The sequence below is a fragment of the Ensifer sp. ENS10 genome (genome assembly GCF_014852025.1).
GTDB lineage: Bacteria > Pseudomonadota > Alphaproteobacteria > Rhizobiales > Rhizobiaceae > Ensifer.
Window position 1 is genome coordinate 1 of the sequence record NZ_JACVAS010000007.1, and the last position, 412,472, is coordinate 412,472.

Annotated in this window: 376 protein-coding genes, 4 tRNA genes, 1 other RNA gene and 1 pseudogene; 186 read left to right on the plus strand and 196 right to left on the minus strand. The window is 62.8% G+C overall.

The features are described from left to right. Positions 1-459 precede the first annotated feature (459 nt). Positions 460-2,421, plus strand: coding sequence for a M23 family metallopeptidase (locus tag IB265_RS22460; RefSeq protein WP_057254810.1), 1,962 nt, complete (start codon positions 460-462; stop codon positions 2,419-2,421). Between the two features lie 77 nt (positions 2,422-2,498). Here the strand turns inward: IB265_RS22460 and clpB are convergent, their stop codons facing one another. Continuing rightward, complete coding sequence (gene clpB / locus IB265_RS22465) at positions 2,499-5,105, minus strand: ATP-dependent chaperone ClpB (RefSeq protein WP_057254809.1); 2,607 nt, start codon at positions 5,103-5,105, stop codon at positions 2,499-2,501. 270 nt (positions 5,106-5,375) lie between these two features. Beyond that, positions 5,376-6,398, minus strand: a complete 1,023-nt coding sequence (locus tag IB265_RS22470) for an NAD(P)-dependent oxidoreductase (protein WP_192495174.1) — start codon at positions 6,396-6,398, stop codon at positions 5,376-5,378. A gap of 129 nt (positions 6,399-6,527) precedes the next feature. Here IB265_RS22470 and IB265_RS22475 point away from each other — a divergent pair, with 129 nt between their 5' ends. Beyond that, positions 6,528-7,112 (plus strand): TetR/AcrR family transcriptional regulator, encoded by a 585-nt coding sequence (locus IB265_RS22475; protein ID WP_057254807.1) that lies wholly within the window; start codon positions 6,528-6,530, stop codon positions 7,110-7,112. An 89-nt stretch (positions 7,113-7,201) separates the two neighbouring features. Here IB265_RS22475 and IB265_RS22480 read toward each other — a convergent pair whose 3' ends face one another. The 5 genes from IB265_RS22480 to IB265_RS22500 all read right to left on the minus strand — a co-directional run bounded on the left by IB265_RS22480 (position 7,202) and on the right by IB265_RS22500 (position 13,854). Next, a complete protein-coding gene (locus IB265_RS22480; protein WP_057254806.1) occupies positions 7,202-7,864 on the minus strand; it encodes a DUF4167 domain-containing protein in 663 nt (220 codons plus the stop codon). A gap of 333 nt (positions 7,865-8,197) precedes the next feature. Continuing rightward, positions 8,198-9,067, minus strand: a complete 870-nt coding sequence (gene prmC / locus IB265_RS22485) for a peptide chain release factor N(5)-glutamine methyltransferase (protein WP_192495175.1) — start codon at positions 9,065-9,067, stop codon at positions 8,198-8,200. Positions 9,068-9,070: 3 nt separating this feature from the next. Then, positions 9,071-10,153, minus strand: coding sequence for a peptide chain release factor 1 (prfA, locus tag IB265_RS22490; RefSeq protein WP_057254804.1), 1,083 nt, complete (start codon positions 10,151-10,153; stop codon positions 9,071-9,073). A gap of 71 nt (positions 10,154-10,224) precedes the next feature. Beyond that, positions 10,225-12,492: a phosphoenolpyruvate--protein phosphotransferase gene (ptsP, locus tag IB265_RS22495; protein WP_057254803.1), complete on the minus strand. Its 2,268-nt coding sequence runs from the start codon at positions 12,490-12,492 to the stop codon at positions 10,225-10,227. 87 nt (positions 12,493-12,579) lie between these two features. Continuing rightward, a complete protein-coding gene (locus IB265_RS22500; RefSeq protein WP_057254802.1) occupies positions 12,580-13,854 on the minus strand; it encodes an aspartate kinase in 1,275 nt (424 codons plus the stop codon). A gap of 642 nt (positions 13,855-14,496) precedes the next feature. Between IB265_RS22500 and IB265_RS22505 the strand changes: the two genes are divergently transcribed. Then, complete coding sequence (locus tag IB265_RS22505; RefSeq protein ID WP_057254801.1) at positions 14,497-16,029, plus strand: ABC-F family ATP-binding cassette domain-containing protein; 1,533 nt, start codon at positions 14,497-14,499, stop codon at positions 16,027-16,029. A 125-nt stretch (positions 16,030-16,154) separates the two neighbouring features. Here the strand turns inward: IB265_RS22505 and IB265_RS22510 are convergent, their stop codons facing one another. Continuing rightward, positions 16,155-16,730 carry a cyclopropane-fatty-acyl-phospholipid synthase family protein gene (locus IB265_RS22510; RefSeq protein WP_192495176.1) on the minus strand — a complete coding sequence of 192 codons (576 nt, stop codon included), beginning with the start codon at positions 16,728-16,730 and terminating at the stop codon, positions 16,155-16,157. Between the two features lie 141 nt (positions 16,731-16,871). On the opposite strand from IB265_RS22510, the gene IB265_RS22515 reads away from it, so the two are divergent. Together IB265_RS22515 and ubiG are read left to right on the plus strand one after the other, a co-directional pair. Beyond that, positions 16,872-17,423, plus strand: a complete 552-nt coding sequence (locus IB265_RS22515) for a dihydrofolate reductase family protein (protein ID WP_057254799.1) — start codon at positions 16,872-16,874, stop codon at positions 17,421-17,423. Between the two features lie 113 nt (positions 17,424-17,536). Continuing rightward, the gene (ubiG, locus tag IB265_RS22520; protein WP_057254798.1) at positions 17,537-18,283 is read left to right on the plus strand and encodes a bifunctional 2-polyprenyl-6-hydroxyphenol methylase/3-demethylubiquinol 3-O-methyltransferase UbiG; all 747 of its coding nucleotides are present in this window, start codon (positions 17,537-17,539) and stop codon (positions 18,281-18,283) included. Positions 18,284-18,309: 26 nt separating this feature from the next. Here ubiG and IB265_RS22525 read toward each other — a convergent pair whose 3' ends face one another. The 5 genes from IB265_RS22525 to IB265_RS22545 form a co-directional block, all read right to left on the minus strand. Further along, entirely contained in the window at positions 18,310-18,876 is a 567-nt protein-coding gene (locus tag IB265_RS22525) for a GNAT family N-acetyltransferase (protein ID WP_057254797.1), read from the minus strand. A 105-nt stretch (positions 18,877-18,981) separates the two neighbouring features. After that, complete coding sequence (locus IB265_RS22530; RefSeq protein WP_058323921.1) at positions 18,982-19,410, minus strand: DUF1178 family protein; 429 nt, start codon at positions 19,408-19,410, stop codon at positions 18,982-18,984. Beyond that, positions 19,407-20,264 carry a carbon-nitrogen hydrolase family protein gene (locus IB265_RS22535; protein ID WP_057254795.1) on the minus strand — a complete coding sequence of 286 codons (858 nt, stop codon included), beginning with the start codon at positions 20,262-20,264 and terminating at the stop codon, positions 19,407-19,409. Before IB265_RS22535 ends, IB265_RS22530 begins: the two co-directional genes overlap by 4 nt. 71 nt (positions 20,265-20,335) lie before the next feature. After that, positions 20,336-20,593 (minus strand): glutaredoxin 3, encoded by a 258-nt coding sequence (grxC, locus tag IB265_RS22540; protein WP_057254794.1) that lies wholly within the window; start codon positions 20,591-20,593, stop codon positions 20,336-20,338. A 47-nt stretch (positions 20,594-20,640) separates the two neighbouring features. Next, on the minus strand, positions 20,641-21,417 hold the full coding sequence (locus IB265_RS22545) for a ComF family protein (protein WP_057254793.1): 777 nt from the start codon (positions 21,415-21,417) through the stop codon (positions 20,641-20,643). Between the two features lie 58 nt (positions 21,418-21,475). Between IB265_RS22545 and IB265_RS22550 the strand changes: the two genes are divergently transcribed. Next, positions 21,476-22,354 (plus strand): methyltransferase domain-containing protein, encoded by an 879-nt coding sequence (locus IB265_RS22550; RefSeq protein WP_057254792.1) that lies wholly within the window; start codon positions 21,476-21,478, stop codon positions 22,352-22,354. 26 nt (positions 22,355-22,380) lie between these two features. On the opposite strand, the gene IB265_RS22555 is transcribed toward IB265_RS22550, so the two are convergent. The 6 genes from IB265_RS22555 to IB265_RS22580 all read right to left on the minus strand — a co-directional run bounded on the left by IB265_RS22555 (position 22,381) and on the right by IB265_RS22580 (position 26,726). Then, positions 22,381-22,548 carry a Flp family type IVb pilin gene (locus tag IB265_RS22555; RefSeq protein WP_082616149.1) on the minus strand — a complete coding sequence of 56 codons (168 nt, stop codon included), beginning with the start codon at positions 22,546-22,548 and terminating at the stop codon, positions 22,381-22,383. A gap of 67 nt (positions 22,549-22,615) precedes the next feature. After that, on the minus strand, positions 22,616-22,936 hold the full coding sequence (locus tag IB265_RS22560) for a hypothetical protein (protein WP_057254791.1): 321 nt from the start codon (positions 22,934-22,936) through the stop codon (positions 22,616-22,618). Positions 22,937-23,115: 179 nt separating this feature from the next. Beyond that, positions 23,116-23,529, minus strand: coding sequence for an 8-oxo-dGTP diphosphatase MutT (gene mutT / locus IB265_RS22565; protein WP_057254790.1), 414 nt, complete (start codon positions 23,527-23,529; stop codon positions 23,116-23,118). A gap of 4 nt (positions 23,530-23,533) precedes the next feature. Then, positions 23,534-24,349, minus strand: coding sequence for an N-acetyltransferase (locus IB265_RS22570; RefSeq protein ID WP_057254789.1), 816 nt, complete (start codon positions 24,347-24,349; stop codon positions 23,534-23,536). 58 nt (positions 24,350-24,407) lie between these two features. Continuing rightward, complete coding sequence (gene argJ / locus IB265_RS22575) at positions 24,408-25,649, minus strand: bifunctional glutamate N-acetyltransferase/amino-acid acetyltransferase ArgJ (protein WP_113737115.1); 1,242 nt, start codon at positions 25,647-25,649, stop codon at positions 24,408-24,410. Positions 25,650-25,868: 219 nt separating this feature from the next. Continuing rightward, positions 25,869-26,726, minus strand: coding sequence for a peptidylprolyl isomerase (locus IB265_RS22580; RefSeq protein WP_057254787.1), 858 nt, complete (start codon positions 26,724-26,726; stop codon positions 25,869-25,871). A gap of 243 nt (positions 26,727-26,969) precedes the next feature. On the opposite strand from IB265_RS22580, the gene secA reads away from it, so the two are divergent. Then, positions 26,970-29,684, plus strand: a complete 2,715-nt coding sequence (gene secA / locus IB265_RS22585; RefSeq protein WP_057254786.1) for a preprotein translocase subunit SecA — start codon at positions 26,970-26,972, stop codon at positions 29,682-29,684. A 114-nt stretch (positions 29,685-29,798) separates the two neighbouring features. Here secA and IB265_RS22590 read toward each other — a convergent pair whose 3' ends face one another. Beyond that, a complete protein-coding gene (locus IB265_RS22590; RefSeq protein WP_057254785.1) occupies positions 29,799-30,032 on the minus strand; it encodes a hypothetical protein in 234 nt (77 codons plus the stop codon). A 127-nt stretch (positions 30,033-30,159) separates the two neighbouring features. Here IB265_RS22590 and IB265_RS22595 point away from each other — a divergent pair, with 127 nt between their 5' ends. Then, positions 30,160-31,551, plus strand: coding sequence for an oligosaccharide flippase family protein (locus tag IB265_RS22595; RefSeq protein WP_057254784.1), 1,392 nt, complete (start codon positions 30,160-30,162; stop codon positions 31,549-31,551). Beyond that, positions 31,548-32,822, plus strand: a complete 1,275-nt coding sequence (locus tag IB265_RS22600; protein ID WP_057254783.1) for a GNAT family N-acetyltransferase — start codon at positions 31,548-31,550, stop codon at positions 32,820-32,822. Before IB265_RS22595 ends, IB265_RS22600 begins: the two co-directional genes overlap by 4 nt. A gap of 36 nt (positions 32,823-32,858) precedes the next feature. On the opposite strand, the gene IB265_RS22605 is transcribed toward IB265_RS22600, so the two are convergent. Beyond that, on the minus strand, positions 32,859-34,499 hold the full coding sequence (locus tag IB265_RS22605; RefSeq protein ID WP_057254782.1) for an AMP-binding protein: 1,641 nt from the start codon (positions 34,497-34,499) through the stop codon (positions 32,859-32,861). Positions 34,500-34,645: 146 nt separating this feature from the next. Then, a tRNA-Leu gene (locus tag IB265_RS22610) sits at positions 34,646-34,730 on the minus strand. Between the two features lie 212 nt (positions 34,731-34,942). Between IB265_RS22610 and IB265_RS22615 the strand changes: the two genes are divergently transcribed. Next, a complete protein-coding gene (locus IB265_RS22615) occupies positions 34,943-35,455 on the plus strand; it encodes a disulfide bond formation protein B (protein WP_057254781.1) in 513 nt (170 codons plus the stop codon). A 126-nt stretch (positions 35,456-35,581) separates the two neighbouring features. On the opposite strand, the gene IB265_RS22620 is transcribed toward IB265_RS22615, so the two are convergent. After that, positions 35,582-36,139, minus strand: a complete 558-nt coding sequence (locus tag IB265_RS22620; RefSeq protein ID WP_034797858.1) for an HNH endonuclease — start codon at positions 36,137-36,139, stop codon at positions 35,582-35,584. Positions 36,140-36,246: 107 nt separating this feature from the next. Continuing rightward, positions 36,247-36,894 carry a DNA-3-methyladenine glycosylase gene (locus IB265_RS22625; RefSeq protein ID WP_057254780.1) on the minus strand — a complete coding sequence of 216 codons (648 nt, stop codon included), beginning with the start codon at positions 36,892-36,894 and terminating at the stop codon, positions 36,247-36,249. 54 nt (positions 36,895-36,948) lie between these two features. Here IB265_RS22625 and gluQRS point away from each other — a divergent pair, with 54 nt between their 5' ends. Further along, a complete protein-coding gene (gene gluQRS, locus IB265_RS22630) occupies positions 36,949-37,830 on the plus strand; it encodes a tRNA glutamyl-Q(34) synthetase GluQRS (RefSeq protein WP_057254779.1) in 882 nt (293 codons plus the stop codon). Here gluQRS and IB265_RS22635 read toward each other — a convergent pair. Then, entirely contained in the window at positions 37,819-38,727 is a 909-nt protein-coding gene (locus tag IB265_RS22635) for a YihY/virulence factor BrkB family protein (RefSeq protein WP_057254778.1), read from the minus strand. The genes gluQRS and IB265_RS22635 overlap by 12 nt on opposite strands. 182 nt (positions 38,728-38,909) lie before the next feature. Between IB265_RS22635 and IB265_RS22640 the strand changes: the two genes are divergently transcribed. The 7 genes from IB265_RS22640 to IB265_RS22670 all read left to right on the plus strand — a co-directional run bounded on the left by IB265_RS22640 (position 38,910) and on the right by IB265_RS22670 (position 44,563). After that, entirely contained in the window at positions 38,910-39,743 is an 834-nt protein-coding gene (locus IB265_RS22640) for an SDR family oxidoreductase (protein WP_057254777.1), read from the plus strand. Between the two features lie 23 nt (positions 39,744-39,766). Further along, positions 39,767-39,970 (plus strand): twin transmembrane helix small protein, encoded by a 204-nt coding sequence (locus tag IB265_RS22645; RefSeq protein ID WP_057254776.1) that lies wholly within the window; start codon positions 39,767-39,769, stop codon positions 39,968-39,970. Between the two features lie 128 nt (positions 39,971-40,098). Continuing rightward, positions 40,099-40,677: a cob(I)yrinic acid a,c-diamide adenosyltransferase gene (locus IB265_RS22650; protein ID WP_057254775.1), complete on the plus strand. Its 579-nt coding sequence runs from the start codon at positions 40,099-40,101 to the stop codon at positions 40,675-40,677. A 76-nt stretch (positions 40,678-40,753) separates the two neighbouring features. Then, the gene (locus IB265_RS22655; RefSeq protein WP_057254774.1) at positions 40,754-41,545 is read left to right on the plus strand and encodes a rhomboid family intramembrane serine protease; all 792 of its coding nucleotides are present in this window, start codon (positions 40,754-40,756) and stop codon (positions 41,543-41,545) included. Positions 41,546-41,836: 291 nt separating this feature from the next. Continuing rightward, positions 41,837-42,586, plus strand: coding sequence for an electron transfer flavoprotein subunit beta/FixA family protein (locus IB265_RS22660; RefSeq protein WP_057254773.1), 750 nt, complete (start codon positions 41,837-41,839; stop codon positions 42,584-42,586). Between the two features lie 22 nt (positions 42,587-42,608). Further along, complete coding sequence (locus IB265_RS22665; RefSeq protein WP_057254772.1) at positions 42,609-43,538, plus strand: electron transfer flavoprotein subunit alpha/FixB family protein; 930 nt, start codon at positions 42,609-42,611, stop codon at positions 43,536-43,538. 152 nt (positions 43,539-43,690) lie between these two features. Beyond that, complete coding sequence (locus tag IB265_RS22670) at positions 43,691-44,563, plus strand: 3-hydroxybutyryl-CoA dehydrogenase (RefSeq protein WP_057254841.1); 873 nt, start codon at positions 43,691-43,693, stop codon at positions 44,561-44,563. A 71-nt stretch (positions 44,564-44,634) separates the two neighbouring features. Here the strand turns inward: IB265_RS22670 and IB265_RS22675 are convergent, their stop codons facing one another. Beyond that, the gene (locus IB265_RS22675; protein WP_057254771.1) at positions 44,635-45,306 is read right to left on the minus strand and encodes a TlpA disulfide reductase family protein; all 672 of its coding nucleotides are present in this window, start codon (positions 45,304-45,306) and stop codon (positions 44,635-44,637) included. A 26-nt stretch (positions 45,307-45,332) separates the two neighbouring features. Between IB265_RS22675 and argH the strand changes: the two genes are divergently transcribed. The 4 genes from argH to IB265_RS22695 all read left to right on the plus strand — a co-directional run bounded on the left by argH (position 45,333) and on the right by IB265_RS22695 (position 51,285). Beyond that, positions 45,333-46,736 (plus strand): argininosuccinate lyase, encoded by a 1,404-nt coding sequence (argH, locus tag IB265_RS22680; RefSeq protein ID WP_057254770.1) that lies wholly within the window; start codon positions 45,333-45,335, stop codon positions 46,734-46,736. A gap of 109 nt (positions 46,737-46,845) precedes the next feature. Beyond that, a complete protein-coding gene (locus IB265_RS22685) occupies positions 46,846-47,040 on the plus strand; it encodes a lipoprotein (RefSeq protein WP_057254769.1) in 195 nt (64 codons plus the stop codon). A gap of 118 nt (positions 47,041-47,158) precedes the next feature. Next, the gene (gene lysA / locus IB265_RS22690; RefSeq protein ID WP_057254768.1) at positions 47,159-48,427 is read left to right on the plus strand and encodes a diaminopimelate decarboxylase; all 1,269 of its coding nucleotides are present in this window, start codon (positions 47,159-47,161) and stop codon (positions 48,425-48,427) included. 203 nt (positions 48,428-48,630) lie between these two features. Next, positions 48,631-51,285, plus strand: coding sequence for a TIGR02302 family protein (locus IB265_RS22695; RefSeq protein ID WP_192495177.1), 2,655 nt, complete (start codon positions 48,631-48,633; stop codon positions 51,283-51,285). A gap of 118 nt (positions 51,286-51,403) precedes the next feature. Here IB265_RS22695 and IB265_RS22700 read toward each other — a convergent pair whose 3' ends face one another. From IB265_RS22700 to IB265_RS22710, 3 genes are all read right to left on the minus strand, one after another. Next, positions 51,404-51,763 (minus strand): response regulator, encoded by a 360-nt coding sequence (locus tag IB265_RS22700; RefSeq protein WP_057254840.1) that lies wholly within the window; start codon positions 51,761-51,763, stop codon positions 51,404-51,406. 224 nt (positions 51,764-51,987) lie between these two features. Then, positions 51,988-52,533, minus strand: a complete 546-nt coding sequence (gene hpt / locus IB265_RS22705; RefSeq protein ID WP_057254766.1) for a hypoxanthine phosphoribosyltransferase — start codon at positions 52,531-52,533, stop codon at positions 51,988-51,990. A gap of 63 nt (positions 52,534-52,596) precedes the next feature. Further along, the gene (locus IB265_RS22710; protein WP_057254765.1) at positions 52,597-53,259 is read right to left on the minus strand and encodes a hypothetical protein; all 663 of its coding nucleotides are present in this window, start codon (positions 53,257-53,259) and stop codon (positions 52,597-52,599) included. Between the two features lie 313 nt (positions 53,260-53,572). Here IB265_RS22710 and ftsE point away from each other — a divergent pair, with 313 nt between their 5' ends. From ftsE to IB265_RS22730, 4 genes are all read left to right on the plus strand, one after another. Beyond that, the gene (gene ftsE / locus IB265_RS22715) at positions 53,573-54,232 is read left to right on the plus strand and encodes a cell division ATP-binding protein FtsE (protein ID WP_057254764.1); all 660 of its coding nucleotides are present in this window, start codon (positions 53,573-53,575) and stop codon (positions 54,230-54,232) included. Next, positions 54,225-55,247 (plus strand): ABC transporter permease, encoded by a 1,023-nt coding sequence (locus tag IB265_RS22720; protein ID WP_058321087.1) that lies wholly within the window; start codon positions 54,225-54,227, stop codon positions 55,245-55,247. The genes ftsE and IB265_RS22720 overlap by 8 nt, the downstream gene beginning before the upstream one ends. Before the next feature lie 97 nt (positions 55,248-55,344). Further along, on the plus strand, positions 55,345-56,043 hold the full coding sequence (locus IB265_RS22725) for a YdcF family protein (protein ID WP_058321086.1): 699 nt from the start codon (positions 55,345-55,347) through the stop codon (positions 56,041-56,043). Between the two features lie 128 nt (positions 56,044-56,171). Next, positions 56,172-56,963, plus strand: a complete 792-nt coding sequence (locus tag IB265_RS22730) for a 1-acyl-sn-glycerol-3-phosphate acyltransferase (protein WP_192495178.1) — start codon at positions 56,172-56,174, stop codon at positions 56,961-56,963. A 4-nt stretch (positions 56,964-56,967) separates the two neighbouring features. On the opposite strand, the gene IB265_RS22735 is transcribed toward IB265_RS22730, so the two are convergent. Further along, entirely contained in the window at positions 56,968-57,519 is a 552-nt protein-coding gene (locus tag IB265_RS22735) for a gamma-glutamylcyclotransferase (protein WP_192495179.1), read from the minus strand. A 202-nt stretch (positions 57,520-57,721) separates the two neighbouring features. Here IB265_RS22735 and IB265_RS22740 point away from each other — a divergent pair, with 202 nt between their 5' ends. Next, positions 57,722-58,732 (plus strand): DUF2125 domain-containing protein, encoded by a 1,011-nt coding sequence (locus IB265_RS22740; RefSeq protein WP_192495180.1) that lies wholly within the window; start codon positions 57,722-57,724, stop codon positions 58,730-58,732. Positions 58,733-58,793: 61 nt separating this feature from the next. On the opposite strand, the gene IB265_RS22745 is transcribed toward IB265_RS22740, so the two are convergent. From IB265_RS22745 to IB265_RS22755, 3 genes are all read right to left on the minus strand, one after another. Next, entirely contained in the window at positions 58,794-59,717 is a 924-nt protein-coding gene (locus IB265_RS22745) for a prephenate/arogenate dehydrogenase family protein (protein ID WP_057254758.1), read from the minus strand. Continuing rightward, positions 59,717-60,823, minus strand: a complete 1,107-nt coding sequence (hisC, locus tag IB265_RS22750) for a histidinol-phosphate transaminase (protein ID WP_192495181.1) — start codon at positions 60,821-60,823, stop codon at positions 59,717-59,719. The genes IB265_RS22745 and hisC overlap by 1 nt, the downstream gene beginning before the upstream one ends. A gap of 145 nt (positions 60,824-60,968) precedes the next feature. After that, on the minus strand, positions 60,969-61,733 hold the full coding sequence (locus IB265_RS22755; RefSeq protein WP_093233941.1) for a class I SAM-dependent methyltransferase: 765 nt from the start codon (positions 61,731-61,733) through the stop codon (positions 60,969-60,971). Between the two features lie 81 nt (positions 61,734-61,814). On the opposite strand from IB265_RS22755, the gene gloB reads away from it, so the two are divergent. Both gloB and IB265_RS22765 read left to right on the plus strand, forming a co-directional pair. After that, positions 61,815-62,585, plus strand: coding sequence for a hydroxyacylglutathione hydrolase (gene gloB, locus IB265_RS22760; RefSeq protein ID WP_057254755.1), 771 nt, complete (start codon positions 61,815-61,817; stop codon positions 62,583-62,585). After that, positions 62,585-63,022, plus strand: coding sequence for a cupin domain-containing protein (locus IB265_RS22765; protein WP_058321081.1), 438 nt, complete (start codon positions 62,585-62,587; stop codon positions 63,020-63,022). The genes gloB and IB265_RS22765 overlap by 1 nt, the downstream gene beginning before the upstream one ends. A 9-nt stretch (positions 63,023-63,031) precedes the next feature. Here IB265_RS22765 and IB265_RS22770 read toward each other — a convergent pair whose 3' ends face one another. After that, a complete protein-coding gene (locus tag IB265_RS22770; protein ID WP_057254754.1) occupies positions 63,032-63,922 on the minus strand; it encodes a DMT family transporter in 891 nt (296 codons plus the stop codon). A 96-nt stretch (positions 63,923-64,018) separates the two neighbouring features. Further along, positions 64,019-64,795, minus strand: a complete 777-nt coding sequence (locus tag IB265_RS22775) for a DUF3108 domain-containing protein (protein WP_057254753.1) — start codon at positions 64,793-64,795, stop codon at positions 64,019-64,021. A gap of 379 nt (positions 64,796-65,174) precedes the next feature. On the opposite strand from IB265_RS22775, the gene rpmB reads away from it, so the two are divergent. Continuing rightward, on the plus strand, positions 65,175-65,465 hold the full coding sequence (gene rpmB / locus IB265_RS22780) for a 50S ribosomal protein L28 (protein WP_034806568.1): 291 nt from the start codon (positions 65,175-65,177) through the stop codon (positions 65,463-65,465). Positions 65,466-65,618: 153 nt separating this feature from the next. After that, on the plus strand, positions 65,619-66,263 hold the full coding sequence (locus IB265_RS22785) for a queuosine precursor transporter (protein WP_057254752.1): 645 nt from the start codon (positions 65,619-65,621) through the stop codon (positions 66,261-66,263). Between the two features lie 113 nt (positions 66,264-66,376). On the opposite strand, the gene IB265_RS22790 is transcribed toward IB265_RS22785, so the two are convergent. From IB265_RS22790 to IB265_RS22810, 5 genes are all read right to left on the minus strand, one after another. After that, the gene (locus IB265_RS22790; protein ID WP_192495182.1) at positions 66,377-67,381 is read right to left on the minus strand and encodes an esterase-like activity of phytase family protein; all 1,005 of its coding nucleotides are present in this window, start codon (positions 67,379-67,381) and stop codon (positions 66,377-66,379) included. A gap of 203 nt (positions 67,382-67,584) precedes the next feature. After that, the gene (gene cobT / locus IB265_RS22795; protein WP_113513193.1) at positions 67,585-69,480 is read right to left on the minus strand and encodes a cobaltochelatase subunit CobT; all 1,896 of its coding nucleotides are present in this window, start codon (positions 69,478-69,480) and stop codon (positions 67,585-67,587) included. Next, entirely contained in the window at positions 69,477-69,917 is a 441-nt protein-coding gene (locus IB265_RS22800) for a GNAT family N-acetyltransferase (RefSeq protein ID WP_192495183.1), read from the minus strand. The genes cobT and IB265_RS22800 overlap by 4 nt, the downstream gene beginning before the upstream one ends. 3 nt (positions 69,918-69,920) lie before the next feature. Then, a complete protein-coding gene (cobS, locus tag IB265_RS22805; protein ID WP_058321093.1) occupies positions 69,921-70,916 on the minus strand; it encodes a cobaltochelatase subunit CobS in 996 nt (331 codons plus the stop codon). A 74-nt stretch (positions 70,917-70,990) separates the two neighbouring features. Continuing rightward, positions 70,991-71,620: a J domain-containing protein gene (locus IB265_RS22810; RefSeq protein ID WP_057254748.1), complete on the minus strand. Its 630-nt coding sequence runs from the start codon at positions 71,618-71,620 to the stop codon at positions 70,991-70,993. A gap of 148 nt (positions 71,621-71,768) precedes the next feature. On the opposite strand from IB265_RS22810, the gene IB265_RS22815 reads away from it, so the two are divergent. Continuing rightward, positions 71,769-72,050: a BolA family transcriptional regulator gene (locus IB265_RS22815; RefSeq protein WP_057254747.1), complete on the plus strand. Its 282-nt coding sequence runs from the start codon at positions 71,769-71,771 to the stop codon at positions 72,048-72,050. 3 nt (positions 72,051-72,053) lie between these two features. Here the strand turns inward: IB265_RS22815 and IB265_RS22820 are convergent, their stop codons facing one another. From IB265_RS22820 to IB265_RS22830, 3 genes are read right to left on the minus strand one after another with little or no spacing between them, the layout of a single operon-like run. Next, complete coding sequence (locus IB265_RS22820; protein WP_192495184.1) at positions 72,054-73,364, minus strand: HlyC/CorC family transporter; 1,311 nt, start codon at positions 73,362-73,364, stop codon at positions 72,054-72,056. Then, positions 73,361-74,494, minus strand: a complete 1,134-nt coding sequence (gene aroB, locus IB265_RS22825) for a 3-dehydroquinate synthase (protein ID WP_192495185.1) — start codon at positions 74,492-74,494, stop codon at positions 73,361-73,363. The genes IB265_RS22820 and aroB overlap by 4 nt, the downstream gene beginning before the upstream one ends. Beyond that, positions 74,487-75,077, minus strand: a complete 591-nt coding sequence (locus IB265_RS22830) for a shikimate kinase (RefSeq protein ID WP_192495186.1) — start codon at positions 75,075-75,077, stop codon at positions 74,487-74,489. Before IB265_RS22830 ends, aroB begins: the two co-directional genes overlap by 8 nt. Before the next feature lie 235 nt (positions 75,078-75,312). On the opposite strand from IB265_RS22830, the gene IB265_RS22835 reads away from it, so the two are divergent. From IB265_RS22835 to IB265_RS22855, 5 genes are all read left to right on the plus strand, one after another. Further along, positions 75,313-75,462, plus strand: a complete 150-nt coding sequence (locus IB265_RS22835) for a hypothetical protein (protein ID WP_093233937.1) — start codon at positions 75,313-75,315, stop codon at positions 75,460-75,462. After that, positions 75,459-76,415, plus strand: a complete 957-nt coding sequence (gene xerD / locus IB265_RS22840) for a site-specific tyrosine recombinase XerD (protein ID WP_057254743.1) — start codon at positions 75,459-75,461, stop codon at positions 76,413-76,415. Before IB265_RS22835 ends, xerD begins: the two co-directional genes overlap by 4 nt. Before the next feature lie 64 nt (positions 76,416-76,479). Then, positions 76,480-77,433 (plus strand): acetyl-CoA carboxylase carboxyltransferase subunit alpha, encoded by a 954-nt coding sequence (locus IB265_RS22845; RefSeq protein ID WP_057254742.1) that lies wholly within the window; start codon positions 76,480-76,482, stop codon positions 77,431-77,433. Positions 77,434-77,796: 363 nt separating this feature from the next. Beyond that, positions 77,797-79,236: a murein L,D-transpeptidase family protein gene (locus IB265_RS22850; RefSeq protein ID WP_192495187.1), complete on the plus strand. Its 1,440-nt coding sequence runs from the start codon at positions 77,797-77,799 to the stop codon at positions 79,234-79,236. Then, positions 79,236-79,472: a sulfurtransferase TusA family protein gene (locus IB265_RS22855; protein WP_058325865.1), complete on the plus strand. Its 237-nt coding sequence runs from the start codon at positions 79,236-79,238 to the stop codon at positions 79,470-79,472. The genes IB265_RS22850 and IB265_RS22855 overlap by 1 nt, the downstream gene beginning before the upstream one ends. Before the next feature lie 45 nt (positions 79,473-79,517). On the opposite strand, the gene IB265_RS22860 is transcribed toward IB265_RS22855, so the two are convergent. Together IB265_RS22860 and IB265_RS22865 are read right to left on the minus strand one after the other, a co-directional pair. Continuing rightward, positions 79,518-80,669, minus strand: a complete 1,152-nt coding sequence (locus IB265_RS22860) for a GTP-binding protein (protein ID WP_192495188.1) — start codon at positions 80,667-80,669, stop codon at positions 79,518-79,520. A 12-nt stretch (positions 80,670-80,681) separates the two neighbouring features. Then, positions 80,682-81,779 (minus strand): D-alanyl-D-alanine carboxypeptidase family protein, encoded by a 1,098-nt coding sequence (locus IB265_RS22865; RefSeq protein ID WP_113399022.1) that lies wholly within the window; start codon positions 81,777-81,779, stop codon positions 80,682-80,684. A gap of 165 nt (positions 81,780-81,944) precedes the next feature. Here IB265_RS22865 and IB265_RS22870 point away from each other — a divergent pair, with 165 nt between their 5' ends. Then, on the plus strand, positions 81,945-83,108 hold the full coding sequence (locus IB265_RS22870; protein ID WP_192495189.1) for a M20 aminoacylase family protein: 1,164 nt from the start codon (positions 81,945-81,947) through the stop codon (positions 83,106-83,108). Positions 83,109-83,127: 19 nt separating this feature from the next. After that, positions 83,128-83,592 carry an Lrp/AsnC ligand binding domain-containing protein gene (locus IB265_RS22875; RefSeq protein ID WP_192495190.1) on the plus strand — a complete coding sequence of 155 codons (465 nt, stop codon included), beginning with the start codon at positions 83,128-83,130 and terminating at the stop codon, positions 83,590-83,592. Between the two features lie 65 nt (positions 83,593-83,657). Here the strand turns inward: IB265_RS22875 and IB265_RS22880 are convergent, their stop codons facing one another. Next, entirely contained in the window at positions 83,658-84,710 is a 1,053-nt protein-coding gene (locus tag IB265_RS22880; RefSeq protein ID WP_058325868.1) for an NAD(P)-dependent alcohol dehydrogenase, read from the minus strand. 218 nt (positions 84,711-84,928) lie between these two features. On the opposite strand from IB265_RS22880, the gene IB265_RS22885 reads away from it, so the two are divergent. Continuing rightward, a complete protein-coding gene (locus tag IB265_RS22885) occupies positions 84,929-85,867 on the plus strand; it encodes an AraC family transcriptional regulator (RefSeq protein WP_057254734.1) in 939 nt (312 codons plus the stop codon). Between the two features lie 10 nt (positions 85,868-85,877). Here the strand turns inward: IB265_RS22885 and IB265_RS22890 are convergent, their stop codons facing one another. Then, the gene (locus tag IB265_RS22890; RefSeq protein ID WP_057254733.1) at positions 85,878-86,360 is read right to left on the minus strand and encodes an Lrp/AsnC family transcriptional regulator; all 483 of its coding nucleotides are present in this window, start codon (positions 86,358-86,360) and stop codon (positions 85,878-85,880) included. A 78-nt stretch (positions 86,361-86,438) separates the two neighbouring features. On the opposite strand from IB265_RS22890, the gene IB265_RS22895 reads away from it, so the two are divergent. Both IB265_RS22895 and IB265_RS22900 read left to right on the plus strand, forming a co-directional pair. Next, positions 86,439-89,495: an aminotransferase class III-fold pyridoxal phosphate-dependent enzyme gene (locus IB265_RS22895; protein ID WP_057254732.1), complete on the plus strand. Its 3,057-nt coding sequence runs from the start codon at positions 86,439-86,441 to the stop codon at positions 89,493-89,495. Positions 89,496-89,603: 108 nt separating this feature from the next. Further along, positions 89,604-90,614 (plus strand): amino acid ABC transporter substrate-binding protein, encoded by a 1,011-nt coding sequence (locus IB265_RS22900; RefSeq protein WP_057254731.1) that lies wholly within the window; start codon positions 89,604-89,606, stop codon positions 90,612-90,614. A 118-nt stretch (positions 90,615-90,732) separates the two neighbouring features. Here the strand turns inward: IB265_RS22900 and IB265_RS22905 are convergent, their stop codons facing one another. Then, entirely contained in the window at positions 90,733-93,657 is a 2,925-nt protein-coding gene (locus tag IB265_RS22905; protein ID WP_057254730.1) for an aminotransferase, read from the minus strand. 115 nt (positions 93,658-93,772) lie between these two features. After that, positions 93,773-94,516 carry a histidine utilization repressor gene (gene hutC, locus IB265_RS22910; RefSeq protein WP_057254729.1) on the minus strand — a complete coding sequence of 248 codons (744 nt, stop codon included), beginning with the start codon at positions 94,514-94,516 and terminating at the stop codon, positions 93,773-93,775. 138 nt (positions 94,517-94,654) lie between these two features. On the opposite strand from hutC, the gene hutF reads away from it, so the two are divergent. The 6 genes from hutF (at position 94,655) to IB265_RS22940 (ending at position 100,972) form a co-directional block, all read left to right on the plus strand. Next, positions 94,655-96,031, plus strand: a complete 1,377-nt coding sequence (hutF, locus tag IB265_RS22915; RefSeq protein WP_192495191.1) for a formimidoylglutamate deiminase — start codon at positions 94,655-94,657, stop codon at positions 96,029-96,031. Positions 96,032-96,066: 35 nt separating this feature from the next. Further along, positions 96,067-97,101 carry an ABC transporter substrate-binding protein gene (locus IB265_RS22920; protein WP_192495192.1) on the plus strand — a complete coding sequence of 345 codons (1,035 nt, stop codon included), beginning with the start codon at positions 96,067-96,069 and terminating at the stop codon, positions 97,099-97,101. Positions 97,102-97,242: 141 nt separating this feature from the next. After that, positions 97,243-98,100 (plus strand): proline/glycine betaine ABC transporter permease, encoded by an 858-nt coding sequence (locus IB265_RS22925; RefSeq protein WP_192495193.1) that lies wholly within the window; start codon positions 97,243-97,245, stop codon positions 98,098-98,100. Beyond that, positions 98,093-98,920 (plus strand): glycine betaine/L-proline ABC transporter ATP-binding protein, encoded by an 828-nt coding sequence (locus tag IB265_RS22930; RefSeq protein WP_065375301.1) that lies wholly within the window; start codon positions 98,093-98,095, stop codon positions 98,918-98,920. Before IB265_RS22925 ends, IB265_RS22930 begins: the two co-directional genes overlap by 8 nt. Next, positions 98,913-100,394 (plus strand): histidine ammonia-lyase, encoded by a 1,482-nt coding sequence (gene hutH / locus IB265_RS22935; RefSeq protein WP_192495194.1) that lies wholly within the window; start codon positions 98,913-98,915, stop codon positions 100,392-100,394. The genes IB265_RS22930 and hutH overlap by 8 nt, the downstream gene beginning before the upstream one ends. Continuing rightward, entirely contained in the window at positions 100,391-100,972 is a 582-nt protein-coding gene (locus tag IB265_RS22940; RefSeq protein WP_192495195.1) for a HutD family protein, read from the plus strand. Before hutH ends, IB265_RS22940 begins: the two co-directional genes overlap by 4 nt. Before the next feature lie 21 nt (positions 100,973-100,993). Here IB265_RS22940 and IB265_RS22945 read toward each other — a convergent pair whose 3' ends face one another. Beyond that, entirely contained in the window at positions 100,994-101,434 is a 441-nt protein-coding gene (locus tag IB265_RS22945) for an acetyltransferase (protein ID WP_057254722.1), read from the minus strand. 315 nt (positions 101,435-101,749) lie between these two features. Here IB265_RS22945 and IB265_RS22950 point away from each other — a divergent pair, with 315 nt between their 5' ends. Continuing rightward, positions 101,750-101,908, plus strand: coding sequence for a hypothetical protein (locus IB265_RS22950; protein WP_156414732.1), 159 nt, complete (start codon positions 101,750-101,752; stop codon positions 101,906-101,908). A gap of 233 nt (positions 101,909-102,141) precedes the next feature. Next, on the plus strand, positions 102,142-102,507 hold the full coding sequence (locus IB265_RS22955; RefSeq protein ID WP_057254721.1) for a hypothetical protein: 366 nt from the start codon (positions 102,142-102,144) through the stop codon (positions 102,505-102,507). A gap of 210 nt (positions 102,508-102,717) precedes the next feature. Here IB265_RS22955 and IB265_RS22960 read toward each other — a convergent pair. The 3 genes from IB265_RS22960 to IB265_RS22970 all read right to left on the minus strand — a co-directional run bounded on the left by IB265_RS22960 (position 102,718) and on the right by IB265_RS22970 (position 105,228). Next, positions 102,718-102,794: transfer RNA gene (locus tag IB265_RS22960), tRNA-Met, on the minus strand. A 135-nt stretch (positions 102,795-102,929) separates the two neighbouring features. Continuing rightward, positions 102,930-104,159, minus strand: a complete 1,230-nt coding sequence (mnmA, locus tag IB265_RS22965; RefSeq protein WP_058321056.1) for a tRNA 2-thiouridine(34) synthase MnmA — start codon at positions 104,157-104,159, stop codon at positions 102,930-102,932. Positions 104,160-104,478: 319 nt separating this feature from the next. Beyond that, the gene (locus IB265_RS22970) at positions 104,479-105,228 is read right to left on the minus strand and encodes a LuxR family transcriptional regulator (RefSeq protein ID WP_057254719.1); all 750 of its coding nucleotides are present in this window, start codon (positions 105,226-105,228) and stop codon (positions 104,479-104,481) included. A 480-nt stretch (positions 105,229-105,708) separates the two neighbouring features. Between IB265_RS22970 and IB265_RS22975 the strand changes: the two genes are divergently transcribed. Next, entirely contained in the window at positions 105,709-105,984 is a 276-nt protein-coding gene (locus IB265_RS22975) for a DUF1153 domain-containing protein (protein WP_003527546.1), read from the plus strand. A gap of 205 nt (positions 105,985-106,189) precedes the next feature. Next, positions 106,190-106,471, plus strand: coding sequence for a GNAT family N-acetyltransferase (locus tag IB265_RS22980; protein ID WP_057254718.1), 282 nt, complete (start codon positions 106,190-106,192; stop codon positions 106,469-106,471). 301 nt (positions 106,472-106,772) lie between these two features. On the opposite strand, the gene IB265_RS22985 is transcribed toward IB265_RS22980, so the two are convergent. After that, entirely contained in the window at positions 106,773-107,123 is a 351-nt protein-coding gene (locus tag IB265_RS22985; RefSeq protein ID WP_057254717.1) for a flagellar export protein FliJ, read from the minus strand. Positions 107,124-107,564: 441 nt separating this feature from the next. On the opposite strand from IB265_RS22985, the gene ctrA reads away from it, so the two are divergent. Next, positions 107,565-108,266: a response regulator transcription factor CtrA gene (gene ctrA, locus IB265_RS22990; protein ID WP_025424706.1), complete on the plus strand. Its 702-nt coding sequence runs from the start codon at positions 107,565-107,567 to the stop codon at positions 108,264-108,266. Positions 108,267-108,541: 275 nt separating this feature from the next. Here the strand turns inward: ctrA and IB265_RS22995 are convergent, their stop codons facing one another. Beyond that, positions 108,542-108,904, minus strand: coding sequence for a PleD family two-component system response regulator (locus tag IB265_RS22995; RefSeq protein WP_057254716.1), 363 nt, complete (start codon positions 108,902-108,904; stop codon positions 108,542-108,544). A gap of 259 nt (positions 108,905-109,163) precedes the next feature. Next, complete coding sequence (gene chpT, locus IB265_RS23000; RefSeq protein WP_057254715.1) at positions 109,164-109,808, minus strand: histidine phosphotransferase ChpT; 645 nt, start codon at positions 109,806-109,808, stop codon at positions 109,164-109,166. Between the two features lie 276 nt (positions 109,809-110,084). Between chpT and IB265_RS23005 the strand changes: the two genes are divergently transcribed. Further along, positions 110,085-110,675 (plus strand): DUF1134 domain-containing protein, encoded by a 591-nt coding sequence (locus tag IB265_RS23005; protein ID WP_057254714.1) that lies wholly within the window; start codon positions 110,085-110,087, stop codon positions 110,673-110,675. 264 nt (positions 110,676-110,939) lie between these two features. Beyond that, positions 110,940-112,109, plus strand: coding sequence for a hypothetical protein (locus IB265_RS23010; RefSeq protein ID WP_057254713.1), 1,170 nt, complete (start codon positions 110,940-110,942; stop codon positions 112,107-112,109). Positions 112,110-112,217: 108 nt separating this feature from the next. Here IB265_RS23010 and IB265_RS23015 read toward each other — a convergent pair whose 3' ends face one another. Beyond that, on the minus strand, positions 112,218-113,054 hold the full coding sequence (locus IB265_RS23015) for an RNA methyltransferase (protein ID WP_057254712.1): 837 nt from the start codon (positions 113,052-113,054) through the stop codon (positions 112,218-112,220). Between the two features lie 4 nt (positions 113,055-113,058). Then, on the minus strand, positions 113,059-113,442 hold the full coding sequence (locus IB265_RS23020; protein ID WP_057254711.1) for a hypothetical protein: 384 nt from the start codon (positions 113,440-113,442) through the stop codon (positions 113,059-113,061). Positions 113,443-113,470: 28 nt separating this feature from the next. Between IB265_RS23020 and IB265_RS23025 the strand changes: the two genes are divergently transcribed. Together IB265_RS23025 and rpoH are read left to right on the plus strand one after the other, a co-directional pair. Then, positions 113,471-114,499: an RluA family pseudouridine synthase gene (locus IB265_RS23025; protein WP_058325932.1), complete on the plus strand. Its 1,029-nt coding sequence runs from the start codon at positions 113,471-113,473 to the stop codon at positions 114,497-114,499. 212 nt (positions 114,500-114,711) lie between these two features. After that, entirely contained in the window at positions 114,712-115,617 is a 906-nt protein-coding gene (gene rpoH / locus IB265_RS23030) for an RNA polymerase sigma factor RpoH (RefSeq protein WP_057254710.1), read from the plus strand. 116 nt (positions 115,618-115,733) lie between these two features. Here the strand turns inward: rpoH and IB265_RS23035 are convergent, their stop codons facing one another. Both IB265_RS23035 and IB265_RS23040 read right to left on the minus strand, forming a co-directional pair. Further along, on the minus strand, positions 115,734-118,049 hold the full coding sequence (locus IB265_RS23035; protein ID WP_057254709.1) for a hypothetical protein: 2,316 nt from the start codon (positions 118,047-118,049) through the stop codon (positions 115,734-115,736). 63 nt (positions 118,050-118,112) lie between these two features. Continuing rightward, the gene (locus IB265_RS23040) at positions 118,113-119,411 is read right to left on the minus strand and encodes an adenylosuccinate synthase (protein ID WP_057254708.1); all 1,299 of its coding nucleotides are present in this window, start codon (positions 119,409-119,411) and stop codon (positions 118,113-118,115) included. A 205-nt stretch (positions 119,412-119,616) separates the two neighbouring features. On the opposite strand from IB265_RS23040, the gene IB265_RS23045 reads away from it, so the two are divergent. Then, positions 119,617-120,498 (plus strand): DMT family transporter, encoded by an 882-nt coding sequence (locus tag IB265_RS23045; protein WP_057254707.1) that lies wholly within the window; start codon positions 119,617-119,619, stop codon positions 120,496-120,498. Positions 120,499-120,800: 302 nt separating this feature from the next. Here IB265_RS23045 and IB265_RS23050 read toward each other — a convergent pair whose 3' ends face one another. The 15 genes from IB265_RS23050 to tolQ all read right to left on the minus strand — a co-directional run bounded on the left by IB265_RS23050 (position 120,801) and on the right by tolQ (position 137,594). Next, complete coding sequence (locus tag IB265_RS23050) at positions 120,801-121,307, minus strand: GNAT family N-acetyltransferase (RefSeq protein WP_057254706.1); 507 nt, start codon at positions 121,305-121,307, stop codon at positions 120,801-120,803. A 118-nt stretch (positions 121,308-121,425) separates the two neighbouring features. Next, positions 121,426-123,021 (minus strand): phosphoglycerate dehydrogenase, encoded by a 1,596-nt coding sequence (gene serA / locus IB265_RS23055; RefSeq protein ID WP_057254705.1) that lies wholly within the window; start codon positions 123,019-123,021, stop codon positions 121,426-121,428. Positions 123,022-123,153: 132 nt separating this feature from the next. Further along, positions 123,154-124,332 carry a phosphoserine transaminase gene (locus IB265_RS23060; RefSeq protein WP_057254704.1) on the minus strand — a complete coding sequence of 393 codons (1,179 nt, stop codon included), beginning with the start codon at positions 124,330-124,332 and terminating at the stop codon, positions 123,154-123,156. A gap of 255 nt (positions 124,333-124,587) precedes the next feature. Continuing rightward, positions 124,588-125,202, minus strand: coding sequence for an outer membrane protein (locus IB265_RS23065; RefSeq protein WP_375293083.1), 615 nt, complete (start codon positions 125,200-125,202; stop codon positions 124,588-124,590). Then, positions 125,199-125,330, minus strand: coding sequence for a DUF3693 domain-containing protein (locus IB265_RS37805; RefSeq protein ID WP_375293084.1), 132 nt, complete (start codon positions 125,328-125,330; stop codon positions 125,199-125,201). Before IB265_RS37805 ends, IB265_RS23065 begins: the two co-directional genes overlap by 4 nt. A gap of 278 nt (positions 125,331-125,608) precedes the next feature. Further along, positions 125,609-126,436 (minus strand): outer membrane protein, encoded by an 828-nt coding sequence (locus tag IB265_RS23070; protein ID WP_057254702.1) that lies wholly within the window; start codon positions 126,434-126,436, stop codon positions 125,609-125,611. Positions 126,437-126,800: 364 nt separating this feature from the next. Next, complete coding sequence (gene glmM / locus IB265_RS23075; protein ID WP_057254701.1) at positions 126,801-128,153, minus strand: phosphoglucosamine mutase; 1,353 nt, start codon at positions 128,151-128,153, stop codon at positions 126,801-126,803. Between the two features lie 315 nt (positions 128,154-128,468). Then, on the minus strand, positions 128,469-130,409 hold the full coding sequence (gene ftsH / locus IB265_RS23080) for an ATP-dependent zinc metalloprotease FtsH (protein WP_057254700.1): 1,941 nt from the start codon (positions 130,407-130,409) through the stop codon (positions 128,469-128,471). A gap of 101 nt (positions 130,410-130,510) precedes the next feature. Beyond that, positions 130,511-131,827 carry a tRNA lysidine(34) synthetase TilS gene (tilS, locus tag IB265_RS23085; RefSeq protein WP_192495196.1) on the minus strand — a complete coding sequence of 439 codons (1,317 nt, stop codon included), beginning with the start codon at positions 131,825-131,827 and terminating at the stop codon, positions 130,511-130,513. Between the two features lie 13 nt (positions 131,828-131,840). Next, complete coding sequence (gene ybgF / locus IB265_RS23090) at positions 131,841-132,878, minus strand: tol-pal system protein YbgF (protein WP_057254698.1); 1,038 nt, start codon at positions 132,876-132,878, stop codon at positions 131,841-131,843. A gap of 255 nt (positions 132,879-133,133) precedes the next feature. Next, entirely contained in the window at positions 133,134-133,667 is a 534-nt protein-coding gene (pal, locus tag IB265_RS23095; protein ID WP_057254697.1) for a peptidoglycan-associated lipoprotein Pal, read from the minus strand. Positions 133,668-133,912: 245 nt separating this feature from the next. Beyond that, positions 133,913-135,223, minus strand: coding sequence for a Tol-Pal system beta propeller repeat protein TolB (gene tolB, locus IB265_RS23100; RefSeq protein WP_057254696.1), 1,311 nt, complete (start codon positions 135,221-135,223; stop codon positions 133,913-133,915). A gap of 79 nt (positions 135,224-135,302) precedes the next feature. Further along, positions 135,303-136,382, minus strand: coding sequence for a hypothetical protein (locus tag IB265_RS23105; RefSeq protein ID WP_057254695.1), 1,080 nt, complete (start codon positions 136,380-136,382; stop codon positions 135,303-135,305). A 9-nt stretch (positions 136,383-136,391) separates the two neighbouring features. After that, complete coding sequence (gene tolR / locus IB265_RS23110; protein WP_025424730.1) at positions 136,392-136,844, minus strand: protein TolR; 453 nt, start codon at positions 136,842-136,844, stop codon at positions 136,392-136,394. A gap of 27 nt (positions 136,845-136,871) precedes the next feature. After that, complete coding sequence (gene tolQ, locus IB265_RS23115; protein ID WP_057254694.1) at positions 136,872-137,594, minus strand: protein TolQ; 723 nt, start codon at positions 137,592-137,594, stop codon at positions 136,872-136,874. A gap of 295 nt (positions 137,595-137,889) precedes the next feature. Here tolQ and IB265_RS23120 point away from each other — a divergent pair, with 295 nt between their 5' ends. Continuing rightward, the gene (locus IB265_RS23120; RefSeq protein ID WP_057254693.1) at positions 137,890-138,198 is read left to right on the plus strand and encodes a hypothetical protein; all 309 of its coding nucleotides are present in this window, start codon (positions 137,890-137,892) and stop codon (positions 138,196-138,198) included. Further along, complete coding sequence (gene ligD, locus IB265_RS23125) at positions 138,198-139,943, plus strand: non-homologous end-joining DNA ligase (protein ID WP_057254692.1); 1,746 nt, start codon at positions 138,198-138,200, stop codon at positions 139,941-139,943. The genes IB265_RS23120 and ligD overlap by 1 nt, the downstream gene beginning before the upstream one ends. 26 nt (positions 139,944-139,969) lie before the next feature. On the opposite strand, the gene ybgC is transcribed toward ligD, so the two are convergent. Then, positions 139,970-140,425 (minus strand): tol-pal system-associated acyl-CoA thioesterase, encoded by a 456-nt coding sequence (gene ybgC / locus IB265_RS23130; RefSeq protein ID WP_057254691.1) that lies wholly within the window; start codon positions 140,423-140,425, stop codon positions 139,970-139,972. 126 nt (positions 140,426-140,551) lie between these two features. Here ybgC and IB265_RS23135 point away from each other — a divergent pair, with 126 nt between their 5' ends. The 3 genes from IB265_RS23135 to IB265_RS23145 are packed head-to-tail and all read left to right on the plus strand — an operon-like array spanning position 140,552 to position 143,528. Then, the gene (locus tag IB265_RS23135; protein WP_057254690.1) at positions 140,552-141,772 is read left to right on the plus strand and encodes an NAD-dependent epimerase/dehydratase family protein; all 1,221 of its coding nucleotides are present in this window, start codon (positions 140,552-140,554) and stop codon (positions 141,770-141,772) included. Continuing rightward, positions 141,769-142,629 carry a glycosyltransferase gene (locus IB265_RS23140; RefSeq protein ID WP_057254689.1) on the plus strand — a complete coding sequence of 287 codons (861 nt, stop codon included), beginning with the start codon at positions 141,769-141,771 and terminating at the stop codon, positions 142,627-142,629. The genes IB265_RS23135 and IB265_RS23140 overlap by 4 nt, the downstream gene beginning before the upstream one ends. Continuing rightward, a complete protein-coding gene (locus IB265_RS23145) occupies positions 142,626-143,528 on the plus strand; it encodes an NAD(P)-dependent oxidoreductase (RefSeq protein ID WP_057254688.1) in 903 nt (300 codons plus the stop codon). Before IB265_RS23140 ends, IB265_RS23145 begins: the two co-directional genes overlap by 4 nt. A gap of 21 nt (positions 143,529-143,549) precedes the next feature. Here IB265_RS23145 and IB265_RS23150 read toward each other — a convergent pair whose 3' ends face one another. From IB265_RS23150 to ruvC, 4 genes are all read right to left on the minus strand, one after another. Then, positions 143,550-144,452, minus strand: a complete 903-nt coding sequence (locus IB265_RS23150; protein WP_057254687.1) for a metallophosphoesterase — start codon at positions 144,450-144,452, stop codon at positions 143,550-143,552. Next, a complete protein-coding gene (gene ruvB / locus IB265_RS23155; protein ID WP_057254686.1) occupies positions 144,453-145,493 on the minus strand; it encodes a Holliday junction branch migration DNA helicase RuvB in 1,041 nt (346 codons plus the stop codon). It lies immediately after the preceding gene. A 95-nt stretch (positions 145,494-145,588) separates the two neighbouring features. After that, complete coding sequence (ruvA, locus tag IB265_RS23160; protein WP_057254685.1) at positions 145,589-146,206, minus strand: Holliday junction branch migration protein RuvA; 618 nt, start codon at positions 146,204-146,206, stop codon at positions 145,589-145,591. Between the two features lie 119 nt (positions 146,207-146,325). Next, positions 146,326-146,838, minus strand: coding sequence for a crossover junction endodeoxyribonuclease RuvC (gene ruvC, locus IB265_RS23165; RefSeq protein WP_057254837.1), 513 nt, complete (start codon positions 146,836-146,838; stop codon positions 146,326-146,328). 171 nt (positions 146,839-147,009) lie between these two features. Between ruvC and IB265_RS23170 the strand changes: the two genes are divergently transcribed. Continuing rightward, a complete protein-coding gene (locus IB265_RS23170; RefSeq protein ID WP_057254684.1) occupies positions 147,010-148,011 on the plus strand; it encodes an LLM class flavin-dependent oxidoreductase in 1,002 nt (333 codons plus the stop codon). An 8-nt stretch (positions 148,012-148,019) separates the two neighbouring features. Here the strand turns inward: IB265_RS23170 and IB265_RS23175 are convergent, their stop codons facing one another. From IB265_RS23175 to IB265_RS23210, 8 genes are all read right to left on the minus strand, one after another. Next, positions 148,020-148,649 carry an HAD hydrolase-like protein gene (locus IB265_RS23175; protein ID WP_057254683.1) on the minus strand — a complete coding sequence of 210 codons (630 nt, stop codon included), beginning with the start codon at positions 148,647-148,649 and terminating at the stop codon, positions 148,020-148,022. 71 nt (positions 148,650-148,720) lie between these two features. Beyond that, positions 148,721-149,467 (minus strand): YebC/PmpR family DNA-binding transcriptional regulator, encoded by a 747-nt coding sequence (locus IB265_RS23180; protein ID WP_057254682.1) that lies wholly within the window; start codon positions 149,465-149,467, stop codon positions 148,721-148,723. A gap of 85 nt (positions 149,468-149,552) precedes the next feature. Beyond that, positions 149,553-150,035 (minus strand): hypothetical protein, encoded by a 483-nt coding sequence (locus tag IB265_RS23185; RefSeq protein ID WP_192495197.1) that lies wholly within the window; start codon positions 150,033-150,035, stop codon positions 149,553-149,555. Between the two features lie 17 nt (positions 150,036-150,052). Then, complete coding sequence (locus IB265_RS23190; RefSeq protein ID WP_082616147.1) at positions 150,053-150,886, minus strand: MBL fold metallo-hydrolase; 834 nt, start codon at positions 150,884-150,886, stop codon at positions 150,053-150,055. 279 nt (positions 150,887-151,165) lie between these two features. After that, positions 151,166-154,345 carry an efflux RND transporter permease subunit gene (locus tag IB265_RS23195; RefSeq protein ID WP_057254680.1) on the minus strand — a complete coding sequence of 1,060 codons (3,180 nt, stop codon included), beginning with the start codon at positions 154,343-154,345 and terminating at the stop codon, positions 151,166-151,168. Beyond that, complete coding sequence (locus IB265_RS23200; RefSeq protein ID WP_057254679.1) at positions 154,342-155,496, minus strand: efflux RND transporter periplasmic adaptor subunit; 1,155 nt, start codon at positions 155,494-155,496, stop codon at positions 154,342-154,344. Before IB265_RS23200 ends, IB265_RS23195 begins: the two co-directional genes overlap by 4 nt. 484 nt (positions 155,497-155,980) lie before the next feature. Further along, positions 155,981-156,805, minus strand: coding sequence for a YmdB family metallophosphoesterase (locus IB265_RS23205; RefSeq protein WP_057254678.1), 825 nt, complete (start codon positions 156,803-156,805; stop codon positions 155,981-155,983). Positions 156,806-157,020: 215 nt separating this feature from the next. Continuing rightward, positions 157,021-157,593: a 5-formyltetrahydrofolate cyclo-ligase gene (locus IB265_RS23210; protein ID WP_057254677.1), complete on the minus strand. Its 573-nt coding sequence runs from the start codon at positions 157,591-157,593 to the stop codon at positions 157,021-157,023. 361 nt (positions 157,594-157,954) lie between these two features. Here IB265_RS23210 and IB265_RS23215 point away from each other — a divergent pair, with 361 nt between their 5' ends. Next, a complete protein-coding gene (locus tag IB265_RS23215) occupies positions 157,955-158,164 on the plus strand; it encodes a hypothetical protein (protein WP_057254835.1) in 210 nt (69 codons plus the stop codon). Positions 158,165-158,289: 125 nt separating this feature from the next. Here IB265_RS23215 and IB265_RS23220 read toward each other — a convergent pair whose 3' ends face one another. Beyond that, complete coding sequence (locus IB265_RS23220; RefSeq protein ID WP_057254676.1) at positions 158,290-158,508, minus strand: hypothetical protein; 219 nt, start codon at positions 158,506-158,508, stop codon at positions 158,290-158,292. A 112-nt stretch (positions 158,509-158,620) separates the two neighbouring features. Between IB265_RS23220 and IB265_RS23225 the strand changes: the two genes are divergently transcribed. Next, positions 158,621-159,490, plus strand: coding sequence for a LysR family transcriptional regulator (locus tag IB265_RS23225; protein ID WP_057254834.1), 870 nt, complete (start codon positions 158,621-158,623; stop codon positions 159,488-159,490). 25 nt (positions 159,491-159,515) lie between these two features. On the opposite strand, the gene ssrS is transcribed toward IB265_RS23225, so the two are convergent. The 3 genes from ssrS to IB265_RS23240 form a co-directional block, all read right to left on the minus strand. Further along, a non-coding RNA gene (ssrS, locus tag IB265_RS23230) (6S RNA) lies at positions 159,516-159,673 on the minus strand. Between the two features lie 54 nt (positions 159,674-159,727). Next, positions 159,728-160,105, minus strand: coding sequence for a cell division protein ZapA (locus tag IB265_RS23235; protein ID WP_057254675.1), 378 nt, complete (start codon positions 160,103-160,105; stop codon positions 159,728-159,730). 11 nt (positions 160,106-160,116) lie between these two features. Further along, positions 160,117-160,386, minus strand: a complete 270-nt coding sequence (locus IB265_RS23240; RefSeq protein WP_057254674.1) for a DUF4164 domain-containing protein — start codon at positions 160,384-160,386, stop codon at positions 160,117-160,119. A 339-nt stretch (positions 160,387-160,725) separates the two neighbouring features. Between IB265_RS23240 and tkt the strand changes: the two genes are divergently transcribed. From tkt to IB265_RS23270, 6 genes are all read left to right on the plus strand, one after another. After that, positions 160,726-162,708: a transketolase gene (gene tkt, locus IB265_RS23245; protein WP_057254673.1), complete on the plus strand. Its 1,983-nt coding sequence runs from the start codon at positions 160,726-160,728 to the stop codon at positions 162,706-162,708. 75 nt (positions 162,709-162,783) lie between these two features. Next, entirely contained in the window at positions 162,784-163,794 is a 1,011-nt protein-coding gene (gene gap, locus IB265_RS23250) for a type I glyceraldehyde-3-phosphate dehydrogenase (RefSeq protein ID WP_057254672.1), read from the plus strand. A 5-nt stretch (positions 163,795-163,799) separates the two neighbouring features. Beyond that, complete coding sequence (locus IB265_RS23255) at positions 163,800-164,390, plus strand: putative glycolipid-binding domain-containing protein (protein WP_057254671.1); 591 nt, start codon at positions 163,800-163,802, stop codon at positions 164,388-164,390. Further along, complete coding sequence (locus tag IB265_RS23260; protein WP_057254670.1) at positions 164,390-165,586, plus strand: phosphoglycerate kinase; 1,197 nt, start codon at positions 164,390-164,392, stop codon at positions 165,584-165,586. The genes IB265_RS23255 and IB265_RS23260 overlap by 1 nt, the downstream gene beginning before the upstream one ends. A gap of 247 nt (positions 165,587-165,833) precedes the next feature. After that, positions 165,834-166,859, plus strand: coding sequence for a class I fructose-bisphosphate aldolase (locus tag IB265_RS23265; protein WP_057254669.1), 1,026 nt, complete (start codon positions 165,834-165,836; stop codon positions 166,857-166,859). Positions 166,860-167,094: 235 nt separating this feature from the next. Next, positions 167,095-168,030 (plus strand): PhzF family phenazine biosynthesis protein, encoded by a 936-nt coding sequence (locus IB265_RS23270; protein ID WP_057254668.1) that lies wholly within the window; start codon positions 167,095-167,097, stop codon positions 168,028-168,030. A 121-nt stretch (positions 168,031-168,151) separates the two neighbouring features. Here the strand turns inward: IB265_RS23270 and IB265_RS23275 are convergent, their stop codons facing one another. Beyond that, positions 168,152-168,706, minus strand: a complete 555-nt coding sequence (locus tag IB265_RS23275) for a TetR/AcrR family transcriptional regulator (protein ID WP_057254667.1) — start codon at positions 168,704-168,706, stop codon at positions 168,152-168,154. A 104-nt stretch (positions 168,707-168,810) separates the two neighbouring features. Here IB265_RS23275 and IB265_RS23280 point away from each other — a divergent pair, with 104 nt between their 5' ends. Beyond that, positions 168,811-170,325, plus strand: a complete 1,515-nt coding sequence (locus IB265_RS23280) for an MFS transporter (RefSeq protein ID WP_057254666.1) — start codon at positions 168,811-168,813, stop codon at positions 170,323-170,325. 26 nt (positions 170,326-170,351) lie between these two features. On the opposite strand, the gene IB265_RS23285 is transcribed toward IB265_RS23280, so the two are convergent. Further along, on the minus strand, positions 170,352-172,289 hold the full coding sequence (locus IB265_RS23285) for a tetratricopeptide repeat protein (protein WP_156414731.1): 1,938 nt from the start codon (positions 172,287-172,289) through the stop codon (positions 170,352-170,354). A 111-nt stretch (positions 172,290-172,400) separates the two neighbouring features. Beyond that, on the minus strand, positions 172,401-172,556 hold the full coding sequence (locus IB265_RS23290; RefSeq protein ID WP_110879124.1) for a hypothetical protein: 156 nt from the start codon (positions 172,554-172,556) through the stop codon (positions 172,401-172,403). A gap of 304 nt (positions 172,557-172,860) precedes the next feature. On the opposite strand from IB265_RS23290, the gene IB265_RS23295 reads away from it, so the two are divergent. From IB265_RS23295 to IB265_RS23305, 3 genes are all read left to right on the plus strand, one after another. Continuing rightward, entirely contained in the window at positions 172,861-174,162 is a 1,302-nt protein-coding gene (locus IB265_RS23295; protein WP_057254833.1) for an MFS transporter, read from the plus strand. Continuing rightward, positions 174,149-174,337 (plus strand): DUF1192 domain-containing protein, encoded by a 189-nt coding sequence (locus tag IB265_RS23300; protein WP_057254664.1) that lies wholly within the window; start codon positions 174,149-174,151, stop codon positions 174,335-174,337. The genes IB265_RS23295 and IB265_RS23300 overlap by 14 nt, the downstream gene beginning before the upstream one ends. 355 nt (positions 174,338-174,692) lie before the next feature. Further along, positions 174,693-175,211: a DUF1465 family protein gene (locus IB265_RS23305; protein ID WP_043610604.1), complete on the plus strand. Its 519-nt coding sequence runs from the start codon at positions 174,693-174,695 to the stop codon at positions 175,209-175,211. Positions 175,212-175,287: 76 nt separating this feature from the next. On the opposite strand, the gene IB265_RS23310 is transcribed toward IB265_RS23305, so the two are convergent. Together IB265_RS23310 and IB265_RS23315 are read right to left on the minus strand one after the other, a co-directional pair. After that, complete coding sequence (locus IB265_RS23310; protein ID WP_057254663.1) at positions 175,288-176,442, minus strand: MFS transporter; 1,155 nt, start codon at positions 176,440-176,442, stop codon at positions 175,288-175,290. Positions 176,443-176,509: 67 nt separating this feature from the next. After that, positions 176,510-176,749 (minus strand): DUF1127 domain-containing protein, encoded by a 240-nt coding sequence (locus IB265_RS23315; RefSeq protein WP_373419822.1) that lies wholly within the window; start codon positions 176,747-176,749, stop codon positions 176,510-176,512. Between the two features lie 115 nt (positions 176,750-176,864). Between IB265_RS23315 and IB265_RS23320 the strand changes: the two genes are divergently transcribed. Beyond that, entirely contained in the window at positions 176,865-178,370 is a 1,506-nt protein-coding gene (locus tag IB265_RS23320; RefSeq protein ID WP_192495198.1) for a winged helix-turn-helix domain-containing tetratricopeptide repeat protein, read from the plus strand. An 82-nt stretch (positions 178,371-178,452) separates the two neighbouring features. Here IB265_RS23320 and rpmE read toward each other — a convergent pair whose 3' ends face one another. Next, positions 178,453-178,674 (minus strand): 50S ribosomal protein L31, encoded by a 222-nt coding sequence (gene rpmE, locus IB265_RS23325; RefSeq protein WP_034806140.1) that lies wholly within the window; start codon positions 178,672-178,674, stop codon positions 178,453-178,455. Between the two features lie 207 nt (positions 178,675-178,881). On the opposite strand from rpmE, the gene IB265_RS23330 reads away from it, so the two are divergent. Together IB265_RS23330 and IB265_RS23335 are read left to right on the plus strand one after the other, a co-directional pair. Then, positions 178,882-180,684 carry an ABC transporter transmembrane domain-containing protein gene (locus IB265_RS23330; protein WP_057254661.1) on the plus strand — a complete coding sequence of 601 codons (1,803 nt, stop codon included), beginning with the start codon at positions 178,882-178,884 and terminating at the stop codon, positions 180,682-180,684. Between the two features lie 132 nt (positions 180,685-180,816). After that, positions 180,817-181,809 carry a tripartite tricarboxylate transporter substrate binding protein gene (locus tag IB265_RS23335; protein ID WP_192495199.1) on the plus strand — a complete coding sequence of 331 codons (993 nt, stop codon included), beginning with the start codon at positions 180,817-180,819 and terminating at the stop codon, positions 181,807-181,809. Between the two features lie 130 nt (positions 181,810-181,939). On the opposite strand, the gene IB265_RS23340 is transcribed toward IB265_RS23335, so the two are convergent. The 6 genes from IB265_RS23340 to IB265_RS23365 form a co-directional block, all read right to left on the minus strand. After that, complete coding sequence (locus tag IB265_RS23340) at positions 181,940-183,586, minus strand: FAD-binding dehydrogenase (RefSeq protein WP_093233896.1); 1,647 nt, start codon at positions 183,584-183,586, stop codon at positions 181,940-181,942. Positions 183,587-183,708: 122 nt separating this feature from the next. Next, positions 183,709-184,740 carry a peptidoglycan -binding protein gene (locus IB265_RS23345; protein WP_057254658.1) on the minus strand — a complete coding sequence of 344 codons (1,032 nt, stop codon included), beginning with the start codon at positions 184,738-184,740 and terminating at the stop codon, positions 183,709-183,711. 3 nt (positions 184,741-184,743) lie between these two features. Beyond that, on the minus strand, positions 184,744-185,844 hold the full coding sequence (locus IB265_RS23350; protein WP_192495200.1) for a flagellar motor protein MotA: 1,101 nt from the start codon (positions 185,842-185,844) through the stop codon (positions 184,744-184,746). 253 nt (positions 185,845-186,097) lie between these two features. After that, positions 186,098-186,898 carry an inositol monophosphatase family protein gene (locus IB265_RS23355; protein WP_057254656.1) on the minus strand — a complete coding sequence of 267 codons (801 nt, stop codon included), beginning with the start codon at positions 186,896-186,898 and terminating at the stop codon, positions 186,098-186,100. Between the two features lie 317 nt (positions 186,899-187,215). Next, the gene (locus IB265_RS23360; protein WP_244495719.1) at positions 187,216-188,295 is read right to left on the minus strand and encodes a tetratricopeptide repeat protein; all 1,080 of its coding nucleotides are present in this window, start codon (positions 188,293-188,295) and stop codon (positions 187,216-187,218) included. A 78-nt stretch (positions 188,296-188,373) separates the two neighbouring features. Further along, positions 188,374-189,021, minus strand: a complete 648-nt coding sequence (locus IB265_RS23365; protein ID WP_057254654.1) for a thiamine phosphate synthase — start codon at positions 189,019-189,021, stop codon at positions 188,374-188,376. A 107-nt stretch (positions 189,022-189,128) separates the two neighbouring features. Here IB265_RS23365 and IB265_RS23370 point away from each other — a divergent pair, with 107 nt between their 5' ends. Both IB265_RS23370 and IB265_RS23375 read left to right on the plus strand, forming a co-directional pair. Further along, the gene (locus IB265_RS23370; RefSeq protein ID WP_057254653.1) at positions 189,129-189,908 is read left to right on the plus strand and encodes a sulfite exporter TauE/SafE family protein; all 780 of its coding nucleotides are present in this window, start codon (positions 189,129-189,131) and stop codon (positions 189,906-189,908) included. Between the two features lie 101 nt (positions 189,909-190,009). Beyond that, positions 190,010-190,270, plus strand: a complete 261-nt coding sequence (locus tag IB265_RS23375; RefSeq protein ID WP_057254652.1) for a helix-turn-helix transcriptional regulator — start codon at positions 190,010-190,012, stop codon at positions 190,268-190,270. Between the two features lie 162 nt (positions 190,271-190,432). Here the strand turns inward: IB265_RS23375 and IB265_RS23380 are convergent, their stop codons facing one another. Further along, positions 190,433-190,606 carry a YdcH family protein gene (locus IB265_RS23380; RefSeq protein WP_082616141.1) on the minus strand — a complete coding sequence of 58 codons (174 nt, stop codon included), beginning with the start codon at positions 190,604-190,606 and terminating at the stop codon, positions 190,433-190,435. 214 nt (positions 190,607-190,820) lie between these two features. Here IB265_RS23380 and IB265_RS23385 point away from each other — a divergent pair, with 214 nt between their 5' ends. The 7 genes from IB265_RS23385 to IB265_RS23415 all read left to right on the plus strand — a co-directional run bounded on the left by IB265_RS23385 (position 190,821) and on the right by IB265_RS23415 (position 195,171). After that, on the plus strand, positions 190,821-191,024 hold the full coding sequence (locus IB265_RS23385; RefSeq protein WP_057254651.1) for a YdcH family protein: 204 nt from the start codon (positions 190,821-190,823) through the stop codon (positions 191,022-191,024). Between the two features lie 54 nt (positions 191,025-191,078). Further along, positions 191,079-191,543 carry a 5-(carboxyamino)imidazole ribonucleotide mutase gene (gene purE, locus IB265_RS23390; protein ID WP_057254831.1) on the plus strand — a complete coding sequence of 155 codons (465 nt, stop codon included), beginning with the start codon at positions 191,079-191,081 and terminating at the stop codon, positions 191,541-191,543. Further along, positions 191,540-192,595 carry a 5-(carboxyamino)imidazole ribonucleotide synthase gene (locus IB265_RS23395; RefSeq protein ID WP_192495201.1) on the plus strand — a complete coding sequence of 352 codons (1,056 nt, stop codon included), beginning with the start codon at positions 191,540-191,542 and terminating at the stop codon, positions 192,593-192,595. The genes purE and IB265_RS23395 overlap by 4 nt, the downstream gene beginning before the upstream one ends. 172 nt (positions 192,596-192,767) lie before the next feature. Then, positions 192,768-192,893: a type B 50S ribosomal protein L36 gene (gene ykgO, locus IB265_RS23400; protein ID WP_034806120.1), complete on the plus strand. Its 126-nt coding sequence runs from the start codon at positions 192,768-192,770 to the stop codon at positions 192,891-192,893. Between the two features lie 74 nt (positions 192,894-192,967). Then, the gene (locus IB265_RS23405) at positions 192,968-193,582 is read left to right on the plus strand and encodes a hypothetical protein (RefSeq protein ID WP_057254649.1); all 615 of its coding nucleotides are present in this window, start codon (positions 192,968-192,970) and stop codon (positions 193,580-193,582) included. A gap of 373 nt (positions 193,583-193,955) precedes the next feature. Further along, the gene (locus IB265_RS23410) at positions 193,956-194,120 is read left to right on the plus strand and encodes a hypothetical protein (protein WP_156414730.1); all 165 of its coding nucleotides are present in this window, start codon (positions 193,956-193,958) and stop codon (positions 194,118-194,120) included. 34 nt (positions 194,121-194,154) lie between these two features. After that, positions 194,155-195,171, plus strand: a complete 1,017-nt coding sequence (locus tag IB265_RS23415; RefSeq protein ID WP_082616139.1) for an alpha/beta fold hydrolase — start codon at positions 194,155-194,157, stop codon at positions 195,169-195,171. A 27-nt stretch (positions 195,172-195,198) separates the two neighbouring features. Here the strand turns inward: IB265_RS23415 and pyk are convergent, their stop codons facing one another. Further along, positions 195,199-196,638, minus strand: coding sequence for a pyruvate kinase (gene pyk, locus IB265_RS23420; protein WP_057254648.1), 1,440 nt, complete (start codon positions 196,636-196,638; stop codon positions 195,199-195,201). Further along, entirely contained in the window at positions 196,638-197,114 is a 477-nt protein-coding gene (locus IB265_RS23425) for a DUF1036 domain-containing protein (RefSeq protein ID WP_057254647.1), read from the minus strand. The genes pyk and IB265_RS23425 overlap by 1 nt, the downstream gene beginning before the upstream one ends. A 193-nt stretch (positions 197,115-197,307) precedes the next feature. Between IB265_RS23425 and IB265_RS23430 the strand changes: the two genes are divergently transcribed. The 3 genes from IB265_RS23430 to IB265_RS23440 all read left to right on the plus strand — a co-directional run bounded on the left by IB265_RS23430 (position 197,308) and on the right by IB265_RS23440 (position 198,837). After that, positions 197,308-198,096 carry an N-formylglutamate amidohydrolase gene (locus tag IB265_RS23430; protein WP_057254646.1) on the plus strand — a complete coding sequence of 263 codons (789 nt, stop codon included), beginning with the start codon at positions 197,308-197,310 and terminating at the stop codon, positions 198,094-198,096. 45 nt (positions 198,097-198,141) lie between these two features. Next, positions 198,142-198,447 (plus strand): DUF1244 domain-containing protein, encoded by a 306-nt coding sequence (locus IB265_RS23435; RefSeq protein ID WP_057254645.1) that lies wholly within the window; start codon positions 198,142-198,144, stop codon positions 198,445-198,447. Positions 198,448-198,573: 126 nt separating this feature from the next. Continuing rightward, positions 198,574-198,837, plus strand: coding sequence for a DUF2312 domain-containing protein (locus IB265_RS23440; protein WP_057254644.1), 264 nt, complete (start codon positions 198,574-198,576; stop codon positions 198,835-198,837). A 160-nt stretch (positions 198,838-198,997) separates the two neighbouring features. Here IB265_RS23440 and IB265_RS23445 read toward each other — a convergent pair whose 3' ends face one another. Both IB265_RS23445 and IB265_RS23450 read right to left on the minus strand, forming a co-directional pair. After that, positions 198,998-200,857 carry a DUF882 domain-containing protein gene (locus IB265_RS23445; protein WP_057254643.1) on the minus strand — a complete coding sequence of 620 codons (1,860 nt, stop codon included), beginning with the start codon at positions 200,855-200,857 and terminating at the stop codon, positions 198,998-199,000. Between the two features lie 180 nt (positions 200,858-201,037). Next, positions 201,038-202,582, minus strand: coding sequence for a sigma-54 dependent transcriptional regulator (locus tag IB265_RS23450; protein WP_057254642.1), 1,545 nt, complete (start codon positions 202,580-202,582; stop codon positions 201,038-201,040). A gap of 189 nt (positions 202,583-202,771) precedes the next feature. Between IB265_RS23450 and IB265_RS23455 the strand changes: the two genes are divergently transcribed. The 3 genes from IB265_RS23455 to IB265_RS23465 are packed head-to-tail and all read left to right on the plus strand — an operon-like array spanning position 202,772 to position 206,505. Continuing rightward, the gene (locus IB265_RS23455) at positions 202,772-204,631 is read left to right on the plus strand and encodes a M3 family oligoendopeptidase (protein ID WP_057254641.1); all 1,860 of its coding nucleotides are present in this window, start codon (positions 202,772-202,774) and stop codon (positions 204,629-204,631) included. 45 nt (positions 204,632-204,676) lie between these two features. Continuing rightward, positions 204,677-205,876 (plus strand): aminodeoxychorismate synthase component I, encoded by a 1,200-nt coding sequence (locus IB265_RS23460; protein WP_057254640.1) that lies wholly within the window; start codon positions 204,677-204,679, stop codon positions 205,874-205,876. Further along, the gene (locus tag IB265_RS23465) at positions 205,873-206,505 is read left to right on the plus strand and encodes an aminotransferase class IV family protein (protein ID WP_057254639.1); all 633 of its coding nucleotides are present in this window, start codon (positions 205,873-205,875) and stop codon (positions 206,503-206,505) included. The genes IB265_RS23460 and IB265_RS23465 overlap by 4 nt, the downstream gene beginning before the upstream one ends. On the opposite strand, the gene IB265_RS23470 is transcribed toward IB265_RS23465, so the two are convergent. After that, complete coding sequence (locus IB265_RS23470; protein WP_057254638.1) at positions 206,470-207,420, minus strand: GGDEF domain-containing protein; 951 nt, start codon at positions 207,418-207,420, stop codon at positions 206,470-206,472. The genes IB265_RS23465 and IB265_RS23470 overlap by 36 nt on opposite strands. Before the next feature lie 152 nt (positions 207,421-207,572). Between IB265_RS23470 and IB265_RS23475 the strand changes: the two genes are divergently transcribed. The 8 genes from IB265_RS23475 to IB265_RS23510 all read left to right on the plus strand — a co-directional run bounded on the left by IB265_RS23475 (position 207,573) and on the right by IB265_RS23510 (position 216,421). Continuing rightward, positions 207,573-207,713: a hypothetical protein gene (locus IB265_RS23475; RefSeq protein ID WP_373419820.1), complete on the plus strand. Its 141-nt coding sequence runs from the start codon at positions 207,573-207,575 to the stop codon at positions 207,711-207,713. 227 nt (positions 207,714-207,940) lie between these two features. Beyond that, positions 207,941-209,392 (plus strand): homospermidine synthase, encoded by a 1,452-nt coding sequence (locus tag IB265_RS23480; RefSeq protein ID WP_057254637.1) that lies wholly within the window; start codon positions 207,941-207,943, stop codon positions 209,390-209,392. Between the two features lie 173 nt (positions 209,393-209,565). Next, the gene (gene omp10 / locus IB265_RS23485) at positions 209,566-209,934 is read left to right on the plus strand and encodes an outer membrane lipoprotein Omp10 (RefSeq protein WP_057254636.1); all 369 of its coding nucleotides are present in this window, start codon (positions 209,566-209,568) and stop codon (positions 209,932-209,934) included. Positions 209,935-210,162: 228 nt separating this feature from the next. Further along, a complete protein-coding gene (locus IB265_RS23490) occupies positions 210,163-212,049 on the plus strand; it encodes a 5'-nucleotidase C-terminal domain-containing protein (RefSeq protein ID WP_057254635.1) in 1,887 nt (628 codons plus the stop codon). A 116-nt stretch (positions 212,050-212,165) separates the two neighbouring features. Further along, positions 212,166-213,203: a ferrochelatase gene (hemH, locus tag IB265_RS23495; RefSeq protein WP_057254634.1), complete on the plus strand. Its 1,038-nt coding sequence runs from the start codon at positions 212,166-212,168 to the stop codon at positions 213,201-213,203. Between the two features lie 201 nt (positions 213,204-213,404). Next, positions 213,405-214,403 carry an SPFH domain-containing protein gene (locus tag IB265_RS23500; RefSeq protein ID WP_156414729.1) on the plus strand — a complete coding sequence of 333 codons (999 nt, stop codon included), beginning with the start codon at positions 213,405-213,407 and terminating at the stop codon, positions 214,401-214,403. Between the two features lie 3 nt (positions 214,404-214,406). Continuing rightward, the gene (locus tag IB265_RS23505) at positions 214,407-214,865 is read left to right on the plus strand and encodes an NfeD family protein (RefSeq protein WP_057254633.1); all 459 of its coding nucleotides are present in this window, start codon (positions 214,407-214,409) and stop codon (positions 214,863-214,865) included. Between the two features lie 110 nt (positions 214,866-214,975). Beyond that, positions 214,976-216,421, plus strand: coding sequence for an outer membrane beta-barrel protein (locus IB265_RS23510; RefSeq protein ID WP_192495202.1), 1,446 nt, complete (start codon positions 214,976-214,978; stop codon positions 216,419-216,421). 115 nt (positions 216,422-216,536) lie between these two features. Here the strand turns inward: IB265_RS23510 and galU are convergent, their stop codons facing one another. Beyond that, positions 216,537-217,424 carry a UTP--glucose-1-phosphate uridylyltransferase GalU gene (gene galU / locus IB265_RS23515; RefSeq protein WP_057254631.1) on the minus strand — a complete coding sequence of 296 codons (888 nt, stop codon included), beginning with the start codon at positions 217,422-217,424 and terminating at the stop codon, positions 216,537-216,539. Positions 217,425-217,823: 399 nt separating this feature from the next. On the opposite strand from galU, the gene IB265_RS23520 reads away from it, so the two are divergent. Next, positions 217,824-219,044, plus strand: a complete 1,221-nt coding sequence (locus IB265_RS23520) for a lytic murein transglycosylase (RefSeq protein WP_057254829.1) — start codon at positions 217,824-217,826, stop codon at positions 219,042-219,044. 134 nt (positions 219,045-219,178) lie between these two features. Next, positions 219,179-220,432 carry a DUF459 domain-containing protein gene (locus IB265_RS23525; protein ID WP_057254828.1) on the plus strand — a complete coding sequence of 418 codons (1,254 nt, stop codon included), beginning with the start codon at positions 219,179-219,181 and terminating at the stop codon, positions 220,430-220,432. A gap of 296 nt (positions 220,433-220,728) precedes the next feature. Here IB265_RS23525 and IB265_RS23530 read toward each other — a convergent pair whose 3' ends face one another. Then, positions 220,729-222,186 carry a glutamate synthase subunit beta gene (locus tag IB265_RS23530; RefSeq protein ID WP_057254630.1) on the minus strand — a complete coding sequence of 486 codons (1,458 nt, stop codon included), beginning with the start codon at positions 222,184-222,186 and terminating at the stop codon, positions 220,729-220,731. Positions 222,187-222,294: 108 nt separating this feature from the next. Next, positions 222,295-227,019: a glutamate synthase large subunit gene (gene gltB / locus IB265_RS23535; RefSeq protein ID WP_058325916.1), complete on the minus strand. Its 4,725-nt coding sequence runs from the start codon at positions 227,017-227,019 to the stop codon at positions 222,295-222,297. Positions 227,020-227,572: 553 nt separating this feature from the next. Here gltB and IB265_RS23540 point away from each other — a divergent pair. Continuing rightward, a complete protein-coding gene (locus tag IB265_RS23540; protein WP_057254628.1) occupies positions 227,573-228,619 on the plus strand; it encodes a low specificity L-threonine aldolase in 1,047 nt (348 codons plus the stop codon). Between the two features lie 74 nt (positions 228,620-228,693). Here the strand turns inward: IB265_RS23540 and IB265_RS23545 are convergent, their stop codons facing one another. Further along, positions 228,694-229,551 carry a LysR substrate-binding domain-containing protein gene (locus IB265_RS23545; RefSeq protein WP_057254627.1) on the minus strand — a complete coding sequence of 286 codons (858 nt, stop codon included), beginning with the start codon at positions 229,549-229,551 and terminating at the stop codon, positions 228,694-228,696. A gap of 95 nt (positions 229,552-229,646) precedes the next feature. On the opposite strand from IB265_RS23545, the gene IB265_RS23550 reads away from it, so the two are divergent. Continuing rightward, positions 229,647-230,636: a bile acid:sodium symporter family protein gene (locus IB265_RS23550; RefSeq protein WP_057254626.1), complete on the plus strand. Its 990-nt coding sequence runs from the start codon at positions 229,647-229,649 to the stop codon at positions 230,634-230,636. Positions 230,637-230,853: 217 nt separating this feature from the next. Here IB265_RS23550 and IB265_RS23555 read toward each other — a convergent pair whose 3' ends face one another. Next, on the minus strand, positions 230,854-231,315 hold the full coding sequence (locus IB265_RS23555; RefSeq protein WP_057254625.1) for an Hsp20 family protein: 462 nt from the start codon (positions 231,313-231,315) through the stop codon (positions 230,854-230,856). Between the two features lie 389 nt (positions 231,316-231,704). Here IB265_RS23555 and IB265_RS23560 point away from each other — a divergent pair, with 389 nt between their 5' ends. Further along, positions 231,705-232,670, plus strand: coding sequence for an alpha/beta fold hydrolase (locus tag IB265_RS23560; protein ID WP_057254624.1), 966 nt, complete (start codon positions 231,705-231,707; stop codon positions 232,668-232,670). Between the two features lie 72 nt (positions 232,671-232,742). Here IB265_RS23560 and hisN read toward each other — a convergent pair whose 3' ends face one another. Both hisN and IB265_RS23570 read right to left on the minus strand, forming a co-directional pair. After that, a complete protein-coding gene (gene hisN / locus IB265_RS23565) occupies positions 232,743-233,516 on the minus strand; it encodes a histidinol-phosphatase (protein ID WP_057254623.1) in 774 nt (257 codons plus the stop codon). Between the two features lie 339 nt (positions 233,517-233,855). Next, positions 233,856-234,737, minus strand: coding sequence for an N-formylglutamate amidohydrolase (locus tag IB265_RS23570; protein WP_057254622.1), 882 nt, complete (start codon positions 234,735-234,737; stop codon positions 233,856-233,858). 199 nt (positions 234,738-234,936) lie between these two features. On the opposite strand from IB265_RS23570, the gene cpdR1 reads away from it, so the two are divergent. The 3 genes from cpdR1 (at position 234,937) to IB265_RS23585 (ending at position 236,624) form a co-directional block, all read left to right on the plus strand. Next, positions 234,937-235,302: a response regulator CpdR1 gene (gene cpdR1, locus IB265_RS23575; RefSeq protein ID WP_034786813.1), complete on the plus strand. Its 366-nt coding sequence runs from the start codon at positions 234,937-234,939 to the stop codon at positions 235,300-235,302. 271 nt (positions 235,303-235,573) lie between these two features. Then, positions 235,574-235,648: transfer RNA gene (locus tag IB265_RS23580), tRNA-Val, on the plus strand. 283 nt (positions 235,649-235,931) lie between these two features. After that, positions 235,932-236,624, plus strand: a complete 693-nt coding sequence (locus IB265_RS23585) for an alpha/beta fold hydrolase (RefSeq protein ID WP_057254621.1) — start codon at positions 235,932-235,934, stop codon at positions 236,622-236,624. Positions 236,625-236,761: 137 nt separating this feature from the next. Here the strand turns inward: IB265_RS23585 and IB265_RS23590 are convergent, their stop codons facing one another. The 6 genes from IB265_RS23590 to IB265_RS23615 form a co-directional block, all read right to left on the minus strand. Beyond that, entirely contained in the window at positions 236,762-237,442 is a 681-nt protein-coding gene (locus IB265_RS23590; RefSeq protein ID WP_057254620.1) for a peroxiredoxin-like family protein, read from the minus strand. A 128-nt stretch (positions 237,443-237,570) separates the two neighbouring features. Further along, a complete protein-coding gene (locus tag IB265_RS23595) occupies positions 237,571-240,831 on the minus strand; it encodes an adenylate/guanylate cyclase domain-containing protein (protein WP_113132266.1) in 3,261 nt (1,086 codons plus the stop codon). Positions 240,832-241,049: 218 nt separating this feature from the next. Then, entirely contained in the window at positions 241,050-241,310 is a 261-nt protein-coding gene (locus IB265_RS23600) for a hypothetical protein (protein WP_057254619.1), read from the minus strand. 32 nt (positions 241,311-241,342) lie between these two features. After that, complete coding sequence (locus IB265_RS23605) at positions 241,343-241,528, minus strand: hypothetical protein (RefSeq protein ID WP_057254618.1); 186 nt, start codon at positions 241,526-241,528, stop codon at positions 241,343-241,345. Between the two features lie 86 nt (positions 241,529-241,614). Continuing rightward, on the minus strand, positions 241,615-242,553 hold the full coding sequence (dapA, locus tag IB265_RS23610; RefSeq protein WP_057254617.1) for a 4-hydroxy-tetrahydrodipicolinate synthase: 939 nt from the start codon (positions 242,551-242,553) through the stop codon (positions 241,615-241,617). A gap of 11 nt (positions 242,554-242,564) precedes the next feature. Further along, positions 242,565-243,059 carry a hypothetical protein gene (locus IB265_RS23615; RefSeq protein WP_156414728.1) on the minus strand — a complete coding sequence of 165 codons (495 nt, stop codon included), beginning with the start codon at positions 243,057-243,059 and terminating at the stop codon, positions 242,565-242,567. Positions 243,060-243,360: 301 nt separating this feature from the next. Here IB265_RS23615 and ilvD point away from each other — a divergent pair, with 301 nt between their 5' ends. Further along, complete coding sequence (gene ilvD / locus IB265_RS23620; RefSeq protein WP_057254615.1) at positions 243,361-245,199, plus strand: dihydroxy-acid dehydratase; 1,839 nt, start codon at positions 243,361-243,363, stop codon at positions 245,197-245,199. A 160-nt stretch (positions 245,200-245,359) separates the two neighbouring features. Further along, positions 245,360-245,788: a lipocalin-like domain-containing protein gene (locus tag IB265_RS23625; RefSeq protein WP_057254614.1), complete on the plus strand. Its 429-nt coding sequence runs from the start codon at positions 245,360-245,362 to the stop codon at positions 245,786-245,788. Between the two features lie 20 nt (positions 245,789-245,808). Here the strand turns inward: IB265_RS23625 and IB265_RS23630 are convergent, their stop codons facing one another. Together IB265_RS23630 and IB265_RS23635 are read right to left on the minus strand one after the other, a co-directional pair. Then, entirely contained in the window at positions 245,809-246,213 is a 405-nt protein-coding gene (locus tag IB265_RS23630; protein WP_057254613.1) for a GFA family protein, read from the minus strand. Between the two features lie 129 nt (positions 246,214-246,342). After that, positions 246,343-246,582, minus strand: a complete 240-nt coding sequence (locus IB265_RS23635) for a hypothetical protein (RefSeq protein WP_373419941.1) — start codon at positions 246,580-246,582, stop codon at positions 246,343-246,345. 98 nt (positions 246,583-246,680) lie between these two features. Here IB265_RS23635 and IB265_RS23640 point away from each other — a divergent pair, with 98 nt between their 5' ends. After that, complete coding sequence (locus tag IB265_RS23640; RefSeq protein ID WP_057254611.1) at positions 246,681-247,154, plus strand: MarR family winged helix-turn-helix transcriptional regulator; 474 nt, start codon at positions 246,681-246,683, stop codon at positions 247,152-247,154. Positions 247,155-247,267: 113 nt separating this feature from the next. Here IB265_RS23640 and IB265_RS23645 read toward each other — a convergent pair whose 3' ends face one another. Beyond that, the gene (locus IB265_RS23645; protein ID WP_057254610.1) at positions 247,268-247,714 is read right to left on the minus strand and encodes a MarR family winged helix-turn-helix transcriptional regulator; all 447 of its coding nucleotides are present in this window, start codon (positions 247,712-247,714) and stop codon (positions 247,268-247,270) included. Positions 247,715-247,775: 61 nt separating this feature from the next. On the opposite strand from IB265_RS23645, the gene IB265_RS23650 reads away from it, so the two are divergent. The 4 genes from IB265_RS23650 (at position 247,776) to IB265_RS23665 (ending at position 252,098) form a co-directional block, all read left to right on the plus strand. Next, positions 247,776-248,504 (plus strand): thioredoxin family protein, encoded by a 729-nt coding sequence (locus IB265_RS23650; RefSeq protein WP_057254609.1) that lies wholly within the window; start codon positions 247,776-247,778, stop codon positions 248,502-248,504. A gap of 103 nt (positions 248,505-248,607) precedes the next feature. Next, complete coding sequence (locus IB265_RS23655) at positions 248,608-249,084, plus strand: DUF1579 domain-containing protein (RefSeq protein ID WP_057254608.1); 477 nt, start codon at positions 248,608-248,610, stop codon at positions 249,082-249,084. Positions 249,085-249,211: 127 nt separating this feature from the next. Beyond that, positions 249,212-249,979 (plus strand): VOC family protein, encoded by a 768-nt coding sequence (locus IB265_RS23660; protein ID WP_057254607.1) that lies wholly within the window; start codon positions 249,212-249,214, stop codon positions 249,977-249,979. A 301-nt stretch (positions 249,980-250,280) separates the two neighbouring features. After that, positions 250,281-252,098 (plus strand): GGDEF domain-containing protein, encoded by a 1,818-nt coding sequence (locus IB265_RS23665; RefSeq protein WP_057254606.1) that lies wholly within the window; start codon positions 250,281-250,283, stop codon positions 252,096-252,098. Here the strand turns inward: IB265_RS23665 and IB265_RS23670 are convergent. Beyond that, positions 252,070-252,981, minus strand: coding sequence for a LysR family transcriptional regulator (locus tag IB265_RS23670; protein ID WP_058326672.1), 912 nt, complete (start codon positions 252,979-252,981; stop codon positions 252,070-252,072). The two genes, IB265_RS23665 and IB265_RS23670, sit on opposite strands and share 29 nt — an antisense overlap. 132 nt (positions 252,982-253,113) lie before the next feature. Here IB265_RS23670 and IB265_RS23675 point away from each other — a divergent pair, with 132 nt between their 5' ends. The 12 genes from IB265_RS23675 (at position 253,114) to IB265_RS23730 (ending at position 274,357) form a co-directional block, all read left to right on the plus strand. After that, positions 253,114-254,148, plus strand: a complete 1,035-nt coding sequence (locus IB265_RS23675; protein ID WP_057254604.1) for an aldo/keto reductase — start codon at positions 253,114-253,116, stop codon at positions 254,146-254,148. A 162-nt stretch (positions 254,149-254,310) separates the two neighbouring features. Next, complete coding sequence (locus IB265_RS23680; protein WP_057254603.1) at positions 254,311-257,637, plus strand: DUF2126 domain-containing protein; 3,327 nt, start codon at positions 254,311-254,313, stop codon at positions 257,635-257,637. Next, entirely contained in the window at positions 257,638-260,046 is a 2,409-nt protein-coding gene (locus IB265_RS23685) for a circularly permuted type 2 ATP-grasp protein (RefSeq protein WP_057254602.1), read from the plus strand. It begins immediately after the preceding gene. A 17-nt stretch (positions 260,047-260,063) separates the two neighbouring features. Beyond that, complete coding sequence (locus IB265_RS23690; protein ID WP_057254601.1) at positions 260,064-260,942, plus strand: transglutaminase family protein; 879 nt, start codon at positions 260,064-260,066, stop codon at positions 260,940-260,942. A gap of 178 nt (positions 260,943-261,120) precedes the next feature. Then, positions 261,121-262,362, plus strand: a complete 1,242-nt coding sequence (locus IB265_RS23695; RefSeq protein ID WP_057254600.1) for a vWA domain-containing protein — start codon at positions 261,121-261,123, stop codon at positions 262,360-262,362. Positions 262,363-262,581: 219 nt separating this feature from the next. Further along, on the plus strand, positions 262,582-265,047 hold the full coding sequence (locus tag IB265_RS23700) for a glycogen/starch/alpha-glucan phosphorylase (protein WP_113513263.1): 2,466 nt from the start codon (positions 262,582-262,584) through the stop codon (positions 265,045-265,047). Continuing rightward, positions 265,044-267,254 carry a 1,4-alpha-glucan branching protein GlgB gene (gene glgB / locus IB265_RS23705; protein ID WP_058326678.1) on the plus strand — a complete coding sequence of 737 codons (2,211 nt, stop codon included), beginning with the start codon at positions 265,044-265,046 and terminating at the stop codon, positions 267,252-267,254. The genes IB265_RS23700 and glgB overlap by 4 nt, the downstream gene beginning before the upstream one ends. A gap of 120 nt (positions 267,255-267,374) precedes the next feature. After that, complete coding sequence (glgC, locus tag IB265_RS23710) at positions 267,375-268,637, plus strand: glucose-1-phosphate adenylyltransferase (RefSeq protein ID WP_057254598.1); 1,263 nt, start codon at positions 267,375-267,377, stop codon at positions 268,635-268,637. A 7-nt stretch (positions 268,638-268,644) separates the two neighbouring features. Next, on the plus strand, positions 268,645-270,087 hold the full coding sequence (gene glgA, locus IB265_RS23715) for a glycogen synthase GlgA (protein ID WP_057254597.1): 1,443 nt from the start codon (positions 268,645-268,647) through the stop codon (positions 270,085-270,087). Positions 270,088-270,093: 6 nt separating this feature from the next. Beyond that, positions 270,094-271,722, plus strand: coding sequence for an alpha-D-glucose phosphate-specific phosphoglucomutase (locus IB265_RS23720; protein WP_057254596.1), 1,629 nt, complete (start codon positions 270,094-270,096; stop codon positions 271,720-271,722). 107 nt (positions 271,723-271,829) lie between these two features. Next, the gene (gene glgX, locus IB265_RS23725) at positions 271,830-273,794 is read left to right on the plus strand and encodes a glycogen debranching protein GlgX (RefSeq protein WP_057254825.1); all 1,965 of its coding nucleotides are present in this window, start codon (positions 271,830-271,832) and stop codon (positions 273,792-273,794) included. Positions 273,795-273,868: 74 nt separating this feature from the next. Then, positions 273,869-274,357 (plus strand): MaoC family dehydratase, encoded by a 489-nt coding sequence (locus tag IB265_RS23730; RefSeq protein ID WP_057254595.1) that lies wholly within the window; start codon positions 273,869-273,871, stop codon positions 274,355-274,357. A gap of 102 nt (positions 274,358-274,459) precedes the next feature. Here IB265_RS23730 and soxG read toward each other — a convergent pair whose 3' ends face one another. The 4 genes from soxG to IB265_RS23750 are packed head-to-tail and all read right to left on the minus strand — an operon-like array spanning position 274,460 to position 279,578. Beyond that, positions 274,460-275,011 carry a sarcosine oxidase subunit gamma family protein gene (gene soxG / locus IB265_RS23735; RefSeq protein WP_057254594.1) on the minus strand — a complete coding sequence of 184 codons (552 nt, stop codon included), beginning with the start codon at positions 275,009-275,011 and terminating at the stop codon, positions 274,460-274,462. Next, positions 275,004-277,997, minus strand: a complete 2,994-nt coding sequence (locus tag IB265_RS23740; protein WP_057254593.1) for a sarcosine oxidase subunit alpha — start codon at positions 277,995-277,997, stop codon at positions 275,004-275,006. Before IB265_RS23740 ends, soxG begins: the two co-directional genes overlap by 8 nt. Beyond that, positions 277,994-278,314 (minus strand): sarcosine oxidase subunit delta, encoded by a 321-nt coding sequence (locus tag IB265_RS23745; protein ID WP_057254592.1) that lies wholly within the window; start codon positions 278,312-278,314, stop codon positions 277,994-277,996. The genes IB265_RS23740 and IB265_RS23745 overlap by 4 nt, the downstream gene beginning before the upstream one ends. Before the next feature lie 10 nt (positions 278,315-278,324). After that, positions 278,325-279,578, minus strand: a complete 1,254-nt coding sequence (locus IB265_RS23750; protein ID WP_057254591.1) for a sarcosine oxidase subunit beta family protein — start codon at positions 279,576-279,578, stop codon at positions 278,325-278,327. 324 nt (positions 279,579-279,902) lie between these two features. Here IB265_RS23750 and rpsU point away from each other — a divergent pair, with 324 nt between their 5' ends. From rpsU to IB265_RS23765, 3 genes are all read left to right on the plus strand, one after another. Next, on the plus strand, positions 279,903-280,115 hold the full coding sequence (gene rpsU / locus IB265_RS36880) for a 30S ribosomal protein S21 (protein WP_012709405.1): 213 nt from the start codon (positions 279,903-279,905) through the stop codon (positions 280,113-280,115). Between the two features lie 364 nt (positions 280,116-280,479). Next, the gene (locus IB265_RS23760; protein WP_057254590.1) at positions 280,480-281,367 is read left to right on the plus strand and encodes a tetratricopeptide repeat protein; all 888 of its coding nucleotides are present in this window, start codon (positions 280,480-280,482) and stop codon (positions 281,365-281,367) included. Between the two features lie 246 nt (positions 281,368-281,613). Beyond that, positions 281,614-282,090 (plus strand): DUF992 domain-containing protein, encoded by a 477-nt coding sequence (locus IB265_RS23765; protein ID WP_057254589.1) that lies wholly within the window; start codon positions 281,614-281,616, stop codon positions 282,088-282,090. A gap of 119 nt (positions 282,091-282,209) precedes the next feature. Here IB265_RS23765 and IB265_RS23770 read toward each other — a convergent pair whose 3' ends face one another. The 6 genes from IB265_RS23770 to IB265_RS23795 form a co-directional block, all read right to left on the minus strand. Continuing rightward, entirely contained in the window at positions 282,210-283,610 is a 1,401-nt protein-coding gene (locus IB265_RS23770; RefSeq protein ID WP_057254588.1) for an NAD(P)(+) transhydrogenase (Re/Si-specific) subunit beta, read from the minus strand. A 10-nt stretch (positions 283,611-283,620) separates the two neighbouring features. After that, the gene (locus IB265_RS23775; protein ID WP_057254587.1) at positions 283,621-284,031 is read right to left on the minus strand and encodes an NAD(P) transhydrogenase subunit alpha; all 411 of its coding nucleotides are present in this window, start codon (positions 284,029-284,031) and stop codon (positions 283,621-283,623) included. Continuing rightward, complete coding sequence (locus IB265_RS23780; RefSeq protein WP_057254586.1) at positions 284,031-285,176, minus strand: Re/Si-specific NAD(P)(+) transhydrogenase subunit alpha; 1,146 nt, start codon at positions 285,174-285,176, stop codon at positions 284,031-284,033. The genes IB265_RS23775 and IB265_RS23780 overlap by 1 nt, the downstream gene beginning before the upstream one ends. Before the next feature lie 451 nt (positions 285,177-285,627). Further along, the gene (locus IB265_RS23785) at positions 285,628-285,852 is read right to left on the minus strand and encodes an aa3-type cytochrome c oxidase subunit IV (RefSeq protein ID WP_057254585.1); all 225 of its coding nucleotides are present in this window, start codon (positions 285,850-285,852) and stop codon (positions 285,628-285,630) included. A 236-nt stretch (positions 285,853-286,088) separates the two neighbouring features. Next, entirely contained in the window at positions 286,089-286,862 is a 774-nt protein-coding gene (locus tag IB265_RS23790) for a hypothetical protein (RefSeq protein WP_057254584.1), read from the minus strand. Between the two features lie 229 nt (positions 286,863-287,091). Next, the gene (locus tag IB265_RS23795) at positions 287,092-289,401 is read right to left on the minus strand and encodes a bifunctional diguanylate cyclase/phosphodiesterase (RefSeq protein WP_057254583.1); all 2,310 of its coding nucleotides are present in this window, start codon (positions 289,399-289,401) and stop codon (positions 287,092-287,094) included. A gap of 429 nt (positions 289,402-289,830) precedes the next feature. On the opposite strand from IB265_RS23795, the gene IB265_RS23800 reads away from it, so the two are divergent. Continuing rightward, on the plus strand, positions 289,831-290,589 hold the full coding sequence (locus IB265_RS23800; protein ID WP_057254824.1) for a gamma-glutamyl-gamma-aminobutyrate hydrolase family protein: 759 nt from the start codon (positions 289,831-289,833) through the stop codon (positions 290,587-290,589). 44 nt (positions 290,590-290,633) lie between these two features. Here the strand turns inward: IB265_RS23800 and IB265_RS23805 are convergent, their stop codons facing one another. The 3 genes from IB265_RS23805 to IB265_RS23815 all read right to left on the minus strand — a co-directional run bounded on the left by IB265_RS23805 (position 290,634) and on the right by IB265_RS23815 (position 293,326). After that, positions 290,634-291,596 (minus strand): 2-hydroxyacid dehydrogenase, encoded by a 963-nt coding sequence (locus IB265_RS23805; protein WP_057254823.1) that lies wholly within the window; start codon positions 291,594-291,596, stop codon positions 290,634-290,636. A gap of 32 nt (positions 291,597-291,628) precedes the next feature. After that, positions 291,629-292,651: a LacI family DNA-binding transcriptional regulator gene (locus tag IB265_RS23810; protein WP_057254582.1), complete on the minus strand. Its 1,023-nt coding sequence runs from the start codon at positions 292,649-292,651 to the stop codon at positions 291,629-291,631. Positions 292,652-292,828: 177 nt separating this feature from the next. Then, complete coding sequence (locus tag IB265_RS23815) at positions 292,829-293,326, minus strand: MarR family winged helix-turn-helix transcriptional regulator (protein ID WP_057254581.1); 498 nt, start codon at positions 293,324-293,326, stop codon at positions 292,829-292,831. A gap of 114 nt (positions 293,327-293,440) precedes the next feature. On the opposite strand from IB265_RS23815, the gene IB265_RS23820 reads away from it, so the two are divergent. The 3 genes from IB265_RS23820 (at position 293,441) to IB265_RS23830 (ending at position 296,654) form a co-directional block, all read left to right on the plus strand. Continuing rightward, on the plus strand, positions 293,441-294,232 hold the full coding sequence (locus IB265_RS23820; RefSeq protein WP_057254580.1) for a creatininase family protein: 792 nt from the start codon (positions 293,441-293,443) through the stop codon (positions 294,230-294,232). A gap of 78 nt (positions 294,233-294,310) precedes the next feature. Next, positions 294,311-295,714, plus strand: a complete 1,404-nt coding sequence (locus IB265_RS23825; RefSeq protein WP_057254579.1) for a hypothetical protein — start codon at positions 294,311-294,313, stop codon at positions 295,712-295,714. A 61-nt stretch (positions 295,715-295,775) separates the two neighbouring features. After that, positions 295,776-296,654: a glycosyltransferase family 2 protein gene (locus tag IB265_RS23830; protein WP_057254578.1), complete on the plus strand. Its 879-nt coding sequence runs from the start codon at positions 295,776-295,778 to the stop codon at positions 296,652-296,654. Positions 296,655-296,678: 24 nt separating this feature from the next. On the opposite strand, the gene IB265_RS23835 is transcribed toward IB265_RS23830, so the two are convergent. Further along, positions 296,679-297,770, minus strand: a complete 1,092-nt coding sequence (locus IB265_RS23835) for a glycosyltransferase family 1 protein (RefSeq protein WP_057254577.1) — start codon at positions 297,768-297,770, stop codon at positions 296,679-296,681. A gap of 189 nt (positions 297,771-297,959) precedes the next feature. Between IB265_RS23835 and IB265_RS23840 the strand changes: the two genes are divergently transcribed. Genes IB265_RS23840 through cysE form a run of 3 tightly spaced genes read left to right on the plus strand, consistent with a single transcriptional unit; the run spans position 297,960 to position 300,890 of the window. After that, positions 297,960-299,063, plus strand: a complete 1,104-nt coding sequence (locus tag IB265_RS23840) for a GTP-binding protein (RefSeq protein ID WP_057254576.1) — start codon at positions 297,960-297,962, stop codon at positions 299,061-299,063. Beyond that, entirely contained in the window at positions 299,063-300,052 is a 990-nt protein-coding gene (locus IB265_RS23845; protein ID WP_057254575.1) for a WD40 repeat domain-containing protein, read from the plus strand. Before IB265_RS23840 ends, IB265_RS23845 begins: the two co-directional genes overlap by 1 nt. Before the next feature lie 10 nt (positions 300,053-300,062). Beyond that, entirely contained in the window at positions 300,063-300,890 is an 828-nt protein-coding gene (gene cysE / locus IB265_RS23850) for a serine O-acetyltransferase (protein ID WP_057254574.1), read from the plus strand. 33 nt (positions 300,891-300,923) lie between these two features. On the opposite strand, the gene IB265_RS23855 is transcribed toward cysE, so the two are convergent. The 3 genes from IB265_RS23855 to IB265_RS23865 form a co-directional block, all read right to left on the minus strand. After that, positions 300,924-302,111 (minus strand): metal transporter, encoded by a 1,188-nt coding sequence (locus IB265_RS23855; RefSeq protein ID WP_057254573.1) that lies wholly within the window; start codon positions 302,109-302,111, stop codon positions 300,924-300,926. After that, positions 302,108-303,235 carry a multicopper oxidase domain-containing protein gene (locus IB265_RS23860; protein ID WP_192495203.1) on the minus strand — a complete coding sequence of 376 codons (1,128 nt, stop codon included), beginning with the start codon at positions 303,233-303,235 and terminating at the stop codon, positions 302,108-302,110. Before IB265_RS23860 ends, IB265_RS23855 begins: the two co-directional genes overlap by 4 nt. A gap of 308 nt (positions 303,236-303,543) precedes the next feature. Continuing rightward, positions 303,544-303,990 (minus strand): glyoxalase superfamily protein, encoded by a 447-nt coding sequence (locus IB265_RS23865; RefSeq protein WP_057254571.1) that lies wholly within the window; start codon positions 303,988-303,990, stop codon positions 303,544-303,546. Positions 303,991-304,271: 281 nt separating this feature from the next. Here IB265_RS23865 and IB265_RS23870 point away from each other — a divergent pair, with 281 nt between their 5' ends. The 3 genes from IB265_RS23870 to IB265_RS23880 all read left to right on the plus strand — a co-directional run bounded on the left by IB265_RS23870 (position 304,272) and on the right by IB265_RS23880 (position 306,084). Continuing rightward, positions 304,272-304,907, plus strand: a complete 636-nt coding sequence (locus IB265_RS23870; RefSeq protein WP_057254570.1) for a LysE family translocator — start codon at positions 304,272-304,274, stop codon at positions 304,905-304,907. A gap of 1 nt (position 304,908) precedes the next feature. Then, positions 304,909-305,532: a hypothetical protein gene (locus tag IB265_RS23875; protein WP_057254569.1), complete on the plus strand. Its 624-nt coding sequence runs from the start codon at positions 304,909-304,911 to the stop codon at positions 305,530-305,532. Between the two features lie 144 nt (positions 305,533-305,676). Then, on the plus strand, positions 305,677-306,084 hold the full coding sequence (locus IB265_RS23880) for a VOC family protein (protein WP_057254568.1): 408 nt from the start codon (positions 305,677-305,679) through the stop codon (positions 306,082-306,084). 20 nt (positions 306,085-306,104) lie between these two features. On the opposite strand, the gene IB265_RS23885 is transcribed toward IB265_RS23880, so the two are convergent. The 3 genes from IB265_RS23885 to odc2 form a co-directional block, all read right to left on the minus strand. After that, complete coding sequence (locus IB265_RS23885) at positions 306,105-306,731, minus strand: LysE family translocator (protein ID WP_057254567.1); 627 nt, start codon at positions 306,729-306,731, stop codon at positions 306,105-306,107. A gap of 198 nt (positions 306,732-306,929) precedes the next feature. Next, positions 306,930-307,520, minus strand: a complete 591-nt coding sequence (locus tag IB265_RS23890) for a GNAT family N-acetyltransferase (protein WP_057254566.1) — start codon at positions 307,518-307,520, stop codon at positions 306,930-306,932. An 88-nt stretch (positions 307,521-307,608) separates the two neighbouring features. Beyond that, entirely contained in the window at positions 307,609-308,748 is a 1,140-nt protein-coding gene (odc2, locus tag IB265_RS23895; protein WP_218373492.1) for an ornithine/lysine decarboxylase, read from the minus strand. Between the two features lie 694 nt (positions 308,749-309,442). On the opposite strand from odc2, the gene IB265_RS23900 reads away from it, so the two are divergent. From IB265_RS23900 to IB265_RS23910, 3 genes are all read left to right on the plus strand, one after another. After that, complete coding sequence (locus tag IB265_RS23900) at positions 309,443-310,336, plus strand: LysR family transcriptional regulator (RefSeq protein WP_057254565.1); 894 nt, start codon at positions 309,443-309,445, stop codon at positions 310,334-310,336. A gap of 126 nt (positions 310,337-310,462) precedes the next feature. Next, positions 310,463-311,107: a DUF1007 family protein gene (locus tag IB265_RS23905; RefSeq protein ID WP_057254564.1), complete on the plus strand. Its 645-nt coding sequence runs from the start codon at positions 310,463-310,465 to the stop codon at positions 311,105-311,107. Next, complete coding sequence (locus tag IB265_RS23910; RefSeq protein ID WP_057254563.1) at positions 311,101-312,153, plus strand: nickel/cobalt transporter; 1,053 nt, start codon at positions 311,101-311,103, stop codon at positions 312,151-312,153. Before IB265_RS23905 ends, IB265_RS23910 begins: the two co-directional genes overlap by 7 nt. Before the next feature lie 28 nt (positions 312,154-312,181). Here IB265_RS23910 and IB265_RS23915 read toward each other — a convergent pair whose 3' ends face one another. From IB265_RS23915 to IB265_RS23930, 4 genes are all read right to left on the minus strand, one after another. Next, positions 312,182-312,388 carry a hypothetical protein gene (locus tag IB265_RS23915; RefSeq protein ID WP_192495204.1) on the minus strand — a complete coding sequence of 69 codons (207 nt, stop codon included), beginning with the start codon at positions 312,386-312,388 and terminating at the stop codon, positions 312,182-312,184. A gap of 41 nt (positions 312,389-312,429) precedes the next feature. Continuing rightward, positions 312,430-313,125, minus strand: coding sequence for a GNAT family N-acetyltransferase (locus tag IB265_RS23920; protein ID WP_057254562.1), 696 nt, complete (start codon positions 313,123-313,125; stop codon positions 312,430-312,432). A 144-nt stretch (positions 313,126-313,269) separates the two neighbouring features. Beyond that, entirely contained in the window at positions 313,270-313,983 is a 714-nt protein-coding gene (locus IB265_RS23925) for a tellurite resistance TerB family protein (RefSeq protein ID WP_093233561.1), read from the minus strand. 208 nt (positions 313,984-314,191) lie between these two features. Next, positions 314,192-314,830, minus strand: a complete 639-nt coding sequence (locus IB265_RS23930) for a 2-dehydro-3-deoxy-phosphogluconate aldolase (protein ID WP_057254560.1) — start codon at positions 314,828-314,830, stop codon at positions 314,192-314,194. Positions 314,831-315,032: 202 nt separating this feature from the next. On the opposite strand from IB265_RS23930, the gene IB265_RS23935 reads away from it, so the two are divergent. Beyond that, the gene (locus IB265_RS23935) at positions 315,033-315,506 is read left to right on the plus strand and encodes a CYTH domain-containing protein (protein ID WP_057254559.1); all 474 of its coding nucleotides are present in this window, start codon (positions 315,033-315,035) and stop codon (positions 315,504-315,506) included. Further along, positions 315,503-316,411, plus strand: a complete 909-nt coding sequence (locus IB265_RS23940; RefSeq protein ID WP_057254558.1) for a CHAD domain-containing protein — start codon at positions 315,503-315,505, stop codon at positions 316,409-316,411. The genes IB265_RS23935 and IB265_RS23940 overlap by 4 nt, the downstream gene beginning before the upstream one ends. 40 nt (positions 316,412-316,451) lie before the next feature. Here the strand turns inward: IB265_RS23940 and IB265_RS37810 are convergent. Beyond that, positions 316,452-316,859, minus strand: a pseudogene (locus IB265_RS37810) (DUF3592 domain-containing protein); the annotation flags it as partial. 388 nt (positions 316,860-317,247) lie between these two features. Here IB265_RS37810 and IB265_RS23945 point away from each other — a divergent pair. Further along, positions 317,248-318,204 (plus strand): rhodanese-related sulfurtransferase, encoded by a 957-nt coding sequence (locus IB265_RS23945; RefSeq protein ID WP_057254557.1) that lies wholly within the window; start codon positions 317,248-317,250, stop codon positions 318,202-318,204. A 252-nt stretch (positions 318,205-318,456) separates the two neighbouring features. On the opposite strand, the gene IB265_RS23950 is transcribed toward IB265_RS23945, so the two are convergent. From IB265_RS23950 to IB265_RS23965, 4 genes are all read right to left on the minus strand, one after another. Continuing rightward, entirely contained in the window at positions 318,457-318,864 is a 408-nt protein-coding gene (locus tag IB265_RS23950) for a GFA family protein (RefSeq protein ID WP_244495715.1), read from the minus strand. 111 nt (positions 318,865-318,975) lie between these two features. Beyond that, entirely contained in the window at positions 318,976-319,752 is a 777-nt protein-coding gene (locus IB265_RS23955; RefSeq protein WP_057254556.1) for a MetQ/NlpA family ABC transporter substrate-binding protein, read from the minus strand. 38 nt (positions 319,753-319,790) lie between these two features. Then, positions 319,791-320,456, minus strand: coding sequence for a methionine ABC transporter permease (locus IB265_RS23960; protein WP_057254555.1), 666 nt, complete (start codon positions 320,454-320,456; stop codon positions 319,791-319,793). Further along, positions 320,446-321,528: a methionine ABC transporter ATP-binding protein gene (locus IB265_RS23965; protein WP_057254554.1), complete on the minus strand. Its 1,083-nt coding sequence runs from the start codon at positions 321,526-321,528 to the stop codon at positions 320,446-320,448. The genes IB265_RS23960 and IB265_RS23965 overlap by 11 nt, the downstream gene beginning before the upstream one ends. Positions 321,529-321,941: 413 nt before the next feature. On the opposite strand from IB265_RS23965, the gene IB265_RS23970 reads away from it, so the two are divergent. Then, on the plus strand, positions 321,942-322,811 hold the full coding sequence (locus tag IB265_RS23970; protein ID WP_057254553.1) for an NAD(P)-dependent oxidoreductase: 870 nt from the start codon (positions 321,942-321,944) through the stop codon (positions 322,809-322,811). A gap of 90 nt (positions 322,812-322,901) precedes the next feature. On the opposite strand, the gene IB265_RS23975 is transcribed toward IB265_RS23970, so the two are convergent. The 4 genes from IB265_RS23975 to xylA form a co-directional block, all read right to left on the minus strand. Further along, positions 322,902-324,269: a GH1 family beta-glucosidase gene (locus IB265_RS23975; RefSeq protein WP_057254552.1), complete on the minus strand. Its 1,368-nt coding sequence runs from the start codon at positions 324,267-324,269 to the stop codon at positions 322,902-322,904. 148 nt (positions 324,270-324,417) lie between these two features. After that, positions 324,418-325,599: a Gfo/Idh/MocA family protein gene (locus IB265_RS23980; RefSeq protein WP_057254551.1), complete on the minus strand. Its 1,182-nt coding sequence runs from the start codon at positions 325,597-325,599 to the stop codon at positions 324,418-324,420. A gap of 254 nt (positions 325,600-325,853) precedes the next feature. Then, positions 325,854-326,906, minus strand: a complete 1,053-nt coding sequence (locus IB265_RS23985) for a sugar phosphate isomerase/epimerase (protein WP_058325281.1) — start codon at positions 326,904-326,906, stop codon at positions 325,854-325,856. A gap of 291 nt (positions 326,907-327,197) precedes the next feature. Then, positions 327,198-328,508: a xylose isomerase gene (xylA, locus tag IB265_RS23990; RefSeq protein ID WP_057254549.1), complete on the minus strand. Its 1,311-nt coding sequence runs from the start codon at positions 328,506-328,508 to the stop codon at positions 327,198-327,200. A 29-nt stretch (positions 328,509-328,537) separates the two neighbouring features. On the opposite strand from xylA, the gene IB265_RS23995 reads away from it, so the two are divergent. Next, entirely contained in the window at positions 328,538-329,026 is a 489-nt protein-coding gene (locus tag IB265_RS23995; protein WP_375293082.1) for a nuclear transport factor 2 family protein, read from the plus strand. A 38-nt stretch (positions 329,027-329,064) separates the two neighbouring features. On the opposite strand, the gene xylB is transcribed toward IB265_RS23995, so the two are convergent. The 5 genes from xylB to IB265_RS24020 form a co-directional block, all read right to left on the minus strand. Beyond that, positions 329,065-330,519 (minus strand): xylulokinase, encoded by a 1,455-nt coding sequence (xylB, locus tag IB265_RS24000; RefSeq protein ID WP_057254548.1) that lies wholly within the window; start codon positions 330,517-330,519, stop codon positions 329,065-329,067. 62 nt (positions 330,520-330,581) lie between these two features. Continuing rightward, the gene (locus tag IB265_RS24005) at positions 330,582-331,619 is read right to left on the minus strand and encodes a LacI family DNA-binding transcriptional regulator (protein ID WP_057254547.1); all 1,038 of its coding nucleotides are present in this window, start codon (positions 331,617-331,619) and stop codon (positions 330,582-330,584) included. A gap of 164 nt (positions 331,620-331,783) precedes the next feature. Continuing rightward, on the minus strand, positions 331,784-332,857 hold the full coding sequence (locus IB265_RS24010) for a metallophosphoesterase (protein ID WP_057254819.1): 1,074 nt from the start codon (positions 332,855-332,857) through the stop codon (positions 331,784-331,786). A 208-nt stretch (positions 332,858-333,065) separates the two neighbouring features. Next, positions 333,066-334,655 carry a DHA2 family efflux MFS transporter permease subunit gene (locus IB265_RS24015; protein ID WP_057254546.1) on the minus strand — a complete coding sequence of 530 codons (1,590 nt, stop codon included), beginning with the start codon at positions 334,653-334,655 and terminating at the stop codon, positions 333,066-333,068. Between the two features lie 55 nt (positions 334,656-334,710). After that, on the minus strand, positions 334,711-335,919 hold the full coding sequence (locus IB265_RS24020; RefSeq protein WP_192495205.1) for an HlyD family secretion protein: 1,209 nt from the start codon (positions 335,917-335,919) through the stop codon (positions 334,711-334,713). Between the two features lie 187 nt (positions 335,920-336,106). Between IB265_RS24020 and IB265_RS24025 the strand changes: the two genes are divergently transcribed. The 3 genes from IB265_RS24025 (at position 336,107) to IB265_RS24035 (ending at position 338,588) form a co-directional block, all read left to right on the plus strand. Then, positions 336,107-336,775 carry a TetR/AcrR family transcriptional regulator gene (locus IB265_RS24025; RefSeq protein WP_373419944.1) on the plus strand — a complete coding sequence of 223 codons (669 nt, stop codon included), beginning with the start codon at positions 336,107-336,109 and terminating at the stop codon, positions 336,773-336,775. A 111-nt stretch (positions 336,776-336,886) separates the two neighbouring features. Continuing rightward, complete coding sequence (locus IB265_RS24030; protein ID WP_057254818.1) at positions 336,887-337,726, plus strand: AraC family transcriptional regulator; 840 nt, start codon at positions 336,887-336,889, stop codon at positions 337,724-337,726. 112 nt (positions 337,727-337,838) lie between these two features. Continuing rightward, on the plus strand, positions 337,839-338,588 hold the full coding sequence (locus IB265_RS24035) for a TerC family protein (RefSeq protein ID WP_110880638.1): 750 nt from the start codon (positions 337,839-337,841) through the stop codon (positions 338,586-338,588). A 236-nt stretch (positions 338,589-338,824) separates the two neighbouring features. Here IB265_RS24035 and IB265_RS24040 read toward each other — a convergent pair whose 3' ends face one another. Together IB265_RS24040 and IB265_RS24045 are read right to left on the minus strand one after the other, a co-directional pair. After that, positions 338,825-339,205: a VOC family protein gene (locus IB265_RS24040; protein WP_057254542.1), complete on the minus strand. Its 381-nt coding sequence runs from the start codon at positions 339,203-339,205 to the stop codon at positions 338,825-338,827. 224 nt (positions 339,206-339,429) lie between these two features. Continuing rightward, entirely contained in the window at positions 339,430-339,777 is a 348-nt protein-coding gene (locus tag IB265_RS24045; protein ID WP_057254541.1) for a helix-turn-helix transcriptional regulator, read from the minus strand. A 259-nt stretch (positions 339,778-340,036) separates the two neighbouring features. On the opposite strand from IB265_RS24045, the gene gltX reads away from it, so the two are divergent. Together gltX and lysS are read left to right on the plus strand one after the other, a co-directional pair. Continuing rightward, complete coding sequence (gltX, locus tag IB265_RS24050) at positions 340,037-341,494, plus strand: glutamate--tRNA ligase (RefSeq protein ID WP_057254540.1); 1,458 nt, start codon at positions 340,037-340,039, stop codon at positions 341,492-341,494. A gap of 10 nt (positions 341,495-341,504) precedes the next feature. Beyond that, positions 341,505-343,001 carry a lysine--tRNA ligase gene (gene lysS, locus IB265_RS24055; protein WP_057254539.1) on the plus strand — a complete coding sequence of 499 codons (1,497 nt, stop codon included), beginning with the start codon at positions 341,505-341,507 and terminating at the stop codon, positions 342,999-343,001. Between the two features lie 96 nt (positions 343,002-343,097). On the opposite strand, the gene IB265_RS24060 is transcribed toward lysS, so the two are convergent. Next, on the minus strand, positions 343,098-343,757 hold the full coding sequence (locus IB265_RS24060; RefSeq protein ID WP_057254817.1) for a hypothetical protein: 660 nt from the start codon (positions 343,755-343,757) through the stop codon (positions 343,098-343,100). Between the two features lie 261 nt (positions 343,758-344,018). On the opposite strand from IB265_RS24060, the gene IB265_RS24065 reads away from it, so the two are divergent. The 11 genes from IB265_RS24065 (at position 344,019) to mnhG (ending at position 357,066) form a co-directional block, all read left to right on the plus strand. After that, positions 344,019-344,972: a nucleoside hydrolase gene (locus IB265_RS24065; protein WP_057254538.1), complete on the plus strand. Its 954-nt coding sequence runs from the start codon at positions 344,019-344,021 to the stop codon at positions 344,970-344,972. 88 nt (positions 344,973-345,060) lie between these two features. Then, positions 345,061-346,071 (plus strand): ligase-associated DNA damage response exonuclease, encoded by a 1,011-nt coding sequence (locus IB265_RS24070; protein ID WP_057254816.1) that lies wholly within the window; start codon positions 345,061-345,063, stop codon positions 346,069-346,071. Positions 346,072-346,075: 4 nt separating this feature from the next. After that, positions 346,076-347,695 carry a cisplatin damage response ATP-dependent DNA ligase gene (locus tag IB265_RS24075; RefSeq protein WP_057254537.1) on the plus strand — a complete coding sequence of 540 codons (1,620 nt, stop codon included), beginning with the start codon at positions 346,076-346,078 and terminating at the stop codon, positions 347,693-347,695. An 83-nt stretch (positions 347,696-347,778) separates the two neighbouring features. Then, positions 347,779-347,964 carry a DUF3008 family protein gene (locus IB265_RS24080; protein ID WP_057254536.1) on the plus strand — a complete coding sequence of 62 codons (186 nt, stop codon included), beginning with the start codon at positions 347,779-347,781 and terminating at the stop codon, positions 347,962-347,964. A 135-nt stretch (positions 347,965-348,099) separates the two neighbouring features. Continuing rightward, entirely contained in the window at positions 348,100-350,739 is a 2,640-nt protein-coding gene (locus IB265_RS24085) for an EAL domain-containing protein (RefSeq protein WP_192495206.1), read from the plus strand. Between the two features lie 329 nt (positions 350,740-351,068). Beyond that, positions 351,069-353,975 carry a monovalent cation/H+ antiporter subunit A gene (locus IB265_RS24090; protein WP_057254534.1) on the plus strand — a complete coding sequence of 969 codons (2,907 nt, stop codon included), beginning with the start codon at positions 351,069-351,071 and terminating at the stop codon, positions 353,973-353,975. Then, positions 353,975-354,322 (plus strand): Na+/H+ antiporter subunit C, encoded by a 348-nt coding sequence (locus IB265_RS24095; RefSeq protein WP_057254533.1) that lies wholly within the window; start codon positions 353,975-353,977, stop codon positions 354,320-354,322. The genes IB265_RS24090 and IB265_RS24095 overlap by 1 nt, the downstream gene beginning before the upstream one ends. Continuing rightward, positions 354,315-355,931: a monovalent cation/H+ antiporter subunit D gene (locus IB265_RS24100; protein ID WP_192495207.1), complete on the plus strand. Its 1,617-nt coding sequence runs from the start codon at positions 354,315-354,317 to the stop codon at positions 355,929-355,931. Before IB265_RS24095 ends, IB265_RS24100 begins: the two co-directional genes overlap by 8 nt. 3 nt (positions 355,932-355,934) lie before the next feature. Then, positions 355,935-356,420, plus strand: coding sequence for a Na+/H+ antiporter subunit E (locus IB265_RS24105; RefSeq protein ID WP_057254531.1), 486 nt, complete (start codon positions 355,935-355,937; stop codon positions 356,418-356,420). Further along, positions 356,417-356,698 (plus strand): K+/H+ antiporter subunit F, encoded by a 282-nt coding sequence (locus IB265_RS24110; RefSeq protein WP_057254530.1) that lies wholly within the window; start codon positions 356,417-356,419, stop codon positions 356,696-356,698. Before IB265_RS24105 ends, IB265_RS24110 begins: the two co-directional genes overlap by 4 nt. Continuing rightward, entirely contained in the window at positions 356,695-357,066 is a 372-nt protein-coding gene (gene mnhG, locus IB265_RS24115) for a monovalent cation/H(+) antiporter subunit G (RefSeq protein ID WP_057254529.1), read from the plus strand. Before IB265_RS24110 ends, mnhG begins: the two co-directional genes overlap by 4 nt. Positions 357,067-357,123: 57 nt before the next feature. Here the strand turns inward: mnhG and cobM are convergent, their stop codons facing one another. Further along, positions 357,124-357,885, minus strand: a complete 762-nt coding sequence (cobM, locus tag IB265_RS24120; protein ID WP_057254528.1) for a precorrin-4 C(11)-methyltransferase — start codon at positions 357,883-357,885, stop codon at positions 357,124-357,126. A 126-nt stretch (positions 357,886-358,011) separates the two neighbouring features. Further along, positions 358,012-359,253: a bifunctional cobalt-precorrin-7 (C(5))-methyltransferase/cobalt-precorrin-6B (C(15))-methyltransferase gene (locus IB265_RS24125; protein ID WP_057254527.1), complete on the minus strand. Its 1,242-nt coding sequence runs from the start codon at positions 359,251-359,253 to the stop codon at positions 358,012-358,014. Between IB265_RS24125 and IB265_RS24130 the strand changes: the two genes are divergently transcribed. Then, a complete protein-coding gene (locus IB265_RS24130; protein WP_057254815.1) occupies positions 359,222-360,007 on the plus strand; it encodes a cobalt-precorrin-6A reductase in 786 nt (261 codons plus the stop codon). The two genes, IB265_RS24125 and IB265_RS24130, sit on opposite strands and share 32 nt — an antisense overlap. On the opposite strand, the gene IB265_RS24135 is transcribed toward IB265_RS24130, so the two are convergent. From IB265_RS24135 to ung, 6 genes are all read right to left on the minus strand, one after another. Next, on the minus strand, positions 359,986-360,750 hold the full coding sequence (locus tag IB265_RS24135; protein WP_057254526.1) for a precorrin-3B C(17)-methyltransferase: 765 nt from the start codon (positions 360,748-360,750) through the stop codon (positions 359,986-359,988). The genes IB265_RS24130 and IB265_RS24135 overlap by 22 nt on opposite strands. Then, on the minus strand, positions 360,747-361,484 hold the full coding sequence (locus tag IB265_RS24140; protein ID WP_057254525.1) for a precorrin-2 C(20)-methyltransferase: 738 nt from the start codon (positions 361,482-361,484) through the stop codon (positions 360,747-360,749). Before IB265_RS24140 ends, IB265_RS24135 begins: the two co-directional genes overlap by 4 nt. Next, entirely contained in the window at positions 361,481-362,113 is a 633-nt protein-coding gene (locus tag IB265_RS24145) for a precorrin-8X methylmutase (RefSeq protein ID WP_057254524.1), read from the minus strand. Before IB265_RS24145 ends, IB265_RS24140 begins: the two co-directional genes overlap by 4 nt. A 2-nt stretch (positions 362,114-362,115) precedes the next feature. Continuing rightward, complete coding sequence (gene cobG, locus IB265_RS24150; RefSeq protein WP_057254814.1) at positions 362,116-363,483, minus strand: precorrin-3B synthase; 1,368 nt, start codon at positions 363,481-363,483, stop codon at positions 362,116-362,118. 110 nt (positions 363,484-363,593) lie between these two features. Next, on the minus strand, positions 363,594-364,364 hold the full coding sequence (gene cobF / locus IB265_RS24155) for a precorrin-6A synthase (deacetylating) (protein WP_057254523.1): 771 nt from the start codon (positions 364,362-364,364) through the stop codon (positions 363,594-363,596). 95 nt (positions 364,365-364,459) lie between these two features. Next, positions 364,460-365,167: a uracil-DNA glycosylase gene (ung, locus tag IB265_RS24160; RefSeq protein WP_057254522.1), complete on the minus strand. Its 708-nt coding sequence runs from the start codon at positions 365,165-365,167 to the stop codon at positions 364,460-364,462. Between the two features lie 225 nt (positions 365,168-365,392). Between ung and modA the strand changes: the two genes are divergently transcribed. The 3 genes from modA (at position 365,393) to modC (ending at position 368,123) form a co-directional block, all read left to right on the plus strand. Further along, positions 365,393-366,184, plus strand: a complete 792-nt coding sequence (gene modA, locus IB265_RS24165; RefSeq protein WP_058326885.1) for a molybdate ABC transporter substrate-binding protein — start codon at positions 365,393-365,395, stop codon at positions 366,182-366,184. Between the two features lie 167 nt (positions 366,185-366,351). Then, complete coding sequence (gene modB / locus IB265_RS24170) at positions 366,352-367,053, plus strand: molybdate ABC transporter permease subunit (RefSeq protein WP_057254520.1); 702 nt, start codon at positions 366,352-366,354, stop codon at positions 367,051-367,053. Next, positions 367,050-368,123, plus strand: coding sequence for a molybdenum ABC transporter ATP-binding protein (gene modC, locus IB265_RS24175; RefSeq protein WP_192495208.1), 1,074 nt, complete (start codon positions 367,050-367,052; stop codon positions 368,121-368,123). Before modB ends, modC begins: the two co-directional genes overlap by 4 nt. Here the strand turns inward: modC and IB265_RS24180 are convergent. Continuing rightward, the gene (locus IB265_RS24180; protein WP_192495211.1) at positions 368,117-368,518 is read right to left on the minus strand and encodes a winged helix-turn-helix domain-containing protein; all 402 of its coding nucleotides are present in this window, start codon (positions 368,516-368,518) and stop codon (positions 368,117-368,119) included. The genes modC and IB265_RS24180 overlap by 7 nt on opposite strands. A 186-nt stretch (positions 368,519-368,704) precedes the next feature. Between IB265_RS24180 and IB265_RS24185 the strand changes: the two genes are divergently transcribed. The 6 genes from IB265_RS24185 (at position 368,705) to IB265_RS24210 (ending at position 376,617) form a co-directional block, all read left to right on the plus strand. Next, entirely contained in the window at positions 368,705-370,036 is a 1,332-nt protein-coding gene (locus tag IB265_RS24185) for an FAD-binding oxidoreductase (RefSeq protein ID WP_057254518.1), read from the plus strand. Between the two features lie 419 nt (positions 370,037-370,455). Then, complete coding sequence (locus IB265_RS24190; protein ID WP_057254517.1) at positions 370,456-371,688, plus strand: 3-methyl-2-oxobutanoate dehydrogenase (2-methylpropanoyl-transferring) subunit alpha; 1,233 nt, start codon at positions 370,456-370,458, stop codon at positions 371,686-371,688. 1 nt (position 371,689) lies between these two features. Next, complete coding sequence (locus IB265_RS24195; RefSeq protein ID WP_057254516.1) at positions 371,690-372,703, plus strand: alpha-ketoacid dehydrogenase subunit beta; 1,014 nt, start codon at positions 371,690-371,692, stop codon at positions 372,701-372,703. A 1-nt stretch (position 372,704) separates the two neighbouring features. Then, positions 372,705-373,988, plus strand: a complete 1,284-nt coding sequence (locus tag IB265_RS24200) for a dihydrolipoamide acetyltransferase family protein (protein ID WP_057254515.1) — start codon at positions 372,705-372,707, stop codon at positions 373,986-373,988. Between the two features lie 7 nt (positions 373,989-373,995). Next, positions 373,996-375,390 carry a dihydrolipoyl dehydrogenase gene (lpdA, locus tag IB265_RS24205; protein ID WP_057254514.1) on the plus strand — a complete coding sequence of 465 codons (1,395 nt, stop codon included), beginning with the start codon at positions 373,996-373,998 and terminating at the stop codon, positions 375,388-375,390. Between the two features lie 45 nt (positions 375,391-375,435). Beyond that, positions 375,436-376,617 (plus strand): acetyl-CoA C-acyltransferase, encoded by a 1,182-nt coding sequence (locus IB265_RS24210; RefSeq protein ID WP_057254513.1) that lies wholly within the window; start codon positions 375,436-375,438, stop codon positions 376,615-376,617. 109 nt (positions 376,618-376,726) lie between these two features. Here IB265_RS24210 and purU read toward each other — a convergent pair whose 3' ends face one another. The 5 genes from purU to hmgA form a co-directional block, all read right to left on the minus strand. Continuing rightward, complete coding sequence (gene purU / locus IB265_RS24215; protein ID WP_057254512.1) at positions 376,727-377,611, minus strand: formyltetrahydrofolate deformylase; 885 nt, start codon at positions 377,609-377,611, stop codon at positions 376,727-376,729. A gap of 194 nt (positions 377,612-377,805) precedes the next feature. Next, positions 377,806-378,444 carry a maleylacetoacetate isomerase gene (maiA, locus tag IB265_RS24220; RefSeq protein WP_192495209.1) on the minus strand — a complete coding sequence of 213 codons (639 nt, stop codon included), beginning with the start codon at positions 378,442-378,444 and terminating at the stop codon, positions 377,806-377,808. A 29-nt stretch (positions 378,445-378,473) separates the two neighbouring features. Further along, positions 378,474-379,490, minus strand: coding sequence for a fumarylacetoacetate hydrolase family protein (locus IB265_RS24225; protein ID WP_057254510.1), 1,017 nt, complete (start codon positions 379,488-379,490; stop codon positions 378,474-378,476). A gap of 69 nt (positions 379,491-379,559) precedes the next feature. Further along, positions 379,560-380,429: an MBL fold metallo-hydrolase gene (locus tag IB265_RS24230; protein ID WP_057254509.1), complete on the minus strand. Its 870-nt coding sequence runs from the start codon at positions 380,427-380,429 to the stop codon at positions 379,560-379,562. Beyond that, complete coding sequence (gene hmgA, locus IB265_RS24235; protein WP_057254508.1) at positions 380,426-381,793, minus strand: homogentisate 1,2-dioxygenase; 1,368 nt, start codon at positions 381,791-381,793, stop codon at positions 380,426-380,428. The genes IB265_RS24230 and hmgA overlap by 4 nt, the downstream gene beginning before the upstream one ends. Before the next feature lie 166 nt (positions 381,794-381,959). Between hmgA and IB265_RS24240 the strand changes: the two genes are divergently transcribed. Further along, the gene (locus IB265_RS24240) at positions 381,960-382,427 is read left to right on the plus strand and encodes a MarR family winged helix-turn-helix transcriptional regulator (RefSeq protein ID WP_057254507.1); all 468 of its coding nucleotides are present in this window, start codon (positions 381,960-381,962) and stop codon (positions 382,425-382,427) included. A 4-nt stretch (positions 382,428-382,431) separates the two neighbouring features. Here IB265_RS24240 and IB265_RS24245 read toward each other — a convergent pair whose 3' ends face one another. Continuing rightward, positions 382,432-382,911 carry an Lrp/AsnC family transcriptional regulator gene (locus IB265_RS24245; protein WP_057254506.1) on the minus strand — a complete coding sequence of 160 codons (480 nt, stop codon included), beginning with the start codon at positions 382,909-382,911 and terminating at the stop codon, positions 382,432-382,434. Between the two features lie 131 nt (positions 382,912-383,042). Between IB265_RS24245 and hppD the strand changes: the two genes are divergently transcribed. Then, positions 383,043-384,155: a 4-hydroxyphenylpyruvate dioxygenase gene (hppD, locus tag IB265_RS24250; protein ID WP_057254505.1), complete on the plus strand. Its 1,113-nt coding sequence runs from the start codon at positions 383,043-383,045 to the stop codon at positions 384,153-384,155. A 141-nt stretch (positions 384,156-384,296) separates the two neighbouring features. On the opposite strand, the gene IB265_RS24255 is transcribed toward hppD, so the two are convergent. The 7 genes from IB265_RS24255 to IB265_RS24285 all read right to left on the minus strand — a co-directional run bounded on the left by IB265_RS24255 (position 384,297) and on the right by IB265_RS24285 (position 393,329). Then, positions 384,297-385,256: a glycoside hydrolase family 26 protein gene (locus tag IB265_RS24255; protein ID WP_057254504.1), complete on the minus strand. Its 960-nt coding sequence runs from the start codon at positions 385,254-385,256 to the stop codon at positions 384,297-384,299. A gap of 18 nt (positions 385,257-385,274) precedes the next feature. Further along, entirely contained in the window at positions 385,275-385,790 is a 516-nt protein-coding gene (locus IB265_RS24260) for a DUF995 domain-containing protein (protein WP_057254503.1), read from the minus strand. Positions 385,791-385,838: 48 nt separating this feature from the next. Further along, complete coding sequence (locus IB265_RS24265; RefSeq protein ID WP_063893335.1) at positions 385,839-387,833, minus strand: glycosyltransferase; 1,995 nt, start codon at positions 387,831-387,833, stop codon at positions 385,839-385,841. Beyond that, the gene (galE, locus tag IB265_RS24270; RefSeq protein WP_057254502.1) at positions 387,830-388,813 is read right to left on the minus strand and encodes a UDP-glucose 4-epimerase GalE; all 984 of its coding nucleotides are present in this window, start codon (positions 388,811-388,813) and stop codon (positions 387,830-387,832) included. The genes IB265_RS24265 and galE overlap by 4 nt, the downstream gene beginning before the upstream one ends. 1 nt (position 388,814) lies before the next feature. Next, positions 388,815-389,855, minus strand: coding sequence for a UDP-glucuronic acid decarboxylase family protein (locus IB265_RS24275; protein ID WP_082641249.1), 1,041 nt, complete (start codon positions 389,853-389,855; stop codon positions 388,815-388,817). A 561-nt stretch (positions 389,856-390,416) separates the two neighbouring features. Continuing rightward, positions 390,417-391,217, minus strand: a complete 801-nt coding sequence (locus tag IB265_RS24280; protein WP_057254501.1) for a response regulator transcription factor — start codon at positions 391,215-391,217, stop codon at positions 390,417-390,419. 1,182 nt (positions 391,218-392,399) lie between these two features. After that, a complete protein-coding gene (locus tag IB265_RS24285) occupies positions 392,400-393,329 on the minus strand; it encodes a siderophore ABC transporter substrate-binding protein (protein ID WP_057254500.1) in 930 nt (309 codons plus the stop codon). A 251-nt stretch (positions 393,330-393,580) separates the two neighbouring features. Here IB265_RS24285 and IB265_RS24290 point away from each other — a divergent pair, with 251 nt between their 5' ends. From IB265_RS24290 to IB265_RS24300, 3 genes are read left to right on the plus strand one after another with little or no spacing between them, the layout of a single operon-like run. Further along, a complete protein-coding gene (locus IB265_RS24290; protein WP_057254811.1) occupies positions 393,581-394,525 on the plus strand; it encodes an ABC transporter permease in 945 nt (314 codons plus the stop codon). Next, positions 394,515-395,483 carry an iron chelate uptake ABC transporter family permease subunit gene (locus tag IB265_RS24295; protein WP_057254499.1) on the plus strand — a complete coding sequence of 323 codons (969 nt, stop codon included), beginning with the start codon at positions 394,515-394,517 and terminating at the stop codon, positions 395,481-395,483. The genes IB265_RS24290 and IB265_RS24295 overlap by 11 nt, the downstream gene beginning before the upstream one ends. Further along, positions 395,480-396,238 (plus strand): ABC transporter ATP-binding protein, encoded by a 759-nt coding sequence (locus IB265_RS24300; protein WP_057254498.1) that lies wholly within the window; start codon positions 395,480-395,482, stop codon positions 396,236-396,238. The genes IB265_RS24295 and IB265_RS24300 overlap by 4 nt, the downstream gene beginning before the upstream one ends. An 80-nt stretch (positions 396,239-396,318) precedes the next feature. On the opposite strand, the gene IB265_RS24305 is transcribed toward IB265_RS24300, so the two are convergent. Continuing rightward, complete coding sequence (locus IB265_RS24305) at positions 396,319-399,417, minus strand: efflux RND transporter permease subunit (RefSeq protein WP_057254497.1); 3,099 nt, start codon at positions 399,415-399,417, stop codon at positions 396,319-396,321. Further along, complete coding sequence (locus IB265_RS24310; protein WP_162261329.1) at positions 399,414-400,577, minus strand: efflux RND transporter periplasmic adaptor subunit; 1,164 nt, start codon at positions 400,575-400,577, stop codon at positions 399,414-399,416. Before IB265_RS24310 ends, IB265_RS24305 begins: the two co-directional genes overlap by 4 nt. Before the next feature lie 277 nt (positions 400,578-400,854). Here IB265_RS24310 and IB265_RS24315 point away from each other — a divergent pair, with 277 nt between their 5' ends. Continuing rightward, a complete protein-coding gene (locus IB265_RS24315) occupies positions 400,855-401,454 on the plus strand; it encodes a TetR/AcrR family transcriptional regulator (RefSeq protein WP_057254495.1) in 600 nt (199 codons plus the stop codon). Positions 401,455-401,555: 101 nt separating this feature from the next. On the opposite strand, the gene IB265_RS24320 is transcribed toward IB265_RS24315, so the two are convergent. After that, complete coding sequence (locus IB265_RS24320) at positions 401,556-402,599, minus strand: class I SAM-dependent methyltransferase (protein ID WP_057254494.1); 1,044 nt, start codon at positions 402,597-402,599, stop codon at positions 401,556-401,558. Between the two features lie 312 nt (positions 402,600-402,911). Between IB265_RS24320 and IB265_RS24325 the strand changes: the two genes are divergently transcribed. Together IB265_RS24325 and IB265_RS24330 are read left to right on the plus strand one after the other, a co-directional pair. Further along, positions 402,912-404,909: a bifunctional diguanylate cyclase/phosphodiesterase gene (locus IB265_RS24325; protein WP_057254493.1), complete on the plus strand. Its 1,998-nt coding sequence runs from the start codon at positions 402,912-402,914 to the stop codon at positions 404,907-404,909. 177 nt (positions 404,910-405,086) lie between these two features. Then, entirely contained in the window at positions 405,087-406,853 is a 1,767-nt protein-coding gene (locus IB265_RS24330) for a hypothetical protein (RefSeq protein WP_192495210.1), read from the plus strand. Between the two features lie 12 nt (positions 406,854-406,865). On the opposite strand, the gene IB265_RS24335 is transcribed toward IB265_RS24330, so the two are convergent. Beyond that, complete coding sequence (locus IB265_RS24335) at positions 406,866-408,002, minus strand: AI-2E family transporter (protein WP_057254489.1); 1,137 nt, start codon at positions 408,000-408,002, stop codon at positions 406,866-406,868. Between the two features lie 358 nt (positions 408,003-408,360). Between IB265_RS24335 and IB265_RS24340 the strand changes: the two genes are divergently transcribed. Both IB265_RS24340 and IB265_RS24345 read left to right on the plus strand, forming a co-directional pair. Continuing rightward, positions 408,361-409,737 carry a DUF3300 domain-containing protein gene (locus tag IB265_RS24340; protein WP_057254487.1) on the plus strand — a complete coding sequence of 459 codons (1,377 nt, stop codon included), beginning with the start codon at positions 408,361-408,363 and terminating at the stop codon, positions 409,735-409,737. Positions 409,738-409,758: 21 nt separating this feature from the next. Beyond that, complete coding sequence (locus IB265_RS24345; protein ID WP_057254484.1) at positions 409,759-410,739, plus strand: DUF2950 domain-containing protein; 981 nt, start codon at positions 409,759-409,761, stop codon at positions 410,737-410,739. Between the two features lie 110 nt (positions 410,740-410,849). Here the strand turns inward: IB265_RS24345 and IB265_RS24350 are convergent, their stop codons facing one another. Next, positions 410,850-411,944: a sensor histidine kinase gene (locus IB265_RS24350; RefSeq protein ID WP_057254482.1), complete on the minus strand. Its 1,095-nt coding sequence runs from the start codon at positions 411,942-411,944 to the stop codon at positions 410,850-410,852. Positions 411,945-412,346: 402 nt separating this feature from the next. After that, positions 412,347-412,423, minus strand: a tRNA-Met gene (locus IB265_RS24355). Positions 412,424-412,472: the final 49 nt, after the last annotated feature.

The following is a 412,472-nucleotide window of genomic DNA, read 5'->3' on the forward strand; positions in this document are numbered from 1 at the left end:
TCAAAGCCCGAAACTCGCGTCCCAGACCCCAAAATCAGCCTCAGCCAACCAGGGAAACTCTAGAGCGAAGGTCGTCGTCGCCAGCAGCGCCGCCGCCCTCGTCAGTGATCGGGCTTATAGACCCCCAGCCTCCAACACGTCAACAGGCTTTTTGGAAAAAAATGACAGATTTCTGACAAAGGCCGGAAACGCAGGGCTTTGAGCCCCCAAAAAAGTTTTACCCTCTCTCCCGGGCCTGTGGAGACACATTTTGGCCCTCACTTTTTCACAATCCGCCGATCTAAGCGAGAACGACGATGCTTCGCGGATGCTTTCGCGCGGGTAGGCGTGGGATCTCTTGGATATCCGCCCTCTCCCCTCCCCCGCGATTTGACTCCGTTACGCGAAAGATGCACATCTTCGCGCAACGTATCGCAGGCAAGAATACGGTTTAGAGAAATCGGGGACACTCAGTTCGGCATGAACACCGACAAGAACATGGTCAGGTCGCTCGGCGATCAGCCGCCGATCCTTGCGCATGGCCGCCGCGCGCCCGACAGGCGTGAGATCTCCCTCCGCTGGCTTTCCGGCACCTTTCTGACCGGCATCACCTCAAGCCTTCTTATGGGCGTTGCTCTTTTTGCAGCACTCGACGGGCGCCAACAGTTGGCCATCCCCGCCGAAGCCTATGCGGCGCTCGACAGCGCGCCGAACGGAGACGAGCAGGCACGCGCGGTGCGCGGCGGTCGCATCCTTTCGCCCAAACTCGTCGCCAAGCCGGCCGACAAGACCGTCATGGAAGTTTCCACCATGACCCATGACGGCGAGAAGGAAGTGGTGCGCAAGCAGCCTTTCGTTCACGTCAAGATGGCGCTTGCCGCCAACCATCAGCCCTCGGAAAACTATCCGGACTTCGATCCGCTGGCGATCTTTTCCACGGACAAGGCGGACGAGGAATCCCCGGTCGCCCGCACCGGTACGCTCTATGGCTCGAACGTCGATTCCGAAGTGGCGCTGAAGACCGTCGATTTCCCGCTGAAAGGTGGCGTTGCCTTCGACAGCTCGATGTCGCTCGAAGAGGTCGAGGAAAATGTCCGCACCAACGGTTCGGTCCTGACCGAGGGCAGCACCCAGGTCGCGTCACTCTATTACGTCGATCCGCAGCGCTTCGCGTCGGAGAGCGACGGGCTTGACCTGCTTCAGGGCCTGACCGCCCGTATCGTCGAGCAGAACAAGAGCGATGCCGCCTACGAGACCATCGACGAAGAAAGCACCGAATACGCCGACGACATCATTCCGGTGCGGCGTCAGACCGACATCGCGACCGTCATGGTCAATGCCGGTTATGCCAAGGCGCAGGCCGACGACGCCGCCGGCTATATCGGCGACGCGCTCGGTGCGAACGAACTGAGCGAGGGCGATGTTCTGCGCATCGGCATCATTCAGAACGGCGAAGCGCAGAAGGGCGACGAGGCCCGCATCGTGCGCGCCACCATCTATTCGCGCAACCGCCATGTGCTGACGATGGCGGTCGACGACAAGGGCCGCTTCGTTCCGGGTGCGGAACCGCCGAAGCTCGACGCGGTCGCCACCGCCTTCGATGACAACGGCGCGCCGGTCATGACCAGCAGCCACGATCTGCCGCGCGTCTATGATGGCATCTACCGCGCCGCTCTTTCCTATGGCATGAGCGCCGACATGGTCAGCCTCGTCGTCAAGCTGCTCGCCAGCAACGTCGATTTCCAGGCGCAGCTGAAGCCGACGGACTCGCTTGAAGCCTTCTTCTCCGTGACCGACGAACGCGGCATGGCGACGGAAGAATCCGAGCTTCTCTATGTCCGCGCCAAATTCGGCGATGCGGTCACCGCCTTCTACCGGTTCCAGGATCCGGAAGACAATTCGATCGACTACTTCGATACCGAAGGCAAAAGCATCCGCCAGTTCCTGCTGCGCAACCCCGTGCCGAACGGCCATTTCCGCTCCGGCTTCGGCATGCGCCGCCACCCGATCCTCGGCTTCTCGCGCATGCATACCGGCGTCGACTGGGCCGCGCCGCGCGGAACACCGATCATTGCTGCCGGCAGCGGCGTCGTGGAAAAGGCCGGCTGGGATTCCGGCGGCTATGGCAACCAGACTCTGATCCGCCACGCCAACGGCTACGTGTCGTCGTACAACCACCAGAGCGCCATCGCCAAGAACGTCAAAGTCGGCAACAAGGTCGTCCAGGGCCAGGTGATCGGCTGGGTTGGCACAACGGGCCTTTCGACCGGTCCGCACCTGCATTACGAGTTGATCGTCAACGGCAACAAGGTCGATCCACTGCGCATCCGCCTTCCCGGCGGCAAGTCGCTTTCCGGCGACGCGCTGGCGAAGTTCGAGAAGGAGCGCGATCGCATCGACGAGTTGCTGAACAAGGATGGCGCCGAAGTCGCAAGCAACTAGGCACCCCTCCCCTCTTCCAAAGTCTGCACAAGCAAAAAAGGCCGCCCCGAAGGGCGGCCTCTGTGTTTGATGCCTTGTCAGGCGGCTTCCTTGTCCGCCGTCGCTCCGCGCTTGAAGTTGAGGCGGTCGGAGCCGGCAAGCACCTTGACGGACGAACCATCCGGGAACTCGCCCTGCAGGATCTTCTCGGCGAGCGGATCCTGCAGGTATTTCTGGATCGCCCGCTTCAGCGGACGTGCACCATAGGCCGGGTCGTATCCCTTGTCGGCAAGGAAGGCTCGAGCGTCATCCTCAAGCTCCAGCGTGATCTTGCGCTCGGTAAGCAGCTTGCGCAGCCTTTCGAGCTGGATATCGACGATCGCACCCATCTCCGAGCGACGCAGCCTGTGGAACAGGATGATCTCGTCGACGCGGTTGAGGAACTCCGGCCGGAAGGCCGACTTGACGACATCCATCACCTGGTCGCGAACGACATCGCTGTCTTCGTTTTCGCCAAGTCCGACCAGATACTCAGCCCCGAGGTTCGAGGTCATGATGATCATCGTGTTGCGGAAGTCGACGGTGCGGCCCTGACCATCGGTCAGGCGACCGTCATCGAGCACCTGCAGGAGCACGTTGAAGACATCCGGATGCGCCTTCTCGATCTCATCGAACAGTACGACCTGGTAGGGCCGGCGACGGACGGACTCGGTCAGGGCTCCGCCTTCCTCGTAGCCGACATAGCCGGGAGGTGCACCGATCAGCCGGGCCACGGAGTGCTTCTCCATGTATTCCGACATGTCGATACGCATCAGCGCGGTCTCGTCGTCGAAGAGGAAACGGGCAAGCGCCTTGGTGAGCTCCGTCTTGCCGACGCCAGTGGGCCCAAGGAAGATGAACGAGCCGATCGGCCGGTTCGGATCCTGAAGCCCGGCACGCGAGCGCCTGACCGCACGGGAGACCGCCTGCACGGCGTCGCCCTGGCCAACGACCCACTTCGCCAGTTCGTCCTCCATCCTGAGCAACTTGTCGCGTTCGCCTTCCAGCATCTTGTCAACAGGGATGCCGGTCCAGCGCGAGACGACATGCGCGATGTTGTCGGGGGTCACGACCTCCTGCACCATCGGGTTGGCATTGGCGTTTTCCTGGCTTTCGGCATCGGAAAGCTCCTTCTCGAGCTTCGGAATGACACCGTAGGTCAATTCGCCGGCGCGCTGGAACTCGCCCTTGCGCTGGACGATCGCCAGTTCGTTGCGGGCTTCGTCAAGCTGCTTCTTGAGATCGGCAGCCCGGCCGAGCTTCTGCTTCTCGGCCTGCCAGCGGGCCGTCAGGGCCGATGCCTGCTCTTCGAGCGAAGCGAGGTCAAACTCGAGCTTCTCCAGCCGATCCTTCGACGATGCATCGGTTTCCTTCTTCAGGGCCTCGCGCTCGATCTTCAGCTGGATGATGCGTCGGTCGAGCTCATCGAGCTCTTCAGGCTTGGAGTCCACCTGCATCCGCAGACGCGACGCCGCTTCGTCCATGAGGTCGATCGCCTTGTCCGGTAGGAACCGGTCCGTAATGTAGCGGTTGGAGAGCGTCGCGGCGGCAACCAGCGCCGAATCCGAGATCCGGACCTTGTGGTGCTGCTCGTACTTCTCCTTCAGGCCGCGCAGGATCGAGATCGTGTCCTCGACCGTCGGCTCCTCGACCATGACAGGCTGGAACCGGCGGGCGAGCGCCGCGTCCTTCTCCACGTGCTTGCGATATTCATCAAGCGTAGTGGCGCCAACGCAATGCAGCTCGCCGCGCGCAAGCGCCGGCTTCAAGAGGTTGGAGGCATCCATTGCTCCTTCCGCCTTGCCGGCACCGACCAGCGTGTGCATCTCGTCGATGAACAGGATGATCTCGCCGTTTTCGGCCTGCACCTCGTTGAGAACGGCCTTCAGCCGCTCCTCGAACTCGCCGCGATACTTCGCACCGGCAATCAGCGCGCCCATGTCGAGCGCCATCAGCCGCTTGTCCTTGAGGCTTTCCGGCACGTCGCCATTGACGATGCGCAGGGCAAGGCCCTCGGCGATCGCGGTCTTGCCGACGCCGGGCTCACCGATCAGCACCGGGTTGTTCTTGGTGCGGCGCGACAGCACCTGGATGGTGCGGCGAATCTCGTCGTCACGGCCGATCACCGGGTCAAGTTTGCCTTCACGGGCATCGGCCGTCAGGTCGCGCGCATATTTCTTGAGGCTGTCGAACCCTTGCTCTGCATTTGCGCTATCGGCGGTGCGGCCCTTGCGGATGTCGTTGATCACCTGGTTGAGCTTGGTCGGGGTCACGCCGGCCTTGGCGAGAATGCCTGATGTCGCGGCCGAGCTCTCGATCGCAAGCGCCAGCAGCAGCCGTTCGACGGTGACAAAGCTGTCGCCAGCTTTCTTCGCGGCCTCTTCGGCACTCGAAAAGACCCGGGCGAGCGGCTGCGACAGGTAAACGGAGCCATTGCCACCGGAAACTTTGGGAAGCTTGGCAAGTGCTGCATCATTGCCAGCGCGCGCCTCGCGGGCGTCGCCCCCGGCGCGCTCGATCAGCGAAGCGGCCATGCCTTGATCGTCGTCGAGCAGCACTTTCAGCACATGCTCGGGCGTGAACTGCTGATGTCCTTGCGCCAGCGCATAGGTCTGCGCCGACTGCAGAAAACCGCGCACGCGCTCGGAATATTTTTCAATGTTCATACTCTACCTCCATAACCCGGCAGGCCCATCGCGTGGCACCCGTCGGTGGTTCAGGATCAGGCTCCCGCATTCGGCAAGCCTGTCAGTGTGGAGCGATCACCGCCTTGCGCCGGATCAACGCATCCGAAGCGAATATGGGGCACCGATTTTGGAAATTAAAGAGCCGTCGCTGGTCTCCGGCCGGAAATCTGCAACCGAAAAATGCGACCGCCCGACGGATTGCAGCGCGGCCGCATTTATACTCAAGGAGGCGAGAAGCCGGTTGGTTCGCTAAGCCGCCATCAGCGACCGTTCGGCGAATGAAGCACCGAACTCTTTCATGCGCCGAACGTAGTAGGCGGGGTCGATCAAAACCTCCGGGAGGTAGAGGCCAGGGGCTGACGCTTCGCCACCTTCAAGGCCGAGCATACGTTCCACCGCCAGCGCGACACCAAGGGCGGTTAGCGGCGCCTGGCCTTCGGGGTGCACGATCTCATGGCGATGGTCGAGAGGCTGGCCATCCTTCCCCCGCCCCGCGATCTCGATGACGATCTCAGTCGAAAACAGCTCGCCGCGGCGCCGGCTCTCGGATTCGCTAAAGGCAAGGTCCAGCCGGATGTTGGCTGCATTGGTCCGAGCCGCAAGCGCCATGACATCGAAGGGCGAATAGGCGACCGCATCGAGTTCGACACCGTCGACGCTGACGTAGCGCGCCTTCGAATCCTCGCCGCCGGCCCAGTGGAGCCTGCCGGCCTTGACGGTCAAGGCCGCCGGCGCGAGGCCGGTGATGCGATTGTAATCGGCAAGTGCTGCCGGCCCGCCCATGTCCTGTTCGTCAAGCAGGACCCCGATGCGGATCATGTCGATTGCCTCATATGCCTTGGCGAATTCGAGGATCGGGAAGATGGCGGCCCCGGCAAGCCAGTGGCTGGCGAGCAGGATCGGCGCCTTCTCCGGCGCGTGGATATATTGCGCCATTTCCGGCCCCACTTCGAAGGTGCCGCTGGAAAGGCTGATATAGGGGACGCCATGGCGCTGGGCAAAGCGCATCGAGCTCAGCTTCTCGTCCTTCAGGAAAATGACGACGGCGCTGAAACGCGGCTCATCGCCGACACCAAGATCGGCCCGCTCCAAGTCGATACTGACACCGATTGCCCCGCCCACTTCGCGCGCAACCGCTTCGGCCTTGCCGAGATCACGGCCACCGATGGCGATCGGCAGTGTAGGGTGGAGCCGGCGGATGATTTTCGCCGCCTGCGATCCGACAACCCCGGAACCGCCGATGATCAAAACAGGCTGAAACTTGCTCGACATCTTCCTATCTCCTAAACGAAAGGTGTCCGGCTGATTGCCGAACCTACCATTAGTAACTTACTATTGGTAGATAGGTTGCCGAACGCCGATTTCAAGAGCCACGAGCCGACGCGAAAAGGATTGCGATCGATGGCCCCGACCAAAAGCCGAAAGCTCGCCAAGCCCGAACGGCGTGCCCAGTTGATCGAGACCGCCAAGGAGATCCTGCGCGAGTGCGGCGCCGACGCCCTGACGCTCGGCCACCTCGCCGAACGCGCCGGCGTCAGCAAGCCGATCGCCTACGAGCATTTCGGCACGCGCGAGGGGCTTTTGATCGCGCTTTCCCAGGAAATCGAAGACCGCCACGCAACCAAACTGCAGGCCGCGCTTACGGGGGCACCGAAAGAGCTCGATGCGGTCGCCGACATCATCAGCTCGGTTTACATCGACTGTGCCGTCGACAGTGGTGAGGAATGGCAGGCCATCTCAGGAGCGCTACGCGGCAACGCGGACATGATCGCGACGCAGCAGCAACAGGTCGACGACTATGTCGCCGCGATCCAGGCGGCACTCGGACCCTTCGCGAAAATTCCCTCCGACGATTTGCGCCTGCGCTGCACCGGTATCGCAGGAGCAGCCGAGGCGATCGGCCGCGAGCTGATCCGCGGCCGGACGAACGAGACGGCCGCCAGCGCCAATCTTGCCGCACTGATCGTCGACAGCGTCGACGTTTGATCACCGATGACCAGACAAAGAAAAACCCGGCCGTGACAGGCCGGGTTTTTGTCGTGCCCTGAGAATGGGCAACGCTGATAGACCGCCGCTTATTCGGAAGCGGCGAGCGCCGGTGCTTCCGGAGCGGCATCGCCCGAAGCCTGGGCTTCGTCAGCGGCACCTTCCTGTGCGCTGCGGCGCGGACGGCGTGGACGCGGCGCGTTGCGGCGGCGGGATGCGGCGCGGCCGGAGGCAGCCGGGGCTTCCTCTTCCATCGCGACTTCCGCCGGTGTGCCTTCGATCACCGGCTGCGGGCCCGTGCCGTCGATGACGACAGGCTGCGGCTCGGGAGCAGGTGCCTGAGCTGCGGCAACCGGGGTCGGCATGTCGTCGCTGTAGCCCTGATCCAGATCGTCCTGGTCCTGATCGGACCCGTCGTGGCCGCGGAAATCCTGACGGTCATCACGCTGGAACCGGTCCTGCATCTGCGCCTGTGCGGCAGCAATGATGCGGTTGTAGTGTTCGGCGTGCTGAAGGTAGTTTTCTGCGATGACGCGGTCGCCGGAGCTCTGTGCATCGCGCGCAAGCGCTGAGTACTTCTCGGCGATGTGCTGAGCAGTACCGCGAATCTTCACATCCGGGCCGGAGCTGTCATAGGTCCGCGTCAGCGGGTTCGAGCCCTTGCGGTTGTGGTTGTTGTTATTTCCATTGTTATTGTTGTTGCTATTGTTATTCCGCCCGCGGCCGCGCTTGTTTTGCTGTCCTGGCCTCATAGTGCATTCACCCGAATTCTCTTGATAATGATGATCATGTGGTTTCGTCTTCCGGCCGGATCCGTTCACGCCCGACAGAACACGCGCCGTTGCGCTCGCACAATGGCGGCTTCGGCGCCGACTGGCGTCAAATTAACAGGTACCCGCACAAGGCACTTGTTGAACCCTAGCAACTCTTTCTTGAGAGCAATCCCCGTGGCCAGGTCATACCGGAACGAATCTTAGGTCCATGACCTTCTGCCCAGTGCGCGGGCAAACTAGCCCGCTTCCTCTGGGATTCCAAGCCCTTTCTTTGCCTGTGCAAGAAAGAAGATGCGTCAGTGCAGCATTTTTTCAACGGTTTGTGTCGCGTTCGAAGATCAGGACGCGGTCATTACCGCCGAGATCCTTCGCCTCTTCACGCAGACGGAAATTTTCGGCGCTAAACAACGCCGTCACCGCCTCTTTCTGGTCGAAACCGATTTCCAAGCCTATCACGCCGTTTGTCTCAAGATGATGACCAGCCTGAGAAGCGATGGCGCGATAGGCATCAAGCCCGTCTTCTCCGCCATCAAGCGCTGCGGCCGGGTCGTGAAGTCTCACCTCCGGCTCAAGCTCATGGACGACACTGGACCGGATATACGGCGGATTTGAGACGATCACATCGTAGCGACCATCCACCTTTTCGTACCAGTTGCTGAGAAGCGGCCGGAACCGATCCGCAAGACCGAGCGCAGCTGCATTCGCCGTCGCCGTTGCCAGTGCGTCCTTGGATATATCGGTAGCCGTGCCCCTTGCTTCAAGAACTTGCGACAGCAGCGCGATACAAATCGCCCCAGTACCGGTGCCGAGATCGATAAGCGCGCAACCGCCCTTTCGCGCTACCACCGCACGCAGATAAGGGATCATCCGATCGACGAGCGTCTCGGTGTCCGGGCGAGGCTCCAGCGTTTCCTTCGAAAGTTTCAGCGGCAGGCCGAAAAATTCGCGTTCACCAAGAATACGGTAGACCGGTTCGCGTGCCAGTCGCCGCGCCACCGCCACCCGGATCCGGGTAGCGTCCTCATCCGAAATCGGGTCCCTGCCCCGAGACACGACCGCGCTCAGCGACATGTAGAGCAGGCCGGAGATCAGATGCCGCACATCGAGCGCCGCATTCTCTATGCCGCCCGCTTGCAGGCGGTCGCGGCTTTCGGCAACGAGGCTCGCGAGCGTTTCCGCCATGGCTCAGCCCCGCTGTTCGCCAAGCAGCGCCAGCTGGCTCGCCTGGTAGTCGGCAAGCAGCGCATCGACGACCTCGTCGATCTCGCCCATCATCATCCGATCGAGCTTGTAGAGCGTCAGGTTGATGCGGTGATCGGTGAGGCGGCCCTGCGGGAAATTATAGGTGCGAATGCGCTCGGAGCGGTCGCCCGAGCCCACTTGGCTCTTGCGGTCGGCCGAGCGTTCGCTGTCGGCGCGCTGGCGCTCCATATCGTAGAGGCGCGAGCGCAGGACCTGCATCGCCTTTGCCCGGTTCTGGTGCTGCGACTTTTCCGAACTGGTGACGACGAGACCGGTCGGAAGGTGGGTGATGCGCACGGCCGAGTCCGTCGTGTTGACGTGCTGACCGCCGGCACCCGACGAACGCATGGTGTCGATGCGGATATCCTCGGGCCGGATCTCGATGTCGATGTCTTCGGCCTCAGGCAGCACGGCGACGGTTGCCGCCGATGTATGAATACGGCCGCTCGCCTCGGTTTCCGGTACACGCTGCACCCGGTGCACGCCGGATTCGAATTTCAGCCGCGAGAACACCCCGCGCCCGGAAACTGTTGCGATGATTTCCTTGAACCCGCCGGCCTCGCCGTCGCTCGCCGAAAGCACCTCGACGCGCCAGCCCTTGCCGGCCGCGTAGCGCTCGTACATGCGGAAGAGATCGCCGGCAAAAAGCGCCGCTTCCGATCCGCCGGTACCGGCGCGAATTTCGAGGATCGCACTCTTCTCGTCGGCCGCATCCTTCGGCAGAAGCAGGATCTGGATTTCCTGCTCCAGTGCCTCGATCGTCGCTTCGACCTCGGGCTTTTCCATTTCGGCGAGATCGCGCATCTCCCGATCGGTCGATTTGTCCGCGAGCATGGCAGTGATGTCGGCAAGCTCGGTCATCGCCTTCTCGTAGGCGCGGATCTTCGTCACGACCGGCTGCAGTTCGGAATATTCCGAGGCGAGCTTGACATAAACGTCCGCGGCCGGGCCGGCCGACATGCGGGCCTCGATCTCACCGAACCGCCGTTCCAGTTCGCGCATCTTTTCAACGGGAAGCTTTGCCAAGTCTCACTCCAAATGCATCTCCCCTCGCCCGGATCATGGTCCGGACGAGGGTCGCGACGCGTCAATTCAATCTAAACCGGAATGCCGTTTTCCGCGGCGAAATCCACCAGCATCTGGCGAACGGACGTCTGGTCGCGTGTGTCGTCCAGCGCCGCATTGAGCGCGGCACCAAGCTTGCCCGCGTCGAGCGCCAGCAGCATCGCCTTGATCGGCCCTACGGCCGTCGGCGACATCGAAACCGAACGGAAACCTAAGCCCAGCAACGCCATGGCCGAGAGCGGCTTGCTCGCCATCTCGCCGCAGAGCGTCACCGGGGTTTCGTGCCGGTCGCCGGCGCGCACGATGTCGCGCAGGATCCTGAGGAACGGCCGCCCGAGCACGTCGAAGCGATCGGATACGCGGGCATTGCCCCGATCGACCGCCATCGCGAACTGGAAGAGATCATTCGAGCCGACCGAGACGAAGTCCACTTCCATCATCAGTTCGTCGAGCTGCCACAAGAGCGCCGGCACCTCCAGCATGGCGCCGAACTGCAGCTTGCGCGGCAACTGTTCGCCAAGTTTCGACTGCCGCTCGATTTCCTTCTGCAGCAGGTCGCGTGCAATCCTGAGTTCGGAAACTTCGGTGACCATCGGCAGCATCAGCTTGAGCTCGGCACCGGCCGCCGCGCGCAGCATCGCGCGAAGCTGGGTCCGCAGCAGACCTGGGCGATCAAGCGAAAGCCGGATCGCGCGCCAGCCGAGCGCCGGATTTTCCTCTTCCGCGGCGCGGAAATAGGGGACGACCTTGTCGCCGCCGATGTCGAGGGTGCGGAAGGTCACGGGCTTTCCGCCCGTCTGCTTCAGCACACTGCGGTAAAACGCTTCCTGTTCTTCCGCCTTCGGCATGGTCGAGGCGATCATGAACTGAAGTTCGGTGCGGAACAGGCCGATGCCTTCTGCCCCCGCCTCGTTCAGATGCGGCAGGTCCACGAGCAGGCCTGCATTCATTTGCAGCGTGATGCGCTTGCCGTCTCTGGTCAGCGGCTCGACGTCCTTCAGCGCCCGGAACTGCGCCTGGCGCCGTGCCCGGAAGCGAACCTTTTCCTCGTAGGCGCGCTGCAGGTCGGCGAGCGGCCGCAAGTGCACCTTGGCATCGTCGCCGTCGATGATGATCGCATCGCGGTTTTCCGCAAGCGCCACCGCGCCCGTCGCCTGGCCAATGACCGGAATGCCCATGGCACGGGCGACGATCACCACGTGGCTGGTGACGGCGCCCTCTTCGAGCACCAGACCGCGCACGTTTTCGCGCGGATAGTCGAGCAGTTCGGCAGCGCCCATGGCACGCGCGACGATCACCGCATCGGTCGGGAAGTCGCTGGCCGAAAGCTTGGCGCCATAGCCGGAAAGCTGGCGCAGCAGGCGGTTGGCCAGATCGTCGAAATCATGCATGCGCTCGCGCAAGTACGGGTCCGTCAGCCGGATCATCCGCGCCTTGGTTTCGCTCTGGACGCGCTCGACTGCCGCCTCCGCCGTCAGGCCGTTGCGGATCGCCTCTTCGAGCTTGCGCACCCAGCCGCGATCATGGGCGAACATCCGGTAGGTTTCGAGCACTGCCCGATGCTCGCCCTCCATCGACACCTCGCGGCGCGACAGCATGTCGTCGATCGAGATGCGCAGCGACCCCAGCGCTTCGGCAAGTCGCTGCAATTCCTGGTCGGTGTCCTCGTTGAGGAGGTTGGTGACGACGATCCTCGGTTCGTGCAGGACGACATAGCCAAGGCCAATGCCTTCGCCATAGCTGTTGCCCTCGATCGAGACGGGACGCGAGAGGTCGAGCTCGAGGCCCGGCTTGGTGATCTTCTTGAGTTCACCGGTCGCCACCATCTCGGCGAGAACCATGGCGGTCGTCTCGAGCGCCTCGACCTCGTCCTCGCGATAGTTGCGCATCGCCTTGTTCTGGACGACGAGAACGCCAAGCGCGCGGCCCGTGCGCAGGATCGGCACGCCGAGGAAGGAATGGTAGATCTCTTCACCGGTTTCCGGCAGGTAGGTAAAGGCCGGGTGCGACTGGGCGTCGGAAAGATTGAGAGGCCGCGCCGAGGCGGCGATGGTGCCGACGAGGCCCTGCCCCATCTTCAATTGCGCCAGGTGGACGGCCGCCTTGTTCAGACCTTCCGTCGCGTAGAGTTCGAGCACGCCGTCGGAACGTAGCACATAGACCGAACACACTTCCGCAACCATGTTCTGCGCGATCTGGCGCACGATACGGTCAAGGCGCTCCTGCGGCTCCAGCGGTTCCGCCATCAACTCGCGCAACCGCTTGAGGAGAACGCGCGGACCTGCGGAAAGGTCTCTCATCGCGTGGGGTCTCCCGAAATAGAGGTGACGGCGGCAAGGGGATACGCGGGCAAAACCGCCGCGAATCCCAAATCGGTCGTCTGTCGATTAACTCTTATCGAGACCGTAAGCGGAATGCAAAGTGCGAACCGCCAATTCCGCATAGGGACCGTCGATCAGGATCGAAATCTTGATCTCGGAAGTGGTGATCGCCTTGATGTTGATGCCCTTGTCGGCAAGCGCGCGGAATGCGGACGCGGCGACGCCGGCATGGCTGCGCATGCCGATGCCGATGACCGATACCTTGACGAGGCCGGCCTCGGACTGGACGACGTCGTAGCCGATCTTTTCCTTGTTGTCGCCGAGCACCTTCAGTGCCTTGTCGACATCGCCCGACGGAACCGTGAAGGTCATGTCGGTCTTCGAACCGTCCTCGGAGATGTTCTGAACGATCATGTCGACGTTGATATGGGCTTCAGCAAGCGGGCCGAAGATCGCAGCGGAGACGCCCGGCCGGTCGGCGAGACGGCGCAGCGAAATCTGGGCTTCATCCTTGGCATAGGCAATGCCGGTTACGACTTCCTGTTCCACGATCTCATCCTCATCACAAATCAGCGTACCGGGCGGATTGAGAAGGTCACCCATGCCCGGCGCATCGGGATCTTCGAAAGACGACCGCACGAAGGTGCGGACCTTGTGCACCATGGCAAGCTCGACCGAGCGCACCTGCAGCACCTTGGCGCCGAGCGATGCCATTTCCAGCATTTCCTCGAACGCGATTTTCTTCAGCCGCCGCGCCTTCGGCTCGATGCGCGGGTCGGTCGTATAGACGCCATCGACGTCGGTATAGATGTCGCAACGGTCGGCCTTGACGGCAGCGGCGATAGCAACGGCCGAGGTGTCGGAACCGCCGCGGCCGAGTGTGGCGAGGCGATTATCGGGACCGAGACCCTGGAAGCCGGCAACGACAGCTACCTGGCCCTCGCCCATGCGGCGAATGATCTCGGCGCCGTCGATATCGAGGATGCGGGCAGCGCCATGGGCGTTGTCGGTGCGGATCGGGATCTGCCAACCCTGCCAGGAGCGGGCGTTGATGCCCATCGACTGCAGCGCGATCGAAAGCAGACCGGACGTCACCTGTTCGCCGGAAGCAACGATCGCATCGTATTCGCGCGCGTCGTAGAACGGCGAGTTGGCGCCGGTTGCCTTCGGCATGTTCTGCACCCAGCCGACCAGCTCATTGGTCTTGCCGGACATGGCGGAAACGACGACGGCGACTTCGTGGCCGGCATCGACCTCGCGTTTCACATGGCGGGCGACATTGTGGATGCGGTCCAAATCAGCGACGGAGGTTCCGCCGAATTTCATCACGATGCGTGCCATGTGCCTCTACCGGTACCCAATTTAGCGCGCGTAGGCGCGCGTGACAGGAAAGCCCCCGCCGGCGCCCGACGGTCAAAAAGCTTGGGAGACTTCTCGGACATCGGCAGTCACCGCTTCGGGGAGCGGAAAGTCGCGGCGTCTCTTAGCGGATCAGGGGGCGGCACGCAATGGCACGCGGACACAGATTCGGGGCTCGCCGCGCACCACGACCCCGCATTTCGCAACAATATTGCCCAGGACAGGAATTCACGGAAATATCCGTACCGATAGACCCCGCAATGCCACGTTGAAAATTACCGGCTTCGATGCTAAAGGTGGCTCGCAACTTGAATTCGAGAAAGGGGGGCTGCACGTGATGACATTTTTCCGGCACCACCGCCAGCGTGGCCCCGTCCAAGCCCTGCAGATGCGTTTGCAGGGCTGACCAGACATCCTTTCGCGAAAATCGCGATCCTATCCCTGGTCTGCCCAGAGTGATGCAGTGCGGAACCGTTTCGGTTTAAGCGCCTGCATCGTCTTCCAATACCGAGCTGACTGCCCGTTGACAGCATGCGTGCTGTTCCGGGTCCAATCATCAGAAAACCCGGCCTGAAGTGCCGCCACGGATGTCTCATCGTCGCTCGCGCAGTCCAGAGATCGACCATGGCCTTGATCAATATCCGCAACCTCGGCGTCAGCCTGAGCGCACCGCTTTTTTCCAACCTCAACCTCTCCGTCGCCGCCGGTGACCGTATCGGCATCGTCGCCGCGAATGGCCGCGGAAAGACGACCCTGCTGAAATCGATCGCAGGCAGCTTCGATCCGACGGCCGGGGAAATCACGCGCTCACGCAGCCTGACCATCGGCCATGTCGAGCAGAACGTTGCGGCCGCCTTGCTGCCCCTCTCCTTCCACGACGCCGTTCTTTCGGCCCTTCCGGCCGACCAGGCGGAAAATGAGAGCTGGCGCGTCGACATCGTGCTCGATTCGCTCGACGTGCCGGAAGTGCTGCGCCAGCGTGCGGTCTCGGAACTGAGCGGCGGCTGGCAGCGGCTCATGCTTCTCGCCCGCGTCTGGGTCAGCGATCCGGACGCCCTGCTCCTGGACGAGCCGACCAACCACCTCGATCTCGCCAAGATCGCCCGGCTCGAAGCCTGGCTGAACGCCCTGCCGCGCGACGTGCCGGTGCTCGTCGCCAGCCACGACCGCGCCTTCCTGGACGCCACCACCAACCGGACGCTGTTCCTCAGACCCGAGCAATCGCCAATCTTCGCGCTCCCCTATTCGCGGGCGCGCGCTACCCTCGATGAAGTGGACGCCTCCGAGGAGCGGCGCTATCAGCGTGACATGAAGGTGGCGCAACAGCTTCGCCGCCAGGCCGCCAAGCTCAACAACATCGGCATCAATTCCGGCAGCGATTTGCTGACCGTGAAGACGAAACAGTTGAAGCAGCGAGCCGAACGGCTGGAGGACGCGGCGAAACCTGCGCATCAGGAGCGCTCCGCCGGCGCGATCCGGCTCGCCAACCGCGGCACCCACGCCAAGATCCTGGTGACACTGGACGACGTCCCGGTCGAAACGCCGGACGGCACGGCGCTCTTCCGCACCGGCAAGCGCTGGATCTGCCAGGGCGACCGCATCGTGCTCTTGGGCGAAAACGGCGCCGGCAAGACGCGGCTCGTCAACCTGATCCGTGCCGCGATCGAGGAGCCCGGCCGCGCGCCGGAAGCGCTGAAGGCGACGCCTTCGCTGGTGCTCGGCTACAGCGACCAGGCGCTTGCCGGGCTTTCGGACGACGAGACGCCGCTTGCCGCCCTTTCCCGTCGCTTCTCGCTGGGCGATCAACGGGCTCGCACACTGCTCGTTGGCGCCGGTGTCGGCATCGACATGCAGGAAAAAGCAATCGCCAGGCTCTCCGGCGGTCAGAAGGCCCGCCTCGCCATGCTGGTGCTGCGCCTGAAGGAGCCGAATTTCTACCTGCTCGACGAGCCGACCAACCATCTGGACATCGAGGGCCAGGAGGCGCTCGAGGCGGAGTTGCTGAAACACGAGACGAGCTGCCTTCTGGTCTCCCACGACCGCAGCTTCGTGCGCAATGTCGGCAACCGCTTCTGGCTAATCGAAAAGCGCCGGCTGGTCGAAGTCGAAGACCCGGAAGACTTCTTCGCCGCAGCTGCGGCGAGCGAACTTGGCTAGCGATCGCGCAAGCGAACCCGATGGCACCCGTGACGCCCGCGATGAGCGGGCGTCACCTTCTGCATCGTAGCTACTGCATGTTTCCTTTAATCGTACCCGATTAAAGGACAAAAACATGCAGCAATTCAAAGTGCTACAGCGACCTTTGCGCGTCTGATAAGACGCGCGGCGCTGTAGGAAGGTGGCCGGGCGATCACGCAGGCGACCTCGCCGCCGTCGAAGACGTGCGTCGACCGAGCCTCGACGTTCCACCGATGGCGAAGAACTGCCGCTTCGATCCGCGCGCCAACCTCATCCGCACCCGTGGACGGCTCGTCGTGAAAGAGAAAGAGGCGCCCTTCCGGCTTCAACAGCCGTACCAGCGCAGCAAACTCACGCGTGGGATCGCCCCGCCTAAAGACGCCGACGCGGATCGCAAACACCTTGTCGAAGCGGCGATGATCCAGATCGAGTGAGCGAAGGTCCGCGACCTGCACGATGGCCCGCCCGGCAGCAAGGTGTACAGCATTTCGGCGCATTGCCGCCGCGACCATGGTGGCCGATCGATCGATGGCTACAATCCCCCCGTCGACAAGCCGCTCGCAAACGTTGGTCACTGCAACGCCGTGACCGCAGCCGATTTCGAGCAGCTGATCAGAAGGCTTCGGCGCAACGACAGCGACTGCCCAATCGATCCTGCCAAGCGCCATGAATTCCCCCATCCGCCGCAGATCCTCAGAATGCTAGCACGGCGAAGAGCCATGCCGCGAATCAATCTGGTTCGAAAGATAAACCACTTGCAAAACTATATCAGTTTTGCAAATCTTCCCCATGCCAGGACATGCAGCAACGGGAGAGAGACAATGCGCAGGGTCATCATGTGGGACATGGTCAGCGTCGACGGCTTCTTCGAAGCACCGGGGCATGACATCGGTTGGTTCGTCTTCGAGGACGAACTCGCCGCCTATATCGGCGAAACGCAACTCGAAGCGGACACTTTGCTCTTCGGCCGCGTGACCTATGAAATGATGGCGGCCTACTGGCCGTCCGCCGAAGGTAACATCGCCACCTTCATGAACGGCGTCGAGAAGTTCGTCTTCTCGCGCACGCTGACATCCGCCGATTGGCACAGGACGACACTCGTGACCGGCGACGCCGCCAAGGAAGTCGAACGGCTGAAGCAACGCGATGGCGGCACGATCTTCGTTTTCGGCAGTGCGGACTTCGCAGCAGGGCTGATCGCGAAGGGCCTCGTCGATGAGTATCGTCTCGGCATCAATCCGGTGCTTCTGGGCAACGGCGTGCCCCTGTTCAAGCCAGGGTTGAAGCGAACGGAACTCAAATTGACCCACGCTCGCCCACTGAAATCGGGCGTGGTCATCCTGCACTACCAGCCGCAGGCGGATGCGCAATAGAGCAGGTAGAACAACGCGCCCGCCTGGCCTGCGCCCATCTGGCCCATCACCGGCTCTTGACTTCCCTGCCTGATCGTCCGACTTCACGAGAGACGATGCAAGGAGACGGCGACATGAGCGAGACCGCACGCACGACGATCGACCAGAGCGAGGTAGACCGGTTCTCCGCCATGGCTGCGGAGTGGTGGGACCCGACCGGCAAGTTCCGGCCGCTGCACAAGTTCAATCCCGTTCGCCTTGCCTACATTCGCGACAAGGTGGCCGAACATTTCGGTCGCGATCCCAAGGGCCTGCAACCGCTGAAAGGTCTGCGGCTGCTCGATATCGGCTGCGGCGGCGGCCTCCTGTCCGAGCCGATGGCGCGCATGGGTGCAGACGTCCTCGGCGCCGATGCTTCGGAGAAAAACATCGGCATCGCCAAGACGCATGCGGCCGGAAGCGGCGTGGCGGTCGACTATCGCGCCGTGACCGCTGAGGCGCTGGCCGAAGCCGGCGAGAGTTTTGACATCGTGCTCAACATGGAAGTGGTCGAGCACGTCGCCGACGTCGATTTCTTCATGACCACCTGTGCCCATATGGTTCGACCTGGCGGTCTGATGTTCGTCGCCACGATCAACCGCACCATGAAGGCAGCAGCCCTTGCCATCTTCGCCGCCGAAAACGTGCTGCGTTGGCTGCCGCGCGGCACCCACCAGTATGAAAAGCTGGTGCGCCCGGAAGAACTGGAAAAGCCGCTCTCAGCGAGCGGTCTCGAAGTCACTGAACGCACCGGCGTCTTCTTCAATCCGCTCGCCAATCAGTGGAACCTGTCCAAGGATATGGACGTCAACTACATGCTCGTCGCCAAGCGTCCGCTGTAACGCCGCTGGCCGGCTCGTCTGCGGACTCAGCCGATCTCAGACTTGGCCTGCCATTCTCGTTTCAGCAGCGCATAGACGAGTTCGTCGCCCCAGGCGCCGTTGAACCGGTCATTCTCGATCAGATGCGCTTCGCGGCGCATGCCGAGACGTTCGACGACACCGACCGATCCCTTGTTCAGCGCATCGAGCCGGGCAAAAATCCGGTGGAAGTGCAGCGTCGAAAAGCCGAGATCGAGAATGGCGCGCATCGCCTCGGTGGCATAGCCCTTGCCGGCGAATGCCGGATTGAAGATGTAGCCGGTCTCCGCCTGCTCGGCCGCCCGGCTTGCGAGCTTCAGCAGCACCTCGCCAATCAGAGCGCCATCCTCCTGGCGTTCGACCGCGAACACCGCGACATCCCCGTCGTCAGCAAGTTGCGGCGCTGAAGCCTTGGCGAACTTCACCCGCGCAGCCGTCTCGTCCAGCGGTTCTTGATAGAGATAGCGATAGACGTCCGGCAGCCGGTGATAGGCGAAGAAGGCGGCAAAATCGTCGGGCACGAATGGCCGGATGACGAGGCGATCGGTGGAAATGCGAAGCTCGGACAATGTCATGGCTGAAAAATCTCCCATTGCGAAGCCGCGAAGTGGGAAGCAAGACGTTGTTTTTAAGGGGCCGGCAACAAATAACGCGAACCCGAGGCGCCAATAGACCGCGCGTCAGTTGACCTCGTCAGGCAAGATCGGCAGCGGCGCGACCGCAATTCCTTCCTCAAGCAGCGCCACGGCCTCTTCCGCCGTCGCCTTGCCGATCAGGCCACGTTCCTCCGCTTCGCCGTAGTGGATCTTGCGCGCCTCTTCTGGGAAACGCTCGCCGACATCTTCGGCGTTCTCGCGCACGGTCTTCACCAGTTCGCGGATCTTGGCGACCGTTTCCTTCTGCGCCTGATCCATAATCACCGCCCGTGTTGCTTCCTTCTTGCGCGCGGTCGCGACCGAAGGCGCCATCAGTTGCTTGGCAACGGATGTTGAATTGCAGGTGGGACAGGAAACCAGCTTGCGGTCGACCTGGCGGTCGAAATCGTCACTCGACGAAAACCAGCCTTCGAAGGCGTGGCCGTTGTCGCAGGAAATTGTATAGCGGATCAAGCGGCAACGCCTCCCTTCCCGGTTGGCACCACTTCATCGAGCACGAAACTGCGGGCGTTCTTCAGGTTCGGTATCTTGGCGCGTGCCGCATGCACGGCGGCGACATCAATTTCGGCAAGCACGATCGCCTCGCCGCTCAGTCCGGCCGAAGCAAGCACCCTGCCCCAGGGATCGACGATCATCGAATGGCCGAAGGTCTCGCGCCCGTCCTCATGCGTGCCACCTTGCGCCGCGGCGATGACGAAGAGACCGTTCTCGATCGCACGGGCGCGAAGGAGGATTTCCCAATGCGCCTCGCCGGTCTGGCGCGTGAAGGCGGCGGGAACCGACATGATCTCGGCGCCGGCGACCGCCTGTTGCCGGAAGAGCTCCGGGAAGCGCACGTCGTAGCAGATGGTGAAACCAAGCTTGCCAAACTCGAGATCGGCAATGCGTGCCGTGCTGCCGGGCTGATAGGCAGCACTTTCCCGCCAGCTTTCGCCATTGTCGAGGTCAACATCGAACATGTGGATCTTGTCATAGTCGCAGATCTTGTGACCGTCGGGTCCGAACAAGAGGCCGCGATTGGCGATCCTGCCGTCGGCAAGCGCGATCGGCGTCGAGCCGACATGGAGATAGATCCCGAGTTCACCGGCGAGCTTTGCCGCTGCACCGACAATGATGTCGTTCGCCTCATCTTTCAGGATCGCGCGCAGAGCCGCCCGGTCCCGCTGGAGCGCGCCGGTCATTTCCGGCGTCTGGACATAAATCGCCCCTTGAGCCGCCGCCTCGCGCACCAGCCGAACCATCGTCTCCGCGTTGTCTAGCGGATCGACGCCGGAGCACATCTGAATGGCTGCAGCCTTGAAGGTCATCGTCGTTCTACTCCTGGTGCACGCGACCAACACAGCCTCGCGTTGGCGATGTGCGAAACGTCAGATCCGCCTCAGGCAGCCAGCAAAGCATCGAGTTTGCCGGCGCGTTCCAGCGCGTGCAGATCGTCACAGCCGCCGACATGAATGTCGTTGATGAAGATCTGCGGGAAGGTCGAGCCGCCATGCGCCTTTTCGATCATCACCTGCCGCACCTTCGGATCATAGGTTGCGTCATGTTCGAGAAAGGGCACGCCCTTGGTTTCCAATAGTTTCTTGGCCGCCGAACAATAACCGCAGAACTGACGCGTATAAATGACCACTGAAGCCATGATCCTCAATCGCTCCTTCACCGGCCACCGTGCCGGATAACTGATTGTCATATAAGACCGGATATGGCTCTTGCAAAGGTCAAAACCGTGACCGGCCCGGCTCCCGCCCGCTTCAGCGCACGGGTCGCTGCGGAGACGGTTGCACCGGTCGTATATACATCGTCGACGAGAACCACGCTGTTCCCACGGAGACCCGCCTTGCCGCCTTCCGAGACCGCGAAGGCACCGCGCACATTGTCCTCACGTGCTTGCCTAGCAAGGCCCACCTGTCGGCTTGTGCGTCGGATACGCTTGAGCACATCGGGTTGATAAGGCCTGCCGGAGAGCTGCGCGATGGCCCGTGCCAGTTCCGCCGATTGGTTGAACCGACGCCTCCAGAGCCGAAAGGCATGCAATGGCACCGGGATGATCGCATCGGCCGAGGCGACCGCACCGTCACTCGCCCGGATCATCCATTCCGCCATCATCGGCGCAAGATCGGTGCGATCGCGATATTTGAGCCCGTGCACCAGATCGCGGGCAATGCCCTCATGGATTGCCACCGACCGCAGACGGTCGAAGGCCGGCGGATTGGCAATGGCTTCGGGCGAAACCGAGCCCGGCCCATGGTCGACCGAGAACGGCGTCCCGAGAATATCGCAAAAAGGGCGCTCGATCAGCGGCAGCGTCGACCAGCAAGGCGCGCAAACCGCGCGATGACTGCCCACCATCCGGCCGCAACCGCAGCAGACCGGCGGATAGACGAGATCGACCGCCCCGGAGACGAGCCCCCGCAGCACCCGCCCCCACCCTTCCTCCGGAAACAGCGGTCTCTCCCATGCCATGCTGTTGACTTTGAACCTCCGAAGGTCTTTTTGCTGGCCAGCTTGCGGAGACAGTATCGTGGAAAAAATCTTTGACCAGAGCCTCGTCGAGGCACATCGGGCAAGGGCGCTCAGAAACGCCGATCCGAAGGCCGGTTTCCTTCTCGATATCGTCGCCCAGGAACTCGCCGAACGCGTCAGCGTGGTCGAACGTCACTTCGATCGCGCGCTGGAGTTGCACGGCTACACCGGGCAAACGGCCCACCATCTCATGGCAACGGGCAAGGTCGGTGCCGTCGAGCGCGTGGAAACGGATGCGCGATTTGGTTCTGCGCAAGCACCGGTAACGATCGCCTCGCTTGAAGAGGTTCCGGGCGAACCGGAAAGCTTTAACCTGGTGGTTTCGCCACTCTCCCTACACCTGACCAACGACACGCCGGGCGCCTTCATCCAGGTTCGTCGGGCGCTGAAGCCCGACGGGCTTTTTCTCGCCGCCATCCCGGGCAGCGGTACGCTGCAGGAACTGCGCGAAGCGCTCCTAGCCGCCGAGGCGGAATTGACGGGCGGAGCCAGTCCGCGGGTCATCCCCTTCGCCGATGTCCGCGATGTGGGCGCGCTGCTGCAACGCGCCGGCTTCGCGCTGCCGGTCACGGACACCGAAACCTATACGGTGCGTTACGATTCACTGTTTGCGCTGATGCGCGACTTGCGCGCCATGGGCATGGCCAGCCCGCTCACTGCCCGAAGCCGCCTGCCCGTTTCGCGTCGCTTCTTCCTGCGGGCCGCGGAAATCTATGCCGAACGCTTCTCCGATCCGGACGGCCGCGTCCGCGCGACATTCTCGGTGATCTATCTGTCCGGATGGGCGCCGCATGAAAGCCAGCAGAAGCCGTTGAAACCGGGCTCCGCGAAGCAGCGGCTGTCGACAGCGCTCGGCACCAAGGAACAACCGCTTTAACAAGGGCGGTCGTGCTTGCCCCGAACTCAGGCCCCCTGAAAAGCCGTCGCGACGGAGTTGTAGACGGCTGAGAGGACGTTGCCGATCTGTTCGGCCCCGAGGATCACGCTCAGGGAGACGATGGCGGCGATGAGCGCGTACTCGATTGCGATACCAGCGCTTCTATCGCGAAACAGGCGTTTCAGCTTTTCCATGCTCCCCAGTCCGGTTCGTGTTCAGTCCGAAACGTGCGGCAGCAGCCGAAAACCGGAGGCGTTCGGGTCAGCACCCGCTCTTGCGACCGTCCGCATCGATGATGCAGACCGCACCGGGCATCTCCTGCAGCACGCTACGCCGTACCGTATAGCGCTTGGTGGTCCCGCTCGAGGGGATGGAGCCGGTGGAAATATTGTCGTAGTCGACGGGCGTATTGGCCATGATGCGCCTGTCGTTCTTCGAAGACAGCATCGGCGTCAGGATCAGCGTCAGCGCGATCACTGCCGTTCCAAACAGCAGGGACAGATTGAGCACACCCGTCCGGCGGGACTGATTAGTCACCAGATCCTTTTCCTGAACCGTGCTCCAGAAATCGTCGTCCACCATCCCAGCCTCACAAACGCACAAAGCACGGCGAACGCAAGCGCCCTTCCCAAGCTTGGTTCCACCGCACTGCCTGAAATCAGTACGCCGTTCACCAACAATGCGTACCGAAAATGAATTGAGCTATCTTTGCGCGAGGGAGATAAACGATCGATTAATAATCAATCAGATTTCGGGTAGGTTCAGAGCAAATCCATAAGAAATGGTATCAACGGCTCGTCAGCCGGCGGCATCGGGTAGTCGCGCAGGGCCTTTGGCCTGACCCATTTGATCGCTTGGCCCTCGCGTCCGGTCGCCACCCCTTCGTAGCGCCGGCAGACATAGAGCGGCATCAGCAGATGGAAGTCCTCATAGGTGTGGCTGGCGAAGGTCAGTGGCGCGAGGCACGCGACCTTGGTGCGGATGCCGAGTTCCTCGTCCAACTCACGGATCAGGGTTTCCTCGGGCGTCTCGCCGGCTTCAACCTTGCCGCCCGGAAACTCCCAAAGACCCGCAAGCGACTTTCCTTCCGGCCGTTGCGCCAGCAGAATGCGGCCGTCGCTGTCGACCAGGGCGCAGGCGGCGACGAGGACGATCTTCTTTCCGCTGACGTTCATGGCCTCAAGCCCCCGGCGTTCTGTAGATGTAGCTGTAGACCTCGGAGAAACCGGCACCGCGATAAAGCGCCAGCGCCGCGCTGTTTTCCGCCTCGACCTGCAGCCAGGCCTTTTTTGCTCCCCGCAGCCGCGCCCAGCGCAGGCAGACATCGAGCATCGCCTTGCCGACACCCTTCCCGCGAACCCGCTCGTCCACGGCAAACTGCATGATGCCGGCGAGGTCGTTGTCCTGCACGACGAGTGCCACGGCGGTCGGCCCGGTCTCGGCATCTTCAAACAGGAAGAGGCCGCTTTCCGGCTTGATCGCATTGATGATCTCGGTAAGCGCCGCCTTCCTCTTCGGATCGCCCTTGGCGATGCCGATACAGGCATCGACGAAGCGACCGACGTCCTTGATCGGCAGGTGATCGATGCCGTCGCCGAATTCACGCTCGGCAAGATCGGCCGTCATCACCAGGCTGCGGCTGAATGCCGTCCAGCCTTCGGCATCCATATGGGCAACGAGTTGCGGCGGCGTCAGCGGCGTCTGGCGCACGGTCAGGGGCCGGCCATAGTCCGCAAAGCGCCTGGCCGCCTTTTCAAGGCGCACTGGAATATCGCGATAGTCGGATGGATCGAGCGGGTTGACGGAGTTGAGACGCTTGGAATCATGGCCCGCGTTGAGCCGGATCAGCCAGCTGCCGTCATAGTGCACCGATGCTGCCGGCCAGGCCCGGAAGCCCACGGCCTCGAGACGGCGCACGCTCGGAAGATCCACCATTACCACTTCCCCACCTTCGGCCGCGACGTTGCCCGCCGGCCGAGCATCACTCGATGTCATTTTGCTACCTCTCGCCAGTCCGGGATACCAGACTGCTTACGATCGCTCGACCGGAGCCTCAGCTGCGGTAATCGCCGTTGATCTCGACATATTCCTTCGTAAGGTCGCAGGTATAGACCGTGGCGCGACCGGAGCCGAGGCCGATATCGACGCGGATCGTGATGTCCTCGGCCTTCATGACGGCAGTGGCAGCCGCTTCCGAATAGGTCGGATCGCGCTCGCCTTCGACGGCCACCCGCACATCGCCGAACCAGATCGCCAACCGATCGCGTTCCGCCATCTCGCCTGATTTGCCGACGGCCATGACCACGCGGCCCCAATTGGCGTCTTCGCCAGCAACCGCCGTCTTCACCAGCGGCGAATTGGCGATCGAGAGCGCGATGCGCTTGGCGGCTGCGTCGTTTTCAGCACCTTCGACGGTGACTTCGACCATCTTGCGCGCGCCTTCACCATCGCGCACCACCTGGAGCGCCAGATCGCGCAGCAGGTCGTTGAGCGCGACGCGGAAGGCGTCGAGGCGCGCATCGGCCGCGTCGGAGATTGCCGGCTGCCCGTCGGCTGCCGCCGCACCCGTTGCAAAAAGCATCAGCGTGTCGGAGGTCGACGTGTCGCTGTCGACCGTGACCGAATTGAAGGTCGGGCCGACGCCCGCGGAAAGCAGAGCCTGCAGTGCGGCCGGCGCGATGTCTGCATCGGTGACCACGAAGGAGAGCATCGTTGCCATGTCGGGCGCGATCATGCCGGCGCCCTTGGCAATACCGTTGATCGTGACCTTGACGCCACCGATTTCGGCCATGCGGGTCGCAACCTTCGGATAGGTATCCGTCGTCATGATCGCCTTGGCGGCTTCGAACCAGAAATCTTCCGTGCCGGCAACGGCCAGATCGTCGAGTACGCCCGCAAACTTGGTCGCATCCAGCGGTTCGCCGATGACGCCGGTCGAAGCGAGGAACACTTCGCTTTCCGCACAGCCGACTGCCTTAGCCGCCGACTTCGCGGTCAATTCCGTGGCTTCGCGTCCCTTCTTGCCGGTGAAGGCATTGGCGTTGCCGGAGTTGACGACGACAGCGCGCGCGATGCCGCCGGCAAGGTTCTGGCGGCAGAAATCAACAGGAGCAGACGGGCACTTGGAGCGGGTGAAAACGCCGGCTGCAGCGGCCGGCTTGTCGAACACCATCATCAGCACGTCGGTACGGTTCTTGTACTTGATGCCGGCGGCAGCGGTCGCCATGCGGACACCGCGGACGGAAGGCATTTCGGCGAAGGTTTTCGGAGCAAGCGGAGAAACGGAGCCGGACATGGGAAACCTGCTGTGACGTGTTGGGGCCAAAGCATTTCCAGGAAAAGTGCGTAGCGGTTTTCCGTCAGGAAATGCGTAAGAACAAAGACCTGGAGCGGTTTACAACCGAAGCTGCTCCAGATCTATCTTGCGACAAATGCCCGAACGGTTTTCACCGCCGGGCATCGACAAAAAGCGGTGATGGCAGGTCCCGCCAGCGGTAGGGCCTGCCAATCGAAATTACTTGGCTTCCTGCGCCTTGTTGGCCTCGTCATAGGCCTTCTTCAAAGCGGGATCGGAAATCTCGACGCCTGCGTCCTTTTTGGCGGCAGCAAGCAGCTCAACGTATTTGTCACGCATGACAAGCTGACGAACCTGCGGCTCGACCTGCTCCAGCGGCGGCGGGGCCTGCGGGCGCTTGTCTTCAACGAGGATCACGTGGAAGCCGAACTGGGTCTTGACCGGAGCCTTGGTGTAGGCACCCTTGTCGAGCGCGAAGACCGCCGTATCGAATTCCGGCACCATGCGGCCCTTGGTGAAGTAGCCGAGGTCGCCGCCGTCGTCCTTGTTCGGATCGGTCGACTTCGCCTTGGCGAGATCGACGAAGCTCTTGCCGGCGTCGAGTTCCTTGATGATTTCCTTGGCCTCATCCTCGGTCTTGACCAGGATGTGGCGTGCCTTCACCTCTTCCTGCACCGGGATCGCGGCGATCTCCTTGTCGTAGCGCGCCTTCACCTCTTCCTTGGTGATGGCGTCGACGACATGCTTCTTGAAATAGGCATTGTGCAGTTCGCGCTCGGTCAGGTAGGCGACGCGCTGCTTGAAGGCCGCATCATCCTGCAGGCCTTCCTTTTCGGCAGTCTTCGAAAGGAGCTTGACGTCGATGATCGCCGAGAGGGCGGCGGCACGCTTCTGCTCGTCCGGCATCTGCTGAAGCTGCGGGTCGAGACCACCCAGCGCCAGCGTGAGCTCGGACTGGCGCACTTCCTCGCCGCCAACCTTGGCGATCACCGGATCGGCGTCTTCCGCGCGCGCGCCACCATGAACGGCCATCGCCGCAACCAGTGCCGCGGCGGCCAGGGTTTTCAACTTGGACATGCTCACTAACCTTTCACATTAGCCTTCGGCGCAATTACCTGCGACTTGTAGCGGCTGCACACCACCAGAATGTGGCGGTTCTGTAGCCGTCCGGCAGTGCAAGTGCGTTGACATAATTCGACCCCCCTCTTATCTGTCACGCAACCTCGCGTCCAGAACAGTTTCCGGGCGTTTCACGGCATTGCGCGGTTTTCGCGGCGCGGCCATGAGACCTAAGGCAACAAAAAAGAAAGGACCATTCGTATGGTCAGTCTCGGCGGCCTAGCCCGCAAGTTGTTTGGTTCCGCCAATGAACGTCGCGTGCGCGGCTACAAGGCTCGGGTGGATGCCATCAACGCACTTGAAGCCGAAACGAAGGCTTTGTCGGATGAGGCACTCGCCGCCAAGACCGTGGAATTCCGCCAGCAATTCGCCGACGGCAAGACGCTCGATGACCTGCTGGTACCGGCTTTTGCTGTTGTTCGCGAAGCCGCCCGCCGCGTGCTCGGCCTGCGTCCCTTCGACGTTCAGCTCATCGGCGGCATGATCCTGCACGAGCGCGCGATCGCCGAAATGAAAACCGGTGAAGGCAAAACCCTCGTCGCGACGCTTCCGGTCTATCTGAATGCACTCGCCAGCAAAGGCGTACATGTCGTTACCGTCAACGACTACCTCGCCCAGCGCGACGCCGGCACCATGGGCCGCGTCTACAGCTTCCTCGGCATGACGACGGGCGTCATCGTCCACGGTCTCACCGACGAGCAGCGCCGCGACGCCTACGCCTGCGACATCACCTACGCGACCAACAACGAACTCGGCTTCGACTATCTGCGCGACAACATGAAGTACGAGCGCGGCCAGATGGTCCAGCGCGGCCACTTCTTCGCGATCGTCGACGAAGTGGACTCGATCCTCGTCGACGAAGCGCGCACGCCGCTGATCATCTCCGGCCCGCTCGACGACCGCTCGGATCTCTACAACACGATCAACGAGTTCATTCCGCTGCTTTCGGCCGAGGATTACGAAATCGACGAGAAGCAGCGCTCGGCCAACTTTTCGGAAGACGGCACGGAGAAGCTCGAGAACCTGTTGCGCGAGGCGGGTCTTCTCAAGGGTGAATCGCTCTACGACATCGAAAACGTCGCGATCGTCCACCACGTCAACAACGCGCTCAAGGCCCACAAGCTGTTCCAGCGCGACAAGGACTATATCGTCCGCAACGGCGAGATCGTCATCATCGACGAATTCACCGGCCGCATGATGCCGGGACGGCGCTATTCCGAAGGCCAGCACCAGGCGCTCGAAGCCAAGGAAAAGGTGCAGATCCAGCCTGAGAACCAGACGCTCGCCTCGATCACCTTCCAGAACTACTTCCGCATGTATTCCAAGCTTGGCGGTATGACCGGTACGGCCTCCACCGAAGCGGAAGAGTTCGGCAACATCTACGGCCTCGAAGTGATCGAAGTGCCGACCAACCTGCCGATCAAACGTATCGACGAGGACGACGAGGTCTATCGTACGCAGGGCGAAAAGCTGAAGGCGATCATCGACGAGATCAAGTCGGCGCACGAGCGTGGCCAGCCGATGCTGGTCGGAACGACCTCGATCGAAAAGTCCGAACAGCTTGCCGACCTCCTGAAGAAGTCCGGCTTTGCGAACTTCCAGGTGCTGAACGCCCGTTATCACGAGCAGGAAGCCTTCATCGTCGCCCAGGCCGGCGTGCCGGGCGCGGTCACGATCGCCACCAACATGGCCGGCCGCGGTACAGACATCCAGCTCGGCGGCAACATCGACATGCGCATCCAGCAGGAGCTCTCGGAAGTCGAACCGGGTCCGGAACGCGACCAGCGCATCGAGGCGATCCGCGCCGAAGTGCAGAAGCTGAAAGAGCAGGCGCTCGCTGCCGGCGGCCTCTACGTTCTCGCGACCGAACGTCACGAAAGCCGCCGCATCGACAACCAGCTGCGCGGCCGTTCCGGCCGTCAGGGCGACCCGGGCCGCTCCAAGTTCTACCTGTCGCTTCAGGACGACCTGATGCGCATCTTCGGCTCCGACCGCATGGACAGCATGCTGCAGAAGCTGGGCCTCAAGGACGGCGAAGCGATCGTCCATCCCTGGATCAACAAGGCGCTCGAGCGCGCCCAGAAGAAGGTCGAAGCGCGCAACTTCGATATCCGTAAGAACCTCCTCAAGTACGACGACGTGCTCAACGACCAGCGCAAGGTGATCTTCGAGCAGCGCATCGAGCTGATGGATGCCGAGAGCGTCACGGAAACCGTGACCGACATGCGCACCGAGGTCATCGAGGACATGGTCGGCAAGCGCATTCCAGCGAAGGCCTATGCCGAGCAGTGGGACGTCGAGGGCCTCAGGGCCGACGTGCAGCAATACCTCAATCTCGATCTGCCGGTCGTCGAATGGGCGGCCGAAGAAGGCATCGACGAGGCCGATATCCTCGAACGCGTCACCACCGCCGCCGAGAAGGAAGCCGCAGATCGCGCCGAACGTTTCGGTCCGGAGATCATGCAATATGTCGAGCGCTCCGTCGTGCTGCAGACGCTCGACCATCTCTGGCGCGAGCATATCGTCAACCTCGATCACCTGCGCTCGGTCATCGGCTTCCGCGGCTACGCACAGCGTGACCCGCTGCAGGAATACAAGTCCGAGGCTTTCGAACTGTTCCAGGCCCTGCTCGGCAACCTGCGCCAGGCGGTAACCGCACAACTCATGCGCGTCGAACTGGTGCGCGAAGCAGCCGAAGCGCCGCAGCCGGCACCGCCGGTCATGCACGGCCACCATATCGACCCGTTGACGGGCGAAGACGACTTTGGTGGCGACGGTGGAACGCTTCTGGCCACGGCCCCCGTGCAGCGCGATGCGAGCGATCCGTCGAGCTGGGGCAAGGTCTCGCGCAACGAACTCTGCCCCTGCGGCTCCGGCAAGAAGTACAAGCACTGCCACGGCATCTACGAGGCATAAGAGACGCAGGATAAAAGTGCGGGTTTCTCCGCTCCCGGGTTCCTTACAGGAAATGCCGCCTTCGGGCGGCATTTTCGTTTCCGGTAGCGCGCTTCCTGGAGCGCGCGGGATGCTCTAGCGATCGAACGACTTGGCGTAGGTGATCAGGTTTTCGAGCGCGCGAATGCCCGTGTTGTTGATGTGGCGGCGGCCGAGCGTGGTGTCGATGCGGAAGGCGATGTCTTCCGCATTCGCCGCCTTCAGATCAGCGAGCCGTTCAATGCCGGTCTCCTCGAGACAGCCGACCATGCGCCAGCCGATGGATTTCGCCCGCATCATCCGTTCTCGCTCACTGTCGCTTTTCGGCATTGCCTCGTCCCGCCAATACAACCGCGCTGAACCGTTTGTTAACGCTGTTCTGGCAGTACTGAAGCCCTGTATTGCGTAATCTCAGGGTGTTCTCGTGTTCATGGCGGTATGTCAAACGGCCGGACGAATGCTGCCGTCGGCGCTGAGACACCGCCTGTCCGCGCTGATCGGCGCAGTTGCCGCTATTCTGACCGGCACCGACATGAAGAACACGGCCCGCCGGATGGCGCTCGTCGCCTTCGCGGTTCGCATTTTCAGCGCCGCCATCGCCTTTCTGTCGCAGATCATCCTCGCCCGGATGATGGGCGAGTTCGAATACGGCATCTTCGTCTTCGTCTGGGTGCTGGTGATCCTCTTCGGCAGCCTCTCCTGCGTCGGTTTCCATTCCGTCGTGATCCGTTTCCTGCCGGAGTATCAGGCGACTGCGGCGCTCGACGAGATTCGTGGCGTAACGACGACAGTGCGCGTTTTCGCCCTCACCTCCGCCACCACGGTCGCCGTCGTCGGTCTGCTCGGCCTCTGGCTCTTTTCGGCGCACATCGACGCCTATTACCTCGTGCCGCTCTATCTCGGCCTCTTCACCCTGCCGATGATCGCCCTTGGCGACGTGATGGACGGAACCTCGCGGGCCCATGGCTGGGCGCTCTCCGCCCTGAGCCCCACTTTCATCATCCGCCCCCTGCTGGTGCTGGCATTCATGGTGCTGGCAGTCACGGCAGGCGCGCCCCACACGGCGCAAACGGCCATGGTCGCGGCCATGGCGGCCGCCTATGTCACAACCGTCTCGCAGTTCCTCGTGCTGACCTATCGTCTCCGCTCGCGCTATGTGGAAGGGCCGCGGCGGATCGAGCTTGGCCGCTGGCTCCGGGTTTCGATCCCCATCTTCCTGGTCGATGGCTTCGGCTTCCTGCTGACCAATTCCGACGTCGTGATCGTCGGCCTCTATCTCGATCCCGAGGACGTCGCGATCTACTTCGCAGCCGCCAAGACCATGGCGCTGGTGCACTTCGTCATGTTCGCCGTCAAGGCGGCAACGGGCCCACGCGTTTCGAACGCCATGGCCCGTGACCGCAGGCAGCTCGCGGGCATCGCGATCGAAAGCGCGCGTTGGGCCTTCTGGCCGTCGCTCCTGGTCGGCGCGCTGGTGCTGCTGGCGGGCCCCTTCCTGCTTTCGCTTTTCGGGCCGGCCTTCGTCACCGGCATGCCCTTGATGATGATCCTCTTTGGCGGCATTCTCGCCAAGGCCTTCGTCGGCCCGGCGGAAACGCTTCTGACGATGGCGGGCCAGCAGACGCTCTGCGTGATCCTCTACGCCGGCGCGCTGGTGGCCAACATCGCACTCAACCTGAGCCTCATCCCTCTCCTCGGACTGACCGGCGCTGCTCTTGCAACCGCAGGTGCAATGTTCGTCGAGGCGATGTTGCTGCATATCGCCGTCCGGCGTACCTTCGGCTTCGCGCTCTTCGCCTTCGCGAGCGTGCGGGCCGGCAATGATAACAACGGGGCTGTCCATCCATGATCGGCAATACCAATCTTCCGAGCGATGCAAACAGTCGGGCCGCCCGGGTCCTTGGCGGGCTGGCACAGCCTGGCGATGCAGGCCCGACTGCGGAGCATTTGATCGAGGTCGGCCGCCCTGGACGCCATCTCGCCATCTATCCGGCGAAGGCCGGCTACGAGTTGCAGCGTGAGCTCGACTTCCTGTCGAACCGGGCACTGGAGCCGAACGTCTTCTTCACCGGCCGCTTCCTTGCACCGGCGATGCCCCGCCTCGAAGAACGGGTGATCCGGCTCGCCATCATGCGCGACAACGACGAGCGTCGCAGCCGCTTGCGGTTCCTGATGCCGTTCTCGATCGAAAAGCCCGGCTTCTCAATCGGTGCGCCGATCATCCGCGCCTGGTCGAACCCCTTCGGTCCGCTCGGCGTCCCGCTGCTTGACGCTGAAGACGCGGCAGAAACCATCGACAACCTGTTCGAAGCCTTTACCGCGCCCTCGACCGGCCTGCCCTCAGTGCTCGTCCTTCCCGACATGCGCCTCAACGGCAAGGTGGCCCGCCTCACCCGCGCCGTCGCCATCGGCCGCAACCTGCCACTGACGGTGACCGACACCTTCAGCCGCCCCATGCTCGAAAGCCTGCTCGACGGTCCGACCTATCTGCGCAACGCCATCAGCCCAGCGCATTTCCGCGAGCTGCGGCGGCAGTGGAACAACCTCGCAAAAGAAGGCGCGCTCACCTATTCGGTCGCCCGCCAACCCGCCGAAGTCCGCTTGCGCATGGAGGAATTCCTGGCGCTCGAAGCATCGGGATGGAAGGGAAAGGGCCGCAGCGCCATGGTGCTCGATCGCTTCCGTGCGGCCTTTGCCCGCGAGGCGATCACCAATCTTGCCGACGGCGACAGTGTGCGCATCCACACGCTCGACCTCGACGGAAGGGCGATCGCATCCATGGTGGTGTTCCTGATGTCGGGCGAGGCCTACACCTGGAAGACCGCGTACGACGAGCGCTATGCCAAGTTCTCCCCGGGCAAGCTGCTGCTGGCGGAACTGACGGAATGGCACCTCGACGATGCCAACATCGCCCGCTCCGATTCCTGCGCCGTGCCGGATCACCCGGTCATGAGCCGGTTCTGGCAGGAGCGCGAGGAAATGGGCACGCTGGTGATCGGCCTGCAGCAAACCCGCGACCGCGAAGTGCGCCAGGTCGCAGCCCAGCTCCACCTCTACCGCAACACCCGCAACATGGCGCGGATCCTGCGTGACAAGATCAAGGCGCTGGCCGGGCGCTAGAGAGGTCCGCTTGGGCACCGCGGGACGTTCGCGACATCACTTGCCGCGCGCCTCCGCTATTGCCTGTTCGCGCAGGAACCGTCTGATAACCTTGCCCGAAGTCGTCAGCGGCAGGCTATCGACGAAGGCGATCTCGCGCGGATATTCGTGCATCGACAGCCGCGTCTTCACCCACTCGCGAACGGACGTGGCGACACGCTCGTCACCAACCACGCCGGGCCGCAGGACGACATAGGCCTTGACGATCTCGGTGCGGACGGGATCCGGCTTGCCGACGGCAGCGGCGAGTTGCACATCCGGATGACCGGCAAGGCAATCCTCGATCTCGCCGGGGCCGATGCGGTAACCCGACGAGGTGATGACGTCATCGTCCCGGCCGAAGAAGGTGAAATAGCCCTCCTCGTCCATCACGCCCTGGTCGCCCGTCGTCATCCAGTCACCGATGAACTTCTTCTCCGTCGCCGCCTCGTTGCCCCAATAGCCGAGGAACATCACCGGATCCGGGCGCTTGACCGCCACCTGGCCGACGCTTCCGGCCGGCAGTTCATGACCTTCGGCGTCGATGATCGCCACCCGGTGGCCCGGTGCCGCCTTGCCCATCGATCCAGGCTTGACGACGCCGAGATCGGCGGCCGAGGAGATGACGATGTTGCACTCGGTCTGGCCGTAGAACTCACTCACTTCGAGGCCGAGCGCCGCCTTTGCCCATTCATAGGTCTCGCGACCGAGAGATTCCCCGGCAGAACCGATGGTCCGGAGGTTGAGGCGATAGCGCTCGCGCGGCTTCTCAACCGCCTTCATCAGCCGGAGCGCCGTTGGCGGAATGAAGGCGTTGCGAACGTCCATCTCCTCCAGGATGCGAAAGGCGGTATGCGGATCGAACTTCTGCGCCGGCGATGACACGACAGGCACACCGTTAAGCAGCGACGGCAAGAGCGCGTTGAGCAGCCCTCCCGCCCAGGCCCAGTCCGCCGGCGTCCACATGCGGTCGCCGGGTTGCGGCAGGAAATGATGATGAAACTCGAAGCCCGGCAGATGGCCGAGCAGCACCCGGTGCCCGTGCAGCGCCCCCTTCGGCGGCCCCGTGGTGCCCGAGGTGTAGATCATCAGCGCCGGATCGTCCGGGCCCGTATCCACCGGCACAAAGCCTTCGGGGTCGCCGGATGCGAGTGATGAAAAGGCGATCGTCCCCGGCTGCGGCTGATCTTCCGCCAGCACGACGAGGCGCAGTTCCGGCAGCCGGTCCCGAATCGCGGCGATGCGCTCGAAGCCGAAACCGTTGGTAACAACCGCCGCGACGCCGGCGTCACGCAGCCGGTACTCGAGCGCTTCGACGCCGAAGAGCAATGCAAGCGGCAAGGCGATCGCGCCGTGCTTGTAGATCGCCGCATGGGCAATCGCCGTTTCGAAGCCCTGCGGCAGGAGAATTGCGACACGTTCGCCCGGCGCAATGCCCTCGCCCACGAGCCCTTGCGCGAAGGCAGAGGATTGTCGGGCAAATTCGCCATAGGTCAGCGCCCGATGCGCGCCATCGGAATCGAAGTGCTGGAGACAGACGCGCTCCGGCTCACGCGCCGCCCAGGCGTCGCTGACGGCAACGCCAATATTGAACCTCTCCGGGATCTGCCATTGGAAGGCGCGGTAGAGTTCGTCGTAAGTCTCGATTCTCGGTAACATGACACTGCCATGACAGATTTCTGCTGCAGCGCACCTAACACCTTCGCAAGCGACAGTTCAATGACCGGCGCGGCAAGCACTGGCCAAGGCGCGTCCAAGCCGGAAACATCGGTCGGGGATGATGTCTGTGAATTCGGGTGGTGTGGTGGTGCCCCATGCCGGGGTCGAACCAGCACTCCTTTCGGAACTCGATTTTGAGTCGAGCGCGTCTACCAATTCCGCCAATGGGGCTCAGGGAAGTGCGATATCAGCGGCTCGGATTTACACGAAGGTTTTCACTGCGGTCAACCATCATTTTCAGCATGCCCCGATGACAATCACGAAAGCGTGCGGACCTGTCGCGGCTACCGCGATTTACAGGGCGCGCGATCCTGCCTAAGAAGGCGCCATCCAGTTTGCACTGCGGCATGTGTCGGTTCCGAGCTGCCGCCCGCGAGGTATAGATGATCGACGCCGCCACCCAATCCCGCCAGCACCTGCTGATCGCCATTGTCGTGACACTTGGCATGGCGGCAACTGTCGGCGGGGCGCTCGGCTTCGAGCATATCGGTGGCTACATCCCCTGCGCGCTCTGCCTTTTGCAGCGCGATCCCTACTACTGGGGCATTCCGGTCGGCATTCTCGCCATCATCACCAGTGCGCTGAAGCTGCCGGTGTGGCTGACCCGCACGCTGCTCGCCATCGTCGGAATTCTGATGCTCGTCGGCGCCGGCATGGGCGTCTATCACTCGGGCGCCGAATGGCACTTCTGGGAAGGCCCCTCCACCTGCGCGACGACGGCACAGGGCGTGTCGTCGAATGTCGGCGATCTGCTCGGCGATCTCGATTCGAAGCACGCTCCGTCCTGCACGGAGGCCGCATTGCGGGTGCTCGGCCTTTCCTTCGCCGGGTGGAACGTGATCGCCAGCCTCATCCTCGCAGCGATCGCCCTGCGCGGCGCTACAAAGGCGCGCTGATCTCCCTGGGCGGACTCAGGAATGCGGACACTTTCGCGCCGTAACCACCCGACACGGGTTGGCGAAGGCACGCACCTGTCCTGATCCCGCTCTGGGGCTTGATCCGGCAAGAAGGCACGAACAGCGTCAGGGCTGCAGTTCGACGTCCCAGTAGAGATAGTCCATCCAGCTTTCATGCAGATGGTTCGGCGGAAAGAGCCGGCCGTTGTTGTGCAGGTCCTGTACCGTCGGCTGGAAGGGCCTCTGGTGCGGGAACATGCCGGCCTGCTTCGGCAGCTTGCTGCCCTTGCGCAGATTGCAGGGGGAGCAGGCTGCGACGACGTTGTCCCAGGTCGTCTGGCCGCCGTGAGCGCGGGGCACCACGTGATCGAAGGTGAGATCGTCGGGCGAACCGCAATACTGGCATTCGAATTTATCGCGCAGGAACACGTTGAACCGGGTGAAGGCCGGGTGGCGCGAGGGCTGCACGTAGCTCTTGAGGCAAACGACGCTCGGCAGTCGCATCGAGAAACTCGGAGACGACACCGAATGTTCGTACTCGGCAAGGATGTTTACACGGTCAAGGAAGACGGCCTTGATCGCGTCCTGCCAGGACCAAAGCGACAAGGGGTAGTAACTAAGCGGCCGATAGTCAGCGTTCAAGACGAGCGCTGGTAAGGCCTGAGGTGAGACTGCAATCGTCAAGCGTATTCTCCTGATCGATTCGGCATCTGCACCTTCTATATTAGGCCCGTTGCAACAGGATTGTGAAGCCGGAAACAAAAATGCATGCGCTGGATTCGCTTTTTCCTTCAAGGTGTCACAGGAACAGCATCTCGGCGCATTTCCTGTGCATAATAGGCCCAGAAGAGCCGCGCAGCGACACTGCGCCAGGGCGACCAGGAGGCGGCAAGCGAATCAATTTCGCGTGCGGTCGGGCGCAATTCGAGGCCCAGCCCGTGGCCGATCGCGTTCTGCAAGGCGACGTCGCCAGAGGGGAAGACATCCGGGTGGCCGGCGCAAAACAGCAGATAGACCTCCGCCGTCCAGCGTCCCACGCCCTTGACCGCCGTCAGGTCCCGGATCGCCTCGGTCGCTTCGGCGTCGCAGATCGCATCGAGATCGATCTCGCCGCCCACCACCACATCGGCGACGCGACGCAACGCATCCGCCTTGGCGCGGGAGAGGCCGATGACGCGGCAGTCCTCATCGCTGAGCGAAATCACCCCTGATGCCGTCACCTCGCCGAGCCTCTCTTCCATCCGCCGCCAGATCGCCGCAGCGCTTGCCTTCGAGACCATCTGCGAGACGATGATGCTGGCGAGGCCTCGGTAACCGGGATTGGTTCGGCGGAGCGGCACGGGCCCGGCCCTGGCGACCACGTACTCCAGACGCGCATCGAGCATCACCAGACCGGAAAGCCCGGCTTCGATATCCTCATGTGTCCGGATGATCCGCATGACGCCTCCACAAAGCGGATGATTTTTATACGCCTTCCATGGCAAAGGGAAAGGATGCCAGACACGCCACCCGTTTTCCGCTTTGCCCCCAGCCCGAACGGCCTGCTTCACCTCGGCCATGCGCTTTCCGCGGTGCTGAACCACGACATGGCGAAGGCCGCGAACGGCCGTTTCCTGCTGCGCATCGAGGATATCGACCAGACCCGTTGCCGCCCGGAATTCGAGGCAGCGATCTCCAGGGATCTCGCCTGGCTCGGCTTGGACTGGGAGCGCCCCGTGCGCCGCCAGTCGGACCATTTCGGCGCCTATGCGTCGGCGCTTGAACGGTTGAATGAACTCGGCGTGGTCTACCCCTCGATCATGACCCGCGGCGAGATCAAGGCCGCCGTCGCAGAAGCCGAAGCCGGCGGCCGGACCTGGCCGCGCGATCCGGATGGCAGTCCGCTCTATCCCGGACGCGAGCGCACCTATTCGACCGGTGAGCGAACGGCCATGCTTGAGAGTGGCAGAGCCTATGCCTTGCGGCTCGACATGCAGAAAGCGATCAGCCTCTTCGGCAACGCCCGCCTCACCTGGAGCGAGAGCGGTGCCGGGCCGGCGGGCGAAGCCGGCATCATTGCTGCCAACCCCGCCGCCTGGGGCGACGTCATCCTGTCGCGTTCCGATGCACCGTCAAGCTACCATCTGTCCGTCGTGACAGATGATGCGCTGCAGGGCATTACCCACGTGGTGCGCGGCCGCGATCTCTATCACGCAACCTCCGTGCACCGGCTGCTGCAGCGGCTTCTCGACCTGCCGGAGCCGCTCTATCATCACCACCGGCTAATCCTTGGGCCGGATGGCCGCAAGCTCTCCAAGAGCAACCAGGATACCGGCATTGCGGCATTCCGTGCCGCCGGCCGCACCCCGGAAGAGGTCCGGGCCCTAGTCGTTTAGGTCCTCGTCTTCGCGGCCCGCATCGGTGCCGCTGCGGAACTGGAAGCTGCGCCGCACCATGCGTTTGACCCGGTATTTCAGGATTGCCGCGTTGATCTCGGCGCCGATGATGAAGATCGCCGCGATCATGTAGAGGAACACGAGCACGATCATGATCGACGCCAGGCCCGCATAGGTCGAGACATAGGTGGCGAAGGTCGCGAGATAGGAGGCGAAGGCATAGGCGCCGATCGTCCAGCAGACGAGCGTCAGCACGATGCCGGGGAGCACGTCGACCACCTTGCGGTGACCGTCCGGCAGCCAGAGATGCGACACGAGCAGCCCACCGGTCAACATGATCAGGGCGAGCGGCAGGCTCCAGTTGTCGACTGTCGCCAGCACACCGCCGAGCCACGGCCACCATTCCCCGGTGTAACGCACCGCCAGCGGCACCGCGACCAGCAGGATGCTGAGCGCCGCAAGGATCAGCACGCCGGCGAGCACGAAGCCGAGGCTCGCTAACCGGGTCATGTACCAGTAACGGCTCTCGCTGACGCGATAGGCGCGGTTCAGCGAGACGCGCAGCGCTTCCACGCCGTTGGAGGCAAAATAGGCCGCGGCAAGAACGGAAATGGTCAAAAGCCCGCCGCGCGGGATCGTCAGCACCCGCACGATCTCGTCGGCGACAGGCTTGGCGATCGATTCGGGCCAGGCGTCGAAGATCAGGTGTACGGCCGTTTCGGCAAATTGATCAGCGCCGAGAAAGCTGCCGAGTGCTGTGCCGAAGATTAGAAAGGGAAAGACGGCAAGCAGCGACGACAGAGCCACATGGCTCGCCATCGCCCAACCGTCATCGAGGCTGAAATGCCAGAGCGCATCGAATACGACTTTCCAGGTGATGCGTATGAATGCTGGCATTCCATTCCAATCCTACAGGGCTCCACGACCGCGTACTCCCGCGCTGTCGTCCCGGTGCCGTTTCCTTGGCTTCACACGATCCCAACGGCGACAACGCTGGCGGGTTCGGGCTTGCGCAATTCAATTGTATCCCGCCGATGAATATGGGAAACGGAGGCAGGATTTCTACAGGAATCGATCGGATGACTGATCGCCCCACAATCATTGTCACCGGATGTTCGTCCGGGATCGGCGCCTACTGTGCGCGCGCGCTCCATGCCGACGGCTGGCGTGTCTTTGCCACCGTGCGCCGGGAAGAAGACCGCCAGTCCCTTGAAGCTGAGGGCATCGAGACCTTCCTGATGGACTATACCAAGCCGGAAACCATCGCCGCCCTGGCAGACACGGTGCTGGCGCTTTCCAGCGGACGCATCGACGCGCTGTTCAACAACGGCGCCTATGGCCAGGCCGGTGCCGTCGAGGACCTGCCGACCGAAGCGCTTAGGCTTCAGCTCGAGACCAACGTCATCGGCTGGCATGACCTGACGCGGCGGGTGATTCCGTCGATGCGGGCGCGTGGCAGCGGCCGCATCGTGCAGTGCTCCTCCATCCTCGGCATCGTTCCCTATCGCTGGCGCGGCGCCTACAACGCATCCAAGTTTGCGATCGAGGGCCTGTCGCTCACGCTCAAGATGGAGCTTGCCGGCAGCGGCATCGAGGTGAGCCTCATTGAGCCCGGACCGATCGCGTCCAAGTTCACGACCAATGCCGTTGCCTATATCGAGCGTTTCATCGACCTCAAGAATTCGGTGCACCGTGTCGAATACGAACGACAGATGCGGCGCCTGAAGGGCGAAGGCAAACCCGCGCCCGGCAAGCTCGGCCCGGATGCGGTTTATGCGGTTTTGAAGCACGCGCTGACAGCAAAGAAACCAAAACCGCACTATATTGTAACAAGGCCCGCCAGGCAGGGCGCGCTTCTGAAAAAGCTCCTGCCGGCTGCATTGTTTTATCGCATCATCGGCCGACTTGGCTGAGTAGAAATGCAAGGAAGAATACGATGTCTAGTTTCTTCACCGGCCTGACCCTGTTCGTCATGGGCTTGGTCGCCATTGTTTTGCTCCGCGGCCTCTTGAACATGATGAGGGGCGGCAGCGCCAGCAAATCCAACAAGCTGATGCAGGCCCGCGTGCTGCTGCAAGCGATCGCGATCGTCCTGATCATGGTAACGCTGTGGGTCACCGGCGGCGGCCGCCCGACCTAGATGACGCAATTCCGGACGCAAAGCCGTTCCACACCTTTCCTGGAATTGCCCGACCTAGATGACGCAATTCCGGACGGAAAGCCGTTTCACACCTTTCCTGGAATTGCTCTAGAGGACCGTGACGACAGATGGTGAAGCTCAACAAGATCTACACCCGGACGGGTGACAACGGCACCACCGGGCTTGTTGCAGGTCCGCGCCGCCTCAAGAGCGACCTTCGGGTCGATGCCTATGGCGCGGTGGATGAATCCAACGCCTTCGTCGGCTTGGCGCGGCAGCACACGGCCGACATCCCGGCGCTCGACGACGCGCTGATGCGGATCCAGAACGATCTCTTCGATCTTGGCGCCGATCTCGCGACGCCCGACACCGGCGAACCGCCGCAATACGAACCGCTCCGGATCGTCACAGCGCAGGTAACCTGGCTGGAGATCGAAATCGACCGGCTGAATGCCGAGCTCGAACCCTTGCGCTCCTTCGTGCTTCCAGCCGGCAGTCCTGCCTCAGCGATGTTGCATGTCGCCCGCACCGTCGCGCGGCGGGCCGAGCGGCAGATGGTAGCGCTCGCCAATGTCGAAGGAGAGATCGTCAGCAAAGAGGCGATCGCCTATATCAACCGGCTCTCCGATTTCCTGTTTGTCGCGGCGCGTTCGGCAAATGACAAAGGTCAAGCCGACGTCCTTTGGATTCCCGGAAAAAACAGATAACGTCCGCTTCCGCATCGTTCCCAAGCCGGATTCGGATTGAGGAACCGTGGCATGGAACGACGCTTCGGGAGAGAGCATGTTCATACCGCTTCACGATACGAACACCCTGAAGCACATCAAGGTCCAGTACGTCACGATCAGCCTGATCGTCGTCAACATCGTCGTCTGGCTGATCACCGGGCCGATCGCCTCGGAAGAGTTCGCCAATGCCGCAATCCTCGGCTTCGGCTATATCCCGGCGCTCATCTTCGACTATGCCCAACTCGATCCGTCACTGATCATCGTTCCCGACGGCTTCACCTTCATCACCTATTCCTTCCTGCATGGCGACTTCATGCATCTGGCGATGAACATGCTGTTCCTCTGGGTGTTCGGCGACAATGTCGAAGACGCGCTCGGGCACTTCCGCTACCTCGCCTTCTATCTGCTCTGCGCCGCCGCGGGGGCGCTTGCACATGGGCTTCTCGATCCGGCCTCAGAGGCACCGCTGATCGGCGCATCCGGCGCGATCTCCGGCGTCGTTGCCGCCTACTTCCTGCTGCATCCGAAGGTGCGCGTCTGGGTTCTGGTGTTCTTCCGCATCCCGCTGCCGCTTCCCGCGGCCATTCCGCTGGCCCTCTGGATTGGCCAGCAATTCTTCATGCTGGTCGTCGATCCTGGCAGCGGCGTTTCCTGGAGCGCCCATGTCGGCGGCATCGTCGCCGGCCTCATCCTGGTGGTCATTTTGCGACGCCGCGACGTACCGCTTTTCGACCGCACCATCGTTACGCCGCGCGCCGTCCGCCACAAGGCGGAACCGGTCACGGCCGGGCAGCAGCCGGCTCCGGATGCGACAAAACCGCCGATGCCCTGGGGACGCCAGACCTGAGCGGAGCCCGGCCTTTTCCGCCCAATGAACGCGGATCGGGCGGTTTTTCAAGGACTTGCCTGCCCCCGGCCCCGCATTGACGACCTGTAAAAGACTGGCCTCGGAACCCGCTTGCCATCCGCTTATCTTACGTGTACGTAAACGTCATTCCAATTCTCGGGATTATATCGATTTAGCGCCATGCACAGCGATTGTAATTGGAGAAAAAACGCGTATCGATGTCGCCAACCGACAATCAGGCGGCTCCGTTAAGGCGCATTTTCCTGCGAAAGCTCTTGGAGGGAAGAATCCATGAAAATACTTGTGACGGTGAAGCGGGTGGTTGACTACAACGTCAAAATTCGCGTGAAGGCAGACGGTTCGGGCGTCGAGCTCGCGAACGTGAAGATGTCGATGAACCCCTTCGACGAAATCTCGGTCGAAGAAGCGCTGCGGCTGAAGGAAGCCGGCAAGGCGGAGGAAGTCGTCGTCGTTTCCGTTGGTCCGGCCAAGGCCGAAGAGACGCTACGCACGGCCCTTGCCATGGGCGCCGACCGCGCCATCCTGGTTGAGACCGAAGACCAGGTCGAGCCGCTCACTGTGGCCAAGATCGTCAAGGGCGTCGCCGAAGCCGAACAGCCGGGCCTGATCATCGTCGGCAAGCAGGCGATCGACGACGATTCGAACCAGACCGGCCAGATGCTGTCGGCTCTGCTCGGCTGGGCCCAGGGCACCTTTGCCTCCAAGGTCGAGATCGGCGATGGCAAGGCAACCGTGACCCGCGAAGTCGACGGCGGTCTGCAGACCATCGACATCAAGCTGCCGGCAGTTGTCACCACCGACCTGCGCCTCAACGAACCGCGCTACGCCTCGCTGCCCAACATCATGAAGGCGAAGAAGAAGCCGCTCGACAAGAAGACCCCTGCGGACTTCGGCGTCGACACCGCTGCCCGCCTCAAGGTGCTGAAGACCGAGGAGCCGTCGGGCCGCAAGGCCGGCATCAAGGTCAAGTCGGTCGCCGAGCTCGTCGAAAAGCTCAAGACCGAAGCCGGCGTGCTCTGATTTAAGGAAGGGAGATATCATCATGGCCATTCTTCTTCTGGCTGACCACGACAGCAACCACCTTTCCGACCAGACCGCCAAGGCGCTGACCGCCGCCTCCAAGATCGGCGGCGATGTGCATGTGCTGGTCGCCGGTAGCGGCGCCAAGGCAGCGGCCGAACAGGCATCGAAGCTTGCCGGGGTATCCAAGGTGCTCGTCGCCGACGATGCCTCGCTTGCCAACAACCTCGCAGAGCCGCTGGCAGCCCTGATCGTTTCGCTCGCCGGCAACTACGACACGATCGTCGCAGCGGCGACCTCGGTCGGCAAGAACGTCATGCCGCGCGTCGCAGCGCTGCTCGACGTCGCCCAGGTCTCGGAAATCATCGAGGTCGTCTCTTCCGACACCTTCAAGCGCCCGATCTATGCCGGCAACGCCATCCAGACGGTGCAGACGACGGAAGCCAAGCGCGTCATCACCGTGCGCACCGCCTCCTTCGCCTCTGCCGCAGAAGGCGGTTCGGCTGCGATCGAAAGTGTCGCGGCTGCCGCCAACCCGGGTGTCTCCAGCTTCGTCGCCGACGCCCTGTCGTCGTCCGACCGTCCGGAGCTGACCTCGGCCAAGATCATCATCTCCGGTGGTCGTGCGCTCGGTTCCTCGGAGAAGTTCCAGGAAGTCATCCTGCCGGTTGCCGACAAGCTCGGTGCTGCCGTCGGCGCCTCGCGCGCCGCTGTCGATGCCGGCTACGCGCCGAACGACTGGCAGGTCGGTCAGACCGGCAAGGTGGTCGCACCTGATCTCTATATCGCCTGCGGCATCTCCGGTGCCATCCAGCACCTCGCCGGCATGAAGGACTCGAAGGTCATCGTCGCGATCAACAAGGACGAAGAGGCACCGATTTTCCAGGTCGCCGACTACGGCCTGGTTGCCGATCTCTTCGAAGCGCTGCCTGAGTTGCAGAAGGCCCTGTAACCGCGGCAAGAGCCGCCCGCCGCCACCCATGAAAAGGGCTGGCAAAAGCGTGGACTTGGCATTAACAATCTACCGGGCCGGCCAAACCGGCCCGGTTTGCGTGTCTGATGGCGGCCTCACCGCCAAACCTTTGAAGATGGATGTTCGCCGCGATGATCAAGACTGTCGGAATTATTGGTGCCGGGCAAATGGGCTGTGGCATCGCGCATGTTTCGGCAATCGCCGGATACAAGGTGCAGATCTACGATCTTGCCGCTGAACGGATCGAAGCGGGCCTTGCCACCATCAACGGCAACCTCGCCCGCCAGGTATCGTCCGGCAAGATGACCGACGAGGCCCGCAAAGCCGCCTTGGCCCTGATCAAGGGCTCATCCGACATCAACGACCTGTCGCAGGCCGACCTCGTCATCGAAGCCGTCACCGAAGACGAGACGATCAAGCGCAAGATTTACGGCCAGGTTTGTCCGATCCTGAAGCCGGAAGCGATCCTGGCGACCAACACCTCTTCTCTGTCGATCACGCGCCTGGCCTCGGCCACCGATCGTCCCGAGCATTTCATGGGCATCCACTTCATGAACCCGGTTCCGGTCATGAAGCTGGTCGAGCTCGTGCGTGGCATCGCCACTGACGAGCTGACCTTCAAGACCGCCAAGGAGTTCGTTGCGACGCTCGACAAGACCGTAACGGTCGCCGAAGATTTCCCGGCCTTCATCGTCAACCGCATCCTGCTGCCGATGATCAACGAGGCAATCTACACGCTTTACGAAGGCGTCGGCAGCGTCGAGGCCATCGACACGGCCATGAAGCTTGGCGCCAACCATCCGATGGGTCCGCTGCAGCTTGCCGACTTCATCGGCCTCGACACCTGCCTGTCGATCATGCAGGTGCTCTATGACGGCCTGGCGGACTCGAAGTATCGCCCCTGCCCGCTGCTGGTGAAATACGTCGAGGCAGGCTGGCTCGGCCGCAAATCCGGCCGCGGCTTCTACGACTACCGCGGCGAGATTCCGGTTCCGACCCGCTAACTTGTCGTCAAAGGCAAAGAAAAACCCGGCAATCCGCCGGGTTTTTGTTTTGTGCACCTACCGATCCCGCCTCAGCTACCGACTGCCGGGGCGACAGCGGCGCTGATCAACGCCTTGGCATCGTCGCTGTCCCAGGCGGCCGGGCCGTTCATCGAGCCGATGAGGCAGCCCTTGTCGTCGAGCAGCAAGGTCGCCGGCAGTCCGAAGGCAAGGCCTTCCTTCTTCATGTTGTTGAAGACGCCCATGGAGGCGTCGCGGTAGTAGCCAAGCTCATGCACGGCGGTCTCGTCGAGGAAAGCCTTCGGCTTTTCGTCGTCGCCGACGTCGATATTAATCGCCACCACCTCGAACTTGTCGCTGCCGAGCGACTTCTGCAGCGCGTTGAGCGCCGGCATTTCCTCGCGGCAGGGCACGCACCAGGTTGCCCAGAGGTTGACCAGCAGGGTCTTGCCGGCAAAGGCCGAAACATTGGTCGGCTTGCCGTCCGGACCGTTGAAGTCGAGCGCGATCGGCCGCGGCGACGAAGCCGGCGACATGGCGGCGACATGACCCTTCATGAACGGCGTCAGCGACGCGACCTTGGCTGATGTCAGCGGGCAGCTGGTGCTGGCCGTTTCAGTCGCCTCGCCATTGCCAGACCCCGTCTCCTTCACGTATACCGCTGCCGCACCGACGATCACGCCAAACAGGGCGGCGAGCGCGAACAGTTTCACGGCCGGGGGGGATTTCTTCTGGTCGGGCATTTCATTCTCCAAGGCGGGCATTCTTCATGGCTGACGGCAATTCCGAGACGAAATCCTCCAACCAAATGTGGGGCGGTCGCTTTGCCTCGGGTCCGGACGCGATCATGGAGGAGATAAATGCCTCGATCGGCTTCGACAAGAAGCTCTATGCCCAGGACATCCGCGGCTCAATAGCGCATGCGACGATGCTGGCGCATCAAGGCATCATTTCGACTGAAGACAAAGACAAAATCGTTCACGGCCTCAACACGATCCTGTCAGAGATCGAAAGCGGCCAGTTCGAGTTCTCGCGCCGCCTCGAAGACATCCACATGAACATCGAAGCGCGGCTTGCGACGCTGATCGGCCCCTCGGCCGGACGCCTGCACACCGCCCGCTCGCGCAACGACCAGGTGGCGCTCGACTTCCGCCTCTGGGTCAAGGAAGAGCTGCAGCGCACCGAGAAGGCGCTGACGGCGCTGATCGCCGCCTTCCTCGACCGTGCCGAGGAACATGCCGATACCGTCATGCCGGGCTTCACACACCTGCAGACCGCGCAGCCGGTCACCTTCGGCCACCATTGCATGGCCTACGTGGAAATGTTCGGCCGCGACCGTTCGCGCGTGCGCCATGCCATCGAGCATATGGACGAAAGCCCGATTGGTGCTGCCGCACTCGCCGGCACCGGTTTCCCGATCGACCGGCACATGACCGCCAAGGCGCTCGGCTTCGCCGGCCCGACCCGCAACTCGATCGACACCGTGTCCGACCGCGACTTCGCGCTCGAATTCCTGTCGATGGCATCGATCACGGCCACGCACCTGTCGCGCCTCGCCGAAGAGATCGTCATCTGGTCGACGCCGCAATTCGGCTTCATCCGCCTGTCGGATGCGTTTTCGACCGGCTCCTCGATCATGCCGCAGAAGAAGAACCCGGATGCTGCCGAACTGGTGCGCGCCAAGACCGGCCGCATCAACGGTTCGCTGGTCGCACTTCTGACGGTCATGAAGGGCCTGCCGCTCGCCTATTCCAAGGACATGCAGGAAGACAAGGAACAGGTCTTCGACGCCGCCGAGAGCCTCGAGCTGGCGATTGCCGCCATGACCGGCATGGTGCGCGACATGACTGTTCGCACCGACCGCATGAAGGCGGCCGCCGGCTCCGGCTATTCGACCGCGACCGATCTTGCCGATTGGCTGGTGCGCGAGGCGGGCCTGCCCTTCCGCGACGCCCACCACGTCACCGGCCGCGCCGTAGCACTTGCCGAACAGAAGGCCTGCGATCTGGCGGATCTCTCGCTTGCCGACCTGCAATCGATCCATGCCGACATCACCGAGAAGGTCTTCGACGTTCTGACGGTCGAGGCTTCGGTTGCCAGCCGCACCTCCTTCGGTGGCACTGCGCCCAACGAGGTTCGCAAACAGATCGCCTGGTGGCGCGCCCGAAACTAAGGGATGAGCGAAGGTGTGGGCGGCCTCCGCCCGCAAATTCAGGGTGCACAAGCGCCGGAAAAATCGATAAGACATCGCACCAGCATCAGTCCCGCGAAGGAAAATAACGATGACATTCACGAAGGCGGCCCGGCTTGCGCTCCTGCTGGCGATCCCCGGGCTGGTTCTTGTCGGTTGCGGACGCAAGGGCGATCTCGACCGCCCCGGTTCGACGGCGCCGATCAACACCAAGGCGCCCGCCGGAACCGTCGAGCAGAAGGAAAAACCGGACGACCGTCCTTTCCTGCTCGATCCCCTCCTCTAGATCCGCTCATCGTTTCCAACGAAGCATTGAATTGATCTAACTCTTTGAAATTACGCAATTCCGGACGAAAAACCGCTTCATACTCTCCTGGAATTGCGCAAAAGCCGAGCTGCAGCCCGTGAACCACTTCCAGTACCGCGACGGAATCCTCTACGCTGAAGACGTGCCGGTCACCGACATCGCGCGCGCCGTCGGCACGCCTTTCTATTGCTATTCGACCGCCACGCTCGAGCGCCACTACACGGTCTTTTCCAAGGCCTTCGCCGATGTGGACGCGATGGTCTGCTATGCGATGAAGGCCAACTCGAACCAGGCGGTGCTGAAGACGCTCGGTCGCCTGGGCGCCGGCGTCGACGTCGTCTCGGGCGGCGAACTGCGCCGCGCCCTTGCAGCCGGCATTCCCGCAAGCCGGATCATGTTCTCCGGCGTCGGCAAGACGCCGCAGGAAATGGACCTGGCGCTGGACGCCGGCATCTATTGCTTCAACGTCGAGTCCGAGCCGGAACTCGAAGTCTTGAATCAGCGCGCCGTGCGCGCCGGCAAGCGCGCCCATGTCTCCTTCCGCATCAACCCTGACGTCGACGCGAAGACCCACGCCAAGATTTCCACGGGCAAGAAGGAAAACAAGTTCGGCATTTCCTGGGAGCGCGCCCGCGCCGTCTATGCACATGCGGCCACGCTGCCCGGCATCCAGGTCACGGGCATCGATATGCATATCGGCAGCCAGATCACCGAACTGCAGCCCTTCGACGACGCCTTCAAGCTGCTGCGCGAGCTGGTCGACACGCTGCGCTCCGACGGCCACTCGATCGACCACGTCGATATCGGCGGCGGCTTGGGCATTCCCTACAAGGACGACAACAACCCGCCGCCGCTGCCGGATGCCTATGCGGAAATCGTCAAGAGCCAGCTGCAGTCGCTCGGCTGCAAGATCGTCACCGAACCGGGCCGGCTGATCGTCGGCAATGCCGGCATCCTCGTGACCGAAGTGATCTACGTGAAGGATGGTGGCGACAAGACCTTCGTCATCGTCGACGGCGCGATGAACGACCTCATCCGCCCGACGCTTTATGAGGCCTATCACGAGATCCGCCCTGTTCGCATCTCCGCCGCCAACGCGCCGCGCATCCGTGCCGACGTCGTCGGGCCCGTCTGCGAAACCGGCGACTACCTGGCGCTCGATCGCGAGATGGCGATGCCGAAGCCCGGCGATCTCTTCGCCATAAGCTCGGCAGGTGCCTATGGCGCCGTCCAGGCCAGCACCTACAATTCCCGTCTGCTGATCCCTGAAGTTCTGGTCAAGGGCGACCGCTTCCACGTCGTTCGTCCGCGTCAGGACTATGATGCCCTGATCGGCCTCGATTCGGTTCCGGACTGGCTCGCCTGAGGCGATCCGCACCAACGACGACAATATGTGGATCGGCCACCCGGGCGATCACGATTCTGTTTGCGCCCTCGTCTTCGCCACAAACGATGGTATCCTGAAGGCCAGCGGAATAAGCTAAGCTGCGCCGTCTCCGGCCGCATCTCGCTTTACGATATAGGGTCAGCCACGAGCGTAGACGGGCGACCGAAAGGAAACTTGGGCGGATGACGCAATTCCGGCAGGATGAAACGCCACAACCGAAGCCGTTTTCGAGAACCCTGGCACTGAAGAGATGGCTGGCGCGCTGGGTGCTGGTCGCCGAACAGCTTCTGCCGCGCACCCTCCTGCCCGGTTCTATCGTTCTTCTATTTCTCGCCTTCGCTTGGCTCGGCTTCTTCCGCGTGGCACCGTTCTGGCTGCATGCCGCAGCCCTCTTTGCCTTCGCCATCGGTTTTCTCGCATCGCTGTTTCCGCTGACGCGGATCCGTTTGCCCGGAAATGTCGACGCGGACCGCATGCTGGAAGAGCGCAACGCCCTGCCCCACCAGGCGATCCGCGTCCAGGACGATCGGCCGGCAACCGACAATCCACTGGGCGAAGCGCTGTGGCGCGAGCACCAGGCCCGCATGGCACGGATGATCGGCGCGCTCGAGACGGGGCTTCCGCGTCCTGATATCGCCCGACACGATCCTTTTGCCCTGCGTGCCGTACCGGTGCTTCTCGCCTGTGTCGCCTTCGCCTATTCCTACTCCAACCGCGCCGGCCTGCTCAGCGACGCGCTGCGCCTGCCGCAGGCTGCGGTCGAAACGGCCGATATCCGCATCGATGCCTGGGTGACGCCACCCGCCTATACCGGCCGTGCCCCGATTTTCCTCACCGGAAAGCCGGAGGCCGTATCGGCTGCGGAGGACACCGGGGCCATTACCATCCCGCAATTCAGCGACCTGACGGTCCGTGTCACCGGGGCCGGACCGGACCAGATCGTCCGCTATGCGGAAAGCGGCGCGGTCAAGGCAATCGCCATTCCGGCGGCCGGCGAGAAAGCCGGGGAAACGAAGCCCAAGCCGAAGGTGGGCGAAGCCGGGCCCAAGGTCGCCGAAATGGCTGCTTCAGAGCCTGCCCGCAACCCGAATGCCGTGCGCAACCATGTCTACAAGGTCGTCAAGGACGGCGAGCTCGTCGTCGGGGATCGGCGCTGGGCTTTCAAGATCATTCCGGATGGTGTGCCGCAGATCTCCTTCGACGGCATTCCTCGCCCAACCGTCAATGCGGCGCTGGAAATCACCTTCGCTGCAACGGATGATTACGGCATCGCCCAGGCTTGGGCCGAGATCCAGCCACTCGACGAAGCCGCAGAGGGGGCTCGCCCGCTCTATCCGCTGCCGGAATACCGGCTCGATCTGCCGCGCCGCAACGCGCGCGAAGCCAAGGGCACGACCAGCCGAAACCTCAGCGAACACCCGCTCGCCGGCAAGCGCGTGAAGGTCACCCTCGTCGCCCGCGACGCCGCAGGCCAGGAGGGCCGCAGCCCGCCGCATGAAATGATCCTGCCCGCCCGCCAGTTCATCCAGCCGCTCGCCGGCGCGGTCGCCGAGCAACGCCAGGTCTTCGCCCTCAATGCCAACGACCTGCCGCGCGCGCTCGACCTCAACGATGCCGTTGCTTCGCTTGCCGAGGACTGGATCCCCAACCTCACGCATTTCCTGCTGCTGAAATCGGCTCGCACGCGCATGGCCCTTGCCTACAACGAAGACATGCTGCGTGACGCCGCCGGATACCTATGGGAGATCGCGCTCGGCATCGAAGATGGCGACCTGTCACTCGCCGAGCGGCGCCTGCGCGACGCACAGCAGGCGCTCTCGGACGCGCTGGAGCGCAATGCGTCCGACCAGGAAATCGCCAAGCTGATGCAGGAGCTGCGCCAGGCCATGCAGGAGTACATGCAGGCCCTCGCCCAGCAGGCGGCGAAAGACCCGCGCATGGCCGGCAAGATGAACCCGAACAACATCCTGCGCCAGCAGGACCTCGAAAGGATGATGAACCAGATCGAGAACCTGGCGCGCTCCGGCGCGCGCGATCAGGCACGCCAGCTGCTGTCGGAACTGCAGCGGATGATGAACAATCTGCAGGCCGGCCGCGGCCAGCAGCAGATGGGCCAGCAGAACGATGCCATGAGTCAGCAGATCGAGAAGCTCGGCAAATTGCTGCAGGATCAACAAAAGCTCATGGACGAGACCTTCAAGCTCGACCAGGCGCAGCGCGACCGGATGCAGCGCGGCGACCCGTTGCAGGGCGAGGATAACGAGCTCTTCGGTCAGGAGATGCCGCAGGATCCGGAACAGCGCGGCGATCCGAATGGCCAGCCCAACCCGCTCGACGAGATGACCGCCGAACAGCTGAAGGATGCGCTCAAGCAGTTGAAGCAGCAGCAAGACGCGCTTGGCAAGCAGCTCGGAGAACTCAACAAGAGCCTCGAAAACATGGGCATCAAGCCGGGCAAGGGTTTCGGCGAAGCCCAGCGGGAAATGGACGGAGCCTCCGGCGCGCTTGGCAAGGGCCAGGGCGAACAGGCGGTGGGCAATCAAGGCCGTGCGCTACAGGCGCTGCGCCAAGGCGCCCAGGACATGATGAACCAGATGCAGAGCCAGGGTCAGGGCCCCGGCATGGGCGTCCCGCAATTCGGCCAGAACGGCCGCGACCCGCTTGGCAGGCCCCAGAACAACCGCGGTCCGGAATTTGGCGACCACGTGAAGGTGCCCGAGGAATTTGACACGCAACGCGCCCGTCAGATCCTCGAAGAGATCCGCCGCCGGCTCGGGGATAACCTGTCGCCGGAGGCCGAGCGGCAATATCTCGAGCGCCTGCTCGACATGCAATGAGCCCGTAGCTGGTTCGGGCCAGCCGATCCGATATTCCGGTGCTCCCGAGGCGCGGCGTTGCGGCGCGTAGCCTCAAGCCCACGACCTCGGCAGCAATCAGTTGTCGGATTGGGATTCGTCAGGCAGCCAGCGCGAGCGCAACGGCCTTGCGGATATCGGGAAGGGAAAACGGCTTGGAGATGACGTCGACGATCTTGTCGGCCAGATCGTCGGCCCGCTCGCGCTGTTCGGCATAGCCGGTCATCAGCAGGATCTTCATTGCCGGAAAGGCAGCCGACGCCTGATGCGTCAGCTCGATGCCGTCCATGACGGGCATGCGAATGTCGGAAAGCAGGAGATCGAAAGCCTCGCTCTGGAGGCAGGCAAGGCCGTCGGCACCGTCGCCCGCCTCGACCGTCTCATGGCCGTCGAGCTTCAGTGCCCGCGCGACGAAGGAACGCAACGCATCCTCGTCCTCGGTAATCAGGATTTTCGCCATCATGGCCTCCGCGTTTCCGAGGCGCGGCTTTCACGCCGACGCCCGCACCTGATCCAAAAGGTTACAGCGGGCGTCGGTCATCGACCGGACACGACGGCGCTGCAGCACCGCCAATCCGATAGGGAATCACCACGCGGTACATCCCCAACCAACCAGTTTTTCGTTTGTGTTCGGTAAACGCGCGGCGACCGGATTTCAGGGTCGGCGTGCCGTTTTGACACGCCTTACTCGGCATCGCCGGTGACGACACCTACAAAAGGCAGCTCGCGGAAGGCATAGGCGACATCCATGCCATAGCCGACAACGAAGTGATCGGGGCATTCGAAACCGACATAATCGGCTTCGAGCTCGACCTTCCGCTTGACGCGCTTGTCGAGCAGCACGGCGATCGTCACGTTGCGCGCGCCGCGCTCGTACATCAGCTCCTTGGCGAAACGCAGTGTCCGGCCGGATTCGAGAATGTCGTCGATCAAAAGCACGTCACGCCCATGCACGTCGCTGTCGATATCCTTGATGATCTTCACGCCCTGAGAGACCGTACCGAGCCCGTAGCTCGACAGCGTGATGAACTCGACTTCCGGTGCAAGGCCGGTGTTGTGCATGGCGCGGATCAGGTCTGCAGCAAAGATGAACGATCCCTTGAGCACCGCGATCACCAGCAGATCCTTGTGCGGACCGTTGACGATCATCCCGGCCAACTCGCTGTTGCGCGCGGCAATCGTTTCGGCCGTGTAGAGAGGTTCGATATTCTTACCGCGAACAACGGGCATCAAGGCTTCTCCAGCGTTTCATCCGGAAGACCAAAGCCTTCCCATCCGCGCCGCTTAGCACAATCAGCGGGCTGAAACACCGTTTTCAGCGAAGGAAACCGTCACATCGGGCATTTTTCCACCTGCATAGGGCAGCCGCGTCCTGAAATGGCGGCTCTCGCCCGGCGCGATTGCCGCGCCTTCGGGCATCACGCGCGTGGTCGTAACCTGGCGCCCGTTGGCTGCCACCCCCACCACGACGAGCGGCAGGCGCTGTTCGACATCGGAGCGGTTGTCGATCGAGCCGTAGACGGAAAGCACCCGCATGCCGCCGGAATAGTCGAGCGAGCTCGTGACCCCTGATATCGCAAGCGGCTGGATATCGGCCTGCCCGTCGCCCGCGAAACCGACGATCACCAGAAAGGATGCGAGTGCGAAACCCGCGACCAGGCCGGCGAAGCGGCGCGCCGGCATGTCGCGCAGCCGCGCTTCGGCGAGGCTCAACAGTCGGCCGGCAAGCGATGTTTCGTCGGCCACGACCGTCAAGGTCGGCCGTTTCTGATTTCCCATCTTGGCGTTGTCGTTGAACACCGGATAGGGCGTTCGGCGCGACGAGGGAGCAATCACCTCGAACTCGGCATCGACATAGTCGACGCGTCGCGGCATCGCGGCTGCCTCACGACCGCCCCGTTCGGGCGGCAGGAAGTCCGCCGAAGCGCCGGCGGTTTTGGTCCGGAATGCATGCATGACCAGTTCCTCCTGTCCCACAGGGGCCCGGTGCGGCCACTCGACCTACCGCCTCGACTGCGAAACCATCGGGCAATGCGCGAACCCTTGGCATGCAAGAATCTAGGCATTGCATCAAATCTTTCCGACACGTAAACCGGAATGGTTAATGTTTCGGAAAGACGTCGCGAAAGCGGCACCTTTTCATGAAAAATTAACCGCTGCTTAACCATGATTCCGCTGGCGGTTTTGCCTTTCGAGGCTGGTCGTCCTATGCGCGGAGGACCGGAACCGGCCGTCGGTTGCAGGGCCGTGAGAGAGACTGGGCTGCCGCTTGATTCACTTTGAGAACGTCGGACTGCGCTATGGCATGGGACCGGAAATCCTCCGGGACCTGACCTTCGATATTCCGCGCCGTTCGTTCCAGTTCCTGACCGGTCCGTCGGGCGCCGGCAAGACCACCCTTTTGAGACTGCTGTTCCTCTCGCTGCAGCCGACGCGCGGCCTGATCCGGATGTTCGACCGCAACATCTCGTCGATCCCGCGCGAGGAGTTCCCGATGCTGCGCCGGCGCGTCGGCATCGTCTTCCAGGATTTTCGCCTGCTCGACCATCTCACCACCTATGAGAACGTCGCTCTGCCGCTGCGCGTCCGCGGCAAGGAGGAATCGAGCTATCGCGCCGACGTGCTGGAACTGTTGAAATGGGTCGGCCTCGGCGAGCGCATCAATGTCCTGCCGCCGGTTCTTTCAGGCGGTGAGAAGCAACGCGCGGCGATCGCGCGGGCGCTGATCGACAGGCCGGAGATCCTGCTTGCCGACGAACCGACCGGCAACGTCGATCCGCCGATGGCCAGGCGCCTCCTCAATCTCTTCCTCGAGCTGAACCGGCTCGGCACCGCGGTGGTGATCGCCACCCACGATCTGTCGCTGATGGATCAGGTGGAGGCGCGACGCATGATCCTTTCGCAGGGGCGGCTCGACATCTATGAGTGACAGCCGCACGAAACGCCAGAAGGATGCGCCCGAGCAGGCGTCGGAGCCGCAACAACGCCGGACGGAAATGCGCGTGCGGCCGACCGGCCCGATCGTGCCTTCGACCAATGTCTCCGGGCATGCGCTGATGTGCGTGATCGCCATCATGTCGTTCCTTGCCTGCCTGACACTCGGCGGCGTCAGCATGGTCAGGGCAACGGCCCAGAGCTGGCAGTCGCAGATCTCCCGCGAGATCACCGTCCAGATCAAGCCGGACGATAGCCTCGACATGGAGAAGGCGCTCGCCGATGCCCGCGATCTGGCACTGACCTTCAGCGGCACGACCGATGGCAAGATCGTCGATCGCGCCGCCACCGCGCGCCTCCTGGAACCCTGGCTCGGCGAAGGCCTCGATCTCGACGAGTTACCGGTGCCGCGGCTGATCATCATCACCATCGACGAAAACAACCCGCCCGATTTCGCCGCTATGCGCAAGGCGCTGACCGAGACGATCCCGCAGGCCTTCCTCGACGATCACCGCACCTGGGTCGACCGGCTCGTCGCGATGGCCAATACCACGGCGATGATCGGCACCGGCGTGCTGGCCCTCGTGTTCTCCGCCATGGTGCTGACGGTGATCTTCGCCACCCGCGGCGCCCTTTCCGGCAACCGCCACATCGTCGAGGTGCTGCATTTCGTCGGTGCCGAGGCCGGTTTCGTCGCCTCCGAATTCCAGAAGCATTTTCTGAGAATCAGCCTCAAGGGTGCCGGCACCGGCGGCCTGCTTGCCGCGCTGTCCTTTGCGCTTGCCGGCTTCTGGCAGTCGCAGACATTGGCAACACCGCAGACCGATCAGGCGACCGCCCTCTTCGGAACCTTTACCATTGGCTATGGTGGCTATCTCGGTATCGCCGCCATCATCGTCGTCATCGCCATCCTGACGACCGTGACCGCGCGCCTCACGGTCATGCGCACCATCTACGAGATCGACCTCATCCGTTCGGACCCCGGCCGCACGGATCTCTACCAGAGCTGAACCGCCCGATGTTTCGCCGTGCCTCGATCTATTCCTTGCCGTAATCTGTGGCTATGTGAAGAGAATCATGATGGCGCGAGAATTACGCGGGAACGGGATGGCCGGAGGAGGCAAATGGCAGGGGAAAGCCGACGATGGCCGGCGGCCCCGCAGCCTCTTGCGCAAAATTCTCCGGCGAACCTTCTTCGTCCTCCTGTTACCGCTCGCGCTCCTGATCGGCGCCTTCCTCAATTTCGCCGACACCGTCGCATCGCTGCAGCCGCCCGTGCATCCCAAGGCGGATGCGATCGTCGTCCTGACCGGTGGTTTCCAGCGCATCGATCAGGCGGTCGATCTCTTGAAGGGCGGCGCCGGCAAGCGCCTGCTGATCTCCGGCGTCCACCCGACGACCACCGGCAGCCAGATCCGCCGCAACACCCAGAGCTCCGCCGATCTCTTCAAATGCTGCGTCGATATCGGTCATGAGGCGGTCGATACGATCGGCAACGCCACGGAGACCGCACAATGGATCCGTGATCGCGGCTATACGAGCGTGCTCGTCGTCACCAACAATTACCATATGCCGCGCAGTCTGCTGGAGCTTCGGCGCACCCGCCCGGAGACGGAGTTCATCCCCTACCCGGTGGTCAATTCCGATTTGAAGACGACGAACTGGCTGCGTAACCCGATGGTACTGAAATCGATCCTCCTGGAGTTCGGGAAGTATACGATCGCATCGGTTCGCGAATTCGCCGGCGCTCGGCCGACGAGCGGCCTGCGCACCGATTCCTCACGTGCCACGCCGGCGGAAGAATAGAGGCCTTCGAGAACGGCGCCGGCCTAAAGTGAGAGAGGGCAGTTTTCCTTCGGCACGGTTTCGTGTAGGCAGCGATCAATCGGCCTGACGCCGAGCCCCTTAAGAACTCGCCTACGAGAGCGTGCCTGATGATCGTCTTGCGTTCGATCCTTTTCAACATGGTGTTCTACGCCAATCTGATCGTGCAGATGATCGTGCTGACGCCGATCTATTTCCTGCTGCCGCGCAAGAAGGCCTGGTTCGTTCCCAAGAACTGGGTGCGCAGCAATCACTGGCTGCTCGACAAGGTGGTCGGGACGACCTTTGAGATCGAAGGCTTGGAGAACCTCCCGAAGGTCCCCTACATCTTCGCTCCCAAGCACCAGTCCTTCTGGGATGCCTATGCGCTGCTCCCCTGGCTCGACGATCCCTTCTACATTCTGAAGCGTGAGCTCACCTGGATCCCGCTGTTCGGTTGGTACATCCTCAAGCAGCGCATGGTTCCGGTAAACCGGGCCGCCCGCGGCAAGGCGATGACCAGCGTCATGGACCGTACCAAGCAGGAAATGGCAACGGGCCGCGAACTCATCATCTACCCGGAAGGCACGCGCCGCCCGCCGGGCGCTCCGCCGGAATACAAATACGGGATCGCCCGCCTCTACCGCGACCTCAACGTGCCGGTCGTGCCGGTCGCCATGCATCCCGGCCTCTTCTGGCCGCGCCGCAAGTTCTTGCGCTTTCCCGGCCACTTCAAGGTCCGCATCCTGCCGCCGGTCGAGGCGGGCATGGATCCGGATGCATTCCTTGCCAAGCTCATGGAAGTCACGGAGAAGGCCAGTGACGAACTGCTTGTCGAAACGGTGAAGAACAATCCGCACCTGCCGCTGCCGCCAACCGCCGAGCAAAGGCTGAAGGAACTGAAGGCCGCCGGCCGGGCCTGAGCGATCAGGCCCGCGCACGCTGGCGTGTCTGCTCGAGCAGGCCCACCACCTCTTCCAGCCAGTGATCGCGGATGCCCATTTCCTTGAGATGGGCAAGCGTGTTGAACACATACTCGCTGTTCGGCCCGGATTTTCCGGTCGAAACGGCGACAATATCGGCCGCCTCACCGGTGCTGAGCGTTCCGGCATACTGGACGTGGTCGCGGTCGATGACATAGGCAACCGCCGGCACGCGCCGTCCATCGGCAAGCAGCACCGGCATCGTGCGCTCCTTGTAGACATGCGTCACCAGCTCACGCTCGCGCAGATAATCGGTAACACTCTCCCGCTGCCCACGCTCGACGCGAAAAGCCGTGCCGATGCAGGAGCCGCCTCGGTCGAGCCCAAGCACCAGTCCCGGCCGCTGTTCGGTGCCGCGGTGAACCCAGGAATGCACGCAGAGCGACCGGCGATAGCCGAATGCGCGTGCCGTCAGCTTCTCCTCGAAGGCAAAGCCGGGGTTCCACATCAGTGACCCGTAGCCAAAGACCCAAAATTCGTCCATATCCACTGTCATTCAACCCGCGCTGTCTGCTCTCGCCACCGAATCACCATCGGCTTGTAGGAATGGTCAGCCATGTCGGTTTCTACGGCACAGCATCTCGGCACGAAAGAGACAAGCTCGCCCTCGTGCACCCGAAGACAAGAATAGTTTTGCGGATCGACGGCGCCACCCGAAAGGCAGCCGCAGTCCAGTTTAGAGTGAGGTATCCGCGCCCATGTCGGCAACCGCAGTTTCCAATCCCTCGCCGGTCAGCCGGAAGTTCCGCTGGCTGACGGCAGGCATCGTGCTTGTCGCCGGCATCTATTCGGCCGGCTGGTTCCTCGCCGCCGATCAGATCGAGAAGCGTCTCACGACCCGTCTTGCCGATGGACAGGCCGCCGGCCTCGGCGGCGAATGCACGAACATGGACGTGCGTGGCTTTCCGTTCCGCATCGGCCTCTTCTGCGACAAGGTCCACCTCGACGACACCCGCCATGGCACATCCGCCTCCTTCGGGGCGCTGCGCACAGCCGCCCAGGTCTACCAGCCCGGCCACGCCGTAATCGAGCTCGACGGCCCGGCCGAAATCCGGGCGTCGCCCGGCCTCAACGTCTTCGCCGACTGGACGCTGCTGCATGCGAGCGTGCGTGCGACCTTGTCCGGTGTCGACCGCACCTCGCTCACCTATGACAACCTCACCGGTCGAGTGCGCCTGCCGCTTGCGGGCGACGGTCTTGGCTTCGGCGCCAGCCACGGCGAACTGCACCTGCGCCAGAACGGCGCGGATCTTGATGCCGCTTTGAGCGTCGACAAGCTCGACCTTCGTCCGGAGGAAGGCCCGAGCTACGCGCCGCCGGCCACGGTGGCTGCGGACCTGACCTTCACCGACAAGGCCGGGTGGATGGCAACCACACCGACACCGGAGATGTTTCGCGGCAGCAAGGGCGAACTCCGACAGCTCACCCTAGATCTCGGCTCCGGCATGAACGCCAAGCTTTCCGGCCCCTTCTCGGTCAACGATCAGGGACTGATTTCCGGCGAGTTCTCGCTGACGATGACGAATATCGAGGCCTGGCGGGCCAATCTGGTCAAGCTGATTCCCGACGACGCCAACCTCGTCGACAACACCGCGAACATGCTGAAGGCGCTCGCCAACGGCAAGGACGAGGCGACCGTGAAGCTCAACGTGCGCGACGGCACGGCGTTTCTCGCCTTCATCCCGATCGGCGTCCTGCCGACGCTCTAGATCGTCGAACACCCGCTTCCGGACGGAAGACCGTTCCTCGGTCTTCCTCGACTTGCTCAGCTTATTTCTGATCCATGGCATGCCGGCCGAAGTCCGGCATCGCCGTATCCTGGCCCGCCTGGATGATCGAGCGGCGGATGGCGCGGGTGCGGGTGAAGAGGTCGAAGAGCTTCTCGCCGTCGCCCCAGCGGATCGCCCGCTGCAGATAGGCGAGATCCTCCGAAAACCGTGCCAGCATCTCCAGGATCGCGTCCTTGTTGTGCAGGCAGACGTCACGCCACATGGTGGGATCGGATGCCGCGAGACGGGTGAAGTCGCGGAAACCCGAGGCCGAATACTTGATGACTTCGGACTCGGTGACGGTCTCGAGATCATCGGCCGTTCCGACGATGTTGTAGGCGATGATATGCGGCAGATGCGAAACGATCGCCAGCACCTTGTCGTGGTGCTCGGCGTCCATTTCCTCGACCATCGAGCCGAGCGTTTCCCAGAAACGCCGGAGCCGCGCGACCGCTTCCCCATCAGCGCCCTCCGGCGGCGTCAGGATGCACCAGCGGCCGCGGAAGAGGCCGACGAAGCCGGCATCCGGGCCCGAGTGCTCGGTACCGGCGATCGGATGCCCCGGCACGAAATGAACGGTCTCGGGCAGATGCGGCGCCATCTGCGCGATCACCGAGCCTTTGGTCGAGCCGACATCGGTGACGATCGCACCGGGCTTCAGATGCGCGGCAATCTCGGCCGCGACGGCACCGGACGCGCCGACCGGGACCGAGACGATCACGAGGTCGGCGTCGCGAACGGCGTCGGCCGCAGACAGTGTATAGCGATCGCCGAGCCCGAGCTCCTGCGTACGCTTCAGCGTCGCCTCGCTGCGCGTGGAGACGACGAGCGTACCGGCAAGCTGCTTCTCGCGGATATCGCGCGCGATCGACGAGCCGATGAGACCAATGCCGATGAGGGCGATCGTTTCAAACTGCTGAGCCATTATTTCCGTCCCATGAATTCGATCAGCGCCGCGATGACGCCTTCGTTGGCTTCTTCCGAGCCGATGGTCATGCGCAGCGCATTGGGGAAGCCGTAGCTGCGGACCGCCCGCAGGATATAGCCGCGGCTGGTCAGGAAATCATCGGCTTCCTCGGCCCGCTTGCCGTTTTCTTCCGGAAAGTGGATCAGCACGAAATTCGTGACCGAGGGCGTGATGCGCAGCCCGATCGCTTCGAGCGCTTCGCTGACACGCGCAAGCCAGGTGAGATTGTGATCGACTGCCGTTGCCACGAAAGCCTGATCACGGATCGCCGCAGCACCCGCCGCGATAGAGGGCGCACTGAGGTTGAAGGGCCCGCGGACACGGTCGACCGCGTCGATCACCTCCGGCGGTGCATACATCCAGCCGATGCGCAAACCCGCAAGACCGTAGATCTTCGAGAAGGTGCGGGTCATCACCACATTGCGGCTGGCCGAGACGAGCTCCAGACCGGCGGCATAGTCGTTGCGGCGCACATATTCGGCATAGGCCGCATCGAGCACCAGCAGCACACCCTCGGGCAGCCCCGCATGCAGCCGGCGGACTTCATCGACGGGGATGTAGGTGCCGGTCGGATTGGCCGGGTTCGCCAGGAAGACGACCTTGGTGCGCTCGGTGACCGCCGCGAGAATGGCATCGACATCGACGCGCGCATCCTTCTCCTTGACGGTAATGGGCGTCGCGCCCGCCGCCAGGATCTGGATCTTGTAGACGAGGAAGCCATGCTCGGTGATGATGCCTTCGTCGCCGGGCCCGAGATAGGTGTGGCAGAGAAGCCCGAGCAGCTCGTCCGACCCATTGCCGCACATGATGTTTGCCGGGTTGAGGCCGTGCACAGCACCGATCGCCTCTCGCAGCGCCCGCGCCTGGCCATCCGGATAACGTTCGAGGTTGAAGGCAGCCGACTGGAAGGCCTCGACAGCCTTCGGGCTTGCGCCAAGCGGTGTCTCGTTGGACGAGAGCTTATGCACCTTGGCGACACCCGGCGCGTGCTCCTTGCCCGGCACATAAGCGGCAATATCCAGGATGCCGGAACGCGGCTCAGGGCTCTTCGAAGCAAGGCTCATCGGGTCAGCTTTCTTTGGCCATCAAAGTGCTGCAGCGACCGATACGTGCCTTGGGAGGCGCGCGGCGCTGCAGGCAGGAAAAGAGGTCAAGCCATTAGCGGCGCAAGCGGCTTTTGTCGAGGGTCCGCCGCGGTTCCCAGGCAGGTTAGCGGGTGGGACGCGGCCTCTCGCGCGTGCTCGGCACGCCCTGCGGCGCCAGCACCGGCACGAAGACGCGGCGCGATGCGCGTGCGGCGACCGGCAGCCCCTGGTAAAGCCGCTTCTGCGCCTCGACGACGATGACGCCGGAGAAGACCGGCCAGAGCGAACGGCCGAGCCGCTCGAAGCCCCGACGCAGCCGCAGGATCGCCCTGAGTTTCGACGGCGGGAAGAAGAGCGCATCCGCCGTGGCACCTGGCGTGAAGTTGGTCTCGCGCAGCAGCGCCGTCAGCTGCCCACGCGAATAGGGTCGCCCGGAACCGAAGGGCGTGTGTTCCATGCGCGCCCAGACGCCGCGCCGGTTGGGCACGACGATGATAAGGCGACCGCCTGGCGCCAGCACCCGCCAGATCTCCTTCATGGTCTCCCGCGGGCTTTCGGCGAATTCCAGCGAATGCACCATCAGCACCCGGTCGATCGAGGCGTCGGGCAGCGGCAACTCCTCATCGAACACCAGCGCCGTCGAGGAGAGCTCGGCAACCGGCCAGTTCACCGCCCCCTGCCCCGCCGGCATGAAGGCGAAGGTGCGCTCCGTGTCCTTGCGGAACCGTTCGAGATAGGGAACGGCATAGCCGAGGCCGACCAGCCGCTCGTCCGGGAGCCGCGCCCAGACGGACGAAAGCGCCATGGTGACGGATTGCTCCGCCATCCGGCCGAGCTCGGAGTGATAGAATTCTCGCAGGTCGACGATATCGGTGTGCATTCGCAACATGTTAGCTTCGAAGCGGTAGACTTCAAGGTAAGGCTCGCTACATTCGGCAGCATTCCTTCTCTTCTGACCGGAGGACGTGCCATGGCCGCGCTCGAACTCGACCTCTTCCTCTGCCGCACCGATAATTTCGGCGTGCTGATCCACGATCCCGAAAGCGGCCTGACCGCCTCTATCGACGCGCCGGAAGAGGCGCCCATCCTGGAAGCGCTGGAGCGGCGCGGCTGGAGGCTTACCCACATCCTGACGACCCATCATCACGGCGATCACGTGGCGGCAAATGACGCCCTGAAGGAACGCTTCGGCGTCACGATCATCGGGCCTTTCGGGGAAGCCTCGAAAATTCCGGGGCTCGACAAGGCCGTGCGCCATGGTGAGCGCTTCGATTTTGCCGGTCGTTCCGTCGAGGTGATCGAGACCCCGGGCCACACGGCCGGTCACATCTGCTTCCACTTCCCGCAGGACAGGCTGCTGTTTGCCGCCGACACCCTGTTTGCGCTGGGCTGCGGTCGTCTGTTCGAGGGGACGGCAGCGACCATGTGGCAGTCTCTCAGCCGGCTGATGGCGTTGCCGGATGACACGACGGTCTATTTCGGCCACGAATACACGCTGTCCAACGCCCGCTTCGCGGTCACGGTCGACCCCGAGAATGCCGAGCTCAAGGCGCGCGCCGCCGAGATCGAGGAGACGCGCTGCGACGGCGGCTTCACCGCACCGACGACGATCGGCCTGGAGAAGCGCACGAACCCGTTCCTGCGCGCCACCGACCCGGGCATCCGCGCCCATCTTGGAATGCAGAACGCCGACGATGCCACGGTCTTTGCCGAAATCCGCAAGCGGAAAGATAATTTCTAGTGGCTGAGACGCAATCGGCGGCGGAGATCATCAAGGCACTCGGTTTGGCGCGCCATCCGGAGGGCGGCTGGTACTTCGAGACCTTCCGCGATACGGCTGGTGGCCCACGCGGGCATTCGACGGCAATCTATTATCTGTTGGAGCGCGGCGAGCGCTCGCACTGGCACCGTGTCCGCGACGCGGTCGAGATTTGGCACTATCACGCCGGTGCGCCGCTCGAACTCAGCATCGCCGAAGATGGAAAATCCGCCGAGACGCTGCGGCTCGGGTCCGACATTCTGAGCGGAGAACGACCGCAGGGCGTGGTCCCGGCCGATTGGTGGCAGTCCGCCGCCTCGCTTGGCGAATGGACGCTGGTCGGCTGCACCGTCGCGCCAGCATTTGATTTCGCCGCCTTCGAAATGGCGGCCCCCGACTGGCAGCCGCCCAAGCGATAACAAGCCCGGTTATTCCGCCGGCTGGGCCACCGTCGCACGATTGCGGAAGATCATGTCCTTTGCAGCAAGCACTGCGCCGCCGGTCACGAACAGGCAGGCGAGCGCGATGCGCCAGGACGGCTCGGCAAAACCGAACAGGATCAGGATCAGCGTCGAAAGCACCGGCGCCGCATAACTCGCGACGCCGAGAAGCTGGATATTGCCGTTCTTCACCCCAAAGTCCCAGGCATAGAACGCCGCTCCGACCGGCAGCAGCCCGAGGCCGACGACCGCCAGCCACTCGAAGGTCGTCGCCGGCCAGACGGTCGTTTCGAGCGCCAGATGGCAGACGAAAGACAGGATCGAGGTCGCAAGACAAAATCCTGTCACGACATCCGTCGAGACCGCTTCGAAGCGGCGGGTGATGAGCGAATAGCCCGACCAGGTGAAGGCGCAGAGAAAGGCGGCGCCGTAGCCAAGCAGATAGGCATCGTCGAAGGCAACGCCATTGCGCGCCACGATCAGGATCGTGCCGACGAGGCCGGCGAGTGCGCCGGCGAGATGATACCAGCGCAAGCGCTCGCCCGGCAGCAGCGCCGAGCCGACGACGATCAGCAGCGGCCAGAGATAGGCGATCAACCCGGCTTCCACTGCCGGGGCGTTGCGCAGGGCGGTGAAGTAGAGAAAGTGGTAGCCGAAGAGGCCGGCGATACCCGTGATCCAGACCTTGGCGGGTTGCTTGAGCAGCGCTATGCGCTCAGGCCTCATCCCCAGCACCACCAGGCCGGGCAGGCTGCCGATCAGGAAGCAGATCGCCGAAAGCTGGAACGGAGGCATCTTGCCGGATGCTGCCGTGAACAGCGCGAGCAGCGACCACATCAGAATGGCGGAAAAACCGATCAGCGTTGCCTTGAATGTCATAGTCGTCCCCTCGCGCGATTTCTCTCACGGAAACCTGCGCCGATAAAATCTTCGTGCTTCGTGGTATTTAACCTTTTAGTTGCACACGACCGCGCGTCAACCACCAAATCGCGTCGCCGAGACCGTGACCGGTCCGAGCTTGGTGGGGATGCGGACATAGACGGGGGCGTAGACGTTCACGTTGGGCGCCTTGGCAAACCAGATTTCCATCGTCTGCAGACGACGCAGATACTCGACATCCTCGCGGCCCTTCTTGTAGCCGGCCTTCGGCACGAAACGGATACCGCAGACGATCACCTCCCCTTCGAAGCCCTTGGTCTTGAAAGGCTTGGTCCCCTTCGGTGAGAGCTTGATGTCGAGCCGCGACTCGCCATCAAAGATCGGCAGCGTGTTGGGGCACACGCGCGCCTCGGCGGGAATGATGAGGCCCGAGAGCGGGTCGAGCACGTTGCGCATGTCGCGCGAGGTGACGGGCACCCAGTTCTTCGGCAACGGCGTGCGCTTGGGCGTCATGCTGGCTTGCACCACATTGCCGTTGCGATAGGTGACGTTGATCGCCCTGCTCTTCGATCCACTGCGATAGGACATCGAATAGTGCGAGGCGCGCAGGTAATCCCTGCCGATCACACCCGAAACCTGCGTCTGGCCCGAGGTGTGGCTGAGGATGTCGAGCAGCCCGGCGGATTTCAGCGTTCCGGATATCGTGTAGCGATTCTTCTGAAGCTCGGTATGGAAGGAGGCGCGCGCAACCGGCAGACCGGCGAGCGAGATGCTGTAATCCGTCAGATGTTCGACATCGGCGGCCGACGATGCTGTGGAAAACGAGACCGCGGACAGCAGCGCCGCCACGCGAAAGCCATTTCGCAACTTCATGCCCTGAAAAATCCATCGCTTGAATATCGCCGTAATACCCTGAAATGCAGGCTCTTTGCGGCTTTTCTACGCCCAGTACGCTGCAGCCGGCCGTCGGGCCGGCCCCGTGGCCGCCACCCGTCCTCATGCAAGAAATAACGCATAGCAAAACCGCTTGGAATGGGTCTCGCAAGGCATTATTCTTGCGAGAACTACGCCTCACATCTGAAGAACGGACGGGAAAAACCGCGGGTTTTCCGAGAATGCAAGAGGTTTGGCTTGACGGGCGGGCCGTCTCTGACTATAGAACCGCGACTTTCCAATAATGGCCTAGGAACGCGGCCTGGGCTCTGGGCCCGCTACCGCATTGTCCGGCGGCGATAAAGAGAATAGGTGTACCATGTCCCGTAGTTGCGAATTGACCGGCAAGGGCGTCCAGTCGGGCAACAATGTAAGCCACGCCAACAACAAGACCAAGCGCCGGTTCCTGCCGAACCTGTGCAACGTCACGCTGATTTCCGATGCTCTCGGCCAGCGCTACCGTCTGCGCGTTTCCGCTGCAGCTCTCCGCTCGGTTGAACACCGCGGCGGCCTCGACGCCTTCCTGCTGAAGTCGGACGAGAACGAGCTGAGCATGCGCGCTCGCCTGCTGCGCCGCCAGATCGTCAAGAAGGTTGCTGAAGCCGCCTAATCGGCGCCAGCGTCCTGTCTTTGACACGCGTTTAAAAGGCTTGCGGGTTCATCCAGCAAGCCTTTTTCTCGTGCGCACGTTTTTGCACTCGTCGGCCGGATGCTCGATCCGGCTCTCATCCCTCTAGCTGGTGGCATCTCCCAGGATAAAAAAATGCTGATCAACCGCACTTTCTTCGTCTATATCGCGCTGATGACCCTTGTGGTCGTGGCCTCGAACATCCTCGTACAGTACCCGCTGCCGGGCTCGATTGCCGGCATGCAGCTTGGCGATCTTCTCACCTGGGGCGCCTTCAGCTATCCCTTCGCTTTCCTGGTGACGGATCTCACCAACCGACAGTTCGGGCCGCGCATCGCGCGCCGCGTGGTGGTCGCAGGCTTCATCGTCGCCATCCTGCTCTCCTTCGTCGCCGCCACGCCGCGGATCGCGATCGCCTCAGGTTCGGCCTTCCTGTTCGGCCAGCTTCTCGACATCTCCGTGTTCAACCGCCTGCGCCGTCAGAGCTGGTGGCATGCGCCGCTCGCAGGTTCGCTGATCGGCTCGGCACTCGACACCGCGATGTTCTTCTCGTTCGCCTTTGCCCCGTTCTTCGTGTTCTTCGGACCGAACGACAGCTTCGCGCTGGAAACCGCGCCCCTTCTCGGCGTGCTCACGGCCGAAGCACCGCGCTGGATCTCCTGGGCGATCGGCGACTTGAGTGTCAAGATCCTCTGCGGCCTCGTCATGCTGCTGCCCTATGGCGCGCTGATGAGCGTCGTCAAGCCGATGCCGGCAGCGGAAGCCAAGGCATCCGCCTAAGCAAGGTCTACCGAAAAGGATCGAGCCGATGATTGCGGTCAAAACGACCGCAATCATCGGCTCTGTCGTTTCAGAGCTTGGATCACTCGCCCCTTGGGCGAAACAAGCATTGCCTACTGCGTCAGCGCGGTCGTGAGGCGGAACTCGAGCATCAGATTGCGCTCGAGGATGGAGTGGTTGTCGTCCGAAACGACGATGACACGAACTTCGCCGTCCGGCCGTACGACGACGTCGAGCCCTTCCATATTGTCGATCTGGTGGCGCATGTCGGCTTCGAAGATGACTTCGCCATCGACCACGGCGCCGGGCTTGATCGTGTCGCCGGCAATACGCCGGATCTGCATGCCGAGGCCCGAACCGAACGAGAAGCGCCGCTCCAGCAGCAGCAGGTCGCCGTTCGGCAGGAACGCGCCGTCGGTTACCGCATAGGGATCCTTGCGCACGATGGCAAACGCGCCGCGCTGCGGCCCGTCGAGAATGCCCGCGAGCAGATTATCCGCCTTATCGACGCTGCGCTCCGCAACGGCGATCGTCGCGCCAGCCAGGGGGCCGTCCTTTGGCGCCACTGCGATGGTCTCGATGCCGCCATTGTTGCGCAATTCCTTGATCGGGAACGGCAACGCCAGGCTTCCGATCGGCGTCGATGCAGCAAAGCCCGGGTTCGGGTAGATGTCGATGCGGTGTGCCTGCTCGTAGCTGACGACCACCTGCCCCGACCGCAGCGCCAATCCTTCCGAATCCACCTTCCACTTCGCCAGCCCGACGTCGCCGTTGCGGTCGGCCATCGGCGTGGCGGTAAGGTCCGTAAGACCGGAAAGCCGGCCGGCCGCATCACGGGTCACGGCGCCTTCGAGCCAGTGTCCGGTGTCCATGATCGCGATGAATGAAGTGCCATCCGGCCGAAAACGGATTGCCGACACGGCGCCGAACAGGGAATTCGCAGAGGTCATTTCCAGTCCGCCAACGAACTCCAGCGCGCCGAACCGGGTGGCGCTCGATCCAACCGCGAAACTGCTGATCTGACGACTGCGGATCGGCAGAGTTTCGCCGTTCGAGGCGGCCCATGCCGAGCCGGTCGACGCCAAAAGCAGGAGGGCTAGAAGTCCGCGACCGAGCATGGGGGAAATACCTTCAGGGGAAGAGCATCAGGAATGAAACGGAGTACGACGACGAGAGACACCTGCCACGGCGCACTGAGATCATCGCTGCAGCTTGGTAGACAGTAAAATTTTGTCCGTAAATTGACTTCGGCTCAAGGTCGGAACGGGCTGTCGCCGATTGGCGTTCGGAAGCGGCAAACACCACCTCCGAACGAAACAAATTATCCGGCGCGACGAAGACGCGAGGAACCGCGGCGCTGGCTTTCATCCTCGAAGAGCGCGGCCAACTGCTCGGTCATCGCACCGGCAAGCTCGTCGGCGTCGACAATGGTCACGGCACGACGGTAGTAGCGCGTCACGTCGTGACCGATACCGATCGCCAGAAGCTCGACAGGCGAGCGCGTTTCGATCTGCTCGATGACCGCGCGCAGATGCCGTTCCAGATAGTTTCCGGGATTGACCGACAGCGTCGAGTCGTCGACCGGCGCACCGTCGGAGATCATCATCAGGATGCGGCGCTGCTCGCGCCGTGCCATCAGTCGCTCGTGCGCCCACATCAGCGCCTCGCCGTCGATGTTTTCCTTGAGCAGGCCTTCGCGCATCATCAGGCCGAGATTGCGGCGCGCCCGGCGCCAGGGCGCATCGGCGGACTTGTAGATGATGTGGCGCAGATCGTTGAGCCGGCCCGGCGCCTGCGGCTTGCCGCCGGCGAGCCACTTTTCGCGCGACTGTCCGCCCTTCCACGCCTTGGTGGTGAAGCCGAGGATCTCGACCTTGACGCCGCAGCGTTCCAGCGTGCGCGCCAGGATGTCGGCGCAAGTGGCGGCAACGGTGATCGGGCGGCCACGCATCGAGCCGGAGTTGTCGATCAGCAGCGTCACTACCGTGTCGCGGAAGTTGGTGTCCTTCTCTCGCTTGAAGGAAAGCGGCTGCATCGGGTCGATGATGATGCGCTGCAGGCGCGCCGTGTCGAGGTAGCCCTCTTCGAGATCGAATTCCCAGGAGCGGTTCTGCTGCGCCATCAGGCGGCGCTGCAGGCGGTTGGCAAGGCGACCCACAGCACCCTGGAGATGGGAAAGCTGCTTGTCGAGGAAGGCGCGCAACCGGTCGAGCTCGGCCTCGTCGCACAGCTCTTCCGAAGCGATCGTCTCGTCGAATTCGCGAGTGAAGACGGCGTAGTCGACTTTCTCGTTGAAGTCGGCGAAGGGCTGGTTCGGTCGCTTGACCTCGCCGGGTGTCTCGCTGTCCTCGTCACCCTCGTCCTGGAGATCGTCGTCGGAGATCTCCGCGCCGTCCATCTCGCCTTCTTCCATCTGCTCTTCGGCAGCTTGGTTTTCATCGGCGGGTGCGGCATCGTCGCCGGCTTCCTCGTCGCTGGCGTTTTCGTCCTGCTCCTGGCTGCGCGGCTGATCTTCGTCGGTCTCGCTTTCCTGCTCGTCCGGCTCGACGTCGTCGTCGCCATACTTCTCGGCGACCTCCATCGAGGTCAGCATGTCGCGCACGACCCGGGCAAAGGCCTGCTGGTCGTTGATCGTCGACGACAGGTTCTGGATATCGCCGGCAGCCTTGCCCTCGATGAACTCGCGCCAGAGGTCGAGCACCTTGCCGGCGGAGGCCGGTGGCTTCTCGCCGGTCAACTTCTCGCGCACCAGCAGCGCCACGGCTTCGCCGAGCGGCGCGTCGGCCTGCCGCTCGATCGTGGCAAAATTCGCCTTGGCGTATTTCTCCTCGAGCATGACGTTCAGGTTCTTGGCGACACCCGCCATGCTGAGCGCGCCGATCGCCTCGACGCGCGCCTGCTCGACCGCATCGAAGATCACGCGGGCGTCGGCCCCTTGCGGCGACATCGTCGCGTGGATGCGCGCGTCGTGACAGGCCTTGCGCAGCGCCATGCTGTCACCCAGCCCGCGGGTGACGCTGAGTTCCTGCAGCGTCGGGCGCTTGGAAAGCTCCGGCAGACGAATGCGCTCGCCGGTCATGCCCGGCCGCTCGTTGGCGAAGGCGACTTCCACCTCGGCATCGCCCGCGATCGATCGGATGCAGCCGGAAAGCGCCCGCTTGAACGGTTCGGCAGCATTCTCGCGCGTGGTTGGCTTTGCCTTCGAGTTCGAGCTCACGAGAGTTCCTTCTTCAGCCAGATGCGGTGAAATCCCGGCGGGAAATCATCGAGTTTGCCATAAATGTCATAACCCAGCTTCTGATAGAAGCCGTCGGCCTGGAAACTGAATGTGTCGACATAGATGTAACGGGCACCGCGGCTTGCGGCGACCGCTTCGACACGCGCAACGAGCTCACGCCCGCTGCCCGACCCTCTCAGCGCCTCGTCTACCCAGAGCAGTTCGATGAAGCACCAGTTCCACGCCGTGTAGGCGACGATGCCGCCTACGATCTCGTCGCCGTCGTTACGCACCGAAATGGCGAAGCGCTTGTATTTGGCGCTTCCCGCCTTTTCGAGGTTGAAGGCCTTGAGGCCCTTGAAGACCGCGTTGGCGGTCTTCGTGACGCTCTTCTCCTCAACGAAGCGAAGCGCCTGTGCGCCCTCCGCCTCCGCCATGGCTCAGGCGGTGGCTTCCAACACGATGTTGGCAGCGCTTTCCTTGAGCTCGATCCCGAAGGCGCGCTGGTAGTGCTCGGCGACCAGCGCCCGCTCCAGTTCGTCGCACTTGTTGAGGAAGGTCACACGGAAGGCAAAGGCGATATCGCCGAAGATGTGGGCGTTCTCGGCCCAGGTGATGACCGTACGCGGGCTCATGACGGTCGAAAGATCGCCGTTGATGAAGGCGGCGCGCGTGAGGTCGGCAACACGCACCATCTTGGAGACGGTCTCGCGGCCCTTGTCGGCGGTGAAGCCCTTCACCTTGGCGGCGACGATGTCGACTTCCTTGTCATGCGCCAGGTAGTTCAGCGTCGTGACGATCGACCAACGGTCCATCTGCGCCTGGTTGATCTGCTGCGTGCCGTGGTAGAGGCCGGTGGTGTCGCCGAGGCCGATGGTGTTGGCGGTCGCAAACAGGCGGAAGGCCGGGTGCGGACGGATGACGCGGCTCTGGTCGAGCAGCGTCAGGCGGCCGGAGGATTCGAGAACCCGCTGGATCACGAACATGACGTCCGGACGGCCGGCATCGTATTCGTCGAAGACGAGTGCGACATTGTGCTGGTAGGCCCAGGGCAGGATGCCGTCCTTGAACTCGGTGACCTGCAGGCCGTCCTTGACGACGATCGCGTCCTTGCCGACGAGATCGATACGGCTGACATGGCTATCGAGGTTGACGCGCACGCAAGGCCAGTTGAGGCGGGCAGCGACCTGCTCGATATGGGTGGACTTACCGGTACCGTGATAGCCCGAGACCATCACGCGTCGGTTGTGGGCGAAGCCTGCGAGAATAGCGAGCGTGGTTTCGCGGTCGAAGAGGTAATCCGGGTCGAGGTCCGGCACATAGGCGTCGCCCTTCGAATAGGCAGGAACGCGCAAATCCGTATCAATGCCGAAAACCTCCCGGACCGAGATCGTCGTATCGGGAAGGTTGGAAATGTCGAGGTCAATCTTGCTCATCATGTCTCCAGAGCGGCCACCGGACGGCACCCGCGCATTCGCCTGCAAAAGTGCTTCTGTAATAATCCGCGTTGTTAGCAGAAACCAGCCTGTTTTAACAATTGGTAGGCTTGAATAACCGCGCGAAAACGCTCTTCGGATCCCCTATCTCCGCCATTGGCATCGGGGTGATGCTTCTTGACGAGATCCTTGTAGGCAGCCTTGATATCGGCAGCAGTGGCCGAGGCCCCGAGGCCGAGTGTTTCGAACGCCTTTGCCTCGAGCGTCTTCAACTTGCGCTGGCGCGGCTCCGGGCGACGGGCGCGCGCTTCGCTGACGAAGCCGAAGGGGTCGCGCATCCGGGCCTGGGCGCCGGCCGAGCCCGACCGCGTCTGCGACTGCGTCGGACCGTTCTTCGCATTCTTGTTGACGCCGACGGTCCAGGTCGGTCGGTGGCCGGTCACCGCTTCCTTCTGGTAGCGGGCGACCTCGCTGTCGGAAAGGCCGGAGAAGTAGTTGTAGCCCTTGTTGTACTCCTTCACATGCTCGAAGCAGAACATGAAGTACTGGCCCTCGGCATTGCGGCCGACGGGCGCTTTATGCACGCCCTTCTGATCGCAGCCGTCCCACTGACAAACGGGCGCAGCCGGCTCCGCCCGGGGCTCAACCTTGCGCCGGGTGCGAATGCGATCGAAGTATTTTGAATCGAGTCTCATGGTGCTCATTATGGGGCTTGGCTGGGGCCACAACAAGAATTGACAAAACGGAATGTTGCTGGCTTTGTGCGGGCATTTTGCGCCGCCAAGCCAGCGATTACCGGGTACTGCAGATCCGCGAGGGGGCGTCAAGCAACCAAGGAAATGGGACGGAAGAATGTCGCTCACGGACACGATCGAAAAGAAGCTGATCGAGGCCTTCCATCCTGAGAGATTGGCGGTCATCAACGAGAGCCACATGCACGCCGGTCATCAGCCGGGATTCGATGGCGGCGGCGAAACCCACCTGCGGGTGCGCATCGTTTCCAGCGCCTTTACCGGCATGAGCCGCGTCGCCCGTCACCGCGCCATCAATGATCTCCTGAAACCGGAACTCGATGCCGGCCTGCACGCCCTTGCCGTCGAGCCCGCGGCTCCCGGCGAAGCGACCCGCTGGTAGCAATCAAGACGTCGGAGCGGCACCGTCTTCCGCCGGGCGGATGCGCAGCTTGGTGATCCGGTTCTTCACCCTCTTCATCACGATGAAGCGCTTGCCGTGGAAGGTGAAGGCCTGACGCTCCTCCGGGATGCTCTTGGATTCGTGGATCACCAGACCGGCGACCGTCGTCGCTTCTTCGTCCGGCAGCGACCAGTCGAGCGCGCGATTGAGGTCGCGGATCGGCACCGAGCCGTCAACGACGATCGAACCATCCGCCTCCTGGCGCACACCCTGAATGTCGAGGTCGTGCTCGTCGGCAATATCGCCGACAATCTCCTCCAGGATGTCTTCGAGCGTCACCAGGCCCTGAACTTGGCCGTATTCGTCAACGACGATCGCCAGATGCAGCTTGCGGCGCAGGAAAGCGTTGAGCTGGTCCTTGAGGTTGGTCGTGTCCGGCACGAACCAGGGCTTCTGCGCGATCTTGACGATTTCGAGGTTTTCCGGCTCGACATTGGGCTCCGCGAGCGCCCGCAGGAGATCCTTGGAATGCACCACGCCGATGATGTTGTCGGTCGAACCGCGCCAGAGCGGCAGTCGCGTGAACGGGCTTTCGAGGATGTCGCGAACGCAGGTCTCCGGCGGCTCGTCGGCATTGATCGCCCGCATGGCGGTGCGGTGGATCATGATGTCGGAGACTTCGAGTTCGCCGAGATCGAGCACGCCGCCCAGCCGGTCGCGGTCGGCCTTGATCACCGAACCCTCTCGGTGCAAGAAGTCCACTGCGCCGCGCAGTTCCTCGTGCGCCGAAAGCATCGACATATCGGCGGCAAGATTGACGCCGAAGAGATTGAGCAGGCGCCGGACGATCCCGTTGACGACGCTGGAGACCGGGCCGACGATCGCGACGAAGGGCCGAACCAAGGGCGCGACAGCGAGCGCGAAGCGATCGGGCGAAGCAATGGCCCAGCTCTTCGGCAGAACTTCCGAGAAAATAACGAGCAGCACCGTCAGGGCCAGCGTCGCGATTGCCACGCCGGAGTCGCCGAAAAGGCCTATCAGCAGGCTCGTCGTCAACGACGAAGCAAGGATGTTGACGAGACTGTTGCCGATCAAGAGCGTACCGATCAGCCGGTCACGGCGTTCGATCAGCCGGTTGACGATGCCGGCACGCTCCTCGCCGTTGTTTTCGAGCGTGTGCATGCGCGAGCGCGAGGCTGCCGTCAGCGCCGTCTCAGAGCCCGAGAAGAACGCCGACAGCACGAGCAGGCAGAGGACCGAGAGGATCGACAGCCAGTATTCCGCCAGAAAAGCAATAAAGGCTTCGCCTGTCATTGCGGATGTTTTTCCCTCAGGAAGCTCAGGACCTCCGATGCCGGAACGTCATCGGCCACAAAGGATTGTCCGACGCCGTGCGTCAGAATGAAGGTGAGCTTGCCGCCCTTGACCTTCTTGTCCTGGGCGATCGCGTCCATCAGCCTCTCGGCCGGAGGCAAGGTGCCCGGGATTTCCGACATGCGGGTCGGCAGGCCCACCGTCTTCAGATGCGCCTCGACACGGGACGCATCGTCCGGGCTCGCAAGGTTCATGCGTGCCGAGAACTGATGCGCAAGCACCATGCCGATCGAAACGCCCTCGCCATGCACGAGCCGGGCGCTGTCATAGTCGGTCGCAGCTTCCAGCGCGTGGCCGAAGGTGTGGCCGAGATTGAGCAACGCCCGCAGACCGTTCTCGCGCTCGTCCGCCGCCACGACGTCGGCCTTGGCCTGGCAGCTGATCGCGATCGCCTCGATGCGCGCCGCGCCGCCGGCAAAGACCGCCTGCCAGTTCTTTTCGAGCCAGGCGAAGAAGTCCGGCTTGTCGATCAGCCCATACTTCGCGACCTCGGCATAACCGGCGCGAAACTCGCGTGGGCTCAGCGTGTCGAGCACGTCGGTATCGGCGAGCACCAGATCCGGCTGATGGAAAACGCCGATCAGGTTCTTGCCATGCGGGGAATTGATGCCGGTCTTGCCGCCGACGGAGGAATCGACCTGTGCCAAGAGCGAGGTCGGGATCTGAATGAAACGCGAGCCACGGCGCACGATGCCGGCGGCAAAGCCGGTAAGATCGCCGATCACGCCCCCGCCAAGCGCGATCACCGCATCGTTGCGCTCGATCCGGGCGCCGAGAACGGTTTCACAGACCGGGATCAGTTGCTCGAAGCTCTTGGTCTTCTCGCCGGCGGGAAGCACGAGCGACACGGCGTCGATGTCACGCGCCTTCAGGCTCGCCATCAGCGGCTCGAGGTAGCGCGGCGCTACGTTCTCGTCAGTGATCACGGCCATCTTGCGCCCCTTGAGGCGGGCCGCGATCTCCTGGCCGGCGGCGGCAATCAGCCCGGGACCGATCAGGATATCGTAGGAACGGTCGCCGAGGTCGACGCGGACCTTGCGTTCGGCAGCGGGCGCAACATGGCTATTCATGGTTCTTCTTGTCCTGGTATTCGATAACGGCGGTGAGAACGTCTTCCACCATCGTCTCTTTCTTCACATCGCGCGACAGCACCGTCAGGTCGGCTTCCGAATAGATCGGGTAGCGCGCGTTCATCAGGTTTTCGAGCGTCTGCTTGGGATTTTCGGTCTTCAGCAGCGGCCGGGTATCGCGCTTGTTAACCCGCTCCCAGAGCACGTCGAGCTCGGCATTGAGCCAGACCGTCAGGCCGCCCTTCCTGATCTGTCGGCGCGAGCGCTCGTTGATGTAGGCGCCGCCGCCAGTCGAGACCACACGCGGACCACTTCTCAGAAGCCGTTTCAGCACCCGCGTTTCCAGCGCGCGGAACTCCTCCTCGCCGTAACGGGCAAAGAGATCGCTGATCGTCATGCGCGAGACGCGTTCGATCTCGTGGTCGGAATCGACGAAGGGAATTCCGAGCGCCTGGGCGGCCAATCTTCCGATTGCCGACTTGCCGGCGCCCATGAGACCGATGAACACGAGATTGCGTTTACCGAGTACAAGCTTCGCCCGCTCGGCAAGCGTTGCGGAAACCGGTTCGATCACGTCGTTCATTGGACTTCTTGTTCCCCATTCCCTTTCGGTATCGACAAATCGGGGTGTAGCGTCAAGTCGTCGCGCGAGTCCGCTCACGGTTCTTGAACTCGGCCGAAGCGGCGTTCATATAGGTCTGGCACCCGCCTTCGTGCCGCGCATTCATCCGAACGCGCGATGACGATGGCCGTTTGAACGCCTGCATGCATAGCCTTTGGTCCGCTTCGACCGAACGCTTCATGCAGAGGAGATTGAAATGCCGACCCTGTTCCGGTTCCTGTTCTTTTGTGCCGTCGCCGCCGGATTAGTCTACGGCACGATGGTCTCTCTCGTCACCTTTGTCGAACCGGTTGAGCGCGACGTGACCGTGAAAATCCCGTCCGAGCGGGTGAACAAGCCCCAATGAGCGACCTCTCTGCCGCCCATGTCGAGGCCTTCCTCGAAATGATGAGTGCCGAGCGCGGCGCTGCGGTCAACACGCTGCAATCTTACGAGCGCGACCTGGAGGATGCTTCCTCGCACCTGCGCACGCTCGGAACCGGGCTGACGGCGGCAACCCCGGACGATCTTCGCACCTACCTCGCCCATCTCTCGGGCCAGGGCTTCAAGCCCTCCTCGCAGGCACGGCGCCTCTCCGCACTCCGGCAGTTCTACAAATTCCTCTACGCCGAGGGTATGCGCGGCGACGATCCGACCGGCATTCTCGACGCCCCGAAGAAGGGGCGCAGCCTGCCGAAGACGCTGAGCGTCGAGGACGTCTCGCGGCTGATCGGGCAGGCCGAGAGCGAGGCCGCATCAGGAGGTCCGGACCACCTTGCGAAGTTGCGCATGCATGCGCTGATTGAGCTTCTGTACGCGACCGGCATGCGCGTCAGCGAGCTGGTCTCCCTGCCGGCAAGCGTGCTGGCGCAGAACGGCCGCTTCCTCGTGATCCGCGGCAAGGGCAACAAGGACCGGCTCGTGCCGCTCTCGCAAGCGGCAATCCGGGCGATGCGGGCCTATGGCGAGGCGCTCGCCGAGGAAATGGCCAGGGAGGAAGCGGGCAACCGCGAGAGCCCGTGGCTCTTCCCCTCCTCCGGCAAGCAGGGCTTCCTGCCGCGCCAGGTTTTTGCGCGCGATCTGAAATCGCTCGCGGCACGCGCTGGCATAAGGGTCGCCACGATCTCGCCGCACGTGCTGCGGCACGCGTTCGCCAGCCACCTGCTCGCCAATGGCGCGGACCTTCGCGCCGTGCAGGAACTGCTCGGCCATTCGGACATTTCAACGACACAAATCTATACACATGTGCTGGAAGAACGGCTGCACAACCTCGTGCAAAACCATCACCCTCTTGCCAAACAGGCGAAAAAACAGGATTAGGACGGCCGGGCACGCTGGTTTCGGCCCGCTGGTCCTTGTCGCAAAATGATCGGAAACGCATCTCATGCACAACTATCTCGATTTCGAAAAGCCCATCTCCGACCTCGAAGGCAAGATTCTCGAACTGAAGAAGCTCGCCGGCGAAGACGAGAGCGTGAACACTTCGGATGAGATCGAACGCCTGGAGACGCGCGTCCGCGACGCGATGATCGAGATCTATTCCAAGCTGACGCCCTGGCAGAAGACCCAGGTCGCCCGTCACCCCTCGCGCCCGCACTTCCTGGATTACGCCGCCGAGCTCTTCACCGAGTTCACACCGCTTGCCGGCGACCGCAACTATGCCAACGACGATGCCATCCAAGCCGGCCTTGCGCGTTTCCGCGGCATGCCGGTCGCCGTTCTCGGCCAGGAGAAGGGCAACGACACGAAGTCGCGTATCAAGCACAATTTCGGCAGCCCCCGTCCTGAAGGCTACCGCAAGGCGATCCGCGTCATGGAAATGGCCGATCGCTTCGGCCTGCCCCTGATCACGCTGGTCGATACCGCCGGTGCCTATCCGGGCGTCGGCGCAGAAGAACGCGGCCAGGCGGAAGCCATCGCCCGCTCCACCGAGATGTGCCTCAATGTTCGCGTACCGATCGTCACCGTCGTCATCGGCGAAGGCGGCTCCGGCGGCGCCATCGCGATCGCTACCGGCAACCGCGTCTACATGCTGGAGCATGCGATCTACAGCGTCATCTCGCCGGAAGGCGCTGCCTCGATCCTGTGGCGCGATTCCACCCGCGCCAAGGAAGCCGCCAGCAACATGAAGATCACCTCCGAGGACCTGAAGGCACTCGGCGTCATCGACGGCATCATTCAGGAGCCGGTCGGCGGCGCACACCGCGACCCGAACGCGGTCATCGGCCGCACCGGAACCGTGATCGCCGACGCGTTGAAGGAATTGTCCGGACGCAATGGCGACCAGTTGCGCACGGATCGCCGACAGAAGTACCTCAATATCGGCCGCAACCTCTAAGCTGGACCGGGATGCGGGCGGAAATCCCACGCCCTCTATCCGATCTGGTCCTGGTGGTTCGCGATTGCGCAAGCGGATTTCGCAACTGCAAAGCGGAGTATGGCCAAATCTTGGCCATATTCATGAGGTCATGAACAGCGCATCGGCAGGGCCACCCTGCAGGGTTAAGAATTCGTGAAGTATAATCGCTTAGTGATTCTCTAAAGAGCCCACCCTCGCGGACCTGGGCTTTCCTGCATAATTCCTTAAATCGGCATCGATTTAAGGGCAAAATTATGCAGCTATCTAAAGAGTCACAGCGTCCTTGGCGCGTCAAAGACGCGCGGCGCTGTAGTCGAGTTGGGTTTAAACGGGCCTCTGCTGATGCGTTTCAGAAACCTTGTAGCCTCCGCCGCCATTGTCGCCGCGCTTGCCGGCTGCACCAATGAAACGCTGGACACGACGACATCGGTCGACCTCAGGTCCGTCAAGAACAAAACCGAGTACCAGGTCTCCGGACCCATGGTCAAAAAGATGACCGAACTCGGGATACAGAAGCAGGCCCCGATCGCGCTGCGCATCTTCAAGGAAGAAGGCACGCTCGAGGTCTGGAAGGCCAATACGGCCAACCGCTTCCAGCTTCTGAAAAGCTATAAGATTTGCGCCTGGTCCGGGAAGCTCGGGCCCAAGGTGAAGGAAGGCGACCGCCAGGCGCCGGAAGGCTTCTACCCGCTCTTCCCGCACCAGATGAACCCCAACTCGAACTACTATCTGGCGATCAACACCGGCTATCCCAACACCTACGACAAGGCGAACGGCCGTCAGGGAACGCACCTGATGATCCACGGCGCCTGCTCGTCGTCGGGCTGCTACTCGATGACCGACGAGCAGATGATCGAGATCTTCGCGCTCGCCCGGGATTCCTTCAAGGGCGGCCAGGAAAGCGTTCAGCTCCAAGCCTTCCCATTCCGCATGACCGCGGAAAACATGGCGCGCCATCGCAACAACCCGAACATCAAGTTCTGGAATATGCTGAAGGTCGGCTACGACCAGTTCGAGATCACCAAGCGTCCGCCCGAAGTGAACGTCTGCGAGAAGAAGTACGTCTTCAACCAGCAGGCCTCCGGCCCGTTCAATCCGAGCGGCCAGTGCCCGGCCATGTCGACTCCGCCGGCGCTGCAAGTGGCGATGGCAGGCTTCGAGAAGACCTACCGGACCGACTACGACAAGGCCATGAAGAAGTATGACGGCATGGTCTGGTACGAGCCGAGCGAAGCCGAGCGCAAGGCGATCGTCGCCAAGCAGCGCGTCGGCCGCGAGCTCGCCTATGCGCCAACCGGCAACTCCTTCGACGCCGGCAAGCTGATGAAGGCCAGCGACCTCGAGAAGAAGCTCGCCGACCAGAAGGAAGCGGAAGAGACCAAGCAGGCCGTCGAGATCCAGAAGAAGGAACTCGAAAAGGCGACCGATGGCGGCAAGCACGTCCCGGTTCCGGCCGCCAACCCCGTACCGCAGCCGGTGATGCAGGCGGCCGTCGAGCAGCCGGCGAAGAAATCCTTCTGGAGCCTGTTCTCGAAGAGCGAGCCGGAGGCAGAAGCACCCGCTCAGGCGGTTCAGACACCCGAACAGCAGGCAGCCGTCGCACCGCAGGCGCAGGAACCGGCGAAGACGACCAAGCAGGCACGCACGACGGCGCCAGCTGCGACCGAGCAGCAGACGGCCGCCGTTGCAACGGCACCTGCCCCCGAGGCGGTGGCGGAAACACCTGTGCTCACCGAAGAGCCGCCGAAGAAGCGCCCCTTCTGGAAAATCTGGGGCAATTGATGCCGGGCGAGACCAAGATCGTCTACGACCTCAGGGGGCTTAAATGCCCCCTTCCCGTTTTGAAGACGCGTAAGCGCATGTCCTCACTAGCCCCGGGCGCATTGCTGGAGATCGAGACGACCGATCCTCTGGCGGTGATCGATATCCCGCACTTCTGCAACGAGGACGGCCACACGCTCGAAGAGTCCGCTGCTGCCGACGGCGGCCACCGGTTTCTGATCCGCAAGGGCGCCTGAGACGCCGCGACGGGCCGCGGCATCACAATGCTATCTGAATGATGATTAAAACCGCATGCCGGGAACGGCGAGCGGATTGTCGGAAAGCGCCTGCGCGTCCGGCCGGTCGATGCGCGGCGTGCCGGTAAAGGCGTCGAACAGGTCGCGGACAAAGTCTTCCGTCAATCCCTTGGTGATCAGCACCATGCGGGTGCGCCGGTCGTTCGGGTCCGGCCATGCCGCCAGACGCTCCGGCGTGTGAAAGACATTCTGCACGCCATGCAACACCAGCGGCCGGTCCGGTCTGTCGGCCACCGCTACGATTGCCTTCATCCTCAGCAGCTTCTCGCCATGCGCCGAACGCAGGAGGTCGATGAACATATCGAGTGCCATCGGCTCGATCGGCCGGTCGTGCACGATGCTGAACGAGCGGATGTCGCCGCCATGCCGGTTCACATCATGATGATGATCGTGGTCATGGTGGTGATCATGATCGTGATGGTGGTCACCATGATCGTGGTGATGATGGTTGTGGTCGTGATGGGCTTCATCCTGCAGCCAGCGGCCGACATCGGCGATCTTCGAGGATGGATCATAAAGGCCGCAGGCGAAAAGCGCTGAGCGTCCCGCCTCCTCGCTGTCGCCATCGATGAGCGGCGCACGCGGATTGAGCGCCCGGATCCGTGCCGTCAGCTCGTCGCGCTGGGCTGCATCGGCAAGACCGGTCTTGCTGACGACGATGCGGTCGGCGACCGCGATCTGCTTCAGGGCTTCCTCGTGATTGGCGATCGTCTGCAGGCCGTTGACGGCATCGACGACCGTGACGACGCCATCCAGCCGGAAGCTCTGCGCGATAATGGGATTGCCGATCACCGATTGCAGCACCGGCGCGGGGTCGGCAAGGCCGGTTGTTTCGATGACGATGCGCTTCAGCGGCTTGATCTTGCCCGTCTGCATCCGGTCCATGAGATCGGCAAGCGTGTCGACCAGTTCGCCGCGCACCGTGCAGCAGAGGCAGCCGTCGGAAAGCTCGATAACCCCGTCGCTGGAGGCCTCCACCAGCAGGTGGTCGATCGAGACGTCGCCGAATTCGTTGATGATGACGGCCGTGTCCGAGAGATCGGGATCCTTCAGCAACCGGTTGAGCAACGTTGTCTTGCCCGCACCGAGAAAGCCGGTGAGGATGGAGACCGGCACCGCCGGCAAGGGACTAGCCATCATGAACTCCGATCAGAAGGTCGGCCGCGGCACGGGGATCGGCACATTGGCGGCGTCGCCCTGGCCAGCCTGATCGGCGACGACTTTCGGCGCCTTCTCACCGCTGCCGGCGATAAGGCCGGCGAAGGCGAGATTCAGCGGCCGGTTGATTTCGTGGATATAGGGCGAGAGCAGCTTCTGGCGGCCGCCCTCGTCGCGGCCTTCGCTGCGGACCTTGGCCGCCGCCTTCGAGCAGATCTGTTTGCTGACATCGGCCACCATGTCGCGCGTCTCGCCATAGGGCGGGATCTGCACGAGGGAAGGTTTGCCATTGCCGCTCGTCGTCAGCGCCATCTGCATGAGCCGCGCAGATTCGTCGGCACGCGCGCCGAGGCTATCCTCGCCGAGTACGACCGAGACGACGCTACGCCCGTCACGGGTGGCAGACGAAACCTGGTTGAAACCGGAGGCGCAGATGAAGCCGGTCTTCATGCCATCGGCGCCTTCGAAGCGTCCGATCAGCATGTTGTAGTTCGGATAGTTCTTCTTGCCGGTGGTGAAGCCTTCCAGCGAGAAATAGGAGGCATACTGCGGGAACTCGCGCTTGAGCGTAATCGCCAGCACCGCAAGGTCGCGCGCCGTCGTATACTGGCCCGGACCCGGCAGACCGTTGGGATTGATGAAGTTGGACGAGGTCATGCCGATGCGGCGCGCCTCGGCGTTCATCCGCTCGATGAAGGCGGGCTCCGAACCGCCGACCGTCTCGGCGATCGCGACTGCGACGTCGTTCGCGGACTTGACCAGCATCATCTTCAGCGCGCTGTCGAGCGTCATCGCCTGCCCGGGCTTGTAGAACATCTTGCTCGGCGGCTCGGAGGCCGCATTCTTGGTCATGATGACCGGGCTCTCGAGCGTGAGCTGCCCCGACTTGATGGCGCGGAAGGCCGTATAGGCCGTCATCAGCTTGGTCAGCGAAGCCGGATACCATTTCTGGAAGATGTCCTGGTGCTCGTAGACCTTCAGCGAATTGACGTCGACGACGAGCCGCGGATTGGCCGCAGCCGGCAGCGCTGCAAGAAGCGTCGCGCAGGTTGCCACCGTCACTCCCAGCGCCTTCATCTTGCCACGCATGAAAAATCCTGCTGTCACCACAATAGAACCTCGAAATTCCGCTGTTGCCTCGTCTCGTCCGGCTATTTAGCCTATATGGCGAGGAGATGGCAAAGCCCATTCACGGGCACCCCTGCCAATCCACCGCAGATACACAGTGATCGAACAGACCGACAGGACGAACCGATGCCGATACTCAACCGTGCCGCCGAGCTCCAGAACGAAGTCGCCGAATGGCGGCGCCATCTGCACAGGAACCCGGAACTCCTGTTCGCGGTTGAAAATACGGCATCCTTCGTCGAAAAGAAACTCAAGGAGTTCGGCGTTGACGAAGTCGTGACGGGGCTCGGCCGCACCGGCGTCGTCGGCCTGATCCGCGGCAATCTCGGCTCGGGCCGCACCATCGGCCTGCGCGCCGACATGGATGCGCTGCCGATTACCGAGACGAGCGGCAAGCCCTGGGCTTCGCAAACGTCTGGCAAGATGCATGCCTGCGGTCACGACGGCCACACGGCGATGCTTCTCGGCGCGGCCAAATATCTCGCCGAGACCCGCAACTTCGCCGGCAGTGTCGCGGTCATCTTCCAGCCGGCCGAAGAAGGCGGCGGCGGCGGTAACGAGATGGTCAAGGACGGCATGATGGAGCGTTTTGCCATCGAGGAAGTCTATGGCATGCACAACATGCCGGGCATGCCCATTGGCCACTTCGGCAGCCGTGTCGGCCCCATCATGGCTTCGACCGACGAGTTCACCATCACCATCAAGGGCCGCGGCGGCCATGCGGCCCAGCCGCATAAGACGATCGACCCGATCATCGTCGGCACCCAGATTGTCACCGCTCTGCAGACGATCGCCTCGCGCACGGTCGATCCCCTCGCCTCCGTCGTCGTCTCCGTCACCAAGTTCAATGCGGGCTTCGCCCACAACGTCATCCCGGAAGAAGCCGTGCTCGGCGGCACGGTGCGCACTCTCGTGCCCGAGGTACGCGATATCGGCGAGGGCCGCATCCGGACGATCGCCGAAGGAGTGGCGGCCCTATACGGCGCGACGGTCAACGTCGCCTACAATCGCAACTATCCGGTGACCGTGAACCATGCGGAAGAGACCGGCTACGCTTTGAGGGCCGCGGCCGAGATCGCGGGGACAAGCAACGTCAAGCCGTCGCTCGACCCGATGATGGGCGGAGAGGATTTCTCCTACATGCTGATTGCCCGTCCCGGCGCCTTCGTGTTCATGGGCAACGGCGACACCGCCGGGCTGCATCACCCGGCTTACGATTTCAATGACGAGGCGATCCCGCACGGCATCTCCTACTGGGTGAAGCTCGCGGAAACGCGACTTGCCGCCTGAGGCATCGGCGGGAGGCACCATGCATCAGATCGACAAGATTGACCGTAGAATTCTCAACATTCTCCAGGCGGATGGGCGCATCACCAATCTGGAGCTTGCCGATCGCATCGGCCTGTCGCCGACGGCGACCAGCGAGCGACTGCGCCGGCTGTTGAAGGAAGGCTACGTCTCGGGCTTCGGCGCACGGCTTGACCCGCACAAGCTCGGCTTCGGCCTGCTGGTTTTCATCGAGGTCATGCTCGACAAGACGACGCCCGACGTCTTCGACCAGTTCGCCGCCGCCGTCAAACAGGCGCCGGCCGTGCTCGAATGTCACATGGTGGCGGGGGGCTTCGACTATCTGATCAAGACCCGGTTCGAGGACATGGCGGCCTACCGCAACTTCCTCGGCCAGGTGCTCTGGACGCTTCCGGGCGTCAAGGAGACCCGAACTTACGCAGTGATGGAAGAGATCAAGAACGACGGACCGCTGCCGCTCGTTTGAGCCTCCTGCCGCAGTCAGAAAAACGGCCCGGAACCCCATCGGATTCCGGGCCGTTCCATTTCAGTTTAGGCAGCGTCCTGCAGCGACGCCATATCGATCACGAAGCGATAGCGCACGTCGCTCTTGACGACGCGTTCATAGGCTTCGTTGATCTGTTGGATCCGGATCGTTTCGATTTCCGAGACGATATTGTGCTCGCCGCAGAAGTCGAGCATCTCCTGGGTTTCCTTGATCGAGCCGATCATCGAACCGGAAATGCTCCGGCGGGCGGGCACCAGCGAGAAAGCATGTACCGGCACCGCATTCTCAGGAATGCCGACCAGCACGAAATCGCCGTCGACCTTCAGAAGGTTGACGTAGGCATTCCAGTCGATCTCGGCGGCCACCGTGCAGATGATCAGATCGAACGTGCCTGCCAGTGCCGTGAAGGTCTCCGGATCGTTGGTGGCGTAGTAGCGATCGGCGCCGAGCTTCAGCCCGTCTTCCTTCTTGGAAAGCGTCTGGCTGAGAACGGTCACCTCCGCGCCCATGGCGTGCGCCAGCTTGACGCCCATGTGGCCGAGGCCGCCCATGCCGACGATCGCGACCTTCTTGCCGGGACCGGCCTTCCAGTGGCGCAGCGGCGAATAAAGCGTGATGCCGGCGCAAAGCAGCGGTGCTGCGGCGTCGAGCGGCAGGTTCTCCGGGATCGACAGCACATAGCCTTCCTTGACGACGATACTGTCGGAATAGCCGCCCTGGGTCGGCGTCTTACCGTCGGCTTCCACGCCGTTATAGGTCACGATCAGACCGGGCATGTAATGTTCCAGATCCACATCGCGCGTGGCGCAGGTGGTGCAGGAATCGACGAAGCAGCCGACGCCGGCGCGGTCACCGACTTTGAACTTGGTGACCTTGGAGCCAACCGCCGTCACGATGCCGACGATCTCGTGGCCGGGAACCATCGGGAAGGCCGAATTGCCCCATTCGTTGCGGGCCTGGTGGATGTCGGAGTGGCAGACGCCGCAATATTTGATCTCGATCACCACGTCGTCGTCGCGCGGTTCGCGGCGCTCGAAGGTGAAGGGCGTCAGCGGCTTCGACGCATCGGTCGCCGCATATCCTCTTGCAATGGCCATCAGTCTGTCCTCATTTTGGGAAAGGGTGCAGGTCCGGAGGGAACCCGGCCTGACGCACCTCGAACTATGGGGGCGCAGACACGGTGAGCGTTAGAGCGATCCTGCAAAATTCTTGCACGATCCTACAAGATTGACAGTGAGATCCTGGAGATGGCACGTCGATGCCCTACCTGAGCGTTGCCTCACACAATGCTAAGCCGCTGGAAAGACCGCAGATTATGACAGCCACAAGACAGACTGCCCGCCACCAGATGATCGATGTCATTGCCCGGTTTGCCGAGCGGGACGGCGACCACCTGACCGGGATTTCCGGCCTGACCCTGCATCGCCATGGCGGCGACGCTCCGGTCAATTGCTCGGCCTATCGGCCAAGCCTGGCAATCATCGTGCAAGGGGCCAAACGTGTGGTTCTCGGCGACGAGACACTGATCTACGGCGCGTCGGACTATCTGCTGACGTCAATCGACCTGCCCGTTCTCTCCCAGGTCTGCAAGGCCTCCGCAGAAGAACCTTATCTCAGCATGGCCTTCACGCTCGATCCCGGCAAGATCCAGGCGCTGCTTGCGTCCTTGTCGCAATTGCCGCAGCCGGCCGCTTCGGCGCGCGGCATGAGCGTCAGCAAGATCACTGTCGATCTCGAAGACGCGGCCCTGCGCCTGCTGCGCCTGCTCGAACGGCCGGACGATATCCCCGCCCTCTTGCCACTGATCGAACAGGAGATCCTCTACCGGCTTTTGACCGGCCCGCACGGCCACCGCCTGCGGCAGATGGCGACGACCGACAGCCAGCCTCATCAGGTCGGCCGCGCCGTCGCCTGGCTGAAAGAGCACTATTCGCGGCCGCTGCGGATCGACGATCTCGCCAACCGTGTCTCCATGAGCGTGTCGTCGCTGCACCATCATTTTAAGGCGATCACCGCGATGAGCCCGCTGCAATACCAGAAGCAGCTCCGGCTGCAGGAGGCGCGACGGCTGATGCTGGAGGAGCAGCTCGACGCCGGCGACGCCGGCCATCAGGTGGGCTACGAAAGCCAGTCGCAGTTCAGCCGCGAGTATGCCCGCCACTTCGGCGAGCCACCGATGCGCGACATCGGCCGGGTGCGCCGCTCGCTGCTCGAACGGCTGGCTCCGCAGGCGGAGATGTTGAGCGAGGGCTGAGGAGCACGCCTCAACTCCGCTCGATATCCCTTCGCAGCACGATCGACGTCGTCAAATCCTCGACATTGTCCATCGTCGCCACCTCGTTGCGCAACTCGTTGAGCGCATTGATCGAGCCGACCTCGACCTCGACGACGAGATCGAGCTGGCCGCTGACGGATGACACCTTGCGCACCGAGGAAAAGCCGGCGAGCCGGTCGAGCACGCCGATCGACGGCGTGCGCTTCAAAGTCACCAGCAGGAAAGCCTGGATCGTGCCCTCCTCCAATTGCCCGATATCGGCGCGATAGCCGCGAATGACACCGGCCTTTTCAAGCCGGCTGACCCGCTCGGTGGTCGCACTTCTGGAGAGGCCGATGCGGCCCGCCAGCGACTTCATCGGGATGCGCGCCTCTTGCGACAGGATGCTGAGGATCGTGCGGTCGATCGCGTCTATGTCCTGCATCTCTGCTCCTCCGCGGTCCGCCGACAAGATGACGGTTATTATAAACATAGTGCCGGTGCAACCGGCATATTGCCGGATGCATCACGGCACGGCTCATGTAACTCTCGCCGACAGATGAGGGTCCCCATGAACGATATGCTGACGACGACGCCTGACTTTTCGACCGATGCGGCAGCGGCGCTGCTGAAGGAGCACTATGGCCTCGAAGGCTTGCTCTCGCTGCTTGCCAGCGAACGCGACCAGAACTTCAAGGTCGAGACAAAGGGTGGCGACACCTACATCCTCAAGATCATCAACGGTGCCGAACCCGCAGTCGAAAGCGATTTCCAGACGGCGCTACTCGGCCACGTCGGAGCCCATGCCGTCGATCTGCCGGTGCCGCATATCCGCCCGACGCTTAAAGGCGCGAGCCTCGGTTCGACCACGAGTGCGCGCGGCGTCACCCACAGCCTGCGCCTCGTCAGCTGGGTCGAGGGCCTGCCGCTTGCCGAGACGGGGCGCAGCGACGCAGCACTTCAGTCGCTCGGGCAGATGCTCGGCCGCTTCGACGCATCGCTTAAAGGCTTCATGCATCCGGGGGCGCTGCGCGATCTCGACTGGGACATCCGTCACGCCGGCCGCTCGGCCGACCGGCTGCACCACGTCGCCTCCGCTGAAGACCGCGCTTTGCTCGAGCGGTTCCTCACCCGCTTCGAAAAATCCGTCGCGCCGCGGCTCGCGACCCTTCGCGCCGCCGTCATTCACAACGACGCCAACGACTGGAACGTGCTGGTCGCCAAGGCCGACCACGACCAGATCTCCGGCCTGATCGATTTCGGTGATGCACTGCACGCGCCCGTCATTGCCGAAGTGGCGATCGCCGCCGCCTATGCCGGGCTCGATCATCCCGATCCGATCGGCGCCGCCGCTGCAATCGTCCGCGGCTTCCATCAGGAATATCCGCTGGCGGAAGAAGAGGTCGACCTTCTGTTCGATCTCATCGCCATGCGCCTCGTCACTTCAGTCACCATCTCGGCCTCGCGCCGGGCTCACACCGACGACAACCCCTATCTCGCGATCAGCGAGCGGCCGGCCTGGACGCTGCTGCGCAAGCTCGACCGGATGAACCCGCGTTTCGCCACCGCCATCCTGCGCAAGGCCTGCGGCTTCGAAGCAAGCCCCGGCGCCAGCCGCGTCACCACCTGGATCAACGCCAACCGCAAGACGTTGAAGCCCTTGCTCGCGCGCCCGGCTGCGACCTACCCGGCGGCGCTCGTGCCCTATGGCGACCCCTTACATCCGATGACCGTGAAATCGGCCGGTGAACAGCCGGACGAAGCCCAGGCGATCTGGGAAGTCTATTGCCGCGAGCATGGCGTTGAACTCGGCATCGGTCCCTTCGGCGAGGAGCGCACCGTCTATGCCGGCGAGATGTTCGTCTCGCGCTTCATCGACCACACCCGCCGCACCCGCCATCTCGGCCTCGACCTGTTCATGGCCGCCGGCACCAAACTCTATACCCCCCTTGCCGCCACCGTCGTCAGCGTCGAGATCGAAGAAGATCCGCTGGGCTATGGCTGCCTGATCGCGCTTCGCCACGAGCCCGACGGCTGCCCGCCCTTCGTCACACTCTGGGGTCACCTGGCACATGAAGCGGTGGGACGGATCAGGGCCGGCGACCAGCTTGAGGCCGGGGCGCTCGTCGGCGAAATGGGGGCTCCAAAGGAAAACGGCGGCTGGGCGCCGCATCTGCATCTGCAGCTTTCGACCGACACCAGCCTGACCGCGACCGAGATCCTCGGCGTCGGCGAGCCGCAGTTTCTCGACGTCTGGGCCGAACTGTTTCCGGATGCCCGCACCTTTGCCGGCATCGCGGAAGAGTTCTACGAGAAGAAGGGCCGCTCGCACGAAGAGATCGTCAGGCGGCGCAAGGAACTGCTGCTGCCGAACCTCTCGATCTCCTACGACAAGCCGATCAAGTTCGTGCGCGGCGAAGGCGTCTGGCTGATCGACGACAGCGGCCGCGCCTATCTCGACTGCTTCAACAATGTCTGCCACATCGGCCACGCCCATCCGGCGGTGGTCGAGGCGATGGCGAAGCAGGCGGCGATCCTCAACACCAATACGCGCTACCTGCACGACAACATCGTCGCCTATGCCGAGCGGCTCACCGCGACGCTGCCGAAAGAGTTGACGGTTGCCGGCTTCGTAAACAGCGGCTCGGAGGCGAACAGCCTGGCCCTGCGGCTGATGCGCGCCCATACCGGCCGCGAGAACGCGATCACGCTCGACTGGTCCTATCACGGCACGACACAGGAACTGATCGACATCAGCCCCTACAAGTTCCGCCGCAAGGGCGGCAAGGGTCCGAAGCCGCATGTCCATGTGGCGACCATTCCCGACAGCTACCATGCACCCGCCGACTGGCCGGTCGAGGAACACGGCAAACGTTTTGCCGAAAGCGTCGCCGAACTCATCGCGACGATGAAGGCCAAGGGCGAAGGCCCGGGCTTCTTCATTGCGGAATCGATCCCGAGTGTCGCCGGCCAGGTGTTCCTGCCTGAAGGTTATCTGAAGGAAGTCTATCGGCTCGTGCGCGAGGCGGGCGGCGTCTGCATTGCCGACGAGGTGCAGGTCGGTTTCGGCCGCGTCGGCAGCCATTGGTGGGCCTTCGAGATGCAAGGGGTCGTGCCCGATATCGTCACCATGGGCAAGCCGATCGGCGACGGTCATCCGCTGGCGGCGGTCGTGACGACCCGCGAAGTCACCGACAGCTTCAACAACGGCATGGAGTATTTCAACACCTTCGGCGGCAACCCGGTCTCCTGCGCCGTCGGTCTCGCGGTGCTCGACGTGATCGAGGGTCGGGATCTGCGCGGCAACGCCCTTTCGATCGGCAACTATCTGATCGACGCCTTCCGCGCCATGCAGGCCCGCTACGAGGTGATCGGCGACGTGCGCGGCATGGGCCTGTTCCTCGGTATCGAGCTTGTGACCGATCGCAAGACCAAGGCACCGGCGACCGAGTTTGCCCGGGCCGTTTCCAACGGTGCGCGCCGCCGGGGCGTGCTGATGGGCACCGAAGGTCCGCATGACAACATCCTGAAAATGCGCCCGCCGATGATCTTCTCGAAACGCGATGCCGATCATTTGATCGCCGTGCTCGAAGAGACTTTCGCAGACGTATCGAAAACGTTCGGCTAAGGCCGGGCGCAATACCGCCGAAACCAGAACCAATCGGCCGGGATGCGACGCGCATCCCGGCGGCGAAGACGCATGCCCTAAAAACATGAAAAAGAGGAGAACAGGACAATGAAACTTGAAGTTCTAGCACTGGCGAGCGCGGCGTTTCTCGCCGGCACCGCCGCCAACGCCGGCATGCTCGATGTTATCAAGGAGCGCGGCGAACTTCGCTGCGGCGTCAGCCAGGGCGTGCTCGGCTTTTCCGCCCCCAACGACAAGGGTGAATGGACCGGCTTCGACATCGATTTCTGCCGCGCAGTCGCAGCCGTTGCCCTCGGCAATCCCGACAAGGTGAAATACGTACCGCTCTCGACCAAGGAGCGCTTCACCGCCCTGCAGTCGGGCGAGGCCGATCTCCTCTCGCGCCAAACCACCTGGACCCTGTCGCGTGACACCGATCTCGGCATGAGCTTCGTCGGCGTCAACTACTATGACGGCCAGGCCTTCATGGTGCGCAACGATCTCGGCGTGAAGAGCGTCAAGGAACTCTCGGGCGCCTCCGTCTGCACCGAGACCGGCACCACGACCGAGCAGAACATGGCCGACTATTTCGGCGCCAACAACATCCAGTACCAGGTGGTCGCCTTCGAAAAGGCCGACCAGACGATCCAGGCGTTCAACACCGCACGCTGCGACGTCTATTCGACCGATGCCTCGGCGCTCTACGCCCAGCGCCTGACGCTCAACGATCCGGATCGTTTCGTCGTGCTGCCAGAAGTGATCTCCAAGGAGCCGCTCGGCCCGGCCGTCCGCCAGGGCGACGATCAGTGGTTCAAGATCGTGCGCTGGACACTGTTTGCGCTGACCGAGGCCGAAGAACTCGGCATCACCAAGGACAATGCCGCCAAGCTTCTCGAAAGCGGCACGACCGGCCAGAAGCGTTTCCTCGGCATCGAAAACGAAGCCGGCAAGTCGCTCGGCCTTGATCCGAAGTGGGCCTATCAGGCGGTCTCCGCCGTCGGCAACTATGGCGAGGTCTTCGAGCGCCACCTCGGCAAGGACAGCCCGCTGAAGATCGAGCGCGGCCTCAACAAACTCTGGAGCCAGGGCGGCCTGATGTACGCCCCGCCGGCACGCTGATCCCCCCAGCAATTCCGGCAAAGGTCTCCGTTCGGAATTGCTCGACCAAGGAAAAGCGCCAACGAAAACGCCGCGGCCCTCCCCGCGGCGTTTTCGTTTTGAGAAGGTGCCAGCCAGCCTACCAGCCTTCCTCCAGCACCCGCGCCAGCATGTCAGCGAAAAAGTCGGCGCTCTCCCGGCTCAGGCAGAGCGGCGGCTTGATCTTCAGCACGTTCAGGTGATCGCCCGTCGGCTGCATGATGACGCCGAGATCGAGCAGGCGGTCGCAGATCGCCACCGTCTCCTCCGTCGCCGGCAACAGGCTCTCCCGGTCGCGCACGAATTCGACGCCGAGATAGAGCCCCATGCCGTGCACCGCGCCGATCAGCGGAAAGCGTTCACCCAGCGCTTCGAGCCGCGCCTTCAGATAACCGCCGACGACACGCGCATTCTCCGGCAATCGTTCTTCCGTCAGGATATCGAGCACGGTCTGGCCGACGACCGAGCTGACGGGACTGCCGCCGGCGGATGAGAAGAAATACCCTTCCTTCTCCAGCGCGTCGGCAATCTCGCGCCGCGTGATGACGGCGCCGAGCGGGTGGCCGTTGCCCATACCCTTGGCGACGGTGATGATGTCAGGCACGACACCCTGCTCTTCGAAGCCCCAGAAATAGTCGCCGAGACGGCCATAACCGACCTGCACCTCGTCGGCGATGCAGACACCGCCGCGCGACCGCACCATGGCATAGACTGCGTCGAGATAGCCCTTCGGCAGGGGAATGCCGCCGGCATTGCCGTAGACTGGTTCGCAAATGAATCCGGCAAGCTTCTCGTCCGCGGCGTCCAGTTCGGTAAGCTTCTTGACGACGGAGCGGACATAGCTGTCCGCCGTATCGGCGCCACGGAACTCGCCGCGATAGGTGTTGGGCGCCGGCACCGGATGCACCCAGCCAGGGCGGGTCTCCAGCGCCTGCGGATTGTCGGCGATCGAGGTGGAGATCGCGTCACTGGCGACGGTCCAGCCATGATAGGCTTCGAGCAGGGTCACGACATTACGCGCACCGGAATAGGCCCAGGCGAGCCTGAGCGCCAGGTCGTTCGCCTCCGAGCCGCTATTGACCAGGAACACCGTGTCGAGCCCGTCAGGCGCAAGCGCCGCCAGCCGCGTCGAGAACTCGGCGACGGAGGCATAGTGGAAGCGCGAATTGGTGTTGAGCAGCGACCATTGCCGCCCGACGGCGGACGCCAGTCGGGGGTGCCCGTGGCCGAGGATGGTCACGTTGTTGACCATGTCGAGATAGCTGCGGCCCTCGACATCGAACAGATATTCCTTCCAGCCGCGCTCGATCTGCGGCGGGTGCTTGTAGTAGTTCTTCTGCGGCTTGGCGAAGTGCTGCTGTCGTCGGCTTAGCAACGCTTCGCTGTGCAGTTCCGGCGCATCGCATTCGAAGCCGAGGACGCCGGCCGGTGACGGGCACAGATGCTTCCAGGCCTCTGCCTGATGCGGCATGGCAAAGAGCGGCGGAACGAGGCCATGCTCGCGGCAAAGCTGGACGCGGATCAGGCCATAGGACTGCTGTTCGCCGGAGACGACGCCCAGCACCGCGCCGGCGGCGGCCGTCTCCTCAAGATCGCCGCTGACTTCCACCCCTTCAAGGAAAAGACTCCCCTCGGCTCCCTCCAGAACCAGCAGCCCGTCCTGCCGGATGACGCGCCCCGCAAACGGGGCAACGATCTCGCGGCCCGCTTCCAGGCAGATGTCGACATGCAGCGCCAGCGTCGCGTCGGGCTTCGGCGAACGCAGTTGCGTCTCGGTCATCCGGTACTCGCCGTAGCGCGTGGTCGCGACACCGATCGCGTGCGCCGCGTGCTGCAACAGCGAAATCGGCAGCCCCTGGTGCTGCCAGCGCTCCTCCGGCAACAGCGGGCTCAGGATCGACAGGTCGATCTGGCGCACGTCGGTCGGCCCGAGCCCCTGGATCAGGCTCTCCCCGGTCACCGGCTGCGATGCCGGCGCAAGCCCCGCCGCCGCCAGGATGGCGTGCTCCATCAGCGCCGAAGGGACCGAAGTCGCCACGTCGAAGATCTCCCGCTCATGCGCGGCATTGCCCTCGACGTAAGTGTTGTCAGGTTCGCGCGAAAGCTGGTGCTCTGAGCTTGCGACCAGCACGGCGGCGCGGGCGACGATCAGCGGCCAGAGCGCCTTCAGCTCCACCTCGGTCAGCGGGCACGCGGCGTGAAACGCCATGACCGCCGGCAGGATGAACCAGGGGTCGCCGTCAGCATGATGCAGCAAAGAGGCGCAGGTCACGGCAAGCTCGGCGACCAGCCACCCCTTGAGGATATCGCCGAAATCGATGACTCCGTCAGGGATCGGCCGGCCGGATGCATCGGGCTGGCTCACCACATTGTCGTCTGTGACATCATGATGGATCGCCTGGATGCGCAGTTCCGCCGTGATGGGCTGCAGACGCCGCATGGCTCCGACCATGATCTCGGCGATCCGCTTCTTGCGCTGCTGGTCCGGCATGTCGGCGAGAAGATGAAGCACGACGGGACCGGCGCGGCGCAGGTCCCATTGCAGTTCCCGTTCAAGCCCGGGATGTTCGAAGTCCTGCAGCGCCGCGGCCAGCCGCCCGGCCAGCGCGCCGAGCGCGGAAACGGCTTCACGCGAGAGATGCTTGCGCCGGGTCAGCGGCTCGCCATCGAGAAAATTCAGCAGGCGAATCCGGTAGTCCTGGTCGCGGACGGCAACGCTCTCGATCGCCTCGCCCTTGAGCGAGGGCACCACTTCCGCAACACGCGCCAAAGTCAGACGCTCGGAAAGATGCCGCAAGGCCGCATTCTGGGCCTCCAGTTCGAGCGCCCCATATTCCGCGCGGCAGATCTTCAGCACATAGCGTCGCTCGCCGGTATCGATGCGATAGTTGCGGTCCTGCTGGCTGCCGAGTTCGCTGATCGTGCCTGAGAGACCGTAGTGCTCCGCCAGCAACGCCTGCGCCTCCTCGGCACTGACATCGGGCCTGGGCAACTCGGTGCGAAGCTTCAGCGCGTCCTCAACCATGGTCTCGTCATCCTCCCACTCGGCGGTCGATCCTCCGAATCGACCGGAATATTGTCGAGATTAGAGCGGGATGAGGAAAAGATGTGCGGTTTTCTGCGGAAGCCCCAATCCCGATCTACTGCGACATGCCCTCAAGGCGATAGCGCGTGCCGGGATAAAGCAGGCGCGCCGTCGTCACATTGGCTGTCTCCGACCAGGTACGGCGCCGGATCATCAGGCATGGTTCGTTGCGGTCGATGCCGAGCAGCTTGCATTCCCACGGCTGCGGCGACACCGCCTCGACGATCTGTTCGGTGCGCGTGATGGGCGCGACCGCAGTCAGATAGGCGTTCGGCGTCATCGTCTGGAAATCCTGCTCCATATAACGTGGGCAGATCGCCGGATTGACGAAACGATCTTCGATCTGGATCGGCAGCCCGTTTTCCGAATGCACCATGATCGAATGGAAGACGCGCGCACCGGTCACGAGCCCGAGCGCATAGCCAATGTCCGACGGCGCGACCTCTTCCTGCATCAGCGTCATGCGCGAGGTGTGCGCGTGGCCGCGCTCGCGGATTTCGTCGGCGATATTGCGCACTTCAAGCAGCGCGGTACTGCCCTTGTGAGCCGCAACGAACGACCCTACGCCCTGAACACGGGTGATCGCGCCCTCGCTTGCCAACTCTCGAAGCGCCCGGTTGGCGGTCATGCGGCTGACGCGGAGATCGGCGACGATCTCGTTTTCCGAGGGAATGCGATGGTGAGCCGGCCACTCGCCGCTCTCGATGCGGCTGCGGATGAACTGCTTGACCGCCTCGTAGCGCGGCACCGGTCCGTCTTCGAATGCGGTCATTTCGTTCCTTCTTCCAAGCGCTGTCATCAACTCAAACCCCGCCTTTCCAGGATGCCGAACAAATCATGCGTATTCGACAATGATTCTTTTCGTTCATTTCGCGCTTGCGCGCCACCGTAAAATATCTATAGTTCCATATACAACTACGTACAGGAAAATCGCACCATGGCAACTTTTCCCGTCAACCGGCTCTTCGCCGACCATGCGCTTCTGCCGACAGGCTGGGCGCAGAATGTCGCCATTGCGCTTGACGCATCAGGCGGGATCGTCTCCATCGAGATCGATCAGTCGATCGCCGATGGCGACGAACGCGTCGCTGGTCCGCTGGTTCCCGCCGTCGCCAACCTGCATTCCCACGCCTTCCAGCGCGCGATGGCCGGCCTTGCCGAAGTGGCCGGCAGCGGCGATGACAGCTTCTGGACCTGGCGTGAGGAAATGTACCGCACCGTCGGGCTGGTAAACCCCGACGATGTCGAGGCGATCGCCGCCAAGCTCTACATGGAGATGCTGAAGGGCGGTTTCGGCCACGTCGCCGAGTTCCACTACCTGCACCATCAGGCTGATGGCAGCGCCTACGCCGATCCGGCCGAGATGTCGCTGCGTATTCTCGCCGCGGCCCGCACGACCGGCATCGGCCTCACCCATCTGCCGGTCTTTTACGCTCACGCCAATTTCGGCGGCGTCGACCCCAATCCCGGCCAGCGGCCGTTCCTGCATGATCCCGAGCGCTTCCTTTCGCTTCTGCAGCGCCTCGAGCCGCTCTGCCGCGAGGCCGGCAACACGCTCGGCTACGCCATTCATTCGCTGCGCGCCGCCACGCCTGAAGAAATGCGCACGATCCTCGACGCGGCGCCCGTAAGAGGGCCGATCCATATCCATGTTGCCGAGCAGACCAAGGAAGTCGACGACAGCCTCGCCTGGAGCGGCCGTCGCCCTGTCGAATGGCTGCTCGATGAAATGCCTGTCGACGAGCGCTGGTGCGCGATCCACGCGACGCATCTGACGGAAACCGAACGGCAGCGTCTGGCCCGCTCCGGCGCAGTTGCCGGTCTCTGCCCCGCGACCGAAGCCAATCTCGGCGACGGCATCTTCCCGGCGGTCGACTTCATGGCCGAAGGCGGCATCTTCGGCGTTGGCACCGATAGCCATGTGGCGACCAGCGTCGCCGAGGAACTGCGCCTGCTCGAATACGGCCAGCGCCTGCGCGACCGCCGCCGCAACCGGCTGGCCTCCGGCCCCGGCGCCTCGATCGGCCGGACCATCTTCGACGCTGCCCACGAGGGCGGCGCCCAGGCGGCCGGCCAGAAGACGGCGGGCATCGCTGTCGGCGCACGCGCCGATTTCGTCGTGCTCGACGGCGACAATCCCTACATCGCTGCCGCCAGCGACAACCAGATCCTCGACCGCTGGCTCTTTGCGCTCGGCGGCGAGAGCGTCCGCGACGTCATGGTCGCGGGCGAGTGGAAGATCCGGAACGGACGCCACGACCGGGAGGACGATATCGACCGCGCTTTCGCGCGGGTGCTGATGAAACTGAAATAGTACCAGAAGCCAAAATCAAAACAGGGAACAGCTTAATGTCGATCAACAAACTGAGACTCACGCTTGCCGCCACCGGCCTGATGCTTGCCGCCTCCACCGGCAGCGCCAGCGCCTCCTATTGCGGCGACGGCAAGACCGTCACCTTCGCCGGCATCGATTGGGAGAGCGGCGCCTTCATCACCGAAGTGATGAAGACCATCCTTTCCAAAGGTTACGATTGCCAGGTGGATTCGATCCCCGGCAACTCGGTGACGCTGGAACAGGCAACCGCCAACAACGACGTCCAGATCTTCGCCGAGGAATGGCTCGGCCGCTCAGACATCTGGAACAAGGCCGTCGAGGAAAAGAAGGTCGTCGCCGTCGGCAAGACCTTCGTCGGCGCCAGCGAAGGCTGGTTCGTGCCCGAATACGTGATCAAGGGCGACGCCTCCCGCAACATCGAGGCGAAAGCTCCGGACCTGAAGAGCGTCTCGCAGCTTTCCGATGCCAAGATCGTCGAACTCTTCGCCGATCCGGAAGAACCCACCAAGGGCCGCTTCCTCAATTGCCCGTCGGGCTGGACCTGCGAAGGCGTGAGCTCGGCCAAGCTCGAAGCCTACAAGCTCGGCGAAACCTATGTGAACTTCCGCCCGGGCACCGGCACCGCGCTCGATTCCGCCATCACATCCGCCTATCTCCAGGGCGAGCCGATCCTCTTCTACTACTGGTCGCCGACCGCGATCATGGGCAAGTTCAAGCTCGTCCAGCTCGAAGAGCCGGCCTATAACGAAGCGTGCTGGAAGGAGCTTTCGAGCGCCACCGGCAAGCGCGATGAGGGCTGCGCCTTCCCGTCGGTCGACGTCTCCTATGGTGTCAACAGCACGTTTGCTCAGGAAGCGCCGGAGATCGTCGCGATCCTCGAAAAGGCGACCTTCCCGCTCGAAGCCGTCAACGGCAGCCTCGCCTACATGGCCGACAACAAGGTCGACGCGACGGCAGCCGCCGCCGAATTCCTGAAGACCAAGGCCGACATCTGGGGCAAGTGGGTTTCGGACGAAGCCCGCGGCAAGATCGAAGCCAGCCTGAAGTAATCGTAACCCATCGCCGGCTCGGGCTAGTCGCTGCATCCAATGCGCGCGTAAGCCTGAGCTGGCGGTTGGCCACAATACCCGAGGCAAGCGCCGTCGGCGGCTCACCGTGTCCGCTGGCAGCCCGAGCAAGGAACGCGTCCGATGTTTCCGGATTCTCTCAATCTCTCCATTCGCGGACCCGTGAATGATTTCATCCAGGCGCTGGTCAGCGGCTATGGCTGGGTCTTCAAGGCGATCAGCGCCGTCATTCTGAAAGCCGTTCTGTTCATTGAATGGATCCTGCGCGGCCTGCCGTGGTGGGTCGTCATCCTCATTTTCATGGCGCTCGCCTGGCAGAGCTCCAAGCGCTGGGGCCTGACGATCGTCGTCGGCGTCCTTCTGTTCTTCGTCGGTGTGCTCGGCCTCTGGGACCTGACGATGCAGACGCTGGCGCTGATGCTGATGGCGACGATCGTCTCGGTCGTCATCGGCGTGCCCATGGGCATTCTCGTCGCCAAGAGCCGGGTGGTGCGCAACATCACCCTGCCGGTGCTCGACGTCATGCAGACGATGCCGAGCTTCGTCTACCTGATCCCGGCGCTGATGCTCTTCGGCCTCGGCAAGGTTCCAGCGATCCTCGCCACCATCATCTACGCCGTGCCGCCGCTCATTCGCCTTACCGATCTCGGCATCCGCCAGGTTGACCACGAAGTGGTGGAAGCGGCGACCGCCTTTGGCGGCAGCCCCAACCAGATCCTCTTCGGCGTCGAGCTGCCGCTCGCCACGCCGACGATCATGGCCGGCCTCAACCAGACGATCATGATGGCGCTGTCGATGGTGGTCGTCGCCTCGATGATCGGCGCCCGCGGCCTCGGCGAGCAGGTGCTGAACGGCATCCAGACGCTCGACGTCGGCAAGGGCCTGGAAGCCGGCATCGGCATCGTCATTCTCGCGATCGTACTCGACCGCATCACACAAGGCTTCGGCAAGAGCCAGACGGAGGATCCCCGCAATGGCTGATATCGAGATCCGCAACGTCTACAAGATCTTCGGACAGGACTCCAAGGCCGCGCTCGCCATGGCCAAGGAAGGGCTCAACAAGTCCGAAATCCTCGCCCGCTCCGGCTGCAGCGTCGGCCTCAACAATGTCAGCCTGACGATCGGCGCCGGCAAGATCTTCGTGATCATGGGGCTTTCGGGCTCCGGCAAGTCGACGCTGGTGCGCCACATCAACCGGCTGATCGAACCGACCAGCGGCGAGGTGATGTTCGACGGCAGCAATATCCTGACGCTGGACGCCAAGGCGCTGCGCACCTTCCGCATGCACCGCGTCAGCATGGTGTTCCAGAGTTTTGCGCTGATGCCGCACCGCACCGTGCTGCAGAACGTCGTCTACGGTCAGCGCGTGCGCGGCCTGCCCAAGGCCGAGGCCCGCGACATCGGCATGAAGTGGATCGAGACGGTCGGTCTTGCCGGCTACGACGCCAAATTCCCACACCAGCTTTCGGGCGGCATGAAACAGCGCGTTGGTCTTGCCCGTGCGCTCGCCGCCGATACCGACGTGATCCTGATGGACGAGGCCTTCTCGGCCCTCGACCCGCTGATCCGCGCCGACATGCAGGACCAGCTGCTGCAACTGCAGCAGAACCTGTCGAAGACAATCGTCTTCATCACCCACGATCTCGACGAGGCGCTGCGCATCGGTTCGGAAATCGCCATCCTCAAGGACGGACAGGTAGTGCAGGTCGGCACGCCGGACGATATTCTCGAGCGGCCGGCCAATGACTATGTTGCCCGGTTCGTGCAACGCCGACAGGGACGGCCGGAAGCCCATGACTGAGAGCATAATCCTCGACGCGCCTTTGACGTGGCAGGTAATCGCGGCGGTCGCCAATGGCGCACCGCTCGCGCTTTCCGATGCCGCGCGTCGGCGCATCGTCAATGCGCGCCGCATTGTCGATGCGCTGGTCGAGCGCGGTATCCGCGGTTACGGCATCAACACCGGCGTCGGCGCACTCTGCGATGTCATCATCGACCGCGAGAACCAGCAGGCACTGTCGCGCAACATCATCCTCAGCCACGCCTGCGGCGTCGGGGACCCGCTTCCCCGCCCGGAAGCGCGCGCGGTCATGGCCGCCCAGATCGCCAACTTCGCCCACGGCTATTCCGGCGTGCGCATCGAAACTGTCGAGGCGCTTTTGGGTCTGCTCAACGCCAACCTCATCCCCGACATCCCCTCGCGCGGTTCGGTCGGTTATCTCACCCATGCGGCCGCAATCGGCCTCGTCCTGATCGGCCACGGAACCGTCGACGACGGCAAGGGCAAGGTCGGCGGCGACGAGGCGCTTGCCCGCATCGGTCTCAAGCCCCTCAAGCTCGAAGCCAAGGAGGGCCTGAGCCTCGTCAACGGCACCCCGTGCGCCACCGGTCTCGCGGCGCTGGCGCTTTCCCGTGCCGCCCGCCTGTTCGACTGGGCGGATGCGGCCGCCGCCATGACCTACGAAAACCTCGGCAGCCAGGCCAACGCCTTTGCCGCCGTGCCGCTTGCGCTTCGCCGCTCCAAGGGTCTCGAAGAGGTCGGCGCGTCGCTGCGCACCTATCTTGCCGATAGCCCGATGCTTGCGGAAACCGCCGGCACCCGCACGCAGGACCCCTTGAGCCTTCGCGCCGTGCCGCATGTGCATGGCGCTGCCCGCGATGTGTTGAAGCAGGTTGCCGAAGTCGTCGACCGGGAGCTTGCAAGCCTCACCGACAACCCGGCTGTCTCAGGCACGCCTGATGCGCCGGAAGTGCATTCGCAGGCCCATGCGGTTGGTGCTGCCCTCGGCCTTGCCATGGACAGCCTGGCGGTCGCGGTCGCCGAAGTCGCCGCCATCTCCGAGCGCCGCATCGACCGGCTCGTCAATCCGCTGGTGAGCCGTCTGCCGGCGTTCCTCGCCGGCGACAGCGGCGTCTCCTCGGGCTTCATGATCGCGCAGTATACGGCCGCCGCTCTTGCCGCCGAAAACCGACGCCTCGCCGCCCCCGCCAGCCTCGATGGCGGCATCACCTCGGCGCTGCAGGAAGACATCCTCACCCATGCGACGCCGGCCGCCTGGAAGGCGCTGTCGATTGCCGACAACCTCGAGACGATCCTCGCGATCGAACTGCTGGCCGCATCCCAGGCCTATGACCTCCAGCCGCGCGGCCGCGCCGCCCGCACCGACGGGCTCTACCGCCGCATCCGCACGGCGATCCCGACCTATGCCGACGACCGGCCGCTGAACGGCGATTTTGCGCGCATGCGCACGATCATCGAAGAGACGATGCCATGAAGATCCTGCGCGCGGAGAACTACAAGCGCATGCCGTGGAAGAACGGCGGCGGCGAGACGGTGGAGATCGCCGTCTTCCCGGATAACGCCTCGCTCGCCGATTTCGACTGGCGCGTAAGCATGGCGACCGTGGCCAGCGACGGCCCCTTCTCCAGCTTCCCCGGCATCGACCGCACGCTTTCGATCCTTCAGGGCAAAGGCATGCGGCTGACGATCGAAGGGCGCGAGCCCGCTTTGATGACCGGCGAGACGGCACCACTGCCTTTCCCGGCCGATGTCGCAACATCGGCAACGCTCGTGGACGGTCCGATCGTCGACCTCAACGTCATGACCCGGCGCGGCAAGCTTACGCATACGGTCCAGCGCCTGGCGATCGGCCATCCGCAGACAGTGGACGGCACAACCGACACGACCATCGTCCTTTGCCATGGCGGTGCCGTGCGCTTGGCAGCGGCAGAGGGACAAGCCGACCTCGCAGCAGGCGACACGGCGATCCTCAAAGGCTCAGCCACTGTCACGATCGAGCCGACGACCTCAGCCGTTGTGTTCGTGATCACTATCGACAAGCCGGCCGCCTGATCGGGCGCCGGCTTGCGCCAATCAACCCCGGCGCAAATGCAGCAAGGGATAGGGCCGGCCGGCATCGTCGACCGGCGAACGCCCAATCACTTCGAACCCCAGGCGCTGATAGAACCCGGCCCCAGAGGCATTCTGCTCGTTGACGTCTACCGTCAACACCGGATGCAGCGTCATCGCATGCTCGACGAGCCGCCGGCCGACGCCACTGCTGCGCGCCTCCGCGTGAACGAAGAGCGAGTCGATCTGCGCCCCGCTCATGCCCATGAAGGCGAGCGCCTGATCGTTTTCGTCAGCCGCAATCCAGAACTCGGCTGCCGGCAGATACTGGTCGCGAACCATCCTCTCAATGGCAGCGAAGTCCTCCGGCGTCAGGAAGTCGTGCGTGGCGACCACGGCGCCGCGCCAGATCTCGAAGGTGCGCGGATAATCGTCAGGACGGGAGGGGCGAATGGAAATGGTCATGCAACAATCACTTTGAAAAACGAGGCGCCGATGGGATTGCCGCGCTCAGGCCCGGGCCAAAGCAGCGCACAGGACGCCAGATGGTGAAGATGTCCGGTCCCGAATCCGATCCGGCACGACGCGCGCACTCTAGTTGAGGGCGCCCCGATCGCAAGCCGTTCGGCCAGGTGCGCTTTTCAGGCAACGACGATTAAGTTTCCAGTAACCATATCTCATGTTCCCCGGGGAACAGCGCAGCTGACGCCACACGATAGTCTCTATGTCACGGTTTCTACCGACACACGTCAACAAACGCAGGGCTTGGAGGACACGGACATGATCAAAACCGCTTTCGGCGTCAACGTCACCGTACTGGTCTTCTCGATCACCGTGATCGCCATCATGCACTTCGCCCTGTCCCAATATCGGGCGGCCGAAATCGCCGATATCAACCTGCCTGACTACTCGACCATCACTTCGTCGATCCACTACTAAGGCCCTCGTTCCGGCCGCGAAAGTCAGGCAGCGTGTCGAACTGGCTTTCCTCCGTCTGCACCTCCTTCGAGCAAAACGATCTGTAGGCGCTACCATCGATGATGGCGGCGCCTTTTTGCATCGATCAGCCGCCCCATGAACGGCCGGAGAGATTATGATAGGCAACGCCGATCGAGCGAATCGAACGCTCGAAACAGACGTCTATCAATGTTCCCAAAGGGGCCGAGGCAAATATGGCAGATCCGCAAAACGAGCTGAAGCTCAGCACCTTCAAGCTGCACGAACAGGCGGTCCGCGCATCCGTCGGCGGGAAGCAGCTGGCATTGGACGCACTCGAACTCGGCGGCGAAATCCTCGTCGTCCTGACATGGCTGGGCAACTCCGAGAAGGGCCTGCGCAAGCCGGAATATGTCCTGCCCTTGAGCGCGATCATGCACCAGAAGCTGAGCAACGATTCGGACGCGAAGTACAAATGGGCTATCGGTTCACCGCTGCCGCAGTCGCTTTTCGACGGCAGCGCGTCGAGGCAATTCAGAAGGCAGTTCGGTGTCAGAAGCGGGCCGGCACTGACGTTGCCATTGAATCCAACGCGTCATTGAGGGCGGCGTTCCCTCCCTGACAGGGCTCCGTTACATACGAAAACCACTGTATATCGCACCACGTGGCGAATGCCGTGGCCTTGCTTCAACAAGGAGAATAGAAAAGGCGGCAAGCGGCGGCCGCGCCAATCTAGCCCGAAAACTCCGCCACAGGGGGTGCGTTTTCCGCGCTGGGATTACCTATGTCTCAGGTATGGACAATTGGAGAAATGGTAGCGGAGGAGGGATTCGAACCCCCGACACAAGGATTATGATTCCTCTGCTCTAACCTACTGAGCTACTCCGCCGGGTACCGCGTCAGGGCTTCGAAGGAGAAGCCGTCTTGACTGGACGGGCGGCTTATACGGCCCGCTTCCGGGCAGTGTCAAGCCAAGTCTCCGGGAAAATGTGAAGTTTTCACAACAGCCCGGAAATCAAGGGCTTCAGGCGGCCGCAGGCGCCGAAAGAAGCACCTTCAACGCCGCTTCGGCACTCGCTTCGCGCTCCGATTTGCGAATGAAACCGCCGCCATAGACGCGTGCATCCTCGCCGACGCCGGAATAGAGCGCGCAGGCCTGGCCGGGCGCGATGCCGGCTTCGCCTTCGGCGAGCTCCACATAGATGCCCTCCTCGTCCATCGCCAGCACGGCAGGCGCCGGCTGGCGGGTGGAGCGCACCTTGGCGAAACAGTCAAAGCCGCGCGCAGCCGCCACTTCGACGTCCTCGTCGCCCAGCCAGTTGACGTCGCGCAGATAGACGCGGCGGGTTTCGAGCGCCTCCTTGGGGCCGACGATGACGCGGCGCGAGCGCGCGTCGAGATAGACCACGTAAAGCGGCTCGCCGGTGGCGATGCCGATGCCGCGGCGCTGGCCGATGGTGAAGTGCAGGATACCTTCGTGCGTGCCGAGCACGCGGCCGTCGAGATGAACGATCTCGCCGGAAAGGGCTGCATTCGGCTTCAGCTTGGAGACGATGTCGCTGTATTTGCCCTGCGGCACGAAACAGATGTCCTGGCTGTCGGCCTTCTGGGCGACGACGAGGCCCATCTCCTCGGCGAACTTGCGCGTTTCGGCCTTGGAATAGCCGCCGAGCGGAAAGCGCAGATAGTCGATCTGTTCCTGGGTCGTGGCAAACAGGAAGTAGCTCTGGTCGCGCTCGGCATCGGTCGGCCGGTAAAGCGCCCGCTGGCCGGCATAGCGCGGGCTTGGGCTCGGGCGCGAGCGGATATAGTGGCCGGTCGCCAGCGCATCGGCGCCGAGCTCCTTGGCGGTCGCAAGCAGGTCGGCGAACTTGACCGTCTGGTTGCAGGCAACGCAGGGGATCGGCGTCTCGCCGGCGATATAGCTTTCGGCAAACGGATTGATCACCGTTTCACGGAAGCGCGCTTCGTAGTCGAGCACATAGTGCGGAATGCCGAGGGTTTCGCAGACGCGGCGGGCATCGTCGATGTCCTGGCCGGCGCAGCAAGAGCCGGCGCGGTGCACGGCAGCGCCGTGATCGTAAAGCTGCAGCGTGATGCCGAGAACGTCGTAGCCCTCGCGTTTGAGCAGGCCAGCAACGACGGAACTGTCGACGCCGCCGGACATGGCGACGACGACACGCGTATCTTCGGGCTTGCGGTCAAAATCGAGACTGTTCACGGGATCCAATCCGGCCTTCGGGCGGCAATCCATGCGCCGGCCCTGTTTCACGCTTCATGCGATGCTTGGCCGAGGAACTCTCGGCTCACGGTATGCTCGGCTTCTACAGCGACCCTTGCGCGTCTGATCAGACGCGCAAGGGTCGCTGTAGCACTTTGTTGCCGCATGTTTTTGTCCTTTAATCGGCTACGATTAAAGGAAACATGCGGTAGGCGCCGCGCGTCCAATGAGACGCGCAAAGGTCGCCGCAGCACTTTCATTTCCGCGACATATAGAAACTTGTCCGTCCGGCGGCAAGGCCGGCCGCCATACCCGACAGCGCCGCGCGTCCATTGGGACGCGTCATGCCAGCTCAGATCAGCTTCAGCCGCATGGCGCGGGCGATCGCCTGCATGCGGTTGACGGCGTCGAGCTTGCGGGTCGCGCTCTTGAAGTAGCTGCTGACGGTGTAGGTCGAGATGCCCAAGATGATGGCGATCTCGTCGCTGCTTTTGCCCGCAGCCGCCCAGCGCAGGCATTCCACCTCGCGGCTCGAGAGCTTCTCGCGCGCCGAATTGCCGGTGTCGAAGGTACGCTCGAGGCATTCGAAAAGCTGGACCAGCGTCAGATAGAGTGTCGCGCATTCGACGCCGACCGGTGCCTCGCGGCGGCCGGACAGCATGGCGATGAAGGGATCACCATTGCTCGTGTGAAGGAGCACGGCGAAATGGCGGGCCATCTCCGGGTGAGCGAGCAGCCGGTGCACCATGGCCTCGTCCACCGGCTTTGCGGCGATATCGAGGAGCTCGGGTCCGCCGGTTACCGGCAGCTTCGTAAACCGCAGCCGCTCGACTAATGTGCTCGACTGGAAGCTTTCGCAGGCGTCGTATTGGCGGACGAGCTCCGACGGCCAGTTGCTGAGCACCAGCCGCTCGGAGAAGCGCTGCTGTTCGGCGAGCGGCATGCGCGCGATCATGAAATGGCCAAAACCATAGCGGGCGATCAGTCGCCGCATGAGATGCAGAAGTTCGTATTCGGTGCGGACGGCAGCCGTATCGACGTCCGAAAAAATATCCGCCGCTTCAGCCTCGCGCAGCAAGGCCGGTTCATTCGATTCCTTCATCTGCGATCACCACATCCCCAGGCGCCACCGCGCCCGGTCGAGAGAATACAAAAAACGCCTCAGATCACCTGAGGCATGAAGTTCACCCCGGCGAACAAATACAGCCGCCGCTACCGGCCTGTCCGCGCAAGAAACGCGTCCGGTTGTGAAAACTATGACGATGCACCAAGAATGATTGCGGGAGCGCGCATACGACGCTCATCCTTATTTCGGCGCCTCGTTACCAAGAATTTTAGTTAAAGTGAAATGTGGTAATTGCATGGCTCCCATGACAATTCCGGGATAATCCAGGCTCTTCTCAAAGCAATTCACAAGCATAGGGCGCGCAGCCCCATGAATTGAGTGGGGCGGGCGGTCGAAATGGCGCCCCGCCGAAGTGTCTCAAATTATGAGTAAATTGTTACTTCCTGCTTAGGCAAATGTTAAATGTGGCAGGCTAAGGTCACGGTCATATGGTCTTGAGTTTGTGTAGAGAGTCCCATGACCGAAATGATGCGACCACGTGTAAAATATGTCATCGGCCCCGATGGCAGCCCTCTGACGATTGCGGATCTGCCGCCGGCGAATACCCGGCGCTGGGTGATACGCCGCAAGGCAGAGGTCGTTGCCGCCGTGCGCGGTGGCCTTTTGAGCCTTGAGGAGGCGTGCGAACGCTATACCCTCACGGTCGAAGAATTCCTGTCCTGGCAGTCCTCGATCAACGATCATGGTCTTGCCGGCCTGCGCACCACTCGCATCCAGCAGTATCGCCACTAGTTCGCCCATTACAGGGCCATAGGTCGAGCGGCGGCTTCGGGTTCCCCGGAGCCGCCGCCGTCGTTTCAGCCTCGCGGTGAAAGGCGGATTGGTGCTGTTTCGGGAACAGTCTGTGTACCGGCGGCACGGGTTTGGTGGATTTCGATTTCCGGATTTCTGCGCTAGCTTTCGGACAAGGAAACCCGGTTCGCCAAGGAAGGCTGTCATGGAAATCTTACACGAGGAAACTGGATCGCACGGCCGCTACTCGACCGTTGTCGAGGGGCATACCGGGGAAATGACCTATTCGCGCACGTCGCCGCAATTGATCATCGTCGATCACACCCTTGTTCCGGATGCCTTGCGCGGCAAGGGCGTCGGCCAGGCGCTCGCCAAACACGCGATCGAGGAAGCCCGCAAAGGCGGCTGGAAGATCATTCCGCTCTGCCCTTTCATGAAGGCGCAGACGATGCGGCACCCCGAATGGCAGGATGTCATCCAGGCATGAGACACGGCTGCGGGCCGATAAGCCTCTCCTGATCTCAACAGATTCACGCTGATCTCAAAATGAGAAGACCCGCCCGAACGCCAAGGCATCGGGCGGGTCTCTTCGTCTTGTCACGATCGTGCCGGATCGGGTCATGCCAAACGCATGCCCCGACAAGGCTGGAAATATCTGCCCCGAAACGGGCTACCTGCCTGACCAGTGCACGAATTTCCCAGACCGGAATCGACCTGGAGATCAAATCGTCCGCTAGATCAAAGGCTTGCGGTTCGGCTGCGCCCGATCGGGGCGCAAGAGCCGCAGCTTATGCCCGCAGGCGGGTCGATGTGTCCCGCTCTTCGAGGGCCGCCGCCTTCGCGTATTCAGCCTGCACTTCTTCGAGCGCGAGCTCGGCAGCATCCTGCTGCGCCTTCAGTTCGCGAATGGAAACCTGAAGATTGTCGGCTCTCTGACGTGCGGCCTTGGCGAAGGTGGGATAGGCGAAGTGTTGGGGATCGGAGATGCCCGACTTCTTTTCCTCGAAAATAATCTGATTTTCCAGATCCTTGGTCATCCGTTCGAACTCAGCCATCATCATCTGAAGCTGGTTCAGTTGACGCTGCTTCTCGCGGACCTGAAATTCCTTCAGGCGGACAAGGCTCTCACGTGCTTTCATACGCAATACTCCCGTGGATAACGAGACCCCGGTTACTGATTTGCCCGCGAGCCGGCCCGAACGGGACCGGAAACGAAAAATCTTCAGCGATATTAACAAAAGCCTACCGCTGGTAACCTTTCGTTTACGGGCATCGTTAATCATAGGCGTGATGATTTAAGGCTCCGTAAATGCTGAGGCACGAAATGTGACCGCCCTGGCATTAACGAGTCGGAAGAGTCAGATAGCGGCATTTCCTCATGTTTCACATGAGATTAGCTGTTCTGGATTCACGTTTGAAATCAGGAGACTGGTAAAAATATTTAACAAACTCGATACACCTTGCCAGAGGGAATCAGAATTTGTTAACCATTTGGTGGCAGCCTCCAAATCAGGCAACGACTGGATCCGTATCGCGTAAGGGTGCCACGACGACCTTGGGCGGCGGAAAAGGGGAAGAATATGCGGGTTCTATTAATCGAAGACGATAGTGCAACGGCTCAGAGCATTGAGCTGATGCTCAAGTCCGAGAGTTTCAATGTCTACACCACCGACCTCGGTGAAGAAGGCGTCGATCTCGGCAAACTTTATGACTATGACATCATCCTTCTCGACCTCAACCTGCCGGATATGTCCGGCTATGAAGTCTTGAGAACGCTGCGCCTTTCCAAGGTGAAGACCCCGATCCTGATTCTCTCGGGCATGGCCGGCATCGAAGACAAGGTCCGCGGCCTGGGCTTCGGCGCCGACGACTACATGACCAAGCCCTTCCACAAGGATGAGCTGGTCGCCCGTATTCACGCCATCGTCCGTCGTTCCAAGGGTCATGCCCAGTCGGTCATCTCCACCGGCGAGCTGATCGTCAACCTGGATGCCAAGACGGTCGAAGTCGGCGGACAGCGCGTCCACCTGACCGGCAAGGAATACCAGATGCTCGAGCTGCTCTCGCTGCGCAAGGGCACGACGCTGACCAAGGAAATGTTCCTGAACCACCTTTATGGCGGCATGGACGAACCGGAACTGAAGATCATCGACGTCTTCATCTGCAAGCTGCGCAAGAAGCTTGCAAACGCTGCCGGCGGCGCCAACTACATCGAGACCGTCTGGGGCCGCGGCTACGTGCTGCGCGAGCCGGATGGCGCCGAGTACGCCGAAACCGCCTGATACCCGCAAGGGCCTGCATGCCCCCCGCATGATGCGGGCCCAGAGTGTTCACAAAACCCGCCACGAGCGGGTTTTGTCGCTTCTACAGCGCCGCGCGTCTTATCAGGCGCGCAAAGGTCGCTGTAGCACTTAAATTTGCATACCTCACGCCGCTCCCCCTCAAAAGGCGCAGCCCCCTTCGCGCGCATGAAGAACCAACGGCCGGCGGCAAACACGCAAAAGCCGCGGCAGTGGCCACGGCTTTCATCTCATCCGGAATATGTGCGCGTGAGTGCTCAGGCCGCCATCGACTGGCTTGCGAAAACACTGGTCAGGATCTTGCGGTCGAAAGGCTTCAGCAGGAAGTCGTCGGCGCCGGCCCGCTTGCCGGCCATCATCTTCTTCAGATCCGCCTCGACGACGCAGTAATAGATCCGCACCGAAGGGCCGTTCGGGAGCCGCCGGATGTTGCCGATGAGTTCGAGCGCGCCTTCCAGCCCGGCGTCGATGACCAGGATGTTCGGGAGTTCAGCTTCGCAGCGGACAAGCGCCTCGAGGCTGTTCGATGCCTCGTAAACCATGAAGCCCATGCCGGACAGGATACGTTTCCCAACTTTCCGGACGACATCCGAGCCGTCGGCAATCATCAAGCGCCGCATGTCCAACTCCCTTCGCAACTTACCTATACGCGTACTCGCAGGCTTGAAACAACTCTATACAAATTTGGGAAAGAATTCGTTACGGAGTTTGCTTAATAGCGCCTTTCTTCGCCGCATCAACCATCTGAAAACATTAAGTTTTCCAGAAATGGACGCAAGCAGAAAGAAACATGACGCACATGTGCGGCCCCACGCCGAAGCGCGGGACCGCACGTTTTAAGGACTTTGAATAGAATGATTGCAGGCGGGAAATGAAACCTCAGGCTGCAACGCGGGTGGTGAAGATGATCTCTTCACCGGTCGATGCAACCTCGATCGTCATGCCGGCTTCCTCGCCGAGCAGCACAGTGTAGTAAGGCTGGATCGAATGCGCGTCGACCGCTTCCTCCGGCGTACCGGACAGCAATTCCGTCAGCCTCGGCGGTACGCGCATCATGCGGCCCTTCGCGACCAGGGTGAAGACGGCGTCGAATTCCGGGTTCTCCAGCGTGACGTCGATCGAACCGCCGCGCGGGATCGCCCCATAGGCGATGAGGAAGAGGTTCAGGAGCAGCTTGACCCGGTTCTTGGCGATGATCGCGCGCGGGCCGTGCCAGTTGACCTCGGTCTTCTTTTCGGCAGCCGCGAAATCCTTGGCCGCCTTCTCCGCTTCACCGGTGTCGATCGAGGCACCGACCGAGCCGGATGCGCCGAATGCGAGGCGGGCGAATTTCAGGCGGACCGAGGCGTTGAGCGCGCTCGTCCGGATCAGGTCCATCGCATCGGCGTCGGCGCCGCCCTCATCCAGCAGTTCCAGGCCGTTGTTGATGGCACCGACCGGCGAGATGATGTCGTGGCAAACCCGGCTGCACAGAAGCGCGGCCAGATCGGGTCCCGTCAGTGTCAGGTTCGGATTCGTTGCCATCGTGTATCCTTGTTGGTTCCGCCGGCCCGCCGCTTGGGGGCACGCGCCATCGTGACGCCGGTAAAGCCTCACGCGAAAAGACGCAAGTCATGGGCTGCCCGGCGCAGCCGTTCATCAGTGGATCATAATGACACCACATTTGGTAAACCGATTGTTAAGACCATCGGTTCAAATTGCATGGAAATGGTCCAGCCCCCTCACTGGTCGCACAGTGGTCTGACTGGCGGCCGCTGCAAACCCGCAAGCGAGCAATTTTCGCGCCTGACGGAGGAAACGATGCATCAGATCATGAAGGCAGCCACACAGGCCTGCCGTGTTGTCCTGGCCACGCTGTTCCTGGTCGCTGCTGCCCAAACGACGGCGCATGCCCAGTCTGCGAACAACAGCCAATACACGATGCAGGAAATCGTCGATGCCGGTCACGGTTTCTTCGGCGAAACTTCGGGCGGCTTGGCGAAGGTCGTCGAACGCGCCTTCGAGCGCTACGGCCTGCCGAACGGCTACATTCTCGGCCAGGAAGGCTCCGGCGCATTCATCGCCGGTCTCACCTATGGCGAAGGCGAACTCAACACCAAGAACGCCGGCCAGCACAGCGTCTTCTGGCAGGGTCCGTCACTCGGCATCGACTGGGGCGGCCAGGGCAGCCGCGCCATGATGCTCGTCTACAATCTGCCGAGCGTGCCGGCACTCTACAAGCGCTTCGGCGGCGTCTCCGGTTCGGCCTACGTCGTCGCTGGCGTCGGCATGACGGTGCTGACCGACGAACAGATCGTCGTCGTTCCGATCCGCACCGGCATCGGCGCGCGGCTCGGCGTCAATGTCGGCTACCTCAAGATGACCCAAACACCCACCTGGAACCCCTTCTGAGGTCAGCTGCATTATTCCTTAAATCGGCATCGATATAAGGGCAAAATTATGCAGCAGATCTAAAATGCTACAGCGACCTTCGCGCGTCTAAAGAGCGCGCGAAGGTCGCTGTAGTCGGGTCGGCGCAGGCAAAATCCCGCGCCGGAGACTTGCAGCGCACGAAACGTCATGTTTAGTGCAAGAATGCGGAATTAAGGAGTGCCTGCCGCACCGCGAGGTCCGGCAGCCACTCCGGTTCCGGTACAGTTTTGAAACGGCCAGCTCGTGATCCAATTCGCGCTTCTCTTTGCCCTGGGCTTTCTGACGGCGATCATCATCGGTCTGCTGGTCGCACCGGCGATCCACCGCCGCATCGTGCGCTTTGCCGAAGACCGACTGAAGGCGACCATGCCGCTCAGCCCGCAGGAGGTGCGCGCACAGAAGGACGCTGCCCGGGCCGCTTACGCCGCTGAAAACGCCCGCACGCAGCAAGCCCTGAAGCGCGAACGCGACAAGGGCGTGTCGCTGATGCTTGCCAACGAGAAGAGTTTGCACGAGGCGCGGCGCCTTGGCGGCGAGAATGCCGACCTGCATGCGCAGCTTGCCGACATGAACGTCGAAGCGGCGGACATGCGCTCTGCCATCCGGCAATTCGAGCAGCGCCTGGAACGGATGAAGGCAACGCTCGACAGCGTCGAGCGCGACAATGCCGGAAAATCCGACGAGATACAGAAGCTCGGCGTCCACCTCGCCCAGCATGCCGCCGAAATCGACAATCTCAGGATCACCCTGGTGGCGCGCGAGACCGAGGTCGAGCATCTGAAGAGCCGGATAGCCACGCTGCGCGACGAGCGCGAAGCCCTGCGTGGCGATCTCAAGGCCGAGACGACCCATGCCAAGGAAATGGAGATTCGCCTCTCTCGCGACGAAACGCGGCTACACCGGCTGGAAGACAAGCTGGCGCGCGAGATGGCAACCAGCGCCGACCGCGAAAGCGCACTCGAGCGGCGCGCGGGAGAAATCGAACGGTTGAAGACCAAGGTGAAGGATACCAATCAGGAAATGCGCGATGCAGCCAAGGCCCTGCGCGCCGCGGGCATCGCCTTCCCGCTGAGGAAGGAACGCCGGCCGGCCACCGAACAGGCTGCCAACGGTTCCGTATCCCCGCCCGATCAGCCGGCCAGCGAGATTGCTGGTTCTGCAGCCGCCGATGATCTGCGCAACCGCGCCACCGCGCTTTCGGAACGCCTGACCAATTCGAAATCCGCCGCCCATGACGACGCTCTGCGCGACGAGGTTGCGGCAATTGCCGCCGGCATGGTTGCGTTGACGGCGACGAACGAAGGCCCCTCCTCCCCCATCCTCAATCTGCTGGCAGGTGAAGAGCAAGAGCAAGGCGCAGCCAAGCGGGAGAGTTTGGCGAAGCGGGCGAAGGACATTCTGCCGCGCGAATAGAGCCGTTGGCCGGGCAGACCATTGACGCCTTTGGCGCACGCGCCGGTCACCAGGTCACGGGATCGAGCCATTTCCTGCTGTCACCGGAAAGCCTGGGAACCTTGAGTGTCAGATGCGGCCGTTGATCAGCGCCACCTGGTGCAGGGCAATGCCGGCCGCCGTCGAGACGTTGAGGCTATCGAGGCCCGGACGCTGGCGGATTCGCGCCGTGCGGATCGAGGTCAGCACGGATTGCGGCAACCCCTCCCCTTCGGTCCCCATGAGAAGTGCCGTACGCGCCGCCGGGGGGATCGCGCCAAGATCGGTTTCTCCGGCGGGAGAGAGCCCCCAGATCGCAAAGCCCGTCTGCTGCAGCCGCTCCAGCATCGCGGCCACCGAGCCTTCGCGCACAAAGGGCACCGTCAGCACCGAGCCGACGGAGACGCGGATCGCCTTGCGATACATCGGGTCGCAGCTCGTCTCGTCCATCAGCACGGCATCGACCCCGAAGGCCGCAGCGTTGCGGAAAAGCGCCCCCATGTTGTCGTGATTGGAGATGCCGCAGGCCGCCAGCACGAGGCTCGACGCCGGCAGCGACGCGATCAAGGCGTCGCGGCCGGGCGCGCCTTCGCGGCGACCGAGCGCAAGCACGCCCCGGTGCATGTTGAAGCCGGCGATCGCATCGAACACCTGCGCGTTCGCCACATAGACGGGCACCGTCGACGGAAATCGTTCGAGGATTTCCTGAACGCCGGCGAGACGGTTTTCGAGCAGCAGGATCGCCTCGGCGGCAAAGCCGCGCCCGCTTTGATGCGCAGCCGCCAGCATGCGCAGCACGACCGTGCCTTCGGCGATGAAGCGGCCCTGCCGTCCCGTCAGGTCGCGCTCCTTGATCGAAACGAAGCCGGCAATCCTGGGATCGGCGGCGTCGTCGATGCGCTGGACGGGCGGGAGGGCGCTCGCCATGCCGTCAGTTGGTCCTGACGGTGATGTCGGCGACGATGCGGCCGGCGCCGATATCGAACACGATGGCGCGCGGCTCCGATCCCGGCAGGTTGCCGTAGAAGAGCACCTGGGAGCCGGAGAGCGCCACGTTCGTGACGGTGAAGCCGGCGGGCAGTGCTGCGACCGCATTGACCGGCGCTTCGCTCGGAACGACGGCAGTGGCGGCCTGAACGGGCGCCTTCGCGTCCGTGCGCGTCAGCTTGTAGACAATCGTCCCAAGGACGGCCATAAGCATGACCAACATGACGCCGGCCGAGACGAGCTGAAGCTTCACCATCTTGCGGCGGACATTTTCCATGGCCGGATCTAGCGGCTTGTCTTCCTGGTCATCGGGCTCGATTGCGGTCATGGTTGGCCTTTTTTCGGATTTGAACGGAATGAACGACCCCTTTAAACAAGCGACGGCCAATAGGAAAGTCCTGACGGCGGGCGAGGATGCCGCGGGACGCCTGGATTCCTTCCTGACGGACGCACTTTCGGGTGAATTCTCCCGCAACCGGATCAAGGGCCTGATCGCACAGGGAGCGGTGTCGATCAACGGCAAGGCGGTGACCGAAGCGAAGAAGAAGGTCCATCCCGGCGATGTCTTCGAGATCGACCTGCCCGAACCGGAAGATCCGGAGCCGAAGGGCGAAGACATCCCGCTCGACGTGCTCTACGAAGACGACGACCTGATCGTGCTTTGCAAGCCAGCCGGCCTCGTCGTTCATCCCGGCGCCGGCAACTGGACCGGTACGCTGGTCAATGCGCTCATCCATCATTGCGGCAGCAGCCTGTCGGGCATCGGCGGCGTCAAGCGCCCGGGCATCGTCCATCGCCTCGACAAGGAGACGAGCGGCGTCATGGTTGTCGCCAAGAACGATGCCGCGCACCGCCACCTCTCGGAGCAGTTTGCCGACCACGGCCGCACCGGCCCGCTCGAACGCGCCTATCGGGCCGTCGTCTGGGGCCGCCCGCGGCAGCTGAAGGGAACGATCGACGCCCCACTCGGGCGTGCCGTCGACCGGACGAAACGCGCGGTCAAGCGCGAAGACAGCGACGACGCCCGCGAAGCCATCACCCACTACGAGGTCGTCGAGCGTTATCTCGAAAAGCCCGATGGCACCTGCCTGGCGTCGACGGTGGAATGCCACCTCGAAACGGGGCGCACGCACCAGATCCGCGTGCACATGGCCCATATCGGCCATCCGCTGATCGGCGATCCGGAATACGGCGCCGCCTTCCGCACCAAGGCGAACTTGTTGCCGGATGCGGCCAGGGTCGTCGTCAATCAATTTCACCGCCAGGCCCTGCACGCCTTCATGCTGCAGTTCGAACATCCGGCGACCGGCGAGACCATGCATTTCGAATCACCGGTGCCTGTCGACATGGAGCAACTGATCGAGGCCCTGCGGAGCGAAGAGTGATCGTGCCCTTGAATTCCGGTGTCGGGATTCCAATTTAAGGCTCAGTCTTTGTTCGTGACATTTCTGTCGCCCGGCGTCACAGATTGGTGAAACCGGACTCCTTGAATCATGCTTTCGCCGTACTTATTTTCTAGGCTCGTGGGGTCTTGACGAAGACCCACATGCCCGGCTTGCCGACCGGAGGCCGGAGACGACAAAGGGGGGTGCTTCATATGGCCCGAAACAATTTGCCGACCATTGCCGCTGGAGAAGGCGGCCTCAATCGCTATCTCGACGAAATCCGCAAGTTTCCGATGCTGGAACCGCAGGAAGAGTACATGCTCGCCAAGCGGTACCAGGAGCATGACGACCGCAAAGCAGCGCACAAGCTGGTCACCAGCCACCTTCGCCTCGTCGCCAAGATCGCGATGGGCTATCGCGGCTACGGCCTGCCGATCGGCGAAGTCGTATCCGAAGGCAATGTCGGCTTGATGCAGGCCGTCAAGAAGTTCGAACCCGATCGCGGCTTCCGCCTTGCCACCTACGCGATGTGGTGGATCAAGGCGGCGATCCAGGAATATATCCTGCGCTCGTGGTCGCTGGTGAAAATGGGCACGACCGCCAACCAGAAGCGGCTGTTCTTCAACCTGCGTCGCCTCAAGGGCAAGATCCAGGCGCTCGACGAGGGCGATCTGAAGCCCGAACAAGTCAAGGAAATCGCCACCACGCTCAAGGTGAGCGAGGATGAAGTGGTTTCGATGAACCGCCGCCTCTCCGGCGACGCTTCCCTCAACGCGCCCATCAAGGCGAGCGAAGGCGACTCCGGCCAGTGGCAGGATTGGCTTGTCGACGATCACGACAACCAGGAAGAAATCCTGATCGAACAGGACGAGCTTGAAAACCGCAGGGCGTTGCTCGCCAATGCGATGAAAGTGCTGAACGACCGCGAGCGCCGCATCTTCGAGGCACGCCGCCTGACCGAAGAGCCGCTGACGCTCGAGGATCTTTCGGCCGAGTTCGACATCAGCCGCGAGCGCGTGCGGCAGATCGAGGTCCGTGCCTTCGAGAAGGTCCAGGACGCCGTGCGCAAGGCCGCTCTCGAGCGCGCCAATGCATTGCGGGTCGTCGAGGGCGCATAATAAACGCTCTTCGCGGTTTCCGGGCGCTACGGTTGCCCGTCATCGATAAAAGCCAAATGAAAAACCCGGCGGATCGCTCCTGCCGGGTTTTCTTTGTCCTGTCCGACCGCGCTTGCTTACTGGCTGTTGGTCGCCGCGTCCGTTGCCGGTGCGGCCGTCCAAGCGCGCATCGCCTGGTTGAAGGCGTCGGTTCCGCTCGGCCCCTTCTCCAGCGTCAGCAGTGCGCGGCGCCCGTTCCTGTAGGTCAGCGGAATGTCGATCCAACTCCGGCTGCGCAGCAGTTCGGTGTTGTTGCCGATCGCGTCCTTCGAATCGTTGAGCGCGATCATATGGAAATCGTCGGTGATCTTGGCCGGAACCGCAATCAGCGCATCGCCGCGATCCTGCTCCGTACGCTTCATCGAAACGCGCTGAACGCTGTCGATCGCGCCGCCTTCGAAGTTCGGCGGCAGCGAGAAGACGAATTCGACGACATGGCTGGCCGGCAAGGACTCGTCGGCGTTGCGCTTGATCGTCATCAACGCGGTCAGACCCCGGTCCGGAATGGTGATCTGCGCCTGGATGGCCGGTTCAGGCTTGGCGTCGCCACCAGGCGATTCTTCCTTTACCGACCACGCAACGGTTCCCGGAATGGCCGTCGGCGAAGACTGGCCGAGACGCTCTTCGTAGAGGAACATCTTCTCGCCATTGGCGATCGCAATCTCCGGCGTCGTCGGCTGACCACCGGTCTGCTGGCCCGCAGGCGGCGTGCCTGCAGCCTGTCCGGCCGTTCCACCTTGGGCAGTGGCCGTTTCGACGGGCTTGCTCGCCTCTGTCTGCTGTGCCACGGACTTGCCTTCCTGCGCGGCGCTCTCGCCGCTTGCGGTGGCAGGTCCATTGTCGACTTCCGAGCCGTCACCAAGAAGGCGTTGGGTGAACTTGGTCGAGCTGTTGTCCGGGACCGCCGTGTCGTCGTGCCGTGCCGGTTCCTGCTGCGTCGATTCTCCCTGGGTTTCCGCCGGCGGAGCGCCCTCTTGTGCCGGCGATCCACCGATGTTTGAAACGGCCGAGGTGACCGATGCCACGATGCCCGAAAGCCAGGCATTGCCGGCTTCCCGGTTCTGCCAGTAGGCGAAGCCGCCGCCACCAAGCGCCAGCAAAATGACTGCAGCGACGGCGAGGCGCTTGATGCTGAAGCGCGATGGCTTCGGGGTGGCCCGGTAAGATGCCGGCCGCGATGCCGCGGGCGCCGGTGCCTCAGCGCCACGCTCCGGCTCACGCGCAGCCGTCGATGCTGCTGCACCCGCCGTCGCCGCAGCAGTGGCACCTTCGAAACCGAGCAGGTCGTCGATGTGATCCCAAGCCGTGCCTGCACGATCTTGCTGGCTCTGAGGGGTATCGGTCGAGGCCGTCTGTCCGGTCTTCTCGACCGGCCAGGACCAATCGGCAATCTCCGGCTCAGCGCTCTTTTCGGTTCGCCGTTCCTCCAAAGGCGCAAAGGGATCGTTGTCGTCGAACGACCAGTTGCGCGCGGTGTCAACCTTGGGAAGCTCTGCTTCGGCCCTCGGGGTCTCCGCCGGCGCATGCTGCTGCAGCTCTTCCACCGGATGCATGCCAAGAAGCTCGGGGGTATGGGCCGGCTCTTCTTCGCCGACCTGCTGGTCCGTGGGAGCGGCGTGCTTTGCTACGGGAGAGGCGGTCTCCCATTCCGGCAGCTCCCATTCCGAGGCGGCCGACTTTTCTTCGGCGGCCACTGCCGGAACATCATCCCATGTCGGTTCTTCGACAGACCGGGCTTCCTCGTCTATCGACGGGGGAGCGACGGTCTCTTCATAGCTCTCGACCGGAGCTGGCTCCGAATATTCCGCAGCCTCGTAAACCGGGGCATCCGCCTGCGGCTCTTCGACGACGGGGGCGCTCGGCTCCTCTACCGGAGCCTCGGTCGCTTCGACATGTTCGGCAACCGGCTCTTCCGCAACCCGCTCTGCCGGCGCTACCTCTGCGGCTTCGACGTAGTGTTCCGTATACGGTGCCGGTACTTCGTGAACCGCAGCATCGTGGTCAGGTGCCGCAGTGCTTTCCGCCTCCGGAGCCGCTTCCTCGGCAACCGCAATCGGCTGGCTTTCACCAACCGGCTCGGGCTGCGCTTCGGGCTCAGAAACGACGTCCTCGACAGGCGACTCGGCGGCTACGGCTTCGGTCGCTTCCTCCACCACCTCCGTCTCTTCGAGCGCGGGCAAGGCTTCGGCATATTCGCTGTCGACCTCGACGATGGCGTTTTCGAGTTTCGCCAACTGGCGATTGATCATGTCGTCCGACGGACGCGGGTTCATGTTTTCGAGTTGGCGGCGCACGGCCGCGCGCGCCTTCTCGTATACCCTGTCCCGCATTTCAGGGGTGTTTTCCGACAGGCCGTCAACGGTCCTGCGAATAACTGCAACAAAATCCGCCATTAGTACTTTCTCATACGCCCAGGTATGTCGTTGCGATCGCGACGCAATGTCATTTCGCCGACACTAGTCCTCAAAGGGGTCCGTCACAAGTATTGTGTCGTCCCGCTCGGGGCTGGTCGAAAGAAGAGCAACCGGCGCACCGATCAGTTCTTCCACCTGGCGAACGTATTTGATCGCTTGCGCCGGAAGCTCCGCCCAGCTGCGTGCGCCGACCGTCGATTCCTTCCAGCCTTCGAGTGTAATATAGACTGGCTTTGCCGAAGCTTGCTGCGCTTGGCTTGCCGGCAGATGGTCGATCTGCTGTCCGTCCAGAGTATAACCGACGCAGATCTTCAGTTCGTCGAGACCATCGAGCACGTCGAGCTTGGTGAGCGCGATGCCGGTGATGCCATTGGCGGCAACGGACTGGCGCACCAGCGCCGCGTCGAACCAGCCGCAGCGGCGCTTGCGGCCCGTGACCGTGCCGAACTCATGGCCCTTTTCGCCGAGGAACTGGCCGATTTCATCGGTGAGTTCGGTCGGGAACGGGCCCTCACCGACGCGCGTCGTATAGGCCTTGGTGATGCCGAGGATATAGCCGAGAGAACCCGGGCCCATTCCCGAGCCGGCAGCAGCCTGGCCGGCAACCGTGTTCGACGAGGTGACGAACGGATAGGTGCCGTGGTCGATGTCGAGCAGCGTGCCCTGCGCGCCTTCGAACAGGATTCGCGCGCCCTTGCGGCGGGCCTTGTCGAGCAGCACCCAGACGGTGTCCATGAACGGCAGCACCTTGGCGGCAACAGAAGAAAGCTCCTGCATGATCGCCTCGTGGCTGATCTCCGCTTCACCGAGACCACGGCGCAGCGCATTGTGGTGGGTCAGCAGGCGATCGACCTTGGCCGGCAGGGTATCGAGATCGGCGAGGTCCATCACACGGATCGCGCGGCGGCCGACCTTGTCTTCGTAGGCCGGGCCGATGCCGCGGCGCGTGGTGCCGATCTTCGTGCCGCTGTTGGAGGCCGCATCTTCGCGGATGCCATCGAGCTCGCGGTGCAGCGACAGGATCAGCGTGGCATTGTCGGCGATGCGCAGGTTGTCCGGCGTGATCGCGATGCCCTGCTTGCCGAGCTTGTCGATTTCGGCGATCAGCGCGTGCGGGTCGATGACGACGCCATTGCCGATGACGGCGAGCTTGCCGGGACGCACGACGCCGGAAGGCAGGAGCGACAGCTTGTAGCTGACGCCGTCGATTACCAGCGTATGGCCGGCATTGTGTCCGCCCTGAAAGCGCACGACGATATCCGCGCGCTCGGAGAGCCAATCCACAATCTTGCCTTTGCCTTCGTCACCCCATTGGGAGCCGACCACTACGACATTCGTCATAATTCTCTTCCTGTGCAGGCGCGCAAACGAAGCTGCGCTGTTCTCAAACCCGCGCATCTATACTGTGTTGTCATCTGGAAAGCGACCCCGTTATATCCGGCGTTCCGCCCTTTTTGCATGACAAGGGCGGGATTTAGCGCCTATATCTTCGTCTCTCCCGCCATCGCGGCAACAGGTCGCCCATCCCCGCACAGGTCTGAGCATCGTGAATTCCAGGGCCTACTTCTATCTCTGCGTCACCGCACTCTTCTGGGGCGGCAATTCCGTCGCCGGCAAGATGGCGGTCGGACACGTAAGCCCGATGATGCTGACGACCTTGCGCTGGGTCTTCGCGCTGGTCGTCATCCTGGTGCTGATGACGCCGCAGATCCGACGCGACTGGGACAAGATCCGCAAGCACTGGCTGCAGCTTCTCGCCTACGGCGCGATCGGCTTCACCACCTTCAACGCGCTGCTCTATTCGGCGCTGAAATATACGAGTGCCATCAACGCCGTTATTCTCCAGGCCGGCATTCCGATGTTGATCTTCCTGTTCAACTTCGTGCTGTTTCGCACGCGGGCGTCGATCGCCCAGGTGATCGGCTTTACCGTCACCCTGATCGGCGTATTGGTGACTGCAGCCCATGGCGACATTTCGAGCCTGTTGACGCTCGAGTTCAATTTCGGCGACGCGTTGATGATCATCGCCTGCGTCGTCTATGCCGGCTATACCGTCGCACTGCGCTACAAGCCGACGATGCACTGGCAAAGCTTCATCGCGGCGCCTGCCTTCGGCGCGCTTCTAAGCGCCCTGCCGCTGCTCTTCTGGGAAATCGGCACCGGCACGGCGATCGCGCCGGATCCCACCGGCTGGATCATCGTTCTCTATGCGGCGATCTTCCCCTCGCTGATGTCGCAGGTGCTCTATGTCCGCGGCGTCGAGATGATCGGCGCCAACCGCGCCGGCCTGTTCATCAATGCCATTCCGGTCTTCGGGACGCTCCTTTCGGTGCTCCTGATCGGCGAGACCTTCCATCTCTTCCATCTCGTCGCGCTCCTGCTGGTGCTTGGCGGCATCGCGATCGCCGAAAGGGGCCGTCCGCGCTGACGACCCCTCGCGTCTGCCGAGCAGGCGTCGCGCAAAGATATCTCTTTTCATTGAAGGCTCGCTGGGGAGGCTTGGCGCCACCCAAAACCTCGCTCATTCCTGTGCTCGTCACAGGAATCTCTAGCAGTTCCGCTGGACCTGCGGCATCAGCCCAAGTCCTTGGACCCGACGGACGTCGGGTTGCTGGATTCCCGCCACAAGGGCGAGGATGAGGGGGAACGGGACACCCCTCGCGGCAGAAAGCCATCTTTAGGGGTTGTCAGCAGCCTGAATGGCGCCGTTTCCGGCGCCATTTTCATTTATCAGGCAAGAAGCCGCTCCATATAGAGCGCTTCCTCGCCGTAGCTTGAGAGCTTCAGTGCCAGCCGCTCGTCCATCCGGACTTCAAAACCCTGCCTCTCCCAGAAACTGCGGGATCCGTTGACGGAGACGAGCGACATCGACCGCAACGCTTCCGTTCTGGCGGCATCCTCCAGAACAGGAAGAATTCCGCCGCCCGCTCCGGAACCACGCATCTCGGGCAGAAGGGCGAGATCGTGGATGTACCAGGTGTCGGCGGCATCAGGAATTTCGCCAAGCATGCTGTTCAGCGACGGCGGCGCGCCACGAAGCCAAGGATGGCTCAACACGTAGCCACGCGACTGCCCGGCCGCGTCCAGCATGAAGCACCCGGCAGGGCTCAAGGCGATGCGGTCAGCAAGTACGGCATCGTCCTCGGGAAAGGCCTGGTGAACCACAAGCTGGATCTCCGATACGGAGGCGAGATCGGGCAGGCTTGCCTCGCGCCAGCGGAATGTCATTTCGGTCATTTCTCGTCACATGCGTTCGAAACAGGAAAACGCACCGGCGGCCACCGGTGCGTCTTCGATATGTCCCGTGATTGGGTCGGCACAGCGGCGGATCACACCGCCGCTTGCAGTGCCGGCGTCAATCGATGTTGAAGACCAGCGGCTTTGCCTGGCGGATTGCCTGATTGGCCCGCAGCTTGTCAAGAACAGCCTCGGAAACGGCGCCGTCAACGTAAAGCAGCGCAATCGCGTCGCCGCCTTCCTTCTCGCGGCCGAGCTGGAAGTTGGCGATGTTGACGCCGGCGTCACCGAGCGTCATGCCGATGAAGCCGATCATGCCGGGAACGTCGGTGTTGGTGATGTAGACCATGTGGCTGCCGACATCCGCATCAAGGTTGATGCCCTTGATCTGGATGAAGCGCGGCTTGCCGTCCGAAAACACCGTGCCGGCCACAGAGCGGGTCTGGTTGGCGGTCTTCACCGTCAGCTTGATGTAGCCGTCGAAGACGCCGGTCTTGTCGCGCTTGACCTCGGACAGGATGATGCCCTTTTCCTTGATCATCACCGGCGCCGAAACCATGTTGACGTCGGCGACCTGCGGGCGGATCAGACCGGCGAGAACCGCGCTCGTCAGCGCCTTGGTGTTCATGCCGGCGGTCGAGCCGTCATAGAGGATCTCGATTTCCTTGATCGCGCTCTCGGTCACCTGGCCGACGAAGGCGCCGAGAACGTCGGCAAGCCGGATGAACGGCTTCAGGATCGGGGCTTCCTCAGCCGTGATCGACGGCATGTTGATGGCGTTGGAGACGGCACCCTTGACCAGGTAGTCCGACATCTGCTCGGCCACCTGCAGGGCGACGTTCTCCTGGGCTTCCGTGGTCGAAGCGCCGAGATGCGGCGTGCAGACGACGTTCGGCAGGCCGAAGAGCGGGCTTTCGGTGGCGGGCTCGACCTCGAAGACGTCGAAGCCGGCGCCGGCAACATGGCCGGACTTGATCGCTTCGGCGAGCGCCTTCTCGTCGACGAGACCGCCACGAGCGCAGTTGACGATGCGCACGCCCGGCTTCGTCTTGGCCAGCGCTTCGGCACTCAGGATGTTGCGGGTCTTGTCGGTCAGCGGCACGTGCAGGGTGATGAAGTCGGCGTGGGCGAGCAGCTCGTCGAGTTCGACCTTGGTGACGCCCATTTCCTCGGCGCGCTCCTTGGACAGGAACGGGTCGTAGGCGAGAACGTGCATCTTCAGGCCGATGGCGCGCGAGCAGACGATCGAGCCGATGTTGCCGGCACCGATGACGCCGAGCGTCTTGCCGGTGATCTCGACACCCATGAAGCGCGACTTCTCCCACTTGCCGGCCTGCGTCGAGTTATCGGCGGCCGGAAGCTGGCGGGCAACGGCAAAGAGCAGCGCGATCGCGTGTTCGGCGGTCGTGATCGAGTTGCCGAAGGGCGTGTTCATCACGATGATACCGCGACGCGAGGCAGCCGGGATATCGACATTGTCGACGCCGATGCCGGCGCGGCCGATGACCTTGAGATTGGTCGCAGCCGCGATCAGCTTTTCCGTCGCCTTGGTGGCCGAGCGGATGGCAAGGCCGTCATAGTTGCCGATGATTTCGGCGAGCTTGTCCTTGTCCTTGCCGAGCTTCGGCTGGAAATCGACTTCGACGCCGCGATCGCGGAAGATCTGGACGGCGGTTTCCGACAGTTCGTCGGATACGAGAACGCGAGGTGCCATGAGGGCCTCCTTAAAGATCAGGTCTGAATGGGAATGCGGTTAGCCAAGCCTCGCTCCCATGGGGAGCGAAGCGGATCACTCAAATCAGTGTGAGATGCGGGCGAAGTCCATTGTTCCTCACCCCTTGTCTGATCAGGCCGCGGCCTGCGTCAGCGTTGCCTTCTGGGTCTCGAAGGCCCAGGTCAGCCACGGCATCAACGCTTTCATGTCGGCGGTCTCAATGGTGGCACCCGCCCAGATGCGAAGGCCCGACGGCGCATCGCGATAGTGGCCGATGTCGAAGGCGACGCCTTCCTTTTCGAGAAGCGCAACCACGCCCTTGGCGAAGGCCGCCTGTCCGTCGGCGTCGAGCGCCAATACGTCCTTGTCGACGATCTTCAGGCAGACCGAGGTGTTGGAGCGGGTCTCGTCCTTGACCGCGAGGTTGGCGATCCAGTCATTGGCGGCGACGAAGTCGAAGATCGCTTGCGCGTTGGCGTCAGCGCGGGCCATCAGGCCCTTGAGCCCGCCGACCTGCTGCGCCCAGAGGAGCGCATCGATATAGTCCTCGACGCAGAGCATCGACGGCGTGTTGATCGTCTCGCCGGTGAAGATGCCCTCGATCAGCTTGCCGCCCGAGGTCATGCGGAAGATCTTCGGCAGCGGCCAGGCCGGAACGTAGGTCAAGAGACGCTCGACGGCACGCGGCGACAGGATGATGACGCCGTGTGCGCCCTCACCGCCGAGAACCTTCTGCCAGGAGAAGGTGACGACATCGAGCTTGGCGAAATCAAGGTTCTGCGCAAAGGCGGCCGACGTCGCGTCGCAGATGGTCAGACCCTTGCGGTCGGCCGGAATGAAGTCGGCGTTCGGGACACGCACGCCGGAGGTCGTACCGTTCCAGGTGAAGACCACGTCGCGGTCGAAATCGACCTTGGCAAGATCGGGAAGTTCGCCGTAGCCGGCTTCGAACTTGCGCACGTCGGCAAGCTTCAGCTGCTTGACCACATCGGTCACCCAGCCGGCGCCAAAGCTTTCCCAGGCGACCATGTCGACGCCACGCTGACCGAGCAGCGACCACAGCGCCATTTCGACGGCGCCAGTATCGGAAGCGGGCACGATGCCGATGCGATAATCGGCCGGCACTTCAAGAATGTCACGGGTAAGATCAATGGCCTGCTTCAGCTTCGTCTTGCCGATCTTGGCGCGGTGCGAACGACCGAGCGGAGCATCGGAGAGAGCGTCGAGCGTCCAACCGGGGCGCTTCGAGCAAGGACCAGAAGAGAAATGGGTATTGTTCGGACGGAGGTCCGGCTGTGCAGGCTTTGCCATGTGCTATCCTTCCAGATAGATAGCCCTTCGTTGGGGAAGGGTGTCCCGCCGTCGTCGATATTGTGGACGGGACCGGAAGTCAAGCGCTTTGTCGCAATCGAGAAAATTTATGGCGCCGCGGGCAAGATCTGCAAAAGCAGAACGATGCCTGCCGACTGATTGTTGCCGGCCGGCACTTTCGTCCTGGCAATAGGCTGAGGCGATCGGCGGAACGATATGACCCGGTTGTCGCCGAAACTGTGGCGCTTCAAGGCGTTAGAAGGAGAAGCGCAGGCCGGCGCGGATCTCGTGACGGGACAGTCCGTCGTCGAAGCCCTTGTCGCCGGCAGCCCCCACCAGCGCCTCGGCGCCGAAGCCGAACATCTCGCCATCGGCGATATGGGAGTAACGATAGCCGACATCGAGCTTCAGCTGCTCGCTAAGATCATAGGAAACGCCCGCCATCAGCGCATAGGTGAAGCGCCAGCTGTCGCGCCCCTCATAGGAGGTCGAGGTGGGCGAACCGCCACAAGCACCAACGCTGGCCACACAAGTGGCGCGTTCGATTGCCGTGTCCCAGTTGAGGCGCGTTGCGCCGATGCCGCCGCCGACATAGGGCGTGAAGCCTGCGAGTGTGCCGAAATCCACATAGGCGTTCGCCATCAATCCAAGGGCGGAGTAATCGGCGCCGGTCGAGAAAGCGCAGGACGTGCCCGCCCCCTGCCCGGCACAAGGACCGGCAGAAGAAGATGAACCGCTGAACCGACCCTCGAAATAGTCGGCCGTCAGATCGGCGCGGAATGTATCGGTAAACTGGTAACCGACGCCGAGCGAACCGGAGAAGGGCTTGTCAAAGCGGGCATTGTCGAAGGAGACGCTGTCATAGGTCAGTGTGCCCGCATCGAAGGTCCGGTAATAGGGATCGCCCTCACCGCGCCAGGGTGCATAGCCGATATCGCCGCGCAGATAGATCGCGCTTGTGCCGACAGTTTCTTTCTCGATGGTGATCTCCGGGGCATTCAGGAGATCCTCGTCAGCAGCCAGCGCGGCGCCAGAGAGAAGCAGGCCGGCACCAAAAGCGGCTCCGCAGAACCCGTTTCGCCAATCCATGCCATGCCCTTTCACCGCTACTATCCGTGCGGGATGGAGCCATGCCGTCGCCGCTTCGTTCAGCGTTAACTATTGCAGCGACTGGTTAACCCCCGGTTAACCATGCCTGTTAGGAAACGGGCAAAGGTTGGGGGCAACGAAAAAGGCCACCCGAAGGTGGCCTTGGTACGTGTCGGATACTGTCCGATTACTTGTAGACGATCGGCGGCGGCTCGTAAGGCACTTCGCAGACATTGCCGAAGGAGTAGCGCAGACCAGCGCGCGCCTCGTGGATATAGAAGCCATCGTCGAAGCCCGGACCGCCGCCGTTGGCGTAGCCGAACATGTCGCCATCATCGACCTGGCGGAAGCGATAACCGATATCCGCCTTCAGGTTGCAGGTCAGGTCGATCGCGGTGCCGGCCATGAGGGCGTAGGTGAAGCGCCAGCTGTCCTTGCCGCCATGATTGGTCGTCGGGTCGCATCGGGTGGGGTCGCCATCTACGCAGCTCGTGTTGCGCAGCCCGTCCCAGCTCACGCGCGTCGCACCGATACCGGCGCCGACGTAAGGGGTGAAAGCACCGTAGGTGCCGATGTCCACATAGGCGTTGGCCATGAGGCTCCACGCAGAAACCGAGCTAATGTCTCGCGAAACGCAAGGCTCGCCCGGGAAGAGCCCGCAGCCGCCGCTGGTCGAGCCGGCAAAGTCGCCGTTGCCCCAGTAGTCGGCCGTGATGTCGGCGCGCAGGTAGTTGTTGAACTGATAACCGACACCGCCGCCGATTACCCAGGAATCATCGATATCAGCGGAATCGAAATCCGCGATCGAGCCGCTCGGCCCCCCCTGGTAGAAATTTGCGCCGCGCAGATGGTTCCAGGCGTAACCGACGTCTCCGCGCAGGTACCAGCCGCTGGTCTGGACGACCTCGACGGGCTGCTCCGGCACCGGCTCCATAGGCGGTTGGTAGACATCCGCAGCAAAAGCTGCTGTGCCGCTGAGCAACATAGCAACAACGCCACTCAAAATTCTCTTCATGGCCCACTCCAATACATTCCGTTGCTTGGTTCACCATGAAACCGGTGCCCAAATCCCGATGTTGGTTATGGATAATGAGGAGGAAAGGTTAAGTTCCAATTAACTACAAACGTTTACCGAGATTGTTAAGAAAGCAGCCTATTCTTGCGGTTGTTGTGCCGCTTTACTGTCGGCGATACTGTTCCCTTAAGGTGCAGCTAAATAATCGTCAGGACAACGCGCTCTCAAAGCCAGCAACGCTTTCAGATCGGAATTCCAAGGATGGAACGATCTCGTCCCGGGCACCGCTTTCAAGCCACAGCAGGACAAAAAAAGAGGCCGATGCGTCGCACCGGCCCTGGAGGGAAATCAGTCTCTGGGTGTCTCAGGCGGCGTTGCGAACGCTGCCGATGACATTGATCAGCTCGTCGACGATGCGCTCGACCTGGCCACGATCGTCGCCTTCCGCCATCACGCGAATGAGCGGCTCGGTGCCGGAGGGCCGGATCAGCAGGCGGCCGGACTTGGCGAGCTCCGCTTCGGCATCGGCGATCGCCTGGCGCACAGTGGCGTCTTCGAGCGGCTTGCCGGCGGAAACACGAACGTTCTTCAGCACCTGCGGCACCGGCTCGAAGCGGTGGCACACCTCGCTCACCGTCTTGCCCTGGCGCTTGATCACCGCGAGGATCTGCAGAGCAGCAACAAGGCCATCACCGGTTGTGCCAAAATCGGAGAGTACGATATGGCCGGACTGTTCGCCGCCGACGTTCAGGCCGTCCTGGCGCATCTGCTCGACGACATAGCGGTCGCCGACCTTCGTGCGCCGCAGATCGATGCCGCGTCCCTTGAGATAGCGCTCGAGGCCGAGGTTCGACATGACGGTGGCGGCAACAGCACCCCCGCGCAGCATGCCGTCTTCGGCCCAGCTATCGGCGATCACAGCCATCAGCTGGTCGCCATCGATGACTGTGCCGTTCTCATCGACGATCAGCACACGGTCGGCATCACCATCGAGCGCAATGCCGATGTCGGCGCGCACTTCGTGGACCTTTTTCGACAATGTGGCGGGATGGGTGGAGCCGCAATCGAGATTAATGTTGAGACCGTTCGGTTCGGTGCCGATGGTGACGACTTCCGCACCAAGCTCCCAAAGCGCCGTCGGCGCCACCTTGTAGGCTGCACCATTGGCGCAGTCGACGGCGATCCTGAGACCTTGAAGCGTGACGTCGCGCGGCAAGGTGCGCTTGGCATGTTCCAGATAGCGATAGATGTCGCCATCGACGCGCTTCGCGCGACCGATGTCTTCCGACTTCGCCAGCTGCCCCGAGAGATCCTGGTCGAGCAACGCCTCGATCTTCGCCTCGATATCGTCGGAAAGCTTGTAGCCGTCTGGGCCGAAAAGCTTGATGCCGTTGTCCTGGAAGGGATTGTGCGAGGCGGAGATCATCACGCCGATATCGGCCCGCAGCGAGCGGGTAAGCATGGCAACACCCGGCGTCGGAATCGGCCCGAGCAGGAAGACGTCAAGACCAGCGGCCGTAAAGCCCGCCACCATGGCGTTCTCGAGCATATAGCCCGAAAGGCGCGTATCCTTGCCGATCACCACGCGGTGGCGGTGAGCGCCGTTGCGAAAGATCGTACCGACCGCAATGCCGACCCGCATCGCCAGATCCGGTGTCATCGGAAACAAGTTGGACTGGCCGCGGATACCGTCGGTGCCGAAATACTTTCGCTTCATAAGAACTCCATCGTTCTGCCGGGTCAGGGCTGGCTTGGCCACCTCCGCCTGTCTGCGTTTTCCGCGACTGGGTTTCATTGACCGGACCTCATTCATACTTCTTGGATGCCGTCTGCCTGGCGATCAGCATTCCGTTCAAGGACAGCCATCGCAAACACGTCATGTCTTCTTTGACACAAAAGCGCAGCAAACGGCAGCGAGCCTAACATCAGAAATCGTTACATCCCGTTACCAAATGCCAGAGGCCGCGTGGCAACGAAAAGCCGCCGCTCCACTTGAGGAGCGGCGGCTCGGATATACTGCCAACCGTGGCAATTATTGCGGCTGTGGCTCGAACCCACCTTCGGATTCTTCGCCCTTGCCCGCCGGACCTTCCTTCTTGGAACCTGCCGAAGGAACGGCCGAGCCGCGATGCGGCGGCGTGTCGTCGCCAAGGTCGCGCGCCGGCTTTTCGCCGCGGATCAGCGCCTTGATCTCTTCGCCCGTCAAGGTTTCGTATTCCAGCAGCCCTTCCGCCAGCGCCACGAATTCGTGGTTCTTCTCGGTGAGGATCTTGCGGGCGGTCTCGTAGGCCTCATCGATCAGACGACGGATTTCGTTGTCGATCTTCTGCGCGGTCGCCTCAGAAACGTTCTTCTGCTGGGCAACGGAGTGGCCAAGGAAGACTTCCTGCTGGTTCTCACCATAGGAAACCTGGCCGAGCTGGTCGGAGAAGCCCCACTGCGTCACCATCGCACGGGCAAGCTTGGTCGCCTGCTCGATATCCGACGATGCGCCCGAGGTGATGTTCTCCTTGCCGAAGGTCAGTTCCTCGGCAACGCGTCCGCCCATCATGATGGCAAGGCGCGAGACCATCCACTTGTAGCTCATCGAATAGCGGTCGCCTTCCGGCAGCTGCATGACCATGCCAAGCGCCCGTCCACGCGGAATGATCGTCGCCTTGTGCAGCGGATCGGCCGAGGGAACGTTGAGCGCCAGGATCGCGTGACCGGCTTCGTGATAGGCGGTCAGCTTCTTCTCGGCTTCGGTCATGGCCGACGAGCGACGCTCCGCACCCATCATGATCTTGTCCTTGGCATCCTCGAATTCGAGCATGGTGACAAGACGCTTGTTTCGGCGGGCGGCCATCAGCGCCGCCTCGTTGACGAGGTTCATGAGGTCAGCACCGGAGAAGCCGGGCGTACCGCGTGCAAGCACCTTGAGGTCGACGTTCGGCGCCAGCGGCACGTTGCGCACATGCACCTTGAGGATGCGTTCGCGGCCGTTGATATCCGGGTTCGGCACGACGACCTGGCGGTCGAAGCGGCCGGGACGCAGCAGTGCCGGATCGAGAACATCAGGACGGTTAGTCGCCGCGATCAGGATGATGCCTTCGTTTGCCTCGAACCCGTCCATCTCGACCAGCAACTGGTTGAGCGTCTGTTCGCGCTCGTCATTGCCGCCGCCGAGACCGGCGCCACGATGGCGACCGACAGCGTCGATTTCGTCGATGAAGATGATGCAGGGCGCATTCTTCTTTGCCTGCTCGAACATGTCACGCACACGGCTGGCGCCAACGCCGACGAACATTTCGACGAAGTCGGAACCGGAGATCGTGAAGAACGGCACGTTGGCTTCGCCGGCTACGGAGCGTGCAAGCAGCGTCTTACCGGTACCGGGAGGGCCGACGAGCAGCACACCGCGCGGAATGCGTCCGCCGAGGCGCTGGAACTTCTGCGGGTCGCGCAGGAATTCGACGATTTCTTCGAGGTCCTGCTTGGCTTCGTCGACGCCGGCGACGTCGTCAAAGGTGACGCGGCCATGCGCTTCCGTCAGAAGCTTGGCCTTGGACTTGCCAAAGCCCATGGCGCCGCGCGACCCGCCCTGCATCTGGCGCATGAAGAACAGCCAGACGCCGAGGATCAGAAGCATCGGAAGAAGCGTGCCGATGTAGCTCAGGAAGCCGGACGAGCCGTCGGTTTCCGGGCGAACCGTGACCGTCACGTCCTTGGCTTCAAGGCGCTCGGTCAGCGCCGTATCGACTGAAGGCGCATAGGTCTGGAACGTTGCGCCGCTTTCGGAATAGCTGCCGATCACTTTCGAGCCGGTGATCACGACTTCCTTGACGCGGCTCGCATCCACGTCCTTGAGGAATTGCGAGAACGGGATCTCGCGCGAGCCGGTGCGCTCCGTCGGCTGCTGGAACATGCTGAACAACGCGATCAGCAGAAGCGCTATGATTGCCCAAAGGGCAAGATTACGAAAATTAGGGTTCATCGAACTCCCCGGAACCTGTCACGGCCCGCGCATTTCGCCGGGCCGCTGTCTTGCTCCCTAACATAGGGTTCTGGCGACGCATTGCCAAGGCAAACCGGCTTCTACCGTTCCATTTCTGTCAATAGATCGTGAACCGGTGGCGGAAGATAACGCTCTCGTCCGAACAATCCGGCGATCCTGTCTGCCATGATCCTGTCGAAACTCGGCAAAAAGGTGTCGTAGAGGCCGATCCTCGGCTCGATTGTGGCAGATGCGACATTTTTGACGTCGTCGGACACGATGCGGGGCGCCGACAACGACACACGACCGGCAACGCCCGGTGGCAGGCCTGCGGCAATAAGTCTCTGCTGTTGTGGTCCGCGACCGCCTTCCACCGTCAGCGCAAGAGGACCGTCGCCACCATTGCGGATCAGAAGGCGGTCATCCCAGACGCCGGTTTGCCCAGCCTGCAACGTCAGATCCTCGATACCGCGCGCCTCCCGATAGAGATAGAGCCCGGTCGAGCGCCGGTCGAAGACGACGCGTCCCGCGGTCAGCCGCCCCGGTGTCCCCTGCTCCAGGAAATTTGCCAGCCGTTCCACCGTCTCGGCCGCAGGCAGATGTGCACGGCCGCCGAGGACGGTCGCCAGCGCAAGCAGCGCCCGTTGCCAATCGATGTCGCGGCATTGGCCGGTCATCGAAGAAGGGATTTCCGCGACCAACCCCGCATGCACCCGCACGTGCCGTTCGAGCAGAGCGGCGGCAGCTGCCGACGATCGCGCCCGGGACCGGGCGTCCCAGGCACCGGCACCGGTCTCCGGCAAAGATGCCAACGAGGCCCGCGCACGTACCCGCTCGAAGCGCGTGTTCAGGTTGCTCGGATCATCGAACCAGCCGACTTTGCGGTCGGTGAGAAAGGCGCGAATGGCTGCGCGGTCGACCGTGAGGAACGGTCGCAACACCCAGATGCGCCGGTCATAGAGCGTGGCCTCCGCCATGCCCGCGGCGCCGGGTCCCTCCCCTCGCCGTGCGCGCATCAGGATCGTCTCTCGCTGGTCGCCGAGCGTGTGACCGGTGACGATTGAGGACGCATCGAAGCGCTCTGCAGCGTCGGCCAGCAATGCATAGCGCGTCTCGCGCGCCGCTGCCTGAATGCCGGTCCTGGGCTTCGGCCCGTCCCATCGGGTGATGATATGCGGTACACCCAGGCTCTCGCAAAAGGCCGCGACACCGCGCGCCTCATCGGCCGATTCCGGCCTCAGCGCATGATCGACCGTGCAGGCGGCCAGAGAAAACTGTGTGGGCTTGGTTGCCTCGATCGCCTCGTTGAGAGCGAGAAGCAGTCCTTTCGAGTCGCTCCCGCCGGAGACGGCCACGAGAATACGTGCTGGTCCGTCGAAGGAGGCAAGAAATCGTTTTGCCGTTTCGACAACGGCCATTGGCGGGTGGGCCTCAGCAGCCAAAACGGCTCTGCTCGCTCGTCACCTTTGCCTTTACCGCCGGCGAAGCCTTCGGGTAGCGCTTGTTGACCTCGCGCAGCGTCGCGCAGGCAGTTTCCTTGTTGTCGAGCGCGCCCAGCGACATGCCGAGCTTCAGCAGCATTTCCGGCGCCTTCGGCGACTTGCCGTGGGCCTGGTGCGCGTTCAGGAAGGTCTTGGCCGCGTCACTGTATTTGCCCTGCGAATATTGCGCCTCGCCCAGCCAGAAGCTGGCATCGGCCGCCTTGTCGCCCTGCGGGAACGCGGCCAGATAGTCGCCGAATTCCTGTTCCGCCATGCTGTAGTCACCGGAGAGAACGTGGCCGTAGGCCGACTGGTAGAGATCGCCGGGATTGTCGAGCGAGGCGGTCTGCTGATTGCCCGGGTTAGCGTTCAGGCCACCATCGTCGGCGGGCAGACCCGCACCGGCTTCGACACCCGGAGGCGTCGCGTTCGCGCCAGGTTGAGCATCGGTTGTCGCCGAAACCGGATTGCCGCTCTGGTCGAAGACGATCTGGCCAAGCGTGGTCGGCGCAGCCGCGCCATTGGAACCCTGGCTACCAGCCGAAGGAAGACCGGAGGCAGCCATGTCGCTGCCGCCGCCTGCCGGTGCCATCGTCTGGCTATCCGTCACCCCGGGGGTGACGGACGCCTGATCGCTGGTCTTCGGCGTCTGCAATGCGCCGCTCTTCTTCGGGGAGGCCTTGCCGCTTTCCAGGTCCTGGAAGCGGAACTCGTTGTCCTCCTGGAACTTCCGGATCTGCTCCTGCATCTGCAGCAGCTGGAAGCTCATTTCCTCGATACGCCCGTTGAGCGAGCGGATCTGTTCCTCAAGCTGGCCAAGCCGTGCGGTCTCGGCCGACTGCACCTTCACCACGGGCAGGTTCTGCGCGCCGGCTTGAGTTTCAGTCGTTCGGGCCAGCAGCCCTGAAAGCGGCATGGCGTTCGCCGTCTGGCCCAGGCCCGCAAGGGCCGCAAGACCGATCAGCCCCGCCACGACAAATTTCTTCATTTCATTTGTCCTGTTCGAATACCGGTTGTCCCACCCTTGACCAGGCCCCGCAATACATCTCGCCGAGTCAACTGGGTGATTGCCGCACAGTTTTCCAATTGCCCTGAAAAAGCAACGGAGTTCGGCCAAAGTGTGGTAAAAAAGCAAAGGGCGGCTGAGAGCCGCCCTTTTAATTTAGAAGTCTGTGATCTTAGGAACACGAGCATTCCCCCGAACACGTCATGCTACCCGACCGAGCCAGGCTCGGCCGTGAGATTACATGCCAGCGCCACCGAGGACGGTAACCGCGCGGCGGTTCTGCGACCAGCACGAGATGTCGTCGCAGACGGCAACCGGCTTTTCCTTGCCGTAGGAGATCGTCTTCATGCGGTTTGCCGGAACGCCCTGGCTAACGAGGTAGTCGCGGGTGGAGGCCGCACGGCGGGCGCCGAGCGCAAGGTTGTATTCGCGCGTGCCGCGTTCGTCGGCATGGCCTTCGATCGTGATTGCGTAGTTCGGGTACTTGGCGAGCCACTGAGCCTGGCGGGCGAGCGTCTGCTGCGCGTCGGCACGGATCGAGGTGGAGTCGGTGTCGAAGAAGATGCGGTCGCCGACGTTGACGGTGAAGTCCTGCTGCGAACCCGGCGTTGCGGCGCCCGCGCCGCCGAGGCCGAGCTCGTTGGCATTGTTCGGCATGTTCTTCTTCGATGCACAGCCAGCGATAGCAAGCGTCATGACCAGGGCGATCATGACCGGGTTGCGAGCGATGGTCTGCATGCGGCCTACGGCCGGGGTGTCAATTCGGCTCATGCGCCGGTCTCCTTGGGAAGTGTCTGAATTCACGGTTGCCAGACTGTAACCGGAAGCGGTTAATCGCTTTTCAACAGTTATGGTTAACAAATCGATAATTTTAGCTCGGGGCCTGCTAGACCAGCACTTTGCGGCGAGAAAGCGGCATCGCTGCCACATTTTCCCGCCGCAAATCGGGTCAGGCCAGAGCGGGATGAGGAAAACTGTGTGCGGTTTTCCGCCCGCATCCCGCTCCTCACCGTGATCTACTCAAGCAGCGGCGACCAGGCCGGGTCGGATGCGAAGCCCTGCGTCTGGATCGGCTGCTCGTTGTAGCCGGAAATATCGATCGAATAGAGCTGCGGTCCGCCGGCACCGGCGCCCTGACGGAAGAACATCAGCACGCGGCCGTTCGGCGCCCAGGTCGGCCCCTCGTTGTGGAAGCCGGTGGTCAGGATGCGTTCGCCCGAACCGTCGGGCTTCATCACGCCGATCGAGAACTTGCCGCCCGACTGCTTGGTGAAGGCGATGAGGTCCCCGCGCGGCGACCAGACCGGCGTCGAATAGCGACCGTCTCCGAAGGAGATACGGCGCTGGCCCGAGCCGTCGGCACCCATCACATAGATCTGCTGGCCGCCGCCACGATCGCTTTCAAAAGCGATCTGGCTGCCGTCAGGCGAATAGGACGGTGCCGTGTCGATCGCGGCCGTGTTGGTTAGGCGTGTCGTCGTGCGCGAGCGCAGGTCCATCGTATAGATGTTCGCGTTGCCGTCCTGCTGAAGGCTCATGATCACGCGCTGGCCATCAGGCGAGAAGCGCGGCGAAAACGTCATGCCGGGGAAGTTGCCGACGACTTCGCGCTGTCCGGTTTCGAGTTGTAGCAGGTAGACGCGCGGCTGCTGGTTTTCGAACGACATGTAGGTGACTTCCTGGCGGTTCGGCGAGAAGCGCGGCGTCAGAACGATGTCGTTGGAATTGGTGAGCGCACGGGCATTGAAACCGTCCTGGTCCATGATCGCCAGCTGACGCTTGCGCGCCGTCTTCGGCCCGCTTTCGGCGACATAGACGATGCGGGTGTCGAAATAGCCCTTTTCACCGGTGACGCTCTCATAGATGGCATCGGCGATGATGTGGGCGACGCGGCGCCAGTTTTCCGGCTGGGTGAAGAACTGCTGGCCGGTCATCTGCTTGCTACCGAACGTATCCCACAGGCGGAACTCGGCCTTCAGCCTGCCGTCGCCTTCCTGCGTCACGCGGCCGGTGACAAGCGCCTGCGCATTGATGACCTTCCAGTCCTCGAAGCGCGGCGTGGCGTCAGGATTGCTGATCTTCTCGATGAAGGCGCCCTTGTTGATCGGTGCGAATAGGCCGGACCGCTTGAGGTCCGCTGCGACCACGTCGGAGATCTTCTGGCCGAGTTCACCCTGGAGGAAGTCGGTAACCGCGATCGGCAGGGGCTCGACCTTGCCCTTGTTGATGTCGATGACAACTTCCGCGTTTGCGGGCGCTGCCGCCACGACGGCGACCAACATGCCCGCAGCCACCATCAGGGCACGGAAAAGAGAGACCTTGATCATAGAGACAAGCCTTTCAGCTTAGTATGAAGGGTTTGCAGGGTTGGTTTGCTATCCGGCATGGGTTCCAATCCCGGCAGCGTTAAAGCGCGAATTCCGAGGGGTCGAAATTCAGCACGAGGGTATTCCATCCTTTTTCGCCTTCATATTTTTCAGGCGGCAGGTTTTGTAGCGGAGCTGAGCGGCGGAGCGCGCGCATGGTGCTGCTTTCAACGGCGCGGCGCGTACCCTCAGGCCCGCCAGTTGCAGTGACCTCAGGCTCGCCGACGATGTTGCCGGCCGGATCGAGCTGTACGCGGATCGTGACGCGAACCTCCGCGACACCAGTCAAGCCGGCGGTCAGCGCCCAATTGCTCTGGATCTGGCCCTTCACGCCGTCGATCTCGTTGGCGCTGAGGCCCACGCCGACGGTCTTCTTGCCGCCGAGCGCCGCCTCTTGCGTCGAGCGCTTGGCGCCACCGGCGGACGGATCCTGCCGGTTGAGCAGCGCTGCAATCTCGTCGGCGTTGAACTTGCTTTCCTCGGTGGAGGCTGCCTTCTTCTGTTCCTTCGGCGTTGCCTCGTTCTTGCGCTCAGGCGTCTTGGCGCTCTGGGCCGGCTTTTCGACCTTGGGCTTTGCGGCCGGCGTCGGCACCTTTTCGGGCAACGCTTCGGCTTCCGGGTTCTCCGCCGGCTTTTCTTCGGCTGGCGCCGGTTCCGGCTTGGTTTCCGGTTTCACTTCCTGCTTCGGTTCCGGCAATGCCGCAACTTCGGTCGCAGGCTCGGAGGCGGGCTTCGTCTCCTCGACCTTCTTGATTTCCTGCTCGACCGGATCAGGCGTCGGCTCGGGCTTTTCGTTCTTTTCCGGTGAGGCCGTGGCTTCGCTCTTCGACGGCTTGGCATTCGGCGTCGGCGGCGTCTTCAGATCGGTATCGTTGTCGCCGACATTCTCGGCAGGTTGGTTCGTTTCCGGACGCTTGGTCGGAACCGGCGACGACGTCTCCTTCTTCGGCGCCTTCTTGTCGCCCTGCTGAACCTGCGTCATTTCCGAATAGGGAACGATGTCGACGGGCAGAGCCTCGACGTCGGCGACCTGGAAGTCAGCCGGGCTGCCGAGCGACACCAGCGCCCAGGTCAGAACCAGGGCGTGGAGGACAGCAGATGTAGCAAGACTGCCCTTCATCGTGGACGATCACTTTTCCTGTTCTTGCAGCGTGACGAGGCCGAGGTTCTTGAACCCTGCGGCCGAGATGCGAGCCATGACCTTCATCACCGTGCCGTAGTCAGCATTGGTGTCGCCGCGCACATAGATGCGCTCGTTGTAACCGGTGGTGGCAATCGCCTCGAGCTTCGGCACGACCTCTTCGATCGCGATCGGCGTTTCCTGCAGGAAGATCTCGCCGGCCGGATTGACCGAAACGGTGATCGGCTGCGTATCGGAGTTGAGCGCCTTGGCCTGCGTTTCCGGCAGGTCGATCGGCACGCCGACCGTCATCATCGGTGCTGCCACCATGAAGATGATGAGCAGCACCAGCATCACGTCCACGAAGGGCGTGACGTTGATTTCGCTCATGATCGCTTTCTTGCCGCCGCGGCGACGACGACCGCCGCCCGAACCTTTGGCTCCGCCAACCGACATACCCATCAGCGTGGTCTCCGTGCTCTCTGGCGATTATTGCGCGGCCTGACGCGGGCTCTGCAGCTTCTCGTCGATCTGCCGCGACAGGATGGCAGAGAACTCGTCGGCAAAAGCTTCCATGCGCGCCGAGAGCTTGCCGGCGTCGGCCGAAAACTTGTTGTAGGCGATAACCGCCGGGATAGCGGCGAGAAGGCCGATTGCGGTGGCGAGCAGCGCTTCGGCGATACCGGGCGCCACGACCGCAAGGTTGGTCGACTTCGAACCGGCGATCGCCTGGAACGAGGTCATGATACCGACGACCGTACCGAAGAGGCCGATGAAGGGTGCGGCCGAACCGATCGTCGCGAGCGAGCCGAGGCGGGCTTCGAGCGATTCCGATTCCCGTGAAAGCGTCACGTCCATGGCGCGGTCGATACGCATCTGCAGGCCGATCGGCGAGCGGGCGCCGCGTTCGAAGCTCTTCTTCCATTCGCGCATGGCGGAAACGAAGATCGCCCCCATGCCGGCGGTCTGCCGGTCGGCAAGCGTGCGGTAGAGCTCTTCCAGCGACTGTCCGGACCAGAACACCTGCTCGAAGCTATCGAGCTGACGGCGCACACGGCCGTAGTTCAGCGTCTTGTCGACGACGATCGCCCAGGTCCAGACCGAGGCGGCAATCAGCCCCAGCATGACCAGCTTCACGACAAAGCCCGCCTGCATGAACAGCGACCAGAGGGTCACATCGTGCGTCGCAGCGGCCAATCCAACCTGTTCCATCGTCTTCAGTCCCCGAATCCAAACACCCGGCAAGAGCTGCTCATGCTCGTGACCGGGTAGCCCAAACGTCCTGTTTGCAAGAATGCCCGGCACCGCCGTAGATCGCACCATCGCGACCTTTATTAGCTTTAGGTTGCCTTCTTGCCGTCAATTTTGGTCAAAGGATGACGTGCACTGCACAAATCCTGATGCAGTGATTAAGACACCATTATGGTTAAGCAACCGTTACCGAACTGTGTCTTTGCAGTATCACCTGGCCGCCGGAACTTACGTTCGCCGGGCACGTTTCTTCGCCATGGCTCAGCAGACGACACGACAGCGCGACAAACGGCCCTCCTCACCGCATTTTGATCCGCGGGACCGGCTGATCCTGGCGCTTTACGCCCAACTCAAGGCCGAGCGCGAAACCCGCGCGGCGTTGGAGGACGCGCTTGCCCACGGCGTCCTGTCGTCCGATGTCCTTCAGGCAATCATCTCCGATCCAGTTCCGGTGGTCACAAGCGAGGAGATCGCCCACATCGAACGGGCCCTCGCCCACGAGACCCGACCGGCTGAATCCCCTGATGGGACGCCAACCCTCCGACGATTGAGTGGAGGCGGGTAATGGCTGCACGCCGTGATCCGCTCGCCGAATACAATAAGCGCCGCGATTTCAGCGAGACCCGCGAGCCCAGAGGCAGCCGCAGCCACAGCCGGTCGAACCGCAAGCGCTTCCTGGTGCAGAAACATGACGCCACGCGCCTGCATTACGATTTCCGGCTGGAATGGGACGGCGTGCTGAAAAGCTGGGCCGTGACCCGGGGACCGAGCCTCAACCCGCAGGACAAGCGTCTCGCCGTTCGCACCGAAGACCACCCGCTTGCCTATGGCGATTTCGAAGGAACAATCCCCGAGAAGCAATATGGCGGCGGCACCGTCATGTTGTGGGACACCGGTTGGTGGGAACCGGAAAACGATCCGGATGAAGGATTGCGTGAAGGCAAGCTGACGTTTCATCTGCACGGAGAGCGCCTGCAAGGTGGCTGGGCGCTGGTCCGCATGCGGCCACGCCCAGGCGAGAAGCGGGAGAACTGGCTGCTCATCAAGGAGGGTGACGACATCGCCACCGAAGATGGCGAAATTCTCTTGGAGGATTATCAGACGAGCGTCACCACCGGCCGCAGTATGGACGAGATCGCCGCGGGCAAGGGCGAACGGAAGAAACATGTCTGGGCTTCCAACGGGAGCACATCAGAGAACCTCAGGGCCGGCGCAGTCGATCCGCCGTCGACGAAACAGAGCAAATCGCCCACACTCTCGACCAGGACGATTTCCGAGGGGCAACGGAAGCGCAAGGAGGTAAGTGCCGTGACACCCGAAACGCCGAAATCGGCAACGAAGTCCGGGGGCAAATCCCAGGTGAAAGCCGCGAAGGCGTCGAGCACGAAAGGCAGCTCGAGCGCAGCAGAGGAAACGGTCCTCGGCGTACGGATCACCCATCCGGAGCGGATCCTGTTCGAAGGTCAGAGCATCAGCAAACTCGATCTCGCCCGCTACTATGCCGTCGTCGCGGATCGGATGTTGCCATACGCCGCCGAGCATCTGCTGTCGCTTGTCCGCGCCCCGCAAGGCGTCAAGGGACCACGTTTTTACCAGAAGCATGCGAGTGAAGGCTTCCCGGACGAGATCAAGGAAGTTCCCGTCACGGAGAGCTCCGGCGAGACCGAGAACTACATGTATGTGCGCGACGCCAAAGGCCTGGTCGCCGCCGTGCAGATGGGCACGCTGGAGTTCCACATCTGGGGCTCGCGCTTCGACAAGCTCGAGACCCCCGATCGGCTGATCTTCGACCTCGACCCCGACGAGGGCCTCGACTTCGCGGTGGTCAAGACGGCGGCCGTGGCGCTGCACGACGCGCTCGACGAGATCGGGCTGAAATCGATCCCCATGGTCACGGGCGGCAAAGGCGTCCATGTCATCGTGCCATTGGTAGCGCGGGCCACCTGGCCAGAAGCCAAGGGCTTCGCCAAGACCTTTGCCCAGGGTTTTGCCGAGCGCGAACCGGACAATTTCGTCGCCACCATGTCGAAGGAGAAGCGCAAGGGCCGCATCTTCATCGACTGGCTGAGGAACGAGCGCGGCGCGACCGCGATCGCCCCCTATTCCACGAGAGCACGATCCGGCGGACCGGTGGCAACACCCATCAGCTGGGACGAGCTTTCCGCGCTTGAAGCCGCCAACGGCTTCCGGATCCCCGACATTCTCGAACGGATTGAAAGCGGCATAGATCCCTGGCGGGACCTGGCGAAGGTCAGGCAATCCCTGACCAGGAAGATCCTGGACAAGCTCGGAGTCGAGGACGTCGACTAAACCGCGTTTGTCGAGGACGTGCCGGGCTATCCCGCGCTCTCCTTGGCGTGCTGGAACTTGTAGGCCAGCGCCTCCGGCAGCCGCCGCGGCCGGCCCTGGCCGTTGATGACGGCGATGATCACCCTGGCGGCGATCAGCAGTTGCTCGCCGCGACGGATTTCCTGCAGCAGCACCATCTTGGCGCCGCCGGCCTTCTCCGTAACCGTGGTGATCGTCAGGATATCGTCCATGCGCGCAGGCAGCTTGAAGTCGATCTCCATGCGATGCACCACGAAGACCAGACCTTCGCTGTCGCCCTCGATCGCAAGCGTCGCCTGTTCGACGCCGAGCAGGCGCAGGAAATCGGTGCGGGCGCGCTCCATGAAGTGCAGGTAGCGGGCGTGATAGACGACGCCGGAAAAATCGGTGTCTTCGTAATAGACGCGCTGGATCAGCCGATGGCCGTTTTCGGTCAGTTCGCCTGCGAGCGAAATCAGGGACATGCTTTTCTCCGCAAGTACATCCCGTTTCCTGTGCAGGAACAAAAAGCCATTTGCAAGCATTGCAGCGTTGTCACAATCCTATCCTATCACGTGACGGACTTCCTTCCATCGATCAGGAGAACGTGCATGAAGATTGCGATTCTCGGCGGCGACGGTTTCGTCGGTTGGCCTACGGCTCTTCACCTGTCCGATACGGGCCACGATGTCCATATCCTCGACAATCTCTCCCGCCGCTGGATCGATACGGAACTCGGCGTGCAATCGCTGACGCCGATGGATTCGATCCAGGAACGCACCCGCATCTGGCATGCCGAAACCGGCCGGCGCATCCATTTCAATCTCATCGATCTTGCCCGCGACTACGAACTCCTCAAGAACTGGCTCGCCGAGCACCGCCCGGATGCGATCGTGCATTTCGCCGAGCAGCGCGCCGCGCCCTATTCGATGAAGAGCGACCGCCACAAGAACTACACGGTCAACAACAACGTCAACGCCACGCACAATCTCCTGAACGCGCTGGTCGAACTCGGGCTCGACGCCCATCTCGTGCATCTCGGCACCATGGGCGTCTATGGCTATTCGACCATTGGTGCTGCGATCCCCGAAGGCTATCTGCCTGTCGGTATCGAAACGATGGGCGGCGAGACCGTCAGCCAGGAAATTCTCTATCCGTCCAATCCCGGCTCGATCTACCACATGACCAAGTGCCTGGATCAGTTGCTCTTCCAGTTCTACGCCAAGAACGACGGCCTCAGGATTACCGACCTGCACCAGGGCATCGTCTGGGGCACCCATACCGAGCAGACGCGCCGCCACGCCCAGCTCATCAACCGCTTCGACTATGACGGCGACTATGGCACCGTCTTGAACCGTTTCCTCATTCAGGCGGCGATCGGATATCCGCTGACGGTACATGGCACCGGCGGCCAGACGCGCGCCTTCATCCACATCCAGGATTCTGTCCGCTGCATCGAGCTGGCGCTGAAGAACCCGCCCGCCCGCGGCAGCCGCGTCGAGATATTCAACCAGATGACCGAGACCCACCGGGTGCGCGACCTCGCCGTGATGATCGCAGCGATTTCAGGATCGCAGATCGCCTGGCTGCCGAACCCGCGCAAGGAAGCGGCCGAGAACGAACTCGTCGTGCACAATGAGAAGTTCTTAGGCCTCGGCCTCAACCCGACGCGGCTGCAGGACGGGCTGCTGTCGGAAATCGTCGATGTCGCGAAGAAATTCGCCTATCGTGTCGATAGAACGCGCGTGCCTGCCGTCTCCGCCTGGACCAAGGACATCGCGCCGCTGATCAACCACGACCCAGAGGGCAAGCGGCTGAAATCCGTTTCATGACATCAAACGACCCTTCGGAGGGGCTGCGCCCCTCCTCGCCACCCTTGGCCGATCATGCCTTCGTGACGCTCGTCACTAATGCCGACTATGCGCTCGGTGCCCGCGCGCTCGCACGCTCCATCCGGCTCACGAGCACCAAGGCGGATATCGTCGTGCTCCATACGGGCGGCGTAGCGCTCGAAGCACTGGCGCCGCTGGCCGAGTTCGGCTGTCGCCTGATCGAGACCGATCTCTTGCCGCTTTCCGATGCCTTCAACGAGCGTCATCAGCGCCGGAACGTGCATGAGAAGGCACCCTTCACCAAGGGCCGCAAACCGGCCTTCCACTCGCCGCTCGACAACTTCTGCAAGCTCAGGCTCTGGCAATTAACCGAATACTGCCGCTGCGTCTTCATTGATGCCGACGCGGTTGTGCTCCGCAACATCGACCGGCTGTTTGCCTATCCGGAATTCTCCGCGGCCCCGAATGTCTATGAAAGCCTCGCCGACTTTCACCGGCTGAATTCCGGCGTCTTCGTCGCCGAACCGTCGTTGGCGACATTCGACAGGATGCTCGACCGGCTCGACGCACCCGATGCCTTCTGGCCACGCACCGACCAGACCTTCCTACAAAGCTTCTTCCCGGATTGGCACGGCCTGCCGGTGACGATGAACATGCTGCAATATGTCTGGTTCAACATGCCCGCGCTCTGGGACTGGCGCTCGATCGGCGTGCTGCACTACCAGTATGAAAAGCCCTGGGAAAAAGACCATCCGCGTGCCGGGGCCCTGCGGCCACTGATCGACCTCTGGTTCGCCTACCTGACCGGGGACGACATTCCGGAGATCGCCTCCCTCCCCAATCCGGCGCACCGATGAGCAGGGTGCTGGTCTCCGGCGGCACCGGCTTCGTCGGCCGCTTCATCGTCGAGCATTTGATCGCCCATCGCTACGAGGTGATCGTTAGCGGCCGCCATCCCCCCGATAACAGCTTTTTCTCGCGCAACCTCCCCTTCGTTCCGCTCGTCCTCGATCTGGATCGCGATCAGTCCGCCGCGTTCGATGGCATTGACGGCTTTGTTCATGCCGCCTTCGACCATGTCGAGGGCAAATATCGCGGCGGTGAAGGCGATGATCCGGAGGGCTTTCGCCGTGCGAACATCGATGGCTCGATCCGCCTGTTCGAGACCGCTCGCGCTGCCGGCGTCAAACGCTGCGTCTTCCTGTCGAGCCGCGCCGTCTACGGCAGCAGGCGCCCAGGCCCCATCGACGAGACATTCGCACCCGATCCGGACACGCTCTATGGCGCGGTGAAGGTCGCCGTGGAAGATCACCTACGCCTGCTTGCGACCGAGGATTTCAGCGTGGCAAGCCTGCGCGTCACCGGCGTTTACGGCGCGGCCGCTCCTGGCAGGCAGCACAAATGGGCCGAGCTGTTTGCGAACTATCTTGATGGAAAACCGATCCAGCCTCGGATCGGCACCGAAGTTCACGGCGACGACGTCGGCGCCGCAGTACGGCTCATGCTGGAAGCGGATAGCGACACCGTGCGCGGTGAGGTCTTCAACGTTTCGGACCTGCTGCTCGATGTCAGGCAAATCCTGTCGGTGGTGCAGACGCTGACCGGGTCTCGGCACCCATTGCCGGAGGCCGCTTCAGCGGATGGCTATCTCGTCATGTCGACCGAAAAGTTGCGCCGGCTTGGCTGGCAACCCGGCGGATCCGAGCTGTTGGCGACGACGATCAGGGAGTTGGTCACAGACAGCAAGTCGGCGTAAAACCCCCGACGCCTGACCGGGCTAACCGAGGTCGATGACGACGATCTCCGGCGGCACGCCGAAACGGACCGGTGCAAGCGAGCAGCCGAGACCGCCGGAGACGATCAGGTTGCGGTCGTCCTCGACCATGTGCCCATAGGCATAGCGATCGCCGAAACGCGAAGGCACCACGGGCGCGAAGCCGAGAAGCCGCACCTGCCCGCCATGGGTATGACCCGACAGTGTCAATGCGACCCGTGGGGGAACGCTCGGGAAGATGTCCGGCTCATGTGCCAGCAGAACGACCGGATCACCGTCATTCACCTGTGCGAGCGTGCCGTCGAGATCGTCGAGACCCGCCATGCGCTGGCGCTGCCACTTCTTGCCCGGCACCAATGCAAGCTGGTCTTCGAGACCGGCGATCCAGAAGCCCTGCCCGTCCTTTTCCAGCCGGATTGCCCGGTTGCTGTAAACGTTGATGCCGACATCCTGCAGCGCCTTGTGCCCGAAGGTCGGACCGCCGCCATTTTTCTGCGCGGTCTTGTCCTCCCACCAGTCGTGATTGCCCATGACGGCATGCACGCCGAGCGGCGCCGAGAGGGTCGCAAGCGCCTTCGCCCATTCGCTGGAATGCACGTAGCGGGTCACGAAGTTCATGCCGGCCGCATAATCCCCGAGCAGCACCGTCACGTCGCCGCCCAGCGCGTTGGCCTGACGGCAGATCGAAGCGATGCGACCTGCCGGCATCCAGGGCTCGCAGGCATGGATATCGGCGAGCGCGACGACGCGCAGCTTCAACCCGGGCGTCCAGCCGGGCGGCGTCAGGGTGTAGCGGGTCACGTTCAGCCGGGCCAACGGCTCGACGGCGAAGGCGTAACCGCCGAGCGCCGCCATGCTGGCGATACCGCCGCCGATCACTTTCAATAATCCGCGGCGGGTAATCATCTATTCGTCCTCGAGTGTCAGCCGGAACTGCGTCGCCTCGACCTCTTTCGGCGGGTTGAGGCCGATATGTTTCCAGGCATTTGCGGTCAAGATACGACCGCGCGGCGTACGCTGTATGAAGCCCTGCTGGATCAGGTAGGGCTCGATGATGTCTTCGATCGCATCACGCGGTTCCGAGAGACCGGCGGCGATGGTTTCGATGCCGACAGGCCCGCCGGCGAAATTCTGTGCGATCATGAAGAGATAGCGGCGGTCGAGCTGGTCGAGCCCCATATTGTCGACCAGCAGCCGCGTCAGCGCCTCGTCAGCGATCTTCCTGGTCACGGCTTCGGCGCGCGCCACTTCGGCGAAATCGCGCACCCGCCGCAACAGCCGGCCGGCAATACGCGGCGTACCGCGGGCGCGGCGGGCGATCTCGCGCGCGCCATCGTCTGTCATGCCGAGGCCCATCAGCCGGGAACCTCGGCGCACGATCGATTCCAGTTCCTCGACCGTGTAGAAGTTGAGACGCACGGGAATGCCGAAACGGTCACGCAGCGGCGTGGTCAAGAGGCCGAGGCGGGTCGTCGCCGCGACCAGCGTGAACTTCGACAGATCGATCTTTACCGAACGCGCCGCCGGGCCTTCGCCGATGATCAGGTCGAGCTGGAAATCTTCCATCGCAGGATAAAGAATTTCCTCGACCGCCGGATTGAGCCGGTGGATCTCGTCGATGAAGAGCACGTCGCGTTCTTCGAGATTGGTAAGCAAAGCCGCAAGGTCGCCAGCCTTGGCGATAACCGGACCGGAGGTCGAGCGAAAGTTGACGCCGAGTTCCTTGGCCATGATCTGCGCAAGCGTCGTCTTGCCGAGGCCGGGCGGGCCAACGAAGAGCACATGGTCCAGCGCCTCGCCGCGGTTCTTGGCCGCTTCGATGAAAATCTTCAGGTTGGCGCGCGCTTCCGCCTGGCCGGTGAATTCGTCCAGCGACTGCGGGCGCATGGTCGCATCGAGATCTTCACCGCGCTTTTCCGGCGTTATCAGACGTGCCGCGTCAGTCATGCATTCGTTCCAATTGGTCAGTCGTCATGGCGCAGGTACTCACCTGCGTCCGGCCCTCTTCCGTTCTGCCTTGAGCGCCCCGCCAAGGCAAGCGATCATCGCGCCAGTTCCTTGAGGCCGAGGCGAATGAGCTTGGCACTGTCGCCCCCCTCACCGCCATTCTTCAACGCGGCGGCCACCGCATTGGCCGCCTGGTCGCGTGAATAGCCGAGATTGGTGAGCGCCGAAACCGCATCCGATACCGGCGCGGACGCGACCCCTTCGCCGAGTTCCTGCTTGAGGCCGATCGAGCCCGACATCTCGCCGGCAAAGGACGGTGCCTTGTTCTTGAGCTCGGTGACGATACGAACCGCCACCTTGGGCCCGACGCCCGGCGCACGCGAGACCGAGGTCTTGTCCTGCAACGCAATTGCATTTGCCAGTTCGCCCGGCGTCAAGGTCGAAAGTACCGCGAGTGCCACTTTCGAGCCGACGCCCTGCACGCTTTGCAGGAGGCGGAACCATTCCCGCTCCAGCGCAGTCAGAAAGCCGAAGAGCTTCAACTGGTCCTCGCGCACATAGGTCTCGATGAAGAGCATCGCCGCCTCGCCGGCCGATCCGAGCTTGGACAGCGTGCGCGCCGAACAAAAGGCGACATAGCCGACGCCATGCACGTCGAGCACGACATGATCCTCGCCGATCTCGTCGATGGTACCCTTCAATTTGCCGATCATATGGCGTCTCTCGCGGTGGGCTGGGATGGTCGCTCAGACCATCGGAAAATTTCTTGTCTACAGTGCCGCGCGTCTACAAGACTCGCTAAGGTCGCTTTAACACTTTAGATCTGCTGCAACTACGCCATCAATGCGGCGAGCCGGCTTGTCACCGATTGGCGGTTGTGAGCATGACAAATGGCGATGGCCAATGCGTCCGCCGCATCGTTGCCCTTGAATTCGACCTTCGGCATCAGAACCTTGATCATCATGTGGATCTGCTGCTTCTCGCCGTGGCCGACGCCGATCACAGCCTTCTTGACCGCGTTCGGTGCATATTCGGCGACCCTGAGGCCCGCGCGCGCCGGCACAAGCATCGCAATGCCACGCGCCTGGCCGAGTTTCAGCGTCGCGGTTGCATCCTTGTTGACGAAGGTCTGTTCGACCGCCGCCTCGTGCGGCTGGTAGCTGTGCACCACCTCGGCAAGCCCGTCGTGCAGCTGGCAGAGTCGCGAGGCGAGATCCATCTCGCCATCGGAGGTCACCGTGCCGGAGGCCACGAAGCGCAGCGAGTTGCCGAGCGTCTCGATGATGCCCCAGCCGGTACGGCGGAGGCCCGGATCGATGCCGATGATGCGAATCGTGTTCTGCATGAAATTCACCCTATGATGCTCGCCCGGACGCTGCCAGCAAAAAGTGAACAAAACAAAAACATACGCACAGGTGAGACGGGCTTCAGGATTTCTTCGCCACTGCCCTTGGATTGAGGAAAATTGAGCTTACATAGCCTTTCATCAATTTCCCTCAATAAAGGGCTCCATGCCATGGCGACTTTCTCCGTCCTCGATCTTTCCCCGATCACGCAAGGAGGCAGCATCGCCCAATCACTCGAAAACTCGCGCCGTCTGGCCCAGGCTGCCGAGGAAAACGGCTACCAGCGCTTCTGGCTCGCTGAGCATCACGGCATGAAAGGCATTGCCAGTGCGGCGACCTCGCTGGTGATCTCGCATGTGGCCGCAGCCACGAAGACGATCCGCGTCGGCTCCGGCGGCATCATGCTGCCTAACCATTCGCCGCTGGTGATCGCAGAACAGTTCGGCACGCTGGCCGCACTCTATCCCGGCCGCATCGACCTCGGCCTCGGCCGCGCACCCGGCACCGACATGCGCACCGCCCAGGCGCTGCGGCGCAACATGGAAGCAAGCGGCAACAACTTCCCGAACGACGTCGTGGAACTGCAGGCCCTGCTCGGCCCTGTCGCAGAGGATCAGAAGATCATCGCCGTTCCGGGCGCCGATACCAACGTGCCGATCTGGCTGTTGGGCTCAAGCCATTTCAGCGCTCACCTCGCCGGCATGCTCGGCCTTCCCTTCGCCTTCGCATCGCATTTCGCGCCAGACATGCTGCTTTCGGCGCTGGAGATCTATCGCGAGCGCTTCACGCCGTCCGAGACGCTCGACAAGCCGCATGTCATGGTCGGTGTCATGGGCGTCGCCGCCGATACGGACGAAGAGGCCAACTATCTCTTCACCTCGATGCAGCAATCCTTCGTGGCGCTGCGGCGCAATGCGCGCGGACAGTTCCCGCCGCCGGTTCAATCGATGGATGGGCTCTGGAGCTATGACGAAAAGATCTTCGTCGACCATTCGATGATGTATGCCGTCGTCGGCGGGCCCGAGACGATCCGCCGGAAAATCGGAACCTTCCTCGATCAGACGAAGGCCGATGAACTGATCATTTCCATGCCGATCTTCGACATGGAGGCGCGCCTGCATTCGCTTCGCCTCTTCGCCGACGCGCAGAAGGAACTCGTCAAGGCCGCATGAAGCCGCAATCAGATCGCTCCGAAGGCCGGTGCGATTTCATCCATGCGTGAAAAGAACCGATCCGGTCCGAGCCCCTGCAGAAAGTTCGGATCGGCATAGCCCCAAGAAACGGCGCCAGCCGCCACGCCAACCTTGCGCGCAGCCTCGATGTCGCGCGCCTCGTCGCCGATCGCCAGCACGCGCGCCGGATCAAGACCGGAGTGACGGATCGCCCGCTTGAAGTGCTGCGCCTTGCCGAAAAGCGCCGCGCCACACTCATAGAGATCGACGGTCGCCGCCACGTCGCCGAGCGCGGCGCGAATGCCCTCCTCCGCGTTCGAACTGACAATCGCAATGCCGATGCCTGCCGCCTTCAATCGCAAAAGCAGATCGGCCGCACCTGGAAACAGCCGCACGGACGCGGCCTCGGACGCCATGGCCCGGCGCATGAAGCCGGCAATCTGCGGCAGCTTCCACATTGGCACGCCGAGATGCGCGATGATCTCGCGATTGCCCATCGTCCTCAGTGACTGGAATTCCTCGACGGAAAGCTCGCGGAAGCCGTAGCGCCGTGCAGCACTGTTGCACGCGGCCATGAAGCTCGCCGCCGTGTCGGCAAGCGTGCCATCGAAATCGAAGATCGCGAAGTCATAGGTCATCGGGCCATCCAAAGAAAAACCCGTGCCCTTTCGGACACGGGTGCATATTCCGGTAACGATAGGCCGTCCGATCAGGCCGACAGCTTCGCCAGGATCTCGTCCGACACTTCGAAGTTCGAATAGACGTTCTGGACGTCGTCGTCGTCTTCGAGCGTGTCGATGAGCTTCATCAGCGACTGCGCCTTTTCTTCATCGACCGGCACGGTGTTCTGCGCCTTCCAGATCGCATTGACAGTCTCGGCTTCGCCGAGCGTGTCTTCGAGCGCCTTGGAAACGTCGCCGATCGCTTCGAAACCGCAGATGATGGTGTGGCCGTCCTCGTCGGTGGTCACGTCGTCGGCTCCGGCCTCGATCGCCGCTTCCATCACCTTGTCGGCGTCACCGGCGGAGAGCTTGTAGGTGATTTCGCCGACACGATCGAAGGAGAACGAAACCGAACCGGTTTCGCCAAGCGCGCCGCCGGCCTTGGTGAAGGTCGAGCGCACGTTGGAGGCGGTACGGTTGCGGTTGTCGGTCAGCGCCTCGACGATAACGGCAACGCCGCCCGGGCCGTAGCCCTCGTAGCGGACTTCTTCGTAGTTTTCCGCGTCGCCGCCGGAGGCCTTCTTGATCGCCCGTTCGATGTTGTCCTTCGGCATCGACTGTGCCTTGGCGTTCTGGATCGCCAGACGCAGACGCGCGTTCATGGCCGGATCGGCCATGCCGGACTTGGCGGCAACCGTGATTTCGCGCGCGAGCTTGGAAAACATTTTCGAGCGCACCGCATCCTGACGGCCCTTGCGGTGCATGATGTTCTTGAACTGTGAATGGCCAGCCATGGCACCCTCTGCATGCATGAATTTGAATGGAATGGGGCGCCTTATAGTTTTATTGCTGCTTTCCGTCCAGCCGGGGCGCGGCTTTTCAGTCGGCAGAGACCTGCGCACGGCTGAGCAGAAAGCTGTGTCCGTCGTCGCGGCGACAGGAAAGGCCGGTGCGTTCGGAAGCACACGCGAACGGCCCCCGTGACCAGCTTTGCCCATAGTCGAGCACCTGAGCTGCCGAGCAGCAGCTCGGATCGCCAACGGCGTGATTGAGTGTGGCGGCCCCTGCACGGCCGAGCGTGGCGCGCACATAGCGCGGCGCGACGATATCGCAGGCAAGCTCAGGCCCACCGTCCTGAGGCTGGTACACCGCGGTGCCGCCGGCCGGCGTGTAGACGCAGCCGATATTGCCCGACGGCATCATGAACATCTCCTGTTCGCCCACGGGCTGTGCTGCCGTCTCGGGTAGCCTTTGCTGCTGTTGTCCTTCGGGAGAGGGCATGCGCGGTGGCGGTGCGCCGCCCGCCGCGGCAAGGGTCGAAAGGGAGAGAAAAATCGAAACGCCGACCACAAGCAACTTCATTGGGCGATCCTGAGTGTTCAGACGCCCTTGAGAATATAAATCAATGGTTTGCTTGGCAAGGAACGCAACGATACTTTGATGCTGGCGCTGTCAGCGAAGCGTTTGTCGTAGTCGTCGCCGAACATGTCCAGAAAGGCGTCGATCGGCGGGCCACGGCGGTGCATCGGCAGGATCAGCGAGGCGCGCAGCCGGCTGACCACCCGGCTCATGCTCTCGGCACCCATGGTCAGGCCGCCATCGACAGGCACCATGAGCACATCGAGCCGGCCGATCTGGCGGTAGTGGCTGTCGTCGAGCTCGTGATGAAGATGGCCGAGGTGACCAATGCAAAGATCCGCTACCTCGAAGATGAAGATCGAGTTGCCATCGTGCTCCATTGCGCCACCCGCACGGATATCCGTCGTGACGTTACGGATATAGGTGTCGCCCACCACGAGGTCGTGACGGGCGGGTACGCCGTTCTCGCCCCAGCCATGCAGCACATTCTTGATCGCCGGGTCAGGCGCCAGCGTATAGTGGCTCGAATGCGCCTTGTTCATCGTCGCGACCGTCGGAGGCGACGAGGGCGCGAACCAGCCATTGTAATCGGTCGCGATCGACACGCCGTCTGGCGTCTCGATCAGAAAGGTGGAATGGCCGAGATAGGTGATCGTTACCTCACCGACCACGGCCTTTCCCTTGGTGGCAGCAACGGGCGTGAAGCTGGCGAAGGTCGCCTGCGGTATGGCTTCTGCAATCGCCTGGCACTGACTGACATGGCGGGGTGGTTGCTGCGCATGCGCGACCGACGGCCAGAACGCGTGAATGAGCCAGATGGCGGCGAACGTGTAGACAAGGTACCGGAGCATCAGCCTTCACCTCTCTCACTTGCTTTTCTGACCTCGGGCCCGAAGGGCACGTGGCAGATAGCCGTTGCACAGCGAATGGAAGCCTTTGCCTTCGCTCGGCCTGATGATGGCGTCACGGGCAGGGAGAGAATTGTTCAAGGGCCTGTCTGCGTCCAGTTACAAACGGCTGCCCGTGCTCACATTTGCGTCACCGCCCTCGGCAGGAACAAGGAAACCTGACTCGTCCAACGACAACGCCCCGGCATTGCTGCCGGGGCGTTGCAACCTTGCGATTGCGTCCCGCTACTCTGCTGGATGGGGCGCCGGTTCGGTCATCGTCGCCGGCTTGCGCCGCCGGAAGGACCTGAGCGCGACGTAAAAAACCGGCGTCAGGAACAGGCCGAGGAAGGTCACGCCGAGCATTCCCGAGAACACCGCGGTGCCGAGCGACTGGCGCATTTCCGCGCCGGGACCGGTGGCGATCATCAGAGGCACCACGCCGAGGATGAAGGCAAAGGCCGTCATCAGGATGGGCCTGAGGCGGAGTTGGCTCGCCTCCACCGCCGCCTCGATCGGGGTCTTGCCCTCGTCCTCACCTTGGCGTGCGAACTCGACGATCAGGATCGCGTTCTTGGCCGCAAGGCCGATCAGAACGATCAACCCGATCTGCGTCAGCACGTTGTTGTCGAGACCGCGGATGGACACGCCGACCAGCGCCGAGAGCACGCCAAGCGGCACGATCAGGATAATCGCCAGCGGCAGCACCCAGCTTTCATACTGGGCCGCCAGCGCCAGGAACACGAAGACCACCGACAGTGCGAAGATGAACACCGCGGTGTTGCCCGTCTGGCGTTCCTGGAAAGCGAGTTCCGTCCACTCAAAGGTCGTGCCCTGCGGCAGGATCTGGGCGGCGAGCGCCTCCATCTTGTCGAGGGCTGTGCCGGTCGAGACGCCCGGCGCAGGGTTGCCCTGCACCGGAACCGATACGTACATGTTGTAACGCTGCACGAGCGTCGGACCGGCGGTGTCGCGGATTTCGACGAGCGTGCCCATCGGCACCAGCGCCCCGGTTGCGGAGCGAACCTTCAGCGCCAGAATATCGTCGCGCTCGATACGGTACTGCTGATCGGCCTGCGCCCGCACCTGGTAGACACGGCCGAAGGCGTTGAAGTCGTTGACGTAGGAGGTGCCGAGGTTGATCGACAGCGCCTCGAAGATGTTGGGGATCGGCACGTTGAGCGTGCGCGCCTTGTCGCGGTCGATCGCCAGGAAGTATTGCGGGCTGGAGGCTGAGAAGGTGGTGAAGACCCCGGTCAGCCCTTCCGTCTGGTTGGCCGTACCCATCATCTGATAGGCAAGCCCCAGCGCGCGCCGCATGTCGGCGCCCTGCCGATCCATGATCTGCATCTTGAAGCCGCCGGAGTTGCCGATGCCGCGCACCGACGGTGGCGGTACGGCAATGATGAAGGCTTCCTGGATGCTCTGCAGGCTGCCATAGAGCTGGCCGATGATCTGGTTGGCACTCTGGCCGTGCTTCAACCGTTCTTCGAAACTCTCGAAGGGGGCGAAGACCACGCCCGAATTGGACGCGTTGGTGAACGTCGCACCGTTGAAGCCGGCAAAGGCGACGGCACTCTTCACTCCAGGGACGTCCTGGATGATCTTCGACGCCCGCTTGACCACCGCATCGGTGCGGTCGAGCGAGGCACCGTCTGGAAGCTGGATGACGACGATTGCGTAACCCTGGTCCATGGTCGGCACGAAGCCGCTCGGCACGATCTGTGCCATGTACCATGTGGCCCCGAGCAGGCCCACAAAGACGAGGAGCGCCGCGGCCACTGCCGTCTTCGTCGACACCAGTTTGCGCACGATCCAGGCATAGCCTTCGGCCATGCGGTCGAAACCGTTGTTGAAGCCGTTGGCCAGTGCCCGGCCGAAGCGCGTCAGCGGGTTGCGGCTCTCGTGATGGCCGTTTTCGTGCGGCTTCAAGAGGATCGCCGCCAGTGCCGGCGACAGCGTCAGCGAATTGAAGGCAGAGATCACTGTCGCCACCGAGATCGTCACGGCGAACTGCAGATAGAACTGGCCGGCGATGCCGGGGATGAAGGCCGTGGGCACGAAGACGGCGGTCAACACCAGCGAGATCGCGATAACAGCGGCACCCACTTCGTCCATGGTCACATGCGAGGCTTCGCGCGGGGTCATGCCGCGCGCGAGGTTTCGCTCGACGTTCTCGACGACCACGATCGCATCGTCGACGACGATACCGATCGCCAGCACCAGGCCGAACAGCGTCAGCATGTTCAGCGAGAAGCCGAAGGCGTAGAGGAAGGCGAAGGTGCCGACCAGCGACACGGGGATGGCGACGATCGGGATGATCGCCGTGCGCCAGGACTGCAGGAAGACGAGAACGACGATGGCGACGAGCAACGCCGCTTCGCCGATCGTCTTGTAGACCTCGTTGATCGATTCCGAAATGAACTCGGTCGGATTGTAGACGATCCGGTATTCGAGCCCTTCCGGGAAATCACGCGCGACGTCGGTCATCACCTTCTGGATCTGCTCGGCAGCGTCGAGCGCATTGGTGCCCGGCCGCGAGAAGATGCCGAGCGCCACCGCCGGGCTGCCGTCGAGATAGCTGTTGTTGACGTATTCGCGGGCACCGAGCTCGACGCGGGCGACATCCTGCAACTGCACGAGGCGACCGGTTTCCGTCGCCTTGACGATGACGTAGCGAAACTGCCGCGCATCGCTGAAGCGACCGTCGGTGGTGACGGTGTACTGGAAGGCGCTGTCGCCCGGCGCCGGCGGACCGCCGATCGAACCGCCGGAGACCTGCACGTTCTGCTCGCGCAACGCTTGCACCACGTCACCGGCCGTCATGCCATAGGCGGACAGTTTTTCCGGATCGAGCCAGACACGCAGCGCATATTCGCGCTCGCCGAACAGGATGACGTCGCCGACGCCGTCGAGCCGCACCAACAGATCGCGGATGCGCGTGCGGGCATAGTTCGAGACGTAGAGCTGGTCATAACGTTCGGTCGGCGAGAGCAGATGCACGACCATCATCAGGTCGGGCGAGCTCTTGGCCGTGGTGATGCCGATGCGTCGGACCTCTTCCGGCAGGCGCGGTTCGGCGATCGACACGCGGTTCTGCACCAGCACCTGTGCCTGGTCGAGATCGGTGCCGAGCTTGAAGGTAATCGTCAGCGCCATCGAGCCGTCAGCGGTTGAATAGGAGGACATGTAGAGCATGTTCTCGACGCCGTTGATTTCCTGTTCGAGCGGCGTCGCCACGGTGTTGGCGACCGTATTGGCGTCGGCGCCGGGATAGGCCGCCCGCACGACAATGGTCGGCGGCGCGATTTCCGGGTACTGCGCCACCGGAAGCTGGAAATAGGCAATGCTGCCGACGATCAAAAGGACGATCGAAAGCACCGACGCGAAGATCGGTCGATCGACGAAGAAGTGAGCGAACCTCATTGCGTCGTCCCCGCCGCTTGCGCCTCAGGGGGAAGCTGAATCATCTCGGGCTTTACCTTGGTGCCGGGGCGCGCCCGCATCAGGCCGTTGACGACAATGGTCTCGTCGCCCGTCATGCCGCTGCGGATGACCCGATAGCCATGCAGTTTCGGTCCGAGCCGCACGGGCTTGGTCACCACCGATCCATCGGCTGTCACCTCATAGACGATCCGCTCGTTCTGGTCGGCGCCGATCGCCTCATCCGGAATGAGCACGGCCTTGTAGGTGTTCGAGCCTTCGATCTGCACACGGCCGAAGAGACCAGGCTGCAGCACCAGCTTCGGGTTGTCGAGACGGGCGCGCACGCGCATGGTGCCGCTCTGCGGGTCCACACGGTTTTCGGCGAAGTCGAGCTTGCCCTTGAACGGTTCCTCCTGCGAGTCGGCGATTGTGACGAGTACCTCGAGCGCACCGCCGCCTTCCTGCAACGCACTGCCGCGTTCGCGCGCGACCCGCGCATAGGACAAGAGCCGCCGTTCGTCGACGTCGAAGTAGAAGTCGATCGGATCGAGCGAGACGATCGTCGTCAGGACGGTCTGGTCCGCCTGCACCAGGTTGCCCGTCGACAGCAAGCGCCGGTCGACGCGGCCGCTGAGCGGCGCGGTTATGGTCGTGTAGTCGAGGTCGAGCTTGGCGCGCTCGACCGCCGCTTCCGAACCGCGCACCAGCGCCTGCGCCGAAAGCAGCGCACGACGATGATCGTCAAGCGTCGAAACCGACAGCGTGCCGGTGCCCGTCAGCGATTGCGTGCGCTTGAACTGGGACTCGGCGAATTCCAGCGTTGAGCGCGCCGATTCCAGGGTCGACTCGGCCTGGGAGAGGGCCGTGCGGTAGGGACGCTGGTCGATGACGAAAAGCTTGTCGCCCTTCTTCACCAGGGCGCCGTCAGTGAAATTGACCTCGTCGAGATAGCCGCCGATGCGGGCGCGAACCTGCACCTCGTCGACCGGCTCGAAGCGGCCGATGAACTCGTCGCTGTCGATCACGTCACGCACGACCGGCTTGGCGACGGTCACGACAGGCAATTGCGCGTCCTGTGATTGGGCACCAACAGCGGAAAGAAGGGAAAGAGAAGCGCCGACGATCATCGGCAAATGCCATTTAGACAACATGCATGCCCTCCGAATGCACTCGGGACGACGATGGGCAGCCCGACCGACCAACCACCGCAATCGCTTTGAATACTTCAGAACAGGACATGAGCGGAAAATCGCCGCATCACTCTCCCGCTCCGCACAAATACTCGGATCGGCAGCGACCCAAGAGGCAAAGTCACACAAGCAATTAAATGATACAGCGGTCCCCGCTCTGGGCCGGCGAACACTGTTGGATCGAGATCGCCGGGCAGAGAGCGCCTGCTCCCTATTGTCCGGTGACGGCAGCACAAGCCCGCAATTCAGGACTGCGGACGGTATTCATTACTGGAAAACACTCGAATACATCACGCCCCGGCCCGGCGTGATTTCGCGATAACCTGCCATCATTTGATGGGGTTGTCACCTTGAAAAAAATCAATTCCCGGAAGGCGATACGTGGCAGCGCGCGCTTCAACCGGAAGCGCGTTCGACAAGCAGGCGGTGCTGCTGGCTTCGTTTTTTAGGACCAGAAATCCGGGATCGTCTCGGCCAGCCTCGGGCCGAGCCGCAGCGGCGCGATCTTTTCGGCAAGCCCGGTGCGGTCGGAGATCTCGACGCCAAGCCCGCAGATGGTCGCGGGACCGGAGGCGGCCTCGAAACGCCCCTTCGGCATCTTCGAAATGAACCGGTTGAGCGGCTCTTCCTTGTCCATGCCGAGCGAAGAATCGTAGTCGCCGCACATGCCGGCGTCGCTCATATAGGCCGTACCGCCATTGAGGATCTGGTGGTCGGCGGTCGGCACGTGCGTATGGGTGCCGACGACGAGGCTGGCGCGGCCATCGACGAAATGGCCGAAGCACTGCTTCTCGCTGGTGGCTTCCGCATGGAAGTCGAAGACAATCGCATCCGCCTGCTCGCCGAGCGGGCAAGCGTCGAGGATGGCTTCCGCCGTCTTGAAGGGATCGTCGAGCTCCGGATGCATGAAGACGCGGCCCATGACGTTGGCGACCAGCACGCGGGCGCCGTTGCGGGCGAAATACAGGTTGGAGCCGCGGCCGGGCGTGCCGGCCGGATAGTTGGCAGGGCGCAGGAACTGGTCGTGCCGCTCGCAGAAGACGACCGCTTCCTTCTGGTCCCAGACGTGATTGCCGGTCGTCACCACATCGGCGCCGGCATTGATCGTCTCGAGAAAGATGTCTTCGGTGATGCCGAAACCGCCGGCGGCATTCTCGCCGTTGACGATGACGAAATCGAGCTTGAGGTCACCAACCAGCCCTGGAAGCCGCTCCCAGACCGCCGTACGGCCCGTCTTGCCCACCATATCTCCCAGAAACAGAAGCCTCATGCTCGCTCAAATCCCACCAGGGCAGCCCCGGCGGAAGCGCGTCAGCGGTTGTTGCGTCCGGAACTGCATAAAACAAAGAGATAGAGCGTCTACACGATCCCGGCCGCGCAGGAAACGCCTTAGATGAAATCAGCGAAAACCGCGCAACGACCTGCCGCCCCCGACCTTTGCGATCTCAAGGCTTTAGCCCACTCCACCGTCTCGGCGAAATGAACTCAGAAATGCCGAAACCCGCTCTCGGTGAGCACGGCGTCGAGCGCGACATCGTGCGGTTCGGCCGGCACGGATGTCACTTCCTGGCAATCGAAGGCGATGCCGATCAGCTTTGGCAGGTGGCCCTTGTTGCGCAGCCGGTCGATGGCGCGGTCGTAATAGCCGGCGCCATAGCCGATCCGGTGGCCGGTCGAATCGAACGCGGAAAGCGGTACGAGCATGATATCCGGATCGAGTTCCGGTGCGTCCGGTCCCGGACCTGTCGTTCCGAATCCGGTGGCGATGACGTCGATGCCATCGAGCAATTCGCGGAAGATGATCGTCTGCTTGTCCATGATCACGGGAAGGCAGAGCCTGGCACCACGCTGCTTCAGCCGCGCCATCAGCGGCCGGATGTCGACCTCGGAGCGGATCGGCCAGAAGCCGGAGACGATATGTCCGGGATCGAGCGCGATGACGTCGCCAGCGTGATCGGCCATGGTCAGGCTCGCTTCGATCCGCATCTCCGCCGACATTGCATCGCGCAATGCCAGCCTCTCCTTGCGCAGTGCTGCCTTCAAATCCCTCGGTGACATCGCATCCTCTCCTGACAACCCGCCGCCCGCCATCGTCGCCGGAGAAAAATCACTTCCCGAAATGGCACAAGTTCCCCATCTCTCGCCGATTCCCGGGCCGGCCACCAGCCTGTTTACGCAATGGTATCTTTCGCCCACCCACCGACATCGCCGCATTTGCAGCAGATTGCGACAATCATGCCACCCCCTTCCCGGTTCGGCACAGCATTAGCTTTCCATTCATCATGGGCAAGGGTTCCGCTTTCGCGAAACAGGAGCCGCGTGCAAATAAGGACACGATTTCAAATAATTAGCAGGAACTAATGCCCGTGTTCGATGTATGGACGCGCTCCTGCAGGCAGCAGTGGAAAAGCCGACGTCCATGAAGGACCAGATGAACGAACTCGACCCGTTGGAACTGCGTTGCCTGACGCTTGCCGCACGCGGCCGCACGCGCCAGGACATGGTGCGCGAGACCGACATTCCGCTCGATCGGATCGATCGGGCACTAACGGATGCCATGCGTAAGTTGCAGGCGGGCAATCTCGCCGAAGCGGTGTTTCGCGCCGCCAGGCTGGACCTCATCTCCTAGAGCATCCCGCTCTCAAGTGGAATCACTGGAGGCGGAAAGATGCTCTAGAATCAAAGTGCTAAAGCGTCTTTGTGCGTTCACCTGAACGCACGGCGCTCTAGTCCCGTATCTGCCGGCAGATACGCTCACAACAGCCAGTGCGACCGGTAGGCGATCGCCAGCTTTTCCCGCTGCATCATGTCGGCTGCCTCATGATAGATCCCCGCATCGCGCAGGAGCGCCGGCTTGCCTGATGGCACGTCCACCGGCACCTCGGGAAACAGGACGTCGCAAGACCATTGCATCGCTCGACGCCGGAGCGCGATGGAGGCTTCGGAAAACGCGAAGAGGGCAAGCACGCTCATGGAGAATGACCCTGCGCAAGATGATCGAACCAGCCAATCTTCGTCCTCGCGTTGACATCTGACAAACGAATTGCGAGCATGGCTGCTATCAGAATTTCTGATGGATACAACCATGTCCCTCCCCCTCGACAGCGAATTGCTCAGAACCTTTCTTGCGGTCGTCGACACCGGCAATGTCACACGCGCCGCCAATATTGTCGGGCGCACGCAATCCGCCGTCAGCATGCAGATCAAGAAGCTCGAGGACATGCTCGGCGACGCGCTGTTCGAGCGCCACTCGCGTGGCGTCGTGCTGACGCCGCAGGGATTGCGGCTGCTCGACAATGCCAGACGCATCGTCACGCTGCTCGACGACACGGCCACCGCGATGCGCCAGCCCGCTCTCGACGGCGCGGTCCGGATCGGCATACCCGAGGAATACATCAACTCTACCCTGCCGAAAGCGCTCGGAACCTTCGCCGCCATCCACCCCGGCGTCGAAGTGACCGTTCAGCAGGGCGCTTCGATGACCAACATCGCGGCACTGGAAGCCGGCGAGCTCGATCTCACTGTCGTCTTTGAACCCGGCGGGCGCACGAAGAACGAAGTGCTCATGATGGACCCGACCGTCTGGGTGACCTCGGAGCAGCACCGCACCGACGAGCGGCGACCGCTCCCGATCGCCACCTATACCTATCTGGAAGGCGGTTGGTGCGACGACCTCGCCCAGCGCAATCTCAGGAAATGCCGCCTGGAAAGCCGCGTGGCCTATGTCAGCCGCACGAGCGGCGGCTTGATGGCTGCAGTGGTGTCGGGCCTTGCCATTGCGCCGCTCGCCCGCAGCAGCATTCCGGCCGGGTGCCGCGAACTGACGGCCGATGACGGCTATGAAGTGATCGACCACTCCAACGTCGTGTTGCGGGTATCGAAAGCGGGGAACGGCAAGGACCGGATCGTCGAGGCCATGGCCGACGCCATTCGCCGGGCCTTTGCCGGAGATTGAACGGCTGCCTGAAGGGGGGGAGAAGGTGCGATCCACACAACCGATGGATAGTTTACGATCCCGGGTACCTACAAAGTAGGTGGGCGCCATGTGTCCAGACCCACGAGCCCGGACAGGGACGGCTCCCTTGAGATCGAGTATGGCCCCGGGGATTGTGGTTCCTGTCGGGAAGCGCAGACCGCAGTCGATATATAAAGTGTCTCGGTGCTTCGCGCCAGAGGCTCGCCACCGAAACCTTTAGCTTGCTGGTGTCGTGGTGCGGCCGTTCAGCTTGGCGGCAATGCTGTGGATCTGCGCGGTGACTTCGCTGAGCGCAGAGGCCAGCGCCTCCTCGCTCTTCATCTGGTCGGAAAGTGCGGCATCGCGACCATCAGTCAGATTGCCGACCTCGGCCTCGAGGCTCTTCAGCCGGCGGTTGACCTCGCTGAGCTCGTCCATGACCATGATGCCGGCCATGACGGTGAGGCGCAGATCGCCGATCTCGCCAAACTGGCTCTTGAGATGTCCGACATACTGATCGAATTTCGTGGCAAGCTCGGTCAGGTGACCTTCCTGCCCTTCCTCGCAGGCCATCCGGTAGGCCTTGCCGTCGATCGATACTGTGACCTGCGCCATGTCGCTTTATCCTAGCGGTCGAGCACCGCCCGAATGGTTTCCATCGCCGTCACGAGGCGGCGGGAAACCTCGCGGTTAACCTCCTCGAGCCGGTTCGCCCGGAACTGCGACTGGTCGAGTTCCTGTGCCAGTCGCGACCGGTCGGTGTTGACACGCCGAACCTCGCCTTCGAACTCGCCGAAATCCCGTTCCCTGTCAAACCGACCGTCGATCGCATTCTCCAGGGATTGCACTGCGTTCCGCAGTTCATCGATCGCCGCTTTGACAGTCTTTGCCGGCATGTGTTCCGAATACCTCGCCCGTGAGGCCGAATCGCCCGAATCCCGTCCGCCGCTTCGGCTCGATCTTTTTTAAACCTATTACGTAAGTCTCAACAATGCCAAGCTCCGCAAACAACTACGGAAGCTGTGGATGGATTGCGTAGCCGGCTTTCTTCAACGGCAGTGCGAAAGCTCTGTTGCATTGCGAGACAAGGACCGGAACGACCTGCCGTCAAATGGCCGCGGAAGGCCCGTATTTATTGACTCGCACGGCGCACCTGCTATGTGTCAGCCGCTTCTTGCGCGGTCTTTGGAGGATAGAGACCGTTCCCTGACCACCGAACGCAAAACGGAACAGTCATGATCTCTCGCGAAAAACACGACCGGATGGCAAATGCGATCCGTTTCCTTTCCATGGATGCCGTCGAGAAGGCAAATTCCGGCCACCCAGGCCTGCCCATGGGTGCAGCCGACATAGCGACAGTCCTCTTCACGCGCTATCTGAGCTTTGACCCCAAGAACCCCTCCTGGCCGAACCGCGACCGCTTCGTGCTGTCGGCCGGCCATGGCTCGATGCTGCTCTATTCGCTGCTCTATTTGACCGGCTACGAAGACATCACCATCGACGAGATCAAGAACTTCCGCCAGCTCGGCGCCCGCACCGCCGGCCACCCGGAATACGGCCACGCCGCCGGCATCGAGACGACCACCGGTCCGCTCGGCCAGGGCCTTGCCAATTCCGTCGGCATGGCGATCGCCGAACGCAAGCTTCGCGACGAATTCGGTTCCGACCTGATGGAGCACTATACCTATGTGCTCGCCGGTGACGGCTGCCTGATGGAAGGCATCAGCCAGGAAGCGATTTCGCTCGCCGGCCACCTGAAACTCAACAAGCTGATCGTCTTCTGGGACGACAACAACATCTCGATCGACGGCCCGATCTCGATCGCCGACTCGACCGACCAGCACGCCCGCTTCCGCGCCTGCCACTGGAACACCATCGCCGTCGACGGCCATGACCCGGAAGCGATCGCCGCCGCGATCGATGAGGCCCAGAAGTCCGACAAGCCGACGATGATCGCCTGCAAGACGACGATCGGCTTCGGTGCGCCGAACAAGGCCGGCACCCACAAGGTCCACGGCTCGCCGCTCGGCGCCGAGGAAATCGCCGCCACCCGCAAGGCACTCGGCTGGGAAGCCGAAGCCTTCGTCGTTCCCTCCGACGTGCTCGACGCCTGGCGTCTGGCCGGCCTGCGCTCGACCAAGACGCGCAAGGAATGGGAAGAGCGCCTCGAAAAGAGCGATGCCGAGAAGAAGGCCCAGTTCGTTCGCCGCTTCTCCGGCGAGCTCGAAGGCCGTCTGTCCTCCGCCATCGACGACTACAAGAAGAAGCTCGCTGAAACCAAGCCGTCGCCGGCAACCCGCAAGGCTTCCGAAGACGCGCTCGAAGTCATCAACGGCGTTCTCGCCGAAACCATCGGCGGCTCGGCCGACCTGACCGGCTCGAACAACACCAAGACGAGCCAGACCAAGTCGATCACGCCTGACGATTTCTCCGGCCGCTACATCCACTGGGGTGTGCGCGAGCACGGCATGGCCGCTGCCATGAACGGCATGGCGCTGCATGGCGGCGTCATTCCCTATTCCGGCGGCTTCCTGATCTTCTCGGACTATTGCCGTCCGTCGATCCGCCTCGCCGCGCTGATGGGCATCCGCGTCATCCACGTGCTGACGCACGATTCCATCGGCCTCGGCGAAGACGGCCCGACGCACCAGCCGGTCGAGCACATGGCAGCACTTCGCGCCATTCCGAACCTCCTGATGTTCCGCCCGGCGGACGCCACGGAAACGGCGGAATGCTGGCAGCTGGCGCTCGAAAGCCACAACCGGCCGTCCGGCATTGCGCTCACCCGCCAGAACCTGATGGCCGTTCGCACCGAGTATGAGGAAGAAAACCTCTGCGCTCACGGCGCCTATGACCTGATCTCGGCCGCCGACGCCAAGGTGACGATCTTCGCCACCGGCTCGGAAATCGAAATCGCCGTCAAGGCCTGCCAGGCACTGACCGCCAAGGGCATCTCGACGCGCGTCGTCTCCGTTCCCTGCTTCGAGCTCTTTGCCGAACAGAGCGAAGACTACCAGCAGGCGATCATCGGCAACTCGCCGGTCAAGATCGCCGTCGAAGCCGGCATCCGCCAGGGCTGGGATCATTTCATCGGCAGCGACGGCGCCTTCATCGGCATGTCGTCCTTCGGTGCCTCCGGTCCCTACAAGGACCTTTACAAGCACTTCGGCATCACGCCCGAGGCGGTGGTCGCCGCTGCGGAAGCAAAGCTTTCCTGATCAAGTTGCGGGGCGCGCCGAAAGGCGCGCCCCGATTTTTTCGTACTACGTCATCCAGACAGGGAGAGACCCGATATGACAGTAAAAGTCGCCATCAACGGTTTTGGCCGCATCGGCCGCAACGTGCTCCGCGCGATCGTCGAATCCGGCCGCACCGACATCGAAGTCGTTGCCATCAACGATCTCGGCCCCGTTGAAACCAACGCCCACCTGCTGCGCTATGACTCCATCCACGGTCGTTTCCCGGCCGAGGTGAAGGTCGAAGGCGACACGATCACCGTCGGCGGCCGCAAGCCGATCAAGGTCACGGCGATCAAGGATCCGGCAACGCTTCCGCACAAGGAACTCGGCGTCGACATCGCCATGGAGTGCACCGGCATCTTCACCGCCCGCGACAAGGCTGCAGCGCACCTGACCGCCGGCGCCAAACGCGTCATCGTTTCGGCTCCGGCCGACGGCGCTGACCTGACGGTCGTCTACGGCGTCAACCACGACCAGCTGACCAAGGACCACCTGGTCATCTCCAACGCATCGTGCACCACGAACTGCCTGGTTCCGGTCGTCAAGGTCCTGAACGATACCATCGGCATCAGCCACGGCTTCATGACCACGATCCACTCCTACACGAACGACCAGCCGTCGCTCGACCAGATGCACAAGGACCTCTACCGCGCCCGCGCTGCCGCTCTGTCGATGATCCCGACCTCGACCGGTGCTGCCAAGGCCGTTGGCCTGGTTCTGCCGGAACTGAAGGGCAAGCTCGACGGCACGTCGATCCGCGTTCCGACCCCGAACGTCTCGGTCGTCGACTTCAAGTTCGTCGCCAAGCGCAACACCTCGGTCGAGGAAATCACCAACGCCATCAAGGCCGCCTCCAACGGCGCGCTCAAGGGCGTTCTCGGCTACACGGAAGAGCCTCTCGTTTCGCGCGACTTCAACCATGACAGCCACTCCTCGATCTTCGCGATCGACCAGACCAAGGTCGTCGAAGGCAACTTCGTGCGTATCCTCACCTGGTACGACAACGAGTGGGGCTTCTCGAACCGCATGGCCGACACGGCGGTCGCGTTCGCCAAGCTCATCTAAGTCAGATGTTTCGCGCCCTTTCTCCAAAGACGGTCCGCTGGCGTCCGCTGGAAGGGGAAGGGCTCGAACACCTGACGCTGACGCAAACCGAAACAGCCGACGGCGCGGTCATCCGCGCCGTCGGCGTTCTGATCGGCAACCGCGGCGGCACGCCCTATGGCGTGCGCTACCGGATCGATTGCGACGACACTTGGCACGTTCGCAAGCTCATGGTCGACACGACGGACGGCCGGAGCCTGCATCTGCGCTCGGACGTCCCGGGCCAATGGATGACGGCGCGAGGCGCTCCCCTCTCCGAGTTCGATGGTTGCATCGATATCGACCTCGCCGGTACACCCTTCACCAACACGCTGCCGATCCGCCGGCTCGACCTCGGTCGCCAGTCCGGCACTGTAAAGCTCAAGATGCTCTACGTGCCGTTCGACACGTTCGAGCCCGTCGTGGACGGCCAGCACTACACCTGCCTCGATGATTTCAGGCTCTACCGCTACGAGGCCGAGGATCGCAGCTTTGCCGCGGACCTGCCCGTGGACGAGGACGGCCTCGTCATCCACTATCCCACCCTTTTCCAAAGACTATCACCGGAGACTATCTGATGACTTTCAAGACCCTCGACGATCTGACCGACATCGCCGGCAAGCGCGTGCTGGTGCGCGTCGATCTCAACGTGCCGGTCAAGGACGGCGTGGTGACGGACGCGACCCGCATCGAGCGTGTGGCGCCGACCATCCGCGAACTGGCCGAAAAGGGCGCCAAGGTCATCCTGCTCGCCCATTTCGGTCGCCCGAAGGGTGAACCGGTCGCCGACATGTCGCTGAAGACGATTGCGCCGGCGGTCGAGGACGTGCTCGACCAGCGCGTCCACTTCGGCGCCGACTGCATCGGCGACAAGGCGAAGAACGCCATTGCCGAAATGAGCGACGGCGACGTGCTGCTGCTCGAAAACACCCGCTTCCACAAGGGCGAGGAAAAGAACGAGCCGGCCTTCGTCGAAGCGCTTGCCGCCAACGGCGACATCTACGTCAACGATGCCTTCTCCGCCGCCCACCGCGCTCATGCCTCGACCGAGGGCCTTGCCCATCACCTGCCGGCCTATGCCGGCCGCACCATGCAGGCCGAACTCGAAGCGCTCGAAAAGGGCCTCGGCCAGCCGAAGCGGCCGGTCGTCGCGATCGTCGGCGGCGCCAAGGTCTCGACCAAGATCGACCTCCTCCAGAACCTCGTGACCAAGGTCGACGCGCTCGTCATCGGCGGCGGCATGGCCAACACCTTCATCGCCGCCAAGGGCATCAATGTCGGCAAGTCGCTCTGCGAGCATGACCTCGCCGACACCGCCAAGGCGATCATTGCTGCCGCCGACAAGGCCGGCTGCGCCATCGTTCTGCCGGACGACGGCGTCATCGCCCGCGAGTTCAAGGCCGGCGCCGACAACGAAGTGGTCGATATCAACGCCATTCCCGCCGATGCCATGGTTCTCGACGTCGGTCCGAAGTCGATCGCCGCCGTCAACGACTGGATCTCCAAGGCCGAAACGCTCGTCTGGAACGGTCCGCTCGGCGCCTTCGAGATCGCCCCCTTTGACAGGGCGACGGTTGCCGTTGCCAAGCACGCGGCCGCCCGCACCCGCCAGGGATCGCTGGTCTCGGTTGCCGGCGGTGGTGATACCGTCGCAGCACTGAACCATGCCGAAGTCGCCGACGATTTCAGCTATGTCTCGACCGCCGGCGGCGCATTCCTGGAGTGGATGGAAGGTAAGCCGCTCCCGGGCGTCGACATCCTCAAGCAGAAGTAACGCATCCAATCGGCGCGCGGACACAACCGCCGCGCGCCGGTCAATCAAGAAAAAATCTTGATTGTTCAATCGATTAAAAAATTTTAAATCGTTTTAGTCGCTTTTCTCGCCATTTTCCTGGACAATTTCGCCTGTTACTCGCGCCTCGTTTGGAGCGTGGCGGCTGCCCTGTGCGCCGTCGGTCCGAAACTGTTTGTTTCAGTACCTGCCTGGTCCCTGGTGATCAGCGCTGTCTAGGGAGAAAAACATGAGCGAAAGACTGGAAGACATCGCAATTGCCATGGTCGCCAACGGCCGGGGGCTGCTCGCCGCCGACGAGTCTACGGCCACGATCAAGAAGCGTTTCGATACGATCGGCCTCGAATCCACCGAGACCTCCAGGCGCGATTACCGCGAGATGCTGCTGCGCGCCGACAAGGCGATGCGCAAGTACATCTCCGGTGTCATTCTCTATGAGGAAACCCTGTTTCAGCATGCCGTCGACGGCACGCCGCTGGTCGAAATCATCCGTGCCGCCGGCGCGATCCCCGGCATCAAGGTCGACGCCGGCGCCAAGCCGATGACCAATTTCCCGGCAGAGACGATCACCGAAGGCCTCGATGGCCTCGCGCAGCGGCTGGCGAAATATTACGAAGCCGGCGCGCGCTTTGCCAAATGGCGTGGCGTGATCGCCGTCTCCGATACCCTGCCGAGCCCGGGCGCCGTTCGTGCCAACGCTCATGCGCTCGCCCGTTATGCCGCCCTTTGCCAGGAAGCCGGCATCGTGCCGATCGTCGAGCCGGAGGTGCTGATGGATGGAGCGCCAGGCGACCATTCGATCGACCGCGCGGAGGAAGTGACGGAGTGGGCGCTGCGCACCACCTTCGAGGAACTGGCCGCCATGCGCGTCAGACTCGAAGGCATGATCCTGAAACCGAGCATGGTCATCGACGGCAAGAAGGCCCGCAAGGCTTCCGTCGCCGAGGTGGCCGAGCGCACGATAAGGGTGCTGAAACGCACGGTGCCTTCGGCCGTGCCTGGCATCGCTTTCCTTTCCGGCGGTCAGTCGACCGAAGAGGCGACGGCCCATCTTTCGGCGATGAACGCCACCCACGACCTGCCGTGGAAACTCACCTTTTCCTATGGCCGAGCCCTGCAGCAGGAGGCACTCAACGCCTGGCACGGCAAGGCCGACAACATCGGCGATGGCCAGCGTGCCTTCTCGCATCGCGCTGAGATGTGCAGCCTTGCGGCCAAGGGCACCTGGAAGAAGGATCTCGAGAAGGCCGCATAAGGCATGGTCGAGAGATGAGATCCGAGGGGCCGCAAGTCGGCCCCTCTTTGCTTCGGCTACATCCGCAGCAGGAATGCGTCGTCAACATCGCGGAGCGCCTGGACAGCAGGGCCAGCCAAGAGCTGGCTGCCCGTGCCGGATGGAACTTGTCACCGGAACAAGTTGGCGCCTTTGACGCGTGCGAACGCTGGCTTAAGTCTTGGCTTCACAGCCAACCGTAGAGAAAGCCGGTGCCATGACCTCCGCCGCCTCGCCACAATCCATCGCCTACGTCACTGTCGACGTCTTTACCGCTGAGCGTTTCGCCGGCAACCAACTCGCGGTCATCCCGGATGCCCGGGGCCTGAGCGACCAGCAGATGCAGGCGATCGCGACCGAGTTCGGCTACTCCGAAGTCACCTTCGTGCTGCCGCCGCGCGACCCCGCCAACACGGCGGAGGTCCGGATCTTCACGCCGACGATGGAGATTCCCTTTGCCGGTCACCCGAATGTCGGCACCGCCTTCGTGCTCGGCCGACAGAAGGAAATCTTCGGCCGTGTGCCCGGCGGCATCCTGCGCTTCGAGGAAAAGGCGGGGCTCGTCGAGGCAACATTGTCGCGGGAGAAGGGCGAGGTCATCGGTGCCCGCATCGTCGTTCCGCGCGGTCTGACGGCCGGCCCGGAAATCGACGCCGGGACGATCGCTGCCTGCGCATCGCTCACATCGGAAGCCATCAGCACGCGCATCCATACGCCTATCCGGCTTTCCGTCGGCCTGCCCTTCGCGGTCGCGGAAATCAGTGATATCGCGTCACTTTCGACGGCGCGGCCGAATGTTACGGCCTTCCATGCAGCGAATGCGCGCTACAAGCCCGAGGAAGACAGCTTCAGTCTGTTCCTTTATGCACGATCGCCGCAAACGCCGTGGCAGATCCGGGCGCGCATGTTCGCGCCACTCGACAATGTCAACGAAGACCCCGCCACCGGCAGCGCCTCGGCCGCCCTTTCGGCCTATCTCGTCTCGCTGCTGCCGAACCAGGATATCGATGTCGAAATCGCGATCGAGCAGGGCGTGGAGATGGGCCGGCGGAGCCTCATCGGGGCGCATGTCCGCAAGCAGGGCGGCATCGTTCGCCAAGTCAGCCTTTCCGGCAATTGCATCAGTGCGATGCGCGGTCTGATCGACCTGTAGCGCTTTCCCGCGGCGACCGTTAGAGCATTTCACTGTTTCAATGAAACAGTGAAATGCTCTAACTGTTTGAAATTGCGCAATTCCGGACGGAAAACCGTTTCACACTTTTCCTCGAATTGCTCTAGGCGGCCTCGCCGGGCTCCGGCAACAGCTTCAGAATATCGGCGAACATATCCTGCCATTCGGCGTCGTCCATCTCGGCGAAACCGAAACCGCGCAACAGGAAGACGCCCTCGGTGGCGAGGAAGGCAAGCCGCGCCCGGCGCCCAGCCTCCGTCGACAGGTCGATGCCATCGAGACGCGCGCGGTACCAGGCGCGGTTCTTCGCCATATGCTCTTCCCGCTGCAAAAGGGCTGCCATCATGCCGGATGTGCGGGCATTGTCGGCCGTGTTCATTCGCGCAGTCACCGACGCATGGGCGCGCATCGCCTTGACCGGATCAGGATCGTCGCCGCCCTCGGCCGCAACCGCGGTGTCGAACTCGTTGAACCAACGCTCCATCATCGCGTCGATCAGACCGTCCTTGTTGCCAAAGCAATATTGCACGCCGCCCTTGGTGATGCCGGCCGCCTTGGCGACGGCATCGATCGTCAGGCCGGCAGCGCCGACGGCGTTCACGATCGCCTCCGCCGCATCCAGAACCTTGTTACGATCGATTGTTCGACGTCGTCCCATCTTGACTTCCTATTTCAAATCCATACGTACGTATTTAAATAATGACCCTGACGTTAACAAGACCTAGCCCCCAATTCCCTGTGGGTGGCCAATTGAGGTGTACTATGCATCCGCAAAATCGCTGGCTCATTCTGGCCATCGTATCGAGCGCACTCCTTTTGATCGTCGTCGATATGACGGTGCTCTATACTGCCCTTCCCCGCCTGACCCATGACCTCGGCGCGAGCGCATCCGAGAAGCTCTGGATCGTCAACGCCTACGCCCTCGTCGTCGCCGGCCTTCTGCCTGGCCTCGGCACGCTCGGCGATCGGCTCGGGCACAAGACGCCCTTCATCGTCGGTCTCGCGGTCTTCGGCGTCGCGTCGCTGATTGCCGCCTACGCGCCCACCCCTGCGATCCTGATCGGCGGGCGTGTGCTGCTTGCAGTCGGCGCCGCGCTGATGATGCCGGCCACGCTGTCGATCATCCGCCTCACCTTCACCGACGAGCGCGAGCGGGCGCTGGCGATCGGAGTCTGGGCCGCGATCGCCTCCGGTGGTGCCGCCATCGGACCGGTGCTTGGCGGCTTCCTGCTCGAATATTTCTGGTGGGGCTCGGTCTTCCTCATCAACGTGCCGATCGTCGTCATTGCCCTCCTGCTCGGCCTCGTCGTGCTGCCGAACACATCAGGCAATCCGAAACATCCGTGGGATGCACTCGGATCGTTCCAGATCATGGTCGGTCTCGTCGGTCTCGCCTATGCCGTCAAGGAAACGAGCAAGCGCGAACCATCGCTGGAAGCTGGCCTCGCCGCCGTCGTGATCGGCGCCATCGCGCTCATTCTTTTCGTGCGCCGCCAGCGCCGGAGCCCGCATCCGTTGATCGATTTCAGCCTCTTCCGCAATGCGGCGTTTTCCTCCGGCGTCGCTGCCGCGCTGGTCGCATCCGCCTCGATCGTCGGCATCGAGCTGGTCCTGAGCCAGCAGTTGCAGCTCGTGGATGGTCTTTCGCCGCTTCAGGCCGGCCTCTTCATTCTGCCAATCCCACTCGCGGCGTTCGTCGCCGGTCCGCTGACCGGCACCCTGCTGCCGCGTCTCGGCGCGGAAGTGGTGCTGCGCTCCGGCCTCATTCTCGCGGCCCTCGGTCTCGGCGGATACCTGCTGGCCCATGAGGCCGGCGCGCTGACCCAGATCGTCACCCTCGTCGTCCTCGGCCTCGGCATCGGCGCCTCGATGACCGCCGCCTCCAGCGCCATCATGTTCAACGCCCCGCCGGAGCGGGCAGGCATGGCGGCATCGATCGAGGAGGTCTCGTTCGAGCTCGGCGGCGCGATCGGCATTGCCGTTCTCGGCACCGTCATGTCGGTCGTCTACACCGCCTTCCTCGTGCTGCCGGAGGGTGCAGCCATTTCGCCGATGGCCCGCGACAGCCTCGACGAAGCCCTGCTTCTCGCCGAGAAACTGCCGGCGGATGTGGCTGGCGAACTGGTAACCCGCGCCCGGCTCGCCTTCGAGCAGGCCTTTACCGCAGTCGTGATCGTGGCGACGGCCATGCTCTTTGTCACCGGCGCGGCCATCTGGTGGTTGACGGGTGGCCGCAGCACTGCGCCGGCGGAATCCCGTCAGGCAAGCCACCACTGAAAGCAACCGCCGGCACCCTCCGGCGGTTAGCGCAACCCCGCCTCGCATTGCGCGATCGCCTCGACCATCGCCTGGAAGCGGACATGGTGGCGAACCGCGTCGAGGTCGGAATCCTGCTTGAACCAGAGCAGCTGGTAGCATGAACTCTGTGGCAGCAAGGTTTCGAGCAGGTCGAGCGCCGCATCGGTATCGCCGAGGATGGAATAAACGCAGGCCGTATTGTACCGCGCGACCACGTCGTCGGGATCGATTGCCAGAGCGCGCGCCGCCCATTCCCGGGCGCGCTGGGCTTCGCCCATATGAGCGAGGGCCAACGCGCCGCGATGCGCGGGGCCGGAGTTTTCCGGATTGAGCTCCAGCGCCCGCTCCGCCCGAGATATCCCGATCCTTGCCCATTGCGCACGTTCGACGTCACGGCCGAGCGATTTATAGGCGCTCATGAGATGGATCGGCGACAGATAGTCGTCCGGCCGAATGTCAGCAGCGCGCTTGAAGAACTGGATCGCCGTTTCGAAGGCACCCTGCATAAACAGGAAACGGGCGTAATGGAAATTCGCCTCATAGAGGCCGGCATCGAGCGTCAACGCCCGCTCGAATTCGGCGACCGCCTCATCGTCCTGGCCGTCCTGGTGCAGCACCAGGCCGCGTGAGGCATGAGCCTCCGCAAGGTTCGGATCGATCTCCAGCGCTTTCGCGGTTGTGGAAAGAATGCTTTGCAGCGGGAACTCGTCCTCGTGCCAGTCGCGCAGCGCCGACTCGCAATCGGCGATGCCGGCATAGGCGCGGGCAAAGTTTGGGTCGAGTTCCACCGCCTTCAGGAACATGCGCCGGGCCAAGAGCAGATAGGACCGGGTCCAGGCATGCGAAAACTGCCGGCCGCGCAGGTAGTAGGTATAAGCTTCGACGCTCGTGGTCGGGTCGTTCTCGATCGCTTGTCTCTCCGCCGGCAAAAGCTTGATCTTGAGCTGATCGACGATGGCGTGGGTGATCTCGTCCTGAATGGCGAAGATATCGGTCAGGTCGCGGTCGTAGCGGTCGGCCCAGAGATGGGTACCGGTCAAGGCATCGATCAGCTGGCCGGTGATGCGCACCCGCGAACCCGCCTTGCGCACGCTGCCCTCGAGGATGTAGCGGACGCCCAGTTCCTGGGCCACCTGCTTCACCTTCACCGACCGCCCCTTGTAGGTGAATACCGTGTTGCGGGCGACGACATGCAGCTTCGAAATTTTCGACAGATCCGTGATGATGTCTTCGGTGATGCCGTCGGAGAAATATTCCTGCTCGGGATCATGGCTCATGTTGGTGAACGGAAGCACGCCGACCGAGAGCCCGTAGCCGTCATCAAGCACGATGGGGCCGACCCCGCTTGGCGCCGCCGCAACTTTCGTCGGCGCACCGAGCGCCACCGAATAGACATGCACGCACGCGGCAATGTTCTTCAGCGTGTGCTCACCCTTGTCGATGAAGCCGATATCGAGGCGCGTACCGACGTGATCGCGCACCGTGGCGGAAACGGCAACGCCGGATGGCTCCGCCAGCCCTTCGAGACGGGCGGCGACATTGACGCCATCGCCGAAGATATCTCCATCCTCGACGATGATATCGCCGAGATGCACGCCGATGCGTAGCTCGATGCGCTTTAGCTGCGGCACGCTTTCATTGCGGATCAGCATGCCGCGCTGAATATCGACGGCGCAGGCGACCGCATTCACCACGCTCGCAAACTCGACGAGAATGCCGTCGCCGGTCAGCTTGACGATGCGGCCCTTGTGGCGGTGGATCTTGGGATCGACGAGTTCATTCTTGTGTCGCTTCATCGCGGCCAGTGTGCCGGTCTCGTCAGCGCCGATCAGGCGGCTGTATCCCACGACATCGGCGGCGAGAATGGCAGCGAGACGGCGTTCCAAGAAACCCTCGAATTCACTTCCGGAGTGAAAGAGGTAATCTAGCGCGTTATTCCCCATCTGTCCTGCGCCCTTTTGTAGTTGTAGCGAATATACGTACAACCCAATAGCATCGCGCAATCGGCCCCGGAGTTTCCAAAGAAACGGGTAGTTAGAGGCAAGATGGCCCGGTTAAGGCCGGATCAGCACGGTCACCATCATCATGACGATGGCGAAGACCGCGATCTTCCAGAAGTCGCGGCGGCGGCGCAGGCCCGGGATCCCGAGTGGCCACAGAAGCTGGATAATCATTGCCAGGAGCAGGATAAGGGCGAGCGCCTTCTGCATATTGCCCTCGTCTTCCGGGAGGCTGCCTCAACCGGCCAAGCGTTCACAACGCCGGCACACTTCGTCGCACGGAGCACCGCTTCCCCCAAGGGCTAGCGATACGCTGCGCTTGGCAAAAAGGGCTAGTGTTTTCGCGGACGATTTGCAATGACCGGCAACCGCTTGTTTCCTTCAATCTCTCCGGTCAAAGGAAACAAGCGGCAAATCAAGGCACTGTAATCAAAGCGCTGTAGAGAGAAACCGGCTGGCAATTCACCAGGCACCGCCCTAACTTGCTGACGGCAGAACGAATTTCGGATGGATGATGAGAAAGAACCTGCTCCCGGTCGCTGCCCTCCTGCTCGGCACCTTGTTTCTCTTTCTGGGCAATGGTCTTCAGGGACTGCTTCTTCCCGTTCGCGGTACTGCTGAGGGATACCCGACCACCATCCTCGGTCTGATCGGTACGTCCTGGGCGGCCGGCTTCGTCCTCGGGTGCTTCTTCGCCCCGAATGTCGTCAAGCGCATCGGCCATGTGCGCGCCTTCAGCGTCTTTGCTTCTCTCATCGCCATCGTCGCGCTGTTGACCGGCATCATGATCGATCCGACCTGGTGGCTGATCCTGCGCGCGCTCACCGGCTTCTCCACCGCCGGCACGTCGATGATCATCGAAAGCTGGCTGAACGAGCGCGCCACCAATGAGAGCCGCGGCGTCATCTTCTCGCTCTATATCGCCATCACGCTTTTCGGCGTCGTCGGCGGCCAGATGATGATCCCCTTTGGCGACACCTCGACCAGCATCTTCTTCATGATCTGCGGCATCCTCTATTGTGTCGCCATGCTGCCGACCTTGATGTCCAAGGCCGCCTCGCCGCAACCGCTGAAGAAGGTCAGCCTCGACCTGCGCGGCCTCTACCGGAACTCGCCGGTTTCGTTCCTCGGCATCCTGCTCGTCGGCATCGCCAATGGCGCCTTCGGCACGCTTGGCGCCGTCTTCGGGCGACAGGCCGGCCTTTCCGACAGCACGGTTGCGGCAATGATGAGCGTGGCGATCTTCGCGGGCGCGGTGATGCAGCTTCCGGCAGGCCGCCTCTCCGACCGCATCGACCGTCGCTATGTCCTGGCTACCCTTGCCGGCGTCGGCGCCGTCGCCGGCCTGCTCATCTTCCTGATCGAGCCGAGTCAGGTCTGGATCGTGCTGACGCTGATCGCAATCTATGGCGCCGCCGCCAACGCGCTCTATCCGATCGCCGTTTCCCACGCCAACGACTTTGCAACCGCCGAAGACTTCGTGAAGGTCTCCGGTGGCCTGCTGCTGCTCTATGGCATCGGCACGATCATCGGCCCGACGATCGGCGGTCCGGTCATGACGGCAACCGGTCCGTACGGTTTGTTCATGATTACCGCCTGCGCCCACATTTTGATCACAGCCTATGCCATCATCCGCAGCCGGATGCGCGCGCCCGTGCCGGTCGCCGACCGCGACGCCTTCTCGCCGGTCAATGCCGGCGCGCCGACGACACCGGAAAGCCTGCAGCTTTCGCCGCGCGCTGCCCCGTTCGAGGAAGCGCATAGCGAACCGGACAACAACCAGAAATGGGAGGATCAGACGGATGAGCCTGTTTGACGACGACCGACCACAAAAGAAGCTGGTGCACGAAATCGGCAGCGATCTTTCACTGCTTTCAGTCGATGAACTCACCCAGCGTATCGCCCTGTTGACGGAGGAAATCGCCCGGCTCGAAGCCGAGCGGACGCGCAAATCCGCGAGCCGCTCAGCCGCCGAAGGCCTGTTTCGCTGAGACCTTGCGGGAGCGGCCGCAGCGCAGCAAAACGAGGCGCGTTTAACCGCAAATTAAGCATTATCTGCGATTGTCGGGGTATCCGGAGCTTTCCGGTTTCAGACAATTTCTCCGACTGGCGAATGGGTCTGATTTTTCTCCCTGTTTTACCTTGAGAGCCGCTTTTCGCGGCTCTTTTTTTGTTTTGGCATAGCTTTCGCTAAAGAACTGTGGAGATTAACCCTTTCTTAAGAATACCCTTGCGCGAAATGCGCTATCGGATCATTCTTCGAGCATAGAGACGGGCAAGGATTTATTTCCTATAACTGTCCACTACCTGACTGTCGTGATGCGTTTGAACCAGGGAAAACAGGTCATGTCCGAGAGAGGATTGAATACGGTCAGTTTCGCAGGACACGCAGCGTCCTCGGCACAATTCAAGACGCTCTATTCGGAAGGCATGGGTCTGGTCGAGGAAACGGCGACATACCTCGATGGTCCCGGCCGCGCCGCCTCGAAGGTTCTGCCGCGCATGGCGTCGGTGCTCTATGCAGCCGAGTCCATGCGGCTTACCACCCGCCTGATGCAGATGGCGTCGTGGCTGCTGCTGCAGCGCGCCGTCAACAACGGTGAGATGAGCCGTGACCAGGTGATGTCGGAAAAGAGCAAGGTGCGCCTCGACAGCTTCAACGTCGACAAGTCCGCTCCCGGCTGGGCCGAACTGCCGGAATCCTTCCGCGACCTTATCGAGCGCTCGCTGCGCCTGCAGAACCGCGTCGCCCTGCTCGACCGCGAAATCTACCGCCCGCACGAAGCCGCCGCCATCGTTCCGGACAACCAGAACGGCGTCAAGGCGCAGATCAAGCTGCTGCAGACGGCCTTCGGCACCAACTGATAGCTCTTCGCTTCAGCGTGCGGAAAACAGAACCCGGCCATCGCCGGGTTTTTTGTTTCTCGCGTCGCTGGTGTCACTATCGCGCGCGCCGCATCTTCGCCAGCAGAAGCAGCACCAGCACGCAACTAAGGAAACCAAGAGCCAGCGGCAGTCCCCGATGGCCAAGCCACTGCATGGCTAGTCCTGTCGCGGGCGACCCCACGATGCCGCCGAGACCCCACGCAACCGCGAAAGCCGCATTGCCGGCGATCAGGGCCTGGCCGGTGAAACGTTCGCCGAGCTGGATCAACGACATCGTGTAGATGCCGAACGAGACCCCGCCCCAGAGGAAGACGAGCGGCCAGACGAGCCAGGAATTGAAGGCCCATGGCAGCAGCAGGCACCCGACCAGCGAGACCAGCACACAGAACAACATCGCCCGCATCGAGCCCATCTGCTCGGCCATGCGCCCGAGAAATATCTGAAGCAGCGCATTGCCGGCGATGAAACAGGTAATGAGAGAGGCGATACGCTCCACGGTGCTTCCGAGCGTGGCACCATAGGTGGCAAGCATCGAAAGCAGGATCTGCTCGAAAGCGGCAGCGGTGAAAACCGCAAACAGAAGAAGAGGTGCCAGCGCCAGGAAGCCGCCGACGGAAGTTGCCTCGCCATCCTGCGGCATATCAGGCAGGCGCGGCACGACTGCGAGCAAGATCATGCCGCAGAGAAGGAAAGCCACGATGCCGATGAGGAAGGGCGACCAGCCCTCCGTGCCGACGAGGCCGAGCGACAGCGGACCGATGGCGAAGCCGCCCGAAACAATCGAAGAATAGAGCCCCATGATGCGGCCCCGGCGCGACGGCGGGGTGATCGTGATCAGCCAGGTTTCGCTGATCACGGAAAGCGGATTGGCAAAGAAGCCGAGCAGGAAACGCAGCGGCATCCAGGCCCAGAGCTCCTGGGTCCAGGCGATCGCGATCAGCGTTAGCGCGGCAAACAACGAGCAAAGAATAGCAAGCCACGCCGCGCCGAAGCGCCGAACCAGCGCCGGAATGAGGGGAGCGGAAACGATGAAACCCAGCGGCGTCATCGCCGCCGACAGGCCGATCAGTCCCGGTGTCGTTCCCTGCCGCTCCAGAATGAAGCTGAGCAGCGGATAGGTCAGCCCCTGGGCGACCGCAAACACCGTGACCGTTGCGATGGTGCCGGCTATCGCCGCCCACAGGATTGGCTGTTCGCGCGGTAAGGTCATGTCGCGTAATTGACGACGCTGCGTCGCACGCAGAGACTCTTGGTCCGATATCATTTCGACACGCCCCTCATGCCTGCCAGAGATGTTTGGCGATTTCGATCTCGACCTGTCGCCTTGCGAGGCCGATATCGTCGATCAAATGCGGGTCGCTCCTCGAGACCCGTTTGAGGTCCCGGCGAAAACGGGCCCTCCTGTCCCAGGTCGCGATAACGCCTCTGAGCGTTGCGAGGCCGGCGCGCAAAGGCATCGGGTTTTCTTCGCGCACGCGTGCCTGATGCCGGAATAAAGGAATGGGAATGTGGTTCATGGCAGCCTCCATATCGGCCCGAAAGACCGACGAATTCTGCAGGACACGAACCGGGGCGTAATTAAGCGCGTCCAAAAAGTTCTCAAAAACCTCCAAACGAACTATAGATGCGCCCATGCAGGAAACGCGCTTCGCCTTTGGTCCCTTCGTACTTGATCCGGGTGCGGGAACGCTCCTCCGGGACGATGATCCTGTCGCGATCGGCTACCGTGGACTGAGGCTGCTTGCGGCGCTCGTCGGGCGGCCCGGCGAAATCCTGGGCAAAGCCGAACTGATGGATGCGGCCTGGCCGGAAACGGCTGTCGAGGAAGGCAATCTGACCGTCCAGATCGCGCAGCTCAGAAAGCTGCTTGGCCCCGCCGCCGATGGTGGCGAGTGGATCTCGACGATCCCGCGCGTCGGCTATCGCTTCACGGGAAGTTCGAGGACGCTCGGTGCGGCAAAGCGGCGCCTCCCCCTGCCGGACAAGCCGTCGGTCGCCGTTCTGCCCTTCGTCAACGTCAGCAACGATCCCGAGCAGGAGCCCTTCACGGATGGGCTGACCGAGGACCTGATCACCGACCTTTCGAGGATCCCCGGCCTGTTCGTCATCGCGCGGAACTCGTCCTTCGTCTACAAGGGCAAGGCGGTGGATGTGCGCGCGATCGCGGAAGACCTTGGCGTGCGTTACCTGCTGGAAGGCAGCGCCAGGCGCGCAGCAGGACGCGTGCGTATCAATGCCCAACTGGTCGACGCACTGAGCGGCGACCATCTCTGGGCGGAGCGCTTCGACCGCAGCCTGGAAGACATCTTCGCCGTTCAGGACGAGGTTACGGCCAAGATCGTGGAAGCGTTGCTCGGAAAATTGCGCCCGCCGCCGCCACGCAACCGGCCCGGCAACATCGAGGCCTACGATCTCTGCGTGCACGCCCGCAGGTTGATGGATGATACGCCGCAGGCCGCCCAAGAAGCGCACCTGATGCTGACGCGTGCGGTTTCGCTCGACCCCGATTATGCCGAAGCCTACCGCTGGCTGGCGATGAACCACTGGATGGGACGGGTGCACTCCGGCGGACCGACAGAGGCCGCCCGCAGCCTTGCCCTGGAGCTGGCGCGCAAAGCGGTCACGATCGATCCAAACGATGCCGGCAGCCGCTGGATCCTGGCCTACCTGCTCGCCTATGAGCGCAGCTTTACCGAGGCGGAGGCGGAATTCGCCAAGGCGATCGAACTCGACCCGAACGAGGCCGACACCTGGGCGGCGTTGTCCGACATCGACGTTCTCGCCGGGCGGGTCGAAGAGGGCCTCGCGCATATCCGCAAGGCGTTCCGGCTGAACCCGTTTCCGGCAAGCTGGTACTATCTGACGCTCGGCCAGGCGCAATATGCGGCCGGCGATTACGAGGCCGCTGTCGAGACGCTGCGCAGGGACGAGACCTATCGCACGAGCTCACGCCGGTTCCTGGCGGCAAGCCTCGCCCAGCTGTGCCGCCTCGACGAGGCGCATACGGAAGCGGACCTGTTTCTCGTCGCCAACCCCGGCTTCACGATCCGCCACTGGGCGGCGACCGAGCCGTTCCGTAACGACGCCATGCTTGCGCATTTCGTCGACGGCTTTCGCAAGGCCGGCCTTCCCGAGTGACGGGCGAGCCGGCGGCATCCTGATCGGCCAACAAAAAGCCCGGCGCGATGGCCGGGCTTTAAGAATGCCGAGAGGCGTTCGATTAGAGGCCGAGGCCTTCGAAGCGCTTCTTGAACTTGGAGACGCGACCGCCGCGGTCCATGAGCTGCTGGTTGCCGCCCGTCCAGGCCGGGTGCGACTTGGGGTCGATTTCCAGGTTCATGGTGGCGCCTTCAGAACCCCAGGTCGAGCGGGTTTCGTATTCGGTGCCGTCGGTCATGACTACTTTGATGACGTGGTAATCGGGATGGATGTCTGCCTTCATAACGATCTTCCTAGAGTTCCAGGGTCCAATTGTCGCAAGGCATTGCGACTTCGAGACCGAACACGTAAATGAAGCCGCGGACCGGCTGAAGGGCCACGGCTTCCCAATTCGATGCCGTGCCTATACATCAAGGTCTGCGGGATAACAAGTGCCGCGCGGAAGACTCATGGGCAAAGCCTTTCCTCCGTGGTTGGCGAAAGGGGTCAAGTGTCCGAACGAGAAATCCAGGCGCCAGCGCGTAAATCCATCCGCCCGCTGGCCACGCTCCTACCTTATCTCGCCCGCTACCGCCATCTGGTCGTCGGCGCAAGTATCTCGCTGATCCTCGCCGCGGTCACGACGCTGGCGCTGCCGCTCGCCGTCAGGCGCATGGTCGACAACGGCTTCTCCAGTCCCGATTCCGGTTTCATCAACACCTACTTCTCGATGTTGATGATGCTCGCCATCGTGCTCGCTCTGGCAAGTGCGGCGCGCTACTACTTCGTCATCACACTCGGCGAGCGCATCGTCGCCGACCTCAGGCGCAACGTCTTCGATCGCGTCACCCGGCTTTCCGCCTCCTTCTTCGACGTCAACCAGTCCGGCGAGATCGTCTCGCGGCTGACGGCCGATACGACCCAGGTCAAGTCGGCGGTCGGCGCCACCGCCTCGGTGGCGCTGCGCAACCTGATCCTGTGTCTCGGCGCCATCGGCATGATGGTCTATACCAGCCCTAAGCTCTCGAGCCTGGTGCTGATCGCGATCCCGATCATCGTCTTCCCGCTTGTCGGCTTCGGCCGCTCCGTCCGCCGCCGATCGCGCGAGGCTCAGGACACACTCGCCAAGGCGTCCGCCTATGCCGGCGAGGCAATCGCCGCATCCCGCACCGTGCAGGCCTTCAATGGCGAGGCACTCGCCAACAACCATTTCGGATCCGCTGTAGAAGATGCCTATGGCGCTGCGCGCGCCGCGATCAAGGCGCGCTCGGTGCTCACTGCCTTCGCCATCACCATGGTTTTCGGCAGCGTCGTTGCGGTGTTGTGGTTCGGCGCGCATGATGTGCTGTCGGGCAATCTTTCCGCCGGCACCCTCAGCCAGTTCCTGCTCTACTCGGTCTTTGCCGCAGGCAGCCTCGGCTCGCTCTCCGAAGTCTGGGGCGAGCTCTCTCAGGCCGCCGGTGCCGCCGAACGGCTCAACGAACTGCTGACGGAGATCCCAGAGATCCAGGCGCCGGCAAACCCCGTCGCCATGCCCGCACCGGCCGCCGGCGCCATTGCCTTTGACGACGTTTATTTCGCCTATCCGGCGCGACCCGACTACAAGAGCCTGAACGGCCTCAGCTTTGCGATCAACCCCGGCGAGACTGTCGCCATCGTCGGCCCTTCCGGCGCCGGCAAGAGCACGGTCTTCTCCCTGCTCCTCCGCTTCTACGATCCCGCCAAGGGTGCTGTAACCGTCGACGGGCTCGATGTCCGCACGGTCGATCCGAAGGAACTGCGCGACCGGCTGGCGATCGTGCCGCAGGATGTCACCATCTTCGCCTCCTCGGTTCATGACAACATCGCCTTCGGCGTGCCTGGCGCGACCCGTGAGGCGGTGCGCGCTGCGGCCGTCGCCGCCCAGGCAGACGAGTTCATCAACCGCCTCGACAACGGCTACGACACGCTCGTCGGCGAACGCGGCATCACGCTATCCGGCGGCCAGCGGCAACGCATCGCCATTGCCCGCGCGATCCTCAGGAACGCACCGATCCTGCTCCTCGACGAGGCCACCTCGGCGCTCGATGCCGAAAGCGAGACGCTGGTGCAGAAAGCCCTCGATGGCCTGTTGCGCGAGCGCACGACGATCATCATCGCCCACCGGCTCGCAACGGTTCTGAAGGCGGACCGCATCCTGGTTATGGATCATGGCCGGATCGTCGAGGAGGGAACGCACGTCTCCCTCATCCGCCAGGGTGGCCTCTACGCCAAGCTTGCGCGGCTGCAGTTCGACCACGGCGCCGAGGCCCTGTTCGTCGCCACGAAAAACTGAGGCGTTGCGACGACGACCCTCCCGATTTCACACCTGGCAGTTGCCGGCTGAGAAGCGAGCCCTATTGTTATGGGGCCGGCCTGCCAAAGGCCGTTCTCTGCGGTTCGCAGACATGATCGGGAGGAAATTCGCATGGCATTTTCGCAACTGACCCGGCGCGCAACGCTGATGCTGGGCCTGATGGCGCTATCGGCGCTGCCCTTTAGCACCCCGGCCCTCGCCCAGGGCTTCCCGGACCGACCGATAACACTGGTCGTTCCCTTCGCCGCCGGCGGGTCGACCGACGTGGTCGCCCGCATCGTCGCGCAGAAAATGTCTGAAGACCTCGGCGAGCAGGTGATCGTCCAGAACGTCGCCGGCGCCGGCGGCAATCTCGGCGCGGCCAATGTCGCGCGCGCCGATGCGGACGGCTACACGATCCTGATGGGAACCGTCGCCACCCACGCGCTCAACCCGCTGATCCTCAAGACCAAGCCCTATGATCCGCAGAAGGACTTCGCTCCGATCTCGCTGCTGGTCATCGTGCCCAACGTGCTGGTCGTCAATCCGGAGCTTCCAGCCAAGAACGTCGAGGAACTGCTGGCGCTCTTGAAAGCCAAGCCCGACGAATACAGCTATGCCTCCTCCGGCAACGGCACGCCGCTGCATCTCTCCGGCGAGCTTTTCAAGAAAATGGCCGGCGTCAGCATGCAGCATATCCCCTACAAGGGCGCCGGTCCGGCGCTGAACGACGTCATCGGCAACCAGGTGCCGATCATGTTCGACAACCTGCCCTCGTCCTCCGGGCACATCAAGGCAGGCACGCTGAGGGCACTTGCCGTCACCACGGCGGAACGCGCGCCCTCCTTCCCCGATGTTCCGACGGTCGCTGAATCCGGCATCCCAGGCTATGAGACCTATACCTGGAACGGGCTCTTCGCCCCGGCGAACACGCCGCAGCCTGTGGTCGCCCGCCTCAACGAGGCAGCAAACAAGGCCCTGAAGGATCCCGCCGTCATCGAACGCATGAAGGAATTCAGCGCCAAGATCGTCGGCTCGACGCCGGAAGAGCTCAGTGCGCATGTGACGGCAGAACTGGCGAAGTGGACGCCGGTCGTCCGCGACGCCAACGTGCAGATGGATTGATCGTCAGCCGACTTGTCCAGACATTCGAAGCATTTGCCAAGTTTAGCTGCACGCTCGGCCGTCCCCTCTCCCCGCGTGCGGGGAGAGGGCTAGGGTGAGGGGCAGCCCAAAAGCGAGCGGCGGGAAGCGATCACACCCCAGCAGCACCCCGCCCCGCCACCCGGCCGGAAAAGATGCAACCGCCGAGGAAGGTGCCTTCGAGCGCATTGTAGCCATGCATGCCGCCGCCGCCGAAACCGGCGACTTCGCCGGCGGCATAGAGGCCCGGCACCGGCTCACCCGATTGTTCGAGCACCTGGCCCGAGAGGTTGGTCTGCAGGCCGCCCAGCGTCTTGCGGGTCAGGATATGCAGGCGAACGGCAATCAGCGGCCCGGCTTTCGGATCGAGCAGCCGGTGCGGCTTGGCAGTACGCAGCAGCCGATCGCCGCGATAGGCGCGGGCGCCGCGGATCGCGGTGACCTGCGCATCCTTGGAGAACGGGTTGGTGATCTCGCGATCGCGCGCCTCGATCTGTCGGCGTAGATGGTCGAGCGACAGCCGGTTCTCGCCCGTCAGTGCATTCATCGCCGGCACAAGGTCCTCGAGCCGGTCCCGGACGATGAAATCCTCACCCTTGTCCATGAAGGCCTGGACCGGCGCTGGCGGGTTCTTGCCGAGCCGCTTCAGGAGCAGAGAGATGCTCTTGCCGGTCAGATCCGGGTTCTGTTCCGAACCGGAAAGCGCAAACTCCTTCTTGATGATCGCCCGCGTCAGGATGAACCAGCTGTAGTCGTGACCACTGTCGCGGATCGCCTGCAATGTGCCGAGCGTATCGAAGCCCGGCATCGCTGGCGCGGAAAAACGGTTGCCGTCGGCGTCGCACCAGAAGGATGATGGGCCGGGCAGGATGCGGATGCCATGATCCGGCCAGATCGGGTCGAAGTTCCTGAGCCCCTCGGTGTAGTGCCACATGCGGTCTGAGTTGATGACCGAGCCGCGCGCCCGGCTGCTGATCTCCAGCATGCGTCCGTCGACGTGATGCGGCACGCCCGAGACCATGGTTGCCGGCGGTTGGCCAAGGCGCTTGCGCGGCCAATTGCGGCGAACGAGATCATGGTTGCCGCCGATACCGCCCGAGGTGACGACGATCGCACCCGCCGATATCTCGAAATCGCCGGAGACGTCGCGTGAACTGCGCTCGCCCCGCCCGACCGGATCCTCCTTCAGCAAGGCACCGCGGGCGCCCGTCACCGTTCCATCCGTGATGATGAGCTCATCGACCCGATGGCGGAATCGGAAGCGCACCAGACCGCGGCTTTCCGCCTCCCGCGTCAGCCGCACGAACGGATCGAGTACCGCTGGCCCCGTGCCCCAGGTGACATGGAAGCGCGGCACCGAATTGCCGTGGCCATGGGCAAGGCCGCCGCCGCGCTCGGCCCAGCCGACGACCGGAAACCAGCGCATGCCGAGGGAATGCAGCCAGCGGCGCTTTTCGCCTGCGGCAAAGTCGAGATAGGCTTCCGCCCAAAGCCGCGGCCAGTGGTCCTCCGGACGGTCGAACTGCGAAGACCCCAGCCAGTCCTGCCAGGCAAGCTCACGCGTGTCACGAATGCCCATGCGCCGCTGCTCGGGGCTATCGACGAAGAACAGACCGCCCAGCGACCAGAAAGCCTGACCGCCAAGGTTTTGTTCGCCTTCCTGATCGAGAACGATGACCTTGCGGCCAAGGGCGGCCGCTTCCGAGGCGGCAACCAGGCCGGCAAGGCCCGCACCGATGACCAATACATCGCAATCCACGAAATGCCCTCCCCTGCACCCCATACAGCGCCGCCATACGAATGGCTGCAGCAACTGTTACGCGTACGTCAAGGTCAATTCAAGGGTCGGGCGTTGGCCGCGGTATGTTTCGCGGCCGCGGCCTATTTTTCGGTCAGCTTGAGTTCGATGCGGCGGTTCTGGGCCCGGGCCTCCGGGGTCTCGCCCGGCGCAATCGGCTGATACTCACCGAAGCCGGCCGCGACCAGGCGATCGGCAGGCACCCCCTTCGAGATCAGAAATTTGACCACCGAGGTGGCACGCGCCGAGGAAAGTTCCCAGTTGTCCGCATAGCGGCCTGTTCCGGAAAGCTGGACATTATCGGTATGGCCGTCGACGCGCAGCACCCAGTTGATCTCCGCCGGAATCTCCTTGGCGAGATCAAGCAGCGCCGAGGCGAGCTTGCCCATCTCCGCCTGCCCCTCGGGATTGAGTTCGTTGCCGCCGGATGGGAACAGCACTTCCGACTGGAACACGAATCGGTCGCCGACGATGCGGATGTTTTCGCGGTCGGAGAGGATTTCCCTCAAGCGTCCGAAGAAATCGGAGCGGTAGCGGTTGAGCTCCTGCACGCGCTGGGCAAGCGCCACGTTCAGGCGGCGGCCGAGGTCGGCGATCTTCGTCTGCGACGCCTGGTCCTTCGCCTCCGATGCCTGAAGCGCGACCTCGATGGCGGCGATCTGGTTGCGCAGCGCGGCGATCTGCTGGTTCAGGAGCTCGATCTGGCTCATCGCCCGGGCGCTGATCTCACGCTCGTTCTCAAGCTCCGAGCCGAGGCGCCCGATCTTCTGGTTGGCGACATCGGTACTGCCGGCGCCCTGATCGAGCAGCGCCTGCAGCCGCGAGCGCTCGCCTTCCGACTGGGACAGGGAAGCCTGGAGATTGGCGAGCGAATCCTCGAGATCCTGCTTGCCGCTCTTTTCGAGCGCCAGGAGCTGCGTGAGCTCGTTGATCTGGCTGTTCAGCCGGGTCAGCACTTCGTCCTTGCCGCTGATTTCGCGGCTCAGCAGAAACTGCCCGAGAACGAAGACGGTGAGCAGGAACATGATCGAAAGCAGGAGCGTCGACAGCGCGTCGACGAAGCCCGGCCAATAATCGATCGTGCGCTGCGTGCGGCCTTTGCGGGCGAGCGCCATGGATTACTCTCCTCCGGTCTCGTCCAACTGTCCGAGCTTGGCCGTCAATGACGACCTCTCGCTTGTCACGGCGATCCGCTCGCCTCCGATGCGCGACGACAATTTGTCGAGCGTCCTGCGCATCGCCTTGGCCTCTTCCTGCTGGGCTTCGATCCAGTCCCGGAGCATCTGCTGCTCGCCGCGCATATTTTTCACCAGGCCCTGGATACCCTCGGCAAGGCTTGCCATGGCGGCGGTCGTGCGCTGGCTCGAACCGCCCTCCTGGTTGAGGCGGACCAGCTGATCCGTAAGCTTTTTCAACTCCTCGACCGGCGCACCCGACGGCGCATCGAGCGCAGAAGTCAGCTCGGAGCCGACATCGGTCACGGAAGAAAGCCAGTTTTCAAGCTCGGTATAGAAACGGTTCTGGGCGCGGCCGGCCTGCAGATCGAGGAAGCCGAGGATCAGCGAACCGGAAAGACCGAACAGCGATGTCGAGAACGCCGTACCCATGCCGGTCAGCGGCGCCGACAGGCCGCTCTTCAAGGCCGCCAGAATGTCTTCGGTGGTTCCCGAACCGGCATCCAGCGATTGGATGACCGTGTTGATCGAGCCGATGGTGCCCAAAAGACCCCAGAAGGTGCCGAGCAGACCGAGAAACACGAGAAGGCCGGTCAGATAGCGCGAGATGTCGCGGGATTCATCGAGGCGGGTCGCAATCGAATCCAGAATGGAGCGCAGCGCCGTCGTCGAGATCGCCGTCTGACGGGCACCGATCAGTGCCCGCATCGGCGCCAGCAGCACCGGATCGCGGCCCACCTTGTCGGCACTGCCGGCGGCGCGAAAGGAGTTGAACCAGCGCACTTCGGGACGCAAGCCCAGCACATGGGTGAATACGAGCAGGATGCCGATCAGCAGCACCCCAAGGATCAAGCCGTTGAGGCCGGGGTTGGCCAGAAAGGCGTTGTGTGCCTGCCGAAAGAGGATTGCGCCCACGAAACCGACGATGATCAGGAAGACCACCATGGTCCAGAAATAGTGCATGGGGCTCGAAAGCTTGTGCGGATTATAGCCTTCTTCCATGCCTTCCCGACCGTTCCATCCGGACAGATGCAGTTTCGTCATGGGTGTAAGTATCTCCCGGTTTTTACTTGTCGGAACGGCGCGGCGCCGGCCCGGAGACTACTGCATAATTCCCGAAACCGAAATCGATTCAAGGACGAAATTCAGCCGTTCCCAAAGTGGGGCGACGGCCGCGACGCGCGTAGATAGGCACAGGCATGTGGCACTGTCGTGTTGCCCCATTCCGGATCAAGCGGAAAAACAAAGCCTCCGGCGGGTGAGCGCCGGAGGCCGAGCATAGGAATAGGGTCGCTGATTACTTCGTCGGCACCGGGCGGTGCACGACGTCGTTCAGCGCCTTGACGATATATTCGTTGCCGCAGACGACCGAACCGTCGTCGACCGGCTTGGCGCCGCCGTTGATATCGTGCGCCCAGCCGCCGGCTTCCCGGATGAGAAGCACGCCAGCCGCGATGTCCCAGGCGGCGAGGTCGCGTTCCCAGTAACCGTCGTAGCGGCCGGCGGCCACATAGGCGAGGTCAAGCGAGGCGGCACCCATGCGGCGGATACCGGCCACTTCGCCCATCACGTGGCGCAGTTCGATCAGGTACTTGCCGTGGTTGCCGCGGCCGAGATGCGGCGTGCCGGTGGCGATCACGGCATCGGAAAGATGCTTGCGCGAGGCGACACGCAGGCGACGGTCGTTGAGGAAGGCGCCACCGCCACGCTCGGCGGTGTAGAGTTCATCGGTCGCCGGGTTGAAGATGACGGCGCCGACGATCTCGCCCTGGCGCTCGAGTGCGATCGAAACGGCGAAGTGCGGGATACCGTGCAGGAAATTGGTGGTGCCATCGAGCGGGTCGACAATCCAGCGATGCGCGCCGTCGGTGCCGACGATCTCTTCACCTTCCTCGCCAAGGAAGCCGTAGGTCGGACGGGCCTTGAGGAGTTCCTCGCGGATGAGCTTTTCGGCCTTGCGGTCGGCCTGCGAAACATAGTCGCCCGGTCCCTTGAGCGAGACCTGCAGGTTCTGGACTTCGCCGAAATCGCGGGCCAACGACTTGCCGGCCTTGAAGGCGGCCTGAACCATGACATTGAGAAGTGCTGAACGGGCCATCTGGCGATCCCTTGAAAACGAAGGCCGATCGAAAGCAATCGATCGGACGTTGAACCTGCTTGACGGAACACGGCCGCAATGCCGGCCCTAATTGCAAATTCCCTTGATCGGAACCGATCCAAGGACGCAGGGCAAGCCGCAGATTGAGCTCCGTCGTCAAAAAACCGAGTGAATAATCACTCCGCTCGCCGTCGCCGCAAACTGTCGCGGCACCACGAGCAAAACCGCGGCCTCAGAACCACAAATGGCCCGCAAGTTCAAGCGAAATAGCATTTCCGCCGAACGACCGCCAAAGATTCGACCGCGAGCGGCGCCGTTCAGCTCCGGCGATATTTGTTGGCGGCGCTGAGTGCCTGCTTCTGCTGCTCTTCGTTGAGACCGAGATAGAAGTCTTCGAGCGCGTCGTCTTTCAGACCGGCGCGACGCGAAAGCACATACCATTTCGCCGCCTCGACCGGATTGGGCCGGGTGCCGATGGCGTTGACGTAGAGATGCGAAAGCCGGTTCTGTGCAACCACGTTGCCGCCCTCGGCCGCCCGCCGCATCCAGCCGAAACCCACTTCGAGATTACGCTCGCCGGCAATGCCCTCGATCATCCAGATCGCGATGTCGAGTTGAGCGGTGTCGTACCCCGCCCGCGCCGCGCGGATCAGCCATTCGCGCGCCCGCGTCCGCTTGCTTTCCTCGATGCCATCGACATTGACCAGGATCTGCGACAGCGCATATTGCGCATCCGCGATGCCCTGTTCGGCCGACTTTTCGTAATAGGGCATCGCCAGTTTCAAACCCTTGGGTCCGGGATTGTCGGCGACGAGCGTCTGGCCGTAGTTGAATTGCGCCGAGCCATTGCCGAGATCGGCCGCCTTCTTCATCAGCTCTTCGGATTTCTTCCGGTCGCGCTTGACGTAACGGCCCTCCATCAGGATCAGCGCGTATTTGAACATCGCGGCCGGATCGCCTTTTTCCGCGGCCTGACCGTACCAGAAGGCAGCCTGCTGGGGATTGCGCACGACGCCCAGTCCCTGCTGAAGGATCTCGGCGATCAGGGTCTGCGCCGCCGGGTCGCCAAGCTGCGCGCGCGGCAGCGCCAGATCCATCGCGGTCAGATAGTAGCCGCGCTGGAACGCGCCATAGGCATCGTCGACCTTGCCGGTAAAGGGCTTTTCCGCTGGCAGTGCCGGCAATTCGGCACCCATGCGATCGAAAACAGTGACGCCGGACGATGGGACAGAGCCGTCGGCCGGCTTCTTATTGGGGCCGACAGCGGACTTGTCGTCTTTCTGGTCGGTCGGCGTCGCGCCCTCCGGCATCGCCGCCCCGTTGAAGGGCGTGATGCGGCCGCGCTTTTCGACGCCGGCGTCCTCGCCACTCTTCTGCTCCTGCGCATGCGCAGGCATTGCCAGGGCGACGGCCATGGCAACAAGGGAAAGACCTCGACTCAATCTGGAAGGCAGACGGCTCAACATCGAAACGTCTTAATCTTCAAACCGTGGCGCTTTTTCGTCGAGAAGTGCGTTGACCGCAGCAACGACGGAAGGCGCCTGGCCGGGTTCGCCGAAGACGGCAAGGCGAAGCGCCACGAACTCAGCACCGGTCTCCGCCACCGCCAGCGCCGATTGCGGGTCCGTGCCGCCCATGACGATGCAGGGAATCTCGATCATCGACGCCCACCATTCGGCCAGCGCCAGGTTCTTCGGATGCGCCTCCGGCTTGATGTCGCCATCGGTCTTGCCGAAGAACACGTAGTCCGGGCGCACTTCGCCGATCTCCAGCGCGTGGTGACGGTCGGCCGCATTGCCCCCGCCGACGATCAGCTTCGGCGTGTGCTTCTCGACCGCCTCGCCCAGCACTTCCGCATTGCCGGCAACGTGCAGGCCGTCGGCCTTGGCACGTCCGGCCACGCGGGAGTCACCCTCGATGAGCGCGGCGGCGCCGGCCTCCTGGATCACCGGCACCAGACGCTCGGCGTGCTTCTGGAACTCGGAGTCATCAAGTGCGTATTGCGGCACGATCACCGAGGCGACGTCGCCGCCCTTCAGGGCATCGGCGAGCACGTTTGCGCGTTCCGCCGCATCGGGCATGTCGGGCGCGATCAGCACCAGGCGGCAACGTTCTGTTGTCATATCAAGACATCCATTTCCGGCTGCATCCGCCAGGATGGCGAAACCAGCGCTCGATTTCATTTGGGAAAACCGATAGACGGAGACTGCAAAAGGATCAACCGCCCCCCATGCTTCCTGATCTCGACTTCTATCTTATCGCCATTCCGGCAGTTCTGCTCGTTGGCCTCAGCAAGGGTGGCATGGGGGAAGCGCTTTCGCTGATGGGCGTTCCGATCCTGTCGATGGCGGTGTCACCCGTCCAGGCGGCCGCCCTCCTCCTCCCGATCCTGATCGCGATGGATCTCGTCTCGCTTTGGATGTGGCGCAAGCACGGCGATCGCACCACCCTCTTCATGCTGTTGCCCGGCGCCATCGCCGGCATCTTCATCGGCTGGGCGACCTCGGCCTACGTCTCGCGGGACCTCCTTCGCCTGATCATCGGCCTGATCACCGTGCTCTTCGTGCTGCGATACGTCTACAATGTCTGGCGCACGCGCCTTGGCATCACCATCGCGCCGAAGAAGCAGCGGGCCGGTCCCGCAGCACTCTGGGGTTCCTTTGCCGGTTATGGCAGCTTCGTCGCCCATGCCGGGGGCCCGCCTTTCCAGATCTACGCGCTGCCGCTGCAGCTCGACCCGCGCGAATACACCGGCACCATCGTGCGCTTCTTCGCGATCCTGAATGCGGTGAAGCTCATCCCCTATTTCGCGCTCGGGCAACTGGATCTGAGCAACCTGAAAATCTCGGCGACGCTATTTCCGCTCGCCATTGTCGCAACCATGTGCGGCGCCTGGATCGTTCGCCGCATGAAGCCGCAGATCTTCTACCCCTTCATGTATACCATGGCCTTCATCGCGGGCTCGAAACTGCTTTGGGACGGTATCAACAGCCTGGTCGCAGGCGGGTGAGCCGCGGACCCAAGTATTACGGAAATATTGCAAAGCAAAATTAGCATTTCGCATCGCACAAATTTCTTGCTGCTTCGCAAAATTTCGCCTAACGTCCGCGCATGACGATCGCGGACCCTTTCGATGCCATTGCGGACCCGAACCGGCGCCACCTGCTGGAGGAACTGCGGCGCGCGCCGAGAACCGTGAACGAACTGGCGGAGGGCCTGCCGATCAGCCGCCCGGCCGTATCGCAGCACCTGAAGGCCTTGCTGGATTGCAATCTGGTCTCGGTTTCGGCGAGCGGCACCCGGCGGATCTATGCGATCAACCGGCCGGGTTTCGACCGTCTCAATCTGTGGCTCGACCAGTTCTGGTCCTGAGCCCGGCGGCGCGAACGCTGCGCCCGAAAGAAACAGACCGGGCGTCAAGCCCGGTCCAAAATTCCGTATATTCCACTGTGGGGGGATTGGTTCTAAACCTTGTTGCGCCTACTCAGAGGGGAGATGGCGCCTCCCGATAGTCCTGGGAAATACCGTTGATAATCAGTGAGTCGAGGAACGAAGCCTTTCGATTTCGTCCTTGATGCGCAGCTTCCTCCGCTTGATGTCGTTGATCAGTTCGTCTTCCACCGACGGCTGATTCAATGCCGCATGGAGCTCCTGCTCCAGGACGCCATGTTTTTTCTCAAGCGTTGCAAGATGAGCCTCAACAGTCATTTGGCAGTCCCTTCCTTTTGCTTGCATCCGGCATGCGAATGCCGGATGTTCCATGGTTTGTAACCTTACTACTGTGCCATGCCATTTTTCATTTGTCGAAGGCGAAATGATGACGTCGGATAACTTCCCGTTACCGCCCAAGATGTGATAGAGCGACGCATGGAATTCCGGTTCGAGGAGGACTTCGCAACCGGGCTGATGGGGATCGCTTTGCATGCCGGACCAGGACCAGGCCGAACTCAGACTGACCGCCGCGCGGCTGAGGCAGGAACATGAAGACTACGACGCTGCCATCAACGCTATGATCGAGACCGGCTGCGACGCGCTGAGAATCCAGCGCATGAAGAAGAAGAAGCTGGCGATCAAGGACAAGATCAGCAAGATCGAAGACCAGATCATCCCCGACATCATCGCCTGAACGCGGAACAGGACAGACGTGATCGACACCACGACCCCACCCGTCGCCATCATCATGGGAAGCCAGTCGGACTGGGAGACGATGAAGAACGCCGCCGACACGCTCGACGCGCTCGACATTGCCTATGAGGCTCGCATCGTTTCCGCCCATCGCACGCCCGATCGGCTGGTCAATTTCGCCAAGGGCGCTCGCGACGAGGGCTTCAAGGTGATCATCGCCGGCGCCGGCGGCGCTGCCCATCTGCCGGGCATGTGCGCCTCAATGACGCCGCTGCCGGTCTTCGGCGTGCCGGTGCAGTCGAAGGCGCTTTCCGGCCAGGACAGCCTGCTCTCGATCGTGCAGATGCCCGCCGGCATCCCCGTCGGGACGCTGGCGATCGGCCGCGCCGGCGCCGTCAATGCCGCGTTGCTTGCTGCAGCCGTGCTCGCGCTCAGCGACGACGATCTCGCCGACAGGCTCGACGACTGGCGCGAACAGCAGACGATTTCGGTCGCCGAATACCCGGTGGACCAGGCATGACCACCATCGGCATTATCGGCGGCGGCCAGCTCGGCCGCATGCTGGCGATGGCAGCTGCCCGATTGAACTTCCGCACCGTGATCCTCGAGCCGCAGGTCGACTGTCCGGCGGCACAGGTGGCGAATGAGCAGATCATTGCTGCCTATGACGACGAAGCCGCGCTCAGCCAGCTCGCGACCGTGAGCGACATCATCACCTACGAATTCGAGAATGTGCCGGTCGCGGCCGCCGAACGGCTCGCCGCGAAACGACCTGTCTTCCCGCCGCCGAAGGCGCTGGAAGTCGCGCAGGACCGCCTCGTCGAAAAACGCTTCATCAATGACTGCGGCATTGCGACGGCGCGTTTTCACGCCGTCGACAGCCAGGCCGATCTCGAAGCAGCACTCGCCGATTTCGGCGGATCGGGCGTGCTCAAGACCCGTCGCCTTGGCTATGACGGCAAGGGACAGCGCGTGTTCCGCTCCGCAGCCGACAGTCCTGCCGGCGCCTTCGCGGAGCTGGGCGGCGTGCCCCTGATCCTGGAGAGCTTCGTACCCTTCGAACGGGAGATCTCGATCATCGCCGCCCGCTCCACCGATGGCACGGTCGCCTGCTTCGATCCGGCCGAGAACGTGCATCGCAACGGCATCCTCCACACCTCGACGGTACCGGCAGCAGTCGGCGACGGCACGGCGGACGCGGCCCGCAAGGCCGCCAAGGCGATCCTCGATGCACTTGGTTATGTCGGCATCATCGGCGTCGAATTCTTCGTACTTGCCGACGGCAGCCTGATCGCCAACGAGATGGCGCCGCGCGTGCACAACTCCGGCCATTGGACGGAGGCGGCCTGCGTCGTCTCGCAGTTCGAGCAGCATATTCGTGCCGTCTCGGGATTGCCGCTCGGCAATCCCCGCCGCCATTCCGACTGCGTCATGCAGAACCTGATCGGCGACGACCTCAACGATGTCCCGGCATGGCTTGCCAAGGACGATGTTCTGGTGCACCTCTATGGCAAGACCGAAGCGCGCGCCGGCCGCAAAATGGGCCACGTCACACGGCTCGTCCGCGGCTGAAGACCGCAGAAATGCGGGGCAAGACGCCAAAATGGGGCGTCTTGTGGTTGACACCTTAGGGGGGACACGGTATGTGCCATCCCACCTTAAAGGAGCGCGCTGAACGGCGCGCTTTTGATTGTTAGAAGATACCGGGCGAATTTTCGTTCCCCGAAACCTGCGGATCAGGAAAATGAAGATCAAGAATTCGCTCAAGTCGCTGAAGACCCGTCACCGCGAAAACCGTCTGGTTCGTCGCAAGGGCCGCATCTACATCATCAACAAGTCGAACCCGCGCTTCAAGGCTCGTCAGGGCTGATCTAAGCCGGGTGGCAGACATCGCTTCGGCGATGTCCCAAAATTGATTATGAAGTTGATCCATGGCGGGCTAACATGCTCGCCATGCGAGTTTTTGTACCCCTGATTCTGGCGTGTTCCGCCCTGCTCGCCACCTCCATCGGAGCTGGCAGTTTCTCCTTCGCGGCGGAAGCATCGACCCAAACGGAATCGGCCAGCCTCACCACACCCAAGCAACGACTGGACGGCCTGTTCGCGGACCTCAAGAAGGAACGCGATGCCGACAAGGCGCGTGAACTCGCCAACCAGATCCGTGTGGAATGGCAGGATTCCGGCAGCGCCACCGTCAATCTCCTGATGCAGTGGGCCGACAAGGCCATCACCGACAACAAGCAGGCGGCGGCGCTCGACATCCTCGATCAGGTGATCACGCTTGCGCCCAACTATGTCGAAGGCTGGAACCGTCGCGCGACCCTGCATTACACGATGGGCAACTATCGGAAATCGATGTCGGACATCAACCGCGTGCTGACGATCGAGCCTCGTCATTTCGGCGCGCTTGCCGGCATGGCAGCGATCCTCGGCGCCTCCGGCAAGGACGAGCTCGCCATGCGGGCATGGGAGCAGTTCCTGGACATCTATCCCGCCGATCGCAAGGCGCAGGAGCAGCTGGGCGAGCTCGCCGAGAAGCTCGCCGGCAGCAAGACCTGACTGAACGCGACACACTCGACCCTAGCCTTCAATGCCCCTCTGCACCAATGAAAGCACTCTTCTCGAAGTAGCGACAGCCGCTCGGCGTTTCATTGAGCCGATCTGGCTGGAATGGCACCGGGCTTGGGGTGGCGATCTCCCCGCGATCGCTTCACAATGGACCTGCGGCCGCTCGAGCCTGTTCCTGGCACGTGTCTTGATTGCCCAAGGCCTCGATGCCCATTGGGCCTCTGGAGCGCCGCGGAGTGCGCCTTCCGGGCCTGACATCGGCCCCTACGGCTTCTTCTGCGGGGAACGCTAGCAAAGCCATGCCTGGGTCGAATGCGGCGATTACATCGTCGACATCACCGCCGATCAGTTCGGCGCCCCTCCGGTGCTCGTTGTCGACAGCACGGACACCCGCTACAACAAGGGCGACCGGGATACCGCGCTGCCTGAGTTCGTGCTTGCCCGCCAGCGCGCCGTTGACGCCATCTGGCCACGATGGCAGTCGATGGGCTCCCCTGCCCCTGAAGCCTCTCCAACGCAGACGCCTTGACGGGCCTACGGACGCCGGAAGACAGATTGAGACAATGGTACCAGCCACATTCCTGCTCATTGGACTAGCGCTCGTCGGCATTGCCTACAGCCTCTGGCACGCGCGAGCCTTCACCCGGCGGTTTCCGAATGCCGGCGAACTGATCGACATCGGCGGTTATCGCATGAACAGCGTGCACCTGCCGGCAGGCGAGCAGGCCGATCTCCTGCCCGTCATCTTCATCCATGGCGCCAGTGGCAATCTGCTCGATCAGTTGCATGCCTTCGCCCCAGCCCTTGATGGCCGCGCCGAGATGCTGTTCGTCGATCGTCCGGGTCACGGCTACTCCGAGCGGGGCGGAGCGGAAAACGACCTTCCGGACGGCCAGGCGACGGCGATCGCAAAGCTGATGGAAAAGCGCGGCATCCGTCGCGCGGTCATCGTCGGCCATTCCTTCGGCGGCGCCATCGCTGCGAGCTTCGCCCTGCATCACCCGGAAAAGACGGCCGGCCTCATCCTGCTGGCGCCCGCGACGCACCCCTGGCCAGGCGGCATCGAATGGTACTATCGCCTCACGGCGCTCCCCCTCGTCGGCTGGCTCTTCGCCCATACGCTGGTGACGCCCCTGGGGCAGCGCCGCATCGAAGGCGGCACACACTCGATTTTTTCACCCAATCCGCGGCCCGACGACTACATCGACAAGACCGGCCCGCATCTGGTGCTGCGTCCGGCGACCTTCCGCAACAATGCGCGCGACATAGCCAATCTCCATGCCTATCTGACCGCGACGGCACCCCGCTACCGCGAGATCACGGCACAGACCGTGATCATCACCGGCGATAGCGACGGCATCGTGCTGGCCGACATCCATTCCCGCGGGCTGGCGCGCGATATCCCCGGCGCGGAACTGCTGTGGATCGGCAATCTCGGCCACAAGCCCGACTATGTGGTCACGGACGTGGTCGTGGCTGCGCTCGAAAAGATGGCGGGCCAGCCGACGGATCTCGAGCAAATAAAAAGGCGGGCCGAAGCCCGCCTTATCATGTCGTCCGAAGCCATCGGCCAAGTCTGACCCGCTTCGCACTTTGCCAAGGCTGCATCAGATGCCGCTCATGCCGTCCGAACCGATATAGGCGATGCGCAGCATGTTGGTGGCGCCAGGCGTACCCAAGGGCACGCCGGCAGAGATGATGACGCGTTCGCCGGGCTTGCCGAAGCCTTCGGCCGCAACGATGCGGCAGGCACGGTTGACCATATCGTCGAGGTCCGTCGCGTCCTCGGTGACGACGCAATGCAGGCCCCAGACGACCGAGAGACGGCGTGCCGTCTGGACGATCGGCGAGAGAGCGATGATCGGAACCTGTGGCCGTTCGCGGGCGGCGCGAAGACCGGTGGTGCCGGACGAGGTGTAGCAGACGATCGCGGCAAGACGGAGCGTCTCGGCGATCTGGTGGGCAGCGAGCGAAATCGCGTCGGCACCGGTTGCCTCCGGCGGCGTGCGCTGCGCGTAGATGATGCTGGAATAGTGCGGGTCGCGCTCGACGTTGCTGGCGATCGACGCCATGGTCGACACGGCCTCCACCGGATACTCGCCCGAGGCCGATTCTGCCGACAGCATGACGGCATCGGCGCCTTCGAAGACGGCCGTCGCAACGTCGGAAACTTCGGCGCGCGTCGGAACGGGTGCGGAGATCATCGATTCCAGCATCTGCGTGGCAACAACCACCGGCTTGCCAGCGCGGCGACATGCGCGCGTCAGCTGCTTCTGCAGGCCCGGCACCGATTCCAGCGGCATTTCGACGCCGAGGTCGCCGCGCGCGACCATCAGCGCGTCCGAAAGCTCGATGATCTCATCAATGCGGTCGAGTGCCTGCGGCTTCTCGATCTTCGACATCAGGCCGACGCGGCCGCGGGCGATCTTGCGGACTTCGGCCAGGTCTTCCGGCCGCTGCACGAAGGAGAGCGCCACCCAGTCGATCTCGCCGGTGGCGAGAACGGCGTCGAGGTCAGCGCGGTCCTTGTCGGTCAGAACACCGACCGCGAGCAGCGTGTCCGGCAGGCTGACGCCCTTGCGGTCCGAAATCTTCGTTCCCGCGACGACCGTGGCCACGATGCTCTTGCCGTCGGTCTTCTCAGCGCGCAGATGCAGCTTGCCGTCGTCGATCAACAGGCGATGGCCGGGCTTGACCGCTTCGAGGATTTCCGGGTGCGGCAGGTAGACGCGCGTGTTGTCGCCGGGCACGTCCTTGTTGTCGAGCGTGAAGGTCTGGCCGACCTTGAGATCCACCTTGCCTTCTGCGAACTTGCCGACGCGCAGCTTCGGGCCCTGAAGATCGGCGAGAATGCCGATCGGCCGACCACAGTGGCTTTCCACCGTGCGGATGCGCTGAACCAGCGTGCGCATCACGTCGTGGCTCGCATGGCTCATGTTGATACGGAACAGATCAGCCCCGGCCTCGTGCAGCTTCTGGATCATCTGCTCATCGGAAGACGCCGGTCCGAGCGTGGCGAGGATTTTGACTTTTCTGTTCCGCTTCATCAATTCTGGCTTTCCTGCGTGCCGGGCGTTTCGGAGAGCTGAACCATCCAGCTCCCTTGCCGCCCCGTGTCGTATTCCTTGAATCCCATGCGCTGGAAGCCGCGGGCGAAGCAGTCCTGAACGCCCGCGATCTTGAACTCGTTCTCGGCGACGCACATGTTGACGTCACCGGTCCAGCGGCCGCCGCGGGCCGCATCTTCCGCGTAGAGATAATAGTATCGTGACTCAAGCTCGCCCTCGATCAGGGTCGCGCAGGTGGTGGCCGGAACCTGCCACCAGCCCTCCGTTACCCAGCCTTCCTTGGCCCGGTAACCGATCGCCACGCCGACGAGATTTTGTGTGCCGTTGCAGACGCGAAAATCGGCGCGCGCTTCATCGGCAAAGAGAAATGAGCTTGAGGTTGCCAGGAAAAACAGGAGGATGCCTCCCAGTGTCGTCAGCCCCGGCTTCGCTTTGGAAAAAGGATTTCTGGACACGGTTTCCGATGGAACTCCGTTTTGATTTGCGTGGCACTTTCTTGCGACGGCCAGCCCCGAAAGTCAACGTAACTCTAATCGATTACAATCGGCAAATTGCGTTCAAATTGCGCTAAACAGTTGCGCGTTTCTTGCGATTGACGCGCGTGCGTGCGATCAGCGAGGACGAGGCTAGACAAGAGACTGGACCGGCATGCAACACTATTCTCCCTATGAGATTATCGAAGCCAAGCCTGCAACCGGGCTCGTTTTGCTTGCCGACCACGCGATGAACCGGTTGCCGCCGGAATACGGCAGTCTCGGCCTGCCCGCCTCGGCATTCGAGCGGCATATCGCCTATGACATCGGTGTCGAGGCGTTGGTGCGGCGGCTCTCGCGAATACTCGATGCGCCGGCCGTGCTCGGTTGCTTCTCCCGCCTGCTGATCGATCCCAATCGCGGCGAGGACGACCCGACGCTGGTCATGAAGATCTCCGACGGCGCGATCGTGCCCGGCAACCACCCGATCAGCGCAGAGGAATGGGAGAACCGGCTGAACCGGTTCCACCGCCCCTATCATCGCGCCGTTTCCGAGACGATCGGCCGAAGCGCCGAGGCGCATGGCGCGGCACCGCTGGTCATTTCGATCCACTCCTACACACCGGCCTGGAAGGGTGTGGCCCGCCCCTGGCACGCCGCCGTGCTTTGGGACAACGATCCGCGTGCCGTCCTGCCGCTGATCGAGAAGCTCGAGGCGTCGGGCGATATCGTCGTCGGCAACAACGAACCCTATGACGGTGCGCTGCGCGGGGATACCATGTTCCGGCACTGCATGATGCCGGGTATTCCCCACGCCCTGATCGAGGTGCGCCAGGACCTGATCGCCGACGAGACGGGCGTTGCTGGCTGGGCCGAGCGGCTGGCGCCAATCCTTGCGGGTCTCAACGCCATGACCGAATTGCATCGCTACGAGCGCCACGCCTCCCGCACCGGCGCCTATTAGAGCTTGGGTCCGGAAGTACGCAGTAACCGAAGAGGATCAACGTCCATGACCGAACTGACCCCGGAGCAGCAGACGGCATTCGAGGCAGCCGCCTTTCGCCGTCTCGTCACCCATCTGCGCGAACGCGCCGATGTCCAGAACATCGACCTGATGAACCTCGCCGGCTTCTGCCGCAATTGTCTTTCCAACTGGTACCGAGAAGCCGCCGAAGAGGCAGGCGTTGCTCTCGCCAAGGAGGAATCGCGCGAGATCATCTACGGCATGCCCTATGAGGAATGGCGCGAGCTCCATCAAAGGGAAGCGACCGCCGAGCAGAAGGCAGCCTTCGAGATCAACAGGCCGAAGGAATAAGGGCGTTTCGGCGGCGCTTGCCACGGAATTGACCGCGTTGTTGCGCATTGACCCTTGACCTTGGCGGCCGTTTTCGGCACGTCACGGCACCCACGAAATTCAATTCCCCGTATCAAGGAGAAGACCATGTCGGATGCTCACGGCGTCGCACGCGATCAGCTTCGCGCTTTCATCGAGCGGATCGAACGCCTGGAAGAAGAAAAGAAGACCATCGCGGACGACATCAAGGACGTCTACGGCGAAGCCAAGTCCATGGGCTTCGACACCAAGATCCTGCGCAAGGTCATCTCGATCCGCAAGCAGGACCACGACGAGCGCATGGAACAGGAAGCGATCCTCGACACCTACCTCCAGGCGCTCGGCATGGTGCCGGCAGCCGCCGAAGAATAAGCAGGCTTGCAGGGCCGCCGACAGGCGGCCTCGTCCGGACAGCGATGGGGAGCAGGCTGCCCCCGACCCGACCAGAGACGACAGCACTCGAAAGCACGATACAGAATCAAAAAGCCCGCCGGTTCGGCGGGCTTTTTCGTGTCTGCTGTTCGGCCGAAGCTCAGTTCGTGCTGAACTTCTTCACTTCCATGAAGTTGACCGCATTGCCGCTGAAGCGGGCCGTGTCCACCGTGCCAGCGCCGTTCGAGAAGCCGGCGGCATAGACCGTGGTCGGTGCGGTGCGGAGCGACTTGCTGACGAAGCGCGGCGCCTTGACCGGCTTGGAGAGCGTCGCCACACGACCCGTCGTCAGCGCCCATTCGGAAATGATCTTCTGGGTCAGCTTCGGCTCGGTGCGGACCGACGAGCGGGTCGCTGCGTCGGCGTCGTTCTTCTTCGGTCGACCGCCCTTTGCCGGCGCTTCGGCCTGCGTGTCGAAGGCGTTGTCGAAGACGGCCGCACGGGCGTTCGTGTTCGACTGCGGCGCATAGGCCGCCATTTCGATCGGCTGTTGCGATACCGGCTCGCGCTGGGCCGGCGTCGGAGCAGCAAGCGCCACACGGGTCGCAGCCTCGGCGGCAACGTCACGCGGCGGCTCTGCGGACGCAACGACCGGGCGCTCCGCGAAGGACGGAACCACGACCTGCGCATCGGCAACGGCGGCAAGGGCCGCATCACCCGCGGGCCGCATGGCCGGAACCGGAACGAAACCAAGCGCCTGCACATCCGCGGAAGGATCGGCCGAAGCGACAAGCGTATTCATGTCGCGACGGTCAAGCATCTGCGGCACCGGCACCTTCATCGAGCCGAGATCGGCGAATTCGCTCGGCATTTCCGAGGTCTGCGGCAGGGCAGCAGCAAGCGCATCCTGGGCCGCGTTCTTCTGCGGCGCCACCAGCGCAACGGCTACGCCGCCATCGGCAGGTGCATCCTTGAAGGCAGGACGGACAGCCGGGACCGGCGCGTTGATGTTCTGTTCGGCTGTTGCAGTGGCAGCAGCTGTCGGTTCGGCAGCAACCGAGCCGGCGACACCTGGAAGCGCTTCCTGGGCAGCAGGAGCGGAAGCCGTCTGTACCTTGGCCGGCGCAGCGCCGCCTTCATCGTCAGCGCCAGGACCGGCTGCGATCGCCGAGGGTTCTTCATCCTCGTCGCCGCCACCGCCAAAGAGCATGGCGAACAGGTTGCCGCGACGCTTGCCGCTTGCGCTATCGCCAGGACCGGTTGCACCGCCACCGGCGACTTCGATCGCCGAGGCACCGACGCGACGTTTGTAGTCGGCGACCGCCTGGTCATAACCCGGAAGCGGCTTGCCATCGGACGGCAGATGCATGGTCTTGCCATCAGGGAAGAGGCGAGCGAGTTCGGCGCGGCTCATGCGCGGCCAGGCGCGAACGCCGCCAACATCCATGTGAACGAAAGGCGAGCCGGAGGTCGGGTAATAGCCGACGCCACCCACCTGGAACTTCACGCCGATTTCGCGCAGCGTCTTCAGCTTCACGTCGGGAAGGTAGAAGTCCATTGCCTTGCCGAGCATGTGCTGGCTCTTCTTGGCGACACCCTTCGAGCGAGAACGCAGCATGCCGTTGGTTGCCGGCGAACGATAGGCCGAGACGACGTGAATATAATCGCGCGAACCGCTCTTCTGGTAGACTTCCCAGACGAGGTCGAGCAGGCGCGGGTCCATCTTGGTGGGTTCGTTGCGACGCCAGTCGCGAAGGAATCGGTTGATCTCCTGCAGGCCCTTGGTGTCGTAACGGCCATTGCGCTTGAAGGTGATCTGCGCCTTTTCCTGGGTATGAATGAAATAGAGTTTCAGTGTCCGGGTCTGGCCCGCGGCCTCTACGGGAGGCGCGAAACCTGGAGTCACGAGGGAAGCCGCAATAGCAACGGATGTAAGAACCTGCGGCACCTTACGGGTAAAGGCCGCGCAGACTCTCGCTAAGGAGCCGAGCGGCTTCTTAAAACCGAACAAATTTGGCATTCAATCCCCGTCCGACGGACAACCGTGCTTCGCTGTCTCAGATGACTGTCAAATAAGGTGACAGCATGGCAAATATGCCACAGTCGTCACCGCCCCTTATAATATAGTGAACACTTCACTAACAAGGTCTAAACGGCGGTGACTGAATAGCAGGGCTAATGAATTGTGAATGCGTCGATTTTATGCCGCCTCCCTCAATGGGTTCTCGGGATCGATGCCATAATCCTTCAGCTTGCGGTAGAGAGTAGACCGGCCGATGCCGAGCTTGCGAGCCACCTGGCTCATCTGTCCGCGGTAGAATTTGAGCGCAAAACGAATCAGTTCCTCTTCCACTTCGGCGAGTTTGCGGACGTCACCACCCTCGTCGACGCTGGCGATCGCGTTGTCCATCCGCGGGTCGTGCCCGGCATCGCCTTCCATCGATTTCGCCGCACTCGCGAAGTCCGGATAGACATTCGGCACCTGTTCCGCCGGCCCGCTTTCCCGTTCCGGACCGGCTTCGCCCCAGGAGAAGCCGGAGCGGTCGGAAACGACGTAGCCCGGGATCTGGGTGGCGATCTGCGGAAAATCCTTCACCGTCAGCTCGTTGCCTTCGGCAAGCACAACAGCCCGGAAGATCGCGTTTTCGAGCTGCCGGATGTTGCCTGGCCAGTCATAGGCAGTCAGCAGCGCCAAGGCGCCGCTCGAAATGGCGAGCGGTGTGTGCAGGCGCTGCTCGGCGGCAAAACGCTCGACGAAGGAACGCACCAGAACCGGGATGTCTTCCTTGCGCCGACGCAGCGCCGGGATGGTGATCGGGAAGACGTTGAGGCGGTAATAGAGGTCCTCGCGGAACCGGCCCTCGCGCACTTCGTTGATCAGGTCCTTGTTGGTGGCCGAGATCAGCCGCACATTGACCCGGTGCGGATGGCGCGCGCCGATCGTCTCGATCTCGCCCTGCTGCACGGCACGCAACAGCTTCACCTGGACTTCGAGCGGCAGGTCGCCGATCTCGTCGAGGAACAGGGTGCCGCCGTCGGCATCGACGAACTTGCCGGTGTGTTTTTCCGTCGCGCCGGTAAAGGCGCCCTTTTCGTGGCCGAAGAGAATGCTCTCGACCAGGTTATGCGGGATCGCGCCACAATTGACGGTGACGAAGGGCTTGCCGACCCGGTCGCTCGCCGACTGGATGGCGCGGGCCACCATTTCCTTGCCGACGCCGGACTCGCCTTCGAGCACGATCGGAATATTGGACTGGGCGGCACGGCGCGCCAGGTCGATCACCCGGATCATCGCCGGGCTTGCCGAAACGATGTCCTCGAAGCCGACGGCGCCGCCGCGCGGACGGCGCGAGGTTTTGACCTTGCCGTCGCGGCTCGCCATCTTCAGCGCATTGCTGATCGCGACCGACAGCCGCTCCGGAGAGACGGGCTTCACCAGGAAGTCGAAGGCACCCGCCTGCATCGCGTGAACCACGGTTTCGATGCCGCCCTGGCCGGTCTGTACGATGACAGGCATATCGACGCCGCGCTCGGCCAGCGCTTCAAGGAAGCCGTGCCCGTTCATCTCCGGCATCAACAGGTCGAGCAGAATGACGTTGATCATGCCGCCCTTGCGCTCCAGGAGCTCCAGACCGCTGCGGCCATTGTCGGCGAGATGCGCTACATGGCCGAGACGCTCGATCATGTTCGTCAACAACCGGCGCTGCACCGGATCGTCATCAATGACCAGAATATGTGATGTCACGGAAGCCTCCTGCTTTGGACACGCAGTACTATTTGGCCAACCTCATGTGCCAAATGACGTCAGGCATCTGTGCCATAAAGGGCTGAACATCATGTTTTGAGAAATGCTTGCATTTTATCCATTGCCGGCGATAGCAATGGAACCCATATCGCTTGCCCTCTTCCTGTCACGAACGAGAGAAATCCGACGATGACCTTCCGCCCCTTCGCTCCCGAGCAATCCGCTGTCCGCGCCGCCGCCGGGCAATCCCATGGCGCTACCGCGGATCTCGGCGACCTGCCCTCCTGGCGGCTCGAAGATCTCTATCCGTCGGCCGCATCGGATGCCTTTCGCAACGACCTGAAAAAGGCCGAGACCGAAGCGACCGCCTTCGAAACCAAGTGGAAGGGCAAGCTGGCCGAGGCCGCGACGAAGCGTGGTGACGACGGCATCGGCGCCGCCGTCCGGGAGTTCGAAGCGCTCGAAGATGTCATGGGCCGCATCGCTTCCTTTGCCGGCCTCACCTATTTCTCGGACACGTCCAAGCCCGAGAACGGCAAGCTTTATGGCGACGTACAGTCGAAGCTCACCGACATGTCGGCGCATTTGCTGTTCTTCTCGCTGGAGCTCAATCGGATCGATGACGCGATCCTCGACAAGGCGCTGGAAAACGATGCGCTTGCCGCGCACTACAGGCCCTGGCTGACCGACCTGCGCATGGACAAGCCCTATCAGCTCGACGACAAGCTGGAGCAGCTTTTCCTGGAAAAATCGATGACGGGTGCTGCCGCCTTCAACCGGCTGTTCGACGAGACGATGACGAGCCTCACCTTCAGCGTCGATGGCGAAGCCCTGCCGCTGGAAGTCGCCCTGAACCTGTTGCAGGATCCGGCGACAGAGGTCCGCAAGAAGGCGGCGATGGCGCTTGCCGAAACCTTCAAGGCCAATATCCGCACCTTCACGCTGATCACCAACACGTTGGCCAAGGACAAGGAAATCTCCGACCGCTGGCGCGGTTTTCAGGACATCGCCGACAGCCGCCATCTGGCGAACCGCGTCGAGCGCGAAGTTGTCGATGCGCTGGCCGAAGCCGTCAAATCCGCCTATCCGCGCCTGTCGCATCGCTACTACACGATGAAGGCAAAATGGCTCGGCATGCAGGAGATGGATTTCTGGGATCGCAATGCGCCGTTGCCGGAAACGCCGAACGCGCTGATTTCCTGGAACGAAGCCAAGGACACGGTTCTCTCCGCCTACAATGCCTTCGATCCGGAAATGGCCGCGATCGCCCGCCGCTTCTTCGACGAGAGCTGGATCGACGCGCCGGTGCGGCCGGGCAAGGCACCCGGCGCCTTCGCCCATCCGACGGTACCATCCGCGCACCCCTACGTGCTCGTCAATTACATGGGCAAGCCGCGCGACGTCATGACGCTTGCACACGAACTCGGCCACGGCGTGCACCAGGTGCTGGCCGGGGGACAGGGCGCGCTGATGGCGTCTACTCCGCTGACCCTGGCTGAAACCGCGTCCGTGTTCGGCGAGATGCTGACCTTCCGCGCGCTGCTCGACCGGACGAAGGACAAGCGCGAGCGCAAGGCCATGCTTTCCCAGAAGGTCGAGGACATGATCAACACGGTCGTGCGCCAGATCGCCTTCTACGAGTTCGAGCGCAAGGTCCACACTGCCCGCAAGGAAGGCGAACTGACGGCTGACGACATCGGCAAGCTGTGGCTGTCGGTGCAGAACGAGAGCCTCGGGCCGGCGATCCGAATCTCCGAAGGCTACGAGACCTATTGGGCCTATATCCCCCACTTCGTCCACTCGCCTTTCTACGTCTACGCCTATGCCTTCGGCGACTGCCTGGTGAACTCGCTCTACGCCGTCTACCAGAACGCCGAAAAAGGCTTCCAGGAGAAGTACTTCGAACTGTTGAAGGCCGGCGGCACCAAGCACCATTCCGAGTTGCTCGCGCCCTTTGGCCTCGATGCCACCGATCCGTCGTTCTGGGCACAGGGACTGTCGATGATCGAAGGGCTCATCGACGAACTCGAGGCGCTTGATAAGGCCTGATCCGGGCACAGGTCCGGATCACGGCGCGATCGACAAGACGACTTTATGAGCGACACCGCACCCTATGTGCTGTTCCGGGACGACAGCGAAAACCGCACCACGGTTTTCGCTGAGCCTTCGCGCATCGTCACCGCGCGCACGAAAGCCGAATTCACCCGCGGCCTTGCCGAGCTCGAGCGCGCCCACAAGGCGGGCAAGTGGCTCGCCGGCTTCATGTCCTACGAGGCCGGCCACCTCTTCGAGCAGAAACTCGCAAGGTTTGCCGAGGAGGGCCGCGAAACGCCGTTGATGTCCTTCGGCATCTTCGACGCGCCCTCGGAAGACCATCCCCTCGCCGAGCCGCAGCGCCGGACCGAGAACGAACCCTTCCTCGCTGAGCCACGCGCCGGCTGGGACTTCGGCACCTACCGCGAGCGCTTCGATCGTCTGCACCAGCATCTGCGCCAGGGTGATTGCTACCAGGCCAACCTGACGATGCCGATCCGTGCCCGCTGGTCTGGCGATCCGCGCGCCGCCTTCTGGTCGCTGATCGACCGCCAGCCGGTGAAATACGGGGCGCTGGTTGCGCTTGACGGGCCGGTCCTCCTGTCGCGTTCGCCGGAACTCTTCTTCCGCGTCGATGCGGACGGCTGGATCGAGACGCACCCGATGAAGGGTACGGCCAAGCGCGGCGCCTCTGCGGCCGAAGACGCCGAGATCATCGCGACCATGCGCGCCGACGAAAAGACCCAGGCTGAAAACCGGATGATCGTCGATCTCCTGCGCAACGACATCTCGCGTATCACCGAAGTCGGCACACTCAGCGTCCCCAAGCTCTTCGAAATCGAGACCTACCCGACCGTGCACCAGATGGTGAGCCATGTTCGGGCAAAGCTCCTACCCGAGATCGGTATCGAGGACATCTTCGCCGCCCTGTTCCCCTGCGGCTCGATCACCGGCGCGCCGAAGATGCGGGCCATGGAAATCCTGCACGACCTCGAAGACGGACCGCGCGACGCCTATTGCGGCGCCATCGGCTTCATCGCCCCGAGCGGGATCATGCGCTTCAGCGTCGCCATCCGCACGATTTCGCTTTTCCCCAACGGCGAGGCTATCTTCAATGTCGGCGGCGGCATCGTCTTCGACAGCAACGCCCGGTCCGAATATGACGAATGCCTGCTGAAGGCCCGCTTCGCCATTGGCGACGACAAGATCGCGCTCGGCGACGACAAGATCGCGCTGGGCGATGACGAGATCGCACGATGACGGACTTCTCGCTGATCGAAACGCTGCGCTACGAGCCCGAAAACGGCTTCGTCCGATCGCGCCTGCATCTGGCGCGGCTGAAGCGATCGGCGCGACGTCTCGGTTTTTCCGGAGCGGAAGGGGCAGAAGCGGCCTTGCTGGCCGCGGTGAAGAGCGGCGACGACAAGCTCGCACACCGGGTACGGCTCGAGCTTTTCCCCGACGGACGCATCGAGGTAAAGGCCGCACCGTTCGTACCGTTGTCGGACGATACGATCTGGCGGGTGCGGATCGCCGCCACCCGGCTCAACTCGCGCGATCCGCTGCTGCGCTACAAGACCAGCCGCCGGGCGGCCTATGAAACGGCCCGCAGCGAATATGCAGCGAGCGAGGCTGACGAGGTTCTTCTGCTCAACGAGAAGGGCGAGGTCTGCGAAGGCACGATCACCTCGGTTTTCCTCGACGACGGTAGCGGTGTCCTGAAGACACCGCCGATCGCCTGCGGGCTGCTCGCCGGTGTGCTTCGTACCGAACTCATCTGCCAACGACGCGCGCGGGTAGCGCGCCTTTCGCCGGCGGATCTTACAAGTGGAACGCTCTATGTCGGCAATTCGCTACGCGGTATGATCCGGGTGAGACTCCTGGTCTGAACCGGGAAGCGTGTAGCGTCTGACCCGATCCCGCCCATCGCGCTTGGCGAGGTAGAGCGCCTGGTCGGCGCGCGCATAGAGATCGCTGACGGAATCGCCATCACGATATTCCGCGAGCCCGACCGAACAGGTGTAGAAGAACTCCGGAATATTCTCGAGCGGCCGGGAGCTTCTGACCCTTTCGAGCAGACGGTCGAGAATGCGATTGCCTTCGCTGATGGTGGTATCAGGCAGGATGAGCATGAATTCCTCACCGCCGATCCGGCCGAAGCAATCCGAGCGGCGCACGAATTCCTGCATTTGACGCGCGAAGTCGAGCAGAACCTCGTCGCCGCGCTGGTGCCCGTGGCGGTCGTTGATCGCCTTGAAATAATCGATGTCGATGATCGCGACGCAACCCCACATATGCGGATTTTCGGCACAATTGGCGATGAATTCAGTCAACCGCCCCATCGTGTAGCGACGGTTGGGCACACTGGTCAGCTCGTCGACCTGGGCCGCCCGAAGCGCGAAATCGCGGTCCTGCCGGAGCTCGCGCTCGCCCGCATGGATAGTGGTGACATCGACGGCAATGCAAAGCATATAGCCGTCGGAATCCACCGTCTCCGTCATCCACAGCCAGCGGCCGTCATGCAAGTCGGTTTCCATGGCACGAAAAGGCACTTTGCCGCGCCGGTGAGCCGTCGAGGCAATCCAGGCGTTGACGTCGTCGGTTTTCAGGACGGTCCCCTGACCGGCCGCGTAGTTGCGGCGCATGATCTCCGCCCAGGTCGGGCTCTCGTCTGGACCGACGTGATAGGCCGCGCGAAATGCCGTGTTGGCAAACCGCAATCGATCGTGCTGATCGTAGAGCGCGATCAGTACGGGTGTTTTGCTCTGTAAGGCCGCAAGAGCCTTGAGATGACTACCGGTCACGGTCTGTCACGCCTCCGGGTCGGACAATATCAATCATGGCGCGAAGCGGATGCTTCAGACGAAGCTATAGCACGAAGTGCTTGTGACAAGCGTTTACGCGTGTGAAACGATGGGGATATGGTTAAATCACCGTCTTGGACCGGCCGAAGTGCATGAAGCATACGCCCTACGACGGTTCCTCCAAGCCCCTCACCATCGGCCTTGCCCAGCTCGATCCCGATCGCTGGATCGAGCCTGACGAACAGCTACAGCACTATCTCTCAGAAAAGAAGTGCCTTCTTGCGGAAGCGTGAGGCAGTCGCGGCCCTGCTTTCGATCGCCGGTTAAGCACTATCTCAGATAGCGGTTGACCCGCCGGCTCTTTATTGTGACAGCGATCTATGCTCTACAGCGCCCGCGTGCCGCATTCGGCACCGAAGCCGCTGCGGCACACCCGTCAAGCTGGAACAGCGGCACCAGCCGCTTCCTCATGCTTAGTCACCCACCGTCACAGGAAAGTTTCCTCAGGAGTAAGACAAAAATGGCAGATACCACCTACCCGGTTTACGGCGAGATCACCGGTCCGATCGTCATGATCGGTTTCGGTTCGATCGGTCGCGGCACCCTGCCGCTGATCGAGCGCCACTTCAAATACGACAAGAACCGGTTGATCGTGGTCGAACCCCGTGAGGACGCCGCCGACAACGAGATTTTCGAACGGCATGGCGTACGTCACGTTCGCGCTCATGTGACGAAGGACAACTACAAGGAACTGCTGAAGCCGCTGCTCACCGAAGGCGAAGGCCAGGGCTTCTGCGTCAACCTGTCGGTCGATACCGGCTCGCTCGACCTGATCAAGATGTGCCGCAAGCTCGACGTTCTCTACATCGACACGGTCGTTGAGCCGTGGCTCGGTTTCTATTTCGACGCCGAAATGGACAATTCCGAGCGCACCAACTATGCGCTGCGCGAAACCGTTCGCAAGGAAAAGGAAAAGAACCCGGGCGGCACCACGGCCGTTTCCACCTGCGGCGCCAACCCCGGCATGGTCTCCTGGTTCGTCAAGCAGGGCCTCTTGAACCTCGCCAACGACCTCGGCGTGAAGTTTGAAGAGCCGCATCAGGACGACCGCGAAGGCTGGGCGAAGCTGATGAAGAAGGTCGGCGTCAAGGGCGTGCACATTGCCGAGCGCGACACGCAGCTGACGAAGAAGCCGAAGCCGCTCGACGTGTTCTGGAACACGTGGTCGGTCGAGGGCTTCATCTCCGAAGGTCTGCAGCCGGCCGAACTCGGCTGGGGCACCCATGAAAACTGGATGCCGAAGAACGCCAAGAAGCACAAGAAGGGCTGCAAGGCTGCGATCTACCTGGAGCAGCCGGGCGCCAACACCCGCGTACGCACCTGGTGCCCGACGCCTGGCCCGCAGTACGGCTTCCTTGTCACCCACAACGAGGCGATCTCGATCTCGGACTTCTTCACCGTTCGCGATAAGGACGGCGAAGTGACGTACCGTCCGACCTGCCACTACGCCTACCATCCGGCCAACGACGCGGTCCTGTCGCTGCACGAGATGTTCGGCAACGGCGGCAACGCCCAGCCGGTCCATCACGTTCTCGACGAGAAGGAACTGGTTGAGGGCCTCGACGAACTGGGCGTCCTGCTCTACGGCCACGACAAGAATGCCTATTGGTTCGGCTCGCGCCTGTCTCTGGAAGAGACCCGCCGCATCGCTCCCTACCAGAACGCCACCGGCATGCAGGTAACCTCTGCGGTTCTCGCCGGCATGGTCTGGGCGATTGAAAACCCGAAGGCCGGCATCGTCGAAGCCGACGAGATGGACTACAAGCGCTGCCTGGAAGTACAGCTTCCCTATCTCGGTCCGGTTGAAGGCCACTACACCGACTGGACCCCGCTCGACGGTCGTCCGGGCCTGTTCCCGGAAGACATCGACACCAAGGATCCCTGGCAGTTCAAGAACATCCTCGTTCGCTAAGCTTTTGACGTAAAACGTCATCCGGCCCGGGGCACGACCGTGTCCCGGGCCTTTTCATCTGTGCGGGAAAAGGCGCCGGCCGCCCCCTGCCGCTCTTGCTTTCAACTCATGATCGCGGCATGGTCATGCCGGAATGAAACAGTCCGCTCGGCCCAATGCGGGGGAAATCGCCTATGAAGCCATTCGCAGTTCTGACCCTAATCGCAACCGCTGCGGCCTTGGCGTCCTGCCAGTCGTCGCCCCGGATCATCGATGAGGGCGGGCCGTCGCGCCAGGCGACCGGCGTCGAAGGCTCCTGGGTGGACCCGAACGGCATCGTCTCGACTTTTGCGGGCGGCACCTTCTCGACCCGCACGACCGACACCAACCAGCTGCTTGCTTCGGGCAACTACGTCAAGACGAGCCCGACGCTCGTCGAGATCAACATGACCTCGCTCGTGCGCAATACCCAGTCCAAGGTCGCTTGCGCCCTGGTCACGCAGAACCAGCTCAATTGCACCACCGATGCCGGCGCGCAGTTCTCGCTGGCGCGGCGCGGCTAAAACAGCGCATACGCAAGTATCGAAGCCCCCGATCGGGGGCTTTTTTTGTTGCAGGATCGCAGCTTAACCTCGTTATAAATTGACAAAGCGAGCTTGGTTTTAGCGCTTGAAGTCACCTTCAAGTGATGAAAACATCCGGCCCGGCAAAGCCACTCCGACCGTGGGGAACGGTTCCGTCTTGACGGCTCCGGAAACGGTCGGCTGACAACCGGCAAACAGGAGAACATCATGATCAGACACATGCGGACCGGCCTGATGACCGCGTCCATTCTTGCCCTCTCCTCGGGCGCAGCCTTCGCCGATTATGAGCTGAACATCCTGCACATCAACGACCTCCATTCCCGCATCGAGTCGATCAACAAGTTCGACTCGACCTGCTCGGCGGAAGAGGAAGGCAAGAACGAGTGCTTCGGCGGCGTCGCCCGTCTGAAGGCCCTGATCGACACGAAGCGCCAGGAACTCTCCGGCAAGAACGTGCTGCTGCTCAATGCCGGCGACAATTTCCAGGGCTCGCTGTTCTTCACCACCTATAAGGGCCTGGCCGAAGCCGAGTTCCTCAACCTGATGAAGTTCGACGCGATGACCGTGGGCAACCACGAATTCGACGAGAGCGAAGACGGCCTGGCCGGCTTCCTCGATAAGATTACCTTCCCTGTCGTCACCGCCAACGTCCTGCCGAGCCACAAGTCGAAGATCGGCGACCGCATCAAGCCGTCGATCGTGCTCGACGTCGGCGGCCAGAAGGTTGGCATCGTCGGCGCCGTCGCCAACGACACGCCGGAACTGTCCTCGCCCGGCCCAGACATCCTGATCGGCGATGACGTTGCCACCACCACGGCCGCCGTCGAAGAACTGAAGAAGCAGGGCGTCGACAAGATTATTGCGCTGACCCATGTCGGCTATCCGCGCGATCTCGCAGCGATTGCCAAGATCCCGGACGTCGATATCGTCGTCGGCGGCCACTCGCACAGCCTCTTGTCCAACACCGACCCGAAAGCCGAGGGTCCTTACCCGACGATGGTCGACAATCCCGGTGGCTACAAGGTTCCGGTCGTCCAGGCCGCATCCTACACCAAGTATCTCGGCGATCTCGTCGTCACCTTCGACGACAAGGGCGTCGTCAAAGCCGCCAAGGGCGATCCGATCCTGGTCGACTCGTCCGTCAAGCCGGATGAGGCCGTGCTGGCGCGCGTCGCCGAACTCGGCAAACCGATCGAGGAATTGCGCTCGAAGATCATCGCCAAGACCGAAGCGCCGATCGACGGCTCTCGTGAGAATTGCCGCACCAAGGAATGCGAAATGGGCAGCCTGCTCACCGACGCCATGCTCGACCGCGTCAAGGGCCAGGGTGTCACCATCGCCATCACCAACGGCGGCGGCCTGCGCGCCTCGATCGACGCCGGCGACGTTTCGATGGGCGAAGCGATCACCGTTCTGCCGTTCCAGAACACCGTCGCGACCTTCCAGATCAAGGGCGACGGCATCCGTGAAGCGCTGGAAAACGGCCTCAGCAAGCTCGAGGAAGGCGGCGGCCGCTTCCCGCAGGTGGCCGGCATGAAGTTCTCCTTCGACAAGTCGAAGCCGGTCGGCAGCCGTGTCGTCTCGGTCGAGGTGAAGGAAGGCGAAGGCTACGTCGCCCTCGATCCGGCCAAGACCTATTCGCTCGTCACCAACAACTACATGCGCAATGGCGGCGACGGCTACGACATCTTCAAGGAGAAGGGTGAAAACGCCTACGACTACGGTCCGGGCCTCGAAACCGTGCTCGCCGACTATCTCGCTGCCCACCAGCCGTTCAAGCCCTATACCGATGGCCGCATCACCGAGGTCGCTTCGGCAGCAGGTGCTGCACCGGCGGAACCGGCAACGGAAACGAAGCCGGCGACGGGCACCGACACCACGGCAACCCAACCGGCAGCAACCTCCGGCGATGCATCAGCGCCCGCGGCAAGCGGCCCTCAGAAGCACGTGATCGCCAAGGGCGACACGCTCTGGGACCTCGCCAAGTCGTACTACGGCGAAGGCTCGCTGTGGAAGAAGATCTCCGAAGCCAACGGCAAGCCGGCGCCGCGCGCGCTGCATGTCGGCACGGAACTGGAAATTCCGGCAAAGTAAGACAATTTGCCTCTACCTTCAGAGCCGGCGCGGGCTTCCCCGCGCCGGCTTTTCTTTTTAGAAGGATTTGAAACCGAAAGCAGTGTCCCGATTGAACGGGACCGACGAGGACCGAGATGACCGAACAGCTTGACGTGACCGCCCCTGCCGACCACCCTTCCGTCAAATCCGGAAAGGTCGGCATTCTGCTGGTCAATCTCGGCACGCCCGACGGCACCGACTATACCTCGATGCGCCGCTACCTGAAGGAGTTCCTGACGGACCGCCGGGTGATCGAATGGTCGCGGCTGTTCTGGTACCCGATCCTGTTCGGCATCGTGCTCAACACCCGTCCCGGCAAGGTGGGCAAGGCCTATGAGACGATCTGGAACAAGGAGCTGAACGAAAGCTACCTCAGGACCTACACCCGCAACCAGGCGCAACTGATCGCCAAAACGTTCGCCGATCGCCCTGAGGTGATCGTCGACTGGGGCATGCGCTACGGCCAGCCATCGATTGCCTCGCGCATGGAGGCGCTGCAGAAGGCCGGTTGCGAACGCATCCTCGTCTTCCCGCTCTATCCGCAATATGCGGCAGCCACGACCGCCACCGTCAACGACAAGGCCTTCGAGGCGCTTTTGAAGATGCGCTGGCAACCGGCGCTGCGCACGGTTCCGCCCTACCACGACGATCCGGTCTATATCGACGCGCTCGCGACCTCGATCGAGCGCCATCTGGCGACGCTCGACTGGGAACCGGAAGTGGTTCTGACCTCCTTCCACGGGATTCCGAAGAGCTATTTCGACAAGGGCGACCCCTATTATTGCCAATGCCAGAAGACCGCGCGGCTGCTGCGCGAAAAGCTCGGCTGGTCCAAGGAGAAGCTGCAGGTCACCTTCCAGTCGCGCTTCGGGCCCGAGGAATGGCTGCAGCCCTACACCGACAAGACGGTCGAGAAACTCGCACAGGAAGGCGTCAAGCGTATTGCCGTCATCAATCCCGGTTTCGTGTCCGACTGTCTGGAAACGCTGGAGGAGATCGCCGAGCAGGCGGCCGAGAGCTTCCACCACAATGGCGGCGACAAGTTCACCCACATTCCCTGTCTCAACGACAGCGCCGAAGGCATGGCGGTCCTCGAACACGTCGTGCGCCGCGAACTCGCCGGCTGGCTCTAGCTCCCATTCCTTGCCGCGCCGCTTGAAAACGGTGCCCCGATCACCACTTCTGGATGAATGGAACACGCACGCGCTCACCGGCGAGTGCGCGTCCCTAACATTTTGAATCTACGCGCAATCCGCGGAAACCGATTCCGGACCGACAACTATTGCGCTAAAGTGCTGTCTCGGGTCGGGATTGCAAATTTAGGGGGGCTTCTCTTGGGCGGGTTGGATTATGCGGTCATCGCATTGGTGGTGCTGATGATCATTGTGATCATCGCGATGGTTAAGACGGTACCGCAAGGCTATCGCTATACGGTCGAACGCTTCGGTCGCTATACGAAGACGATGGAGCCGGGTCTGAACGTCATCCTTCCCTTCATCGATCGGATCGGCGCCAAGATGAACGTGATGGAGCAGGTGCTCGACGTTCCGACCCAGGAGGTCATCACCAAGGACAATGCCAGCGTCTCGGCCGACGCCGTTGCCTTCTACCAGGTGCTGAACGCAGCTCAGGCCGCCTATCAGGTCGCCAATCTGGAAAACGCCATCCTCAACCTGACGATGACCAATATCCGCTCGGTCATGGGCTCGATGGATCTCGACGAACTGCTTTCCAACCGCGATACGATCAACGACCGATTGCTGCACGTTGTCGACGAGGCTGCCAGTCCCTGGGGCATCAAGATCACCCGCATCGAGATCAAGGACATCGCACCGCCGAAGGACCTTGTCGACGCCATGGCAAGACAGATGAAGGCCGAACGCGAAAAGCGCGCCCAGGTATTGGAAGCGGAAGGCTCGAGAAACGCGCAGATCCTGCGCGCCGAGGGCGCCAAGCAGTCGGCGATCCTTCAGGCCGAAGGTCAGCGCGAAGCGGCCTTCCGCGATGCGGAAGCCCGCGAACGTCTGGCCGAGGCCGAAGCCAAGGCGACTCAGATGGTCTCTGCCGCGATTGCCGCCGGCGACATCCAGGCGATCAACTACTTCGTCGCGCAGAAGTACACCGAGGCGCTCGCCTCGATCGGCACCGCCAACAACCAGAAGATCGTGCTGATGCCGATGGAAGCCTCCGCACTGATCGGCTCGCTCGGCGGTATCGGCGCCATCGCCAAGGAGGTTTTTGGCGATGGACAGACGGCACCGGCGACACGCCCGCGCCCATCGACTCCTCGGACCACGCCCGCCTTCCCGGCAGATCCCTCGCAAGGGACGTAGGCGATGATCGAACGCGCCATTCAAGAACTCGGGCCATGGAGCTGGTGGGTTCTCGGCTTCGTGCTGCTGGCAGCCGAACTCGTGGCACCCGGCGTGTTCCTGATCTGGATCGGCATCGCCGCGCTCATTATCGGAATTCTCTCCCTTATGCTCTGGGAGACCGGCTTCTGGACGTGGCAGGTGCAGTTCGTCCTCTTCGCCGTCCTCTCGGTGGTCGCTGTGCTGCTCGGCCGCCGCTTCGTTCTGTCCTCAGCCGAAACCACCGACGAACCCTTGCTGAACCAGAGAGCGGAAAGTCTCGTCGGTCGTACCGCGGTACTGGAGAAACCGATCGCCGAGGGACGCGGCCGTATCCGGCTCGACGATACGTTCTGGATCATCGAGGGACCGGACCTGCCGGCCGGCACCCGGGTCCGCGTCGTTTCCAGCCATGGCCGAAACCTGACCGTCGAAAGCGCCTGATCGGCAAGCGGCTGATGCCACGACGTTTTTCCCATTTGGAAACGATTGCTTAACCACGTCGCTTTACGATTGCGAAAGGATTGCAATCAGGCTTCGTGGACAAACGGCATATGGTGCCAGGCTCATCTCGCTCGACCAAAGGAGACGCGCGGCGTTCGACCTCGCTGGCGTTGCTATTGGCCGGCACTGCCCTGTTCGCACCATCGTCATTGCGCGCGCAAACGGCCACGGCCCCGACGACCTCCTATGGCGTCACCACCACCCCGGCAACAGTCCCGGCCACCACGCCCGCAATCGCCGATCCGCAAACCACCGGCGCCGTCAGCGGCGACGATCTTCCGCCGGCGCAGAACGAGGATTTCCTCCGCCTCAACCAGCGGGAGCCGACGATCGATGGCCTGAGGCTTCGAACCGATACGGAGGGGTATCGTACCACGCCGGGCGTTCGCATCGGGACCTTCACGCTGCGCCCCAGCGTCAGCGAGACCATCAACCATGAATGGCGCAACGACGGTGACACCAAGACGAACCGCGGCTATCTCGAAACCGGCATCCGCGGCACCCTGACCTCCGACTGGTCGCGTCACCAGTTGACCGTCACCGGCGAAGGCATCCTGCAAAACAACATCTCAGGCGAAGGGGAGGAAGAGCCGCGCGCCGATGTAGACGCGGAACTGCGCCTCGATCTCTGGGACGAAACGATTGCACGACTCCGGGCCGGATACAGTTTCTACCGAGAAGACGCCGACGACCCGAACGCGATTTCGAACGCCAAGACCCAGTCCGCGGTCAACACCTACCGCCTCGGTGCCGCCATCGAGCGCGATTTCGGTCTGATCCGCGGTTCGGTCGGAATCGATTTCGACCGCCAAACCTATGGCGATGTCGAACTCGAAAACGGCACGACACTGTCCGAGAAGGACCGCAACCGCAACACCGGAAACTTGATTGCCCGCGTCGGCTACGAACTGTCGCCGGCGCTGATCCCGTTCCTCGAAGCCTCCGTCGGCAAGTCGCTTTACGACCTGCGCGAGGACACGTCCGGCTTCGAGCGTTCCTACCAGACCTATGCCGGACGCGGCGGTATCGAGGTCGATCTCGGCGAGAAACTCTATGGTGAGCTCGGCCTCGGCTACGAGACCTATCGCTTCGATGATGACAGGCTCGAAGACGTCAGCGGCCTGTCCGTCGACGGCCGCCTCAACTGGTCGCCGCAGCGCGGCACCGATGTGCTCTTCGCGGTTTTGACGGATCTCGATCCGTCGACGACGGCGGGCGTTTCCGGATCGATCGACTATACCTTGACCAACATCATCACCCACCAGATGCGCTCCGATCTGGTCGCACGATTGTCCAACACTCTGATCATCCGCAAATATCCGTCGGACTCCCGCTCCTCCGACGAGACGACCTGGCGCACGGGCGCAGGCCTCACCTGGGATATGAACCGTTACCTCGCATTGACCGGCGACGTCAGCTACGAGCGCACCACGCCCGACGTCGGCGATCCGACCGACATCACCCGTGTCGGCGTCGGCCTCGTCCTGCGGCGTTGAGCCAAAGGTCAGCCGCCGGCAAAGCTAGAGCGGTAACAACACTCATTGCCAGCAGCCAATGAAAAAGGCCGCATTCCTCGGGGAACGCGGCCTTCTCGTTTCGGTGGAACCGAAATTACCTCAGGCTGCCGAGCAGCGTCTTCAGCGGCCCCTCGACGCTCGGGCGGATGTCGCCGCGTTCCAGAGCAAAGGCAACGTTTGCCAGGATGAAGCCGTCCTTGGCGCCACAGTCATAGGTGTCGCCACGGAAGTGATAGGCGGCGAACTGCTGGCTGTCGGAGAGCTTGAGCATGCCATCGGTCAGCTGGATTTCGTTGCCGGCGCCGCGTTCCTGCTTTTCGAGGATCGGGAAGATCTCCGGCTGCAGGATGTAGCGGCCGTTGATGAAGAAGTTGGACGGGGCTGTGCCCGGTGCGGGCTTCTCGACCATCTTGGTGATCTTGAAACCATCGCCCACCTTGTCGCCGACGCCGACGATGCCGTATTTGTGGGCCTGGTCCGGTGCACATTCCTCGACGGCGATGACGTTGCCGCCGCTCTGCTCATAGAGCTCGACCATGCCCTTGAGGCAGCCCTTTTCGCCCTTCATGATCATGTCCGGCAAGAGCAGCGCAAACGGCTCGTTGCCGACGAGGTCACGGGCGCACCAGACCGCGTGGCCGAGGCCGAGCGGGGCCTGCTGGCGGGTAAAGCTGGTCGTGCCGGCCTTCGGCAGAATGCTGTCGAGCAGGGCGATCTCGGCCTTCTTGTTGCGCTCGCGCAGCGTCTGATCGAGCTCGACCTGAATGTCGAAATAATCCTCGATCACCGCCTTGCTGCGGCCCGTGACGAAGATCAGATGCTCGATGCCGGCTTCCAGCGCCTCATCGACCACATATTGAATGACCGGCTTGTCCACCACCGTCAGCATTTCCTTCGGCACGGCCTTGGTAGCCGGCAGGAAACGTGTGCCCAGCCCTGCGACTGGGAACACGGCTTTGCGGACTTTACGCTTGTCGGTCATCGATACCTCCTTGATAGGAACTCACTCATAAGTCTTACCGGATGGTCCCGGACTACAATCCGTCTGAAACCATACAGCGCTCCGTAATGGAGCCGCAATCTCTATGCCGTCAGCTGAACACAGCCTGAACCGACGGAACAAATGCATATGCGAACTCCACGACCATGGCTTGACATTTTCTACAGCGGAAGACGCCACCACAATTTCATGGTAAAGGGTTTGTTGACCACGTTTCTGTAGATTCGTTGCAATCCGGCAATGCAACAATCGCGGCCGGATCCGAAACAGGAGCCGCCGACGACTGCCCCCACCGTCGAGGCTGGCCCCAGACTGCCACCTTGCGGAGTGATTCGGGCCATGACGGCCGAAGCCCCCGCAGAGAAACGGAACCGACAGCTGATGATCAGAAACCGCAGGACGTTTTTCCGTCATATCGCAGCCGCCCTCGTCCTATCCGCCGCAACACTCGGCACCTCGCCCGCGCGCGCCGATGCCGGATTCCAGAACTGGATCAACGAATTCTACACGACGGCCGCCAAGGCCGGCATCAGCAAGTCGACCTATCGCCAGGCCTTCGCCGGCGTGAAGTCGCCTGACCAGACGGTGATCGAGAAGGCGAACTACCAGCCGGAGTTCAAGCACAAGATCTGGGAATACATCGATTCCCGCGTGAACCCGTACACCAAGCGCGTCGGCCAGGAGATGGCGACGAAGCACGCCCGCACGCTGAACGCGCTGGAAAAGCACTTCGGCGTCGACAAGACCATCCTGCTGGCGATCTGGTCGATGGAATCCAACTACGGCGCCGTGCTCGAGAAGGATGACCGCCTGCACTATGTGCCGCGCGCGCTCGCCACCCTTGCCTATGCCGATCCGAAGCGCTCGAACTACGCCAAGAAGCAGCTGATCGCCGCGCTGAAGATCCTCCAGAGCGGCGACATCACGCCGCGCGAGCTGACCGGGTCCTGGGCGGGCGCCATGGGCCACACCCAGTTCATCCCGACGAGCTACCTGCTCTATGCGGTTGACGCCGACGGCAACGGTCACCGCGACATCTGGAACTCGGTGCCCGATGCGCTGGCGACCGCCGCCAACCTTTTGAAGAAGAACGGCTGGCAGCCGGGCGAAACCTGGGGCTACGAAGTCGCGCCGCCGGCAAATGCCGCGAAATATTCCGGCCAGACGAAGACGCTCGCCGAATGGGCGTCGCTCGGCTTCGGCCGACCCAACGGCAAGGGCTTCCGCAACGGCAGCATACGCGCCGAACTCAAGCTGCCGAGCGGTGGCGAGGGTCCCGGCTTCCTGATGACCAAGAACTTCTTCGTCATCAAGCGCTACAACGCCTCCGACAGCTACGCTCTCGGCGTCGGCCTTCTTGCCGACCAGATCGCCGGCTATCAGGGCATGCAGCAGCGCTGGCCGCGTCCGGACGGATCGCTCGACATCAGCGAAAAGTTCGAACTGCAGAACCGCCTGAAGGAGCTCGGCTACTACAGCGGCGAAGTCGACGGCAATTTCGGTTCCGGCTCGAAGGCCGCGATCCAGGCGTTCCAGTCGAAGAACGGCCTGGCGCCGGACGGAGAGCCGACCCAGATGCTGCTGCGCGCCCTTCGCAACTAGCGGCTCGAAACGGTTTCACGATCGCCACATCCGTGAGATAAATGACGAGTAGCGCGCTGCACCCCGCGCGGCGCGCTGAAACGTGAGGGCGGTTGAAAACCGGCGAACACGCGATCAACGGGGCAGAAGAGCAGATGACGAGCAAGCGCCGCAACCAACCGCGCCGAACGCCCTTCGGGATTGCGACGATCTGCATCGCCGCAATGGCGATGGTCGCCGTCAGCCTCTTTGCAAGCTTTGCCGAGGCGCAGGAGCGCGCCCAGCGGCGCACCCTGTTCCAGATGCTCTTCGGCGGCTTGTCGCGCGAGCGGCCGGTTCTTGAAGACCGCTCCTATTTCCCTGAGCAGCCGCGCCCGAAACGCCAACGCCAGCAGCAACAGCAGCGCCAGAAGGGCCAGGGGCAACAGAAGCAGAAGCCGAAGATCGCCGATGCACCGGCAGTCGCGCCGGTGGTGGTGGAGAAAGCGCCCGACGCCAAGAAGGTTCTGGTCGTCGGCGACTTCATGGCCGGCAGCCTCGGCGACGGCCTGAAGACCGCCTTCGAGATGACGCCCGGCATCGCCGTCGAGACACGGGCGAACGGCTCGTCCGGCCTGGTGCGCGAAGATTACTTCAACTGGCCGGGTACCCTTCCCGGCTACGTCGGCGAATTAAAGCCATCCGTGATCATCATCAGCCTCGGTGCCAACGACCGGCAGCAGATGCAGATGGGCGACGTCAAGGAGAAGTTCCGCAGCGATATCTGGAACGAGGAGTATCGCAAGCGCGTCAATGCGCTGGCGGCCCTTGCCCGCAAGGAGAAGCTGCCGGTTCTCTGGGTCGGCATGCCGCCGTTCCAGTCCGCCGCAATGACCGCCGACATGGTGACCTTCAACGGCATCTATCGCGAGGAAATCGAGAAGGTCGGCGGCCAGTTTGTCGACATCTGGGATGGCTTCGTCGACGAGGGCGGCAAATTCGTCCTGACCGGCTCCGACATCAACGGCCAGCAGGTTCGTCTGCGCGGCGCCGATGGCATCAACCTCACCAAGGCCGGCAAGCGCAAGCTGGCTTTCTACGTCGAGAAGGACATTCGGCGGTTGCTCGGCGATGCCGCCGCGACGGACAAGAACGTGCCCGGGGCAGGCGAACTCAAGGACCTGGTGGTGACGGCGCCGCTTGGCAACGAGGATATCGTCAAGACCCAGCCGATCGGCTTGACCGATCCGGCCCTGGATGGCGCCGGCTCCCTGCTTGGCAACGCCGCACCGGACAAGGGCAACGGCAAGAGCCCGCGCGACCTTTTGGTTGACAAGGGGGATGTCGCCGCCGCACCGACCGGCCGCGTCGATGACTTCCGCCTGTCGAAGCCAAGCACTGTCATCAGCAATCCGGTGATCCGCAACTAAAGCCTGTCGCGCAAAAGTGCGCAGCGGTTTTGCGGTATGCGATATATCAAAAACTTAAAGCGCAAGGAGCGAATCTGAAAGATCGCGACGCGCTTAAGAGCAATTCCAGGAAAAGTGTGAAGCGGTTTTCCGTCCGGAATTGCGCTATTTCAAAGACTTAGATCATTTCACCGTTTCGACGAAAAAATGAAATCATCTAGAACCAGCCGCGCCCAAGGCTGTCGAGCCTCCGGCAACAGCCCACAAAAAAGCCCCGCATCGCTGCGGGGCTTTTTTCATGCTTGGGAGTAAACCGTTTATCGCGGCAGGGTGGTTGAGCCCATCAGCGCCTCGTCGATCGCACGGGCGGCCTGGCGGCCTTCGCGGATCGCCCAGACGACCAGAGACTGGCCGCGGCGCACGTCGCCGGCGGTCCAGAGCTTCTCGACCGAGGTCTTGTAGTCGCGCTCGTTGGCAACCACGTTGGTCGAGCCGCGGCGGTCGGTGTTGAGCGTCAGCTTGTCGCCGAGATCCTTCAGCACGCTGCTGGTAAACGGACCGCGGAAGCCGATGGCGATGAAGGCAAGATCCGCCTTGATGATGAACTCCGTGCCGGCGACCGGCTTGCGGCGATCGTCCACCTGGCAGCACTTCACGCCGGTGAGGGTGCCATCCTCGTCGCCGATGAATTCGAGCGTTGCCACCTGGAACTCGCGGATAGCCCCTTCGGCCTGGCTGGACGAGGTGCGCATCTTCGTTGCCCAGAACGGCCAGACGGCAAGCTTGTCTTCCTTTTCCGGTGGCTGCGGGCGGATGTCGAGCTGGGTCACTTTGACCGCGCCCTGGCGGAAGGCGGTGCCGACGCAGTCCGACGCGGTATCGCCACCGCCGACGACCACGATGTGCTTGCCGCCGGCGAGGATCGGCTGCGACGGCCAGCCGACGCTGTCGATGTTCTCGCGGCCGACGCGGCGGTTCTGCTGCACGAGATAGGGCATCGCATCATGCACGCCAGCGAATTCGACACCGGGGATGCCCGCATCACGCGGCGTCTCCGAACCGCCGCAGTAAAGCACGGCATCGTGGTCGTCGAGCAGGCGCTGCATCGGCACGTCAACGCCGACATTGATGCCGCAGTGGAAGGTGACGCCTTCGCCCTTCATCTGTTCGACGCGGCGGTCGATGAAGTTCTTCTCCATCTTGAAGTCCGGAATGCCGTAGCGCAGCAGGCCGCCGGCCTTGGTCTCGCGCTCGTAGACGTGAACTTCGTGGCCGGCGCGGGCAAGCTGCTGGCCTGCCGCCATGCCGGCCGGGCCTGAGCCGATGACCGCGACCTTCTTGCCGGTCTTGGTGACGGCCGGCTGCGGCACGATGTAGCCCATCTCATAGGCCTTGTCGGCGATCGCCTGTTCGATCGTCTTGATCGCCACCGGCGTGTCTTCGAGGTTCAGCGTGCAGGCTTCCTCGCACGGCGCCGGGCAGACGCGGCCGGTGAATTCCGGGAAGTTGTTGGTCGAATGCAGGTTGCGGATCGCCTCATCCCAGTTGCCGTTGTAGACGAGGTCGTTCCAGTCCGGGATCTGGTTGTGCACCGGGCAGCCGGTCGGCCCATGGCAATAGGGGATGCCACAGTCCATGCAGCGAGCAGCCTGCTTCTGCACTTCCGGTTCTGACATCGGAATGGTGAATTCACGGAAATGGCGAATGCGGTCGGATGCCGGCTGGTACTTTGCCACTTGCCGGTCGATCTCGAGAAATCCAGTTACCTTACCCATCGTACTATCCTGAAAGCTTTGCGTCTGAACAGGCGCTTTTGACAAGCGCGCGTGAGGGACCCCCGAACCAGTCTGTGATGAACCGGGAGCCTTGGTCACCGGGGCCTCCTACTCAGCCGCCTCTGCCATTTTCATGCGTTCCATATCCTCGAGCGCACGGCGGTATTCGACCGGCATGACCTTGCGGAATTTCGGCCGGTAATCCGTCCAGTGATCGAGAATCTCCTTCGCCCGGGGCGAACCCGTGTGGTGAAGGTGGTTGGATATCAGCTGATAGAGCCGCTCTTCATCGTGGCGCGTCATGTCGCCGGAGACGTCGACCATGCCCTTGTGCATGATGTCGCCGCCGTGGTGATGCAGCTTCTCGAGCATGTCGTCCTCTTCCGGAACCGGCTGCAACTCGACCATCGCCATGTTGCAACGACGGGCGAAATCGCCTTCCTCGTCCAGCACGTAGGCAACGCCGCCGGACATGCCGGCCGCGAAGTTGCGGCCCGTCGTGCCGAGAACGACGACGACGCCGCCGGTCATGTATTCGCAGCCATGGTCACCCACGCCCTCGACGACCGCGACCGCACCGGAGTTGCGCACGGCGAAGCGCTCGCCGGCAACGCCGTTGAAGTAGCACTCGCCCGAGATCGCGCCATAAAGCACGGTGTTGCCGACGATGATCGATTCCTGCGGAACGATCGTCGCGTTTTCCGGCGGCCGGACGATGATGCGTCCGCCCGAAAGACCCTTGCCGACATAGTCGTTGCCGTCGCCCACCAGGTCGAAGGTGATACCGCGTGCCAGGAACGCGGCGAAGGACTGGCCGGCCGTGCCCCTCAGGGTCACGTGGATGGTGTCGTCCTTCAGGCCCTTGTGGCCCCAGCGCTTGGCAAGCGCACCGGCGAGCATCGCACCGGCCGAGCGGTCGACGTTCTTGATCGCAGCTTCGATCTTGACCGGCGCCTTGGTTTCGAGCGCGACCTTGGCTTCCTCGATCAGCTTGCGGTCGAGAATGTCGTCGATCGGGTGCTTCTGGCGTGTGGTCCAGTAGGTCTCTTCCTTGGCGGCTTCCACCTTGTGGAAGATCTTCGAGAAGTCGAGGCCGTTCGCCTTCCAGTGGGCAAGCGCACCGTCCTTTTCGAGCAGCTCGGAGGCACCGATGATCTCGTCAAGCTTGCGCACACCAAGCGAAGCCAGGATCTCGCGCACTTCCTCGGCGACGAAGAAGAAGTAGTTGATGACGTGCTCGGCCGTGCCCTTGAAGCGCTTGCGCAGAACCGGGTCCTGGGTGGCGACACCGACGGGACAGGTGTTGAGATGGCACTTGCGCATCATGATGCAGCCGGCAGCGATCAGCGGCGCGGTGGCAAAGCCGAACTCATCGGCACCGAGCAGCGCCCCGATGATGACGTCACGGCCGGTCTTGAGACCGCCGTCGACCTGAAGGGCGACGCGCGAACGCAGGCCGTTCAAGACCAGCGTCTGCTGGGTTTCGGCAAGACCGATTTCCCACGGGCTGCCGGCGTGCTTCAGCGATGTCAGCGGCGAGGCGCCGGTGCCGCCGTCGAAGCCGGCGACGGTGATGTGGTCGGCGCGCGCCTTGGCGACGCCGGCGGCAACCGTGCCGACGCCGACTTCCGAGACGAGCTTGACCGAGACGTCCGCTTCCGGATTGACGTTCTTCAGATCGTAGATCAGCTGCGCCAGATCTTCGATCGAATAGATGTCGTGGTGCGGCGGCGGCGAGATCAGGCCGACGCCCGGGGTCGAGTGACGGGTCTTGGCAACTGTCGCATCGACCTTGTGGCCGGGCAGCTGACCGCCTTCGCCGGGCTTGGCGCCCTGCGCCACCTTGATCTGCAGCATGTCGGCATTGACCAGGTATTCCGTGGTCACGCCGAAGCGGCCGGAGGCGATCTGCTTGATCGCCGAGCGCTCGGGGTTCATCGAACCGTCCGGCAGCGGCAGGTAACGGTCGCTCTCCTCACCGCCCTCGCCGGTATTCGACTTGCCGCCGATCCGGTTCATGGCGATTGCGAGCGTCGTATGCGCCTCGCGGCTGATCGAGCCGAAGGACATGGCACCGGTCGAGAAGCGCTTGACGATGTCGGTAGCCGGCTCGACCTCGTCGACCGAGATCGGCTTGCGGCCGAGAGCCTCGGCGCTCTTCACCGTGAACAGGCCGCGAATGGTGTTCATGCGTAGCGCCGAGTTGTTCACCATCTCGGAGAATTCGCGATAGCGGTCCTGCGCGTTGCCGCGCACGGCATGCTGCAGAGATGCGATCGCGTCCGGGGTCCAGGCGTGGCTTTCACCGCGCATGCGGAAGGCATATTCGCCGCCGATGTCGAGCGTGTTGGCAAGAACCGGGTCGGCACCGAACGCCGCCTTGTGGCGGGCGACGGTCTCGGCCGCGATCTCTTCGAGGCCGATGCCTTCGATCGTCGTCGCCGTGCCGAAGAAGAACTGGTTGACCAGCTTCGACGACAGACCGACGGCGTCGAAGATCTGCGCGCCGCAATAGGACTGGTAGGTTGAAATGCCCATCTTGGACATGACCTTGAGGATGCCCTTGCCGACGGCCTTGATGTAGCGATAGACGACCTCGCTCGCATCGACCTCCTTCGGGAACTCGCCGCGCTTGTGCATGTCGATCAGCGTATCGAAGGCGAGATAGGGGTTGATCGCCTCGGCGCCGTAGCCGGCGAGCAGGCAGAAGTGGTGCACTTCGCGTGGTTCGCCGGACTCGAGCACGATGCCGACCGAGGTGCGCAGGCCCTTGCGGATCAGGTGGTGGTGCACGGCGGCGGTCGCAAGCAATGCCGGGATCGCCACGCGGTCCGGACCGACCTGACGATCAGAGAGCACGATGATGTTGTAGCCGCCCTTCACCGCCGCTTCCGCGCGTTCGCAGAGACGGTCGAGCATATCGGGCATGCCTTCGGCACCGCGCGAAATGTCATAGGTGAAGTCGAGCGTCTTGGTGTCGAAGCGATCCTCGGTGTGACCGATCGAGCGGATCTTTTCGAGATCGCCATTGGTCAGGATCGGCTGGCGCACCTCGAGCCGCTTGGCATGGGCCATGCCCTCGTGATCGAGGATGTTCGGGCGCGGTCCGATGAAGGAGACGAGGCTCATCACCAGCTCTTCGCGGATCGGGTCGATCGGCGGGTTGGTAACCTGCGCGAAGTTCTGCTTGAAATAGGTATAGAGCAGCTTGCGCTTGTCCGACATCGCCGAGATCGGCGTATCGGTGCCCATCGAGCCGATCGCCTCCTGGCCGGTCGTCGCCATCGGCGACATCAGGATCTTGGTGTCTTCGAGCGTGTAGCCGAAGGCCTGCTGGCGGTCGATGAGCGAGACGTCGCGACGCAGCGCGCGCGGCTCCACCGGCTTCAGCTCTTCGAGGATGAGCTGGGTGTCTTCAAGCCACTTGCTATAGGGGTGCTTCTGGGCGAGCGAGGACTTCACCTCCTCGTCGGAGATGATGCGGCCCTGCTCCATATCGATCAGCAGCATCTTGCCCGGCTGCAGGCGCCACTTCTTGACGATCTTGTCCTCGTCGACCGGCAGCACGCCGGATTCCGAAGCAAGGATGACGCGATCATCAGAGGTGACGATGTAGCGGGCCGGACGCAGGCCGTTGCGGTCGAGCGTCGCGCCGATCTGGCGGCCATCGGTGAAGGCGACTGCCGCCGGTCCGTCCCACGGCTCCATCAGCGCCGCATGGTATTCGTAGAAAGCCTTGCGCTCGGGCGACATCAGCTGGTTGCCGGCCCAGGCTTCCGGGATCAGCATCATGACAGCATGCGACAGCGAGTAGCCGCCCTGCACCAGGAACTCGAGCGCGTTGTCGAAACAGGCGGTGTCCGACTGGCCTTCATAGGAGATCGGCCAGAGCTTGGAGATATCCTCGCCGAAGAGCGGCGAAGATACCGACGCCTGACGCGCCGCCATCCAGTTGACGTTGCCGCGCAGCGTGTTGATTTCGCCGTTATGCGCGACCATGCGGTAGGGATGCGCGAGCTTCCACGACGGGAAGGTGTTGGTCGAGAAGCGCTGGTGCACGAGCGCCACCGCGCTCTCAAACCGCGGATCGGACAGGTCCTTGTAATAGGCGCCGACCTGATAGGCGAGGAACATGCCCTTGTAGACGATCGTCGAGGACGACAGCGATACCGGGTAGAAATTGCTCTCCTCGCCCTTGTATTCGTCATAGATGCGGTTGGAGATCACCTTGCGCAGCGTGAAGAGACGACGCTCGAACTCGGGGTTCGTGGCGGCGTCGCGGCCGGCACCGATGAAGATCTGGACATGGCGCGGCTCGGTCGCGGCAATCTCGGGCGCCTTCGACAGCGACGCGTTGTCGACCGGCACGTCGCGGTAGCCGATGAGCACCTGGCCCTCTTCGGCGACGACGTCCTTGATCACCTGCTTGAAGTGTTCGACGAGCGCATCGTCCTGCGGCATGAAGATATGGCCGACGGCGTACTCGCCCGCCTTCGGCAGGGTGATGCCCTGCTTGGCCATCTCCTCGCGGAAGAAGCGGTCGGGAATCTGCACGAGAATGCCCGCGCCGTCGCCCATCAGCGGGTCGGCACCGACGGCACCGCGGTGCGTCAGGTTTTCGAGCATGAACAGGCCGTCGCGCACGATCTGGTGCGACTTCTGACCCTTCATATGCGCGACGAAACCGACGCCGCAGGCGTCATGTTCGTTGCGCGGATCGTAGAGACCCTGTTTTCGCGGCAGGCCAGTCGGGAATGCGGGCGTTTTTTCAGCCGTCGCAACGCTGTGTGCGAGGTTGAGCCCAGATTGCTGTGATGGCGAATGATCCGTCATCGTTTTCCCTCCTGTTAAACCCGGCACCGCCGGGCATGGCACCGCCCGCGCATGGCTCTTCGTTGCGCGCAAAGGCACGCCAAAAAGCCGGGGCACTATCGTCTCATGATCCTGATCAGGTCGCAAATAAGCACGGCATCATCAGGCACTGATGTCTGCGACCATCCTGACGGCAGGCGATAACAACCGGATGAAATCCGGCAAATCCCCCCGCTTCGCACGCCGGGTGCCATTTTTTTAGGCACTCGCGGCGATTGTTCCGGTCCCTAGACCGAAATAGGACAGCAAACCTGTCCTATTTCATGTGCTCTATGCCAGAAACTACCCCCCTCCGCAAGAGGCATATCAGCAAATAATAGAGAAGATTTTGCCGAACATTGCCGGAAGTTTCCGGCTTTTATAATTTAATTACGGCTTTCCGGCGTTTTCTTCCTTTTGGTTTCAAACTGGTCTCCAGTTGGCCTTTCGGCCGCCGACCGTGATTGATCCGGCCGAGAACTCGGCTAAGGTCGGCCAAATCCGTCGAAAAGACTGTAATACAGGGTGGAATGTGATGATTTTTTCGTCTGACAACTGGGCTGGCGCCCATCCCGCGATTGCCGAAAGCCTGATGGCGCATGCCGGCGGATATGCGTCCGCCTATGGCACCAGCGAGCTTGACCGGAAGGTGGAGAAGAAGTTCGCGGAAATCTTCGAAAGGGATGTCGCAGTCTTCTTCGTCGGCACCGGAACGGCTGCCAATTCGCTGGCACTTGCGACAGCCAATCGCGCAGGCGGCATCGCCTTCTGCCATCGCGAAGCGCATGTCATCGCCGATGAATGCGGCGCGCCGGAATTCTTCTCGCACGGCGCCAGGCTGAAGCCTGTCGATGGACCGCGGGGCAAGATGGAGGCCGCGCGCCTCGAAGCCGAGATCCGGCGCTTTCCGCTCGACAATGTCCACGGTGGCCAGCCGACAGCGGTCTCGCTGACCCAGGCAACGGAAAGCGGCACGGTCTATTCGCCCTCGGAGATCGAGGCGATCGCGGCCGTTGCCAAGGCGCACAAGTTGCCGCTGCATATGGATGGTGCCCGCTTCGCCAATGCGCTCGTCGGCCTTGGCGCAACGCCCGCTGAAATGACCTGGAAGCGCGGTGTCGATCTCGTCTCCTTCGGCGGCACCAAGAACGGCTGCTGGTGCGCCGAAGCGCTGGTGCTCTTCGATCTCGCGAAGGCGCACGAAATGCATTTCCTGCGCAAGCGCTCGGCCCAACTCTTCTCCAAGTCGCGTTTCGTCTCCGCACAGTTCGACGCCTACTTCGCCGGCGATCTCTGGCTGAACCTCGCGCGCCATGCCAACGCGATGGCTGCACGCCTCGCCGAGGGCATCGCCGCCTCGAAGACGAGCCGCCTCGCCTGGCAGGCGGACGCCAACGAGGTTTTCCCCATCATCAGGAAAGACGTGGCCACGAAGCTCAGGCAGGATGGCGCCGTCTTCTACGACTGGCCCGTGCCCCACGACCTCGATGGAAGTCTTGCGCCGGATCAGGGTCTCTACCGCCTCGTGACCAGCTTTGCGACGAAGGCCGACGACGTCGACCGGTTCGTCGCCGCGTGCTGAAGCAGTTCCAGGAAAACGGCCAGCTTTTCCATCCGGACGACCATCCCGCGACCTGAGCGGGGTGATCCCCTGCATCAAGCCTGTCCCTGCAGCGTCCTCACATTGGAGAGGATCTCGGCCGAAAGTGCTGCACTCAGCTTTCGGTCGACGCCCTTGCTCGGCACCAGCACGAACTCGACGTCTTCAAGCGGCGGCAGGGCGCCGGCGGGTATCTCCTTCAACCCCTGCGGCACCATGCTGCGCGGCTGCACGAGCACGCCCATTCCGGCGCGCGCGGCCGCCGTCAGCCCGCTGAGGCTGCCGCAGGTGCAGACGATGCGCCACGGCAGGCGATGCCGGTCGAGCACTTCGAGCGCGACGCTGCGGGTGATGCTCGGCGGCGGAAAGGCGATCAGCGGCAGCACCTTGTCACGCCTGATCCTTTCGGGGTCGCGGGCGAGCCAGACGAGCGGCTCGCGATAGACGAGCTCGCCTCTCACGTCGCCGAGCCTGCGCTTGGCGAGCACGAGGTCGATCTCGCCGTTGTCCTGCATCTGGTAAAGCACGCCGCTCAAGGCGACGGTCAGTTCGAGATCGACCGACGGATGAGCACGGACGAAATCTTCGAGAACCGCCGGCAGCCGGCTCATGACGAAATCCTCGGAAACACCAAGCCGCAGGCGACCACGCAGACTGCTTTCGGCAAAAAGCGCACGCACCTCGCCGTCGATCGCCAGCATCGAACGCGCATGGGCAAGCAGTGCCAGCCCATCCGCCGTCAGCGACACGCGGTGGGTATCGCGGGCGACCAGGGTTCGCCCGAGCGAGGCCTCAAGCCTTTGAATATGCTGGCTGACGGTCGATTGCCCAAGCGACAGTTTCTCCGCCGCCAGCGTGAAACTGCCCATCTGTTCGAGCGCGACGAAGCTGCGCAACTGCACGAGATCCAACATGGCTCATCCCAAATCGCGATAACTGTTATTCCTTGCATCCTGCTTCATAATGAGTGATCCCGGCAAGACGTTTCATCACCAGCAAGTGACCGGATATGCGCCGCTACCTTCCCGATACCTTCACCATCCTGCTTCTGGCGACGGTGCTCTTGGCATCCGTCCTGCCGATCCATGGTGAGGCGACCGCCTGGTTCGGATTGGCGACCAAGGTGGCGGTCGGCATGGTCTTCTTCCTGCACGGCGCCCGCCTCTCGCGCGACGTGGTGATCGCCGGCATCCTGCACTGGCGGCTGCACCTGACGATCCTCGCCTCCACCTTCGTGCTCTTCCCGCTGATCGGTCTTGCAATCGGCTTCGTCCCGACCTCGATCCTTCCGCAGTCGCTCTACACCGGCATCCTGTTCCTCTGCGTGCTGCCCTCGACGGTGCAGTCTTCGATCGCCTTCACCTCGATGGCCGGCGGCAATGTGCCGGCGGCGATCTGCTCGGCGTCTGCGTCCAACATATTCGGCATGTTCCTGACGCCGCTGCTGGTCGGGCTGCTGTTTACCGCCGGCGGCCACGGCGGCGTGACGCTCGACGCGCTGAAGCAGATCCTGCTGCAATTGCTTGCTCCCTTCGTCATTGGCCAGCTGTTGCAGCCCTTGATCGGCAACTGGATCCGGGCGCGCAAGGGGCTCTTGGCGCCCGTCGATCGCGGCTCGATCCTGATGGTCGTCTATCTCGCCTTCAGCCAGGCGGTGACATCGGGCCTTTGGCAGACCTATTCGCTGGCAGATCTCGGCGTCCTGGTCGTCATCGAGATCGTCATGCTGGCGCTCGTGCTTGCCGTCACCATGTTCGGCAGCCGCCTGCTCGGCTTCGACAAGGCGGATGAGATCGCCATCACCTTCTGCGGCTCGAAGAAGAGCCTTGCGAGCGGCGTTCCGATGGCGAGCGCCATCTTCGCCGGGCAGAACATCGGCGCGATCGTGCTGCCGGTGATGCTGTTCCACCAGATCCAGCTGATGGCCTGCGCCGTCATCGCACAGCGCTACGCCGCCAAGAAGCAGGCCTCCGCCGTGCCCGCGCCGGCCAGATCCTAAAGCCTGTCGCGCAAAAGTGCGCAGCGGTTTTGCGACAACGACATGCGAAACATCAAAAACTTGAAGCGCAAGGAGCGAATCTGAAAGATCGTGACGCGCTTTAGAAAGTCAGGAAAGTCCGAAGCGGTCTCTCTTCGGAACTGCGTGATTTCAATGAACCAATAAAAAAGCGGCGCCCCTGGGGGACGCCGCCTGTCTTGGGAGATTGTCTTCGCGGTTAGAGGGTCTGGGCCTCGATCTGCTTCGGCTGCGAGGCAACGGACGAAATCTCGATCCGGCGGGGCTTGGCTGCTTCCGGAATCTCGCGGGTGAGGTCGATGTGCAGCAAGCCGTTCTTCAGCGAAGCGGACTTGATCTCCACGTGATCGGCGAGCTGGAAGCGACGCTCGAAGGCACGCTTGGCAATGCCACGATGGAGAAACTGGCTTTCGTCGCCCTTTTCCTCGGCTTTTTCGCCCTTGACCGTCAGCGTGTGCTCACGGGCCTCGATCGAAAGCTCGCTCTCGTCAAAGCCAGCAACGGCCATGGTGATGCGGTAGGCGTTTTCGCCGGTGCGTTCGATGTTGTAGGGCGGATAGGTCTGGGCTTCACCCGGCTGACCGAGGCTGTCGAGCATCGTGAACAGGCGATCAAAGCCAACGGTGGAACGGTAAAGGGGAGAGAAATCAAAGTGACGCATTGTGTCCTCCTCGGAGCAACGGTTTGCGATGTCTGGTCGGCCACCCCATTCTGGCAGCGGCAAGACCGGTGAACGGACCCGTCTTCGGCGCCCGTGACCCTGATTTGGGGAGGCAAATTCGCGACTTCAAGACGCGAGCACTCACGATTTTCCCGTGAACCCGACATGAACGGCCGCTTCGGCTTCCGTTCAGCCCCGGTGGGCTAGAAGAAAACTCTGGGCGGCAACTCCCAGGCTGAAGTGATACGTCCCTTCCTCTTCAGCAGCCGGAAACGGTGATCGTCCGGATTTCACCCACCGTTTCCGGCTTTTTTCTTTGACGACTGAGACCCTGCCGCCTATCCCTTGATGATACCGATCAACCCGCTCTTCTTGGCCGTCACCACGTCATGACCTCGATCCTCCACTCGACACCGGACAATCCGACCCCGGAAAACTACGTGGCTGGGTTCTTCGATGGCGTCGGCGGGCGCAAGATTCGCTACGCGATCTTCAGGACGAAGCAGCCTGTTGCGCGCGGCACGGTCGTCCTGCTGCAGGGCCGCAACGAATCGATCGAGAAATACTTCGAGACAATCGCTGATCTCACGGCAGCAGGTCTTTGGGTCGCGACCTTCGACTGGCGCGGCCAGGCGGGCTCCGAGCGGCTGCTGCCACACCCGGGACGCGGCTACGTCGACCACTTCTCCGACTATGAACGCGACCTCAGCACCTTCCTCGAACAGATCGTGTTGCCGGATACGCGCCTGCCCTTCTCGATCGTCGCCCATTCCATGGGTGCGCTCGTTGCCCTGTCGCTGGCACCGATGCTAGCAAGCCGGATCGACCGACTGGTGGTGCTGGCACCCTTCGTCGGCCTTGGCGGACAGGCGCTCGGCGAGCCCAGCATTGCGGCGATTGCGACCCTCATGCGCTGCATCGGCCTCGGCACCCTGCCGGCCCATCCCGACAAGGGCAACCGCCCGTTCGAAAGCAACGTGCTGACGGCGGACCGCCGCCGCTACCTGCGCAACATCGCACTGACCGACACGCATCCGGAACTGAGGCTTGGCCCGCCCACCGCGCGCTGGCTGAGCGAGGCCTTCCGCGCCATGCGCCGCGTCATCCGCCGCGAGCATCTGACGCGCATCACCCTGCCGACGATCATCCTGGCGCCAACCGCTGACCGTCTGGTGCCGCATCTCGCCGTCGAGTGGTTGGCGCGCAACTTCCGCGCCGCCCAGATGATCCCGATCGATGGCGCCCGCCACGAACTGCTTCACGAAGCAGACCGCTATCGCGCCCAGGCGATGGCCGCGATCCTTGCCTTCGTCATCCCCGAAGAGGGTGACGAACGCGAAAACAGCGCCGCCTGATACAGGCGGGCACACTCGGCAATAATTTGATTTTGCATCTCGCTTCGATATCAGCGCCGGAGCGTGGCGTCCTCAGCCTTTGAGGATTTCCAGCGCCTGAGCATGCAGTTCGGCGCTGCCCGCAGCGATGACCTCGCCACCCATTTCCGCCGGTCCGCCCTGCCAATTGGTGACGATACCGCCGGCCTGCTCGATCAGGGGGATCAGACCGCCGACGTCGTAGGGTTTCAGTCCGCATTCGATCACCAGGTCGATATGACCGGCGGCGAGCAGCGCGAAGGCGTAGCAATCGCAGCCGTAGCGGAAGAGTCGCACCTTGTTCTGCACCGCCTCGTACTTGGTCTTGAAGTCACCCGTGTAGAGGTGCGGCGATGTGGTGAACAGCACCGCATCCGAAAGCGAATTGCAGGCACGGGTCGAAAGCACCTTTTCGCCACCGGGACCCCGGTAGGTCGTCTTCTCACCATCGGCGAAATAGCGCTCACCGGTGAACGGCTGATCCATCAGGCCCATGACCGCTTCGCCATTGCGATAGAGGCCGATCAGCGTGCCCCAGACCGGCAGGCCGGAAATGAAGGCGCGTGTGCCGTCGATCGGGTCGATGACCCAGACATATTCGCGGTCGAGCCCGACATTGCCATGCTCTTCGCCAAGGATGCCGTGCTCCGGAAAATGCTTCTCGATCAGCGCACGGATCGCCGCTTCCGCCGACTGGTCCGCCTCCGTTACCGGATCGAAGCCGCCTTCGATCTTGTTGACCACGCTGGTGCCGATCCGGAATCGCGGCAGGGTCTCTGCCTTGGCAGCTTCGGCAAGGCGATCGAAGAAGGCGCGGTCGGGCAGCATGGCTCTCTCTCAGGGAAGCATGGACGAAGGAAGGTTCGTCTTGCATAGACGAAATTTACCGAAAGGCAAACGAACTGATGCGATGGCAGCGGCGACCAAATCACCTGTGTTTTCAGATTTCTAGCGTTTCAATCGGTTCAGATACCGCTTTCGCCTAAAAAACGTTTGATGCACTGCAAAAGTTCTCACTGCTTCAACTTGACATTTGTGCAGTGCAATATTAAGGTTTGGGTACAGTCACCTGTGACTGTAAATACCCTCCTTGGGTGTTTCCTCCCTAGACTTGACCGCGCCGTTGGCGCGGTTTTTTTTGAAGGTCCACGACAGAAAATCCTAAAGTCACTCCGCTGCGAGCGGGAGGTAGGCGCCGTAGTCTTCGACATGGCGGGCAAGCGACGCGACGAAGGTCGTGAGATCTGCGACCAGCGAGCCGAAGCCGGGCTTGCGCACCAGTGTCGTCTCATCGACATAGAGCGCCCGGTTGATCTCGATCTGCAGCGCATGCAGCCCGCGTGTCGGGCGACCGTAATGCTCGGTGATGAAGCCGCCAGCATAGGGCTTGTTGCGCACGACACTGTAGCCGAGCTGCTGCAGCAGATCGACGGCGGCGCGCGACAGTTCACCCGCGGCACTGGTGCCGTAGCGGTCGCCGATGATGAAGTCGGGACGCTGGGCGCTGCCGGGCAGATGCACGTTCCCGGGCATCGAGTGACAATCGATCAGCACCGACAGGCCGAACTGCACGTGGGTGCGCGCGATCAGTTTGCGCAGGGTGGCATGGTAGGGCTTGTAGATCGTCTCGATCCGCGTCAGCGCGTCTTCCACCGGGAAACGTCCGCGGTAGATCTCCATGTTCTCGGCGACCAGCCGCGGTATCGTGCCGAGGCCGCCGGCGACGCGCATCGAGCTGATATTGGCGTGCGGCGGCAGCGGGCCGTCGAACATGCGCGGGTCAAGCTCATAGGGCTCACGGTTGACGTCGAGGAAGGCGCGCGGGAAATGCGCCAGCAGCATCGGCGCTCCGAGAAAAGTCGCGTTCTGGAACAGCTCATCGACATAGTGGTCTTCCGACCGGCGAATCGAAACAGCGTCGAGCCGCGACTGATCGAGAAAGCGCTGGGGATAGGACCGACCGCTATGCGGTGAATTGAACACAAAGGGAATGCGCTGGATCGGAGGTTCCAGGACCTCAAACAGTTCCCTCTCCGCAATTTCCCCCATCTGAACCCTTTTTTACCATATGCGGTTCTTACAATTGTCATCATGTTGCCAGTTGGTCCGCTCTGTGTCCATAGTGACCAATCATAGCTCCCGGGGAATTGACGTCCCGCGTTCACGAGATATTTACCGCGTTGGGGTTTGGATAAAACGCCGCAATCTACGCGCAATAAACTGAAAAAAGAGAAGCACGGCCGAATTCATGACTGCGAAAATCCTTCTTGCCGAAGACGACAACGATATGCGCCGGTTCCTGGTCAAGGCGCTCGAAAAGGCCGGCTACAAGGTCATGTCCTACGACAACGGCGCCAGCGCCTATGACCGGCTTCGCGAGGAGCCATTCTCGCTTCTCCTCACCGACATCGTCATGCCCGAGATGGACGGCATCGAGCTGGCGCGCCGCGCGACCGAACTCGATCCGGACCTCAAGGTCATGTTCATCACCGGCTTTGCCGCCGTTGCGCTCAATCCCGACTCCAAGGCGCCGAAAGATGCCAAGGTGCTTTCGAAGCCCTTCCACCTCCGCGACCTCGTCGACGAGGTCAACAAGATGCTGGCCGCGGCTTAAGCGACTAGTTTTCCACAGTCGCTGCCGCTTGCGGCACACTGTGGCGACAAGCCAAGACGATTTCCGATCGACCGCCGCGATCCACAAGGATCTCCGGCGGTCTTTTCGTTTCAAGGCCTTAGCAGGAATCCCGCAAATCCGGGCCCTCGCCACGCCGCCGCGACCGACCCCCGGATGGGAAAAAACATGCCTTCGAAATTTCTGTCAAAAAACCTTCGAAAACCCTATTGACGCGACAACGGGTTTTGTGGTCTATGCGCCGACATCGGATGGGCGTGTAGCTCAGCGGGAGAGCACTACGTTGACATCGTAGGGGTCACAAGTTCGATCCTTGTCACGCCCACCATTCGAATTCCAAGGGCCTTTCGAGAAATCGAGAGGCCCTTTTCGTTTGTCCCGGGACGCGCCGGTTGGCGACACCCTCCACCCATCCCAATTCTGTACGAAGTTTAATGTCTTGCGCCATGGAAGCGCCCCGTTCCGCGCCCTAGTTTGCATTCGCAATCCGATCGCACCCGCAGACCTTTAATCGCATCCGTGACCAACGGCCGGCCACCCATCTCGCGTCTCGATACGCGAACGCGACGTCGTGCCGACCACATCTTCTCTGAATGAGAAAGGAACGGACAATGCCTGCCGTCAAGAACATCCTGCTCGTACACGGCGCCTGGGGCGATGCTTCCCATTGGCGTCACGTGATCCCGCCACTCCACGCCAAGGGCTACAGGATCGCTGCAGTGCAGAACCCACTGACCTCGCTTGCCGACGACATCGAGCGCACGCGCAAACTGGCGGAATCGCTTGATGGCCCGACCCTGCTTGTCGGCCACTCCTATGGCGGCGCGGTGATCAGCGGCGCCGGCCATGCAGCCAATGTCGTTGGCCTCGTCTATGTCGCGGCCTTCGCGCCGGATGAGGGCGACAGCCTCGGCAGCATTTTTGCGCGGCGTAATCCACCCTCCGGTGCTGCCAGTATCCGCCCCGACAAGGATGGCTTCCTCTGGTTGGCGCAAGACACCTTCCGCCAGAGCTTCGGCCAGGATTTGAACGAGACCGACGCGCTGGTCATGGCGGTGACGCAGAAGCCGATTGCCGGGCGTTGCTTTGAAGACGAGGCCGGCCCCCCGGCCTGGAAGGAAAAGCCGAGCTGGTACCAGGTATCGCGCCACGACAACATGATCCCGCCGGAAACCGAACAGTGGATGGCTGAACGCATCAAGGCAAAGAAGATCATCACCCTCGACGCCAGCCACGCCTCGCTTGCATCGCATCCAAAGGAGATCGTCGCGCTGATCGACGAGGCGATCGCTTCACTCGGCTAAAGTATGTCGCGCAAAAGTGCGCAGCGGTTTTGCGATAACATCGCGACGAAAAACCCCGTCGATCACCGGACCGACGGGGCCTTGTTCCAGGATCACCGCCAACCGCCGTCGACGGCCAACCATCCAAAGTCGACGCCTTAATGCACCATGGCGGAGGCGGCGGACATCAATTCGTCGCGACGCGGGGCGCCGAACATGTTCTGGCCGCCGTCCGGGACTTCCGTGAAACTCCAGCGCACAACGCCATCACGATCGAGCAGGAACTCGCCGACGAGTTGCCCGGCCCCGGTCGCTATCATCCGTTCGTCAGCCTCGGTGATCTGGTAGTCTTCCGCCTTGTCGAGATAGGCCATAGCTGCGATCGGGTCCATCGGTTCCGGCAATTCGCCCGGCATATTCACCTTCATCGCCATGATCGTCTTCTGGGCGATCTTGTACGGCCAGGCGTCCTCGTCCTCGGTGAATTCGAGGTTGGGCAGCCCGAACGCCCGATGCGAGACCCGTTCCGGATCGGCGGCGGCCAGCAAATTCGGCACAGGATGATAACGGAAATAGAGGCGCGCTCGATCGATCGGCGTATTGACCACCGTCAGGCTCTCGATGCCCCGCTCCCGCAAGGCGCCGTCGAGTTGCGCCATGGCGGCGATCTGCCGTCTGCAGAACGGACAATGCAGGCCGCGGAACAGGCCGACCAGGACCGGTTTGCGGCCGCGAAAATCATCAAGGGCGATCTGACCTTCCTGCGTGATTGCGTCGAGCACCACGTTCGGCGCTCGGTCCCCCGGCTGCAACGGCCGTCCACTCAGCGGCTCAACCATGTTTCGTCTCCTCATCCCGGCCGGAACGCTCCAGCTACGCCTTGTGGCAAGGCAGGCGCTTTTTCTCCGGCAAACTGTGTGCAGCAATCAAAGCGCAGACGCCGCGCCCCAGGCGACGATCGGAAGTATCAGTCGAGAAACGGCAAAATCATCAACGCCTCGGGATCGAGACCATGTTGCGCACATATGTCTCTCGCCAAGGCGAAGTACCTTTCCGCTGCATCGAGATCGCCGGCGTCCAGGCAAAGCGTCGCCAAGCCATCATAACACGGAAACAGGAGCTGCGCCTCTTGCGTTTCTCCGCAAAGGTCGAGCGCCTCCTGATAAAGGCCGCGGGCGACATCTGCCCGGCCATGACACTGATGGATCTGGCCGAGCACCAGCAGCGACACCGGCAAGTGGTCGCGCTGGTCGAGTTCCCGGTCAATCGCAATCGCGCGCTCGGCTGCCGGCACGCCGTCCGGCGCACAGCGATCGGTGAAGGTGCAATAGGCGACGGCAAGGTTGGCGAGCAGGCGCGCCTGAAAACCGAGGTCGCCGATACGCCTTGCCATGTCGAAACCGCAGCGGCAAACCTCAATCGCACGTCTCGGATCGGTGACCGCGTAGAACACCGCCAGATTGGTATAGCCGCGGCAGGCGGCATTCAACAGGTTCGCGCCTTCCGCTGCCGCGACGCTTCGCTCGACGATACCGATCGCTTCGGCGCTGCGGCCAAGGCGGGCAAGCGTCACGGCCTTGGTGTTCAGCGCTTCGGCCATGACCCGCATCGCCTCCCGCTCAGTCTCTGGGGTCTCCGGCGTATATGCCGCAATGCGATCCAGGGCGTCGTCCGCCGCCTTGAGGGCGCCGGCATAGTCTCCCATGCGGAAGGCGAGGTGGCCGCATTCCTGCGAAAGATGCGCACCTTCAATCGGCGCGCTCACGCCTTCGAGCAGCTCGGCGGCTGCCGCGAAGGAAGCCAACGCCTCGTCACGCCGCCCGGTTTCCCAGAGATGATGGCCGAACTTGCGCCGGATTCGTGCCGCGGCAATCCGGTCGTCCATGGCGCTGTAAATCTCCAACAGTGCGCCGTAGTGCTGAACCGCCGCCTCACGCTGGCCGGTCGGGCCCAGGAGATCAGCGACGCGTTCGCGTGCGGCAAGCCATTCGGGGCCCTGTTCGCCGGTGGCCGCCAGTGCCGCCATCGCCTGTTCATAAAGCCGGATGGCATCATCATTGGCATAGAGCGCCCGCGCCCGGTCTCCGGCCGCGACCAGGTAATGTGCGCCCTTGGCCTTCTGTTCGGAGAGGCCGAAATGGTGGCCGAGCAGCGCCATTTCCTCGGGCCGGTCGGTATCCTCGCCGAACCGGCGCTCCAGCACCTTGCCGATTAATGCATGCCCGTCCGTGCGCCGACTGAGCAGCAGATTGTTGTAGACCACCTCCTGCAGCAACGTCTGGGTAAACCGATAGGTCTGTGTGCCCAGGAACCCGCCGCCGTCCCTGGCTTCTTCGATGATCTCCGCATCGCAGAGCAGATCAAGAATCGTATCCACCGGTGTCCGCCCCGAAACCGCTTGCAGCAGATCCGCATCGAATCGCGGCCCGATCATCGCAGCGTGGTGCAGCATTCGGCGGGCGTCCGGCGGTAGCCGATCGACGCGGCCGAGCAGTATCGCCTCGATGGTCACCGGAATGTCGGCGGCCGCTTCGCGCTCCACCACCCGCCAGGTCGAGCCGACCCGCTGCACTGCGGATACATCGATCAGGCCGCGCACGATTTCCTCGATGAACAGGGGATTGCCCCCGGCCCGTGCCAAGATGCGCTCGGCGAGCGCCTGAGGCAGCCCATCCCTACCGAAGAATGCCGCAAGCAAGCGACGCCTGTCGGCCTCCGAAAGCGGTGCGAGGCGCAACGCCGTCAAGTTTGTGTGTCCGGGCTTCAGCTGATCGGCATCGGCGTCGGGCCGCTGGGTGGTCAGCAGCATCAACGGGCTGCCTTCCGTCCGCTCGAGGACGAAGGATATGGCCTCGAGCGAGGCAGCATCGGCCCAGTGCAAATCCTCGATCACGAGCAGTAAGGGCGTTCGTGACAGGCGTCGTTCAAAAATCGCCCTCACCCCTGCGAAAAGCTGCCGGCGCATCTGTTCCGGCTCCACATGGCGCAACAGCTCATCCTGGGAACCCAAGCCCAGGATCCGCAAAAACAGCGGTACGAGCTGTTCGAGCTTGTCTTGCGCAAATCCGATCTCGGCCAGTCCCGCGGCGAGTAGCTCTGTCGTCCGCTGCAGGCTGTCGCTCATCGAAATCCCGTAGGCACCGCGCAGCACCGCCGCGAGAACGCCATAGGACGGTTCTCCGAGCGACGAACTGCCGGCGCGGCGAACGACGACGTTCGAAAAGCGCGGATCCGCGGCCACCCGTTCGAGGAATTCTTTGATCAGCCGCGATTTTCCGAGCCCTGCCTCTCCCGTCAGACGCACCAGTTGCGCCGTCCCGCCGCAGGCAAGCTCGAGGCAATCAATGAGGCGCTTCATCTCCGCCTCACGTCCGATCAGCGGCGCACCGAGCCCCAGCGCTTCGAGACCGCGTGCCGTGCGCGGTGCCTCCAGAGACTGCGTCAGCCTGTAGACCTCGACGCTTTCCGCTTTGCCGCGCAGCGTCATCGCGCCAAGCGCCTCGTAGGCAAAGGCGTGGCAGGTCAACCGATAGGTCACCGGCCCGACGAGGATCTCCCCAGGCCCTGCCAGCGTTTGCAGCCGCTGCGCCGTGTTGACTGCGTCGCCGGTCACCGAATAGGCCTTGCCGTCGCCAGCGCCCAAACGCCCCGCCACGACGGTTCCGGTGTTGAGCCCGATATGGAGGTTCAGTGGCTCGCCGATCCGCCGCTGCCAGCGTTCGCCGACCCGCCTTGCCCGAACGGTCATGTCGAGCGCAGCACGAAGCGCTCTCTCGGAGTCGTCTTCGTGCGCCACCGGCGCGCCGAAGAGGGCCAGCAACGCGTCGCCGATGAATTTGTCGACGAAGCCACCGTAAGCCTCGACCGCCTCGGTCAGTTCTTCGAAGAGTTCGTTCTGGAAAGCCCTGAGGACTTCCGGATCCACCTGCTCGCTGAGACCAGTAAAGCCGCAGAGGTCGGCAAAGAGAATGGTGGCTGTGCGGCGGTCGGCGCCCGCCTCCTCTCCGCCAGAAGGTCGCGCCCGAGGCGTCTGTGCCGTCGCAGGTGGCGAAACCGTCGGCTTTATTGGTGCCGGGCTTCCAAGCCGGGTGCCGCAGGTGGGACAAAAGGAGAAGTGTGGCGGGCAGAGTGCGCCGCAACCGGGACACGGGCTATGCTGCTTGGCACCGCAATTCGGGCAAAACGCAAACCCGCCTTGGATCTCGCAACCGCACTCGTGGCAGTTCATCGACGACGAACCTTCGAACGAACCAGGCTGGCACGGCGAATGCGGAGCCAGCCGGGACATGATGGCTTCGCAAGAATGGACCCGCGTCACCTGCTTTGCAAGCAACAGCAACAATCTCGATGGGAGACCGCGAATGCGGCCTCCTCCAGGGCCTCCCGACGGTTTCCCGATCGAACAGTCCGGCAATGGTTCGTCGGCAATGTCGGCCTCAAGCGCTGTCAGGAGTGGGCACGGCGCGGCTTCGGTGGACGGGAAAACGTATCGAGATCGATGGCTGCACCTTCCGGCGCGCGGCACACCTCCTCCGGATGCCGATCGCTGGCCTCGACGGCGAAGTGGATCGCCGCCGTCTCGTTGGTGAAGAGGCCGCCAACGACGCCCTTGCGGTCGGAAACGACCCACCAGCCGTGCCTATCGCGGCCAACGACGAAACGTGCGCGCGCGCGAAAACCACGCCGAATCTGCTGCGTACTGCCCATGATGGAATGATCCTCGTTGATCGGAAAAAGGCTTAACCGGCAATCCACGGAATGGCGGCCTGGATGCCATAGGCAAGGCCGAGAACGATACCGAGGCGGACGCCGATGCCGAGAAAGGCGTCGCGAACCGCGCTGTCGTTATCGTGGCGGTTCTCGATGTTGCCCTGGGCGCGTCGGCGCTGTTCGGCTTGAGCGGCAAGATGCGGCAAGCGTGACATGATCTGTCTCCTTTTTGGCATAAGGTCCCGCGCGCCGAGCTCAACGAATGAGGGGATGCTGGCAGGACGGGAATTGTTGAGGGAACTCAGCTCGCGAGCGCGATGCGGACGCCGCGGCCGATATGGGTGGAGGACGGAAGTTCGGTGAGCGGCTCGAGTGCCGCACGAATCTCGGCCGCCGTTTCCGCCGCAACCGGCGTCAATGGCAAGCGCAGTTCGGGGCTGAGGGCGCGCGCCAGATGCAGCGCATATTTGATCGGTCCCGGATTGGTCTCGCGCTCGAGCGCCACCAGCAACGGCCTTATCCGTTCATGGATGGCAAGCGCCGCCCCTGTATTGCCGGTCGTGATTGCCTGATGCATCGCCACCACCAGCCGCGGAACGACATTGGACGCCACCGATATGGTGCCGTGTCCACCGCAAAGATTGAACGGCAGCGCCGTCTGGTCATGGCCGGAAAACGGACGAAGGCGGTTCTTCAGCGCAGCCGACATCGAAAGAAGCCGGCCGATGTCGCCGGTCGCATCCTTGATGCCGACGATGCCGGGAAGCTCCGCCAGCCGCTCGAGCGTTCGCGGTGTCAGATCGACGCCGGTGCGGGCGGGCACGTTGTAGAGGATGACCGGCAAATCGACCGCCCTGGTGACCGCCTCGAAGTGCCGATAAAGCCCCTCCTGCGACGGCTTGCTGTAATAGGGCGCGACAATGAGCACCGCATCGGCGCCGAGCGCCTTGGCTTCCGCCGTCAGCTCGATCGTCGTCTCGGTACTGTTGGTGCCGGTTCCGGCGATAACGGGGATCTTCCGCTCGGCGACCTCGACGCAGCGCTCGATCACCATTGTCCGCTCGGTACGCGACAGCGTCGGCGCCTCGCCGGTGGTACCGCAAGCGACGATGCCGGAGATGCCGTGGCGTATCTGCCATTCGACCAGCGACATCAGACCGACGACATCGACCTTGCCGTCGCGAAACGGTGTGACGAGCGCCGTGATCGCCCCGTCGAGGCGCAGCGAGTGCATGTTCATGGAAATATCCTTCAGGTGGGAAACTGGCCGCGGTCGGTGGCCGCGATGGCAAGCTGATAGCCGCGGCAGGAGCGCAGGAAGGCGCCGAGGATCGCGGCGGCCAGATCGGCATGCCGCGCCTTGAACGTGAGCCGACCCGCACCTGGCGGCTGATAGCGCAGCGCACAGGTCCAAAGCCCGAGTTCGTGGCTGAGTGTTCTGAGACAGAGCTTTGCCTCAGTCGTAGACGTCAGGTGGATGACCGCATCGACCAGGGCATCGGCCGCCATCAGATCGCGGAACCGACGCGACGGCCACTCGTCCACGGCGAGACCGGGCAGTTCCCGGATCACGCGGACAGCCTCCCAGACATGATGCTCACGCAGGCGGCGAACCGCGCTCAGCCGAAGCAGTAGCACATCCAGGGGATCTGCATTCGCCTCGACAGTAACGGGCCGCTGGCGCAAACCCATATCGGGCAGAAGGCTCCGGACATGATGACGCAAGCTGAAATCGTGAAGAGACATGGAACTGATCCGTATTCGATGAGGGGAACCTAGCTCCATCAGGCGTCCGGATTCGATTCCGACTTCGCGCGCCCGGCATAAGATTTCCGTAAAGCCTCCCGATTGGTGCTGTCCAAGGCATTCATGCGCGGCTAGATTGACACTCGAAGGGACAGAAAACCCCGCGAAATGCAGGCGCGCGGCGTCGAAATAATCTGACGCAAAAGATGACGTGCACGCAATTTTGCGCTAGGTAGCCCCTTCTGTGGCGATAAGGATCGCCATATTTCGCGCAATGCCCTGTCCGTGAAGGAACATGCCCATGCCTGCCTATCGCTCACGTACCACCACCCATGGCCGTAACATGGCCGGTGCCCGCGGCCTCTGGCGCGCGACGGGCATGAAGGACAGCGATTTTGGCAAGCCGATTATTGCAGTGGTGAACTCATTCACCCAGTTCGTGCCGGGCCACGTGCACCTCAAGGATCTCGGCCAGCTCGTCGCCCGCGAGATCGAGGCGGCCGGCGGCGTCGCCAAGGAATTCAACACCATCGCCGTCGACGACGGCATCGCCATGGGCCATGACGGCATGCTCTATTCGCTGCCGTCGCGCGAGATCATCGCCGACTCGGTCGAGTACATGGTCAATGCCCACTGCGCCGACGCCATGGTCTGCATCTCGAACTGCGACAAGATCACGCCCGGCATGCTGATGGCGGCGCTCCGCCTCAATATCCCCGCCGTCTTCGTCTCCGGCGGCCCGATGGAAGCCGGCAAGGTCGTGCTGCACGGCAAGACGCATGCGCTCGATCTGGTCGACGCCATGGTCGCAGCCGCCGACGACAATGTTTCCGACGAGGACGTCAAGGTCATCGAGCGCTCCGCCTGCCCGACCTGCGGTTCCTGCTCCGGCATGTTCACCGCCAATTCGATGAACTGTCTGACCGAGGCCCTCGGCCTGTCGCTGCCCGGCAACGGCTCGACGCTCGCGACCCACGCCGACCGCAAGCGCCTCTTCGTCGAGGCCGGCCATCTGGTCGTCGATATTGCCCGCCGCTACTACGAGCAGGAGGACGAAAGCGTCCTGCCGCGCAACGTCGCCTCCAAGCAGGCTTTCGAAAACGCCATGGCGCTCGACATCGCCATGGGCGGTTCGACCAACACCGTGCTGCACATTCTCGCCGCCGCCCATGAGGGTGAAGTCGATTTCACCATGGCCGACATCGACCGGCTGTCGCGCAAGGTTCCGTGCCTGTCAAAGGTGGCGCCTGCGAAAAGCGACGTGCACATGGAAGACGTGCACCGCGCCGGCGGTATCATGTCGATCCTCGGCGAACTCGAGAAAGGCGGCCTCATCAACCGCGATTGCCCGACCGTCCACAGCGCCACGATCGGCGACGCCATCGACCGATGGGACATCACTCGCACATCGAGCGAAACGGTGCGCAACTTCTTCCGCGCGGCGCCGGGCGGCATCCCGACGCAAGTTGCCTTCAGCCAGGAGTCGCGCTGGGACGAGCTCGACACCGACCGCGAAAAGGGCGTCATCCGCTCGGTCGAACACCCCTTCTCCAAGGACGGCGGCCTCGCTGTGCTTAAGGGCAACATCGCCATCGACGGCTGCATCGTGAAGACCGCCGGCGTCGACGAGAGCATCCTGAAGTTCTCCGGCCCGGCCCGCGTGTTCGAAAGCCAGGATGCATCGGTCAAGGCGATCCTCGGCAACGAGATCAAGGCCGGCGACGTGGTCGTCATCCGCTATGAAGGCCCGAAGGGCGGCCCGGGCATGCAGGAAATGCTCTATCCGACGAGCTACCTGAAGTCGAAGGGACTCGGCAAAGCTTGCGCGCTGATCACCGACGGCCGCTTCTCCGGCGGCACCTCCGGCCTCTCGATCGGCCACGTTTCTCCAGAAGCGGCCAATGGCGGCACGATCGGTCTCGTGCGCGAAGGCGACATGATCGACATCGACATCCCGAACCGCACGATCAGCCTGCGCGTCGACGAGGCGGAGCTTGCGAGCCGCCGCGCCGAGCAGGACGCCAAGGGCTGGAAGCCGGCCGAGCAGCGCAAGCGCAAGGTGACGACGGCGCTCAAGGCCTATGCCGCATTCGCCACCTCGGCCGACCGCGGAGCAGTGCGCGACCTCGGCGACCGCTGAGACGAAAAAAAACAGAGATAGTCCGAAGGCTCCCGATGTTCGGGGGCCTTTTTTTCTTTGGCCGGATGTCAGGCTCTGGCCCGTTCCGCACCGCTGCCTTCTTTGCCCGGCCGCGTGCATCTGTTATTTTAGGCTACCCTAAGATTAAAACAGGTGGGTCATGGCGAACGCTTCCGAACTGCTCGGCACCTGGAAGATGCTCTCCTGGAAACGCAAGGTTGTCGCCACCGGCGAAACCAGCGATGCCATGGGGGCCGATCCTATCGGCTACCTCTCCTACTATCCCGATGGCCGCGTCAGCGCCGTCGTGGTGAGGCGTGATCGCCCCGCATTGAAAGGCGCCGTACCGACGAGCGACGAAAAGGCGGCGCTCTTCGATTCGATGCTCGCCTATGCCGGATCCTACAGGCTTGAGGATGGCCGGGTAATCCACCAGCTGGATGCGAGCTGGAACCCGGCCTGGGGCATGTCCGATCTGATCCGCCCGTTCTACGTGGAAGGCGACAGGCTGGTGATCTACGGCGCACCAGCCATCGACCCCCGGACTGGAGAAGAGGTCACATACAATCTCGAGTTTCGTCGGATGTGACCAGCCGCCATTTCCAGACGTCAGAGATGACGCGTCTCGGCCGGCGCGTGGAACCAGTTGTTGTTGCGTCCGTCCATATATTGCACCGGCGCGTCGGCGAGCACCGCCGGATCGAGATCGTCGAGGCAGGCGACGTTGACCGAATAATAGGCACCGCCGATCTCCTCGATGTAGCCGTGGCCGAAGGCCGCGACGCCACAGATCTTGCAGAAACGGTGATGCACGCTGTTGCTGCTAAACTGGTAGTCGGCGATGTTGGCTTCGTCACACTGCAAGCGGAAACCGTCGGGCTTTACGATTGCCCCCCAATAGCGCCGCTTCCAGCAGATCGAGCAATTGCACTTGCCGGTGCCGGCATCGAGGTCGACATCGGCCTCATAGCGGATATTTCCGCAATGGCAGCTTCCCTTATAGGTCAGTTTCATAACCGTCACTCCTGCTTTCCGGGCCCAGGCAGACCCCGCTTTGCCGCCCACCAATTTGACAACACGCTGTCAGATTACGGCCCATACAGTTCATTTGCACATTGACAACATATTGTCAACTGAAAGCAGTTACGCGGTGCGTCCGTCAGAGATGACGAACCTCGGCAGGTCTTTCATCCCATCGGTCGTTGCGGCCATCCAGATATTCCACCGACACCTGGGCGAGGACGGACGGATCGACATCATCCAAGCGGCAACATTGATACAGAAGGCGCAATTGCACTTGGCCGTCCCGGCATCGAGATCGAAAGTCGCCTCGTATCGCACCTTGCCGCAATGGCAGCTGCCCTTGTAAGTCCTCTTCGCCATGCTCTCCTCTCCCTTGCTGAAAGGGCTTGCTGAAACGAGAGCATCATGACAACATGATGTCATGCAAAAATTTTCACACAACGGGTGGCACTGTCAACATGAAAGACCCTGAACGCACGCACGCCGGCGACGCCTTTGCGGAATTTGCGATAACCGCGTTGCGGCTTGCCGGTCCGCTGACGCAGGCCGGCGACGCACTCGCCAAACCTTCCGGACAGACGAGCGCCCGCTGGCAGGTACTGGCAGCGGCAAACCACGCCCCCATGTCGGTCGCCGATGCCGCGCGCGCCCTCGGCCTCGCGCGCCAGGGCGTGCAGCGCATCGCCGACCTGTTGGAAGCGGAAGGCCTGATCGCCTACAGAGACAATCCGACCCACCAAAGGGCAAAACTCATGGTCCTGACGGCGGCCGGCGAAACGGCGCTGCACGAAATCAAAGAGCGGCAGGCGGCTTGGGCCGACAGGCTCGGTGCCGAATTGGGTGAAAGACGCCTGCGACAGGCCTCGGCCTTGATGGCGGAGATCATCGAAGTCCTCAAGGAACGATCCTCACCGGAAGATCCCGCCCCCTAGAGCATCCCGCTCTCAAGTGGAATCACTGGAGGCGGAAAGATGCTCTAGATTCAAAGTGCTAGAGCGTCCTTTGTGCGTTCACTTGAACGCACGGCGCTCTAAGCAACCGCCGTTCAAGCCAGTGTCAGGAGATCCGCGCGCAGGCGGTCCGGTCCACCTTCGCCAAGTACCGGATCGAGCGCCTCATGCAATGCCTTCCAGATGGGTATGGCACGCGCCAGCAGCGCTGCGCCCTCCTGCGTCAGCCGCAGCCGCCGCGACCTTCGGTCCTCCGGGTCGGGAAAGCTCTCGATCAGGCCGCGCCGTTCCAAGGGCTTCAGCGCCGCAGTCAGCGTCGTCCGGTCCATGGCGAGCAGCGACGCAACCGATCCCATGTTCGGAGGCGCAGGACGATTGAGCGACATCAGCAGGGAGAACTGCCCATTGGTGATATCGAGGGACCGCAGCGCCTCATCGAACCGGCGGGCTATGGCACGCGCGGCACGCTGCACATGCAGGCAGAGGCAGGTATCCTTCACATGCAGGGTGGTCTCGAACGGAATTAAAGGCATCTTTGACATGGCTGATTAATGTTGATATCAACGTAATTAGTCAAGTGCAACGTTGGAAGGAGGAACGGGCATGAGACAGGACCACGCAGTCGTATCGCCTCAGGAGTGGTTGGAAGCGCGCAAAACTCTGCTCGCGCTGGAAAAGGAACACACCCACGCACGCGACAAGGTCAATGCCGCCCGGCTGGCTCTGCCCTGGGTGAAGATGGAAAAGACCTACGTTTTCGACACGGTGACCGGACGCAAGTCGCTGTCCGAACTGTTCGACGGTCGCAGTCAGCTCATTGTCTACCATTTCATGTTCGGCCCCACCTGGGAGGCCGGCTGCCCCGGCTGCTCCTTCCTGGTCGACCACTTCGCCGGCATGCTGCCACACCTCAACCACCACGACGTGACGCTGATCGCCGCATCGAATGCGCCGCTGGCGAAGATCGAAGCCTACAGGAAGCGCATGGATTGGCACTTCCCCTGGGTCTCTGCGGAGGGCAACGGCTTCAACCATGATTACCACGTCGCCTTTTCTCCTGACGAACTGGCAAGCGGCAAGGTCGCCTACAATTTCACCGAGATCGAAAGCGCCAACGCGCATGAGGAACTGCCAGGACTGAGCGCCTTCCAGAAAGGCGAGGACGGCGCGATCTATCACACCTATTCGTCCTATGCCCGCGGTCTTGAGGAACTGGTCGGCACGCTGATGCTGCTCGACCGCGCGCCGAAGGGCCGCAACAAAGACCACACCATGAGCTTCGTCCGCCGCCACGACGAGTACGAAAAGGTGCGCGGGCGCAAGGCAGGCTGATCCTCCTCGTCCTTCGCGGGCGGAACCTTTCGCCTGCGAAATCGTTTCCAGAACGCTCGCGTGCCGGGTCGATAACCTGCGCCCGGACCAAGAAGGAAATCCCGTGAAAGCAGAACCGGAAGAAGCGCACCGCTGGCTCGAACAAATGCTGGGCGACTGGCACGTTCGCACGACCGGATCCGATGGCGAGGCCGACGGGAGCGGCCCCTGGACCGAACACGTTCGCTCGCTCCAGGGCCTTTGGATCGTCTGCGAAGGTCAGGGAACGATGCCGGGCGGCAGCTTCGGCGAAACGCTCATGACGCTCGGCTACAATCCCGAGACGAAACGCTACATCGGTACCTGGGTCGGCTCCATGCTGACCCATATGTGGGTCTATGACGGCGAACTGGATGCGGAAGGCAGATCCCTATCTCTCTACTGCGATGGACCGGATTTCGAAAACCCCGGCAGAACCGCGCGGTACCGGGACGTCATAACGCTCCTCGATCACTCCCGGCGCTTGCTGACGGCGCAAGTGCAGGCGCCGGACGGAAGCTGGAAAGACATGATGACGGCGGAATACCGGCGCCGGGATTGACCGCGGGATCGGCGATGATGCCCGGTTCCCGGCCGCGTCCCGCTTCAACCCGCTCCGACGTCGGCCCATTCGAACATGCAACCAAGCGGCACGAAATGCGCCGCGCCAAGCAAACTGGAGGAAGGCAATGGCAGATCACGGCAAATTTGTTTGGTATGAACTGATGACGACGGACATGGCCGCGGCGGAGACCTTCTATAAGGACGTCGTCGGCTGGAATGCCCGCGATTCCGGCATGCCCGGCATGAGCTACACGCTGTTCAGTATCGGCGAGCTGCCGGTTGCCGGACTGATGACGATGCCGGAAGGTGCGCTCGAAATGAAGGTACCACCCGCCTGGCTCGGCTATGTCGGCGTCGACGATGTCGATGCGACCGCCGCCAAGATCGCCGCCAAGGGCGGCAAGGTTCATCGGGCGCCGGACGATATTCCGGGCATCGGGCGCTTTGCCGTTGTCACCGACCCGCACGGCGCCGTGTTCGCGATCTTCAAGGGTACGGGCGATCCGCCGCCGGTCACCGATCCGATGTCGCCCGGTCTTGTCGGCTGGCACGAACTCGCGTCCGGCGACCTCGACATCGCCTTCCCCTTCTACGCCGAGCTCTTCGGCTGGACGAAGGACCAGGGCATGGACATGGGCGAGATGGGCACCTACCAGATCTTTGCCCATGGCGGCGCTCCGATCGGCGGGATGATGACCAAGCCGAAGGAAGTGCCCGCGCCCTACTGGCTCTACTACATCAACGTGCCTGCGCTCGACGCATCGATCGAGCGTATCAAGGCCGGTGGCGGCAAGGTCGTGCTCGAGCCGATGGAGGTGCCCGGCGGCGCCTGGATCGTCCAGGCGCTCGACCCGCAAGGCGCCCTTTTCGCGCTGGTCGCGCCGAAGCGCTGAACGGTCGCGTCAACCGACAAGCACGCGCATGAGACAGGGCCCGCCATCAGGAGGCGGGCCTCTTTTCTATCCGATGGGCGCTGTGCGGTGACGGAATGCAAGCCGCTGCCCTGCACCATGCGCATCCCTCGGTTGCGGCGCGACCCCTAGTATTTCAGGGTATTTCAAGGCTATTTAACACCTTATACGATAACAGGGGCAACGAGCACACTGATTTCGGATGGGTTTCTTGTCACACGACAAGAATTGTCGCGACAGCCCAAGCGATGAGCGGCGACATGAGTGGAGCAACTTCGCGTAAATGAAGAACAAAGGCGGCAGCTATACGCCCCCGGAAACGGGCGTTGCAGAAGCGCGCACGGCGAAGGCGCTGCGCCGCAAGCTCCAATGGCTGCTCGCCATCGTCGTTGCCTGCACCGGCGTGCTCGCCACCGAGATCATCGCCGCCTCCTATAGCGATTTCGTCATCGCTCGCCGCAACCTGACCGAAGTCATGGCCTTCTGCCGCGTGCTCGACGCTGCAAACTACCTCTCGGCCGAGCGCGGCCCGTCCAATGGCGTGCTCGGCATCGGCGTGGCACCCGGTTCGCCGGTCCAGGCCCGGCTTGCCGAGTTTCGTACCCGCAGCGACGCGGCGCTCGCCAAGCTCACCGAGGACATCGACGGTGCCAGCCGCACCGAACCTGCCGGCGCCCTCTCCCCCATTCTCGTCGAAGTTCGCCGCCGCCTGATGCTGGCGCGCGCCGAGATCGACCGCATTGCCGCGCTTCCGCCCGAACAGCGGGACCTGACGGAGATCCAGGCTACGATCGAGGCAATGTTCGGCGTCATCGACGCGCTTCGCCCGGCGATCGACTGGAACATCCAACGCCTGACCAACACCGACGCGAACCTTGCCGGCATCGCACTTGCGGCACAGATGCTCGCCAATCTGCGCGAGGACGGCGGTCGCCTCGGCTCGCAGGTCATGGCCCCGGTTGCTGTCGGCCAGCCGCTCGAAGCAAAGAACATCGCCGATAGCGAGCGCACACGCGGCAGGCTGCAGGAAATCTGGTCCATCGTCGGCAAGCCCGGCGCCCTTCCCGGTCTGAAACCGGCCAATATCGCAGATCTCGCCAGGATCGACCGCGAATTCTTCGGCGAAGGATTTGCGATCATCGACAGCATCGTCGCCATCGGCAGACAATCGGGCGCCTATCCAATGACCGCCGAGCAATTGACCGACCGCTTCGTCCCGAAGATGAAGCCGCTCGAGGATCTTCGCCGCGCCTTCATGGATGCGACCGTCGAGCGGCTTGCGGCAAACAAGACGAGGGCCTCGGTCAAGCTAGCGGTCGCCAGCCTTGCGACCTTCGCCCTGTTCCTGGTCTTGCTGGTTTTGATGCGCCGCGCCCGCTCGCTGGTCTTCGAACCGCTGCTCATCGCACGCCACAGCATCATCGAGCTCGCCAACGACCGGCCGATCGCCCGCCTTCAGGGCAAGGGCGGTGAAGGCGAGATGGGGCGCCTGTTCGACGCGATCGACGTGCTGCGCAAACGCCTCGACGAACGCGCGCTGTTGATGCAGCACCTTGAACATCAGGCTGAAACCGATGAGCTGACCGGCCTGCTCAACCGCCGGGCGCTGGAGCTCATCGGCGGCGCGGAAGACACGGCCGACAGCAGCCAGGACGCCTGCCTGATCCTGATGGACATCGACCATTTCAAGCAGATCAACGATACCCACGGCCATCTGGTCGGCGACATCGTGATCAAGGAAATCGCCCGCGTCATCCGCAACTCCGTGCGCAACTCCGATCTCGTCGCCCGTTTCGGCGGCGAGGAGTTCGCGGTCATCACGCCCGGCGACAACATCGAGTCGGCCCTTGCGCTGGCGGAGCGGATCCGGGCCAACCTTGCGCGCGAGCCGATCGTCGTTGCGGATGGACAGCAACTGAAGGTCACCGCCAGCTTCGGCGTGGCGGAGGGCCGAACCGCAAACGGCGGCTGGAAGCACCTGATCGAGTGCGCCGACACGGAGCTCTATCGCGCCAAATCCGAAGGCCGCAACCGCGTCTGCGGCCACCCGGCAGAGGCGACCCTTTCCCGCTTCACAAAGACGAAATCCGCGCGCGCGTAGCCAGAAAATCGAGCACGACCCGCACACGCGACGGCAAGGCTCCGCCTTGGCCGAGAAACACGGCATGAAAAGTCTCGATATCACCGGGATTGAGATGCTCGACCAGCGGCAGCAGCCGGCCGGCCTGGATATCTTCCCTGACCGTGAAGGTCGGAAGCCGGGCAAGGCCCACACCCGCAAGCGCAAGCTGGCGCAAGCCCTCGCCATCGCTGACCCGCACCCGTTCCGTCGGCGGCAGAACGATCTGCTTTTCATTCGACAGCAACGGCCAGCCATCGAACGCCCGTGTGTAGCTATGGCTCAGCCGGTTGTGCACCTCGATATCCTCGATGGTCTGAGGCACGCCAAAACGATCGAGATAGGATGGGGCACCGACGATCGTCATCGATGTGGTGCCGAGCTTGCGTGCGATCAGGCTCGATGTCTTGAGCGGTCCGGCGCGCACGGCGATATCGACCCGCTCCGCCATCAGGTCGACCACGGCATCCGTCTGCAGGATATCGAGGGAGACCGACGGAAACGCCGCCAGGAATTCGGGCAGCACCGGCATCAACGCATGCGTCGCATAGGACGCGCTGACATTGAGGCGCACCCGGCCCTCCGGCGTTTCGCCGGCGCCCGCCGAGCGCTCCGCTTCATCAATGTCGGCGAGGATGCGTACGACCCGCTCATAGAAGACGCAGCCTTCCGCCGTCAGTTGCAGCCGCCGCGTCGACCGGTTGACGAGCCGGACACCAAGCCTTTCCTCCAGTCGCTGGACGAGTTTGCTGACAGCCGAGGGCGTCATGCAGCAGACTTTTGCCGCAGCCGAGAAGCCGCCAAGCTCCACCACCTTGGCAAAAACCGCCATCTCCCCAGAACGATTGATCGTCAAGCGCGACATGTGACTTCAACTCACAAATGATGTTCCTTCATGAGGTCTACATCGCAAATGACCCCAACACCACCTTCTCCTTGAAGCGAGCATCGACGGCCGGTGTCTCGCGCGAACAAAGCCAACGAGGAGATTGAAGACATGGAATACAGACGGCTTGGATCATCGGGACTGAAGGTGCCGGCCTTGAGCTTCGGCGCTGGGACCTTCGGCGGCAAGGGGCCGCTTTTCAGCGCCTGGGGCAACAGCGACGCAGCCGAAGCGCGACGACTGATCGACATTTCGCTGGAAGCCGGCGTCAACCTCTTCGACACGGCCGACGTCTACTCGGACGGCGCCTCCGAGAGCGTGCTCGGCGCCGCGATCAAGGGACGGCGCGATGCCGTGCTGATTTCGACCAAGATCGCGCTGCCGATGGGCGACGGGCCGAATGATGCCGGCACGTCGCGAGCGCGCCTGATCAAAGGCGTCGACGACGCCCTCAAGCGGCTCGGCACCGATTACATCGACCTCCTGCAACTGCACGCCTTCGACGCCGGCACGCCGGTCGATGAGGTGCTATCGACTCTCGATAACCTCGTTACCGCCGGCAAGCTACGCTACATCGGCGCCTCCAACTTCGCCGGCTGGCAGTTGATGAAATCTCTGGCCGTCTCGGAGAAGCACGGCCTCGTGCGCCATGTCGCCCACCAGGTCTACTATTCGCTCGTCGGCCGCGACTACGAATGGGAACTGATGCCGCTCGGCGCCGACCAGGGCGTCGGCGCGCTGGTCTGGAGCCCGCTCGGCTGGGGCCGCCTCACCGGCAAGATCCGCCGCGGCCAGCCCTGGCCGGAAGGAAGCCGCTTGCACGATACGGCCGCTTACGGCCCGCCCGTCGACGACGACAAGCTCTACGATGTCATCGACGTGCTCGACCAGTTGACCGAGGAGACCGGCAAGACGGTTCCGCAGATCGCCATCAACTGGCTCCTGCGGCGCCCGACCGTTTCGAGCGTCATCATCGGCGCCCGCAACGAGGAGCAGCTCCGCCAGAACCTTGGTGCCGTCGGCTGGTCGCTGTCGCCGGAACAGATCGCCCGACTCGATGAAGCGAGCAAGACGACGCCGGCCTATCCCTACTTCCCCTATTACCGCCAGGAAGGATTTGCGCGGATCAACCCGCCGCTCGTCTAACCGCAATGGAGCCAGTCTTTCGCACGCCTGAACGGGCGTGCGAAAGCGCTGCAGCGCCTTGATTTTCCTCAGCCACTTTCGCGCTTGCTTTCTTACTTTGCATTGCACAAACTTCCCGGAGATGGGGGCGCAAGACCTACCACAAAGGGGATCAAATTCGGCATGTCGATCAAGGCCAGTATCTATCACCTGACCCACTACACCTATGACCGTCCCATAAGGCTGTCGCCGCAGATCATTCGCCTAAAGCCCGCGGCGCATTCCAAGACGAAGGTCATCAGCCACTCGCTGAAGGTTTCGCCCGCCAATCATTTCGTCAACCTGCAGCAGGATCCCTACGGCAACTACCTTGCCCGTTTCGTCTTTCCCGATCCGGTCAGCGAGTTGAAGATCGAGGTCGATCTCGTCGCCGACATGACCGTCTACAATCCCTTCGACTTCTTCGTCGAAGAAGAGGCCGAGCACTGGCCCTTCCCCTATCCTGCAGATCTCAGCGATGATCTTGAGATCTATATGACGCCGGAACCGGTCGGCCCGGCGCTTGGTGCTTTCCTCGCGACAGTCGACCGCTCGCGGCAACGCACCATCGACATGGTCGTCGGGCTCAATGCGCGCCTGCAAAACGAAATCGGCTACGTCATCCGCATGGAGCCCGGGGTCCAGACGCCGGAGGACACCTTGACGTCGGCCCGCGGTTCCTGTCGCGATTCGAGCTGGCTGCTGGTCCAGATCCTGCGCAATCTCGGCTTCGCCGCCCGTTTCGTCTCTGGCTATCTCATCCAGCTCACGCCGGATCTCAAGGCGCTCGACGGCCCCTCGGGCACCGACCACGACTTTACCGACCTGCATGCCTGGGCCGAGGTCTACCTGCCCGGCGCCGGCTGGGTCGGGCTCGACCCCACCTCGGGCCTCTTGACCGGCGAAAGCCACATTCCGCTTGCCGCAACGCCCCATTATCGCAACGCCGCGCCGATCTCCGGCGGCTTCTTCGGCGATCCCGACACCCGAACCGATTTCGCCTTCGACATGAAGGTGACACGTGTCGCGGAACATCCGCGCATCACCAAGCCGTTCTCCGACGAAAGCTGGGAAGCCTTGAACGCGCTCGGTGAACAGGTCGATCGCGTGCTCCAGGAAAACGACATACGGCTGACGATGGGCGGCGAGCCGACCTTCGTTTCGATCGACGACTTCGAGTCCGAGGAGTGGAACACTGACGCGGTCGGCCCGACCAAGCGCGAGAAGGCGGACGCGTTGATCCGCCGCCTGCGCGAACGCTTCGCGCCCGGCGGTTTCCTGCACTATGGCCAGGGCAAGTGGTATCCCGGCGAAAGCCTGCCGCGCTGGACCTTCTCGCTCTACTGGCGCAAGGACGGCGTGCCGATCTGGCGCCGCCCCGACCTCATCGCCGAGGAGGCAGGCCACCACGACGTCACCGCGAAGGACGCCGAACGTCTGTTGCATCTGATGGCAGGCGAATTGAGCGTGCCGACCGAGATGGTCCAACCGGCCTTCGAAGATCCCGCCGACTGGCTGCTGAAGGAGGCAAACCTCCCCGAGAACGTCGATCCCTCCAATTCCAAGCTGAAGGACCCCGAAGAGCGCAGCCGCATGGCCCGCGTCTTCGAACGCGGCCTGACGGCACCGACCGGCTACGTGCTGCCTGTGCAGGCCTGGAATGCGCGTGCCACTGGCGTGCGGTGGATGAGCGAGAAATGGCAGACGCGCCGCGGCCGCATCTTCCTCGTTCCCGGCGACAGCCCCGTCGGTTATCGCCTGCCGCTCGGCGCCTTGCCCTATGTCGCGCCCTCCGCCTATCCCTATATCCATCCGGTCGACCCGACCGTTCCCCGGAACGATCTGCCTGATTTCGCCGAAAGCAGCGCCCGCCCGCAGCATTCCCGCTTTCAAGCCGCGGAAGTACCGGAAACCCCGCAGGCACAGCCACGCGACGAAATAGCCGGGCTGGTGCGCACCGCCATCAGCGTCGAGCCGCGCGACGGCAGGCTCTGCGTCTTCATGCCGCCGATGGCCAGCGTCGAGGAATATCTCGACCTGATCGCGTCCGCGGAACGCGCTGCAGCCGCGATCGGACTGCCCGTGCACATCGAGGGCTACGCCCCGCCGCAGGACGAGCGCATCAACGTCATCCGCGTTGCGCCGGATCCGGGCGTGATCGAGGTCAATATCCATCCGGCTGCCAGCTGGCAGGATTGCGTCGATATCACCACGGCGGTCTACGAAGAGGCGCGGCAGAGCCGGCTTGGCGCCGACAAGTTCATGATCGACGGGCGCCACACCGGTACCGGCGGCGGCAACCATGTGGTCGTCGGCGGCGCCAATCCCAATGACAGCCCGTTCCTGCGTCGTCCGGACCTCCTGAAGAGCGTCGTCCTGCACTGGCAGCGCCACCCGTCGCTTTCCTATCTGTTCTCCGGCCTCTTCATCGGCCCGACGTCGCAGGCGCCGCGCATCGACGAGGCCCGGCACGATCAGCTCTATGAGCTTGAAATCGCGCTCGCTCAGGTGCCGATGCCGGGTTCGGCGACTCCGCCACCCCTGCCCTGGCTGATCGACCGGCTGTTCCGCAATCTGCTCGTCGATGTCACCGGCAACACCCACCGTGCCGAGATCTGCATCGACAAGCTGTTCTCGCCGGATGGTCCGACCGGGCGTCTCGGCCTCGTCGAGTTCCGCGGCTTCGAGATGCCGCCGAACGCCCGCATGTCGCTTGCCCAGCAATTGCTGGTGCGCGCGCTCATCGCCCGCTTCTGGAAGCACCCTGTTGATGGCCGCTTCGTGCGCTGGGGGACGACGCTGCATGATCGCTTCATGCTGCCGCATCATGTCTGGCAGGATTTTCTCGAAGTGCTCGCCGATCTTCGCGCCCACGGCTTCGACTTGAAGCCCGAATGGTTCGAGGCCCAGCTCGAGTTCCGTTTCCCCTTCTGCGGCGAGGTCGAATACCAGGACGCCAGGCTCGAAATCCGTCAGGCGCTCGAACCCTGGCACGTGATGGGCGAACAGGGCGCGATCGGCGGCACAGTGCGCTATGTCGACAGCTCGGTCGAGCGCCTCCAGGTCAAGCTCGATACCGCCAACCCCGAGCGTTACGCGGTCGCCTGCAACGGCCGGCCCGTGCCGCTGACGCGCACCGGCTCCAACGGCTCGGCTGTTGCCGGCGTCCGCTACAAGGCCTGGCAGCCGGCCTCGGGCCTGCACCCGGTCCTGCCGGTCAACACTCCCCTTACATTCGATATCTATGATACATGGTCGAATCGGGCGATTGGCGGATGCATCTACCACGTCGCCCATCCGGGTGGGCGCAGCTACGACACGTTTCCGGTCAACGGCAACGAGGCGGAGGCGCGGCGCCTGTCGCGGTTCGAGCCCTGGGGTCATACGCCAGGAGGATATCCGCTACGCCCGGAAAGCCCGTCGATGGAATTCCCGATGACGCTTGATCTCAGGCGTCCGCCAGGAGCGTAAATGGCGAAAAAGCAAACAGCCGCCGAGAGCCATCGGGGCACCGAGGACGATCCGGTCTTCGGTTACCGCGCCCTTCCTGATATCGCCGACGAGATGCTCGACCGGGAAGGCAATGTCCGCCCCGTCTGGCAGCGGCTACTCGCGACCCTGGGGCGGCTCGACGAAACGGAACTTGCCAACCGCTTCGCCCGCGCCGACCGCTACCTGCGCGATGCTGGCGTCTTCTATCGTGTCTACGGTGCCAAGGAGGCTTCTGACCGGAACTGGCCGCTGTCGCATATCCCCGTCCTGATAGACGAGAAGGAATGGGCAACGGTTTCGCAAGGGCTCGTGCAGCGTGCCGAACTCCTGGAGAAGGTGGTCGCCGATGTCTACGGCGAGAACCGGCTGGTGCGCGAGGGCCTCCTGCCGCCGGCACTGGTCGCCTCAAACCCGGAGTTCCTGCGGCCGCTCGTCGGCGTGAAGCCGGCCGATGGTCATTTCCTGCATTTCGTATCCTTCGAGATCGGCCGCGGCCCCGACGGCAATTGGTGGGTGCTTTCGGACCGCACGGAAGCGCCCTCCGGCGCCGGCTTCGCATTGGAGAACCGGGTCGCGACCACGCGCGCCTTCTCCAATCTCTACGCCGAATCCCATGTCCACCGACTGGCGGGCTTCTTCGGTGAGTTCCGAGACGCGCTTCAGAGCCGCAAGCTGCATCCGGATGACCGCATCGCCGTGCTTTCGCCCGGCATCGCCAACGAGACCTATTTCGAACACGCCTATATCGCCCGCTACCTGGGCTTCATGCTGCTTGAAGGTGAAGACCTGACGGTCCTGGGCGGCCGGGTGATGGTGCGAACCGTCGCAGGCCTCAAGCCGGTGGGCGTGCTCTGGCGCCGCCTTGATGCCGCCTTTGCAGATCCCCTCGAGCTCAACCAGTCCTCGCATATCGGCACACCCGGCATCGTCGAGGCGCTTCGCGCCGGCTCCGTCTCGATCGTCAACGCACTCGGCACCGGCATCGTCGAGACACGCGCCTTCCTCGCCTTCCTGCCGGCGATCTGCCACCATTTGCTCGGCGAAGAGCAGAAGCTGCCCTCGATCGCCACCTGGTGGTGCGGACAGCCGGCCGAGCGCGAACAGGTCGCTGCCAACCTCGATCGCATGGTCATCGGCCCGGCCTATGCGACGCGCCCCTTTTTTGATGACAACGGCCAGTCGGTGCTCGGCGCCACGCTCGACGAGAATGCCCGCGCCTCGATCGCCGATTGGCTCGGCGCCGAGGGCGGCAATCTCGTCGGCCAGGAGGTCGTCACGCTCTCGACCACCCCCGCCTGGGTTCGCGGCCGGCTGACGCCACGGCCCATGAGCCTGCGCGTCTTTGCAGCACGCACCCGTGACGGCTGGCAGATCATGCCCGGCGGTTTCGCCCGCATCGGCTCCGGCGACGATGTCGCGGCAATCGCCATGCAGGCAGGCGGCACCGCCGCCGACGTCTGGATCGTCAGCGACCGGCCGGTGGAACGCACGACGCTGCTTCCGGCCGAAGAGAGCTTCACCCGCAACATGCCGGGGAGCCTGCCGAGCCGGGCAGCCGACAATCTCTTCTGGCTCGGCCGCTACATCGAGCGTTCGGAAGGGGCGCTGCGCATCCTGCGCGCCTGGCATGGCCGCTTCGCCGAAACTGCGGACCCGGACCTGCCGCTCCTGAGGGATGTCAGCGACTATCTCGGCGCGCTGGACATCGACACGCGCCAGGCGGTGCCCGACAGCCTGCTTGCCAACATCTCCAGCGCCCTTTTCAGCGCCGGCAACATTCGCGACCGGTTCTCCCCGGACGGGTGGTTGGCGCTCAACGACCTGTCGCAGACGGCGCGCAAGTTTCACGCGACGGTGCAGGCCGGCGACGATGCGACCCGCGCGATGACGGTGCTGCTCCGCAAGCTCGCCGGCTTTGCCGGTCTCGTGCATGAAAACATGTACCGTTTCACCGGGTGGCGCTTTCTGTCGATCGGCCGATACCTGGAGCGCGGCCTTCACATGACGCGGCTGCTCGGCCATATGTCGGGCCCGGATGCGCCCGACGGCGCCTATGACATGCTGCTCGAGATCGGCGACAGCGTCATGACCCACCGCCGGCGCTACAATGTCAGCACCGCCGCCTTGACCGTGACCGACCTTTTGGCGCTCGACCCGCTCAACCCGCGCTCGGTGCTCTACCAGTTGAACGAGATCAAGACCGAGGTGGAACTGCTGCCGAACGCCTTCGTCAACGGGCAAATGTCATCCTTCTACCGCGAGGCGATGCGCCTGCATTCGGGCCTCGCGGTGATGACGCCGGAAGCGATGAACCTCGGTGTCTACAATCGCCTGGAGCGGGATCTCGAAAGCCTGTCCGATCTGCTCGCGCGAACCTATCTCGGCTAGCGGGCGAAGGGACGGACATGCTCTACGATATCAGCCTGAAGATCACCTATGACTATGAAGTACCGGTTTCCGGCGGGCGCCATCTCGTGCGCGTGATGCCTGCAACGCTCCCTGGTCGCCAACGGCTCATCGTCGGTTCGCTGAGCTGCCAGCCAATGCCGGCCGAGCGCGCCGAAAGCATCGACTTCTTCGCCAACCCGTTCACCTCGATCCTGTTTCGGTCCTCTCACGACGACCTGACGATCCGCATGCAAGCGCGGGTACAAGTGGAGTCGCAGCTTTTGACCGCGGATTTTTCGCCTGACCTCGCCGGCCTGCCGGCCGAGCTCTCCGCTTGCTGGTCCGTCGACGCCGACGCACCGCACCACTTCACGGGACCAAGCCCGCTCCTGCCGGAAGCACCTGACATTGCCGCCTATGCGCGGGCAATCGTCACGGACACCATGACGGTCCGACAGATCGCCGCGGCAGTTTGCGAGCGCATCCACCACGATTTCACCTATGACGGCGAGGCCACGACGGTGAACACGACACCGGCCGAGGCGTTCAAACTGAAGCGCGGCGTCTGCCAGGATTTCACCCATGTAATGATCGTGGCGCTGCGAAGCCTCGGCATCCCCGCCGGCTATGTCAGCGGCTTCCTGCGGACAATCCCTCCGCCCGGCAAGGAACGCCTCGAGGGTGCCGACGCCATGCACGCCTGGGTGCGGATCTGGTGCGGCACCACAGGCGGCTGGCTCGAACTCGACCCGACCAACAATATTCCGGCAGGAACCGACCATATCGTCGTCGGTCACGGGCGGGACTATGGCGACGTTGCGCCCGTCATCGGGGTCCTGAAGAGCTATGGCAGCCAGACGACGAAACAGGCCGTCGACGTCATTCCCGTGCCCTGACCCGAATTGACACACCACAATTCTCATTTTCATACACGGCATATGCCGCGGAACCCGCTGTAAGCACTGGTTTTCCTGCATTCCGTTAAAATTGCAGCGATCGCCGGAACGAAATCGTAAGCCATCGACGCTATTGATGCCCGCAAGCTTGCAACGTGTTCCTTTGGGGTGTGCAAAGATGGGAAGACGATACACTGTAGGCCGGTCCTTCGTAGCGATGCTCAAGGACCGGGGTGGCAATTTCGGCATTATGGCCGCACTCGCAGCGCCATTGATATTGGCAGCCGGCGGCGTCGCCATAGATATGGCCGGCATGATGACGGCCAAGAACCAAATGCAGGATGCAGCGGATGCCGCAGCGCTTGCGGCGGCCTCTTCTCTGGTTGCGAAGGATCCACCGACGATTGCGAAAGCAAAGGAAATAGCTGCGGCCTTCCTCAAGAACCAGTCGGGCGGCACCGCCGTCGACGTTCCTGGCGGGCAGGATCCAGGCGGCACGGGATCGCTGGCCAAAACCGCTTCGGCGGAAGCGTCGACGGCCGGCCAGCCGGTCATCGAGATCATTGAAAACAGCAATGGCCCTACCGGTAAGGCCTACAACGTCACGGTCCTGAACAAGCAGACGTTCCAGTTCAACGCGATGACACGCCTGCTCGGGAAGACATCAATCAACATCGAAACCCGTGCCACCGCCGAAAGCGCGACAGAGAGCAAGAATGCGCTCTCGATGTATCTGGTGCTCGACCGCTCCGGCTCCATGGCCTGGAAGACCAATACCAAGGACACGACCAAGACGTCGTGCCCGAACTACACGGAATCGAACTGGAGCAAGTATCCGAACCTGAAGGCAAGCAACCCCTGCTATGTGACGAAGATCGACGCGCTGAAAAGCGCTGTCGGCGATTTGGTCAAGCAGCTGAACACCGCCGACCCGAACACTCTGTATGTCCGCACGGCGGCCGTCTCCTACAATTCCGCGCAGGACACGGCAGGGAACCTCGCATGGGGTACAACGGGCACCTCGACTTATGTGAACGCCCTTGTCGCAACAGGTGGCACGGCATCGGGCAACGCGTTCAAGACAGCCTACAACCGCGTTGCCGCGACGACCGAGGATGACGCCCACAAGGCTAAGAACGGCCAGGTTCCCACAAAGTACATCGTCTTCATGACCGACGGCGACAACAACAACACGAGCGACGACACGACAACCCTGACGTGGTGCGACACCGCACGAAAGAACAAAGTTCAGGTCTATACCGTCGCATTCATGGCGCCGGATCGCGGCAAGGCGTTGCTCAAGGCCTGCGCTACGACCGAAGCGAATTACTTCCAGGCGGAAGAAGCCGCCGATCTGATCGCAGCCTTCAAGGCGATCGGCGAAAAAGCCTCGGCCATGGCTACGCGCCTGACGAAATAAAACACCAAAACTGTGCCCTTCTTGCCGCCCGGTCCTGCCGGGCGGCATTTGCTTTCGGTATCGCCGGCCTGCTCCACCAACGACTTCCCACCGTTTGAGACAGTTCTAATCCATTTAAAAACATCTGTTGCAAGCGCTTCGGATCGATGCATAAATTGCCTTTATCCCCGGTCGGGTCCGGCCTGCGACCTCCCAACGCAAAAGGGTAAAGACAGTTTCATGATGAACAGGCTCTCCACCAACGACGTGCCGCAGCCCGCCCTGAGGTCGTCCGAACCCGGCCAGCTCGCCGTCGAAATCCTCGAACGCCTGAAGTATCGCATCGGCAAGGATCCGAAGGTTGCCAAGCCGCACGACTGGCTGACGGCCGCGATCCTGGTCGCCCGCGACCGCATCACCGACAAGTGGATGGATTCCACCCGCAAGACCTATGCGACCGGTGCCAAGCGCGTTTACTACCTCTCGCTCGAATTTCTCATCGGCCGGCTGATGCGCGACGCCATGACCAATATCGGCCTGATGGACGAGATGCGTGATGCGCTCGCTTCGCTCGGTGTCGATATCGATGTCGTTGCCGAACTCGAGCCGGATGCGGCGCTCGGCAATGGCGGTCTCGGCCGTCTCGCCGCCTGTTTCATGGAATCGATGGCGACCGTCGACGTGCCCGCCTACGGCTACGGCATCCGCTACATGCACGGCCTCTTCCGCCAGCAGATGGCCGATGGCTGGCAGGTGGAACTGCCGGAAACCTGGCTTGCCCACGGCAATCCCTGGGAGTTCGAGCGGCGCGAAAGCTCCTACGAAATCGGCTTCGGCGGCGTCGTCGAAACCGCCAATGTCGATGAGGAAATCCAACGTTTCGTCTGGAAGCCGGCCGAACGCGTCATCGCCACGGCCTTCGATACGCCCGCCGTCGGCTGGCGGGCAAAGCGTGTCAACACGCTTCGCCTCTGGACGGCGCAGCCGATCGACCCGATCCTGCTTGCCGCCTTCAACGCCGGCGACCACATCGGCGCGCTGCGGGAGAGCAACAAGGCGGAAAGCCTGACCCGCGTTCTCTACCCCGCCGACGCGACGCCTGCCGGCCAGGAACTGCGGCTGCGCCAGGAATATTTCTTCTCCTCCGCCTCTCTGCAGGACATCCTGCGCCGGCATCTGCAGCAATATCCGGACTTCACCTCGCTGCCGGACGCCGTCGCCATTCAGTTGAACGACACCCACCCGGCCATCTCCGTTGCCGAACTGGTGCGCCTCCTGACGGATCTGCACGGCCTCGATTTCGAGCAGGCCTGGGACATCACCCGCCGCACGATCTCCTACACCAACCACACGCTTCTGCCGGAGGCGCTCGAAAGCTGGCCGGTGCCGCTCATCGAGCGGCTGCTGCCACGCCACATGCAGATCGTCTACGCGATCAACGCCAAGATCCTGATCGAGGCTCGCCGGCAGAAGGGCGCAACGGACGACGAGATCCGCAACATCTCGCTGATCGACGAGAGCGGCGAACGTCGCGTGCGCATGGGCAACCTTGCCTTCGTCGGTTCGCATTCGATCAATGGCGTTTCGGCACTGCATACGGAGCTGATGAAGGAAACGGTCTTTGCCAACCTGCACAGGCTCTATCCCGATCGCATCAACAACAAGACCAACGGCATCACCCCGCGCCGCTGGCTTATGCAGTGCAATCCCGGTCTTTTCGGCCTGATCCGCGACGCGATCGGCGACGAGTTCATGGACAATACCGAGGCGCTGCAGGCACTCGATGCCTTTGCGGACAAGGCGGATTTCCAGGAGCATTTCGCCGCCGTCAAGCGCGCCAACAAGGTCCGCCTCGCCCAGCTCGTTCAGAGCCGGCTCGGCATCAGGCTCGATCCGTCGGCGATGTTCGACATCCAGATCAAGCGCATCCACGAATACAAGCGCCAGCTTCTGAATATCATCGAGGCGGTGGCGCTCTACGACCAGATCCGCTCGCATCCGGAACTCGATTGGGTCCCGCGCGTCAAGCTCTTCGCCGGCAAGGCGGCGCCCAGCTATCACAATGCCAAGCTGATCATCAAACTCGCCAACGACGTCGCTCGCGTCGTCAACAACGACCCGGCGGTGCGCGGCCTCCTGAAGATCGTCTTCGTGCCGAACTACAACGTCTCGCTCGCCGAGATCATGGTTCCGGCCGCCGACCTCTCCGAGCAGATCTCGACCGCCGGCATGGAAGCGTCCGGCACTGGCAACATGAAGTTCGCGCTGAACGGCGCGCTGACGATCGGCACGCTTGACGGCGCCAATGTCGAGATGCGCGACTGGATCGGCGAGGAAAACATCAAGATCTTCGGCATGACCGCCGAAGAGGTGACGAAGGCCCGCGCCGAGGGCCACAATCCGCGCGCCATCATCGAAGGATCGCGCGAGCTGTCGCAGGCACTGCAGGCGATCGCCTCCGGCGTCTTCTCGCCGGACGACCGCAACCGCTTCTCCGGTCTTATCGACGGCATCTACAATCACGACTGGTTCATGGTTGCGGCCGATTTCGAGGCCTATGCCAAGGCGCAGCGCGAGATCGACCAGCTCTGGACGACACCGTCCGACTGGTATGCGCAAGCGATCCGCAACACCGCACGGATGGGCTGGTTCTCATCCGATCGCACCATCCGGCAATATGCCGGGGAAATCTGGAGAGCTGGATGACGCCTTCGGCCGGCAAGGACCCGGAACCCGCAGCTTCAGGTCTGCTGTCAGCGCCGGATATCGCGGCCATTCTTTCGGGCACGCACGAAGACCCCTTCGCAGTCCTCGGCGTGCACCCCGCCGGCAAGGCCGTCCTTGCCCGCTGCTTCATCCCCGATGCCGAGACCGTGACGGTTGAAACGCTCTCGGGCAAGGAACTCGGAGCGCTCGAGCGGCGTCACGACTCCGGCTTCTTCGAAGGGTCCGTGTCGCTGAAGAAACCCCAGCCGGTGCGCTACCGCGCCCGCAATGAGGGCGGCGAATGGATCGTCGTCGATCCCTATAGCTTCGGTCCGGTGCTCGGCCCGATGGACGACTACTACATCCGCGAAGGTTCGCACCTCCGGCTCTTTGACAAGATGGGCGCGCACCCGATCCACCATGACGGCGCCGACGGCTACCACTTCGCCGTCTGGGCACCCAATGCCAAGCGCGTTTCCGTCGTCGGCCAGTTCAACGACTGGGACGGCCGGCGACACGTCATGCGGCTGCGCACCGACACCGGCATCTGGGAAATCTTCATTCCCGGCGTCGAGGGCGGCCTTGCCTATAAATACGAGATCCTCGATCGCAACGGCACGCGGCTGCCGCTGAAAGCCGATCCCTTTGCCCGGCGCTCCGAGCTTCGCCCCAATACCGCTTCCGTGACGACGCCGGAGATTGCGCAAACCTGGGACGACGAGGCACATCGCAAGCATTGGGCAACGGTCGATGCCCGTCGCCAGCCGATCTCGATCTACGAGGTCCATGCCGGATCCTGGCAGCGCCGCGACAATGGCGAGATGCTCTCCTGGGACGAACTGGCGGACCGGCTGATTCCCTATTGCGTCGACATGGGCTTCACCCATATCGAGTTCCTGCCGATCTCCGAATTTCCCTTCGATCCGTCCTGGGGCTACCAGACGACCGGGCTCTATGCGCCCACCGCCCGCTTCGGCGAGCCGGAAGGTTTTGCCCGTTTCGTCAACGGCTGCCACAAGGTGGGCATCGGCGTCATCCTCGATTGGGTGCCGGCACATTTCCCGACCGACGAGCACGGGCTGCGCTGGTTCGACGGCACGGCACTTTACGAGCACGAGGACCCGCGCCAGGGCTTTCACCCGGACTGGAACACAGCAATCTACAATTTCGGCCGCCAGGAAGTCCTGTCGTTCCTCGTCAACAACGCGCTCTATTGGGCGGAGAAGTTCCACGTCGACGGCTTGCGCGTCGATGCGGTCGCCTCGATGCTCTACCTCGACTACTCGCGCAAGCACGGCGAGTGGGTGCCGAACGAGTATGGCGGCAACGAGAACCTCGAGGCGGTTCGCTTCCTGCAGACGCTGAACACGGAAATCTACGGATCCCATAAGGGCATCCTGACGATCGCCGAGGAATCGACCTCCTGGCCGAATGTATCGCATCCGGTCCATGCCGGGGGTCTCGGCTTCGGCTTCAAGTGGAACATGGGCTTCATGCACGACACGCTGCAATATCTGTCGCGCGAGCCGGTGCACCGCAAGTTCCACCACAATGACCTGACCTTCGGCCTGCTCTACGCCTTCAGCGAAAACTTCGTTTTGCCGCTGTCCCATGACGAAGTCGTGCACGGCAAGGGATCGCTGATCGCCAAGATGGCCGGCGACGACTGGCAGAAGTTTGCCAATCTCAGGGCCTATTACGCCTTCATGTGGGGTTATCCCGGCAAGAAGCTCCTGTTCATGGGACAGGAATTCGCGCAATGGCGCGAATGGTCCGAGGAGCGCGCGCTCGACTGGAACCTGCTCGAATATCACCTGCACGAGGGCATGCGGCGCCTCGTGCGTGACCTCAACGGCACCTACCGCGCCAAGCCCGCCCTTCATGCCCGCGACTGCGAAGGCGACGGCTTTGAGTGGCTGCTTGCCGACGACCGCGACAATTCGGTCTTTGCCTGGCTGCGCAAGGCGCCCGGTGAAAAACTCGTCGCCGTCATCACCAATTTCACGCCCGTGTACCGGGAGAGCTACGCCATCCCGCTGCCGGTTGAAGGTCGCTGGAAGGAGATCCTCAACTCTGACGCGGAAATCTACGGAGGAAGCGGCAAGGGCAACGGCGGCGCCGTCTATGCCGGGAAGAGCACCACGGGAGCGATCATGGCCAACATCACGCTGCCGCCGCTGGCGACACTGATGCTGGAGCAGGAGTAAACTTCATCCGGTCCGCCCGCCGAAATCGGCAGGCGGAACGAGACTGTAAAATTCGAGGGCCGCAAGGCGTCGCCAAAAGCCGCCGTGACGACCCCGGAAGTCAATGATTGGGGAGGACAAATGGTGGAAAAGCGTTCGCAACCTCTGGCACGTGATGCCATGGCCTATGTTCTCGCTGGCGGTCGCGGCAGTCGTCTGAAAGAACTGACGGACCGACGGGCGAAGCCGGCGGTCTATTTCGGCGGCAAGGCCCGCATCATCGACTTCGCGCTATCGAATGCGCTGAACTCCGGTATCCGCCGCATCGGCGTCGCCACCCAGTACAAGGCGCATTCCCTGATCCGACACCTGCAGCGCGGCTGGAACTTCTTCCGCCCCGAGCGAAACGAAAGCTTCGACATCCTGCCCGCCAGCCAACGCGTTTCCGAAACGCAGTGGTACGAGGGCACCGCCGATGCCGTCTATCAGAACATTGACATCATCGAGGACCACGGCGTCGAGTACATGGTGATCCTTGCCGGCGACCATATTTACAAGATGGACTACGAATTGATGCTGCAGCAGCACGTCGATTCCGGCGCCGACGTCACCATCGGCTGCCTCGAAGTGCCACGCATGGAAGCGACCGGCTTCGGCGTCATGCATGTCGACGACAAGGACCGCATCATCGCCTTCGTCGAGAAGCCGGCCGATCCGCCGGGAATCCCCGGCAATCCGGACATGGCGCTTGCCTCGATGGGCATCTATGTTTTCCACACGAAGTTCCTGATGGATCTTCTGCGCCGCGACGCCGCCGATCCGAAATCGAGCCGCGACTTCGGCAAGGACATCATTCCCTACATCGTCGACAACGGCAAAGCCGTCGCCCACCGCTTTGCTCAGTCCTGCGTGCGGTCCGATTTCGAGCGCGAGGCCTATTGGCGCGACGTCGGCACGATCGATGCCTACTGGCAGGCCAATATCGACCTGACCCATGTGACGCCCGAGCTCGACATCTACGACAGCACCTGGCCGATCTGGACTTTTGCCGAGATCAAGCCGCCGGCGAAATTCGTGCATGACGACGAGAACCGGCGCGGCTCGGCGACGTCGTCGCTTATATCAGGCGACTGCATCATCTCCGGTGCTGCGCTCAACCGCAGCCTGTTATTCACAGGCGTCAGAGTTAATTCATATTCCCGTCTGGAGAATGCCGTAGTTCTTCCCGATGTGAAGATCGGTCGCCATGCGCTCTTGAGCAACGTGGTCATCGACAGCCGTGTCGTGATCCCGGAGGGGCTCGTTGTCGGTGACGATCCGGAGCTCGATGCCAAGCGTTTCCGGCGTTCGGAGAACGGCGTCTGCCTGATCACGCAAACGATGATCGACAAGCTGGGAATGTAGGCACTCCATGAACGTCCTGTCCGTTGCGTCCGAAGTCTATCCGCTGATCAAGACCGGGGGGCTCGCCGATGTCGTCGGCGCGCTCCCGGCAGCGCTTGTGCCGCACGGCGTCAAGACCCGCACCCTGGTGCCCGGCTATCCTGCCGTGCTGCAGAAGCTGAAGAAGAAAAAGAAGGTCGGCAGTTTCGCCAACCTGTTCGGCAATCCGGCGACAATTCTCGCCGCCGAGGTCGACGGGCTCGACCTGCTGGTCCTTGATCAGGCCGCACTCTACGCGCGCGACGGCGGGCCTTACGTCGATGCGACCGGCCGCGACTATGTCGATAATTTCCGCCGCTTCGCAGCACTCTCGCTTGCGGCGGCCGAGATCGCCGGCGGCGATGTCGCTTCCGGCTGGAAGCCCGATATCGTCCACGCTCATGACTGGCAGACGGCGTTGACGCCGGTTTACATGCATTTCGGCTCCGCTGCCGCGACCCCGACGGTCATGACGATCCACAACATCGCCTTCCAGGGCCAGTTCGGCGCCTCGGTCTTCCCCGAGCTTGCGCTGCCGCCGGAAGCCTTCTCGATGCAGTTCGTCGAATACTACGGCGATGTCGGCTTCCTGAAGGGCGGTCTGCAGACCGCAAACGCGGTCACCACGGTCAGCCCGTCCTATGCACAGGAGATCCTGACGCCGGAATTCGGCATGGGCCTCGAAGGCCTGTTGAAGAGCCGCGTCGCCGATCTCTCGGGCATCGTCAACGGCATCGACGCCGATATCTGGGATCCGCAGACCGACCCGCACATCGCCCAGCATTTCAGCGCGACGACCTTGAAGCAGCGCGCCGGCAACCGCCGAGCGCTCGAAGAACGCTTCGGCCTCGAAAAGGGCAACGGTCCGATCTTCTGCGTCGTCAGCCGGCTCACCTGGCAGAAAGGCATGGACCTCGTCGCGGAAGTCGCGGACGAAATCGTCGCCATGGGTGGAAAGCTCATCGTGCTCGGTTCCGGCGATGCGGCGCTCGAAGGCGCGCTGCTGGCCGCCGCCTCCCGCCATCGTGGCCATATCGGCATGGTCACCGGCTACAACGAGCCGCTGTCGCATCTGATGCAGGCGGGGTCCGACGCGATCCTCATCCCGTCGCGATTTGAGCCCTGCGGGCTGACCCAACTCTATGGCCTGCGCTACGGTTGCGTGCCGGTTGTCGCCCGGACCGGCGGGCTTGCCGATACCATCATCGACGCGAACGAAGCCGGGCTTGCGGCCAAGGTCGCCACAGGCTTCCAGTTCACGCCAGTGAACGCCGACGGGCTGCGTCTTGCGATCCGGCGCGTACTGCGTGCATACAGCGAACCCAAGGTCTGGGCGAAAATTCAGACCCAGGGCATGAAATCGGACGTTTCCTGGGCCACAAGTGCCGATCGTTACGTCTCTCTATATTCCGGTCTTCTCGGGAAAGGTTAAGTCAGCATGATAAGAACGGTTACCACAACCCCCTATGGCGACCAGAAGCCTGGCACGTCGGGGCTGCGCAAGAAGGTCCCGGTCTTCCAGCAGAAGAACTATGCCGAGAACTTCATCCAGTCGATCTTCGATTCGCTCGAGGGCTTTCAGGGCGAAACACTGGTGATCGGCGGCGACGGCCGCTACTACAACCGCGAAGTCATCCAGATCGCCATCAAGATGGCGGCGGCGAACGGCTTCGGCCGCGTACTCGTCGGCCGTGGCGGCATTCTGTCGACGCCGGCCGCCTCCAACGTCATCCGCAAATACAAGGCCTTTGGCGGTATTGTGCTCTCGGCCAGCCACAATCCCGGCGGCCCAACGGAAGATTTCGGCATCAAATACAATATCGGCAATGGCGGCCCGGCACCGGAAAAGGTCACCGACGCGATCTATGCCCGCAGCAAGGTGATCGACAGCTACAAGACGTCTGACGTCGCCGACATCAACCTCGATGCCGAAGGTACGCAAGAGATCGACGGCATGACGGTGACCGTCATCGATCCGGTGGCCGACTACGCCGAGCTGATGGAAAGCCTGTTCGACTTCGCAGCCATCCGCAAGCTGATCTCGGGCGGCTTCCGCGTCGTCTTCGACGCCATGAGCGCCGTCACCGGGCCTTACGCCAAGGAGATCATCGAGAAACGCTTGGGCGCACCCAAGGGCTCGGTGATGAACTTCATTCCGCTGCCGGACTTCGGCGGCCACCACCCGGACCCGAACCTGGTGCACGCCCGCGCGCTCTACGAGACGATGATGGCGCCCGACGCGCCGGATTTCGGCGCCGCCTCCGACGGTGACGGCGACCGCAACCTCGTCATCGGCCGCGGCATCTTTATCACGCCCTCCGACAGCCTCGCGATGCTTGCCGCCAACGCGCATCTGGCGCCCGGCTACGCCAAGGGCCTTGCCGGCATTGCCCGTTCGATGCCGACCAGCGGCGCGGCCGACCGCGTCGCCGAGAAGCTCGGCATCGGCATCTACGAGACGCCGACCGGCTGGAAGTTCTTCGGCAACCTGCTCGACGAGGGCATGGCGACGATCTGCGGCGAGGAAAGCGCCGGCACCGGCTCAAACCATGTGCGCGAAAAGGACGGCCTCTGGGCCGTCTTGCTCTGGCTCAACATTCTCGCCGTGCGCAAGGAAAGTGCCCTCGACATCGCTCAGAAGCACTGGGCGACCTACGGCCGCAACTACTACTCGCGCCACGACTACGAGGAAGTGGATAGCGACGCCGCCAACGGCCTGATCGCCAACCTGCGCGACCAGCTTGCCACGCTTCCCGGCATGTCCTTCGGCGCGCTCAAGGTGGCGACATCAGACGACTTCGCCTACAACGACCCAGTCGATCATTCCATCAGCAAGAACCAGGGCATCCGCATCCTGTTCGAGGGCGGCTCGCGCGTCGTCTTCCGCCTGTCAGGCACCGGCACCTCGGGCGCGACTTTGCGCGTCTACATCGAGCGCTTCGAGCCCGATGCGGCGCGCCACGACATCGAAACGCAGACAGCGCTTGCCGATCTCATCGCCGTTGCCGACGAGATCGCCGGCATCAAGACCCGCACCGGCCGCACCGAGCCGAGCGTCATCACCTGAGATACTGGGCCGCTTTATGCGGCCCTTTTTCTGTCGACCGAACACCCCCTTTGCCCGGAAGGGCAGAGGGGGTGTTCGGGCACATCTGGAACAAGAGGGCCGCCTTCATGCCGACCACCGGAAATCCACCCCTCGGCGCCACCGTCACGCCTGAGGGCACCGCGTTTTCGGTCTGGTCGCGCAACTCCGCCCGCATCGATCTCTGCCTCTTCGACAAGACCGGCTCCAAGCAATTGCGGCAGCTACCGATGGTCCGCAACGGCGACCTGCACAGCCTGACGGTCGCCGACGCCCCGAAGGGCACGCGCTACGGCTTTCGCGCCGATGGCGTCTATTCCCCCGACCACGGGCTCTGGTTCGACCCCTCCAAGCTCCTGGTCGATCCCTATGCCGTCGAACTCGACCGACCATTCCAGCATGATCCGCGCCTGATGATTTTTGGCGAAGACACCGCTGATCTGGTGCCAAAAGCCATTGTCACCGAGGCGAAGATCGTCAAGCCGAAGGCGCCACTCTTCCGTGCTGGCGGCCTTATCTACGAGATCGCCGTCAAGCCCTTCACGATCCTCCATCCGGATATCCCGGAAGCCAAGCGTGGCACCGTGGCGGCCCTGGCCGAGCCCGTGATCATCGAGCATCTCAAGCGCCTCGGCGTCTCGGCCGTCGAGCTGATGCCGATCGTCGCCTGGATCGACGAACGCCACCTGCCGTCCCTCGGCCTGAAGAACGGCTGGGGCTACAATCCGATCGCGCCGATGGCGCTCGACCCGCGGCTGGTGCCGGGCGGCATCAAGGAACTGCGCAAGACGGTCGAGGCGCTGCGCAAGGCCGGCATCGGCGTCATCCTCGATCTCGTCTTCAACCATTCCGGCGAAAGCGACCGCTTCGGCACCACGTTGTCGATGCGCGGCCTCGACAACCTGACCTATTATCGTCATGTCACCGATCGCCCAGGCGAACTCATCAACGACACCGGCTGCGGCAATACCATTGCCTGCGACCACCCGGTGGTCGAAGCGCTGATCCTCGACAGCCTGCGCCATTTCGTGCATGCCGCCGGTGTCGACGGCTTCCGCTTCGACCTCGCCTCGATCCTCGGCCGCGACATGGGTGGTTTCCATCGCGAGGCGCGGCTCTTCCAGGCGATCTCGGCCGATCCGCTGCTTGCCGACCGCGTGCTGATCGCCGAACCCTGGGACATCGGCCCGGGCGGCTACCAACTCGGCAACTTCCCCTCCCCCTTCCTTGAATGGAACGACCGCGCTCGCGACGACATCCGCATCTACTGGCGCGGCGACCGCCACGCGATCGGCGCTCTGGCGACGGCGCTCGCCGGCTCGTCTGGCAGTTTTGCCCGCTGGGGCGAGTGCGGGACACGGACCGTCAACTTCATCGCCGCCCATGACGGCTTCACGCTCGCCGACATCGTCTCCTACGCCGGCAAACACAACGAGGCGAACGGCGAAGAGAACCGCGACGGCCACAACGAAAACCACTCCTGGAACAACGGCGCGGAAGGCGCCACCGGAGATCCGGAAATCCTGACGGCCCGACGTCATGACGTGATGGCGCTCATCGGCACGCTGTTTTCCTCCCGCGGGACGATCATGCTGACGGCCGGCGACGAAGGCGGGCGCAGCCAGAACGGCAACAACAACGCCTATTGTCAGGACAACGCGATTACCTGGCTCGACTGGACCGCGATGGACGACGATATCGTCGCCCACACAGCGGCCTTGTCGGCGATGCGCCGACGCTTCGACGTATTTGACCAAACGGCGTTCCTGACCGGAAACGGCGATGTCGATTGGCGGCGGCTGGACGGACAGCCCATGGCCGTCGGCGACTGGGAGCATCCGGCGACGGACAATCTGATGATGGTGCTCGCCACCCGTGACCGCACGCAGAAGCGGGCGACGCGCCTTGCCGTCGTCATCAACCGCAGCCACGCGCCCCACCCCGTCAGGCTCCCCGACAGCATCGACGGAAAGTGGCAGAACGTGCTGGCAAGACCTGCCATTCCAGACCATGTCGCGCCGCGGTCCGTCACCTTCCTTGTCGAAGTTTTCTAAAGCTTTTCCACCGCTTGCAGGTTGCACCGGGCGGGCCTATAGATCGTTCGGGGGGCTTGTTTCGGGGCGTTTACATGCTGCAGGACATATCACTTTCTGAGATCAAGGTACTGGTCGGCAAGGAGGTCGGCGTTTCCGACTGGATCACGGTCACTCAGGAAACGATCGACAAGTTCGCCGAAGCGACCAGCGACTACCAGTATATCCACGTCGATCCGGTCCGCGCCGCCGCCGAAACACCCTTTGGCGGCACGATTGCACACGGCTTCCTGTCGCTCTCGCTGCTTTCGGCCATGAACTACAATTGCCTGCCGAAGATCCGCGAACAGACCATGGGCATCAATTACGGCTTCGAAAAAGTGCGCTTCATCGCTCCGGTGAAGAGCGGCGCCAAGGTGCGCGGCCACTTCGTGATGGCCGATGCCCGCTTCCGCGGCGCCAGCATGCTGATGATCACCTACGACGTCAGCGTCGAAATCGAGGGCGAGCGCAAGCCGGCGTTGACGGCCACCTGGCAGACGATCATCCAGTTCGATCCGAAGGACCGGCCAGCGGATGCGTGAGGCGGCATGGCCCACGCGTCCTGCCAGCACAATGAGAGCGGACAATTTCAGACGGTCTGAGAAAGCCGGGAAGCGCTTGCAGGCACTTCCCGGCTCTTCTATTCAATGCCCCGCGTCGGCAGCACCTTCGGACAGCAGACCGAAGACGAAGGGCGAGAACGACCGCCAGCACTCGACCCGGAACTGGTCCTCACCGGTGCGGAGGAGAATGATCTCCGCCTTGCCGAAGATGGTGCGCGAGCAGGCGCCGACAGGGAAGATCGGCAGCGACAGATCCTGCGGGCAGCCGCTGTTAACAGCCACGTCCGCGCCCGCACCGCTGACGATGACGGCAACGTTGCGATGCGAAATGTCGACCGCCGAATGTAGTGTCCCGCTCGAAGCAGCCGCCGCCATCAGGTCGGCTTCGCCTTCATCGAACACCAGCCACTCGTCCGGCCCGATCCACAGGGCATGACGCTGGCCTGATGAGGCCGAGGTCTTCGGCCGCGTCGGCAGGGTGACGCCGAGCGCTGCCGAGAGCGCCGGCAGTGCATCGGCACCGGCGCGCAACGAGATGCGTGTCGCCGCCGGTGCCGGCGTCAGGATCGCTTCGGCCGAGCCGCCGCGCGAGGTGAGCGCCGCCTTGCGGCTTGCAATTGCCTGATCAACCATGGAGGCGACCCCCTTCCTTGTCAAAGAACACCATGTCGCTCACCTCGACGGCGATCGTGCGATCGGCCATCGGCACGTAGAGTGTCTGGCCGAGGCGCTCGCGCCCGCCGGCAACCATCGCCAGCGCGATCGAACGACCGCAGTTTTCCGACCAGTAGGACGACGTCACATGGCCAAGCATGGTCATCGGCTTCGGCTGGTTCGGATCGGCCACGATCTGCGCGCCCTCCTCCAGCACCACCTTCGGATCCTTGGTGAGCAGGCCGACGAGCTGTTTGCGGCCATCCTTGACGAGATCCGGGCGCTTGAGGCCGCGGATACCGACGAAGTCGGGCTTCTTCTTCGACACCGCCCAGGAGAGGCCGGCATCGTCGGGCGTCAGCGTACCGTCGGTATCCTGGCCGACGATGATGTAACCCTTCTCGGCGCGCAGCACGTGCATGGTTTCCGTGCCGTAGGCGCAGGCGCCCATTGGCTCGGCCCGCGCCCAGATCGCTTCCCAGACCGCCTGGCCATAGTCAGCCGGAACGTTGACTTCGAAGCCGAGCTCGCCAGTGAACGACATGCGGAAGAGCCGGGTCGGGACGCCGCAGATCTTGCCTTCGGCAACGCTCATATGCGGGAAGGCCTCGTTGGAAAGGTCGATGCCTTCAACCAGCGGCGCGATGATCTCGCGTGCCTTCGGCCCCTGGACGGCGATGACGGCCCACTGTTCCGTCGTCGAGGTCAGCCACACCTTCAGATGCGGGAACTCGGTCTGCAGATAGTCTTCCATGTGGTTCATGACGCGCGGCGCACCGCCGGTCGTCGTCGTCACGTGGAAGCGGTCCTCTGCCAGGCGGCCGACCACGCCGTCGTCATAGACGAAGCCGTCGTCGCGCAGCATGATCCCGTAGCGGCAGCGGCCCGGCTTCAGGTTGTCCCAGGCATTGGTGTACATGAGATTGAGGAACTGCGCGGCATCCGGGCCGACGACCTCGATCTTGCCGAGCGTCGAGGCGTCGAAGACACCGGCGACGTCACGCACGGTCTTGCATTCGCGCCCGACCGCCTCGTGCATGTCTTCGCCGGCGCGCGGATAGAACCAGGCGCGCTTCCAGTTGCCAACGTCCTCGAACTCGGCGCCATGCGCCTCCTCCCAGGCATGCATGGGCGTCTTGCGCGCCGGATCGAAGAGGGGCCCACGCGAATGGTTGACGATCGCGCCGAAGGTTATCGGCGTATAGGGCTGGCGGAAGGTGGTGAGGCCCACCTGAGGGATGTCCTTGCCAAGCGCTTCGGCGGCGATCGCCAGACCGTGCATGTTGGACAGCTTGCCCTGGTCGGACGCCATGCCGTTGGTGGTGAAGCGCTTGATATGCTCGATCGAGTGCATGCCTTCGCGCACCGCCAGACGGATGTCCTTGGCGCAGACGTCGTGCTGGAAGTCGATGAAGGCCTTGACCGTCGTGTCCGGCCCGGCGCCTTCTGCAGCGCCGATCATGCCGCCGGTCCAGCCGAAGCGATTTTCACCCGAAAGCGCCACCTGCGCTCCGCCTTCGGCACCGGCCGCACGCGCGGTCAGTTCGCCGGCGGCAAGCGCCTCGTCGATCGTTGCCTGAAGATCGTCGGTGCCGTTGCAGGCGCCGATCGACAGGCAATCCTGCAGATAGGTGCCGGGCAGGAAGCGCTGCGTTGCCGCATCGAACTTCACCTTGCCGCGCGACTGCGAGAAGAGGTGCACCGACGGCGTCCAGCCGGCCGAGACCAGCAGCGCGTCGACGGTGATCTTGCGGGCCGCACCGCCACCGTTGCGGGCGACGCTGATCGAGTTCACACGTAGCTTGCCGCCGGCCTTGATCACCGAATGCCCGGTCAGCACTTCGATGCCGAGACGGCGTGCCTCGGCGAGAACCGCCTCGCCGGGATTCTCGCGGCAATCGACGATGGCCGCCACGGTAACACCGGCGCGCTTCAGGTCGAAGGCCGCTTCATAGGCCGAGTCATGGGCGGTGTAGACGCCGACCTTCGAGCCGACGGCGACGCCGAAATGGTTGAGATAGGTGCGGCCGGCCGAAGCGAGCATGATGCCCGGCCGGTCGTTGTTGGCAAACACCATGTGCCGTTCGATCTGGCCGTTGGCGAGGATCACTTTCTTGGCGCGCACCTGCCACAGCCGCTCGCGCGGCAGCGACTTGTCGAGCGCCGCCAGATGATCGGTCACCCGTTCGACCAGGCCGACGAAATTGTGGTTGTAGTAACCGAACCCGGTGGTGCGGGTCAAAAGCGTGACGTTGTCCATGGCGGCAAGCGCCTTGGCAGTCTCCTGCGCCCAGTCCCAGCCGTCCTTGCCGTCGATCGTCGTGCCGCTTTCATAGCGCAGCGCACCGCCCACTTCCGGCTGCTCGTCGCAGATGATTACCTTGGCGCCCGCCTTGGCGGCGGCAAGTGCTGCCGAAAGTCCGGCAACCCCGGCCCCGATGACGAGCACGTCGCAATGGGCGTAGCGGCTCGCATAGTGATCCGGATCGGCTTCCGTCGGGGCGACGCCGAGACCGGCCGCGCGGCGGATGAAGGGTTCATAGATCGCGTGCCAGGCGGCCTTCGGCCACATGAAGGTCTTGTAGTAGAAGCCGGCGGCGAAGAACGGCGACATGAGATCGTTGAGACCGCCGACGTCGAAGGCGAGCGACGGCCAGCGGTTCTGTGATTCCACCTTCATGCCGTCGAAGACTTCCTGCACCGTGGCGCGCACGTTCGGCTGCCGTCGGGCGGCATCACGCGAGACATCAAGCAGCGCGTTCGGCTCTTCCGCACCGGCCGACAGAATGCCGCGCGGGCGGTGATACTTGAACGAACGGCCGACAAGGTGAATGCCGTTGGCAAGCAACGCCGAGGCGACCGTATCGCCCTCGAGCGCCGTCAGCGTGCGGCCGTCGAAGGTGAAGCGTGCGGTGCGCGCCGGTGTCAGGCGGCCCACGCCTGGAATGCGATTGGCCCCCATCATTTCGCAGCTCCCTTATCCTGCTCGCTCTGAAGAATGGCGGCGATGTCAGGCTTCGGCTCGCCAGCCTTGTAAGTGGTGTAGAAGCGGTCGCTGACCGTGTCGCGCGCGGCGTTGAAGAAACGGCCGCAGCCATGGATATGGCGCCAGCGTTCGAAGATCAGACCCTTCGGGTTCTGACGCAGGAAGAAATATTCCTCGAATTCCTCGTCGGTGATGTCGGCGATGTTGGTCGGACGGGCGATATGGGCGTCGCCGGCGCCGCGGAATTCGAGCTCGGAGCGCTCTTCTTCGCAATAGGGGCAGTAGATCAGAAGCATCTCGAAATCCTCAGTGCGCAACGGCAGCGGCAGCCGCCTCGTCGATGAGCCGGCCGGTGCGGAAGCGATCCAGCGTCAGCCCGGCGGAGAGACGATGCGGCTCGCCCTTGGCGATCAGATGGGCGAAGAGATTGGCCGAGCCCGGCGTCGCCTTGAAGCCGCCCGTCCCCCAGCCGGCATTCAGGAACAGGCCCGGAACCGGCGTGACCCCCTGGATCGGCGAGCGGTCCTGGGTGACGTCGACGATGCCGCCCCACTGCCGCATCATCTTGACGCGGCGGAACATCGGAAAGAGCTCGCAGATCGCATCCAGCGTGTGGGTGATGATCTGCAGGCCGCCGGTCTGCGAATAGGAATTGTACTGGTCGGTGCCGGCGCCGATGACGAACTCGCCCTTGTCGGACTGCGAGATGTAGGCATGCACCGAGTTCGACATGACGACGCAGGGGAAGATCGGTTTCAGCGGCTCGGAGACCAATGCCTGCAGCGGCTGGCTCTGCAGCGGCACACGCACGTCGGCCATCTGCATCAGCACCGAGGAATGGCCGGCGGCGGAGACGCCGACCTTCTTGGCGCCGATGTAACCGCGGTTGGTGTCGACGCCGACGACCCGGCCGGTCTCGTCACGGCGGATGCCGGTCACTTCGCAGTTCTGGATGATGTGCACGCCGCGGTCAGAGGCGGCGCGTGCGTACCCCCAGGCAACCGCATCGTGGCGGGCGGTGCCGCCGCGGCGCTGAAGGGCCGCGCCGTTGATCGGGTAACGCGCCGTCTTGGCGATATCGAGCGGCGGACAATAGGCCTTGGCCTGTTCCGGCGTCAGCCATTCATTGTCGATGCCGTAGAGGCGGTTGGCATTGATATGGCGCTTGAACGACTGCTGGTCGTGGATGTTGTGCGACAGCATCATGACGCCGCGCGGCGAATACATGACGTTGTAGTTCAGATCCTGCGACAGGTTTTCCCAGAGCTTCAGCGAATGCTCGTAGATGTCCATGCTCTCTTCATAGAGATAGTTGGACCGGATGATCGTGGTGTTGCGGCCGGTATTGCCGCCGCCGATCCAACCCTTTTCGAGCACCGCGACATTGGTGATGCCGTGCTCCTTGGCGAGGTAATAGGCCGCACCGAGGCCATGGCCACCGCCGCCGATGATGATCGCATCATACTCTTTGCGCGGCTCCGGCGACGCCCATTGCGGGGCCCACCCCTTGTGGCCGCGCAACGCCTCGCGCGCCACGGCGAAAACTGAATATTTGCGCATCGGCCTCACTCCATGAACCCCGTTCTCATTGGCGTTAGAGATCGCAAATCCGACGCCCGCGCAACGTTTCTTTTGCGACGCAATTGCGTGGACTTGCGCGCAGTTGCGACATGGTCGCCGATCAGCTACTTCCGGGGCGGGAACAGGTGCCTCCCCGCATCCCAGGATTTTTCAGCGCTTGCTCATGTCGTCGCTGGACTTTCGCCTGATGATCTGGTATCCGCTCCTCTAATCGTAAAGCTTCCAGCTTAGCGAATGTCATTCTTTTGCCTCCGGCACCTGACGGAGTCACAAACAACTCGAACCAAAGGAACGGGATTTCACGTGCAGGTACTTGTCCGCGATAACAATGTCGATCAGGCGCTCCGCGCTCTCAAGAAGAAGATGCAGCGCGAAGGCATTTTCCGCGAAATGAAGATGCGCGATTTCTATGAAAAGCCGTCCCAGAAGCGCGCCCGCGAAAAGGCTGAAGCCGTTCGCCGCGTCCGCAAGCTGGCACGCAAGCGTGCACAGCGCGAAGGCCTCCTGGCCCGCTGATTTGTCGTTTTTTCGACGCTTTCCGATGTAAGTCGTGGCGGGGGCGAAATATCGCCACCGCCTTTTTTTGGTATGGACATCTTTTCCGCCGACAGGCTAGCGTGATCGACGCTGCCGGTGACGGATGGCCGGCCGGAGCGTTTAACCGGACGGCTTGCCGAGGCACGATGAAGCCCGGCTGCGGAGCCCGCGGGGAGTTTCAGCGGCTCTACTGCATAGTTCCTTAAATCGGGTTCGATTTAAGGGCAGAATTATGCAGAAACTCAACGTGTTACAGCGATCTTGGCGCGTCATGACGACACGCGGCGCTGTAGGAACGGAAGCCGATAGCTTTCGAGACCTTGTCGATTTGAGGGATCAACCTTTGACACTTGCTGCCATGACTGCGGACGTCTCCGGTTTTACTGTCCATGAGGCGTCTCGCCGCCACCAGCGCAAGCCGAGGCTTGCCGCGATGCTGCTCCTTGGTTCGGCCCTTCTTCTCGCAGGCTGCACGACCGACGGCCCGGACTCGATGACCAACAAGGTCGAGCGCGAACAGGGCTCGCAGGAAAACATCGCCTCGCTCTCGAGCGTCATCGCCTCGAACCCGAGCGATCCCGAAGGCTACAATGTCCGCGGCTCGTCCTATGGCCGCGCCGGCGAATACCGCCGCGCCATTGCCGATTTCGACCAGGCGATCCAGCTGAACCCACGCTTCTACCAGGCCTATGCCAACCGGGCGCTGGTTCACCGCAACATGGGCAACACCCAGGCCGCACTTGCCGACTACAACATGGCGCTGCAGCTCAACGCCAACTACGACGTCGCCTATATCGGCCGCGGCAACCTCTATCGCCAGGCCGGCCAGCTCGATTCCGCCTTCAACGATTTCAACAAGGCGATCCAGCTCGACACGACCGATCCCCGCGCCTATCACAATCGCGGCCTGATCTACCAGGCACGCAACCAGCACGGTCAGGCGATCGAAGACTTCTCGACCGCGATCTCGCTGTCGCCGAGCTCGCCGGAGCCCTACAACGGCCGCGGCATTTCCTATGTCGCCCAGGGCGACGACGACAACGCCTTCTCGGATTTCAACACCGCGATCAATCTCAACGGCAAGGTCGCCGAATCCTGGGCCAACCAGGCGCTGATCTACGAGCGCAAGGGCGACAAGGCCAAGGCATCGAAGTCCTATTCGCACGCATTGCAGCTCGACCCGAAATACGAGCCGGCGCGCGCCGGCCTTGCCCGCGTCAAGGCATCGTAAGTCCTTCCCCGAGCATGTTCCTCGAAACGCCCGCGACAGTTCGCGGGCGTTTTCGTTTGTGCCGCTTGCCACCCTGCCCTCTCCGCCAAGGCGGAACCTTCCCGGCCATCGTTCGTTTGCCAAAGGCGTCACTGCCTGTTTCCTCGGATCGGCTCCGATTCAAAGGAAGACATGCAGCTATTCGAAGTACTACCGCGACCAAGCGCCCCAAGGGACGCGCGGCGCAGTAAGAACGGAGACCAAGCCATGATCAAACGAACCCTCGTCACTGCGCTGGCACTGGCCGCGCTTGCCACCGGTCCGGCCGCCGCGCAGAACTATGTCGCACTCGGCCGTCTCGTCTGCGGTTCGGAAGGCGGCACCGGCATGATCGTGACCTCGACGAAGAACCTGATGTGCACGTTCACGCCCACCAATGGCGGACCGAAGGCCGTTTATGCCGGCACGATTCGCAAGATCGGCATCGACATCGGCAAGACGGGCAAGAGCACGATGGTCTGGGACGTCTTTGCCAAGACCGGAACGCCGGTTAGCGCGTTCGCGCTTGCCGGCGAATACTACGGCGTCGGCGCCGATGCGAGCCTCGCGGTCGGCGGCGGCGCCAAGGTGATCGGCGGCGGCACGAACAAGGCCTTCATGCTGCAGCCGGTCAACGTTCAGGTCCAGGAGGGGCTGAACGTCGCGGTCGGCATCGACCAACTGACGCTGGCACCGGCCGGTTAGATCGGCCTCGAAGACGCATGACGCCTTGTTGCGGAATGCGTCGCATGCCCCACAATGCCTTCCAACGCAAAACGCCCGCCGAAAGGCGGGCGTTTCATTGTCGATCGATGCGAACAGCGTTAAGCGTGCAGCGCCTTGACGATATCTTCCGTCACCTTCTTGGCGTCGCCGAGCAGCATCATCGTGCCGTCCTTGTAGAACAGCGTGTTGTCGATGCCGGCATAGCCGGAGCCGAGCGAACGCTTGACGAAAAGGCAGGTCTTGGCCTTGTCGACGTCGAGGATCGGCATGCCGTAGATCGGCGAGGACTTGTCGTCACGCGCGGCCGGATTGGTGACGTCATTGGCGCCGATGACATAGGCGACATCGGCCTGAGCGAACTCGGAGTTGATGTCCTCGAGCTCGAACACTTCGTCATAGGGCACGTTCGCTTCCGCGAGCAGCACGTTCATGTGGCCGGGCATGCGGCCCGCGACCGGATGGATCGCGTACTTGACCTCAACGCCCGCGGCCTTCAGCTGGTCGCCCATTTCGCGCAGCGCATGCTGTGCCTGGGCAACGGCCATGCCGTAGCCCGGCACGATAATCACCTTGGAGGCGTTCGCCATCAGGAAGGCCGCATCGTCGGCAGAGCCCTGCTTGACCGTGCGCTGAATGCCATCGTCGCTGACGGCCGCCGCGGTCTCGCCGCCGAAGCCGCCGAGGATGACCGAGATGAACGAGCGGTTCATGCCCTTGCACATGATGTAGGAGAGGATCGCACCGGAGGAGCCGACGAGCGCACCGGTGATGATCAGCGCCAGGTTACCGAGCGTGAAGCCGATGCCGGCTGCGGCCCAACCCGAGTAGGAGTTGAGCATCGACACCACCACCGGCATGTCGGCGCCGCCGATCGGGATGATGATCAGCACGCCGAGTACGAGCGACAGCGCGACGATCAGCCAGAACACCGTCGTGCTCTGCGTCAGCACGAGCATGACCACCAGCACGACCAGCGCGATTGCCAGACCTGCATTGATGGCGTGACGTCCCGCAAGCATGATCGGCTTGCCGGACATGCGCCCGTCGAGCTTCAGGAAGGCGATGACCGAACCGGTAAAGGTGATGGCGCCGATGGCGACGCCAAGCGACATTTCGACCAGCGCCTGGGCGTGGATGTCGCCGAGGGTGCCGATGCCGAAGCTTTCCGGCGCGTACATGGCGGCAGCCGCCACCATGACGGCGGCAAGACCGACCAGCGAGTGGAAAGCGGCAACGAGCTGCGGCATCGAGGTCATGGCGATGCGACGGGCAATGACAGCACCGGCGCCGCCGCCGATGGCGAGGCCGAGCACGATCAGCATCAGGCCACCGAAGCTGGGCTTTGCCAAAAACAACGTCGTGACGATGGCAATGCCCATGCCGACCATGCCGTAGGTATTGCCCTTGCGGCTGGTGGTCGGATGCGAAAGTCCACGCAGCGCCATGACGAACAGGACGCCGGAGACGAGGTAGAGGAAGGCTGCGAAGTTAGCGTTCATCGGGCCGGCCTCACTTGTCTTTTTTCTTGTACATGGCGAGCATGCGCTGGGTGACGAGGAAGCCGCCGAAGATGTTGACGGCGGCAAGCACCAGCGCCACAAAACCGAAGCCGGTGGCAAGCCCAGAGGCGGAGATGCCGACGGCAAGCAGAGCACCGACGACGATGACCGAGGAAATCGCGTTGGTGACCGCCATCAGCGGCGTGTGCAGCGCCGGCGTCACCGACCAGACGACGTAATAGCCGACGAAGATCGCCAGCACGAAGATCGCCAGGCGGAAGACGAAAGGATCGATCGCGCCGCCGGTCGCGCCATGGGCGACAGCACCAGCCGCGTCCGGCACGTATTCTGCAGCGGTGCGGACCGCTTCCACCGCCCGGTCGAGATCGGCGAGCGCCTTGTCGAGAAGTTCATTCGCCATCACTTGTCCCCCTTGCTGGCGCCGAAGTTCGGATGCACGACCTCACCGCCATGGGTGAGCGCCGTCGCCTTGACGAGCTCGTCCTCCATGTTGAGCGCGAGCGCCTTGGTTTCCTTGGACACCATCGTTTCCAGGAAGGTGACGAGGTTCTTGGCGTAGAGACCGGACGCGGAGGCCGCGATGCGGCCCGGCACGTTGAGATGGCCGATGACCTTGACGCCTTCGACCTCGGCGACCTTGCCGGGCTCAGCACCCTCGACGTTGCCGCCGCGTTCGACCGCAAGATCGACCGCGATCGAGCCGGGTTTCATGCTTTTCAGCATGTCACGGGTGACGAGCCGCGGCGCCGGACGGCCGGGGATGAGTGCAGTGGTGATGACGATGTCCTGCTTGGCGATATGCTCGGCAACGAGTGCGGCCTGCTTGGCCTGATACTCCTTGGACATCTCCTTGGCGTAGCCGCCGGCCGTTTCGGCCGCCTTGAATTCCTCGTCCTCGACGGCGATGAACTTGGCGCCGAGCGAGGCGACCTGCTCCTTGGCTGCCGGACGCACGTCCGTCGCCGAGACCACGGCACCGAGACGGCGGGCCGTCGCGATTGCCTGCAGGCCGGCAACGCCCGCGCCCATGACGAAGACCTTGGCGGCAGGAACCGTCCCGGCCGCCGTCATCATCATCGGCAACGCCCGATCATATTCGCAGGCGGCGTCGATCACGGCCTGATAACCGGCGAGGTTCGCCTGGCTCGACAGCACGTCCATCGACTGCGCACGGGTGATGCGCGGCATCAGTTCCATCGCAAAGGCAGTAAGCCCGGCCTTGGCCATCTCGGCGATCGCCGCCTCGTTGCCATAGGGATCCATGATGGCGAGCACGATAGCGCCCGACTTGTAGCCGCCAATTTCGGCGGTCGTCGGCCGGCGCACTTTCAACACGACATCGGCCGTCTTGGCGTCGGCGATCGTCCCGATCCGGGCCCCGACCTTTTCGAACTCAGCGTCCGGAATGCGCGACAAAAACCCGGCGCCCGCCTCGATGACGACGTCGAAGCCGAGGCTTTTCAGTTTCTTCACGGTGTCCGGTGATGCGGCAACGCGACCCTCGTTCGGGTCCGTTTCCTTGGCGACAAAGACAATCTCGCTCACAAATCCCCCTCCTTGGCCGCAATCGAGCCAAGGCCGGAATGCGGGCATTCTCTCCGACTGCAAAGCGTGCGGCCAATCGAGCCTGCACGCCCCCATATGCCAGGCACTGGGGTGCCAGGCACATATATTCTGGAAACAGACACCTCAGGTGTTCGAACCGCAGGCGGTCCGGCGCCGATCGACGCCGAACCGTGCTCGGCATCGCGGGTCTGCATTCCACTCCCCCCTCACGCAGTGAGGAAACACGTCCCATTGCAGTGAATGCCCGGGCGTGGAGATCTCTAGGCTCTACAGCACTGCACACCCTATTGGCTGCACAAAGGTCGCTGTAGCATTTTGAAGTGCTGCGCAGCGTCGACGCCTCCAGTCGACGGCATGCACCTTCGTCCGGGCTCGCGCCCGGTTGCCGAGGAAACGTCAAGCCCCTCGGCAATCGGTCCGATGACGCTGATTAGCGCAGGAAGAAGAAACCTGCGACGTTGAGCAGAATGAAGAGCACGAGCGAGGAGAAGAAGCCCATCGTCGTGAAGAATGCGGCAGCCATGGCAATCAACAGGGCCACGCAAAACAGCGTGCCGTACTTCGATGCGCTCAGGAACATGAGATAGGTCTTCTCGTGCTCCGGATAATCCATCGAAGCGCCCACATCGACCGGTCCAGAATGATGCTCAGCCATCGTTCAAATTCTCCCTGAATGCCACGGCGCGACCCTTGATCGCCGCCGCTCCTAATCGAAGCATGGCTCCCGCGAAAAGTCGCGAAAACCCTTATAGCTGCCCTTACACAATGCTTAGGCCGGGTGCAACGAAAACCCGTCCTTTAGCAGTACCTGATGGGGCGATATGTCGCGGCCGGCAGCAAGGGTGGCGCGCACGGGCGCGCCTCACCATCTGATGTCGACATCGAAGACTGCTAGCGGAAGACGGAGGTTCGATAAGAACGTCCATAACCGGTTTGCGCCATGCGCGCGGTCGGCAGGATCGTCAGCGGGGCGAACGGCACCTCGCTGCGATCGGCAAACATCATGCGGCGTTCGAAAGGCTCCGAATCGAAAATCGGGTAGCGGTCGAGGATCGAGGGCCGCTGCCCCCTCACCTGCGCCACGAGCAGGGCGCCATCGGCATTGTAGACCCCCAGGTTATCGCGCTTGGCGACCACGGTCTCGGAGGCGAAAATGCGCTTGTAGAAGGCGGTGTGGCGCGGCCGGCAGGCCGTCAGGCAACGGTCGGCGGAAAAGTATTCGCAGGCCATGGCGACCGGGCGGAGCGTGAGGTAGGGAAGCGCCCGCATATCGTCACCGATGACATCAGGGTCGACGGCCAATCGGCCCGGATCGACGAGCACCATGCCGGCATCGAGGAACGCGTCGATCTCGGAGCCGAAGATCAGGCCCGATGTACTGGCGCGGTGCTCCGGCGTTACGTGATGTACGCGCACGGTGCTGACGAGGCTCTCATCGAGATAGATGCCGAAGACATAGGCGTGGCTGTCGAAGTCGAGATCGTCGATCAGCGTGGAGCCCGTCAATTCCATCAGATTGACGGACTTGTAGGACTTGTAACGCAGCCGCGCGATGTCCTCCATGTCCTCGCCGGTTTCGACCCGCCGATATTCGACACGATCGAGCAATTGCATCAGCTTTTCAGAAAAACGCCCAGGCTCCGCCTGGTGAATCGTCTCACCCATATTCCAGACCTCATGGTTAACAAATCGTCAACCTATTGACGGAAAATGGGGCGGCAACCGCAAAACGGAACAGTTCACTGTTAACTTTTTGTTAACCCTAAAAATTCGTAAATTAATTCGGTTGATTTGGAGCAAAACGCACCAAATCTGGATGAATTTACCCCAACTAATCAAGGGCTTGCTGCCGAATGCGCAGCATCAAAACGGAACGAAATTTGGGGTCGCAGCGTCAGGCGATGCGCTTGCTGCTGGGTTTAGTGCCTCGTTTTGGCACACCGTTCTTGCAAAGCGTTGCAATAGCAGAAGCTGGCATGGGGGCGGCGAAGACGAAGCCCTGTATCAAATCGGCACAATTATGCTCGGTGATGAGCTGCAACTGATCCGTCGTCTCGACGCCTTCGACGACGATGCGCAGGCCGAGGGCACGGGCAAGATTTGCCGTCCCGCGCAGGAGCTTGAAGCGGCGCGAATCCTCACGGATGTTGCGCACGAAGGACCGATCGATCTTGATGATGTCTACCGGCAGGGCATCGAGATAACTGAGGCTGGAGTATCCGGTGCCGAAATCGTCGATGGCAATGGTGATGCCGAGACCCCGCAGCTCGCGCAGGATCGCCTGCACCTTGAGCGGCTCGTCCATCAGGCAGCTTTCGGTGACCTCCAGATGCAGCCGCGAAGCATCGAGGCCGGTTGCCTGAAGCGCATCCGTGACCATCGTGACGATTTCGCTGCTGCGTAGATCGAGCACCGAGAGGTTGACGGAGACGGACACATCGCTCGGCCAGTCCATGCAATCCCGGCATGCATGGTCGAGCACGAAACGCGTGATCTCCGTGACCAGCCCCAGTTCCTCGGCGAGCTGAATGAACACGTTCGGCGGCACCGGCCCGCGCTCCGGATGCGTCCAGCGGGCCAGCGCTTCGCAGCATTCGACCCGGCCGCCGCTCGGCGCGAACATCGGCTGGTAGGAAAGCGTCAGGCTGCGCGCATTGATCGCCTCGCGCAAATCCGCCTTGAGCTTCTGGCGGTCGACATAGCGGGCGTCCATCTCGACTTCGAACGCAGTGCAGCCGCCGCGGTTGCGCAGCTTGGTTTCCGAAAGCGCGAGATCCGCCTTGATCTGCAGGTCTTCGAGTTTTAGATCCACGTTCGACGCGATGACGAAGCCCGCGCTCATGGTCATGTTGAAGGTGAAGCCGCTGGCAACATAGGTGCCGCGCAGTTCCGTGTGCAGCCCCCGCATCCGCTCTTCCAGATCGGCCACGTCAGCCCTGTTCGGAAAGAACACGACAAACTCGTCGCCCATCAGCCGCGCCGCGATCGCATCATCACCGGCGAGCGCCTTCAACCGGCCGGCGATCGCCTGCAGCAGCTTGTCGCCGACGATGTGGCCGCGCATGTCGTTGACATGCTTGAACTCGGTGACGTCGAGGACCATCAGGCCGACGAGCCGGTCCTCCTTCTCGTCGCCGCTTGCGGCGGCCACAACCAGCTCTCCGAAGTAGTCGCGGCTCGGCAGCTCGGTCAGCTTGTCGAAGCGCACCATGTGCAGAATCTGCTTGTCCGCCTGTACGCGTGCCGTCACGTCCTCGAAGATCAGCACGATATCGCCATTGTCGCGGCGGCTGGCGGAAAACTCGAGGTGCAGTTCCTCGCTGACCGGGATCAATACCTGCGGGCGCTTGCCCTTGAGCAGAAGATCGAGCTGACGCGAGATCGCCTTGGTCTTTTCGGCATCGAGCCGCATGCGCCGCGCGCCGCGCCGGATCACGTCATCGAGCAGCCAATCCTTGAGTTCGGTCCTGTCGCCAAGCGCCAGCAACTCGCTGGCACGCTCATTGGCCACCACCACGCGGCCGTCGCCATCCAGCATGAACAAGCCATGCGTCATATTGTTGAGCGCCGCGTCGAACTGGCCGGCAATCGTCGCGATCTCGCGCGCCGCCAAAACATTCTCATAGAGAAAGGCGCGCACATTGTTGGCCATCATCCAGGTGGAAAGGATGAACGGCAGGATGAGGAAGGCAAGCGCCAGCATGAACACGTCCTGCAGCGTCATCAGGCCGATCACGATCGGCAGGCATGCGGACGAGGACAGGAGAAGCACGGCCCGCTCCGAGCCGTAGTTGCGCCCAACGAGCGAGATCATCGAGGCCAGCGTCACCGATATGGTCGCAAGCTCTGAAAAGGAATCCTGACTGACGGCAATGGCATAACCGCAAGCGATGCCGCAGGTGAGCGTGACGCTGACACCGCCGACGATATAGCGGTTCTCCCATTTGCGGACCATCGCCCGGTCGGCATTGGAGAAATCCTGCCGGTCGAACCGCGCCATATCGACATTGCGCAGCGCCCAGAGCACGAAGATCACGCCGGAGCAGGCGAGATAAAGCGGATCACTGGTCTTGAGATAGACGAGCAGAAACGTCACGACATGCGACAACATGCCGATCAGCAACGTCTTGCGATGTTCGTAGAGCGAGCTCACGGATGACAGATACACGTCAGTCGGAAGAGCGCTCTGTCCAAGTCGCATCATGAACCAAGCTCCGGTTTACCGGATTGTTAGGGGTGATGACTTAACGAATGATTTCGTCTAACGCCCCGAAAAAAGTACCGAATCCCAGAATAACCACAGGGCCGTGCCGGCAAGACCCAAGAGTTCAACTCAATAGTGCGAACCGCGCTGAACAGTACTCGGTTTCTGCAACCAAACATAGGTATCCACGACACAAAAGGCCCGACTGCAACTTCGACAATTCAGCTATGCTGGCGGACGATCCAGAATTTGCGTGCGCGATGGTTACTCGATCTTAAAGAATTACCTGCGATTTCCTGCCGTTTTTAGTTCGTGTTCGCTACCGATCCGCCTTGGATCAGCGCGGTGATCACGCTCACTACGTTCTCAGTTGACTTTCATCAGCATCTGAAGGCAAGGCTTTTCTTAAGCGTATTACGGAGCCTGATGATGTCGAAACCTGTCGTTGCCATCCCCTGCGATTTCCGCGAATTCGACGGCAATGTCTGGCATGTCGTTGCCCATCAATATGTGCGCGCCGCCGTCGAAGGCGCCGGCGTTATGCCCTTCCTCATCCCGGCGCTCGAAACCGGCAACGACATTGACGAAATCCTCGACCGCGTCGACGGCGTGCTTGCAAGCGGCGCCCGCTCCAATGTTCATCCCTCGCTCTATGGCCGCGAGGCCAAGGACAGTGACGGACCTTTCGATCCCGGCCGCGATGCGACCAGCCTGCCCCTGATCCGGCGCGCGATCGAGCGCGGTGTGCCGTTGTTTGCCATCTGCCGTGGCATCCAGGAACTGAACGTCGCACTCGGCGGCACGCTGGCGAGCGAAATCCAGGATCAGCCGGGGATCTGGGATCACCGCAAGCCTGACGTGAAGGAACTCGACGTTGCCTATGGCATCCGCCAGGACGTCATCGTCAAGGAAGGGAGCTGCCTCGCGCCCGTGCTTGGCGCCGGCCGCATCCGCGTCAACTCGTTGCACCGACAGGCGATCGGCGCCGCTGCTCCGCGCCTGGCTGTCGAAGCGGTGGCTGACGACGGCACGATCGAAGCGGTTTCGGTGATCGGCGCCAAGGCCTTTGCCGTCGGCGTACAATGGCATCCGGAATACTGGGTGCGCACCGACACCCCCTCCGCCAGCCTGTTTAGGGCCTTCGGCGACGCGGTGCGGACTTACGCCGCCGGCCGTTTGGCCGCCTGACATCACGGCTTCCGCATCGCCGCCTGAGGCAACGACGCCGGGTGTCAAATCGCGCGTCGGCTGAACGGCGTTTCCGGCACCGGCGTCAAAGCCCTTCCGGTCGCAAACCAGGCTGCGATATTGTCGACGACGAGATCGGCCATGGCGTTGCGTGTGACCACCGAGGCCGAGGCCACATGCGGCAGGAGCGACACGTTCGGCAAAGCCATCAGCGCGTCCGGCACCTGCGGCTCGTTTTCGAAAACATCGAGCCCGGCGCCGGCGATCACGCCCTTCTGAAGCGCCGCGATCAGCGCCGCCTCATCGACCGTCGAACCACGCCCGACATTGATCAGCACGCCGTTTCCGCCGAGCGCCACGAGAACCTCCGCATTCACCGTATGCCGCGTCGCCTCGGTGCCGGGCACGATGACAATGAGCGTATCGACCGCCGCCGCGAGGCCGACGAGCGTCGGATGGTAGGCATAGGGCAGGCCCTCGCGCGGGCTGCGCGTGTGATAGGCGATCGACACCCCGAAGGCTTCCAGCCGCCTGGCGATCGAAAGCCCGATGCGACCGAGGCCGTAAAGACCGACGCTTCGGCCGCGCAGGGACAGCGGCGACAGAGAAAACGCGCCCTCGCGGCTCCAGCGTCCCTGGCGCAGCCATTGTTCTGCCTGAGGCAATTGCCGGAGTGTATTCAGCAGAAGACCAACCGCCGTGTCGGCCACCTCTTCGGTCAGAACATCCGGTGTATTGCTGACGGCAACGCCCTTGGCGGCGGCATGTGCGACCTCGACGCCGTCATAGCCGACGCCGAAATTGGCGATGATCTCGAGCTGCGGCAGGACATCCATCAGGGCACCGGGCAGCCGGCCGGCTACTGCAACCGCTTTCACGTCCTGCATATCCGGCGTCACCAATGCTGGATCGGCACTCTCGATCCTGACGACTTCGAATTGCCCGACCAGTCGATCGATGACCCGTTGATTGATCTTTCCGGGCACGAGAACGCGCGTGCGGTTCACAGACATGGGCAGCTCCTGTCGGGAGGGAGATCTCAGGCGATGACGCGCAACGGGCCCGTTGATTGGCGGATGCGCATTTCCGGCTTGATCAGATGGATACCGTCGGGTTCGTGGCTGCCGGAAAGCTTGTCGAGGAGCGCGCGGGCAGCACTGCGGCCGACATCGGCCTGGCCATTCCAGACGGTGGTCAATGCCGGCGTGGCGATCGACGCCTCTTCGAGGTCGTCGTAGCCGGTGACAGAGATATCGACGCCGGGCACCAGACCGGCGCGGGCGATGCCGTTCATCATGCCGATCGCCACCAGGTCGTTCCAGCAGACGACTGCCGTCGGCTTCTGCGGCAGGGAGAGCAGATGCACCGCCGCCTCGAAGCCGCCCTGCTTCGTGCGGGGACCGGGGATGCGCAGCTCCGGATCGACCTCGATATTGGCCTTGCGCAACGCGTTGACATAGCCCTGATAGCGGTCGCGCCCGGTCGACGTCTGGTCGGTGCCGCCGACCATGGCGATGCAGCGATGGCCAAGGCCGATCAGGTGGTTGGTGGCAAGCGAGATGCCGTAGGCGTCGTCGCCGCGGAAGATCGGCACGTCCACGCCCTCGATCGAACGGGCGATTAGGATCGCCGGCATGCCGTTGTCCTCGGCAAGCTGGATGTCCTCCAGCGGCGTACCGATCGCCGGCGACATGATCACGCCATCACCGCCGAGCTGCAGCAGCGTCTCGATGAAATCGCGCTGCTTGTCGACCGAATCGTAGTGGTTGGAGAGAATGAAGGTCTGCTTGTCGCGGTCGAGCTCCGCTTCGATCGCCTTCAGGATTTCCCCGTAGAACGGGTTCATGATGTCGTGCACGACGACGCCGATGATGCCGGAGCGGGATGTTCTGAGACTGGCAGCGCGGCGGTTGTAGATATAGCCGAGCGCGCGGGCCTGCTCCTTGATTTTATCGCGGGTGACGGTCGCCACCAAAGGACTGTCGCGTAGAGCCAGGGATACCGTTGCCGTCGAAAGACCGAGTGTTTCCGCAATCGTCGAAAGCTTGACCTTTTGCGCCACGATGCCCCCTGTAGCCTTGTTCCGCCCTCGGCCGCAGCCCCACAATCCAATCCGAGTGAGGTTCTTGCAGCATGCCTCACGGCACTTTTCGTACATCCCAACGGACGTACGCGTGCCATAAATTTAAATCCCTTTTAAACTGTTTAAATCGCCACGGCAATATGCGGCGAACAAGGCTCAGTCGGCGGCCCGTGCGGCCTGGAGATTACTGTCGACGGCGCGCAGCAGTTTCATCAGAGTGCGCACCTGCTTGTCGGTCAGGCCGCGTGTCGCGAGCTTTTCCGAATGCTGCCCCGCCTCGGCGATGATCTGCAGCCGGTTGCGGCCGGGCTCAGTAAGATAGACCTTGGTGAGCCGCGCATCGTCCTCGTCCGGACGGCGCTCGAGGAAGCCCTGCGCTTCCATCCGCCCGATCGTGCGGGTCATGGTCGGCGCCTTGACCCCAAGCCTGGCGGCAAGCCCACCCGCGGTCATGCCGTCGGCTTCGGCCAGCGCCAGCATTACGCCGTCTTGCCCGGCGTAAAGACCACTTTCAAGAAGATTGCGGGAGAGTACGGTGCGCATGGAACGCGCTGCCTGGACAAGGATAGCGGCAAGATCGTGCGGCTCATTCAGGAACTCGTCCTTCTTCTTGCCGTTCTTGCCTTTCTTTTCGGCCTTGTTCTTCTTGCCCATTGGACCTCCTGCCGAATCCCCGAGTCGAACACTTATAACAATACAGCTTGCGATTACGAACTGTATGACTCAAATAACAATTTTACGACAATTGACGTGGAGGATCGAAGAGAAATGTCGATGCCTGAGCCGCGATGGCAGGACAATCGGACCGACCTTCCGGCCGACGCTCGCCGTGACTGGATCGCCGTGCTGCCGCTCGGCGCCCATGAACAGCACGGTCCGCATCTGCCCTTCGAAACCGACACGCTGATCGCCGAGGGCATCGTCTCCCGCACGATCGCCGCCATGCCCGCCGGCCTGCCGGTAACCTTCCTGCCGGCCGAGCCGGTCGGTTACTCCATCGAGCACATGGATGTCGCCGGCAGCCGAACCCTTGCCTATGGCGAGGCGGTCGAGCGCTGGCTCGGCATTGCCGGTGATCTTCACAACCAAGGTATCCGCAAGTTCGTGATGCTGAACGCCCACGGCGGCAACTCGCCGTTGATGACGATCATCGCGACCGAAGCGCGCGTACGCTTCAACATGCTGGCCGTCGCGACGAGTTGGACCCGCTTCGGCCAACCGGACGGCTGGATCAAGCCGGAGGATAAAGCCTTGGACATCCACGGCGGCGACATCGAGACATCGGTGATGCTGGCGCTCCATCCGGACAGGGTCGACATGGCCAAGGCCGAAAATTTCACCTCCCGCCAAGGCGAATTTTCTGAACGCTTCAAGCATCTGCGCGCTTACGGTCCCCACGCCTTCGGCTGGAAGATGCACGACCTGAATGGCGAAGGTGTCGCCGGCAATGCCTCGGTTGCCACGGCGGCACGGGGTGAGATTTTGATCGCCCATGCCGTCCGAGGGTTTATCGAACTCCTTGAAGATGTCAGGGATTTCGATCCCGACGATCTGACCTGAAGCGGGGCGGCAAACACTTTCTTTGCGCTTTTGCGCTATCAGATGCGCAGTTCCCCGCGGGCGTAGGGCAGAAAAACCATGGCGAAGATCATTGCGCTCGGCGCCTATTTCTACCAGGCCGTCATCGCCTTTGGCCTGCTGATCGTCGTCGCCCACTGGCTGGCGCCGGCCGACTATGCCAGCTATTCACTGTTCATCTCCATCTGCCAGTTCGCTGCGATCGCCGCCTTCGAATGGGTGCGTTTCGCCTGCATGCGTTTCTACCCTGGGGCGGATGCGGACAGTGAAGCGGCGGAGCGGCGGGCGATCCTGACCGAAGCCCTCGCCTGCGCCGTGCTGTGCCTGATCGCGGCGGGCGTGTCCTTGATCTTCGGCGTGCCGCCGGTCGTGGCGCTTGTCGGCGGCCTGGTGTCGATCGCACAAGGCGGCAGCGACCTGCATCTGACGATGCTGCGTTTCCGCCAGGATTTTCGCGCCTTCTCGGTGCTGCAGGGCTCCCGCGCCACCATTCTCGCCGCGGGCACGCTCCTCGGTGCGCTCATTTCGCCAAGCTTTCTGTCGACCGTCACGGGCCTGCTCGCCGGTTACGTTGCCTATGGCCTGCTTGCATTCCTTCTTTCCCGCCGCGCCGACACGCGCCCAGCCGCCGCGCTCGACAATGTCCGTATCCGCAAGCATCTCATCTATGGCAGCGTCTCGGCCGGGGCCGCCACTGCCGCCATGTTCGCGCCCTTGGCACTGAAGGCGATCTTCACCTCGGCGCTCGGCGCGACGGGTGCTGCCGGCGCCCTGCTTGCGCTCGACCTGCTGCAACGCCCGTTCGTGCTCATCGTTTCGGCCCTTCAGGCGATCCAATATCCGGAGATCGTTGCCGCGCATGACCGGACCGGCGATCGCGCCGCTCTTCCCCGCCAACTCGGGCAATACTACGCGCTGCTGACGAGCTTTGCGCTGATGATGGCCGCCGGTATCTTCGCTGCACTTCTCCCGGCCACCTGGCTCGTCATCAGCCCGGACCTGCAGCAAGGTTTCCTCGCAACCGCGCCTGCCATCATCGTCCTCTCGCTCGTTCGCACGCTGACACAGATCATGCTGCCGACGCCGCTGCACCTGAGGCAACGCCTTGCGTTGATCCTGCTGCTCGCCGTGGCCGACTGCGTGCTTCTAAGCCTTGGAGCATTGGCAGTCCTGGCCTTGGCTGGGGCGAACGATGCGGCGTTAGCCTGGGGCAGCGCCATCGGCGCGATCCTCGCCGCCCTCATCGGCCTTCGCCTGATGTCCTCGCTCGCCTTCGATTTCTCCTGGCCGCCCGTGCTCTTCGCCGCCGCCGGACTTGGCGCGGCCGTGCTGGCCTTCTCCCTCTCCGGTGAAACCAGCTACGTTACGATCGGTACCGGTATTGTTGTCGGTGGTCTGTTCTGCTTGCTCTCGCTCAACCAGTTGCGGCTGATGATGCGGTCGCCGAGACCCAGCACGGCCTAGGCGCTAAGAAAAACTGCACGAATTTCCGGTTAGATCGCGCCGAAAGAGCGGAGAGCGCCCCATGAACATCGTCGTCGGCATAGCGACCGCGGGCCGCCGCGAGGTCCTCTCCGAAACCCTGCTGCATCTGACGCGGCAGACGCGACTACCGGACGCCGTCGTCATCTGCCCAAGCACGCCGGAGGACGTCGACGAAGCCAGAATCGGCTCGCTTCCCTTGAAGGCCCGTATCGTCGCGGGCAACAAGGGTTCCAGCGCACAGCGCAACGCCATCCTCGACCAGGCGACAACCGCCGATCTGATCGTCTTTTTCGACGACGATTTCCTGCCGCGCAGCGATTTTCTTACCGAGGCTGAAAGGCTGTTCGATCGCGAGGCTGATCTCGTCGTGGCAACCGGCCTGGTTCTGGCCGACGGCATTCATGGCCCGGGCATATCGATTGCCGATGCCAAGGCGATCCTCGAGACGGATCCCGGCGCTCAGCCGCACGATGTCACACAGCCGGCCTTCAACGCCTATGGCTGCAACATGGCCTTCCGCGTATCGGCGATTGCCGCCGAACGCACCCGTTTCGACGAGCGGCTGCCGCTCTATGGCTGGCAGGAGGATGTCGATTTCTGCCGGCGTCTGGCCGCGCACGGGCGCATCGTGAAATCGCCGGCGCTGCGCGGCGTCCACCTCGGCAACAAGCGCGGCCGCACCTCGGGCCTGCGCTTCGGTTACTCGCAGGTCGCAAATCCGCTCTATCTGCGCAACAAGGGCACGGTCGGACTGAAATGGGCACTTCGCCTCATGGGCGGCAACTTCGCCGCCAACATCCTCGGCAGCCTCAAACCGCAAGGCCTCGTCGATCGACGCGGTCGGCTCAAGGGCAATCTGATTGCATTTGGTGATTTTGTCCGGGGTCGACTGGACCCGATGCGGGTTCTCGACCTTTGACGCTCCAAAATCGCGCAGAATGGATCAGATGTGCTGCGCCGCCAGCATGTTGAGCAGCACGACCGCACTCCCGTCCCAGGAAAAGCGCTTCGCATTGTCAAAGCCGGAACGCCGCAAATCTCGGCGAACGGCCTCGTCGGCGGAGATCGTCCGCATCGCGTCGACCAAAGCCTCCGTCTTCAACGGATCGAAGTAGCAAACGGCATCGCCGCAGGCCTCGCGAACCGGCGGAATATCGGCGGCGAGCACCGGGCACCCCTGCGTCATCGCTTCCAGCGGCGGGATGCCGAAACCTTCATAGAGGCTGGGAAAGACGAAGGCGACAGCGCGCCGCTGCAGCCCGGCGATCTCGTCATCGGTCAGGCGGCCCGGAAAGATCAGGTTGCCCTTCGACGTGGGCGCGATATCGCGGAACACGGTCGGGTCGGTGCCACCCACGACCACGAGCTTGTGGTCGCCGGCACCAAGTGCCTCGAAGGCGCGCACCGCAAACTCGACATTCTTGTTGGGCTTCAGCGTGCCGACCAGCAGGAAGAAGGGCGTATCGGCAAGCCCGAGCCGCTGGATGACGCCCTCGTCCGGCTGAAGTCGCGCGAAGTGATCCGTCGCGTTGTAGATGACGTCGATGCCAGCAGCCGGCACGCGGAAGACATCGGCAAGCTCCTGGCGCGAAAAGTTCGAGACGGTGCCGAGCTTTGCCCGCCTTGCAAGGATGAAACCGAGCGCCCCATGAAACAGCCGGTAGCCGCGCCCGAACGAGGCCGGATGGCGAAACAGGGTGACGTCGTGGATCACCACCACCTGGTCGCCGTGCAGCACCGGGCCGCTGCCGCCGAAGCCGATCAGCGTATCGCGGCGCGCGCGCCAATAGAGCGCGCCCTGCTCCCAGACATGGCCCGGTCCGGAGCCGAACCGCTCGACCGAAATCGCCTTGAGCCCGAGATCGTCGACAGCCTTGCCCGGAGTAAGCAGCCGCCAGCGCGCGTCCTTCAGCGCATGCGGCACCTGCCCGGAAGCGATGCGCACATCCAGCGCTCGGGTCATCTCACGGGCGAAGCGCTGCACGCCGGTGAGCGGCTGGGTCAGGAACCGGCCGTTGATGGAAATCGTCTTCACGCGCGCACCCCTAGGATCTGCCGCGCACTCTCTCCGATTTTGATGAAAGGAGGGTTATCGCAGACCGCTGAGGCGATCCGCCCGCGCCCGCCAAAATCGCCCGCGCCATTTGCGCATCGCCGCCGCATCTCCTATATGAAACCCGACTTGGATGCCTGCCCGCCGCATCCGGAAATCCTAGAGGTTCCCATGACCGAAACATCCCCGCAGAAGCCGATCCCCGTCACTGTGCTCACCGGCTATCTCGGCGCCGGCAAGACGACGCTTTTGAACCGCATCCTCAGCGAGAACCATGGTCGCAAATACGCGGTCATCGTCAACGAGTTCGGCGAGATCGGCATCGACAACGACCTGATCGTGGAATCCGACGAGGAAATCTACGAGATGAACAACGGCTGCGTCTGCTGCACCGTGCGCGGCGACCTGATCCGCGTGGTCGAGGGCCTAATGCGCCGCCCCGGCCGCTTCGACGCGATCATCGTCGAGACGACCGGCCTTGCCGATCCGGTGCCGGTCGCCCAGACCTTCTTCATGGACGATGACGTGCGCGCCAAGACCGAGCTCGACGCGGTCGTCGCACTGGTCGATGCCAAGCACCTGCCGCTGCGGCTGAAGGACAGCCGCGAGGCCGAAGACCAGATCGCCTTTGCCGACGTCGTGCTTCTCAACAAGACCGACTTGGTCACGCCTGAGGAACTGGAGCGCATCGAAGCGACCGTGCGCGTCATCAATCCGTCGGCCCGCATCTACCGCACCCAGCGCTCCGACATCGATCTTGCCAAGGTCCTCGATCAGGGCGCCTTCAACCTGGAAAGGGCGCTGGAAAACGATCCGCATTTCCTCGACCAGGACGATCACGAACACGATCACACCTGCGGCCCGGACTGCGGCCACGACCACCATCACCACCATGATCACGATCATCATGATCACGACCACGATCACGACCATCACCACCACCACGATCACGCGCCCTCGCCGATCCATGACGTGACGGTGCAGTCGATCTCGCTGCGCGGCGGCGAGATGAACCCGGATCGCTTCTTCCCCTGGATCCAGAAGATCACCCAGACGGACGGCCCGAACATCCTGCGCCTGAAGGGCATCATCGCCTTTGCCGGTGACGCCGAGCGTTACGTCGTCCAGGGCGTGCACATGATCATCGAGGGCGACCACCAGCGCCCCTGGAAGGATGGCGAGAAGCGCGAAAGCCGCCTCGTCTTCATCGGCCGTGATCTCGACCGCGAGAAGCTCGAGCGCACGTTCAAAGCCTGCGAGGCGCAGCCGAACTGATGCCGACTGTCGCTCCCCTCGATCTCGAAGGTCACGTCGTCGGCGTGGCCTTTCTCAAAGGCGTCCCCTTCTTCGCCGAAGCCACTGGTGCGATCCATCGCCTCGACCTCGGCCGCAAGACGACGGAGGTCCACGAGGGCCTGCTGTCGCTCGTGGTGGACGACGCCAACGACACGCTGCTGACCGGCGGCGAGGACGGCAAGGTCATGCGTACGGCCGCCGACGGCACCACCTCGCTGGTCGCCGAAGCGCCACGCAAGTGGATCGCGCAAGTTGCAGCAGGCCCGCAAGGCGCCGTCGCCTATGCCTATGGCAAGACCACCCATGTGCGGCTCGCCGCCGGCACGACGAAGGAATTTACCGAGGAACGCACCGTCGAGGGCCTCGCCTTTGCACCGAAAGGCCTTCGCGTCGCCGCAGCGCGCTACAACGGCGTGTCGTTGCACTGGGTCGGCACATCGGGCCAGCCGATCGACCTCGAATGGAAGGGCGCCCACACCGGCGTCACCTTCTCGCCCGACGGCCGCTTCCTCGTCACCACGATGCAGGAAAACGCGCTGCACGGCTGGAAACTCGACGCCAAGCCCGGCGCCGAAGCCCGCCACATGCGCATGACCGGCTATCCCGCCAAGGTGAAGTCGGTCTCCTGGTCGGCCAAGGGCAAATGGCTCGCCTCCTCAGGCGCCCCGGCCGCCATCGTCTGGCCCTTCCAGGGCAAGGACGGCCCGATGGGCAAGGCGCCGCTGGAACTCGGCACCCGCGCCGACATCATGGTGACCTCGGTCTGCTGCCATCCGGCCGAAGACATCGTCGCGATCGGCTATCAGGACGGCATGATCCTCGGCGCGCGCTTTGCCGACAGCAAGGAAGTGCTGCTGCGCCGCCCCGGCAAGGGCGCCATCACCGCCATGGCCTGGAACAAGGACGGCCGGCAGCTCGTCTTCGGCTCCGCCGAGGGCGACTGCGGTGTCGTCGATATCGCGGGATAACAGGCAAACAATGACCGCAGGCGCAGAAGCTCCACTCTATGCTGGCTCGGCCGTTGTGCCTCTGGTGGACGGCGAAGTCTGGAACCGCATCCGTGCGGAAGCCCGGGCGCTCGCCATGCGCGAGCCGGTCATGGAGCAAACGCTGCAGCTGATCACCGAGGTGCGGCCGGATGCGGCGGTGCTCGCAGGTGTTCTCGCCTCCCGCCTTTCCGTTGCCCGCGTCGACGAACGATCGCTGGCGCAGCTGCTTTCGGACATCTTCGACGCCGATGCAGAAGCTCTGCGCGCTGCCGAGGCGGACCTCCAGGCGGTGATGGAACGTGACCCCGCCTGCCCGGGCCTCTTGCATGTCCTCCTCAATCTCAAGGGCTTCCAGGCGCTGCAGACCTATCGCGCGGCTCACCGGCTGTGGACCGATGGCCGCGAGGACATCGCCAACTGGCTCTCGAACCTCGCCTCGCTTGTCTTCGGTCCCGATATCCACCCGGCCGCCTGCATCGGCAAGGCCGTGATGCTCGACCATGGCTCCGGCATCGTCATCGGCGAGACCTCCGTCATCGAAGACCAGGTTTCGATCCTGCAGGATGTCACGCTCGGTGGCACCGGTAAGGAAACCGGCAATCGGCATCCAAAAATTCGCCAAGGCGTCATGATCGGCGCCGGCGCCAAGATCCTCGGCAATATCGAGGTCGGAGCCTACAGCAAGGTCGCGGCCGGCAGCGTGGTGCTGAAACCCGTGCCGCCGCGCACCACGGTAGCGGGCGTGCCGGCAACGGTGGTGCGCATTCACCGTGTCGACGAGGTGCCAGCGGCAGAGATGGACCAGACGATCGTCTGATCCATCTGCGCCCGCGTCAGGCCCGCTCCCGCTTCAGATCTTCACCAGCGCGGCGGTAACATACATGAAGGCGGCGCCGGTCGCGAGACCGGCCAGAACAGGCGGCGTCAGGAACACGTCGCGCCCGCGCTCGCTTTGCCGCATCAGATAGGCACCGACTTCGATGATCACCTGCAGGATCGCCCCTGCACCAACCGCTAGCGCCAACGCCGACCACTGCGCCGAGGTCGCAAGGCTTCCGAGCCACATGCCGATGACAGCCGGACCGCCGGCAAGCAGCGTCAGCCCGATGAACACCCAGATGGACGGCCGCTTTTTCAGGATCGGAGCGGCAATGCCGATGCCCTCGGTGACGTTGTGGAGCGCAAATCCCAGCACCAGGAAGGTACCGAGCCCAGCCGACCCGGCGGCAAAGGCGGCACCAATCGCCAGCCCCTCGCCGAGATTGTGCAGGCCGATCCCGAGCGCGATGTAAGTGGAAAGCGCAAGCCCGGCCGGCGCACCGCTTCGCCGCCCGATCGCCATCAACAGGAGGAAACTGCTTAGGGCCGCCAGCACCACCATGACCGGCCCTTGGAAGATCGCGGCCGCCTCGCCGGCAAGTTCGAGCGCTTCTGCACTCGCATCGACAAGCAGGAAGCCTAGCAGGCCGATCGTCAGCGACAGCAGGAAGGCCATGCCGTCGCGACCGACGCCGCGCAGCACCGGGTAGAACATCAGGCCGACGGCCACCGGCACGATACCGACGATGATGCCGACCAGCGCCTGCAGTCGCAGTTGGCCTGTCGTTGCCTGCGGCGTCGGCACGGCGACGGCAATGTCGTGAGCAAACGTGGCCCCGGTATTGCTCACCACCTTCACGGCATGCGCCTCGCCCAGCATCCATGGGAACGGCAGGTTCAGCCACGCTGCCCTGCCCCGCGCGATCGGCCCCGACGGATCCTGGGTGAATTGCCAATAGGCGTCATCCACCTGAACCTGCGCCACTGTCATCGGTTCCGATCCACCGGCGCGAACAAGGAGACGAAGGCCGCTGTCGTCGAGCACGGTCCTTTCGAAGGTCAGGTTTTCGATAGGCGGCGCACCGTTGCGGAATCCCGACAACGGATCGGTCGATAGAATCCAGGCAACGGCAATGGCAAAGGCGATGAGAGGCAGCGCCAGCCACACCAGGTTGGTCTTTGCCGCGCGGATCGCAGCTCTCGGCAGGGTCTCGTTCATGCCAGCGCCTCCACCACATCGAACATGCCGACCCAGCCGAGTTCGGTAAACTCGGTCTGATGCGGGTGGAACATGTAAAGACCGGGCTCATGCTCGGCGAAGGTGAATTCGAGAATGCCGCGCTGTGCCTGGCACTGGGTGATGAGATCGACGGTTTTCAATGTCGGCGTCAGCGTCGTGCCCTGATCGTAATAGTCGAAGAAATTGGCGTGCAGGTGGAACGAGTTGATTGGGTCGAACTCGATGACATTGACCAGATAGATGCGCACCGGTTTGCCCTTCACGATCCGGATCGGCCGCTTCATGTAGGCGTGAGCGACGGTGTTGACCGCGTAGAACTCGTTTTCGGCATCGAAATTGGTGTCGAAGGTGTTCATCACCATCACCAGTTCCTGCCAGCCGGCATTCTCCGGCGTGCCGAGCAGTCGGGAGCGGGCGACGTCCACATGTTCCGGCCGGCGCTCGGGATCGGGGTCGATGACGAAGGCGCCATACATGCCCTTGTGGATATGTCGGCGCAGCGGCATCGCATGGCAATGATAGAGGTGGCAGCCAAACGGCTTGGCGTCGAACTCGTAAATGAACTCATCGCCGGGATCGACCATGCCGGCACCCGGCACGCCATCCATGCGCGCGGCATGAATGCCATGAAAGTGGATCGAGTGGGGATGAGATGCGTAGTTGCGAAAGACGATCCGCAGACGCTCGCCCTCCTTTGCCCGAAGTGCTGGCCCCGGCACGCGGCCATTATAGGTCCAGGCCGGAAAGGTGATGCCGGGCGCGATTTCGATGTCGCGATCCTGCGCGGTCATCTCGAAGGTCCTGAGCGTTCGTCCATCCGGCAGCATCGAGACCGTACCGGTCTCCCAATCGGTCAGCATGTCGGTCGGGTCGAAACCGTTGACGGTGCTGTCGACATCGCCGATCGTCATCATCGCCCCATGCCCCATGGCGGGCATCGGATCCTGGGCGGCCGCCCCCGCCGGCGCAGCATGACCGGCATGGCTCGCCTGCTGTTGGCCCAAGGTGGCGCTGGTGCAGATCGCGGTCCCGCCCGCCGCCGCCAGCCCGCCCATCAGAAGGCTCCGCCTTCGGAGCAGGTCTGGTCTCGTCGGCTTGTCCATTTTTGGCCCCTCTCTCGATTGGATAAGCCACGCGCCGCGCTGCGATGGCATAGGTCAGCAATGCGCCACATGCTTTTGCAAATCATTTGCAGCTACATCAATAATGCAAATGCAACTCATTCGCAACTAACCTCGAATCGAGCGCTCTTGCGCAGGGACCCAAGGGACCGATCGCTTAACGCCGCAACTCCCATCTGCCCTGGAACGAAAACGTCCCCGGAAGCAGCGCTTCGGGGACGTTGATCGGAAGCCGTTGCACGGACCGGAAGCGGGCTCATCCGCATCGCAAAGCCCGACCGGCGCCAGTTTCACCATTCGAGTTCGAGTTGAGGAAGCCCGTTCGAGGTTTTTTCGATCGTCCGACCCGTCTCATCCACCGTCGCAGTGACCCGTTGACGGAAGGCCGAGAAGCTTTCGAAGGTGACGACGTCGATCGGTTCGTCGAATTTCATCGTCAGGCGATAGCGCCCCGGCTGCGCCGTCAGCGCCTGCACCGACAGGATCTCGCCTTCGAAAGCCTGGCCGAGATAGCGCCCCTTCACCCGCGAGCCCAGCATCCAGGGATTGAAGGGCGGCCGGTTGCCGACGGAGGCATGCAGCGTGTTCCAGTCGCGAAAGCCGTATTGCGCGGCGATCAATTCAAGCGAGCGGGAATGGCCGATGGTTTCGCCTTCGGCAGCAAGGCGGGTACGCAGGCGCCTGGCCTGATCTTTCAGGGCATCGAGTGAGGGAAGCGTGGTTGTTCCGCGCGTCATGAGAGGGTCTCCTGCAGCGGCATGCATTCCTTGGAGATGGGAGCCCGCATTGCCACCGGTTCGCATGCCGTTTCGGCTGACCGTGTCTCGAAGAAGGACTTCACCAAAGCATGACGCTCGCGGACGGCAGGGACCTTCACCCTGCCGTTTCCATAGGGGATGCCGTCTCGACTGTCAAACTTGGCCCGGAAGAGCGGCGATCGTGCAGGCGCAAAAGACGATTGCGCACGCGCAAAAGCTGTGGGACGACTACGGCGCGGGAGACGACGAGGGAGGACATCATGACCGACATGACGATACTCGCATTCGCGCTGGTTGCCTTCATCGGCATCGCGACACCGGGCCCGACGGTTCTGCTCGCGCTCACCAACGGCTCGCGTTATGGCGTGAAGCGCGCAATCGCCGGCATGCTCGGCGCCGTGCTCTCCGATTTCGTGCTGATCGGCGCCGTCGCACTCGGTCTCGGCGCCCTGCTCGCCGCCTCCGAATTCTGGTTTACCGTCGTCAAATGGCTGGGCGCCGCCTACCTCGCCTTTCTCGGCATCATGCTGTTGCGGTCGAAAGGGACGATCCAGGTCGCAACCGAGGCAAGCGGCTCCGGTCATCCCGTTTCCGCTGTCGCCATCTTCGTCAAGAGCTTCCTCGTCGCCGTCACCAACCCGAAGGGCTACCTGTTCTTCACCGCCTTCCTGCCGCAGTTCATCGACGCCGCGGCGCCGCAAGCACAACAATATGCCACCCTGACATTCGTCTTCGCCTCGGTCGATCTTGCCGTGATGTTCGGTTACGCGCTGCTCGGTGCACAGGCCGCGGCCTTCCTCAAGCACTCCGGCGCCGTCTGGCTCGATAGACTCTGTGGCGGCGCGCTACTGGCGCTCGCCGGCTCGCTCGCCCTCTATCGCCGCGCCACCGCCTGAAATGCTGTTTCGTCAGCACGTGCTCGCAGCCATCGCCAGCGGCGACGTGACCTTGGCCTTCCGACGCTGGACGAAGCCGACGGTCAGGGCCGGTGGTACGCTGCGCACCGCAGTCGGCGTTCTCGCCATCGATGCCATCGACGAGATCGAGGAAGGCGCAATCACCGACGGCGACGCGCGCAAGGCCGGCTTTGCCGACCTCGGCGCTCTCTTGAAAGAGCTTGCCGCTCGCCGCGAGGGCCGCTGCTATCGCATCGCCTTCCACCGAGCCGGCGACGATCCGCGCATCACGCTGCGGGAAATGTCCGACTTCGGCAGCGAAGAACGGGCAGAGATCGGCCGCAAGCTCGATGACTTCGACCGCAGCGCGGGCATGGCCTGGACGATACCGGTGCTCACGCTGATCGCTGCCTGCGACGGAACCACCGCCACGGAATTGAGCGCCGCCATCGGCATGGAAAAACTGAAACTCAAGACGCGCATCCGCAAACTGAAGGAACTCGGCCTCACCGAAAGCCTAGCCGTCGGCTATCGCCTGTCCGAACGCGGCCGCGCCTTTCTCAAGGGGGCAGTAACGCACAAAAAGGCGGACGGCGCCGAGGACACCATCCGCTTCTCGTCTTGAGGCACATGCGATCCACGGCAACACAGCGCGAACACCATCGTTGCGCGTATCGGTGGCTCCTTCTAATCCCGATTGCCACTGTTGCGTGCCTGGAGCAGGTGTGAGACGACTTGCCACCGAGACGGGCAAGGCGAGGAGACAGGCATGATCGGCTACACCATGGTCGGGACGACGGACCTGAAACGCGCAGAGCGTTTCTATGATCCGCTGATGACGCTGATCGGCCAGGAACGCTGCTATTGCGACGAGCAGGTTTCCTCATGGGGCCGAAAGGACGACGACAAGGCGCCGCGCTTCTTCGCCTGCTACCCCTTCGACACGCGCCCCGCCTCGGTCGGCAACGGCGCGATGACGGCCTTCCTGGTGGAAAGCGCCGAGCTGATCGACCGGTTGTTCGAAACCGCTATGGAGCGCGGCGGTAGCGAAGAGGGAAAGCCGGGCTTCCGCCCGCAATACGGAGAAGGCTTCTACGCAGCCTATGTGCGCTGCCCGGACGGCAACAAGCTTGCCTTTGTCTGCTACGACGCCCGCACGGAAAAAAACGCCGCCTAGTCGGTCCTTTTGCCGGGCACCTAGCGTCGCGTCGACCAGCCGAACCAGAGCGCCACGGCCGCGAGCATCAGTGCGAGCACGCGCCGCACCAGGCGTTCGCGTGACGGCGAGTTGAGGACCGGCTCCAATGCACCTGCCAGAAGCACGATCGCGGCATGCACCGCAGTCGCAACGCCCACATAGATCGCAGCAAGCGTCAGGTTCTGTGGCAACAGCGGCCGCGCGTCGTCAACGAAGGTCGGCAGGACGGTGACGAAGAACAGGGCCGCCTTCGGATTGAGCAGATTGGTGATCAGGCCACGTTGAAAATAGAAGGATGCCGGCTTGCCGCTCGGACCGGCCTCCTCGCCGTCGCCGTTCCAGGCGTCGAAGGCAAGATAGAGCAGGAAGCCGACCCCAGCCCAGCGAAGTGCGCCGTAGAGCATGTCCGACTGACCGACAAACTCGGCAACCCCGAAGGAGGCGGCGAAGCCCACGAGTGCCAGGCCGAGCGCGACGCCGGCAACGGTCGCCATGCCGGGCCGACGCCCCTCCGAAGCCGCAACCATGGCGAGGTAGGCCATGTTCGGCCCGGGCGTCAGTTCGATGATGAAGGATGTCAGCAGAAAGGGCAGCAGGGTCGCTGCCCCGAGAATGAACGGATCCATGCGGGAGATTTCCATGTACTTGCAACGAGTCCTTGTCCGCAAGGACAGGTCAGCGACACCGCGTTGTCAAGGAAGATCAGGAAATCATCGGGAGAGAGCGCGCGGCCCATGAGGCGTCTGCCCCCTCACCGGTCGCATCGGACCAGCGAGGGAGCAGCGAAAAATCCGCCTCCGCAGGGTTGGAGGCGGAAAGGGGTCTCAAGCCACGCGGCGGACCGGCGGCATCGTCAGCTTACGGCCGCTGGCGACGATCAGGCCGGCAGCGCCCTCAAGCCAGTTGTCCCGAAGCTCGAGCGCCAGGAACCGGCTGCGCTCAAACGGGCCGGGCATGACGAGGTGCTGCGTGCGGCTCGCGAAGAAGCCGAAGCGCTCGTAATAGGCGGCGTCGCCCACGAGCAGGATCGCGCCATGGCCGCGGTTCTTGGCCTCTTCGATCGCCGCCCGCATCAGCATGGCGCCGATGCCCTTGCCCTCATGATCAGGATCGACCGCGAGCGGACCGAGCAGCAATGCCGGCAGGGCATGGCCTTCGCGGTTGACACCGGCTTCGACGTTCCACAGGCGAACGGTACCAATCACATGACCGTCGATATCACGCGCGACGAAGGCGAGGCCCTCGGCCGGCAGCCGGCCACTGCGCAGCTTTTCCGACGACTTGCGGCGCCGCTCCGGCCCCATGGCACGGTCGAGCAGGTTCTCGCGCGCGACGACGTCGCCCGGATTTTCGGCATCGATTACAAATGTAGTGGGCGCAAAGAATGCGCGCAGGGCGTCAACAACAGCGGCCATCGGGGCCTCCCGTCATCAAAACCGCTTCAGGCGGACCGAACAAAAATTGTGAAATGGCGCTCCCGCCCGAAGACGGGAGCAAACCGGATCAGATCACGTAGGCCTTCAGCGGCTCGAAGCCGTTGAAGGCGACGGCCGAGTAGGTCGTCGTGTAGGCGCCGGTGCCCTCGATCAGAACCTCGTCACCGATCGAAAGCGTGATCGGCAGCGGGTACATGTTCTTCTCATAGAGCACGTCGGCCGAATCGCAGGTCGGGCCGGCGAGAACGCAAGGCTCCATTTCGTCGGCATCGCGCGCCGTGCGGATCGGGTAGCGGATCGCCTCGTCCATGGTTTCGGCTAGACCGCCGAACTTGCCGATGTCGAGGAACACCCAGCGATGGGCGTCGTTGTCCGACTTTTTCGACACGAGAACGACTTCCGCCTTGATCACGCCGGCGTTGCCGACCATGCCGCGACCCGGCTCGATGATGGTCTCCGGGATGTTGTTGCCGAAGTGCTTCTTCAGCGCACCGAAGATCGCCTGGCCGTAGGCTTCCGCCGTCGGGACGTCCTTCAGGTACTTCGTCGGGAAGCCACCACCCATGTTGACCATCTTCAGCTCGATGCCGCGCTTGGCCAGCTGCACGAAGACGCGCTTGGCATCCGAGAGAGCCGCATCCCAGGCATCGAGCTTCGTCATCTGCGAACCGACATGGAACGAGACGCCGTAGGAGACGAGGCCGTGCTGATGGGCGTAGACGAGCACGTCGACGGCCATCTGCGGGACGCAGCCGAACTTGCGCGACAGCGGCCATTCGGCACCTTCGCCATCGGTCAGCACGCGGCAGAACACGCGGGCGCCGGGGGCCGCACGGGCGACCTTCTCGACTTCCTCGTGGCTGTCGACCGCAAACAAGTTGATTCCAAGCGCATGGGCGCGGGCAATGTCGCGCTCCTTCTTGATGGTGTTGCCATAGGAAATGCGGCTCGGGGTCGCACCGGCATCGAGCGCCATTTCGATTTCAGCGACGGACGCGCAATCGAAGGAGGAGCCGAGACCGGCGAGAAGGCGCAGGATTTCCGGCGCCGGGTTGGCCTTGACGGCGTAATAGATCGAGCTGTCGGGCAGCGCGTGGCGGAAGGCCTTGAAGTTGTCGCGCACGACGTCGAGGTCGACAACGAGGCATGGGCCTTCGGGTCGTCGGGTGTTGATGAAGTCGATGATGCGTGCCGTGGTCATGGCCATATTCCCCTGATCCAAAATGCTCCGCTTTCGCGGAGGACAAAGGGCATACGCGCACATGCGCTGGAACCAGCCGGTGGAGACCCCGGAACCATGCATGCGCTCGATGCGCGAACGGTGAATCAAAGCCCGCCTAGGCTTCAATTCGGCTTTGTCTGCCATGGATTGGAGGGGATAACCCAACCGCACTTCCGGCAATGAAGGTGTGCCTCTTCAGTAACCCCGGCTGTTGGAAAGCCGGCAGACACCAGAAAGGCCCGCACCGTCGTTGCTTCAAGATGTCCTCGCATTTCCCGGTTGGCCGGAATAGCGACTGGAGGGGTTAGTTCCAGGTACCTTACCGATACCCTCACCTAATCGAGGGTCGGCGGACACCCACAGGCACGTGCGACTTTGGGCAAGGGCGTAGGTAAGAAAAAAGCCTGTCGCAATCAAGAGTTTTTTCGCACTGGCAGTTGAATTTTTTTCCAAGCAGGCAAAACTGGCGGTGTTCACAAACATTGAACGAACTGCGCCGGATCGATCACTGCTGTAAATTATTGAAAAGGGTCATTATTTTCAGCATGCGCCGGTATCCGCCGAAACCGGTGCATCAGGCGCAAGCGACGGACAATCTGCCGTCGGCATCCTCGGCGCGAAAAGAGGCGTTCGCATCGAATCGGCGCAACGCGATTGAGAGCACGAAAGAAAGATTGCCATGGACACACTCACCCGCATCCGCGCCTTCATCGACGTCGTGGACGCCGAGGGGTTCTCGGCCGCCGCCAGGCGCGTCGGCAAGTCGAAGGCGCTACTTTCGAAATATGTGCGCGAACTCGAGGACGAGCTCGGCGCGCTGCTGCTCAACCGCACCACCCGGCAATTCTCGCTGACCGAAGCCGGCCATACCTACTACCGCACCGCCTCGGAAATCCTGAAGGAGATCGACAACCTTGCCGATCTCGTGCGCGCCAACAACTCCGACCTGAAGGGACGGCTGCGCATCACGGCGCCGCGCACTTTCGTCGATGCCGAGATCGGCCAGTCGCTCATCGACTTCGGCAAGCAGCATCCTGAGCTCTCGCTGGAGATCGTCTCGGACGACCGCTTCGTCGATCTCGTCGAGGAAGGCTTCGACGCTGCCATCCGCATAACGCGACTGGAGGATTCCACGCTTATCGCCCGCAAGCTCGACGATTTCCAGGTGCTGATCTGCGCCGCGCCGGAGTTTCTTGAGAAATCCGGCCCGATCGAACACCCGACCGATCTTTCCAAGCTCCCCTGTATTCTCGACACCAATGGCCGCTCCTATTCCAACTGGCGCTTCGTCGAGCCCGACGGCTCGGCCTTCACCGTTCCGGTCAGCGGCCCGATCGAGGTCAACAGTCCGCTTGCCGCTCTGAGGGCCGCCGTCTCCGGCATGGGCGTCGCGGTCATTCCCGATTTCATTGCCCGGCCGAAGATCGCGGCGGGCGAACTCGTGACGATGTTTGACGATTTCCTGCCGCGCGACCGCGGCATCTATGCGATCTATCCGCATCGCCGCTATTTGCCGGCCAAGGTCAGGACGCTGGTCGATTTCCTGCATGCCTGGTTCCGCAAGCCACGCTGACCGCCTCTGCACCACCGAAGCTGCCGCCGGCGCATGTGATCGGCCAAGTCCCAATTCCGTCCCATTTCCGGTACATTCCCGGAAACGAATCGCGGGAGATCGCCCCGCCGAAAGGATTGCCGTTTCATGAGAACCAAACGCCTCATCATGGCCGGCCTTGCCACCCTGCTTGCGCCGTCGCTGGCCCTTACCCATCCGCACATCTTCGCGGAAGCGCGCCTCGAGGTGGTCTCCGACGACAAGGCCGAAGTCAGTGAACTGCGAAACGTCTGGCGTTTCGACGAGCTGTTTTCGTCGAGCGTGGTGCTCGATTTCGACAAGAACTCGAATGCGATGCTCGATCCGGACGAACTGGCGGAAGTCGGCCAGACCGTGCTGGAGTCGCTGTCTGAGTACAATTACTACACGACGATCCTCGACAACGGCAAAACCATCAAGGTCAACAAGCCGGACAGCATCACCGTCGACTACAAGGACGGGCAGCTCATGATGATGTTCGCCGTCAAGCCGGCCGAGCCGATGCCGCTCAAGGGCAAACTTTCCTTCGGCGTCTATGATCCGACCATGTATACCGCGATGGATTTCGCGACCGACAACGACCTGACCGTCGTCGGCGACAAGATCAACGCCTGCGAACACAAGGTCGTCCGCCCTGATCCCGACGAGGTTCTCGCCGAGAACAAGGACACGCTGACCGATGCCTTTTGGAGTGATCCGACCGGCACGGACATGTCGAAGCTCTTTGCAACCAGGATAGAGATCACATGCTGAACACCCGCAGGATCGGACGTCTGGTCACGGCAGCGCTCATCGTCACGGCGCTGTCCGCAACGCTTGCGGCGGCCCAGTCGCCGCTCGGCATCGGCACGGCCGAGCCTGCATTCAAAACGACCGGTTTCCTCGGCGGTTTCTTCGCCTGGGTGAATATGGAGCAGCAGGGCTTCTACCGGTTGATGACCAACGCGTTGAAGGGCATGCGGGAAAACCCCTGGCAGCTCTGGTCGCTGGTCGGGCTCTCCTTCACCTATGGTGTCCTTCATGCCGCCGGCCCCGGCCACGGCAAGGCGGTGATCTCCTCCTACATGATCGCCAACGAGACCGAGCTGAAGCGCGGCGTAATGCTGTCGTTCCTTTCCTCGATCCTGCAGGGGATCGTCGCGATCCTTTTGATCGGCGCCGTCTATCTGCTGCTGCGCGGTTCGTCGATCAACATGACCACGGCGACGCGGTGGCTGGAAATCGCCAGCTACGCGCTCATTGCCGCTTTCGGCGGATGGCTGCTTCTGCGCAAGCTGCGGTCGATGCTGCGTCCGGTCGCCGTGGCCTCAATCGCCGGCGGCGGGCATATCCATCTCGCGCACGATCACGACCATCATCACCACGATCACCATCATCACGAACACGGCGGTCACCATGGGCACAGCCATGGCCCTGGCGAAGTCTGCGCGAGCTGCGGGCATGCGCACGCCCCCGATCCGTCGATGCTGAAGGGCGATCGTTTTGCGCTCCGGGAAGCCTGGTCGGCCGTTATCGCCGTCGGGCTGCGGCCCTGCTCCGGCGCGCTGATCGTGCTGTCGTTCGCGCTCCTGAACGGGCTCTATCTCGGCGGCGTGCTCTCGGTCTTCGCCATGTCGATCGGCACCGCGATCACCGTCTCGATCCTCGCGACCATGGCCGTCACGGCCAAGGGCGTTGCGCTGCGCTACGCCTCAAGCAGCTCTGCCGCAGCCCGGATCTCGAACGGCATCGAGATCGCCGGTGCAGCCTTGGTTCTGTTGCTTGGATTGGTTCTTCTCGGCGCGGCACTGCAGAGCTGACGCTCTGCGGCTTAAGCAGAAGCGATCGTCAAAGCCCGCGCTTGCGCTGGTAGCGGGCTCTCAACCAGAACAGCAGGTAGAAGCCGAGCACGAAGATCACGCCGAAGGCAGCGGCAAGCCAGGGCGAGATGTCGCCAAGCTTCAGCATGATCGACGGCAGCACGAAGAAGCCGAGGCCGGCGACGACGAGAATGATCGCAGCGGCGATCGCCGGTGACTTTTCCTTGTTCTGCATGACTTCCCTGCTGTTGTCTGATGCGACCGAGCGTCAGGCGCCTACTTGGACGCCTTCCGCTCCAAGTCCGCACGTATATCTTCAAGCCGCCGCTTCTGGCGACCATCCTCATCGAAATTATCAGCTGCGAGCCAGGTTTCGAATGCGGCATTGAGCAGCGGCCATTCGCTGTCGATCATCGAGAACCAGGCCGTGTCGCGGTTTTCGCCCTTGGAGATCATGTGCTGGCGGAAGATGCCCTCGAACGTAAAGCCGAGGCGCGCCGCCGTGTTGCGGCTTGCCATGTTCTCGCTGTGGCATTTCCATTCGTAACGGCGATAGCCGAGATCCTCGAAGACGTGCTTCGCCATCAGGTAATGGACTTCGGTCGAGAGCGGTGAGCGGGCCATGGGCGCGCCATGGGCGACAGAGCCGACTTCAACGACGCCGTTGGCGGGGTCGGCGCGCATGTAGTTGGCCATGCCGACGACGATACCCGTCGCCTTGTCGCGAAACACTTCGGTGACCCAGCCGGATTTCTCCTGCGCCGCCGTCAGCCAGGCGTCGAAACCCTCGATATCCCTGAAATCCGGCTGCGTGAAATACTTGAGCAGCGGATTGATCGCCATGCCGCCGAGACCGTCCCAGAGGTCCTGAATATGCCGGTCACGCTCATAGGGCTCGAGCTTGACAAAGCGCCCTTCGAGCGCGACGCCCTTCGGCGCCGGGCATCCTTTCCAGTTCTTGAGATCACGCATCGGCCGCTCCTCCGTTACCCCTTGCACTTCGCAATAGGCCAGAGTGGCGACCGATACAAATTCAAACTGGTTATGAACTCTGTTCAAACTGGTTATGAACCCTGTTCAAACTGGTGATGCACCCATGCGGGACAGCCCAGAATGCTAGGCCGTAGCCGGCACCTTGGCGGCCGATACGGTCGCCTCGATGTGATCGACCAGCGCATCCGGAAGGCCGAGGCGGCCGGCCAGGAGGTCGAGATAGCCACGCTCCGCACGCGTCTCCGGCTCGATCGTCAGGCGCGATGCGGTATAGACCTCGACGCGCTCTTCTTCCGTCTTGGCCGCACCGACGATCGCGTCGATATCGACAGGGTTGGCAAGCTCGTTGTCGAGGAAGGCGGCGGCATCGGCCGAAAGGCCGGAGACCGACAGTTTGTCCATGATGTGCTGACGCTCGGCCTCGTCGATGTGCCCGTCAGCGCGCGAGGCCGCGATCATCGCCCGCACCAGGGTCAGCGCGAAATCGTGGCTGACGGCCTCCGGCGCAGAAGGGAAGCCGGAATCGGCCGGCGGCGGCAGGAGTTCCGGTTCCCCCTTGGCAACGGTTGCGCCTCCCGGCGTGTTGCCGGCCTGATAGTTTTTGTAGGCCTGGTAACCGAGACCCGCGATGGCCGCGAGGCCGCCGAGCACGGCGGCATTGCCGGCCAGCTGGCGACCCGACTTGGTGCCGAGCAGGACCGCGGCGATGGCGCCCGTCGCCAGCGGATTGTCCTTGGCAAGCTGCGTCGCCTGGGTCGCGCGATCGCGCACCGTGCCGCCGGCACCGGGCACCTGCGATCCCAGAAACTGATCCAGCAATTTCTTCGCGTCGAACATCGGGTTTCGCTCCTTGTCGGTTCCGGGCGGTTAAGGTCAACCGAAACGGAGCGCCGCCCGCGCTCGCGCCGTCGAATGGATTGAGACATAGGAACGTTGCAGGGGAAATACAAATTCGCGCCAGGCGCGTGTGACGAAGAACACCGCGACCAACGAAAAAGGCCGGGCTTTCGCCCGGCCTGCAAATGTAGAACGCAGTGCTTCCCGCTCAGCCCTTGAGGGCGAAGGCTTCGGCCGCAAGCTTGGTGATTCCGGCCCAATCGCCCTTGGCGACCAGATCCTTCGGTGCAACCCAGGAGCCGCCAACGCAGACGACGTTCGGAAGCGTCAGATAGTCGCGCGCGTTGGAAAGCGAGATCCCGCCGGTCGGGCAGAACATCGTGCCGGCCAGCGGCGAAGACAGCGACTTGAGATAGGCGGCACCACCGGCCTGTTCCGCCGGGAAGAACTTCATGACGTCGTAGCCTTCTTCACGCAGGCCCATGACTTCGCTCGCCGTCGCGGCACCCGGCAGCAGTGGCACGTCGTGGTCGTTCGCGACATCGATCAGTTCCTGCGTCGTGCCGGGGCTGACGATGAACTTGGAGCCGGCTTCGACCGCCGCTTCGAATTGCGCGGCATTGAGGATCGTGCCGGCGCCGGCAACAGCACCTTCCACTTCGTTGGCAACCGCGCTGATCGCTTCGAGCGCTGCCGGCGTGCGCAGCGTGATCTCGATCGCCCTCAACCCGCCGGCAACCAGAGCGCGCGCCAGCGGCACGGCGGTCGCGACGTCGTCGATCACGAGGACCGGAACGACCGGCTGCAATTTGAGGATGGAAAGAAGCCTGTCGGTTTTCGCGCTCATGCCGATCGTCCTTTTTAAAACGATTGAATATGCCCTCCGCATACTCCGCCGGCCACCGGTTGTCGAGACCTAAGGGCGCAAGTGTGCGGCATTCTCATGTAAGCTGAAGATAAAATATTACCTACAACAAAGAGATGACTTGAGCCTTCGCACGAAAGCGATAGTTTGATGACGGCGAGCCTATCGAAATGGCGGATTATCCATGGCGAAGGAAATAGAACGCAAGTTTCTGGTCGCGTCCGACGGGTGGCGAGAGCATGCGGACAAGGGCATCGACCTCAGGCAAGCCTATGTCGTCACCATGGACGACCGCTCGCTGCGCGTGCGCATCCACGGCAACAAGTGGGCGCGCCTCACCATCAAGATCGGCAAGTCGGCGCTGGTCAGAAACGAATATGAATACGATGTACCTATGGACGACGCCCGTGAGATGCTGACGCAGGCGGTCGGCATCGTCATTGAGAAACGACGATATCGCATCCCGTACAAGGGCTTCATCTGGGAAGTGGATGTCTACGAAGGCGCGCTCAAGGGCCTGGTCGTCGCCGAAGTGGAGATGAAGCGCGAGACCGACTTGCCGGCGCTGCCCAATTGGATCGGCCGCGAAGTCACCGGCGACCGCCGTTATTCCAACCAGGCGCTTGCCACAGAGGGGCTGATGGAACCCCAATCATGACCTACGCCTTCCGGCCCGGACGGCCGTTCACCGACGATTTCCGCGCCATTGCCGCCGAGCAATTCACGCAGGCGGTCATGACCCTCGAAGACCGCCCTGATGGCCTCCACGAAGCCATCCATGAGGCCCGCAAGAACTTCAAGCGTCTGCGTTCGCTCTATCGGCTCGTCGCCGCCGACGCGCCGCAATTCCAGAAGCACGAAAACGCGCGCATACGCGACATGGCCCGCAATCTCTCAACCGTCCGCGATGCGGCAGCGCTGGTGGAAAACGCTCAATACCTGAGGGCATCGGCTGCCAGCGTCGAACAGGAGAAGGCTCTCACCCACATTTGCAAGCGGCTGGAGAAACGTCGCGACCGCATCGCTGCCTGCGAGACCGACATCGAGGACCGCGTTGCCGCAACCATCGTCACTTGTGAACACGCCCTGCAAGCACTGGCCCATGTCTCTTTTGACGATCGTCGCCGTAGAACCGCCGCCCGACTGACGAAAGGCTGGCAGCAGACGCTCAAGCGCGCCGCCCGCGCCAAGGAAGCCTGCGGCTCGAGCACCGATGCCGGCGCCTTCCACGAGTTGCGCAAGCGGGCGCAGGACTACCGCATGCATCTGGGACTTATGCGCGACACCTGGCCGTCTGCTATCCAGGCCAAGCGCAGCGAGGCCAAGATGCTGGTCGACACGCTCGGCCACCTCAACGATCTCTCCGTCATGATCCAGTTGATTAACGAAGATCCGGCGCTGGCCGGCAACAGCCAGGACCAGGCCCATCTCATCGCCGCCGTCATTGCCCGGCAGGAAACCTTGCGAGACGACGCGTTGACACTGGCAGCAACGGTCTTCCAGGAGCAGCCCGACGAAGAGAGCCGGACGATCCGTCTGCTCTGGCTCGACGCCGCGCGCTAGCTGGGGCTCCCCGCTGTATTCGGCCGTCGAGCACCACCGCCAGGAAGACAAAACCCGCGGCGACGATCAGAGACACCACGTACAGCAACATGCGCCTTAGGGGTCTGCCGGCGAGATGGGCACGCCCTGGGGTCTGAGGGTCATAGCGTACGTCGACGCTTGTCCCGACGGGCTCGCCTGAATGAGGAAGCTCGGAGTCGAATTCGTGTGTGCGTCCCGCCCCGTCTGTGAACCGAATGATGGCGGTGTCGTAGTCCTCCCCACTCGACACTTGGACGATCCGTCCCTTGGTCGATGTTCCACGACGCCGAAGCAGCGCGTCACGCCGCAGCTTCCATGCGATATCCAACGCAAGTCCCACGCCGACGACCGAGAAAAGCAGACGGACCAAGCGAAAGTCCTCGGCTAACCACACATAGAGCGTGCTAAGGACGGCGCTCAGGTCCATGCCAGCGGCATTCGGATAGGATCGGGGGATCTGCCTGCGTGTACCCTGGCGCAGGAGTCTTCATTGTTACGCACCTTAGGTTTGCATGGCTCAGGGCCCCAAGTGATCTGCGTCTCCTCCCAGCTGGCGGTCCCGCTCTCTCGCGCATTGATCTCGCAAACAGCAGCGGCGCTCGCGCAATTCCTAAATCGCGCCTCCACCCTTTTGAGTTGCATATTAGCATCCAATTGTTTCTTGAACATGATGCGGAACCAAGACGCGATGCGATCCCGCCTGCGGTTTCCCGCCGGTTCATTCAACTCGTTTCATCGTGACCTGCAGCGACAGAGTGCCCCCTCTCGCCCGCCACGATTGCGCTTGCGGCGCGAAAGCTGTATTTGCACCGGCCATGACCGACATTTCCACCACCCCGCGCCCTGAGACCCATGGTGAGACCCACGGCCAGTTTCTGGTCGCCGCGCTCTATCATTTCGCAAGCTTCCCGCGCTTCGCCGAATTCCGCGAACCGCTGCAGGCCGTCTGCGACGAGAACGGCGTCAAGGGCACATTGCTCATCGCCCATGAGGGCATCAACGGCACGATCGCCGGCACGGATGCCGGCATCGCCACGGTGCTTGCCTTCCTGCGCGCGCAGCCGGAGCTTGTCGCATTGGAGCACAAGGAAAGCCGCGCGTCCTCGATGCCGTTTCTGCGCATGAAGGTGCGGCTGAAAAAGGAAATCGTCACCATGGGTGTCGAGAACATCGACCCCAACAAGATCGTTGGTACCTACGTCGATGCGAAAGACTGGAACGCGCTGATCTCCGATCCCGAGACGATCGTCATCGACACGCGAAACGACTACGAGACGGCGATCGGCATCTTCAAGGGCGCGGTCGATCCGCAGACCAAGACCTTCCGCGAGTTCCCGGACTGGGTGCGCAACCACACCGGCCTGCACAACAAGCCGAAGATCGCCATGTACTGCACCGGCGGCATCCGCTGCGAGAAGGCGACCGCCTTCATGAAGGAACAGGGCTTCGACGAGGTCTACCACCTCAAGGGCGGCATCCTGAAGTATCTCGAGGAAGTGCCGCAGGAAGAGAGCCTCTGGGAGGGCGCCTGCTTCGTCTTCGACGATCGCGTCTCCGTTACCCATGGTCTGGAAGAAGGCGAGCACACGCTCTGCCATGCCTGCCGCCAGCCGCTGACCAAGGCCGATCTCCTCTCGCCGCACCACGAGGACGGCGTTTCCTGCATTCATTGCTACGAGGTCCGCACAGACGAGGACCGCGAACGCTACCGCCAGCGCCAGAAGCAGATCGAGCTTGCGAAGAAGCGCGGCGAACGCCACCTCGGAAGCTGAACGGCGGTTTCGCCCCTCATCCGCGCGGTGAGGGAGGCCCCTCATCCGCCTGCCGGCACCTTCTCCCCGCAAGCGGGCGAAGGGAGATCTGGCGCCGTCTCATCACAGATCAGGCTCCGGCATTTGGGCCGCCGCTTTCAAGCAGGTCCCGACCGGCAGCGAAGGTTCCAGCACGACGGCCGCTGTCGGGCACGTCCCCTCGCCCCGCCTGCGGGGAGAGGGCTAGGGTGAGGGGCAAACCTGCTGCTGCAGCTACCCCGGCAGCGCCTCGCATTCATCCAGCGCCAACGCGCTGCGGTCCCATTCATGCCGGCTGCGGGTGAATATCGCATCGGTCGGCTGGAACACTGAGGGATCGTCGAGCGTGCCGGCATAGATCGACACGCGTGGATCCCCTGGCGGGCCTGAGCCGAAGACCTGGCTGCCGCAGGTTTCGCAGAAATAGCGGACCGACACATTGCCGTTTTCGGCGCGTGTCTCGTAACCGCGGCAGGTGCCTGACATTACCACGTTCGCGCGATCGAAGATCATGTAGCAGCAATGGCCGGTTCCGGTGGTGCGCTGGCAATCGCGGCAATGGCAGAACCCGGAATAGAGGGGTTGCCCCTTCGCCTCGTAGCGGATTGCGCCGCAGAGACAGCCGCCTTTCATCACACTCATGTCGTCTCCTCCTCGAAGCGTCGGGAGGATAACCGCGCGGAACGCACGATCAAAGCAAAACCGCGCGCCGGAATGCGGCGCGCGGTTGCTGTTTCGATCAGATAGAGAAGCTTACCAGCTCGGGATCAGCGCGCCCTTGAAGGTGTCGTTGATGAAGGCCTTCACCTTTTCGTCGTGGTAGGATTCGACCAGCGTCTTCACCCACGGCGCATCCTTGTCGGCCTTGCGCACGGCGATGACGTTGGCATAGGGCGACTTCTCGCCTTCGATCGCGATCGCGTCTTTCTTCGGGTGCAGGCCGGCTTCCATCGCGTAGTTGGTGTTGATGACGGCCGCATCGACGTCCTGCAGCGAGCGCGGCAGCTGGGCGGCATCAAGCTCGGCGAAGGTGATGTTCTTCGGGTTCTCGGTGATGTCGGCAGGCGTGACCTTCAGGCCGGCCTCTTCCTTGACCTTGATCAGGCCCTTGGAGGCGAGAACCAGCAGCGCGCGGCCGCCATTGGTCGGGTCGTTCGGGATGGCGATCGTCGCGCCGTCCTGGAGTTCGTCGAGGCTCTTCACCTTCTGCGAATAGACACCCATCGGCGTGGTAATCGTGGTGCCGACGCTGACGATCTCGAAGCCGCGATCGGCGATCTGGTTGTCGAGATAGGGCTGGTGCTGGAACGAGTTGGCGTTGAGATCGCCATCGGCCAGAGCCTGGTTCGGAACGACGTAGTCGGAGAATTCGAGAATCTCGATGTCGAGGCCCTTGGGTGCCGCGACTTCCTTCACCTTCTCCATGATCTGGGCATGTTCGCCCGGCGTGACGCCGACCTTGATGGTTTCGGCAAGCGCCGTGCCGGCGGTGAGAACGGCAATCGCTGCCGCGATGATGAGCTTCTTCATGGATGTCTCCTTGTTCACGTTCAAGTCTTGGGAGGAAATCAGGTCTTGCGGTTTTTCTTGTCGAAGCGCCGCGCCAGGCCGTCGCCGGCGCTCTGGACGAGCTGCACCAGCACGATCAGCACGATGACGACGACCAGCATCACGTCGGGCATGAAGCGCTGGTAGCCGTAGCGAATGCCGAGGTCGCCGAGCCCGCCACCGCCGACGGCGCCGACCATCGCCGAATAGCCGATGAGACTGACGGCGGTCATCGTCAGTGCCAAGGTCAGCGCCGGCCGCGCCTCCGCCAGCAGCACCTTGAAGACGATCTGCATCGGGGTCGCGCCCATGGCGCGCGCCGCCTCGATCAGACCCTTGTCGATCTCGCGGATCGCCGCCTCCACCAGACGCGCGACGAAGGGGATCGTCGCAATGGTCAAGGGCACGATCGCCGCCTTGGTACCGATCGAAGTGCCTGTGAGAAGCCGAGTGAAGGGAATGATGGCGACGACCAGGATGATGAACGGCGTCGAGCGCGTGGCGTTGACGATCAGCCCGACGATGCGGTTCAGCGTCGGCGCCGGGAAGAGTTCGCCCTTGCCGCTGGTCGCGAGAAAGATGCCGATCGGCAGGCCGATCAGCGAGCCGATCAGGCCGGCGACGGCGACCATGTAGATGGTGTCGACGGTGGCGCCGCCAATGCGCAGGAGAATATCAGGCGACATAACCGAGCACCTCCGTGACCAGACCGTTTTCGGCAAAGAAGCGTTCGGCGCGCCCGGACGTCTCGGCATCCGCGCCATAGGCGACGACCAGCGAGCCATAGGGCGCGCCGCCGATTTCGTCGATCGTTCCGGCGATGATGTTGACCTCGGCGCCGACAGACTTGATCAGCTGTGAGATCAGCGGCCTTTCGGCCGCCGCACCAAAGAAGGTGAGCCGCACGACGGCACGGTCTCCAGGTGCGGGCTGGGCTTTGAGCGCCCGGGCCACCGCGTCCGGAAGCTTGGAGCCCGGCAGGCCCGAAAGCAGCGCCCGCGTCGTCTCGTGCTTCGGATGGGTGAAGACGTCGAAGGTATGACCGCGCTCGACGATGCGGCCGTGGTCGATGACGGCGACGTCCGAGGTCACCGCCTTCACCACTTCCATCTCATGGGTGATGAGCAGCACGGTCAGGCCAAGCTCGGCGTTGATGCGCTTCAACAATTCGAGGATCGACTGTGTCGTCTCCGGGTCGAGGGCGGAGGTCGCCTCGTCGGAAAGTAGCAGCTTCGGCTCCGTCGCAAGCGCGCGGGCGATGCCGATGCGCTGCTTCTGCCCGCCGGAAAGTTCGGCCGGGTAACGCCCGTGTTTGTCGGCAAGGCCGACGAGATCGAGCAGCGGCCGGACGCGCTGTTCAATGGCGCGTTTGTCCATGCCTGATATCTCGAGCGGCAGCGCGATATTGCCGAACACGGTGCGCGAGGAGAGCAGGTTGAAGTGCTGGAAAATCATGCCGACGTTGCGGCGAAGCGTGCGCAGCGCCGCCTCGTCGAGCCCGCCGACATCGACGCCGTCGACCAGCACCTTGCCGCTGCTCGGCTTCTCCAACCCGTTGACCAGCCGGATCAGCGTCGATTTGCCGGCGCCGGAACGACCGATAATGCCGGTGATTGAACCGCGATCGACCGTCAGCGAGACGTTGTCGAGCGCGGTGAAGGCGCCGCTTTGGCCGGAGGCGGGGAAATGCTTGGAAACGCCGTCGAAGACGACGGCTGCGTCAGCCGGTGACGTGGCTTTCAAGGCGGAAACGCTCATCGTTCGGAGATCCCCGAAAGAGGCGCAGTCGGAATGTGCGGATACATTAGGTGCTCTCGGATGTTCAAAACTCGTGATCCCGGCAAAGTCGGGATGGAAGGCGCGTCCGGTCAGGCCGACATTCGACAACGCATTCGGAACAGGGAGCACTTCTCTAGCATCAAGAAACCAGTCAGTTCAACTTTGGCGCCGCATGGCCCGCATGCGACATAATCTACCGCTCTTATGGAGAACTGCCGCTGGATTTCACAGACATGATTTTCCGCAATAGGAATGAGATCGGCAAAACCATGCTCTTTTGCTGCACTGGGTGCCGCATCCCGCAGATCGCCATCTTGGAAATCCTTGTTTGAACGGACTGCACCCGACCGCATTTCATGCTAACGGGCAGGAACAGGGTTACGAGGTAAGAAATGCGCATCGTCTTGACCGGAAGCTCGGGCCGCATCGGCCGGGCGATCTATAACGCGCTCGCCGCAGACCATGATGTCATCGGCATCGACCGCACGCCTTTCGGCACGACCGCGATAGTTGGCGATCTCGTCGACGGCGAATTGCTGGAGCGGGCCATGGAGGGGGCGGATGCCGTGATCCATACGGCAGCACTGCATGCGCCGCATGTGGACATGCTCGCCGACCAGGAATTCGAACGCGTCAATGTGATGGGCACGCATCTGGTGATCGCTGCCGCCCAGGCGACGGGTGTCGGCCGTATCGTCTTTACCAGCACGACGGCTCTTTACGGCCACGCGGTCACCGCCGGAGGCTGCGCCTGGATCACCGAGGAGACACCGCCAAAGCCGCACACCATTTATCACCACACCAAGCTTGCGGCCGAAGCCCTACTTGAAAATGCCGCCGACCGTGCCCTGCATGTGCGGGTATTGCGCATGTCGCGCTGTTTCCCGGAGGCGGCCGACCGCGTCGCGAGCTATCGCTTGCACCGTGGCATCGATGTGCGCGACGTTGCGGCGGCGCATGCGGCGGCACTCGACAACGGCGGCCCTTTCTTCCAGCGTTACATCATCTCTGGCGAAACGCCGCTGCTTCCGACCGATTGCCGCCGTCTGGCAGAGGACGCCGCAAGCCTGTTGCGCGAACGCGCGCCAAAACTGTCGCAGGCTTTTGCGGATCGCGGCTGGCCGCTGCCCGCCACGATCGACCGGGTCTACGACCCGAGCGCCGCAATCGAGAAGCTCGATTGGAAGCCGCGCTACGGTTTCAAGGAAGTGCTGGCCCAGCTCGACCGGCAGAGCCTCGAGGTCCTGCCGGTCCGGTGGTGATCTTGGGGTAACGCAAATCCGGGAGAACCGTTTCGCGTTCGTCCCGGAGTTATGCTTGATGCGGGTCGGCTGAAACCACGCGCCCAATTGTCAGGCGTGGTTGCCCTTCGGGAACTCTTCGGCGAGCGCCTGGTACCAGTGACCGCTCTTCTTGATGGTGCGCACCTGGGTATCGTAGTCGACATGGACGATGCCGAAACGCATCTTGTAGCCTTCGGCCCATTCGAAATTGTCCATCAGGCTCCAGGCGAAGTAGCCGCGCATCGGGTAACCCTCGGCAATCAGGTCGGCCGTGACAGACAGATGGTCGGCGATGTAGTCGAGTCGCGGCTGGTCGTCGACGATGCCGTTTTCGACACCCATGTTGTAGCAGGCGCCGCTCTCGGTGATGTAGCAGTCGGGCAGCTGGTAGGTCGCGTTGAGCGTCCTGACCAGGCTACCGAGCGCCGGTGCGTAGACCTCCCAGCCGATATCCGTCTTGGTCTCGCTCACCGCCTTGGCGTTGATCGTCGCCGGGTACTCCGCACTCTTCGCCGGGTCGGCGCTGACCCGCATCGGCGTGTAGTAGTTGAGCCCCCACCAGTCGAGCGGCCGGGAGATCGTCTCCATGTCGCCGTCTTCGATCGTGGGCATGCGGTGGCCGAGCGCGCTCATGAAGCTCTCGGGGTATTCGCCTCTAAAGATGGGGCCGAAGAAGACACCATTGTGGAAGTCGAAGGCCCGTTCGGCCGCTGCCATGTCGGCCTTGCGGTCGCTGCCGGGATACACGGAGTGCGCATTGATGACGATGCCGGCAGGCAGGTTCGGCCGCTCCGAGCGGATGGCATCGACGCCGAGCCCGTGCGCCAGATTGGTGAAGTGCAGCGCGTGAAGGGCTGCATCCATGTTGCGCTCGCCCGGCGCATGGATGCCGTAGAGATGGCTCAGCCACACCGAACACCACGGCTCGTTGAAGGTCGCAACCGCGTCGAGACGATCGCCGAGACGGGCGATCACCGTCTTGGCGTAACGCTGGAAGGCGTAGGCCGTCGTGCGCGCCGTCCAGCCTCCCTCGCCCATCAGCGCCAGCGGCAGATCCCAATGGTAGAGCGTGGCGAATGCCCTAATGTTGCGGGCCTTAAGCCCGTCGACGAGACGGTCGTAGAAATCGAGCCCCTTTTCGTTGATCGGGCCGGTGCCTTCCGGAATGATGCGCGGCCAGGCGATCGAGAAGCGGTAAGCCTCGACGCCGAGGCTCTTGATCAGGTCCAGATCCTCGTCCAGCCGGTTGTAGTGGTCGCAGGCGACATCGCCATTGTGCCGCCCGAAGACACGGCCCGGCATGTTGGAAAACGCGTCCCAGATCGACGGCTTCCGCCCATCGGCCTTGGTGGCACCTTCGATCTGGAAGGAGGCGGTCGCCACCCCGAATACGAAGTCGCCCGGGAAGCGCTGGGCCAGGATCTTGGGATCGGTCATCTCTCTGCCTCGTCTTGTTCCGGCCCCGCCGGAAACGGGACCATGTTGCTTTCTTTTGTTTCGCGGCCGACCTAAAGCCGTGTTGGCAAATGTCAACTCGCGAAAAAGGGCGGGAATGCCCCGCCCTTTCGCCGGTTCTTGTGCTCCGCTACACCTTTACCCACGCACCATTTCGTTTGGATGACTGGACGCAAGCGTCGACGAAGACCATGCCCTTCATGCCGTCATCGATGGTCGGGTAGGTGACGGCGGCATCGACCTTCTCGCCCTTGCGCTTGGCGAAGATGGCGCGCGCCGCTTCCGTGTAGATATTGGCAAAGCCTTCGAGGTAACCTTCCGGATGACCGGACGGAATCCGGCTGACGCGGTTTGCCGCAGCACCCGCCCCGGCACCCGCCCGGGTGAGCAGTCGCTTCGGCTCGCCGAACGGCGTGTGCCAGAGATAGTTCGGGTCCTTCTGCGTCCATTCGAGCCCGCCCTTGGTGCCGTAGACGCGCACCATCAGGCCGTTCTCGTGGCCGGGCGCGACCTGGCTGCACCAGAGCAGCCCCTTGGCCCGCTCACCGTCCTTCGCCTTGAAGCGCATCATCACATGCGCATTGTCGTCGAGCTGACGACCAGGAACGAAGCTGTCGAGATCGGCCGAAAGCTCCTCCAGTTCGAGACCGGAGACGAAGGCGCCGAGATTATAGGCGTGCGTGCCGATATCGCCGGTCGAGCCGCCGGCGCCCGAGCGCGCCGGATCGGTGCGCCAGGCCGCCTGCTTCTGGCCGGACTGCTCGATATTTTCGGTCAGCCAGTCCTGCGGATATTCCATCTGCACCAGCCGCACCGCGCCGATCTCGCCATTGGCGACCATCTCGCGCGCCTGGCGGACCATCGGATAGCCGGTGTAGTTGTGCGTCAGCACGAACAAGGCATCGCTGTCCTCGGCCGCCTTCTTCAGCTTCTTGGCGTCGGCAAGCGTCGAGGTCAGCGGCTTGTCGCAGATCACGTGGATGCCGCGCTTCAGAAACTCCTTGGCAGCGGCGTAGTGAACGTGGTTCGGCGTGACGATCGCCACCGCCTCGATGCCGTCCTTCAGCTTGGCTTCGCGGATCGCCATCTGCTTGAAGTCGGAATAGACGCGCGACGGGTCGAGCCCGAGCTCGCGGCCCGAGCTTTCCGCCTTTTCCGGCGTCGACGACAAGGCGCCTGCCACCAGTTCAAAGTGATCGTCGAGCCGTGCCGCCATGCGATGCACCGCGCCGATAAAGGCGCCGGAGCCGCCACCCACCATGCCGAGCCGGATGCGGCGCTCGCGCTTCTCGCTCGTTCCTTCGATTGCCATTTGGATTCTCCCCTGTTTCCGTTCGTGTGTTGTGTTGTTTGTCGCGGCTTTCGCCCCCCGTCCGCGCGGTGAGGGAAGCGCCCCTCATCCGCCTGCCGGCACCTTCTCCCCGCAGGCGGGGAGAAGGGACTGGATGCGCCCGCCAGGCCCCAAGCAACTCTCTCTGAGAGCGCTGCAGGTTCAACCGCGGCCACAGTCCGCGTCCCCTCTCCCTGCAAGCGGGGAGAGGGTTAGGGTGAGGGGCAAACGCTACCTCAGATCCCCAGCATGCGCCGGTTGGCGGCCTCGTCCGTGCCCGCTCCGGCGAAATCGTCGAAGGCTTTTTCGGTGACGCGGATGATGTGGTGCTTGACGAAGTCGGCACCCTCGCGCGCACCATCCTCGGGATGCTTCAGCGCGCATTCCCATTCGACCACGGCCCAGCCGGAGAAATCATTGGCCGCCATCCTGGAAAACACCGCGCCGAAATCCACCTGGCCGTCGCCGAGCGAGCGGAACCGTCCGGCCCGGTTGACCCAGCCCTGATAGCCGCCATAGACGCCCTGGCGTCCGGTCGGATTGAACTCCGCATCCTTGACGTGGAACATCCGGATGCGGTCCTTGTAGATGTCGATGTTGTCGAGATAATCGAGGCACTGCAGCACATAGTGCGAGGGGTCATAGAGCATGCAGGCGCGGGCGTGGTTGCCGGTGCGCTCCAGAAACATCTCGTAGGTGATGCCGTCGTGCAGGTCCTCGCCCGGATGGATCTCATAGCAGATGTCGACGCCGTTTTCCTCGGCATGGTCGAGGATCGGTTTCCAGCGCTTCGCCAGTTCGTCAAACGCGGTTTCGACGAGGCCGGCCGGGCGCTGCGGCCAAGGATACACGAAGGGCCAGGCGAGCGCACCGGAAAAGCTCGCCATCGCATTCAGCCCGAGGTTCTTCGAGGCGGTCAGCGCCAGCTTCACCTGTTCCACCGCCCAGGCCTGCCGCGCTTTCGCATTGCCGCGCACCTCGGGTGCGGCAAAGCCGTCGAAGGCCTCGTCATAGGCCGGGTGCACGGCGACGAGCTGGCCCTGCAGATGGGTCGAAAGCTCGGTCACCTCGACACCGTTGTCGCGGGCCGTGCCGGCGAATTCGTCGCAATAGGTCTTCGAGGTCGCTGCCTTCTGAAGATCGATCAGCCGCGCGTCCCAGCTCGGGACCTGCACGCCTTTGTAGCCGCAATCGGCCGCCCATTTGGTGATCGCGTCCCAGGAATTGAACGGTGCCGCATCGCCGGCAAATTGCGCAAGAAAGAGCCCTGGCCCCTTGATGGTCTTCATCCCGATTTTCCTCCCGATGAAACGGCCATTGATGATGTCGGCCTGTCCGGTCAGTCGGCGACAAGGAGGTACAATGGCACCTTGTTTTCGCCACAACTGGCGGACCTGAAACGTTGCAGGCGCCAAAGCTAGCAGATTTTCAACCGGGGGCAACTGGCGAGGGCACAGATTCCCGAGAGATTTGTAATCGATTTCATATTGCAGCCCACCTGCGTCGCCGACACCCGCAGTCGCCGCAAACCGGCGGCCCGGAGAGACCGGGCCGCCGCGTGCGCAAACTCGCGAGAGTGCTTAGACGTAGCGGTTGACGACGTTTTCGAGCAGTTCCTGCTTGCCGGACTTCGGCTGCGGGTTGAGATCCGATTTCAGCACCCAGGCCTCGATCTCCTCCAGCGAGAAGCCGCCGTCGAGCATCTTCTTGGCTTCCGGCACCTGCCAGCCGGCATAGCGCTGATTAAGCGGTGCCGAGAGCGCCTTGTCCTCGATCATCTTTGCTGCCGCCTTCAGACCACGGGCGCAGCAATCCATGCCGCCGATGTGACCGATCAGCAGGTCCTCGGGATCGATCGACTGCCGGCGCAGCTTAGCATCGAAATTGGTACCGCCGGTCACGAACCCGCCGCCGGCGAGAACCTGGTAATAGGCAAGCGCCATTTCCGGCACATTGTTCGGGAACTGATCGGTGTCCCAGCCGGACTGGTAGTCGTTGCGGTTCATGTCGATCGAACCGAAGATGCCAAGCGCATTGGCAAGCGCCAGCTCGTGCTCGAAGGAGTGGCCGGCGAGGATCGCGTGGCCCTGTTCGATATTGACCTTGACCTCGTTTTCCAGACCGTAGTTCTTCAGGAAGCCGTAGACGGTCGCGACGTCGTAGTCGTACTGGTGCTTTGTTGGCTCCTGCGGCTTCGGCTCGATCAGGATCGCGCCCTTGAAGCCGATCTTGTGCTTGTACTCGACGACGAGATTGACGAAGCGGCCGAGCTGGTCGAGTTCGCGCTTCATGTCGGTGTTGAGCAGCGTCTCGTAGCCTTCGCGCCCGCCCCACAGCACATAGTTCTGGCCGCCGAGGCGCTTGGTTGCGTCGAGGCAGGTCTTCACCGTTGCCGCGCCAAAGGCAAAGACATCCGGGTCCGGATTTGTCGCGGCACCCGACATGTAGCGCCGGTTGGAGAAAAGGTTGGCGGTGCCCCAGAGCAGATTGACGCCGGTCTCGGCCTGCTTCTTCTCGAAGTGATCGACGATATCGTTGAGGTTCTTCGTGTTCTCCGCAAAGCTCCTGCCTTCCGGGCGCACGTCGGCGTCATGGAAGCAGTAGAAGGGCACGCCGAGCAGGTCGAAGAATTCGAAGGCGACGTCGGCCTTCAGCTTCGCCGCGTCCATGGTGTCCTTGAACCAGGGGCGCTCGAAGGTCTGGCCGCCGAAGGGATCGCCGCCCGGCCAGACGAAGGTGTGCCAGTAGGCGACGGCAAAGCGCAGGTGATCTTCCATGCGCTTGCCGAGAACAACCTCGTCCTTGTTGTAATGACGGAAGGCAAGCGGGTTGGCGCTATCAGGGCCTTCATACTTGATCTTGGCGATATCGCCGAAAAATCCTGTGCTCATGGGTTTGGCTCCTCTCAAGGATGATGCGAATGGGATGGATTTCGGCCGGCGTCGCCCGTTCGATAGGCGCGGCCATTACGTGGAAGGTAATTGGTTTCATTCCCTCGTCCGGCGATAGCTGGGGCATCGAAACGCCAAACGAAAGGAACACTTCGATGCACGACTTCAACGCCATCGCCGAAGCCTACATTGCCGCCTGGAACACAACCGACGCCGCCGCCCGCTCTGCGCTGATCGAGAAGGCGTTCACCGCCGATGTCGCCTACCGCGACCCGATCATGCAAGGCGACGGCCACGCCGGCATCGATGCGCTGATCGCCGGCGTCCACGGCCAGTTCCCCGGCTTCCGCTTCACGCTGAAGGGGGCTGCGGACGGTTATGCCGACACGATCCGCTTTTCCTGGGCGCTCGGCCCGGAGGGCGTTGCCTCGGTTATCGAAGGCACGGATGTCTGCCAGATCGAGAACGGCCGCCTGAAGACGATCACCGGCTTTCTCGACAAGGTCCCCGCCCGCTGAGCGGCCGGCACCCGAACCGGATCTGCGGTGCAGCGTCGTCACGACGCCGCACCCCTGATCGCCGGATAGAGCTCGCGGTAGCGCTGGTAGCTCGCCTCATAGACTGAGACCAGCGACGCTTCCGGCGCGATGGTTTCGGCAGTGAGCGGCGCATAGCAGGTGGCGACGGGATCTGCACCCGTAGCGGCAATCAGGCCCAGGCGGGCTGCCCCGAAGGCGGCACCGAAATCGCCGTCGGCAGGCAGATCGACCGGCAGGTCGAGTGCCGTGGCGATCGACTTCAGCCAGTAGCGTGAGCGCGAGCCGCCGCCGATCGCGGTTACCCGCGACAGCGTCGTGCCGGCGGCGCGAAGGGCCTCCAGGCTATCGCGAATGGCGAAGGACACGCCTTCCATCACCGCCTGGGCCAGCACCACGCGGCTGCTTTCATGCCCTAGCCCGACGAAGGCGCCGCGGATCGCCGCATCGTTGTGCGGCGTGCGCTCGCCCGAGAGATAGGGAAGGAAGGTGACGCCGGTCGGCGCCTTCAGGTCATCACCAAGCTCGGCGCTCAAATCGACAGCACTGCGCCCGGCGATGCCCGAGTACCAGTTGAGCGCATCGGTCGCCGACAGGATGACGCCCATCTGGTGCCAGGTGTTCGGCAGCGCATGGCAAAAGGCGTGTACGGCGCTTTCCGGATTGGGCAGGTAGCTCGCATTGGCGGCAAAGAGCACCCCCGAGGTGCCGAGCGAGACGAAGGCATGTCCTTCGCCGACCGTGCCCATGCCGCAGGCAGACGCCGCATTGTCACCGGCGCCGCCGGCAACCACGACATTGCCCGAGATACCCCAGCGCCCAGCGAGTTCCGGGCGTAACGTTCCGGCCGGATCGGTCCCTTCGACCAGGCTGGGCATCTGCTTCTCATCCATCGCGGTGGCGGCAAGCAGGCTCTCCGACCACCGCCGCTTGCCGGTATCGAGCCAGGAGGTGCCGGCGGAATCGGACATTTCCGACACATGTTCGCCGGTCAGCCATAGGCGCAGATAATCCTTCGGCAGCAACACCCAGCGCACTTTGGCGAAGATGTCGGGTTCGTTGGCGCGCACCCAGGCGAGCTTCGGCGCCGTAAAGCCAGGAAAGACGATGTTGCCGGTGATCGCCCGGAACTGCGGGTCGGCGTCGAGCGCTGCCGCCTCGCGAAAACTGCGGGTGTCGTTCCAGAGGATGCAGGGCCGAAGCACCCGGTCGTCGGCATCCAGCAGTGTCGCGCCGTGCATCTGGCCGGAGAGGCCAATGCCGCGCACCGCCGCAAGCTCCGCCGGGTGGGTCGCTTTCAGCCCGGCAATCGCCTCCTCGGTCGCCCGCACCCACTCGGCCGGGTCCTGCTCCGACCAGCCGGGATGCGGCCGCGAGACGTCGAGCGCGCCGGAGGCAGAACCGATGATGCGCTGGTCGCCATCGATGAGCATTGCCTTGACGCCCGAGGTGCCGAGATCCAGTCCGAGATACATGCTTGCCTCCATTGAACAATTCCAGACCGGTTTGCCGTCCGGAACCGCGCAGTTCCAAATCGTTACGCCGGCTCGACCGGCAGGTTATCCCTAAGGAAAATCTCGATGCGGATGCGCTCCTGCGCCCCGATCACCGCGAGTCCATCCGCACGAGCCTTGAGCACGCGGATGGCGCTGCGCACCTCATGCCCGGCATCCTGATTGAGGAGCGCGTCCAAGGTGCCGGAGGCGAGTGCCGCACGGCTATGCGGTGTCAGTTCGTGCGCGATGGCGCAAATATCAGCCTGACGACCGGCCTTTTCGAGTGCCGCGATCAGGCCGCGATTGCCGGCGCCGAGACTGTAGATGCCGGCGAGATCCGCATGATCGGCGACAAGTCCCGACACAAGGTTCTCGACTTCGGCGGGATCGTCATGGCCCTCGATGACGGGCAGAAGCCGGCGGCCCGGCGCACTTTCGGCCATCGCCGCGCTGAAACCTTCGAGGCGATCACGATGGTCGCGCACCAGCATCGAGCCGGCGACGATCGCGACCGGTCCTTCGCGACCGCTGAGGAAACGCCCCATCAAGGTGCCCGCGGTCCGGCCGGCGGCGATGTTGTCGACGCCGGCAAAGTGATCACGCGACGATCCCGGCAGATCGGAAACCAGCGTCACCACAGCGATGCCGTCTTCGCGCAGCCGATCGACAGCTGCAACGACCTCGAGCGCATCGATCGCAACCACCGCGACACCGGCAGGGGCGAGTGCCCGCGCCTTTTCCAGTGCCGTGGCAAGAGCCGCTCTGTCGAAGGCCGGGACGGAGAGCACGGTGATCGCGGTGCGCTCGACCGCAGACCGCACTTTCGCCGCCTCCACCTCGACCGCAAGGCCGCGCATGAAGGTGTTGTCGCCCTCGGGCAGGATGAAGATCAGCGGGTAGATACGGCTCTTGGCGAGATTGGCGGCGGCGACGTCGCGCACATAGCCGAGCGTCGTTATGGCGCGCTCGACCTTGTCGCGGGTGACACCACGCACGCCGGGACGATTGTTCAAAACCCGGTCGACGGTGGCGAGACTGACCCCGGCTTTAGCAGCGATATCGTGAACTGTCGGACGCATGTTTTCCTCCGGGTTCTGCCTTTAGAGGAATTTCTGATGTACGTAAATCAGAAATCTTCAAAACGGCGAAAACAGGCGTCCGTGCGCCGGCGGAAGGACGGCACGCGTCACTTTAAACGATTGATTCTGATCGATTTAACGAATGTTGTGACACTTACCAGATATTAGGCGAGCCGCTTGCTGAAAGCGGTAGTAAACGCGACCTCTCCGTGCGCGGAACCGGCCTCGGCCAACACTACGTCCATGAAGCCGTCGGTGACGCGCACAACCGCAAAGCCGCCCATATAGGCAGCCTTCGGCTTAATGAGGTCGAGCCCGCCCTGCCGGTAGATCATTGCGGTTTCGTGCTGGTGTCCGTGGAACAGGCCGATGACGTTGTAGCCCTTGAGCGAGTCGAGCAGCGCCTGGCGCTGATCGACACTCCACCAATGCGGCGCGCCATCGCCTTCATCATCGAAGGTCTTGGCCTTCACATCCCAGACCTCGGTCGAAAACGCGTCCCAGCCATAGTGCTGGAACAGTATGACGGGCCGGCCGTCGCCCGCATAGGCCGCCAGATCCTGCTTCAGCCAGGGCAGCGCATTCACCGCGCCCTTCGTCTCATCGCCGCCGAAGCGCTGCAGCTGCACAAGGTGCAACCCGCCCCAATCCCAGGAGTAGCAGTCCGAAAGCGGGTCGTAGTTGGTCACCGGCACCGGCGGCTTGTAGAAGACCGTCTGGCGATGATTGAGCTCGACATAGTCGCGCAGCTCGCGGCGATACCAGTCGACATGCGGCGGCGGGCCGTCCTGGTCGAGGTCATGATTGCCGAGCCCGACGAAGACGGGCATGTGGACCCGATCGCTGCCCGCCCCTTCCTGATAGCGGCTGGAGAACTGCTGCAGCTGCCGCCCTTCGCGCGGCTGGCGCACCTGCCCGCCGCCGTCGTCGGTGATGTCGCCGCCAAGCACCAGACCGAGTGGCTTGCCGATCTGCCGTCCGGCACTTGCGAGACCGCTCGGCTTGCCCGCGACCGTTTCCGGCCAGCGCACGGCATACACGGCGTTGAGCGCCGCCACATGGCGCAGCAGGTTGGCGTCGGTCTTGCCTTCCGCCGCGCAGTTCGGCGCAAGCCCCTCGATCGAGACGAGGCAGGCATGGATGTCGTTGGAGAATAGGAACGTCGCATCGATGGCCGGAGGGGCAGCGCGACTGCGGGAGGCGGCAAGCCCCAGCCCGAGGCCGGCAATGCCCGTCATGAAAGACCGCCGTGAGATAGCCGCCGAAACCCGTTCCTTCATCCCGCCGCCCTCGCCATCAGTCGACGGGAGTGTGCAGCAAGGCTCGGCTCGCGTAAACCGTGCGGACTTGTCTGAGGATGGAAACGAGGAAAGACGGGCGCTCGCCCGCCTACCTACCTCTCATGGGAAAGTATGATGGGCCGCCTCGACCCATCATCCTCTTGTTCTAGTGACCGCCGCCGCTGGGGCCGGCGCCCTGCGGCTTCTTGATCATCATCACACCGAGGATCAGCGACAGGAACAGCACCGTCAAAAGCACGAAGATATCGCCGAAGGACAGGATGACCGCCTGCTTCTGCGCCATGGCGGCAAGCTGCTTGACGGCGATCGTCGTGCCGTCGAGACCATGGGCGTTGAAGTTGGCGGCCATGTTGTTGAACCGCTCCATCGCCTCCGGATTGCCCCACTGCACATGCTCGGCGAGGCGCGCATAGTGGAAGTCCTGGCGCTGGGTCAGGATCGTGTTGATGACCGCGAGCCCGACTGCACCGCCGAGGTTTCGCGTGAGGTTGAACAGGCCGGACGCGCCGCGCATGCGCGCCGGCGGCATGGTGCCGAGCGCGATGTTGTTGATCGGCACCATGCAGAGCATCAGCCCGACGCCGCGCAGAATCTGCGGGATGAACAGCTCGTAGAAGTCCCAGTCGGCGGTGAGATGGCCCATGATCCAGGTGCCGGCGGCAAAGCTGGTAAAACCAATCGTCATCAGCACACGCGGATCGAGCTTTCCCGAAAGGATGCCGGCGACCGGCGCCGTGAAGAACATCGCAAGGCCCGAGACGAACATGGTCTCGCCGATCATCAGCGAATCGTAGCCGCGGATGCGACCGAGATAGAGCGGATAGAGATAGGTGAGGCCATAGAGCCCGATGCCCATGACGAAGGAGAACATCGAGCCGAAGGCGAAGTTGCGGTTGGCAAAGGCCCTGAGGTCGACGACCGGGAACTCCACCTTGAAGGCCCGATAGAAGAACACGATGGCGGCGATTGCCGAAGCGACTGCGCCCATCACGATGTGCTCGTCATTGAACCAGTCGTTGGTGTTGCCTTCTTCCAGCACGTACTCCAGCGCGCCGAGGAAAATCGCCATCGAGGCCAGGCCCCACCAGTCGAACTTCTTGAACAGGCCGAGCTCCGGCTTGTCGAAATCGATGAAGGTCCAGGTGAGCGTGGCGACGATGATGCCGGGAATGACGTTGACGAGGAACAACCAGTGCCAGGAGAAGGCGTGGCTGAGATAGCCGCCGACGGTCGGGCCGATCGTCGGCGCCAGCGTCGCGATCAGGCCGATGATCGGCGAGACGATGTTGCGCTTGGACGGCGGGAAGATGGTGAAGGCGGCCGCAAAAACCGATGGGATCATGCCGCCGCCGATGAAGCCCTGGATGGCGCGATAGACGATCATCTGGTCGATGTTCGTCGCCGTTGCCGCAAGCGCGCTCGCCGCGGTGAAGCCGGCGGCCGAAACCGAGAACAGCACGCGCGTCGAGACGATGCGCGCCAGCGTTCCCGACAGCGGGATCATGATGACTTCGGCGATGAGATAGGAGGTCTGCACCCAGCCGATCTCGTCCGAGCCGGCCGACAGGCCCGCCTGGATTTCGGCAAGCGAGGCCGAGACGATCTGGATGTCGAGGATGGCCATGAACATGCCGACGACCATGGCGAAGAAGGCGATCAGCCTCTTCGGATCCATATGTTCCTCGACCTTCGGTGCGGCGGCCGCCACCGAACCTGCTGTTGCCGTTGCGGCCATCTCAGCCACTCCTTGCAAGGGCGCGCCCTCAAGGCGCGCCGGCGTTTGGGCCTGATTACTTGGTGGCGGCGACCTTGGTCTGATCCGGCGCCGTGCGCGTGTCGACGTCGACGACGACGCTCAGGCCGGCACGCAGGTGTCCTTCGGCCAGCACGTCGGCCGGGAGCGTGATGCGCACCGGCACGCGCTGGATCACCTTGGTGAAGTTGCCGGTGGCGTTTTCGGCCGGCAGCAACGAGAAGACCGAACCGGAGGCTGGCGAAATCGAGGCAACGGTGCCTTCGATCGCGTGATCCTCATAGGCATCGACATGGACCTTGACCTTGGAGCCCGGCACCAGATGGGCGATCTGGGTCTCCTTGAAATTGGCGTCGATGTAGAGCTGGTCGACCGGAACGAGGGCAGCGAGCCGCTGGCCGGCTGAAACGAGATCGCCAACCTGAACCGCCACGTTGCCGACGATGCCGTCATAGGGCGCCTTCAAGACGGTGAAGCCGAGGTCGCGATTGGCCTTGTCGCGCACAAGCTCGAGCGAGCGGATCTCGCTTTCGGCTTCGGTGCGCTGGGCTTCGAGAACCGTGATGCTCGCATTGGCGGCGGCGATATTGGCATCGGCGCCGGCAAGGTTCGCGCGTGCCTGGTCGAGCGCCACATCGGCGTTGTCAAGCGAAGCGACGGTGCCAACGGCCTTGGACTGGAGGTCGCTTGCGCGCTTCTGCGCAAGCTCGGCGCCGCGCACCGTCGCTTCGAGAGCCTTCTTCTGCGCTTCGGTCTGGGCCAGGCTCGCCTTGGCACCGGCAATCTGCGCATCGAAACGGCTGAGTGCAAGTTTCTGGGTGGCAATCTTTGCCTCGGCCTGCTCGGCAGCGATACGATAATCGCCATCGTCGAGGGTAACGAGAGGATCGCCGGCCTTCACCTTCTGGTTGGCGACGGCATCGACCTTGGCGACGTATCCCGAAACCTTCGGCGAAATCGTCGCGATGTCGCCTTCGATATAGGCGTCATCGGTCGAGACCATGAAGCGGCCATTGGTCCACCAGTCGTAGCCGAACCAGGCGCCGGCGGCGAGAAGCGCCAGACCGAGCACCGGAACGATGGGCTTGCGCGCCTTCTTCGGCGGCTGCGCCGCTTCTGCGGGAGCCTGGACAGCGGCCTGCTCCGCCGCAGGCGCCTTTGCCTCAAGCGCGGTTTCCTGCTGCACTTCAAAATTCTCGTCGACTGGACGGACGCGAGCAGCGCTGGATGTGTTGGATGCGGACATTGGGCACCGGCCTGGTTAAAGATTGCTGAACGAACTGAACCGTTCGGTTCGATCGAGCTTGACATAGGCCCTTTCTGGTCGCATATCAAGAGGAAATCGAACCACGCGGTTCGATGACTGAAATTTAATGCAAGCAGGACGGAAACAAGCGACCACCATGAGCACGGTGAAGACCGGAACCCAGGACATGATCCAGCCGAATGTCGGCCAGGACGAAGATCTCTTTTCGATGGGCGGCCGCCACGCCGCCGGCGAGGACCCCGCCAAGCGCGAGCAGATCCTCGAAGGTGCCCGGCGCGCCTTTCTGAGCCAGGGTTTCGACGCTGCCAGCATGAACGACATCACCCGCGAGGCCGGCGTCTCCAAGGGTACGCTCTACGTCTATTTCGAGAACAAGGAAGACCTGTTCAAGGCTCTGATCATCAAGGGCAAGACCCGGGTGGTCCAGACCGCCAAGCACGCGCTCAACGATCACGACGACGTCGAGGAATCGCTCTACGATTTCGGCGTGACGCTGACGACCAGCATGACGGCCGAAGAAACGATCCGCTCCATGCGCATGGTGATCGGCGTGATCGATCGCATGCCGCATCTGGCCGAGCGCTTCTTCAGCGAGGCGCCGGAAAACGGTTATACCGTGCTCAAGGCCTATCTCGACCGGCAGGTTCCTGCCGGTACTCTGGATATCGACAACACCGAGATGGCCGCCCGCCAGTTCATCGAAATGGCGCAGGCCGGGCTCTTCAAGCACCGCCTGTTCGGCGGCATGTGCACCGCACCGCCGAAGGAACAGATCGAGGCGACGGTGACCGCCGCCGTCCGCGTCTTCATGTCCGCCTACGGACCGAAGAAATAGGACGGCTGGCGCCGAACTCTTCCGACCCCTCCGGCGTTACAATCCAGCAATTGCGATCAAGCGCGCCTTCCGGCAAGACCCTATCACCAGGGCGCTGCCAAAGGAGTGATGATGAGTGCCATCGGACGCGCGGTCTGGTTCATCGAGAGCCATTTCGCAAGGGACATATCGCTGGATGAGATCGCCGGGGCCGCTGGCCTCTCGCGCTTCCATCTCTCGCGCGTTTTCGGGCTGGTCACGGGCCGTTCGATCAGCGCCTATATTCGCGGCCGGCGCCTCAGCGATGCCGCTTACGCCCTGGCCGATGGTTCCCTCAGCATTCTTTCGGTAGCCCTCGAAGCGGGCTACGGCTCGCACGAGGCTTTCACCCGCGCCTTTCGCGACCAGTTCGGCGTGACGCCCGAGACGGTGCGCAAGCAAAGGCATGTTCGAAACATCGAACTGATGGAGCCTTTAAGAATGGACGATACCCGCCTTCTCAAGATCGACCCGCCGCGCTTCGAAGACAGCCCGCCCCTGCTTCTGGCGGGCCTAGCGGAAACCTATGCCTACAGCCGCACCGAGGGCATCCCGTCGCTCTGGCAGCGGTTCAACCGCCATTTCGGCAACATAGCCGGCCAGAAGGGCGACATCGCCTATGGTGTCTGCACCCATAGCAATGGCGAGGCCGGAACCTTCCGTTACATGGCAGCCGCGGAAGTCAGCGAAACCGACGACCTGCCGGAGGGCTTTTCGACGCTGAAGCTGCCGAAGCAGCGTTATGCCGTCTTCCTGCACCGCGGCCACATCTCCGCGATCGCCAAGACCGCGGACCATGTCTTCGGCACTTGGTTGCCCGAGTCCGGACTTCAGCACGGCGAAACGCCTGATCTCATCGAACGCTACGACGAGCGCTTCGACCCGCATTCGGGCATGGGCGTCGTCGAACTGTGGATTCCGATCAAATCGTAAACGGTAAAGCGCCGCCGCAAATAGCGGCGGCGCTTGTCACCTCCGCGATGTTTCTTAAATACTTTCGGCGATTCTTGCGCGACGACGCGCCACCCACAAAGGAAGATCGCCGATGCAGGATATCCTGTTGCTTGCCCAAGACCCCGCCGCCTGGGTCGCCCTCGTCACGCTTGTGGTCATGGAGGTGGTTCTCGGCATCGACAACCTGATCTTCATCTCGATCCTCACCAACAAGCTACCACTGGAGCATCGCGAAAGGGCCCGCCGCATCGGCATCGGCCTCGCCCTCGTCATGCGCCTTGCCCTGCTCGGCACCGTTGCCTGGATCGTCAAGCTGACGACGCCGGTGTTCGAGGCCTTCGGCCACGGCTTCTCCTGGAAGGACATGATCCTGATTGCCGGTGGCCTGTTCCTCGTCTGGAAGGCGACCAAGGAAATCCACCACAATGTCGATCCGGCCGATCATGGCGAGGACTTCATCGCGTCTTCGGCGATCAACAGCTTCGGCGCTGCGATCGCTCAGATCCTGTTGCTCGACCTTGTCTTCTCCGTCGACAGCATCATCACCGCCGTTGGCATGACGCCGCACCTGCCGATCATGGTCATCGCCGTGATTGCCGCCGTGACCGTTATGCTCGTCGCCGCCAATCCGCTCGCCAACTTCATCGAGAAGAACCCGACGATCGTCATGCTGGCGCTCGCCTTCCTCTTGATGATCGGCACGACGCTGATTGCCGAAGGCATGGGCCTGCATGTGCCGAAGGGTTACATCTACGCCGCCATGGCTTTCTCGGCCCTTGTCGAAATCCTCAACATGGTCGCGCGCAATGCGCGGCTCCGGAAGGCAGGCAAGCTCAACTGACGAGCTGAGCCACGACGGTCTCATCGCGAAAAGGCCCGCATCGCCGATGCGGGCCTTCTTGTTTGCGGGAGTTCACGAAGACGCGGGACCGAACCGACCGGCCGTCAACCGCGAGCCTTCAGCGAAATACAGGATCACTCCTCCTCTTTCGCTGAGCCATGCCGGTGGCTGGCTCCACGCCTTCTGATTGGACAACGCCTCTCCCGAGGAAACGTTCCGCTGACCTCCGGTCCGGTTCAGACGTCTGCGCGATGACCGACTTCGACCAGAATGTTGCCGGGAATGACCACATAGAAGACGTAGGCGCCGTGCCGGTCCTCCGGTGCGATCACCTGGGCGCCGGATCCACGCACCCGCCGGTAGGCGTCGTCGACCTCGGCCCGCGCCGGCAGCAGGAAGCCGATGTGGTAGGTCTGGGCACCGAGGTTCAACTGGTCGCCGCCGCCAAGTGCCGTGATCGGCGGGCTGACGACGAGCACGAGGCCGAAACCATCCGTCAAGCGATAGAAGGCGTCCTTGCCGCGCTTTTCGACCAGCGTCAGGCCGAAATGGTCGATGAGGAAGGAAGCCGTTTCGGCAACGACGGGGCTATAGAGGTCGATATGATTCAGTCGCATGTTCACAGTCTCCGTGTTCGAGAAACGCGGCGGACTGCGTCGATATGCATACCCCGCCGCGGACCGATGCGATTGCATCGGAACCACGTCGTGGGTTCGAACGGGACGTTCGAGCAGAGCTTCGTTAGAAAACCGAAGGGACCGGGCTTACCATATCCGGTCCTGCCTTTTTCGACGCGTCCTGCTTACAGCAGAACGGCCGGACACGGAAGATGGAATGACGATCAGTTCTTTCCGGCGTCCGGATCGATGTGCTGGAGTTCCTGCAAATAGGTGTCGAGACGATCGAACTTCTGCTCCCAGAAGCGGCGGTAACTGTCGAGCCAGCTGTTGACGTCCTTCAGCGGCGCGGCCTCGAGCCGGCACGGGCGCCATTGCGCTTCGCGGCCGCGGCTGATCAGCCCGGCGCGCTCGAGAACCTTGAGATGCTTGGACACTGCCGGCAGGCTCATTGCGAAGGGCTCCGCCAGTTCGCCGACCGAGGCCTCTCCGAGGGCGAGACGGGCAAGGATCGCCCTTCGCGTTGGGTCGGCCAGGGCGGAGAGCGTCGTCGACAAGCGATCTTCCGGCATTTTCTAAAAAACCTTTCAGTTAAATAACCTTTCGGTTCATTATCGTCCAGGGCCGGCAGTGTCAACAAAAACCGACGTGGTCCACTTTCCGTTGACATGATCGGTGTTCTATGGTCTCACGCGAGCCGACTGGAATAGCCTGCCGATACCGCTGTTGCGGCACCCTTGCGGGCCTTTCCTTCCCATAAAATGCGCGCCCCGGCGGTCGGATTTCTTTTCCGGCAAGGGGCGAAAAGCACGTCAGACGGGCAAAAAGACCATGGCAAATTCAGCAGTCCGGGTACGCATCGCACCCTCCCCCACCGGCGAGCCGCATGTCGGCACGGCCTATATCGCTCTGTTCAACTACCTCTTTGCGAAGAAACACGGCGGCGAGTTCATCCTGCGCATCGAAGACACCGATGCGACCCGCTCGACGCCGGAGTTCGAACAGAAGGTGCTGGACGCGCTGAAATGGTGCGGGCTCGAATGGTCTGAAGGTCCTGATGTCGGTGGTCCCTATGGCCCCTATCGCCAGAGCGACCGCAAGGACATGTACCGTCCCTATGTCGAGAAGATCGTCGAGAACGGTCACGGCTTCCGCTGCTTCTGCACGCCCGAGCGGCTCGAACAGATGCGCGAGAGCCAGCGCGCCGCCGGCAAGCCGTCGAAGTATGACGGCCTTTGCCTCAACCTTACAGCCGAAGAAGTGACGTCGCGCGTTGCCGCCGGCGAGCCGCATGTCGTGCGCATGAAGATCCCGACCGAGGGTTCGTGCAAGTTTAACGACGGCGTCTATGGCGACGTCGAAATCCCGTGGGATGCCGTCGACATGCAGGTGCTCTTGAAGGCCGACGGCATGCCGACCTACCACATGGCAAACGTCGTCGACGACCATCTGATGAAGATCACCCACGTCGCCCGCGGCGAGGAGTGGCTGGCTTCCGTGCCGAAGCACATCCTGATCTACCAGTACCTCGGCCTCGAACCGCCAAAATTCATGCACCTGTCGCTGATGCGCAATGCCGACAAGTCGAAGCTGTCGAAGCGCAAGAACCCGACGTCGATCTCCTACTACACCGCCCTCGGCTATCTGCCGGAAGCGCTGATGAACTTCCTCGGCCTGTTCTTCATCCAGATCGCCGAAGGCGAGGAGTTGCTCACGATCGACGAGCTCGCGGCAAAGTTCGATCCGGAAAACCTGTCCAAGGCCGGCGCGATCTTCGATATCCAGAAGCTCGACTGGCTGAACGCGCGCTGGATCCGCGAGAAGCTCTCGGAAGACGAGTTCGCTGCCCGTGTGCTTGCCTGGGCGATGGAAAACGACCGCCTGAAGCAGGGCCTGAAGCTCAGCCAGTCGCGCATCTCGAAGCTCGGCGAACTGCCGGATCTCGCAAGCTTCCTGTTCAAGTCCGATCTCGGCCTGCAGCCGGCTGCCTTCGCCGGTGTCAAGTCGACGCCCGAAGAACTGCTCGAGGTCCTCAACGCCGTTCAGCCGGATCTCGAAAAGATCCTCGAATGGAACAAGGAGTCGATCGAAGCGGAACTGCGCGCGGTCGCCGAACGCATGGGCAAGAAGCTGAAGGTCATCGTGGCGCCGCTCTTTGTGGCGGTTTCCGGCTCGCAGCGCTCGTTGCCGCTGTTCGACAGCATGGAAATCCTGGGCCGCGCCGTGGTACGCCAGCGCCTGAAGGTCGCTTCCCAGGTGGTCGCCTCCATGGTCGGCAGCGGAAAGTAAGGAGAGCACGATGAACGACAAGACCGAGACCACTGGCCTCTCCTCCGACGCAACGGAAGTCCGCGCACAGAAGCTGAAGCTGCTGCGCGAACAGATCGGCGACGTCTATCCGGCGCATTTCCACCGGACGATGAGCAATGCCGAACTCACCGCCAAGTACGAAGGCCTGGAACCGGACACCGAGACGCAGGATGTCGTGACCGTTGCCGGCCGCGTCTACTCCTCGCGCAACTCCGGCATGTTCATGGACATCCATGACGCCTCCGGCAAGATTCAGATCTTCAGCCACAAGGACGTGACGAGCGAAGAGGCCCGCGGCCTGCTGCCGATGATCGACATCGGCGACATCATCGGCGTCACCGGCGTCGTGCGCCGTACCAAGCGCGGCGAGCTGACGATCAACGCCCAGGCGATCACCATGCTGACGAAGTCGCTGCTGCCGATGCCCGAGAAGTGGCACGGCCTCTCCGACATCGAAATTCGCTACCGCAAGCGTCACCTCGACATCATGACCAACGAGGAATCGAAGCTGCGCTTTCAGAGCCGCAGCCGCATCGTTTCCGGCATCCGCCGCTTCATGGAAAACGACGGCTTCATGGAAGTCGAAACGCCGATGCTGCATTCGGTCTACGGCGGCGCTACCGCCGAGCCGTTCAAGACGCATCACAACACGCTGAAGCTCGACATGTTCCTGCGCATCGCGCCGGAACTGTACCTGAAGCGCACGCTGGTTTCGGGCCTCACCGACAAGGTCTTCGAGATCAACCGCAACTTCCGCAACGAAGGCGTCTCCACCCGGCACAATCCGGAATTCACCATGATGGAGTGCTACTGGGCCTATGCCGACTACGAGGACATCATGGACCTCGTCGAGCGGCTGTTCGCCGAGCTGGCGATGGCGATCCACGGTTCGACCGAATTTGCCTACGGCGACAAGGAAATCTCCTTCAAGGGTCCGTTCCGCCGCGTGCCGATGCCCGACGCCGTCAAGGAAGCGACAGGCATCGACTTCCTGGCGATGAAGACCGACGAGGAAGCCCGCGCGGCCGCCAAGGCTGCCGGCTTCGAAGTCGAGAAGGACTGGACCTGGGGCGAGTGCCTCGCCTTCATCTTTGAAGAAAAGGTTGAAGGAACGCTGATCCAGCCGGCCCACGTCACGCATTTCCCGAAGGACATCTCGCCCTTCGCCAAGGAAGTGCCGGGCGAACCGCGCCTGGTCGAGCGTTTCGAGACCTATTGCAACGCCTGGGAACTCGGCAACGCCTTCTCGGAACTCAACGACCCGGAAGAGCAGCGCGCCCGCATGGTCGAGCAGCTCGAACAGGCGCATGCTCGCGGCGAAAAGGCCAAGCAGCTCGACGACGAGTTCCTCGATGCCATCGACCAGGGCATGCCGCCGGCCGGTGGCCTCGGCATCGGCGTCGACCGCCTGATCATGCTTCTGACCAATGCGCCGTCGATCCGCGACGTCATCCTCTTCCCGGCACGCCGCCAGAAGGCCGACTGATCAAGGTCGCATTGCCACGAACACGAAGGCCCGCCGCACCAGCGTCGGGCCTTTTATTTTCTGATGATGATCCGACGTCTCGGACGCAGCGTGGTCTCAGTGACCGGCCGGCGCCTCGGCCGTCTCCTCCGGTTCGGCCGCATGTTCGGCACCGCCTGCTTCGGCGGTCTTGGCTTCGGCCGGATCCGCGGACGGATCGATGCACGACGAGTGGTCGTCCATCGCTGCCATCATCATGCGGATATCATCCATCGAGAGATCGACCGTCTTGCCATGAAAGACGCCGACGGAATTCGCCGTACCGGCATTATAGGAAGCGCGGAACGTTTCGCTCATTCCAGGCACGCTCTGCGGGCCCGGAGCGAAAAGCACTTCCGCCCCGATTGCGGCTCCGCGAACCTGCGCCCGATCCTCCGGGCCGGCCGCGTCGAGCACGACGACCTGATAGAGATCGGCGCTCTCGGCCTTCGCCAGCGCGCCGACCACACGCAGGGCCGTGCGCATGCGTGCCTCGCCATCGGCGCGATCGGTCTTGACGTGCATGCGGATCCAGCGCTGGCCGTTATGGCTGAGCTTGAGGGTCCGCAGCATCGTGCATTCGAGACCCGATGTATTCGGCTTGGAAAGCCCCGCCATCAGTGCGTCCCGGCTGACATAGACAGCGGCCCCGCCGGATGCGGCCGACACGCCGAAGGCGGCCGCGAGGATGACGAGCAGCCTCTTCGATGGCCGAAACTTGCCGAGGATAGCCTTCACGAGGGTGACTCCGCCGTCATATCCAGGAATTGCAGAAAAGCCCGAAAGGGCGCGCCTCAACATTAGGCGCGCCACCCTTTCGGAAAGTTTAAGCTGCTGCGAGGGAGCCCGCCATGTCTGCCGGTGCAGCGATGTTCCAACGGAAACCGGCCAGGAAGGCGCTCAGTCTCGGCCCAGGCGCCCGCGAGGGAGATTGACTTTCACAGCCATCTTGCCTCCATTGCGGGCCGTCAAACACAAGAACAAGAAAAGAAGAACGCAATGCACAAAGTCATCTTTGATACGGACCCGGGCATCGACGATGCGATGGCGCTGCTTTTCCTGCATCGTCATCCGGCTATCAACCTGATCGGCATCACCACTGTCTTCGGTAATGCCTCGGTCGAAACCACCACCCGCAATGCGCTGTTCCTGAAGCAGCAATGGGGCATCGATGCACCGGTTGCCAAGGGCCTCGACAAGACCTTCGACCCCGACCGTCCGCATGTCGGCTGGCCGACCTTCATCCACGGCGACGACGGCCTCGGCAACATCGATGTCCCGGAGACTGTCGACCTGCCGATCGACCCGCGCCCGGCGCACCGCTTCATCATCGATACGGTCCGCGCCCATCCGGGCGAAGTGACGCTGATCGCCGTCGGCCGCATGACCAACCTGGCGCTGGCGCTGCGCGAGGATCCGGATTTTGCCGCACTCGTGCGCGAAGTCGTCATCATGGGCGGCGCCTTCGACGTCAACGGCAACATCACACCCGCTGCCGAAGCCAATATCCACGGCGACCCGGAAGCCGCTGACGTGGTGATGACGGCCGCGTGGCCGGTCACCGTCGTCGGCCTCGACGTCACCACCCAGACCGTGATGACCAAGGCGATGATCGCCGACATAGCCGAGCGCGGCGGCGAGGCCGGCAAGCTGCTTGCTGACATCTCGAAGTTCTACGTCACCTTCTACGAGCAGCATGTTCCCGATGGCATGGTCGTGCATGACAGCTGCGCCTGCGCCTATGTCGTGGCGCCCGATCTCTTCACCGTCAGAAGCGGATCGATCCGTGTCGTCTGCGGCGGCATTGCCGACGGCCAGACGATCCAGAGCCCCGACAACAGGCTCTTCCCGCCGAGCCCGTGGGACAATCTGCCAAGCCAGAAGGCCTGCATCGACATCGATGCGGCCCGCACGCTGAAGCTGATCAGCGACACGCTTGTCTTGAACGACTGAACCTGATCGAGGCGCGACCGATGTTGCGCCTTGAAAAACTTGAACAAGATGGCTGGCGGACGCGCGTTCGCCGGCTATCTTTATGTCCATGAAACCGGACGCCCTGCTCTATCCCGCCCCCAAGGGTCTCTACTGCCAGATTGGCGATTTCTACATCGACCCGGTGCAGCCGGTCGAAAGGGCGCTCATTACCCATGGCCATTCCGACCATGCCCGCGCCGGCCACGGCCAGGTGCTCGCCACCCGCGAAACCCTCGACATCATGCGCATTCGTTACGGAGATGGATTCTGCGGCACGAGCCAGGCGGTCGAACTCGGGGAAAGGCTGACGCTGAACGGTGTCGAGGTGGGCTTCCATCCCGCCGGCCACGTGCTTGGCTCGGCACAGATCTCAGTGCATGCCAACGGTATCCGCATCGTCGTCTCCGGCGACTACAAACGGCGACGGGATCCGACCTGCACGGGTTTCGAACCGGTTGCCTGCGACGTGTTCATCACCGAGGCCACCTTCGGTCTGCCGGTCTTCCACCACCCGGACGACCGGGCCGAGACGCGCAAGCTGCTCACCTCGCTTACCCAGTTTCCCGAACGGACCCACGTGGTCGGCGCCTATGCGCTCGGCAAGGCTCAGCGCGTCATCGCGCTCCTGCGCGAAGAGGGCTACCACCAACCGATCTTCATCCACGGCGCCCTGCAGCGGCTCTGCGACTACTACCAGAGCCAGGGCATCGATCTCGGCGAACTTCGTCCGGCAACACTTGCCGCCGACGAAAAGCAGGATTTCAGAGGGACCATCGTGATCGGCCCGCCCGCCGCCTTCGCCGACCGCTGGTCGCGGCGCTTCACCGATCCGATCGCCATCTTCGCCTCCGGCTGGATGCTGATCCGCCAAAGAGCGAAACAGCGCGGCGTCGAACTGCCCTTGGTCATTTCCGACCATTGCGACTGGGCTGAGCTGACTGAGACGATCACCGAGATCGCTCCCGGCGAAGTCTGGGTCACGCACGGCCGCGAGGAAGCACTGGTGCGCTGGTGCGAGCTGCAAGGCATCGCCGCCCGCCCGCTGCACCTCGTCGGTTACGACGACGAGGGAGAGTGACGGGATGCACGCCTTCGCCGAACTGCTCGATCGCCTCGTCCTGAGCCCGCAGCGCAACGCCAAGATCCGCCTGCTTGCCGATTACTTCCGGACGGCGCCGGATCCGAGCCGCGGCTACGCGCTCGCGGCGATCGCCGGTACGCTGTCGCTGAACACGGTCAAGCCGGCGATGATCCGGGACCTGCTCCTCGAACGCATGGACGCGGTGCTCTTCCAGTACTCCTACGACTATGTCGGCGACCTCGCCGAAACGGTCTCGCTCGTCTGGGAACCCCCGGTTGGTACGGTTCAATCGGACATCCCGCTGGGTGCCGCCATCGAGCGCCTGCAGATGACCGGGCGCGCCGACGTGCGCAGCGTCGTGCGCGACATGCTCGACCACCTGGACACCTCGGCGCGCTTCGCCTTCCTCAAGCTGGTGACCGGAGGCCTGCGCATCGGTGTATCGGCGAAGCTCGCCAAACAGGCGCTTGCCGACATGGGCGGCAAGGATGTCGCCGAAATCGAGACGCTCTGGCACGGCCTGTCACCGCCCTATCTGCCGCTCTTCCGCTGGCTCTTGGGCGAGGCGGAGAAGCCCGAGCTTTCGACGCCGGCGGTCTTCCACTCGGTCATGCTCGCCAATCCCGTCGGTGAGGGCGATCTCGACGCGCTCGACCCCAGGGATTTCGCGGCCGAATGGAAGTGGGACGGGATCCGCGTACAGCTTGCCAATATAGGCGGCGTCAAACGTCTTTACTCCCGCAGCGGCGACGAGATTTCCGGCGCCTTTCCCGATGTACTCGAAGCCGCCGACTTCACCGGCGTCATCGACGGCGAACTGCTCGTCGGCGGCACGGCACGCACCAATCGCGCAACCCGAAGCTTCGCCGACCTGCAACAGCGCCTGAACCGCAAGACCGTCAGCCACAAGCTTCTCGATGCCTACCCCGCCTTCATCCGCGCCTATGACATTCTCTTTTCGGGCGAAGAGGACGTTCGCCCGCAAGGCTTTGTCACAAGAAGGGCAATGCTTGCCGATCTCGTGGAAAGCGCTGCACCACAGCATTTCGACCTGTCGCCGCTGGTGCCGTTCTCGTCCTGGGAAGAGCTTGACCGGCTGCGCGCCGACCCGCCCGACCCGGTCATCGAAGGCATCATGCTGAAACGGCTCGATTCGCCCTATACGCCCGGCCGTGTCAAAGGGCCCTGGTTCAAGTGGAAGCGTGCGCCCTTTAATATCGACGCGGTGCTGATGTATGCACAGCGCGGTCACGGCAAGCGATCGAGCTACTACTCCGATTACACCTTCGGCGTCTGGACTGTCATCGACGGGAAGGAAACGCTGGTACCGGTCGGCAAGGCCTATTTCGGCTTCACCGACGCCGAGCTGGAGCTTCTCGACCGTTTCGTCAGGGACAACACAACCGACCGTTTCGGACCCGTCCGTGCCGTCAGGGCCGAACCCGATTTCGGTTTCGTCGTCGAGGTCGCCTTCGAAGGCATCAACCGCTCGACCCGGCACAAATCCGGCGTCGCGATGCGTTTCCCCCGCATTGCCCGCCTGCGACAGGACAAGCTGCCGCGCGACGCCGATCGCCTGGAGACACTGCAAGCCATGATCGAAGCCCGGGAAGGCGCGTAGCATCGCGCTATTCATCCGGAAATCTCGGAACACCGGCGACCGCTGAGCGTTGGGAGGGGCTATCAACCGAAAGGTGGTGTTCCATGCCAGCCAAATCGAAGGCTCAGCAGAAGGCAGCCGGTGCGGCCCTGGCCGCAAAACGCGGAGAGACCAAGAAGTCCAGTCTCAAGGGCGCCTCCCGCGAGATGGAAAAATCCATGACGGAAGGCGAACTCAAGGAACTCGCCGAGACCAAGCGCAAGAAGCTACCCGAGCGCAAGGGTGGCTGAATGCGAAACCTCGTATAAAAGAGCCGACTAAAACAAGAATTATTAAGACCCTTTTGGGATCATCCCGGTCGATACACAGCCATTCGCGTGCCGCCGGGGTGATTTGTGCCTGCCAGACATGCTTTCAACCTCGGAATGAAGAGGCTCTCCAGGGTTTTAACGCCAAGCTACCTTCCGGCGGTCATCGCGGCTTTCGTGGTCCTGGTGGCCGGCATCCTGGCGGACAATCAGAACCAGGTGGTGGCCGAGGCGCGCTTGCGCGCACGGGTCGCCGAAGAGCTCAATCCCATCCGCTCCAAGCTCGAAGCCAACGTCAACGGCAATATCCAGCTCGTGCGCGGCTTGATCGGCACGCTCGTCACCGAGCCGGGCATGGATCAGAAGCGCTTCGCCGCCCTTTCGCGCAGCATCTTTACCGAACGCTCGCAACTGCGCAGCATCGCTGCCGCGCCGAACCTCGTCGTCTCGCTCGTCTACCCGCTCAAAGGAAATGAGAAGGCGCTGGGGCTCGATTACCGCAAGAACGAGTTGCAGCGCGCTGCCGTCATGCGCGTCAAGAACACCAGGCAGATGGTGCTTGCCGGCCCGGTGGATCTCGTCCAGGGCGGGCGTGGGCTGATCGGCCGCTTCCCGGTAATGATCGACGCCGGCGGCGGCAGCAATCGCTTCTGGGGCATCGTCTCCGCCATCATCGACATCGACCGCCTCTATCGTGACAGCGGCCTCCTTTCCGAACAGCCCGGCATAGATATCGCCATAGCCGGGCGCGACGGCACCGGCGCGGAAGGGCAGGTCTTCTTTGGCGACCCCGCGATCTTCAAGCATTCGCCGGTCGGGATGACCGTGCTGTTGCCGGGCGGCTCCTGGCGCATCGCAGCCGTTCCCAGGGGCGGCTGGCCGACGACGGCCGGCAATGCCTGGTTCATCCGCGGATTGATCGTTCTCGGCGGCTTGATGATCATCCTGCCGATGGTGCTGACCGGTCGCCTGATGAGCGAGCGGCAGATGAACATCCGCGCGCTGAGGCACAGCAAGGCGCAGCTGCAAGAGCTCTCCCATCGGCTGAAGATCGCGCTGGACTCCTCGCAGATCGGCATTTGGGAGCTGGATATTGCGAGCGGCAAGCTGCTTTGGGACGACCGGATGCGCGAACTCTACGGTCGCGCCGGCTCCACCCGCGAGACCTATGAGGACTGGAGGAGCGCCCTTTATTCCGACGATCTCCAGCGCGCCGAGGCCGAGTTCGTAGAAGCGCTCGAGACGGGCGACGCCTACAACTCGGACTTCCGCATCTGCCTCCCAGACGGCAGTTTGCGTCACATTCGCGCGATCGGCTCTGCCTATATCGGCGCCGATGGCATGCGGAAGGTCGTCGGGGTCAACTGGGACGTCACCGCCGACTTCGAGACCCGCGAAACCCTGTTCGAAGCCAAGCGCATGGCCGAGGCGCACAGCGTCGAGCTCGAGGCGGCGCGCCATCGCATGGAATTCAATGCCCTGCACGATCCGCTGACCGGCCTGCCGAACCGCCGGTTCCTCGATCAGGTCCTGGCCGAGCGCAACAGGCATTTCGCGCCGGAAGCCCGGCTCAGCATATTCCACATGGACCTCGACCGGTTCAAGCAGATCAACGATACGCTCGGCCACGCCGCCGGCGACGAAATCCTGCGCCATGCCGCCGAGCTGCTCCGGGGCAATGCGGATGCCAGGGACTTCGTTGCTCGCATCGGCGGCGATGAGTTCGTCATCGTTCGCCAGGATGGCGGGATGGAACCGGACGCCACACTCGCGTCCCGCATCATTGAGGCGATGAGCGTGCCCGTCCGCTACAAGGACCAGGAGTGCCGCATCGGCGTCAGCATCGGCATTGCTGCCCAGGCCAAGGCAACGGATGATCTGTCGCACGTGCTGGTCAATGCCGATATTGCGCTCTACGAAGCCAAGCGCCGCGGCCGCAACCGGCACGAGACCTTTACCGGTGAGCTGAAGACGGCCGTTTTCAAGACCAAGCAAACGGCCGACGAGATCCTTCGCGGGCTGGAGCACAACGAGTTCATCGCCCATTTCCAGCCGCAGTTCTGCCCGCGATCCCTCGACATAACAGGTGTCGAGGCACTGGCGCGCTGGGATCATCCATCCAAGGGACTGCTCGGCCCGCATACCTTCCTGAAGACGGCGGAAGACATCAACGTGGTCGCGTCGATCGACCAGGCAATCCTGGAACAGGCGCTGTTCCAGATCTACCGCTGGGAGGCGGGCGGCATCCATATTCCCAAGGTCTCGGTCAATCTGTCCTATGCACGGCTTCACGATGAAAACCTGATCGATCGCCTCGAACAATTGCAAATTCCGGCGGGCCGCCTGTCCTTCGAACTACTGGAATCGATCTCCTTCGACGAGGGCGACGTGACGGTGCTTTCCAACATCCGCAGGATCAAGGAGCTCGGCATCGACATCGAGATCGACGATTTCGGCACCGGCTATGCCTCGATCCTGAGCCTTCTGAAGCTGACCCCGCGGCGGCTGAAGATCGATCGCCAGCTCGTCCTGCCGATCCTCGACTCGCCCGCCGAAAAGCGCCTCGTCGAATCGATCATCGATATCGGCACGTCGCTCGGCATCGAAGTGATCGCCGAAGGCGTCGAGACGCTGGAACACGCCCATATCCTGAAGGAACTCGGCTGCCACGGGCTGCAAGGCTATGCCTTCGCGCGGCCGATGAACGCCAACGACCTCGCGACCTTCGCCTTCGAGCGCCGCTGGCTTGCGGCCTGAGAAGCACGCCGGCCTGCTGCAAAAAACACGGTGCGTGCATTTTTCGCACCGGTAAGGCTTGGCAGCTTTGCCGCGAATCGCCATAAAAACAATTGCCTGCCTCCACGTCTTGGGATCGGCGGCATCACCTGCGGCAGTCGCTGATGCGACCGCCCTTTCGGGCCTCTAGGGCGTCCCGCTTCAAGGGCAACCCACTGAAGCGGAAAAGATGCTCTAGATTCAACATCCTGGTGCGTCCCCTGTGCGTTCTTTTGAAAGCACGGCGCTCTGGTGCCCGCTCTCCATGAAACCCGAACGAAGGGAACGGTACGATCGAATACGCGGGAAAATTGCTTTCTGTCTTCATTCTCGCCCCATTTGCGGGAAGCCTCCTTGCAATCTTCTTTCCGCCCGATCAACGCGGTGCGACAGCCTGGTTCGCAGGAACGATCGCGCTCCTGTGTTTCCTCGTCGCCGCCAGCCTCTATCCCTTCGTCACCTCGGGCGGCGTGCTGCGCTACGACATCGCCTGGCTCCCTGAACTCGGCCTCAATTTCACGCTCAGGATGGACGGCTTCGCCTGGCTCTTCACGGTGCTGGTGACAGCGATCGGCGTACTCGTCGTGATTTACGCCCGCTATTACATGGCCGCGGAAGACCCGGTGCCGCGCTTCCTGGCGCTGTTTCTTGCCTTCATGGGCTCGATGCTCGGCGTCGTGCTTTCAGGCAATCTCATCCTGCTTGCGGTCTTCTGGGAACTGACGAGCATCGTTTCGTTCCTCCTGATCGGCTACTGGCACCACAATGCCCATGCCCGCGACGGCGCCCGCATGGCGTTGACCGTGACCGGCACGGGCGGCCTCTGCATGCTCGTCGGCCTCCTGCTGATGGGCCGCATCGTCGGCAGCTACGACCTCGACGTCGTGCTGGCGTCGGGCGATCTGATCCGCAACTCGCCGCTCTATATGCCTGTCCTGATCCTGGTCCTGCTCGGCGCATTGACGAAAAGCGCGCAGTTCCCGTTCCACTTCTGGCTGCCGCACGCGATGTCGGCACCGACGCCGGTCTCCGCCTACCTGCACTCCGCAACCATGGTGAAGGCAGGCGTCTTCCTGCTTGTGCGCCTGTGGCCTGTGATGGCCGGTACCGAGGCCTGGTTCTGGATCGTCGGCCTTGCCGGGCTCTCCACCCTGCTGCTCGGCGCCTATTTCGCCATCTTCCAGCAGGACCTCAAAGGCCTGCTGGCCTATTCCACCATCAGCCATCTCGGCCTGATCACGGTGCTGTTGAGCCTCGGCAGCCCGCTTGCAGCCGTCGCCGCGGTCTTCCACATCGTCAACCACGCCACCTTCAAAGCGTCGCTGTTCATGGCGGCGGGCATCATCGACCACGAGACCGGCACGCGTGACATGCGCAAGCTCGGCGGGCTGATCCGCTACATGCCGGGAACGGCGGTGCTCGCCATGGTGGCGAGCGCTGCCATGGCTGGTGTTCCGCTTCTGAACGGCTTCATCTCGAAGGAAATGTTCTTCGCCGAGGCGATCGAAACGCACCAGGCCAACATCCTCGACACGATGACGCCCTACGTCGCGACGCTCGCCGGCATGTTCGCGGTCACCTATTCGCTACGCTTCATCCATAGCGTCTTCTTCGGCAACACGCCGGAGGATCTGCCAAAGGTGCCGCACGAGCCGCCGCGCTGGATGCGCGTACCGATCGAATTTTTGGTGCTCGCCTGCCTGGTCGTCGGCATCATTCCGGCGATCACCATTGGTCCGTTCCTGCACACGGCGGTCGTATCGATCCTGGGTGCCAGCACGCCACACTACAGCCTCTCCGTCTGGCATGGCTGGAACCTGCCGCTGATCATGAGCTTCGTGGCGCTGGCGGGCGGCGTCGGCCTCTATTTCCTGATGCGCAATTATCTTGCGACCAGCATCGAGGGGCCGCCGATCTTCCGCGTGCTGCACGGCCAGCGCATCTTCGAGCGCGTGCTCGTGACGCTCTCCTGGAAATGGGCGCGTTCGCTCGAACAACGGCTCGGCACCCGGCGGCTGCAGCCGCAGATGCGCTTCCTCGTCTTCATCGCCGTCGCCGCCGGTGCGCTGCCGCTGCTTCTGAGCAAATACGAGCTGCCGCCGCTTCTGGTTCGCAGCATCGATCCGGCCTTCGCGCTGCTCTGGGCGGTCGGCATCGCCTGCGCGATCGGCGCGGCGCTGCTGGCAAAATTCCACCGGCTCGCCGCGCTCGTGCTGCTTGGCGGCGCCGGTCTCACCACTTGCCTGACCTTCGTTTGGCTTTCGGCGCCGGACCTTGCCGTGACTCAGCTGCTCGTCGAGATCGTCACGACGGTCCTGATCCTGCTTGGTCTTCGCTGGCTGCCGAAGCGCATCGAGGATACGCAGGAATCGGAGCTGCTTTCGCTCAGGGTCCGCTTCCGCCGCCTGCGCGACTTCCTGCTGGCTATCGCCGCCGGCGGCGGCGTGGCGCTCATCGCCTATACGATGATGACCCGGCCGATGCCCGAGACGATCGCCAGCTACTTCCTCGAGCGCGCCTACAAGGAGGGCGGCGGCACCAACGTCGTCAACGTCATCCTCGTCGACTTCCGCGGCTTCGACACGCTCGGCGAAATCGCCGTTCTGGCAATCGTCGCGCTCACGGTCTTCGCTCTGCTCCTGCGCTTCCGCCCGCAGGCCGACAGTCTGGAGGCACCGGAACAGCAGCGCGTCCAGAACGCCTTCGACGACGACCACCCGGATCGCAGCAAGGGCGACAGCGTCGCCGAGTATCTGTTCGTGCCTTCTGTGATCATGCGCTGGATGTTCCCGGTCATCGGCATGCTCGCCGCCTATCTGTTCCTGCGCGGCCATGACCTGCCGGGCGGCGGCTTTGCGGCAGGCATCGCCATGTCGATCGGCTTTATCCTGCAATACATGTCCGGCGGCACCCGCTGGGTCGAGGAACGGCTGCGCATCCATCCGCTGCGCTGGATGAGCATCGGTCTGCTGGTTGCCGCGACCACCGGCATCGGCTCCTGGCTCTTCGGTTATCCGTTCCTCACCTCGCACGCGCAATACGTGACGCTGCCGATCGTCGGGAAGTTCCCGCTCGCCAGCGCGCTGTTCTTCGATCTCGGCGTCTTCTCGCTGGTGCTCGGCGCAACGGTGCTGATCCTCATCGCCCTTGCCCACCAGTCGATCCGTGCGCCGCGTGCCCATGCCCGCGCCACGCGGAGCGGAAAGGAGGCCCGCTAATGGAGATCATCCTCTCTGTCGCGATCGGCGTGCTGACCGCATCGGGCGTCTACCTGCTGCTGCGTCCGCGCACCTACCAGGTGATCATCGGCCTCTCGCTGCTTTCCTATGCGGTCAACCTCTTCATCTTCGGCATGGGGCGTCTTCGCGTGAACGCGCCGCCGGTGCTGGAACCCGGCGGCGTCGGCGACCTCAGCCGCTATACCGATCCGGTGCCGCAGGCGCTCGTCCTGACCGCGATCGTCATCGGCTTCGCGATGACCGCGCTCTTCCTCGTCGTGCTGCTCGCCTCGCGCGGCTTCACGGGCACCGACCACGTCGACGGCCGGGAGCAGCGCCATGACTAACTGGGTGCACCACCTGCTGATTCTGCCGATCCTGCTGCCGCTGATGGTCGGTGCCGCGATGATCCCGATCGACGAGCGCAACCGCATGCTGAAGGGCGTGATGGGCTTCGTCTCGACGCTCGCGCTTTTCATCCTCTCGATGGTGCTGATGCGCATCGCCTCGTTAGACGGCGCCCCCGCCGGCAGCGGCGTCTATCAACTCGGCAACTGGCCGGCGCCCTTCGGGATCGTGCTGGTGCTCGACCGCCTGTCGGCGCTGATGCTGTGCCTGACGAGCGGACTGGCGCTTGCCGCCCAGGCCTATTCGATCGCGCGCTGGCACACGGCCGGCCACCACTTCCATTCGCTGGTCCAGCTGCTGATCGCCGGTCTCAACGGCTCGTTCCTGACCGGCGACCTCTTCAACCTCTTCGTCTTCTTCGAGATGATGCTGGCGGCATCCTACGGCCTGCTGCTGCACGGCTCCGGGCCGCTCCGCGTCAAGGCGGGCCTGCATTACGTTGCTATCAACCTCGCTGCCTCATCGCTCTTCCTGATCGGCGTCAGCCTGATCTATGGCGCGACCGGCACGCTCAACATGGCCGATCTGTCGATGAAACTGGCGACGCTCTCGCCGGATGACCGCCAGATGGTTGAGGTCGGAGCGGGCGTGCTCGGCGTCGCCTTCCTGGTGAAGGCCGGCATGTGGCCCTTGAGCTTCTGGCTGCCGACAGCCTATTCGGCCGCGACACCGCCGGTGGCCGCCGTCTTCGCGATCCTGACCAAGGTCGGCATTTACGTCATCCTCAGGCTTTCGCTGCTGGTCTTCGGCGCCAGCGCCGGCGCTTCCGCAGGCTTCGGCCAACCGATCCTGCTTCTGGGTGGCCTGCTGACAATCGCCTTCGGCGCGATCGGCGTGCTGGCCTCCCAGGCAATGGGCCGTCTGGCCGCCTATTCGGTGCTCGTTTCTTCCGGCACCCTGCTCGCCGCAATGGGCCTCGGCCATCCGAGCATGATTGCCGGCGCGCTGTTCTATCTCGTCAGCTCGACACTGACGATCTCCGCCTTTTTCCTCTTGATCGAACTGGTCGAGCGTGGCCGTGACGCCGGCGCCGACGTTCTGGCGGTGACGATGGAAGCCTACGGCGATGCCGACGAGGACGAGGAGGAAGAAGTGGTCGGCGCCGCGATCCCCGGCACCATGGCGATCCTCGGCCTCTGCTTCTGCCTTTGCGCCCTGCTGCTCGCCGGCCTGCCGCCGCTCTCCGGCTTCGTCGCCAAATTCGCGATCCTCGGCGGTCTTTTCGGCCTGTCGGGAGCCGAAGCCACTCCGGCGATTTCCGCAGCCGACTGGACCTATGTCACCCTCTTGATCGTCTCCGGTCTCGCCGCGATGATCGCCATGAACCGCGTCGGCATCCGCACTTTCTGGGCGTCGATTGAAAACACCGTGCCGCGGGTGGTCGTCATCGAGATCACACCCGTCGTCGTGTTGCTCGCCACCTGCATATACCTCAGCGTGCAGGCCGGCCCGACGATGCGCTACATGCAGGCGACGGCGGACTCGCTTCTGAACCCGGCAGGCTATGCAGAACGCGTACTCACCGCACCGCGGGCGGGAGGGCAATAGCCGATGCGCACCTGGTTTCCCTACCCGCTTCTTTCGGCCGGTTTGCTCGCCATCTGGCTGCTGCTCAATCAGTCGGTCGCCCCCGGCACGATCCTCATGGGTTCCGTGCTCGCCACCGGTCTCGGCTGGGTGACGCTCAAGCTCGGTCTCGCCCGTTCGCACCCGCGGCGGGTCCTGCTGATGCTGCGTTTCGGCTTTACCATTGCGCTCGACATCATCCGATCCAACCTGGCCGTCGCTGCCGTCATTCTAAGGGGCCGACGCAGACCGCCGAATTCCGGCTTCCTGACCGTCGATATCGATCTCGATGACGAAAATGCCCTGGCGCTGCTCGCCTGCGTCATGACGGCGACGCCGGGAACGGCCTGGCTCGAATACGATCGCCTGCGCAAATCCCTGCTCTTCCATGTGCTCGACATGGAGAACGAGCGCGTTTGGATCGATACGGTCAAGCGCTACGAGGCCGCCTTGAAGGAGATATTCGGATGATGGAACTCACGATCATCTGGTCGATCCTGATTGCCCAGATCATGCTCGGCCTGGCTATGGCCTTCGCCTTCTACCGCATGGTGAGAGGACCGCGCGCGCAGGATCGCATCCTCGGCCTCGACACGCTCTACATCAACGCCATGCTGATGCTGCTCACCTTCGGCATCCGCACGGCAAACTCGATCTATTTCGAATCGGCGTTGATCGTCGCGCTGATCGGTTTCGTTTCGTCGATCGCCTTCGGCAAGTTCCTGATGCGCGGGGAGATCATCGAATGAGCCATGTCACCGACCTTCCCGTCTGGGCGGCCATTCTGGTCTGCGGGCTCACCGTTCTGGGCGCTGCCATAGCGCTGATCGGCTCGGTCGGCCTGCTGCGGTTTACCAGCTTTTACGAACGGCTGCATGCGCCGACGCTGGCAACCAGCGGCGGCGTGCTGCTGATCTGCACAGCCTCGATCATCTGCTTCGCCGTGCTGCAGAGCCGCTGGGTGTTCCACGAAATCCTGATCATCGTCTTCGTTCTCGTCACCACACCGATGACGCTGATGCTGCTCGGGCAGGCCGCACTCTATCGCGACCGCGTGGAAGAAAAACACGGCGTGCCGCTCAAGCAGCGTCCGCCGCGCGAAGAACCGGTAGAATAGGTTTCAGCTTGCGCAAAGACGCAGAAAGCCGCCAACAAATTTCTGCAATGCGCTGGCCTATTCGCCGCGGCCCCTGAACCGTCGCTGATAGGCGGGATCGTAGAGCGAACTCTCGCGGAAATCGGAGGCTTCGAGCCCCGGGCCGACGAAGATCAGCGCCGTGCGCTCGATCGGCTCTTCCGCGACCTTGGCGGCGATGTCCCCGAGCGTTCCACGCACCACCCGCTCGTCCGGCCAGGAGGCTTTAACGACGATAGCAACAGGGCAATCGGCGCCATAAAGCGGCGTCAGTTCCTCGACCACCTGCTGGAGCGCGTGGATGGCGAGATGGATCGCCAGCGTCGCGCCGGTGGCGCCGAAGGCGGAAAGCGTTTCGCTGTTCGGCATCGGCGAGGCACGGCCGGAGACGCGGGTCAGCACCAAGCTTTGAGCCACCGCCGGAATGGTCAATTCGCGCCCGAGCGCTGCGGCCGCCGCCGCAAAAGACGGCACGCCCGGCGTCATCGTGTAGGCGATGCCGTGCTTCTCCAGTCTCCGGATCTGCTCGGCCACCGCACTCCAAACCGAGAGGTCGCCAGAATGGAGCCGCGCCACGTCGAGGCCTTCGGCAGCTGCCTTCACATATTCCGCCTCGATTTCGTCCAGCGACATCGGCGCGGTATCGACGATACGCGCACCCGGCGGGCAATACTGCAGCAGCTCCGGCGAAACGATCGAGCCGGCATAGAGGCAGACCGGGCAACGCCCGATCAGGTCGCGACCGCGCACCGTGATCAGGTCCGCAGCACCCGGACCGGCGCCGATGAAATGTACCGTCATATCTAGCTCTCTCTTTGTTTCACGCGGTTCCGGACGCCAATCCGCTTCACACTTTTGCTGGAACCGCTCTCTTGTTCTTACGCAATCCCGGACGCAAAACCGCTTCGCAGTTTTGCTGGTACTGCTCTAGCTCTTCATCCAGGACCACTGGGTCACCGGCATGGCCGGCCGCCAGCCGGTCATTGCGCCGACCGGGCCGGCCCTGGCGATATCGATGCGGATCAGCGAGCCGCCGAACCGCGCGTGGTGATCGAGCAGCACCGCTTCCATGTCCGTTGTCACCGCGTTGGCGACCAGACGTCCACCAGGCCCGAGCGCCGCGATCGCCGCCTCCATCACGCCGGCTTCGCTGCCGCCGCCGCCGATGAAGATCGCATCGGGCTGCGGCAGGCCGGCAAGGGCGGCCGGCGCATCACCTTCGACCACCGTCAGCCCGGGCACACCGAACATCGTCGCATTGCGGCCGATGCGGGCCGCACGCTCCGGCGACACTTCGATAGAGATCGCGCGCATGGTCGGGTCGGCGAGCATCCATTCGATACCGATCGAGCCGGAGCCGCCGCCGATATCCCAGAGCAGTTCGCCCTTGCGCGGCGCCAGTGCTGACAGCGTCAAAGCCCTGACCTCGCGCTTGGTGATCTGCCCGTCATGCTCGAACAGCGCGTCGTCGCGGCCGGCCGCAAGCGGCAGGATGCGTGCGCCCTCGTCGGCCGTCACCTCTATGGCGCAGACATTCAAGGGGTGCACGAGGCCGAGCATGAAACGCGAAGCGATTTGCGTCGTGACCCGTTCGCCGGCGCCACCAAGCGCCTCCAGAACCGTCAGCCGCGACTGACCGAATCCGCTTGAAACCAGCAGCTCGGCAAGGTCCCGCGGACCTGCTCCATCCGACGTCAGCGTCAGCACGCGAGCCCCCGGATGCAAATGCGGCCGCACCAGATCGAGCGGGCGTCCGTGCACCGAGACGAGCGTCGCATCCTGCAAGGCCCAGCCCAGCCGCGAGGCGGCAAGGCTGATCGACGACGGTGCGGGGAGCGTGCGGATTTCGGCAGACGCAATACGGCGCGCCAGCGTCACCCCGACGCCGAAGAAGAATGGGTCGCCCGAGGCAAGCACCACCACGGGGCTGCCACGGCGACCGACGATTTCCACCACCGAGCGCTCGAGCGGGCTCTGCCAATGATGAGCCTCGCCTGTGATAAGGGGAGCGGCGAGCTCCAGGTGGCGATGACCGCCATAGACGACGGGTGCCTCGGCGATCAACCGCTTGGCCTCGTCGCCGAGACCCGCTACACCATCTTCACCGATACCGATGACGGTCAGCCAGGGGGAGACGATGGCGGGTTCGCTGTTCGACACGTCAGCCATGGAAAAACCTCGCGTTCTGATATTGGGCGGCACCACCGAGGCGCGCGAACTGGCGCGCCGGTTGGCCGAAGACGCCCGCTACGACACCGCAATCTCGCTTGCCGGTCGTACCGCCGACCCGCGGCCGCAGCCGGTCAAGACCCGCATCGGCGGTTTCGGCGGCGCTGATGGGCTGGCGCACTTCCTGCGCGACGAAAACATCGCCCTGCTGGTCGACGCCACGCATCCCTTTGCCGCGCGCATATCGCACAACGCCGCGGAAGCGGCGCAACGAACCGGAATTCCGCTGCTTGCCCTGCGCCGACCGGAATGGCTGCCCCTGCCCGGCGATCGCTGGACCACCGTCGACAGCGTTGTCGAAGCGGTGAGCGCGCTTGGCGATCGCCGCCGGCGCGTCTTCCTCGCCATCGGCAGGCAGGAGGCTTTCCACTTCGAGGCAGCCCCGCAGCACAGCTACGTTATCCGCAGCGTCGATCCGGTCACTCCACCGCTTAACCTGCCCGACCAGGAGGCAATCCTGGCGACCGGCCCCTTCAAGGAAGCCGACGAGGCTGTGCTGCTCGAGAGCCGGAAGATCGACGTGATCGTCGCCAAGAACAGCGGCGGCAGCGCCACCTATGGCAAGATCGCCGCGGCGCGCCGGCTCGGCATCGAGGTGATCATGGTCGAGCGGCGCAAACCGACGGACGTGCCCGCCGTTAGCAGTTGCGGCGAGGCACTCGACCGCATCGCTCACTGGCTCGCCCCCGCATAGAAGCGCGGCGTGTAGACGAGATCGGGCTGCCCATCCCGCTCGACGATGCGGGTTTCCGGAGAGCCGATGATGACGCAGGTCGCCATGTCGGCGCGATTGGCATCGGCTTCGCTAAGCGGCATCACCGCGATCCGCTCGTCCGGCCGTCCGGCCGCGCGGCCGAAGATGACCGGCACCGTTGCCGGCAGCACACCGCGCAGGATCTCGAAGGCTTCGCCGAGTTGCCACGGGCGTGCCTTGCTGATCGGATTGTAGAGCGCAATGACGAGGCCTGCTTCGGCCGCCAGCCGCAAGCGCCGGGTGATGACTTCCCAGGGCTTCAGGTTGTCGGAGAGAGACATCGCGCAGAAATCATGACCGAGCGGCGCGCCGATACGGGCGGCGACGGCGAGCATCGCGGTCACGCCGGGCGTAATCACCAGTTCGACCGATTTCCATTCCGCCGGCCCCTTGTCGATCGCCTCGCAGACTGCAGCCGCCATCGCAAAGACACCGGGATCGCCGCCGGAGACCATGCAGACCTTCACGCCGGCAGCAGCCCGCGTCAGCGCCACCTGTGCCCGGTCGAGCTCCTCGCGATTGTCGGAGGCGACGCGCAGCTGGTCGGGACGCAGGTTCAGCCGATCGAGATAGGGAAAATAGCCGTAAAACTCTTCCGCCGCCGCAACAGCTTCCGCCGTCTCCGGCGTCATCTGCTTCGGGCTGCCCGGGCCGGTGCCGACCACATAGAGCGTACCGGTCATGGCCTGTCCTTCCAGCCGGGCACGAGCACCAGCGAGAAATAGGGCGCCTCGTCATCGGCCTTGTCGGCCAGCGCCGTCATCGCCGCGTTCTTCATCGTGCCGCGCTCGACATAGACGGCCTGGTCGAGACGACCCGAGGCGGCAAGCGCCCGGCGGATCTTCGGCAGGTTGCGGCCGACCTTCATGATGACGGCGGCTTCCGTGTCCCCAAGTCGCCGGCCAAGCTCGGCCTCGGCCATGGTGCCCGGAAGCACGGAGAGAACATCATCGCCCTGCACCAACGGCAGGCCGGCAAGCGACCAGCAGCCGGACATCGCGGTAATGCCGGGGATTACCTCGACCGGGAAACGGTTGGCCAACCGTACATGCAGATGCATGTAGGAGCCATAGAACAGCGGATCGCCTTCGCTGAGGACCGCGACCGTGCGCCCGGCAAGAAGATGCGTCGCCACGGCTTCGGCGGATGCATTGTAGAAATCGGTGATCTGGCTCTTGTAGGCGCCGTCGTCCTTGTCGATTTCGGTCGTCACCGGATAGTAGAGCGGCAGCTCCAGGAGATCGGGCTTCAGCAGACCTTCGACCACGGCGCGGCCGTTGCCGCTGCGCCCGGCCTTGGCGAAATAGGCAAGCACATCGGCCTCGCCCAGTGCCTTCACCGCCTTGACCGTCAAGAGCTCCGGATCGCCGGGGCCGGTTCCAACGCCGATCAGGCGCCCCACGCCGGCGCCGCTCACAGGCCCGGCCTCGCGAGCGAATTCAGCGCCGCAGCGGTCATGGCGCTGCCGCCGAGGCGACCGCGCACGATGGCGAAGGGAACGCCGTAGGAATTCTCGGCGAGCGCATCCTTCGATTCCGCCGCGCCGACGAAACCGACGGGCATGCCGAGGATTGCCGCCGGCTTCGGCGCTCCGTCCCGCAGCATTTCGAGCAGGAAAAACAGGGCCGTCGGCGCGTTGCCGATCGCCACGACCGAACCGGCCAGACGCTCGCTCCAGAGTTTGAGCGCCGCGGCAGAGCGGGTGTTACCGATCTCGGCGGCAATCTCAGGCGTGCGCGGATCGCGCAGCGTGCAGATCACCTCGTTGCCGGCCGGCAGCCGTGCGCGGGTAACACCGTGAGCGACCATCTCGGCATCGCAGAGGATCGGTGCGCCGGCCTTGAGCGCCGCGCGGGCCGAGGTCACGAAATCGGGAGAGAAGACGAACTGCTTGGTCGCTTCGACCGAGCCGCAGGCATGCACCATGCGCACCGCCAGATCCGCTTCCTCCTCAGAGAAACCGGAAAGGTCGGCCTCGGCGCGGATGATGGCGAAGGAACGCTCGTAGATGGCGTTGCCATCGCGGATGTAATCATACTCAGGCATGTCTATTCCTGTTCGAACGCTGCCGAGACGCGCGCAGCTCCGAGCCGTGTAAGACAGGACTGCGCCGATTCGCCAGCGTCTTTGTTTTGCCGCACCAGCCGGCCGAGCCGGGCGAGCGCGGATTTCACTCCATTCTCATCGGTGTAGGCGCTTGGCAAGCCGTTCGCAGCCCCATTTACGACAAGCCCGTATCCTGATGGCGCACCGGCCAGCGTCAGCTCCGACCGCCTCGGTCGGGCACAGCCCTTGGCGCAGCCGGACAGATGGACGGTAAGCGAGCCGTCGAGCAGCTCGGGCGCCATCTCGACAAGGCTTTGTGCCATGCCCTTGGTCTCCATCCAGGCGGAGGCACAGCCCTTGCTGCCGGCGCAGGTGGCGATCGCGTTGCGCGGGTCGTCTTCGACGATGCGAAAACCATGCGCCGCTGCCAGGCTCTGGGCGACAGCCGCGGTCTCGTGGCTGAGGCCAAGCACGAAGAAGGCGTGCCCCGGCGCAAGCCGGATCGCAGTGGCGCCAAGCTCCTGGACCTGATGGAGGAAGGCCGCCAGCGCGGAGGCTTCCACCTGGGCAAAGGCAAGGCCGAGACCAAGAACGACCCCGGCGTCACCGAGGTCATGACTGCCGGGAATCGAGGCCGAACTCAGAACTGCCGGACATTCGGACAATGCCTCGCACCGACAAAGGGCGCGGATTTCTGCCGGGTCCAGATCGCGCCCGCGCGCCGTCGTGCCGAGGCTCGCCAGTTTTTCGAGAATGGTGATCAAGGCCGGCACGACCGCGTTGCCGGCAAACGTCCCGATGATCGATCCCTTCGCTGCCGTCCCGCCCAGCGACAGCAGCCATCCAGAGCCGTCGGGCGTCGAAAGCGCCTGAAGGCGAATATCGGCAACCACAGCACCAAGACCAAAGCGTCCGCCACCGTCGATGACGACCGACAATTTGGGCGCAAGCCTCAGCATCGGCCGGCGCGCCTGCAGGGCTTCCCGAAGCCCTGCCGCGATCGATCGGGGATCGGCGATCTCTGTCGGATCGATACCGGCCAATGGCGGCACCTCAATCGCAAGGCCCTCGGCGATCATGATCTCGGCATCCCCGATCGCCTGCGCCAGCGCCGGCACCGTCGCCTCGCTCAGGCCGCGCAACTGCAGGTTTCCGCGCGCGGTGATCTCGATGATGCCGTTGCCGAAGGTCTCGGCGGCGGCCGCAAGCGCGATGACCTTGGGAATGGTCAGGCTGCCGTCATCGGGCCTGAGCCGCACGAGCAGCCCGTCGCCGGTCTGCATCGGTGCGGCGAGCGACGGACAGGCGCCGCGCCGCATCGAGGCGCTGGCACCGGGTTCTGCAGTCGATGGAAGGGCACAGGTGCTCATCAAATCCGTCATCGCTCGAGGTTCTCCTCCCTGAAGAAGCCCCTTAAGACGCTATAACACAGCCGCAAACCTTGAGTGAGATCAATCACGGCGCGGTCTGTCCGGCGTCCTCACTCCTCGAAGTCGACACCTTTGCGAAGCAGGTAGATGTCCATGATCCAGCCCATCCTCTCGCGCGCCGCCGCTCGGGTTTCGAGGATCCGGTCCTTCACCTCGGCAACGCGGCCGGAAATGACGATCTCATCCGGCGTACCGAGATAGGCGCCCCAGTAGATCTCGGCATCCGGATCGTCGATCCGCTGAAACGCCTGCTCGCCGTCGAGCATCACGACGGAAGTCTGGCTCTTTTCCGGAAAGCTCTCGTGCAACCGGCGCCCGGTGGTGATCTCCACCGGCTTGCCGACGAGGTTCAGCGGAATGCGGTGGCTGGCGCAGAGCGCCTGCAGGCTGGTGATCCCCGGAACGACGTCATAGTCGAAGGCAACCTGCCCGCGCGCCTTGACCCGCTCGACGATGCGGATGGTGCTGTCATAGAGCATCGGATCGCCCCAGACGAGAAACGCGCCGGTTCCATCCTCGCCCAATTCCTTCGCCAGCAACCCCTCGTAGATCGCGGCAATCTGGGCGTGCCAGTCGTCGACGCTGCCGTCGTAGCTGACGCCCTCGGTGCGGCGCACCGGCACAGCGAATTCGACCGTGCGGCTGTCGCCGCGCGTCACGTAGCGGGCGCAGATGTCGCGGCGCACTTCGGCCAGCTCGGTCTTCTTCGCCCCCTTGGTCGGGATGAACAGCACGTCGGCGCGGTTCAGCGCATTGATCGCCTGTACCGTCATATGCTCCGGATTGCCCGAACCGATGCCGATGATCAGAATTTTGCGCATGTCCTCGCCTCCGCCTGCCTTCTCTCGGCGTGTTTGGCGGATCGCCGTCTCCGGCGCAAGACCTCACCGCGACAGCGGAAACGTCAACGCCGACCTCAGTTCATTTCGGCGACAGCCGGATCTTCGGGAAGCCGCCAGTCGATCGGATCAAAACCCTTGGATTCCAGGAAGGCATTGGCCTGGGAGAAATGCCGGCAGCCGAGAAAACCGGAATGGGCCGACAAGGGCGAAGGATGCGGCGCGCGCAGCACCAGATGGCGCGACCGGTCGACGAAGGCCGCCTTCTTCTGCGCGTAGGAACCCCAGAGCATGAAGACGACGGGATGATCCGCCTCGTTGACCGCGCGGATGATTGCGTCCGTGAACTTCTCCCAACCGCGCCCCTGGTGTGACGCCGCATTGCCGCGCTCCACCGTCAGCACGCTGTTTAAGAGCAGCACACCTTGCTTCGCCCAGCTTTCGAGGAAGCCGTGTCGCGCCGGCGGAATGCCGAGATCTGTATTCAGTTCCTTATAGATGTTGACGAGCGAGGGCGGTGTTCGGATACCGGGGCGCACGCTGAAGCAGAGCCCGTGCGCCTGGCCGTCGCCGTGATAGGGGTCCTGGCCGAGGATGACGACGCGCACTTTGTCGAGCGGCGTCAGGTCGAGCGCGCGGAAGTATTCAGGTCCCCGCGGAAAAATCTGTCTGCCTTCGTTCCTTTGGGCGAGCAGGAACTGCTTGAGCTCGGCCATATAGGCGCTGGAAAATTCCGGCGCCAGCGCTGCCTTCCAGCTCTCTTCGAGCTTCACCGCCGTTTCCATCGCACCTCCGGTCCATCAATTGCCTTTGAGGCCAGCAATTTAGGCCGCCCGACCGCCATCGCAAGCCCCATCGCGGATGTTGCACGGCTTTTGCCTGGAGCGGATGGGCGCGCCGGACGCCGCGCTAGCCGTCTACAAGAGCATTGTATTTCAATGGATACAACGCTAATCAGGAAGCGATATCGTTGTATCCTAAGAGATATCACGCTTCGTTGGAGGAAATCGATGATCAAGAGAAGAGACTGGCTGAAGGGCCTGGTGTTGACACTCTGCCTCGCCTGGGCCGGTACCACCGTCATGCCGGCATCGGCGCAGGCCGAAGAGAAGGTAACGGTCTTTGCGGCCGCTAGCCTCAAGAACGCGCTCGATGCGATCAATGCCGAGTGGCGGAAGGAAAGCGGCAAGGAAACGACCGTTTCCTACGCGGCAAGCTCGGCACTCGCCAAGCAGATCGAACAGGCCGCACCAGCCGATGTCTTCATCTCCGCCGATCTTGCCTGGATGGACTATCTCACGGACAAGAAGTTGATCAAGGACGACACCCGCTCCAACCTGCTCGGCAACCGCATCGTACTCGTTTCCGGCAAGGCCGACGCAGCAGCCGTCGATATCAAGCAGGGCTTCGACCTGGCAGCCATGCTCGGCGACGGTCGCCTCGCCATGGGTGCCGTCGATTCCGTTCCGGCCGGCAAATACGGCAAGGCGGCGCTCGAAAAGCTCGGCGCCTGGAAGGCCGTAGAGCCCAAGGTCGCCGGCGCCGAAAGCGTGCGCGCGGCACTCCTCCTCGTCTCGCGCGGCGAAGCACCCTATGGCATCGTCTACCAGACCGACGCGGCCGCCGACCCGGGCGTGAAGGTCGTCGGTACCTTCCCGGAAGACAGCCATCCGCCGATCATCTATCCGATTGCGATTACCGCCGAGAGCAAGAGCCCGGATGCCGCCGCCTATGTCGACTTCGTCAAGTCGGCGAAGGCAGCCGCCCTCTTCGAAAAGCAGGGCTTCACCGTCCTTAAGTAATCGGCCTGAAAAGACGGTGGATCTCGGCTGTCCAGAGGCAGGCGAAGCATCTATCGTCACGCGTCGCCCGCGCCCAAACGCGGGCGACGCAATCATTCGTCAGAGGCAGGGGCGGATGCAGGCGGACAGCCACATCTCACCAGCCTCGTATCGGGGAGCGACATCTGTTGGACTGGCTTGCAGTGAGCGATGCGGAATGGACGGCGATCCTCTTGAGCCTGCGCGTCGCAACCGTCGCGATGATCTGCAGCCTGCCCTTCGCGCTCGCCATCGCCATGCTGCTCGCGCGCGGCCGCTTCTGGGGCAAGACGCTGCTGAATGGTCTCGTTCACCTGCCGCTGATCCTGCCGCCGGTCGTTACCGGCTTCCTGCTGCTCCTGCTCTTCGGGCGCCGCGGACCGCTCGGCGCCTTCTTTGCCGACTACTTCGGTTTGGTCTTCTCCTTCCGCTGGACGGGCGCGGCGCTCGCCAGCGCGGTCATGGCCTTTCCGCTGATGGTGCGCAGCATCCGCCTGTCGATCGAAGCAATCGACCGCAAGCTCGAGGACGCAGCGACCACGCTCGGCGCCAGCCCGCCCTGGGTCTTTGCCACCGTCACCCTGCCGCTGATCATCCCCGGCATCATCGCCGGCATGATCATCGCCTTTGCCAAGGCGATGGGCGAGTTCGGCGCGACGATCACCTTCGTCTCCAACATTCCCGGCGAGACACAGACGCTGTCGTCTGCGATCTACACCTTCACCCAGGTGCCGGGTGGCGACGCCGGTGCCATGCGACTGACGATCATTTCGGTCGTCATTTCCATGGCCGCGCTCATCTTCTCCGAACTGCTGGCGACATTCGCCGCCCGTCGGGTGGCGGCCCAATGAGCCTCACCATCGAAGCCCGCCACCAGTTCGGCAGTTTCTCGCTCGATGCCGCCTTCACCTCGGACGGCGGCGTTACCGCGCTGTTCGGTCGCTCCGGCTCCGGCAAGACCTCGCTGATCAATATCATCGCCGGGTTGTTGAAGCCGCAAAGCGGTCGCGTTGTGCTCGATGGCGACGTCATCGCCGACAGCGAGCGCCGGATTTTTACCCCGGTGCATCGCCGCCGCTTCGGCTATGTCTTCCAGGAAGCACGCCTCTTTCCGCATTTGAGCGTGCGCCGCAATCTCGCCTATGGCCGCTGGTTCGCCGGCAAGAGCGGCTCCGGTGGCGACTTTGCGCGCATTGTCGAGATGCTCGGGATCGGCCATCTGCTGGAACGCAACCCTTCAGCCCTGTCCGGTGGCGAACGGCAGCGCGTCGCGATCGGCCGTGCGTTGCTCGCCGCACCGCGCCTGCTCCTGATGGATGAGCCGCTCGCCGCACTCGACGAGGCCCGCAAGGCCGAGATTCTGCCCTATCTCGAACGGCTGCGTGACGATGCCGGCATCCCGATCGTCTATGTCAGCCATTCCGTCGGCGAAGTCGCCCGGCTGGCGCGCCGCGTCGTCGTCCTCGAAAACGGCCGGGTCACCGCATCGGGCGCGGCCGCCGAGGTCTTGAGCGCGCCGGCCGCCACGCTCGCCACCGGCAGGCGCGAGGCCGGCGTCCTGCTGGAAGGCGAGGTCGAGGGAACCGATCCGTCCCACGAACTGACGACGGTCCGGGTCGGACGGGAACGGCTGCGCATTGCGGGTGTCAGCGCGGCACCCGGCAGCAGGCTTCGCGTGCACGTCGCCGCGCGCGACGTCATGTTGGCGACATCAAGACCTGTGGAGATCAGCGCGCTCAACGTGCTGGAAGGGCGCATCCTTGCGATCGCGACGGAGGAAGACGGCAGCGTCGATGTCAGGGTGACTTGCGGCGATGCGACGATTGCCGCCCGCATCACTCGGTTTTCACGCGACGCGCTTGCGCTTGTTCCTGGCAAGACGGTCTACGCCATCATAAAATCGGTGGCGATCGATCACTGAGCTTTGCCCGGAACGACCTCGCCAGCGCCTGCTGGCGGATCGCTGCCGCGAACGGATTCGAGCCAGGCAAGATCCTCGGCGATCGCGGCTTGCGTTTTTTCCTCCATCTCGCGGTAGCGCCGGATCAACGTGTCGCCGAAAGGTGTCACCTGCGCCCCGCCACCCTGTTTGCCGCCGCGCTGCGACTCGACCGAAGGCTCGGAGAACATCCGGTTCAAAGCATCGACCAGCAGCCAGGCGCGCCGATAGGACATGTCCATCGCCCGGCCGGCCGCAGAGATCGACCCGGTCTCGCGGATCAACTCCAACAGCATGATCTTGCCGCGGCCGAGCCGGGCGGCGGGCGGAAAATCGATGCGCAGGACGGGGCGAAGATCGGGGCGGCTCTCACTCATGCGGGCGAGCATAGAAGCTCCCCGGGCAAACCGGAAGTCCGCCCGATGGCGAGGCGGACCAGCTTTCCCAAACAAAGTGAGCCGGCAAACCCTAGCTTTCGAGCAATGGCCAGATAGCAGGTCTTGATCTCGCGGCGGCGGCATGCACCGATGACCGTGACACGTCCTGCCCGAAAGTACCTCCCCATGCCCGGTCCCGCGCTTGATCCCATCGCCACCGATACCGCCCTGCCCGCCAAGGCCGACGTCGTCATCGTCGGTGGTGGTATCATCGGCGTCAGCACAGCCCTCTTCCTCGCCGAACGCGGCATCGATGTCGTGCTTTGCGAGAAAGGCATGCCCGGAGCGGAGCAGTCGAGCCGCAACTGGGGCTGGGTGCGGGTCATGGGCCGCGACGAGCGCGAGATCCCACTGGCGATCGAGGCGCTGAGGATCTGGGACACGCTCGACGCCCGCATTGGCGGCGAGACCGGCTTTCGCCGCAGCGGCATTCTCTACATCTCCGAGAATGAACGTGATGTCGCCAACCGCGATGCCTGGCTCGCAATGGCCCAACCCTATGGCGTCGACAGTCGGCAGCTTGGCGCTGATGCGACCGCGGCGGCAATGCCGGGCGCCGCCCTTCGCTATGAAGGTGCGCTCTTCACCCCAAGCGACGGCCGGGCAGAACCGCAAAAGGCCGTGCCCGCGATCGTCGCCGGCGCTCGCCGCGCCGGGGCACGCATCGTCACCGGCTGCGCCGTGCGCGGCGTCGAGAGGACGGCCGGGCGGATCTCCGCGGTTGTGACCGAGAAGGGTCGCATCGAAACTTCGACGGTCGTCGTCGCCGGCGGTGCCTGGTCGCGACTGTTGCTCAAGAGCCTTGGCATCCGCCTGCCGCAACTGAAAGTGCGCAACACGGTCTTGAGAACCGGCCCGGCTTCCGGGGGACCGGAAGGCGCCGGCGCAACCGCAACTTACGCCTACCGCAAGCGGTTCGACGGCGGCTACACGATTGCCGATGGCGCGGCCAATCTGCACGCGATCGTGCCCGACAGCTTCGCGTTCTTCCGCGATTTCCAGCCGGCGCGAAAGGCGGAAGGCGAGGCCGTGCAGGTCGGCCTCAGCGCCCAGAGCTGGAACGAGCTGTTCGAAATCGGCGCCGTCCCGCTCGATCGCCCGGGCGCCTTCGAGCGCCACCGCGTGCTCGATCCCAACCCGGATTCCCGCCGCGCACTTCATGCTCTCGACGCCGCCGCAAAAGCCTTCCCGTTTCTGCGTGAGACCAAGGTGCAGCAGATCTGGGCCGGCCTCATCGACGTGACGCCGGATGCCGTTCCGGTGATTTCAGCGGCAGAAGGCGTTCCGGGACTGATCATCGCGACCGGATTTTCGGGCCACGGTTTCGGCATCGGACCGGGCGCCGGGCACCTCGTTGCGGATCTCGTGACCGGAGATATACCGGTCGTCGACCCCACCCCATTCCGGCTCTCGCGCTTCCTCGACGGGACGCCGATTACGATCGCCCCGCCGGTTTGATCGCCGTACGGCGAAACGCCCGCGAAAGAAAATTACAAGCAGCGACCGGCAAGGCCATGCGCAACACAACGCGTGAGCGCACTCCCGGCAGGATTCTATCTTTCTTCGTCTGCCCCTGCCCCGCAACACGGAAAGACCTTCATAAGCCCCGGAACTCGTGGCAGTCTGTGAGTATTCCCGTCGGGAGAGCGGGGCTTAGGAGGAGTGTACGCAGACCTCAGGCAGAGGAGCCGTGTGAGGTCGGAACGTACGTCTTCGCATATGTCAGTCCGATCGTTTTCCCGATTTAGAGCATTTCCAGCAAAACTGCGTAGCGGTTTTGCGTCCGGAAATGCGTGAAAACAGAGATGAAGAGCGGTTCAATTGGAACCGATCTTTGATTTGGTGCGCTGCGCACTCCGGAGGAGGCCGGAAACTGCATGAGCGATCTCGATCGACTTAGCCTGCATGTCCCCGAACCCGCCGTTCGGCCCGGTGGCCAGCCGGATTTCTCCAACGTCAAGATCCCGAAGGCCGGCTCCGTTCCGCGCCCGGAGGTGGACGTCGCGCCGGAAGAGATGCGCGATCTCGCCTATTCGATCATTCGCGTCTTGAACCGTGACGGCGAAGCGGTCGGCCCCTGGGCCGGTCTGCTGTCCGACGACGAGCTTCTGGCTGGTCTCAAGCACATGATGACGCTGCGCGCCTTCGACGCGCGCATGGTGATGGCGCAGCGTCAGGGCAAGACCTCGTTCTACATGCAGCACCTGGGCGAAGAGGCCGTTAGCTGCGCCTTCCGCAAGGCGTTGGTGAAGGGTGACATGAACTTCCCGACCTATCGCCAGGCCGGTCTTCTGATCGCCGACGGCTATCCCATGGTCGAGATGATGAACCAGATCTTCTCGAACGAGAGCGATCCCTTGCGCGGCCGGCAGCTGCCGATCATGTATTCCTCCAAGGAGCATGGCTTCTTCACCATCTCCGGCAACCTCGCAACCCAATATGTGCAGGCTGTCGGCTGGGCGATGGCGTCGGCGATCAAGCGCGACACCAAGATCGCCGCGGCCTGGATCGGTGACGGCTCGACGGCGGAATCGGACTTCCACTCGGCGCTGGTCTTTGCCTCCACCTACAAGGCGCCTGTCATCCTCAACATCGTCAACAATCAGTGGGCGATCTCCACCTTCCAGGGCATCGCGCGCGGCGGCTCCGGCACCTTTGCCGCCCGCGGCCTCGGCTTCGGCATTCCGGCGCTGCGCGTCGACGGCAACGACTATCTCGCCGTCTACGCAGTCGCCAAATGGGCGGCCGAGCGCGCAAGGCGCAATCTCGGCCCGACGCTGATCGAATACGTCACCTATCGCGTCGGCGCGCATTCGACCTCCGACGACCCGAGCGCCTACCGACCGAAGACGGAATCGGAGGCCTGGCCGCTCGGCGATCCCGTCCTCCGGCTGAAAAAGCACCTGATCCTGCGCGGCGCCTGGTCCGAAGAGCGCCACACCCAGGCGGAAGCCGAAATCGTCGATGCGGTAATCCAGGCACAGAAACAGGCCGAAGGCCACGGCACCTTGCATGCCGGCGGCAAGCCGTCGGTGCGCGACATCTTCGAGGGTGTCTATGCCGAGATGCCGCCGCACATTCGCCGCCAGCGGCAGAAGGCAGGATACTGACATGGCCAGAATGACAATGATCGAAGCCGTGCGTAGCGCCATGGACGTCTCCATGGAGCGCGACGACAACGTCGTCGTCTTCGGCGAGGACGTCGGCTATTTCGGCGGCGTCTTCCGCTGCACGCAAGGGCTACAGGCGAAATACGGCAAGACCCGCTGTTTCGATGCACCGATCAGCGAAAGCGGCATCGTCGGCACGGCGATCGGCATGGCGGCCTATGGGCTGAAGCCCTGCGTCGAGATCCAGTTCGCCGACTACATGTACCCGGCCTACGACCAGATCACCCAGGAAGCGGCCCGCATCCGCTACCGCTCCAACGGCGATTTCACCTGCCCGATCGTGCTACGCATGCCGACCGGCGGCGGCATCTTCGGCGGCCAGACCCACAGCCAGAGCCCGGAAGCGCTGTTCACCCATGTCTGCGGCCTCAAGGTCGTGGTGCCCTCCAATCCCTATGACGCCAAGGGCCTGCTGATCGCTTCGATCGAAGATCCCGATCCGGTGATGTTCCTGGAGCCGAAGCGGCTCTACAACGGTCCCTTCGACGGCCATCACGACCGGCCGGTCATCCCGTGGTCGAAGCATGACCTCGGCGAGGTACCCGAAGGCCACTACACCATCCCGATCGGCAAGGCGGAGATCCGCCGTCAGGGCTCCGCCGTCACCGTCGTCGCCTATGGCACCATGGTGCACGTGGCGCTTGCAGCGGCCGAGGAAACCGGTATCGACGCCGAGGTGATCGACCTGCGCAGCCTGCTGCCACTCGATCTCGATACGATCGTGAAGTCGGTGGAAAAGACTGGTCGCTGCGTCGTCGTGCATGAGGCCACGCTCACGTCAGGCTTCGGCGGCGAAGTGGCCTCGCTCGTTCAGGAGCATTGCTTCTACCATCTCGAAGCGCCCGTCGTGCGCGTTGCGGGCTGGGACACGCCCTACCCGCACGCCCAGGAATGGGACTATTTCCCCGGCCCCGCGCGCGTCGGACGCGCGCTCGTCGAAGTGATGGAGGCCTGAGATGGGCGAATTCGTAATCAAGATGCCCGATGTCGGCGAAGGCGTGGCTGAGGCCGAACTCGTGGAATGGCACGTGAAGCCTGGCGATCCCGTTCGCGAGGACATGGTGCTCGCCGCCGTCATGACCGACAAGGCGACCGTCGAAATCCCCTCGCCCGTCACCGGCACCGTGCTCTGGCTCGGTGCCGAAGTGGGTGACACCGTCGCGGTGAAGGCGCCGCTGGTGCGCATCGAAATCGCCGGTGAGGGGGAAACAGCCGCACCGGCTGTTGACAACAAGCTGGCAGCAAAGGCGGAAGAACAGCCCGCCGTAAAGGTCGAGGCACCCGCCCCAGTCGCCAAGCCTACGCAACCCGTCAAAGTCGAGGCGAAGGCACCGATCGCGAATGGCCACGCGACCGGCGAGCGGCTGGAAAAAGCACTGGCCTCGCCGGCCGTGCGCCTGCGCGCCAAGGAAAGCGGCGTCGACCTGCGCCAGGTGGCCGGCACCGGTCCGGCCGGCCGCATCACTCATGATGATCTCGACCAGTTCATCGCCCGCGGCGCCCAGCCGGCGCCGGCGCCCGCCGGCCTGCAGCGCAAGACCGCGGTCGACGAGATCAAGGTGACCGGCCTTCGCCGCCGCATCGCCGAGAAGATGTCGCTTTCGACCTCGCGCATTCCCCACATCACCTATGTGGAAGAAGTGGATATGACAGCGCTCGAGGACCTGCGGACGACGATGAACCGCGACCGCAAGCCGGATCAACCGAAGCTGACGATCCTGCCCTATCTGATGCGCGCGCTGGTCCGCACCATTGCCGATCAGCCCGCCGTCAACGCGATCTTCGACGACGGTCCCGGCATCATCCACCGCCATCACGCCGTGCATATCGGCATCGCCACCCAGACACCCGCCGGCCTCACCGTCCCGGTCGTGCGCCATGCCGAAGCACGCGGCATCTGGGATTGCGCCACCGAACTCAACCGTCTGGCGGAAGCGGCCCGCACCGGCACGGCCACCCGCGACGAGTTGACCGGATCGACGATCACCATCTCGTCGCTCGGCGCGCTCGGCGGCATCGTCACCACCCCGGTCATCAACCATCCGGAAGTGGCGATCGTCGGCGTCAACAAGCTTGCGATCAGGCCGGTCTGGGACGGCACGCAGTTCGTGCCGCGCAAGATCATGAACCTGTCCTCGAGCTTCGACCACCGCGTCATCGACGGCTGGGATGCGGCCGTCTTCGTGCAGCGGCTGAAAACCCTGCTCGAAACCCCGGCGCTAATTTTCGTGGAGGCCTGAGGCGATCATGAAGGAAATATCCTGCAAGCTGCTCGTGATCGGCGCCGGCCCCGGCGGCTACATCGCAGCCATCCGCGCCGGCCAGCTCGGCATCGACACGGTCATCGTCGAAAAGGCCAAGGCCGGCGGCACCTGCCTCAATGTCGGCTGCATTCCCTCGAAGGCCCTGATCCACGCGGCCGAAGAGTTTCACAAGCTGCGCGCGGCCGCCTCCGGCCGCAACCCGCTCGGCCTCTCTCTGGCCAATCCGTCGATCGACCTCGCCCATACCGTCGCCTGGAAGGACGGCATCGTCGGCCGGCTGAACGGCGGCGTCACCGGGCTTCTGAAAAAGGCCGGCGTCAAGGCCGTGATCGGCGCCGCCCGCTTCGTCGATGGCAAGACCGTCGATGTCGAGACCGAAATCGGGCTGCAGCGCATCCGCGCCGAAGCGATCGTCATTGCCACCGGCTCGGCGCCGGTCGAACTGCCGGACCTGCCCTTCGGCGGGCCGATCATTTCCTCGACGGAAGCCTTGTCGCTGAAGAGCGTGCCGAAGAGCCTCGCCGTCATCGGCGGCGGCTATATCGGTCTGGAACTCGGCACCGCCTTCGCCAAGCTCGGCAGCCATGTCACCATCGTCGAGGCGCTGACGCGCATCCTGCCGCAGTACGACGCGGATCTGACGAAGCCGATCGGCAAGCGCCTAGGCGAGCTCGGCATCGAAGTCTTCACCCAGACGGTTGCCAAGAGCTACTCCGCCGAGACCGGCAGCCTGCATGCCGAGCACAACGGTCGCGCCATCGATGTCGCCGCCGAAAAGGTGCTCGTCACCGTCGGCCGCAAGCCGGTGACCGAAGGCTTCGGCCTGGAGGAGATCGACCTCGACCGCACCGGCCGCTTCATCCGCATCGACGACCAGTGCCGCACCTCCATGCGCGGCATCTACGCGATCGGCGACGTCACCGGCGAGCCGATGCTGGCGCATCGCGCCATGGCGCAAGGCGAGATGGTGGCGGAGATCGTCGCCGGGCATAAACGAAGCTGGGACAAGCGCTGCATCCCGGCGGTCTGCTTCACCGATCCCGAGATCGTCACATCAGGGCTCTCACCCGACGAGGCGCGCGCGAGCGGCATCGAGATCAAGATCGGCCAGTTCCCCTTCCAGGCGAACGGCCGGGCGATGACGACGCTTGCCGAAGACGGTTTCGTCCGCATCGTTGCCCGCGCCGACAACCACCTGGTGCTCGGCATCCAGGCCGTCGGCCACGGCGTCTCGGAACTCTCGGCAAGCTTCAGCCTGGCGATTGAGATGGGCGCGCGGCTCGAAGACATCGCCGGCACGATCCATGCCCACCCGACACAATCGGAGGCCTTTCAGGAGTCCGCGTTGAAGGCGCTCGGGCACGCGCTGCATATCTGACGGTGGCACCCACTAGCGCCAACCATTGCCGTATGGGAGAAAGACATGAGCAGAATTGACCCTATCGTCATCGTTTCGGCGGCCCGCACCCCAATGGGCGCCTTTCAGGGCAGCCTCAAGGATTTGACCGCGCCGGAAATCGGCGCCATCGCGCTGAAGGCAGCACTTGGTCGCGCCGGCCTTGAAGCTGTCGACGAGGTGCTGATGGGCAATGTGCTACCGGCCGGCATTGGCCAGAACCCGGCGCGCCAGGCCGCTCTTGGCGCAGGCCTCGGCAAGGAAACGCCGGCGACGACCATCTCCAAAGTCTGCGGCTCCGGCATGAAAGCGCTGATGCTCGGCCACGACGCGCTCTTTTCGGGCAGCGCGTCGGTGCTGGCCGTCGGCGGCATGGAGTCGATGACCAACGCTCCCTACTTGTTGCCAAAGGCGCGCGGCGGTTTCCGCCTGGGACATGGTGAGATCAAGGACCATATGTTCCTCGACGGCCTCGAAGACGCCTACTCCGGCCGGCTGATGGGCACCTATGCCGAGGATACGGCCGAACACTACCAGTTCTCGCGCACCGATCAGGACGCGTTTGCGCTTCGCTCGCTGGAGCGCGCCAACCGGGCGGCTGAGGATGGTTCCTTTGCCGAGGAAATAGTGGCGGTCAGCGGCGCCGGCAAACGCCAGACCGCCAACCTTGATCGCGACGAGCAGCCGACCAAATCGGATCCTGCAAAGATCCCGAAGCTGAAAGCCGCCTTCCGTGACGGCGGCAGCGTGACGGCGGCCAATTCGTCGTCGATCTCCGACGGTGCAGCGGCGCTGATTTTGATGCGTGCAAGCGAGGCGGAAAAGCGCGGACTGACGCCCCTTGCCATCGTCGCTGGCCATGCCGGCCATGCGCAGGAACCGGCCTGGTTTACCACCGCGCCGATCGGCGCGATCGACAAGCTGATGGCCAAGCTCGGCTGGGAGAAAGGCAGCGTCGGCCTCTACGAAATCAACGAGGCCTTCGCCGTGGTGGCGATGGCCGCGATCCGCGATCTCGGGCTTTCCGACGATATCGTCAACATTAACGGGGGCGCCTGCGCGCTCGGCCACCCGATCGGCGCCTCGGGCGCCCGCATCATCGTGACGCTCTTGCACGCCATGCGCGCGAAGGGCGTCAAGCGCGGCATTGCCTCGCTCTGCATCGGCGGCGGCGAGGCGACGGCGGTCGGACTGGAACTGTTGCACTAACAAATGAGCGCCACCGGTCGAAACGGGTGGCGCTTCTCATTTTCAGCGGACGATTTGTCCCCCGAGCCTCTCACCCGCTTGGCGGCGAGAGGGCCGGATTTCCCATACCTCAGCCCATGCGCTCGGAAGCGTAGGAACCCGGGCTCGGCGGGAAGACGACGACGCGGTTGCCGTTGATGAAGCAGCGGTTGTGGATATGGGCGTGTACCGCACGGGCCAACACCTGGCTCTCGACGTCGCGGCCGATCGAGACATAGTCTTCCGCGCTCTGGGCATGGGTGATGCGGGCGATATCCTGCTCGATGATCGGGCCCTCGTCGAGATCGGCGGTGACATAATGCGCCGTAGCACCAATCAGCTTCACGCCGCGCTCATAGGCCTGCTTGTACGGGTTGGCGCCCTTGAACGACGGCAGGAAGGAGTGGTGGATGTTGATGATGCGGCCCGACATCTTCTTGCAGAGCGCATCGGACAGGACCTGCATATAGCGGGCGAGCACGATCAGGTCGGCGCCGGTCTGTTCGACGAGCTCTAGGAGCTGGGCTTCCGCCTTCGGCTTGTTCTCCTTCGTCACCTTGATGTAGTGGAAGGGAATGTCGTGGTTGACCACCACCTTTTGATAGTCGAAGTGGTTGGAGACGACCCCGACGATATCGATCGGCAGCGCGCCGATCTTCCAGCGGTAGAGCAGGTCGTTGAGGCAATGGCCGAAACGCGACACCATCAGCAGCACCTTCATGCGCTCTTCGCTGTCGCGGATCTCCGCATTCATGTCGAAGCGCTTGACCACCGGCTCGAAGCCCGCTTTCAGCTCGTCGAGCGTGGCGCCCTCCTGGCTGATGAAGGTGAGGCGCATGAAGAACAGGCCGGTTTCGAGGTCATCGAACTGCGAACTGTCCGAAATGTAACAGCCCTTTTCGGCGAGATAGCCGGTGATGGCGGCAACGATGCCACGGGTGGTCTTGCAGCTGACGTTCAGCACATAGCTTTTCATCGGTAGATCTCTCGCTCCAGAGGTTTTTCCGGCCCCCCTTATACGGCCAGTCACACAAAAACTAGCGCGGCCTTGGCCCGGCCGTCGATCCATTCGCGACATCCGTTTGACGGAACCGGCCAGATGAGGCCGGTCAGCACAAGGCAGCTTCAGTCAGATGATGTCTGAAGGAACGGAACGGACAACCGCACCGGTCAGCGCGGCGTGCGATCCGGGTGAGCGCGGGCGAATGCCTCGATCTCCGAACAATTCTGATCGATCGCGACAAGCCGTGGGCAAGCGCTGAGATCCACCTCCCAGCGGCGGGCATTGTAGACCTGCGGCACGAGGCAGAAATCCGCCATCGACGGGCTGTCGCCATGGCAGAACCGGCCGGTTGCGGGATGGTCGAGCAGCTGTTCGAAGGCGGCAAGTCCCTCGCCGATGAACTTGCGCATCCAGTTGCGCCGCGCCGCCTCACCGTCCTCGGCATTGGCCATGACATAGGAGATCACGCCGAGATTGCAGACGGGATGGATGTCCATCGCGATCGCGTAGGAGAGCATGCGCACCCGCTGGCGCCCGACGGCATCGTCAGGCAGGAAACCGGCATTGCTGCGTGTCTCGGCGAGATATTCGATGGTGGCGAGCGATTGCGTGAAGCGCTCGCCATCGATGTCGAGAACGGGCACGAGCCCCTGCGGATTGCGCGCCAGATGCTCCGGCGCCTTGTGCGCCTTGGCGAGCAGATCGACCGGCACCGAACGATAGCTTTCGCCGAGGCTGTTGAGCGCAATGCGCACCCGATAGCTCGCCGACGAACGCCAGTATTCGTAAAGGACGGTCTCGCTCATGCCTTTGCCCGTTCTTGTCGTTCAGCCGTTTAGGCCTTGTTGTAGGCTTCGACGGTCTGTTCGATAGCGCCGAAGATCGAATGGCCGGTCTTGTCCTTCATCTCGATGCGCACGACGTCACCGACCCTCAGGAAATGCGTCTTCGCCGCACCACCGACGATGGTTTCGATCATGCGCAGCTCCGCGATGCAGGAATAACCGGCACCGCCCTCTGCGACCGGCTTGCCCGGTCCGCCGTCAAGCTTGTTGGAGACCGTGCCCGAGCCGATAATCGTGCCGGCAGAAAGCGGCCGGGTCTTGGCCGCATGCGCGACCAGTTGGGCGAAATCGAAGGTCATGTCGATGCCGGCATTGGCTCGGCCGAAGGGCTTGCCGTTGATGTCGACGCAGAGCGGCAGATGCAGCTTGCCGCCGTCCCAGGCCTCACCCAATTCATCCGGGGAAACGGCGACCGGCGAAAAGGCAGAAGACGGCTTTGACTGGAAGAAGCCGAAACCCTTGGCAAGCTCGGCCGGGATGAGGCCACGCAACGATACGTCGTTGACCAGCATCACCAGGCGGATCGCAGCGCGCGCCTCGTCATTGGTAGCGCCCATCGGCACGTCGTCGACGATGACGGCGACCTCGCCCTCCATGTCGACGCCCCAGCTTTCGTCGGCAAGCGGGATCGGATCGCGCGGCGCGATGAAGCTGTCGGAGCCGCCTTGATACATCAGCGGGTCGGTCCAGAAGCTTGCCGGCATTTCGGCATTGCGGGCCTTGCGGACGAGCTCGACGTGATTGACGTAGGCCGAGCCGTCGGCCCATTGGTAAGCGCGCGGCAACGGCGACAGGGCGTCGTGTTCATGGAACCGGATCGTCGGCTGCGAGCCGGTCTCGATCCCCTCGGCCACGCGGGCAAGCCGCGGGCCTGCGTGTTCCCAGTCGTCGAGCGCTGCCTGCAGCGTACGGGCGATATGCCCGACCTCGGAGCAGCGGGTGAGATCGCGAGAGACGACCACGAGCTTTCCGTCGCGCGTACTGTCCTTGAGTGTCGCCAGTTTCATGCAGTCCTCCCTCTCAATCTTCTCATTGTTCCGGACCGAAAGCCGCTGCGCGGCCTTCGCGGAGTTGTTTTAAGCGGGCGAATCGTCCGCAAGTCTCACAACAAGGCCGTCGGCGGCGATCGTCAAGGCGCCTGCCCAGCTTTTGCGGGTCGCCGCAATCCAATGGCCTTGCGTTATCTCGGGATCATCGGCCGGAATGAGGTGGTGCAGCACCAGCCGACCGACGCCGGCGGACGTTGCGATCGCGGCCGCCTGTTCGGCGAATGTGTGGCTCGCAAGCAGGTGCTCCTTCAATCGCGCGCCGTTGCCGGTGCGCGCCACCAGCCGGTCGACGCCTTCGGCGAGCATCGCTTCGTGCACGAGAATGTCAGCCCCTCGGGCGAAATCAGCGAGCGGCGGAAAATAGGCCGTATCAGCGGAAAAGACGACCGAGCCCTCCGCATGATCGAACCGCAGCGCGAAACAGTCGGTGACTGGCGGATGATCGACGCGTAGCGCCGACACGGTCAGGCCGTTCTCCGAAAAGACCGCGCCCTCGGAAAACTCGACGACGTCGACAAGAGCGCACAGGTCCGGCCGGCCTTCATCGACGATGCGAATATCGATGTCGAAGGCCATCGCCTGAAGGAAGCCCTGCCAATAGGCGCGTGTCCCGGCGGGGCCGAAGACGCGCACTGGATGCGCGAGCCCCGCGGTCCAGGCCGTGTGGATCAACGGACCAAGCTCAAGCACATGATCCGAATGCAGGTGGGTGATGACGATCAGGTCCAGCGCCTTCAGCGGCACGCCGGCATCCGTTACTCCGCGGGTAACGCCAAGGCCGCAATCGACCACGATCGAACGGCCGCCGATTTGAAGCAATGACGAGGTCGGCCACGGGCCGCCCGGCCGGATCGCCGGACCACCCTTGCTGCCAAGCAAAACGAGGCGTGAACTCAAGACCAATCGCCTTCCGGCGTCCCGTTGAAGCGCTTCTTGAGATCCGTCCAGCAGTCGATGTAGTTGTCCTGCAACGTCTTCAGTTCGGCGGCGTAGCGGGTCAGCTGCTGCGGGAAGCGGGTCTCGAACATGAAGGCCATCGTATGGTCGAGCTTCACCGGTTTCAACTCACTGTTTGTCGCCTTGTCGTAGCCCGATGCATCCGGCCCGTGCGCCAGCATCATGTTGTGCAGGCTCATGCCGCCGGGCACGAAACCTTCTTCCTTGGCGTCATAGCGGCCGTAGATCAGCCCCATGAACTCGCTCATGATGTTGCGGTGGTACCAGGGCGGCCGGAAGGTGTGCTCGGCCACCAGCCAACGCGGCGGGAAGATGACAAAATCGATGTTCGCCGTACCCTCTTCGCCCGAGGGTGCCGTCAGCACCGTGAAGATCGACGGGTCCGGATGATCGAAGAGGATGGCGCCCACCGGCGAGTAGGTCTTGAGGTCGTATTTGTAGGGCGCGTAGTTGCCGTGCCAGGCGACGACGTCGAGCGGTGAATGGCCGATCTCGGTCACATGGAAGCCGCCGCACCACTTCACATGCACGCGGCAGGGCGTCTCCTTTTCCTCGAAGGCGGCGACCGGCGTCTTGAAGTCGCGCGGATTGGCGAGGCAGTTGGCGCCGATCGGGCCGCGATCCGGCAATGTGAACTTGGCGCCATAGTTCTCGCAGATATAGCCGCGCCAGACCTTCTCTTCACCAAGCCGCGTCACCTTGAACATGGTGCCGCGCGGCACGATGCAGATTTCCGAGGGCTCCACATCCATCTTGCCGAGTTCCGTGAAGACCTGGATCGCGCCCGCTTCCGGAACGATCAAGAGTTCGCCGTCGGCATTGAAGAAATAGTCGTCCACCATGTCGGCGTTGAAGGCATAGGCGTGGGCCGCCATTCCGGTCTGCGTCGGCGCATCGCCCGCCGTCGTCATGGTGCGGATGCCCTCAAGGAAGTTCAGTTTTTCCGAGGGCGCCGGCAACGGGTTCCAGCGCAACTGGCCGAGCGCCAGGGAATGCTCGGCCACATGCGGCGCCGTCTTCCAGTGCGGATAGTCGATCTTGGAAAACCGCCCGGTGTGGCGGACGCTCGGGCGGATGCGGTAGAGCCAGGAGCGCTCGTTGGTGCCGCGCGGCGCGGTAAAGGGCGAGCCGGAGAGCTGCTCGGCATAGAGCCCGTAGGCGCATTTCTGTGGACTGTTCTGGCCCTGCGGTAGAGCTCCCGGCAGGCTTTCGGTCTCGAAATCATTGCCGAAACCCGGCATGTAGTTGAGCGCCTCGGCTGCGTCAGTCCGTGCCTCGGCCCGTTTTCCTGCCTTGTCGAGCATGGTTCTATCCTCCTCCCTTGAGCATCCGGCTCCAGCTCTCGCAGCGGGGCCAGCGCAATCCCAAACACCGCCCGCAACGGCCCCATCCATGGTGGACGCGAGCCTCGCCTTCGGCATATTAGTTGCAATCGTAACTATCGATTTTGTAACTATCAAGGAAACACCGATGGCCGCCGACGGCTTCGAGCTCAATGCCTTCCTGCCCTATCGGCTGAACCGCGCAGCCGAATTCGTCGCCCTGCGCTTTGCCGCACAATACAAGGCGCGCTACCAGCTCACTCGCCCGGAATGGCGAACGCTGGCAGCCCTCGGCAGCACCCGTCGTCCAATGACGGCAACGGAAGTGGGCGCGCATTCCGCCATGCACAAGACCAAGGTGAGCCGCGCGGTCTCAGCACTCGAAGAGCGGCGCTGGCTGACGCGCAATGAAAACGAAGGTGATCGCCGCCTCGAACATCTCCAGCTGACGAAGGCGGGCCTGCGTGCCTATGTCGAATTGACGGCGCTTGCGGCCAACTACCAGGCCGAACTCGACGCTTTGGTGGGAGCCGCCGGAATGCAGGCGCTGACGGCTGGTCTCGAGGCGATTGAGCGCGCCATCGGCAAAGTGGAGAAACCCCGCCGCGAGGGGTGAAACGTCAGCCCTTCATCCGCTCCGGGATCGGCACGCCCTCGAAGCTCTTGAGGGTTTCGAGCACGATCGACGTCTTCACGTGCTGCACGCTGTCATGCGGCAAAAGCACGTCGTTGACGAAGCGCGACAGCCCCGCGAGGTCAGGCGTCACCACCCGCAGGTGATAGTCCATCTCACCGGTCAGCGCATAGGCCTCCAACACCTCGGGCAAACTCGAAATGAGCTTGCCGAAGCGCTTGGCATTGTCGCGGTTGTGGGTGGCGAGCGTCACCGAGATCACCACCATCAGATCGAGGCCGAGCTTCTGCCGGTCGATCTGTGCCTGATAGCCGGTGATGTAGCCTTCGGCTTCGAGCCGGCTACGCCGCCGTGAGCATTGTGACGGCGAAAGTGCGATGCGCTCCGACAGCTCATTATTGGTCAGATGTCCGTCGCGCTGCAATTCGCTGAGGATCTTGAGATCGAACCCGTCAAGCTGCTCCATTCCTGCATCCTAATTCACTATTATGCATGTTCCGTGCGCCATCCTGTCTAAACCGCGCAAGAATACAAGCATCATGCATGGGAATTGCGTCATACTCCAGCAAAGTTTGGAAGAACAAGAGGAGACTTCCGATGGGCCCCTTCCCGCATGACGCCCCGCCGGCAACGATTACCGCTGAAAACCCCGCTGGCACCGACGGCTTCGAATTCGTCGAATTCGCCCATCCGGAACCGGAGAAGCTCGCCGAGCTTTTTGCTCGCATGGGTTACAGCCCGGTTGCCAAGCACAAGACCAAGAACATCACGGTCTGGCGGCAGGGCGACATCAACTACATTCTGAACGCCGAACCCGGCTCGCATGCCATGCGCTTCGTCGATGAGCACGGCCCCTGCGCCCCGTCCATGGCCTGGCGCGTCGTCGACGCAAAGCACGCCTTCGACCATGCGGTTTCGAAGGGCGCGATCCCCTATGAAGGCAAGGACAAGTGCCTCGATGTTCCGGCGATTGTCGGCATCGGCGGTTCGCTGCTCTATTTCGTCGAGACCTACGGCGCCAAGGGCTCTGCCTATGAGACCGAATTCGAGTGGACCGGCGAGCGCAATCCGAGGCCCGAGGGCGTCGGATTCTATTATCTCGACCACCTGACGCACAACGTCTATCGCGGCAATATGGACAAGTGGTGGGCCTTCTACCGCGAGCTGTTCAATTTCACCCAGATCCACTTCTTCGACATCGACGGCCGCATCACCGGCCTCGTCAGCCGGGCGATCACCTCGCCCTGCGGCAAGATCCGCATTCCCTTGAACGAGTCCAAGGACGATACGAGCCAGATCGAGGAGTATCTGCGCAAATACAAGGGCGAAGGCATCCAGCACATCGCCGTCGGCACCGAAGGCATCTACGACGCCACTGACAAGCTGGCGGACAATGGCCTGAAATTCATGCCAGGCCCGCCGGAGACCTATTACGACATGTCGCATGACCGTGTTCACGGCCATGACGAACCGATCGACCGGATGAAGAAGCACGGCATCCTCATCGACGGCGAAGGTGTGGTGAACGGCGGCATGACGAAGATCCTGCTGCAGATCTTCTCGAAGACAGTGATCGGCCCGATCTTCTTCGAGTTCATCCAGCGCAAGGGCGACGAAGGCTTTGGCGAGGGCAACTTCCGCGCCCTGTTCGAATCGATCGAAGCCGACCAGATCCGTCGCGGCGAACTGGGGCCGCAGGCGGCCGAGTAAATCGCAGCCGACAACGCCGGCACTTCTAACTCGAGCCTCTCGCCTCAAGCGAGGGGCTTTTCTGCAAGTAAGGGCATCCAGCCAAACGAGATGCTTGAGCTTTCTCGCGCGCCCGTTCAGAGCGCGCTACTGCCGGCAATGTCAGTTCGTGGTCTGGTTGACCACGCGCCAGTTCGGCCGGCCGAGATTGTGCGGCCATTCGATGACGTCACGGTCGTTGAAGTAGACGACTTCGGCCAGGTTGGGGAACTGCGGGTCCGGTTGTGTCGCGGTGTTCATCCAGGGCTGCATATAGGCCGGGCTGCCTTCCCATCCGAGCTCGGCGACCCAGATCGGCTTGTTGTACTTGGCCACCAGGTCGTAGCCGGGCTTGAGCGCCTGCGCGAACGTCCTTGGCGTCCCATATTCGATCTGATCGAATGGTTCGAGCCCGAAGACCGACAGCCCGACGAGATCGACGTAATCGTCACCCGGATAATAGGCATCGAGGTTCGGCAAACCCTTTGGCGACCACATGATCTGCGCCTTCGGCGCCTTCTTGCGCACGATGTCCATCGCATGCTTGTAGGCCTTGATCCAGTCCTGTGGCGCCCAGCCAGCCCAGGAGAACCGTCCGGACGTGTCTTCCATCTCCTGGCCCCAGCGCACGATGACCGGGCTCTTCAGCTCGGCGATCATGTCGGCGATCGCCTCCATGTTGACGTCGTATTCACCCCTGAGCATCCGGTCGCGGAGCTGCGCCGGCGTCAATTTCCAGTCGAGCGACCAGGACCAGGGCTCGATGGTGATCAGCAGATTGCGTCCCCGCTGAAGGGCATACTCGTCAGCGGTGCGCAAGGATGCGAGATCGACGTCCTCCCAGGGCAGGAACAGAGCTTCGGTCGTCACATCGCTTTGGGCGCCGAAATCGCCATGCGGGTCATAGGCGCCGAATCTCGTTCCGCCAGGGTGCATGACGGGACGTTTGTCGATCATGGTCTGGGTCTGACCGGCATTGCCCGCAGGATTGGCTTGCTCCTGCGCCAACGCGGATACCAAGCTGCCGAAGTCCAGTTGCAGGGCCAGGGCAGTGCATAGGGCGAATGCCAATTTGCGTTTCATTTCATCCTCCTGCTGCGTCTATTTTTTGGCCAGGAACTGTTCCTTGAGACGCAACGCCTTTGCTGTGATGTCGTCCTGGGCGACGAGGCTGTAGTAGGCGTCATTGGGCTTGGGTTTTGCATGCTTGAAGACATACCATTCGCCGTTTGGCACCTTCCGCTGATAGATCGTGTCGCCGATCTTGGCATGGCCGAAGCAGGTCCGCGCATCGCCGGCCTCGGCCGCGGTCGTCCAGATGGCCTGCATGCACATCATGCCGAGATCGCTGACGTACCAATTGCCTTCGGCAAAGGATCGGTTGCCGTTGCCCTTGTCGACAAAGGCCACGAGTTTGCGGTCATGCGCGGTGAAGCGTGCACCGCCGGTGGACCATTGCCAGGTCTTGTTGCGGTAGAGGGAATAGACTTCGTAAGCGCTGAGCGGCGTCGGCTTGACTTCCATCTTCGCCTTGACCGGCTGGGCGCCCAAGTAGACCGCAGCGGCTGCAACCGGCAGCAACAGCGGCAGAACCATGACTTTTATCGACCCTTTCATCCACTTTCTCCTCACATTGGAGATTACACACTCGACTGTTCGCCGCCGTCATGACGGCACGTAGTATCGGCCGACCTTCTTTGTCGTCCTGGTTTCCCGGTACTTCGTTTCACTGACACTCCTTCTTCCGGCATTGTTAGAGGTGGCCCGTGATACGGCAGGTTCGATCCGCGCCCCGCTCTCGGGCGGCTGAGAAAAGCCTTTCCATTGCAAATGGAAGCGAACGATCCTGAGTTTCGTACCGTGTCCGGCGCCGGCGACCGTGTATTTCGCCTCGGTGAAGGTCACGAAACCCAAGCCATGCGACAGGGCCTCCGTTGCCTCGGCGCCGTGACGCACCGCCGATTGGGCCGACAGCACCGAAACCAGCACCAGAGAGCCGGCCGTCATTGCGGTCATCGTCGAACGCGGCATAAGCGGCAGCCCGTTCTCGCGGGCGTGTCGAACGTGGATCACCACCACGAGCCCGGCATAGACGAGGGCGTTGATCTCGGCGAAGACGTAGAAGCCGCGTGCCGTTCCGGCATCGGAAATCAGCCAGACGGCGAGCGCCGACATCAGGGAAAGCACGAAATAGGGCATCAATATCCGAAGCGGCAGGGGAGCCGCGGCACCGCCGCCTTTCGGCGTGATGCGAAAATCGACGAACGAGCCGGTCAGGTGATCGCGCACCGCCGCCAGACAGCCGAGCAGCGACCAGGGCCACCGCGCGAACAGGAACAGGACCGTCTCCCAACTCAGCACCCGCGCGTCGTGCGGCCGGAACGTACCGGTCGAACGCCAGAAATAGGCGAGCACGACCAGAACCACTGACAAAGGCACGAAATGCAGCAGAAAATCGGGATAGTCGACGTCAACGAAGGCCCGCCCCATCAACAGCGCCACGATCGGCATCAGGAACATCAGCGCCATGAAGCACGAAAACAGCGGGTACCAGAGTTGCGAAAACAGGAACTGGAACTGCAGCCGCGGCCGCAGCTTCGGCACATACAAAGGCGAATATTTCAGCAGGATCGCGACGAGGCTGCGAGACCACTGGAACTCCTGAACCACGAGATCGGCAAAGTTCGCCGGCCCGTCGCCATGGGCTATGGCGTTGAGGGCATGCACGCCGCGCCAGCCATGGGCATTCATCATCAGCGTGGTCGAATGATCTTCGGCGAGCTCCGGCCCCAATCCGCCGATCTGCTTCAGGGCCTTTGTCCGCACGGCGTAGTGGGAACCGATGCATAGGGGCGCCCAGCCATTGTTGTAGCCGACCTGAAGGGAGCCATGCAGGCTCGCCTCCGCGTAAAGCCGCCCGCGAGCCGACCAGCTTGCCGCGGCATTCGCGTCGCATATGCTCGGCGCCGAGACATAGCCGACCGACGGGTCGTTGAAGGGACGCAGCACCTCGACGAGATAGGTGGCTTCGGGCACGTGATCGGCGTCGAATTGCGCCACGAGATCGTAGCGGTCATAGCCGTGGTGATCGTAGAAATAGGCAAGGTTTCCTTCCTTGCAGCGCGTGCGGCGCGGCCAGGCGGCGCGATGATATTCGGCGATACCCTTTCGCGTGGAGATGAAAACCCCGTGGGCCGCACACCAGGAAACCGTTTCCGGCGACGGGTCTTCGTCCGCCAGCCACACATCGAAGTCGCAGCCGGTCTGGTCCAGCATCGCCTGCAACGTCTTGCGTACAACGGCAAACGGCTCGGACGGCGCCTTGGTGACGACCATCGCGATCCGCCCCTGGGGCACCGGCCCCGTGCTCACCGTGGCCACCTTCGCGCCGGAAAAGATCGTGATGAAGTAGACCGGCAGCAGGGTGATCCACCCGACGACGACGGTGATAAGGACGTAGGACGGCCAGTCCAGAACATGGGCCGGATCGAGCCACCACCACCAGAAATACGTGAAGGCCGCGAACCACGCGGTAACCCCCAGCATGTTCAGGATCTGCAAGCGCCCGGAAAACAGCGTCGTCAGACGCGGCCTGACAGGCCCCGCACGCGCAAGATCGGCGTAGCGCCGAAATCCATCGACTGTGGCTGCCCAGCTCATCGCCGCACCTCCAGCCCGAAACCCAGCGCCGCCGTGCGGATGATGGTTTCGATATCCGAGAAGGCCGGCCGGAAGCCCAGTTGCTGCCGCGCCCGGCTGGTGTCGGCATAGAGCACGGGAGGATCGCCCGGGCGACGCGGCAACATCTGCACGGGAACCTGTCGCCCGGTAACGCGATCGATCGCTTCGAGAACCTCCCGGATCGAGGTTCCATGTCCGGAGCCGAGATTGGCGCGCAGTACCTCGCCGCCGTCATTCAGATAGTTGACGGCCGCGACATGGGCGTCGGCAAGGTCGGTCACGTGAATGTAGTCGCGAATGCAGGTTCCATCCGGCGTCGCATAGTCGTCGCCGAAGATGTCGAGCCGTTCGATCCCGCCGGCCGCCGCCATCAGGGCACGCGGTATGAGATGCGTCTCGGGATCGTGCCGTTCCGTGAGCTGTCCTTCCGGATCGGCGCCTGCGGCGTTGAAGTAGCGCAGCGCGACGGAGCGGAAATCATAGGCGCGCGCATAGTCGCCAAGCATCAGCTCGATCATCAGCTTCGTGCGCCCATAGGGGTTGATCGGAAACTGTTCCGTATCCTCGGTGATCGGAAGCCGCTGCGGCACGCCATAGGTGGCGCAGGAACTGGAAAACACGATGCGTGCCAGCCCGGTCGCGCGGCAGGCTCCGAGCAGCGCGATGCTGCCTGCGACGTTGTTGCGGTAGTATTTTCCCGGGTCTTCGACGGATTCCCCGACATAGGCGGAAGCCGCAAAGTGGATCACGCATTCAGGCAGGAACGTCCGGACGGCCGTTGCCAGCCGTTCCGTATCCTCGAGATCGCCTTCAACGAGGGGACCCCAGCGTACGTTGGCCCTATGTCCCGTCGACAGGTTGTCATAGACGACGGGGACGAAACCCTGCTGGGCAAGGCGTTTGCAGGTGTGGCTTCCTATGAAGCCGGCACCGCCGGTGACGAGTACGACGCGGGACATCTCATACCGCCTGTCCCGCCGTTGCGCGATCGGCCGCGCTGAGGCGCTCCTCGAAGTAGGCGATAGTGCGCTCAAGCCCGTCGCGCAGGATGACCTTCGGCTCCCAGGCGAGTTCGGTCAGCGCCTGCGAGATATCGGGACGGCGCTGGCGAGGATCGTCGACGGCCGCCGCCTGGTGAACGATGCGCGAGCGCGACCCGGTCAGAGACCGCACCATCTGCGCAAGTTCGAGAACGGTGAACTCCCCAGGATTGCCAAGGTTGATCGGGCCGATGCAGTCATCCGCCGAGACCGAAAGCCGGAGAAAGCCGTCGATCAGGTCGTTGACATAGCAGAAGGACCGGGTCTGCTGCCCGTCGCCATAGATGGTCAGGTCCTTGCCGAGCAGGGCCTGAACGACGAAATTGGAGATCACCCGGCCATCGTCCGGACGCATGCGCGGACCGTAGGTATTGAAGATGCGCGCGACCTTGATCTTGACCCGATGGGATCGGTGGTAGTCGAAGAACAGGGTTTCGGCCGACCGTTTTCCTTCATCGTAGCAGGCACGCGGGCCGATCGGATTGACATTGCCGAAATAGACCTCGCGTTGCGGGCTGAGGAGCGGATCGCCGTAGACTTCCGAAGTCGAGGACTGGATGACCGTGGCGCCGGTGGCGCGCGCATTTTCGAGTGCATGCAGCGCGCCAAGGACGTTCGTCATGAGAGTGCCAACCGGATCGGCCTGATAGTCGGGCGGCGATGCGGGAGAGGCAAAGTTGAAGATGACGTCGGCGTCAATCAGATAGGGTTTGCGAACGTCATGATCGATGATGTGGAAATGCGGGTTCTGCACCAAATGAGAGAGGTTTTCACGCCGTCCGGTTGAAAAATTGTCGAGACAAATAACCGTATGACCTAGAGAAAGAAGTCTTTCGCAAATATGAGAGCCAAGAAACCCGCCTCCACCTGTTACTAGAATTCTCCTTGGTATTCCTGAAATCTTCTTTAGAAATTCCCGTTGCCCGACGACAGACAACGGCCCCGGAACGACCTTTCGCATACGCACCTCCAATTATTGTACACACCATTTCTCATGGTGATTGGAGACGGGCTGCCAATGTAAATATAATAAGGAGTTTGTTCTTTATTACAAATTCACGCACAACCCGACAGAAATAGAATTCTACAATTCATCCCAAAATCTACTTATCTTCAATTTCAATATTAGTTAATTATCAAATAACCATTAGCGCGTCAACTAAAACAATAAGGATTGATATAATGTAATCTGAAATAGGAATGAGATAATCGGAAACATAATCACGAATAGTTACATTATAATCCAATCAACAAAATCATCTAATACCTTGTTAACCATCTTGAAGTCACAGCGGGCTATCGGATCGCTCAAGAAACATTGCCATTCTCAGGGGAGTAGACCATACGGGTGCCGGTCGCGTGTTCCGCCCTGGCGACCACGCTTCGCCACAGACCAGATCACGGGAACCCGGCAAACGGGGCCTCATAGACGATATCCAAACACCAACATCTGCGCTCTCGACCACGTCGAGGCACAGAAATGGAGTGTTTGGTCGACGCTGCCGAGCCTAGTTCTTCGAGCCTAGTTCTTCCAGCGCGACGAAAGCGTGTCGCCACCCCGTTCGGCCGCCGCATCGTTGGTGAAGTAACGCGACGCCGCCTCCGTGCGGTTGCGGACGTTCATCTTCTTGTAGATGTTGCGGACATGAACCTTGACGGTATTTTCCGACAATCCAAGACGATCCGCGATGATCTTGTTTTGCGTTCCCTTGCAGATCAGATCGAGGATCTGAACTTCGCGGGTCGTCAGTCCGTCAGGTCCGGCATCGCGCTTGCGCCGACCTGCGCCTGCGGCCGGACCGGATCCGGACAGCTCTGCCCGCCGGCCATAGAGACTGCTCGCGGCGAAGGGCTCGGGCGAAAGCCGTCGCAGTAAGGCGGCTGGGAAGTGCTCGCCTCCCTTCATCAGTAAATCGATGGCCGCAAGGCAGACGTCCAGGTTCAGGTTCAACGGCAAAACGCCATGGATCAACCGCTCTTCAACGAAGCCGGCAATCGACGGATCGAGCTCGTCGGCATTCTCCACCACCAGACCGATCGAGGTCTTGGGGTGGAACTCGTGGATCGTCCGCAAGATTGCTGGAAAGGACTTGGCCGGCATCCGGTAGAGCATGATCAACGTCACGTCGACGAGACTGCCGTCCAACAGATTGTCCGGATCGGAAAAGCAGACGATGTCGTGCCCCTGAAACCGCGAGCCGACCGCCTGCATCAGGCACTCGGCAAACAGATCGATCTTGGCAAGCATGACAATCTTTTTTTTCTGCGATAAAGCCTTGTTGTTTTCTTCAAAATCACCAACGCTGGAGCTTCCCGGATACATTACGCCCTCCTAGGATTTTTCCATTTGTTTTTATGGGTGCTGCGTTTTTCCCGCTGTGCACCACACTTTCAGAAAATTTATTCGGAACCACTATGCATCACGATATCTTCCCGCCCCGGGAAAATTCGCGATAGCTAATGTAACGTAAAGATCTTCATTACGAAACAACCCAAAAGGATTAGAGGCGCTTCATAAGCGTTCTTAAATCGTTATAAATCGAACCATCTTTGGGTTACACTGCGATCGACCCCCTTATTGGGGGCGTGAAAAACGTCATCAAGATGGCAGTGATCGCCGTTCCGCCGCACACGACGGGCCATCCATTTCCGCGAGGCGCAACCCTTCCGAGACGAGAAAACGGATTAGCTGCCGAGGTATTCCCGGTACCGCCTACTCATTTCGCGAGGTCGATATACCTAATAATACTTCGTTAGAGCTAGTAAACTTGCGCTTCGGGCGAAGCGGGTCGACCGTTCGCGCGAGGAAGCGGGGCACACAACCGCATGTTTGGTGCCCACAGTCGCGCTGGTGCGCGTGAATCTTGACGCCATAACAACGGCTTGGGACTGCGGATTACGCCACAAACAGCCAATAATTACAAACCACTAACCAGAATTGGTAGCTTCCGCGCGCCCGCGTTTGGAGTCACATTGGCGTTTCGTTCCTGAGTATGAACGAAAACAGCCTGGGTTTCGGAGGATCTTAATCCGCTAATGCCCTTCAACCCAGCGCGTGGCGTAAGCGTAAACCAGAGTAAGCGTAAAGAATACATTGATTGATTGCGGATTTCGTTCCGCTTTGTCATTTAAAAAAAGCATAAAATTCGAAATGTATTTTAATGAAAGCGATATAAATCAAGTTACAATATTGTTTATTCCTCAAAAACGGAGCCAACCCAGAAAAATACCGTAAGATCTAAAGGTATTTGGTGTTGGCTCCCCTTTTAACTTTAACCCCAAAAACGCCGTCTCAGCGTCCTTGAAACGGCTCCTCGCCCGTCAAGCCCTCTTCTCGCTCTCACTCCAGTCGAGTGCCTTCAGCTCTTCCCGAAAGGAAGCCGCTGGACGCTTTCAGCATGATCTGCTCCTCCTGTCGGGTCTCCCTGAACAATGAAACGGCCGCGAGAGATATGTTCGCGGCCGTCCGATCACATCGCACTCAGCGAGCGCTGCCGCCCGAGCCCTACTTCTTCTCGAGTGCCTGCGTGAGCTGGTCGACGATATCCTGCTGCGACTTCAGGCCGGAGGCCGTCAGATAGAGCTTGGCGGAGTCGAGGTAGACGACGTGGCCGTCCTTCCAGGCCTTCGTCTGGCGCACCAGTTCGTTGTCGAGCAATGCCGCTGCGGGCTGCGCCTGCTGGCCGATTGCCGCATCGCGGTCGACGACGAAGATCCAATCGGGATTGGTCTCGAGAATGTACTCGTAGGAAACCGCCTGACCGTGGGTCGCTACCTGCAGTTCCGCATCGGCCGGCTTGATGCCGAAGACATCGTGCAACACGCCGAAACGCGATCCCTTGCCATAGGCGCTGATCTTGCCGCCGGTGGTGAGCAGGATCAGCCCGGTGCCCTTCTCAGCCGCAATGCCGCGAAGCTTTTCGATCGAGGCATCGAGCTTTTCGACGCTCGCTTTGATTTCCGCTTCCTTGCCGAAGACCTGGCCGAGAATCTCGGCATTCTTCTTGACGCTGCCGATGAGGTCCTTGTCGTCGGAGGTCAGATCGATCGTCGGTGCGATCTTGGCGACATCGGCATATTTCGCCTGCGATCGACCACCGACGATCACCAGGTCCGCCTCTGCGGCATTGATGGCTTCGTAGTCGGGCTCAAACAGCGTGCCGATCTTCGGATAGCTGTCGGCCTTGTATTTTGCGAGCGAAGGCGGGATTGCCGCGCCGGGAACGCCGGCAACGGGAATGCCGAGCATATCCAGCGTCTCCAGCATGCCGAAGTCATAAACCAGCACCGTCTTCGGGTTTTTCTCCACGTCGGTGACGCCGCTGCTGTGTTCGATCTTCAGCGTCTCGGCCATGGCGGTCGGCGCGCCGGCGATTGCGAACGCCGCCGCAATGACGAGGCTGCGCAGACCATTAGAAATCGAATATATATTCATGACTATTTTCCTCATCTTTTATCGGCCGTCGTAGCGCGATTTTCCGGCGAGGGCAATGCACAGCTTCCGCTTGCCGAAGATGCCGCAGAAAACTTGACGAAGCCGATCATATATAAGACTAAGGCGAACCGTCCGCGGAGTGCCACTGCGCGGTGGCAAGCTTGAGCCTTCCACGAGAGCGTCGAGCGCAAACGGGCAAGGGACATGCAGGCGGTGGTCAAAACGAACAACAGGCAGAGCAGGCCCGAATGATGAAGCCGGCCCTGATTGCCATCCCCGTCATCCTCCTGCTTGCCGCCGTCAGCGTCTTCACGGGCGTCGGCAGCCTTGCCGCAGCCGACGACGGGCGTGGCTGGTTCCTGGTGGTCGAGAGCCGCCTGCCGCGCACGCTTGCGCTGATGCTCGCAGGCGCCGGCCTCGCGGTCTCCGGTACGATCATGCAGATGCTGGCGCGCAACCGCTTCGTCGAACCGTCGACGGCGGGCACCGCCGAGTCCGCCGCGCTCGGAATGCTGCTCGCCGTGCTCATCGCCCCCAACCTGCCGGTCGCCGGCAAGATGGTTTGCGCGGCGCTGACAGCGCTTGCCGGCACAGCCCTGTTCCTGCAGATCCTGCGGCGCATTCCCTTGCGTTCGGCCCTGATGGTGCCGCTCATCGGCCTCATGCTCGGCGGCGTCGTCAACGCCATCACCACCTTCATCGCCTATCGCTACGACCTGATGCAGTCGATGGGCGCCTGGATGTCGGGTGACTTCTCGGTGGTGCTGCGCCGTCGCTACGAGCTGTTGTGGATCGGTCTCGCGCTCACCCTCGTCGCCTATGCGACCGCCGCGCGCTTCACCGTCATCGGCATGGGCGAGGCGATCGCGCGCAATGTCGGCCTCAACTACGACAGGGTCGTAGCGCTCGGGCTCGCCATCGTCTCCATGGTTACGGCAACGATCGTCGCCACTGTCGGCATGATCCCATTCCTCGGCCTCGTGGTTCCAAACATCGTCAGCCTGATCATGGGCGACAATCTCAGGCGCACGCTGCCCGTAGTCGCCGTCTCCGGCGCCGGCCTGGTGCTCGCCTGCGATATCGTCGGGCGGCTCCTGATCGCTCCCTACGAGATCCCCGTGGGAACCGTCATGGGCGTTATCGGCAGCCTGATCTTCCTCCAGCTCCTGCTTTCGAGGCGCTCCCATGCAGGCTGATGCCAAGAGGATCGCACCCTCCACCATCCTGCTTGCTTCGGCCGTGCTTGCACTCGTGTCGATGGTCGCTTTCATGACCATCGGTGCCAAGGGGAGCTGGTCCTTCCTTCTCTCTTTCCGCGGCACGAAACTGCTCGGCATGGTGCTGGTCGCCTATGCGATCGCCGTCTCGACGGTCCTGTTCCAGACGATCTCCGGTAACCGCATCCTGACGCCATCGATCATCGGCTTCGATGCCATGTATACGTTGCTGCAGACGATCATGGTGTTTTTCCTGGGTGCTGCGGGCGCCGGCAGCGTCGATCCGCGGCTGCAGTTCCTTGTCGAAACGGCGGTGATGGTCGGCCTTTCGCTTCTGCTGTTTCGGGCGCTTTTTTCCGGCGCCAGCCGCAGCCTGCACCTTCTGATGCTGGTCGGCGTCATCCTCGGCGGCCTGTTCCGCAGCCTTTCGTCTTTCCTGCAGCGCATCCTCGATCCCAATGAGTTCGTAGTACTGCAGGACAGGCTGTTTGCAAGCTTCAACAGCATCGATGCCAATCTGCTCGGCATTGCCGCCGTCGCTACCCTGGCCGTGACCTTCGTTCTATGGCGCCTTTCGCCGACCTTCGACGTGCTCTCGCTTGGCCGAGAAGCGTCGATCGGCCTTGGCGTCGATCATCAGCGCGTCGTCACTCTTCTGCTGGTGCTGATCGCCGTGCTGGTGTCGGTCTCGACTGCGCTCGTCGGGCCGGTGACATTCTTCGGCCTGCTGGTCGCAAGTCTCGCCCGGCAGCTGACGCCGACCGCCAGCCACCGCTACGTGCTGCCGGTCGCCGTTTGCATCGCGATCGCCACGCTCGTCGGCGGCCAGGTCATCCTCGAGCGGCTGTTCTCCTTCAACACGACGCTCAGCATCGTCATCGAATTCTTCGGTGGCCTTGTCTTCATCTTCCTGCTGGTTCGAGGTTCCGCCCGATGATCGAAATCCACGAGGTGACGAAATCCTACGGTGGCAATGCGGTGGTCGACCGGGTGTCGCTGACGCTGCCGGCTGGCGGTCTGACCTCGATCATCGGTCCGAACGGTGCCGGCAAGTCGACGCTGCTGTCGATCGTCAGCCGGCTGATGCCGATGGATACGGGCAAGGTGCTGGTCGACGGTCTCGACGTCAGCCGCACGGCTGGCGACGTGCTTGCCCGGCGGCTCTCGATCATGCGCCAGGACAACCACATCACCGCCCGCCTCAGCGTGCGCGACCTCGTCGCCTTTGGCCGTTATCCCTATTCCAAGGGGCGGCTGACGGCAGCCGACGCCGAACATATCGAGCGCTCGATCGCCTATCTCGGGCTTGAACCCTATCAGAACCGCTTTCTCGACGAACTCTCCGGCGGCCAGCGTCAGCGCGCCTTCATTGCCATGGTGCTCTGCCAGGACACCGACTACATGCTGTTCGACGAGCCGCTGAACAATCTCGATATCAAGCATGCGGTCGAGACGATGAAGCTGTTGCGGCGCCTCGCCGACGACTTCGACAAGACCGTGGTCGTCGTTCTGCACGACATCAACTTCGCCTCCGCCTATTCCGACCGCATCGTCGCGATGCAGGCCGGTCGCCTCGCCTTCGAGGGGTCGCCGGAAGACATGATCGTGCCGTCCCGCCTTCAGGCGATCTTCGACGTCGATTGCCGCGTTCACGCTGTCGGCGAAACGCGGCTGGTCAACTATTTCGAATAGGTCGGGAACGCAAAGCGCGCTGCACGAAAATTCCGTGCAACGCGCCTTGATCGATTGAGCCAGCACTTGTGCTCGCCACCCTAGCCGGCGACGCCGCGCGCACCCTCCTTGCCGATCCGCGCAGCATCCGCGGCATGATCCTCGTCCGTCACCGAAGAGAGCCTCTTCAGCCGACGGCCGAGCTTCGTGTTGATGTCGTCCATCACGGTGAACATCACGGGCACGAAGACGAGGCTCAGCATCGTCGAGGTGATCAGGCCTCCGATCACCGCGATTGCCATCGGCGCCCGGAAGGCGGCATCGGCGCCGACGCCGATCGCGGCGGGAACCATGCCGGCCACCATGGCGATGGTCGTCATGATGATCGGTCGCGCGCGGGTGACGCCTGCCGTCAGCAGGGCCGTTCGCCGATCGGCACCCTCGTTGCGGCACTCGATCGCATGGTCGACAAGCAGGATCGAGTTCTTGCAGACGATGCCCATCAGCATGAGGATGCCGATCGTCGACGAGAGATCGAGCGAAGCGCCGAAGAGCAGCATGGCGAGCGCCGCTCCGCCGATCGACAGAGGCAGGGCCACCAGGATGGTAATCGGCTGCAGGAAGTCCTTGAAGAGCAGCACCAGAACCGCCGCGACCATCAGGATGCCGGCCAGCAGTGCAAGCGCGAAGTTGCGGAACATCTCCGACATATATTCGGCTTCGCCGTAGTTGGCCTGCGACACGCCCAGGGGCAGTTCGGTCATGGCCGGTAGCGCCGAGATCGCCTCGAACGCAGTCCCGAGCGTGATGCCGTTGAGATTGGCCTCGACGGCGATCAGACGCTTGCGATCGAGACGTTCAACGCTGCTTTCCTCCGCACCGAAGGATATATCGGCGACCGAGGTCAGCGGCACCACCGTGCCGGCATTCGTGCCGACCCTCAGATTGCGTAGCGTGTCGACGTCACCTCTGGCCGCCTGGTCGAGCATGACCCGGATCGGCACCTGGCGGTTGCCAAGGTTGAAGCGCGCCGAATTGCTTTCGCTGTCACCCATCGTGGCGATGCGGGCGACGGTGCCGATCGAGGTCACCGAGACACCGAGCCTTGCTGCCTCGTCGAAGCGCGGCTTGACCAGCAGTTCCGGCGAAAGCAGCGGCTCGGTGGACTGGACGTTGACCAAGCCCGGAAGCGCACGCATCTCCTTTTCAAGACGCCGTACCGAAGCCATCAGCGCTTCCGGATCGTCACTCGTCAGATAGATCGAGAGATCCTTGGCTCCCTCGACGGACGAGAACGTTGCCTGGATATCGGGCGTTGCAGCCAGCAGCGGGCGGAGCGACAGCTCGAAGGACTTGCGATCGAGCCCGCGCTCCTTGCGCGGCTTGAGCTTGATGCGCAGGGAGACCTCGTTGAGGTTTTCCGCCGTCGCCAGAACGTTTTCGACCTCCGGCCGCGCCTTGATCTGGCCGACCAGATCATCGGAAATGCGGGCGGTTTCTTCGAGCCGCGTGCCGGGGGGCAAGATGATCTTGAGTTGCGAGACGTTGCTGTCGCTCGTCGGTAGGAAGCCGGTCGGCAGCATGGTCAAGAGCCCGATCGAGCCGATGAAGATCAGCGCGACCAGCGACAAAGCCGTCTTGCGATGATCCAGGGTCCAACCGAGCAAGCGTCGATAGCCGTTGGCGATACGCGATGGCTTGCCGGCATGGCCATGGCCGCCCCTCGGTCGCAGCAGGTAGGCCGCCATCAACGGCGTCAGCAGGCGTGCCACCGCCAGCGAGAACAGCACGGCGATCGCGACCGTCAGGCCGAACTGCTTGAAGTACTGCCCGACGGCGCCGCCGATGAAGCTGACCGGCGCAAAGACCGCGACGATCGTCAGGGTCGTGGCGACGATGGCAAGACCGATCGCATCGGCCGCGTCGATCGCCGCGATGAACGGGCGTTTGCCCATGTCGACGTGGCGTTCGATATTCTCGATCTCGACGATCGCGTCGTCGACGAGAATGCCGATGACGAGCGTCAGCGCCAGCAGGCTGATGCCGTTGAGCGTGAAGCCGAGCAGGTCCATCACCGCGAAGGTCGGCAGGATGGAGAGCGGCATGGCAAGTGCAGAAATCAGCGTCGCTCGCCAGTTGCGCAAGAAGGCGAAGACAACGACGACCGTCAGGATCGCACCTTCGATCAGGGCGGTGACAGCCGCGTCGTAGCTTTCTTGCGTGTATTCGACGAGCGAGATCAGCTCCGTGAATTCGACGCCGGGCATACGTGCGCGGATCTCCTTCAACCGCGCGGCAACGGCGTCGGCAACGACGGTGTCACTCGATCCCTTGCTGCGCGAAACCGAGAAGCTGACGACCGGCTCGCCGTCGACGCGCGCGAAGTTGCGCGGCTCGGACGACGTATCCTCGATCGTCGCTATGTCGGAGAGCTGCACCCAGCGGCCACCTGACAGCGGGATCGACAGGCGCGAGAGCTCCTCGACCGAGCCGGCGCTGCCGACCGTGCGGATCGACTGCTCGCGGCCGCCGATCTCCCCGCGTCCGCTCGGGATATTGGTGTTGATCTCGCGCAGTGCCGTATTCACCTGGTCGGCCGTCACGCCAACCGCCAGCAGACGCTCGGGATCGAGCGATACCCGGACCTCGCGATTGACGCCGCCGAGCCGCTGCACCTTCTGCACGCCGGGCAGCGTCAGCAATTCGCTGTTGATCGTATCGTCCACGAACCAGGAGAGCTCCACGGGCGACATGTCGGGGGCGCGTACGGCGTAATAGACGATGGCGCTGCCATCCACATCGAGGCGCGAGACGATGGGTTCCTGGATCGACTGCGGCAGGTCGGAGCGGATCTGCGCCACGGCCTCGCGCACGTCGTTGGCGGCACGGTCGGGATCGGTGCCGATCTTGAATTCGACCGTGGTCGTCGACACGCCATTGGTGATGGTCGAGCGCATATGGCTGACCCCGACAAGGCCGGCGGCCACGCCTTCGACACGGCGCGTGACCTGCGTTTCCATTTCGGCCGGCTGGGCGCTCGGCTGCGTGATCGTCACCGTCACGACCGGAAACGACACACTCGGATTGGCGTTGACCGGCAGCCGCAGGAACGAGGCGATGCCCATCAATGTGAGGACAACGAAGAGAACGATCGTCGGAACGGGCCTTCGGATCGCCCAGGCAGAAATGTTGCTGGTCATTGCTGCTTGCCCGTCTGCGCCGGCTGGACATCTTTCGCCAGGACCGCTTCGCCTTCACGCAGCGACACCCCGGCCTTGAGAACAATCCGGTCACCGGCTGCAAGCCCGGAGACGATCTCGACCTTGCCACCCTGGCGCATGCCCGGCTGAACCGTCTTGCGCGCCACTTTGCCCGCATCGACGACGAAGACCGAAACCGTGCCGTCGGGAGCCCCGTAAAGCAGCGCGGAATCGTCGACCATGATCGCCTTGCGTTCGGCCACCACGATCTCCGCCCGGCCGAAGGTGCCGGCAAAGGGCGGCTTGCTGGTATTCAGCGTGACCTGCGCGGTTCCGAGCCGGGTTTCGCGGTCGATCTTCGGATTGATCACGCGCACTTTGCCCTCGATCCAGTCACTGCGGCCGGAGAGCTTGACCTTGACGACCTGGCCGACGGCAAGTAGCGGCAGTTCCGTTTCCGGAACTTCGGCCGCAAACTCGATCTCGCCCTCGCGGATCAGCTTGACCAGCGGGTCAGAGCCCGCAAGCGCACCGGCACGGGCGAGCCGCTCGGAGACGATGCCTGCGGCGGGAGCCACGATCACGGCGCGTTCGAGTTTACGGCGTGCCTCGGCCTCGAGTGCTTCCGCCTGTTCGTAGTCGGCCCGTGCGACCTTCACCGCCTGTTCGGCGATCGCAAGCGCAGAGACACGCTCCTCGAGAATGGTTTCGGCCTGAAGGTGGCGCAATTGCCGGGCCCGGGCGAGCTTCCTCTGCTCCTGCGTGACCGTTTCCGCCTCCCGCGCCATCGTGGCACCCGCACGGGCCACCCGGCCCTCCGCCTCGCGCAGAAGGTTTTCCAGCATGTCGGTCTCGAGCCGGGCAATCACCTGCCCGGCCGCAACCCGGTCGCCGATCTCGACTTCGACTTTGGCGATACGCTGATCGGTCAAGGTCGTGCCGACCGCAATCTCCTCGCGAGCGACGAAGATGCCGGCGAAGGACCGGGTCCACTCCTGCGGGCGGCTGTCGGCCACGAGTGTCGACACCGTACGGCTGATAGCCGCGCTATCGACAGGAACGGACGCGGCCGCCTCCCCGGAGGCGTGCGCCACACCACCCGTCATGGCGAGCGCAATGAGCGCAGCAAGCATGACTTTCAACTCAACTGTACGTCTCATTTCATTGGCTTTCCATTGGTGAGGCCAGTCGGATCGCAAACACGGGCGCTCCAAGCTGCCGGCCTCGAGATCGGGCAATCTGCATCGAATAATTATTAGATTAGTCAATCTAATAATTTGATCCATCAAACGCGACAATTGTAGGGCAGATTACATACTATCATTGCGGGAAGATGGCGGAGTTCCTGTCGGCTGGCGACCTTGACACCGGCGCACCACCCCACGAAATTAGAGTGCTCGCTCTAATAATGAGATTGCCCTGCAAGGAGAATTGGCGATGCGCAAGGTCGACCCCGAGAAACACGCCGCCAAACGTCGACTGATCCTCGATGCGGCAATCACCTGTTTTGCGCGCAAGGGCTTCCACGGCACGTCGACTGCCGAAATCTGTGCCGAGGCAGGCATGAGCCCGGGCAATCTCTTCCATTATTTTCCGACCAAGCACACCATTATCGCGGCGATCGTGGAGGAGGAACGTCAAGAAACGGCGGAGATCTTCCGCAAATTGGGTGAAGCCGAAGACCTCTTTGCTGCTCTGCTCGGTTTCATGGACACCGTTCTCGAGCTTGCGGGCGACCCGACCTATTCGAGCCTCGCGCTCGAAATCGCCGCTGAAGCGATGCGTGACGAACGGATCGGTACGCTCGCCGCCGCCAATGACGCAGAGCTTCAGGGAGCCCTTGCAGCGCTGCTTCGGGGTGCGGCTAGCCTAAATCAGATCGATCGGACTGTGGATGCGGACGGTGCTGCCCGATGGATTGCCGCAATCATCGACGGCATCTTCAGCCGGGTCGCTATCGACCCCGGCTTCAAGCCGAAGCACGAAGGCACGATGCTGCGGCTTCTCCTGACCCGGTTTCTGCGCCCGCAGGGCTGACGCCTTCGAACGGAATGACCGCAGCGAGCATTCTCTCGCCGCGGTCGTTGATTTCAGGCCCACCAGCTTTCGCCGGAGGTTCCCTCAAGACGGAAGCAATATCAGGAATGCTTCTGGATGATGCCGTAGACGATGTTCCGGTTGGCACCGAACTGGACGCGCGCATCGACGGCAGCTTTGCCCGCGCTCTTGTGGATGATGTTCCACATGTCCGCCTCCGAACGCAGCAGCAGTGCCCAGTTCATGAAGGTCTCCATGTAACCGTCAACGCCGATATCCTGGGCGAAGTTGGCAAACAGGAAGACACCATTCGGCTTCAGCATCTGCAGGCAGCGGTGGGTCAGCTTGATGGCCACCTTGTCGGCAAGATAGTCATAGAGGCCGGCAGCATAGATGAAGTCGAACTTGCCGAGCTTCTGATCGCGGCCAAGCAGGCTGCGGACGGAGCCATCAACGCCTTCGATGCAGGTTCCGGCGAAGTCGCGGCTGATCGAACCGACGCTGAGCGGGTCCTGGTCGAGCGCCACCCAGCGCTTGATCCGACGCTCCTCAAGCGCCACCGAGCGATTGGCCTCGCGCAAGTGGCCGGCTGCAATCGTCAGAATTTCCGCCTGCGAACCGCGGCTGGCCGCGATCTCGTCGACGTGACGGGTCAGGAGGTCGCGACGCTCGCGCACCGCAACCGAGGAGGACGCGTCCTTGGTGTAGTCATAGAGCGCTCGCCCGGTGGGCGATGCCCGCTCGATCTCCTTGGCAACGCTTGCATGACCATAGATGAAGTCAAGCAACTGCGCGTCGCCCGAGTAGCCCCTGGGCTTTTCGGAGGACCATCGGGTGAACGGGTCCTGGAGGAAATATTCCGACACCGGGTGTGCCTGGGCGATCGGTATCAGTTCCTGCCAGACGTTCGGGTGGAACTTGGCCCTGGTTTCATGGAGAGCGGCTGCAAGCCGGTCGATAATCTTCGCCGGGTCCGTTCCCTGCAGGAACTGCTCCTGGGCAATCCTGAGAATCACTGCGAGCTCGGCCCTGCCGACCGTGAGCTGTTCGTCGTGCCGCTCGCCCCTGGGCGAAACGAACTCATCAGCCATCGCCTTGGGAGTAATCAGGCTTTGACCATCGAAAACCGTCTGAAATTGGCGCACGCGAGACCATCCGTTAATGCTTTGTTAACAATGGTCGCGAAGATGCGCGCATTACGGCTCGGTTTGCAAGTTTTTGTATATAATAAGGTAAATTCTCGTGCTTCCTCCCTTTGGGTTACGCCTAATCCTAGGCGTTCCGGCCCTTTAATTTAACAAAACTTAATGGACACCTCCTATCATCCCACCCGCACCACTCGTCCCTGTTGCAGGCGTAAAGTGGGGGGCAAGCATGGAGTGTCCGAAACAACGTCCATTGATGGAAAAGCGACGACAGATTTCCGTTGACCGTGACGCAGCGCGATGGATCAGTGCATGAAGCACACGTTGGCCGACGTAGTTGACATCGACCTACATAAGCAGCCGCACAGGCCGCATTTGGCTGAGCTTCAGACACTCTATCGAATGGAGGGCGAGGCTGGCCGGCGTGCGGCGACGAGGCAGGGCCTCTGGGTCGCGGTTGCCGTCTATCTGTCGTTTTTCGCGATCGACATTCTGCTGGTCCCTGATGTCGCCTTCAATACGATACTCGCGCGCCTCGTCGTCGGCATCGGCGCGCTTTTGACCTTCGAGATCCTGTATCGCATCAAGGCCCGAACCAAGTGGCTCGACGGCACCTGCGCCGCTGCACTGGTCTTCGGCTACATCGGCTGGCTCGTGCCTGCGATGATGACGGCCGACGTCGGCAGCATGTCCTACTACATGATCTTCGGCGCGATCTTCATGATGGGCGCCAATCTCTTCTTCAGTTTCCGCTTCCGCCTCTCGGTCGTCGCCTCCGGGATCGTGTTGACGACGTTCTTCATCGCTCTCTCGTTCTTCTCCGAGCAAGATCCTGCCTATCTGATCGCCTTCGGGACCTTTTACGTCTCCTGCTTCATCTTCACCTCCTATGTAAACTGGAAGCTCAACCGCGAGCGCTACAAGGTGTTCCTCAACGCCTTCGAGGCGAAGATCCAGCAGAACGAAGCCTCGGAACGAGGAATGGCGCTGCTGCGGCTATCCAACACCGATCCCCTGACCGGTCTGGACAACCGCCGCGCCATCGACCAGCAGCTGCGCGACTATTGGAACGATTGGCAGAAGCTCGGAAAAAGCTTTGCCGCTATGCTGATCGACGTTGATTTCTTCAAGAAATACAATGACTGCTACGGCCATCAGGAGGGCGACCGCTGCCTCGTTCTGGTGGCCAATGCGCTCGGCGAGGCGATCAAGGACTATAACGGTTCCATCGGTCGCTATGGCGGCGAGGAGTTCATCGTTCTTGCCCGCCTGGACACTCTGGAGCAGGCAGCCGAGCTGGCCGAGGTGATCTGCCGTACCGTCGAGAACATGCGGCTAGTGCATGAGCAGCGCCGCGATGGCGTCTCCATCGTCACCGTCAGCGTCGGTGCCGCCTTCACGCGCAATCAGACCGGCGCCAAGCTCGAGAAGATCATCCACGAAGCCGACCGTGCGCTCTATGCCGCCAAGGCGAGCGGCCGAAACTGCGCGAAGCTGTTCGACCCGAACGACCCGCAAAGCAGCGACGAAAGCGAGAACATTGCCGCGCTTCTGAAGATCGCGGTCGATCAGAACCTGGTATCGCTCGTCTACCAGCCGATCAGGAACGTGATGACCGGTGAGGTCGAGGCCGTCGAGGCCCTGATGCGGCTGACGATGCTGGACGGCACGTCGGTTCCGCCGAGCCTTTTCATTCCGGTTGCCGAGCGAACCGGCGCAATTCTCGACCTCGGTCGCTGGGCGATCAAGACCGTCTGCCGCGAACTTCTCGTCGACAACCATATCCCGCTCGTCAGCGTCAACGTCTCACCGATCCAGCTGAAGACTCCGGGCTTTGCAACCTCGGTCGCCGCGATCCTCGGAGAGACCGGCGTGGCCGGCAGCCGTCTTGCCTTCGAGATCACCGAAGGGCTCGAAATGGAGATGCATTCGGGCATCCTGCGCTGCATCAGCGACCTCGAAACGCTGGGCATCAGGATATGGCTGGATGACTTCGGCACGGGCTTTGCCGGCCTCTCCTGGCTGCGCCTGATCGAATTCGATACCGTAAAGATCGACCGGTCGTTCCTGCACGATTGCAATACCCCCAAGGGGCGCGCCATGCTGCAGGACATCATCGGGCTGGTGCGAAACCGCGGCCACAAGATCCTGATCGAAGGCGTAGAGACCGACGAGCAACTGGCGCTGATGCGGCGCTTCCGGATCGACCAGGTCCAGGGCTTCCACGTCGGCCGCCCTGCGCCGGCAGAGACTTTCCGTACGCCACCGGACAAGCCGCGCATGCCGCTGCGAAACGGCGCCCGATCCTAGCCGGGCCCACGCTCGATCCGGAAGCGCATAGTGCGCGCTTCGGAGCCGGCTTCAGCCAAAACACAACCTTAACATAGCCCGCGAATACATGTTGCGCTTCGACCGGGTGGAGACGTAGTATACCGGAGCTTACAGTGCCGCCGGATACAATCTCACATTGTGACCATGGGAGCGTGCATGACCATGGAAAGTCGGCAGGACAGCCGGGTCAAGTCGGCAGTTGCCCCACCCACCGACGCGGAAATTCTGGCACAACTCGATCGAATTCGCCGCAGCGCCGAGTTCGATGCGCCGGAGCGTGATCGCAAATTCCTGACCTATGTCATCGAGGAAACGATTGCGGGCCGAGGAGATCGCATAAAGGCCTATTCGATTGCAACCGAGGTCTTCGGCCGGGATTCCTCTTTCGACCCGCAGACGGATCCGGCGGTGCGGATCGAAGCCGGCCGCATTCGCCGGGCGCTCGAACGCTACTACCTCGTTGCCGGGCGAACCGATCCGATCGTCATCAGCATCCCCAAGGGCGCTTACGTGCCAACTTTCGAACGGCGCATCGATGCGTGGCTCCCGTCGCACACGGAAGCCAAGGAAAGTGCCGCACAAAAACCAGCCACGCTACGCACCCGGCGAGGAGCCTGGCTCACGGCGGCAGCCATGGTCTGCGTCGGTGGCGGCCTGGCAGCCGGGGCGCTCCTCCTTCACGAGGATGACAAATCGATCGTTCGCCTGCAGCCGACGATCCCGAAGCTCGTCGTCACACCATTTGAAGACCTGTCAGGAACCTCCCAATCGGCGATGATGGCCCGCGGGCTCACTGACGAGGTCGTCGGCAACATCGCCAAGTTCAAGGAGATCACCGTCACCACCCGTGAAGGGCCCGATGCCTCGCCGCAGGGTGGTCCGGTCTTTGCCCTGGAGGGTCGGGTCCGGTTCGACGGCGAAAGACTGCGGCTCGTGGCGAGACTCATCCAGCGGTCCGATGGATCGGTGGTATGGACGAATGCCTACGACGAGCGTCTGGAAACCGGCAAGACTATCGACCTGCAGGTGAAGGCGGCCGCCGCTGTGGCTGGCGCCGTGGCACAGCCCTATGGTGCCATTTTCCAGGCAAACGCCACGGCGTTCAAACAGTCGGTTCCCGATGACTGGCAAGCTTATGCCTGCACCTTGAGCTATTACGGCCATCGCGGCGACGTCGGTGCGCAAGGCCAAGCCGGGGTGCAGGAATGTCTGCAACAGGCGACGCGACAGGTGCCAACCTACGCGACGGCCTGGGCCTTGCTGTCGATGTCCTATATCGACGCCTTCCAGGATCGTCTCGATCGCTCCTCCTCGGTAACGCTGGAGCGGGCAACCGAAGCTGCAGCCCGTGCTGTGGAACTGGATCCCCAGGACGTGCGCGCCCTTGAGGCGCGAATGCTTGCCCTGTTCTTCCGCGGCGATGTCGATGCTGCCCTGGCCGTCGGCGCGCGCGCACTTGCGATCAATCCCAACGACGCCGAGCTCGCCGGCGAATACGGGTTCCGGCTGGCGCTTTCAGGCCAATGGGATTCCGGCTGCAAGCTGCTGTCGGAAAGCGTCGCCCGCAACTTTGGTCCCGCCCGCTATTTCGAAAGAGCGCTTTCGGTCTGCTCCTACTTCGGGGGCGACTATGTCACCGCCGAGCGATGGGCGCGCATGGCCGATCTTCGCACCCATCCGTTCTCCCGCGTCATGCTTCTGGCCACGCTGGGCAAGCTTGGCAAAGATGCACAGGCGCAGGAAGAAAGGAAGTGGATCGAAACCAACCTGCCAGGCCTGCTTGAAGGTATCCCACAGGAGGTCGCTCTGAGGCTGCGCCGTCCGCAGGATCGGCAACAGCTTGTTGATGGCTTGCGCAAGGCGGGCGTGCCGATTCCCGAAACCGAATTCGAACAGGCACGCACAGACAGTTCGATCCACTGACCAAGGCGCGGCTCAAACCGGCCGCGGCGATTGCGATGCGTCGGATTGGGGTTTTTCGCGTACGGTGCCCCCCTGCATCCAGACCATCAGCAGATCGTGGACCACACTGAGGACGATGGGGCCCAGGAAGAGGCCGATCAGCCCGTAGGAAAGCGTGCCGCCGAGCACCCCGAGCAGGATGACCAGCGTCGGCGTCGAAAGTCCGCGAGCCACCAGGATCGGCTTCATCACATTGTCGATGACGAAGAGCGGGACCAGCAGAATGGTCATAAGCAGCGCTGGACCGAAATCCATCGTCACCCAGGCCCAGATGATCACCGGAAGCAGGACCAGCGCGGGCCCGATCTGGATGATGCAGAGAACAAGCACGACGAATGCGATCGCACCCGGCGCCGGAACATGGAACAGGCCGAGCACCAAGGCACAGAGAAAGGCCTGCAGCAACGCGACGCCGATGACCCCGCGTGCCACGTTGCGGATCGTCGCTGCCGCCAGACGCAGGAAGCCGATGCCCCTGTCACCACCGATCCTGCCGGAGAAACGTTGCGCCATCTCCGCCAGCCGTTCGCCGGAGCCGAAAAGAAAGCCGGCCACCAAGACGGACACCACGAAGCTCAGCACCTCGGCGCCGATGCTCGCAATTTTGCCGAGCGCCTTGCTGCCCGCCTGCACCAGCGAAGGTTCGAGCTTGCTCAGGAGAGCTTCGAAATTATCCGATGCCATGCTCCAGGCGGCATGAACCCGTTCACCGACGATCGGCCACTCGCGAACATATTCCGGTGGTACCGGCACTCTGAGCGAACCGTCGGCAAGTTTTGCGAGCAGCGCCTGGAGCCCTTCGGCAAAGCTGACCGCAATCGCGGTCAACGGGGCGACGATGACGGCCAGACAGGTCAGCGTGATGAGAAATGAAGCCAATCGCCGCGAGCCGAGAAGGCGGCCAAGTCGGGCATAGGCCGGGTAGAGCGCCACGGCAAGGATGGCCGCCCAGATGAGAATGATGGCGAATGGCGCAATCAGCGTCAGGGACCAATAGGCAAAAAGCCCGACGATGCCGATCCTGGCGATATCGGTGATCTTCGCCTCGAAGGACGGGGGACCGGTTGGCCCATCGCGAACCGCGCCCGTTCGGGAAGGATCATCAACCATTCTCGCCCCTCACCCTTGATGTGGCAAATCAATGCGCCGCTGCGGCTTCTCGGGGCCCGCGTGTCACTGAATCCAGTATGGCTGGACCTGTCCCAGACAGGCAGCATACCGTCCCTCGTGCAACAGTCATGCGGATCGTACGCTGGCGATGGCCGATAGGCAGTAACATACAGTAGCATACGTCATTCGGGCTTCCCCATCGGCTAGCCTCCCCTAGAGATACCTGTGACAGACGGCAGTAGAAATATAAGCTGCGACAGCATCAAGCTCTGGTTGCAGCAGAAGCGTCGACAGGGGGCTGTCACGCGCGCTTGTCCAAGCGCCCGCGCGCCTCAGCCAACAAAGGGAGGCTGGATAGATGATCCGGAAAACGATCATCGCGCTCGGCAGCGCAGTGACGATACTGGTTTCAACGCCCATCACGGCCGTCATGGCCCAGCAGACAGCGAGTGCGCCAGCCGCTGAGCAGCAGACAGCGCCGGAACCACTCAGCGACGACGAACTCGAAGTTCTGGTCGCGCGCATCGCGCTCTATCCGGACGAGCTGGTGGCGCTTATTTCCGCTGCCGCGCTCTATCCGCTGCAGATAGTCGAGGCAGAACGGTTTCTGGAGGCTCGCCAGAAGAAACCCGACATGAAGCCAAAGGACGATTGGGACGGTAGCGTCATTTCGCTGCTCAACTATCCCCAGATCGTCAAGATGATGAGCGAAGACCTCGAGTGGACGCAGGCTTTCGGCGACGCGATCGCCAATCAGCAGAAAGATGTGCTGATCGCGATACAGCAGTTGCGCGACGAGGCCGTCGCCAAGAACATCATCAAGAGCGACGACAAGGTGAAGGTGGTCCAGGAAGGCGACAACGTCATCATCCAGGCAGCCAACCCCGAAACGATCTACGTTCCGCAGTATCCGCCGGAGATGCTGTACGAGCCGAATTATGCACCGGCGCCGATCGGCTACTATGAAGAACCCTATCCGGCCTATTGGTATCCGGGGGCGGCCTTCTTCGCCGGCGCGGTGACTGGGGCTGCCTTCGCGGCGATCGTCGACTGGGACGATTGGGGCGTCTGGGGCGGCCGCTGGAACGGCGGCGACATGGACATCGACTGCAACAACTGCTTCAACAACATCAACGGCAAGGTGAAGTGGAACGACATCGACTGGAAGAATGTCGATCGCAGCAAGATCAACTTCGACCGCGACCAGCTTCAGCATTTCGACCGAAACAGCATCAAGAACAACATCAAGGCAAACGGCAACAACAACCTGCGCAACCGCGCCGCTGAGATCAACCGCGATCGGCCGAACGCGCGGCCCGGCGGTGGTGGCGGCGGTCAGATCCGGGACGTGCGCAAGAGCACGCTCGATGGGCTGAAGGCCCAGCAGAGGCCGGCAGCGCGGCCCGGTGGTGGCGGGCAGGGGGTTGCGAAAGCGCGGCCCGGCGACGGCAAGCCGAGCCTCAACCGCCCTGGCGGCAACAAGCCTTCGCAAGTGAACCGTCAGGGCGGCAAGAAGAAGATGGCCGCCAAGGCGCAGAACCGACCGAACAGGCCGTCGGGCCTCGGCAACGTCAATCCCGGGCGGCGTGAAATCAACTCGTCACGCCGCGGCGGTCAGAGCATGGGCGGTGGCCACCGCGGCGGCGGGCGGCCACAGATGAGCCGCGGCGGCGGCAGGCCGCCAATGCACCGCGGCGGCGGTGGTCGCGGCGGCGGCGGCGGACGCAGGCGTTGAACGGATCATAGGAGAACGACCATGGCAAAACTCTTTCATCCGTTTCTCCTCGGAACGGCGATCGCCCTCACGCTGGCCGCCGTGCCACTCAACGCGTCTTTCTCGCAGACACAGACGCCGGCGGAACAGGCGCCAACGGATCAAATGGCCGCAGGCCTCGATGCCTATGCGGCCGACGAGGATCCGCCGATCTTCGATGATCCCGCCAAGGCGGTCGACGACTTCAAGGCGAAGCTCGCCGCCAACGATTTCGACGGTCTGGCAAAGCTTCTGGGGCTCAATGCGGAGAAGCTGAAGGCCGGTGAAGGGGCGATGGATACCTTTGCGCTCATTCGCGAAGGTGCCGCCCGCAACGTCGTCGTCCGCGATCTCGAAGGGCGCAAGATCATCCAGCTCGGCGATCGGCTCTGGCCCCTGCCCTTCCCGATCACCAAGGGCGAGGACGGCAAATGGGCTTTCGACACCTATGTCGGGCTTGAGGAGATCGTCAATCGCCGCGTCGGCGAGAACGAGCTCGAGGCAATCGATACGGTACAGGCCTATGTCGATGCGCAGAAGGAATACGCCTCGCAGGATCGCGACGCCGATGGCGTGCTCGAATATGCCCAGAAGCTGATCAGTACACCTGGCCAGACGGACGGGCTCTACTGGCCGGCCGATCAGGGCGATGGCGAAAGCCCGGTCGGCGACGCGATCAGCGAGGCAGCCTTGGAAAAGGCCAAGGCCGGCCAAGGCTACTTCGGCTACCGCTTCCGCATCGTGACCTCGCAAGGCGATAACATTGCCGGCGGGCGATATGACTATGTCATCAACGGCAACATGATCGGCGGTTTCGCCTTGATCGCCTGGCCAGTCAGTTATGCCGAGACCGGCGTCAAGACCTTCGTCGTCAACCAGCAGGGCATCGTCTACGAGCGGGACCTCGGGCCGAGCACCGAGCAGATCGTGCCCTTCATCGATCGTTTCGATCCCGATGACAAATGGGACGTGGTGCCCGATTGAGCGCCGATCTCAGTTGACGATCTCCTGTCGGGCCGGATTTCCCCCCCGGCCTGAATGGGCGAACGGATCGACGACATCGGTTGCCGAGGTCTTCTGACGGTTTCGACCACCTATGCGTCAACTTGTGCAAATCTCAGCGGCATGTGCAGCGAAACGCGATAGCGCGTCGGCCCGACATGACCGGCGGTCAACGATGCACCTTCCGGAAAATGCGTCCTGACTCGATGAGCGACATTGGCAAGTCCAATGCCGAGGCCCTCGCCCGCCTTGCCGGAAGCGGACGTGGCAACGTCGTTTTCGACGGACAGATTGAGCGTCCCTCCAACCCGAGCCGCCCGGATGTGAATTTCGACCTCGCCGATCGAACGGCCGACGCCGTGCTTCACCGCGTTCTCGACCAACGGCTGCAGGATCAGGCTTGGAACCATGGCACCCTCGAGTTCGGGAGGGATGTCGATACGAACGACCATTCGATCCGAAAACCGCTCCTTCTCGATATCGAGATACTCTTTCTGCAGAGCCATTTCGTCCGCAAGCCGTAATTCGCGCATCGGATCGAGCTGCAGCGTCGACCGCAGAAACCCCGAGAGCGACATGATCATCCGCTCGGCCCGCTGCGATGCCCCCTCCTCCACCAGGCCGGTGATGGAGTTGAGCGTATTGAAGAGGAAATGCGGGTTTATCTGATATTGCAAGGCACGCATCTGCGCCGCCAGCGCCTCTTCGCGCGAGGCAATCAGTTTCAAATCCCGATCGCGGACCTCCATGTGATTGAGCAACGCCACGAAGAGAAACGACCAGCCAAAGAAGATCGACATGCGGTAACAGACCGCGTAGCCGTAATCCATGATGTTGAACGGCGCGACGACGGGCGACATGATCAGCGTGTAGAGGTAGTAGTCCAGCAGCGACATACCGAGGGAGCTGACCAGGGAAAGCAGCAGGCACACGAAAATTTGCGTGGCATACCGCTGCCTTCTCATGCGGCTGAGCAGATGCGCAAACAGAATGGCCAGAACGACAAAGACCGCTTCAAGGACAAGCTTGCCAACGAACGGCTTAAGGGGATTGTCACCGATTGTGAGCCAGATCGGACTACTGATCAGCAATTCGGCGGCTGCATAGATCAAAGCCAGGCGCAGGGTCGTTGCGGGAAATCGACGGCCATCCAGGAAGCTGTCGGTCGGAATGGTGATGTGTTTCATGCAAACTCTATCACGCTGGTTTCAGGTGGCTTTGTTCGGGCGACGTGACCGCCTGGCTGCGCCCGGTTTGGGTTATTTGAAAGGGCAAACAAAGAAATTTAGCAACTAAAAGGTTTACTCACCGTTCTCAACCGCGCCAAGATTGCGTCGGGAGGGGAGACCGATCGGTCGTTGGGGGCGCTGATGTACTGCCGACGATCCGCCTGTCGAACGAGATCATCGAGGAGACCCGCACTTGGCTGGCCTTGGAGGATTGGGATTTCGACGGGTAATTTTGAGAAGCTGGTCTGCCTTGCCGTCTTCCGTCGTGGTCCGGAGGGTGGACCGACGCATTGGCTAGGGCTGTGCCTAGAACGTCAAAAAGCCCGCGGACGTTTGTGTCCTGCGGGCTTTTTGGATGTTTGGTTGCGGGGGCAGGATTTGAACCTGCGGCCTTCAGGTTATGAGCCTGACGAGCTACCGGGCTGCTCCACCCCGCGCCATCGCGGTAAATCCCTATGGGATTTATCCGCTCTTTCCGGGTTTTGC

Excerpts from the sequence above, each read along its gene's own strand:
- IB265_RS23300 (WP_057254664.1), top strand. The coding sequence starts at position 174,149 with ATGAGCCTGTTTGACGACGACCGACCACAAAAGAAGCTGGTGCACGAA.
- IB265_RS24255 (WP_057254504.1), bottom strand. The coding sequence starts at position 385,256 with ATGAAACGCAAATTGGCATTCGCCCTATGCACTGCCCTGGCCCTGCAA.
- IB265_RS23930 (WP_057254560.1), bottom strand. The coding sequence starts at position 314,830 with ATGAGCGCGAAAACCGACAGGCTTCTTTCCATCCTCAAATTGCAGCCG.
- xylA (WP_057254549.1), bottom strand. The coding sequence starts at position 328,508 with ATGAGCACAGGATTTTTCGGCGATATCGCCAAGATCAAGTATGAAGGC.
- galU (WP_057254631.1), bottom strand. The coding sequence starts at position 217,424 with ATGACCGACAAGCGTAAAGTCCGCAAAGCCGTGTTCCCAGTCGCAGGG.
- IB265_RS23285 (WP_156414731.1), bottom strand. The coding sequence starts at position 172,289 with ATGGGGAATAACGCGCTAGATTACCTCTTTCACTCCGGAAGTGAATTC.
- IB265_RS23670 (WP_058326672.1), bottom strand. The coding sequence starts at position 252,981 with ATGTCGCGCTTGACGATCAATCGTTCTGGGGAGATGGCGGTTTTTGCC.
- IB265_RS22790 (WP_192495182.1), bottom strand. The coding sequence starts at position 67,381 with ATGCTCGGTCGCGGACTTCTAGCCCTCCTGCTTTTGGCGTCGACCGGC.
- ybgC (WP_057254691.1), bottom strand. The coding sequence starts at position 140,425 with ATGTCCCTGATTTCGCTCGCAGGCGAACTGACCGAAAACGGCCATCGG.
- IB265_RS22730 (WP_192495178.1), top strand. The coding sequence starts at position 56,172 with ATGATCGTCTTGCGTTCGATCCTTTTCAACATGGTGTTCTACGCCAAT.
- IB265_RS23220 (WP_057254676.1), bottom strand. The coding sequence starts at position 158,508 with ATGAGCGTGCTTGCCCTCTTCGCGTTTTCCGAAGCCTCCATCGCGCTC.
- IB265_RS22815 (WP_057254747.1), top strand. The coding sequence starts at position 71,769 with ATGTCGCTCACGGACACGATCGAAAAGAAGCTGATCGAGGCCTTCCAT.
- dapA (WP_057254617.1), bottom strand. The coding sequence starts at position 242,553 with ATGAACATGCACTCGCTGCGCCTCGACGGGGCGATCACGGCGCTCGTC.
- IB265_RS24290 (WP_057254811.1), top strand. The coding sequence starts at position 393,581 with ATGAAGCCGGCCCTGATTGCCATCCCCGTCATCCTCCTGCTTGCCGCC.
- IB265_RS23745 (WP_057254592.1), bottom strand. The coding sequence starts at position 278,314 with ATGCTTCTGATCTACTGCCCCTATTGCGAAGAAGAGCGCTCCGAGCTC.
- IB265_RS22570 (WP_057254789.1), bottom strand. The coding sequence starts at position 24,349 with ATGACATCGAGTGATGCTCGGCCGGCGGGCAACGTCGCGGCCGAAGGT.
- IB265_RS24225 (WP_057254510.1), bottom strand. The coding sequence starts at position 379,490 with ATGAAACTGGCGACACTCAAGGACAGTACGCGCGACGGAAAGCTCGTG.
- IB265_RS23405 (WP_057254649.1), top strand. The coding sequence starts at position 192,968 with ATGCTCGCCATGCGAGTTTTTGTACCCCTGATTCTGGCGTGTTCCGCC.
- clpB (WP_057254809.1), bottom strand. The coding sequence starts at position 5,105 with ATGAACATTGAAAAATATTCCGAGCGCGTGCGCGGTTTTCTGCAGTCG.
- IB265_RS22515 (WP_057254799.1), top strand. The coding sequence starts at position 16,872 with ATGCGCAGGGTCATCATGTGGGACATGGTCAGCGTCGACGGCTTCTTC.
- IB265_RS22895 (WP_057254732.1), top strand. The coding sequence starts at position 86,439 with ATGAACGATATGCTGACGACGACGCCTGACTTTTCGACCGATGCGGCA.
- IB265_RS22870 (WP_192495189.1), top strand. The coding sequence starts at position 81,945 with ATGCCGATACTCAACCGTGCCGCCGAGCTCCAGAACGAAGTCGCCGAA.
- IB265_RS23460 (WP_057254640.1), top strand. The coding sequence starts at position 204,677 with ATGAGCGACACCGCACCCTATGTGCTGTTCCGGGACGACAGCGAAAAC.
- IB265_RS24145 (WP_057254524.1), bottom strand. The coding sequence starts at position 362,113 with ATGCCTGAGTATGATTACATCCGCGATGGCAACGCCATCTACGAGCGT.
- IB265_RS22900 (WP_057254731.1), top strand. The coding sequence starts at position 89,604 with ATGAAACTTGAAGTTCTAGCACTGGCGAGCGCGGCGTTTCTCGCCGGC.
- IB265_RS24045 (WP_057254541.1), bottom strand. The coding sequence starts at position 339,777 with ATGCCGGAAGATCGCTTGTCGACGACGCTCTCCGCCCTGGCCGACCCA.
- IB265_RS23530 (WP_057254630.1), bottom strand. The coding sequence starts at position 222,186 with ATGGGTAAGGTAACTGGATTTCTCGAGATCGACCGGCAAGTGGCAAAG.
- IB265_RS22615 (WP_057254781.1), top strand. The coding sequence starts at position 34,943 with ATGATCGACGCCGCCACCCAATCCCGCCAGCACCTGCTGATCGCCATT.
- IB265_RS23375 (WP_057254652.1), top strand. The coding sequence starts at position 190,010 with ATGACGATCGCGGACCCTTTCGATGCCATTGCGGACCCGAACCGGCGC.
- IB265_RS23660 (WP_057254607.1), top strand. The coding sequence starts at position 249,212 with ATGGCAGATCACGGCAAATTTGTTTGGTATGAACTGATGACGACGGAC.
- IB265_RS23415 (WP_082616139.1), top strand. The coding sequence starts at position 194,155 with ATGGTACCAGCCACATTCCTGCTCATTGGACTAGCGCTCGTCGGCATT.
- soxG (WP_057254594.1), bottom strand. The coding sequence starts at position 275,011 with ATGGTTGATCAGGCAATTGCAAGCCGCAAGGCGGCGCTCACCTCGCGC.
- ctrA (WP_025424706.1), top strand. The coding sequence starts at position 107,565 with ATGCGGGTTCTATTAATCGAAGACGATAGTGCAACGGCTCAGAGCATT.
- IB265_RS24265 (WP_063893335.1), bottom strand. The coding sequence starts at position 387,833 with ATGAGCTGGGCAGCCACAGTCGATGGATTTCGGCGCTACGCCGATCTT.
- mutT (WP_057254790.1), bottom strand. The coding sequence starts at position 23,529 with ATGAACGTCAGCGGAAAGAAGATCGTCCTCGTCGCCGCCTGCGCCCTG.
- hisN (WP_057254623.1), bottom strand. The coding sequence starts at position 233,516 with ATGCTGCCCGACCGCGCCTTCTTCGATCGCCTTGCCGAAGCTGCCAAG.
- grxC (WP_057254794.1), bottom strand. The coding sequence starts at position 20,593 with ATGGCTTCAGTGGTCATTTATACGCGTCAGTTCTGCGGTTATTGTTCG.
- IB265_RS23035 (WP_057254709.1), bottom strand. The coding sequence starts at position 118,049 with ATGGCGGATTTTGTTGCAGTTATTCGCAGGACCGTTGACGGCCTGTCG.
- IB265_RS24125 (WP_057254527.1), bottom strand. The coding sequence starts at position 359,253 with ATGGCTGACGTGTCGAACAGCGAACCCGCCATCGTCTCCCCCTGGCTG.
- IB265_RS23180 (WP_057254682.1), bottom strand. The coding sequence starts at position 149,467 with ATGGCTGGCCATTCACAGTTCAAGAACATCATGCACCGCAAGGGCCGT.
- IB265_RS23875 (WP_057254569.1), top strand. The coding sequence starts at position 304,909 with ATGCTGTTTCGTCAGCACGTGCTCGCAGCCATCGCCAGCGGCGACGTG.
- cobM (WP_057254528.1), bottom strand. The coding sequence starts at position 357,885 with ATGACGGTACATTTCATCGGCGCCGGTCCGGGTGCTGCGGACCTGATC.
- IB265_RS22605 (WP_057254782.1), bottom strand. The coding sequence starts at position 34,499 with ATGTTACCGAGAATCGAGACTTACGACGAACTCTACCGCGCCTTCCAA.
- IB265_RS23555 (WP_057254625.1), bottom strand. The coding sequence starts at position 231,315 with ATGCGTCACTTTGATTTCTCTCCCCTTTACCGTTCCACCGTTGGCTTT.
- rpoH (WP_057254710.1), top strand. The coding sequence starts at position 114,712 with ATGGCCCGAAACAATTTGCCGACCATTGCCGCTGGAGAAGGCGGCCTC.
- IB265_RS23675 (WP_057254604.1), top strand. The coding sequence starts at position 253,114 with ATGGAATACAGACGGCTTGGATCATCGGGACTGAAGGTGCCGGCCTTG.
- IB265_RS22865 (WP_113399022.1), bottom strand. The coding sequence starts at position 81,779 with ATGCGTGGCAAGATGAAGGCGCTGGGAGTGACGGTGGCAACCTGCGCG.
- IB265_RS24345 (WP_057254484.1), top strand. The coding sequence starts at position 409,759 with ATGGCAAAACTCTTTCATCCGTTTCTCCTCGGAACGGCGATCGCCCTC.
- IB265_RS22820 (WP_192495184.1), bottom strand. The coding sequence starts at position 73,364 with ATGACAGGCGAAGCCTTTATTGCTTTTCTGGCGGAATACTGGCTGTCG.
- IB265_RS23825 (WP_057254579.1), top strand. The coding sequence starts at position 294,311 with ATGGCGAAGATCATTGCGCTCGGCGCCTATTTCTACCAGGCCGTCATC.
- IB265_RS23260 (WP_057254670.1), top strand. The coding sequence starts at position 164,390 with ATGACTTTCAAGACCCTCGACGATCTGACCGACATCGCCGGCAAGCGC.
- IB265_RS24080 (WP_057254536.1), top strand. The coding sequence starts at position 347,779 with ATGCCAGCCAAATCGAAGGCTCAGCAGAAGGCAGCCGGTGCGGCCCTG.
- purE (WP_057254831.1), top strand. The coding sequence starts at position 191,079 with ATGGGAAGCCAGTCGGACTGGGAGACGATGAAGAACGCCGCCGACACG.
- IB265_RS22645 (WP_057254776.1), top strand. The coding sequence starts at position 39,767 with ATGTCTAGTTTCTTCACCGGCCTGACCCTGTTCGTCATGGGCTTGGTC.
- IB265_RS23920 (WP_057254562.1), bottom strand. The coding sequence starts at position 313,125 with ATGCGTGATCTCAAGAACTGGAAAGGATGCCCGGCGCCGAAGGGCGTC.
- IB265_RS22875 (WP_192495190.1), top strand. The coding sequence starts at position 83,128 with ATGCATCAGATCGACAAGATTGACCGTAGAATTCTCAACATTCTCCAG.
- IB265_RS23815 (WP_057254581.1), bottom strand. The coding sequence starts at position 293,326 with ATGGGCAAGAAGAACAAGGCCGAAAAGAAAGGCAAGAACGGCAAGAAG.
- purU (WP_057254512.1), bottom strand. The coding sequence starts at position 377,611 with ATGAAAAGCTATGTGCTGAACGTCAGCTGCAAGACCACCCGTGGCATC.
- IB265_RS23150 (WP_057254687.1), bottom strand. The coding sequence starts at position 144,452 with ATGATTACCCGCCGCGGATTATTGAAAGTGATCGGCGGCGGTATCGCC.
- IB265_RS22545 (WP_057254793.1), bottom strand. The coding sequence starts at position 21,417 with ATGGCATGGGAGAGACCGCTGTTTCCGGAGGAAGGGTGGGGGCGGGTG.
- IB265_RS24010 (WP_057254819.1), bottom strand. The coding sequence starts at position 332,857 with ATGACGGGCATTGCCGGCCTCGGGCTGGGGCTTGCCGCCTCCCGCAGT.
- IB265_RS23790 (WP_057254584.1), bottom strand. The coding sequence starts at position 286,862 with ATGGGTGAGACGATTCACCAGGCGGAGCCTGGGCGTTTTTCTGAAAAG.
- IB265_RS23520 (WP_057254829.1), top strand. The coding sequence starts at position 217,824 with ATGATCAGAAACCGCAGGACGTTTTTCCGTCATATCGCAGCCGCCCTC.
- IB265_RS23665 (WP_057254606.1), top strand. The coding sequence starts at position 250,281 with ATGAAGAACAAAGGCGGCAGCTATACGCCCCCGGAAACGGGCGTTGCA.
- tkt (WP_057254673.1), top strand. The coding sequence starts at position 160,726 with ATGATCTCTCGCGAAAAACACGACCGGATGGCAAATGCGATCCGTTTC.
- IB265_RS23355 (WP_057254656.1), bottom strand. The coding sequence starts at position 186,898 with ATGGCCCGTTCAGCACTTCTCAATGTCATGGTTCAGGCCGCCTTCAAG.
- mnmA (WP_058321056.1), bottom strand. The coding sequence starts at position 104,159 with ATGGATTGCCGCCCGAAGGCCGGATTGGATCCCGTGAACAGTCTCGAT.
- IB265_RS23860 (WP_192495203.1), bottom strand. The coding sequence starts at position 303,235 with ATGGACAAGCCGACGAGACCAGACCTGCTCCGAAGGCGGAGCCTTCTG.
- IB265_RS23185 (WP_192495197.1), bottom strand. The coding sequence starts at position 150,035 with ATGAAGTTGCTTGTGGTCGGCGTTTCGATTTTTCTCTCCCTTTCGACC.
- IB265_RS22560 (WP_057254791.1), bottom strand. The coding sequence starts at position 22,936 with ATGGTGGACGACGATTTCTGGAGCACGGTTCAGGAAAAGGATCTGGTG.
- IB265_RS23015 (WP_057254712.1), bottom strand. The coding sequence starts at position 113,054 with ATGGCGAGCGCCCTCCCGCCCGTCCAGCGCATCGACGACGCCGCCGAT.
- IB265_RS22785 (WP_057254752.1), top strand. The coding sequence starts at position 65,619 with ATGCTGATCAACCGCACTTTCTTCGTCTATATCGCGCTGATGACCCTT.
- gap (WP_057254672.1), top strand. The coding sequence starts at position 162,784 with ATGACAGTAAAAGTCGCCATCAACGGTTTTGGCCGCATCGGCCGCAAC.
- IB265_RS23345 (WP_057254658.1), bottom strand. The coding sequence starts at position 184,740 with ATGGCGCTCGCCCGCAAAGGCCGCACGCAGCGCACGATCGATTATTGG.
- IB265_RS22470 (WP_192495174.1), bottom strand. The coding sequence starts at position 6,398 with ATGTCGAGCAAGTTTCAGCCTGTTTTGATCATCGGCGGTTCCGGGGTT.
- IB265_RS22535 (WP_057254795.1), bottom strand. The coding sequence starts at position 20,264 with ATGACCTTCAAGGCTGCAGCCATTCAGATGTGCTCCGGCGTCGATCCG.
- IB265_RS23740 (WP_057254593.1), bottom strand. The coding sequence starts at position 277,997 with ATGATGGGGGCCAATCGCATTCCAGGCGTGGGCCGCCTGACACCGGCG.
- tilS (WP_192495196.1), bottom strand. The coding sequence starts at position 131,827 with ATGGCCGTTGTCGAAACGGCAAAACGATTTCTTGCCTCCTTCGACGGA.
- secA (WP_057254786.1), top strand. The coding sequence starts at position 26,970 with ATGGTCAGTCTCGGCGGCCTAGCCCGCAAGTTGTTTGGTTCCGCCAAT.
- hutH (WP_192495194.1), top strand. The coding sequence starts at position 98,913 with ATGACTGAGAGCATAATCCTCGACGCGCCTTTGACGTGGCAGGTAATC.
- IB265_RS23975 (WP_057254552.1), bottom strand. The coding sequence starts at position 324,269 with ATGACCGATCCCAAGATCCTGGCCCAGCGCTTCCCGGGCGACTTCGTA.
- IB265_RS23985 (WP_058325281.1), bottom strand. The coding sequence starts at position 326,906 with ATGAAGACCATCAAGGGGCCAGGGCTCTTTCTTGCGCAATTTGCCGGC.
- IB265_RS23630 (WP_057254613.1), bottom strand. The coding sequence starts at position 246,213 with ATGAAACTGACCTATAAGGGAAGCTGCCATTGCGGAAATATCCGCTAT.
- IB265_RS23980 (WP_057254551.1), bottom strand. The coding sequence starts at position 325,599 with ATGGCAATCGAAGGAACGAGCGAGAAGCGCGAGCGCCGCATCCGGCTC.
- IB265_RS24015 (WP_057254546.1), bottom strand. The coding sequence starts at position 334,655 with ATGGCCGCAACGGCAACAGCAGGTTCGGTGGCGGCCGCCGCACCGAAG.
- IB265_RS24105 (WP_057254531.1), top strand. The coding sequence starts at position 355,935 with ATGCGCACCTGGTTTCCCTACCCGCTTCTTTCGGCCGGTTTGCTCGCC.
- IB265_RS23720 (WP_057254596.1), top strand. The coding sequence starts at position 270,094 with ATGATAAGAACGGTTACCACAACCCCCTATGGCGACCAGAAGCCTGGC.
- IB265_RS22745 (WP_057254758.1), bottom strand. The coding sequence starts at position 59,717 with ATGGCTCAGCAGTTTGAAACGATCGCCCTCATCGGCATTGGTCTCATC.
- IB265_RS23105 (WP_057254695.1), bottom strand. The coding sequence starts at position 136,382 with ATGAAGGGCAGTCTTGCTACATCTGCTGTCCTCCACGCCCTGGTTCTG.
- glgB (WP_058326678.1), top strand. The coding sequence starts at position 265,044 with ATGACGCCTTCGGCCGGCAAGGACCCGGAACCCGCAGCTTCAGGTCTG.
- IB265_RS23385 (WP_057254651.1), top strand. The coding sequence starts at position 190,821 with ATGCCGGACCAGGACCAGGCCGAACTCAGACTGACCGCCGCGCGGCTG.
- IB265_RS23820 (WP_057254580.1), top strand. The coding sequence starts at position 293,441 with ATGTCGATGCCTGAGCCGCGATGGCAGGACAATCGGACCGACCTTCCG.
- IB265_RS22855 (WP_058325865.1), top strand. The coding sequence starts at position 79,236 with ATGCCGGGCGAGACCAAGATCGTCTACGACCTCAGGGGGCTTAAATGC.
- IB265_RS23360 (WP_244495719.1), bottom strand. The coding sequence starts at position 188,295 with ATGCCTGCGCATGCGCAGGAGCAGAAGAGTGGCGAGGACGCCGGCGTC.
- IB265_RS24275 (WP_082641249.1), bottom strand. The coding sequence starts at position 389,855 with ATGCGAAAGGTCGTTCCGGGGCCGTTGTCTGTCGTCGGGCAACGGGAA.
- IB265_RS22995 (WP_057254716.1), bottom strand. The coding sequence starts at position 108,904 with ATGCGGCGCTTGATGATTGCCGACGGCTCGGATGTCGTCCGGAAAGTT.
- hutC (WP_057254729.1), bottom strand. The coding sequence starts at position 94,516 with ATGACAGCGCTTGGAAGAAGGAACGAAATGACCGCATTCGAAGACGGA.
- IB265_RS22845 (WP_057254742.1), top strand. The coding sequence starts at position 76,480 with ATGCACAACTATCTCGATTTCGAAAAGCCCATCTCCGACCTCGAAGGC.
- pal (WP_057254697.1), bottom strand. The coding sequence starts at position 133,667 with ATGAGCCGAATTGACACCCCGGCCGTAGGCCGCATGCAGACCATCGCT.
- mnhG (WP_057254529.1), top strand. The coding sequence starts at position 356,695 with ATGAGCCATGTCACCGACCTTCCCGTCTGGGCGGCCATTCTGGTCTGC.
- IB265_RS24040 (WP_057254542.1), bottom strand. The coding sequence starts at position 339,205 with ATGCGACTGAATCATATCGACCTCTATAGCCCCGTCGTTGCCGAAACG.
- IB265_RS23770 (WP_057254588.1), bottom strand. The coding sequence starts at position 283,610 with ATGAACGCTAACTTCGCAGCCTTCCTCTACCTCGTCTCCGGCGTCCTG.
- IB265_RS23135 (WP_057254690.1), top strand. The coding sequence starts at position 140,552 with ATGAAGATTGCGATTCTCGGCGGCGACGGTTTCGTCGGTTGGCCTACG.
- IB265_RS23255 (WP_057254671.1), top strand. The coding sequence starts at position 163,800 with ATGTTTCGCGCCCTTTCTCCAAAGACGGTCCGCTGGCGTCCGCTGGAA.
- ruvB (WP_057254686.1), bottom strand. The coding sequence starts at position 145,493 with ATGACTGACGCGGCACGTCTGATAACGCCGGAAAAGCGCGGTGAAGAT.
- IB265_RS23440 (WP_057254644.1), top strand. The coding sequence starts at position 198,574 with ATGTCGGATGCTCACGGCGTCGCACGCGATCAGCTTCGCGCTTTCATC.
- IB265_RS23275 (WP_057254667.1), bottom strand. The coding sequence starts at position 168,706 with ATGGGACGACGTCGAACAATCGATCGTAACAAGGTTCTGGATGCGGCG.
- IB265_RS23885 (WP_057254567.1), bottom strand. The coding sequence starts at position 306,731 with ATGGATCCGTTCATTCTCGGGGCAGCGACCCTGCTGCCCTTTCTGCTG.
- ilvD (WP_057254615.1), top strand. The coding sequence starts at position 243,361 with ATGCCTGCCTATCGCTCACGTACCACCACCCATGGCCGTAACATGGCC.
- prmC (WP_192495175.1), bottom strand. The coding sequence starts at position 9,067 with ATGGCGGAAACGCTCGCGAGCCTCGTTGCCGAAAGCCGCGACCGCCTG.
- IB265_RS22885 (WP_057254734.1), top strand. The coding sequence starts at position 84,929 with ATGACAGCCACAAGACAGACTGCCCGCCACCAGATGATCGATGTCATT.
- IB265_RS24245 (WP_057254506.1), bottom strand. The coding sequence starts at position 382,911 with ATGGAGCAGCTTGACGGGTTCGATCTCAAGATCCTCAGCGAATTGCAG.
- IB265_RS23945 (WP_057254557.1), top strand. The coding sequence starts at position 317,248 with ATGACCGACATTTCCACCACCCCGCGCCCTGAGACCCATGGTGAGACC.
- IB265_RS23940 (WP_057254558.1), top strand. The coding sequence starts at position 315,503 with ATGACCTACGCCTTCCGGCCCGGACGGCCGTTCACCGACGATTTCCGC.
- IB265_RS24110 (WP_057254530.1), top strand. The coding sequence starts at position 356,417 with ATGATGGAACTCACGATCATCTGGTCGATCCTGATTGCCCAGATCATG.
- IB265_RS23600 (WP_057254619.1), bottom strand. The coding sequence starts at position 241,310 with ATGGGCAGTACGCAGCAGATTCGGCGTGGTTTTCGCGCGCGCGCACGT.
- IB265_RS22860 (WP_192495188.1), bottom strand. The coding sequence starts at position 80,669 with ATGGCTAGTCCCTTGCCGGCGGTGCCGGTCTCCATCCTCACCGGCTTT.
- IB265_RS23435 (WP_057254645.1), top strand. The coding sequence starts at position 198,142 with ATGACCGAACTGACCCCGGAGCAGCAGACGGCATTCGAGGCAGCCGCC.
- IB265_RS23120 (WP_057254693.1), top strand. The coding sequence starts at position 137,890 with ATGGCTCAGCAGACGACACGACAGCGCGACAAACGGCCCTCCTCACCG.
- maiA (WP_192495209.1), bottom strand. The coding sequence starts at position 378,444 with ATGAGCGAGACCGTCCTTTACGAATACTGGCGTTCGTCGGCGAGCTAT.
- IB265_RS22770 (WP_057254754.1), bottom strand. The coding sequence starts at position 63,922 with ATGACATTCAAGGCAACGCTGATCGGTTTTTCCGCCATTCTGATGTGG.
- IB265_RS23870 (WP_057254570.1), top strand. The coding sequence starts at position 304,272 with ATGACCGACATGACGATACTCGCATTCGCGCTGGTTGCCTTCATCGGC.
- IB265_RS23845 (WP_057254575.1), top strand. The coding sequence starts at position 299,063 with ATGCCGACTGTCGCTCCCCTCGATCTCGAAGGTCACGTCGTCGGCGTG.
- IB265_RS23210 (WP_057254677.1), bottom strand. The coding sequence starts at position 157,593 with ATGTCACCGAGGGATTTGAAGGCAGCACTGCGCAAGGAGAGGCTGGCA.
- ubiG (WP_057254798.1), top strand. The coding sequence starts at position 17,537 with ATGAGCGAGACCGCACGCACGACGATCGACCAGAGCGAGGTAGACCGG.
- IB265_RS23315 (WP_373419822.1), bottom strand. The coding sequence starts at position 176,749 with ATGAACCACATTCCCATTCCTTTATTCCGGCATCAGGCACGCGTGCGC.
- IB265_RS23625 (WP_057254614.1), top strand. The coding sequence starts at position 245,360 with ATGGCGAACGCTTCCGAACTGCTCGGCACCTGGAAGATGCTCTCCTGG.
- IB265_RS23505 (WP_057254633.1), top strand. The coding sequence starts at position 214,407 with ATGATCGAACGCGCCATTCAAGAACTCGGGCCATGGAGCTGGTGGGTT.
- IB265_RS24070 (WP_057254816.1), top strand. The coding sequence starts at position 345,061 with ATGAAACCGGACGCCCTGCTCTATCCCGCCCCCAAGGGTCTCTACTGC.
- IB265_RS22460 (WP_057254810.1), top strand. The coding sequence starts at position 460 with ATGAACACCGACAAGAACATGGTCAGGTCGCTCGGCGATCAGCCGCCG.
- IB265_RS22670 (WP_057254841.1), top strand. The coding sequence starts at position 43,691 with ATGATCAAGACTGTCGGAATTATTGGTGCCGGGCAAATGGGCTGTGGC.
- odc2 (WP_218373492.1), bottom strand. The coding sequence starts at position 308,748 with ATGGCCATGACCACGGCACGCATCATCGACTTCATCAACACCCGACGA.
- IB265_RS23195 (WP_057254680.1), bottom strand. The coding sequence starts at position 154,345 with ATGAGGTTCGCTCACTTCTTCGTCGATCGACCGATCTTCGCGTCGGTG.
- IB265_RS24130 (WP_057254815.1), top strand. The coding sequence starts at position 359,222 with ATGGCGGGTTCGCTGTTCGACACGTCAGCCATGGAAAAACCTCGCGTT.
- xerD (WP_057254743.1), top strand. The coding sequence starts at position 75,459 with ATGAGCGACCTCTCTGCCGCCCATGTCGAGGCCTTCCTCGAAATGATG.
- cobS (WP_058321093.1), bottom strand. The coding sequence starts at position 70,916 with ATGAGCAAGATTGACCTCGACATTTCCAACCTTCCCGATACGACGATC.
- IB265_RS22890 (WP_057254733.1), bottom strand. The coding sequence starts at position 86,360 with ATGTTTATAATAACCGTCATCTTGTCGGCGGACCGCGGAGGAGCAGAG.
- IB265_RS23025 (WP_058325932.1), top strand. The coding sequence starts at position 113,471 with ATGAACGACCCCTTTAAACAAGCGACGGCCAATAGGAAAGTCCTGACG.
- IB265_RS22755 (WP_093233941.1), bottom strand. The coding sequence starts at position 61,733 with ATGTTGCGAATGCACACCGATATCGTCGACCTGCGAGAATTCTATCAC.
- IB265_RS22880 (WP_058325868.1), bottom strand. The coding sequence starts at position 84,710 with ATGGCCATTGCAAGAGGATATGCGGCGACCGATGCGTCGAAGCCGCTG.
- IB265_RS23830 (WP_057254578.1), top strand. The coding sequence starts at position 295,776 with ATGAACATCGTCGTCGGCATAGCGACCGCGGGCCGCCGCGAGGTCCTC.
- IB265_RS24180 (WP_192495211.1), bottom strand. The coding sequence starts at position 368,518 with ATGAGTGAGAGCCGCCCCGATCTTCGCCCCGTCCTGCGCATCGATTTT.
- IB265_RS23145 (WP_057254688.1), top strand. The coding sequence starts at position 142,626 with ATGAGCAGGGTGCTGGTCTCCGGCGGCACCGGCTTCGTCGGCCGCTTC.
- rpmE (WP_034806140.1), bottom strand. The coding sequence starts at position 178,674 with ATGAAGGCAGACATCCATCCCGATTACCACGTCATCAAAGTAGTCATG.
- IB265_RS23335 (WP_192495199.1), top strand. The coding sequence starts at position 180,817 with ATGGCATTTTCGCAACTGACCCGGCGCGCAACGCTGATGCTGGGCCTG.
- IB265_RS22710 (WP_057254765.1), bottom strand. The coding sequence starts at position 53,259 with ATGCATGCATTCCGGACCAAAACCGCCGGCGCTTCGGCGGACTTCCTG.
- IB265_RS22685 (WP_057254769.1), top strand. The coding sequence starts at position 46,846 with ATGACATTCACGAAGGCGGCCCGGCTTGCGCTCCTGCTGGCGATCCCC.
- omp10 (WP_057254636.1), top strand. The coding sequence starts at position 209,566 with ATGAAGCCATTCGCAGTTCTGACCCTAATCGCAACCGCTGCGGCCTTG.
- hemH (WP_057254634.1), top strand. The coding sequence starts at position 212,166 with ATGACCGAACAGCTTGACGTGACCGCCCCTGCCGACCACCCTTCCGTC.
- IB265_RS23925 (WP_093233561.1), bottom strand. The coding sequence starts at position 313,983 with ATGTTCGACGCGAAGAAATTGCTGGATCAGTTTCTGGGATCGCAGGTG.
- argH (WP_057254770.1), top strand. The coding sequence starts at position 45,333 with ATGGCTGACGGCAATTCCGAGACGAAATCCTCCAACCAAATGTGGGGC.
- ybgF (WP_057254698.1), bottom strand. The coding sequence starts at position 132,878 with ATGAAGAAATTTGTCGTGGCGGGGCTGATCGGTCTTGCGGCCCTTGCG.
- IB265_RS23545 (WP_057254627.1), bottom strand. The coding sequence starts at position 229,551 with ATGTTGGATCTCGTGCAGTTGCGCAGCTTCGTCGCGCTCGAACAGATG.
- IB265_RS22635 (WP_057254778.1), bottom strand. The coding sequence starts at position 38,727 with ATGCCAGCATTCATACGCATCACCTGGAAAGTCGTATTCGATGCGCTC.
- IB265_RS22625 (WP_057254780.1), bottom strand. The coding sequence starts at position 36,894 with ATGCGGATCATCCGGACACATGAGGATATCGAAGCCGGGCTTTCCGGT.
- IB265_RS24200 (WP_057254515.1), top strand. The coding sequence starts at position 372,705 with ATGGGCGAATTCGTAATCAAGATGCCCGATGTCGGCGAAGGCGTGGCT.
- IB265_RS23915 (WP_192495204.1), bottom strand. The coding sequence starts at position 312,388 with ATGCAGAACAAGGAAAAGTCACCGGCGATCGCCGCTGCGATCATTCTC.
- IB265_RS23525 (WP_057254828.1), top strand. The coding sequence starts at position 219,179 with ATGACGAGCAAGCGCCGCAACCAACCGCGCCGAACGCCCTTCGGGATT.
- IB265_RS23290 (WP_110879124.1), bottom strand. The coding sequence starts at position 172,556 with ATGCAGAAGGCGCTCGCCCTTATCCTGCTCCTGGCAATGATTATCCAG.
- IB265_RS23280 (WP_057254666.1), top strand. The coding sequence starts at position 168,811 with ATGCATCCGCAAAATCGCTGGCTCATTCTGGCCATCGTATCGAGCGCA.
- IB265_RS24005 (WP_057254547.1), bottom strand. The coding sequence starts at position 331,619 with ATGCGTCCGACAGTTCACGATATCGCTGCTAAAGCCGGGGTCAGTCTC.
- IB265_RS23265 (WP_057254669.1), top strand. The coding sequence starts at position 165,834 with ATGAGCGAAAGACTGGAAGACATCGCAATTGCCATGGTCGCCAACGGC.
- argJ (WP_113737115.1), bottom strand. The coding sequence starts at position 25,649 with ATGTCCGGCTCCGTTTCTCCGCTTGCTCCGAAAACCTTCGCCGAAATG.
- IB265_RS22555 (WP_082616149.1), bottom strand. The coding sequence starts at position 22,548 with ATGGAAAAGCTGAAACGCCTGTTTCGCGATAGAAGCGCTGGTATCGCA.
- IB265_RS23730 (WP_057254595.1), top strand. The coding sequence starts at position 273,869 with ATGCTGCAGGACATATCACTTTCTGAGATCAAGGTACTGGTCGGCAAG.
- IB265_RS22975 (WP_003527546.1), top strand. The coding sequence starts at position 105,709 with ATGACCGAAATGATGCGACCACGTGTAAAATATGTCATCGGCCCCGAT.
- hutF (WP_192495191.1), top strand. The coding sequence starts at position 94,655 with ATGGCAACTTTTCCCGTCAACCGGCTCTTCGCCGACCATGCGCTTCTG.
- IB265_RS23200 (WP_057254679.1), bottom strand. The coding sequence starts at position 155,496 with ATGTTGTCTAAATGGCATTTGCCGATGATCGTCGGCGCTTCTCTTTCC.
- glgA (WP_057254597.1), top strand. The coding sequence starts at position 268,645 with ATGAACGTCCTGTCCGTTGCGTCCGAAGTCTATCCGCTGATCAAGACC.
- IB265_RS24285 (WP_057254500.1), bottom strand. The coding sequence starts at position 393,329 with ATGAATATATATTCGATTTCTAATGGTCTGCGCAGCCTCGTCATTGCG.
- IB265_RS24350 (WP_057254482.1), bottom strand. The coding sequence starts at position 411,944 with ATGAAACACATCACCATTCCGACCGACAGCTTCCTGGATGGCCGTCGA.
- IB265_RS23680 (WP_057254603.1), top strand. The coding sequence starts at position 254,311 with ATGTCGATCAAGGCCAGTATCTATCACCTGACCCACTACACCTATGAC.
- IB265_RS23380 (WP_082616141.1), bottom strand. The coding sequence starts at position 190,606 with ATGACTGTTGAGGCTCATCTTGCAACGCTTGAGAAAAAACATGGCGTC.
- hppD (WP_057254505.1), top strand. The coding sequence starts at position 383,043 with ATGGGCCCCTTCCCGCATGACGCCCCGCCGGCAACGATTACCGCTGAA.
- IB265_RS23700 (WP_113513263.1), top strand. The coding sequence starts at position 262,582 with ATGATGAACAGGCTCTCCACCAACGACGTGCCGCAGCCCGCCCTGAGG.
- IB265_RS23785 (WP_057254585.1), bottom strand. The coding sequence starts at position 285,852 with ATGGCTGAGCATCATTCTGGACCGGTCGATGTGGGCGCTTCGATGGAT.
- IB265_RS24305 (WP_057254497.1), bottom strand. The coding sequence starts at position 399,417 with ATGACCAGCAACATTTCTGCCTGGGCGATCCGAAGGCCCGTTCCGACG.
- hisC (WP_192495181.1), bottom strand. The coding sequence starts at position 60,823 with ATGAGCCTTGCTTCGAAGAGCCCTGAGCCGCGTTCCGGCATCCTGGAT.
- lysS (WP_057254539.1), top strand. The coding sequence starts at position 341,505 with ATGAACGACAAGACCGAGACCACTGGCCTCTCCTCCGACGCAACGGAA.
- IB265_RS23395 (WP_192495201.1), top strand. The coding sequence starts at position 191,540 with ATGACCACCATCGGCATTATCGGCGGCGGCCAGCTCGGCCGCATGCTG.
- IB265_RS24300 (WP_057254498.1), top strand. The coding sequence starts at position 395,480 with ATGATCGAAATCCACGAGGTGACGAAATCCTACGGTGGCAATGCGGTG.
- IB265_RS37805 (WP_375293084.1), bottom strand. The coding sequence starts at position 125,330 with ATGCCCCGGAGATCACCATCGAGAAAGAAACTGTCGGCACAAGCGCGA.
- IB265_RS22920 (WP_192495192.1), top strand. The coding sequence starts at position 96,067 with ATGTCGATCAACAAACTGAGACTCACGCTTGCCGCCACCGGCCTGATG.
- IB265_RS23225 (WP_057254834.1), top strand. The coding sequence starts at position 158,621 with ATGTCCCTCCCCCTCGACAGCGAATTGCTCAGAACCTTTCTTGCGGTC.
- IB265_RS23910 (WP_057254563.1), top strand. The coding sequence starts at position 311,101 with ATGCTGAACACCCGCAGGATCGGACGTCTGGTCACGGCAGCGCTCATC.
- IB265_RS23540 (WP_057254628.1), top strand. The coding sequence starts at position 227,573 with ATGATTTTTTCGTCTGACAACTGGGCTGGCGCCCATCCCGCGATTGCC.
- cpdR1 (WP_034786813.1), top strand. The coding sequence starts at position 234,937 with ATGACTGCGAAAATCCTTCTTGCCGAAGACGACAACGATATGCGCCGG.
- IB265_RS22945 (WP_057254722.1), bottom strand. The coding sequence starts at position 101,434 with ATGACCATTTCCATTCGCCCCTCCCGTCCTGACGATTATCCGCGCACC.
- ptsP (WP_057254803.1), bottom strand. The coding sequence starts at position 12,492 with ATGAGAGACCTTTCCGCAGGTCCGCGCGTTCTCCTCAAGCGGTTGCGC.
- IB265_RS22830 (WP_192495186.1), bottom strand. The coding sequence starts at position 75,077 with ATGAACGACGTGATCGAACCGGTTTCCGCAACGCTTGCCGAGCGGGCG.
- IB265_RS23690 (WP_057254601.1), top strand. The coding sequence starts at position 260,064 with ATGCTCTACGATATCAGCCTGAAGATCACCTATGACTATGAAGTACCG.
- IB265_RS23570 (WP_057254622.1), bottom strand. The coding sequence starts at position 234,737 with ATGGGGGAAATTGCGGAGAGGGAACTGTTTGAGGTCCTGGAACCTCCG.
- IB265_RS23370 (WP_057254653.1), top strand. The coding sequence starts at position 189,129 with ATGCTTCCTGATCTCGACTTCTATCTTATCGCCATTCCGGCAGTTCTG.
- IB265_RS23205 (WP_057254678.1), bottom strand. The coding sequence starts at position 156,805 with ATGAGGCTTCTGTTTCTGGGAGATATGGTGGGCAAGACGGGCCGTACG.
- IB265_RS24020 (WP_192495205.1), bottom strand. The coding sequence starts at position 335,919 with ATGTCCGCATCCAACACATCCAGCGCTGCTCGCGTCCGTCCAGTCGAC.
- IB265_RS23855 (WP_057254573.1), bottom strand. The coding sequence starts at position 302,111 with ATGAACGAGACCCTGCCGAGAGCTGCGATCCGCGCGGCAAAGACCAAC.
- IB265_RS22700 (WP_057254840.1), bottom strand. The coding sequence starts at position 51,763 with ATGGCGAAAATCCTGATTACCGAGGACGAGGATGCGTTGCGTTCCTTC.
- IB265_RS23240 (WP_057254674.1), bottom strand. The coding sequence starts at position 160,386 with ATGCCGGCAAAGACTGTCAAAGCGGCGATCGATGAACTGCGGAACGCA.
- ykgO (WP_034806120.1), top strand. The coding sequence starts at position 192,768 with ATGAAGATCAAGAATTCGCTCAAGTCGCTGAAGACCCGTCACCGCGAA.
- IB265_RS22955 (WP_057254721.1), top strand. The coding sequence starts at position 102,142 with ATGGCAGATCCGCAAAACGAGCTGAAGCTCAGCACCTTCAAGCTGCAC.
- cysE (WP_057254574.1), top strand. The coding sequence starts at position 300,063 with ATGACCGCAGGCGCAGAAGCTCCACTCTATGCTGGCTCGGCCGTTGTG.
- IB265_RS24240 (WP_057254507.1), top strand. The coding sequence starts at position 381,960 with ATGGCCGCCGACGGCTTCGAGCTCAATGCCTTCCTGCCCTATCGGCTG.
- IB265_RS23510 (WP_192495202.1), top strand. The coding sequence starts at position 214,976 with ATGGTGCCAGGCTCATCTCGCTCGACCAAAGGAGACGCGCGGCGTTCG.
- hmgA (WP_057254508.1), bottom strand. The coding sequence starts at position 381,793 with ATGCTCGACAAGGCAGGAAAACGGGCCGAGGCACGGACTGACGCAGCC.
- gltB (WP_058325916.1), bottom strand. The coding sequence starts at position 227,019 with ATGACGGATCATTCGCCATCACAGCAATCTGGGCTCAACCTCGCACAC.
- IB265_RS24295 (WP_057254499.1), top strand. The coding sequence starts at position 394,515 with ATGCAGGCTGATGCCAAGAGGATCGCACCCTCCACCATCCTGCTTGCT.
- IB265_RS23960 (WP_057254555.1), bottom strand. The coding sequence starts at position 320,456 with ATGTCGCCTGATATTCTCCTGCGCATTGGCGGCGCCACCGTCGACACC.
- IB265_RS24135 (WP_057254526.1), bottom strand. The coding sequence starts at position 360,750 with ATGACCGGTACGCTCTATGTGGTCGGCACCGGCCCGGGCAGCCCGAAG.
- IB265_RS22905 (WP_057254730.1), bottom strand. The coding sequence starts at position 93,657 with ATGGTTGAGGACGCGCTGAAGCTTCGCACCGAGTTGCCCAGGCCCGAT.
- ftsH (WP_057254700.1), bottom strand. The coding sequence starts at position 130,409 with ATGAACCCTAATTTTCGTAATCTTGCCCTTTGGGCAATCATAGCGCTT.
- IB265_RS22650 (WP_057254775.1), top strand. The coding sequence starts at position 40,099 with ATGGTGAAGCTCAACAAGATCTACACCCGGACGGGTGACAACGGCACC.
- IB265_RS24325 (WP_057254493.1), top strand. The coding sequence starts at position 402,912 with ATGAAGCACACGTTGGCCGACGTAGTTGACATCGACCTACATAAGCAG.
- glmM (WP_057254701.1), bottom strand. The coding sequence starts at position 128,153 with ATGAAGCGAAAGTATTTCGGCACCGACGGTATCCGCGGCCAGTCCAAC.
- IB265_RS22500 (WP_057254802.1), bottom strand. The coding sequence starts at position 13,854 with ATGGCACGCATCGTGATGAAATTCGGCGGAACCTCCGTCGCTGATTTG.
- ung (WP_057254522.1), bottom strand. The coding sequence starts at position 365,167 with ATGGAAACGGCGGTGAAGCTCGAAGAGAGCTGGAAGGCAGCGCTGGCG.
- IB265_RS24340 (WP_057254487.1), top strand. The coding sequence starts at position 408,361 with ATGATCCGGAAAACGATCATCGCGCTCGGCAGCGCAGTGACGATACTG.
- IB265_RS23215 (WP_057254835.1), top strand. The coding sequence starts at position 157,955 with ATGAAGGACCAGATGAACGAACTCGACCCGTTGGAACTGCGTTGCCTG.
- IB265_RS22655 (WP_057254774.1), top strand. The coding sequence starts at position 40,754 with ATGTTCATACCGCTTCACGATACGAACACCCTGAAGCACATCAAGGTC.
- IB265_RS22940 (WP_192495195.1), top strand. The coding sequence starts at position 100,391 with ATGAAGATCCTGCGCGCGGAGAACTACAAGCGCATGCCGTGGAAGAAC.
- glgC (WP_057254598.1), top strand. The coding sequence starts at position 267,375 with ATGGTGGAAAAGCGTTCGCAACCTCTGGCACGTGATGCCATGGCCTAT.
- IB265_RS23615 (WP_156414728.1), bottom strand. The coding sequence starts at position 243,059 with ATGTCTCTTCACGATTTCAGCTTGCGTCATCATGTCCGGAGCCTTCTG.
- IB265_RS23465 (WP_057254639.1), top strand. The coding sequence starts at position 205,873 with ATGACGGACTTCTCGCTGATCGAAACGCTGCGCTACGAGCCCGAAAAC.
- IB265_RS24085 (WP_192495206.1), top strand. The coding sequence starts at position 348,100 with ATGAAGAGGCTCTCCAGGGTTTTAACGCCAAGCTACCTTCCGGCGGTC.
- xylB (WP_057254548.1), bottom strand. The coding sequence starts at position 330,519 with ATGTATCTCGGACTGGATCTCGGCACCTCGGGCGTCAAGGCAATGCTC.
- lpdA (WP_057254514.1), top strand. The coding sequence starts at position 373,996 with ATGAAGGAAATATCCTGCAAGCTGCTCGTGATCGGCGCCGGCCCCGGC.
- IB265_RS23140 (WP_057254689.1), top strand. The coding sequence starts at position 141,769 with ATGACATCAAACGACCCTTCGGAGGGGCTGCGCCCCTCCTCGCCACCC.
- glgX (WP_057254825.1), top strand. The coding sequence starts at position 271,830 with ATGCCGACCACCGGAAATCCACCCCTCGGCGCCACCGTCACGCCTGAG.
- IB265_RS23605 (WP_057254618.1), bottom strand. The coding sequence starts at position 241,528 with ATGTCACGCTTGCCGCATCTTGCCGCTCAAGCCGAACAGCGCCGACGC.
- IB265_RS23050 (WP_057254706.1), bottom strand. The coding sequence starts at position 121,307 with ATGACCGAAATGACATTCCGCTGGCGCGAGGCAAGCCTGCCCGATCTC.
- IB265_RS22985 (WP_057254717.1), bottom strand. The coding sequence starts at position 107,123 with ATGAAAGCACGTGAGAGCCTTGTCCGCCTGAAGGAATTTCAGGTCCGC.
- IB265_RS22810 (WP_057254748.1), bottom strand. The coding sequence starts at position 71,620 with ATGAGCACCATGAGACTCGATTCAAAATACTTCGATCGCATTCGCACC.
- IB265_RS23490 (WP_057254635.1), top strand. The coding sequence starts at position 210,163 with ATGATCAGACACATGCGGACCGGCCTGATGACCGCGTCCATTCTTGCC.
- IB265_RS24195 (WP_057254516.1), top strand. The coding sequence starts at position 371,690 with ATGGCCAGAATGACAATGATCGAAGCCGTGCGTAGCGCCATGGACGTC.
- IB265_RS22800 (WP_192495183.1), bottom strand. The coding sequence starts at position 69,917 with ATGGCGGAGGCGGAGGGCGCACAGGCGCTTCGCTTCGTTGAGGAGAAG.
- IB265_RS23645 (WP_057254610.1), bottom strand. The coding sequence starts at position 247,714 with ATGTCAAAGATGCCTTTAATTCCGTTCGAGACCACCCTGCATGTGAAG.
- IB265_RS23750 (WP_057254591.1), bottom strand. The coding sequence starts at position 279,578 with ATGCGCAAATATTCAGTTTTCGCCGTGGCGCGCGAGGCGTTGCGCGGC.
- IB265_RS22580 (WP_057254787.1), bottom strand. The coding sequence starts at position 26,726 with ATGTCCAAGTTGAAAACCCTGGCCGCCGCGGCACTGGTTGCGGCGATG.
- IB265_RS23060 (WP_057254704.1), bottom strand. The coding sequence starts at position 124,332 with ATGGCAAAGCCTGCACAGCCGGACCTCCGTCCGAACAATACCCATTTC.
- IB265_RS24315 (WP_057254495.1), top strand. The coding sequence starts at position 400,855 with ATGCGCAAGGTCGACCCCGAGAAACACGCCGCCAAACGTCGACTGATC.
- IB265_RS23890 (WP_057254566.1), bottom strand. The coding sequence starts at position 307,520 with ATGGCCGCTGTTGTTGACGCCCTGCGCGCATTCTTTGCGCCCACTACA.
- IB265_RS23430 (WP_057254646.1), top strand. The coding sequence starts at position 197,308 with ATGCAACACTATTCTCCCTATGAGATTATCGAAGCCAAGCCTGCAACC.
- IB265_RS23840 (WP_057254576.1), top strand. The coding sequence starts at position 297,960 with ATGACCGAAACATCCCCGCAGAAGCCGATCCCCGTCACTGTGCTCACC.
- IB265_RS22925 (WP_192495193.1), top strand. The coding sequence starts at position 97,243 with ATGTTTCCGGATTCTCTCAATCTCTCCATTCGCGGACCCGTGAATGAT.
- IB265_RS22480 (WP_057254806.1), bottom strand. The coding sequence starts at position 7,864 with ATGAGGCCAGGACAGCAAAACAAGCGCGGCCGCGGGCGGAATAACAAT.
- IB265_RS22970 (WP_057254719.1), bottom strand. The coding sequence starts at position 105,228 with ATGAAGGAATCGAATGAACCGGCCTTGCTGCGCGAGGCTGAAGCGGCG.
- IB265_RS23970 (WP_057254553.1), top strand. The coding sequence starts at position 321,942 with ATGCGCATCGTCTTGACCGGAAGCTCGGGCCGCATCGGCCGGGCGATC.
- IB265_RS23005 (WP_057254714.1), top strand. The coding sequence starts at position 110,085 with ATGCATCAGATCATGAAGGCAGCCACACAGGCCTGCCGTGTTGTCCTG.
- IB265_RS23995 (WP_375293082.1), top strand. The coding sequence starts at position 328,538 with ATGGGATGGATTTCGGCCGGCGTCGCCCGTTCGATAGGCGCGGCCATT.
- IB265_RS22720 (WP_058321087.1), top strand. The coding sequence starts at position 54,225 with ATGAGTGACAGCCGCACGAAACGCCAGAAGGATGCGCCCGAGCAGGCG.
- IB265_RS24025 (WP_373419944.1), top strand. The coding sequence starts at position 336,107 with ATGATCCAGCCGAATGTCGGCCAGGACGAAGATCTCTTTTCGATGGGC.
- IB265_RS24330 (WP_192495210.1), top strand. The coding sequence starts at position 405,087 with ATGACCATGGAAAGTCGGCAGGACAGCCGGGTCAAGTCGGCAGTTGCC.
- IB265_RS24210 (WP_057254513.1), top strand. The coding sequence starts at position 375,436 with ATGAGCAGAATTGACCCTATCGTCATCGTTTCGGCGGCCCGCACCCCA.
- IB265_RS24030 (WP_057254818.1), top strand. The coding sequence starts at position 336,887 with ATGAGTGCCATCGGACGCGCGGTCTGGTTCATCGAGAGCCATTTCGCA.
- IB265_RS23935 (WP_057254559.1), top strand. The coding sequence starts at position 315,033 with ATGGCGAAGGAAATAGAACGCAAGTTTCTGGTCGCGTCCGACGGGTGG.
- tolQ (WP_057254694.1), bottom strand. The coding sequence starts at position 137,594 with ATGGAACAGGTTGGATTGGCCGCTGCGACGCACGATGTGACCCTCTGG.
- cobF (WP_057254523.1), bottom strand. The coding sequence starts at position 364,364 with ATGCGCAAAATTCTGATCATCGGCATCGGTTCGGGCAATCCGGAGCAT.
- IB265_RS23955 (WP_057254556.1), bottom strand. The coding sequence starts at position 319,752 with ATGAAGAAGCTCATCATCGCGGCAGCGATTGCCGTTCTCACCGCCGGC.
- IB265_RS23765 (WP_057254589.1), top strand. The coding sequence starts at position 281,614 with ATGATCAAACGAACCCTCGTCACTGCGCTGGCACTGGCCGCGCTTGCC.
- IB265_RS24075 (WP_057254537.1), top strand. The coding sequence starts at position 346,076 with ATGCACGCCTTCGCCGAACTGCTCGATCGCCTCGTCCTGAGCCCGCAG.
- IB265_RS23800 (WP_057254824.1), top strand. The coding sequence starts at position 289,831 with ATGTCGAAACCTGTCGTTGCCATCCCCTGCGATTTCCGCGAATTCGAC.
- IB265_RS23880 (WP_057254568.1), top strand. The coding sequence starts at position 305,677 with ATGATCGGCTACACCATGGTCGGGACGACGGACCTGAAACGCGCAGAG.
- IB265_RS22850 (WP_192495187.1), top strand. The coding sequence starts at position 77,797 with ATGCGTTTCAGAAACCTTGTAGCCTCCGCCGCCATTGTCGCCGCGCTT.
- tolR (WP_025424730.1), bottom strand. The coding sequence starts at position 136,844 with ATGGGTATGTCGGTTGGCGGAGCCAAAGGTTCGGGCGGCGGTCGTCGT.
- galE (WP_057254502.1), bottom strand. The coding sequence starts at position 388,813 with ATGTCCCGCGTCGTACTCGTCACCGGCGGTGCCGGCTTCATAGGAAGC.
- IB265_RS23170 (WP_057254684.1), top strand. The coding sequence starts at position 147,010 with ATGGCGACTTTCTCCGTCCTCGATCTTTCCCCGATCACGCAAGGAGGC.
- IB265_RS23350 (WP_192495200.1), bottom strand. The coding sequence starts at position 185,844 with ATGACGAAACTGCATCTGTCCGGATGGAACGGTCGGGAAGGCATGGAA.
- IB265_RS22600 (WP_057254783.1), top strand. The coding sequence starts at position 31,548 with ATGATCGGCAATACCAATCTTCCGAGCGATGCAAACAGTCGGGCCGCC.
- IB265_RS23305 (WP_043610604.1), top strand. The coding sequence starts at position 174,693 with ATGTCCGAGAGAGGATTGAATACGGTCAGTTTCGCAGGACACGCAGCG.
- IB265_RS24185 (WP_057254518.1), top strand. The coding sequence starts at position 368,705 with ATGCCCGGTCCCGCGCTTGATCCCATCGCCACCGATACCGCCCTGCCC.
- IB265_RS24035 (WP_110880638.1), top strand. The coding sequence starts at position 337,839 with ATGCAGGATATCCTGTTGCTTGCCCAAGACCCCGCCGCCTGGGTCGCC.
- IB265_RS24310 (WP_162261329.1), bottom strand. The coding sequence starts at position 400,577 with ATGAGACGTACAGTTGAGTTGAAAGTCATGCTTGCTGCGCTCATTGCG.
- IB265_RS23685 (WP_057254602.1), top strand. The coding sequence starts at position 257,638 with ATGGCGAAAAAGCAAACAGCCGCCGAGAGCCATCGGGGCACCGAGGAC.
- IB265_RS22980 (WP_057254718.1), top strand. The coding sequence starts at position 106,190 with ATGGAAATCTTACACGAGGAAACTGGATCGCACGGCCGCTACTCGACC.
- IB265_RS24190 (WP_057254517.1), top strand. The coding sequence starts at position 370,456 with ATGAGCGATCTCGATCGACTTAGCCTGCATGTCCCCGAACCCGCCGTT.
- IB265_RS22930 (WP_065375301.1), top strand. The coding sequence starts at position 98,093 with ATGGCTGATATCGAGATCCGCAACGTCTACAAGATCTTCGGACAGGAC.
- IB265_RS24095 (WP_057254533.1), top strand. The coding sequence starts at position 353,975 with ATGGAGATCATCCTCTCTGTCGCGATCGGCGTGCTGACCGCATCGGGC.
- cobG (WP_057254814.1), bottom strand. The coding sequence starts at position 363,483 with ATGAGCACCTGTGCCCTTCCATCGACTGCAGAACCCGGTGCCAGCGCC.
- IB265_RS23900 (WP_057254565.1), top strand. The coding sequence starts at position 309,443 with ATGGACACACTCACCCGCATCCGCGCCTTCATCGACGTCGTGGACGCC.
- IB265_RS23455 (WP_057254641.1), top strand. The coding sequence starts at position 202,772 with ATGACCTTCCGCCCCTTCGCTCCCGAGCAATCCGCTGTCCGCGCCGCC.
- IB265_RS23650 (WP_057254609.1), top strand. The coding sequence starts at position 247,776 with ATGAGACAGGACCACGCAGTCGTATCGCCTCAGGAGTGGTTGGAAGCG.
- IB265_RS23475 (WP_373419820.1), top strand. The coding sequence starts at position 207,573 with ATGAAGCATACGCCCTACGACGGTTCCTCCAAGCCCCTCACCATCGGC.
- IB265_RS22475 (WP_057254807.1), top strand. The coding sequence starts at position 6,528 with ATGGCCCCGACCAAAAGCCGAAAGCTCGCCAAGCCCGAACGGCGTGCC.
- ruvA (WP_057254685.1), bottom strand. The coding sequence starts at position 146,206 with ATGATCGGCAAATTGAAGGGTACCATCGACGAGATCGGCGAGGATCAT.
- IB265_RS22590 (WP_057254785.1), bottom strand. The coding sequence starts at position 30,032 with ATGCCGAAAAGCGACAGTGAGCGAGAACGGATGATGCGGGCGAAATCC.
- IB265_RS22835 (WP_093233937.1), top strand. The coding sequence starts at position 75,313 with ATGCCGACCCTGTTCCGGTTCCTGTTCTTTTGTGCCGTCGCCGCCGGA.
- IB265_RS23070 (WP_057254702.1), bottom strand. The coding sequence starts at position 126,436 with ATGAAGAGAATTTTGAGTGGCGTTGTTGCTATGTTGCTCAGCGGCACA.
- ligD (WP_057254692.1), top strand. The coding sequence starts at position 138,198 with ATGGCTGCACGCCGTGATCCGCTCGCCGAATACAATAAGCGCCGCGAT.
- IB265_RS24100 (WP_192495207.1), top strand. The coding sequence starts at position 354,315 with ATGACTAACTGGGTGCACCACCTGCTGATTCTGCCGATCCTGCTGCCG.
- pyk (WP_057254648.1), bottom strand. The coding sequence starts at position 196,638 with ATGAAGCGGAACAGAAAAGTCAAAATCCTCGCCACGCTCGGACCGGCG.
- IB265_RS23040 (WP_057254708.1), bottom strand. The coding sequence starts at position 119,411 with ATGACGAATGTCGTAGTGGTCGGCTCCCAATGGGGTGACGAAGGCAAA.
- modC (WP_192495208.1), top strand. The coding sequence starts at position 367,050 with ATGAGCCTCACCATCGAAGCCCGCCACCAGTTCGGCAGTTTCTCGCTC.
- IB265_RS22660 (WP_057254773.1), top strand. The coding sequence starts at position 41,837 with ATGAAAATACTTGTGACGGTGAAGCGGGTGGTTGACTACAACGTCAAA.
- IB265_RS23295 (WP_057254833.1), top strand. The coding sequence starts at position 172,861 with ATGAGAAAGAACCTGCTCCCGGTCGCTGCCCTCCTGCTCGGCACCTTG.
- IB265_RS22950 (WP_156414732.1), top strand. The coding sequence starts at position 101,750 with ATGATCAAAACCGCTTTCGGCGTCAACGTCACCGTACTGGTCTTCTCG.
- IB265_RS23310 (WP_057254663.1), bottom strand. The coding sequence starts at position 176,442 with ATGACCTTACCGCGCGAACAGCCAATCCTGTGGGCGGCGATAGCCGGC.
- IB265_RS23585 (WP_057254621.1), top strand. The coding sequence starts at position 235,932 with ATGCCTGCCGTCAAGAACATCCTGCTCGTACACGGCGCCTGGGGCGAT.
- IB265_RS23175 (WP_057254683.1), bottom strand. The coding sequence starts at position 148,649 with ATGACCTATGACTTCGCGATCTTCGATTTCGATGGCACGCTTGCCGAC.
- IB265_RS23965 (WP_057254554.1), bottom strand. The coding sequence starts at position 321,528 with ATGAGCGTTTCCGCCTTGAAAGCCACGTCACCGGCTGACGCAGCCGTC.
- chpT (WP_057254715.1), bottom strand. The coding sequence starts at position 109,808 with ATGGCAACGAATCCGAACCTGACACTGACGGGACCCGATCTGGCCGCG.
- IB265_RS24335 (WP_057254489.1), bottom strand. The coding sequence starts at position 408,002 with ATGGTTGATGATCCTTCCCGAACGGGCGCGGTTCGCGATGGGCCAACC.
- hpt (WP_057254766.1), bottom strand. The coding sequence starts at position 52,533 with ATGCCCGTTGTTCGCGGTAAGAATATCGAACCTCTCTACACGGCCGAA.
- IB265_RS23695 (WP_057254600.1), top strand. The coding sequence starts at position 261,121 with ATGGGAAGACGATACACTGTAGGCCGGTCCTTCGTAGCGATGCTCAAG.
- IB265_RS23775 (WP_057254587.1), bottom strand. The coding sequence starts at position 284,031 with ATGGCGAATGAACTTCTCGACAAGGCGCTCGCCGATCTCGACCGGGCG.
- IB265_RS22740 (WP_192495180.1), top strand. The coding sequence starts at position 57,722 with ATGTCGGCAACCGCAGTTTCCAATCCCTCGCCGGTCAGCCGGAAGTTC.
- IB265_RS22510 (WP_192495176.1), bottom strand. The coding sequence starts at position 16,730 with ATGGGGGAATTCATGGCGCTTGGCAGGATCGATTGGGCAGTCGCTGTC.
- IB265_RS23445 (WP_057254643.1), bottom strand. The coding sequence starts at position 200,857 with ATGCCAAATTTGTTCGGTTTTAAGAAGCCGCTCGGCTCCTTAGCGAGA.
- IB265_RS24065 (WP_057254538.1), top strand. The coding sequence starts at position 344,019 with ATGCACAAAGTCATCTTTGATACGGACCCGGGCATCGACGATGCGATG.
- IB265_RS23320 (WP_192495198.1), top strand. The coding sequence starts at position 176,865 with ATGCAGGAAACGCGCTTCGCCTTTGGTCCCTTCGTACTTGATCCGGGT.
- IB265_RS22725 (WP_058321086.1), top strand. The coding sequence starts at position 55,345 with ATGGCCGGAGGAGGCAAATGGCAGGGGAAAGCCGACGATGGCCGGCGG.
- modA (WP_058326885.1), top strand. The coding sequence starts at position 365,393 with ATGATCAAGAGAAGAGACTGGCTGAAGGGCCTGGTGTTGACACTCTGC.
- IB265_RS23480 (WP_057254637.1), top strand. The coding sequence starts at position 207,941 with ATGGCAGATACCACCTACCCGGTTTACGGCGAGATCACCGGTCCGATC.
- IB265_RS22735 (WP_192495179.1), bottom strand. The coding sequence starts at position 57,519 with ATGACAGTGGATATGGACGAATTTTGGGTCTTTGGCTACGGGTCACTG.
- IB265_RS23020 (WP_057254711.1), bottom strand. The coding sequence starts at position 113,442 with ATGACCGCAATCGAGCCCGATGACCAGGAAGACAAGCCGCTAGATCCG.
- IB265_RS22775 (WP_057254753.1), bottom strand. The coding sequence starts at position 64,795 with ATGAAGTTGCGAAATGGCTTTCGCGTGGCGGCGCTGCTGTCCGCGGTC.
- serA (WP_057254705.1), bottom strand. The coding sequence starts at position 123,021 with ATGGCACCTCGCGTTCTCGTATCCGACGAACTGTCGGAAACCGCCGTC.
- IB265_RS22665 (WP_057254772.1), top strand. The coding sequence starts at position 42,609 with ATGGCCATTCTTCTTCTGGCTGACCACGACAGCAACCACCTTTCCGAC.
- IB265_RS23795 (WP_057254583.1), bottom strand. The coding sequence starts at position 289,401 with ATGATGCGACTTGGACAGAGCGCTCTTCCGACTGACGTGTATCTGTCA.
- IB265_RS23950 (WP_244495715.1), bottom strand. The coding sequence starts at position 318,864 with ATGAGTGTGATGAAAGGCGGCTGTCTCTGCGGCGCAATCCGCTACGAG.
- aroB (WP_192495185.1), bottom strand. The coding sequence starts at position 74,494 with ATGAATAGCCATGTTGCGCCCGCTGCCGAACGCAAGGTCCGCGTCGAC.
- IB265_RS22695 (WP_192495177.1), top strand. The coding sequence starts at position 48,631 with ATGACGCAATTCCGGCAGGATGAAACGCCACAACCGAAGCCGTTTTCG.
- IB265_RS23640 (WP_057254611.1), top strand. The coding sequence starts at position 246,681 with ATGAAAGACCCTGAACGCACGCACGCCGGCGACGCCTTTGCGGAATTT.
- IB265_RS23865 (WP_057254571.1), bottom strand. The coding sequence starts at position 303,990 with ATGACGCGCGGAACAACCACGCTTCCCTCACTCGATGCCCTGAAAGAT.
- rpmB (WP_034806568.1), top strand. The coding sequence starts at position 65,175 with ATGTCCCGTAGTTGCGAATTGACCGGCAAGGGCGTCCAGTCGGGCAAC.
- IB265_RS23270 (WP_057254668.1), top strand. The coding sequence starts at position 167,095 with ATGACCTCCGCCGCCTCGCCACAATCCATCGCCTACGTCACTGTCGAC.
- IB265_RS23365 (WP_057254654.1), bottom strand. The coding sequence starts at position 189,021 with ATGACAACAGAACGTTGCCGCCTGGTGCTGATCGCGCCCGACATGCCC.
- IB265_RS23590 (WP_057254620.1), bottom strand. The coding sequence starts at position 237,442 with ATGGTTGAGCCGCTGAGTGGACGGCCGTTGCAGCCGGGGGACCGAGCG.
- IB265_RS22675 (WP_057254771.1), bottom strand. The coding sequence starts at position 45,306 with ATGCCCGACCAGAAGAAATCCCCCCCGGCCGTGAAACTGTTCGCGCTC.
- IB265_RS22595 (WP_057254784.1), top strand. The coding sequence starts at position 30,160 with ATGCTGCCGTCGGCGCTGAGACACCGCCTGTCCGCGCTGATCGGCGCA.
- IB265_RS23560 (WP_057254624.1), top strand. The coding sequence starts at position 231,705 with ATGACCTCGATCCTCCACTCGACACCGGACAATCCGACCCCGGAAAAC.
- IB265_RS24280 (WP_057254501.1), bottom strand. The coding sequence starts at position 391,217 with ATGTATCCGGGAAGCTCCAGCGTTGGTGATTTTGAAGAAAACAACAAG.
- IB265_RS23595 (WP_113132266.1), bottom strand. The coding sequence starts at position 240,831 with ATGAACTGCCACGAGTGCGGTTGCGAGATCCAAGGCGGGTTTGCGTTT.
- IB265_RS22525 (WP_057254797.1), bottom strand. The coding sequence starts at position 18,876 with ATGACATTGTCCGAGCTTCGCATTTCCACCGATCGCCTCGTCATCCGG.
- IB265_RS23550 (WP_057254626.1), top strand. The coding sequence starts at position 229,647 with ATGCGCCGCTACCTTCCCGATACCTTCACCATCCTGCTTCTGGCGACG.
- IB265_RS22640 (WP_057254777.1), top strand. The coding sequence starts at position 38,910 with ATGACTGATCGCCCCACAATCATTGTCACCGGATGTTCGTCCGGGATC.
- gluQRS (WP_057254779.1), top strand. The coding sequence starts at position 36,949 with ATGCCAGACACGCCACCCGTTTTCCGCTTTGCCCCCAGCCCGAACGGC.
- IB265_RS24260 (WP_057254503.1), bottom strand. The coding sequence starts at position 385,790 with ATGAAAGGGTCGATAAAAGTCATGGTTCTGCCGCTGTTGCTGCCGGTT.
- ruvC (WP_057254837.1), bottom strand. The coding sequence starts at position 146,838 with ATGCAGAACACGATTCGCATCATCGGCATCGATCCGGGCCTCCGCCGT.
- gloB (WP_057254755.1), top strand. The coding sequence starts at position 61,815 with ATGGCCGCGCTCGAACTCGACCTCTTCCTCTGCCGCACCGATAATTTC.
- IB265_RS23235 (WP_057254675.1), bottom strand. The coding sequence starts at position 160,105 with ATGGCGCAGGTCACAGTATCGATCGACGGCAAGGCCTACCGGATGGCC.
- gltX (WP_057254540.1), top strand. The coding sequence starts at position 340,037 with ATGGCAAATTCAGCAGTCCGGGTACGCATCGCACCCTCCCCCACCGGC.
- IB265_RS23635 (WP_373419941.1), bottom strand. The coding sequence starts at position 246,582 with ATGGCGAAGAGGACTTACAAGGGCAGCTGCCATTGCGGCAAGGTGCGA.
- IB265_RS23905 (WP_057254564.1), top strand. The coding sequence starts at position 310,463 with ATGAGAACCAAACGCCTCATCATGGCCGGCCTTGCCACCCTGCTTGCG.
- tolB (WP_057254696.1), bottom strand. The coding sequence starts at position 135,223 with ATGATCAAGGTCTCTCTTTTCCGTGCCCTGATGGTGGCTGCGGGCATG.
- IB265_RS22505 (WP_057254801.1), top strand. The coding sequence starts at position 14,497 with ATGGCCTTGATCAATATCCGCAACCTCGGCGTCAGCCTGAGCGCACCG.